Origin of the sequence: Commensalibacter papalotli (ex Botero et al. 2024), from assembly GCF_947179115.1 — a bacterium.
GTDB classification, from domain to species: domain Bacteria; phylum Pseudomonadota; class Alphaproteobacteria; order Acetobacterales; family Acetobacteraceae; genus Commensalibacter; species Commensalibacter papalotli.
In genome coordinates, this window is record NZ_CAMXCI010000001.1 from 519,045 (window position 1) to 980,417 (window position 461,373).

A 461,373-nucleotide genomic window follows, 5' to 3' on the forward strand; every position below is an offset into this window, starting at 1 on the left:
TAGAGCGCAATCCGCGAGCTCCTGTCCGACGCTCAATAGCTTTATTAGCAATTTGTTCAACAGCTTCATCTGAAAATGTAAGTTTTACATCTTCCATTTCGAATAACTTTTGATATTGCTTAACCAAAGCATTCTTTGGTTCCTTTAGAATTTGCACTAAAGCTTCTTGATCAAGATCGTCCAATGTTGCAATAACAGGTAAACGCCCAATAAATTCGGGAATTAAACCAAATTTCATCAAATCCTCTGATTCAAGCTGACGAAATAAAGCCCCTATTTTGTGATCATCTGCTGTTTGAACATCAGCACCAAATCCAATACCATAACCGACACTTCTTGCACTAATAATTTTATCAAGCCCAGCAAAAGCACCACCACAGATAAAGAGCATGTTTGTCGTGTCAACTTGCAAAAATTCTTGTTGAGGATGTTTACGACCACCCTGAGGTGGAACAGAAGCAACGGTCCCTTCCATAATTTTTAACAAAGCTTGCTGAACACCCTCACCACTGACGTCTCTGGTAATAGAAGGGTTATCCGATTTTCGTGAAATTTTATCAATTTCATCAATATAGATAATACCACGCTGTGCACGTTCAACATTATAATCTGCGGATTGCAACAGTTTTAAAATAATATTTTCAACATCCTCACCCACATAACCAGCTTCAGTCAATGTAGTTGCATCAGCCATTGTAAACGGAACATCCAAAATTCTGGCTAGCGTTTGAGCTAATAACGTTTTACCTGTTCCAGTCGGACCAATTAATAAAATATTAGATTTTGCAATCTCAACTTCACCGGCCTTATCTGCTTGATTTAAACGCTTATAATGGTTGTGAACTGCGACGGACAAAACCTTCTTTGCATCTTGTTGTCCAACAACATAATCATCTAGGATTTTACAGATCTCTTTAGGTGTAGGTAAACTTCCCTGATCCTTTGTAATCTGAGCCTTACTTTCCTCACGCACGATATCCATGCATAATTCAACACATTCATCACAAATAAATACCGTTGGTCCAGCAATTAGTTTACGAACTTCATGTTGAGACTTTCCACAAAAAGAGCAATAAAGTGCGTTTTTGGAATCGTTATTCTTATCAGTCATCTTTACTCCTACCCTTTAATGGTTGAGATAAGCCAACCCCCATTAAAGAGAACAACCTAACTAGAGGGGAAAAATATTATTTGTCTTGAGACAAATCATTGTCTCGCTTGGTTACAACTTGATCAATAATTCCAAAATCTTTTGCTTCTTCTGCAGACATATAGCTGTCTCTTTCAAGGCGCTGTTCAATCTCTTCTAATGTTCTACCTGTATGCAGATTATAAATTTCATTCAATCTTTTACGTACAGCCAAGATTTCTTTTGCTTGAATTTCTATATCGCTTGCCTGTCCTTGCGCACCGCCAGAAGGTTGGTGAACCATAACTCTGGCATTAGGAAGTGCAAAACGCTGCCCTTTTTCACCACCACATAGCAATAATGATCCCATAGACGCTGCTTGACCAATACATACAGTACTAACAGGGCAACGGATATATTGCATTGTATCGTAGATAGCTAAACCTGCAGAAACCACACCACCTGGGCTATTGATATAAAAAGAAATTTCTTTTTTAGGATTGACGCTTTCCAAATATAACAGCTGGGCTGAAATCAAAGAAGCAACTTGATCATACACAGCCCCCGTTAAAAAAATAATTCTTTCTTTTAATAAACGTGAATAAATATCAAACGCGCGTTCCCCTCTGGAAGTTTGCTCAACAACCATTGGTACAAGTGCATTATCATAAATTTCCAGCGGTTGAGAATCCCTCATCAATTTTTTTCCTAAAATTATACTGGTACTTTATTTATCTATGTGTACTTTATACATATAGATAATCAAAATAGATACTTAATTCAACCCATATTTAAAAGCAAAAAAAATGAATGCCCAGACAAGCGCCCAGACATTCATTTCTATAAATTAATAAAAAAAATTAAACCTTAGAAGCGGGCATTTCTGCAAGTTCTTCTGCGTTTACTTCTTTATCTTCAATATTTGCAAGCTCTAAAATATAATCAATAACTTTATTTTCATATATCGGACCACGTAAAGAATCTATTGCTTGAGGATTCTTTTGAAAGAACTCAATTACTTCTTTTTCTTTACCAGGATAACGCATAGCTTCGCTACGCATTGCTTGTGTTAATTCTTCTTCTGTTACTGCAATTGAGTTCAAACGACCAACTTCAACTAACAAAAGCCCCAAACGAACACGACGTTCAGCAATTTTACGATAATCAGCTTTAAGTGTTTCTTCGTCTTTAGCTTTATCTTCTTCATCAAGACGATCTGCTTTACGATCTTCTTCAATACGTTGCCAAATTTGATCAAATTCTGCATCTAATAAACCAGCAGGGATTTCAAAAGAAACCTTTTCAGCCAATACATCTAAAATGTCACGCTTTAATCTCATCTGAGACATTTGATCATATTCAGATGTAATTTGTTTACCAACAAGACTTTTAAGATTTTCTAGACTTTCTAGGCCAACCTTTTTAGCAAATTCATCATTAATTTCAGGAGTTACTGCTTCCTTTAAGCCTTTTGCTTTGATGTCAAAAGTTGCCTCTTTTCCAGCAAGTTGAGCTGCTTGATAGTTTTCTGGAAAAGTTACGGTAATTTGCTTTTCTTCACCAGGTGTTAATCCTTCGATTTGCTCTGCAAATCCTGGAATAAACCCACTTCCACCAATCTCAACATTAACGTCTTCAGCTGTGCCACCTTCAAATGCAACACCATCAACCTTACCAACGAAATCAACAACTAAAATATCACCCTTAACAGCTGGGCGTTTTTCTTCGATATCTTTAAAATCGCGTTGACGCTCAGCAATTGATTCTAATGCTTTATTCAAAGCTTCATCATCAGGTTTTGCTTTTAAACGGGTTAGGTTAATCCCTTTAAAATCTGGCACTTCAAAATCAGGAATTAATTCTACTTCAAAAGTAAATTCCAGATCGTCACCTTCTTTGTAACCATCTTTTAAAGTAATCTGTGGTTGAGCGGCTGCACGCAAACCTCTTTCTTCAAGAGTTGACTGAATTGCGCCTGTAACAGCTTCATTGAGAACTTCGCTTTGAACATTCTCACCATAACGTTGCTTTACAACAGCCAAAGGAATTTTTCCAGGACGAAAGCCTGGAATATTCATTTGATGCCCCATTTCTTCAAGGCGCTTATTTCTTTTTTCGGCTAGTTGTTTTTCTTCAATTACGATTGTAAAGCCACGCTTGAGGCTTTCAGAAAGCGTTTCAGTAACCTGCATCAGCTAGGCCATCCTCTCGGTCAAAATGTAATTTACCCGAATTGGGTATCTATAAAATTGTAAACGGATTTTTTTTCACTCAAAAAAAAACAAGTTAGTAGAACTTGTTTTTTGGTGCGGATGGAGGGACTTGAACCCCCACGACTCACGCCACTAGATTCTAAGTCTAGCGTGTCTACCAATTTCACCACATCCGCACATCCGTGCTTTATGCTTGTTGTATTAACGCACTATTTGATTCTGATCAACATCTTTTTCACATATTTTACTTTAATTATCGATTTTTTTTATTATTTTTGCATTATCCCGTGCTTTTCCAAGATTATTTGCCAACATTTCTGCATTTGGCCATGAGTGATCACATAAATATCCAGCCTCACCGTGCATCCACACGGCCGCACATGCAGATTCCCATTCTGGCATTCCTGATGCCAACAAAGTTGCAATAATCCCTGTCAGCGTATCGCCAGAACCTGCCGTTGCCAATCGTGCAGAAGCATGTTGATTAATGGCAACCCGACCATCAGGAGCCACAATTAGAGTATCAGCACCTTTTAAGACAACAACAGCACCTGTTTTCACCGCTGCTTGTCTAGCTGCTGAAACTTTATCTTCTATGATCTCCCCAAATACACGCTTAAACTCACCCATATGGGGTGTAATAATAGAAGTCCCTTTTAACATATCAATTTGATCAGTTTGAAAAACACCAGCATCAGCAATAACTTTTTTTCCTGCTGCTATTAATATAGGTAGTGTTCTTCGCACATCTTTGATAGACAACCCTGGACCACAAACCCAAACCTTTCTGCGCTCGTCTTGGATTACATCCTCTAAAGGATCATTATCGACAATAAGACAAGCTGAGAAATTACTATAGATTTCATTGTTTCCCAACGGTAAAATATGCACCAACCCTGCCCCCATATTTAATGCAGCATGAGCCGAGAGTCGTGCAGCCCCCGTCATTTGAGACCCACCTATAATACTGACAGCTCCTCTACGATATTTATAGTCTTCAATTTCAGCTCTTGGTATTTCCCATAATCCGGGCTCATTTAACCAATATTTTATATCTATTGTGAATATGGTGTTGGTTAAAATACTTATATCTTTGATAACTAACACACCCATATGCTCACGTCCTGGCAGCAAATAATGTCCTGGTTTTGCTCGAAAGAAGCTCACTGTTAATTCTGCATATGGGGCATATCCCTTAATCTGTCCTGTTTCCCCGTCTATTCCAGAGGGAATATCAACAGCTATAACTCTTTTTGCTTTGCGTAAAAGATCAGCAATTCGGCAATCAAGATTACTCGTTAACCCTGCACCAAAAATTGCATCAACTACCAAGCTCGCTTTTTCAACATAAGCTTCAAGGTTCTCTACTGTTTTTCCACACCATTGCCTTGCTGCATATTCAGCATCACTGCCAGCCTTTGGTTTACCGATGGCTCCAACACATACAGGCCATCCAGCTTTGGCTAATAATCGTGCAACTACATATCCATCACCACCATTATTACCTGGACCACATAAAATCAAAACCGAACAAGGTTTATATCGCTTTAAAATTTCTTGAGTGACTGCCCACCCAGCATTTTCCATTAATTGTTTTACTGGAATTGTTTTTGCAGCAGCTTTATCAACAATCTGCATTTGTAAAGGTGTTAATAAAACCAAGTCTGTATTCTGATTTTTCACGATATTATGGCCTTTATAAAACATAAAATTAATACTACATTGTAAAAAAAGAAATAAAACCCTGCACATTTTATTTTCTTTGTTTATATTACCATTAAAATTTTATAATAAATTTACATATTACCTTACTTTGGAAATGGAAACACAATGTCTCAAATTGCTTTTTATTGGGGGCCTTTAACCGCCATTCATAATATTACCATTGCTTTATGGATTGGCAGTATCTTTTACTATGTTTTTGGACTACAATCCTGTCTAAGCCTCTTGGATCCAACACAAAAAAATTCTTTGCAATTGCAAGCTCTGCGAAAATTATTTCAATTTAACTGGATTAATGGAATTATAGTATTCGTTACTCAAGGGGTGTTAATTTTTCACAACGACTTTGAGCTCTCTAACATCGCTTGGTCTGCTGGTGCAGCACTCGTTATAATTATCATTATGCTTATTTTACAATTTTATGTGTTTACCACCTCTTACAGTAAGGCACGACGTGCGCTTAGACCCAAACCTGAGGTTTTCAGAAAAATTAACACACCATTAAAACTAATTGTATTTTTAGGTATTCTCAATTTAGTTTTGCTTGTGTTTTAAGTAACACTTTAAAAATAAATCATTATATCACATATAAAAACCATATAATGATTGATTATTTATAGTTATCTTAATATAAGAAGTATCTTATAGTTTCATATTCTTGAAACTTCTTTTCATTTTATTGACATCAATGGTAGAAACCACTTTGCCTGCTATCCATAAAAAAACAAACAAAAAACAATCAGATACTATTTTAGATACACAAACAATAGAGGTTGAACCTTCTATTCTCTTTAGTGATCTCGGATTATCAGCTCCTATTATGCAGGCTATCGATGAGATTGGGTATAAGACCCCTACTCTAATACAAGCAAAAGCAATTCCCGTTATTTTAAAAAAGCAAGATCTTGTTGGCATTGCTCAGACTGGAACGGGGAAAACAGCATCATTTACGCTGCCTATTTTAGAGATCTTAACTAGCAGCAAAGGCAGGGCAAGAATGCCTCGCGCTTTGATTTTAGAACCCACTAGAGAACTTGCAATTCAAGTTGCTGATAATTTAAAACAATATGGACAACATTTAAAACTTAACCATGCTTTATTGGTTGGTGGCGAAAGTATCATAGAGCAAAAAGACATATTAAACCGTGGTGTTGATATTATTATTGCTACACCAGGGCGTTTAATGGATTTGTTTGACAAAGGTGCAATCCTTTTAAATCAAATCAAAGTATTGGTAATTGACGAAGCAGATCGTATGCTTGATATGGGATTTATCCCTGATGTAGAAAAAATAATTTCATATCTCCCTAAAACTAGACAAACCTTACTTTTATCTGCAACAATGTCTCCTGAAATAAAAAAACTAACAGATTCTTTTTTATCTAATCCAACAGAAATTACCGTAGCTCCACCATCTTCTGTGGCAACAACCATTGAATCTGGGCTAATTATTGTTCATGAAAAGAAAAAAAGAGACACATTGCGCGAATTACTACGTAAAGATAATGTCAAAAATGCCATTATTTTTTGTAACCGAAAACGTGATGTTGATATCCTAACCCGTTCATTAAATCGCCATGGCTTCCAAAGCAGTGCTCTGCATGGGGATTTAACGCAGCAACTTCGTACAAAAACAATGGAAGAATTTAAGAACGGTGATATTCAATATCTAGTTTGTTCTGATGTGGCAGCCAGAGGGATTGACATCGATAATTTGTCACATGTGTTTAACTTTGATCTTCCCCGTCATGCAGAAGATTACGTACATCGTATCGGAAGAACAGGACGTGCTGGACGAACAGGCCACGCTTATAGTATTGCCACTGAAAATGATAAAGAAATCATAGAAGCTATTGAGGCTTTAACTAAAAATCCTATTCCTTTGATTACGTTAAACACACCAGCGAACATAGAACCAGAACAAAATATTACTAATGAAGTTGATCAAAAGAAAAAGCATATAGATAAAGACGAAACCCAAAAGAAAACAACAAAGAAATCACGTTTCAAAAAAGATAAAACAAGCGGTCCTCGTATTCCTTTGTCTCAGGCTATTGTGGATGATAATAATCCCGTTATTGGGTTCGGACAGTTTGTTCCTGCTTTTATGTTATCTCCTTTTCGTAAACAATAAGTGATAGGCTGGAATATGTTCCAGCCTTTTTTATAGAAACTTATCTATATATCCAGGAAATAATAATTTTATTTTAGCCTTTTCAATAGGATTGAGGTTTACGATCAGACGCATAAACTCTCTATTTTTATCCTTAGGTAACTGTTGAAATACAGGATATAATTCTTGTAAATTAGTCTGTTCACTCACATTAGCAAGATTCAAATAATCCAACTTTATTCCTTGTGAAACATAGTGGATATCCCAATAACAACAAGCTGAATGCTGTTCAGATATATCGTAAAAATTGATCTTTTGTGTATTCTGTTGTTCAAAGCCCAACTTTTTAGAGTCGTAAATAGAAAATACGTTATATTTTTGTTGATTCTCGTCAAATGAAACACGTAAATAATGTTCTAAAGATAATAAATATTGTCCTTCAATACTGAAGGATACAGGATAATATCGCTGATCGAATATTGCTGTTAAAACAACCACATTTGGCAAATATGGAAAAACAACACCTAAAACAGGAATTAAAGACTTCATTTCTGCTTCTAGCTCGGTGGTTTGCTTAAGCTGTTGATTGGTTACAGACACGTACAAATAGTGCTGGTTTGCACCCATCATACTCAATGTAATAGGTATATTTTCCTGGATATTAAATTTCTCTTTGAAATACTGATATAATGTAGGCTTTTGCAAGTCAGGATCTTTGGTTTCATAATTAAAGGAATGAAAGGATAAAGCTTCAAGAAAAGGTTTCGTTAGTATTTTTTCTCTGATCTCTTGGATAATTTGTTGATTGATCTTAGCTATATGTTGCCTTACTTTAGGCATCATCCTTAATGGCTCTACATCCACTGACATTGTATCAAAATGAAACCCATATTGTTGCCAGTGACGAAGACTGTCACCCAGATCATCTGTTCTTTTTTTTATACGTCCTACATATTGCTCCATACTACGACAAATATAGTGCATGACTTTGGCACCATCCCACTCAACATCTTTGTTCGGGCCACGCCATTCAACAGTTTTTCCTTGAACATCAACATATTTTGAAAAATCAATATCAAATTGATGTGGATTAATATAATTCATACCTATTTTTTCTGAACGAACAAAACTTTTGACCTGTTGATTATCTCCAAAAAAAAGGTCTGAATGTTCCAAAAACACTTCTACAGGAATACCCCTTGGCTGTATTACTTTATTCGCATTTCCATAAATACACCAATTAATTGCAACCCCGTCAGCATTCGGAAATTGTTCGAGGAAATCTGAAAAACTATTGTGATTATTTAAATAAACATACTCATCAGCATCAAAAAAACCAATCCAATCATATTTTCCCTTCGCCAATTGTGCCGCTTGCATAAAAGCATCACGCTGTCTCCAATAAAAATTTGGCTGTTCAATCGGATTTGTTCTTAGGATTTGTATATTATATAATTTTGCTGCTCCTTGAATAATTTCAAAGGTGCCATCGGTAGAATAATCATCAAATATAAAAAGCTTATCAACACCAAAAGCCTGATACCAAGCAATCCATCCAGCAATATCACTACATTCATTTTTAACAAATAAAGCTACTGCAACTTTTGTCATTAATGAATATTCCTTTAAATTGTATTTTTATTACTTAAACTAACCACTTTTAAATAAAAAAATGGGCAATCTTAATTAAAAGATTGCCCTAGTAAGGTAGCATAGAATAAGAAAAAAAATCAGAACATATTTAAGGTTAATCGCGCTTCATCACTCATTCGAGAAATATCCCAAGGCGGATCCCAAACAACCTCTACTTGTACTTGGGTAACCCCAGCCACTTTTTCAATAGCTTGTTGAATCATAATTGGTAATTCTTGGGCACTTGGACAATTAGGAGCTGTTAATGTCATTTCAACGTTAACTCTTCCATCATCATGCAGATCAACTGCATAAATTAATCCTAGTTCGTAAACATTAACAGGAATTTCTGGATCATAAACTGTAGAAATTGCATCAATTACTGCATTTTCATTAATCTCACCAGACTCTGTTGTTGTATTTTCACTATTAACCTGTGTGTCTTCTGGTGTCCATACCTCTACAACAGATTGAGGTTCCGCTTGATTTGTGTTTGGTTGCATATTTTCAGACAAAGAATCAACCTCTTGCAAATTCGTTGATGTTATTGAGTTATTTTCCATTCAGACACCAATAATAAATAATAATGAGATAATCATAAAACAAGTAAGAAATGAAATTTATTTTATAAACATCTGTTGAACAAGCTTTAATGTCTCGATAAAGACATCTATTTCTTGAAAATTTGTATAAATACCAAAACTGGCTCTGGCAACACTGGTATGATGTAACCGATGCAATAAAGGCTCGGCACAATGTGACCCAGCTCTTACAGCAATACCATTTTGATCTAATAAAGTCGCAATATCATGTGCGTGCGCATCATTCATAGTAAATGCAATAACACCACCACGCTTTTCAGGATTACCTAAGATAGATATACCTTCAATTGCCTGCATTTTTTCTAGAGCATAATTTACCAGTTGCTCGTCATGATTAATTATGTTGTCATATCCAATAGACAATACATAATCAATAGCAGCACCCAGCCCTACCACTTCCAGGATAGGCTGTGTTCCAGCTTCAAACCTGACAGGAGGTGGAGCCCATGTTGATTTTTCAAAAGTAACACGCTCAATCATATCCCCCCCACCCATAAAAGGAGGCATTTGTTCCAAAAGCGTTTTTTTACCCCACAGAATTCCAATACCTGTCGGACCATAAAGCTTATGTCCTGTAAAAGTATAAAAATCCACGTCGAGATCTTGGACATTCACTTTTTGATGTACAATACCTTGGCTGCCATCAATAAGGATCTTTGCCCCATGTTGATGCGCCATTGACGCGATCATTTTAATGGGATTAATCGTTCCCAAAACATTAGACATGTGCGTAATTGCAACTATCCCAATATCATTTTCAAGCAGAATTTGTTCTAAAGCAATTAAATCCAAGTCACCATGATCAGTAATAGGCGCTACAAATAAGTGCAGCCCCAAGCGATCTCTGAGCATTTGCCAGGGCACAAGATTAGCGTGATGCTCCATCTCAGAAATGACAACACCCTGCCCTTGACTTAACAAAGAACCAAAAGAGTAAGCAACTAAATTAATTGCTTCGGTACTATTTTTAGTAAAAACCACTTCTTCCGCAGAAGACGCTCCCATAAAATCAGCTATTTTTTGACGTACAGCTTCATATTGATCGGTCATTGCCTCGCTCATCGTATAAACCCCACGATGAACATTGGCATATTGCGTATAAACAGACTTCTGCATTGCTTCAATCACCTGAATAGGTTTTTGTGCGGATGCGCCACTATCTAAAAATACAAAAGGTTTCCCATTAATCTTTTGCTGTAATATCGGAAAATCATTTCTAATTTTCTCTACGTCAAAACCAACTGATTTTTGCATTATGTAATATCCTCTACGACTTCAACACCTAATTGCTCCTTGAACAAGTCTTTGGCAATAGGATCATGAATTTCTTCAACAGCTTGAGCCACAAAAGCATTAATTAAAATCTCTCTGGCCTGATCATAAGGTATTCCTCTGGCCATCAAGAAAAAAAGCTGATCTTCATCCAAAGCTCCGACTGTTGCCCCATGCGAGCATTTTACATCATCAGCATAAATCTCTAGTTCAGGTTTTGTATTAATTTCGGCTTGATCAGAAAGTAGTAGCGCCTGATTTTGTTGCTGTGCGTTTGTTTTTTGAGCTTTTTGGTGCACAAAGACTTTACCTTGAAAAACACCATGACTTTGATCTGACAAAATATTCTTTACATTTTGATCAGATTGACAATGCGGCACAAGATGAGAAAAAACAGTGGTTATATCAGCATGTTGTCTATCATGTAAATTTTGTACTGCTTGGAACGAAGCATTACACCATTCACCCTGAAGATCCATGTAGACTTCTTGCCTAGAGAACTTAGCACCTTTAGAAATTAAAAACTGTCGATATTTAGCATGATCAGCCAAGGTTACATAGAGATTTGAACAGTTAAAGCTCTCTAAAGAAGAATTAACTAATTTATTATATTCAAAATTAGCACCAGATCCTACTTTAACTTCACAAACTGGGTTTGTAAAATACTCTCCACTTCCAGCGTTCATTTCAATTACAGAAAGTTGAGATTGTTCTTGTAACTCTATATTTAATCGATAATGAAAAGAAGCCAAACCAGATTGATCTCCATATCCGAGATGAATCAGCAAGATTGTGCCACCGTGTTGGTTTTTTGGAACGTTTAATTGAATGGTTTGCTTGCCCATAGCATAATTAAGAGCAGTTATAACATCTCTTTGTGGCTGTCCTAAATTACCGTAAACATAATCTTTTAGTTCAAGCTCACAAGCTGAATTATGAAAAAAAGTAGAAAATTCTTCGATAATTTGACCATTAGCCAAAATTAAACGCGGTAATTTAAATAAAGCTTCAGAAGCGAAAATATTTTTTTCCAACCATGTTTGAATTTTCTTGTGCTCAACTTGACTAGGCTGCGTAAAAACATGCTGATTTACCCATCTAAGATCCGTGTATTTCCAAATCTCTGCTCGACGTGTGGGTAAACCATTATCGGTTAAAAAAGCCACTGCATTTTTTTGATCAGCACTCATCTCTTTTCCCCTTACTTGGGATAAAAGAGATTCAAGCCCTTTCAAATTATGATCTTCTGAATGATTAGGCATCAGCTTCTCCAACTAAGCGGCCATATCCTTCTGCTTCTAGTTGACGAGAAAGCTCTGGTCCACCTGTATGAATAATACGTCCTTTGGCCAAGACATGAATATAGTCAGGTTGAATATGATCAAGTAGTCTTTGATGATGGGTGATAATCAAAGATGAGAACTCAGGAGAACGCAGCCCATTAACCCCCTCAGCAACAATACGCAGCGCATCAATATCAAGACCACTATCCGTCTCATCTAAAATCGCAAAAGAGGGCTGTAATAATGTCATTTGCAAGACTTCATTACGCTTTTTTTCCCCACCAGAAAACCCAACGTTTACATTACGCTTTAACATATCAGTTGAGAAGGAAAGCTTTTTAGAAAGCTCTCTTATCAATTTTAAGAAATTAACAGGATCCAGTTCTTCTTCACCGCGAGCTTTACGCACTGAATTTACAGAGGTTCTGAGAAAATTGGCATTATTCACACCAGGAAGTTCAATAGGTGCCTGAAATGCCAAGAATAATCCTGCTGCTGCACGCTCGTCAGGAGACAATGCTAACAAATCTTGTCCTTTAAATGTTACTGATCCTTTGGTTACATTATAACTGGGATGTCCTGACAACACATAAGATAAAGTCGATTTTCCAGAACCATTTGGCCCCATAATCACATGGGTTTCTCCTGCAGGAATGGATAAATTAACACCTTTTAAAATTTCTTTACAGCTATTTTCAGCAGTCTCATCCATTACACAAGCATGTAAATCTCTGATTTCTAAAATATTATTCATCTTTTATTTACCCTACACTTCCTTCAAGACTAATTTGTAAAAGCTGTTGTGCTTCAACAGCAAATTCCATTGGAAGTTCTTTTAATACATCTTTACAAAAACCATTAACAATCAGCCCAATCGCTTCTTCTTGCGAAAGGCCGCGTTGTTGACAATAAAATAACTGTTCTTCAGAGATTTTGGACGTCGTGGCCTCGTGCTCTATTTTGACAGAGCTATTTTGACTTTCAATATAAGGCACCGTATGGGCACCACATTGATCCCCAATTAACAAACTATCACACTCTGTAAAATTTCGTGCATCTTTGGCTCTGGGCAACATTCTTACCAAACCACGATATGTGCTATCGGACTTGCCCGCACTGATTGTCTTGGCCAATATTGTCGAACGTGTGTTACGCCCTATATGGATCATCTTTGTTCCCGTATCGGCTTGTTGATGACCATTCGTTACCGCAACCGAGTAAAATTCACCAATAGATCCTTCGCCTTGCAAGATACAAGATGGATATTTCCACGTAATAGCAGAACCTGTTTCTACTTGTGTCCAAGAAATACGGGCGCGATCGCCACGACAAACACCTCTTTTGGTCACAAAATTATAAATACCACCCTTACCGTCTTTATCTCCTGGGTACCAATTTTGTACAGTGGAATATTTAATAAAGGCATCTTCCATAGCAACCAGTTCAACCACCGCCGCATGAAGTTGATTTTCATCACGTTGTGGTGCTGTACATCCTTCAAGATATGATACTGTCGCTTTATCATCAGCAATAATCAAAGTACGTTCAAACTGTCCCGTGTTCTTAGCATTAATTCGAAAATAAGTTGATAATTCCATCGGGCATCTCACCCCTTTTGGAATATAAACAAAAGATCCATCCGTAAAAACAGCAGAGTTTAATGCGGTATAGAAATTATCGCCTTGCGGAACGACACTGCCCAAATATTTTTTAACTAACTCTGGATAATCCTTGATCGCCTCAGAAATAGGGCAAAAAATAACACCAGCCTCCGACAACGTTTCTCTAAAAGTTGTCGCTACAGAAACACTATCAAAAACAGCATCAATAGCAATAGGCGCACGAACATCAGACATTTCCTCTGCCCCTTCAACACCTGCTAAGATAGCACGCTCTTTAAGAGGAATCCCGAGTTTTTCATAAGTTCTTAAAAGCTCTGGATCAACTTCATCCAAAGATTTTGGCCCTTTTTTCTTTTTTGGAGCTGCGTAATAATGTAAATCTTGGAAATCAATATTGGGATGATTAACTTTACCCCAATCAGGGGGCGTCATGGTCAACCACAATCTATAAGCCTTTAAACGCCATTCCAACATCCATTCCGGTTCTTCTTTACGCACAGAAATTAACCGAATAATATCTTCATTTAATCCTTTAGGAGCCATATCCATTTCAATTTGAGTTTCGAATCCCCACTTGTAGGTATTCGTTTCTAATTGTTTTAATAATGCTGGATCCTGAGTTAGTTTGGTCATTGTATCACTCTTGTTTCTTGAATACTTTTATCTTGTTTTAATAATTTTAACATGAATGAGTCATGGATTTCTTATCTTGCAAATCTGCAATTGTAATATTTTCAAATACATTACGTAACTGAAAACTAATTGCCTCCCATTTTCCGTATAATTCGCACTCCTCAGCAATTAACCTGCAATTATCTTTATCACAATTTACCAAATCAATGGGGCCTTCAATCGCAACAACGACTTGTGCAAGTGTTATTTCCTTTAAAGGGAATGATAAACTATAACCGCTTCCTGCGCCCCGACATGATTTAACTAAAGATGCACGTGTCAGCATTTTAAGAACTTTGGCTACTGTCGGTTCTGGAACACCCGTTTCAGTGGCTAGCACAGACGAGGACGTAGGTTTTTTAAACCTGGAAAGATGTATTAAGAGAATAGTGGCATAATCTGTTAATTTTGATATCTTTAGCATTAGATCATGTTTCAATCTTAAAAATAAACTGAATGACAGTTTAATGTTAAACATCTTTTTTATATAGGACTACTTTAGTCCATTTAAAAGAGTTTTAAAAGATTTTTTTATAAAATTAACAAAATACGTGCTAATTTGTATGCCCAAAACATAAATATAGAAATAAATATAATATTATACCGACAAGGAATCCCACCACAGAACCATTAATACGTATGTATTGTAAATCCTTACCTACACGAGTTTCTAAACGAGCAACAAGTGCATTACTATCCCATCCTGCCACTACCGTTTCTGTAAAACGAATCAACCATTCTTGTGTATGTGGCAAAGAGCGTATTACAGCGCTTTGAATCGTATTTACAACTTTTTCACGAACAACTGGGTCTTCACGTAATTGTGTTGCCAGATAGGTCAACGTGTCATTTATTAAGGTTTTCATCCAACCTTCATTATTTTCCAGATCTTCCTCAACCATCAAACGTATTTTTTGCCAAATATCTTCACGCCACTCTTGCACGCTCTCATGATCAACAAAAACTTTTAATGCTTCAGAAATTTTTTCGCCTCGTTCTGGGTTAGTCTCGAATTTATCAATCTCTTTTTTCATCCATTCAGCAACACCATGACGAAGATCTGAATCTTGAGGGTCTATACGATCCATCTCTTTACTCACTGCAACTAAGACTTTACTGGCAATGGAACCGCCAATCATCCAGCCTAAAAAACGTCCCCCTTGTTCGCGCACCCTGTCTTGAATTATATCCTTAAAATCTTGCTCTTTTTCTTTTAAATTCTTTTTAATAATTTCGAGTAAAAAAGAAACCACTTCTTGATGATGTTCATTGTCAACCATTGTCCGCAAAGCACGAACCATCAAAGGAGAAAGTGACTCACCACTTAATAAACGCGAAAATATCCGACCAATAAAATTACTTGCCCGACCATCTTCAAAACGATCCAACATATTTGGAACTGATTTTAAAATAATATTACTACAAATTTCTATATTCGCAGGATTAGATAAATATTGTGCTAAAATACTAGGGAAATCAATTTTATTTAAGGTTTGTGTAAGCTCTTCCTTTGTAAACACATAACGCGTAATAAAACGCCCCAACCCCTGCCCCAATCGTTTTTGTTGCATTGGAAGAATCGCAGTATGAGGTATAGGAATACCCATTGGGTGACGAAACAATGCCGTTACAGCAAACCAATCTGCAAACCCACCAATAAATCCTGCTTGAGTTCCTGTACGCATAACGTTAAGTAAAAAACTATCTTTGATAATTCCATAATAAGGTAACAAATAGCCTAAAAACGTAAGCACGCCCATCATCATCAATAGCCCTGTTGCTATACGACGATAGTGAACATAAGCTTGCCAAGCTATGCGCTCTGCCTCAGGTATTTTCTCCACAGTCTTTGCTTTTTCTTGCATTTTTTTAACTAAAATAGAATTTTATCTTTTCATTTTAACCATAATAATCAATCATAAATACCATATATCAAAATTATTTTATTATCATATGGATTATTTAATTATGAATAACACATCAGCAGCATCTTCTCATATGTTAGATCAATTAGTTACCTTAACAACTCAGTTGATGTCTAAACATAATCATGAACCTACAGAAAATCCCGTTTTAATTTTATCACAAAAAATTAAACAACAGTTGAAATCAGGAGAGCTCTCATTTGATGTGTTAAAAGAAATTATTCAACAACTCAGGGATTCTGCTTTCCTATCCCATGCTATTCATTTGCAAAAATATGTGAATAATCCAGAAAAAAAAATTATTCATGAACGAATTGACACTATTGTTCAAAATATTGTTCAGCAAGCGACAATAAAACATGAGACTAATACAGCTGAAAGTTTTGAGTGTTTTAAACAACTAGTTGAAAAAAGCCAATTTGCAGCTGTATTCACAGCTCATCCAACATTTTCTGTTGCCAATGCTGTTTACACGGCCCTTGCTGATATGGCCAGTCATCCCATTACTAAAGAAACTCAGGTGCCCTTTTTCTCTACACATCGCAGGGTAGCACCTCCAACTTTGAAAGAAGAGTTAGGATTGGCAATTCATGCCATAGAGCGTGCTCGTAATGCGTTAGATATGTTTAATCGTTATTTATTCGATGCTGCACAAAGACACTGGCCTGATTATTGGACAACACTAACACCATGTTCGATTTTACTCAGCAGCTGGGTTGGATATGATACTGATGGACGAACTGATATTGGTTGGTGGGACAGTTTAAATATCCGTCTCCAGATGAAAGAGTTACAATTACAGCGTTTATATTATCAACTTGAACCTATTGCTAATGGAGTAGAAGATCTAAAACAACATGTTTCTTTGGCATTAAAAACCGTTAAAAATCAAAGAGAACTTTGCCCCACCAGTGCTGATCCTGATCAATTCTCTGATTTTGCCAGAGTTCTTATCGAAAATCGGCAAGATGCACTGCTTTCTACAGATGATTTAATACCTTTTTTTGATCAAGCATTAAAGCAAGTCGATGAAAATCATAAAATTGATTTATTAATAGCGCGTGCTGGTTTTATTAGCCACGGCTTAAGCCTGTCACACACACATGTAAGATTAAATTCTGTCCAAGTACATAATATGGCACGTCAACGTTTGGGAATTACCAGCAATCCTGATAATCGCTCTCATACGAGAACCCTTTTCAATACTATTAACACTGCATTGGGGCATGTTTCAGCAATTCCTGTTGATTTTGGCTCTTTGTTAACTGAAAAAGCATCTGCCAGTACGTTAATGATGTTGTTAACACAAATTATTAAACATATTGATACTAAAACCCCTATTCGCTTTTTAATCGCTGAAACTGAAAATGGATATACTTTACTCGTTGCATTATGGTTGGCCCGTTTATTTGGAATTGAAAAACAAATAGAAATTTCACCTTTATTCGAAACAGATGCGGCGTTACAACATGGCTCTAATATTATAGAACAAGCACTTCGTTCCTCTCATTGGAGAGAATATTTGCGCAATACAGGCAAGTTGTGTTTGCAATTCGGATATTCAGATTCTGGAAGATTTGTAGGGCAGATTGCTGCGACCTATGAGATTGAAAGATTACGTCGTAAAATTGCAGCTCTTTTGAGTAAATATGATTTAACAGACGTCGAAATTGTTCTTTTCGATACCCACGGTGAAAGCATGGGTCGAGGCGGACACCCCTTTAGTATGGAGGATCGCCTAGAATATCTTTCTCCTAAAAACACACAATTATTTTTCAAAAAAAATGGTATATCCACACGTCAAGAAACTGCTTTTCAAGGTGGTGATGGGTATCTACTCTTTGGCTCTCAAGCATTAGCAAATGCCACAATCAGTATTATCGCAAAGCATGTGTATAATTTCGAACTGGATGAACATGATCCAATTTATGAAGAAGCTGATTTCAGTGCTGATTTCTTCTCTACCATCAGTTCAGAAATGAAAGACCTAGTCAAAGATAAAGGATACGGAACTTTACTGAGTGTCTTTGGCCCTGCCATGATTGATCGCACTGGCTCTAGAGCTGCAGTTAGACAAAGCGATGCTTATGCTAGCTCTACACACATAAAACAACCAAGAGAGCTAAGGGCTATTCCTAATAATGCAATCCTACAACAGCTTGGATGGTGCGCGAATACCTTACAAGGTTTAGGAACAGCAGCATCAGCTAATCCTGAAACCTTTCAAGATATGTTAAGAAATAGTCCTCGCTTTAGACGTTCACTAGATTTTGCACGTCATGCATTAAAACATTCAAATCCAGCAGTATTACGAGCAATTATATATATGCTTGACCCTGGAATTTGGTTGGATAGAGCAAGTTCTGAGGACAACCCTAATATACAAGAATCCTATTTGTCATTAGCTAAAGGCCTTCGAAGAATGGACTTATGGTCTAGTACCCAAGCTACTTTTCATCGGGTTCAGGGCGATCATATTACTTTGCTTTCCATCTGGAAAGAAGCTCCTTCTATGGATGCTAAAGAAATATTGCTTCATGCTATACGCTTGACGGTCATTGAAGAAATTTGGATGCTTTCAACACAAATTCCTTATTTCTCCCCTTATCATGAATTTAGCAGAGAGGCATTGGAAACAAAAATTTTATCATTAGAAATCCCAACTGCTTTAAATTTATTATTACATGTATTTCCCCAAGCAGGAGAACATATTTCTGATCTTTATTTTTATGAACCAAAAGCTCCACGTAATGAAGGCGCTTATGAAATGGATGATCGTCAGATTTTCAAACCCATTCAAAAGAATTTTGATCTTATCCGTGAAATAAGTGTTGCTTTAATTCATCGATTACACGCTTTTGGTTAATTTTTTATTTTAGATATTGTTTTTATCTAATTTTAGTACATCTTTATCATTAATACTGATAACAAAATAAAAAGGAATAATAATGTCAATCATTGGGGCAATCATAATAGGGTTTATTATAGGCGCTATTGCTAAATTGTTAATGCCAGGCAAACAACCTGGTGGATTTATCGTAACTATTATCCTTGGAATTGCAGGATCTAGCTTTGCAACGTGGCTAGGGCAAGCTTTAAATATATACCATAATGGAGAAAAGGCAGGGTTTATATTCTCTGTCGTAGGTGCACTAATCATCTTATATCTATACAAAAAAGCTATAGAAATTATGTATAATAATCCGAATACTTAGATTCTCATAAAAGCTGTTTTTGTTTAATAAAGCAGCTTTTTTAAATTTTTCAAAAAAAAGTTTATTAATCTGTTTTTTGAAATATGGATATAAATAAAAATCTACATAACTTGCTTAAATATAAGCTATAAAAATAGAAACCGTAGCTCCAGTAGTAATTGTTAAAAGTAAAAAAATTACTTCGATACGTGGATCCTATAATAACAACACAACTATGCAATAAATAAAGCGGAAAATTGATATATCCCAAAAGACGAGAAATTTGAAGCTTATGTACAAATGTTTCGTGGGAAAGAAAATCTATAAACATTAATGGTATGAAAGCTATTATATAAAAATAGCCTAAAACACTATGCGTTTGAACATAAACACCAATAAAATATACAACTAATGCAAGCAAAGCGAATATAGAGAAAAATTAATTTTAGTATCTTTAAAAAACCAATTTTTTGTTAAATCAAAACAAATTGAACAAATAAGTATAGAAATAAAGGCTTTCGATAGAGTTAGTTGAACCTATACAGGGTTATAATACATTAGTAATGTAGAAAATAATATAAAATACATCAGAGCTTGCAACATAATTACCATGATTTTGGTTATATTTACAGAACAAAACCATCTAAACTGTCGAAACGAACATCAATAGCCACAATCAAGCTAATCTGGTAAGAAAATACTTTATAAAACTTCCTGAAGAATGCACATATGACAGAATAAATCCTGACATAATAAAAATACATAACTCTTAAATAAGCACCAATAAATGGACGATTATTAGTCCAACGAGATGAACTCAATAAAACACTAACAGCAAGGCTTTCACGAAGCCCTTCAGAGACATCAAATCACTTGATATTCATATTTTAACTTAAAGCTGATATTATCTATTTTTAAAAAATTAAGTAATCATAAAAAAAGCGAATACCAATCAGGCATTCGCTTTTAATTAAACTATCAATTTAATCTTTTATGCAGATTGACTGATAATATCATCAGCAACATTACGAGGTACTGGATCATAATGATGGAATTGCATTGTAAATGATGCACGTCCTTTGGTCATAGAACGTAGATCAGAAATATAACCAAACATTTCTTTCAAAGGAACATAAGCACGAACCATAACGGTGCTGCCTGCTGTTTCTTGATTTTGTATCATACCACGACGACGGTTAAGATCGCCCACCACATCACCAACGTGATCATTTGGTGTGGTGATTTCAACATCCATAATTGGTTCAAGAATAACTGGACCAGCTTTTTTCATACCTTCACGGAAACATGCTTTACCAGCGATTTCGAACGCTAATGCAGAAGAGTCGACATCATGGTATTTACCGTCAACCAACGTAAATTTGAAGTCAACTGTTGGGAAGCCAGCTAGAACACCAGAAGATGCCTGATTTCTAATCCCTTTATCAACAGCTGGGATATACTCTCTTGGCACAGAACCACCAACAATTTTATTTTCGAAAATAATACCTTCATTACGTTCGGTAGGTTCGAAAATAATTTTTACTTCAGCGTACTGACCAGCACCACCAGATTGCTTTTTATGGGTATAAATTTCAGTATGAGGTTGAGTAATCGTTTCACGATAAGCAACTTGAGGCGCACCAATATTCGCATCAACACCATATTCACGGCGTAAACGATCAATAATAATGTCAAGATGAAGCTCACCCATACCAGAAAGGATGGTTTGTCCGGTTTCTTGGTCTGTTTTCAATTGTAAAGATGGATCTTCAGCAGCCAATTTTTGTAAAGCAAGTGTCATTTTTTCCACTGCTTCTTTTGTTTTTGGCTCAACAGAAATGTCAATAACAGGCACTGGGAATTGCATACGTTCCAAAATAACAGGATCAGAACCATCAGCCAGCGTATCACCAGTTTTTGTATCTTTTAATCCAACAAATGCAGCAATATCACCTGCATGAACTTCTTTAAGTTCAAGACGTTTATCAGCATGCATTTGGAAAATACGACCAATACGCTCTTTATGACCGTGTGTTGTGTTCAACACTGTATCACCAGAACGTAATACACCACGATAAACACGAACGAAGGTCAATGAACCATATTTATCATTGATAATTTTAAATGCTAGGCCTGCAAATTTTCCATCTGGATCAACAGGAATAATTGGCAATGTGTTTTCATCAACTTCTTCATCCTCTGGAGGTGCAATACGAATACCTTCAACATCATCAGGAGCTGGTAAATAATCAATAATTGCATCTAACAAAGGTTGAACCCCTTTGTTTTTAAATGAAGAACCGCAAACTACTGGACGGAATTCACCAGAAATTGTACCTTTTTTAATACATTTCTTTAGAACTTCAACAGAAACATCACCGTTTTCAAAATACTCTTCCATTGCTGAATTATCAACAGCTAGCGCTGTATCTAGCAAATTTTGACGCCATTCAGCAGCTTTTTCTTTTAACTCTTCAGGAATTTCTACAACGTTAAATTTCGCGCCTAGCTCATCACCTTCCCAGATCAATGCTTTCATTTCTACAAGGTCAACGATACCTTGAAGATTTTCTTCAGCTCCAATTGGGAATTGCAATGGAATTGCAATAATATCTAATTTTTCTTTTAATGTGCTGAATGCATAATCGAAATTAGCACCCGTACGATCTAATTTATTAATATAAATTACACGTGGAACATTATAACGATCAGCTAAACGCCAGTTCGTTTCAGATTGTGGCTGAACACCAGCAACACCTTCAATAACGAATACAGCACCATCAAGAACACGCAAAGAACGATTTACTTCGATATTAAAATCGATGTGGCCTGGGGTGTCAATGATGTTAATACGATGATCTTTCCATTCACAAGTCACCGCAGCAGAGGTAATTGTAATCCCTCTTTCACGTTCTTGATCCATGTAATCGGTTGTGGTGTTTCCATCGTGAACCTCACCAATCTTATGAGAAACACCAGTGTAATATAAAATACGTTCAGTTGTTGTTGTTTTACCTGCATCAATATGTGCGGTAATACCTATATTACGGATTTTTGAAAGTTCAGACTGGGCGGACAAAGGAAAACCTCCACAAACGATGAAAGATACGATATTTTAATAAGATTCAAGATATTCGTATCAAATCGATAATAAACAAGAATACCCTCTCAATAAATAATTATTAAAGAGGGCTTTTTTCTATAAAGTTTTAAGTAAAGAATTAAGCTGTAACAGCTTCTTTCTTATTACGCGCTTGAAGAATACGGCGTTTAATCACCATTGCTTCTTCTGTAAGTTTGCGATTCGGTGTTGTTAACAAAAAGCTATCCAAACCACCATTATGTTCAATAGTACGCAAACCATGGTTTGTTACACGTAAACGAATTGATTGTCCTAGAATATCGGACAACAAAGAGTAATCTTGCAAATTGGGCAAGAAACGACGGCGGCTTTTATTGTTGGCGTGACTGACATTATTTCCTGTCAACACACCTTTGCCTGTAATTTGGCAACGGCGAGACATGCGTTTATCCTCAGATAATAAAGCCGACACACGAATGCTCGGCAAGAATAACAAATACTTAATATGTTCTAAATGACTAAAATTGCGGTATTAGTCAAGGGTCTTAAGTGTATTTACATCAAAATCTGGAAAAATTCTATAAAATAAAATCATTCATCAGATTGTTTTGCTTGAATTGCCCACATACTGGCATAAAAACCATTTTTTGCAAGTAAGAATTCATGCGTTCCCTGCTCCTTTATTTTACCATCTATCATAACCAGGATTAAATCAGAGTGAACTATTGTAGATAAACGGTGCGCAATAGTCACGACGGTCCTTCCTTTGGCAACACTATCCAAAGCCTGCTGTATTTCTTGCTCTGTGCGACTATCTAATGCGCTTGTTGCTTCATCCAAGATTAAAATACGAGGATTCTTTAAAATAGCTCGGGCAATCGCTATACGCTGCTTCTCACCCCCAGATAGCTTTAATCCACGCTCTCCAACGTAACTCTGATATCCATCAGGTAAACTTTGAATAAAATTATGAATTTGTGCTAATTTTGCAGCATGTTCTATTTCTTCTTTACTGCATCCAAGACGACCATAAGCAATATTATATTCAATTGTATCATTAAAGAGGACTGTATCTTGTGGTACAACGCCAATTGCAGCCCTTAAATTAGACTGCGTATACTCACGAATATCTTGACCATCAATCATCACAGAGCCAGAATTCACATCATAAAACCTAAAAAGCAAACGGCTAATTGTTGATTTTCCTGCCCCGGTTGGTCCTACAATTGCTACCTGATTCCCTGGTTTGGCATCAAAGCTTATACCGTGTAATATTTCTCGATCTTCATCATAACCAAAATAAACATCACGAAACTTGATACTAGCAGGCCCAGCCTCGGATAAATTGGCTGGTAAATGCTGAGTATGCTCTCGATTATCGACTTCAGAATCTTGAGATAACAAAGAAAACATATTTTCCAAATCTACAATCGATTTTCTGAGGTTTGAATACACACTTCCAAGGAAATTTAATGGTTGATATAATTGCATTAAATAAGTATTAATCAGCACAAATTTACCAACAGAAAACTTACCTTGCACGATATCATGGGCAGCAAGGATCATCACAGAGGTAAGCGCCGTTGCAATAATAAATGACTGTCCAAAATTGAGACCATTTAAAGTCATTTGTGTTGTGATTGAAGCTTTTTCATAACGTGCAAGAGATTCGTCATAACGTTTGATCTCATGTGCTTCATTACCAAAATATTTTACAGTTTCATAATTTAGTAAACTATCCAAAGCACGGTTATTAGCTTCGTTATTAATTTCATTCATTTGTCGACGAATTTGAATACGCCAAGATGTAAATAAAATTGTGAATAAAAAATAAGCTGCAATGGCAATGCAAACTAACGTTGTATATCGCCAATCATATAAATTTGCGATAACAATTAAAACCATCAGAGCTTCGATTAAGGTCGGGACAATACTAAACACCCCCACTCTTAAAATAGTCTCTACCCCTTCACTTCCACGTTCGATTGCTCGGGTAATAGCACCTGTATGACGGTTTAAATGGAACTTTAATGAAAGGTTATGCATATGCTCAAAACATCTGAGTGTAATGGTGCGCATTACCCGAAAACGCAAAGGGGCAAACACTGTATCTTTGAGTTCAGAGCATAGACTAGATATAATTCGAATAAGCCCATACCCTAAAATAAGCCATAAAGGGATATAAATTAAATTTTGCCCATCTGTTTTAGACAAAACATCGACAACTTTACTGTAAAGATACGGAATACCCAAAGCAGATACTTTGGCAATAACCATTAAAAGAGTTGCAAAAACCAACTGTAAACGCATCATGGGTTGATGCTTTGGCCACAGATAAGATAAAAGCTCAAGCAAAGTTGACCAGCCTGATCGATTACTATCTTTGGCAGAAAAAAGGAATTTAGAGTATCTTGACATATTCAATTATTAATTGTTGTAAAAAAATATATACTAGAAGAATATAAAATTTAAATACAGACAATAACGTCTTTCTTGTAAATTATTTAAATCATTACAGTTCATGTAATAACAAAGGTTATTAATGCAAGCCACTGATTTTAAAACATTATTAAACTATATAGAAAAGTGTAATACTGCACATTTACACAAAGATTTTCTACCTTTCAGAGCAAATGATCAAATTATAGGATGGGTTAAACCAGAGTTTATAAACACCCTATATCAGTATGGTATCTTTAAAGCTGATGATCAAATTAACACTCTACCCCCTACAATAAGTTTAGAATCTTTGGGTCAAAAAATAATTCAAGATAAGCTTGTTCAAACTATGAATGAATTGTTTGACGTTTATCCTTCTCCTCATGCAAAGCCCATCGGACAAATTGATCGTGCTGTTTTACCCCCTTTGGGTTTTATCGGCACAGGCGTTCATCTGAATGGCCTGCTCAAGGATGGAGATAATATCTACCTATGGGTTGCTAAACGATCCCCACATAAGCGTCTTGATCCAGGCAAACTTGATCATATCGTTGCTGGAGGTATTCCTGCAGGACATACTCATCAAAGTGCCTTAGCCAAAGAGGCAGAGGAAGAAGCTAATATTCCTCATCAGCTAATTATTCAGGCTCAATATACTAGCATGGTAACCTACAGCATGATTCGCCCTGAAGGTTTGCGTCGAGATGTCTTATATTGTTATGATTTATGGCTACCGCAAGATTTCATACCCACACCCAATGACGGAGAAGTTGTCGGATTTGAGTTAATGAAAATTGAAGATGTTTATAGGCGTGTTTGCGATACTAATGATTTTAAGTTTAATATTAATCTCGTTTTAATCGATTTATTTTTACGTTTGGGTGTTATTTCTGCTAAATCAGCCAATGCACAAATATTAAAAATCGGGTTAAGAGGAAAATTATTTCCTTGATATAAACTCTAACTTCTATGCAAAACTAGCCAAATATAGCACTCACTTTATCTTTTCTATTCATACAATAATAGAAAAGAGTTTTACTTACCTGATAACGAAGCTTTTAAAAAATATGACCAAAAATCAAACTATCCATTCAAACAGAGACGCAAGTGTGGATAATTTTAGAGGTATTGCAACAATATCCATCATTTTTATTCATACCGTATTTTGGAGTGGCAGACATTATATCCCAGATTATATGAGGAATATTGCTTTATTTTTTGATGTTCCTATATTTTTTCTTTTAGCTGGATTTTCCCTTCGTCTATCTCAACGACTTAATCCTGTTAAACAGATATTTAAACTGATTTATTTCTTCACCTTTGTGGTTATTTTTATTAATTTAATATTGGGACACTTTGATTTTCAACATATTCTTGAATCAATAACCTTAAATAGCGCAATCGTTACAAGATTGCGGGTTATTGATGGATCTTATTGGTTCGTTCCTATGTATTGCTCGGCACTCATAGCATCTTGTGGTCTTATTCAAACCATAGGAAAAACAAGCCTATTTTTAATCCCGATCTCAATAATTTACTATGTTTTACATTATAATCATTTATACAGCATCAATCTTCATTTCATGGGATCAAGTGTAAACGGATTATTGTTTTATACCTCAGTCATGCTATTTGGTTATTATGTTTACGAGTATAGAGGAAAAATTTTCTGGCCTCTCTTATCCATACTATCATTATGTATTTTTCTAACGATGATCTATTATCACCCTAATGATTTTGACCTGCAATCCTCAAAATTTCCTACTAACTTGCCTTATATAATAGCCTCAATGGTTTCTATTTTTCTTGTGATGTTTTGTAACTCCAACAAGAAAATACCACTTCTTAATTTCGTAGGAAATAAAGCTATATTTTTCTATGCTGGGCAAGGAGTTGGTGCTTCTGTTCTATATTTTATAGACCAAGATTTTAATATGATTTGGTATTATAAATTAATTTGTTTATTTTGTATTAACTTAATAATTACTTTTATAGCATCATTTATTTTAATGTTCATTTATACAACTATATCAAAAATATTTTATAAATTTAAATCGAAATTAACAGTCTGAAACTGTTCAATTTTAATGGTTAGGCATTATTGCAAAAATCAAAAGATGCCTGACCATTATCACTTTAATTAATCTGCAAAAATAACCGTTTTACTTCCGTTCAAAATGACACGGTTTTCTACATGATATCGAACGGCTTTAGCCAATACACGACGTTCAATATCACGTCCTTTGCGTACCAAATCATCAGGCACATCACGATGACTGACCCTTTCAACATCTTGCTCAATAATAGGGCCTTCGTCTAAATCTTCGGTCACATAATGAGCCGTAGCACCAATCAGTTTTACCCCACGCGTAAAGGCCTGATGATAAGCTTTTGCTCCCTTGAACCCAGGTAAGAAAGAGTGATGAATATTAATACACTGACCAGGTAGTTTTTTAACCATATCAGAAGATAAGATTTGCATATAACGCGCTAAAACCACTAACTCAGAGCGCGTTTCCTTAATAATATCCCATAATTGTTGCTCTTGTTCTTTTTTTGTGTCTTTAGAAATTGGCAGATAATAAAATGGAATATCTTTCATATCTATATGTGCATATTCCTCTTTTGGATAGTTCGCAACAATCGCCACGGGATCAATCGGCAACTCACCTATCCGCCAACGATATAATAAATCGACCAAACAATGATCCATTTTAGATACCATCAGCATCACACGCCTACGTTTTGAGCGATTATGTAAAGACCAAGTCATATTAAATTGAGAAGCTAACGCCTCTATACGCGCGTGCAACCATTCATAAGTTTCATCGTGATCTTGCAAAGCAAAAACAACCCGCATAAAAAAACGTCCTGATGGGTCGTCATGCTGTTGAGATTCTAAGATATTTGCTTTAGCCTCAAATAACCCTGTTGAAATCACCGACACAATTCCTGGTCGATCTGGGCAAGAGAGGGTTAGTACATACTCAATAATACCGTTAACTTTTGTCATTTGTTGATAGCTTGCTTTTTAATTTTTATTGATCGGTAATTATACACATTTTTAATTAACATGGCAGTAATTATCATAGTGGCATTTAGAAAATATTATTTTGGTTAAATGAACAAAATCTATTCGAATTTATTAAGAAATTTCTCTACCGTGTCTAAATATACAGAACCTTGCCTGTGTTGAAAATAAACCCTATATGGGACTTTACATTTTCTGACTTAAAAATAATGAAGCAATATCCATAACTTCTTTTATTCATTCAGAATTTTTCTCTTATATAACTAAAGTATATCAAGCAATCTAAGGTGGCAAATCCAAAGCCCCATCTTTAAAAAACCACAGCAATTTTTTATCATTGTTATGCATCATTTTATAAACTCAATGTTTGATCTTTTTGGAGCTATGGGTATATTATGATATTGTTTTCTATATAAAAACGTTTTGCCTGATCGCTGTCAAGAGTAGATAATCCCGCTAGAAAAGCGTCTGCATATAAATCCGGGTCTAATGCACTGTTTTCAGATTTTTTGGAATCAGAATCAACAATTACTTGAGCAATATCGAGCAATATCCCATCCATTACATCCATAATACTTATTATTTGCAAACTTTCCCATTGTAAAGTCCAGTCACGATCACACTCTGTGTACGCTATTAAGTCATCACCAGCTATTTCTTTAAACGTAACAATTTTTAGAGTAAGAGGGTTTTGTAGTGCAAAAACGTCAGACTCCATTTTTACCTTTTTATATGCAAGAATTTTAGAAGCTCTTATTTCTCCAGCTTGATAGATAGGCATAAAATTATTTAAAACAATTAAGAAAATATACTCTGGTTTGCTATCAATAGTGAAAAATGTTACTGGTAATACATCCTCATAACCATCATGCAAACTGGTATGAGCTAGCCTACCATTCTTTTTATCAACAACGACTTTAGTTAAAAAAAATGTATCGACTTGATAAATTGAAACCTTTTCTATCTTAGTAGGAGTAAAAGCTTGGTTTGAGTCTTCTTTGTTTTCATGAATTGCATTATTTTCCGACATTACATCTCGTTCTTTTAACTTATTTTGATTTAACTTAATTTCTTTGATTTTTTTTACAATTTCAAGTGAAGTTTAATGTTATATTTTATAAATATAAGCATACAAAGCATCAATTCGCTTCAATTTTATTAGCTCATAAAGATCACTTGTATTACAAGCATTAAACAAACCTATCCCAGTATTAGATATATGTATATCCCTTCTACTGTTTAATTATTCAATATAATGTTCTTTACTAAGAAAGGCGTAATCCTTTTTAACAGCAAAGGACTAATCTTGTGCTGCTACGGTTCATCTTTGTATAGCTCTTGCCACAACACAGCAAATTGATGCGGATTGATATAACATCATCGCCATTTGGAACAGCCACATCTAAATATACAAGCCAATCAAATTCACCTTTAAACTTTTCAAATGCACTCATATAAGTTTTTCTACGGTGCTCATTAAAACTTAGCAGTGATACGGCACTTTTGAACAAATATCAAAAATTGTTGCTGCAGCATTGACTACTCCCCAAGTTGGATTTGAAGAGTAATCATATAGTTTAATAAAACTATATAGCTTTTGAAAGCTTTGATAATAAGTTCATTTTTTTAAAAATCATAATTATTTCATTTTCACCGTAAAAGCCGGCATTTCTCTATCTTTATTAATGTTTTCTAAAAATATTCTGGCAGTATTTAAAGCCTCTGCAATTGTAACATCCATATCTAAATAACGATATGTTCCTAAGCGTCCTACAAAAGTAACATTGTTTTCAGCTTCGGCTAGATCAACATATTGTTCTAGCTGTGTCATCTCTCCAACCAAACGAATAGGATAATAAGGCAGATCTTTTTCTGTACATAAACGACTAAATTCTTTATACATTACTGAATCACCATGGTTTTCCCACGGTGCAAAATATTTATGCTCGGTAATACGAGTATAAGGAACGCTTTCTTCTCCATAATTCATCACTGCTGTACCTTGATAATCACCTTGATAGGTGAATTTATGAAAATCCAAAGTACGATAAGCTAAACGTCCATATTGATAATCAAAATAAGCATCCAATGGACCGCTATAAAATACATGGCGATACTTGGTTTGGTCTGCCTTATCAAACTTGGTATTTAATGAAATTGTAATATTTTGATGATCCAAAATATGATCGATAATGACAGTGTATCCATCCTTTGGCATACCCTGAAATTTATGACTAAAATAATTATCATCATAATTAAAACGGACTGGTAAACGTTTTAAAATTGAAGCTGGCAACTCAGAGGGATGCAATCCCCATTGCTTCAAAGTATAACCTTTGAAAAATGCTTCATATAACTCTTTACCCACAAATTTCAACGCTTGCTCTTCAAATGATTTTGGCTCTGTTATAGACACATCACCTTTACCAGCAATAAATTCTTTTGCTTCATCTGGTGAGAATGTTTTATGAAAAAATTGATTAATCGTATGTAAATTAATCGGTAAAGAAAATACTTGTCCATTTACTGTCGTTTTTACACGGTTCACATAAGGCATCATTTCAGCATACTGGTTAAGGAAATTCCAAACTTCTTCGTTATCAGTATGAAAGATATGCGGACCATAAGTATGCACCATCACCCCAGTTTCTTCGTCACGCTCAGAGTAACAATTCCCAGCAGTATGATTACGTTCATCAATTATATGAACATCATATCCATCTTCGGCCAACAAACGCCCAATAACCGCACCAGAAAAGCCTGCACCAACGATAAGTATTTTTTTATTTTCCATTATCTCTCTTTAACTCTCTACAAAGTGCCAATTTTTTTCTTATAACAAATATTAGAATTTTAGCATACTAATCATTACAAAATTACTCTATCTATAAACTAAATTCTATTTCAGTTGTTTATGTACCTTGGAATTAAATAAAACAACCTGATTTAAATTGGTTAAACCGAGCACACACTGCATTTCTTCTACTCTACTGCCAGCTGCACGAAGATAAAAAGTTTGGCAATTTGCCCACAATTAATCGTTTTGTGGTGTCATTTCGTAATATAAAACATTTACTGAATTACCAAGATCATCAAGATTTCTTTAATAATTATACTTTTTTCAGTTTCTCTTTACTCAAAAAGAAATTGATATCCACAGTTTTACGCGGAGAAAATTGAAAGAAAAGAAGCAAACCTATATGATAATAGTCACTACAAATAACTTCAAAATGTCTTCATTTACGATTTTATCTTCTTTAGTAAAAACAACTAATATCGTTAAAACATCTTGTTTTACTCTAGGTTGATCCCCTATGATCTTATCAATATTTATATAATATGAACTTTTACTTTCAAAAAATAAGCTTTATCCCATTCAAATGGCGTTATTTCGTGCAAACGCATCATACAGCTTTCTTGGTTTTTACATTTTGATTTTATTGAAGAATATAATAGTTCTTCTAATAAAGTAGGCATAAAAAACAACCATAGAACTATACAACTTACAACAAAAAATATAATTTTTTAACCAATTTTCTTACACTTTATCATTATAGTTTTATTTTCAATTAAGGATTATCCTAGTATAAAGAACACAAAGTTAAATATCTTTATTCTCACATCATTTTATTTATATTTATTGAAGGATTAACCCCTCTTATGACATCACTCTTGCCCCCAATAACATCAAAGAAAATCAAGCAGATCGAACAACTTGGATATCAACGCACAGATGCATATGCTTGGCTCAAGGATGAAAATTGGCAAGAAGTGTTACATAATCCAAAATATCTTAAGAAAGAAATAGAAACCTATTTAATACAAGAAAACAACTATACAGAAAACTATCTTGCACAAACCAAACCTTTGCAAGAAAACCTCTTTCAATCTATGAAAAATCGTATTGTTGCCAAAGATAATAGCCCAGAATTAGAAGATGGCGATTGGATTTATCTTTCTCACTATGAAGAAGGAAACGAATATAAAACCTATTACCGAAGATCTATTCATAGTCCTGCCGAACAACTTATTCTAGACCCTAATCTACAAGCAACAAAAACAGACTATTACAAAGTCGGTTATATCGAACACAGCCCTACTCATCAGCATCTTGCTTATGCAGAAGATACCCAGGGTTCTGAAATTTGGGATATTCGTATCAAAGATCTAAATACAAATACGCTTTTACCTCAAACAATCTCTCTCTGTGCAGGACAATTTACGTTCTCACCTTGCGGCGTTTATCTATTCTGGATTTATAGAGACGAACATGGTCGCCCCACCAAAATCTACCGTCATGAACTTTGCTCTGGAAATGATATATTAATCTATGAAGAAAAAGATCCTGGATTTTTCCTCTCTTTAGAGCGCAGCCTCTCTAATAACTGGATTTTTATTACAGCTAATGATCATGATACAAACGAAACTTGGCTCATTTCTGCGAAAACGCCAACGGCTGATCCTATTTGCGTTATGCCCCGCCAATCTGGTATTCAATATGAGTTAACAGACTGGCAACATCATTTTATTATCAAAACTAACCTAGACGCAGCAGATAATTTTAAACTGATGCGCCTTCCCATACCCAACACACAAAATTTATCACAAGCGAACTTATCTTCTGACTATTGGCAATCATGGGTAGAACATGATCCTCAAATATATCTTATGAATATGATTGCCTATCAAGATTATTTTATTCGTTTGGAACGCCATGACGTTAACACTCGCCTTATTATTACCAATAAAGAAGGCGAAGAAACCCCAGTATTAGGCACTGAAGAAGCTTTCACTTTATCCATAGATAAAACTTTAACGAATCAATCCGAATGGTTGCGTTACAGCTATCAATCCCCTACTACTCCACGACATTGGTATCACTATAATATGCGCACAGGGGAACAAAAAACACTTAAGCTTCAAGAAATCCCCTCTGGTCATAATCCTAAAGACTATCAAACTAAACGTTTGTGGGCGACGGCTTCAGATGGTGTAAAAATTCCCATAACACTTACATATCGTAAAAATATAAAATTAGAAGGTAGAACACCAGTTTTACTCTATGGGTATGGCTCTTATGGTTATGCTATTGATCCAACTTTTTCGAATAATGCACTAAACTATATGGATCAAGGATGGATTTATGCGATTGCTCACGTGCGCGGTGGCTCTGAAAAAGGTTGGAATTGGTTCTTAGAAGGGCGCAAATATAATAAAATAAACAGTTTTACTGATTTTATATGTTGTGCTGATTATTTAATTGAACAAAACTATACACAAGCTGGCTATATTGTTGCTGATGGCAGGTCTGCTGGAGGAATGATAATGGGTTATATTGCCAATGAGCGTCCAGATCTATTTGCCGCGATCGTGGCCGTGGTTCCTTTTGTAGACGTGTTAAACACCATGTCTGATACATCTCTACCCTTAACCCCTCCAGAGTGGCCAGAATGGGGTAATCCCATTAAAGACGAACAAGCATATAAATACATTGCCAGTTACTCTCCTTATGATAACATAAAGAAACAAGACTATCCTGCAATATTAGCTATTGGTGGGTTAACTGATCCAAGGGTAACCTACTGGGAACCTGCAAAGTGGATTGCTAAATTAAGAGAGCATAATCTCTCTGATGCTCCATTACTCTTAAAAATTAATATGGATACTGGGCATGGAGGATCGGCGGGACGATACGATTCCCTTAAAGAGGCTGCTTTTATTCAAGCGTTTGCTCTTTTAACGATTCATTCTAAACAATCTAATCAAATTTAATTAAAGGTACACTATGCCTCTTAATAACAAAGATCCAGATCTGAATATTACACGACAATTGAGCCGTGCAGAACAGATCCATAATCAAACTATTGCCCAAACTTGCTTAACCATTATTTTATTCTTGTTTGGTTTATATACTATTCGTGCATTTGTGCCGTCTTTGATTTGGGGTATTATCTTTGCCATTGCGTGCTGGCCACTTTATGTCAAAGTCAAACAGATTTGGCCTTATAAAAGACCAGACTTTATATTGCCATTACTATTCGCTCTTGTAATTACATTACTTTTTATGTTTCCCTTTACGATTATTGCCGTTGAAGTTACCAAAGATATACAAGCATCATTTGAGTGGATTATTCATGCCAGTCATGAAGGGGTTTCTCCACCACAATGGCTACAAAACTTGCCTTTTGCACAAGATACAATAATTAGTTGGTGGAATCAGAATCTTGCAGATCCACAATCTGCTTCTAATTTGCTATCGAACTTACATCTAAGTCATGGTGTCTACGTCACTCAACAAATTGGGACGCAATTATTCCACAGAGGCTTGCAATTTCTATTTGCTATCATCACATTATTTTTTCTCTTTAAGGATGGAGAAAGCGTTGTAAAACAATGCTTGCTTGGATCACGACGTTTATTTGGGCAACAAGGAGAAAACATTGCCAAACAAATGATTGCCTCTGTTCATGGCACAGTTTCAGGTCTGGTTTTGGTGGGATTAGGTCAAGGGGTTATTCTAGGATTTACGTATTATTTTGTTGGCATTCCACATGCAGCCCTGTTTGGAATTATGACAGCCATAGCTGCCATGGTACCCTTTTGTCCATTAATTGCCATTGCAGTTGTCGCTATTACTGCACTGTTAAAAGTCTCCTCCTTCGCCGCAATCAGTGTTGTTGTGATAGGGTGTATCATTGTCTTTATCGCAGATCACTTTATTCGCCCTGCATTAATCGGAGGATCAACGAAACTACCTTTTATTTGGGTATTAATTGGTATTTTAGGAGGATTAGAATCATGGGGCATGATTGGTCTATTTATCGGGCCAGCAATCATGGCAGCATTAATGATGTTATGGTATAATTGGACGACAAGCAAAAAAACGCGTCTTTAATTTAATAAGTCATTAAACGATATCGGGCAGGCGGGATTCGAACCCACGACCCCCAGTCCCCCAGACTGATGCGCTACCAGGCTGCGCTACTGCCCGTTCAATGACAAGTTAAAAGCCATATAGCAACCTATATGGCGATAATCAACAAAAAACTAACATTCAGCAGCAATTATTTTTCTTAACTCTTGTAATTCACTTAAAATAGTTTTCAAAGAATAAATCAAAAGCTTATTTTCTTCTTTGAGGCGTGTGACTTCCAAAGTATTTGCTACTGATTTTGGAGATAATTTTTCATCATTCATATCAGCCTCTTCAGATTGCTCTGGTGGCATTTCTTGAGAAGCTATAGAGCTTGAGACATCAATATCATTTTCGTTTTGCAGCTCTAGATCTATATCAGTTTTTTTGGTGTTAAACTTAGAAAAATCTTCTTCTAAAAGACGTTGAACACCTTTTATTGTATACCCTTGAGTATATAAAAGCTCTGAAATATATTGTAGCAAAGAAATATCTTCGGTGCGATAATAACGCCGCCCACCACTACGTTTTACGGGTTGCACTTGTTTAAACCGCGTTTCCCAAAAACGCAATACATGTTGTGGGACGTGAATCTCTTCCGCTACTTCACTGATTGTACGAAAAGCACCTGGGTGTTTCTTAGTCACCCCTTCTGCCTCTATATCAGAATTATCTTCGATATTATCCAAGAATTCTTCTTCTACTTCGCTAGAAGAAACAGTAGAGGTGCTATTCGTCATCTTTTAACCCTTTCGAGCAGCTTTCTTCATCATACCTTCATTAACACTATTTTTTAGCATTTGGCTAGGACGAAATGCTAAAACCAATCGTGGTTCAATAACCACCTCTTCTCCAGTCTTTGGATTTCGTCCAACGCGACTACCTTTTCTTCTAACAGAAAAGGTTCCAAATCCGCTTACTTTAACCGAATCCCCACCTTCCAAAGTTGAAATGATTTTTTCAAGTACATCTTCCAGTAGTTTGGCTGATTCACTGCGTGAAAGGCCAACATGGCTATAAAGTTTTTCTATTAATCCAGCACGTGTCAAAGTTTGCATAATTTATCAAATAATCAATAATTAAAAGTTGTTAACAAAATCATAGTCAGCTTTAAAGGTTTTTTTCCTATAACCGAATTAAGGACGATCCCCAACTTAATCCTCCCCCCAAAGCTTCAATAACAATTAAATCGCCTTTTTGAATACGGCCATCACGCACAGCTTCATTTAAAGCAAGTGGTACTGAGGCCGCAGACGTATTTGCATGACGATCAACGGTTACAATCACACGGTCAGAAGAAAGATGTAATTTCTTTCCCATTCCTGCAATAATTCTTAAATTAGCCTGATGCGGAACAAGCCAATCTATATCTTCGTGTTGTAGGTTGTTTGCTTTCAAAGCTTCTTCTACAACTTCAGAAAGTTTAGTTACAGCATGACGAAACACTTCTTGACCATGCATTCTTACAAAACAAGAATCTTCTGTTCTCGAAGGTATTCCATCAACATACAAAAGATCTCCATAAGAACCATCCGTATGTAAATAAACCCCTAATATGCCTTTATCTTGTTTAGCCGTATTTTGAATTTCTTCGGCACTCAGTATGACAGCCCCTGCACCATCACCAAACAAAACACATGTTCTACGATCTGACCAATCTAATATACGTGAGTAAACCTCACTACCAATTAAAAGAACATTTTTAGCTTGACCATTACGAATAAAATTATCTGCAACAGATAGCCCAAAAACAAACCCTGCACATGCAGAGGAAATATCAAAAGCAAAGCCTTTTTTAATTCCTAAAATTTGCTGCACTCTTGCTGCTGTTGTTGGAAATACTTGATCTGGTGTACAAGTTGCAACGATAATCGCATCAATATCGTCAACAGTTAACCCTGCGTATTCCATTGCTTGTTTGGCGGCATTAACAGCAAGAGATGTACAGGTTTCATTTCCTGAAATAATATGGCGTTGATGGATACCAGTTCTTTCACGAATCCATTCATCAGATGTATCCACTGTTTCTGATAACTCTTGATTTGTTACAATTCTTTCTGGCAAACACCCACCAAATCCTATTAAGCGTGAACAATATGCCATCTAGTTATCCTAAAATCCGATTTGATTATCTATAATTTATGATTGTTGATTAGTATCTTTTGCAGCATTAACTTTAGACAATCCAGCCAAGATTTCTTCATGAAAACCATGACTAATCATATCCATCGCAACATCAACAGCACATGCAAAACCAACTTCATCTGCCCCACCATGGGATTTTACCACAACCCCATTAAGCCCCACAAATACAGCGCCATTATAACGGCGTGGATCAAGCCATTCTTTCATACGCTCTAAACCTGGCCGAACCATTAAGTAACCTAGTTTGCCACGTACGCCTGAAGTATAAACTTGCTTTAACAAGTGAAAGACGAGCTTTAAAGCCCCTTCACCTGTTTTCAACGCTATATTCCCTGTAAATCCATCTGTAACAACGACATCCGTGGTTCCGGCAGTAATGTCATGGCCTTCTATAAACCCATAAAATTGATCAGATAAAGGGCTATTGCGCAAAACATCAGCAGCTACGCGCAAACGCTCATCACCTTTCAACTCTTCTGAACCAACATTCAACAAACCAATTGTTGGATGCGGGAGCCCAAGAACTGCTTTGGCAAAAGCATGTCCCATAATAGCAAAATCAACAAGATTACGGCTATCACAAGCAACATTTGCGCCCAAATCCAACATGACTGCATCCCCTTTAGCTGTTGGGTTAATAGCAGCCATTGCTGGGCGAGCAATACCAGGCATCGTTTTGACAATAATCTGAGCTAAAGCTAACATAGCACCACTGTTACCAGCAGACACAACACCTTTAGATTCCTTTTTAGCAACACTTTCCATTGCCATACGCAAAGAAGAATCCCGTATTTTCAAAGCGGTTGTCGGTTTCATATCCATTGGAATAGATACAGATGTGTGCCTGACTGTACAAACAGCCGAAACATTAGGATATTGATGCAACAAAGGATCAATCTTTGTTGCATCACCTATCAATAATATTTTTATATTTGGATGACGGAGCGCTGTAAAATCCAATCCTTTGATAACAATATCAGGGGCTTGATCACCCCCCATTGCATCAATAACGAGATCATATTGATCTTCTTTTGGAATTTCTGCTTCTGAGCTCATAATTTATAGCTTACTCCTGTAAAGCATTACTCTAATAAAATTATACAATTACAATTGTTAAAGTTAATCTCATCAAATTACATGTTTTACAGGGTTTCCTTATAAAACTACTGACGAACAGCAACTTTCAGTGCTTTACCAGCTGCAACGACTTCGCGTCCATCATAATGGCCACAGTGACTGCAAACATGGTGAGGGCGTTTCAACTCGCCACAACTTGCACATTCTGCATGTGCTTCTGTACGTAATGCATGATGACTACGACGCATACCACGACGTGAAGGTGATGTTTTTCTCTTAGGAACAGCCATTAGTCCCCCCTAACCTTTCCCAACTATCGAACAACTTTGAAATTGTTCGATATGTATTAAACTATTCAAATTAAAACGAGTTTCCTAACAGATAATAATCTTTTATGCAAGTTATAAAGAAATATCGTCTGTAATTTTACTTTTCATCAAGGTTAATATCCCTTATTGTTCAAAATGACAAGCAGATAAGTATAAAATCATCATTTCTTTTTATCAGAATTCAATTTTTTCAATTGCTCTAATACCTTAAATGGATTTTCTTTCACTCTTTCTGTAGAATTAATATCCTCATCATTATCGTTAATAATCAAAGGATTATCAGAAATTTCTTTATGCGGATATGGATCCAAAAATAGTGCTAATTGTTCAGCTGTGACTTCACCTAAGTCAATCACTTCACCTTCATAAGGAATGATATCTGGATCATCGATCTCCTCTAATTCTGATTTAAGATCATCGTTAGGAATAAAATGAAGCTCGAACGATTCATGAATTGTAACAAAGAAGTCCTCTAAAGAAATAACACAATTTTGTGTGATCAATGCTTTTATTTCCCCTTTCGCACGCACTTGCCTACCATGATAATATTTTAATTGATAAATACAACATAATGAATGTAATTTAGGGATTGAAAAACGTTCTGCCAGAGCCTTTTTTTCCTCTTCATCAGCCTCAATTTTAATCATTAATGGTTTTTTTTGAATCTGACTGATCTGTAATTTCCTTGAAAACTCGCAACATGCTTTCATTTTTATGCTTTCATATGTTTTTTTTTGTTGAAGTTTTATTCAAACTACAATACGCATTTTTATAACAGGTATTTTTTTTATATCCAAATCTCGAGGAATATTTATCAATCATGCGACCATGCTTCAATAAGAAACCTCTTGCTCCGTCGTTTAAATCAAGATTTCATTCTTTTCGTAAAGCAAGAAAAGGTGCCTGTTTGGCTTCTATTCTTTCAATTGGAATGACCTTGTCTGCTTGTTCTATTTTTTCCCCACCACCACTTCCTCGAGGAAACATTATTGGTAAGGAAGATTTAAAATCTTTGCAAGTCGGCAGCACAAGTAAAGCAGACGTTGTTGATATATTAGGATCTCCTACGGCTTATGCAACGTTTGATCCAAATAACTGGATTTATATTTCTATGATGACACGACTAGTTCCTTTGTCATATCCTGGAATTACCAAACAAGAAGTATTGTCATTATATTTTGATCAAAATGGTACTTTACAAAAAATACAACATCTCGGAAAAAAAGATGCTAAACCTGTAGGAATGGTTTCCGAAGTTACCCCAACACCTGGAACTAAAACAAACTTTTTCCAACAACTTTTAGGTAATATCGGACAATATTCTCCTCTAAGCGCTATGGGCTTAGGCAGCACCTTTGGGCCCAACAATAGTTCAGGACCATTTGCTAGCAATCCTAATACCGCTGGCGGTATTGGAAGTTCCGGCAATACAATCAGATAATATTTCTTTAATTAGGAATAAAAATAATTACGCGCAGCCCACCTTGTGGGCTGTTTTGCAATTCAATGTCACCACCATGACCTTGGATTATATTTCGCGCAATAGCCAAACCAAGTCCTGTTCCTTTCTGACTATTACCTGTTTCAAAAGGAATAAAAACACTTTCGCGTTTTTCTTCTGGAATTCCTGGTCCGTTATCATCAATTATAAAAAAGATTCCTCTATCTTTTTCTCTAACAGTAAAGCTGACTTGCCCTCCATGACGTCTTGCATTTTCTAGAATATTGGCAAGAACTCTTCGTATACTTCCTACTCTGACCATCATATCGGGTATATTTGCAGGAATATCAGCAGATAAAAATTGTGTTCCCAATCGATACGCCGCAGCTACCACATCTTCGGCTAGCTGCACCATATCTGTCATTTGAAGCTCTTCTGTTCCCTCTCCTCGTGCAAATGAAAGATAACCAGAAATCATCTGTTCCATCTCTTCGATATCTGTAACCATCTCTGCAATATCTAAAGTTTGATCCTCAGCATTAATCATCCCTTTTTGCGGCAACATAGCTAAACTTAACCGTAACCGTGTTAAAGGAGTACGTAAATCATGAGAAACACTGGCTAATATGACAGTTCTTTGTTTAACAAAACGAAGAATCCGCTCTCTCATAACATTGAACGATTCTGCAGCGTTACGCAGCTCTTTCGAACCCACAGGATGTAATGTTCCTGGATCTCTTCCTTTGCCAAATTTCTCAACTGATTTAGACAAACGACGAATAGCTCGAAACTGAACCCATGCAAATATTGCAGTAATAAGAAACAAAAGGATTGCACTACCGACAATCCAAATGACAAATAACCATACAGAACCAGCAGTCAGTTTTTTCTTTGGTACTAAAAACTCTAAAACCCCTTGTTTTAATTGTACAGAAACCACAACTTGATCATTATAACTGTGCCAATCGGTTTTAAAGGGGACACTAAGACGATCATCTAACCCTCGATCTAGTAACTCGTCAACAGGCCCTAAAATTATCGGATTAGAATTGGATTTACTTTGTATACTCTGATTTGCCAGCCATTTTATATTTAATTGTAAAGATTGCTGCGATTGATCCAAAAGTGCTGAGTGATATGCCACTGACTGTGTTGTAGAATATTGTTGAACAATGAAACTTATCTCTCCACTAACTGAATCTGTTAACCTACGAGAAACTGTACTTAAAAAAGTTCCGTAAAATAGTTCTAGAGAAATAGCTTGTGTAATAAATAAAGGTAATGAAATCATCAACAAAGAACGTGCCAATAAAGAACGTGGCAAAAACCTTCGCACTTTACGATCAACAGCTATTTTTTGTTCTTTGGAAACGCGCCGTCGATGACGAAAAAAATATTCAAACACTTAATAATCCTTAAGATAATGAATAACTTGGTTTTAATACATACCCTTTTCCTCTGACAGTATGTAAAAACCTGGGCTGTTTTGGGTCAACCTCTATTCTGCGCCGTAGACGAGTAATTTGAACATCTACCGCTCGTTCTCCAATTTCTTCCATCCCAATTTCTTTTACAATTTCTTCACGTGATAAAATCTCATTAGGACGATTAGCTAAAATACATAAAAGTGCAATCTCACCACCCGTTAAATGAATAATCTCATTATTATGCATCAGCAGATTACGTACTGGATCAAATTCCATATCCCCAAGCTTAACTACTCTTATATTATCCGTAACAATAGGCTGATGTAAGCGGCGTAGCTGTGCACGTAATCGAAGTAATAATTCTTTGGGTTCAAAGGGCTTGCCTAAATAATCATCTGCTCCAGCTTCAAGTCCTGCAATACGATCTTCTGGTTCCCCTCTGGCGGTTAAAAGAATAATTGGGGTATCCTTACCCTCCTCACGCAATGCATGGGTTAATTGCAAGCCATCCTCACCAGGCATTGTTACATCTAATACAATAGCATCAGGACGTAAAAACTCCAGCATTTCTCTGGCTTCCTTGGCAGATTCTGCACCACTGATACGAAAACCATTTTCACTAAGATATCGTTGTAACAATCGACGCAGGCGCGGATCATCATCAATGACTAAAACATGTAAAGATTCTGAGTCGTCGTTTTTATTTATGCTCTCATCCATCATGCTTTTTCCTTATCTATTTTCTGACTTGAATGTAATTCCAATAATTGTTTAGATTCTGTACTTAACATACCATAAAGAATACGCTGAAACCCCTCAATATATGTATTATTAGGTGATTCGCGAAAAGCTCGCAAAAATTGTTTTCGTTGTAATTGAAATAATTTCTCTTCTACTTTGACGCCTTCTTTGGTTAAAAAAAGCTCTTTCTTACGACGATCTTTGGGGTTAGAGCGATATTCAACATAGCCCAACTCTATGACTTCACGTAAAACACGATTTAGGCTTTGCTTGGTAATTCCTAACAGTTTGCAAATCTCGCTGACACTGGCACCAGAACAATGACATACAAACTGCATTAACCTATGATGAGCATGCCCTATTCCATATTCTTGTAAAACAGGTTTGGTTGAATTATGAAGTTCACAATCAATAAAAAACAAAACATCTTGCATGAATCGAATCTTTTCTTCACGCAAGAATAAAAGCTCTTCACCAGGCTTTGAAATCGGTGGATCATAGCGAAAAGGACGATACAAATAAAAATCTCTTTATAAAAAATTAGAAAACGTAATTAGATTACAATAATCTATTTCTTTTTTGAACAATATAGCGTATATAACTTTGTCTAGTTATAAATATTTATGATATATATAGTTAATGTTCACTTAACACACAGGGGATGAAAGCCAAGTGCAAGTTCTTGTTAGAGATAATAATGTTGATCAAGCTTTAAAAGCTTTAAAGAAAAAAATGCAACGCGAAGGTATTTTTCGCGAAATGAAATTACGCCGTCATTACGAAAAACCATCAGAGCGTCGCGCTCGTGAATCTGCAGAAGCTGTAAGACGTGCTCGTAAAATGGAACGTAAACGCGTAGAACGCGAAGGCTTTTAGTTTTTTCTTTATAAAACTTGATACGAAAATAAATAAATTTTCATATTTTCTAACTAAATTTTTTGTAAGTTGGTGATGTTTTGAACGCTTCGTTATTTATAATGAAGCGTTTTGCTTTATGAAAACTAAAATCTTATTTATACATTTTTGAAATGATAAATGATTACTTTATTGTTACTACTGATGTTAGTTTTAAAAATTTATTCTCTCAAATATCTACCAGTTAATGTAAGACTTAATTTATAAGATTCTTGATAGACATAAAAAAGCTTTTACGAAATAATTATACATCCAATAGTTACGGTATAAGACGCTTACAAACAGATTAAAAAAAATAATCAAAATAATTTGATACTATGTATCTATTCCAATTAAGTTATCATTAAACTCCAAAAAATGGTTAAGATATATTACTTTAACTATTAATTGAAAGACCTAATAATTTCTTATTAAATCCTTCATTATAATTTTTTTATTTATTTAACTCAGCTAAAACAGCCTTACCCATATCTGCTGTCCCAACCAATTTCATTCCTTGACTCATTATGTCCGGAGTGCGAAGACCTTGATTGAGAACCGCTTCACAAGCATTTACAACTTTTTCAGAGATTGTTTGTTGATCAAAAGAATAACGTAACATCATTGCTAACGATAAAATCTGAGCTAGTGGGTTTGCCTTACCTTGTCCTGCGATATCTGGAGCACTGCCATGAATAGGTTCATATAAGGCTGGAATAACACCATTAGCTTGCCGAGCACCTAATGTAGCAGAAGGAAGCATACCCAAGCTGCCTGTTAACATCGCAGCTAAATCAGAAAGAATATCTCCAAATAAGTTACCAGTTAAAATAATATCAAATTGTTTTGGATTTCGAACCAGTTGCATTGCACAATTATCTGCTAACATATGAGAAAGTTGAACATCCGAATATTCTTTTTTGTGAAGTTCGGTGACAACCTCTTTCCATAAAAGACCACTCTCCATCACATTACATTTTTCAACAGAACAAACACGATTTTGACGTTGACGTGCTAGTTCAAAAGCAACGCGTGCAATTCGTTCGATTTCAACAGATGTATAAACTTCGGTATTAACCCCTTTGCGTGTTCCATCTGGCAAAGTTTCAATACCACGAGGTTCACCGAAATAAACACCGCCCGTGCTTTCACGGACAATCATAAGGTCAAGCCCTTGGATAACTTCGGGCTTTACCGTGCTAGCACCGATTAACGAATCAAACACAATCGCAGAACGCAAATTGGCAAATAATCCTAATTCTTTCCGAAGACCAATTATCCCGACTTCGGGTCGTTTATCAAAACCAATTCCATCCCATTTTGGCCCACCAACTGAACCAAACAAAACAGCATCCGCTGCTTTTGCTTTGGCAATCACCTCTTTGGTTAAAGGCACGCCATTCGCATCGATAGAAGCACCACCAACAAGATCTTTCTCTACTGAAAAAGATAAATCAGAGTTTTCTTGCACCCAATTCAAAACATGAAGTGCTTGCTCCATCACTTCTGGACCAATCCCATCACCAGCCAACGTTAATATTTTTTTTTCTTGTGTCATTTTATTAATCCATTATGAAGTAAAATTTTTAAAACATACATTTTTGAAAAAATGGTAGAGCTTCCATTTTTGTAGAAAAAGTTTTTAACTTATTTGATACATTGTTTTTATAAAGATCAGGCAGTTTCTTTTCTATATATTTTATTGCAACAGCAATTGTAATATCTGCTTGCATCACACGTTCAGCAATTACATAACCAGCATCATTGACAATAACATGATGATCCAATAATTCCAAACCAGCCTGTAATTGTTCATCAATACGATCTGCCCATTCTTGATAGAATTTTTCAGGAGGGCGACGATTATATTCCATAAAAAGCTGTACTGCTTTATCACATAACGTCAATGCTATGCCAATTAGATACTGAGACCGTGTAAAATCCATAATGTTTTCTGGTGACAAAGAAAGCGATTGATCACATTTTCTGTCTAAATATTCCAAAATTAATGTTGAATCCACCAACAATATCTCTTCATCGGTAATTAAAGCTGGCGCTTTCATTAATGGATTAACTGCTTTCATTTTTTCAAGATCATTAAAAACAGAGAGTTGTTCATGTTCAAATGAAAGATCCATTGCTTTTAAGGAAATTACTACTCTTCGAACATAAGGGGAATCTAACATTCCTACTAATTTCATATTTTATACGCACCTTGTCCAATCTGATGATATGTCACTATACATAACATTATTGCATTATATTATTATAAAAATTCTATAAAAATATTTAAAATTGATTTAAAATATTACTAATCTTATTATTCTCAGGATTTAAAAAATGTATATGAGTAAACTATATAACAGCTTCACTCAAATAACTATACAGAGTAAACCTCAAATACATACAGAAGACAAATATCTTCGCTTTTTATCTGGCACAGGTTTTTTCATTTATTGCCCTCCATACGAGAATGATATTTTTTTTGTAACAGCCAATCATTGTTTGAGAGAATATGACAAAAATTCAGAAAAAAGTAATAAAATGGAATTCCAAGGCAATCCCGAAATCTATTATACACTATGTGGAAAACCAAGTGATCCTACAATAAATTTTATAGATTTTTTAGAATATTCTAGTGACAGTTCATCTGACATAGATGATATTCTTATTGGAATAATCGACAAAAGTGATTTTACAAACTATTCTCTCTTAAAACAAAGAGCTTTAAAATTAATAAATCAAGACAATATTAATAACATTTTAATGCAAAAAGAAGGTAATTTTATAGCTATAGGCTACCCAAAAACTGATAGCAAAATACTTCATGATGAAAATTGGATAATAGCTCAACCCAAAAGACTCTTGGGCAAATTTAGAAAAACAGATAAACAACATTATTATGAAATATATGATACAAACTGGGAGGGAAAAAGCCTTAATGGTTTTAGTGGCTCCCCAGTTATTTATGATACAGATAAAAAACAAGAACCTATTTTATTGGGTATAATAACCAATCAAAAACGCTTTCTCTCCACAAACCTCGTAACAGATACTATTACACAATATTTATATAATGGGATAAAATAAAGGCTCATTATTAAACATAATGAGCCTTTTGTAATCATCCATAGAATATCTTAATCACTTAAGAAGATAACTTTTCCGCAGACACTTTTGGATACCAAGGTTGATTTTGTTTACGCTTTTCTTCAAAATCATCAATAGACTTCACATGCTGCAAAGTCTGACCAATATCATCCAATCCATCCAGCAATAATTGACGACGCAAAGGATCAACTTCAAAAGAAATCTTTTCCCCATTTGGGCGAATAATTTCTTGTTTTTCTAAATTAATCGTTAATTTAGCATTTGCACCCATTTTGGTATCTTCAACCAACTGTTCACAAATCTCTCTGGGCAAACGGATCGGCAAAATACCATTTTTAAAAGAGTTATTAAAGAAAATATCAGCAAAAGAAGGGGCAATCACACAGCGGATACCAAAATCTAACAATGCCCAAGGCGCATGTTCTCTGGATGAGCCACAACCAAAATTCTCATAGGTTACTAATATTTCTGCTTGACGATAAGGTTCACGATTTAAAACGAACTCTTCTCGCTCTTTACCATTTTCATCGTAACGCCAAGAATAAAAAGCTGACTTCCCTAGCCCACTTCTCTTAGTGGTTTTTAAAAAACGAGCAGGAATAATTTTATCGGTATCAATATTTTCTTCTGGCAAGGGTGCAGCAATTGCTGTCAAAATATCAAATTTATCCATTTTAAATCATTTCCCTTACGTCTGTTAACTCACCTTTAATCGCAGCAGCAGCAGCCATTGCTGGAGATACAAGATGTGTTCTGCCTCCTGGCCCTTGACGATCTTCGAAATTTCGGTTTGACGTTGATGCACAACGCTGACCCGGTTTCAAACGATCCGGATTCATTGCTAAACACATTGAGCATCCTGCTTCGCGCCATTCACAACCAGCATCGATAAATATTTTATCCAGCCCTTCTGCCTCAGCTTGTTTTTTTATTAAGCCAGAACCTGGAACAACCAACGCCCATACATGGTTAGCAATCTTTTTACCTTTTAAAACATGAGCTGCAGCACGCAAATCCTCTATACGGCTGTTAGTACAAGAACCTATAAAAATTGCATCAATTTTAGTGCCTGCAATTGGTTCACCAACTTTTAAATTCATATAATCCAACATACGTTGTTTACGTAGACGTTGAGATTCATCTTTTAGTAAAGCTGGATCAGGAATATTTCCTGTGATTGGTAATACATCTTCTGGGCTCGTCCCCCATGTAACCATTGGCTCTAAATCATCCACATTAATGGTAACAACTTTATCATATTGCGCACCCTCATCAGAAACTAGGCTTTTCCAATATTTAACCGCAGCATCGAAATCAGCACCTTGTGGGGCATTTGGACGACCTTTGATATATTCGAAAGTTACCTCATCTGGTGCAATCAGACCTGATCTTGCGCCACCTTCAATCGCCATATTACAAACGGTCATCCGACCCGCCATATCTAAATTACGGATAGCAGAGCCAGTAAACTCGATTACATGACCTGTTCCGCCTGCTGTACCAATTTTTCCAATAACAGCCAATACAATATCTTTAGCACTCATCCCTGCTTTTAAAGTGCCATTGATTTCAATTTTAAAGTTTTTAGCAGGCTTTTGCAATAAGGTCTGAGTTGCCATGACATGTTCAACTTCTGAAGTACCAATACCAAAAGCCAAAGCTCCGAATGCTCCATGTGTTGATGTATGACTGTCACCACAAACAATTGTCATCCCAGGCAACGTAATGCCCTCTTCGGGTCCAACAACATGGATAATCCCTTGTTTATCAGATTGTAAAGGAATAAAAGGGACACCGAACTCTTTGACATTATGTTCCAAAGCTTCGATTTGTTGGCGACTATCATCTTCTTTAATCGGTTGATTACGATCTGTTGTAGGAACATTATGATCAATCACTGCCATCATTGCTGCTGGATTATGAATTTTACGCCCAGCCAGACGCAATCCCTCGAATGCCTGTGGGCTGGTAACCTCATGGATTAAATGACGATCAATATACAGAATTGCGGTACCATCTGGAAGTTGTTCAACCACATGACTATCCCACAACTTATCAAATAAAGTACGCGCCTTCATTTTTTTTCCTTATTATTTTGTTTCTTAAATAAAATATCTGGCAACCTTACTTAAAAAGCTGCCAGATACATATATAGTCTTTTATTTTAAACTAATAAATAAATTATTAGCTTTGAGCTGTATCAGCTGCTTTTTTAAAATCACGGCTACGTTCTTTAATACGTGCAGATTTACCGCTACGGCTGCGTAGATAGTATAATTTTGCACGACGAACATCACCATGACGTACTACAGTGATCTCTGCAATTGTTGGTGAGTAAAGAGGAAATACACGTTCCACACCTTCACCATTGGAAATTTTACGCACTGTAAAATTGCTGTTCAAGCCTTTATTTGAACGTGCAATTACTACACCTTCATAAGCCTGAATACGCTTACGTTCACCTTCAACAACGCGAACATCAACACGAACATTATCCCCTGGGAAGAACTCAGGAACTGGGCGTTCTGCTGTTAAACGAGCGATTTCCTCTGCCTCGTATTTTTGAATGGTATTCATTTAATCCTATTCCTTTTACAATAAGATAAGTTCTTATAATCTTATAAACAATCCAAGTAACAATATCGAACGTCAGTTATATGCCTGTTTGCTAGTCTGTTGATAAGCTTGCCACAGATCAGGTCTACGCTTTTTGGTTGCCTGTTCTGCCTGTTCTTTGCGCCAAGCAGCAATGGCACCATGGTTTCCAGAAAGCAATATTTCTGGCACAGAATAATCAGACCAAGTTGCAGGTTTGGTATAATGAGGGTATTCCAATAAGCCATTGGAAAAACTTTCCTCTATCCCACTTTGATCTGAACCCATCACACCTGGCAATAAACGCACGCACGCATCCATTAAAATTAATGCTGCGGGTTCACCACCTGACAAAACATAATCTCCAACAGAAACTTCTTCAATTGTGTGTTTTTGAAAGATCCGTTCATCGATCCCTTCATAACGACCACAAATAAAATAAGCTCCTTGACCTGATGCAAAACGCGCCACATCTGCTTGTTGTAACGATCTTCCTCTTGGAGACAAATAGATAATAGGACGATCATCCATAGGCTTAGTCGCCTGAAGTGCTGCATCTAAAATATCAGCACGGATAACCATTCCTGCTCCACCACCAAAAGGGGTATCATCAACAGCCTTATGTCGCCCTGAACCAAATTCACGAAGTGCATGTGTTTTCAATGACCAAATTTGATCTTCTAACGCTCTGCCTGCCAAGGAATAACCAAGAAACCCAGGAAACATTTCAGGAAATAACGTTAAGACATCAACTTGCCAAGTCATGATTGATCCTCTACATCAGATGGACGAACTTCCACCTCATTTGGAGGACAAACCTCTAACCAACCAGACTTGATATCAATGTGAGGAAAGCAAAGCTTGGTAAAAGGAATAATGGCATTTTCGCCTTCACCCCGTTTAATTTCCAAACTGACCCCAGCACCATAATCATGCACCAGATAAACCGTTCCAAAGAGTTCCTCAGTTTGATCGTCATGCTTTATTTTTGCTTGCAAACCGACCAAATCACTATAATAGAACTCATCTTCATCTGGCTCAGGCAATAAGCTTTTAGGAACAAACAATTTACGATTAGTCAATTTCTCTACGGCTGTTCGATTATCCATCCGTTTTTTTTGACTATCATAAAGAGCGGCAACCTTTTCGCTTTGCCAGCATATCGTCCAACGTTCTGAATGATCGTCAACCAGTTCACCATAAGTTTCTAAATCTTTTGGATTTTCAATACAAGAATGCAAGTGAACCAAACCACGAACACCGTGGGGTTTTCCTATTGTCCCTATATGAACCAGAGGCGTTTTCATAAAGATTGTTACTCTCTTGTGATAACTAATTAACGACTAAGCAGCAGCTTCTTCGCTCTTTTTAGCAGCCGCCGCAGCACGATCTTGTGCTTTTTTCTTTGGAGCTGATTTTTGTGGTTGTTCACGATATTCAAATTTAGGAGCAAGACCTGCATTTCCTAAAAAGCGAGCAACGCGGTCTGTTGCCTGTGCACCTTGTGATAACCAATGTTTAATACGTTCGTCAACCAAACGAATTCTTTCAGCATGATCTGCTGGTAACATTGGGTTATAAGACCCAACTTTTTCAATAAAACGACCATCGCGTGGTGAACGACTATCAGCAATAACAATGTGATAATAAGGGCGTTTCTTTGACCCTGCACGGGCTAAACGAATTTTAAGGCTCATTGACTGTTTCTCTCCAGATATCTAGCCACAATTGAAAAAGAATTAACGCATCATCCCACCACCTGGTGGTGGCGTCATTCCTTTTGGTAAAAGAGCGGATAATCCCTGGCGCATTAAACCTTTAACGCCCAGTTTATTAAACCGCTTCATCATAGAAGCCATCTGATCATATTGTTTTAATAGACGGTTAACTTCTTGAACTGTTGAACCCGAACCTGAGGCAATACGCTTTTTACGAGAGGCCTTGATAATAGCAGGCTGTTTGCGTTCTGCCTTAGTCATTGACGAAATGATCGCCTGATGACGTTTCAGGATAGAGGTATCTAACTCTTTATCTCCGAGTTTCTCTTTCATTTTGCCCATACCAGGCATCATATCCATGATATTTGAAATAGAACCCATTTTATTAATTTGACCAATTTGAGCTGCGTAATCATTCAGATCAAACTTGCCTTTAAGCATCTTTTTCGCAAGACGCTCACTTTCTTCTTGATCAATGGTTTCGCTGGCTTTTTCAACCAAACCTGCGATATCCCCAAGACCAAGGATACGACTGGCAACACGCTCAGGATAAAATTCCTGTAACGCATCGACTTTTTCACCCATACCAACCAGCTTAATCGGTGCACCTGTAATCGCACGCATTGATAAAGCCGCACCACCACGTGCATCACCGTCCATACGGGTCATGACAACGCCAGTAATACCGACTTTTTCATTAAAACTTTTGGCAGTATGAACCGCATCTTGCCCTGTCATTGCATCGACAACTAACAAGGTTTCAGCTGGTTTTGCTACGTCACGAATATTTTGGACTTCTTCCATCAATGCTTCATCGATAGATAGACGACCCGCAGTATCCAAAATAACTACATCATACCCTTCTAAACGCGCAACTTCCATCGCACGTTTAGCAATTTGAACAGGTATTTGCCCTTCAATCACAGGTAAAGATGTTACTTTAACTTGATTAGCCAATTGCTCTAACTGTAACTGAGCAGCAGGACGGTATGTATCCAAACTGGCTAATAAAACTTTTTTACGTTCACGACGATTTAAATAATACGCAATTTTTGCAGAGGTCGTGGTTTTACCAGACCCTTGTAACCCCACCATCAGGTAAGGAATAGGAGGAACGGCATTTAAATTTAACGGAACAGCCCCCGCCCCACCAAGGGCTTCGATCAAAGCGTCATTAACGATCTTTGCAATGGCTTGACCTGGGGAAATATTATGTAAGACTTCTTGTCCAACAGATTTTTCCTGAACTTTTTTAACAAAGTCTTTAACCACTGGTAAAGCAACGTCAGCATCCAACATCGCCAAACGGATCTCCCGCATGGCTTCATTGACATCTTCTACAGACAGAGCACCGCGTTTTGACAACCCATCAAATACGCCAGAAAGCTTTCCAGATAAACGATCAAACACGTTAAATCATCCTACAGTTTTAAGCAATAAATAACGCGTCACTGCACGAGTCTTCGCGAGGTGACGTTTCTTATCTTTAATAAAAGATAACTCAATTTATATGCAATGGTCAAGTATAAATTGATAAGCACTGCTCAAAAAAATTCAAATATGATGAATAAATTATATTTAAGCTCTAAATACCAAATAAACACTTTCCAACTAATTTACAAAATAAAACATATTGACTGAGAGTAAACTCTAAAGCTTATACCTAAATTTAATCTAAGATTATATCTTAATTTAGGTAGGTTTACATGAATTCTATTTCTATTAATTATCCAAAAATACCCCATTGGAATGCTGTTTTTTCTTTATTTATGGGTGTAACCAGCCTTATTTCGGCAGAGTTTATCCCGATTAGTTTACTTACCAATATTGCCAATGAACTTCATATTACCGAAGGGCAAGCAGGGCAATCTGTCACTGCTGTAGGGGTACTTGCAGTTATAACCAGTTTATTAATTGCACCTTTAACAACAAAAATAAATCCTCGCCATATTTTACTGACCTTTTCTGCTACACTTATTATATCGAACTTACTTGTCGCTCTTTCGCCAAATTTTACTATTTTGTTAATTGGACGTTCCCTCTTGGGTATATGTGTAGGTGGATTTTGGTCATTAATTTCAGCAGTAACATTACAACTTGTTCCTCAACAAAATGTTCCTCGTGCTTTAAGCGTCATCTATGCTGGCGTATCTGTTGCTACAATTATTGCTTTGCCTTTTGCAAGTTATCTTGGAGATCTGCTAGGCTGGAGAACCATCTTTTATTTGTCTGCCTTATTAGGTGTATTAACACTTGTCTGGCAGTATATTACCCTGCCCACTTTATCCACAAATAACAAAAGCAATTTTAAAGAAATGGTCAACTTATTGAATCAATCATGGGTCATTACTGGATTAATTGCTATTATTTGCAGTTATGCTGGATATCATATTTTCTTTACTTATATGAAACCGTTTTTACAATACAACTTAAACCTATCCCACGGAGGGTTAACAATAACTTTATTCTGTTTTGGAATAATAAATTGTTTTGGAACTTTGATCGCCAGCTTTTTTATCAATAGATCATTCCAAACAACCATGATTTCCATTCATATTATTCTGGGTATTGTAGCTGTTGCATTTTTATTTAATCAACATTCTTTTTTTGAAAATATTATAACTGTTTTACTGTGGGCCTTTATCTTTGGTATTATTCCCGTAGGATGGTCAACATGGATTGCCCGAACATTACCAAAACAAGCTGAAATGGCAGGTGGGTTCATGGTTGCTTCTATTCAATTATCCATCACTCTTGCAGCAGCCCTTGGCGGTATGATATTTGATCATTATGGAGTTCCAGCTCTCTTTTTGGCTGCAGCTTGTATTTTTATAATGGCTATTACTTTTACTTATTTAAGCTTTTCGCTACTCTATAAAATTACAAAAGAAAAAATATAATTTATTCATAGAGGCCATAATGTATACTATTCATAATGTTGCTAAGAAAATGAACATGAATCCTCATACTGTGCGTTATTATGCCAAAGAAGGATTATTTCCCTTTGTTCAACGAAATTCTAATGGTATCAGACAATTTCAAGAATGTGATCTAGAGTGGTTATCTCTGATCCATTGCTTAAAAAACTCGGGTATGACCCTTAAAGAGATAAAACAATTTATACAATGGATTAATGAAGGAGATAGCACTGTTGAACAAAGGTTAAATTTGTTTAAAAAACAACAGCAAAAAGTTGAACATCAATTGCAAGAGCTACAAAAAACCTTAGAAACAATTAAATATAAACGCAAATTTTATGAAGATATGAAGAAATCTCTGGATTTATAATATCCCATTGATAATTATATAACTCTCTCTTATTTTATTTTTCTGTTCAGGCATTAAAATTTTAATCAAAGAAGATAACAACTCTATTTGATAATAATCAAGTAAATAAGCTTTACTACTCAACTGATTAAAAATCTGTATATATTGATTTTCCTGCGCCTGATCTGATTTCATTGCAATTAACTTTAATAATTGTAATGTTAATTGATTCATCTCTTGACGTGCAATACAACTTTGCCTCTCCTGTAGTCTCGTGATATTACGGAAAAGTCCCTCTTGAGAATTTGTTAAAGATGACTTTGCAATTATTTGTTCTAATATTTTAATCTTAGGATTGTTTTTTATACAAAATGATGACGGCATCAAAGCAAGTGTTATAAATTCACTATTATAATTTCCACTAATTAAATCATCATAGGATTGCTGCAGACCCGTTTGTTGTCTAATAAACTTATTTTTACTCTCTATATAATCTGCGTTCTCAGAAATAAGTATACTCCATTCTTTATTTGATAAGATTTTATGAATAGATTCTACAGTTTTAATATTAATTTCTATACGATTTTGTATCAAAGACAGTAATTGATCGTAGAATGGCTTTAATTTTTGGCTAGTAACATTGTTATCTTGAAATAACACTGAGATTATTTGTTGTAATAAGCCATCATACTGCATTTTTACTATACAAGCTTGTGTATATGCCTCTCCTAGTATTTCTCGAATTTTCTTTCGTTGTTCTTGTGTCAATTCCTGCGTCAATAATGGTAGTTCAAAAGTCATTGATGCCAAATCAATATTTTGACATGCTTTTGGCATATCTGTGTAAGAACTAGGCTCATCTGCCAAGGTATTTTTGATACTAAACATCAAGAAAGAAGCTACTAAAAGACTAATTGAAAACTTAGAATAATACTTCATTTGGGATACACTTTTAACAATAAACATATTCAAATGATTATACTATCAAACAAAAAAGCCTGTCACTCCATAAAGAGTAACAGGCCTTATTAACATCTCGAATCAATCAAAGATTATGGTAATGGAGGAGGTGCTGGTGCATCTTCTGGAGCAGGTGCATCCATATCACGCAACTCTTTCATTTGTTCTTTAATCGATTTAATTTTACTATATCGTAATTTTGCTTTGGCAAGCTGTTCTGGAGTTAACACATCACGTAAAGCAAGGATTGTTTTAACATGTGCAGCCTTAACTGTTTTTTCCAAAGCTGCTTGTTTGTCTAAAATAGGTTGTAAGCTTTCAGCTGTTACCTTGCCAGAAGATAACAAAGCTGTTGCCATCTGATCATGAATTGTCTTCATACTATCGCGATTTTTGTCTTCTTCTTTACGAGCGTCAGCCATAATATCGCTCATTTTTTGCTTTTGTTCTTTGGTTAACTTAATACCTTGGAAAATCATCCCCATTGGACCTGCCCCTGGGCCAAACATTCTTGGATGATGTGGTGGAGGTGGAGGCATGTCTTCACCTGGAGGAGGAGGAGGAGCAGGATGTGCAAAAGCTGCCCCAGCAGCACCAAAGCTTAATCCACTTGCAACCACTAAAGAAGTCAGCATTTTTTTGTTAAACATTATTATAATCCCTATTTCCATTGACACAATTTAAAATTATTTCAAAACTATCCTTGTGCTCTAATAATGAGTTTTGACAATCTTTTAGGCAAAAATATGACAAATTCTGTATTTTTTCATGATCGCAATAACAAATATTTTAATAGGAGAAGATAATTTATTTCTTTAAAGTCTAATCCTATATATAAACTACACCTTTTTAGGTTATTATCTAGCTTTATCTCAGGTTTTATAATTATTCTTTAAATAACAATCCAAAAAAACTTAGAGGACACAATCTTAACTAAAGGGAACAGTATTTGTAATTCAGACTTACCAACTCGCAATATCAATTAATCAAAAAATAATATATCTTTTTACATATAAGATTTTTTAATATTGAGAGCTTTATATAAGGTTGTTGTACAAACTTTAATACGTGCAGCAGCTTCTCTAACGTTTAACCCATTTTGTAAATGTTCTTTTGCTTTTTTAAGCTTATCATCTGTCATTGCAATTGGTCTTCCACCTATTCTACCTTGGTCTCTGGCAGCTTTTAATCCAGCTTTGGTTCGCTCTTTGATTAAATCTCGTTCGAATTGTGCCAACGCTCCAAACAAATGAAAGACAAGCTTCCCACCAGGTGTTGTTGTATCAATATTCTCCGTTAAGGATTTAAAACCAACCTTACGAGCTTCTAGATCATTTACAATTTCTATTAGATGTTTTATTGATCGCCCAAGACGATCTAATTTCCATACAACTAATACATCACCCTCTCTTAAATAGGAAAGGGCTTTTAATAATTCTGGTCTATCTGTCTTAGCTCCAGAGGCTTTATCTTCATAAATGCTATCACAACCAAATTGTTTTAACGCTTTTGTTTGTAAAGCTGTATCTTGTTCAGTTGTTGATACTCTAGCATATCCAATATTAACCATAATTGACCTATATATTCATAAACTCACCTATTGCCGATAATGTTTATAAACTTATTAAATGTCAATATTTACAAAAAATTATTATTATTTAATAAAATTCTTTAAATATATGAAAAAAACAACATTATATTATCAGATAACTTTTTATTATTGACTTTTTAGTAATAGATATTTGATTAAATTTTTTTAATATTTATTTATATAATTTATTGGCTTTTCAACCCTCGTCGACTATTACTTTTAATTGTAATGATCCTGAGTATTTATATACTTCCTCATGAAATGAAATAATATAAACAAATAAATTCAACATAACTGTTATTTATATACTATAAAAAAAGAGCTGAACTTTTAACAATTCAGCTCTTAATAACATCCCTAATCTTTTGAAGGGGTAGCATAAGGGTTTTTACTATCCCTGAACTGCAGTCGTATCGGTGTTCCTGGCATATCAAAAGTAGCCCTTAACCCATTAACCAAATATCTTTGATAATCCATAGGTATCTTTGACGTTCTTGTTCCAAATAAAACAAATGTTGGTGGACGAGCTTTAATCTGAGTAATATAACGTATTTTTAAACGACGGCCTTCAACCATAGGAGGACTGTGACGCGTAATCGCTTCTTCAAACCAACGATTCAAAGCACCCGTTGGAACACGTTTATTCCATATTGCATATGCTCTACGTACGGCAGGCAACAGTTTATGGATACCTCTACCTGTCAAAGCCGAGAAAGAAACGACAGCAATCCCGTTCATTTGAGTCAATGAAATTTCAATACGATCTTTAATTGCCTGACGAACTGCTTCTCTATCTTCTAAAATATCCCATTTGTTCAAAGCAAGAACACAACAGCGCCCTTCTCTCTCAATCAAACGTGCAATTTGTAGATCTTGTTCATGCACACCCAGCTCTGCATCGATAACCAAAACCACTACTTCAGCCATCTTTAATGCTTCCAAAGAAGCCGAGACGGACATTTTTTCTAGAGTTTCATCAATTCTAGCTTTACGGCGCAGCCCTGCTGTATCAACCAGCTCTACTTCACCCTCTTCATCTCTCAAAAAGACTGAAATAGAATCTCTCGTTAATCCTGCCTCTGGTCCAGTAATAACGCGCTGTTCACCTAACAACTGATTAACCAAAGTAGATTTTCCAGCATTTGGACGCCCAACAATGGCCAATTTTAGAGGACGATCAACGTTTTCATTCTCAAAATCTTCGAACTCGTCATTTTCTTCTTCATTTGGCAAACAATCTAAGACTGCTTCTATAAGATCACCGATCCCATTACCATGCTCTGCAGAAACAGGATAAGGCTCTCCCAAACCAAAGCTATACATCTCTAATGCAGCAATATTACCCGCATTACCCTCAGCTTTATTTACTGCCAGAATAATATGCTTGCCTTGTTTTCTTAACCATTGCGCGAAATGCTCATCAACAGGATTAATACCTGAACGCGCATCAACACAGAAAATAACAACATCAGCAGATGCAACTGCACTTTCAGAGGATTGGCGCATCCGACCAAATACAGTTTGTGGATCGTCTTCTTCCCACCCCGCAGTATCCACCAAAGTTACATTGCGATATCGCAATTCAATATCAACCGATTTACGATCACGCGTAACACCTGGTTGATCATTTACAATTGCGTATCGTCTGCCTGCCAAACGATTAAATAAAGTAGACTTTCCAACATTAGGACGTCCAGCAATTACAATCACAGGTAAAGATTTAGTGGATAATGCCACGTATTTTATTCCTATCCAAAAGCAGTCAATTTGCCATTTTGTCCAAGGACCAGCAAATTCTCATTAACAATTACCGGGGCAAGCGCTGGCGTAATATCTGTTTTCACAACCTTTGTTACCTTCCCCGTTGCGGGATCAATGGTCACCAAACCATTATCCCCAAAATCACTGATACAAATCAACTGACCACCACCCAATACGGGACCATACCAAGCAATAGGATCTTTTGATTTTTCTTCATTTTTAAAGCGTCGCAACTGAGTAACCCAACGTACTCTGCCTGTGACACGATCTAAACAAGCAAGTTGTTGATCCAATGATAACGCAAACAACCAATCTGATATAACAACCATTGCATTTTGACCAGCCGCTTCACGTTCCCATAATCTTCGACCTGAACGCACATCAATCGCAACTAATACAGAACCAACACTGATTGCATAAACCGTACCGTCAACAATGACTGGTAATGCACTAATCGCAGAAAAATCTGTGTCTGAATCACGACCGCTGCGCCCCAAAGTCTCAGTCCAAATTTGTTCACCTGTTTCAGCACGTAAGGCAACCAAATCCCCTGTGCCAAACCCTGCAACAATAATTCCATCAAAATAAGCAGGCGCTGGTTGTCCAAACAATTTAGTTTGTACGCTGCCTGTTTGATAAGACCAAATTTGATTTCCTGTCTTGGAATCCAAACAAAAAAGACTGCCATCAATCGTGCCAAAATATACACGCTCATCAACAATCGTTGGTGCAGAGCGCCCTGGAGTACCAACGTCTATTCGCCAGACAACATTACCTGTATTGCGATCCACACGTAACGTTTGTGCCACACCATCAACAACATATAGCGCATCATCAGTGAGGCCTATACCACCACCGAGATTACTAGATTTTGAACCTTTTTTATTAGGATTTAATTTCCATAAAACTTTTTTTGTTTTCCAATCAAAAGCTGTCACTTTTCCTACAGCATCAACTGTGAAAAAACGTTCGCCATCAACGACTGGGGTTGTACTCACAATTCCTCTGCCTTTTGATCCTAAGGCCATAAACGCCAAAGGGCTTGGCTCTGAATTTCCAGAACCAATGCTGCAATCCCATCTTTTTCTCACTCCACCGATAGCACTATGAATAGAAGTGTGGCTTGGAACCCGTCCTTCTTGCATCCATTTTGAATCGATAACAGGGGCGGGAATGGTAATAGGTGTATGATCGTCCTGATCCACCATTAATCCTGCACCAGAGCTGAATACATCTGCACGTTTACCAACCAAAATAGGTTTGCTATTTTTATGCCCACAAGCAACCAGCGCCATGCTGCCTCCAGTGGCCAGTAATATCGAACGACGAGAAAAACCTTTATGCGTTGCAGGCAAAGATTTTGTCATGGGTTACCCTTTTTATTAACGGTTTTATTATGAGCAATAATTTGTAACATTACACTGGCACGTTGACGTAATCCTGGTGAGGTATTCATATCTATTGATAATTGACCAAAAATTTGGCGTGCCTCAATCAACTTTCCTGTCCGTAAATTTAATAATGCTTCGGATTCTTTGAGCAATCCATACCAAGGCGTTTGCTGTCCAAGCAATTCATTTATACGAGTACGAAGATCCGCAGGAGACGCGTTATCAAGATGATGTTGTATCCACAACAAACCTGCCAAAGAACGAAAAGCTGAAGATGCCGTTTGATCAGCCCTCAAAGTTTCCCAAATAACAGAGGCCTCTTTAATTTTACCTTGATCAGCAAGCAAGCCTGCCCGCTCCAATTGAGACAATGCACGTATTGATTGAGGTGAATGATCCGATAATGTTTTTAATTGTTTAATTGCTGCATTTTTAGCATCAACTGGAACTGTTTGACCTTCCATCATTGGAATAACAGGCTGCATCGTATTAAAATAAGAAAAGGAAGCCGCTTGTATAGCTTTATGATGTTGCCAGCTTTTATATTGCCATATCCCCAACGCCACAAGAGCAACAACAATTAGTACAACTACAAAAACAACATAACGGCGTGCTGCATTTTTTATTGTCTCTGCGCGCATATCTGCGTCAATCTCTTTTAATAGGTCCTCAGACACCTACTCGTACTCCCTTTTCTCATCACAGAATGCCTGCCTTTATCTTTGCCTATAAAGCAGCTTAAACATCTACATAACCTATTTTTTAGGTTTTGCCCCTAATTTTTTTCCACCTGCTTTTAATTCAGTCTGTATTTTAGTTAAGTTCGCTGTAATACGATTACGTACATCTGTTGTTGTTTTTTTATAAGGTTCCATATCCGCAGCAGCTTTTTGACTTATAGCTGTTTGTTTTGCATGTGCAGCCTTTGCAACGCAAGCATAATATGCACGTGAAGCTTTATCATAAGCTGTATAATGTTCAACACTGCTGTTATAATTGGTTACATTGGATACATTGATGGTTGGTGCTTTGGGTTCGTGACCACAACTTGCTGCCCAATCCTGAGCAAACGCAGAACCACCCATAATCAACCCTAAACCAACAATTCCTGCTTGTAATACTATTTTCATCTCTATAATCCTAAAATCAATTTACGTATTTATAAATAACTCAAATTAAACAATTATTCTATGGTAAAAAATTAACCAGTTCGCCTTTTGGTCTACCCAACATTTCATCATTTTGCATAACAACACGCCCTTTGACAATTGTTACCATCGGCCATCCCTTAACTTCTACTTGATCATAAGGGGTCCATCCTGCTGGAGATACAATCCAGTCATTGGTAATAATGCGTTTCTTTTGCATATCTACTAGCGTAAAATCTGCATCGTAACCCACTTGGATACGCCCTTTAGAAGGCATCCCATAAATTCGTGCTGGATTAGCCGACATTACATCAACTAAACGACTTAAAGATAATCGCCCCTCATTTACATGATTTAACATCAACGGCACAATTGTTTGAACCCCTAACATTCCAGAAGGACAACATAACCAAGGTTGTGCTTTCAAACTAGGATCATGAGGCGCATGATCCGATGAAACCACATCAACAACTCCGTTACGCACAGCTTCCCAACAAGCATCATAATGACGTTTGTCACGAATAGGTGGATTCATTACCGCAAAGCCTTTTAACCGCTCATAACATTCTGGGGCAATTTGCGTTAAATGATTAGCCAATACTTCAACGGTGGCAATGTCTTTATGATCAACCAACCACTCCATTTCTTCTTGAGTAGTGGTATGGAGAATGTGTGCTGGACGACCTGTTTTACGTGCAAGAGCAATAATACGACGTGTTCCTAGAAACGCAGTTTCTTCATCGCGCCATTTACTATGATTTTCATAAGGCATTCCTTCACAAAAAAGTTTTTTTCTTTCTTGCAGGCGATACTCATCTTCGGCATGATAGCAAACACGACGATGCCCATGCAACATAACTTGTTCCAGGCTTGCATCATCCTCTACCATTAATGAACCTGTTGAAGAACCAGCATAAACTTTAATGCCGCATACACCCTTTTGAGATTCTAAACTCGCTAAATCTTTAGTGTTTTCACGGGTTGCACCAATATAAAACCCAAAGTTGATCCAGCTGGTTTCAGAAGCACGCTTTTGCTTCCATTGCACTGTTTCCAAATCAGCCGTAGCCGGATTGGTATTTGGCATATCAAAAACCGTAGTTAATCCACCCAAAGCCGCAGCCTTAGTTCCAGTTTCAATTGTTTCAACCAGAGCATTTCCCGGTTCTCGAAAATGGACATGACAATCCATTAATCCTGGCAATACATGCAATCCTTGGGCGTCAAGAATTTGTTCTGCCTCATCGCTTATCTCAACAGTCAAAGAAATAATACGGCCATTTTTAATACCAATATTCGTTTTTTCCTCACCCCAAGGAAAAACACAAACGCCATTTTTTAATATTAAATCGTAATGCATCGTTTCACTTTACTTTTCTTCTAAGCTGCCAAAATATCAGTTACGGAACCGTTTGGAGATTTCCCCACAATATGTATTTGATGCCACAAAGCATAAAACAATAAATTCCATGCCATATAGCGCTCTTTTCGACCAGAGGCTTTCTCAAATAATTTTGCTATTTTATCAGAAAAAGCAATTTCTTGTATCCCTATTTGTTTAGAAACTAATGGTGCCAAAATCAATGCTTGTTGTTCAATCCACAAACCAATGGGAACACTAAAACCTAATTTCGCTGTGAAAGGTCTGGATTCAGGAAAATTTTGTTCTAACCACTTGCGTAAAATCCACTTTCCCTGCCTATTTTGAACTTTTAACGAATCAGACAGATTAAATGCAAATGCAGTTATTTGTTTATCTAAGAAAGGAACACGACCTTCTATTCCATGTGCCATTAAACATCGATCAAGTTTGATTAACAAATCATTCGGCAACCAGGTCTCTATATCAATTTTTTGTGCTTTAGTTAGGCGTGACAGGCCAGAAAAATCATATTGATTTTCAAACGCTATGATTTCATCCCGCCATGAAGTAAGATCAACGTTCAAATAATCTGTCTGATCAAAAACACCCTTACGATACATCTTCCTGCCACCTTTCCACCAAGGCTGGCTGGCTTTACGGTAACGACCATACCCAGCAAAAAGCTCATCACCACCCTCACCTGATAAAATAACCGTCACATTCTTACTGGCTTCTTTGGCTAAAAACCAAGTAGGGATGATTGCATAATCCGCTACTGGATCATCCATACAGCCCACGATCTGAGGTAAATGTTGCCACACTTGTTGTTGGGTAATGGAATAAATATGATGCTCTGCCCCAACTTGTTTTGCTAAAAACGCTGCCTGGTCCGTTTCATCTGCAACATACCCTTGATGCGTATCCGTTTCAAAACGCGCCGTCCATGCTTTTACCCGTTTTTCTTGGCCTAAACGTTGCATCATTTTTAAAATAATTGAACTATCGATACCACTAGATAGAAACAGACCAAAAGGCACATCAGAGCGTTCATGAATGCGCACTGTATCTTCAAGAATTTGATCAAGTTGCTTCAAAGCAAGATTTACATCAAAAATTTCTTGAGTTTGGTTTTTAAAGACTTCTATACGATCCTTCCTGAGGATCGTGCCATCTTTAATGACCAGCGTTTCTCCGGGTAATAAGCGATGAATATTCTCAAAAATCGTCTCTTGCCCTGGCACAAACTGAAGTTGTAATAAAGCCGCCAATCCTTGTTGGCGAAGTAAAGGTTGAACAAAACCAGCTTTGATCAAAGCTTGTGCTTCAGAAGCAAAAACAATCCCTTGTTCAACACAAGCATAATATAAAGGTTTAACTCCAAATGGATCACGACTTAAAATAACTGTGTATTCATCCATATCAACCAATGCAATCCCGTACATGCCTCGCAATTTTTCTGGAAATTTTTCTTTGAATTGCTGCCATAATGGGATTATTCCCTCGCAATCACTGCCTGTTTGAAAAGGATAATCTGAAAAACTATGACGAAGCTCTAGATCATTATAAATTTCACCATTAGCAACCACAAACTGTTTATCTTGAAAGGATAAAGGTTGTTTCCCACCCTCAAGATCAATAATAGAAAGACGCGTATGAATTAAAACAGCATGTTGCCCCACCCATTCTCCATTTCCATTTGGACCACGGTGGACAAGAGCCTCTTTTAATAATTTTTTTTGTTCATCAGAAACTGAACATCCTGGTTTAAGGGCAATTCCTGCCAGACCACACATTACACTTTTTCAACTTTACTCAAGAAGTCATACCATTGTTGCAATACTGTTTCTTTACTAAATTCTGTTTCGAATTTTTTCCTACCTGCTTTTGCTATTTTACTTGAAAAGTCAGCACTATCCAACAGTTTTTGTATTGATTGAGCAAGTAATTTTTCATCCTCCAAAGGAGATAACAACCCATTCTCACCATCAGTAATTAACTCTAATGGACCTTGAGATGCCAAGGCAGCCACTGGTTTTGTTGCTGCAAATGCTTCTAGTACAATATTTCCCAACGGTTCATGACGTGAGGAACAAACAAACACGTCACAGGCCCCTAATAGCTGAGAAATATCTTCTACCCATCCTGGCATATGCACACGGTCTGAAACATTTAATGTTTCTGTTAATTGCTCAAGATGAGCACGCTCTTCCCCTTCACCAGCAATGAATAAGTGTGCATCTTTAAGAAAAGGCATAGCCTTAATTAAGGTATCAAATCCTTTATTGGTATGTAAACGCCCCAACGCAAGCAAGAAAGGCGCTGTTTGAGGAATAAAATTAGGACGTTTTGGAACGACATTAGGAAAATCTCTAGCAAAATTAGGTACATAATGTGCCCGATCCTTTGGCCAACCTTGTTCAATTAACCATTTAACAATCCCTTTGGTATTCCCGACCAAATGGTCACAATTTTTGTAATATTTCAAATCGTAAAACCCACCTAATCGCCCCACAGAAACCCAATCACCTACTGGCATGAAATAAGCTGCCCTGTTCATCCAAGCCACTGATACCCTCGGAGAAAATTCAGTTAAATATTGTTTTAATTTACGCTTAGTCCTAAAATCCATTTTGCTACCAAAAGAGAGCTCTCTTGGGCATAATCCAGCGTTTCTTAATAATTCGAACCGATTTTGATTTTGACGAATAATAGGTAAAACATTCAATCCTTGTTCATATTGAGCGGCACAAAGTCGTTCATAAAATAACTCTGCCCCCCCATTAACTGCACCCGCCATTACATGAGCAATACGTAATTTATCCATTTATTCAATCCAATTCAAAATCTATATATATTAATGAATAATTGTATTTTGTTGTTCTAACATTTTTTTCAATACTTCAAAAACCCTATCAACAGATAAATTATCCATTGATGCTTTACCTTCTTCACCCTCAGCCACAACAGCCTGTGAATTAAGCCCTGCTGGGGCATATTCTGAAACTTGGCTTGGACCAAACAATCCTAAGACAGGAATTTGACAAGCAGCTGCTAAATGCATCAATCCTGAATCATTACCAACAAATGCTTTACATCGCAAAAACATTGATGCAACCTGAGATAATGTAAAATCACCCCCCACGTTAATAATCGGCAAACCCTCATTTAATAACGGTTTAGCCATTTCATATTCTTGTAAACCTGGCCCGTAAAAAACTGCAAATTGGCTTTTTGGAAACTCTACTAATATTTTTTTTGCCAAGACTATAAAGCGGTCAATACTCCAAACTTTACCTGCCCAATTTGCTGTTGGTGCTAATGCTATATAATGATTATCAGACAAATACTGTTTGGCAAGATCAATATCTTGTTCTCCTGTCCACATCATGGGCAACGGTGCAGGCTGTAAATTAAAAGATTTTGCCAAATACTCTATTTTTCTTTCTTTGATACGCCCACCACGGATAATCTTACGGTTTTTAGCCCACAAAGCATAGCTGATACCCGATCCCCTAAGGTCTACAACCATGTCCCAGTGACATAAAAAACATTGTTTCCATAATTTAAACCAATGCATATCATAGCGTTGTTTTTCCATAATAATCGTTTTTTTGCGTCTAGGCATTCTCTCAAACACCCCCGCAGCGACTGGGCCACAAGCAATGGTAAAGTCAGCATTAGGATAAGTTTGTATTAAATAGTTTAATATCCCAGTAGAGATGACGGCATCTCCCAATCGGGTTGAAGTAATAAACAAAATATTTTTTATTGTAGATGATTGCATATCATACTTATACTGGGCAAAATAATATCTACAAAGAATATTATTTTATCTCGCTTTAAAGGTCTATACAGAATGACAGATTCATCCATTAATTCTTTTTTATCCATGATGAAATTTAATTCAGACGGGTTAATTGCTGCAATTGCTCAGCAACATGATACAGGCGAAGTATTAATGATGGCTTGGATGAATAAAGAATCGATTATAGAAACCCTTGAAAAACAACAAGTTTGTTATTATTCTCGCAGCCGCCAAAAATTATGGCGCAAAGGTGAAACTTCTGGACAAGTTCAAATGCTGGTTGAAATGCGCCTTGATTGTGATGGAGATACACTTTTATTATTGGTTGATCAAAAAGGAGTAGCTTGTCATACAGGAAGACGCAATTGTTTCTTTCATGCTTATCGTCATGGAGAAATTGTTGAGGTTAGCAAGCCATTAATGGATCCAAATCAACTTTACCATCAATAATTATCAATAAGAGCAACATTATGAGTGCAACGACACATAAAATTTGGCTATTAGCTGGTGAAACCAGTGGGGATGAATTGGGTGCCAAACTAATCAAAGCTTTGCGACATTTCAATCCTGACCTAAAATTTTATGGTGTTGGTGGAACAAAAATGCAGGAACAAGGCATGGAAATTTTATTTCCTATGCAAGACTTAGCCGTAATGGGCTTGGTTGAAGTGCTGCCGAAGATCCATATGTTATCCAATCGATTAAACCAAGCGGCACAAGATATTCAACTGAAACAGCCTGATGTCGTGGTCACAATTGACAGCCCTGGTTTTTCTTTGCGGCTGCTAAAAAAGATTGCAGATTTACATATCCCCAGAGTGCATTATGTTGCCCCTCAAGTATGGGCATGGCATGAAAGCCGAGTGAAGAAATTCCCTGGATTATGGGAAAAATTACTTTGTTTACTGCCTTTTGAAAAATCATTCTTTGCTAAACACGGGCTGGACAGTGCATTTGTAGGGCATCCTATTTTAGAAACCGATGTGCATCATGGCAATGGCCAGCAATTTCGAAAAGAACATCAAGTTCCTGAAACTGCTCCAGTTTTATTATTAATGCCTGGCAGTCGTCGTTCAGAACTCCCTAAATTAATGCCAGTCTTTAAACAGACTTTAGTTTTATTAAAACGTCAACTGCATGATGTAGTTGCTGTTATTCCAACCTCCCCCCTTGCCAAAGAACACGTTGAGCATACAGTACAGGACTGGCCTATTAAACCAATTATCATTCATGATCAACAAGATAAATATAATGCTTATGCCGCCGCCAATGCTGCCTTAACCAAATCTGGCACAACAACGCTGGAACTCGCTTTGGCCAAAGTGCCCATGATCGTTACTTATCGCGTAAATCCTATCACAGCGATGATTGCCAGACGTATGATCAAGGTTCCTTACGTTTGTATGTTAAATTTATTAGCAAACAAGGAAGTTGTGCCTGAGTTATTACAAGAAGACTGCAACCCCGCACATTTAACAGCAACATTACTGGGATTATTGACAGATCCACAAAAAGCCAAAGCTCAACAAGATGCTTTTACCGAAATTATGCACCAACTTTCTGGCCCGAATGATGAGCTGCCTTCCCGTGTCGCTGCCAAAGAAATTTTGGGAATGATTAATGGCTAAATTATATGACAACTTAACGGATTATTATAAGATTGTTTTTTTGCTATATGATTACTAATCCTTTGTTCACTATAAAACATAAACCATTCAGAATATTTTTCTCAGTTCAATAAGTTAGATTGATATATAAATAATGTCCGCAAAGCTACAAGGTATTATCTTAGTCCTCCTCGGCACGATCAGCTATGGGCTACCAGCTTCTTTGATTAAACTGTCTAAACAAGACGGCATCACTGAAGCTAATATTCTTTTTTTTCAATTCTTTTTTGGCTGCCTTGCTTTGGGCATACTCTATTTCTTTAGCAGCAAGAAAATTAACCCCAATGAAACACAATTAGACCCCAGCGCAAAAAGACACCTTATTCTGTCTGGTACAGCTTTGGCACTAACAAACTCTTTTTATTTTACTTCATTAGAATATGTGTCCGTTGCCATTGCCGCCGTGATGCTGATGCAATCGGTTTGGATTACTTCAGTTTTAGATTTTTTCTTTAAAAAAACTATCCCTTCACCTATTCAAATCCTCTGTATTATCGGTGTTTTATTAGGAACAATCTTAACAACCAATCTCATCGGCACAGAAATTGTTATTTCTCCATTAGGATTATTTTTAAGCTTCATGTCAGGTGTTTGTTATGCCATAACAATTATGGTTACCAATAATTTAGCCCCTCAAGCATCTGCCTTTGGAAGAGCATATTATATTTCATTGGGTGCTTTTATTATCATTTGTATTCTTTGGGGATGGTCAATTAATCTTTCAATCATTCCTTTATCCTTAAAATGGGGAATGATTATCGCTTGTTTTTCCATTATCTTACCATTGTTACTTTTTGCAAAAGGTATGCCAAAAATAACAGCAGGAATTGGCGGTGTTTTATCAGCACTGGAATTACCTGCTGCGATTATTTTTGCTTATTTCATTCTTAATGAACAGATTAGTATTTTACAATTTACTGGTGTTATTGTAATTTTTATTGCAATTAGCAGTGTTAATTTAACAAACAACAAATCTATCAAAGAGTAAGATTTATAAAATACTTAAATACCGTCATAAAACATACATAACGGTATTTAAGTATTATGTGATTCCATTAAAAATTCAGTGTTGTCCCTAACATCCCATTAACACCATGACTGTTTAACCCAGCACCATAGTAATCAGCACTGATATTAAATGACCACTGCCCTCTTTTAGCGGTTAAACGGGCACCTGCTTTATAGATATTAGGGCTGTTGAATGCTGAATATTGTCTAACGCCTACTCCATAAATAGTACCATATTGATTAACACTGGCATTATTTAAAATTCGTTCATACCCCAATGTAACCCCAGGCATAAAACTCCATTGTCCAGAGTGTAATGGATCAAAGTTAATATCCATATTGGCAACAAGACTTGGTTGTATTTTATCGTATTTAGACATATTTAATGCCAGCTCACTCCCTTTCTCTCGAACACGACCTAAATGTAAACTGGTCACTTGTATCCCAACTGAAGGATCAATCGTGAATGATTGTGCTTTGAATAACCATCCAGCCATAGTACGACCACTATAATAAGCACCGCTGGTATTACCATTTGTTGTACCAAAACCATTCCCTAATTGGCGTTCGCTTTGATAATTAACATAGCCGATATTTGCCTGTGCCCTTATCCATGCACCAGAATTATCAAGCCCTCTAAAGGCATAGTTTCCACCCAATGTCACAAAACCACTATTAGTAGTCACACGTCCACCATTGCTGTTAACATTACCATAATTATAACCCACCCCACCGTTAACCGATAGTTTTTGATTAAAACGATGAGTTAATCCAAAGACAGTGCCACCTGTATATTCATTACTGGAATTGAAACCTTTTCTTGCATCTGTGCTAAGGTAATTACTTAACCCCTGCATCCAAAATGCGGTTTCACCCTTTTTCATTTCTCTGCCTGTTGTCAAAGGCATCAGCATATCATTCATTTTAGAAGGCTGGCGCAATAAATAACTTGCTGCATCAGCGTAAACTTGTCCACCGACACGTATTTCCAAACCATTCAACGTGCCTTGATCGATTGCGGATTGAAGATAGTAATTATAATTTGTGTAAGCCCCCGACAGAGCAGTACCTTGTAATGCATTTAATAGATTGGCACCAGAAGCAGCATTGCCTTTAAAATTTTCTTGTCCAGGCAAAGTTAGGTAACGCACCATCTTTCCGCGCAAGACATAGATAGTGGCTTGATCCAACCCCAATCCCTGCTTAAGATAATTATCCATTGTACCATAAGTTTTAGTAACTTGATCTAACCCTGCTTCGAGCCAAGATTGATCTACAGACATAATGGTTCGGTAAGAATCCTGCATAGACACAGGTAATTTTGCCACCGTTGCATTAATACGTGAAGCTGTGTATGCATTTGTTGCTAGATAATTAGATATAATATCTTGTTTATCCACACCTGCGAGAGACTGTAGTACTGCTGCAGTCCAGCCCGTGCGATCTTTTCCAGCTGTACAATGAAATAAAGCCGCAGAATCAGCATTTGCCAGTATTTTTAACTCATTACCAAAACCAGATCTGGCATAAGGATCGGTTACAAAGTTGCGCTCTGTTTGCTGCATCATACTATTGATCTGATCTTTGTTTAAACTACCATAATTTAGGGTAACAACACTATTTTGATTGCCTATAATATCAACATGGTAATAAGAAGTATTTGGAGAAAGTGTATCTGGTGTTGTTGCTATTTCCGCATCTGTTCTCAGATCAATAACAGTGCCTATATTTAATTTTTCCATCACACTAAGGTCATTACCAACAGGTGTTATTGCATTAGAACGATAAAAAACTCCAGGTCTCATCACTCCATTATGAGATGTCGAATAGGCTGTATCAATTCCAGCAAGATCACGAAAATTATCCATCCCTTGTAATTGAGGGGTATTTAATTGCGTTGTTTGTGCCAACGCAATATCCGTAACGCATAATAACGGAATAATAAATAATAGGCTGGCAATACAAGAAGAGGATAGAAAAGAAAACTTTACGTTCATGATAAACCCATCGTTATAAATAAAAATTATACTAATAGGTTTAGAGAACAATGTTAATAAATAACAATGAAGATATCATTAAGAAATTATTAAGATTTTATGATATATCACCATCATATTGAAATAAAATTTGATTATATGGAATTAAATCTTATTCAACTTTTGATAATAACGCTTTATCACAACCAGAGCTGGAACATTCTGTTTCAATTGATTTTAACAATTCAATGCGTGCTGTCATTTTATCATTTACACAATTTACGGCTACAGTACCACCATTAGAACATTCATTATCACGAGCTCTGATCCATTGGATTTGTGCTTGTTTAACTTCTTTTTTTTGTTCAGGTTTTAAAACTTTAATAGTTTTCCCATATTGCTCATTAATTTCTTTATCCAATTGAGTCATTTTTAAAGATGCACAATAGGTTCTATCATAAGCATTAATAGGATTGTTGCAGCTCATGGAAAATGCTGCTGGAACCAAAACAAATTGAGCCATGAGACCAGTAATAACAAGTGTTTTTTTAATCATGATCATATCTCTTTTTGATATAAATAAAGGATTACTGCAATTTTAATTGCGCCCGTTCTTGCTTTACTTGTTTTGCGGTTACATGTCCATTCCTATTTCCGAAATGCGCGATCACATAATTTGCGATATCAGCAATATCTTGATCACTATATCCATCTTTAAAACCTGGCATAGGAAATGTTCCTAATTTGGAATCTTTTAGCTCTGAACCTTCTAAAATAACCCGAATTAAGTTAGTCCCTTTGGTCAACGTTACCGTTTTAGAACCCCACAGACTTTCATACTCACCTTGTCGCCCTTGACCATTTTGTTGGTGACAAGAAGCGCACAGGGCTGCGAATAAATGACTGCCATGACTGCGACTGGGCTCTGCATTTTCAAGATCAGTTGGAGAAATATTAGCCGCGCCTTCTCCTTTTTCTTTGGCTGGTAAGGAACGTAAATAAATCACAATCGCACGAATATCTTTTTGGCTCAGTTGAGATAAACTTGTATTAATAATTTCTGCCATCGGACCCACGGCTGCCCCATGCCCCTCAACATAACCTTTGGATAAATATTGTTGGAGATCTTTATCGCTCCAAGAACCAATTCCCGTATCCCCATCAGAGGAAATATTATACGCAATCCAACCATTATAAGTTGAGCCAGAATAATCATTGGTTGAAGCCCTGCCATTAGACCAATCTTTGGGAGAATGACAATATGCGCAATGCCCTGGGCCCTCTACTAAAAATTTACCTCGGTTCCATTGTGCAGATTTGTCAGGATTGCTCTGAAAATGCCCCTCTGTGTCATTCTTCCAGTTCCATGCACGAATTGCCCATCTCATATTATATGGAAAAACCATATCTTCCTGATGAACTTTATTCTTAATAGCAGGTTGTTGATCTAAATAAGCTTTGATTGCTAAGATTTCGTCTGTGCTCATTAAGCTATAAGCAGAATAAGGCATCACAGGGTATAAATGCTTATCTTTATGCCCAACACCATCTTGTAAAGCACGAATAAATTCTTCATCCGTATAATTACCAATACCTGTTTCTTTATCAGATGTAATATTGGAAGAATAAACGATGCCCTGGTTTTTGATCAGAAATGCCTTGCCCCCAGCTAAAAATTTATCCTCCTTAACTGTATGACAAATTTGACAGCCCGAAGCACGGAATAAATATTCTCCTTTAGCAATCTGAGCTTGTTTTGGATTAATTTGATCTTCTTGTGCCAAAACCTGTTCAAAAGGCAATAAAACAACAACAAGAATTATTCCTTTTACAAATGCTTTTTGAATTAAATAACAAGAAAAATTAATCATAAACCTATTCTAAACCTTATCAAACCATAATTATTAATATTTAAATCTGTTAATTATTATTCCATATACTGATGAAATAATACCTATTATTGCGCTTATAATTCCTACATCTAGGCCTAAAGACTGCCAGTTATCGACAATATTAGTCCCATCTTTTAAATATAGATGTCCTAACACGAAACCGTATAATGCTAATAGACTTCCAAGGCCTATTCCAATAAATCCACAACCAACACCGACCAGATAACCTATTGACTTATTATGATTTTTAAACATTTCAATCTCTGGTTTTAACTAAAATATTAAGATCAATTTATTATAAATTTAAAGCAAATATTTATTCAAGGGCAAACTATATAATTGTTTGTTCAAAATTGATCCTAAAGCATGTGCTAATGCAGGAGCAGCAACAATTGTACCCAGCTCTCCTACGCCCGAGGGTGCCTCATCACTTTTTATAATATGCACTTCTATTTGTGGTGCTTCATTCATATGTAATATACGATATTGATTAAAGTTACGCTGTACTATTTTCCCTTGTTCAAGTTGAACCTCATTATAAAGGGCTGAACCTAGCCCTATTATTGCACTACTTTCAATTTGAGCTGCAATTTGATCTGGATTAACTGCCAATCCACAATCAACAGCCACAATCACACGGTGTAAACGTACAACTGACATTGCAGTGACCTCAGCTTCGACCACCATTGCAATATAGCTATTAAAAACATGTGCTAGTGCAAAGCCTCTACCTATATCTTTTGAAAGTGGTTGATCCCATTGTGCATGTTGAGCAACCAGATCCATTACTGCTGTTGCTCTTGCATCTACTTTTAATTGCTTACGATATTCAATCACGTCTTTCTTGGCTTTAACCGCGCATTTGTTAATGATAGATTCTATCACAAAAACATTTCGCGTTGCACCATTACCTTGCCACCAACCAGGAATAATCGCATCAATATCACATCTAGTATAATTCAGCTGATAATGTGGTATTTCATAAGGAATTGTATTAATCCCCAAAAATAAATCGGGATCCATTCCCTCTTTGGTTAATTGTGATTTATCCCACCTTGCCATAATCGAAGGCCCAACAAGGTTATGTTTAACTGTCGTTAATAACCCATCAGCACCAACCCCAACTTCAATCTGATCTAAATATGGAGGACGCACATGATCTTGCAGAAAATCTTCCTCTCGAGACCAAACACATTTCAAAGGATATGAAATTTTTTGTGCAAATTTAACAGCTTGAAGAATATAATCCTCATCCAAGCGACGGCCAAAACTGCCCCCTACATAGACATTATGAAAAATAATATCTTTTTTATCTCTTTTTAGGAGCTCTGCAATTCGGTCCTGAGTTCTTAAAGGCGTTTGTGAACAAGACCATATTTCACAATGATTATCATTAATCTCTATAGTACAACTCAAAGCTTCTAATGCAGCATGTGCCAACATGGGTTGCCTATAAGTCATTTTGTAAACGTGACTGGTTGCAGCCAAAGCCGTTTCGATTTTTACAGAACTATTACTATATCCGACAATTCCTTTTTGATCACTTGCTTGAATAAGTTGTTTATAAATACTATCGGTTGAAGTCATTCCATTAGGGCCAAAATCCCATTCAATTTTTAACAACTTTGCAGCCTTAGAAGCAGCCCAAAAATGCTCTGCAATAATGCAAACCATATCTTCAAGGCTCAATATATCAACAACACCTTGAACCTGCCTTGCTTGTTGATCATGAATACGAACTAATTTGCCCCCAACAACCGGACAAGCAATCATATAACCTGTCTTTATTGCTGGTAAGCTAATATCCGCAGCAAATATCGCTTTACCATTAATTTTTGAAGGCGTATCTACCCTTGGTTGAGACTTACCTATTAGACTATAAGCTTCTTTTTTCTTTAAAATAATGTCTTTGGGTATAGATAATTTATCTGCTGGTACTAAAAATTGTGAATACGGTGATTGTCGATTGTCTGGCCCGTATATTTGCCCTTTTTGTGTATAACATTGATCTGGATTTATTCTCCAAAACTGTGCTGCCGATTCAATCAGCATTATTCGTAAAGTTGCCGCAGCCTGTTGAAGAGGGAACCAATCTTTTTGAGTTGACCCAGATCCCCAAGTAATTTCTGTCAATTCACCCTTTAAAATATATTCTGGACTAGGTAAGGCAGGCCGTACTTTTACAGCAGATAGCTCAACTTCCAGCTCTTCGGCCAATAACATTGCTGCTGCTGTATAAATCCCTTGCCCTAATTCAATATCAGGAATACGGAAGACAACTTCATTACTGGGTGTAATTTCAATATAAGCATTATGATATTCAAGAGAAGACTTACGGTTATCATCGTCAGTAGAATTTTTAAACTTTAATGATGATTGGCTATCCTGAGCTTTCCCTGAGAATAAAGGAAAAGAAAATCCAAGTGCCAAAGCTCCAGCCCTCGTTAAAAAAGCACGTCTTGATATGTCACTCATCTTCTGTGCTTCCAATCGCAACTTTAATAGCATTTCTTATCCGCTGATACATCCCACAACGACAAATATGTCCAGAAAGAGCAATATTGATTTCTTCTTTACTGGGTTTTTCATTCTCATGAAGTAAAGCGATAGCCGCCATAATTTGACCTGGTTGACAATATCCACATTGTGTAGGCTGTTTTTCAACCCAACCATCAAGTATTTTTTGTGCAATTGGGTCGTTCCCCAATCCTTCAATGGTAATAATTGATTTCTCACCAATATTACCTACGGGCAGGATACAAGACCGCACAGGCTTACCATCTAAATGCACCGTGCAGGCAGCACATTCTCCTGTTCCACAACCATATTTAGCTCCTGTCAGTCCTATAATATCGCGCAAAACCCAGAGCAGTGGCATATCTTCGGAAACATCCAAATTAACCATTTTATTATTAATATTTAATGTAATCATAATATACTATGTCTGTTTTAGAGTTCCAGTGACTACCTTAATCATAAAGGAAAATATTCTTTCCCTTATGATTAATTAACTTTTCATAACTTGATCTATTGAAAAGGATCTTCACCGTTTTTTTCTTCAGAGTTTCGTGGCTCGACAACATGAGATTGATCTTCTTTTGTTGCAGCAACCTTTTCATCTTCTGTTCCTGATGATAAGTTTTCTTCCTGTTCAACAGTATTTTCCTGATTATCATTTTCTCTTTGAGCTTTAAGAGAGGAAACTGACTTACCTTCAATTGCTGGAGGCATATATTCTAACAAAGGCATTGTGTCTTTTGAATCGTATTCAGCCTCTGGGCGATTACGTGCAAAGTCAATTTGCACTAAATTATGACGAACAACAGGATACTCAGATACTAAGCGCTTGAACACATCAATAGGCATAGTTAATAAATAACCAAATCGCAAGGAACGATAAATTGAGGCTGTTCTATGTTTTCTTGCTATTAATTCATTCGCACCTAAAACATCTCCTGCACCATACGTAAATGCTTTATCTTCTATATGTGTTTCGAACAAACCATTACTAATAAAGAAAACATTTTTAATTCGTTCTCCACGAGAGTAAATTTTTTGCCCAGGAAAAACGAAATAAATCGACATTGACAGACTTAAATCATACAACACCGCTTGTGGAATGCCACGTAAACAAGGCAACTCTTGCACTCGTTGCTCAATCCCGCTTTTTAAATTAAATTTTAAACGACGATTATATCTTGAGTAACGCTTTTCAATCCCTTTATCTAGCTCTTGATGCAACTCTTCACTAATCAAAGATTCAGTCAATAACCCATCATATTCCTCAGTTTCAAATCTAAGAGAAACCATCTTTAAAAAACGAGCCTCTAAAGCTTCTATGTAACCTTGATAATGCATACGCATTGTTTCTAGAGCATCATCTAACATGCGATTTTGACGATCTAAAACCTCAGAAATAATTTCAGCAACGCGCGTCCCAAGAGTGGGTTCTATCCGACGCTTAACAAAGCGTGTCAAAGAAATAGATACAAATCTTGAAACCAACAAAATCTCAAAACGTTCCATCATGCAATACATTAATGGACGATCTATGTGTAATGTGCGATGAATATTTTGTGCGATACGAAAGCGTAAAGGTGGATGCAAGCGTTTATGCATTGCCTTTACATACCCATAACGACCATCTTGCCAAGCACCATCAATGGCTGCTTCTGCTGAGCGTAACAAAGTCTCCATAACCCGTCTAGGCAATCCCTGCATGCGGAACAAGTCAAGCAAAATAGAACGTTCTTGCGCAGCAATCGTTATCAACGCTAGGGTAATTCGTTGACGATTTCCAATTGCCGTATCAAAAGTATTAGCCTCTTGCTCTTCCTCTATACGCCTGTCGAGCTCCTCAATAACATATCCCGTTGTTTGATTATTAAAACCAAACTCGTTCGCAGTACGCCTGGTTTTATCACGGACTCTGCCCAAACCAATACTAATAATTTGATGACGAACGGCTTGATCTATAGGCGTTAATTCGTTCAAACGAAAGTAAACAACAACAGCCCGTAAGGTCGTACCATTAACCAACAAAGTGATTAACACAAATCCCGTGGCAATAATTCCAACAAAATGAGAAATCGGTGTTGAAACCAACTCATTTTCAGTAACTGCCAACGCCAACGCCAAAGTAATAGCACCACGCAGCCCTCCCCAAACCATCGTTGCTTTAAACGGTGTTGGAACGGGAGGTGAAATCTTAGTAGCAGCCAAAATAGGCAGCATGCCAAAGATTACAATAGCGCGAGCAATTAACCCTGCAATCGTAGCAATTAAAATCAGCACACAATCCCACTTGGTCATTCCAATCAATAAACGAGGAACGAGCATTGAGGCTAAAACAAACAACAATGACCCGGCCCAAAAAACTATTTGTTGCCAAATTTCATTCAAAAATCGCCAAGTCTGAGGACGAAACGTTGATGGGCCATAGGCTGATAAAGTCAAACCTGCTGCAGCTGCAGCAACTACACCTGAAAATCCAATAATATCATCACAAACAATATAAGAGATATAAGGCAAAGCAACTGTTAATGTAATCTCACCCGCACGACCAGACGTAGAACCTAATGCCACAATCATCCACAAAGCAAGACGTGCAAAAACAAAACCAACGATGACTGCACCCACAAAAGAGATTAAAATACTAGCAGCAGAGCTCATAAAATGCACTTCTTTATGAGCAATAATTGCTGCAATTAACGTCGAAAAGATAGAGATTGCAGCAGCATCGTTTAACAAAGATTCCCCTTCAACAAGACGTGTTAAACGTGTCGCAGCACCAATTTCACGAAAAATGCCTGCCACTGCGGATGGATCTGTTGTTGCAACGATGGATCCTACCAATAAGCAAACAATCAAAGGCATACCCGAAAACGGATATAAAGCCAGCCCAATCATCGCAGTAGATAACACCACCGCCACAATCGCCAATAACAAAACCGTTCCCATTTCATGAGCAAGCCTGCGCACATCAATTGCAAGTCCTGCCTGAAAAACCAAGATCGGCAAAAATATTAAAAGGAACCCCTCACTATTTATCGGAAAATCCAACAGCACTTCGGCCGCGGTATCAAAAATAAAAATATGAGAGCTATGTAATACAAGATCAGCAGCCCCCCCAAGGATAATCCCCACAATCGCCAACAAAACTGTTTCGGATAATTCAATCCGTTTAGCCAAAGGCTGAACGGCACTGACGATAACTAAAAGAATGGCTGTTGCTAGTAAAACAGTAGCCAGGCCGGTAACTGGCATATTTATATCTCTCTCCGTTTAAAATAAATATGATATCTTTTTATAAACGCATATTAAACAGAGAAATCAATCGATGATCTATCAAATCACATCATTATGATCTTACATATATTCCGTTATGAAACTATCTGCCTCGTTTAAAATACTTACTTGACTATATTATGTATCATATTTTGATCACAATAAGAACGATAAATTTAATTACAAAACAACAACTGCTATTTTATGAAAATCTCCAGATTGATTTTATAACTCTTTTTGCAATTTCAAAAGAATAGGAGTGTATTAAATACACTCCTACAGCAGAGCTTGAATGCTAAGTTAAATTAGGCTGATTTTTGAATTGCAGTTTCTTTAAATTGAAAATTAATTGCTTTGGCATATTCAGTAGGCACAATATGCCAAAAATGCTGTAATGTATTTTGCCACTCATGTAACAAAGACGCTGCATATCGACTTTCTGTTTCTTTGACATGTTGCTCAATATGGTTACGCAAAACTTCTTCCCATTTCGAATCAATAACACGTTGCCACTGAACACTATCAGAGTTAACACGATCATTAAATTGTGCATGAGGATCATAAACAAAAGCCATTCCCCCTGTAAAACCAGCACCAAAGTTAACACCAATTTCCCCAAGAATAACAACCGTTCCACCCGTCATATATTCACACCCATTGGCACCACAACCTTCAACCACAGCAATAGCACCAGAATTGCGCACGGCAAAACGTTCACCAGCAATTCCAGCAGCATATAAACGCCCGGAGGTTGCACCATATAAAACTGTATTTCCAATAATCATATTATGATGTGAGATCAGTTTGGTTTCTGGCACAGGGCGGACAACGATGGTTGCTCCAGACAAACCTTTACCAACATAATCATTGGCATCACCGAAAACTTCCAGTTTCAACCCTTGAACTGCAAAAGCCCCCAATGATTGCCCAGCAGAACCACTCAGTCTGACTGTTAAATGATCAGCTGCCAACCCTGTCATACCAAAACGACGTGTAATTTTAGAAGAAATTTTAGTTCCAATTGCACGATATGTATTTTCAACATTATAACGCAATTGCATTTTTTCTCCGTGCTCAAACAAAGGCTGCGCATCGACTATCATTTGTGCATCCAAAGTTTCAGGAACCTCGTTACGCCCCTCACGTGTACAATATCTTGCATATGAGCCTGCATCAACACGAGCAAGCAAAGAGTTCAAATCTAAATCATCAAGATAAGAAGCCCCACGTAAAACTTGTTTTAATAAATCTGTTCGTCCAATAATTTCTTTTAATGAAGAAAAACCAAGAGAAGCAAGAATATTCCTTACATCTTCAGCAATAAAAGAGAATAAGTTAATAACCCGATCTGCACCATCTTGAACAAATTTCTTACGTAGATTTTCGTCTTGTGTGCAAACACCTACTGGACATGTATTAGAATGACATTGACGCACCATAATACAGCCCATCGCAATAAGGCTTAATGTTCCAATACCGAATTCCTCGGCACCTAACATCGCTGCAATCACGACATCTCGACCAGTTTTAATCCCACCGTCAACACGCAACGTAATCCGATGACGCAAGCGATTAAGCATCAAAACTTGATGTGCCTCAGCAAGCCCCATTTCCCAAGGGATACCACCATATTTAATTGAAGTTTGAGCAGAAGCACCAGTCCCACCATTATGCCCAGAAATTAGAATTGTATCCGCTTTGGCTTTTGCAACCCCAGCAGCAATCGTTCCAATCCCAGAAGATGCAACTAATTTAACCGCAACCGTTGCATCAGGGTTAATTTGTTTTAAATCGTAAATAAGCTGTGCCAAATCTTCAATGGAATAAATATCATGATGCGGCGGTGGAGAAATCAACGTAACCCCTGGCACAGCATGACGCAATTTACCAATTAATTCCGTCACTTTAAAACCAGGAAGCTGACCACCTTCGCCTGGTTTAGCGCCTTGAGCAACTTTAATTTCGATCTCACGACAATTATTTAAATATTCAGCCGTAACGCCAAAACGTCCTGAGGCAATTTGCTTGATCGCAGAAGATGCATTATCCCCATTAGCACGAGGTTTATAACGACTTGCATCCTCTCCGCCCTCACCAGAATCAGAACGCGCACCAATACGATTCATCGCAATAGCTAGGGTTTCATGTGCTTCTGGGCTTAACGCTCCCAATGAAATACCAGGAGATATTAATCGCCGTCTTAATTGCGTAATGTTTTCAACAGATTCAACAGGAATTGGTTTATTAGAAGATTGAAAATCAAATAAATCACGCAAAGCCATTGGAGGCTGCTCTTTAATTGCTTCTAAATATTTTTGATATAAAGGCCAGCTATCTTTTTCAACGGCTTGTTGGATCAGTTTAATTACATCTCCATTCAAAGCATGTTTTTCACCTTGTTTGCGCCACTTATATAATCCACCAATCGGTAAGATTTTTACATTGGGATCCCAAGCTTTTTCATGAAAAGTACTGACATTATGCGCAATCCCTGACAACCCAATACCTGAAATACGCGAAGACATCCCAGGGAAGAATTCAGCAACCAATGCACGAGACAATCCAATCGCTTCAAAATTATAGCCACCGCGATAAGAGGCTACAACCGAGATTCCCATCTTGGCCATAATTTTAAGCAGGCCCTTGTCCACAGCCTTACAATAACGTTTCATCGCTTCACGCAAAGACATATCACCAAAAAGGCCGCGTTTATGACGATCCGCAATACATTCTTGAGCTAAATAAGCATTGACGGTTGTAGCCCCTACCCCAATTAAGACCGCAATAGAATGCACATCCAAAGTATCAGCAGAACGCACATTCAAAGACGTAAACGTTCTTAAGGATTGACGTACCAAATGTGTATGTACCGCAGCAGTTGCCAAGATCATTGGAATTTGAGCAAGTTCTCTGGTTTGTTTTTCATCCGTTAAAAACACATGAGTACAACCCGCTCTGACGGCTTCTTCTGCTTCCAGACAAATACGTCCAATTGCTTGTCGCAGCCCTTTCTCTTCATCGGCAACTGTGAAATTACAATCTATTGTGACACCTGTTTTGCCACAGAAATCTTGTAACGCACTAAACTCACTGATGGTAAGAACGGGGCTAGATAATTTTAACATCTGACATTGATCAGAAGATTCATCCAAAATATTACCCAAATTACCCAAACGTGTATTTAAGGTCATCACTTGAGTTTCACGCAAGCTATCAATCGGTGGGTTTGTAACCTGACTGAAACGTTGACGGAAATAATGAGACAATCCACGATAACGATCACTAAGCACTGCTAATGGGGTATCATCTCCCATAGACCCAATTGCTTCAGCAGCAGATTCAACCATTGGCTGAAGCACCGTTTCCATATCCTCCAAGGTCATTCCAACAGCAAGTTGCCTTCTACGAAGCTCTTCTTGAGGAAATAAGCTCAGTTCATTTTCTTGATCTCTGACAATGGACGTAATCTGCTGTGTGTTTTTAACCCATTTACTATAATCATGACGCTTAACCAGCATCTCAGTTATTTCGTCAGGCTTATATAATTTACAGTTTTGCATATCAAAACCGATGGTTTGCCCTGGGCCAAGACGACCTTTTTCCAAAATCTCTGGTTCAGGAACGCGCACCATACCTGTTTCAGAGCCCAAAATCATCAGGTTATTAGAAGTAATCGTATAACGTAAAGGACGCAATCCATTTCGATCCAACCCAGCAATCACCCAATTACCATCAGTTCCACATAATGCTGCTGGTCCATCCCATGGCTCCATCACCGCATTCGCATAGCCATACATATCCTTGACTTCTTGGGTAAGACCATCTTGCATTCCCATTGCAGGCGGAATCATTAATGATTTCACTGTTGGTGCATTACGCCCAGCAAATGTTAATAATTCAAACACATTATCCAAAGCCGCTGTATCAGAGCCATTAAATTGAATAACAGGTTTTAGATCTGCCATATACGCATCAAGGTCAGGATGAGAAAGGCGGGTTTCATGGCTTTTCATCCAATTTATATTACCCGATAGCGTATTAATCTCGCCATTATGAGCAATTTTTCTGAAAGGTTGTGCCAATTTCCAAGTAGGGAAAGTATTGGTTGAATAGCGTTGATGATAAATTGTAAAACGACTGACAAAGCGCTCATCCAACAAGTCTGGATAAAAATCAGCAACATTTTCGGCTAAGAACATACCTTTGTAAATAACAGAACGACAAGATAAAGAGCAAATATATAAATCAACGTGACTTTCGATTGCTCTTTTTTCAATTTTACGGCGGATAATGTATAGATTACGTTCAAATTCAGCTTCAGAATGATCTTGCGTATTGCTAATTAAGATTTGCTCAATTTCTGGACGTGTTGCGTTCGCTTTTTCACCGATACAATCTGTATTAATAGGAACCTGGCGCCACCCATAAATTGCATATCCAAAAGCAATAATCTCTGTTTCTATAATCTGACGGCAACGTTCTTGACTGGACAAATCATTCTTTGGCAAGAATACCATTCCAACCGCCAAGCCATTTTCTTTGATATGATGATGACCACTGCGTATTGATTTTAAGAAGAACTCTTGGGAAATCTCGACATGAATTCCTGCACCATCGCCTGTTTTCCCATCGGCATCCACAGCCCCTCTGTGCCATAATGCCTTTAATGCCGTTAACCCAGCTTCCACTACATCACGACGTTTTTTACCATCCAAGGCAACTACAAAGCCCACACCACAAGCATCATGTTCTTGTTCCTGAGAATACACACCTGCACTGTTCAGGATTGCTTCATTTCTTTTTCTATCTTCAATAAAATCTGTATCGCTCATCTTTTTATCCGCCTATAGATGATTAAAACCTCGCCATTCTTTGGGCTGGCTTTTGTTAACTGAATATTTTGTTTCTATTTGTTGGTTTAAATTTAATTATTGTTCTTTTAACCATTTGGCAATTTGAGAAGCTGCATCTTGACCATCTTTGACCGCCCATACAACCAAACTCGCGCCTCGAACAATATCTCCGCCTGCGAATACACCTTCTATAGATGTCATAAAGTTATGTTTATCTACATTGACAGTACCGTACCGAGAAGCTTCTAAAGTATTGTCATTCCATAACTCAGATAAATTCTCTGGATCAAATCCTAATGCTTTGATCACCATATCTGCAGGTAATGTAAAGTGACTATCTTCAATGACCCTGACACTTTGACGTCCACCAGCATCAGGCAAACCTAACTCTGTTCTTAAAGCACGAATAGATTCAATTTTGTCGCTGCCAATAAAAGCTTCTGGAACAGCTTGCCAGATGAATTCTACACCTTCTTCTTCTGCATTTTTAACTTCTCGCATTGATCCTGGCATATTCACTTTGTCACGACGATATAGACATTTGACTGACTTAGCCCCCTGGCGTATGGCTGTACGCAAACAGTCCATGGCTGTATCACCACCACCAATGACAACGACATCTTTACCTCTAGCATCAATTTCAGGAGATATTGGTTGGCCTGTTCTTTGAGAAGCCATTAAATAGTCAAGTGCTTGAACAGCCCCTTTTAATTGACTGCCCAATAATTTTACTTCTTTTTTCTGATAAACGCCCGTCGCAACAAAAACGGCATCATGATTGGTTCGCAATTCTGCAAAGGAAAGTGTTCCTTGGTCTGTTTTATCGGAAATATTTATATTAAAATGAAATATTACCCCAGAATCTTCTAACCATTTTTGACGTCTTGCAACAATTTCTTTTTCAAGCTTGAAAGTCGGAATACCATAAGTCAGCAATCCCCCTGCTCTATCATAACGATCATAAATATGAACTTGATATCCTCGTTGACGCAGCACAACTGCCGCAGCCATTCCGCAAGGTCCTGCACCTACAATCCCGACAGATTGAGCTTGCTCTTTCACAGGTGCAATTGGTTGAACAAATCCACTTTTAAACGCTTGATCCGTTATATAAGCTTCGACTGCACCAATTGTAACGCTTTTAAATCCTGGCTCAATAACACAGCCACCTTCACATAAACGATCCTGAGGACAGATACGCCCACACAATTCAGGAAAACTATTCGTTTCAAAAGACAAAGCATATGCTTCTTCTAAACGGCCTTCAGCTGTAAGCTTTAACCAATCAGGAATATAATTTGATACAGGGCATTTTGTAGAACAAAAAGGAATACCGCATTGCGAACAACGGCTGGCTTGTGTTTTCGCTTGTTCATCGGAAAATCGACGATACGTTTCCAAAAAATCTGCCTTGCGAATTTCCGCAGGGCGTTTTTCGGGTTGCTGCTGATCAAGAGAAATAAATTTTAACATGACATTGGGCATAATATATCCATCGCTTTTACGATTAAAATTAATTGTTCCTAATGTCTATGCTATTCCCTAATCAAATAAAAGACAGTACTACTGACCTATTGTAAAAATAATTGAAATATCAGCTACTTTATAAGGTTTTATTGCTCTATACGACGTTGCAAACGCTTTAATTCGGTAAAATCATTAATAGAACGATAGCAATATAAATAAACAGGTGCAATTAATTCCAAGGGTTTTGGAACAATTCCCAATGCTAATAATCCATTTTCCTTTTGGCTTAAAACAGAATCATATTCCATCATATTCAACAATGCAGGCGTCATTATCGCACCAGGCATAAATTGTAATGTAAATGCCATCAAACGAATTAATACTAAACTTAATCCACTGACGTTATTATCGGTTCTAAGCCAAGATACAAGCCAGTTAATTAACTCACGATTAGTATAAGATTCTGGACCTGCAAGCTCGTAGATTTTACCAGCAGATTCAGATTGTTGAACGACTTTCATCACAGCGTCAGCAACATCCCCAACATAGACAGGTTGTAATTTCGTATTCACCTTATAAGCAGGCATAACTGGGAAATAGCTAGCCATATTACCTAGTTTATTTAAGAACTCATCTTCTGGTCCAAAGATAATGCTGGTACGTAAAATGACTGCTGATGAACAAGCTTGCAATACGACATCTTCACTCTTTTTCTTACTCGCTAAATAAGCAGAACGGCTATTTGATGATGCACCTAAAGCAGAGAAATGAATAAATTTCTTTACCCCTGCAGCAGCACAAATACGTGCAATATTTTGCGCTGCTTGAACATTATATAACTCAAGTTTTGATTTATTTTTTCCAAAAGCAAGCTCTGATAAATTAACAACGATATCTGCACCCTCAATGGCACGAATAACGGTATTTTCCTCGATAACAGAGCAATATAAAGGGGTGATATGCCCAACATTTCCAAAGGGTCTAATCGTGTTTACCAATGAAGGTTTGGGAACAGCAACACGAACAATATATCCTGCTTTGACTAGCCGCTCTACAACATAGCCTTCTACGAATTTATTATTACCAATAACCGTTGCTACTTTACGTTTATCACTCACCTAGACGCTCCTTGAACAAATATCAAACTAAATTCACTCTTTTATTCCTTTTATACTTCATGGATATATTGATCAAGGTTCAAATAACAAAACTCGGCTGAGATATTTATTATTATTTATTTAAAATCACTAATAAATATTGGCAAATATCGACTTCGAATGAGTAAATTTTATTCCAAGAGTTTTTGGATTTCAGAGTAAATATGCTTTGAGATAAAGACCCCATTTTCTTGGCTACGTTTTCGAGCAGCGAAACGACGCTGTGAAGGAAGCCGTGCACCTTGATCCGTTATAGATTTAAATAATCGCTCGGCACTAGCAGTTGTTTTGGCAATATTTCCCAGACCAAATTTACTAGGATCAAAAGCAAAAAGCAGTTCACCGTGGCAAGGAAAACTTTTTTTTCCTGCATCTAGATCAAGGGATTCTTGACTAGTTAAATCTTCGAGTAATGCACCAGACATCAGTTCAATCATTGTCGATAAAGCACTGCCTTTATATCCACCAAATGTTAACATAGAACCCCCATCAATAACGGCTTTAGCATTTTTGGTTATATTCCCATCACGGTCTATAGCAACATTATCAGGTAATTCTGTGTTGGTACGGTCATGAAGCTCAAGATCTCCACGTGCAATAGCACTGGTGGCAAAATCAAAAACATATGGATTAACTGCATGTTCTCTGGGCCAGCTAAAGGCCAAAGGATTAGTTCCCAACACAGGATAATTACCACCTGCTGGTGTTACCCAGGCATGACTTGGGGTCATTGCTATTCCAACCAGGCCATGTGCTGCAATTATCTCTACCTCAGGCCATAAAGCTGAAAAATGGTAGCAATGATTAATCTGTAAGGCAGCAATTCCAACTTGTTTAGTTTTTCGTGCTAGCTCTTCGACACCTTTTTCAAAAGCAAGCGGTGAAAACGCATATTGTGCGTCTACTTTCACAATCGATGTGTCGTCTATAGTCATTTTTGGCTCGGCTGTTTTGGAAACATGACCTTGATTTATAGTATGTACCAATACTCCCAAACGATAAACACCATGAGAAATACACTCATCCCTTTCCCCAGCCAAAATTACTTTGGCAATTGCACTGGCATGAGGTTCGGACACCCCATATTTAAACAATATTTTAAAAGATAAATCATAAATTTGATCCAAGGATAAATTTATTTTATTTGTCATGTAATACCGCCTTTGTTTAAAATTAGATTATTTTTAATGAACTATGCTAGCCAAGTCCTGATTCAAAAGGAAATATAAATCACTTCATCATCAAAAATAATTGACCTACACCCCTTCTTTATATAAAAGGCAGCATATAAGCCCCAATGGCGGAATGGTAGACGCGCAGGTTTCAGGTACCTGTGACCGCAAGGTCGTGGAAGTTCAACTCTTCTTTGGGGCACCAACTGTTAAATAAAATTAATATATTACAGTATATTTTGGTGTAATTAAACCTACAAATAATTTGTGGATCAAGTAAAAAATCTTTCAATAAGAGTATCGATACTAGCTGCCTATATTTTACCTATAAAGCTTCAATTACTTGTTAGAAGTGGTATCTATTAATTTCCACTTCTGCCTTACCCTCATTAGTATTAATTTTTGCGATAATTTTCATTTTTTAATAATAAATTGGAACAATTTTGTTCTTATTTGTTAGGAAGTATGAGCTGTCATGCAACAGCATATTCATGGTTTCCTTACAATAACCACGCAAAATTAAAACCAAAGCAAAGCAATGAATCTTAGATGTTGCAATTGCTTCAGCTTTATTAAAATGTTTTGAATTTTATCACCATCATTAATCGTCATTGCAATTTATGTTTGAACTCAGGGGATAAATTGTTAAATACTAATTTTCAATCAAAAGTTGATGCTATTTTTGGCGAACCAAAAAGCAAAGTTTTTTGATATCTATATCTAAAATATAGCCAATAATTTTTCCCTAAAGGTTCACTATCAAAATAACCAATGTCAGCAGTATCAAAAAAAAGAAAGCCTATAATGAACTCTTTTATTTCATTGGTAACAAACTTTGACCAACTTTAGAAAATTATCCTTCAAAACAATCATTCATTACAAACGAATAATGTTTTATCTCTCCTCAATTATTATATAATTTTTAAAAATCTCCCTCTAATTTTTTATAATATAGTCTGAGCTACTCTTAGTAATGCTATTTGTTAAACGAATACTAGATGAAGCATATACATGAAAATAGCGCCTCAAACCAAGGATATATCCATCATTTCCTCCATCACCACTAGCACGATCAACAGGGATAAAATCTTAAAAAAGATTGAAAGTTTATTCCATGCTCTTCAAATATTTTGAGTTTAAATATAATTTATCTGACATAAAGCTTCTCATATTAAATCATCAAAGAAGATATATCATTGTATTGTCATAATTTTTAAAATTTAACAAATATTACATCTATCTCTTCCGCCACGTCCTGATCAATGCACAAATTGTTCGGATAACGAATGATATTGGGATATTAATTACCACAACTAGTATTAGCCACGGATCATGCAACCTTGATCCACTGTACTATACTTTCCCACCACCAGCGCAAAAAGATTCCTAGTTTTCTCTAGCCTCTCAATATTTTTGAAAGCGCGTAGAGATTAATCGCAGCGAATACATCCCATGCAACTAAGCTGAAATGCCATTGACCATAAACTGAAATATTCAATGTTCCCCCAATAAGCAAAGAAGAGGCAAGAAATGTAGCCAATCTTCTGCTCATCAAGTTTTACAAAGCAAAGGGCAAGACATTAACAAACCTATGGATAAAATTAACTTAACTATTTTTACCATCTTTGTTCTCCTTAACAGGAACTGATGGTATTTTAAACGTGGACAGAGTGTGAATTTTTAAAGTTCGTATAATTTATTTGTCATTTCTGGCTATTTCCAAAAACTTACAATCATGTGCATAACATTACTATAACCGTCACCACAGCAACAATATCGCCCGCAATATCCACTGAAATTATACCAAGAAGATATTGGAATAACTGTATAAAAAATTCTGAATTACCCATATTAAATCTCATTTGAACCACCTCAAAATTTGAGGTGGTTCAAATATCATTTATTTCAAAGTATAAAAAGTGTGGCTGGTTGGATCACTATCTTTAATAGTTTTTTTAATGATGATTTCTTTATTGTTTCCGTAAATAACTTTGGCAACAGAAGGCAAGATAGTAGGTATAATTAAACTTTTGTATTGACCAATTTGTGGATGATGTCCTTGCAAAATATTTGAAAAATCTGCATCTACAAAATGCACTAAATCATCATCTTGATATTGTGATCGTAATCTTGAAAATTCAGCTAACCTTGTTCCTGTTTGGAAAGGACTTGTAAATATAATGTTTAAAGTAGGTTTTACTTCCCTTAATCTTTTAATAAAAAAAATATTTGCATTTATAAAATCATCAAATAACAAATTACCATCATTCGTGCCAATATTAATAAGTGCTATATCAATTCCAGACCAATCTCTTTTAATATCATTATCCATATATTCGAAATATGTGAAGATATTAGGAGCGTTTCCGTTACCAGTTTTGTAGAAACCTGTCCCCCCATAGCCTACAGTTGATATATTTAACCCTAATGATTTTCCTATTAACACCCCCCACGATAAAGTAGCATCAGTATTAATCCTATCACCATCAGTTTCACTTAATACCCCCCACCCCTCGCTTGAGGATGACCCAATCGCTAGCGCTGTTAAATTATAAGGTTTAGTATCCCATAAACTGCTTCCATCTGGTAGTTCTATAGATTTAACCGTTAACACATTATTGTTTTTAACATCACCAATAGTCCATCTTTGTTTATCAAAAGACGTAGACTTAACCCATATCTCAATATAATGAGAACTACAATTTTTCATAAATGGGTCAGTGGTAGCATTCTTAAATCCTACTGGCAGTTTCACCTCGATAGGAGCAATCGCTTTTGTGTAACCGTAATACGCATCATTAATTCGATATTCTACTATTGGTTCATATCCAGCAGCAACATTGGGTAACTCAAAATGAATTTTAATAATACCTGTGCCGATAGTTAAAGCATTCGTTGTAAAATTAAAATTAGCACCAGAAGAATAACATGTAGAATCTGTTCCTTGAAGTAACCAAGTTCCCTTTGAAAAATTTAGTTGTGTATTATTCGGATAAACCAACATGTTAAATCGTTTCCTTTAATACATCATTACTATAACTTGTAACCAACACACTGGCTCCCTTAGTATTGATAATAACAGGTGTATTATCTTGCGTATAACTGACTGTAGGTTGTGAAATATACGCTTTCGAGGTTTTCCCTGCTTTAACCGTCCTTAACGAAAAGCTTCCTGTAGTATTCGTGATTTTAACCAAGGGAGAAGTTTCATTTTCATTTTTAATTCTACTATCTTTTAACGGATAGAAAAAACCGTTCGTATTAAAATTAGTTGCGCTGATCGGTGTTAAAGAAGGATCATAATCTTTGTCTGCATATTTAGCTTTCCCTATCAGTAATGATATGTTCTTAATAATTAATGAATTTTCCTCTACAATATATGCGTTATAATCAAGACTACGAATATAAAAATATTCGAAGTTTGTGACAAAATATTTTGTATGCAGTAATTTTCCATCGATAAAAACTTGCATCAGATTATTATTGGATGAGATAGCCAGAGTGTGCCATATATCAAGCGTTAATGTGTCAACAAGTGTAACCTCAACATCAGGGTTCGCATTATGATATTTAATGGTTAGTTTGTTATCGCTTTTCGCAGTCAATCCTATGGAATAATTTCCTTGATAACGTCCACAAATAACTCGTCTAATACTAGTATCATTAATGGTAGAACTAAATTTAAACTGACATTCAAATGTAAAGGTGGGAACACTCATACTCACATTAAATGAAGCAACTCCACCAGTCATTCCCTCGGAGGTAAATATGCTTTTATTTTTATACGGTTCAACAGTAAAATAATATGGGTTTAACCATTGAAAACTATCGAAATTACTAGTCGCTTTAAGTAAAAATCCATCTGCGATTTTACCATTTGTATAGTTATTATTAAGACAAGGATAGTAAGCTTCATAATCATAGTTAGATATATCAACAGGCTGTTTATCTACTTTTGTTCTTTGAGTAGATGACAAAAATATATCTTTTACAGAACATTCATCAGTCGGAACAACTATATTTTCGTCACCTCTGAACCGTAATTCTGTCATTGCTCCATTATAAACTGAATAGCCTCTATTAAAATATTCTCCATCAATGGAGAAAGAGTTAAAACCTTCGTATCCACCATTCACGTTGATATGGAGTATATGATTGTTACCATCATTTAATTTAAGACCGTCTTTGGATGTCAAAGAGCTACATAATACTTCATATTGTTTATCGTTTCCATTATAAACAGAGACGGTATTTTTTGCCGGGTTCGCCCTAACATTCCATTTGTTAAGCCACCCTGCTATGTGGTAATCAACATCTTTATCTTTTATCCATAGAGTAAATGTTACTCTGATTTGCATTGTAGGCGGAACTGGTAATATTGCTTTTGTGTCGACATATAAATATCCGACCTTTACCCCATTGCCATCCGAGTTCCCACCAGTAGATATGTTTAAATGATCAGGTGCAAAATTTAGAGGCTGCACCCCATTATTTAATTTATACTGCTGTTCTAAGTTTAAATTAGTTACATTCAACGGAATCATTTCTCTACCCACTTTTACTAAAAATTGTTTTTTATTTGAATCAAAATTGATCGTTTCTTGTGGCAAATGGTCGAAAGAAGTTAAGCTATTAGTGTCTTTCAACTTGACCCCAGATAAAGATAAATTACAAAAACCATCAGATTTTATATTACCTTCGTCTGACGTATTCCTGTTTACATTAAGATATACATTTCCCTCATTAATGTAACTGATATCATCTTTACCAGTTTCTCCCCTATCCCCACGTAGGGTTATAAAATTTGAAACAACATCACTTAAATTCCCGACATTTTCAATCACAACACCTGTTCAAGTTCACCAATAAGAACAGAACCAATTTTAATAGAAGCTGGCTTTCCCTTTGGACCTGCAACAACCCCAACAGGATCATGATTAGAAGTCAGAAACTGTGTTCCAGCTTCGCCTTGAATATCTTGCGTGCAAATATCCCCTTGTGGATCTTGGTTGCTTTTATTCCCGACGACATAATGCGCCGCTACATTACCATCTTTAACAATACCCGCAGCCATAATTGATAATGAAACACCAAATTTACGCACAGAATTAGTATTAATTGTATAATAAATCGAATTCTTGCATAAGTGTTCAAGTTACCACCTAAAATTCGATATTTTAAAAACTGATTAGCAGTATTAATATTATCAACACCACCACCAGTCCTATCGGATGATTCTGAGACAACAGAAGTGATTGTTTCATTATGCTGCAAATGATTTTGTAAAAAAAATTATAATATATAGATTCAAAAAGTGCTTTGCACTGTAACTCAATTTGTATTTCATCAAGACAACCGACAGGCACTATTACTGTATTATCTGTTGATTGAGAAGCTGTGATTTGACTTGCGCATCTCATATACTTATTCCTAACAATTATTTTTAGAAAATATGTTTGCTTTAGAAACACTTGCTATAAAAATTAATCTATTATTATGCCAAAACGATACCCACCTTGAAGATCAGTTTTTGATATTATTTGCACAGCTTTCGATAAGACCAATACAGCTGGTTCTAACGAAAAATCACTCATGGACGCTCGATAAACATGTTTTTCTCTACAATTTTGGATTTATTCATGATACGCAATCCAGTTTTCATTTTCTACACTGCGACAAATACATTTTTTTTCTTTTAAATAATAAAACAAATTTTTAGGATTAATCTGTAAATTAATATCTACATCCGTAATACACATTAACCCATCGGATAATGAAATCCGATCGTAACCGTCTACTTTTGGTTTTTAATCACTTACTCTCATTTTCGAGTAAGATACAATTTTCAGTATAAGTCATTAATATACTTCGTAAAAATGATGGGTGGTTAAATATTTACCTTGATTTAAAGCATCGTGAGAACGAATGACCTGTAAGTTATAAGATGGGCTGATCCATATTACATAGGTATAAACAAGTTCTTCAACTACACAAATACCACGGTCACCATCCGTTCCAATTATTATTACATTTATAGGGCGCGCCGGAATCCCCACCGACCTCAATTCATCAACTAAATCTTTTTTTGCTCGTATCTTAACCATATACTTGGCTGTTTAGAATCATCCCTTCCAGATGCACGATGAAAATTGTAAATGCTATAATAATCTGCGTTAACTTGTCTGATTTTATTACCAGCAATAATCAATTCACTGGATTGATTATAAGCATGATTAAGATGATTATCCAATCAGTCACATCTTTTTTTCTAAGGTTTTTTTAAGAAAAGCAACGGGGTAGTTTGGCGACGTAACCGTTACTTTTCTTCTTTGTTTAATTAATAAAAAATAAAATTTAAACACTTAAACAACGCATATTTGCTCTGCTTCTTTCTTTATCCAATTTGGTAATTCGATAAATATTCTTGATTTGTACGTTTACTATTATTCATTTTAGTTCTTTATCTTGACATAGCCCAAATAGGGCTATTTTTGTCAATAAGAAAATGTGTAATTTATAAAAAAAATATTAAGATCTATTATGGACGATTTAGCATACTTTAGATTAAGAATACCTTTGGACTTAAAAGCAAAAATTGAAAATTATCTTGAGAAAAAGACAGTAATAAACTTAATAAACAAATGGTATTTTCATCTTTTCCACATGCCTTACAACAACTTATAAAAAATGCATCAATAAATCCATCAAACCAAAGTCCTAAACACAGTTATTATATCCTTTTAGAAAAAATTGATAAAATAGATGATGATTTAAAACATATAAAAGACAAACTAGACAAGAAATAGACCTTGCCAAACACTCCATGCAACAATATCATTTCGATAAAGAAAAATACGGAGAAATTATTACTCGCTTATGTGTTCGCTTTTGGATTACTTACCGTTTCTTATACTCAGAATATTGATAGCCAATCATCAATGACGACTCTAAAATATTTACCACTTTTTTATTTGTATCAAATGTTGTAGATAAACAAATGCCTTACATAAAGACATAACATCTCCACGATCCACTTCTCTTTTGAATACTTGGCTTGTTCATTTTTACGATTCGATTTGTAGCCTTAACTGATATAAACTATACCATAAAACATACAAATTATATAAAATAGTATTATAATATAAACGTCTATTTTTTTGAATTTGGCGCTTTTCTCTCTCTTTTAAAACTCTACTTTATGGTATAAAATATCGAATAAAATCAGTATTTTATAATATAGTTCAAAGTGAATATATAATTATTGTATATTCCTAATCATAAAATCATCTTTACTTTTAAAATACTTTTAGCCTAGATTACGTTCATATTGGCCCCAAAAGGTAAATGCTATTAAGTTTATTTGATAACTATTTATGAAATTTAAATTCTATTCTATTTTTTTGACTTTATCCGGTTTATGTTTTTTTATAGTACCTCGTTTTGCAACATCACAAATGATTGCGGATACATCTATCTGGCGATCCTCTGTCAATACCAAGCCACAACAAATAACCATTAGTGGTAAAGATAAGCTGTTTACAATTAATCTGTTTATTTCTCCAAAAAAACAGTCAATCTTACAAATTTCATATCAAGAAAATAATGATACTCTTCAAGATATTCGATCTTTAAATTTTACACTTGGTAAGCAAGTATTTATCCTTAAAAAACAAATTAAGGATATCCGTAATCAAGCAAAATTTGGCACGAGTTTAGAAACTTCCCAAGTGCAGATTTTAATTCAAAATCTTAGTACACAAAACAAAGCTTATATTACCCAAGACCGCGAATATATCGCGTTCTCTTTAAAAGGCTGTAATTCTATTATTTCTTCATTATTACAATATTTAGATAAAAACCCAATGCCTGAACTACAAGTTTTTTTTGATAAAGTGAATAGCCCCACCTTAACATCTTGGTTAAATCTTTCATTACAAGAAAATAAACTTTTATATGGAATGGGTTTAATCGTATTTTTATTACTATTCGGTCGTCATTTATTTAAGTGTATAGCCTATTTTTATAAAAAACGCAGAAATCGCTATCGCCTAAACAAAGCATATAAAATTGCTACTGATCAAATTGAACAAAATGCTAGTATTTTATATATTAAACGTGACCAGCTTTTATATAAAGATGCATATGGCAGCCTTATTGAAGACAAATGGATACAAGAGGTAAACCGCTTTATTCGCACTAAAATAAAACCTATATTAACCGAAAATCATCTATTGGAATATTATCCTCAAATTCACAAAAACACGATCAAAAAGATTTTATCTGTTGCCAAATATCCTCCTAGAACACAAAAAACTTTCTTTAAGAATTACAAAAAAACTAAGATTGAATATTCCCCCACAATGGATCCTTTTGATTATGAAGCCTATTGTGCTGAACTTCTAAGATTAAAAGGGTGGGATGCTGATGTGACCACTGCTAGTGGTGATCAAGGGGCCGATGTGATTGCTGTTAAAAACGGTATTACCTTTATTATTCAGTGTAAATTATATAGCAAACCCGTTGGAAACAAAGCTGTACAAGAAGTTAATGCTGCCAAAATTTTTTATCATGCTCATTATGCCGCTGTTGTTTCAAATGCTGCCTATACGATCTCTGCTCGACAACTAGCAGCATCTACAGAAGTAACCTTGTTACATCATGAAACTTTACAGAAATTTGCACAAACTTTGACTTAGCCTCTTATAATTTAACACCCACTTGAAAAGAAGCAATCCATCCTTCTGGTGACAGTCCTGATGTTGAAATCGCATGGGATACAGAGCTATCCCATATTAAAATACCATCTGATTTACGAAGACCAATCCCTGTCCCCGCTATATTGGCACTTTTTAATATTTTGGGCATATTATCATATGTATAAACCGCTCTGGTCATTCCTGCATCAGCAATAACGTATAACTCTATATCTTTTAAAAAAAATTCACAAAAACCATCATATCCAGCACATACAAGATGTTTTGTTGGTAATTGCCAAGATAAATCATTACGCATAAAAATACCTGCATTTCCTATTGCTGTTTTTTTAAGAAACCCTCGAACGGTATATGGACCACCAATAGAAAACCATTCATTTCCATATTGATTTTGGCTGCTATACTCACCGTGAATCACAGTATGCCAAGTTATTGTTTTTGTAATTGGTTTGAATCCATCGATATTTAAATATGGTTTAACATATTGTGTATGCGGCGCATATTTTCCTTGGTTAACCACCCAAGTTTTTGTACCCATACCACCCAGTCCAACCTTTGCCCCTATATTAATATACCAAGTTCGTCCCCATATTTTCAAAAATTCACCAACACCAATGTTCAAAGAAGCCAATTTTGCACTTTGCGAAGGTAGCCTTTCATAATTCGTATTATTTCGAAAATCTTTTAACTCATAGGAAACTGTTAATGTTGTCACATCCACCTTATGACGTGCAATTACTCTTGAAACACCAATACGATAATCTTTTTGTACTGTATCTAAACGCTTTTTTGTATCAGGCTGTGAAGGCATATAATAAAATTCATCTGAGCGCCACCAACCTCCAAATAACAACCAAGGCCCCAAAGGAATAGACCCTTCTGCATCTAAAAAAGAGTTGTGACCTTGACTTTGTCTGTTATTCAAAGAATGATCATATTCAAATGACCATAGATCTAATAAACCAAAAAGATCTGAGACATTCACAAAAGCTCGCCCCATTGTTCTACCAGAACTACTTTGACTGTTATTATCTGTTAATACTTTTCCATGAATCATACTGGTCTTGGGAACATCGATATGAACAACAGTATCTGTATCTTTTGTTTTAGGCAGGAATTTTAATGACGCTTCCCAACCTGATAAACGATTCATATTATCCAAGCCTTGTTCTAAATCATCTAGATTCAGAACGCCCCCACTCACCCAAGGAAAAGCCGTTATTTCATTTGAAGGTTGAGCACTGCCAGAAAATTCAAAAGACCCGACCTTATTTTCTAGCATTATAATTTTTAAATAACCTCCAGAAATATCTTGCTTAGGCAAATATGCACGAGATGTCACAAGCCTGTGCTTAACGTAAAGCTTATTGATATCCCCCAAAATAATATTAATATCTTGTAAACTTACACAACGACCTTTCCATTGATGAGTAATAGTGTTGATCGCCGCTTTAGAGATTTTTGTAACCCCTGTGACCTCAATATTATTCAATTCAACGCAAGATTTTATGGATAGCGTTGGAATTTTATCTGTGTCAGCCCCCAAATGATCTGGCACAACCATGGGTGTATCCATCATTTGTTGTCTTTGTCGGTAATGCGTATTTTGCAAATATCCAAAATATTGGTTATTACCATAATATGCCAAAGCAGGCCTTACCAATAATGGTAATCCCGTACCAATTAAAATACATAAAAACAGCATATAACGTAAATAAACAGTCATACGAAATTAATAGCAATAATCTTTGTAAAACCAAACAAATAAAAGCACTTATGGATCACTTTGATATATATATTTCTTTTAGTATGACCTAAAAAAAACAATAAAATGCTTCAGACGACTTAAATCCTCATTATTCTCAACTAATAATTAAAAAAATCAGAAAATAATTTTTTTTACTTGCCTCTTATGAAAAAATTGATATTGTTCTTTTTACTGAGGCAATCTTTAGGAGAGATGGCCGAGCGGCTTAAGGCGCACGCTTGGAAAGCGTGTGTGCGTTAATAGCGTACCATGGGTTCGAATCCCATTCTCTCCGCCATATAAGATTTATATATTGTTTCAAATAATACCAAATTCAAAATAAAACAGCCATTTATTTCATTAATAAAGATCCCATATGACATCAAACAGACCCATTGCATCCCATAAAAATAGGGGTATAATAAGGGGTATCAATGTTTTAATAGGGCTATTATGGCTAAAACGAAGAAGCCTTGATCAGATATAGCTATTAAAAATGTCAAACCTCACGAATTTTTTTCGTTTATCTGTGCTGCAAAAATTTTAAATATGATTATATGTCGTTGGTTCCATCTGCATAGTATCCATAGCAGAGTTTTTGCTAAGTTGTTTTAGATACGTGCAACTTTCAGCATATTTCTATGCCAAAATTGTAGCCCTAACTTGATTAGTGGTTCTAGCACCGCCAAAACCTAAACAATTCAAGGCTGGAGTTACAATTTCATTTTCAAATAAAATATCTAAATTTCCACAGTGACTTTAAACATTTTGTGTTCCTTTGATGATAAAAAATTGTTTAAAAAATCATAAAAGAGGAAATGTTTATTTTGAAAAAAAGTCATTGAATTTATTACTAAAAATAGATATTTTAAATAAATTTCTTTATTGATTGATTCTCGATTATGTATGGCTTAATTGACTGCAATAACTTCTACGCTTCTTGTGAGCGCGTTTTTAATCCCAAACTAGAAGGGAAACCTATAGGTATCCTTTCAAATAATGATGGTTGTGTTATTGCCAGATCCAATGAACTTAAACCTTTTGTACCAATGGCAATGCCCGCGTTTAAAATTCCACCTCATATCAAAAAGAAAATAACCTTACTCAGCTCTAATTATGAGCTTTATGGTGATATGAGCCAAAGGGTCTTCTCTATTGTTCAAGACTATATCTACGACACAGAGCTTTATTCAATTGACGAGGCCTTTTTGCGCCTGCAATATCAACAAAATCCAATTGAATATTGTCGCTCTCTGAGGATAATAATTCGTAAATGCACGGGCATTCCCGTTTCAATTGGAATAGCACCAACCCGAACGTTAGCTAAAATCGCTAATCATCTTGCCAAAAAGAACCCAGAGCACCACGGCGTTTATCGTTTACAACTTGATAATACTGTATTTGAAACCGCCTTAAAGCAACTTCCTGTTTCTGAAATCTGGGGCGTCGGTCGGAAAATATCAGCCAAATTAACTAACATGGGTATTCAAACAGCATGGCAACTTAAAAATTGTAATGCCAATCTTCTAGGCAAACAATTCTCTGTTGTCCTAGAACGCACTATTTTAGAATTGCGCGGCACTCCTTGTATTGAACTAGAAGGAATACATACACCCAAAAAGAATATCATGACTTCTCGTAGCTTTGGAAAAACTACAAATGATCTTAATGATCTGCAGGAAGCTATTCGGCTACATGCCAGTAAAGGTGCAGAAAAACTGCGCGCTCAACATTCATTGGCACAAGCAGTTCTTGTCTTTTTAAAAACCAATCGTTTTGGTGAACAACAATCTCAATACCATCCATCAATCGTCATTCCCCTTCTCTATCCAACAAATGATACTCGTGATATTATTAAGGCAGCCCAGAATGGTGTTTATCAAATATTTAAAGAAAATTACTTTTACCAAAAAGCAGGCGTAATGATGTTGGACGTTATTAATCAGGATAAACGACAACTCAATTTTTTTAGCCCTATCGAAGATGAGGAGGTAAAAAAACATAGTAATCGTTTGATGCAAACACTAGATACAATCAATAAAAAAATGGGAAGCAACACCATCAGCTTTGGTGGCACAAACGCAAATGCACCATGGAACTTAAAACGAGACTTATTAAGCCAGCGATATACAACAAAGTGGAATGAACTGCCTGTGGTTAAAGCTTAATAAAACAATGAAATTCCTCATTATTTTATCTGAAACAAGATACTCACATGTAAAACTCATCCTCTTTCAAAAATTTTTGTGAATATAATTAGGGTATATTTCAAAGCTAACCAACATCAATCTTACACAGAAGTATATGACACTAGGAAAATGTAGATACACAAAAATGATACTATATAATGACCTCATAAATTAAGAGCAGAACATAGAGTAAAAATCGACACTATGATCAACCTAGATCTGAATAAATTTAAGATTAAAATCTTTAATTGATTTTATGGGTTTTACTTATAAAATATTATAAAAATATTTATCAACTTCTGCAAAATCAGCTATGCATTGATATAAAAAACAAAGATGTTTTTTCAGAACAATAATATGGCAAATCATAGGATGATAATTTCCCATTCTCGCCCATATTTAAAGAGTTTAATTAACACTTCACTTCATTTTAAGTAAAGGCCACCACACTACCTCATAAATACCATCATCAAGATAATTCACACTCGCACGAAAACCTTTATTGGGGTTGAAATGATTAACATATAATTTAATAATATTTTATCAAACCTAATGGCTTGAATTTTCTATTCATAAAAGCAAACTAACGCATCTTATGAATAGAAAATAGGATTATCGGTCAATTTTCAATGCTGCAAGAAAAGCAGATTGTGGAATTTCAACTTTACCAAATTGGCGCATCCGCTTTTTGCCTTCTTTTTGTTTATCCAACAACTTACGTTTACGGGAAATATCACCACCATAACATTTGGCCGTTACGTCCTTGGACAAAGCCCCAATCGTCTCACGAGCAATAACACGTCCACCAATGGCTGCTTGAACCGCAATTTTAAATAGTTGGCGAGGAATCAAATCTTTTAACTTGGAGCAAATAGCACGCCCCCTACTCTCTGCTACAGAACGATGGGCCACAAATGCCAAAGCATCGACCGGCTCTTGGTTTACCAAAATACTGATCCGAACAAGATCACTTTCTTCATACCCGTCCATTTGATATTCAAAACTAGCGTAACCACGAGTTGCAGATTTTAAACGATCATAAAAGTCGAAGACAACTTCATTCAATGGTAAACGATAAATTGCCATTGCTCTTGATCCAACATAAGTTAAATCGATCTGCTCTCCACGTCGTTCTGTACATAATCCCAATACAGCACCCAAATATTCATCTGGCACCATAATAGAGGCTTTGATCCAAGGCTCTTCAATATGATCAATAGAAGTTGGATCAGGCATATCTGCAGGATTATGCAAATCCTCTATTGATCCATCATTTTTAAATAAATGATAAACAACAGATGGTGCTGTTGCGATCAAGTTTAGATCGAATTCACGACTTAATCGTTCTTGGATAATTTCTAAATGTAATAAACCAAGAAAACCACATCTAAACCCAAAACCTAAAGCTGCAGAAGTTTCAGGTTCATAGTGAAAAGACGCATCATTAAGTTGCAGTTTACCTAAGCTTTCACGTAATTTTTCAAAATCATCCGCATCCATTGGATATAAACCACACCAAACTACAGGTACAGACGGTTTAAATCCATCCAGTACTTTGGCTGCTGGTTTTTTATCATCAGTAATAGTATCCCCAACATGACAATCAGCAACTGTTTTAATCGCTGCATTAATAAAACCCATCTCTCCTGCGCCTAAAGATTCTACTTCGCGCATATGCGGGGTAAACACACCAACTTGTTCAACACTATAGGTGCTATTGTTAAACATCATTCGAATACGCATACCTTTTTTGATGCGTCCTGCTTTAACACGCACCAAAATAATAACACCTAAATAAGTATCATACCAACTATCAACCAACAGTGCTTGTAAAGGCGCATCGACATCTCCTGTTGGTGGTGGTAGACGTGTTACCAAAGCATCCAAGACAGCTTCGATATTTAACCCTGTTTTGGCGGATACTCCAATCGCATCATCTGCTGGAATACCAATAATTTCTTCTATTTGTGCTTTGGTTGCCTCTACATCAGCAGCTGGTAAATCAACTTTGTTTAATACAGGCACAATTTCATGGCGCGCATCAATAGCTTGATACACATTGGCAAGTGTTTGTGCTTCCACCCCTTGAGAAGCGTCAACAACCAACAAGGATCCTTCACACGCAGCCAAGGAACGACTAACCTCATATGCAAAATCAACATGGCCCGGCGTATCCATCAAATTTAATATATAGGTTTGACCATCTTTTGCCTTATATTGCAATCTTACTGTTTGCGCTTTAATGGTAATACCGCGTTCACGTTCAATATCCATACTATCTAAAACTTGCGCTTGCATCTCTCGCTGGGTTAACCCACCACAAGCTTGAATCAACCGATCAGCAAGGGTTGATTTCCCATGATCAATATGGGCGATAATTGAAAAATTACGGATTAATTCTAAAGGCGTATCTGTCATAGGGGCACCAACAAGGCAAAAATGATAACTTAAACAATAATAGTATATTAAAGCATATTTCTATACGCTTTTGCTAAAAAATACTACGATCCTTTTTCTTTTTTTAATGGATAGGCTGCAACAACAGCTCCCCCTACAATTAAAAGAACAGCAAATAGCAAGCTAAACGTTACAGAGGCCCTTCCTGCCAGCACTAACCAACAAGTTGAAAGTAACGGTGCTAAATAGGATAACGATCCGATTAAAGACAAATCTGCATTTTTAGTCGCATAATCCCAAGCCAAAAACGCAACCCCTATGGGACCACATCCTAGATACAAAATAATACAAATATCTTTTAGAGAATTTAGCATGATAGTGGTTTCAAACATAAAATGAATAGCCATAGAAACCAATGCAATACCGCCACACACCCCAATCATCATTGCTGTTGGAACAGCAGCATATTTACGATTAACAATCGAATAAATTGCCCAAACAACACCACTTAACAAGCCAAAAATATACCCAAGAACAACTGTAAAATTAATTACAGAACCTTTATCCGCAGGCATTAAACAAATCATACCTACCAAGCCCATGACTGCCCCTAATAAGTAAGCAATATGGAATTGTCTTTTACTTAAAATTGCAAGCGCAATAACCAACATAATCGGCCACAGATAAGATAACAAGGTTACTTTGGCAGGAGGCGCAAAGCTAAGTCCTAAATAATCAAATACATAAAAGAAAAATAGACCACAAAACGCCGTTAACCAAGGTGCTATAGGTTGCACCATTTCTTGTAAGCGCCCAGTGAAAGCTAAAATAATACTGCCAATAATAAATGCTTCACCAAAGCCAAACCACAAAAGCTGAAACCTTGGAATATGCGGTAAAGAAGTGATCGTAACGGAGGAGCTGGACCACAGTAAAATCGTTAATAACCCAGCCGATGTTCCTAAAAACATTCTAGATTTTATAATGGCTGACTTTTTAATAATGGACATCTTTAATAAACCAACAAAATATTAAATTAAAAAAGCCCACACAAATTGGCATGGACTTGTACAGTTTAATTAGATGTTATGCTAATATGATAATCCTAGATACAGTATTTATTAAATTTAATTATTATGTATATATCTCCTAAATATCAGATCATATAAATCTAGTATAATTTTATGATTCTTTTGTTTTTTTTAATGGATAGGTTGCAACCACAGCACCACCCACAATCAAAATAACAGCCACTAATAACCCAACTGTTGCAGGTGCTCTCCCTGCAATAACTAACCATAAAGTAGAAAGTAATGGAGCTAAATACGATAATGATCCCATTAAAGATAAATTAGCATTCTTGGTTGCATAATCCCATGCCAAAAACGCAATTCCCATAGGACCACACCCTAAGTATAAAATAATAGCCATCTCTTTAAAGGATTGCGGCATAATTGTAGGTTCAAACGCAAAATGAATAGCCATTGAAACCAAAGAAATTCCTCCACAAACACCAATTATCATTCCTGTTGGAACAAAAGTATATTTACGATTAAAAATTGAATAAATTGTCCAAACAATTGCACATAAACATCCCAAGAAATAACCAAAAAAGACCCCAGAAGTTAAGACAGAACCTTTATCAGCAGGCATAATGAAACTTGTTCCAATCAATCCCATCAGTGCCCCAAGTAAATAAGCAATATGAAAATGTTTTTTGCTTAAAAATGCAATACAAACAACCAACATTGTTGGCCACAAATAAGAAAGTAACGTCACTTTGGCTGGGGGGGCAAAATTTAATCCAACAAAGTAGAATAAATGAAAAAAGAAAATTCCACAAAAAGCCGTAAACCAAGGCGCAAAAGGCTGAGCCATTTCTCGTAAGCGCCCAGTCAAGGCTAGAATAATACTACCAATAATAAAAGCTTCGCCAAATCCAAACCATAAAAGCTGAAATCTGGGAATATTTGGCAAAGAAGTTGTCATTACAGCCAAACTTGACCAAAGTAAGATAGTAAGTAAACCTGAACCTGTTGCTACAAGAAGTTTAGATTTTCTGATAGAGTTTTTTTGTAAAGATGACATTATTATACGAACCAATTTAAATAAAGAATAGTAAAACAAAAAAAGCCCATGCAGAATACCTACATGGGCTTTTTTTCATATTCTTACTTTACCGTAAAGTTCCACCTGTTAGTCGCGAAACTTCTTTGATAATTTTTTGGGAAATTGCCTCAATTTCTTCGTCTTTTAAACTGTGATCCTGAGGCTGCAATGTAACTTGAATAGCAACAGATTTATTTCCTTCTGATACTTTTTCACCTACATAAACGTCAAAAAGCTCTACGTTAGATATAAATTGACGATCAGCTTGTTTGGCTGCACCAAGCACTTTACCCACTTGCACGCCTTTTTTCACTACAAAAGCAAAATCACGCTTTAAGGGTTGGAATGGTGGCAAGAAAGGTGGTTTTTTCTTTTGTGCTTTTTTAGAAATTATATTATCAACCATAATTTCAAAAATCATAGGTGCCTGGTCAAATCCAAATTCTTTGACCAAAGATGGATGTAATTCTCCAAAATAACCCAAAATATTTTTGGGGCCCAAGCTTAATCGACCAGAACGACCAGGATGATAATAGATCGGCGTATCAGTTGTTACTTGTAAAGAATCTACAGTAACCCCCAAACCTTCAAGCACCGTATAGACATCTGCTTTAACGTCCCATAATGTAACTTCTGGTGCTTTACCATTAATCTGGCGGGGCATTACCCCATAACGTATGCCTGCGGCAATTGTTTTTTCAAACTCTTGAACGAAAGCAGGGCCAACTTCAAAAAATCCTATATTAGCCCATCCTCGAGCAATATTACGTTGTGCTGTTGGTAACAATGAAGCCAAAGGTGTTGGACGCAACTGATCCATATCATTTGAAATTGGATTAAGCAAACGCAAATCCTCTGAAGCATCACCCAAACGCGCTGCAATCTCATGATCAACAAAAGAAAAACCAACCGTTTCTACCAAAGCACGCGCTGCTAATATACGAGCACAATAAGTAGAGCGTTCTTGCTCGGGGGTCAACGCTGCTTTTGGAATAGCTTGGCATCTTGGCAATGAAACCTCTGGTACATGATCCAAACCGATGATGCGTAAAACTTCTTCAATCAGATCAACTTCACCTTCCATTGCGTGTGCAATTTGTTGAAGGTCGACTGCTCTCACAGCTTCGATACTGGGATGTTGTGCCATATTCATGGGCATCACAATATCATTTCGCCATGAAGGTATTTCAACAGTTACCGAAAACTCATCTTGATTTTGCACTACAAAACCCAAGGATGTTAAAATCTCGACTACTTTGTGTGGAGCGACTTCCATCCCACCAAATTCTTTTAACTGTGCAAAACGTAAGGTCGCATTGCGTTGCCACGCAGGTTCAGCACCAACGCTTACCACTTCGCTGGCTTTCCCACCACAAAGATCCAAAATCATCTGTGTAGCAGCTTCCATTGCATCTGGTAATAATGCTTGATCTACACCCCGTTCGAAACGTTGTCGGGCATCTGTTGTGATAAAATGACGACGGCCACTTAATGCGATGGTTACTGGGTTAAATAAAGCACATTCGATAAAAACACTGGAAGTTTCTTCTGTTACACCTGTATGGTCTCCGCCCATCAATCCAGCCAGAGACTGAACACCAGATTGATCAGCAATCACACAATCTTTGTCTGTAACTTGATATTCTTTGCCATCTAAAGCAATGAATTTTTCACCTTGACCAGGACAAAGCGTTAATGTGTTTCCTGTAATTTTATCAACGTCAAATACATGTAATGGACGACCAAGATCAAACGTAAAGAAATTAGTAATATCAACAAGCAGTGATATTGGACGAACGCCAACAGCTCTTAATCGCGCTTGCAGCCATTCTGGACTGGGGCCATTTTTTACATTGGTAATTGTACGGCCCAATATCCACGGACAAGCTTGGGTGAATTGATTATCCCATGTAATCTCTGAAGGAAAAGAACCCTCAACTGCTTTTGGTTCCCAAGGTTTCAAAGTCCCCATACCGACCGCTGCCAAATCCCTGGCAATATTACGAATAGATAGCGCATCACCTCTATTCGGTGTAATCGAAATTTCAATTACTGGATCATTTAAATCCGCAAAATCAACATAAGATGTACCAACAGTGGCATCTTCTGGCAACTCCATAATGCCGTCTTGCTCTGCACCAAGCCCAAGCTCTTCGGTTGAGCACATCATACCATTACTTTGTTCACCACGGATTTTGCCCGCTTTAAGCGTAATATCACTGCCTGGAACATAAGTCCCAACAGGAGCAAATATGGTTACCAGTCCAGCTATGGCATTTGGAGCCCCACATACAACCTGAACATTCTCAAATCCCTCACCCGCGTCCACTTGGCAAACTTGCAAACGATCTGCATTTGGGTGTTGGGCGGCAGATAAAATACGCGCAATTCTGAATGCACCAAGTGTCTTACCTGGATCTTCCACCCCTTCAACTTCTAACCCAATAACATTTAAGGCTGCACAGATTTCATCAAGGGATTTATTAGTATCTAAATGGTCACGTAACCAGGATAAAGTAAATTTCATTGCTTATATCCCCTCATGCAAGGCAACAGATCTAAAGGATGAAAAACCATAATGGCGTAACCAACGAACGTCCCCTTCGTAAAAAGATCGTAAATCAGAAATACCATATTTTAACATAGTTAAGCGTTCGATACCCATACCAAAAGCAAAAGCTTGCCATTCACTGGGATCAACACCACAATTAGCCAGCACTCTGGAGTGCATCATTCCCGACCCCAAGATCTCTAACCAATCTGAACTGCCACCCAATTCACCTGTTTTACGATTCCAACCAATATCAATTTCCATAGAAGGTTCTGTAAAAGGAAAATAAGAAGAGCGAAAACGCACAGGTAAATGTGGAATACCAAAATAAGCACGTAAGAAATCCACTAAACACCCTTTTAAATGCCCAAGGGTAAGACCTTTCTCCACAACCATTCCTTCACATTGATGAAACATTGGAGAATGTGTAGCGTCATGATCTGCACGATAAGTACGACCAGGAGCAATGATACGAATAGGTGGTTCTTGATCCAGCAAAGTGCGGATTTGTACTGTTGATGTATGAGTACGCAAAACTTTTTGCTGACCATTAAGGGGATCAGAAGGTAAATAAAAAGTATCGTGATCAGCACGCGCTGGATGATTTTCATCAATATTTAATGCTGAGAAATTAAACCAATCTGTATCAACATTTGGACCTTCAGCAACTTTAAAACCCATCGTGCCAAAAATTGCAGTAATTTCTTCAATCGTTCTGCGTAATGGATGCAAAAAACCCGTCGTCACAGTTACAGGCATAGTAATATCGACTGCCTCTGCACTTAGCTTTTCATTTAATGCAATTTCTTCTAAAACTACTTTACGGGTTTCAATCGCTTGAGTTAACTCATCGCGTAATTTATTTAAAATCCCACCACGCTCTTTACGCAATTCAGGTGGGCATTTTCCCAATTCCTTGAGTTTTTGCGTTAATGAAGCTGATTTTCCCAATGTTGCAACACGCACAGCATCCCAAGCACGTAAATCTTGTGCTTTATCCAATGCCAAAAGCGTTTCTTGCTTGATACTTTCTAGATCGTTATCCATCTCAACCCTCAAATAAACAAAAAAGGCCGTCTTTGCAGACAGCCCTCTTTTCTACTCATTTTCATGAACAGACAAATCTTATTATTAAGACTTAAGCGAGAGCCGCTTGTGCCTTTTTAACAATTTCTGCAAAAGTTGCTGCATCATCATATGCAATCGCAGCTAATACTTTACGGTCTAACTCGATACCTGCTTTGTTCAAACCATTGATAAAGCGGCTGTAGGTTAAGCCATGTTCACGAACTGCTGCGTTGATACGTTGAATCCATAATGCACGGAAATCACGTTTTTTAACGCGACGATCACGATATGCATATTGTAAAGATTTTTCCAAGCGTTCCAAAGCAATACGATAGTTCGTAGAAGAACGACCACGGAATCCTTTAGATTGACTTAATACTTTTTTATGACGAGCGTGTGTTGTGACGCCGCGTTTTACTCTTGCCATGGTTCAATTATTCCTTAACGTGATAGGCCGTATGGGGCCCATTGTTTAACCGTACGACCATCTTGTGGTTCTAATGTTTGTGAACCGCGATTGGTACGTTTTGCTTTTTGAGTACGGTTAATCAAACCGTGGCGTTTATTACCAGGACCAGCCAGGACTTTACCAGTAGCCGTGATTTTAAAGCGTTTTTTGACCGATGATTTGGTCTTCATCTTGGGCATTTCTATCTCCTTTGAATACAAAGTTTCACATCCCATTATGGGAGCACGTCACAAAGTGGGCATGCCCTATATTTCAGCCCAACCCGTAAACGTAGTGTGTTTATATAACCACTATTCATTATAAGCTCAAGCAAAATCATTCAAAATAAATAAAAAACTTTTGTTTTTTTATTAGAAATTAAATACAGAAAGAATAACTTCTCTTTTAAATACAAATAAGCTTTGAACCTATGCCAATTTCTAGTATCCGACAAACCCTTGACTCAATTAAAACAATCAATCTGACCAGCGAACGCGCAGGAATGATTTATATTATTGTTGCTGGATGTATTTGGGGATTTGGTGGGGTCGTGGGGCAATATGTCTTACAATATAAACATATTGATGCTGCTTGGATTATTGGAATTCGATTGTGGCTTCCAGGATTATTGTTATTAACTTTATGTTACCGCAAACATAAAAAGGCAATTTTCAATCCTCTTAAAAACCCTCAAGAACTGATGTTACTGATCATCTTTTCTATTGTTGGAATGATGGCATCTCAGCTTTTTTATTTTTTAACCATCAAATATTCGAATGCTGCAACTGCTACGATATTACAATATTTATATCCAGTAGTCATCGCCATTATTCTGGCAATTTATCTAAGAAAACGTCCATCTATTTATGTGATGATTTCAATTATTCTAGCTATCATTGGCGCTTTTTGTCTTGTAACTGATGGATCGATTGATAATATCACCTTGCCTGCTAAAGCAATTGTTTACGGTTCTATATGTGTTATTGGTTCAGTTACTTATACACTTTTACCCATACCTTTGTTGAAAAAGTATAATACAAGCACCATTGCAGGATGGGGAATGTTAATTGGTGGCATTGTTTTAAATTTCTTTCATCCTTTTTGGCAATTTTCTGGTATTTTAGATTTTCAAGCTATTATCTGTATTCTCTTCATTATCTTTGCTACTGGGATGTTGGCATTTTTACTTTATCTTATCGGAGTAAAAATTATTGGCAGTTCTAAAGGCAGTATCCTTGCTACGATTGAACCCTTAGCTGCTGCCTTTTCCTCAGTCATTTTTTTAAATGTTAAATTTAGCATAGTTGATTGGATTGGCGCTGCCTGTATTATTGCGATGATTGTAATATTGGCTAAAAATAAAGTTTAAATGATCTTTCTTCATAATGTTATTATTTGATTATATATTCTTAGACTTAAACCATAAGCACAAAGAAGCAGTTCTTGAACTGCAACTGTAAATATACATGCATAAGTCAAAGCACAATATGCCCCCACAACAATAGAGGCTCTTAGTTGTATTTGATTATAAGACTACCCAGAACAATATAAGTTATGATATCAGACATATGGATTATATCCCAATATTATTAGTAAAATTGCAGTAAAAATACTGAGTAACCAAGCGACGAAATATGAACAAACCTCTCGGTTATTATTATCAAGATCATCTTTGAAAATAGACCTTCAACCATCCAAAATGGCGTTGCCCTCAGCACCCCAACAATAAAGCCTAAAATCATTTTCACTCTATTATAAATAGATACCACACTTAATTATTATTTATATTTCTAACCTCTCTGAAACTCAACTATAAATGATTGAATAACAAATATGATTAGATCACGTTGATGACTAATAAAAAAAATTAAACGCAATAAGACATAAACTGAAGATATTCTACAATATCATTAGTTTTTTATATTTTTTAATTTTTTTAAATGCCCAATCATAATGACTTGACGTGGCAGAAATTGAAACACTCGCTAAATGTGCGCTACCAGTCCAAGAAAAAAAATTTTTAGTATATAATTCTTCGTTTGAGAATTGAGTTATCCGTTTCATAACTTGATGATGACTTTGATCTAACAATTTTTTGGCAACATTAAAATCTGTGCTCTGATGTTTTTTCCAAAATTCAATATTCATCAACGGATATGTTTTCCAATTATAAGGCGCAGGTATAAAGGGAAATATCTCTTTGTTTGTTGTGTTTTGTTCTGTCCAATTTAAATAAAGCTGATGCCATTCATAAAGATGAATTAAAACATCTCTGATATTTCGATCCCTATCCTCAAAAGGAAAAGTTCCGAATTGCTTTTCTATGGGAATAGTGTCTACCGTAGAAATTAATTTTTCATAATTACTTTGCGATAATAAAAGCAAGTCATCTTTATTTGTAGGCCTTACCAAATGATTCCCCCAATAAAATCTATTTTCAAAATGATGCTTATTATTGCCTCATCAACAACGATATAATAATAATTAAAATTAAATTTCTTTCAATCTTTATATAACTGACAATAATATGCCCTCTTCCATTTCCCCTTTAAACTTAAAAAAGAATGAAAATATAGGAATTCTTTGCGTAATTGTCGCTGGGTGTTTATGGGGGTTGGGTGGTATTATTGGGCAATATGCGTTGCAGTACAAGCATATCAATACAGAATGGATGATCGTTATTCGTATGGGGTTACCTGGAGTATTGATTTTGCTCTTTTCTTTTCAACGTTACGGAAGAGAGGTATTTGCCCCATTCCAAAGTAAAAATGAAGCTTTTCGACTAATCGTGCTGGCAGTTGCAGGCATGTGGATTTCTCAGCTAACATTTTACAAAGCTATTCAATATTCAAATGCAGCGACTGCAACTATTTTACAATATTTATACCCTGCTATTATTGCCATATTCCTTACTATTCAGTTAAAAAAAAATCCTTCTTTTTATATGATAGTTTCAATTTTCCTATCTATTATTGGGGCTTTTTTACTAGTTACTAATGGCAATTTCAGTGAAATTATATTACCACCCAATGCTATCTTTTATGGTCTAGTTTCAGCATTAACCTCAGCAATCTATACTTTATATTCTATTCCCTTATTACAAAGGCATAACACCATTATTATAGCGGGATGGAGCATGTTTTTAGGAGCTATAATTGCTAATTTTTTTCATCCTTTTTGGCAACTTCAAGGAAACCTGGATTTTGAGGCTTGGGCAGCTATCTTATTTATTATTTTCATTGGAGGAATGGCTGGGTTTATTTTATTTCTGGTAGGAATAAAAAAAATTGGTGGTGCCAAAGGCAGCGTTCTTTCCACCGTAGAACCTCTTGCCACTGTTCTCTTTTCAGTTTTATTATTAAAAATTAATTTCACATTGGCTGATTGGATTGGGGCTGGCTGTATTATTATGATGATCATATTATTATCCATTAACAAACCATCATAATAATCAATAAATTTAAGCCTGATTTAAAGCTATTAAATCTTCATTTGTTAATTGAATAGTTAACGATTTTACAAGGCTTTGCAATTGATCGGTTGTTGTTGCGCTTGCGATTGGCGCTGTGACTTCTTTTTGTGCCATTAACCATGCTAAAGAAATCTCAGCTTGAGTAGCTTGATGTTTTTGAGCAATAACTTCTAAAAGATTCAGCATACGCATACCACGATCATTCATATAGGCTGCCACTTTTTCACCACGAGGGCCTTGTTTTAAATCTGCCTTATTACGATATTTTCCAGATAAAAATCCTGAAGCCAAACTGTAATAGGTAATGACCCCTATATCCTGTTCAACCACCAGTTCTCTTAATTCTTTATTGAATTGTTGACGATCATATAAATTATATTCTGGTTGTAACGTTTGATAAGCAGGCAAACCTTTTTCTTTCGCTACTTGTAAAGTACTTGATAATTGATCTGCATTCAAATTAGAAGCACCAATCGCTTTGATCTTACCTTCTTTCAAAAGTTGGTCATATGCAGATAAAGTTTCTTCATAAGCTGTATTTGCGTCAGGCCAATGAGATTGATACAAATCAATAACATCAATTTGCAAACGCTTTAAAGATGCCTCCACTGAATGCATAATCCATCTTTTAGAAAGGCCTTTATTATCGCCTCCCATATCTGCACCAACTTTTGTAAAAATCAATAATTTGTCACGTTTCTGTGGATTAGCCTTTAACCACTTCCCCATAATTGTCTCTGATTCACCTCCCACATTACCAGGAGCCCAACGAGAATATACGTCAGCTGTATCAATTGCATTTAGCCCTAAATCTACGATTGCATCAAGGATTTTAAAGCTTTCTTGTTCATTGAGCGTCCACCCAAAAACATTGCCTCCAAAAACCAAAGGAACAATTTGAAGACCTGTTTTACCTAAATTTCTTTTCTGCATAACCTTAATTCCTCATAATTATTTATATTTATCAAGATAATATCTTATAAAATTAATATATCTCCCATAATTAAAAAATTATACTCAAAAGAAATATTATTAACTTAAACAAACAATGTATATTTTCATTTATATAAAAAGAGAGAATACTCTTGATCATCCTAAAATATCCAATTAAAAGAATAAAATATAGAATTATTTCGTTAAAATTATATTAACAGGACTATATTATTATGGTTGATATTCGCCAGATTATTGAAGAAAGAGAATTGTTGTTATATCCTCATATTCCGATTGGGGTCTTTCGCAATTCTGGTGAGTGGCCAGAGCCTAAATATCAGCATTCTATATTTCTATATACCAATGACAATAGTAAAAGAGTTATAGAGTGGATTACCTATCACCAACTCATAGGTTTTTCACACTTTTATATTTACTCATATCATGATGATCCGGTACAGTTTTATCAACAAATATTACCTTTTTTAAATACAACGCCTCCCTCTGTAACTTATTATCATTATTCAGCTCCTGGAAATGCACATCAAGCTTTTTGCCATTTTTTTCGAAATTATGCTCACGAAACAAAATGGATTTTATGGTTAAATATTGATGAATTTTTATGTCTTAAAAATTCAGATACTATCCAAGATTTTATGCAACCAGAATACCAAGAAATTGACGCTATTTATTTCAATCTTTGTCATTATGGTCACAGTCATTTTGAATCTGCACCAGATGGCGATATTCTTTTAAACTATACATTTCGTGCAAATGAAATTTCCCCAATTACTCGTGTAATGATACAAAATTCCAGTGTTCCATATGGTAAACTTTTTCATCATTTTTCTACTAATTTCCAAACTAATTATGATTATCTAGAGCCAAAACTTAATACAACAAATGTTATAGGTGATGATCTATCTTCATATTTTAAAGATTATCCCTTACTTGCTGAAATTTACTTAAATCAAAAAAATTGTTCCGAACAAATTATAGAAACGGCTTATATCGCTCATTTTGGTCTCCCTTCTATTCAATTTATAGAAGACCAAAAAGAAAATGAACAATTCATCTATTACAGTGGTTTACCCCATTCTATTACTGAAAAAGATCTTATGGGTTATTTTGATCAATTCAATCTGGTTGAAGATAGTTTTTTGCACGATTTATGGATTAATCAAATTATTACTGCGTGGGATTACAGCGTTTTCCCAATTAATTTTTGGAACTTATTATCGATCAACAAACCTACATCTCAAAGTTCTACAGATCATGAATGCTCGCCCTCAGAGGATGCAGCGAAATTAATAAACGGTCAATTAATAGGAAGATCCCAAAATTTAACCAAAAAAGAAGATAATCCTTGGTGGCAAATTGATTTACAAGAAATATTTATTATTCACGAAATTCAAATATTTAATCACATAGATCAAGATATCAAAACCTCACATCAATTTGATATTTTAGCTTCTACTAACGGTCAAATTTGGCAATGTATCGAAAAGAAAACAAATAACGAGTTATATGGTGGTATAGATGGATCACCATATGTCTGGACATCTGAAAAAGGTATTTCTGGGCGTTTTATTAAATTTGCTGTCCCAGGAAATAACAAGCAAATTGGTCTAGATCAAATCCAAATTTTTGGCGAAACATTACATAAAGTAATATAGAAAAATCATCATGTCTAACATCTCCTATAAACATTTTATTTATGACCACGAACTGATGTTATATCCTTATGCACCTTTAGGATTACTACATAATCAAGGAGAGTGGCCTTTACCTAAATATAACTTGAGTATAGTCGTTTCTGCATCATCTAAAGATTTAAACATTATTGAATGGATCTCTTATCACCAAGCATTAGGGATTCAACATATCTATTTTTATTGCACTGACGAAGATCCAACTGATTTATATCGTCAAATTATGCCTTTTACTCTTGGAAAACAACCTTTTATTACATTCCATCATTATCGTTTCCCTAAATCTAATACCCAATTATATTTCCATTTTATTCGAAATTATCTGCACGAAACAGAATGGTATATCACTCTAGATATAGTTGATTATTTATATATTCATGAAAAACAAACTGTAACAGCTTTTTTAAACAGCTTTAGCAATATAAATGCAGTTTATTTGAATATGATTTTTTTTGAAAATAGGGAAAAAAAAGTAACTACGAATTTACAAGAATATTTCAAACAAAATCAACCTGTTAATTATCCTTGTATTTACACTAAATTAATGGTTCGAAGTCAATCTTGTCCCTATCAATATCTTTTTTATAATCTAGATAAAAAAATTGATCATCATATTCAAGAAGACAATCTTACCGAACATTCATGTAATGTTCTTCATCAAAACATGAAAAAATATTATGAAAACTTTCCATATAGCGCATTAGTTACAATCAACTCTAATACTCAATCACAAATTGTCGCAACTGCTTACATCGCTCATTTCTGCAACTCAAATGATTTACAAAAAGAAATTGATACTCTATCAGCATTATATACAGGCAACACAATTAAACTTAAATATCAAGACGATACTCAGACGATTAACTTACATCATTATACACCTAATAAATATTGGGAAAAAATAACAAAAAACGTTTGGAAACAGTCACTTCTTCCTGCTCCATTACCTTTACTGTCTATTTTATCAAATGATAAGCCTTGCCAACAAAGCTCTACACCAGGCAAAAGCACTACAGAAGAACTTGCCAAAAATTTAATCAGTGGTCAATTACATGGGACCACACAAACAATTACAAAAAAAGAAAAAAATCCTTGGTGGGAAATTGATCTTCAACAATCATTTATTATCAAAAATATTCGTTTGTTTAATAGTATAGATCTTAATATTAAAAACATGAATCATTTTATGATTGAAAGCTCTGAAGACCATGAAATATGGATTAAAAGACATCAAAAAATAATATCCAATTTATTTGGTGGGGTTGATGGCACTTATTATAATTGGATACACCCTTTGGGAATTAAAGCACGATGGATTCGTATTACAACGGTTGGTGATGATAAAGTATTCTCTTTGGATCAAATACAAATCTTGGGAATTGAGCATAAAAATTTTTATATTCCCTAAACAAAAAACTATATTTAAAATCAATATAGAAAAAAATAGAGAGAAAGGATATATTTATAGTTATGTATAAAAAAATCTCTATTTCTATCTTGTTATTTATGGTTGTCATTGGTGTCATTTTACATTATCGCCATCAAGCGCATATGGAACGTGGTGCTTATGCTGCTTTACAATCAGGATATTTAAACTTAAAAAATGGTAAAAAATTACAAGCTATCGGTGATTTTAGCTTTTTGATTGATTTTTATGGTAAAAAAAGCAACACAACAGTTCAGGAAACTGTTGCAGAGGCTTTACTCAAAAAAGCTGAAATTCTTGTGGAGGTAAAAAATACAGATGATGCAATACTAACCTTGGAGCAACTAAGCAATTTATATCTAAAAAGTAACAATAAAAAATTAAAATTTGATGTAGCTCAGGCACTCTTTACAGAAGGAAGTTTGTTACTAGAGCAAGAACAATACGAACCTGCGATGATTACCCTTTCTCACCTTGTTTCTGTCTACGGAAAAAGCGAGAATATAGAAATTAAACGTATGGTTGCACAAGCAATGTATAAAGAAACAGAAATCTTAAATCATTGGGGAAAAACTGATACTGCACTCAACATTCATTCCTCTATTATAGAGCAATTTATTAAAGAAAAAGACCCTACTATTCGTTTGATTGCAGCAAAATCCGTAATGGCACGTACAGCAAATCGCTTAAATAACAGAGAGTGGGGGCTTGCACTCTATAATAGTAATATATTCATTAAAATTTTTAATGATGATACATCACCTATTATCAAGGATTTTTTAGCTCATAACCTTTTATACCGTGCTGAAATCCTTCACAGAGTCAAAGTTATTCCTAATGAAGAGAAAGATCTCTTCGGTGATGATCCTCAATCTGCGGCTTTAAAAACTTATGACGAATTATTAACTTTAATTTCTAATCAAGATAATGGCGAATATCCACGATACAAAGCTGCAGCTTTGTTAGGGAAAGCACAAATTTTTTTACAACAAAAAAAATATACAGAAGCATTAAATTTATGTAACACAATTTATGAGAATTTTTCTAAAAGTGACGTTACAAAAATTAAAGATATAGTTGCTAGATCCTTATTGACCAAAGCACAAATCCTAAGTGCTACACAGCAATATAAACAGGCACTTGTTACTTACGATTTAATTATACAGTCCTATCATTATGATGATAATCATTACACGATTAATAGTGTCTTAATCTCTTCTTATATAGAAGCTAGTGCCTTATTAGAACAGTTAAACGACAATGATGAGGCGTTAAAACTTCTTAATCAAGCCATTAACATCTTCAAGGATACTCATAATGAACATATTTATTTCAAAGTAAGTGAAGCCTATATGGCGATGGCCGCTTTACAAGTTAAATTGAAACTTTATGACAATGCTGTGACAACATATACCAGCCTTATTGCCGTAGCTCATCACAAAACATTACCATCCATTCGTTATAACGGTGCTTTGGCTATTATTAAAAAAGCCGAGCTTTTAATCAAACAGCAAAAAGGTAAAGAGATAAAACAAACCTATGATCTTTTGACAAATTTCTATAAAAATGACCAAAATATAAAAGTTAGAGAAGTCGTCGCACAGGGAATGTATGATCGCGCAAAAAGTTTATTTGAACACAACCGAGGTTATACGGCTGTTGATATTATCCGACAAATATTCTTACTTTTTGATAAAGACAAAACTAATCCAACCATTCACTCTGTTTTGGAAAAAACAAAAGATTTACAAAAACAGCTTGGGTCAACAATTGTTTGGTAGCATTGGGTGAGTAATCAAAAATAATGAAAAAAACTTTAGTTATTCGACACATTCACTTCGAAGATCTTGGAATTCTAGAACCTGAACTCATTAAAGCAGGGCTTTACATTCAGTATGCTGAAGCTCCTCTTACAGATTTTACTAATTTAGACCCTACTCAATATGATTTAATTATCGTACTTGGTGCACCTATAGGAGCATTTGACAATGAGCTTTACCCTTTCCTTATACAAGAGCTCGAATTTATTAAAAAAATAATTGAACTAGAAAAACCGTTATTAGGGATATGCCTTGGTGGTCAACTCATTGCCCGTTTACTTGGTGCAAAGGTCTATCCAATGAAACATAAAGAAATTGGTTTTTCAGCTTTATCCATAAATAAAAATATACCTAATAATCCACTACTATCACTAGAGAATGTTCCAGTATTACATTGGCATGGCGATCAATTTGATATTCCAAGTGAATGTCACTCCCTCGCCTCAAGTGATTTATGTCCTAATCAGGCTTTTGCTTATAAGAAGCATGTATTAGCACTGCAATTTCATATGGAGGCTGATCCAAGTAAAATAGAGCAATGGTTGGTTGGACATAGTAATGAGCTTACGGGTGCTAAAATAGACTTGCATCAACTGAGGAAAGATTCTCAAAAATACAATCAAATTTTAACTCAAGCCGGAAAAAAGACGTTCTTAATCTGGTTAAAGAATATCAATTTGGCGTAAAGGGGTGAGTTTAGTTTTCTATAGATTCTAGATTTTGTTTAAGCTCTATCCATCCAGATATTGTAATATATTCATTTCTTAAATAATTAAGAAAAAGGTTATGGAAGAACTTTCTAAAAATTCCTAATTGACTTTTTTTAGTCCTGTATTCTTGAATGCGTTTCCATAACCACTCTTTATCAAATCCAATCCATATCGGAGGAACGGGAGTTTGAAGATTAGAATAACATATGGGTGCTACCCATTCAAAATAAACCGTTTCCACATGTTCAATGGGAAAATGCTTTTCAACATAAGCAATACTGTAATAATCTACTTCATTATCTACAAATATATCAGACAAAGCTTCACATAAATCAATATCATCATAGACATTACTCAATTTGAAATCTCCTTACGTCTCTGTTGATCTTCATCATCGTTAATACGTAATTATACATATTGGTAAAATATACATTACAAGCATAAAAAAGGCTCTATATTCAAGAATATAGAGCCTTTTTCTTTTGAGAAACCAATTAGAAATTAGTTTTTGTTTTTATCTACCAAACGATTTTTAGCAATCCAAGGCATCATTTCACGTAATTTTGAGCCTGTTTTTTCGATTTGATGTTCATTTAATAAGTTGCGACGTGCTTTAAGACTTACTTGACCGACTTTATTATCTGTCATGAATTTATTAACAAATGTACCATCTTGAATATCTTTCAAGATATCGCGCATTGCTTGACGAGATTCACTGGTAATAACACGTGGACCAGAAACATATTCACCATATTCAGCAGTGTTGGAAATTGAATAATTCATGTTTTCGAAACCACCTTCATAGATCAAATCTACGATTAATTTCATTTCATGCAAACATTCAAAATAAGCCATTTCTGGAGCATATCCAGCTTCAACCAATGTTTCAAACCCATTACGGATAAGATCAACAACACCACCACAGAGAACAGCTTGCTCACCAAAAAGATCAGTTTCACATTCTTCACGGAATGTCGTTTCAATCACACCTGCACGACCACCACCAATAGCAGAAGCATAAGATAATGCAATTTCCAAAGCATTACCAGATGGGTTTTGATGCACAGCAACCAAACAAGGAACACCACCACCACGTTGATATTCTGAACGCACTGTATGACCAGGGCCTTTTGGTGCAATCATGAAAACATCAAGATCAGCACGAGGTTCAATCAATTTAAAATGCACATTTAAACCATGAGCAAACGCAATCGCTGCACCTTGCTTCAAGTTAGGAACAACTTCGGTGTTATATGTTTCAGCTTGTGATTCATCTGGGGTCAAAATCATAACAACATCAGCCCAAGCAGACGCTTCTGCAACGCTCATCACTTTTAAACCAGCGGCTTCAGCTTTTTTTGCACTTGCAGAACCTGGACGTAGACCAATAGCAACGTCTTTGACGCCACTGTCTTTCATATTATTTGCATGAGCATGCCCTTGGCTGCCGTAACCTAGAACCGCAACTTTTTTGCCTTTAATCAAATTAACATCAGCGTCGCGATCATAATAAACACGCATTTTTATTTTCCTTGTATTAAATTAATAAAATTAAATTGTCTGACAGCCACGTCCGATGGCTGCAATCCCCGTTCGAGATAATTCAACCAGACCCAAAGGACGTAATAAATCCACAAAAGCATCAATCTTTTCTGTTTTACCAGTCAATTCAAACACTAAAGAATCCACACTTGCATCAACAACTTGTGCTCTAAAAGCATCAGCCAAGTTTAATGCTTCTGCTCGTTCAGAACCTTTAGAAACCACTTTAATCAAAGCCAACTCTCTGGCCACATAAGGGCCGTGCTGACATAAATTAACAACTTGATAAACAGGAACCTGCTTATTTAATTGTTCCTTTATTTGATTAATTACCATCGGCGTCCCAGAAGTTAAAATATTAATTCGGGATTTACGTCCATGGTCATCCACAGGAGCGACCGTTAGGCTTTCTATATTATAGCCACGCCCTGCAAATAATCCAATCACTCTTGATAAAACACCACTTTCATTTTCTACAATCAAAGAGAAAATAGCTTTTATAAATTCGTCTTTTTCTTCTTGCGCACTGCGTTGCAATGTTTTTTTATCAATATAATCCATTGTTTTTTTCCTGATGAATGAGTTTACACAACAACGCTTAGGATGCAGCTTTAGCTTTTTCTTTGACAGGGCCCAACAAAATCTGATTATGCGGTGCACCTGCTGGAATCATTGGGAAACAGTTTTCTTCTCTTTCCACTTGGATTTCCATAACCACAGGACCTGGTTCATCCAACATCGCGTTAATCATGCTATCCAACTCATCTATAGTTCTAGCACGCATTCCTTTAATACCAAAGCTTTCTGCTAATTTAACAAAATCAGGTAAGCTTTCACTGTAACTTTCCGAATAACGCCCTCCATGAATAAGCTCTTGCCATTGGCGAACCATCCCCATATAGCGATTATTCAAGATGAATACTTTTAAAGGTAAACGATATTGTTTGATTGTTGCAAGTTCTTGAATATTCATCATTGTTGATGCTTCACCAGCAATATCAATTACCAAAGCGTCAGGATGAGCAACCTGAATCCCCACCGCCGCAGGCAGCCCATACCCCATCGTACCAAGACCACCAGAGGTCATAAAATGATTAGGCGATTCAAAAGGAAAATATTGTGCTGCCCACATCTGATGCTGCCCTACTTCGGTAGAAATATAGGCTTCTTTTCCCTTAGCATTGGCCAATTCACTTAAACGGCGAATAGCATGTTGGGGTTTAATTGTCTCTCCAACTTGCATATCTTGTTGATATTTCAAACAATCAACTGCACGCCATTGTTCAATTTGCTCCCACCATTCTCTTAATGCTACTTGATCAACTGGATCTTCATTTCTTTCCCACTCTTCGATCATTAAATCAATCGTACGAGCTACATCTCCAATAATGGGAATATCAACCAAAACAATTTTATTGATTTGAGAAGGATCAATGTCCGCGTGAATTTTTAAAGCATTCGGTGAGAAATCTTTAACGCTACCTGTAACGCGATCATCAAACCTAGCTCCTAAAGCAACCAAGACGTCACATCCATGTGTAGCCAAGTTTGCTTCATAAGTTCCATGCATCCCAAGCATACCTAAAAATTGTTTGTCAGATGCGGGATATGCCCCCAACCCCATTAAGGTTGATGTACAAGGAAACCCTGATAATTTAACAAGCTTTCTCAATCCTTCTGAAGCCCTAGGCCCAGAATTGATAATACCACCACCTGTATAAAAAATTGGGCGCTTTGCACGTCGCATTGCTTTAACAGCATCTTTGATTGCCTGATGGTTAGGCTCGGTCACAGGCTTATAAGAAGGGTGGATTTCCACTTTTTCCTTTGAGTAAGGAACCTGCGCCATTTGAAGATCTTTAGGAATGTCTATTAACACAGGACCGGGTCTGCCAGAACCTGCAATATAAAAAGCTTCTCTGATTTTATCTGCTAGTTTTTCTTTATCTTTAACCAAATAATTAAATTTAGTAGCAGCACGCGTAATCCCAACAGTGTCGGCCTCTTGAAAAGCATCATTTCCTATTAAGCTTGAAAAAACTTGTCCAGATATACAAACAATAGGAATAGAATCCATTAACGCATCGACCAACCCAGTAACCGTATTGGTAGCCCCAGGGCCACTGGTAACCAAAGCCACCCCTATTTTACCTGTAGAACGGGCATAAGCTTCGGCTGCATGAACTGCTGCTTGTTCATGACGCGTTAAAATATGACGAATTTTATCTTGCTGAAAAATCGCGTCATAAATCGGTAACACAGCACCGCCAGGATACCCAAAAATAACATCAACACCAAGATCTACGAGCACTTGGAGAAGAACTTCAGCACCAGTCATTGTATGAACGGTTTGTCCTGATTGATCAGGGCCTGGTTTCTTATGCTCGGCATTTGTCATTTTCGGTAAATCCTTAGTTTTTCGAACTTCATTTCAAACTGATTATTTAAAAACAGCATAGTATTTTTAAACGTCTCAATAATCTAATCAATATTTTATCAAACGTCAATAAAAGAATTAATAAATGATATAGATTTTTCTATAAAACTTTCTGAAAATTTCAAATTTTTATCAATTCTTGAATTAAAAATACAAACCTGTACTGAAGGAGCCAGAACACGATTGGAAAACCATGTTTCTTGCCGTTTAATATAACGTTGTGTATTACGCACCGCGTTGTCAATCGCTTCAACAAGCGTTATTTCACCTGATAAATATGCTACAAACTCTGGAACCCCTAATGCTCTTCGTAAAGGGGCTTGCACAGGAGGATCCGCTTTTAAAAAATTAGCAACCTCTTCAACTGCCCCTTCGTCTACCATTGCAGTAAAACGTTCGGCAACAGCTTCTTTTAACAACGCACGCTCTGGAGCCAATCGGATAACTATAAAATTATATGCAGCCCCAGGTAAATGAGCTTCTTGTTGCCAAAATTTTAATCCTTTTCCTGTGGAAAGCCATACCTCCCATGCCCTGGCAACACGTTGAGAATCTGTTGGATTTAAGGTTTGTGCTGTTTGAGGATCAACCTGTGATAACAACTCATAAACAAAAGGAGAGCCTTTTGTTTCAATTGAACGTCTGGCCTCCGCCCTGGCGTCAGCACTAGGTTCAGGAATCAACGCAATACCGTGAATCAGCGAATGAAAATACATTCCTGTGCCACCACATAAAATAGGCAGTCGTTTTTGCGATGATACTTGCTCTAGCTCTGATAAAGCTTGCTCTCTCCACCAACCAGCATTCCCCGTTTGATCCCACTGTAATACCCCATATAAGCGATGGGGCGCACTTGCTTCGTCCTCTATAGATGGACGCGTAGTAATAATCCGTAAATCTTTGTAACACTGCATCGCATCAGCGTTAATAATCGTTCCATTTAAGGCTTGTGCTATTTTTAACGATAAATATGATTTTCCCGAGCATGTTGGACCTGCAACAAGCACAGCCCAAGGCAATTTTTTATTTTTCAAATTGGACTGATCCAAAGACCCACACATTTAAATACCACACTTTTCATAAATCAATATTTTATACACAATAAGATTTTTTACTTATTGCTTGATTAACCACTTACTTATAATAAATATGATGTGTAATAAAGAGGCTTGTTTATAGTCCCTTATAGTTATTTTTTACTTTTATTCAGTATTTTATGACATGAAATGGTTGATCCAATGAATTATATCTTAACCCTTGTAACCCTTCCTAATATTTTGGATCAATCTATTATCGACCTTATTGCGCAGATAATCCCTATTGATAATGCCATATGGCTATCTGAACAAGAAGCCATAGATATTTCATTACCCGATATCCTTGAACAAAGCCAAGCTCTATCAGTTTTCCAGCGCGTTAAAACTGTTTTATCAAAAAAACCTGTTGATGTTTTCCTCACCCACAATGAATATCGCAAGAAAAAGCTGCTTGTTGCAGATATGGACAGTACCATTGTACAAAGTGAAACTTTAGACGATTTGGCGGCTGAAGTCGGTATTGGAGAAAAAATTGCGGCTATTACCAGACGCGCTATGAATGGAGAACTTATTTTTGCTGATGCTTTGAATGAGCGTATTGCGTTGTTAAAAGGGGTTTCTGCTGATTTATTAGAGCAAACCTGGCAGCACACACATTTAAATCATGGTGCAAACACTTTAGTTGCCACTATGAAAAAACATAATGCCTATACAGCATTAATTTCTGGCGGTTTTACATTTTTTACTCAAAAAGTTGCTGATAAATGCGGGTTTGACGAAAATCATGCCAACCGTTTTAGCATTGCTAATAATATGCTTGATGGCACTGTTATACCTCCTATTTTAGGTAAAGAAGCTAAGTTATTTCATCTTGATCGTCTTACTAAAGAACTACATTTAAAACCACAAGAAAGCTTGACTATTGGTGATGGGGCTAATGACTTACCCATGCTGACCCATGCAGGTCTCGGAATTGGTTATTATCCTAAACCAATTGTCGCGGAACAAATTACCAATATTATTCGACATACAACTTTATATTCTGCTTTATTTATACAAGGTTATCATAAATCTGATTTTGTTTATTTATGATAACTTACCTATTGATATTTATAAAATAAATATCAATATCAAATATCTAACATATACGAATAAGCTTTGAAGTTTATTTTAATAAAACTGGCTTTATCTATTTTACCATACAGATAAATTAACAAATTATGTCCTTTTAATTTAAGGCCCAATAACAATAAAAGTATATTTTAATGAAATGGAATAAAACTAAACACGGGTCTTATCAAACCAAGGATTATCTATTTAATCAATTAATCCCTTATATTGGCAATAAGCGTAAATTACTAGATTTAATTCAACAAACGTTAATTGCCAGCCAAAAAGGGCTTAAAACACATCAAGGTCTTTTTATTGATTGTTTTGCAGGAACAGGAGTTGTCAGCCGTTTGGCTAAGACTATGGGGTTTCAAGTCTATTGTAATGATTGGGAATATTATAGCCAAGCTTTAAATATAGCTTCTATTCAAACTCAACAGCCTCCTACCTATTTTAATCAATTCACCTACACGGAAATCATACAACAACTCAATAATTTACCTCCTATTGAGGATTGGGTTAGCAAACATCTATGCCCACAAAATGACCTAAACTATGATACAGCCAAAGAACGTATGTTTTATATGCATAAAAATGGAATGCGTATTGATGCAATCCGTCAACAGATTGCGCAATGGGATGAAAAAGAATTATTAACTCCTATTCAAAAAGCATGTCTATTAGCTCCATTACTTTATTGTGCTTGCTATCATGCAAATACAAGTGGTGTTTTTAAAGGGTTTCATAAAGGTTGGGGAGGACAAACTAAAACTGCACTTTATCGTATTGCTGCAGATCTACAGTTATTCCCTATTCAGTTTTATGATAATTGTCAAAATAATCAAATATTCCGTATGGATGCTCAAGCCTTAGCAGAACAGTTACAACATATGGAATTACCAGACTATAGCATTGCCTATTTAGACCCTCCATACAATCAACATCCTTATGGAGCAAACTATCATGTGTTAAATAGTATTGCTTTATGGGACAAACCTGACCTTTCCCCACATATAATCCCACACGAAAAATCAGCCATCCGAAAAGATTGGAGAACTGAACGCAAAAGTGCTTATAATGTTCGGAAACAAGCCACCCAAGCCTATCAAAAACTATTGGAAACTTTACCTACCCAATGGATTGCCACCAGCTATAGTACTGATGGTTTTATCAACTTGGATGATATGATCAGACAGAATTGCGAAATTGGTGAATTACGCGTTTTTGCAAAATCTTATAAAAGATACCGTGTCAGCTCGCAAAGATACTCAACAAAAGCACGAAATATTGAGTTTGTATTATTAACAAAAGTAGGAAAACACAAACAACAATCAGCATGCGAATTAGTTGATAAAATACACGCTTTGGAAAATGACTCACTTACTTTTACAAAAGAGAATGATAAAAATACTATTTATTCATTTTAAAATCTAAATAAATAATATCTATAAAAAGATATATAGATCAATATGATATTGTTGTTTTAGAATGCTCTAATTTGAATAATATAAATAATAACTTTTGATTATCCTAAAATATTATATCCAAAAATAGCTTGCTAAAATTATATAAATTCTATAGCAAGCTATTTTAATTTAAGAGAAATACGGAAGATTTAAAAACCTTTCAATAGCTTTACGACTTCCTAGCAATGCTGATTTTTCATTGCTTGTTAATGCTTGCATAGCTTGCTCTTGACTGTCAGACTCTTTTAATTTGACCATTCCCACCAAATAATCTGCATTAATAGGATCACCTTTTGAGCGTTCAGCTGGTAATAAAGCTATATGTAACGCAATTAACTTGGGATTACTGAGTAATGTTGAAAATGCATCTTGCACCTCCATATCCATCACTCTTCTTTTCTCTATCCTATCACGTCGTAAAATATCAGGGCGAGCAGTTTCTTCTGGTATGATTAACAGCCCTATTTTCATACAAAAAACACCAAAACGTTGACTAGAAGTCACCCATACCAGTGGAATGGCAAGTAATAAACCTAGTAATACAGGTGTCATCCAAAAGAATAAAGATGTAGAAACCTCCCACGCTCCTAATCCCATAATGACCCCAAAAGCCATATGGCGCCAATAATCGCGCACCACATCTTTAAATGGAATATGTCCAACGTCTCTGCGCTGGGCATTCCATCCTGAATCATATCCTAGTAAAATAGAAGTAACAGCCGTTGTTTGAATTAACATTGCAATCGGCGCAATTAATCCACCAATAAATGTTTCAAGAAAAATTGAAGACAATGCTTTGGTTGCACCACCACACCCTTTACGCAAGTCTTCATTAAATAACAAAGCAATCCATGCCAAAATTTTGGGAGCTAATAAGACAAGCATGGTTAAAATAAACACATATTTCGCCAAAACAGGATCGACTTGAGGCCAATTTGGAAATAATACTCTATCTGTGCCTGTAAAATATTCTGGTTTCACAAACAAAGCTTGCAAAGAAACCATAATTCCTACTAACAAGAATAATAACCACAAAGGGGACATAGCATAAGCCCCAATTCCCGTAAGCATATGGATACGACTTATCCAACTAAGTTTTTTAGTTGGAATAATCATCGCATGTTGTAAATTTCCTTGACACCAACGTCGATCTCTCACTGCGATATCGGTTAAGGATGGAGGGCTTTCTTCATAAGAGCCGTGTAATGCAGGCACCATATGAATAGCCCAGCGTCCACGACGCATTAATGCTGCCTCGACAAAATCATGACTCATAATCATACCGCCAAAAGGCTTACGCACAGCTGGTAAATGAGGCATTCCTGCTTGTTCAGCAAAAGCTTTAACACGTATAACCGCATTATGTCCCCAATAATTACTTTCTGAACCATGCCACCATGCCAAACCATACGCAATCGTAGGACCATAAACACGGCCTGCAAATTGTTGTAATCTGGCAAACAAAGTCGTTCCATTTACAATCACAGGCAAAGTCTGAATTAAACCAACCCCATCATGCCTTTCCATGGCAGAGCATATACGAACAATAGTATCCCCTTCCATTAAGCTATCAGCATCAAGGGTTAACATATGATCATACCCACCACCAAACCTACGCACCCACTCGGCTAAATTTCCTGCCTTACGGTCTGTATTTTTATAACGTCTGCGATAAAAAATATGGTTATGACCTTTTGTTTGCTCGCGAAAACGTAAAAAAGCAGCCTCTTCCTCTACCCAAACATCTGGGTTCGTTGTATCGGACAAAATAAAGAAATCGAAATGCTCACCTTGACCTGTAGCCTGAATACTATCATAGATCGCTTTTAATCCAGCTAATACACGATGAGGATCCTCATTATAAGTCGGCATTAAAACTGCTGTTTTCTTGTGCAATGCAGGCAAGGGTTCCTTAGGATCAATACCTAAAGAAAGCCCACCTTTTTTGCTAAGCTGTTCTATAAACCCTCCCAAAGAAGAGGCAAAAGAAAATGCAATCCAGAAAAATAAAATGGTAAAAATAACAAGGATCATTAACCCTAAAGCCGTCATTCCAAAACTATTAAACACCAAATTCATTTCATAAGATGCATATACAGTTAAAGAAATAGAGACAATAAAAATAAAAAGCCGTCTCAGCAAAACATTTGGTGCTTGCGTTGCTATCTTTTTTGATCTGCCATAGAGGTTTGGATTTGCCTGTAAATTCTGTACTGGCATATCTATAGGAGTATCAGGAGGCAAAGCTATGAACATAGATTGGTCTGATCTTTTGTTTTCAGATAAATTATTCTTATTCACTTTCTCTTCCTGGCTATGACCCGAAACATTATTAAGTTCAGTCATAAGTAGTTTTTATCTCCTATATTAAATAAAACAGTAACTGTCTTTTATAAGCCAACGACAGCATAATATAAAGTAAATTTATTATTTTCTTAATTCACAATATTTTTTATTTGATATTAAGAATAATTATCTTTTTTTTTAAAAAAATTCTTGTTACCATTTTTACATGATTGAAGTCTCGTTTCTGCAGTTCTTCTTGAAAATAATCATCTATGACGCACTTATAACGAGGATTTTATATGCAAAATAAAAAAGCTATAATTAAAATTCCCCCTATTGCTACGGGAATAATTGAAACTTTTCGTAAAGGATATTCCTTTTCTGATTTTAAACATGATGCACTAGCTGGATTAACAATTGGAACGGTTGCTGTTCCTCTTTCCATGGCATTAGCGATCGCAACAGGTGTTCCACCAGAACATGGATTATATACAGCCATTGTTGCTGGTGCACTTATTGCATTAACTGGGGGATCTAAGTTTAATATTTCAGGTCCAACAGCTGCTTTTGTCGTTATTTTGTTTCCTATTGTTAAAGATTATGGAATTGGTGGATTGCTTTTAGCAACCATTATGGCGGGAATTATTCTGCTTTTAATGGGAATTAGCAAAATGGGACAATTAATACGTTTTGTCCCCTATCCTGTTGTTTTGGGTTTTACTGCTGGTATTGCAATTATTATTGCTATTTTACAAATTCCTGACTTTCTTGGACTACGTACAGAAAAACTTGGTGATGATTTCCTTAGTAATCTTGGTATAATTTTTTCTTCTTTAGGCACTATCAACCCTTATGAAATGGGTGTTGGTTTATTTACGCTCATCTTGCTTATTATGTGGCCTAAATTTAAAATTCCCCTTCCTGCACCTCTCGTTGGGCTTATTGTTGGTGGAATAGTGGCTTATTTTATCAATAATAGCGTTAATGGCGCCGATATCAAAACAATTGCTTCTAGCTTTACTTGGCACGCCAATGGAATAGACGGTAATGGTATTCCTCCTATTCCTCCTTCATTAGTCATGCCGTGGGCTTTACCTGGTCCTGACGGACAGCCTTTAGTCATTAGTTTTAAACTTATTCATGCGCTTATAGGGCCAGCATTTGCCATTGCTACCTTAGGAGCAATTGAATCTTTATTATGCGCAGTCATTGCAGATGAACTTACCGACACAAAACATAATCCAAATGCTGAGTTAATCGGACAAGGGTTGGGAAATATTATAGCACCTCTTTTTGGGGGGATTACTGCAACAGCTGCTATAGCAAGAACTGCAACTAGTATTCGTAGTGGTGCGAGGTCTCCTATTGCAGCTATTATTCACTCAATTTTTGTGTTATTAGCTGTTGTCCTTTTCGCCTCCTTACTCGGATATGTTCCCATGGCATCCCTTGGAGCTTTATTATTCATAGTGGCATGGAATATGAGCGAGGCAAAACATTGTATTAAAACAATAAAAACCTCGCCGCGCAGTGATGTTAGTATTTTGTTAATTTGTTTTGGATTAACTATTGTGTTTGACATGGTGATTGCAGTTGCAGTCGGTGTTGCTCTATCTGCTGTATTGTTTATTCGCAGTATGACCCATGCATCAAAAACTTCTATGATTGAAAACCATCCAGAGCTTGATGAAATAACAAATGAGGTTGTTGTTTTTGATATTAATGGACCATTATTTTTTGGCGTCGCAGAAAGAACTATTGCTTCTTTTAAATCCTATGACAATTTACATAAAAAAATATTAATTTTGGATATGAAAGATGTCATTAGCATTGACGGAACGACGATATCAGGTTTGCAATCCATAAAAAAACAAATTTTTAACAATAAACAATCTTTGATTTTTGTTGGTGCTTCCACAGAGATGATTTTAGCCTTAAAACGTGCTGGGTTATATAAAATAAAAGGCAGATTAACTTATTGCTCTGACTTTAAATATGCGCGAGATATCGCAAAAAAATGGTTGAACGACTTGTCTTAAAAATAAAAAGCCTGGATGTAATTTATCCAGGCTTTTTTTTCTAGTATATAGAAAAGATTAAGCGGTCCAACGATACAACCATTTTTCAGAAATCGGATTGTCACCATCCATTAACACACATTTTAATTCTGCTGTTTTCGCACTCTCTGGTGCAAATTCAAAAGTCGTTCTCCATCCATGTGACGCTGGATTAGCCTCGACAACTATATTACTTACTTTACCCGCAGAACTTGTAACGTTTAAAGTTAGTTGTTTATTTGTAGGATAACGATTTAAAGGTCCATCAAAGAAATCAACACAGAAAAAACGAACATCTGGCTTATCAACAACAGCCCCTACACGAGTTGCTGCCACTCTGGCTAAATCTGAGCTCCATGGATTATCCCATCCCCAATACAAGCGATAAGTAAATGAATATTCTCCACCTTCTTTAAAAGGTTGTTTAGGGCGCCAAAAAGCAACAATATTATCATTAACTTCACTTGGTGTTGGGATTTCAACTAGATTTACACTGCCCGATTGCCACTCACCGACTGGTTCCACCCATAAAGATGGACGCAACTCATAATGCAACGCCAAATCTTCATATTGAGAAAAATCACGCTTACGCTGCATTAAGCCGAAACCTTTTGGGGCTGTATCAGAAAAAACAGAATATTGTAAATCAACAGGATTATTTAATGGTCTCCATATCTGCTCTCCAGTTCCTGTCCAGATTAACAGCCCTTCACTATCATGCGCTGCTGGGCGCCAATCATCCACATGATTACGATTATTAGCATCAAAATAAAACATTCCTGTTAATGGCGCAATACCACCATTACCAATGGTTTTGCGTGGATAAAAATAACTTTCCACATCAAAAGTTGTTGTTTCACCAGGACGAATTGTGAACTTAAAAGCCCCAGCCAAAGAAGGACTATCCAACAATGCGTATATCACCAGAGATTCAATTCCAGATGTTGGCCTTACAATCCAAAAAGCTCTGAATAGTGGAAATTCCTCTCCTTGAGGGTCCGCTGTCCCCTTAGCAAAACCGCGTGCAGACAATCCATATTGTTGGCCTTTGGCAACTGCACGGAAATAAGAAGCCCCTAAAAAGACCGCAAATTCTTCCATAACATCGTTTTGATTAAGCTTGGTCATAAGCTTAAAGCCAGAAAATCCTAAATTGTCTTCAACACGAAATTTAGGATTTCTGTAATTGAACATATCTGGGCTGTAGGTAACAGGTGTAGAAACACCATCAACCACTTCATAGATATCTATTCGAGGCCTATACAAAAAACCTCGGGGAAAAAATTGTACTTCAAAATTTAAATTACTGCCACGCCATAAAGCACTTTCTGGCTTAAATTCAACACTGCGAAATCCATCAAAATCTAACTTATCAATCGCATCTGGTAACTTATCACTTGGGGCGCTATAAGATTTTTTTGCTATTTCACGGGCTAATTGCCGTACGGTTGTTTGATCAAAAGGTTTCCCTTTTTCCCCATCACTGGACTTGGCATCAGCAGCCATAGCCTGAGGAATGATTGAACCTTGCACAGCTTCACCTACCATACTGGCTAGAGAAATACCTGCAGCTGAACGTAAAAGATCTCGACGAAATACCACGTTTAAACCCTTAAATAATTAGTGTTGAATAGGTTGAGATAATAATCTGTATAAAATAATACGTTATTCATAGTCACCATTATATCAAAGAATAAAAAAATACCTATCATTCTTTGTTACCATTTTTCTTATAGCAAATAGGTAACTATACTCTCTTTTACCTACCATACACGAAAACGAGTGGAATGCAAACGTCCCTTTAAATATCATCAATTCTGATAATTATTCCAAATAAACTGCCTTATGAATTTGTAAATATTGAATAAGGGCAACAGTCTTTAAATCAATAATCTCTTCATTTTTTACTTTTTCAATGGCTTCCGACAAACTCATTTCAAGAACAAAAATATCTTCACCTTCAGAACGAAGACCACCACCTTGTTGTATTCTTTTGTCAACGCAAGCAATGTAATAGTATAATTTCTCGGTTGATATGCCTGGGCAACTATACAAAGCATATAAATAATCAAGCTTGGCAATATGCCACCCTGTTTCTTCTTGCACTTCTCTTATAACGGCAATATTGGCTGCGGCAAGAACATCTTGTGGATGAGAATCAAAATCCTCTTGATCAATATTACCCGCACAAGCTTCAATAACTGGGCGTTGATCTCCACAAAAGACAATCGGAGCACGCCATTGAGACGTAAAAACTAATTGCTTTGTATCTTGACGATAGAGTAAAACAACCACACTATCACGTGCTTTCAAAACTTCTCTTGATAATAATACTTCTTGACCATCATCATATTGTTGGAGCATTTGCGCCAATTCTAACTTAGAATGTCCTTTATATATTGTGCTCGTTTCTTTTAAAATCATTTTTGACATTATCAGCAACTTTCTCTTTATTCTTAACTACTAATATAACTTGATTAAACTTGTATTTTTAATAATCTCATATTTTTTATATCATTTTGAATAATATTTCGTATTATTAAAGTCGATCAATATTTATTTAGAATAATAATTATTCTCATCAACTTGACTATTTTTAGAATTTTTTTAAAAATGGGTTATTTCTTCGTTATAATACTGGTTATTATCATATGACTTCTAAGACATCTTTTTTCTCTACTCGCCTTTGGCTAGCAACTGGCGCTTTTTATGGGATGACTGCTGTTATTTTGTCTTCTCTTACCTCTCACCTTCCTGACAGTTATTTTGTCGGTGCTGGCAGGGATATGACACGTATCGCGGATACGATCTTATTTATTCATAGCCTAGCATTAATTGGAATTTCAATCTTACAAAAAATTTGGCAACCATCCATACATTTGAACATTGTTGGATTTACTTTTAATTTGGGGCTTTGGTTATTTTGTGGCGCTGTGTTCTATACAGCTATGACAGGTAATCATCCACCACTCCTACCCATTGCACCTATGGGTGGCAGCACCCTTATTTTTGCATGGTTCTATTTAACAGTAGCAGCTTTTGTAATCAAAGATCGCAGTAGTCATTCATAACGATTACCACGATATAATAAACCTATTCTGATGTTTTCTTTGTTTTTTTAGTTAAAACAAGCAAAGCATCAGAAGCCAATTGATAAGTTATCGGGTCAGCATGCAAACTGGTTGCACGATCCAAATATTTTTTAGCATCAGGATAATCTTTTAACAATAAAGCACTTTTTCCTGCTCTCACATAAAACTGAGCAGCCGCAACAAAATCCTTCATCGCCTCACTAATCTGCCCCTGTAATGCCAATGTTCTGACCATAGCTCGATATTCAACTTGTTCACGTCGTATATCTTGCGCTGTTTTGGCTGCAGTCATGGCCTGAGGGTATTGCCCTTGTTTATAAGATAACAAAGCGTGCAGTTCTTGTTGATCAGCCTTCCAGCTTTTTTCTTCTTCTTTTTTGGGTTTTCCATTAATCAAAAGCTGATCAAGTTTTTGTACATATTGGCCAAGGGCATTTATATCTCCTTGATCATTTACAATTAACGCTGATAAAAAATAAGAACGTTCTTGAATATCTTCATGCTTACTTTTCTCAGCCATTAGTGCTGCTTGAGCTGCCTCAGTTAAACGGTTCATACGATATAAAATTGCTGCTCTGACAAGATCAAGTTGAGAGCTATTTTCTTGCCCTCTTATACGCAACTCATTATTTGTTAGCACAACCGTTTGCAGTGCGTCCTGAGTATTATTTAAACCTAACTGTATAGTCGCTAGATTATACCCAGCGTCATCAATATTAGCAACGTCATCACTAGTCAAAGCATAATCAAACGATTTTTTATAATTTATCTCTGCTTGTTGCAATTGATCATAATAAACTGCTTCGTCCGCTACATCCATCGTACGATCAAAAGGGTCATCTCGTGTCGGTTCAGGAGGCTCTGTACCGCCACAACCTGCCATTCCAAGTAAAAGAGGGATTAATATGGTAAAGTTTTTATATAATATCCTCATGGTCTGACCTCTCGTGCAGGTAAACGTTTCGATTTACGTGGTTCTTTACCATTTCCACCTAACAACCATAGACCTTTGACTTGGACAATTAATTTTTGCAAATCTGCCACGGTTGACTGTAGCTGAATCATCATCGCTGGCAATTGTTCAGTTGTATTTTTAACATTCTTACTAATTGGAACTAGATTTTTCGTAATAGGTACCAAATTAGGAGAAGCTTTGGAAAGATCTTTAGAAACTTTACCGAAATTAACAACCATTTGGTCAGCATGTTTTACAACATGATTAAGATTTTCTTCGATCGGTTGTAATTGATCAATAATATTATTCAAAGTTTGAACCATATTTTCAGCACGACGTATAAGCTCATCATTATTCACTAGCTGACCAACAGTTCCCTTACCTTGTTGAATACCCTCTACAATCATCTCCAAAGATGCCATCATATTTTTAGCACTGTCCATTGTTGGCACAATACGTTCATGAATTTGCATAACCATTTGAGAAATTTGATCAGCAGGGTTTGGTTCTGTCTTGGCTACCAATACAGCATATTTCCAATTTAATTTTGTGCTATACCCACGAGTAATGGAAACATATGCAGCCCCAGCGACTGCAAATTGCCTTTTAATGGTTGCTTGACTATCTCTACGAATAAACGTGGTTAATTGGGGATCAATCGCCGCAACAGCGGACAACCCACCGTCAGAATTAACATTGATTTTTTTAATTGTTCCTGCATTAATCCCAAAAACCTCAACATTATCACCCACAGATAAATTATCCACCCCAGTCTGAGGCAATATAATATTCAGTTCTGATGCGGGCGTCATCCAATCTCTTAGAACGCCAGCCTCAATGACGGCCCCAACAAATGCCAATAAACAGAGTAATACCAGCCCACCCGTCCATTCATTGGCGTATCTTAACTGAAATAGCTGCCGTGTTTTTGTATATCGTTTACTATTAAACATTTCATCCCAGCCGTATTGAGGTTAAACCTTTTTCTTGTAAACGCATCCATTGCGTTACACGTTCTTTGTAATCATCCCACAAACTTAGTTGGCGAGTAAAACAAAGAATACCCACCCCTCTATTTTGTGCAGTATTTAACATCTCAAGTAAAGGAGACATTAATTCAGCAGAGGATCCTTCTGCTGGATATTCTAATATTAACAAGTCAGGTTTTCCTAACAAAGCACGTACACATGCTGCGCGTGCCAAATCAATCACTGTTGCCTCCCTTGGAGTATCCATAGGAAGCCCTGGCAATCCAAATCTATGACACAAAACCATTGCTTGATCTGCCAGTTTTTCTTCATCAATATTTGTATGGTGCAACGAAGGTAGTAATATATTAATCGCAATAGAATACATATCCATCCATCCACTCCTTTGGAAGACGCGACCAATATTCCCCCGCAGAGCCGATAAACGTGGTTCTTTTAAAGCAAACCAATCTAAACCTTTAAAATGTACGCTGCCTTCTCTTAATAGAACCATACCAGTGCATAAATCTGCCAACGCAGATGCAACTTCAAGATCACGAGCTTCTATAATAACACAATCGCCTGCTCTGACTTTTAGGTTAAACGCAACAGGCGGCAAGTAGTTTTCTTCAAAAGATGGTTTTGCTTCATGAACTTCTAATAATATCTTATTTGCCATTCTTTTAAAAATCCAACGTAAACAAAATATTAACAACCATAATCAACATTATTCCACGAGTAAAACCTTTAGGCAATAAAGTGGAAGGTTCGTCGTCAACTTTGACATTCATTCCAGTAATACAGGAACCAACTCCAACCATAAATCCCATGACGACAAACTTTAATGGAACCAAGACATAGTCAGCTACGGACATTGCAGATAAAATATTACTATAAAAAGTCCATATAGAATCTTGCATTGTTCCCAAAGCATACGTTACGACATATCCCATAAATAATGATGTTGTTCCAAAAATCATTCCCAGAGTAAAACTGCCGATTGTGAAAGCCCATGCTCTAGGTAAAACAATGGTTATAAAAGGATCAATTCCCATCGTAGTCAAAGATTTCAACTGACCTCCCATTGCCAACAAACTGCATTCTGTAACCGTCAATATACCATTACGACCAAGCAATATCATACCCACAAGAATAGGAGCAACCTCTCTAACTAGCACGGTAATTAAAATAGGCCCTGTCATCTTGGTTAATCCTGCGGCTCCCAACCAAAAAATTGCTTGAGACACCACAGCTAACCCAGCCAAAGTTGCCGTAAAAAAAGTGCTAAAAAAACCTCCACAAACAACTTGCCCCAAAGATCTTTTGAATTCATATTTTACTGTACGGCGCCATGTTATTGGCGAGGCGCTTTCCACCAATATCCCCCATGAAGCTGCCAGTACACCAAGTAAAAAGCGAAAATAACTGCGTGTTTTTTCACCAACAACATATAATATAGGAAGAAGATACCATAAGATAATAATCGCGATTTTTTGCAGCCATGCAAATCGCCCCTCTTCTACCATTTTTAACCGAAATGATAGACGTTGGGTTTCTTGAGATTCACGGTTACGAATATTTTTAACATATTGCTCTACGTCATCTATGCCATCTTTATTCAAATCCGCAAGCATAGTCTCTATTCGATTTTTATCATCTTGTTTTTCAAAGGATTTTTGTTCAAAACCGTTTAAATGCTTCATCGTCTACCAGCAAGAATAAATGTATGCGAAATACCAACCTTTGGAATATAAAAGGTCCCTCTGGGCCTAAATAAGAAATCATTTCTTAACGATGCATAAGCACTTTGTGTAACTTGTACAGCCCCACCATCTGTTGCCATGTTTGCCATTAACGCAGACATCCCAATAGTTGGTCCCCACAAATTGAAAGTTCTAGGTTCTTTACCAAACCATGTTCCAATTGCAGGCCCAACATCCATTCCTATTCCGAAATTAGATTCTGCCCCCATACCAGGAATCATTTCTAAACAAGCAGCACGCATATCTAATGCCGCATGTGCCAAACGAATAGGAGCAGTTACATCAGGTTCTTTTGTACACCCTGCAACAGCAACCAAATGACCCCCCATAATTTTCACGTAGAATAAACCATACTTCTTAGCAATATCTTGTAAAACAACGACTAGTTCTTTGACAGGAGCTATTAGCTTTGATGCCTCTTCTATATCAGAAGTTAAATAACCACTAAAGGCAATATTCATTACCGAAACTGCTGGATAGATCCCTTGTTGCTCGTCTTTATCTAGGGTTTCAAATTGAATATTGTTATATCGTGCAGAACCAGGGGCAAGCAAAAATTCTGTTTTATCCTCTGGCTTTAAAGTGGATAAATTATCTTGTATATCATCCGTTAGTTTGTCTATCGAAGTTGATACATGCTGTACATCTTTACCATGCACAGGGTCTTGTTCCTCAAATTGCACTTGTGCAGCAACAAAACGCATCGCGACTAATCCAGCAAAGATCTTAGCTATATGGCTAATACTATGTAAATGAGGCGTATCCTCAATAATAACAGCACCAATTGTTCCCTTTTTACCTAGAACAGGTGTGATTAACACAGATTTCGTTTCCGAAGAGCGCATAAACAATTTATAAAACTGAGCAATACGAGAATCATTCGCCGCATCATCGACTTGCAATGTTTCTGTTTCACTAATCGCTTCGAAGAAATCTGGAATTTCTTGAATAGAATACTGAACTCCCTCGGCATGATTTCCATCTTCTATAGTATAAAGATCATTACAAATTAACGTTTTTTGATCTTCAGCAATATGCCAAACACTCACCCTTTTCGCTGAAACAAGGTTACATACACCTTCTGTTAAAATCAAAGCCTCATTTCTAGGATCAAAAACCTCTGGAGTTGAAGCAATCATTTCAATAGCATTATTTTCTCGTTCAGAAATGTTTTTAACATATTTAAACCGTTGCCCTAATTTATCCATTCTGTGACCTTGATAAATCAAGACACCAGCCATCGCTGCCGCCAAAGCCACTACCAGTAACGAGAATAACAGATTTTGTTTACCCCCTGTGACAGCAAAATGAGAAAAGTCACTTTCTGGAATAACAATTAATACAACCCATCTTTGAACAGATTCTGGCAATTGTGAAGTAATACTAATATAATTACCCTCAATACTTTGAGGTGGTACTGCCGATGATAATGAGCTTTTCTCAGGAATAGCATCTTTTTCCATTTTAAAAGAACGAATACCAACACCATTTACTAAGAATTGATCATAAGCACGAGCAATCACAGGATTATACTTTGCATCAATCTTATTTTTATCAGGGCTCCATTCATTATCACCGAATTGTAATAATAACCCCGGTGAGGCAATAACATTTTTTTGACGATCAACAATAATCGCTTGCGCATGTTCACTTATACTCAAAGAACCTAGGAATGTTGTTAATTGCTGCAACGAAATACTCACAGCAAAAACACCTTTTTTACCATCACGATCTTTATAGGGAATGGAAGCCGTAATCACTAATCCTTTTTTGGAAGGCATTAATGTTGGTGGTGACCATACAAGCTTACCACTTTGCATAGCTTGTTTGTACCAAGAGCGATCTCTGGGGTCATATGCGTTTGCTGGAAGGGATTTTCTACTGATTTTTTTACCATCAACTGTTGCATATTCTTCTAAGAATTGTCCGCCTTGCTGATCAGCTTTTAATGTTATTACTCTTACTTCGTTAGGCTTGTCCACGACACGTTCAATCATCGTAAAATTACCATCTTCACTAGCCAAGTAAAAAGATTGTAATTGCTTTGTTTGACGCAGACTGCTCATCACATAAGTATAAAACATGCCAGATTCATATTCAGTTGGAATATGGCTCAGCATATCAACAACCAGTTTACTACTGACTGTTGCAGGGCTTAGATAGTTCATCACCTCCTGAGAAACACGAGATTGCTCTGTTTTTAAAATAACATGAGTTAGTTTTAAAATTCCTGATTTTGTGCTGTGATAAGAATGCAGTGTCACGCCAACCACAACCACCACAACCAAAATTACGCCTAAAATAGGAATACCAATCCGCAGAAACAAACGCCATAGACGATTAACTGAATCCTTGGTTGGATCGACAATTTCACCAGCAGGCACTTAAAATCCCCCAGAGTTCATAATAAGGTTTTATAATAATCGTTTGATAAAACATATTATTACGTAAAAGTAAGAGCTAACTTTTAATTAAATCTAAATTGAATATATTAGTTTGCTTATATCTATAATCATAATAAATTTCAATGTGCTAATGATTTAAGTTTGTAATAATAGTACATTATCAATTCATTTCTATTTAAAAATTAATAAAAAATTTGATTTTTAATTTACTTATCTGATCTAAAAAGCCTATATTTTAAGAAATATTTAAGATCAAATTGGGAACAAAAAATGCATTCTTCTTTTTCTGTGCTGTTTGTATGTCTGGGTAATATTTGTCGTTCCCCAATGGCAGAGGCCGCTTTTATTGCTGAAACTCATAAAAGAAAACTTAATATTTTGATTGATTCAGCAGGGCTAGGGGGATGGCATGTTAACGAACCCCCTGATACACGTACGATTAAAGAAGTTGCTCGACATAATATTGACATTCGCCATTATCTGGGTCGGCAAGTTCAGCCTGACGATTTTTTAAATTTCACTCATATTATTGGTATGGATCATAAAAATATCAGCCAATTAAAGAAACTATCACCTCCACTAAGTGAACATAAGATCTCTTTGTTAATGGATTATACACCTAATCATAAAGGACAAGCTGTTGCTGACCCCTATTATGGGGATCAATCCGATTTCGAGGTAACATGGAATCAGATTTATTTAGGAATAACTTGTCTAGCTGATTATTTCGAGAAAAAATTATGAGTAAAATTTTATTAGTTGAAATTGCTGAAAAAGAACTTAAAAAAAAAATCGAAAAAGCTCAACCTTTAACACAAGGTGATCTTTCAGAAACGATATTAATTAATACCAATGATGGAAAAAATTATGTCATTAAAAATGGTTTTTCCCCAGTCATTGAAGGAAATATGCTAAGATTTTTAGCAGAGCACCATATTGACGTACCAGAAGTCATTTTTGCAAATGCTAACATTTTGATTATGGAAGCTATTCAAGAAACAAATTGCCTCTCCAAAGATGCATGGCAAAACCTAGCCTTTACTTTAAATAAACTTCATCAGATAGATCATAGCGCATATGGATGGAAAGAAGATTACGCTTTTGGTAAGGTCAAAATAACCAATCAGTTTTGTAATAATTGGGTTTTGTTCTGGGGAAATAATCGCCTTGCTTGTTTTCTTGATCATTTACCCTCCAAAATTGCTTGCCAACTGGAAAAATTAATTCGTAATTTAGGTCATTATATTCCTAATAATCCTCCTATTTCTTTATTACATGGTGATTTATGGTCTGGTAACATTATTACTCATATTAACCGTCCATATTTAATTGATCCTGCCTGTTACTTTGGGCATAACGAAGTCGATATTGCTATGTTAAATATATTCGGAAGTCCACCAAATGCCTTTTATAATAGCTATTCTTTACTAGAACCCAACTGGCAAGAACGTTTACCTGTTTATCAACTTTTTCCTGCAATGGTGCATTATATTTTATTTGGAGATTACTATCTGCAAATGATTCAAACTTTACTAGATCGTTTAAAATTATAATTTTTAAAGTATGTTAATATTATGGCCAATACCCCCCAAGAATACGTTGCAAACACATATAACCCAAGAGCACACAGTTATGTCAGTAGCCAAGTTCATGCTTCTGGACCTGATTTAGAGCAAATCAAACATTTATTATCAAATCAACAGAATGCTTCTGTGCTAGATTTAGGGTGTGGAGGCGGTCATGTCAGCTATAATGTAGCATCATTAGTAAAAAGTGTTATTGCTTGTGACGTCAGCCAAAAGATGTTGGATGCTGTACAGCAAACAGCTAAAGAAAAATCTTTATTTAATATTACGACCCAAAACGCCCCTGCAGAATCCCTCCCTTTTGCTGATCAGCAATTTGATTGGGTTATTAGCCGTTTTAGCAGTCATCATTGGCATAATCTGGCCCAGGGGATCTATGAGATTCAACGTGTCTTGAAACCAACAGGAACGGTAGTTATTATTGATACTATTTCCTCTTTGGATAAAACGACTGATAGTTTTTTACAAACGATTGAATTATTAAGAGATCATTCACACGTCAGAAATTATAATTTATCAGAATATACAAATCTATTTTCTGTTTATGGGTTAAAATTAACGAATATCACCCAACGTGATCTGGATTTAGAATTTGATAGCTGGATTGCCAGAACAAAACCATCTGAAATTTGTATTCAAGCTATTATCGAACTTCAAACAAAAGCGCCTGCTCATGTTAAAGTAGATCTTAAATTTAAAGAAGATCATAGTTTTAGCCTACCTACGGCAACATTTATATTGCGTAAATAAGCTAAAACAAAGAAATATTTGATAAATTAATGCTTTAACAACATAATTGCACCTATGATGTTTCCTGGATCTACCTTACCGATCAAAGAAGCATCTGGCGCATAAACATTACCATCTTTTTGTAAATGGCCAATCACTTGACGTTTTGCGTCATAGATATTTCCATTAGTAGCGTCATATTGACCGACTTGAACATTGGTTTTGTCAAAAATCGTACCACGATTATCAACGCGCCCTACTAATTTATTATCAGATCCAAAAACAGAACCATCTTGCTCTACCCTGCCGTTAAAACCTGTAACGTTATCATAGATATTCCCACGATCATCGATATGAGCAACTTCTTTACCTGTATTATTATAAATCTGGCCTTTTGCCATGATTTTAGGCGCTGAAAGCATTAATACAGCCCCTGCAACAGCCATCACGAATGTTGTTTTATTTTTAGTTAAAAAATTTAACCGCATGATTTATATCCTTTTTCTATGAATAATAGGTAGGATAACAGAACAAAAAAAACAAACAAGAGTTAGATTACTCTACATGATCAAAATTAATCGTCTAAATAAGACAATGCATAACTGATAATAGAAATTTTTTTTCCAAAATCATCCATAATAATTCGCTCAATTCCTATTTGTGCTATTTGCTTAATATTACTTAAATGGACATTGCCATAGGCTTCTAATGTTATTTTCTCTTTAACAAGCTCTTGAGCTTGTGCAAGTTGTTCTAGGGTGAAAAAACATAACTTGATGTTTTTGATACCTAATTTTACTACCTCTGAAAGCTCTTGATAAGAAGAAACTTCAACCTTAATAAAATCAATAGAATAATGACAAAGTGCTTGTTTTAATGCAGCAGATATTCCATTTAATAAATGGATATGCCCTCTTTTGATCAAACATGTACCATCGTCAAGAACACTATATCCTTGCGCCCCCCCAATATGAACAGCATATTGTTGAGATAGTGTACATCCAGGAATATTCAAATAATCATAATATAAAAGTGATTTAGTTCCAGATACAAGCTCTGCATAATTACGGGCTTGTGTCGTTAAAGAAGAAAATAAACTTAGAAAATCTAGAATTATTTTTTCTTTTCCAATAATTTCTTTGGCTTTACCATAAATAGTGCAAATTTTATCACCACCTAAAACTGTTGCCCCCTCAATCGCATGCCATTGAATATTACCCGTAAAGTGAATTTTTTCAAGCAAACCATCAACCCAAGGGGCACCACATAAAACACAATCTTCTTCAGCGATAATCCTCAAGACGATTGACTGATCTATATCAGCAAAAATATTGTCTGGTTTTAATTCTGCCAGAGCTTGTGTTATTGTTTTATCTAACTCTCGATTTAACTGTTCATCCATAGGTTGAAAAGGGTTAACAAGATCAGATTTTAGAATAGAAAACATAATTTACTCTTTGTATTTTTTTAATAAGCCATTGTTAAAATAAAGATACTATTATATCTCTTACTCATTACAATATTGTGGTTTTAAACTATAAAATGTATAACTAGCGTATGAGTGAGTATTAAATTCAAATCTTTTATTCGAATAAGGCTTTGCGTTCTTTATAAAATTAAGGTAAACAAACAGTGAACAACTTGCGATTAATATCACAGTTATAACCGTCTGTTTATGTATTGTTTTATAAAACCTTATAAACCATTAGATTAATTTTATCTAAAATCCATAATATAACAGTCCATTATTGTAAAATTTTATCTTACTTTGCGGAAATTAAATCTTGAGCGATATCTCTACGACACCCCCTTCAACAATGAATAGTTTTAATGAAAAACTATCTATATGGGTCATTATTATACTTGGTTTGCTGACGGCTATTGGGCCTTTGGCAACAGATATGTATTTGCCTGCTTTTCCACAAATCAATGAAGATTTAGCTGGATATGGTGATGGTGCAGCTAAAATGACTCTGACGGTATGGTTTATTGGGTTGGCACTCGGCCAACTTTCAATTGGACCGATATCAGATCGTTTGGGACGTAGGGCTCCCCTCTTGATTGGAATTATTGTATTTACCATTGGCTCTATTGGATGCGCAATTTTCTCTGATTTTTATGTTTTTTGCTTTTTTCGCTTTTTGTCTTCACTGGGCGGTTCAGCAGGAATGGTTATACCAAGAGCAATGGTCAGAGACATTTCATCAGGCTCTAAAGGAATTAAGATTATGGCGCAACTGGCCCTCGTCAGTTGTATCGTCCCAATTGTTGCCCCAACGCTGGGGGGACTGATTGTTATCAAATTTCCTTGGCAAATCTTGTTTTGGATCATGGGTATATACGGAATTATTGGCAGTTTTATAGTATACTTTTATCTACCTGACACATTAATGCACAGATATCGCATCTATTCTTCTATAAGATCTATTTTTTGGCGTTATATTCGTATTGTTCGTGAACCTATTTTTTTTACCAACACAATGATTACTGGCTTTGCCCTTTTTATGATTTTTGCTTATCTAAGCGGTACACCAGATGTTCTGAGTAAATCAATGGGATTTACAAAGTTACAACTTGCAATATGGTTTGGAATTAACTCTTTTATTATCGCAGCATGTAACCAAGTAAATGGTTTATTACTAAATAAAATTCGCCCTTATATTATGTTAAATATCGCAACAAATATAGCTTTTGCGACCAGCATTTTGTTTATCATTATTTGCTTATTACCCATCCCTTTAAATACTTTAGGTATCGTTCTTCACTGCGCCCCAATTGTTATCATCATGGGATGTTTAGGATTTGTATTCCCTAATTGTACCATATTTGCTTTTATCCTTCATGGTCGACGTGTTGGCAGTGCATCTGCGTTATTAGGCACCATTCAATTTCTTCTTGGAGCTGTAAGCAGCTGGATGATGAGCAAACTCCCTTCTACCAATATGTTATCTGTGGCAATAGGGGTATTTATTGGTGTTTTAGGAATGTTTTTATTTAACTTATGGCGAAGAAATACAACAAGAACGATCATAAAAAAAATGAAAGTCGGTGTTCAGCAAGGGCAGCATAATTATTATGCTTTCTTAAAAGATTTAGACTGATCAATCAAAATAAAAACCCACTAATAAGTGGGTTTTTATTTACATAATCATACAAAATCCTAGTGTAATTGTAAGGTTTCATTAGCAAACGCATGCACTTTATTGTAAAGATCAGAATTTTTTTGTAACTCTGCTTCACGTGCGGGGAAAATTTTCTTAATTTTATCTGCCCAAGGCCCTTTGACTTGTTCTGGGAAACAATTCTCAATTAGGTTTAACATCACGGAGACTGATACTGATGCTCCTGGAGAAGCCCCCAATAAAGCCGCCAAAGACTTGTCCTGAGCCGTAATAACTTCTGTACCCATTTGTAAAATAGGGCGACCATTTTGATCTCTCTTGATAATTTGTACACGTTGACCTGCTATTTGTCGTTTCCAATCGCTTTCTCTAGCAAGAGGATAAAACCGATGTAAGGCGTTCATCCGTTTTTCCATTGTCTGCATACTTTGATCCACCAAATAGCGAATAAAATCAAGATTATGAATACCAACAGAAACCATAGATTCAATATTATCTAATCGCACAGAAGATATTGCGTCAAAATAAGAGCCTTTCTTCAAGAACTTAGTGGTAAATCCAGCATAAGGTCCAAATAGAATAGATGTTTTTCCATCAATAATTCGCGTGTCTAAATGCGGGGCAACAACTGTTGGCAATCCTTCTGTAGACAACCCATAAACTTTAGCATGATGCTGTTCAACAATTTCAGGGTTATCGCAACGTAACCACTGCCCGCTGACTGGGAAACCACCCACTCCACGTCCTTCAGGAATGCCAGATTTTTGCAACAATAATAAAGCTGCACCACCAGCACCGATAAATACAAACCGAGAACGAATGAGGGTTTCTTTTCCAGTGATAACATTTTTACTTTTTATTTCCCATAGCTCACCAACACGTTTGATATCTTCAACTTTTTCACAATATCCAACTTCAATATTTTGTTGTTCATCTAAATGATTAAGTAACTTGTGAGTCAACGCGCTAAAACTGACGTCTGTGCCCCCTTCAACACGAGTTAACGCCATTTTTTCTGTTGCAGGTCTGCCATTAGCAACCAACGGAGCCCAATCTTTAATTTGTTGATGATCATCAGAAAAAACCATCTTATCAAAACCAGGGTGCTGGCGGAGCTTTTCATAACGTTGCTTTAAAAAAGCAACATTTGCTTGTCCTTGAACGAAACTACAATGAGGAACTGGATTAATAAAATCTGAAGGCGTTTTAAAAGCACCATCTTTAACGAGATGGCTCCAAAAAGATCTGGAAACCTCAAACTGAGCATTTGTAAAAATGGCTTTTTTTAAGTTAATTTCTTGTCCAGGAATAAAGGGGGTGTAATTTAATTCACATAAACCCGCATGGCCAGTTCCTGCATTATTCCATGCGCTAGAGCTTTCTTCTGCTCCCGTACTACGCACTTCTAAAATGGCCATTTTAATGTCTGGATTAAACTCTTTTAATAATGCACCTAAAGTAGCACTGACAATACCAGCACCAACTAAAACTGCATCTTTAACTTCATTTGTAGATATATTTTTCATTTTACCGCACGTTTATGTTGCCAAGCAGAATCTCTTATCGTTTAAACAATATACTCCAGAATTAAAATTTGGCCTATATGAAGCCTGATAATATTTTCGAGAACAGAAAAGTTTAAATAAATAAAAAATATTAAAAGGTTAATACTGATATATAGGTAAAAATAAATTATATTTACTTTGATAATTATTGTAATTAATAAAATATACTTAGTTTATGCATAAATAAAAAAGTATAAAATAATTATAATTACATAAACACTTATCATCCCTTGCAATAAACTATAGAAAGATATTTAGTCCTTTCTCATTTGAAGATTTTACAGTAAAATTAAACTTATTATTGATATAGTTCTTTACCTTATATCCTCCAAGGACACGATGATGTCGGATCAAGATCCAACAATAGCCAAAGAGCCTGTTATTGACTTGCGCTCTGTCAGCCTAAATCAAAATATTAAACTTGCTTTACTTGACTTACTACAAGGAATAAAGCAATGGCGAATTGGTTGGAAATTAGGTTTACTTGATATTAAATTACGCTATCGTGGTTCCATACTTGGACCTTTATGGATTACAATCATTATGGGGACTAAGATCACAACCATTGGTATTCTATATGCTTTTTTACTTCATCTTGATTTAAAAAGCTATTTTACTTACGTATCAATATCAATTGTATTATGGACATATATCAGTAGCATGATTAACGACAGTTGTAATATCTTTACAAATGCCAGAACACTGATTTTATCACAACGTATCCCTTTTAGTATTTGTGTGTGGCGTACAATCTTTGCCAATATTCTTATTCTAGGACATAATTTACTAGTTATCATAGTTGTTTTTACTATTTTTAAAATTGTTCCACATTCATTATATTTGCTTTTACCTGCTGCCTTTTTATGGGTCATGGATAGCCTTGCCATAGGGATTTTATTTGGAATTCTTGGAACTCGTTTCAAAGATATTCCTCCTATTATCTCTGCTTTTACCCAAGCTTTTTTCTTTATCACTCCTATAATTTGGAAAGCAAGCTCTCTACATTTTAATAGTAATTATATTTTGCTTAATCCTTTTTACCCTTTATTTGAAATTGTAAGGTCGCCTATATTAGGAGAAAGTCTTTCTTATTCTATATGGCTGGCTGCCATTGGATATAGCCTTATTTTATGGATTTTGGCTTTATTCATTTTTAGCAAAACTCGTTTTCGTATTCCCTACTGGATGTAATCGTCATGCCCAGTATTTCTGTAAAAAATCTTTCTATTTCTTTTCCGCTGTACCATGAGAATACACGCAACTTACGTAAAATGACTCATTTATTTGTTTCAGGGCGTTTAAAGAAAGATGAACATAAAAAAATTCTTGTTCAAAGCCTTCGAGATATTAACTTTACCCTTAATCAAGGAGATAGAGTTGGATTGGTTGGTCAAAATGGTGCTGGAAAGACCACATTGTTACGAACAATGGCTGGAATTTATGAGCCTATCGTAGGACATATTCGTATTGAAGGAAATATTAGCACTTTGCTTGATCCTACTGTTGGTATGAATTTTGAGTTAACCGGAAGGGAAAACATTCGCCTCAAATGTTCTATTAATGGGTATTCAAAAAAACAAACTAAGGAGATTGAAGAAAGTGTTGCTGAATTTTCCGAGCTAGGTAATTACCTAGACCTTCCTGTCAGAACATACAGCTCTGGTATGCAATTAAGACTTGGTTTTGGTTTAACAACCGCAATTGATCCACAAATACTAATGATGGACGAATGGTTCTTAACAGGCGATGCTGGTTTTATCTTAAAAGCAACCAAACGTATTGAGCAAATTGCACAAAATTCGCAAATTCTAGTTATTTCTACTCACTCAGCAGAAATTATTGCTAAATGGTGTAATCGCGTTTTATGGCTTGACCAAGGCTATTTAAAAATGGACGGCACACCTCAAGAAGTCTTACCTATTTATTTAAATAAACCTTATAATGAAATCATAGAAAATTTAAAAGAGTAGCTGAACCTAATATAGCTTGTCCCCTACATCAACTAAAATATAAAACTCCCTTTATTATAATAATAAAGGGAATTTTTAATATCCTAAGTCTCTAAATACTTAATTTAGAACATATTAGAATGTTTGGAATTTACGAGGTGCTCTACCATTTGCTTTAGCAACCTTTTTGCCCCAAACAACAAGATCAGGAGAACAATCTTGAGCATCAATATCAACTTCAATCAATGTTGGGCCATCTTTATGAGCCAATGCTGTTTGCATTGCTTTTTCAAGCTCGGCACCATTTTTCGCCTTTAATCCAAGACCTTTACCGTCTTCTGCATTAAACACATTAATCAAACCTGCATAATCCCAGTTTTTAATGCGATTATACGGACCATCATGAATTTTAACTTCGATTGTATATCCACTATTATTAATAAGAATAATAATAATAGGAATATTACGACGAATCATCTGACATACTTCTTGTGCAGTCAATTGGAATGATCCATCACCAACCATGATAATATTACGACGATTTGGTTCTGAAACTGCATATCCGAACATAGAAGGTATAGACCAACCAATATGTCCCCACTGCATTTCAGACTCTACACGCGCACCATTAGGAAGTTTAAAATGCATACCATGGAACCATGAATCCCCAGTTTCCAAGTATATAGTTGTATCTTTGTTTATAGCACCTTGGATTTGACGGCAAAGTTCAACTGTTGTTAATGGTGCTTTACCATCTGCAACAGGAACTTGTTTTACTGGAATTTTTTTAGCTTTGAATTGATCTAAAGATGTCGTGTTCTTTTTAACGCAAGAAGTCAATACAGGAATAAAATCTTTCAAGTAAACGCCACTAAATTCTTTTTGACCAACCCGTGTATGATGTGAAGAAATAAGAATATCATTCTCACCAACTAATTTACATGTCCAACCGACTGTTGAGTAATCGTTGAATACAGCACCGATATAAATACGACAATCTGATTCACGAACTAACTCTTCAACACCAGGTGAGCTAATTTCACCCCAAAATGTACCTACATATTCAGCTTCTTCTTCAGGAGACAGACCTTTGGCTTGAGCCATAGTAGCCACCGCACAACCTAATTTTTTAGTTAATTCAGCAACCTTTTTGGAAACTGCACAACCTGCAGAGCGAATCTTACCACCGATAATAACAACTGGGCTTTTTGCTTTCTCTAGAGCATCTAAACAAGCCTTAGCTGCAGCTTTTAAGCTTTCATCATCACTAATAAGACTGTTGGTGATGCTACTGATTGGTCCAGGCTCTGTACAAGGTTGATTAGCCACATTACATGAAATTTCAATATAAGCGGGCTTACGATTACGAAGCGCAGAACGAATAGCATGATCAATCAAACATGGTGCTTCATCAGCATGTGCAACTGAAACAGCTTCACACGTAATTTGCTTTGCCATATCCATTTGATAGCGATAATCAGAATATCCCATGGTATGATGTAAAATATGACCACTTCCATAGTCATTATTATTAGGAGCACCAGAAATTAAAAGTAATGGAAGGTTTTCAGCGAAAGCACCACCCACAGCATTAAAAGCACTGAATGCGCCAACACTAAATGTTACAACTGATGCACCCATTACTCGAGAACGTGCATAACCCTCACCTGCAAAACCGCAGTTTAATTCATTACAACAATAAACTTGCTCTAAATCTTCTACTTTTGCCATTTCATCAAGCAACGTCAGATTATAATCGCCTGCAACAGCAAAGACGTGGTTCAAGCCCAACTGTGCTAAACGAGTAGCAAGATATTGACCTACAGTATATTTCACAAAAAATCTCCTATGAGTATATGTTTACACTCTAATTTTCTTATTTAAATACTAATGTTTTAAAATGATTTTCATCTAATCAAAATAATAGTTATTATATTAACGCATCATGAAAAACATTAATGAAAAAGCAGCGTAAATAACTTTCTTTAGCCTAACATATGCGTCTTCAAATCGCAACATTGTGATCCTAAAGAAGTCCTTTAAACGACATTTATGAGATCCGATTAAATTTAAGAAAACACAATAAATATTATCTCATTGTGTATAAGTATGAATAATAATATTTAATTGACCCTTTTTTGAATAATTAAATTACTTTACCAAGCTAATCTAGGTATATTCGCCAAATATATTTTAATTAGAAATAAAAAAATAAATTAAATTTCATTATAAAATTTTAACTAGAATCGAACAAGATGATAAGAAGAATTTATTAGGGATTACTTAAAAGTTTGATATTTAGTTACTGGTTTAGTAATAAATCTTTACTATATATTAATAATGGTATATTAATATTTTATCAAAACTTTTCAAGACTAGGTTGTCTTGGTGAGCCGGGAGGGATTCGAACCCTCGACCATTCGATTAAAAGTCGAATGCTCTACCAACTGAGCTACCGGCTCTTCTTTTTTGAGACCGCTTGTATCAAGCGATGAACATTGAAATAGTGGTTATTTCAAAGGAAGTCAACCACTATTTTCATTTTTTTAAAAATTATTCTGTCACAACAGACATTTTAATAATTTGGTCAGGATGGTTTACTATACCATTAGCTCCAGCACCGCGTTTAATTTGATCGACAAACTCCATACCTTCAATAACTTGACCGACAATTGTATATTGTCCATCCAAATGATGTGCATCGTCGAACATGATAAAGAACTGACTATTGGCACTATCTGGATCCATAGTGCGTGCCATTCCGATCATGCCTCTATGGAATGATTCGTCTTTTGTGAACTCTGCTTTTAAATCTGGCAGATCACTTCCTTGCATACCAGTACCACTGGGATCTCCACCCTGAGCCATAAAACCTTCGATTACACGATGAAAAGGGGTATTGTCATAAAAACCTTGCTCTGCCAACGTCAACAAGCGTTCAGCAGCTAATGGAGCTAAATCTGGACGTAATTTAATTTTTACAATTCCATGCTTTAATTCCATTTGAAGTAATTTACTTTCTGTACTCATTTTTTCTCTCTTTATAAAAATATTAAATCGACTGTCGTAATTTATTAAGCGTTGTTTTAGGTACAAAAGAGGAAATATCCCCTCCAAGACGTGCTACCTCTTTAACAACACTTGACGCAATACTACGGTTTTGTTCTGTTGCAACTAAAAAAATAGTCTCAATATCAGGAGCCAAACGTTGATTCATCAAACACATTTGAAATTCCATATCGAAATCTGTAGCTTGTCGTAATCCTCTAATAATTACACTTGCATTATGTTCTTTAACACAATCAACTAATAAATTACCAAAACCAACTACTTTTATTGCACACTCACCATTACCCAATATGCGATAGTCTTCTCCGAACTCCTCAACTAACGCAGCATGAATACATTCAACTCTTTCTTCTAATGACCATAAAGGGCTTTTATTTTCATTAAGTGCTACACCAATGATCAATTTATCAACCAAACCTACAGCTCGTTTAATAATATCTAAATGACCATTTGTAATAGGATCAAATGTACCTGGATAAAAACCTATACGCGTTGTTTCCTTGCTATTAATCATTCTATGATTTGTGCTCCATCATTTTCTTGACCTGCAACACTATCACTCTCTTCCTCATCCACAGAATCGTCAATCACAGGAAATACACTGCTAACAGTCTCACCATCATCAATACGGAACAAAGTAACCCCCATACTGGTACGAGATGTAATACGAACCTGATTAACAGGAACACGAATCAAACGCCCTTTATCTGTGACCAACATCACATCTGTATTATCAAGAACAGCAAAAGTAGCGACAATTTCCGTGCCATTTCTACCTGCCAAATTCATATTAGATAATCCCAAACCACCACGACCACTGACACGATAATCATAAGCCGTTGAACGCTTACCAAACCCAGCATTAGTTACTGTTAACAAAATCTCTTCAGCATGTTGTAACTCGCTCAAACGTTCTGTCGTAAGTTCAGTATCCGAACTGCCATCCTCTTCTTCTACTTCGAAAACCTCTTCTATATCTTCCGCCACATCTGCATTTTCTGCACGACGTTTAGCATTACTATAACGAATATAAGCAGTTCTCTCTGCAACAGAAGCATCAACATGATTTAAGACACACATAGACATCACTTCATCATCGTCTGCCAAGCGAATACCACGCACCCCAGTGCTGGCGCGCCCTGCAAATACTCTAACTGTATCGTCAGTGATTTGGAAACGAACTGCTCGCCCCTTTTTAGAAGCAAGGAATATATCTTGACCCTCGCGACAGGTTGCAACACCAATTAAACGCTCATTTTCATCTAGTTTCATTGCAATCAAGCCAGAAGAGCGAATATTACCAAAATCACTCAGACGGTTACGTCGTACCCCTCCTTTAGAGGTCGCAAAGACAAGATGAAGGTTTGGCCACATTTCCTCGTCTTGAGGCAATGGCAATACTGCTGTAATTTCATCCCCACCTAAATCAGGTAAAAGATTAACCAAAGCACGACCTTTAGATGTTGGGCTTGCTTCTGGTAAATGCCAAACTTTTACACGATAGGCCTTCCCTCCTGAAGAAAAGAAAATAACCCACTGATGTGTATGTGCATTAAAGGAACGTGTGATAATATCATCCCCTCTTCTGCCAGCACCTTTACGACCACGGCCGCCTCTATTTTGAGACCTAAATGTTTCCAATGATGTACGTTTAATGAAACCATCCCTGGTAATTGTAACCACCATTTGACCTGGTTCAATCAGGCTTTCATCGGTTTGATCGCCTTCATAATCCACAATCTCAGTCGCACGTGGACATCCAATTTCCCCACGAACACGTAACAGTTCGTCTCTCATAATTTCCATGCGGCGAATATGGCTAGCAATAATTGCCAATAACTCTTCAATCCGTTTAGAAACTTCAATCAATTCGCTTTGAATTTTTTCGCGTTCCAACCCAGTTAATCGTTGTAAACGCAACTCTAAAATACCACGAACCTGTGTTTCGCTAAGATAAACACGTCCATCGGCTAGGATATTACCGTCATCTTGAATTAAATCTAAATAAGATTGAATATCTGCTGCTGGCCATGAACGCTGCATCAGTTGTTCACGTGCTGTAGCTGAATCAGGCGCAGAACGAATTAATGCAATAACTTCGTCAATATTTGCAACAGCTAACATTAGCCCAAGCAATAAATGAGCGCGGTCTCTTGCTTTATTCAGTTCAAATCTTGCTCGACGTAAAATAACCTCTTCACGGAACGAAATAAACGCTGTTAACGCATCCTTTAACCCCAATAACTGAGGTTTACCATTATTCAACGCCAACATATTCACACCGAATGATGTTTGTAGCTGAGTAAAGCGATAAAGTTGATTTAATACAACATCAGGGGTTGCATCGCGTTTAATTTCGATAACAATCCGCATTCCTGAACGATCACTTTCGTCACGAATATCAGACACACCCTCAATTTGCTTGGCACGCACTAATTCTGCAATTTTTTCTTGCAATGTTGCTTTATTAACCTGATAAGGGATTTCAGTAATAATGATTGCTTGGCGATCTTTACGAATTTCTTCGATATTAGCACGTCCACGTATCAAAACAGATCCACGACCTGTAGCATACGCACTGCGAATACCTGAACGACCAAGAATAATACCACCAGTAGGAAAATCTGGCCCTGTTACAATTTGCATTAATTCTGGCAAATCCATTTCTGGATTTTCAATCAAGGCCAAAGTCGCATCAATAATTTCAGTTGGATTATGTGTAGGGATATTGGTTGCCATCCCGACCGCAATCCCAGATGCGCCATTAATCAGCAAGTTAGGATAAGTTGCTGGAAGAATAACAGGTTCTTCCTCTGTTTCATCATAGTTTGCCTGGAAATCGACCGTATCTTGATTGATGTCTTCTAGTAAAAAAGTAGCAGGTTTGCCTAAACGCGCTTCGGTATAACGCATCGCCGCAGGAGAATCCCCATCAACAGACCCGAAATTCCCTTGCCCATCCACTAAACGAACGCGCATTGACCAGTGTTGAGCCATTCTTACCATGGCATCATAAATCGATGAATCCCCATGAGGGTGATATTTACTCATCACATCCCCAACCGCACGAGCTGATTTACGATAGGGTTTATCAGCGGTTAAACCACTTTCAAACATGGAGTACAAAATACGACGATGAACAGGCTTTAACCCATCACGAACATCTGGCAAAGCACGACTAACAATAACTGACATGGCATAAGCCAAATAAGAGGTTTGCATTTCCTCTTCTACGGTTACAGGAACAATATCAGTCAACGAAGTAGGAAGGGTATTTTCTGGCAAGTCGGTCAAGGTAAGTCCAGTATAAATTATAATTATTATAAATTTTTAAAATCTAATCAAAAAAAATAAAGCACTTTAAAGCTTTGATAATCCTTTATTAACACAATATACATCAATATTAATAAATGGCTGTTTGGGCTTTATAAACGCTCTATCTCAAGACGATGATTAATTGTATTAACTATAATTTTTTTATATGAAAATTACAAGCAAGACTTGCTTAATATGAAATAAAGCACTCATAAATTTAGCTCTTTTGAAGAGTGTATTGCGCCTTATTTCAAAATTAAGGGAGGGATTACAGCTTAAATACTCGAAAAACTGTATAACTTAGCTAAACCCCTAAACGCTTAGGTATAATACAACCATAAAACACCTAATGTAATATGGATAAAACCTATAATTTATCAAAAATAAGTAAAACTAACTCATAAATATTACGTTCTTATAATATAAATTAAACTCATCTATAATTCGTCAACCGCAATTTTTACAATAATTTTACGAATAGACACCGGTTGTGTTACGCAACAGCAAGGCCTATGAATGTCATGTGGAAATAAAATGACATAGCTTCCCGGAAACAACTCAACAAAAGTTTCATGCTTCACTTCTTCGTAAAATTGAATATCTTTACCTAGTGCAAAAGGTTTATAGATGGGATTGTCTTGCGTATCGATAGCCGTGCCTATATATTCCACCCCAGAAATTAAATAATGAATATCAAGATATTTTTGGTGCTGCTCAGGCCTAGATTCTTCTTTTAGATGTGTAATTGTATCAACAACTTCTGCAAATATTTTTTCACCATCTATATCTATCTTTCCAGGAACTAATTGATGTAAATCAAGGTTTCGTAAAAACTCAAGCCCTCTATTTAAGATTGGTGGCAATGGGAAAGGTAAATTAGAATCAATATGCCAAAGTATCATTTAAAACTATCCATATAAATCATCATTTTCTTCTAAAGGTTTATCTATTTCGCGAATCTCTTTAGGTCTACTGAGTAAACAAAATAACATGCAAGGAATAGATAATGCCAATAAAATCATGCCAATTGAAAAAGCATAATCTTTATTTACTAAAGCATTAAAAACACCTTTATTCATATTTGTTGGGTAATCAGCCGCAAAATAAATCTCGTGATATCCCCAACATATTATCCCAGCCATCATCATAATAATAGTTATTGTAATTAGTTTTTTATGTCTGCTTCTGCCATATTGAGAAAGAAGCAAAAGAATAAAAGTAAAAATTAAAAAAAGAAGAACAAAAAACATATTATGAATACTTAACCGTTCAGTTTTTATAGTTTTAATATTAACATCACAAAATTAATAAAATTAATTCGTTATTTTTAGAATGGGATTTCATCATCTAAATCGTTATTTCCTGGCATAGAAGAATCCCAACCACCACCGCTTTCCTTATTTTTAGAAGAGGAAGATATAGCTGGACGTGACGTTGGCGCCATTGGAGGAGAAGAAGCATAATCATCACCATATTGTCCCATATCATCTCCACCACCACTGCGGTTACTATCAAGCAACACAAGCTCGCCACGGAAACGATCTACAACAATTTCAGTTGTATAACGTTCCATCCCTTGTTGATCAGTCCATTTACGGGTTTTTAATTGCCCTTCGATAAAAACTTTACGCCCTTTGCGCAGGTATTTTTCTGCCACATCAGCCAATCGTTCATTGAAAATAACAACGCGATGCCATTCCGTACTTTCACGACGTTCACCAGTTTGACGATCATTCCAGCTGTCACTGGTCGCCAAGGTCAAATTAACAACTTTTGTGCCCATCTGAGTATTACGAACGTCTGGATCTTTTCCTAAATTACCGACCAAGATTACTTTGTTAACACTGCCAGCCATTATTTCTTTACCTTATCAATTTTTTTTCAAATACACTTCTTTATACGTTTTTCTTTGCATAAGTTCAAAACTTTTAATTATTTTCGCAAAAGCTATTTATATAATGCTTTTAAATTATTATATTAATCTATCTATCTTAAAAAGACCAAAGAGTATTACGAGAAAAACTCTTTTAACTACTTTAATTTTTTAAAATATTTACCTATATGATAAAGGTTGAAGAGTCTTCAGATATGCAAGAACTTATTAAATACACTCATTGCCCCCTTTGCCATGATACAAAAATGACGTTAATTCGTAATGAAAACTGTCAAAATCATAAACGCTGGATCGCTCCACTGTCTACTCAAATGGTGTGGTTATCATGTAATTCTTGCAAACATATTTTCAGAGAAGGCTATTATACGCCAGAAGCTCTCGAAATTCTCTTTAAAGGTACCAATCCCGAACAACAAGTTGGATATCAAATTGAAAAGCAAAGACTTGTTTCTGCAAGAATGATTGATAAAGTTATCCCTTATCAAAATCATGGTGTGTGGCTAGATGTCGGTTTTGGTAATGGCTCTTTGTTATTTACAGCTTGTGAATACGGTTTTAAACCTATTGGTATTGATTTAAGAGAAGAAAATGTTACGAAATTACAATCATACGGTATCACAGCCTATAAAGTAAACTTACTTCACGTCGATAGTGATGATCCCATTTCAGTAATCAGCATGGCTGACGTTCTTGAACATATCCCTTATCCCAAAGAGGCCTTGCAAAAAACTTTTGAATTATTGGGAAATAAAGGCGTATTATTTCTTTCCTTACCTAACTCTGAATCAATCATTTGGAAAATTCGTGATGCTCAAAACATCAATTATTGTTGGAGTGAAATGGAGCATTACCACAATTTTTCAAGAACAAGACTATATAGCTTATTAAAAGAATGTGGTTTTATCCCAGTCAAATACGGTATCAGCGAAAGATATGGTATGGGTATGGAAATCGTTGCTATCAAAAAATAATCTAAATCATACTCTTTTTGTCAAGAATAGCATGATTTCTATTCAAAGTTATATTAGTATTCTTTAAAACCCTTAAACTTTATGTATAAAATCATGAATTCAAAAACAATATCTCCTCTTACTACAATTGTTGTAAGAGGTGCAAAAGTCCATAATTTAAAAAATATTGATGTTAATATCCCCAAGAATCAACTCACTGTCATTACCGGCCTATCTGGTTCAGGAAAATCATCACTAGCTTTTGATACAATTTATGCTGAGGGTCAAAGACGTTACGTCGAAAGCCTATCGGCTTATGCTCGCCAATTTTTGGAACTCATGGGCAAACCAGACGTTGAATCAATCGAGGGTTTATCTCCTGCTATTTCGATTGAACAAAAAACAACCTCTAAAAACCCACGTTCAACAGTTGGAACGATTACAGAAATTCATGATTATATGCGCTTGTTATGGGCACGGGCAGGAACTCCTTACTCCCCTGCTACAGGACTACCCATCGAAGCTCAAACTGTCAGCCAAATGGTTGATCGGATTATGGAGCTACCTGTACAAACTCGATTAATGCTATTGGCTCCTGTAGTTCGTGCACGAAAAGGCGAGTATAAAAAGGAGCTGGCAGAGCTGCAACGCAGAGGGTTTACGCGCGTCAAAGTTGACGGAAGTTTATATGATATTGATGATGTTCCAAACTTAAACCGCAAAATTAAACACACAATCGAAATAATTATCGATCGTGTTGTTATAAAACCAGAAATCGAAGGTCGCCTTGCGGATAGTTTTGAAATTGCACTTTCTTTATCTGATGGATTGGCCAGCGTAGAAGAAGTATTGCGTGATGATGAAAAAAGAAAACCTCTGACATTAAGCTTCTCGGCCAGATATTCATGCCCAGAAAGTGGGTTTACCCTTGAAGAGATAGAGCCTCGACTTTTCTCTTTTAATGCACCGCAAGGGGCATGCACTGCCTGTGATGGTATCGGCACAGAAAGCTTCTTTGATCCACAGCTTATCGTTCCAAATTCTACACTATCTTTGAAAGATGGTGCGATTTTAGCGTGGAAAAATACATCTATGCCTTATTATCAACAAGCATTGGAAAGTATTGCTAAACATTTTAAACTCAATAGCGATACACCATGGGAAAAAATTCCAAAAGAAGTTCAAGATACTATTTTATATGGTTCACAAGATGATATTCCCATTACGTATCATGACGAAAAACAATCTTATACATTAAATCAACCCTTTGAAGGCGTGATAAAAAATCTAGAAAAACGCTATCATGCAACTGACAGCCACTCTGTAAAAGAAGAGTTAAATAAATATCGAGCCGACTATCCTTGTAAAACGTGCCATGGGGCAAGATTAAAACCAGAAGCGTTATGCGTAAAGGTTGATCAAAAAAATATTGCTGAGATATCTGAACTTCCTATTCAACAAGCCCTAGATTGGTTTTCTAGTGTTGAAGGAACGCTTTCTCCACAAAAGGCTGAAATTGCACATCGTATCTTAAGAGAAATTATTGAGCGTTTACACTTCCTAAATGATGTAGGCCTTGATTATTTAACATTATCACGTGGTTCAGCCACCTTATCAGGTGGAGAAAGCCAACGTATTCGACTGGCTAGTCAAATAGGCTCTGGTTTGACAGGCGTTTTATACGTTCTTGACGAACCTTCAATTGGTCTACATCAAAGAGATAATGAGCGTTTATTGGGAACATTAGAACGCCTTAAAGGTCTTGGTAACACTTTGATCGTTGTTGAACATGACGAAGATACCATCAAAGCTTCTGACTATCTGATTGATATGGGGCCTGCTGCTGGGATTCTAGGTGGAGAAGTGGTTGCTGTTGGCACACCACAAGAAGTTGAAAATAATCCCAAAAGCCTGACAGGTGATTACTTAAGCGGCCGAAAATCTATCCCAGTCCCAGAAAAACGTCGAAAACTGAACAAAAAGCAATTATTAACACTTTCGGGAGCCACAGGGAACAACCTAAAAGATATCAGCGTTGATTTTCCTTTAGGAACCTTTATTGCTATTACAGGTGTATCTGGAGGTGGCAAATCTACTTTAATCATTGATACTTTATATAAAGCACTCTCAAGACAATTAATGGGGTCAAATGCAGTTCCATCCCCATATAAAATTATCAAAGGGTTGGAACATCTAGATAAAATTATTGATATTGACCAATCCCCTATTGGCCGTACACCTCGATCAAACCCAGCAACTTACACTGATCTATTTACTCCTATTCGAGAATGGTTTGCTGAACTTCCTGAAAGTCGTGCCAGAGGTTATAAACCAGGACGTTTTTCCTTTAACGTCAAAGGAGGACGCTGCGAGGCTTGTCAAGGCGATGGGGTCATCAAGATCGAAATGCATTTCTTACCCGACATGTTTGTGACTTGTGACGCTTGTAAAGGGGCAAGATATAACCGTGAAACCTTAGAGATTAAATTCAAAGGCCACTCAATCGCCGATATTTTAAACCTATCTGTTGATGAAGCTGTACCATTATTTGAAGCAGCCCCACGTATTTATGATCGTTTAAACATCTTAAAACAAGTTGGGCTTGGTTATATTCATCTAGGACAGCAAGCCACTACTCTTTCAGGAGGAGAAGCACAACGAATAAAACTTTCCAAAGAATTGGCAAGACGCGCCACAGGAAGAACACTTTACATTCTTGATGAACCAACAACAGGATTACATACAGAAGATGTGCGTAAATTGTTAGAAGTTCTACATACATTGGTTGAGCAAGGAAATACTATTATTGTGATTGAGCATAATCTGGAAGTCATTAAAACAGCTGACTGGGTTATTGACCTTGGGCCAGAAGGTGGAAGTGGTGGTGGGCAAATTGTTGCTACAGGCACCCCTGAAAATATCGCCAAAGTCAAACAAAGTTATACGGGGAAATTCCTAAAGCCAATTTTGAACAAAAAAAATAATGCTAATTGATAAATATTTGCCTTCTTATCACTTTAGTGAACAGCACTCTATTATCGTTAATTCAATACCGATTAAGGTATTATCCGCTGCTGTTCATTATGATACTCAAAGTGATTATTTATTTAAAATTGCAATAATATTACGAGAATTACCCAATAGAATTCTAAAGAAAGATAACACTCAAACAATAAAATCCTTTAGCATGAAGCAATTCACATGTCTTGAAAAAGTGAATGAACAAGAAATTGTTTTCGGTTTATTAGGGCGCTTTTGGGAAATAAACTATGGATTAAGTCCTTGTCAACATACTCAAGACTTCATATCATTTAACCAACCTAAGTCAGCAAAGCTTGTTTTAAACTTTCACGTCACGCCTTTGAAACATGGGAAAACATTACTATCAACTGAAACAAGAATATTTTGCATTGATAAATATTCTCTGCGAAGTTTTTCATATTATTGGTATTTAATTAGACCTGTCAGTGGATTTATAAGGCATAGAATGTTAAAGGCCATAGCCAAAAATTGTCAAATTCTCTAAATATCATTTTGTTTGGTTATATAATGAACCAATAACCCACTATGTTTAGTCTCAAAAATTAAAACTATTTATCGATAATCTTAACTCAACTAGCTCAATAAGAATATCAAATTTACTTTGATGTTCTTGAACATTTCTCAATACTTTCCAGTTTATTATTTTTGAGCAAAAACTGACAATCATGATATTCTTTGAACGTATCATTTTTAAAGTAACGTGCTATCAAAAGTCTACTATTCTTTTGATAAAATAACTGAATAAAAGTATTTTTACCTTCATCTGGATTAGATGTGAATTGATCCAGTAAGGCTGATAAATCTCGTTTATTTTCTAGATTGTTAAGCGTATAATAACGGCATCCTGCACCACAACTATGCAATCCAAGATAATATTGCCCTGCAAAATTAATCTTTACTGGATCAACACGTTTTCCCAACTCATCAACCCACATGTCTCCTTTGTAAGTATACCCTGATGGGATCTGAATAGGTTCCTTAGAAACATCTATTCTATACTGATCAAATAGCACCTGATTTTTGTTGAAAGAGTTAACATCAGTTGCCAATGCATTATTGATGCTGCTTCCAAAGAGTAAAATAGGAAATAAAAATAATTTATAAAATTTCATCAAATTCTCAAAATATAATAATAAGTTCATAATGTTAACGGTATGATTAATATATAATTATCATAATATTTTTATTGAAGCTCACCGTATGACTGACAACCTTGTTGGTTTTTATTTATGCATGCTTGTTTAAAATACTCCTTGGCTTTATTTATATCTTTAGGAACACTATTACCGTCGTTATACATTACACCAAGGGCATATTAAGCATCGGCATTATTTTGCGCTGCAGCTTTCTCAAACCAGTCTTTTGCTTGGAAAACATCTTCATCAACACCATTACCATTGTAGTACATGGCGCCTAAGTTAAACTGAGCAAGAGCATTTTTTTGTCGTGCAGCTTTCTCTAACCATCTTTTCCCTTCGACATAATTTACTGGGCCACCTTGACCATTAACATACATCAAACCAACGTTACACTGAGCCTCGGGGCCTCCTAATTCTGCAGCTTTTTCATACAATTCCTTTGCCTTGATATAACTTTGAGGGACACCTTTACCTTCATAATACATCAAACCGATATTGACTGTAGTAGCATCATATCCCATTGCGAGAGCTTTCAGAAAATACTCCATTGCCTTTTGATAATCTTGTGGCACCCCATGACCATCGTAATACATCAAACCCAGATTATTAAATGCACCTGTACTGCCATATTTAGCCGCTTCTTCGTATAGTTTTTTGGCTTTATCATAGTCTTTGGTAACGCCTTTCCCCTCATCATACATTAAGCCAAGCCCATTATTAGCACGACCATACCCTTGCTGAATTGCTTTTTGAAACAACTCCTTACTCTTTACATAGTTATGAGGCAAAATTTTACCTTCATAATACATTAATCCTAAATTCACTTGTCCCCGTGCATCTCCTAAAGAAACAGACTGTTCAAACAACTCTTTGGCTTTATCATAATCTTGAGGAACGCCATTACCTGTATAATACATCCACCCAAGGTCTGCTAATGCTCTTGAATCTCCTTGTGCAATGGATTTTTCAAAGAGTTCTTTTGCTTTGGTATAATCACGAATACCACCACCTCTATTTTCATAATACATATACCCCAGTTCATCTTGTGCTCTGGCATCCCCTTGATTTGCTTGCTGTTCTAAAACTGTTATATCTTTAGAAGTTATGGAGGTATTTTGCGCTTGAGCGAATGTGATTGGTAAAAAAGACAAAAAGCAAATTGCAAGTAATGTTTTTTTATTGGTATGCATCATGAATTATATTCCAAATTATTATTTTGTAATAATAATTGGATTTATATCAGTTTTATAGAAAATATTATATATTGTTTAGAGCTATTTTATATTTCACGACTCTATTCGAAAATTATTTATACTTTAAACACCGACTGGTAAAACCTGAATTCAATTTAAAAAAATTTAAAATTGATCCAAAACCTAAACTTCGTTTTTTTGGGAGCACTTAATACATTTGAACAACATTAGAATGAGCTTCGGTATTTTTTTCAAAGTATCTGACAATAATCAAGCGATCTTATTAAATTGTCAAAACATACCGAATATGCAAACACACACTCTTGGAAAATAAAATAGCCAACAATCGAATTCGAGCAAAAAAAGAACAACAACAGAGACTATTTAATACAATTTGCGATCACATTACGCTCATTTTTCAAGCGTATTAATTTTTTATCTATTAAAATATTTTCAATTATAAACTCTAAATTAATATTTCGAATGATATGAATTTAAGCACGTATTTTACTAATAAACCTCATTAATCTTACCTTTAAAATTATATTGCTTATAAAACAGACAGTCTGCTTAATTATTAGGCATATACAACGCTTATTTTCTAGTGTTTTCCTAATATTTCAATTTAATTTTTTACTGGACAACCCTGTATAAAATAGCTTTTAATATGCCCAGAAAAGACTAAATGACGCTATCTGAATAATTAAGCAAATCCTTTTGCTTAATTTTATTTAAGAGAAAATAGAATGATAAAAAAAATTGAAGCTATTATTAAACCTTTTAAATTAGATGAGGTTAAAGAAGCTTTACAAGAAATTGGTTTGCAAGGAATCACTGTTACCGAGGTAAAAGGTTTTGGCAGACAAAAAGGACATACCGAGCTTTATCGCGGTGCCGAATATGTTGTTGATTTCTTACCCAAAGTAAAGATTGAGCTGGTTTGTAGCGAAGATTTAGTAGAACGTGCAGTTGAAATTATTATGAATACAGCACGCACAGGTCGCATTGGTGATGGAAAAATATTTGTAATCCCTGTCGAAAATGCCATTCGTATCCGAACAGGAGAAAGTGGCACCGAAGCTTTATAATTACTATCATTCATATAGACTCTGAAATAATGACCGATTACGGTTTTCATATTCTTAAGTCAAAGAGACACAGGAAGAATTAATAATGTCTAACAATACAATGTCCGCCGATACCCCAAAAGAAGAAGCCATTGCAAAAGTAATGGATATAATCCAAGAAAACTCTGTTGAATTTGTGGATTTCCGCTTTACAGACCCTTGTGGTAAATGGCATCACACAACACAATATGTCACCACTATCAAAGCTGATATCTTTGAAGATGGAATTATGTTCGATGGCTCTTCTATCAAAGGATGGAAAGCTATTAACGAAAGTGACATGATCCTGATGCCAGATCCAACAACAGCAGTTATGGATCCATTCACAGCAAAACCTCAATTAATTTTAATTTGCGATATTATTGATCCAGCTACGGGCGTTGCTTATAATCGTGATCCACGTTCTACAGCAAAACTTGCTGAACAATATTTAAGATCAACAGGGATTGGCGATACAGCATTCTTTGGTCCAGAAGCCGAATTCTTCATTTTTGACAATGTTAAATTTGGGACAGGCCCTAACTTTGCTATTCACCAATTGGACAGTATCGAAGGTCCTGGCTCAAACTTGAAAGACTATCCAGAAGGCAATATGGGCCATCGTCCAGGTGTTAAAGGCGGATATTTCCCAGTTCCACCAGTAGATAGCGACAATGATCTTCGTGCTGAAATGTTAACCACTATGGGTGAAATGGGCCTTCCAATTGAAAAACAACATCACGAAGTTGCACAATCACAACATGAATTAGGGATTGAATTTTCAACATTAGTTCGCTCTGCTGATTACATGCAAATCTATAAATATTGTGTTCATAACGTTGCCCATTCCTATGGTAAAACAGCAACCTTTATGCCAAAACCAATTTATGGTGATAACGGCACGGGTATGCATGTGCATCAATCTATTTGGAAAGATGGCAAACCCAATTTTGCTGGTAATGGATATGCAGATCTTTCAGATCAAGCACTTTATTATATTGGTGGTATTATCAAACATGCCAAAGCATTAAATGCATTTACTAATCCATCAACCAATTCTTATAAAAGATTAATCCCAGGATTCGAAGCCCCTGTACTTTTGGCATACTCAGCACGTAATCGTTCTGCTTCTTGTCGTATTCCATATGTGACCAGTCCAAAAGCAAAACGGGTTGAAATCCGTTTCCCAGATCCAACGGCAAATCCATATCTAGCATTTGCAGCAATGTTAATGGCTGGGCTTGATGGTATTAAAAATAAAATCCATCCTGGCGATGCAATGGACAAAGATCTTTATGATCTTCCTCCAGAAGAATTAAAAGAAATCCCAACAGTTTGTGGTTCTTTACGTGAAGCACTTGATGCTCTTGCTGCTGATCATGATTTCTTATTAGCTGGTGACGTATTTACCAAAGATCAAATCGAAAGCTACGCAAAAATTAAATGGGAAGAAGTTTACCGATTCGAACATACACCTCACCCTGTTGAATTTGAAATGTATTATTCTGTTTAACCCTTGAATTAATGCCGTTTTGTTAAGCCTTCACAAAAAATTGATTTTTTTTATAATTATGGCTTAACAAAAATTATTTTTTGGATTACAATAATATCTATTGAAGCGATTAAAATATTCAATTCTTTATGCTCTTTTTAAATAAAATATTCTTAATAAAAAATATCAATATATGATGTTAAATTGCTGTTTTTATCTATTTAATTATTAATAAAATTACTATTTTTATTTATCTATTTAATATTTATTCTTTTATTAACCAATAATATAAAAAAAAATCATTTTGATTTCTTTTAATTCTAATAAAAGGCTTATGAGACTATGAAAATACTTTTAGATACCTCCGACGTTAAAGCAATCAAAAGAATCTCTGGTATGTTCCCAGTATGGGGTGTAACAACCAACCCTGCGATTGTAGCTGCAGGCGGTACTCCATTATTCGATCTTCTACCTGCAATCCGAGATGCTATGGGTGGAAAAGGAACGCTTTTTGCTCAGGTTATTTCTCCTACTGTTGAAGGAATGATTGATGATGCACAAAAACTACGCGAACGTGTAGAAAATTTAGTTGTAAAAGTGCCTGTAACTCCTTGTGGGTTAAAGGTTATTAAAGAATTAACTGCACAAGGTATCCCAACATTAGCAACATCTGTATATGGTGCAGCTCAAGGTTTACTAGGTTTACTAGCTGGTGCTCAATACGTTTCTCCTTATGTTAGCCGCATTGATGCTCAAGGTGGAAATGGTCCAGAAGTCGTATCTGAACTTCAGTCTTTAATATCAACACATTGCCCTGAAAAAGAACTAGTTGCTGCAAGCTTTAAAAGCCCAAGACAAGCTCTTGAATGTATGTTGATTGGTTGTAAAGGTATTACACTTCCTGTTGATATTTTTGATCTCTTTATTGCAGATCCTGCTGTTGGAATTGCAGTAAAACAATTCGAAGAAAAATGGCAAAATACTTTCCATCAAAATAATTTATAATACATCATTTTACTTTTTTTTTTAATTTAGATTATTTAAGCAAACGCGGAGCATTTTTTATGTTTCGCGTTTTATTTGTTATGAAATTGCTTTATTCATCATCGGAAATTAATAATGATACCCTCTATTCCTGTTTTTATACTTTGTGGCTTTCTAGGGGCAGGAAAAACAACGTTATTGAATTATATCCTGTATCACCAAACCACTCATAAAATTGCTATTATTGAAAATGAATTTGGAAATATAGCCATAGATACAAGTTTTTTATCTAATAGTAATACCGCAATACATATTACAACATTAAAAAATGGATGTATTTGTTGTAATAGCCATGCTGAGTTAGAGGTTTCTTTAAAAGAGCTTCTTGATCAATTAGACCGTAAAGAGGTTAACTTTACACAACTAATCATTGAATGCACAGGTATGGCTGATCCATCGCCAATCCTACGAACTTTTTTAACACATGAAATATTTTCTAAGCGATTTGATATCAAAGGCACAATCACAATAGTAGATGCTATTAATGCACTTTATCATTTTAAACATTTTAATGTTACTCAAGCTCAAATTGCTATGGCTGATTTAATCTTGCTCAGTAAAACTGATTTATCTACAGAACTTCTAGAACCATTGGTAAATCAAATACAACATATGAACAAAGTTGCTCCTATTTATAATCTTAAACACGGGCAACTTGATCTAAAGCTGTTGGATGAATTAAACTTTTTAAGTCCTAAACTATCACCAAAATCTTCTTTATTTTCATGCGTCCCCATTATTGACGATAAAATATCATATGACACAAAAGTAAATTCATTCGTTATTCATCGAAAGCAAGCATTTGATGCGGATAAACTATCTCGGTTGATAAATAAAATTCTTAAAGTTTTTGAAAAACAACTTATTCGCTATAAAGGAATTTTCAATATTCAACACAACCCTCATCGATTGATCTTCCAAGGCGTTCAACAAATCTATAACAGTGAATGGGGTGAGAAGTGGAATAATACTGAAGACCGTTACTCAGAAATCGTTTTTATTGGCGTAAAGCTACCTGAGGAAGAGTTTCATTATTTTTTTAATAAAATATAAAAATAAAATTATTTACAAAGTTTGATATTAATAACTAGAATGAACACATTCTAACCCTCTTTTTATCTTATAAAATCAACAGATATTAATTTTATAATCATATGTGATTGTACATGACCTTGAACCATTCTTTTTACAAATTCGCTTATTTATTTTTTATATGCAATTTACTTGTTGCATGCAGCCAATCACAAAAAAACATAGCTGTTATAGATAAAGTCCAAACAAACTATAATGATGCCTTTACTTTAAATGAACAATATATTAATGGGCAATATGGGCAACCTGACCCAGCATCATTCGAACGTCTTAAACGTTATCGATATGAAGCATATCAGGCTTTAATGGAGTTTAGAGGGCAATATAATAAACGAAACCCGATCCCTAAGGTATCAGAGGACAACGCCAAGATTAAGATTAACCAATATGTTTCTTATCTGAACGCATTGGGGGCAACATCTGCAACCAAAAATACCTTCACTGGTTTTTAGCAACGTCCAAAGCAGCCTGTAACATATAGCTTGCTGCCAATTTATCTACCACTTCATTACGTTTTTTTCGGCTTAAATCGGCCTCTTGTATAAGAAAACGATTAACTGCACTGCTGGATAAACGCTCATCCCACAAACATGCTGGCAATTGGCTGGCTATTGACACAGCGCTAATCCAGTCTTTCGCAGCTTGCGCTGCTGGGCCAAAATCACCATCCATTGAAAGAGGCAATCCGCAAACCAGCCCACCAACATGTTCTTTTTGTGCTAATTGCTGTATATATTGAGCAAAAATAGCGACTTTCCCTCGTTTAATGGTTTCAAAGGGTGAAGCCAACATTAAAGAAACATCGGACAAAGCCAGTCCAATTTGCTTGGAACCAGGATCTATTCCTAACAATCTATATCCTTTGGGAAGTTGTTGTATTAATTCATACGGGGTTGCGTACAGCATTTTACCTACCTGTAATAAAAAACTTTATTAACTTAATCTTGTAAAAAAGTTTTATACTTATTCATGTTACTATTATTTTTTAAGATACTCTTTTTCATAAGGCAACATGACATGAATGCACAACAGATGAAAGCTATTATTGTCCAAAATCCTGGTGGACCAGAAGAACTGATGATAAACATCCTCCCTATTCCACAATGCGCATCAGGAGAGGTTTTAATTCGTGTTCTTGCTGCTGGAATAAATCGTCCTGACCTCATGCAACGCAAAGGGTTATATCCTCCTCCTAAAGGAGCAAGTCCTTTATTAGGTTTAGAAATTGCTGGTGAAATTGTAACGGCGCCCTCCTCTTCTATCTTTCAATCAGGAGATCGCGTTTGCGCATTAACCAATGGCGGTGGATATGCTCAATATTGTGCTGTTCCTGAACAGCAATGCCTACCTTGGCCAAAAGATTTTAATGCTTATGAAGCGGCTGCATTACCCGAAACCTTTTTTACAGTGTGGACAAATTTATTTGAAATTGGCAAACTTCAGGCTGGAGAAAGCGTTTTGATTCATGGTGGCAGTGGGGGTATAGGCACAGCAGCTATTCAATTAGCCAAAAATTTTGGAGCAACCGTTTATGCAACCGTTGGCAGTCAAGAAAAAGGTGAAATTTGTAAAAAACTCGGCGCCGATGACGTCATTGACTATACGAAAGAAAATTTTGTTACACGTATTACTGAAATAACCGAGAAAAAAGGTGTTCAAATTATTTTAGATATTATGGGAGCAGCTTATTTAAACGCAAATATTGATTCATTGAGCGAAGATGGTCGCTTAGCCATTATTTCTTTTCAAGGCGGAATCAAAGCCAATGACGTTAATTTGGCAAAGATTGTTACTAAAAGATTAACAATATGTGGAAGCACTCTGCGACCCAGATCCTCCGATTTCAAAGGTCATATTGCCAAAGCCCTCTATGAACATGTATGGCCTTTACTGGCTATGCGAAAGATTTCTCCTTTGATCCATCAAATTTTTCCTTTTAATGAGGTTCGTAAAGCACATGAGATTATGGAATCTGGGCAACATAGTGGAAAAATGATTCTTGATTTATCTGATTTATAAAGTTAATGGATTTTGCTTTTCTTTTGGCTTTTTTTGATCGACAGCACGCCATAAATACCAAGCCCCTATGGAACGATAGGGGCTCCAAGATAGTGTCTTTTCTTTTAACTCTTTAGGTTTAGGTTGCTCGGTTAAATTCTTACAAATCTTCCAACCTTCACGTATACCAAAATCATGCACAGGCATGATATCCAAACGCCCCAATGTAAAGATTAGAAACATTTCCACTGTCCACTCACCAACTCCAGGAAGCTGTGTTAATAAATCGATCAGTTCTTGATCAGACATCGTTTGTGCTTGTATATAAGAAGGCACTTGCTCCTCTATAGTTGCCAAAGCGAGTTTTTGTAAGGTCGCAATTTTACGAAAAGAAAAACCACAATTACGTAACTCAGTATCATTAAAGGTTAAAAGTTGCTGGGCATCTGGTAAATTGCCATTATTTAACGCTTTCAACCGGTTTAATATTGCCGTTACAGCTTTGGCATGAAGTTGTTGCCCAGCTACAGCTTCTAGTAATGCAAAATAAGGTTCTTGTTTTTCCTTAACCTGTAATCTACACGTCTTTTCATACCACATTACTTTTGCAAGGTCTGGATCTGCCTCTTGCAAAAAGAGCATTGCTTTTTGTATATTTTCTTGCCAGCCAAGCATAATTTACTCTAAAAAAAATTATATTCTTGCATTTTTATCAAGAGTATAAAAATATTAAAAAAATACGATTTTGTTTCATTTCAATATCTTTGTTTTTACTCTATGAAATGATATTAGATACAATTCTTAGTAATTAAAAGTAGGCGAAGACAAAAAACAGAATGAAGCAGAACGACAAGCCTTTGCAACGTAAAGCCCCTACGCTATCTCCGCGTGACCGTTATGTCGGATCTATTGTTTCTTATCCTATTAGTGATTCTATTAATCCAGATCTTGTTTCCTCGCTACGTCCACAATATATAAAAAAATCATCAAAAAATAAGATTATATTTGCTGGCTTTCCATTACTTCGTAAAGAATCTTTTAGACCGGAAAGCTCTCTGAGTTTAACAAAATTAAAAGGGAAACAAACTCAAGAACAAACATCTGCGTTTACAACAACATCCCTTTCCTCTCTAAAACACAATAGTAAAAACTTACCAAAAGTTTGTGCTTCAGGCTCCCTTTTACAACCAACAAATAATGCCTATAATCATTATGATATTCTTTATCTAGCAGGTTCACTAACAGCACATATCTTGGTAGTTGCGGCAATTTATATATGGTATTTAGTTTATCCTCATCCTTCCACAAATGGAAATAGTCAGCAAGGACAACCTGTCGAGGTCGTTTTTTCCCCTGACAAAACAGGATCTAGCGGGTTAACAGGCGAAGGTCTTACTGGTGAAGAGGGTCAACCTCCACCACCTCCACTTGCCTCTATACCTGAGATATCATCGCCTCCACCCGAGGAGAAAAGTGTTGAGGCACCTGAACCTGAGACCGAACCTTTGCCAGATACCGGCAATGTGCCGTTAATGATTCCTAAACCACAAACTCAAACTCCTAAAAAACAACCTGCCAAAACGCATCAATATACCTATCGCTATACCCCACCGCGCCAACAACGAAGACAACAAACTGCTCCCAAAGCTTCTGACAATCCTTTCGCAAATATGCAAAGCTTTGATTTTAGTGAAAACCCCAACAAATCAAAACGTAAAGCTGCAACGCATAGGCTACCTCAAGGCTCTCGTTCAGGTATTGATATGTCTACAGGCCCATTGGTTAAAAACGGCAAAATCAATGTACCCTATGCAGCAAAAATTAGTATTCAAGGAGTTAGTGATGATTATGGAGCAGCTATTAACGCATGGATCAGACAACATTTATACTATCCACCCGATGCAGCCAATAATGGAGAAGACGGCAGTGCCTCAGTACATGTTGCTTTAAATAGAGATGGCTATGTTTTATCTGTTAGCCTAACAGGATCTTCAGGCTCAGATGCATTAGATACTGCAATTACAAGTATGTTTAGAGGTGCCAAGTTACCTAAAATCCCACCCGATTTACCTGATCACTTCGAGTTAGATTTAACCGTTAATTACATTTTATTAAGACGATAATATCATACTCTGTTTAACGTATTCATAATAACTAAACAGAGTATGATATTCGTCTTACTTATCCCATTTAGGTAAAATAGGATCAAGGTCGCCTTTTAATCGAACAGGTGCCACACGCAAAGCTGCCCCTGTTCTATCGTCTGTTTCAACGGCTAATCCACATAAGGTAGCAAGTCCTTCTGCTGGACTGAGACGCATACCAGACATTTTCGTGACAAACCGATAAATAGCGGCTTCTTTTTGCATTCCAATAACGCTATTATAATCCCCACACATTCCTGCATCCGTTTGAAACGCTGTACCAGAGGGTAAAATACGATAATCCGCAGTGGGAATATGGGTATGTGTTCCAACTACAACCGATACTTTGCCATCAAAATAATGTGCTAATGCTGCCTTTTCACTGGTAGCTTCGGCATGGATATCGATTAAAATAGCATGCACATCAATGCCAAAACGATATTTGGAAATTAGCTCCTCAATCATACGAAACGGATCATCCAACGGATCCATAAACAAACGACCCATCGCATTAATAACTAAAAGCTTTTTATTATTAGGCAACATATGAATATAATGCCCTGCCCCAGGAGTTTTAGGTGGATAATTCAAAGGGCGAATAATTTTGGGATTTTCGCGAATATAAGGAATGATATCTTTGCGATCCCAGCTGTGATTTCCAAGCGTAATAACATCTACACCTGCTTTGAATAAATCCTCTGCAATTGCAGGGGACAATCCAAAACCATGACTAGCATTTTCTGCATTTGCAACAACAACATCGATAGCAAGTTTATTTTTTAATGCCGGCAATTCTTGAAGAACAACTTCTCTGCCACTGCGACCAACAATATCTCCTAAAAAAACAATACGCACAGTAAACCCTTTATATATAAATAATTTCTTGCTCTGTAATAATAACAGGCAACCCAAAGTCGAATCTCTCTGTTGGAACCTGTGTCACTTCTTGATAAGAAAACCCAACCCCAGCGCAATTTACCCCAGAAAATTGTTGTAAGGTACGATCATAATACCCACCACCATACCCCAGACGATTACCACAACGATCAAAAGCCATCAATGGAACTAAAATGAAATTCGGCTCGATAATGTCTGTATTTGGATGCATTGTTTTGTAACGCCCCTCTTGCATCGTTACTGTTGGAGACCACAAATGAAAACTTAGAGGATTTCCTTTGATAGGGGTTTTAGGTAGAGCAACTTGATAATTACATTGGATAAGTTGATGCAGTAATGGGCGTAGATCAGCTTCATTATCCAATGGCCAAAAACAGGCAATAACGTCTTTTGTAGCACACGAGTTGCGAATAAACTTAACTATATTTTGGATGAGAAATGAAGTATATTGTTTATGATACTGATCCGACTGGCTTCTTAATAATTTAAGCCTATTTCGTAAATCACATTTTTCTTGTAAAATATCAATCATTAACATCAACTAATTTAAAATGAAGCCACCTTAGCCGTCGGTTTATCAACTCTTCCAGACCTGTCAATACAGGTGGGTACCAGTATAACGAGACCACGGTCACGACAGCGCCAGTTCCCTTGGAAGTGATTATCGGCCCGGGAGTATGTTTTACCTAACAAACCAGGCAGCCCCATAGCGGTATGTTATGATAGATTTAATTTTCCTGCAATAGATTCTGCGCGATCCGCAAGATCATTTAGGCTTTTTTTGAGTTCTTCGTTTTCTTGTTTAAGCTGTTTTAATTTTTGTTTATCTAACTGTTTTTCTAAATTGGTAATATAAATTTCCATATCATGTAATTTATCCGCTATTAACAAGCTGGCCAAAGCCAATATTCTACCTTCACCACTTTGCCCACCAATTTTACGAATCTGATCGATGTGTTGTTCTACGACTTTTGCCATTGCTTGCAAGTGAGGCTCTTGTCCATCCGTGCATCCAACTGTATATCCATACCCATTAATAGAAATCGTTACCTGCGCCATTTATTAATTCTCTAATGTTTTAAATTATTCTACGCTATCAAATTGTTGTAATATATCTTGCATACGTGAAATCAATATATCTAAATTCGCAAGAACAACATCTTTATTATTTAAATCAGGTTCTGTATTTAACTGATTTTTTTGCTCTTCTAAAAAATTTTCTATATAATTAAGTGCTTTTTCCAAACGTTGTTCAGAAGGATTCATCGTATGGGATGAAGGAGACAACTCTATATTATCATCTTGTACATTGATATTCATCGTGTCTGATTGCACCACGTCTTTTGTACCCCCTTGTTATTATAGCTAACAAATAACTTTACTATTTTCTAAAGGTTCTCTATCTAAATATTTATTACATTAAAAGCTAATCAAATACATAATTATTGTAACCAAAACTTTTTATAATAATGACAGAAAATCCTTATACTTTTCTACAAAAAAAAATATTCACAACATCATTAAATAATTATTTAATGCGAACACAAACACCTTGTTTTATTGTAAACCATTTTGCACATATTTACTTTATTGCAGAGATTGCCAAAAAAACAAGTTATATTATACAAAATACTCAAAAAATAGCCCCCTGCGTTTACCTCCTATCCCCTCCAAATGCTATAACATACATAGGTGTCCGCTGGTGGTTATCATTTATAAATAAAGCAGTGGATATATTGCATCAATATTCTGTTATTCATATTTTGGATTGCTTTGACCATGCTGGATTAGCCATGGCATCCCTTAGAATGGGGCAAAAACATATTTTTTTCGAATCGAAATCTAGCCAATTTAACACGATACAAAATCGTGCCCAAACACTAGGAGCTACTATTTGGCACACTAAACCGAATACGTTTAATTTATTAGATTTGAACTTTAAGTATAATCACCTCATTTAAAATATATCTACTTGATGCTCACTATAATATGAATGGCCTTTTTAAACAAACAGTAATAAGTTTCGTGTATATCTTAAATTCTAAACAGGTAATTAAGCATGAAACTAACCCCTCAAGTGAAGCGTATCCTTGAAAATTATGAAGCCGATAACGCAGCAACAAAAAACAATCTGACACGTCTTTTAATGCACGGTAAACTTGGTGGTACAGGAAAATTACTTATTCTGCCTGTGGATCAAGGCATGGAACATGGGCCTGCACGCTCATTTGCTGCCAATCCCGCGGCATATGACCCACATTATCATTATCAAATGGCGATTGATGCTGGCTTAAGTGCTTACGCAGCACCTTTAGGTGCTTTGGAATGTGGTGCTTTTACATATGGCAGTCAAATCCCTACTATTTTAAAACTTAACAATGCAAACAGTTTAAATGACGTCAAAAATCAAGCTATCACTGGTTCTGTTAAAGAAGCCTTGCGTTTAGGATGTATTGGTATTGGTTACACCATCTATCCCGGCAGTGATTATTGTTATGAACAAATGGATATCTTACAAAATTTAATCCAAGAAGCCAAAGACGCAGGATTACTTGCTGTTGTATGGAGTTATCCTAGAGGAGGCCCATTCCTTGATAAAGCAGGTGAAACTGCTGTTGATATTTGTGCTTATGCTGCACATATCGCTGCTCAAATGGGTGCGCATATCATTAAAGTTAAACCCCCTTCAGATCATTTATGTTTAGGGGCTGCTAAAAAAGTATATGAAGATCAAAAAATTGATATTTCAACACTTGCGAAACGCACTGAACATATTATGCAATCCGCATTTGCTGGTCGACGTTTAGTTCTGTTCTCAGGTGGTGAGCAAACCAGTGAAGAAACATTATTTAATACGTTCCAAGGACTTAATGATGGTGGTGCAAGTGGTGCCATCATCGGGCGTAATACATTCCAACGCAAACGTGAAGATGCCTTGGCAATGCTAGATAAAATTATTAATATTTTCAAAAGCTAATTTGAGCCATTTATATACTGTATTATAACAAGGAGGTTTAAACTTCCTTGTTATAAAATTTCATAATAAACAGAAGCTCTGTATATAAGATTTCCAATATAATTATCTTTACAGTCTTTATTTGATTATAAAATCATAATTCTTTCTGCTTTATGCCGAAATCTTATTTTTTTTTGATACTGTCATATCTTGTAAACACCAAACTGCATTTACTCAATTATTACCAAACTCAGCGTTTATTTCTTTTTACTTTCTACTAGAGTGTAAACTACAAAGTATATGATAAGTTAAATCTATTTTTTTCTGAAAAACCTTGGGGTAATTTAGTCATAAATTCTTGATTTAAAACGCCATCCCGTACTTGATATGCTTATATGAAATGTTGATTAATAGGCTCTTTAGTATATTAAAACTATACATTATATATACAGCAGTGAAAATAAATATCATACCAAGACAAGATCAATAAGTTGTTCATTTTCTTTGATAACCAAACTTGATGCTATACATAATGCTTTCAATAAATAGCAAAATTGATAATATTTAATAAAAAACATATATAAACCGACCTATATACATTCCAACTAAACCAATCAAATAAATTTATAAACAGTTTTTCTAGGGTATAATAATCATTAAAAAAGCAAAGTTTTGAACTTTAAGCAAAATATATTTAAATAATATAATTCAGCATAGATTATACTAACTTTTAAAATCGACTTTAGTAAAATAAACATTTCCCATTTTCTGATTTCATGTTGACCAGATACTTTAACTAAACCGACCAACAGAATATAATACTAAAATTTTCCTATGGTTTCATCAATAAAAAATTTAGGGCGCTGTTTTGTTTCTATATAAATTTTTCCAATATATTCACCAATTACACCTAAAGACAAAAGCTGTACACCGCTTAAGAAGAAAATTGAAATGATAAGTGAAGACCATCCCTGAACAGCAAATCCACCAATTTTACTAATGACTCCATAGAACATTGAAATTATTGCCAAAATACAGGTTCCAAACCCTAAAATAGCGATTAATCTTAAGGGAAAAACAGAAAATGAGGTGATAGCTTCAATTGCTAAACTTAATAACTTAAAAAACGAATATTTTGTTTGACCATCAATTCGTTCTTGACGCGCGTAAAAAACTTTATCGCTTTTAAAACCAATTAAAGGCAAGACACCACGTATATATAAATTTTGTTCTTTATATTCTAATAAACAATGAATGGCACGCTTACTTAATAAACGATATTCTGAGTGATTAGGAATATGATTAACACCCATCAAATTCATCAATTTATAAAACATATTAGCAGTATTACGTTTAAATATACTATCCTTTGAGCGATCATCACGAACACCATATACAATCTCATTACCCTGCATATATTTATCGATCATTTGCTCTATACAATTTAAATCATCTTGCAAGTCAACATCAACACTAATACTGACATCCGTATTTATAGAGGTCAACCCTGCTAACATTGCCACTCGTTGTCCTTGATTTCTTGAAAGTTTCAAACCTCGAACATGTAGCATTTCCTCGCCTGCTTGTTTAATTTGAAACCAAGTATTATCGGTACTGCCATCATCTATAAATAGAATATAACTATCATTTTTAATTTTTTTCTTTGCAATCAAATCATTGATAACTTTAGATAACTCAGTTACTCCACGAGAAAATGCTTCTGCTTCATTATAACAAGGAACAACGATTGCTAAAGACGGAATCTCTGAACGAACTGTATTTTGATTAATAATATCGTTATTCATTTCATCACCCAAAATTTATTTAAAATAAAACCAGTTACCGTATAAAATCCCATACCACATAACTGTGCAAGATATACCTCGAGGTATGCTTTATACTGAGGTAGATATATTTTCTCAGGAAAAACCATTAAAAAACTTTTCATTGCAACTAAATTAACAAGATACGCTATGAAACAAGCCGTGAAAAATTTTACAAGGCTTCTAAAACTTAATTTTGCTGAAAATGTAAAAAGTGAATTTACAATAAAACTAAAAATAATACCAACAAGATATCCTGTTGCATTAGATACATAGAGGTTAACACCACTGTGCATCAAAGCAAAAATAACGATCATAGTTAGCAACGTATTAGCAACACCAACCACGATATATTTACTAAAGAGAACCCACATTTTATCAGCTTTACAAATGAAACAGATCATTTGTTATAAATCACATTTCAAACAAAGAAAAAATACCTAATCGTAAAATACATGATTTACAAAGCGATAAAACTATTCCTAGTGATAAAACAATAACAATTCAGTTATATTTGTATGATATAATTTTGATTCAAATTGGATTAATTGACATAATAGATATAACGATATTTTTATATCTATCTTATTTACATATCCCAAAACATTGAGAAGATTATGAACCCTTGTGAGCTTTATCTGATAACCCCTCCCTCTTTTACAGCTTTAGAATTTAAACCTCTGCTTATCCAAGCCTTAGAGGCTGGTCCTGTTGCTGCTGTTCAACTAAGATTAAAAGATGTTTCAGACGATGAAATACGTAAGGCAATTGATGTTTTACAACCTATTGTCCAAGACAGAAATATTGCGTTTATCCTTAATGATCGTCCAGATTTAGCAAAAGAATATCGTTGCGATGGCGCCCATATTGGAATGGATGACACCCCTATTGAGCTAGCAAGGTCACAACTAGGGGATGATCTACAGTTAGGTGTTTCATGTTATGATAGTCGTGATATGGCTATGAAGGCAGGAGAAGGCGGCGCTGATTATATTGCCTTTGGTGCATTTTTTCCAACAATATCCAAAGATACCGATGTTAGAGCCCCCATAGAGTTATTAAGCTGGTGGTCAGAAATGATGGAATTACCAGTCGTTGCAATTGGTGGAATAACTCCAGACAATTGCAAACCATTAGTTCAAGCTGGTGCTGATTTCCTATCTGTGATTGGAGCAGTTTGGAGACACCCAGAAGGGCCTGAAAAAGGAGTTCAAAGTATGTTAAAAGCTATCGAAGACGCTCAAAAAGAAAGGTAACTCTCTCTTTTTATGCTTTCTGTGAATAATTGAAAAACAATTCACAGAAAGCATAAATTTCTTATGGAACTAGGTTAAGCAGACCTTGACTGACATATAAAGTGCCATTTGATTGAGGAATACCATTCACCCAAATCTTGTTAACTTGCCCTACTTTATTTTTTGTTACAAACTCACCTGTTTGAGGATCAATAGTTACAGTTAACTTTTGATTGTAAAAAGTAGTAAGCTCAACAGAGCCTCCATTTTTCAAAGCTAACGCTCTTAATTTAGCAGGAGGATAATTACCCAGAACAATTGTATATGCCATTAACTGTTTCAACAGAAACTCATTTTGTACATCCATTAAAGAGCCTTCAACTGCGAAAGACGGATGTTCCATAGGGTGATTTGGTACAGCAAAAAGCGTATAAGGTCCTTGGCGCTCTACCAATGCTAACAACCCTGTTTTCTGCAATGCTTGCTTGTAATCCCCTAATACAACAGAAGCACGCAAAGTCTGATCCAAAGTTTCATCAACATAAACAGGCATGTCAGGTATAGGGAAATCTTTTGGCCCTGTATAGGCAGGGATAAAATAAGATTGTGTATTCCCCTTAACAAAATAAGTATCTTTTTTAGCAGTATGACGACAATACCATGAGGGGGTACCTTCCCACTGACATTCACGCTCATGTTCTGGAACGCCACCACATCCAGCCAAAGCAAGCAAGCCTGCCATCCCCAAAAGGCCACCCATAACGGATTTTCTTTTTTTATACATGACAACAAGACCCTTTGTTACTGATTGTGACATTTTTATTCCCTTAAAGAACCATTAAAATGAGCGTTACCATTCTTTGGTATCTAGCTTTATCTTTTATCAACCATTTCGACAAGGTCTCAATACTATTTTTCTGAATGTTTTTAAATATAAAACACACTTTATATCCATAAAATATCTCGGATATTTTTAGCCCCCGTTGCCAGCATAACTAATCGATCAACCCCCATCGCAATACCTGAACAAGGTGGCATCTTGGATAATCCTTGTAAAAAAGCCTCATCCATTTCCCATTGAGGTGCCTCAGGATATAAAACCGCTCTTTTACTTCGATCTGTAATAAAACGTTTTCTTTGTTCTATGGGATCGGTCAACTCTTCGAATGCATTTGCCAACTCCAACCCTCCAGCATACAGCTCAAAACGTAATGCAACACGATGATCATGAGGATCAATTTTAGCCAAAGCTGCTTGTTGAACAGGCCAATGTGTTAAAAATGTTGGGCGATCCCTTCCAATATTAGGCTCAATTTTATCCAGTAATAACCTAAAAAACAAATCTTCCCATGTTTCATGATCTCGCAAGTTATAGCCAACAGCATCAGCTAATCTGCGCTCATCATCAAGCAATGATAAAATATCAACACCGACAAACTTCTGAAAAGCTTCTTGAATAGTTAGCTTTTCAAATGGGATGTCAAAACGAATCTTTTGGTTTTGATAATTTATCTCACAAGGCAACAAATTCTTACAAAGTTGTTCTGTTTCATTCATTAACTCAGTTAAAGAACAATAAGGATGATACCATTCTAACATTGTAAATTCAGGAGAATGGTTTGGCCCGCCTTCTTTATTACGCCATACTCTGGCAAGCTGATAAACGGGTTGATGCAATTCAGCCATAATACGTTTCATGGCGAATTCAGGACTTGTATGTAAAAATAAAATCCGTTTTTCTCCGTATGGAGTCTCATAAATTGTATGGAAAGGATTCAAGTGCACTTCTTCGCCAGGTGCTTGGACCAAATAAGAAGTCTCAACTTCTAAATAATCTTTGGCATCAAAAAAACTTCTGATGGCCTTTATCATCAACTGCCTGCGTTTTAACAAAGGCAAGCGATCTACAAGAGAGGCACAATCTGATTGATTCACTATAAAAGAGTCCTTGTATTTCTCTTAATTTGCTTTACATCTTTTTAATCATTATGCGATTTTTTCATTTAGATAAAACGAATTTTTACAAATACACACAAAACAAAGTCCTGTTTACTAATGAATAATAAAACCCTGCACACAGTTCATGAACTTTTACAAAAAAATCTCATTGATCACAAAGATATTTCTTCTTTAAAAAAGCTCTCTCAAACCTATGCGACTGCTATTTCTGCCGAGATGGTAGAACTTATTCAAACACCTACAGACGAAATTGGGCTTCAATACATCCCTCATCCTGATGAGTTAGTTACACGACCCGATGAATCAAACGATCCTATTGCTGATGAAGCCTTATCGCCAATTCCTGGTATTGTTCATCGTTATGAAGATCGTGTTTTATTAAAACCTTTACTTATCTGTCCTGTGTATTGCCGTTTTTGCTTTCGCCGAGAGCAAGTAGGCCCTGAAAATGGGTTACTCAGTGATCAAGAACTGGAATCTGCCTTACAATGGATTAAAGAGCACCCTCAAATCCGTGAAGTTATTTTATCTGGTGGAGATCCTTTTATCCTCTCGCCTCGTCGGATGAATCATATTATACAAACCCTTGATCAAATCCCTCATATTACAACAATCCGTATTCATACCCGCGTTCCATTTTCTGCTCCAAGCAAGTTAACTTCTAAATTTATTAAGAGTTTAGAAAGCGATAAAGCTTTATGGGTAGTGGTTCATGCCAATCATCCAAAAGAATTTACCCCCCAAGCATATCAAGCTATAAAATCCTTGATTAAAAGTGGCATCCCTTTGCTAAGCCAATCTGTATTACTTAAAAATATAAATGATAATGTCACAACATTAGAGGCGTTACTTCGGGCTTTTGTTGAGTGGCGCATTAAACCTTATTATCTTCATCAACTTGATAAAGCCCCTGGAACATCACGATTTTACGTCCCAATTGAGCAAGGACATCGTTTGTTAAACGCACTACGCGGGAGGGTAACAGGCTTGGCATGGCCGATATATGTTCTGGATATTCCTGGGGGGCATGGCAAAGTCCCCTTAGGTCCTGAATATTTTAATCCTCAAACCCCTCATTCTGTGCTTGACCCCAATCATAAAATACGTCAAATTTAAAAGATTAAGGTAGTGAATAGCTTGCCTTTTTCTAATATGAAGACTATAAATCTTCCTTTTACTCGTTTATTTTTAGAGAGAACTAATGAAACAACAGGCAAACCAAATTCGTGCGGGCCAAGTTATTGAACATGACGGTCGTCGCTGGTCTGTCCTTAAACAACAAATTATCACGCCAGGCAAAGGTGGTGCATTTATCCAAGTGGAAATGCGCGATCTGAAAACAGGAAATAAAACCAACGAACGTTGGCGTACCGCTGATACCGTAGAGCGTCTGATGGCCGAAGACAAAGAATTTACCTATTCTTATGAGGACGGCGATAATATCGTGTTAATGGATCCAGAAACTTTTGATCAATTCATGCTTCATAAAGATATTTTTGGTGATTTATTACCTTTCTTACAAGATAATATGAAAATCATTGTCAGATTAATTGAAGGTGATCCAGTTTCTGTTGAACTGCCTGCACAAGTGACTTTGGAAGTTGTTGAAGCAGAACCTGTTGTTAAAGGTCAAACAGCAAGCTCTTCTTATAAACCAGCAATGTTATCTAATGGTGTAAAAACAATGGTTCCTCCGTTCGTAGAAGCTGGAGAAAAAATTGTTGTTAAAACCGAAGATGGTAGTTACGTTGAAAGATCTAAATCTTAAGTCGTACTTAAAATTTATATCTTACATGACATTGATTGAGATGCCTGTTTTATTAAAATATAAACAGACATCTTTACTGTTTTATTTATAATTAATCAAAATCAAGCCTTCTTATAATTTTCAGGAACTTTCTCATGGCTATTCGACTTTCCCCTCATATGATGGTAATGCAAAACGCTGCACAAAAAGCTGCTCGTGGGTTGTTACGAGATTTTAACGAAGTGGAAATGCTTCAAGTCAGTGTCAAAGGACCTGGAGATTTTGTATCTCAAGCTGATCTTAGAGCCGAATCGACTATTCGTGCAGAGCTTGAAAAAGCACGCCCTGGCTATGCTTTTTTAATGGAAGAAAGCGGTCATTCAGGAAGTGACAATTGGAGCTGGCGTTGGATTGTTGATCCTTTGGATGGAACCACTAATTTTTTACATGGTATTCCTCATTGGGCGATTTCTATAGCTTTACAAAAACGCCACGAAAATGGTGAAATTGAAATTGTATCTGGTCTTGTTTATAACCCTGTTGCCAATGAAATGTTCTGGGCAGAAAAAGGTATCGGTTCATTTTTAAATGAACGCCGCCTACGTGTTTCTGCAAGACGAGATATGTATCAAGCCGTTTTCGCAACTGGTATTCCCTTTGCTATTTCTACTGAACAGAAAAGGAAAGGGTTTGTACAAACTGTAAGTTCCTTGATGCCTCAAATTGCTGGTCTCAGACGTTTTGGAGCTGCTGCGTTGGATTTAGCATGGGTTGCTGCGGGACGATATGAAGGTTTTTGGGAACTGGGCTTAAAGCCTTGGGATGTTGCCGCTGGTTTAATTTTAGTCCGCGAAGCTGGTGGTCATGCGTCTGATTTACAAGGTAATCCGCTAAATGATATCGGAATGTCTGTAGATACCGTTGCTGCAAATGCAGCGTTATTCTCTAAGATCAGAGAAATTATATCAGAAAATACTCCCGATAAATAATTGACTAGCATGTTATCATTAAGCAAGTTTATTCTACTTTAAAGAAAGTTGATTGTTAGGCTGTATCATGAATTTTCCTTTATCTCCTTTTTCTATTGTTAAAAAAAGAAGTCAGCTTTTCTTAACAGCTGCTTGCTCGGCCTTCATAATGCTATCCTCTTCTGTTGCAATGGCACAGGTAAATGTTAATCAATCTGCTTTGAATAATTTAGGGGATGGACATAAAAAAAAGAGTAAAGAAGCCTCCAAAACTCATAAAAAAGAAAAACAGACTGCTAAAAAGAAGCAAAAAAAAGAAGACACTCACAAAAAAGTAACTGCTACACAAAATACAAAGCCTCAGGAAAGCACTAATAAGCCTCCTGCTGTATTACCAACGATCCCTCCTGCACCTCCCCCTGTTCCTGTATTTAAAGATGCAAACATTGTTGTACCCTTGCATCCACCAGCCCCCCCCCCTATGCCACAAATTATCAAAGAAGCAAAAGGCGAAGTTCGTGCTACTAACAAGCACACCTTAATTATTTTTGATGAAAATAGTATCAACCTTAACGAATCTATGCTCAAAGCTGTGATGGATTTCGCCAATACATTAAAACAGCACCCTAATGCTACGATCTTTCTAAATGCCTACAGTCACGGTAATGCTGATGATTTATCCACACCACGCCGTACTGCATTAAATCGTGGGTTAGCTATTCGCGCTGTATTAATTAATCAAGGAATTCCTTCTACACGTATTTATTTGCTAGCCAAAGGGATACCAGAAACTCAAGTGCACGATCTAAGCCCAGATCACGTAGAAATGATTAGATCTGACCTAGCAGACAAACCTAAAGCAACACCTAATAAATAATTAATAAGTCATAATGAGCTTGAAAAAGGATCATTATGACTGTGATCATTCCAAACATACTCCATCAAATTTGCAACTTTAATCGCTCGTTCTTTACCATACAGATCAGCAACAAAGCATAATGCCATATCAATACCAGCTGATACACCTGATGATGTATAAAGATGACCGTCAACGCACCAACGAGCCTTCTCTTGCCAATTAACTTGATTATTTAATGATGTTACCCATGACCATGCATTTTTATTTGAAGTTACATACTTGCCATTTAATCGCTTGGTCTTTGCTAGCAATGCGGATCCCGTGCAAACGGTTAAACAATATAAGGCTTGAGCTATCATTTTATCTAACCAACAAATAAATACCGTATCATCTACCAATAATCGCGTACCCATCCCTCCTGGAATAAACAGCACAGAATTATACGGTAATTTTAATGGTAAAGACTGGGTCATTATGGGCACTTGATGAGAATTATAAATTATACCCCCATTAATTGAACAATAATGAAGTGTAAATTCTTTTATTTCACCAAAAACATCCACTGGACCAAAGACATCTAATGTACGAAAATCATCAAATAAAATAATAAAAATATCCATGCATAAGATCTCTCAATAGATTATTAACTGGACCGAATAAGATTAATGACTTTAATAAAATTGATGTTTTATTCTCTCGTTTAAAAGATATTAGTTTAGTTTATGATATTTAAACATAATTTTTTATACAAAAAAGGCTTCTAATTTACATTAGAAGCCTTTTTTAGATTCATATTCATAAAAGATCATCATTTAAAAAATGACTAAATCAAATGTGAATTAATAAGATTAACCTTGACGTGCTTTCATACGTGGATTTTTCTTATTAATAACATATACTCTTCCATGACGACGAACGATACGGCAGTCTTTGTCACGCAATTTAGCCGAACGTAAGCTGTTTCTAATTTTCATAATTTCAATTCCACCCAAGGCAATAAATTCGAAAGTTAGCTCTTATATAAAGAAAAATAAGAAAAAGTCAAATCCTAAGACTACATTTTTAAATTTTGAAAAACTTTTTCAAGTTGTTTAAATTCACTTGCTCTCAAAGAATTGCGTCTCCAAGCCAAACCAATGGTACGACAAGTCGGATTCCCATCCAATACTCTGACGACAATATCAGTGCGATCTACAATTTCACTTTCTATTGCCATCTTTGGAATAAATGCAACGCCAAGACCTGCTCCGACCATATTAATAACAGTCTTTAGTGAAGATGCGGTAAAATCATTCTGCGCATCTGTCACTGCTTTAAAGCTTTGCCCTTGCCTACACATATCTAGTGTCTGATCACGCAGACAGTGCCCATCTTGCAAAGAAATAACTTCTTTAATATCTATTTTTTGTAAAGGCACTTTATCAAACTGTTCTAAAATATGATTTTTAGGTATAATTAAATAAAAATCATCCTTGAACAAAGCATAAGTTTCCACACCACTGCAATCACATGGCATAGCAATAATCAAGAGATCCAAAAATCCAATTGCTAATTTTTCCATCAGACTTTCAGTCAAATCTTCGTGAATATTAAGCGTTAATTTTGGATATATATTTTTAATATTATGAATAACAGGCGTTAAAATATAAGGTGCAATCGTTGGAATTATCCCCAGTTTCAACGATGAAGAAAATGGCTCTTGGGAAAAATTAATAATATCTCTAACCGATTCGAGGCCCTGTAAAGCAGCTTTTGCCTGTACAATGACTTCTTCACCAATTGGGGTAAAAACTACTCTTTTTCCAGCAGTTCTATCCAAAATTGAAACAGCAAACTGACGTTCTAAATTCAATATTCCTGCAGACAAAGTAGATTGAGTTACAGAGCATACATTAGCAGCTCTACCAAAGTGTCTTTGCTCAGATAGGGCAATCAAATAACGTAACTGTTGTGGTGAAGGAAGAATGTCCATCGATTTTTTCAATCATTCATTACTAAAGAATTCATTTGAATATTTAATCATAAATACCCATAAATATAAATAGAGTATAGAATATTATCTATTCCTTTTTAATAATTATATGGAGATAAATATGTTAACAGTTGGTGATCAATTCCCATCATTTAGTCTAGAAGCCGTTGCTGCAGGACAAGCAGGCTTAGATCAAGGTGCAGAAGGTAAATTCCAAACAATTTCTAACAAAGACGACAGCGGAAAATGGAAATTATTCTTTTTCTGGCCAATGGATTTTACTTTCATTTGCCCAACAGAAATCGTTGCATTCAGTGATATGGCAAAAGAATTTGCTAGTCGTGATGTTGCTGTTTATGGTCTTTCTATTGACTCTGCTTTTGTCCACTTAAATTGGCGTTTACATAACGCACAGTTGAAAAATCTTAACATCCCAATGCTAGCTGATAATAAACGTGAGCTTTCTTCTGCATTAGGTGTTTTACATTACGAAGCTGGTGTAAACCTTCGTGCAACATTTGTTGTTGATCCAAAAGGCATTATTCGTCACGTCAGTGCTAATGATTTATCAGTTGGCCGTAATCCTGATGAATTTTTGCGTATTGTTGATGCTTTACAAGATGGTGGTCTGTGCCCATGTAGCTGGCATAAAGGCGAAGCAACTCTCTAAGTTTAACTTTTTATAGAAAATATCTATAACTAACTTGATTAATGAAGCTCTCGTTATTATTTAATGAGGGCTTTATTTATATAATTTATTAGAAATAAATATTATAACCTTATAATTAGTATATATTAAAATATAGTTATACGTATTATAAAATAACTGCAATAGTTATACTTAAATATTTGAAATGGTCTAAAATGAGAGCTATTATTTTACAGCACACTATTTCCGATGGACCTGGATATATCCTGTCATGGCTGCATGAACAAGGCTTTGCGACAGATATCTGTTTTTTATATAAACAAGATTCTCCTCTACCAAATGTTGACTCTGCTAGCTTGCTCATTATCTTGAATGGACCGATGAGTGTTCATGATGAGGATCAATACCCTTGGTTGAAAAAAGAAAAAGAGCTTATTAAACAAGCTATTGAAAAGAATATTCCAACCTTAGGCGTCTGTTTTGGCGCACAGTTGATCGCTAATATTTATGGAGCAAAAGTCTCTCCTGCTCCTCATAAAGCGATTGGTTGGTTTCCTATTAAAGGCGAATCTACTACTAAAAAAGGTTGTTTTCATTTTCCAGATAATTTCACCAGTTTATTTTGGCATACAGATGAATTTGAAATCCCTGAAAATGCAACCTTATTAGCTTCAAGCCAAATTTGTAAAAATCAAGCTTTCCAAATAAAAAAGAATGCTATTGGTATACAATTTCATCCACAAACAACCCCATATCTTCTGCAAGGATTAATCAACAGTTCTTCTTTAGATTTAACAAATGATCTTTACATCCAACCTACCCAGCAATTACTCTCAGCACCAGCCAGTTTCTTTGTGCAAACCAACCAACTGGTAAATGATGTTATTTCTTACCTCTTAATAAGAAGCAAAAAAAAATGATCAACTCTCATTAACTTTTTTAATGATTGTGCATAATTGTGTAAGAATTTGGTCTACTGTACTGTAATCCTCTGCCTCGGCCATAACACGAATCAGAGGTTCTGTACCACTTTTTCTGAGGACAATACGTCCATCTTTTCCCAACTGTTCTTCGGCTTGTCGCAATGCTTTTTTAACACTTTCATGTGTCAAAGGATTATTTCCCTCAAAGCGAATATTTCTTAATTCTTGTGGAAAAGGCGCAAACATATTACAAACTTTGCTTGCTTTCTCTTGCTTTTCAACCAAAACTGCCAAAACTTGCAACGCTGCTATCAGCCCGTCCCCTGTTGTCGAGAAGTCTGATAAAATCATATGCCCAGATTGCTCACCACCAATAATACAACCTAACTCACGCATTTTCTCAACAACATACCGATCACCTACACGAGTTCTTAACAGCTCAATATCTTTGGAATTTAAGAAACGTTCCAATCCCATATTAGACATAATCGTTGCAACCACACATTTATTTGGTAAATCACCTTTGGCTGCCCAAGAAGAAGCAATCAATGCTAAAATTTGATCCCCATCAATAACTTTACCAGTCTCATCAACCAATAACATTCTATCTGCATCCCCATCAAGGGCAATACCAATATCTGCTTGATGCTCTATCACAGCCTTTCCTAGAGCCTCTGGATAGGTTGAACCGCATTTATCATTAATGTTAAATCCATTAGGATTGCATCCCAAAGAAATAACCTCTGCCCCTAGCTCCCATAAAGCTGTGGGGGCAACTTTATAAGCGGCACCATTGGCACAATCAATAACGATTTTCAATCCATTTAAACGATATTGTCTTGGGAAAGAAGCTTTAGCATGTTCAATATATCGACCCGCTGCATCATCCAAACGAACAGCTCGTCCAATATGTTTAGGGCTTGCTAACTGACTAGAAAAATCAGATTGTATCAAATTCTCAATTTCAATTTCTTGAGCATCAGAAAGCTTAAATCCATCACGATTAAAGATCTTAATCCCATTATCATAATAAGGATTATGTGAGGCGGAAATCATCACGCCTAAATCAGCTCTCAGTGAACGTGTTAACATCGCAATCGCTGGAGTAGGCACTGGCCCAACAACTACAACATCCATACCTGCAGAGAGAAAACCTGCTACCAAAGCACTCTCAATCATATAACCCGATAAACGTGTGTCTTTGCCAATTAAAACTTGATGTCGTCTTTTATCAGCTTTGTTCAAAAATAATAAACCTACTGCTTGCCCTAATTTTTGAGCAACCTCAACTGTCATAGGATTAGTATTAGCCGTTCCGCGAATTCCATCTGTTCCAAAAAAAACTCTTTGATTGCTCATTTATTTGCCCAAGGTTATTTGATTTAAACAGCTTTTTTGCTTTTAATGTAAAGCTTGCCATAGTTTCATTGACTGTACCATTGCTGGCACATTATGCACACGAATAATACCATTACCAACCATCATAAATGGTAAAGACGAAACTATTGTTCCCCAATCATAATGCTCACAATCAATATTACTCATAATCTCTTTAATAAAACGTTTTCTTGATACCGCCAACAATAAACGACACCCTAAGTTAGCAAAAATAGGAAAATGTTTTATTAACAATAAATTATGCTGTTTATTTTTTGCAAAACCTATTCCTGGATCAATAATAATTTGATCACGATGAATGCCTGCTTGCTCTGCAAACTCGATTTTCTGCTGAAGTTCGAATAATACATCATATAGGATATTATCATAATTTGTATAGTTTACCATCGTCTGTGGTGTTCCACGCATATGCATTAACATCACTGGACATTTTGCGTCAGCTATAATTTTGGCACTTAGTGGGTCTTCTAAAGCTGAAATATCATTGATAATATCTACACCTGCCTCAAGGGCATAACGCATTGTATATGCATGGCGCGTATCAACTGAAAGTAATGCACCACATCCTTGTAATGCTTTAATCACCGGTAAAATACGTTCGCATTCCTCTTGTGGTGTGATTGCAATAGATCCTGGTCGGGTACTTTCTCCACCAATATCAATAATAGCTGCACCATCTTGAACCATTTGATGTGCAGCTCGAACCGCATCATTAGGTCGAAAATGCTTGCCACCATCACTAAAACTATCAGGAGTAATATTTAAAATACCCATCACTAAGGAACCATTAGGCAAACCTGCCAAAGGTAATGGCAAGGAAAATTGTTCTAGCTTTTCTTGCCAATGCATAGGAATAGCATCCATAGATATCGGCAATCCATTTTGATCTGAGCTAATTGACCTTAACATAGAAAAGGCCAGTTTCTTTTGACCTAAAAAAGGATAAGCTTTTTTGGATTTGATCGCTTGTTGGGCAATATCATCATATAAAAATGACAGCGGTTCTATAAATAAATCTTTTTGCATCTTTTAATTAATATAAAGAGATCGCGCATTCGCCAAGTCTTGATATAAAAAAAGTGAAAGAATTTCTTCTTTCACTTTTAAAAAACAGATTATTAAGTAAATAAATCAAGCAGTAGGTTCTGTTTTATCTTCTTTTCCTTCTGCTTTTTCTTGAGAAATAATCGTTGATTCTTTATTTTCCATCTCTACTTCAGGTTTAATCTGAGTTGTAGATTCTGTTTTTTCTTCCGAACTGACTTCAGGAACAGATGAACGAAGGTTTTTAGTCGAATCATCAACTAAACTACGTTCAATTTTCTCTCCACGTAACACACGTTGAATTTCATCTGCATTCAAAGTTTCATACTCTAACAAACCCTTTGCTAATCTTTCCCACTGTTCTCTGTGTTCAATTAGCAAATTCATTGCTCGCTCATAGGCTTCATCAACTAATTGCTTAACTTCAATCTCAATTTCCCGAATAGTAGAACCAGAAACAGTATTACTTTGCCCCATATAACCTTGGTCTTTGTCATCATAATTAATCATACCAAGTTTTTCACTCATCCCCCACTCTGTAACCATGTTACGAGCAAGATTCGTTGCCATTTTGATATCTCCAGAGGCACCACTAGTGACATTTTCAGGACCAAAGGCTAATTCTTCACCACAACGTCCCCCCATAGCTAATACAAGGCGAGCTTTGCATCTTAACCTAGTCTCGGAATAACGATCTCCTTCTGGTAAGCTCATTACCATTCCCAGCGCACGACCACGAGGAATAATCGTTGCTTTATGAACAGGATCACATCCAGGAATTAAAAGAGCACAAAGAGCATGTCCCGCTTCATGATAAGCAGTATTTCTCTTTTCTTCGTCACTCATCACCAAAGATCTACGTTCAGCACCCATCATTACTTTGTCTTTGGCATTTTCAAATTCAATCATCGAAACTGTACGGCGATTTAATCGAGCTGCCAACAAAGCCGCCTCATTAACCAAATTTGCCAAGTCTGCACCTGAAAATCCAGGGGTTCCACGAGCGATAACTTTTGGATCAACATCAGAAGCCAAAGGCACATTGCGCATATGCACACGCAAAATCTTTTCACGTCCTACAACATCAGGATTAGGAACCATAACTTGACGATCAAAACGTCCTGGGCGCAAAAGGGCTGGATCCAAAACATCAGGACGGTTGGTTGCAGCAATCAAAATAACACTTTCATTACTGTCAAACCCATCCATTTCAACCAACATTTGGTTTAATGTTTGCTCACGTTCATCATTTCCACCGCCCATACCCATGCCACGATGACGACCTACTGCATCGATTTCATCGATAAAGATAATACAAGGCGCATTTTTTTTCCCTTGTTCAAACATATCGCGCACGCGGGATGCACCCACACCAACGAACATTTCAACAAAATCAGAACCTGAAATGGTAAAAAAAGGAACATTTGCTTCACCCGCAATTGCACGAGCAAGCAAAGTTTTACCTGTTCCTGGTGGGCCTACAAGCAAAACACCTTTAGGAATTTTACCACCCAAGCGTTGGAACTTTTGAGAATCTTTTAAAAATTCAACAATTTCCTCTAACTCTGCTTTTGCTTCATCAATACCTGCAACGTCTGCAAAAGTCACTCGACCTTGTTTTTCTGTCAACATCTTGGCTTTGGACTTGCCAAAACCCATGGCTTTACCACCAGCACCTTGCATATTGCGCATCAATAAAATAAACAACCCAATAATTAATAGAGTTGGAAGCAAATTAATAATCAAACGCCAAAATAAATTAGGCTGATTATCCAAAGGTTTTGACTCAATTGTTACATTTTTATTAGCTAGTTGGGTAAGTAAATCATTGGTAAAAGGAGGAAGATATGTCGTAAATGACTTACCATCTTTATACTTACCATTTAAATTACGGTCTTGGATAACTACAGATTTGATTTTATCTGCATTAATATTATCCATGAACTGAGTATAATTAATTTGTTCCCCAGCAGATTGCTCTGTTTCGGGGCGGAAAACCCCAACAACCAACATGACCAAAACGATCACGACAACCCACAAACTTAAATTACGGCCAAAATTTTTTTTGTTCATTCTACTTTATATTTCAATGTTCAATACAAACACGTCTTGTTTTACATACCCTTTAAACAAAATTAATATGATTTTGTTTGATGGCTTACTATTATCTAATTAACATAAGAACGAAAATAGATTTTTCATAGACTTAAAAGTTATTTTGTTCACTTATTTTCCATATTAAACAAAATTTGATTTCTTTCATACACTTGAAAAAAGATAACTTTGTGTCATTGGTTGCTTGGGTTGAAAAATAATTTGCCATTCTTTGATAACATCATCCAAAAATACATTTAAATGCGGGACAGCCAACAAATTATCGCCATCCCAAAACGCAGGCAAAACTCTCAAGAGAGCTGCAGGTAGAGTTTGACGATTTGCAAATTCTTTATAAGCATTCCCCAAAGCACCAATTTGAATTCCTGCTTTAAATTGATCTTTTGGAATAATGACCCTAAAACGCTGATCCCAAATACAGTCTTCATAGACATTTATACGATTCTGCATAGCTGCTTCTTCACGAAACAATAACCATCCCTTACCTAGTCGGCCTGCTGGTTGTATTTTAACCCCACCAATGGTCATAGCTCGCAAATGACGACTTAATCTTTCTATGGACTGATAAAGCGGTATATAAATAGAGCCTGAAATTGTACGAATTATTGCTCCTAAAGCCCTTGGCTCAACTGAGTTAGGAAATAAAATCGCAAATCCTTCAGGTCTCATTTCAACTTGTTGAGCTAATAAATCTGCTTGTTCTTGGTCCCGCTTCATCCTACAATACCCTTCTTCAGATGCTCGTTTTAATAAAACAGAAACCGTTCCAGACTTACTCCAGCTCAAAGAAAGCTCTTTTCTTATTCTATTCCTTTGAATTCGCATATCTTGATTAGAACTATCCTCTATCCAAGCAACATTTTTTTGCTTCAAAGTCTTACGTAATCGTTGAGGATATACAGATAATAACGGTCTAACCAATCGGATGTTAGGCAACTCCATAATAGAGGCCATCCCTGCCAAACCATCAGCAGCACTACCTGCACGAATGCGCATTAAAACTGTTTCTGCTTGATCCCCTGCATGATGACCTAATAATAAATCAACGCATCCTTTTTCTTCACATGCATCAAATAAAGCATTATATCTAGCTATTCTTGCCCGTTCTTCTAGGGCTGAACCTAATTTTAAATTATCTAGTGTTAAAATTTCAGATGGAATAGATAAGTCAGTCAAGCGTTTTTGTGTAATAAAAGCCTCTTGCGTAGAAGAATCTCTTAATTGATGATCAACAATAAACGCAATAATATTCTTTCGCCATCCATGGGCTAGTAAAGCAAGACATAAACTATCTGCACCACCAGAAACCGCTATTGCAATAGGAGAGATATTATCTCTATCTTCCCCCCATGGCCCTAAGGGTTCTATATATTGATTGAACTCCTCTTGAGTAAGAGGAGTAATTTCTTGATCATCCATTATTCAACATTAAGAACATTTTGCTTTTTTATGTAGGTTTGATGCTGCCCCTTTAATACGGCTGGACGCATTTGGATATTTATTATTCAATAATCCCAAAGCCTGGCATGCAGCGGCACTATCGCCATTTTTCAATAAAGTAATGCTGACCCCTAACAGTGCTTCTGGTGCACGTGTAGAATCTGGAAATTTTTTATAAATATCAAAATACCCAACAGATGCATCTTTGTATCGTTGCTGACCTGCTAAAGATTGTGCCAACAAGAAATGAGCAGGAACAGATTTTTTACCTTGAGGTGTTTTTATAATATTTTGTGCAATAGATTCTGCTTCAGAATAATTTTTATTCATTAATGCTTGCTGTCCATCTTTTAAAGAGCTTCCAGCACTTGGGGTAGCCTGAGGAGCAGGTTTTTCTGAAACAGACGCTGTTGGTGCTGCAGCTGAGGTGCTTGCCCCACCACCACTTCCACCAGCGGCGAAATTTGCATCATCGATTTTTTTATTTAATAAATCAATTTTTGTTTGTACTTGATTGGTTAAATCATCTAGTTGCCCGCGCATAATTCGCTGTTGATCTTCTAAATTATTCACTCTCGTTAATAATTCAGGTAACAAGCCGCTTGGATCGCCATTATTTTGGCTATTACCCTTAGAATTACGATCAGAGCTGCCAGATGATGATGGCATTTGTTGTAATTGACTAACTTGTGCTTTTAAGGCTTCAATTTGATTTTGTATTGAAATCATATCGCGATCTTGTGCATACGCGGCGCTAGTCATTCCTCCTGAAAGTAAAAATACTCCTAACAAAGCACCTTTAAATAATTTTTTATATGATAAATAATCTGATTGTTGAGAACTGGTTTTTAAAAATAGCATCTATATTATCCTTTAAAGATATTTAAATCGGATTCATCTATAAAATAAAGATTTCCATAATCACAAATCGAACAAAAGATTTACTTTATAAATAACAAAAAGCCGATGAAACGTATAGTACGTTTCATCGGCTTTTAACAATATTGAACAATCAATATTTATTAACGAACAGAAGTTGTTGCATTACGGTTTTGTGCATATGCTTCTTCGTTATCGCCTTCAGAGATTGGACGATCTTTACCATAAGAAATCGTAGTAATACGATCAGAAGAAACACCCAAAGAAACCAAATAATCACGAGCAGCGTTCGCACGGCGTGAACCCAAAGCAATATTATACTCTTCAGTTCCGCGATCATCGCAGTTTCCAGCAACCATAACTTGAACGTTAGGATAACGTTTTAACCATTCTGATTGACGGTTTAATGTTGAACGTGCGTCGCTGGTCAAGTTATTTGAATTAAATGGGAAGAAAACGCGATCACCAACATTAGCAACCAAATCAGCTTGGCTACCAGGAACTACACCACTAACAGTTTGTTGAGCAGCACCATTTCCTGTTGACGCCCCTTTATCATCACTATGTCCGCACGCAGCAAGCATCAATGCAGCACCAAAAGCACCAAGAAGCTTTAATTTCATCATCTGTATTCCTACAAAATAGCTTTCAAATTATCTAATGATAAATGATCGCATAAAACAAACATTAAATAAATCAAAAGAACAATGTTAATTACATGCTCTTTTGCCACCTAAACCTGCAAACCAGGCAAAGATTAAAACTATTTTATCAAAAAGTTTTTATTTTGCTTATGTTTTTTACACATATTTAACATTTATTTTTTAAGTGTTGCTAGAAGACCAAGATGGTCCGGAAGCCATCGTTGGTGTTCGAACTGAATGTTCGTTAAATCCGGTGACATCTATTGTTTTGATAGAGGACGAGAATCCTGAACCACCAGCACCTGCTGCAGATTGATTACAGAACGCTAGAACACGACCATTTGGACAGAAAGTTGGGCTTTCAACAGTGTAACCCTTCGTTAAAATACGTTCCCCCGTTCCATCTGGAGCCATAACACCTAATGAGAATCCACCTGAGATGCGAACGAAAGCAATCACATCCTTACGCGGTGACCATACTGGACCCGCATAACTGCCACTACCATAAGAAATACGATGGGCACCACCACCACTTGCACTCATAATATAAAGTTGTTGTTTTCCACCACGATCAGAAGAGAAAACAATCTGAGAACCGTCTGGACTATAACAAGGACTGGTATCAATTGCACCAGAACTGGTCAGTTGTCTTTTAGAACCAGATGCAAGATCCACAACATAAATATCTGATCCTGCACCACGTGTCACAGACATAACAACTGAACGCCCATCAGGAGAAAAACGAGGCGCAAAGGAAATACCAGAGAAATCCCCTAACAATCTTTGTTGCCCAGTTTGTAAATTAAACAAATACACACGAGGTCGATCATTTACATAAGACATAAATGCGACTTGATTGCTAACGGGGCTGAAACGTGGGGTTAAAACAAGCCATTTCCCATTTGTCAAAGTACGACTATTTGCACCATCATAATCCATAACAGCCAATTTTTTAGTTGGATTAGAGCGACGACCTGTTTGAGAAACATACGCAATACGTGTGTTAAAATATCCTTTTTCACCTAACATACGCTCATAAATGACATCGCCAATCATATGAGCCACACGGCGAACTTCGGCACTTCCTGAAAAAGAATATGCAGTTCCTTGGATTTGTTGTCCTGTTAGTGTATTCCACAGACGAAACTCTACACGTCCACCAGAAGTATTACCAGTTACAACTGCACGTGCGCCCATTGCCTTATATGATGCAAAATCAGGAGTCGCAGATGATGAAGTAGCACTAATAACACGAAATAACCCTGTATTATTTAAATCATCAGTAATAACTTGAGTAATCGTTGCCCCATTACCTGACCCAAAACTTGGGACAACAATAGGAATAGGTTCGTTACGAGCACGATCAACTGTAATTTCAGCAGCCCCTGGCGCATTGTCCCCAGACTGTGCAAAAGCAGAAGACAAAGGTGTTGCAAGAACACCACCTACAGCAGCACATCCATAGAGCATTGTACGGCGAGGCAATAACATATCACTGAGAATATCAGCTTCTTTATCAGAAATAATCGGGCGCATAAAATTAACTTCCTTATTTTACTCTATATTAAACAATAATTACCATAGAATTACGACATATTTAAGGGCGAAATACAAATCGAATCGTATTACTTTTCCCTAACATACTACTTGGAATAGGTAATTTAGATCAAGCTGGATTTAATGCCGCTTGTCTAGCACGTTCTGCAAATGCACGATAAGCCGGATCACTATTCATTTTTGCATGCGTTGCTGTATCGAATTTTACAATTTTTGCTATTCCTGATTTATCAATTATAACCACCATGGATGCCACATATAGTCGATAATTTTTAGCCAAAAGGTCTTGCGAATAACAACGACGGATAGAGGATACTATTGCAGATTGCTGACCTCTGGAAAGTCCCTTGTTGAGTTCCTTCTTCCTAACCTTATCAGTATTTGAGTTAAATCCTTGATAGGAACACTCAGCTAGAGGTGAAGAAATCAACTTCACATCCCAAGAATTCGAATTAAATATTTCAACCTTTGCTTTTTCAGACTTAGAGATCATTACAGGTGCCTACTGCTCTATTGGGAAGGCAAACGAAAATGACTAAAAACTAAATAACAAGCTATATCGAATAATGCATAGACATAAGATAATACAGCTATGCCTTATCATCAAACTTCCCTTTATCACAAAAAATTAAGGACGGAATACAAACTTAACCGTATTTCTTTTACCCAATAAATTAGTTGGAATCGGTAGCTTAGAGCAAGTTGGATTTAACACTGCATCTCTGGAACGCTCTGCAAATGCACGATAAGCTGGATCACTATTCATTTTCGCCTGGGTTGCTGCATCAAATTTAACAATACGCGCTTCACCTGTCTCATCCACAGTGACTTCCATATGAGCAATATTATTTGCATAATCCTTCGCCGCTGTATCTTGTGTATAACAACGTCTTACTGAGGATGCGATTTTACCCTGCTGTCCTTTAGAAAGCCCTTTGGTAATATCCCCATTACGTGCGCCACCACCATTTGGTGCACCTCCTTGTCGAGGGTTCGCAGCAGATTTAGGAGGATGTGTTTGCTTTTGATCTGCACGATTTGCGCTTATGGCTGCTTCCAATGTAGAAGTATCAGGCACTTCTTGCGTTGCTTTTTCGGGTTTTGTTATTTTAGAAAATGTTTGATGTTCTGTTGGTAATGCATCAGGCATCGGTGAAGGAGATGGTGGTGCCGGAGACTTAGACTGTGACGACGATGTCAAAGGTGCTACAACTGGAGGTAATGTGACCGCAGAATCAGCAGGCGAATCCATCGCTTGTTCTTGAACAGGCTGAACGTTTTCCATTTTTGCAACAGATTGCGGAGGTGGTGGTAATGGTTGTGGCGGCGGAGGTACTGGTGGTGGTTCCTCAGTTGGCGCATCTATTGGTTTCGTTGGTGCTGGTGGTGCATCTAATTTTTCAGGCGCAGGTGCATTTGGATTGGGAGAATCAGTCTCTGCCTTAGCAGGAACCTCTTGCCCACTATTATCGCTTTCAAATTCGACCTCAACAGGTTGCTCTTCAGGAGGTTTGGGTGGAGGAGCGGATTGAAAAAGAAAAGGCAGCAAAAGCATTAACACAACAACACTTAGGTGCGTTCCGATAGATGCGACAATAGAACAACCAAAAAGTTTACGTTCAGAACGATACATACCCAGCATCGATAAAGATCCCTTAGATTAAGGATTACGAGAAGGTGCAGCTGGTGGCAATGGTGCTGGTTGTTGCCCCCCAGCAGGCGCTGATCCAGAGCTAGGCATCTGAGCCAACAATGCAACATGGGTAAACCCACCTGCCGTAATACGGCCCATAATTTCCATCACACGTCCATAATTAATATGCTGGTCGCCCTTTACAAAGATGCGATGCTCTGGGTCATTTTGTGATACAGCGCGCAACTGATCAACCAACTGGTTCATATCCACCACATTATCGCCCAAATATACAGAGCCATCTTCTTTGACAGTTACAGTAATGGGTTTCGTATCTGCATTAACAGGCTTTGCATCTGTCTTTGGCAAATCCACGTTAATACCGCTGGTCATCATCGGTGCAGCGACCATAAAAATAATCAATAATACCAACATAACGTCAACCATTGGAGTCACGTTAATATCTGCCTGAGGGCGACGACGTCCTCGCCCACCCCTGCCAGATCCACCTTGAACAGAAAATCCCATTAATTTATTCCTGGTTTTCTACAGCGTCAGATTTACTTGAAGAAATTGATGCTTCGGATTGACGAGAAAGAATTGCAGAAAATTCAGTTGCAAACCCCTCTAAACGTTCAGCAAACAAATTTAACTTATGACTAAAAAAGTTGTAAGCCACAACGGCGGGGATAGCAGTCAGCAACCCTAGGGCTGTTGCAAACAATGCTTCTGAAATCCCAGGAGCAACCACCGCAAGGCTGGTGTTATTTGACTGAGCAATTGATGCGAACGCATGCATAATTCCCCAAACTGTACCAAACAGTCCAACGAATGGAGCCACTGGCCCAACGGTTGCAAGTAAGGTTAACCAACGTTCTAAACGTTCCATTTCCCTGGTAATGGTAATAGACATCGCACGATCGATACGTTGTTTTACTCCATCACTGCTCATATCAAGACCAGTAATACGTGCAGATCTGCGCCATTCCCCCATACCTGCACTGAATACTGCAGCCATTGGATGATTAGGTTTCACTCCATACTGATCATAAAGATCATCAAGACTACCACCTGACCAAAACAAATCTTCAAATTCATCAGCCTGACGTTTTGTTTTGCGAATAGTAATAATTTTATCGAAGATAACTGCCCATACCCAAATACTGGCAATAACCAAACCAATCATCACTAACTTAACAACAAGTGCCGCGTGAATAAACAATGCCCAAGGGGATAAGTCTGCTGCTGGTGCAGCCAAATTTGCTGCATTAATCGTTGGATCCAAAAATGCCTCCTGCACTATGAATCTCATTAGCATCTAAAATTGATACTAATGAGGCTAAGATTTTATTTCTCTATAAAACAAGTGTTAACTATTTTTGCAAACAAAAACAATCTCGTTTTCATTTGAATGAAATTTTCTTTTAAGAGTTAACTTCACTTAATGCATCAAAAATCTTTTGCCAATTACGTGGAAATGGAGATGGGGTATAATCACTCTTTTTAAGACACACAAGTTGTAACTTAATTTCAGTCACGATCTCATCCTCACGCGAGAACACTTGCGACAACCAACAACTTGCCCCTAGAGCTGTTATTAAGCTGGTTCTTACATTCGCCATATCATCAAGGAAAAGCGGTTTTTTATATTGAATCTCCATTTGGCGAACAACTAAAATTTGTCCATATTCATAATATAGCTCTGCAACAGTTCCACCTAAACGACGGATACATTCTGTTCTTGCACGTTCTGCAATTCCTAAATATTTTGCATGATAAACTACACCACCAGCATCTGTATCTTCATAACAAATTCTAAATTGATAGTTTTGGATCTCATCTTTGGACATTAATCGTGCTTTTGTTAACACTTCGTCGCCTTCTTGCGCCATAATTTCCATTTTACTCTCCTTCTTCTGTCGTATCATTTAATAGATCAAATTGTGTCGTAATAGAAGGCGGCGGAACTAAATTTAAATGTTTCCATCCTCTTTCTCCTAGTACACGTCCACGACTCGTTCGCAAAACCAAACCTTCTTGAATCAAATAAGGCTCTATTACATCTTCCAATGTATCTCTGGATTCTGCCAAGGCTGCTGCTAGCGTTTCTACACCAACAGGCCCCCCATGATGAAATTCAGCAATACGCATAAGATATCGCCGATCCATCGCATCAAGCCCCATTTGATCGACTTCTAAGCGTGATAAAGCCGCATCAGCAAGCTTGCTATTCACAGCTTGCCCCTCTTTATGGGTGATTAAAGCAAAATCTCGAACACGTCTTAACAAACGCCCCGCAATACGAGGCGTCCCCCGAGAACGTCGTGCAATTTCCACGGCACCATCATCCGTTAATTCAAAACCCAGTTTTCTAGCGCCACGAGCAACAATCAACTTTAGCTCTTCTGGTGTATAAAAGATTAAACGCAAAGGAATGCCAAAACGATCCCGCAATGGAGTCGCAAGCAACCCAGAACGGGTTGTTGCAGCAACTAGTGTAAAGGGGGGTAAATCAATCCTGACTGATCGAGCAGCAGGCCCCTCACCAATTATTAAATCAAGTTGAAAATCTTCCATCGCAGGATATAAAATTTCCTCAATAGAAGGATGCAAACGATGGATTTCATCAATAAATAAAACATCTCTTGGCTGTAAATTTGTTAAAATAGCAGCCAAATCCCCTGCCCTTTGTATCACAGGACCAGAAGTTGCCCTGAACCCAACCCCCAGCTCTTTAGATACAATTTGAGCCAAAGTTGTTTTACCCAAGCCTGGAGGGCCATGTAAAAGCACATGATCCAGCGCTTCCTCACGCTTACGAGCTGCTTGAATAAAAATAGACAAATTTTCTCTTGAAGTTTTTTGTCCAGTAAACTCAGACAAAGACTGCGGGCGTAAAGCAACCTCAAAATTATCTTCTGGTCGTTTCGTTGCATCAAATGGGCGGTTCTCCAAAGAGTTCATCTTGCTAACTCTTTTAAAGATTCACGAATCACTAAATCTAATTCTGAACCTTTACCTTCTTCGTTTAAACGCTTAATAACTTTAACAACAACAGGTTGAGATTCCACGCGACGAAATCCCAGACCTTCCAAAGCCAACAGACAATCTGATAATATCTGCGTTGTTTTAGGGATAGATTCCTTACCTTTTACCTCTGAAGCTATCACAGATACCACTTGATCTGATAATGAAGCAACCTTACTACTCAACTCCGTCAAAATACGAACAGCAAGCCTTGCACCTACCCCTGGCGCACGTGTTAATGTAGCTTTATCAGCAGTCATAATTGCTGTGCTGATCTCATCAGGGGAAAGTGTTGATAAAATAGAAAGAGCCATACGTACCCCAACCCCTTGAACCGTTGTTAAGAGGCGAAACCAGTCCCGTTCAAAGCTATCGGCGAATCCATAAAGCAAAATAGCATCTTCACGGACAATGGTTTCAATTAAAACTCGGGCAACTTCGGGTGCTCTGGGTAAACGAGATAAAGTACGATTAGATACAAAAACCACATACCCCACACCATTTACATCAATTAAACAGCGATCAGCCTCGACCTGTTCAACTAATAATCCTGTTAATTGCCCAATCATGCCATCACCTTCCCAAGTGCAATAGAATTCAAGCTAGTACGATGATGTGCATGACAAATCGCTATTGCCAAAGCATCTGCTGCATCTGCCTTTTGTATGACAGCAGTAGGTAAAATACGCTTAACCATCATAGTAACTTGATCCTTGGTTGCAGCACCCGTACCAACAACAGCTCTCTTAACTGTTTTTGCACCATATTCAATCACGCACAAACTACGCTTGGCTGGAATTAACAATGCAACTCCCCTAGCATACCCTAATTTCAATGTTGCTGTACCATTTTGGTTAACATAAGTTTCCTCAACCGCAGCTTCATCAGGAGTATATTGTTCAATTAGTTTTTCTAAACCATCTGATAAAACACAAAGACGCTCGGGAACCGCTGTTTTACTGTCCGTTGCCAATACCCCACCAGCAACATAAGAAAGACGATTTCCTTGAGCGTCTATAATACCCCAACCTGTAAAACGCAGACCAGGATCAATCCCTAGAATTCTAACCACAAAATTTAAACCGATAACCGTTCTGCAACATCATCAGGAAGATCAAAATTAGCAAAAACGTTCTGCACATCATCATGATCTTCTAGTGTATCAATTAATTTTAACAAAGTTTGAGCATTATCTTCAGTTAACGTCACGGTATTGCTTGGACGCCATTCAATTTTAGCGCTCTCTGGATCACTAAATTTACTCTCCAAAGCGTCACGAACCGCAAAGAAATTTCCCATTGGACAAGTAATTTCATAATAACCATCGACCAAATCAACATTTTCAGCCTCAGCTTCAATTGCGGCCTCAAACATAGCATCATATTCAGCAACTGATTCTGGGTAGGTAATCACACCTAAACGTTCAAACATAAAAGAAACTGAATTCATTTCCCCTAAAGAGCCGCCATATTTATTAAAAGCTGCACGAACATCAGATGCTGTACGGTTACGATTATCTGTTAATGCCTCTACGATAATTGCAACTCCAGCCGTGCCATAACCCTCATAGCGCACCTCTTGAAAGCTATCCCCTTCACCGCTACCTGCAGCTTTTTTGATTGCACGGTCAACGTTATCTTTGGGCATATTTACCGCCCTGGCTGCAGCAACAGCAGCCCTTAGACGTGGATTAAATGCAGGATCAGGTAATCCTGTTTTCGCAGCAACGGTAATTTCACGAATAATTTTGGCAAAGTCTCTTGCTCTACGTGCATCTTGGGCACCTTTACGATGCATGATATTTTTAAATTTAGAATGTCCAGCCATAAATTTTTCTCTTAATTCTCTCTAATCTTTAAATAAACTTAGTAACTAAGCCAAACTGCCATGACAATGTTTGTATTTCTTACCTGATCCACAAGGACAAAGCGCATTACGAGGAATATCGTCCCCTTGCTCAAGAATTTCTGTCCACTCTTTAGAAATATCTACCTCATCACCTTGTGAACTTTGCAAAGAGTGTCCCTCGGGAAAATCATCAGCAGGTGCTTCATCATCCGTTGTGACATTCACTTCTACTCTACATAACGTAGAAATAACGCGTTCATTCAACTCGTCCAACATATAATGAAATAAGTTGAAGGCCTCTTTTTTATATTCATTCAAAGGGTCTTTTTGCCCATAAGCACGAAGACCAATTCCTTGACGCATTTGATCAAGGCGCAAAAGATGCTCTTTCCAAACACCATCCAAAGTCGTCAGTAAAATTTGCTTTTCAACATAACGCATTATCGAAGCACCAAAATTCGCAGCTCTGATCGCGTGAGCATTTTCTGCGGCTTCTTTGATACGATTTTCAATATCATCAATACTGATTGTTGGTTCTTCTGACCATTCTTTAATAGGTAAATCTAAGTTAAGTAAGCGCTTAACTTCAAGAGTTAATTCTTCTGTCTGCCATTGTTCAGCGAATGATTTTTCTGGTAGATAATTTAAAATCATTGATGTAATCACATCATTACGCATGTTCGTAATAGTTTCAGATACATCTTCCAAAGTCATATATTCACGACGTTGAGAATACACTTCTTTACGTTGATCATTAATAACATCGTCATATTTCAACGTATTTTTACGCATATCAAAGTTGCGTTCTTCAACTTTTTTCTGTGCTTTTTCAAGGGCTTTGTTAATCCAAGGATGTACAATAGCCTCCCCTTCTTTTAAACCCATTTTTTGGAGCATTCCGCTCATTCGCTCAGAACCAAAAATACGCATCAAATCATCTTCTAAAGACAAGAAAAACCGTGAATTTCCTGGGTCTCCTTGACGACCAGCACGACCACGCAGCTGATTATCAATACGACGACTTTCATGACGTTCCGTTCCAATAACAAATAGGCCGCCATTACTTTTGACCTGTTCGTGATCTAATTTTGTATGTTCACGTAACTCTTGTTCTTTTTGTTTACGTTCTTCTTCGTCCTCAATATCTGAGAGGCGTTGTTGAATAAGCATTTCAACATTCCCCCCAAGTTTAATATCCGTACCACGACCTGCCATATTGGTTGCAATTGTAATTGCACCAGATCCACCGGCCTGCGCAACGATCTGTGCTTCTTTTTCATGGAAACGTGCATTTAACACATTATGAGGAATTTTCTTTTTTGTTAATAAGTTAGAAAGAATTTCGCTTTTTTCAATGGACGTCGTTCCTACCAAAATGGGTTGTTTTTTTGCATGAATTTCTTCGATTAATTTACTGACTGCTTCATATTTTTCATTCGCACTTAGATAAATTTCATCATGCTCATCTTGACGTTGAACTGTCAAATTTGTTGGAATGGAGACAACATCTAGCTTGTAAATTTCTGCAAACTCATCAACTTCAGTCATTGCTGTTCCCGTCATCCCAGATAATTTAGGATATAAACGGAAATAATTTTGGAATGTAATTGACGCTAATGTTTGATTTTCTTGCTGAATCGTTACATGCTCTTTGGCTTCCAAAGCTTGATGCAAACCATCAGAATAACGACGACCATCCATCATACGCCCAGTAAACTCATCAATCAGCACAATTTTATCGTTACGAACGATATAATCGACGTCTCTGGCAAATAAAGTATGGGCTCTCAACGCTTGTTGCATATGATGAACCAAGGCAACATTATGGATGTCATAAAGCCCCCCTTCACGTAAAACCTCTTTGTCACGTAAAGTTGCTTCGATACGTTCTGTTCCTATCTCAGTCGGAATAACAGTTTTGAATTTCTCATCTTTTTCGTAATTTTCAGGATCTTTGACAATCTCTTTGATAATTTCATCAACAGATCTGTATAAATCCGAACTGTCATCGGCAACGCCAGAAATAATTAACGGAGTCCGTGCTTCATCAATTAAAATAGAATCAACTTCATCGACGATCGCATAAAAAAAGTCACGTTGAACCATTTCATCAAAACTATATTTCATATTATCGCGCAAATAATCGAAACCAAATTCGTTATTTGTACCATAAGTAATATCTGCTTGATAAGAAGCCTTACGTTCGTTGTCATTAAGATCGGCAACAATTGTACCAACCGTCAACCCAAGAAAATTATATAAACGCCCCATTTCTTCTGCATCACGTGAAGCAAGATAGTCATTTACTGTAACTACATGCACACCCTTAGCTGGCAAAGCGTTCAAATAAACAGCAAGTGTTGCTACCAGTGTTTTTCCTTCACCCGTACGCATTTCTGCGACTTTACCATCATGAAGAACCATCCCACCAATAAGCTGCACATCAAAATGACGCATACCCAAAACGCGTTTTGATGCTTCTCTGACTACAGCAAAAGCTTCTGGTAACAACGCGTCTAACTCTTCACCATCAGCAAGACGCTTGCGAAATTCAATCGTCTTATTGGCAAGAGCCACATCATCCAAAGCTTGTATTTCAGGCTCCAGACTGTTAATTTTAGGCACTCGCCGTTGATAGGCTTTTAATGAACGCTCATTAGAGGTGCCCATAATGGCACGGGCAAATTTTGCAAACATCAATATTTTCCAAACAACGACCCCGTAACTCTGCCTGTCAGCACAAGGTCCGTCAGTAATCTCATTTAAACTTAACCAAATTCAGGCAGAACTAAGTCAACAATAATTATATTTAAAAAGCTTTTAATATCATATCATAGACATTCGTGAATATATATTTTTTTAATATTCTTTACTTTGTCTCACTTCACCAAATAATCAAATTTGACTAAAGACAATTTTTTTTTCATGTGATATAATTGCCCTCAAGTATAATTTGTTAAAACAAACACTAACTTTATCATTTTTAAGGTATTTTTATGTCTATTTCTAATAAAACTTTTCGTTTTGCGGCAAGTCTTTTAATTACATCAAGTCTTTTTAGCACTGCTTTAATGGCCGCTGAACCAGCTAAAGAACCTGCTAAGCCTGCTAAAGCTGAAGTTGCAGCAGCAACAAACGATGCTTCTTCTTTGGAAAATGCAGATAAAAGCACAGTCCTCGCAACGGTTAATGGTCAAAATATTACTGTTGGTGATGTTTTAGATGCTCGGAAACTATTACCTGCTCAATTAAGCCAAATCCCTACTGGTGTTTTATTGCCTATGATGGTTGATCAAATGGTTGACCAAAAAGCTGTTCAACAAGCTGCAGAAAAAGCAAACTTGGAAAATACGCCAGAAGTTCAAAAACAATTAAAACTTGCTAAAACAAGTATTATTCAAGATGCATTCTTGAAAAATAAAGTTGAACCAACAATTACGCCAGAAGCAATAAAAAAATTCTATGATGAAAATTATGCGAATAAACCACCTTTAAAAGAGGCTCATATTCGTCATATTCTTGTAAAAACACAAGCAGAAGCTGAAAAAATCATTAAGGAATTAAAAGCTGGTAAAAAATTCGCTGATCTTGCAAAAGCAAGTTCTATCGATAAAGCAACAGCTGGTCAAAATGGTGGCGATCTTGGTTGGGTAAAAGCTGATGAGCTTGTTCCTGATTTCTCCAAGGCTGCATTTGCAATGAAAGCAAACACAACCAGCACCACGCCAGTAAAAAGTCCATTTGGTTACCACGTTATTCAAGTTTTAGCGTATAAAGAGGTTCCTGTTCCTCCATTGGATAAAGTAACACCAATGATCCGCCAAAAGCTAATCCAACAAAATGTTAAAACTGTTATTGATGACACAGTAAAACAAAGTCAAATTACTAAGAATGATGCTGTGATTAAAAAATATACCATTCAACCACCCTCACCTCCTACTGCTCAATAAGGTTGAATTTAGATAAAAATGATTGTTTTATTTCGTAATAAGAAATTTATTTTTTATATTTTTACGATTACTCAAACAATCATTTTTTCTTATCCAGTAAAGGCCATATCCGCTCTTTCTTTACCTAATGATAACTTTTCTTCTTCTTTGTTAAGCACATCCGAACCAATCAAAGCACCACCAAGTTCATTAGAAATTACAAATTATCCAAAGCAAATATTAGCACGTGTAAATAATGAACCCATTACGGTAGAGGACGTAGAAGCTTTAGTTTCTAATCTACCCCAAGAATTAAAATCTCTACCAAAAGAATTGTTATATCCGCAACTTATTAAGCAACTTATTGTTGACCGTGCATTAATGGTTGCAATTCAAAAAGATGGAATTGATAAGCAGCTCTCCGTCCAGCAAGATATTCAAGTGGCGACTAAAAATCTGGTTCAACAAAAACTTTCACAAGCCTATTTTTTCGAAAAACTAAAACCTTTTTTAACAGAACAAGCAATTCAACATTATTATAACGCGCATTATTTACATCAACCGCATGTCAAGGAAGTGCATTTACGTCAAATTATTGTTCAAACTCCAGAAATAGCCCAAATTATTTTACAAAAACTCAAAGATGGACATACTTTTACCGATCTTGCCAGTATTTATTCTATTGATTTACAAAATGGAAAAATAAAACAAGGAGATATAGGTTGGTTTAAAGAAGACACTTTAACACCTTCTATTGCCCAAACCATCTCTGTTTTGCACAATGATGAATATACAAAAACACCTATTAAAACGGATTATGGGTGGGTGTTATTTCAAAAAATTAACGAGCGTTATAGCTCAACTCCACCCTTAAATTCTGTCAGGCAAAGCATTAAAGAACAAATAACCAAAGAAGCAATTATGAAATTATACGAAGAAAGCTTGAAAAAAGTTCATATTATAGAATATTAGTCTTTATAAGATTAGACGCTATTGATTATATTCTTAAAAATATCATTATTAAATGTTATTTCTGTTTTATTATTAATCCAATATTTTTTAATCTTTTGCACTTCATTGACAAAGGTCTTTTCATTATGAGTAAACTTCCAACCTCTCCGCTAGCGGTTGCTCTCCCTTCATTACCTCCTGTTCCTGGAGTGCGCTTGGCTTCTATTGAAGCAGGGTTGAGATATTCGGGGCGCTTGGATTTAACTTTGATGGAATTTGCACCTTCTACAACGGTTGCTGGTGTATTTACTAAAAACAAATGCCCTGGAGCCCCTATCGATTGGTGTCGTAGCGTTTTAAGCAATGGTACAGCCAGAGGATTATTGGTTAATGCAGGTATTGCCAACGTTTTTACAGGCAAAGCTGGCTTTGAAGCAGTTCAACATTCTGCTGAAGCTGCTGCAAAAGCTATTGGCTGTCATGCAGAAGAAATATTTGTAGCCTCTACAGGTGTTATTGGTGAACAATTACCTTATCAAAAAATTGTACATATTATACCAAAACTCTATCAACAACTTGATGATAATCAGTGGACAGAAACCGCACAAGCGATCTTAACCACAGACACCTTTGCCAAAGGCTATTCTTTGAAAACCAAAATTGGCACAGAAACGGTCATTATTCAAGGAATTGCAAAAGGCAGTGGCATGATCGCCCCTGATATGGCAACTATGCTTTCTTTTGTAACAACAGATGCCAAACTGCCCGCGTCTGTTTTACAAGCATTATTGTCGGAAAAAGTTAAAACAACCTTCAATGCAATTACCGTAGACTCTGATACCTCCACCTCTGATACGCTCCTCTTATTCGCGACAGGCATTGCCAACACTCCTGAGATTACCGATGCTTCTGATCCACGCCTGACTGATTTTGCAAATAGCCTTGAAAAAATACTGAAAGAGCTTGCTTTATTAGTTATCAAAGACGGTGAAGGGGTCAGTAAACTGATCGAAATTACCGTTGATGGAGCCGTCAGTCACGAATCTGCCCATAAAATTGCGATGGCTATAGGTAATTCACCACTTGTCAAAACTGCGATTACAGGTGAAGACGCCAATTGGGGGCGCGTTGTTATGGCTGTTGGAAAAGCTGGAGAGCCTGCTAATCGTGACACTTTATCCGTTTCTATTGGTGGGGTTTGGGTGGCTCATGAAGGTGGGGTTTTGTCTGATTATGACCGCACAATAGTTGATCGTCATATGTCAGAAGAAACCGTTAAAATTAAAGTTGATCTTCATTTGGGAAATGGTACAGCAACGATATGGAGTTGTAATCTTACCAAAGGATATATTGACATTAATGGCTCTTATCTTCGTTCTTAATTTTTCTCTTTTTCTCTTATTTTGGAATATCTTGTTTTATGAGCGCTGCTGAAACTCTTACCTCTCCTTCTTTGATGGATTTAACCCAAGAAGAAAAAGCCAGAATTTTGGCTAAATCTGCACAATTTTCTCCTCCTTCACCGGTTTTACCTGACGGTAGAACTGAGCTGGTGGGAATGTCCCGTGCTGAATTAGAACAGTTTTTGGTGGATATGGGAGAGCAACGCTTTCGTACTAAGCAACTGTGGCATTGGATCTATCACAAAGGGGCCACGGACTTTAACGAAATGACTTCTATTGGCAAACCTTTGCGTGCCAAATTATTAGATCGCTGTGTAGTCAGTAGACCAAAAGTTGTGACTGAGCAAACCTCTAAAGACGAAACGCGTAAGTTCCTTTTCCAATTCAGAGACGGTCAAGAGGCAGAAACGGTTTATATTCCAGACCGCAGGGCAGATCGTGGTGCTGTTTGTATTTCATCTCAAGTAGGCTGTACGCTTTCTTGTCGTTTTTGTCATACTGGCACGCAAAATCTGGTACGTAATCTTGGTGCTGCAGAAATTATTGGACAGTTTATGGCTACCAGAGACAGTTATGGTGAATGGCCAACGCCTACGGCAGATCGCCCCAGATTATTATCAACCATTGTTTTAATGGGTATGGGTGAGCCTTTATATAATTATGAAAACATTGCCAAAGCCATGCGTATTGCTATGGATGACGAGGGTATCGGTATCTCAAGGCGCAGAATTACACTCTCCACTTCTGGTGTTGTACCTATGATGGATCAATGCGGAAGTGACTTGGCAATTAATCTGGCAATTTCTTTACATGCTGTCAGAGACGATCTGCGAAATGAAATTGTCCCTTTAAACCGTAAATATCCAATTAAAGATGTCCTTGATGCTTGTCGTCGTTATCCTGCAGCCAGCAATTCGCGACGTATTACATTTGAATATATCATGTTACGCGGTATTAACGACAGCGAAGCTGAAGCTCATGAATTGGTTCGTTTATTAAAAGGTATTCATGCCAAGGTTAATCTTATTCCATTCAACCCTTGGCCAGGAAGCGATTATAAACCTTCTCATACCCAACAAGTGCAAAAATTTGCTGATATTATTATGCAAGCTGGATACTCATCCCCTATTCGAACCCCACGTGGCAGAGATATCTTGGCTGCATGTGGGCAATTACGCACCGAAAGTCAACGGGTAAGAGCAGCTGATAAGTGATTTCTGGCAATAATGGATTTTATATAAATCTTTTTTTCTTAAAAATGACATATTTTCTTGTAAGCATTAAATTTACTTATATATTAGCTATTTATTATTATAATAATGCAACCACAACAATAAGAGACATTAATTAATGGTCGTTAATGCCCGCCGTGGCCTTAGATTTATCATACAAGATAGTATCAAGGCGCTTTTTATTCTATTCATATGGGATATGATGGTTGTTATTTGTTATAAATTATTTCATATTGATATGTTCGATCAATCAGCTTTACCAACAGCTATGATCGGCTCTGTACTCGTATTATTTATGAATTTCAGAAATAATACTGCCTATAATCGATGGTGGGAGGCCAGATCTCATTGGGGCTTGATCACCAATAATTGTCGTTCTTTTTCCAGACAATGCTCTACTATTTTAAAAGGTCATCCAGATTTAACCCGTGCTATTGCTGGATACGCTTATGTTTTAGCATATCACTTACGTAATAAAGATGCTTTATTAAATAGCAATGTTAAACGTGTGTTACCTGTCCATATTCAAGAATACATTAAAGGGTTAAGAAATCAGCCCAACGGTGTTTTATTTCAAATCGGATTAATGGTTACACAGGAATGTGAAAAAAAGAAGATTGATGGTGCCATTCACTCTCAAATAGACCGTATTTTGTCTGATATTGCCAATGCTCAAGGCGCTTTGGAAAGAATTAAAAATACGCCCTTATCTATTCAATTTTCTACTTTACCGCGTTTTCTAACTGAAATTACTTGTGTTATCTTACCTTTCTCTATGGTACAAACTTTGGGTTGGTTAACACCGCTTGGCTCTGCTTTAGTAGGGTTCTTATTCATAGCCTTGGATAAAATCGGCAGTGATTTACAAAATCCCTTTGATGAAAGCCCACACTCTTTACCGATGCTAACCATGACACGCAGTTTAGAAATTGATTTGTTAGAGCAAATTGGCGATCCAACAGGTGCTCCGATTGCACCTGTGAATGGTATTCAATGGTAAATTTAATTGAACATATCTCAATTGTTTCTTCGAATCTGAATAAATAATTTTAGTGACAATATGTCAAAATTATGATAAGGTCGTTTAAATGAATATATTCCGTTCCTCCCCAAAAGGCGGTGTCACAGATGAAATGGCACGCGCTGCTATTGCGAAAACCGCGACCCAAGAAGTAACTAATAAAGATACTTTTCCTTTTCAAGAAGGCGATGCCATCGTGTATGCCGCACATGGAGTTGGGCGTGTTGATCGTATCGGTGTAGAAGATATCGCTGGTACGAAACTGGAAATGATTCAAATCTCTTTTCCAGATAATCAAATGACTTTACGTATCCCTTTGTCAAAAGCAAAAAAAGCGGGACTTCGTAAAATTGCATCCAGAGAAATCGTAAGCAAAGCCATGTCGACCATTAAGGGCAAGCCACAAAATAACAAAGGCATGTGGGCCAGACGAGCTGTTGTTTATCAAGAAAAAATTAACTCTGGTGACCTTATTCAGATTGCCGAAGTTTTACGCGACTTGCGCCGAAATGTTGACAGTCTTGATGGAAGCTTCAGCGAAAGAAAATTATTTGAAGCTGCACAAGAACGTTTCGTAGCTGAAGTTGCTGTTTTAGAATCTAAAGACACAACGACTGTTCTAAATGAATTAACAGAAGTTATGAAATCAGCTTAATTAATCAATTTCAGGTTATCAAAAAAGAGGGTTTAAATAACCCTCTTTTTTTTTGATAAATAGTTTTTTTAGGTTATTATACGATTTCTTTATTTTTATCATTAATAAAAAATATTTTATAATAAAGTTTATAACCATCATGTTTTTCAAAAATAAACGCCCCTCTTTACCTTTATCCCTTACTCAGCAGCAACTAGTATCTTCCTTAACGAACATTGTTGGAGCTCGAAATATTATAACCAGCCCTAACAAGATGGGATTATTTTGCAATGGTTTTCGATATGGGTCAGGTAGGGCAATCGCTGTTGTTCAACCAGATACATTACTGAAACAATGGTATATTTTACAAGCTTGCGTTAACGCAAATACTATTGTGATTATGCAAGCAGCGAATACAGGATTAACAGGGGGATCAACCCCTGATGGTAATGATTATGATCGTGATATTGTATTAATTAACACGATGAAAATGAAGAATATATATCTTATCAATAATGCAGAACAGGTTGTTTGCTTACCTGGTGCTACTTTGAATGAACTTGAAAAAAAACTTAAACCTTATGCACGTGAACCGCATTCTGTTATTGGTTCTTCTTGTATTGGAGCCTCTGTGCTAGGAGGCATTTGTAATAATTCAGGAGGGGCATTAGTACAACGAGGCCCAGCCTATACAGAAATGTCCTTATTTGCACAATATACTACAGAAGGAAAATTAGAGTTAGTTAATCATCTAGGTATTGATTTAGGAAATACTCCAGAAGAAATCTTAACACGTTTAGAAAACGGTCAATTTAACGCCTCACACATACAAAAAACAGATAAATATTGCTCTGATCATCATTATAAAGAAGTTGTCTGCCAAGTTAATGCCCCTACCCCTGCACGTTATAATGCAAACCCTACACATTTACATGAAGCATCAGGATGCGCGGGAAAACTTGCAATTTTTGCTGTAAGGCTGGATTCTTTCGCACAAGAAAAAGAAACAAAAGTGTTCTATATTGGGACTAATAATCCAGATGATTTAACACAAATACGCTATGATCTGTTATCACAACATATTATACCTGTTTCTGGAGAGTATATTCATAAAGATGCCTATGATATTGCCGCTGTTTACGGTAAAGATACTTTCTTGTTTATTAATTTTTTCGGAACGGATTATATTCCATTACTTTTTAAATTAAAAAATCGCTTTGATTATTTCTCTAAAAAATTTAAATTTTTACCTGAGCACCTCAGTGATAAAATACTCCAGTTTGCCAGCACTTTATTTCCACAACATTTACCTCAACGCATGAATCACTATGCAAATACATATCAGCATCACTTACTCTTAAAAGTTGGTAAAGCTGATATTGATCAAGTAAGCTCCTATCTAAAAAAATTCTTTCAAAAGCGATCTTCTGGCCAATATTTTGAATGTAATACCGATGAAGGTCGTAAAGCTTTTTTACAACGCTTTGCCGTTGCTGGGGCAGCTGTTCGATATCGTGCTATTCATCATAAAACTGTCGAAAATATACTCGCCCTAGATATTGCTTTACGTCGTAATGATAAAGAGTGGCTCGAAACGCTTCCCTCTGAAATTGAGAGCAAATGTATGCATAAGCTTTATTATGGTCATTTCTTCTGTCATGTTTTCCATCAAGACTATGTTATCCATAAAGGCAATGATATCTTTGCACTTGAAGAGGAAATGTTAAAGATCTTGAATGACAGAGGTGCAGAATATCCAGCAGAACATAATGTTGGTCATTTGTATCATGCCAAAGAAACATTAAGAAAATTCTATCAAACGCTAGACCCTTGCAATATATTTAATCCTGGGATTGGTAAAACCAGCAAATTAAAATACTGGGAAAATATGAATAAATTTGATAAATAATCGTATAGTTTCTGACCTTTTATTTTGTTGATCAATAATGCCAAATTTTTTAAAGTCTCCTGATGATACATTCATTAATCAAACGAACCTCCTTTTACACCAAGGAAAATTTGAGCAAGCACTTACTTTACTGCTTCCATATAAAAATCATAAACTGAGCCAAGCAATTATGACTTTACTTGGTATTGCTTATGCTGGCTGTAATCAACCAAAAGAAGCTGCATATCATTTATGCCTTGCACAACAACTCAAAGATTCACCACAACGCCACAGCTGTGCCGAATTGGAACCGTATCTAGGGAGTTACAATTTATACCCTTCGATTTTTGAGGTTTATCATGAAGCATTATTAAATCATCCGAAAGACGAATTGCTTTATGTTGGTTATGCCAGTGTTTTACAGCAGACAAAACAATCTGCCAAAGCCGTTCTATACATAAAAAAATGCTTAGCCTTCTCCAAAAATCAAGCAAGGCTACTCAATATTTTAGCGACAATCCTTTTTGAAGCGGGAAAATATCCGCAAACGTTAAAACTCTACAGTATTTTAGAAAAACATAATGAAAATAACGTAACAATCCTTGCAAATCTTGCTTCTTATCATAATGCAGTTAATGATACAGAACAGGCTTTATTATATTATCGCAAAGCTATTATGCTTCAACCAAATTGGCCAGCGTTACGCGTTAATTATTCTATCTGTTTGCTGAAAGCTGAATATTACTATCAAGGGTGGGTTGAACATGAATGGCGTCTTGACACTCCTAATCACAGCACTTTACCCAAAGAAACACTTCTCCCTACGCTTACCGATACCATGGATATTACGGGGAAAAAGATTTTAATTACTCAAGAAGAAGGCCTTGGGGATACCTTAATGTACCTCCGTTATGTACCAGAACTTATCAAACGGGGTGCTATTGTAGAATTATGGATTGCTGAAACCATGAAAGGACTATGTGAGCGCCTTAAAGGTAAACCCAAAGTGAAAGTTGGAGGTGAAGAACCCCCACCATTTGATTGGCATTGCCCTTTTATTTCCTTGCCCAGAGCCTTGAGTGCTGATCCAAGAAAAGACAAATTTAAACCATATCTAACAGCTGACCGTAAAAAAGTTATTTATTGGAAAAATAAACTGCCTCAAACCAAACAACTTAAAGTTGGTCTCGTTTGGGGAGGTTCCCCTCACCCTGGTGAGATTCATGCTATGATGACTGATAACAAACGCTCTATTGATTTATCGAAACTGATACCTTTATTACGCTCTGTAGAAAATACTACTTTTGTTAGCTTACAAATGGGACATTATGCAGATCAAATTCATAATCTTCCTAACGATATCTCTATATTTAATCCTATGGATGAAGTCCAGGATATGGATGATACTGCTGCGATATTGATGAATTTAGATATCATCATCTCTGTTGATACTTCGGTTATTCACCTTGCTGGAGGACTTGGATGTCCTGCAATTTTATTAGATAGATTTGACAATTGCTGGCGCTGGATTTCAGGAGAAGAATATAGCCCTTGGTATCCAAAAATCAGAATTGTTCGCCAGACTCGCCCAAGAGTGTGGAGTGATGTCGTAAAAAAGGCCACTTCTATTTTACAAGAAATGGCTCGCAAACACAAAGCCACATAAATTTTAGTAATCAAATTTATATAATAACCCAATGCTACTGCCAGGATCGTTATCTGGTGTTACAAACCCAGATTTATCTTCACCTGTACCAACAGTAGCTGTTGCTTTGAGACGTTTGGTAATATCGACTTGCATTTCTGCCTGTGTTCCTTGCGTTCCTGTGGATTGCTTTGCACCCAAATATACCCCTTTCATAAGGTATTTTCCTGCAGAAACGCTGGTTCCTGAAGACGGGCCTTGGTTACTGCTGCTGCTTCCCCCACCAACAGACAAGCGATCCAGTCCTAGGGATTTGCGCACTGTCCCTATAGGATCAAACCCGCTACCTTCCCCGCCTAAGGTCGCCAAAGCCACACCAATTTCAGCCATTTGTGTTGTCGATAAACTTTGTGAATCAACACCAAACAATAACATGGCCAAGACACGATCTTGAGATAATGGTGGAGAAGAACTTAAAGAGATTTTAGGAGAACTGGCATAGCCTGTAATGCCTAAGCTTACTGTATTACCCTCTACTGATTTTTTAACTTCAAAATCCAAAGAAGGATCAATTTTATGATCTACGTTACTTCCTTTAAAGCCAATAATCCCTCTGGTAAATTCAAGAGAAATACCAGCCATATCAATATGACCATTTTGCATTTCAAAGCCACCACTGATTTTGGGTGCATTGGCTGTACCACCAATATGTAAAGAACCCGCCATATCGGTAAATAAGCCAAAGCCACGAACTAAAATTTGCCCTGCTGACTTTATCGTCAAATCCAAACCAATTTCAGGCCCTGTACCACTGCTCTGCGATGTTTCAACCTTATCCCCAGGGCGTATGACTTTCAAAGGGACAACCGAACGCGCCATAGAATGAGGAATATTAATATCAGCACGCTTAATTTTAACTGTTCCGCCTACATCTATTCGTGTTTTTGCCATTCCTTTAATATTAATGTCACCATCCAATATCGCTGTAAGTAAATCACTCACTAATGGTTTGGCTTTGTTCATACCGAAATGCAAATTAACAGGAATACCAGGTTGAAAAATACCAATTTGACCATCTGCGTTCATACTTCCCTCTCCTGCTTTTGCAGAAAAAGATTGCAACACAATACGATCTCTTTGCCCTAAAATAGAAGCTTGAACATCTCTTAAAGTAACCCCTTGAGCATAATCTCTAAAACTACCTTTAGTTAAATGAATAGCCCCTGTAATCGCTGGAGAGCTCATGCTTCCATTAACCAACATAGCTATATTAATAAGGCCTTTCACTTGCTGCCCAGAAGCACCAACAATTGCATTAGCCACGGCTAGATCAATATCACCATTCAGTCTTAATGCAATATTCCCTTTAGGTTGCAAAGGCACCGTTCCATTAACAATAGCATTTACTTTTTGCCCAACTTGAAGTCTGGTATCTAAATTAGCAGTAGTTCCATTCAAATTGGCCAATGCGGTTAATTGTGCTGGCGGTAATGAAGCCGCACTACCCGTGGTCAGTTGCATATTCTGGGCATTTAAGCGGATATTTCCCTGAGGTTTTTCAAGAGAGCCTTTTAATTGTGCCTGTATATTTATCACACCTTTGGCATGTAGATCAGGAGCAAAAGGTTTCGCCAATGCAGGGGTAATATTTTGAATAGACGCGGTTATAGCTAGTTTTGGTTTTATTGTGCCTGCAATATCAACAGTCGCTGGGGCGGCACCCACAGGGGCAACAGACAATCTTAAACGATTAACGCTCCATTTTTCACCAAATTCAGCCTGTAGAGGTGCCAATAAACGTATATTTTCCCCTTTGACCAAAGCTGTAAATTTTTGAATATCCACCTTTTTCTTAAGCAAATCCAAAACTAAAGCTGTATCTATATTGCCTTTTGCATCTAAAAGAGAAGGGAAATTACCATTTAATGTCAGTTTTAAAGCATCCATCCCACCACTGGCAGTCATCAAAGCATTTCCTTGAACAACCTTAGGAACTTGTAATTGATTGGCTTGCAGTTTTAAATTTACATTTGGTTTGCCAACAGGATTATCAACATAACCTGATAAAGCAATTTTTCCTATCTTAGCTTGAGGCATACTTATCTGACTGTTCAAATCAATCAATAATTTTGATGTTTTTTCTGCTAAGCTATGAATATCTAAATGAATATTACCATCAATCTTTTGGTTAATTAAACGACCAAAATCTGATAGACGTGCAACATCCAATTTTATAGTCCCAATAGGTAACATACTCTTTTCAGGTAAAACTATGTCAGCTACAGCTTTTAAACCACGCCATTCCATCTGCTCAAGCTTTAGGTAATATTGCTTTTCCTTTTCAGCAAGCCCTGCTTGAAGCTTTATATTAACAGGGGTTTGATCTAAATTGCCCATCAAGGCAACTACTGCAATGGGTCTAGACGTAACATGTTGCGCATTTGCAGTTAATTCCAACTGGCTGGGGCGTAACACATAACCACTATTAGCAGTTGTACTTAATGTTGTAGATAATTTTAATGTTGCTGCCAAATCCTGCAAAGAACCATCGATATTCATTTGAGCATTTGCTTTACCCTTCACCATAGGTGCCGCCGCAGACAAATCTTTGACTTCTAAATTAAGCAAAGCCTTTACTTGTTCGTCAATCAATGACCCTTGAGCATTTAAATTAACTTGCTTGCCATTAAATACCAAAGATTGAAGTATCACTTTTTGCTTTGGTTCTTGTGTAACTTGAGCATGCAAACCAATATGACCTTGCTGACCAATCATTTGCACTGCGATTGGCAATCCACCTGTAATCATCAATGGACCATCAAGATCGATATGAATAGGATTTTTAGGATCCTCAGGCAAATCGAACGCCATATTCAGAACAGTTGATCCTTTTAAATCAACATTCCCTGTTTCAGCCAAAGGTTTCAGCTCTGGAACATATAGCTCAAGGCTTCCATGCAAAGCAGGTTTTATAAAAATGCGACCAAAAACTTTAATTAAGTGATGGTTAATTTGCAAATCAACAGATTCATCCTTTTCTTTGGGATGGTAAACGACATCCAATGACAAAGGACTGCCCGCAAGTAACTTAGGTTTAGCCCCTGGAATACGAAGACCATCAGCCACCAAATTTAACCTTACCCAAGGACTGCTGATTTTATCTTGGTTACCCGCCAACGAAGTTAAATCTTCTCCCTTGAACTGTAACAGTAATTTATTAACCATCGCATCACCGGCAGCTAGGTCGGTCAACTCAAATTTACCTGCCCCTGCAGGAGATTGAAATGCACCATGAAGTTTGGCATCTATATTCCATCCTCCCCAACCAATCGTGGGGCTTAATGTCATAGCAGGTGAATGACCTGTTAATGCGATATCCATTGCAGAATGAATAAGATCTATATCCCCATTTACATTCAATTTTGTTTGAGCTGCAGAGAGATCAATTTTTGTTTGTAATTTATCAAAAGGACCTTTTAGAGAAAGACTCAAAGACAATGGTGTTAGCTGATCCATTTTTAATAAACGTTCAATCAACCCATCAGACTGCTGTTTTGCATTAATTATTAACGAAGATTTATCAATTTTTTGGTTACCAATTTCCGCTAGTAATTGAAGGTCTGTTGCTTGATTTAACTCCCAAAGATGCAAAGATAAATGAATATTCGATAAGTCATTAAATGATTGAAAGTCAGCAACCTTCAAAACATTTTGAATGAATATTTTACCCTTGAGACCTACTGCGATATCGATAGGAGCAACCTTATCCGCAACAAATAATTTATCAATTTGTATATCGTTAATATTTGCAGACACTACTATATCAGAAGTCGAACTTGAACTATCTTTTGCTGAAGCAGGTTCAGACGAAGAGGGCAAATTATAAACATTAACTTCTTTGGCATATAACCGATCTACATGTATTTCTTTACGCAATAATGCCAGCAAAGACCAATCAAGTTCTGTTTGTTTTAACGATAACCAAACCCCAATCTTAGGGTCTTTCAGCTCTATTGTATCCACACGCAAATGATTAGGAAAAGATCCGGACAGTCCACTAACCTCAACACTGTGCCCAGTTAATTCTCCAATCTGCTTGGCTAGATAATGTTGCCCTTTTTGTGTATTTGCAAAAATTATCAAGCAAGCTATGGCGACGACAACCAAACCGACCAAACTCCCAAACAACCATCCTAAAACCCATAAAAAACGATGGCGTTGACGCCATTTCTTCTTGGTTACTTTTTGTAATTCTGTTGTTTGCTGATCTATGGGCTGCATTAAATTTCTTCTCCTAAACCAAGATAAATTTTTAATTCATTATTACTGTTAGGCTTTGGATATTCAGGTAGCATGATAGAAAAATGCAAAGGGAGAAACGGTGCATTATACTCTTTTCCATCTTTATTTTCTACGCTGCCGCTAATCTTACCTCCAAATTGAAAATCCGCAGGTTGTTTTACAGCTAAAAGACGTAATTTAGGATGTGCCATGAAGGCTTCCTTTAATGTGTCAATGTTCATTATTTTGGAAAGATTACGAATTTTTACTTTTCCATCAACACTAATCGATATATTTCTTTTGGCAATTTGCTCTGAAATAAAAAAATGATCTATTTGAAGATGTTGAATATTAACTTGATAGGGTAAATCAGCAAATCTATGTTCTGTTTGAGTAATGTTATTATCTGTTTTTTCAGGCTTTGGTGGTAAATTGTAAAAATCAATTTCTTTGGCTACCAAAGAACGAATAGAAATTTCATTGGATAATAACGCCAGAGGTGACCATTTTAATTGCACCTCTTTTACCTCCGCCCATACCCCGACCGCATCATTGTTAAACTGTATTTGGGCGATGGTTAAATCACTAGGGGAAAACCCCGATAAACCTTGAATTCGAATATGACCATCAGTTGTCTGTTCGATCTTGTCTGCAATATAGTTTCTACCTATTTGTGTATTAACAAAAACAAACACAGCACATATAAGAACAATAATCGTGCTGCATAGAGCGATAAAGAAAATTATCAAACGCCATAAAATAGGATAGCGTACTTTATATGTTAGTTGTTTCGTTGCAGTCTGTGACTCTGTATCCATAATTAAAACGTCTCACCCAAACTAATATAAACCTCGAATTTATCCCCGCGCGGTGGGCGATTAACTGGCACAGCAATATCAAAACGAATAGGCCCTAATGGCGTATAATATTTTACACCCGCACCAACACCAACCCGAACATCCCCTTCAAAAGGCATGCTGGTTTTACTGACTTGACCCGCATCCATAAAAGCTTGTGTACCAAAGGATTCTGTTAACTTTTGACGAAACTCTACGGTTCCAGCATCCATTGCCTTACCACCAACAGCATATTTTGTTCCATGGAATTGAGGGCCCACGCCTTGAAAACGAAAACCTCTGACTGTTGAGGTTCCACCAGCATACATACGTTGATCAGGTGGAAGATTCATTCTTGATGCACCTTGAATACTGCCCACTGTTCCTCGGAATGCGAATACACTATCCCCTGGTTTTGTTAGTCCTGTTTTGGCTAAATCAAAATACGTCGAAGCACTGCCCTCTAAAATTGCAAAGAAAATAGTACCATCCCCAAACGACACCGTCGGCGTTGCCAAAACAGAAGCTTTCATACCATGTGTAGGAGACATCATAGGGCTCGCAAGATCGGTATTATCATAACGTGCACCCAAAGGAACATTTAATAAAGAATAATCATTTTTATATTGCCGTTGTATAATATGCTCTTGGATAGCACCCAAATAACCAGAAACTCTCCAATGTTTATTAATTTTACGATTAAGCCCAGCTTTGATTAAAAAAGCAGTTTGATCATAAGAATACAAATTTTGTTTTACAGCCTCTATACGTGCATTAAGTTCTTGATCTCTTCGTTTAAAGTCAGGTTTCGTAAAGTCTGCATAAATATCATATCCAATACCTTTTTGAGCAGTCCCCCCTAACCCCGTTGCCAAGGCAACTAAATTTAATTTTTCTGCATTACCAAATAAATTTTTATGTGACCAACGAACGCCTAAACGACCTCCTAAATCTGTTGAATAACCTGCTTCAAAACTAACGGATCTACGTTTTGCTTCTTTAAACGTCAATAAAAGAGGTAAGCGTCCATTTGCATCAAGCTTGGTTCCCGCTGTTGCATCAATACTAGAAAAAACACCAAGAGAGGAAAGATCTTGCCTTGCTGATTCAATTTTAGAAGGTTGGTATAATTGCCCATCACTTAGCAACAAACGCTTTCTTATAAAATCTTCATGAACTTTCTCCAACCCTTTAAACTCAATATCGCCTAAATCTACAATAGGGCCAGGTTGTACTTCATAGACAATATCTAGTGTCTTGGTATCAGGGCGCAGATATGCTACTGGATCATTAATTTTGGCCAAGGCATGGCCATCCTCTCGTAAAGAAGTCAACAAACGTCCTTTGGCAGCAACAACGTCAGAAGACGCCGCAGGTTGGCCTGATTTCAAAGCAAAAGCTTTTTGTTGGTCGTCTGTTAGCGTAATCGTTTTTGAAATCTCTTGAGGTTTTAAATTGGTCGATTTGTTATTAGGTTCAACTTGTTGTTGAGTTTTCTTTTCTACCAGTTCGATTTTGCCCAAGTGATATTGATTTCCTTTATCAATATGTATTACAACGACTGCGTCTTGATTATCTGGGATATGACCAATAAAATTAGGTAAATCTGGGTTGTTCCCATCTATAGTATTCGTTAAATTGGTAACTCGCTTCACATTAGAAAATGCTTCATCTTTCTTCTTCTTTTTTTTCTGTTCTTTGTTTTCTGACACAGCTTCAGCATTACCAATTTCAATTTTGATTTTGGCATCATAATATCCAAAACTATCCATAGCACTTTGTAAGCGCTCATAATCGCTTTTAATACGCCCAGACAAAGCAAAGGAACCAACTGCTTTGGTTTTTTTTAAAGTTACAAGGTTTGATACATCCGATAATGTTGCATCAATATCAGCGTTACCTGTAGGACGAATTTCAACTCGATAGGTTTGAGGGTCCGCAGCCAAAACTGTATAAATAGATGAACACACTCCAGCAGTTACCCCCCAACACACGCGGGATAGAATCTTTGAAACATTCATCTTATTCAACAAATTATAATATTTTAATTGTAATTCAATGAACAACAAACCCTGATTCCCTCTATAGATCATGATGTTAAGGCATAACCTTAAGTAAGTTTCTACTTTTTGCAAAAAGAATATAATTACCAAACCTGAATTATACACTATTAAAAATAGCCTTTATCCCAAACAGAATAGTTAAAACCACATAATTATTAAAAAAAAACGACAGAAAAACCAAAATATGTACACTATAAAAAAATAGTGATATATATACAACATTTTATCAAGGATTATTAAGACATCTTCTTGTAGTTCCATCAAACTTCTTATAGAATGCCGAACTACTGTTGGCAGAACGTTCATTAAATTTTCAAAACCTTTGACATAAGCTATAATACCTTGAAATATATTTCTCTTTTCAAAAAAAACTTGCAAAAAATTCTCTTTAAACCGTCTTCATCCAAAATGAACCACTCTCTTTTGCGCTCTTCTGACAAAAAAAAACAATACATAGCCTTTGATATTCAGAATCTTCCAATAACTTATCCACATTTTTTATCCAAATTTTCAACAATTTATCAAAAAATAAGAGCAACCAGAAAAATTATCATTATTTTGGGATGGACCGTAATTTGTATGCCATTTCAAAGCTTTTTTATAAAACTATCAGGAAAGACAAAAATCAATTTTGCTCGGTTTTATTGGAGAAATGTTTGTCGAATACTCGGGCTTGATCTCCGTATTTTTGGTAAACTTGAAAATCAAAATAATCAATCAGGCACGCCAAAACGACCAATAATTTATATTGTTAATCATACATCATGGTTAGACATTCCTGTTCTTGGAGGATTACTACCGGGGGCTTTTGTTGCTAAGGAAGAGATTGGATCTTGGCCTGTTATAAGCACCTTATGCCGCTTGGGACGTGTTTTATTTGTCAGCAGACAACGTCAATCAACCATCAAAGAACAACAAACTATGGAAAAACGACTAGAGGAAGGTGGTAACCTAATTCTTTTTCCAGAAGGCACCTCAACAGAAGGTTCTCACCTAGCACCATTTTTATCATCCTTTTTCGTTCTAGCAAAACCTATCAGCAAAAATGTCACTTATCCTATTCCTATTATTCAACCTATTTCTGTTGTTTATGATCGTTTAGGGATGTTACCTGTTAATCGTTTGCGCCGCCCGATCTACTCTTGGTATGGTGATATGGAACTGACACCACATTTATGGGATTTTTGTAAATGGTCTGATATGAGAGCTTCAATTATTTATCATGATCCCCTTTACCCCGAAGATTTTAAAAATAGAAAGCAACTCTCACAAAAAGCGTGGGATATCATTGCAAAAGGTACTGCGTGCTTACGACAAGGAAAGTCAGAGGAAGACATTAAAAAAACCATATAAATATTTTTAATATTACTTCTTTATCAAGGTGATATTCAATTTTCTGAATAATTTAATGACTATTGATATAAACTAGCGTTTTTGTGAATAGCCTTTTTAGAAATTTTCACTATTTAATATGATGAACCTATACTTTAAAAAATCAGGGTTCTGAAAATTATGACATATTCTTCTTCCTTACCACATAATGTTATAAAACCTTATGTGACAGGAGCATCACTTAGCCTTTCTTATACTCACGGTGATCATGAACAAGTAGACGATGCTATTGCCAGCTTTCTACAAGGAACTGGAATAGTAAAAGCACCTACTCTATACATAAATCTGTCTCGCGCTGAACTGATTGAACATGCAATTCGTAATAAAGAAGGCATTTTATCCAAAGATGGTGCCTTTGTCGTAAAAACAGGATATTACACTGGACGTGCAGCAGGCGACAAATTTGTTGTCGATGAGGCTGGGATCAGCGATCAAATTCAATGGGGCGATATTAATCACAAACTTTCCCCAGCTCATTTTACACAACTTTTATCGGAGGTTGGTGGTTACCTTCAAGGGCAAGCATTATATATACAAGATCTATATGCTGGCCGAGATATGAATCATTGCACACCAATCCGATTAATCACAACCAATGCTTGGCATGCGCTTTTTGCCAGAAATATGTTTGTCAGACCCGAAGATTTAACAGAAGAAGAAAAAGAAGAAGTTAAACAAAATAGCAGACAACCTTATACTATTTTACATGCGCCTCATCTGTTTTTAAATGCCGACCGCTGTGGCACACATGGACCGACGGCTATTACCACCTCCTTTAAAGAACGATTAATAGTTATTTGTGGTACGCAATATGCTGGTGAAATTAAAAAATCTATTTTCTCTACAATGAACTGGCAACTTCCAGCAGAAGATATTTTATCCATGCATTGTTCTGCTAATATCAGCAAAAGCGGTGACGTTGCCATATTTTTCGGCCTTTCTGGCACCGGAAAAACAACATTATCCTCTGACCCAGAGCGTATTTTGATTGGTGATGACGAGCATGGATGGTCTAAAACTGGTGTGTTTAACATTGAAGGTGGATGTTATGCCAAAGTCATCAATCTCAATAAGAAAACAGAACCTGAAATTTGGGATGCTTCTTTGCGTTTTGGCTCTGTGCTTGAAAATGTTATTTTGAATTCTGATGCCTCTCCCGATTTCGATAATAACTCTTTGACTGAAAATACGCGCTCTTGTTATCCTGTAAATTTCATTCCGAATGCCTCTGAAACAGGTAAAGGTGGCCAACCACTCAATATCGTTATGTTGACAGCGGATGCGTTTGGAGTATTACCCCCCATTTCGAAACTCACCAATGCACAAGCAATTTTCCATTTTTTAATGGGATATACGGCTCGTATTGCTGGCACTGAAAGCGGTCTTAGCAAGGAACCCAAAGCAACATTTAGCCCTTGTTTTGGCGCGCCATTCCTCCCTAGGCCAGCAGATGTTTATGGTGCATTACTGATGAAACGCCTTGAAGAAAATCCAAAGATTCAGTGTTGGTTACTGAATACTGGTTGGAGTGGTGGTGCTTATGGCATTGGTAAACGTTTCTCATTACCTCATACTCGCCAATTATTAAACATGGCATTAAATCACTCTTTGAGCAAAGTTCCATTTGAAACTGAAGAACATTTTGGATTGCAAATTCCAACCAAAGTAGATGGAATACCAACAGAGCTTTTAAATCCCGTGCATTGTTGGACGGATCCAAAAGCCTATCATAAACAAGCCGAAGATTTAGCTCTACGTTTCAGGAATCATTTTGAGACACTTTCCAAAAGCTTACAAGGTGCCATTCGCTTTGAAGGGGATATTTTTTCTGCGGAATTAAAGGTCAAACATATATAAAATACTTGTATCAACCCTCTAATTTTTATAAAAAGATAGCTTGGCTCATTTTTTCTTTAAAAAAAGCCTTATAGCTATCTTTTTTTTATATAATAGGCTGCTTAGCGAATGGTTGACACCAGTTTTTCAAATATGACACACTCTACACAAGCAACAGAACGGTTTTTGCATGTAATTACATGGGGATGCCAGATGAATGTGTATGACAGTAATCGCATGGTCGATTTACTGCGCCCACTGGGCTATAAAGTCACTGATAAATCTGAAAAAGCAGATATTTTAATTTTGAATACTTGCCATATTCGCGACAAAGCGACGGAAAAGGTTTTTTCAGAGTTAGGGCGTCTTAGACAAATCAAAGAATATCGCGAAGAGCAAGGCCAAGAAACTATTATCGCTGTGGCAGGCTGCGTTGCTCAAGCAGAAGGCGAGATTATTTTAAAACGTGCTCCTTATGTCGATATTGTTTTTGGGCCACAAACTTATCACCGCCTTCCTAAAATGATCTTGGACATAGCACGCAAATCTGGGAATGTCATTGAAACAGATTTTCCTGTTGAAAGTAAATTTGATTTCCTTCCTGCTCCAGAAGAAGCACAAGGACATACAGCTTTTTTAACTATTCAAGAGGGATGTGATAAATTCTGCTCTTTCTGTGTCGTTCCATATACAAGAGGTGCCGAAGAAAGCAGGCCAGTTCAAGCTATTATAGATGAGGCAACACGTCTATGCGAACTGGGTGTCAAAGAAATCTCTTTACTGGGACAAAATGTAAATGCTTATCATGGGCAAGGCCCTGATGGAAATATTTGGGATCTGGTTAAACTGGCAGAAAAATTATCAACCATCCCAGGGTTGAAACGTATTCGTTATACAACATCTCATCCTAACGATATGAGTGATTCGTTAATTGCTGCACATCGTGACCTGCCTGCTTTAATGCCGTTTTTACATTTGCCCGTTCAATCTGGATCTGATCGTGTATTAAAGGCCATGAATCGAGGACACACAGCAAAAGAATACTACGAACTTGTTGATAAGATCAAAAAAGCCAGACCCGATATTGCTTTATCTTCAGATTTCATTATCGGCCATCCTGGGGAAAGTATTGATGATTTTAAAGCAACTATGAAGCTGGTTAACGATATTACGTTTGCGATGGCTTACTCATTTAAATACTCCCCTCGCCCAGGCACCTCTGCAGCTGTTTCCACCAACCAAGTTCTCGAAAATGAAAAAGACGCCCGTTTGCAAGAATTACAAGCCGTTCTTAAAGATCAGCAAACGAAATTTAATCAAGATACTGTTGGGCGTACAATTCCTATATTATTCACCAATAAAGGACGTAAAGAGGGTCAAATAGCTGGAAAATCCCCGTATCTTCAAGCAGTACATGTTCAAGGCGATGAAAGTCTTATTGGTCAAGAACATTTAGTAGAAGTCAATGAATGTTTAACTTTCTCTTTATCTGGTAACCTTGTTAAAGAAAGCATCCCCCTTTGAGCGAACAAAAATATAATATCCCTCTTGTAATCTCAGAAGAGCAAATGAACGAATCAACGACCAAAGCAACGTTGCAATTTGATGATAATTTGCTACTGGCTCATTTAATTGGCGACCATGATCGTTATTTGGTGCAAATCGAAAAAGAATTACAAATTAAACTGGGATGCCGAGGGAATTATGTAGTTGTCGAAGGGGGCTTACAACAAGTTGAACTGGCCAAAGCTGTTTTAACCAATCTCTATCGTCATATATTTCATCAAAAAGACATTAACTCAAGCATTGTGAATACAATTATTCGAATGACCCAAGATGGACTTCTAGCCAATCACACTTATACTCCTGAACAAGTTACAGAACAAAATGATTCTGCAATCAGCAATGCCCCAAGCATTACCACGCGCCGAGGCACAATTTCTGCACGTACAGCTGGGCAGGCAGAGTATTTAAAGCTACTATTCAAACATGAGATGGTTTTCGGAATTGGTCCTGCTGGAACTGGAAAGACTTTCCTAGCCGTTGCTCAAGCAGTTTCCATGTTACTCTCTGGTCAAGTCGATCGTATTATACTTTCACGCCCTGCGGTTGAGGCTGGTGAACGTTTAGGTTTTTTACCTGGTGATATGAAAGAGAAAATAGATCCTTATCTTCGCCCTTTATATGATGCTCTACATGCCATGATGCCTGGTGATCAAGTTATAAAACGCCTCACTAATGGTGAAATTGAAGTTGCCCCATTGGCTTTTATGCGTGGACGTACACTTGAACATGCTTATGTTATTTTAGACGAAGCACAAAATACCACCACCGCACAAATGAAAATGTTTTTAACACGTTTAGGACCTGGGTCCAGAATGGTTATTACCGGGGATATAAGTCAAATCGATCTTCCTTCGAATGTAAAATCTGGATTAAAAGATGCTGTAGAAACCTTGGAAGGGATTTCTGGGATTGAAATTATGCGTTTTCAGGCGCAAGATGTCGTAAGGCATCCTTTAGTCAGTCGTATTGTCAGAGCTTATGACCAACGGGATGCACAACAACGACCTACTATTCATAAATCGTAATTCATGCAGCAAAATTATCGGACTAGGCAAACACTTAAAGACAAGCTTATTATACAAGAGCGACAATGGTGTCGATTTATGCCTCAGCTATTGCCGCTTTTATACCGTATTCATCAGATCTTACCTATTACTGAAGAAACCAATTTATGTTTTGATAATGATCATTCAGTAAAAAAATTAAACGAACAGTTCAGAGGTAAAAATAAACCAACCAATGTCTTAACCTTTGAACTTCCTGCGGGGGGTATGGTTGGGGGTGATATTGTTTTTGCGCTACAAACAATTCAAAATGAAGCTCGACAAAATAAAAGACCTTTTATGCATCATTTGGCACATTTGATTATTCACGGTTTATTACATTTACGGGGCTATGATCATATTTATGTTAACGAAGCCAAAGAAATGGAAATGCGAGAGGCTCTTTTATTACAAAAGCTAAACATTCCTAATCCCTGGAAACTTCATCCGCTACGGAGTATATAGCCATGAATCCTACTCCTACTACACAGAACAACCCCCTTTCAGATCAAGCACAATCCTTACAACCACAAAAACAAGCTCGATTCAAATCAGTTATTTCACGTTGGGTTCATAAAAATAAACAACAGAATCTACGCCAATCTATTGTAAATTTAGTTGATGAAGAAAATGCGCATGATCAATCTCCACAACATGCCAATGCAGAAGAACTGAGCCCTCAAGAAAAACTATTAATTTCTAATATCTTGCGCCTACGTGGACAAACTGCTGATGATGTAATGGTGCAAAGAGCCGATATCTTTGCCATCGATGATACAATTTCGTTTGAAAAAGCTTTGGAAGTAATGCGACATGAAAATCATTCGCGTGTGCCTGTATATCATACAGAGCTCGATAATATTATCGGTATGCTTCATGTCAAAGATTTAATCGCTTATACAGGTAAACAAGAAGAATTTAATATCGCTAATCACTTGAGGCAACCTCTTTTTATAGCACCCCAGATTCCTATCTTAGATTTACTATTGCAAATGCGCTTGCATCGTATTCATCTAGCATTAGTAATTGATGAATTTGGCAGTATTGATGGCCTGGTTACTATTGAAGATCTGGTTGAAACAATTGTTGGTGATATTGCGGATGAGCATGACGATCCCGATGTAGAAATGATGTTGGAGCGCGATCGCAATACCTTAGATCTTGATGCTAGAATGCCTCTTGAGGACCTTGAAAAGTATATTGGTGTTTTCTTAACCGAAGAAGAACATAATTCAGATATTGATACAATTGGTGGATTAGTTTTTCGATTGGCAGAGCACGTTCCTACGAAAGGCGAAGTCTTAACACACTCTTGTGGTTTGGTCTTTAGGGTATTAGACGCTGATCCAAGACATATCCGTCGCCTTAGAATGCATATCCCTAATGAGTGGGTATTTCCTGGGTCTACACAAACGACAGATCAAAATGCTAATAAGGAAAACGGTTAAAAAAGGTAAGGAAATGTTTATCCCTTACCTTTACTCTGAGAACCTTAATTTTTAAAAGCAATCCGCGCTTCAACCTCTTTTTCCCAAGGAGGATTAGCACCACGACGTTGACAAATCATTGCCGCAGCAACAGATGCATATTCCAAAGCTTTGGTAATTTTCTCTGGTGTAATTGTTTTAATAGTATCCAACGATAACAAATTCGCTTTTTGCAAATAAGTCAATGTTGCAGCCATAAATGTATCACCTGCGCCAATCGAGTCTACAACATCGTCGATATAATCTGGTTTAACATTAATTACTTTTTGACCTGGTAAATAACATAAAGTCCCTTGGCTGCCACGGGTAATAATCACAATAGATGTACCTTGTGAAATCCACATTTCAGCAGCTTCATCAAAAGAAGTATCTGGCATCAAAAATTGCAAATCTGATTTGGAAAGCTTAATGATATCTGCCATAGCGATTAAACGCGCCATTCGCGCACGATATACAGCTGGATGCAATGTATTACTAGGACGACAGTTAGGATCTATAGAAAGAATCCGTTTTCCTTTTTCTATTCTGAACATTTGTTCACATGCTTCAGAAATCGGAGGTTCAATTAAAGAGGTAGACCCAATATGAATCAAATTGACATCATCTGTAAATCCAGGAGATTGTGAACGTACCCAAAGGCGAGAAACCGTGTTTTCATCATAAAAGGCATATTGTGGCTCTTCTTGACCCAGTTCAACAAAAGCAAGCGTCGTTTGTTGAGGGCCACGTGCAACATATTTTGTATCAACATTTGATGTTTCCAAGAAATTCATCAGCTTTTCGCCTAAGAAATCATTAGAAACGCCTCCCATAAAACCAACTTGACCACCAAGACGACCAATTGCCACGGCAATATTCGCACATGATCCACCCGGGGCTGGGCAATAACAATCTGCTCCATCTGTAGTTTTATCAGGAATAAAATCGATTAAAACATCCCCACAAAGAATAATCATCTAAAATCTCCTATGACAGAATATGATCATGAAACAATATATCACGAATATTTTATTATTGGATCATATTAAAAAAAAATATAAAATAAGTAAGTGTCTTAAGTATTTTGAATAATTTTATTTTATACATCAAAAATAATTTATCAAATGTTAACTTATAATAAATTTGGTTAAATGACCTATAAAAAAATATCTTTTTAAAATTATTTACAAAGGAAATTCAAGTGCCTGTTTGGTTAACCACTGCCACAATGCTGGTGTTTTCTAATCTTTTCATGACGTATGCATGGTATGGACATTTAAAAACACTAGAAAATAAACCCTGGTATATTGCAGCACTGATCAGTTGGTGTATTGCTTTGGGGGAATATATGATCCAAGTTCCAGCAAATCGTATTGGCTATACAAAACTCTCTTTGGGAGAGTTAAAAATTATGCAAGAAGCCATCACTTTGATGGTTTTTATCCCGTTTAGTATATTTTTTATGCATCAATCTTTTAAACTTGATTATATTTGGGCTGGTTTATGTATTGTCGGAGCCGTTTTCTTTATTTTCCGTGGTGGCTAAAACAACGACGATAAATTTGATTTCATTCATGTTTTAATTTTTAAAAGTAAAAAAATTTTATCATGCTTTAAGGCTTTTATGATAAAATAGAGTTTAATCCCACTCACTTATACTTAATTTTATTGTTTTTTGGAATAATCAATGCTTATTACACGTCGTTTTTTTCTTAGCACTGCTATTCCTGCAGTCTCTTTATTAGCAACCAATTTACAAGCCAAAGCTGCAGAAGTCGCCCCTAATTTCATAGCCCCTCGCGCTTTGGGTAATCCTAATGCCAAAGTCCATGTCCAAGAGTGGTTTTCTTTGACCTGTGCGCATTGTGGTCGTTTTGCTCAAACTGTTTTTCCTGAAATTGAAAAACAATATATTAACACTGGAAAAGTCTATTATATTTTCAAAGATTTTCCTCTAGATAAAATCGCTCTTATGGCTGCTATTGTGGCACGCAGCTTACCTGTTGATCAATACAAGCCTTTTGTTTTTGCTTTATTAGATAATTTAGATCAATGGGCTTTCAAAGAGGGCGCAGATCCTGCCAAAGAACTTCAAAAATATGCAACTTTGGCTGGCATGAATCCAGCTCAATTTGATCAAGTCACTAATGATACTAATCTACGTGATGCAATTTTGGCAGAGGTTAAACAAGCCGAGGATAAATATAAAATTGACAGCACCCCGACCTTTATTTTTAACGGCCAAGCATCTGTTGGTGAATTAACTATTGAAGATTTTGGGAAAAACGTTACAAGTGCTTTAAGCCGTCAACCAACCCCTTAATCATAGTCTTTATATCCCTGTATGACCATCCGCTTTACACATCTAAAAATCGCTGGATTCAAAAGTTTTTCTGATCCAATCACTCTAGAGATTTTACCAGGTTTAACAGGGATTATCGGCCCTAATGGCTGCGGCAAATCAAATATTGTCGAGGCCATACGTTGGGTAATGGGAGAGAGCTCTGCCAAATCATTACGTGGTGGAGAAATGGATGATGTCATTTTTGCAGGCACTACACGCAGAGCCGCACGAAATATTGCCGAAGTCTCCCTTACTCTAGAAGGTGCGCAAAACATAGGCCCCGCCCCTTTTCAACAACAAGATCAACTGCAAATCTCACGACAACTCGAACGAGGCTCAGGCAGTCAATACAGAATTAATAGCAAAGTCCAACGTGCCAGGGATGTACAAACATTTTTTGCTGATCTAGGATCTGGTCCAAGATCTTCAGCCATTATCAGTCAAAACCGTATTGCCCAACTTATTTCCGCCTCACCTGAAGAACGTCGTCAAGTTCTAGAAGAGGCCGCGGGTATTGCAGGACTTTACAGCAGACGACGCGAAGCAGAGTTAAAGTTAAAAGCAACCGAAGAAAATCTCGCTCGTCTAGATGATTTACAACAACAACTGATTTTATTAATACAATCATTAAACGAACAATCTTCACAAGCCACTATTTATCGGCGACTATCTGCGGAACTGAGGGACACAGAAACCGCTTTACAGTCTCTCTATTTCCAACGTGCCATTCGCAGCTTACGTTTATTTGAACAAAAACATATTCAAGCTCAAACAATACATACGGATTCTGAATTAAGTTATAAAAAACAACAAGCTGAACTTAATATAATAGAAGAAAAACTGCCCCAAGTACGTCAACAAGAAACCCAGATACGCGCTAAATGGGATGGACAACGCCGCGAAACACGCCTCATTCAAGAACAAGAAAATAAAATTTCTGAACAGTTACGCCAGCTTCAAGAACGCATTACCGAAGCAACAGAACAACACTTGTCCACAGCAACGCGCGTTAAAAAAACGCAATTTGATCTAAATCAGATTCATGAAAATTTAAAAAACACTGAACAGACTCTATTGGATCACCCTGCTAAAATACAAGATTCTCAGAAAAAAATTACAGTCTTTGAAAATCAACTGGCCACTATTAATACCAACATTCAAGAACAAGAAAAAATCCTGGCCGAACAACAGCAACAATATCAAAATATTACACAACAATACCATCAGGCTAAACATGCTCATCAGCATGCCGAGCAAGAATATCAAAAATTAAGTCATGGATATGAGCTTTGCCTAGAACAACTGCCTCAAGAAGTTACAATTCAATCCCTTGCCAACATTGAGCAACAAGCCCAAAAGCAAGTTCAAGAGCTTCAAACGCAAAAACAACACATTAATACACAGCTCAATGAAGCCAAGTTACAAGCAAGCAATGCATTACATCATGCTCAACAGACTGAGCATACATATACTCAATTAGCACAAAAAATTCGACAAGAAACCCAAACGCTAGACCAGCTTATAAGCAATCAAAATAATTTAAAAAGCCAATTACTTAGTCTTGAAAAACAAACTTTAACCGAGGATATACGAACGCAATTTACAGGCGAGCTAAGCATTCTACAAAAAAAATTATTTGAAACAAAAGAAACTGCTCAATCGGCAACACAAGCCCATCAAGATGCCATCCAAAAACTTCTTGAAACACAAGCTCGCTTTCAACAAGCAACGCAAACGTTTGAAAACCGTCAGAATAACCTAGCATCTGCGCAACATGCTTTTGCACAAGCACAAAAAAACACCAACCGTCTTGCTGAACAAATTGAAAAGGCCAAATCGATACGGGTCGATCCTAAGCTTTTAGAGAATAAAAAAACTGAATTTACGCAGCAACAAAACGAAGTTAAAACGCTACAAAAAACAGTGGAAACTTTAAGCTTACAACATCAACAAGTTACAGAAACTGCCGAGGTTACACAAAAAGCACTTTATCAACATGAAGCCGAGCTACAAAAACTACATGCAAAACAAGATGGCTTAGCTCAGGCTTTATCTCATGATCAGGGCATTCAAAATAACGCATCCTTACCTGCTGTATTAGAATCTATCACTATTCCAACTGAATGGATTGTTGGGATTGCTGCTCTTTTTGATGAGCGGTTGGAAAGTCCCTCAAGCTCAGAAACACCAACAGGCTGGGTTGCTATGTCGCCCAGTAATTCGTCTTTTCCACAACATGTTCGTAAATTATCACAGATTATTAAGCCCTCTCCTGCTTTGCAGCGTGCATTTGATCATATAGGCGTAGTCGAAACAGTTGAAGAAGGCGAAACTTTTTTTCAAAACCTTACCTTTGGACAAAGCCTGATTACCCAACAAGGCGATGTTTGGCGTTGGGATGGTTATCATCAAAAAGCAGGGGTTCAAAATAAAGCAGCACAACGCTTGTTACAAAGAGAAACCCTCAAACAAACACAAGAATTACTTGCTGAACTAGAGCAACAATACCCCGCGCTACAAACACAATATCAAGAGGCTATAACTCAACAACAAACTCTTAAAAGGCAATTAACAGAAAAACAGGCGGACTATAAAACCTCAGAGCAATCCTTTCAAAAAATACAACAAGAATTTTTGAATCTTAAAAATCGCGATCAAGCAGCACAAACACAGTTTGAAGCATTAGAACCTGCTTATCTGCAAGCACAACAAGATTTTATAGATAAGCAAACTAACTTAGATGTCGCTCAACAAAAAGCATTACTTCCTAAACCAGATCCCATTATCGTAAAATCATGCCAAGATGATGTCCAACATGCCAAAGAGGCCTTAAACCAAGCTCAGCAAAACTCACAAAATTTAGAGATTCAACTCTCTGAACTTAAGGACCTCCAACAAAAGCGCCTCAATGAAGATCAACAAAATCATTTACGTATTGAGACGACCCAAGACAAATTGTCGCAATTAAAAATAGAGATTGAACAAAAACAAAAAAATCTATTACAGGATCAAACTCAACATAATCAGCAAGAAAAACCTGAACAGGCTTTGGCTGCCAAAGAAGCTGCGCAACAAAATGTACACGCTCTTGAACAACAACTTACTGAATTGCAAAAATCTCTAGAACGTGCTGAAGAGGCTTTTTCTGAAGCAAAAATTAAATATCAAAAAATCAAAGATACTTATATTCAGCAAAATAGCCGTATCGAAATCCTTAAACCTCGTTGTGATGAAGCAAAAAAACATCTTGATGCAACGAAAAAAGATATAAATGAAGCCGAAACATTGTATGCCACACGTCCAGCATTAGAGCATATTCAAAGCAAGTTGCGCAGTTTTCAAGAAATCTATAGAGCTAATAAAGAACAAGAAGAGCAAGAACGTCTTGCTTATCATTTATTACTGAGTGAAAAAGAAAATCTGATAAAGCAAAAAGCTTCTCTGGAAGAGCAATCCAAAGATTGGCAAGAACGTTTGCTTCAAGCCCAAGACGAAGAAAAGCGAACTCTGGCCAAAATCACACTGTTACAATCAGATTTTAATGATCTTAATGAGCAACTGCCGCAACTTATACAAAAAGAAACCATTTTAAAAGAACTTGAAGAACAAGCTAGTCAGCTTTATCAACAAGCACAACAACAATTATTACAGCTTGAACAAAATAGAATCCAAGCACAAAAGCAACTACAACAAACTGAGCAAAATGCTACTAAAGCTCGAGAAAATCTACTTAAAGCTCAAGCTAAACAAGAACAAGCAGAAGCCCTTTTTGAACAATTAAAAACGAATATTGAACCCGCTATTCAAGAATATGCAAGACAGCAATCTGATTTAGATATTAGTGATGCTTCTGAAAGAAAGCTTAAATCGACAATTAGCGAACACACTGCCGAACGCAATGCTTTGGGAGCTGTCAATTTACGGGCAGAAATTGAGCGTGAAGAAAAACAAGAACAACTTAGCGCGATCGAAAAAGAATATACTGAGCTGTCATTAGCCATACAACAACTAAGAGAATCTATTCAAAAACTGAACCAACAAGGCAAAGAAAAACTCAGCGCCATTTTTACCGAGGTCAATCAACATTTCCAAGATTTATTTACCCGCATGTTCAATGGTGGAAGTGCTTATTTAAAATTGCTGGCCCATGAAGATCCTTTACAATCAGGGCTTGAGATTTATGCCCAACCTCCTGGAAAAAAGCTTTCTACCCTTTCCCTTCTATCTGGTGGGGAACAAGCACTGACAGCTCTTTCTTTGGTTTTCGCCGTTAGTCAATGTAATCCTGTGCCTATATGTATTTTGGATGAAGTCGATGCCCCTTTGGACGATCCAAATGTAGAACGTTTTTGTGCATTGATAACTGATATGACTGAACAATCTGGCACCCGTTTTTTAGTGGTAACCCATCATCAATTAACGATGAGCCACATGAACCGTCTATACGGGGTTACTATGCAAGAACGCGGTGTAAGTCAAATTATATCTATTGATTTGGAACATGCTGTGCAAATGCAACAAGAAAAATATACCGAGCAATTGGATCTTATTTAAACTGATAAAAATTTAAACCAATATTTTGATCATAATATCTGGGAAGTGTTCCATTATACTTAGTAACGACAAATTCACCTGCTCCATTAATAACAGCTGTCAGTAAATGCCCTGCCAAAGCTGAATAATCTGCACGCCCAAGAGTTATATGTAAATGAAGATATAATTTGCCATCTTTTTGAGCAATATTTCCCGTTAAATTACTAATTTCCAGTTGTTCAGCAAAAACCTTATCTTTATAAACTTTGGTTACTGGGTTAAAAAACCGCAAAGTTGCTTCTTTGACTGCGCCAATACCAGTGATTGTACCGGCCCTGATATGTTGATCATTACAAAATTCAGTAAGAGCCTTAGATATTTCAACGTGATTTTTAAGGCTAACCACATATTGATCACCAAACTGCTTATAACTGTATAATTTATCTGTAGGTTGTGCATATACTGAAAACGGCACTAAGGTTAAAACTAACGTAAAAAGAATTTTTCTGATTAGAAGCTTCATTTTATGATCCCCTTTTAGATCATTATATCAAAATACTTTTTTAGCGTTTTTATCTCAAGTAATTGTTCGTAAAGTATTTTGACATTCTATAATAACACGCTTATTCCATCTTCGAATTATAACAATTAAAATATTTCTAACCGTTTTATATTTTGTAAAACTAACGATAGTCTTCATACGACACTATTTATCTGATAATTCTATTAAGATATTAGTTACTAAAATATAATAAAAACTAGACATAGAATCATTCTTACTAGAACGAAAACTGCAATCTGGACGTAATAAAATCACTTTTTCTACCATATAAATTATATCTATTTCCTTTTGACCCAGTAGCATGAACACGGTGATATTCTAGCATAATACGCATATGCTGTGATGGAGACCAATTAACCCCAGTGGTAATCATAGTTTGTTTTCCTCCTTGCACCCCTTGGAACTTACCAGAAGAGCTATAACTATGCACACGATCGTCAAGATCCATTTGGCTAAAACGCGCATTCCATTCTAAAGCTCCCCAATATCCTGCCGCTGGATTAAATAAAGGTCCCTTAGGTGGCTCAAAAATCGCTCTTGCCTGATTATATGTACGAGGCTGACCAAAAATTGTGTACGAAGATAAAATATACCAACCTTTAAAATTGTAATTGGGCCTATATTCTTCATAACTAGAGTTTCGGCTTAGATGAATATTATAAAATTCGGATTGTAAAACTGCACGTTTCCAACGAAACCCAACCTCAGGACCCATCGACCAAACATTATCAACTCCTTGCAGCGTTCCTGTGCGGATATATTGCTTACTGAGCCATAATTGCGCATCTTGTCTGGCACTTATCCCGTATTTTTTATTATCACCATGTAGTGCAAAAGAGCTGGACATTCCTAAATGCAAATCAATATCTCTGGTTGCAATAGGGTGAACTGCGGCTCTAAATACGCCACCAATCTGATTATTAGTAAAATTTTGCTGAAAAGCCTCGCCTAAACGTTGCCCTGTTATATAAGCACTAATCATATAACGCTTGCCATAATGTTGTGCGCCAAATGTTAACCTGGGCTCTCCGCCTGCAATATTACGCACGGCATCAACAATGGCTGGGCGTTCCATAAATTCATAACCCGTAGAGCTCTCTGCATCTTCCATAGAGGATCTGGGTTGGTATAATCCAATAACAATATTTGTATTTTTGAAACCTTTGTAAGCTAGGTTGGCTTCATACAGGTTATAGGTACCTCTGAAAAACTCACCATAATCAGGACTAACCGTTAAAACAAAATCATCATATTGAACACCCAAAGTAAAGCGTCCACGGCGTATATATCCACGAGATCCTGCAACATTTTCACCATATTTATTATCTGGACCAATAAACCCACCGACGTCATAATTAAAAACCATACCCAAAGAAATTTTAAGATGTTTATCTTGCGAAATCAATGTAGGCCTTCCTTTGGGGAAGGTCAGATCCAATCCACCAATACGATATTTTATGCCTTTATAGAGGTCAAGATTTACCACTTTAATCGCATTCCACATTGTGCATGTTTTTTCACTTTCTGCACATATGTAGTAACCTTGTCCAAAATCTGTTTTTTGCTCACCTAGCTCAGAAAGTTGTTGTGCCTCAGATAATTTTTTGGTCTTTTTTGTAGTTTGGGTTGTCGTAATATTTTGAGCTAGAGAAATATTTCCACAGGATATAAAAACACCAATACCAATTAAGTATGATATAACGAAACGATCATTCTTGCGCTTTTCTTCTTTATATATACACATATCTCACACCATAATGGGTTTAACTGCCTACTTTCTTAACAATTATTCATCAGTAAAACAATTTATGTATGATCTTATGTATGATTATATTTTATATAAAAGTAACATTTTGGTCATGTAATAATAAAAGATAATATAACCACCTTGTATCTTTAGCTTTATTTTAAAAATTATATTGCAAGCGAGATATGATCAAATTGCTGTTTCTCCCCCTGGGGTTATAATCATTTCTTAAAGAAGAAGAGGCTTGAATATGATTATAATCCAACATCACTTTCACTTGAGAAGAAGGATACCAATTAAACCCTGTAGACCAAACTGTTTGCTTGCCTCCATTTACACCTATTAGCTTATTATCACTATTATACCGATTTTTATGGCTGTTTAAATCCATAACACTCCACCGTGCAGACCACTCTAATGCACCCCAATATCCTGCTGCTGGATTAAATGTTGGCCCAATAGGGGTAATAAATACTCCTCTTTGTGCCTCATAAATCCGAGGTTGCCCAAAAAGTGTATAATTTGCACTTACATACCATCCTGGAAAATTTAAATTAGGTGCATTTTCTCCATTAACAGCAACTCTTTGCATATGAATAGAATAATATTCAGAGGTAAATAATAATCTCTTGTACCGCAAAGAGACTTGTGGCCCTACACTCCAAATGCTATCGACACCATTAATGGTTCTGGTCTTTAAAAAAGGACGTGTAAGCCATATCTGAGCTTCTTGTCCTGTATTCATTGAATATTTTCGATTTTCACCATGAAATGCAAAAGAACCAGAAACACCAACATGTAAATCAATATCTTTCGTAATCACAGGGCGGCCTGCTAATCTAAATACACCCCCCACCTGATTATCTTGAAAGTTTTTATAAGATCCATAACGTGGTCCTGTTACATAAGCTGCGACAATATATCTTTTCTCCCAATGCGTTCCACCAAGGGATAAACGCGCATTTGCTGCGGCAATATTACGAACAAGATCAACAACCATCGGACGCTCAACAAATTCAAAAAGATTAGAACCTTCAGCATCCTCCATAGTAACACGAGGTTGTAACAACCCAATATCAAGAGAAGTATGATGAAAACCCTGATAACGCAAAGAAGCCTCAAACAGAGAATCATTTTGCACACCTGATGTTCCAAGGTCAGGGGTTACGGTTACTACAAAATCTTTATATTTTGCACTTACGATAAAACGACCACGCCTCAAATGGTTACGCACACCTGACATAGAGGGGCCTCTATCCCTAGCATTCGTCCCAACAAACCCTCCAACATCATATTGAAACATTCCCCCAACAGATAAAACCACTTTATCATTATCAAAAGAAAGCGTTGGTCGGCCCTTGGGAAATTTAACGGAAAATTTTCCCATATCAAATTTTATATTTTGATAAGGATCGATATTTACAACTTTTACGGCATTCCATAAATTACAGCTTTGTACGGTCTCGGCACAAGCATACCATCCCTGTCCTGTATCTACTGTTTTCAACCCTGTTAAATTGCTGGGTACGCCATTGCTATTTGCATTGCTATGCACAATATTCGTTTGTGGTGTTGCAGCACCAGCAGAATCATATAATCCTGTGCCTCCTAATAAAATAAGGGCAACGATATTACTTGGTTTATAATTATGAAAAAAACTCTGCATTGATCATGATCCATTCGCTCATAAAAACTGTTGAAACCTTGCAATTCAAAAAGCAATGTATCGTTATCACTGCAATTAATACATAATATATAAGATAATAAATAAATTACAATAATTTTATGTAAAATTTTTCGATAATCTTATAAAATACTTTATTTTTAAGTTGTTTATTTTATTAAAATATATTTTGAATTTTTAAATAAATTAGTCCCTAATAAAAGCTGTTGTGTTATTATTTTGTTATAAAGATTCTATATGCCCTATACTCATCCTGATTTTATAGAATATCCTTTGGGTAAAAAGCACCAAAATCAATGGTGTTTTATTCTTTGTAAAATTTCTCAAAACCAAACATCCCTGCCTTATCTGATGTCCTTGTACCACGACGACAGCCAAGAGTGGGAGGAAACTCAATATTTACAATCAACTCCCTTTCTTTGCTCTTCTTACAAAATGGGTATTCTATATATTTCGCCAAATAGTCAAAAAATTGGCATTACCTCAATCGAACATACCAAATCTCTATCCAAATTAACCTCTATTAAAATCATTCCATTATCACGACTAATTGCAGCTGGTTTACTAGTATTGTTGAACCCTGTATCAATTTTAAAAGTATTTATTGGTTCCCCTCAACATTTAAAAAAACGTCTACGTACTGCGTTAAATCAAAATTATACTCAATCTGACACCAATTTATCTTATAATACATGGCTGAATTTATATGATGTTTGGAGAAAGAAAGAAAAAGAAATTCTTTACCAAAGCCAATATGTTACGGATTGGCCTAAGATTAATTTGAAAATTTATGGTTCTTCGGATTCCACTTATACTGACATAGATAATGGGGTCGATCAACAATGGGAAACACCTAAAAAAGCAAAGCACACATATGTTGCCATTTTGCAAAACGGAGAAATATTACCTGCTCATGCCTCAGCTATTTTTGCAGATCAAGCTGCACGACATCACTTTCCAGCTGCACTTTATGCAGATTCTGATCTGTTAGATCATAACAATCAAAGAGTCTCTCCTTGTTTTAAACCTAAAATAGGAACGTTGACCTTACTTTCTGGGTTTTTAACCCAAGATATATGGTTATTTCGTCAGGATATTATTGAAAAATACCATCAGCAAATTCATGTAAAATTTCAAACTGCTTATGCTTATCGTTTAGCTTTAGCGCTCTATGTGTGGGAACAACAACTGAGGATTCACCATATTCCTTTTATTCTTAGCCACCGCCGTATCGCCCCTAGTGCTCAAGCTCTTAAGGAAATGCAACAAACTATACATACACAGCTTTCTTGTAAAAACTGGCAATTCAATATTAATCAGGAAAACTTTCCTATAAAAATAAAGCTCTATTCTACCAATAATCCTGTCAGTATTATTATCCCAACCACAATTAGCTCTAAAACTATTCGTAACTGTATTCAAAGCATTTTAAAAAATACAAAATATCCTGATTTTGAAGTTATCTTGGTTATTTCTCAGAATAATTCTTTATCCAAACAGCAACGAAAGTATATACGTCCTTTACTCAAATATAAAAATTTACGTATCGTTTGGTTAAAGACGAATCAGTTTAATTTCTCTGCTAGCTGTAATTTCGGTATTCGCTATGCCAAACATGAATTTATTGGTGTTGTTAATGATGATATTTGGCCTAAAACACCTTATTGGCTGGATTTTATGATGGGACATATGCAAGATCAAAATGTAGGTGCTGTAGGAGGCAAACTATACTATCCCAATGGACAAATACAACATGCAGGAATTTTAATGGGAGCTGCCAATTTATGTGAACATATTGGACGGTTTGAACACTCTGAGCGTTTTACCTTAACCTATGATCATGATATTTCCGCAGTCACAGCCGCTTGTATGTTAATTAGGCGCAGCGCATATACACAAGTTCATGGGTTTGATGAAAACTATGAAATCGCTTATAATGATGTTGATTTCTGCCTAAAGTTACGTCAAGCAAATTTCAAAATCATACAATGCCAACAAGCCAAGCTGACCCATTTTGAATCTTTATCTTTAGGAAATCATTACACAGGAATACGTGCAGGCAAAGAACGACAAGAAATATTATCCATCCGCTCTAAATATAAAGCAATTTGTGATAATGACCCTTTTTATAATCCTAATCTTTCCCTGCAACGAGGCATGGATGAAAAACTAGCCTTCCCTACGCGTATTACTCGACCTTTTGCTATATCCTTCTCATTAAATAAGTGATTTTATTGTGTTATCTATTGCCCCAACTATTCATATTCAAGACTTAACACTAAATTATCAAAATAAACCTATTTTTTCTGAATTAAGCACTTGTTTTCCTGGTGGGAAATTCAGTATTTTATTGGGTGCCAGTGGTGTCGGCAAAAGCAGCTTGCTTAAAATGATCGCTGGATTACTGCCTATTACACAAGGTCAAATCATCTCTAATCACCCTGAAACCATGACCCATCAAATCAGCTATATGGCGCAACAAGATTTGCTTATGCCTTGGGCAACAGTTTTAAAGAATGTCATGTTAGGCAGCAAATTACGTAAAGAAAAAGCAGATAAAAACCGCGCACAAGATATTTTAAAACAAGTGGGATTAAGCCAAGTTTATAACCAATATCCTGCCCAGCTTTCTGGAGGAATGCGTCAACGCGCAGCTTTGGCACGAACCTTATATGAGGATCGTTCAATAATCTTAATGGATGAGCCTTTTTCTGCGTTGGATAGTGTAACACGCGCAAAAATGCAGGATTATACAGCTAAACTTTTAAAGGGAAAAACAGTTATATTAATCACGCATGATCCTTTTGAAGCATGCCGACTGGGCGAACATATTCAAGTGCTGGCTGGAAATCCTGTGCAAATTTATGATATCCCCTCTATTCAAGGCGCTATTCCTCGCCATCCAGAGGATTTACATGTGCAACAAGCGCAAGCCAATCTATTAACTTTGTTAATTGAAAAAAGCACCCTCTCATGAATGCTATCCCTATCTATTTTCGCATACCAGTATTGTTGGTTGGCTTGTTGTGTATATGGCAAGGAATATATCTGTTTTTAGGAATCCCATCCTATTTACTGCCCTCTCCTATATCTGTCTTTATCGCTTTTAAAGACAATCAACTCTTATTATGGAGTGCTGCATTAACCACATTCAATGAAACAATCATAGGGCTTATCCTAGGGTGCGGCTTGGGAATGATATTAGCACTTATGATGAGTTTAGTCCCTTTTATTCGGCAGTGGTTAATGCCAGTCATTTTAATCAGCCAATCTATTCCAACCTTTGCATTGGCACCTTTACTGGTTTTATGGTTTGGGTTTGGGATTAGCTCTAAAATCGTTATGGCTATGATTATGATTTTCTTTCCCGTGACCTCTGCCTTTTTTGACGGATTAAGCCGTACCCCACCAGAATGGATAGAACTTGGAAAAACCATGAATTCCTCCCCCTTAAGACAATTACTATTTATTCGCATCCCCGCAGCCTTACCCTCCTTTGCTTCTGGATTACGTATCGCCGCAGCCATTGCACCCATCGGTGCTGTTGTTGGGGAATGGGTTGGCGCGTCTTCTGGGTTGGGATTTTTAATGCAAAACGCTAATAGCCGATTTCAAACCGACCTTATGTTTGCTGCATTATTTATTTTATCTATGATGACAATATGCTTATGGGGAATAGTAGCCATAGGCACTAAAAAGCTTATTCCATGGGCAGAAAACACAAAAGATTTATAGTGAACAATGAGTGACCAATATAAACTAACTCTTTATCAAGCTCTGCCCAATCAATTTTTCTTTAGCTTTGCAAAAGAAATAAATAAAAACACCATATTTCATGATTTTGATGTGACAATTAATTCTGTTAATTGTGTTTATCAAACCCTTTTGGAGAACAAAGAGATTTTATCTTGGGGTGGTGACTTTAATCTTTATCAACAAAGCTCAGAAATATTTTTAACTATCAATGAGGGAAATATCACTGAAATAAAAGCAACAATTTTCAAATATTCCAGCAATTCAACGTTAATTTTGTATTGATAAAGCTGGAAGAGTGATATCTTCTATCAAAAAGGGAATCTATTTTGAAAAAAGATTCACTTTTTAAAAATTATAATCTACTTACTCTACTAAATAAGAGCCAGTTTCTAAAATCTGGATGGATAAAATTGTATTTTTAGCACTCTCTATTGAGTTTAATGGGATTAAAGCATTCCCTGATGTCCATCTGGCATGAGTTTGAGACTGGGGTAACCATCCAGACAGATCACCTCCAGATAGATGGGTATCAATAATATGTTTATGATAATCTTGATGTCTTGTGATATTACCTACTAAAACACCATGAACATAACGGTTATCTGAAAAAGGTCCGTAAACATCACATGGACGATAAGTTCTAGATACCAAACGAACATTTTTAACGGTTGATGGTAACTCAAACAAAGCCTCTTTATCCCCAATCTTTATAGGAGCAATCTTATTCCCATCATCCGTAATTAAATATAAATTAGGATTATTCGTTCTTTCTTTTTTTCCTTGAACAGGCTGAACAAAGTGCTTATCTGCACGAAGATTTAAGTAATCAAAAATAGCTTTTGCACCACCTCTTTTTGTAATTAAAGGTGCTGCTGCGTCTCTATCCCAATCTTTTGAATTAGATAAAGCATAATTACTAAGCGCTTTGCTGGTAAAATAATGACGGTTTCCTGTATCTAAATAACTTTCTGACAAAGCACCATTCGCTGAAATAATACTGTGTCGTTCTAACTCTATATGGTAATAGTCATACGTTTTAAATGAATGATCATAAAATATTGTTTTTCCATTCACCAACAAACGAACAGGAACAAAACAACCATCAAAAACCATACAATGCTCGGCGGTTACGTATAAGTCAGCAAAAGGCACGCCTTCTTCAAATGCATTTCGGCGAATGCAAACAGGATATCCAGCTAAATCATCATGTTTATATGCAACCACGGTTGTTGTTTGTTTCCCCACCCAAGTCACCTGACGTAACTGCCAAATATTATTATGCCCCAGGCTATATACTAAATCTCCAGGTACAATATCCTCAACACGCACCATTCCCTGTTGCGCACGAATGAAAGTTCCCGCTAGAAAGCAAGCATCTCCATCGTCTAATACCAAACTAATAAACTGTGTTTTATACTGGCTTGCATTAAAATTATTATCAGAAACTAAAATTAAAGACTGACGGCCATCTGGTAATTTAGGCCCTAGGGTCATTCCTTCTAAATTATCAATCTTTGTTTCATTCGTATTAAGTTTATTGATAATTGAAGGATCTTGTGAATCAAATATTTTAATTTTTTCCATTGTTTTAGTATTAGTAGAATTTATATTTTCTATATCTAAAACATTTTGTGCACCCACTAAACTAACCTTATAAATACGCACACGACTTCTAGCTGCTCCTTGAGAAGCACCCACTTGATTCGTATTATCCCCTCTTTCCATAACCAAAAGCGTATTATTATCCAAGGATAAAATTTCAGATATACCATTACTGGTTGCATCAATTGTGGATGGTCTATCTGTATAATATGCGTATTGTGCAACTATGTTACCATTAGCATCATATTTTGTAATTCGAGAATATCCTGTAGCATCTCCTGTTAAATTACGCTCCATAGAAACATAATAAGATCCATCAGGTGCAAAAGTTGACCCTTCCAAACTCAAATTATCTTGCGCACGAGTAGCAATATTATTTGGAACTGCAATTTTACTGACCGAACCATCTTTATGATAATGATATATTCCAGAGGGTTTTTCCTCTGTTGTATACCAAAAACCATCTCCATTAGGATCAAGGCGAATAGATTCAGCATCAGCAATCGATTGACCTTTTTCATTAAGTAAAGGTTGCGCACTTACGAATTCTACTTTTGGTATAGAATTTACATCTGTTAATCCGGTTAATTTAATACGATATATTACAGATTCTCCAACTGAAGCACCAGGGTAACGTCCAGATTGATGATCAGATTCAACAATGTAAGTATCTGTTTTAGGATCATAATCAATCCCTGATAATCCCCCTATTGTATAAGATAAATTACTAGTCGGGTCCGTAAAAATATAATCAACAGGCAGCCCAACCTGATTTAAATAATGAAGCTGTAATGAATCATATTGAGGCTGAATAGCAAAACTTGCAAATTGTGTTTTTTCTTGAGTTTCGCTGTTTTTATTACCAGACACTAATATTAAAGACGATCTGCCATCAGATAAGGTTGGCCCCAAGCTCATCCCTTCAATATTATTAAATTGAATTTCTTTGGTATTTGAACTTTGATTAATAGGTGGCTTTATTGAATTGAAAATTAATTTTTTTAATACAGGTATTGTATTTTCAGAAGTTAAATGAGAGATATTTAAAACATTTTGTGCATCATTAAGATTAATCTCATAAATCCTGACGTGGCTTATGGAACTGTCTGTCAAAGCGTTTTGACGTTCACCAAACCCTCTTTCCAAAACCAATAATTGCTTATCATTTAACGCAAGTATTTCTAAGATTCCATTAGGGGTAGCATCTATATCGGAAGGCCTGTCGGTATAATATGCATATTGTGCAACAACATTCCCTTCTTTATCAAACTTCGTTATGCGTGTATATCCTGTTGCATCCTTTATCAAATTCCTTTCCATTGACACAAAATATGACCCATCAGGAGAAAAGGTTGACCCTTTGAAACTTTTCTCTGCTGGAATTGTATCAAGCTTTGTTTGAGAACCATCTAAATGATAATGGTAAATACTAGGTGACGTTTCTTGAGTTGTTACCCAAAATCCATCCCCCTTGGGATCTCTTCGAATAGAGTCAATATTATTAATTTTTGAGAGATCAAGTGCATTTTTTTCAAATTCTATTTGTGGTGAACCATCTGAATTATATAGCCCTGTAAATTTAAAACTATACACAGCGGTTGGTTTACCATCATCCCCAAAGTCTGATTGAGCAAAATAAGTATCAGTGACAGGATCATAATCAATTTTTGATAATCCGCCGACTTTATAATCATCATAAGTGAAATCCGTAGGCAAATCAGCCTGATTTAAATATTGAAGACGCATCTTGTTCTCTACCTTGAAATTTTTTTATTATTTACAACTTAATATTAATTATTGATCACAACCCCAACATTTTACCTTCATAAGCCACCAGTTTGTAAGGACGAATAATAACACTCTCAAACAGCCCAGCTTTAGCGTAAGGATCACTTATTGCAAATCCTTCAGCAGCTGGACGATCTTCCATATCAATCACTATCAAAGATCCACAACTTTGCCCTTTTTGATTTAATAAAGGGCCGCAAAGCTTTAAATATTTTTCATAGGTTTTTAAATATGCTAAATGTTCTGGACGCACAGCCATTCTTAATTCTGTACAATCAGGTTTATCAGTGCACATAATAACAAATAACATTTTTATTTCCTTATTATAAATTCATTAATAATTACTTATTATGCATATAAAAAATCATCATTCTACTTGTAAAATTGAAAAAAAAATCTTTCACTAGTAATACTATGTTAATTTTTGTTCTATGATATATATCTTTAAATGACAGATACATCTTTGCCACCTCAACAACAATCTCGCTTTAATATCCACCGCCTAGCCAATCCTGGATTTTTTTTGCGCTTTGCAACAATCATTCAACCTTGGATTAATGTTAGTGCAGCACTATGCCTAGTTATTGGCCTAGTTTGGGGACTATTTTATTCGCCCGCTGACTGGCAACAAGGGGACAGCGTTCGAATTATGTATATTCATGTTCCTATGGCAATCCTAGCCAGCGGTGGTTATTTTGCTTTGGCGGTCTGTGCCTTATGCTCATTGATTTGGAAACACCCTTTGGCTGATTTAGCCGCAGAAGAAATCGGCCCTGTTGGTGCTGTCATTACAGCATTATGTTTAATTACAGGCTCTTTATGGGGGAAACCCATGTGGGGAACATGGTGGGTATGGGATGCCAGATTAACCTCTGTTTTAGTTTTATTCTTTTTATATTTGGGGCATATTACCTTGTTGCATGCCTTTGATGATCAACAAAAAGGATATAAAGCTGCAGCTATTTTAGCTTTGGTTGGCGTTTTTGATTTACCTATCATTAAATTTAGTGTTAATTGGTGGAACACTTTACACCAACCAAGTACATTCAGTTTGACCCATGCACCTTCAATGAGTTTTTCAATGATGTGGCCTTTATTTTTTTGCTTTGCAGGGCTTGCTTTAGGTTTTATTGCATTGGTATGTATTCGATTACGAACTGCTATTCTTGAACGTCAAATCCGTCACATTTTATTAAATGAATAGGCCATTCCTTTATGACCCATTTACCTTATTTGATTGCTGCTTATGGAATTACTATTATCGCTCTTGGAACAATTTCCTTGCATTCCTGGACCAGACTCAAACAAGTACAAAAAAAACTTTCCCAGCTGCAAAATAACAATAAGCCATCATGAAACGTAAAACAAAAAGATTATGGATTACTCTGTCTGCTATGGGTTCTTTTGCCATTGCCATTATTTTAATCCTTTCTGCTTTTTCCAGTAATCTTGTTTATTTCAAAGCGCCTTCACAGCTTATTAACCATCCTACTGAACAAGGAACAACAATCCGATTAGGAGGAATGGTTATGGCTAATTCTTTGCATTACTCACACAAAGATCAAACCCCTACAGCACAATTCAAAGTAACCGATGGTCAAGCTGCTATTGAAGTGCATTATACTGGTATTTTACCCGATTTATTTCGTGAGGGGCAAAGCGTTATTGCTATTGGCAGTTTGGATAAAAACAATGTTTTTACTGCTAATGAGGTTCTTGCTAAGCATGATGAAACCTATATGCCCAAAGAAGTTGCCGAAGCACTCCGTAAAAGTGGTAAGTGGGATCCTAAATATGGCCCTCCACCTGATGCCCAAACCTGGGATCATATGACAAAACCAAAATAATAATATGAGTTTTTTTATTACCTACTCCAATATAAAAACTCATCCTTATTTTTAATATAACGCTGTAAATATCAATAAAACCTCAACTTAGTTTCAATTTTCTTATTTTCTTTTAAAACAGCTTTCGTTAAGAATGATTTTTTGCCTTCACCCATAGACTTTGGATAAAGACTGTGATCTCAAAAATATTAAGCCCAGAATTTGGTCATTTTACTCTGGCATTGGCCTGTTGCCTTGCAGGAGCACAATGTTTAATCCCGCTGATGGGCGCCAAAGTCAAAAATAGTCGTTTAATGGCTTTGGCTTCTCCTTTGGCATGGGGACAGTTTTTAGCATTGACGTTGGCTTTTGCATGTTTGGTCACAGCTGCGGTTACAGATGATTTCTCTGTGCAAAATATCTTGCAAAACAGTGCTGTTGATAAGCCCTTACTTTATAAAATCACAGGGGTTTGGGGAAATCATGAAGGGTCTATTTTACTATGGGCTTTTATCTTGGCATTCTTTGGCGCCATTGTCTCTACCTATAGTCAGCATCTTCCGCTTTCTTTACGTGCCAAAGTCATCGCGATTATGGGTGGCAGTGCCGCTGGATTTGAGCTTTTCTGTTTAACCACGTCCAATCCTTTCCTTCGTGTATGGCCAGCACCTTTGGATGGGCAAGGTATGAATCCTTTATTACAAGATCCTGGGCTGGCCTTTCATCCCCCTATTCTTTATATGGGTTACGTTGGTTTTGCAGTCCCCTTCGCCTTTGCTGTTGCAGCTTTACTCGAAGGTAAAGTTGATGCGGCATGGGGACGTTGGGTACGTCCTTGGACAGTATTGGCTTGGGCATTATTAACGTGTGGCATTGCCTTGGGGTCTTGGTGGTCCTATTATGTTCTGGGTTGGGGAGGCTATTGGTTTTGGGATCCTGTAGAAAATGCATCTTTGCTTCCATGGTTGACAGGAACCGCTTTGTTACATTCTGCTTTAGTAGTGGAAAAAAGAGAATCGCTCAAAATCTGGACGATTTTGCTGGCAATAGGCACATTCTCCCTTTCTTTAAGTGGAACTTTCTTGGTTCGCTCTGGTATTTTAAACTCTGTACATGCTTTTGCTTCTGATCCTGCCAGAGGGGTATTTATTTTATTGTTATTAGCCGTCATTAGTGGTGGCGCTTTGTTACTTTTTGCTTGGCGTGCACCGACATTGACATCAACAGGAATATTTGCTTTCTTTTCACGTGAAGGTTCTATTGTCTTAAATAATATTTTACTCTGCACCATGTCAGCAGTGGTTTTAACGGGAACCCTTTATCCCCCTTTTATTCAGCTGATTAATGGTCAAACCCTTTCTGTTGGTAAACCCTTTTTCGATAATGCCCTTATTCCAATCGCGCTCTTTTTATTCTTGGTTATGGCAATAGGCCCTGTCATCGCGTTTAAAAAAGGAAATATCAAGCAAACAGCAAAGACACTGGGATTCGCAGCATGCTTATCCATTTTAAATGTTGTTATTGCTTTCCTTATTTTACACCAAATTATACCCGCGCTAGCTAGTGGCCTTTGTATATGGATTATACTGAGCGCTTGCTCGGACTTTATTAAGCATATTGCTTTGTTTAAAACTTCAATTAGCAATAGTTATAATCGTATAATCGGACTGCCACGCTCTTTTTATGCAACGTATATTGCACACATAGGCGTTGCCATTACAATCTTAGGCATTATTGGCATGGCCGCCAGCCAGCAAAAAATCGTTGAGGTGCCTATTGGAACTACTATTCATTTAGCTGGATATGATTGGACCTTAACTAATGTAGATGATCGCCAGGGCCCTAATTTTATTTCCACTGAAGCGGTAATCAAAGTTTCAAAAAATGGCAAACCAATCACTTGGATGCTCCCTTCGCGCCGTTTCTTTGATCGCCAAAAACAAGTGATAACAAATGTGGCTATTCATACAAATTTAATGTCTGATCTTTATGCAGTTTTAGGCGACAGCAAAAATAGTACCCAAACAACGCCCTTATTTGTCTTGCGTCTACATTATAATCCTTTGGCTCCTTGGATTTGGATTGGTGGATTTATTATGGCTATTGGTGGGTTTATTACTTTAACGGATCGTCGTTTCAGAGTTGGAACCCCTGCCAATAGAAAAAAAATAAAGGAAGTTTGAAATGCAAGACATTACCCGTCGACGTTTATTATGGTCTCTTCCCTTTGCCACCGCCGCTGTTGCAGGTGGTGGTTTTTTGGCCATGCTTTCTGGAATACGCAAAGGCAATTTTGATCCCAAAGAAATTAACACACCCATTTTAAATAAACCTATCCCTGCCTTTTCTTTGCCAGCTCAACCACCATCCACAGGGTTTAATCAACAAGAATTGCAACAACAAACTAAACCTATTTTAATTAATTTTTTTGCTTCTTGGTGCATTCCCTGCCTGACTGAAATGAGTGTGTTACAACAATTATCCAGCCATATTTCGATTTGGGGCATTGCTTACAAAGACAAACAAAACTCAGTCTCGGGTTTTTTAAAACGTAACGGAAACCCCTATCAACGTATCGGACAGGATAATAATGGTAATGTTGGGATTGAGTGGGGTGTTTCTGGTGTGCCAGAAAGCTTCTTGGTTATGCCAGGAGGCATTATTAAATGGCATTATCCAAAGCCATTGACCGTTAACTCCACCCAAACGCTTCTTTCTTTATTAAAGTAAGGAAAAAAATCATGCGTTTTATAACTTTTATTTTCCTTTTTTGTCTAGGCCTCTCTGCTCCAATAGTTGCTTTTGGAATAGACAGTCCAGATGAAATGCTGAAAAATCCTGTGCAAGAACAACGCGCTCAACATATTGGCGCACAGTTAAGATGCCTAGTTTGCCAAAATGAAAGCATTGAAGATAGCAGTGCAGATCTAGCAAAGGATTTACGTAAAGTGGTCAGACAGAGAATCAAAGGTGGCGATAATGATCAGCAAGTCATGCAATGGATGGTAGATCGCTATGGAAATTTTATTCGTTTAAGTCCACCTTTTACCCTAACCACAGCTCTTTTATGGTTCATGCCTGTATTGGGATTGGTCATAGGATGTGTGGTGGCATTTGTTACATTGCGCAAAAAAAATAAAATAGCCAGTACAGAACTAAGCAAAGAAGAGCGACAACGTCTCTCCGAGTTAATGAAAGAGTAAAACAAAATGTTATGGATCGTTATTATTCTTTTTAGCTTACTTTGTTTACTTCCTTGTTGGATAACATTATACAAAGCCCCGACAGTCACCAATGCACAACAATCCGCATTGCGTGTTTACCAATCACAGCTAAAAGAACTAAAAAATGATTTAGAACATGGATTAATTTTAAAAACGGAATATGATCAAGCTCAGCTTGAAATACAAAGAAGACTACTTAAAAGTGACCCCTCTTCTGCAACAACAGCTCCCTTACAATCTGTGTTATCCACAAGCGGATTTGTGGCCATTGCTTTGGGACTTTTATGTATTCCTATGGCGGCCATGGGATTGTACATAATGAACGGCGTTCCTGCTTTACCCGCAGCACCCTTGGCACCAAGAATGGCCGAGCAAGAAGAAATGAATCAAAAAATTGTTCCTTATATTGAACAATTAAAAGCCAAATTAACAACCTTATCAGTGATGAATCCAAAACGAGTAGAGGGATATCTACTCTTGGGTAAAATTGAGGCTTCTCGGGGTAATTTACCTGCTGCTGTAGTGGCATGGAAAGAAGCTTTAAATCAGCAATATGATCCCAACCTTGCAGCTCAAATCGCTGAATTACAAACTCAAATAGAAGGAAAAGTCTCAACTGACAGCGTTAATTTATTCCGAAAAGCTCTGGAAGCCGCACCTCAAGATGCTCCATGGAGAGCGCTTGCCGAGCAACGCATTACTCAATATGAAAAAACACATCCATAGTATAAAATTGTTCTGGCTTTTCAAACTACAGTAATCTGTTAAGAAAATGGATTTTCAGAGAATACAGCTTTACGATGTTCCTGTTTTTTAGGTGGGTTAACATTACATGACACTAGATAAAGTCCACAGACAGACAAAATATTACTGATACAATAAAATAAAGTAATGCGCCCCACCAAGGTACCTGCGGTCATCCATATATAAACACTATAAAGCGCGAAGGGAATCGAAATAATTCGAATACCAAACAAATGGTAACGTAAGGGATTTACAAAGCCCTCCCTAACTAATCCTTGGCTTTGATGTACATAAGCATAAAAACAGCTCATCATCACACAAGACATTAAATTATAAGTTGAATGAAACAGTCCTACACCATACAAAAACATGGGTAATAACAAAAACGCAAATGAGAAAATTACTGAACCCAATACTAAGTTTGTACCCACACGCAGATTCATCTTTTCACCTGGCAAACGATTCGCAAGAGGTTGAAAAAGCGTATCGAGTATCCAAAAGTCAATTTTGACCAATATATTATCAGTATTTTTTGACATTATTCCCTCTAGATGCCGTTTTTCAATTCATTCATTAGTAATAGATATAACCAACAAGGTAAATTAATTTTCAATTCTACATTAAAAAAAACAAAAAAAAGCCCGTTCATTACAAACGAGCTGAGATAAGTTCAAGAAACAAAATATATAAATCTATGCAGGAACAGCGTCTTTCTTGTGCTCTTTAAGCATATTAACAATCCTGTTAACACACCGACCACAATCAGGTTTGCACCCACAAGATTCATAGACCGCACTAGGGCGATCTGCACCGCCCTGAATTGCGTTACCAACATCCCTATCAGTTAAAGCCCTACATGAACAAATATACATTGCCAAAACGCTCCAAGACAACAAAGTTGTTAATAATGATATTAATAACCATTCTCAACTCTATTGTCTAGTCTTTTTTTTAAAAAAAATTGAAAAAATGAATTTTATTTCACTTTATGCTTTTTACTTATGTGAATAAAAGTGGTATGGTAACCAAGTAAGGTTAATAAATAGCCTACAAGAAACAAAATATAATTATAACTTTCCTAGAGAAACAAAAATGATCAAAGACAAAAAAGTTATTGAATTTTTAAATATTCAATTAACCAACGAATTAACTGCTATTAATCAATACTTCATTCATTCTCGTACTTTAAACCATTGGGGCATCACAAAACTCGGTAAAAAAGAATACCAAGAATCTATTGAAGAAATGAAGCATGCTGACACGATCATTGAACGTATCTTAATGCTTGATGGTCTTCCAAACATGCAACGATTAAACACCATTCAAATTGGTGAAAACGTTGAAGAAATGTTGCAATCTGATCTCGCATTAGAAATCAAAGCTTGTAAAGACCTTCGTGAAGCAATCGCATATTGCGAATCTGTTCATGATTTCGTTAGCCGTGATCTTTTCTTGGGTATCCTTGCATCGGAAGAAAGTCATATTGATTTTATTGAAACACAATTCGATTTGATCAAACGTATCACTATTGAACGTTATATCACTTTAAATTCTGACGATTCAGCAGAATAATCATTATCAGTAAAGACGGTTTACTCCGTCTTTACTGATATATCGAAATAATTCGATAATCGAATCAGAAGATAATATTTTTTTCTCTAGCATTTATCACAATAAGCTTAGATAACTCATACAGCATGTTTAACATACCACTATTAACTAAATAAGATGACCTAAGGCTATAAGATACTTTGTCTGAACGTAAAAAACAAAAAAATGCTAGCTCTTCAAGATAAGTAAACCGTTTAATAGTCGCGTATTTAACTGCGACAAATTCTAGATATTCCTTCCCAATCTTCACCAGTATCTATAGTTAATTCTTTAACTGTTTTAATTCAATCAGGTGTTAAAGTTAAAGCAGGATTAATACAATTAATACAAATGTTATCCTTGATAACTTCAGTTGTTTACGTTTTTAGAAAACATCATCAAAGCTACTTTGGTAACGTTACAAATTGGTTTATACCAAAAAAGTTGAACTGTGCAAAGCCCAATAGAACTGCCATTTACCTTCAAATGCTTCCACTATGGTTTCGTTTAAACATCTACCAGTATTGTTAACTCGTATATCCGCTCCGCCAAAGATTTTATTAACAAGAGATGCAATGTTATCAGCACCCTCAGCCTATAGCCACGTCAGAAGAAATAGGGTTACCCCTCACATCAAATTTATCTCTAAGAGACTTTTTCCGCCTCTTCTAAACATCTCTTTTGACGAGCAACCAAAGTAATATGTACATTAGCAAACCCTTTGGCAACTGCCCGCCCAATAACTGCGCGGGCTCCTGTAATAACTGTAACTTTGTCTTTTAGACCCATATCGATAATATTATTTCTTGTTTAACAATCTAAAATAGTTAGAAAGCTATTGAAACTATTGATTTTTTAAATTTAATTTCAAACCATATTTCATAATGATTACAAATCACTTATTTAATCAAAATTATTAAGATCCTGTCTATACTAAATACACCAATCACTGAGTAATCATAATCACCGATATTAATTTTACTAAATGCCTTTTTTCCATTAACCTACTCTTAATTATATCAATAAATACAGGACGACAGTAACGATGAAATTAACATTGGGTACAGCGACGCTTTCTCTTGCTTTACTGGCATCGACCCCTTTTATGGGGACTCTTTCTTTCCCTCAAAATGCCTATGCACAACAATCAATACCAGAATCCTCTGTCCTTGTTAAACAAGATGTACTCCGAAAAACACTTGGGAACGGTCTGCGTGTTATTGTCGTCAAGGATCCATTAGCCCCAGTCGTTACCGCACAAATCAGTTATCTTGTCGGTTCTAATCAAGCACCCAACGGATTTCCAGGTACTGCTCATGCTTTGGAACATATGATGTTTCGCGGTAGCACAGGTTTAGATAAAGATCAACTTGCTGTTCTTGGGGCACAATTAGGTGGCAGCTATAATGCTTTTACCACTGAAAACATCACCCAATATTATTATACTGCTCCTGCTGAAGATTTAAACATTATGTTAAAAATTGAGGCTTTACGGATGGGTGGCCTCAGTATCAATGCTGCTGATTGGGAAAAAGAACGTGGAGCAATTGAACAAGAAGTTTCCAGAGATTTATCAAACCCAATTTATAAATACGTCTCTGAACTACAAAAGATTATGTTTGATGGCACACCTTACGAGCATGATGCTTTAGGAACCCGTCCATCTTTTAATAAAACGACTGCCGCCATGTTGCGCAAATTTTATGAAACTTATTATGCTCCTAATAATGCTATTTTAGTTATTTCAGGAGATATAAATCCACAACAAGCCATTGAACAAGTTGAAAAAGATTTTAGTGCTATTCCTCGAAAAGACATTCCTCAAGCAAAACCCTTTACGTTGAAACCAATCAAAGCACAAACTTTAACCTATCCAACTGATTTTCCAACCAGCCTTGTTACCATTGCATGGCGTATGCCTGGTGAAAAATCGAAAAATTTTGCTGTTGCTGATATTTTAAGTGATGTTATTTCCAGCCAACGTGGAGCCTTATATGGCTTGGTTCCGCAAGGCAAGGCGCTTATGGCAGATTTCGAGTATGTTCCCAAAGGTGATGTTGGATTTGGTGTTGCTATTGCTGCTTTTCCAAAAGGGCAAGATTACAAACCAGTTTTGAATGAAGTTAAACAAATCTTACAAAATATTCACGATCACGGAGTTCCTTCTGAACTTGTAGAAGCCGCAAAGCGTAAAGAAATAGCAAGCCTTGCCTTCTCTGCCAACAGCATTACTGGACTGGCCAGTTCTTGGTCAACTGCTTTGGCTTTTCAAGGATTAAATGATCCCAATGAGATGGCTGCGGCTTATCAAGCAGTTACACCTGAACAAGTCAATGCGCTGGCTAAGCAAATCTTAAATCCTGAAGAAGCTATTACCGCTATTTTAACACCTGAAAATTCAGGAAAACCAATTTCTAACAAAGGCTATGGCGGAGCGGAATCTTTTGCTTCGGTTCCAGATAAACCTGTTAAACTTCCAGAATGGGCAGAAAATGCGCTTAAAAAGCTTAATATTCCCAAAGAAAGTGCTGCTCCAACCGATATGACACTCAGTAATGGTATACGTTTAATCGTTCAACCTTTACATGTCAGTAACACCATCAGTATTTTTGGAGAAATTAGACAAAATCCAAGCTTGCAAGAGGGTAAGGATAAAGAAGGCATTGCTGATATTACTGATGAGATGTTCAAATATGGAACCAAAAGTCTTGATCGCTTGGCATTTAGAAAAGCAGTCGATGATATTGCAGCAGATGTCAGTGCTGGCAGTAGTTTTTCCTTGTCTGTATTAACCCCAGAATTTGACCGAGGTGTGCAATTGCTTGCTGACAACGAGCTTAACCCTGCTTTCGATCAAAAATTCTTTGATATTGTCAAGCAACAAACCTCTCAATCATTGGTGGGATTATATCAATCTCCTGGCTATCATTTCAGCAGAGCAATTACAAAAGCCATTAATCCACCCAATGACCCAAGCTTGCGTCAACCTAATCCTCAACAAGTCATGAAACTAACATTGAATGATTTAAATGAGTTCTATAAAAAATCATATCGACCAGATTTAACCACCATTGTCGTTGCGGGGAATATTACTCCTGAACAAGCAAAATCCACTGTTGAAAAATATTTTGGTCAATGGAAAGCTGAAGGGCCAAAACCTGATCTTAATATGCCTAAGCGCCCAAACAGCAAAAGCTCTTATGTCCATGTCCCAGACAAAAGCGCTGTGCAAAATAGCGTTGCTTTGGTTGAAAGCATTGACCTAGATATTCACCATCCAGATCATTACCTTTTAAATCTTGGAAATGAAGTGTTAAGTGGCGGTTTTGCTGGGCGCTTCTACAAAGATTTACGGGTAAAGACGGGCTATGTATATAATGTAAATAGTGATTTTACTTGGTCTCAAACCAGAGGCGCTTATAGTATTACCTTTGGTGCAGACCCAGACAAGGTTTCCTTGGCACGCAAAGCAGCACTAAAAGATCTTAGCGCTATGCAAACATCGCCAATTACCGAAGATGAACTGCAACTGGCCAAAGCCTCTTTGCTACGCAGCATTCCATTACAGGAATCAAGTGTTAGTGGGATTGCAGGTCGTTATCTGACTTATACGAGTTTGGGACTGCCTTTAAATAGTTCACATCTTGCTGCTGAAAGCTATTACAAAGCCACCGCAGTTGATGTACAAAAAGCCTTTCAAACTTATATCCGCCCACAAGACCTTGCTCAAATTATCAAAGGTCCTGCAACTCCATAATCACTATATTCTAAGGGTCACATATTCTGGCCTTTAGAATACTATTTATTCAAGGTAATATTATGCAGCATGCACAAGAATGGTTTGATTATATTCTGAGTTCTCAATGGGTAGAGTTAGGAAATAATAACCTTATTCAACCCCAAAGAAATGCTGATGGTATATGGACACTTGGGAAAATTACTGTTTGTGATCAAGATATATTAAATGCTTGCCCTTCTTCTGATATCTCAAATCTTCAAGAATTCCATATTCTCCACGATTCTTGGAAAGCTGCCTCTTTTAAAATTTATAGACCTTTAATTTATTTTTGTGCTTTTGGTAAAAATGAGATCTTTGAATGTGTATATACAGCTATACAATCATTAATAGAATTTGGGCATTGGCAGCATGATATTGCAATTCTTACTTCAGAAGATAAAAAAGACGATTTCCAATTATTACTACTCCTCGCTTCTTTGAATCTAAAAAAAAGATTACACCTTATCATAGTCCCTGCTTCAGAAAAAATTGACTGGTATATATCAAGATATCGTATAGACCATCCTATATTTAAAAAAGCACAACCTATACTTTATCTTGATACAGATATAATGTGTGATGCTCCATTAGATGAACTTTTAATTAGCCTTATTAATAGCCCTCTTATTCATGCATGCAAAGAGGGGGTAATTGATGAAGGTGGTCCAGAAACCAGTGGATATTGGTATGGATGGCGGTTAATGCAAGAAGACCATGTTCCTTTTAATCCTAAAGGGTTTGGTTTTTCTTCTGGAGTATTACTTTTTAATAATACTAAAACAACACAACCATTTTTTGATATGATTAGAAGATCCACTAATGGATTTATCCAAAAGAATGGATATAACGGCGTATCTTATGACCAACGTTTTGCTAATTATATTTTATTAAAATTTAAGCAAGTAGAAATTAATATATTGGAAAAATGGGTGTATTTATACCGTATTCCGCAACAAACTACACTTACACCCAGTGGCAATAATAAGAGAGGATTGGTTCATTTTTTAAATTCTTCAACTGAAAATAAACTAATCACAATGAAAAAATATCTAAATGATCTACGTTTTCGCGCAAAATACAATAATTAGTATAATATAGAACTATCTTCTTTAATTATAAGATAGCTCTAAAATTATTATTTTCTGACTTTAAAGAGCTACCCCTTTTAATTCAGAAATATTTTGAATATTTTCTCGACTTAAAATCTCTATTATTTCTTGCTTCATATTTTGAACTAAACTTGGGCCCTTATAAATCAAAGCACTATAAACTTGTGTAAAGTCTGCTCCATACATGATTTTTTCAATCACATCAGCACCCGTTTCAATTCCTCCACACCCAATCAATGTTAATCGGCCTTTGGAAAGACGAGCCACTCTGGCCAACATTTCTGTGCTTTTTTTGCGAATTGGACGTCCTGATAATCCTCCAGGCTCATAACGAAAATCTCCCTGCAAATCATCAGGACGGGAAATCGTTGTGTTCGTTAAAATTAACCCAGTAATTCCCGCATCTATTGCCGTTTCGACAATAGCTTCGACTTCTTTTTCCTCTAAATCTGGTGCCAACTTCACTAGCAAAGGGGGATGCGCTGGATGTTGATCTTTAATAGCTGCCAAGATTTTTCGCAAACGTGAGGGATGCTGTAAGTCCCTTAACCCTGGAGTATTGGGGGATGAAAGGTTTAGGACAATATAATCTGCATAATGAGAAACTATACCCACAAGATAGGGATAATCTTTTTCAGGATTTGCCCCAATCTTGTTAATCCCGATGTTTACCCCGACAGGGATATGAACTTTTGTTTTAAATGGTCCATGAATATTACGTATACGTGCTAATCTTCCGATAACACGATTAATTCCATCATTGTTAAATCCCATACGGTTAATAATTGCGCCATCTTCAATCAAACGGAACAACCGAGGTTTAGGGTTACCCTCTTGTGGGCGAGGTGTCACTGTTCCAACTTCAACAGCACCAAAACCAAGCCTGGATAATGGGGAAATTACCATTGCATTTTTATCAAATCCTGCTGCCAGTCCTATAGGGTTGGGAAAAGATAACCCCATAGCGTTAATCTTTAACCTTGGATCATCCTGCCAAGGTTTACGCCCCCCACAAAATCCCAGTAACAAGCTAGAAATTGCTAAATTATGTCCTGTTTCAGGGCTAAAACATCTAAATCCTTTGAATATCCAGGGATAACAAAATGAAATTACCTCTTGTTCAAGTTTAGATACTCTATCTCCGATTTTTGACTTCATTATTTAATTCCCAATTATGCAATATCTCAAAATAAAAACAGATCCCATCACAGAATCTGTTTTTTCATCTTACCTTGAACTCTATCAATTGAAAGGCGCTTGACCTAAATTCTTAAAAGAATTTCAAAAATAACCAAAACAAACAACCTGATAATATAATAGACATCGGTAAAGTTAGTACCCAAGCCATCGCCATATTCCGAATGGTCTTCCACTGAATACCATTTCCTCGGCCTACAGAAGTCCCCGCAATAGCAGAAGTTACAACATGAGTTGTACTAATGGGCATATGAAACTCATTTCCCATTTGAATCATCGTCATGGCAACAGTTTCTGCAACTGCACCTTGACCATAACTCATTTCATGCTTACCAATTTTTTTACCAACCGTTACCACAATGCGTTTCCAACCCACCATAGTACCAAGACCTAATGCAATCGCAACGACCACTTTGACCCAAGGGGGAATAAATTGAATGGCAGTAACAATATCACTCTCAAAATTCTCTATAATTTTTTCTTGTTCTTTAGGTAGATCAGCTTGTAAGTGCGTAAAATGAATTAAATTTTGATCTAGTAAATATAAATTATTTCTTAGATTTGTTTGGTTTTCTACAGGAACTTCTCTAAAAGTTGTTTTATTACCAACATCTACTTGAATGAGTTTCAACATTGTTCTCATTGCAGGAATAGTATCGGGTAACAAATGATTTTTTTGAATTGTTTTTGTTAAAATAGCGCGACTGTCTTCTAATGATAATACAGTATCGGAACCATAATTCGCCAAAATCTTATCTACGACAATTGCCTGATGCGTAAATTCTTCAACCTGTTTTGAAGATACTGCATTATTTAAAGCATATGCTGTGGGAACAGTTCCGATCAAAATCAACATAATCAGCCCCATTCCCTTTTGACCATCATTAGAGCCATGGCTGAAACTGACACCCGTACAGGTTAAAATTAATAACAAACGCATAGGCCAAGGCGGGGCTTTCCCATCTTTAGGAGCTTGATATAAGGTTGGAATGGGTAATAAAACCCGCATTAAATTCATACATAATAATGCAATAACAAACCCTGCCAAGGGGCTGAAGATCAACGCTTTAAAAACTTGTAATGCTTGCCCCCAATCTACTCCACTAGCAACGCTATCCCCCATTAATAATTGATTCATTAATCCAACCCCTAGGATTGAACCAATCAATGTATGAGATGAAGAGTTAGGAATACCAAAAAACCACGTTAATAAATTCCAGATGACTGCTGCTAATAATAAAGCAAAAATCATTGAGAATCCTGCTTCGCTTCCTACTTTTAATACCAGTTCAATAGGAAGTAAGGAAATAATTGTATAAGCAACAGCACCACTAGATAATAAAACCCCAATGAAATTCCATATACCTGACCAAATCACGGCAAAAGTGGGAGGCAGTGAATTACTATAAATTACTGTTGCAACAGCATTAGCTGTATCATGAAAACCATTTACAAATTCAAAACCAAGTGCAATAATTAACGCCAAGCCTAACAATAAAAAAGCCAAAGACGATGAGTGTGTGGAACCAATGAGATCCTCACGCACATGTAGTATGGTATAAATAATTGCGCCCAATAAAACAGATAAAAAAGCAATCGTATTAAGCAGCGATCGATTACGAAGGGTCATATTTTAAACTTTTTTTGTATGAAAAGTAAAAATTGTTTCTAAGAAAATCATTTTATAAATGCTTTATAATTTTAAAAACAAAAGAAAATAAGGGTATGTAAATAGATAATCACTTTTAGTAAATAAACGACGAACCTGTATATAGGATCTCATCGGGAATATCCTGACCTTATTAAACAATAGCAATGAGTTTTATCATCTTGGTTTGACTTTACAAAAGAACCCCGCTCATCACAAGAGGGCAAGCATGAGAAAAAAAAAAAACTTATATAGCGTTATAAAAAAATAACAGTTTTTATATTAACGCTCTTAATACTCCTCTTCCATACTATAGTTTTCTGATTTCACAATTAAAAAAACAAGTTCTCTTTTAATCAAAATAAAATTAAGATATGAACATTAATTATATATTCTTACTATTTCCCTTAATGATAGGTTTTATATTCATATTATGAATTCCCCCTCTCCCTTTTCTTATTTTCCTATTACATTACGCATTGATAACTCCCGACTTGTTATTGTCGGAGGTGGGCAAATAGCAGCTAGAAAAATCCGATTGCTGTTGGATAAGAATGCCCACATAGAAATTTTTGCACAAGAATTATGTCCTGAGCTCCAGCAACTAGAGCAACAAGGGATCGTAAAATTTTATGGAAATATTAAAGATAAAGAACATTTTAAACACCATATTCGCAGTGCACGCTTAATTTTTGCTGCTACCGATGATCAAACATACAATTCTTATATCTCTGAGTGGGCACAAGAGTGTAATATTCCAGTATGTGCCGTTGATAACCCACAATATTCCAGTTTTATTACACCCGCAATCATTGATCGAAATCCTGTTCAAATTGCTATTTCAACAGGTGGGACTGCCCCCGTTTTAAGTAGACGTATTCGTGAAATCATAGAACCCATTATCAATCAAACCACAGGGCCTTTGGCACGTTTTATGGGAAAACATCGCCATTGGGTAAAAAAAAACCTTCCTGTCACTGAACAGCGCCAACGTTTATGGGAACGATTTTTAGATGGCCGTGGCACGTCTTTCATCGAACAACATCAAGAAGAGCAAGCTTTTGCGCATTTACAAGAATTAATAGAACATCATGACTTGACAAAAGGTGAAATATGGCTGGTTGGTGCTGGCCCTGGTGATCCTGATCTTTTGACCTTAAAAGCGCTTCATTGTTTACAAAATGCAGATGTGATTTTATATGATCATTTACTGTCCAATGAGGCCCTAAAGCGAATTCGTCGTGATGCTTTGTTGATATATGTTGGTAAGCAAAAAAAGAAACATACCCTACCACAACAAAGTATTAACGAGCTGCTAATTGAACATGCGTTAAAGGGAAAACGTGTTTTACGATTAAAGGGCGGAGACCCTTTTATCTTTGGCCGTGGTGGTGAAGAAGCAGAAGCCTTGGTCAAAGCTGGTATTCCTTTTAAAATTATCCCAGGAATTTCTGCTGCCAATGGGTGTGCATCCTATAGTGGCATTCCTCTTACTCATCGCGATTGTGCACAGGCTTGTTTAATTTTAACAGGGCATACTCAACATGAAGGTGAATTAAATCTGCCTTGGGAAAGTATGACTGATCAACAGCAAACACTTGTTATCTATATGGGGTTAAGCACTATTTCTCAATTATGCCAAGAGCTAATTGATAGGGGTATGCCACCCTCATGGCCCGCGGCTGCTATTCAAAACGGAACTTTACCTAATCAACAAACCCTTATTGGGACACTAGGAAATTTACCACAATTAGTGCAACAAGCTCATTTTAAAAGCCCTGTGTTGCTTATTATTGGGAAAGTTGTTGAGCATCAAGTTATTTCGCCTTAGTAAAATTTAAAAGTTTCTATTAAAAATACATTCATTCATATAAACTTTATATTATACTATATCACAAACATTATTTATTAATTTTATAGATTGGATCAACATATGAGTGAACAATGCATTTCCAAAGAAGATTTTCAGCAACTACAACAAGAAGTTAAAAATTTAAAATTAGAAAATCAACAACTTAGTGCTGCACTTTTATTAATGCAACAACTGATTTCTGCCTTTGCAGTCGATTTAAACCCTATCGATCGAGCAGGATTAATTCACAATATTGACAATAATTTTAAAGAACTTGGTGCAGCAGATACTATTCCTTTATCTCCTACGCCATCACGCCCTTCTACTGCATTAAATGTAGCTCTAAAATTGCATCAAATGAGTAAAATTTCTGAGATGTTCAACCAAACAAAAGACTATATCTAAGCATGATTTTGAGGCAATATATTTTATCAATATACTGTCTCTGCCTTTATACCTTAATTGGCAAATTCATCATTTAGTGGAATAAAACAAGTTTCAGAAGCCTTGTTCCGCCATCTGTCGACAGTAGGACCATAAACCAACCCTTTGATAATAGACAAAGAATGCAATTGTGCAAAAAGAGAGAAATCACTCATAGAGAGATCTCTTTCAAGATCAATCAAAGGATAATCAAATAAAATATCTTCTAAATCATCAATAGCTCGTTGAGCTCTTTGTAACAAAGCTGGATCAGCTAAATCTGACATAAAACCTCTGCCTGAAGGGTCCTTATTATTATGAAAATATTTTCTAGATTCTTCTGAGCCAAATTCAGGGAAAGGTGCTCGTATCCAACGAGGATAAGTTAAACGATAAATAAAACGCTCTACCCCTTTGACCCAATCTGTAATCTCATCCACTTCTGGTATAATCACTTTGGGTTGACCTAGATTCTGATCAATAAACTGAATAATGTCTTTGCTTTCTGACATAAAAACATTTGGTTTATATTCTAAAACAGGCAACAACTTACGCCCTACCATTTGCATAGGAGTTTGAACATCGTCATATAATAAATAAGCAACCTCAACAGGATAATTTTTTAAAACAAAAACCATTTTTGTCATGACACAAAAAGGACAATGTTCATAAATATAAAGTTTCATAACTTATCCAAATCAAGGTTATTCTTCAAAAAAAACAGAAGAGGTTTCTCAGCAGCTCTTGTAAGCATTATGCTAAAATATTTCTTTACACCATTATTTTCAAGGAAAATAAAATGCACTTTTTTAAAAAAACTTCACTTTCAAAATTTAGTTTGTTTTTACTATGCTGTTTTTCTATGATTTTTTATACAATGACAGGCAATGCAACAAACAAAAAAGACCCTATGTCAATTTGGCCAAAAGCAGAATTAGGGTATAAAAGAGTTGTCATTCAACTTCCGACTTTAAAAGACGAAGACGCATACCGTGTTGAATTAGTTCCACAAAAAACTATGAAAGCAGATTGTAATCACATCATGATCAACGGAAAGATTGAAATAAAACCTTTGACTGGATGGGGATATGAATATTATGTTTTAAGCCAAATATCTCAGCCAGCATCTACAAGAATGGCATGCTTTCCCGCAGTCACACAGTCAAAATCAATTACCATTCAAACGGATTTATCTTTTATAAGATATAATAGTAAACTCCCTATTGTTGTTTATATTCCAAAAGACGTTCAATTATCTTATCGTATATGGTCAGCTGCTCCTTTACAAAATGCTGAAAATAAATAACGCTCATTACCAATATTATTTTTTTTACTTTTTTTCTTTAAATCAGTTGCGAGGAGTTATATATAACTCCTATACCATCCTTATATATGTGATCTGATGAGGAACATATGTTACCAATCTATCTTATTAACTTGCAACGTCATACCGAACGTCTAGAGCAATTCAAAGCAAATAATCCTTTTTTAATTAAGCATTTAAATGTTTTTACTGCTTATGACGGATATCGTTTAGCACGTAGACAACTGATTATGGATGGTTTAATTACAGATCGAAATAACTATGACGCAAGATCCCTTGGTATTTTAAAATCTCATTCAGAACTTTGGAAAATTGCAGCAAAAAGTGAGCATGGTATTACTATCATGGAGGACGATGTTATTGTTCACCCTGATTTTATGAAAATGAATAATGAGCTAATCGAAAATAAACAAAAATATGATATTATTGCTTGGGGATATAATCTTGATTGGCCTATTCGCTTGCAAACAGCCAAAGGCCTGCCCTCTTCTTTAATCTCATATTTGGTTAAGGTTGGACAAACTGATCAATTTCACGGATTTAATCAAATTGGATCTTATGGTGATAAAATAGATAAAGAAACCTACCTATCACAAACGATAACACCAAGCTTTATTCCTACCAAAATGTTTGCGGGTCTTCCTTGCTATTCCATTACACCTCAATGCGCACAAGCATTGCTTGATCAATTCCCAATTGATATTTACAATATACACTTTTATGGTGCTGTTTGTGCGAAAAATAACGAGTCAGGAATAGACATCACCCTGGAATATTTATACCGCAATATGAATGTTGTAATAGCATCTCCATTTTTAGCTTATTCTAATAACGAAAAATTAACAAATACGCCAAAAGAATAAATTAAGACATAAATAATGTTATCACTGCCTTTTTAATAGATAAATCTTTTGGCTTACCATACGCTGAATTCTGAGGCATATAAGCAACCACAAATGTAATTTTATCCCCTTGTTCTACAGGATAAGTCATTGCAAAAGGAAGTTGTTGATGCGCACACACTTGATGAGTTACATCGTTCACATACGGTATTAATGGTAGTTCTAATTGTGTTAATGGATAAATATCATTTTTTTGTTGTTGATTGCAGGCAATATTTAATAAGAACATATCCCCAGCATGATAAGAGATAGGCTCAGATGGATTTAATTGTTCTTCTGGAAATAAAATCCATCCTTGAATATGCAACAAACCATCCGCAGGTGCTTTCCAATAATGATCATCTTCAGACCAGTATTGTTGCCCATCTCCATTTAAATGTTGTTTATTATCTTTAACCGTTAAATTCTTCCAAATTATTTTTTTATCTAAAGTTACAGGAATATTTTCCCTTTCAAACTGAAATCTTGTATATGTCTCTGTCCCAAGATGTTTATTATCAAAAGGAGCAACATTTTCTTCTTTATCGGAAGTTACAACAGGCCTAATTTCCACAATATTATCTGTAGTAGATTTGCTTGTTTGAATATTTGGATTAAATGAAACTGGATATAAGTGTGGCCTTGAGGTAGATGCGGGACGTGGTGGCAATCGAACCTTATCTTGAGAATCTTCAGTAGAAAATAAAGGCTTCCAATCACTGGGGGATTGAGGATTATCCTTAATCGCATACAGTAACACCAAATCTGAATAGCTTTTATAGTCATAGCATAAAATCAAAGTTCCTTTTGTCACATGAGTAGGTATCTCTTTGATCGACAAAGGAGCAATTTGCAAATAATCAGTAGAAACTAGTTTAGCTGATACAACTCCAGGCATTCCGATATAAATATTTTTAGGTTTAGCCTCAGTAGAACCAACATATAAACTATGACCAGCCATCATGCCTTGGGATGTAAACAACATTCCCTCTCCCAAAGGATGACCAGCTATGATGGCTTTGGTATAAATTGAATCAGTGCTGATTTCACCTTGAACAGACAAATTACCTTTGCCATTAGACTTTATCTTACCTTGATCAGAATGAATTTGATTTAAAATCATTCTCTCACCAGGGTTTTGTGCATCAGTGTAAACAGTCATGACTGGTTCAGTCACTCCGTTCATAACGAATAAAGGTATCCATGATTGTTGTTGGTTAACTTGTCTATATTCCCATAAATAACGATTATTCAAGTTTAATATCATATCCCCTTCAATCCAAGGCTCTTGGTCCTCTTGAAGATAGTTTGCTTCTGGATTACGATCTAAAGCCCATAAACGGCATGTTCTTTGCCCTTTATCAATATCGACTTTATTTTTAAAATCACTGATAATCGTTACTAAAACAGTAAATTGATAAGATTGTTTAGTATTTGTTTCAACTTTAAACAAAAGAGTTGATTTGCAATTGTCCCATCCCCCATCAATTATGACAGTGAATTGAGTTAAATTATAAATGAATTCTTTTAACCCAAGTGAGGAATCCCCACTTTCATAACTCACTTTTTCGATCGATTCATTTGGGTGTAATATCAAACTTAAATCAAATAAATATGAAGCGGATTGACGCTCTAATTTATAAATAAAATCAAGCTGATGACCATTTTGTAAGATAGGTGGAATTAATAATCGCTGCTGAGGGCTACTATTTCTTAATGTTGTTTTATTTTTATTTTTAAACCACTGAAACACCATAAAGCCACCTAAGAAATTGAACTGTAATTTTTATCTTAAAAATAACGAAGCTTTTAATTTATGCTATTTTAATCAAAAGCAAAACAGATTACAAAGAATCAAACATAATTATTTCTGATAACCTGCTTTATCATATAAAAACGACGGGTTTATGCTATGCAATATATAACAGACAAAATAACGCTTAAATATTTATTTGGATTAACTTGCTTGGGGCTTTCATGCTTTGTACAGCCTATATCCGCATCTCCTTCTCAAATACCTTTAGAGGCAAATGCTATGCACCATGCTATCCAAGAAAAAGCAACAATTCTTATTTTGACTACGGGTGGCACGATTGCTGGCCAAGCAACCAATGATAAAGAATTAGGGTATCAAGCTGCACAAACATCTGGCGAATCTTTGATAAAATCAGTCCCTGCACTTAAAAATGAAGCAAATATAGAGGTATGCGCTATTTCTCAAATCGGTTCTCAAGATATGTCAGATCATGTTTTGTTGGATTTAGCTCATCATATCCAAAAAGCTGAGGAAAACCCAAAGATATCTGGTATTGTTATTACACATGGTACTGACACCATGGAAGAAACTGCCTTTTTTTTAAATGAGGTCATTCCTCACCATAAACCTATCATCTTAGTCGGGGCAATGCGTCCAGCAGGTTATGCAAGCGCAGATGGAAGCGCAAACCTTATCGATGCGGTTAAGGTCGCATCAAATCCGTTGGCACAAAACCGTTCAGTTATGGTAGTCATGAATGATTCAATTTTTGCAGCACGTTCTGTGCAAAAAATGAATACACAAAATCTTGATGCTTTTCGGGCTCCTAATATTGGGCCTATTGGTGTTGTTAATACTGAGCATGTTCATTTTTTCCAACCTGCAATCTCGCAAAAATCAACTACCTTTATGCTTCCTAGCCAAGCTCCATTTCCTCGGGTAGACATTATCTATTCTCATATACAAATGGATGGAGGGCTTATTGAAGATGCTGTAAAAAGAGGTGCAAAAGGCATCATACTCGCTGGCGTTGGTGATGGAAATACATCAGCTGATGCCTTAAAAGCATTACAAGAAGCTCGAAAAAAAGGGGTAATTATCGTCAGATCGACCAGAGTTGGCAGTGGTTTTGTTAATCGTAATGTTGAAGTGAATGATGATCAAAATCAGTTTATTGTTTCAGAAGATCTTAATCCTCAAAAAGCACGACTATTATTACAAATTCTACTAGCCAATAAAATTAATAATCTTGATCAAATTCAAAAATCTTTTTCTATATTATATTAATTAAAGACTTCAAAGAGGAGGATCTAATCCTCTTTGAAGTTTTTAATTTCTTTGATATTTCAACCATAATGATCCAGAAATTATTCAAAAAATAGAAAAAGCTTGATATAATTGGTCATTTCTTCTTAGAATATGCACGTTTGTTTTATATCTATAACTCAGTAAGTTGGAGATAACGGTTGATTAAAAAAAATTTCTTTGGAGTATGCTTTTTATTCGCCATAAGCGGTATATCATCCGTTTTTGCAGATACTCATCACAAAACCATTACTTCAAAACATACTCAAGAATTATCAAAAAACATAACAAGAACTACTGAGAAATCTGTCTTAGCAGATCCCCAACTTAATTTTTACAGCGCGCACCAAGATAAAAATAACTATGTTATTGCTTTATATACTAACCGACCAGGTAAAGCATTAATCACATATGATTCCCCTACCTGCCAAGCAAATTCATATGGTGATACGATCATTGATTCGAAAAATAAATCTCAAATAGAATTTACTTCTACAGAAGATCCCCTTTGCAAAATTACTTTAAAAAAAGAAAATGATAACCAATTAAAAATTATAAAAGAAACTCCAGCATGCACAGCGTGGCATGGCGATTTTTGCAGCTTTTCATCCTTATCTCCCTTAACGCGCATTTACCCACATTAAATCAGAGTATAATCAGATGAAATTATATCCATTCCTTTTTTTATGTATTGCAGGCGCAATTACGTTACCTCCCTCTTTTGCAACAGCGCAACCGATCACAATGCAACAACCTATTAATATGATTGCTTATGAACATAAGGCACAACATCATTACGAATCTGTATCTTATATGCCCTATTATCCAGCCTACGGAATGATTTCTTTAAAATCTCCCGACTGTAATGCAGAAATCGCAGGATATATTGATCCTTTTGCATTGAAACATAAGAAGCTAATTATTACTTATAAAACATGTAAAGTTTCTTTTAACATTGCTCAAAATGATCAAGAGATAAGTAACTCCATAGAAACTACATCTTGTGAAGAGTATCATCCTAAAAACTGCAGCTTTTCTCAAATCCCTGCTTTACAAAGAATTCCCTTAGGAAAACATCCTTAAACTTAATATACTTACTGGTTATATGTAAATTTTTAAAAAGACATACAGAATGAAAAACTTACTTTTATCTTTTACGCTTGGTGCTGGTTGTCTGATAAGTCACCAAACTTATGCTCAAAATTTAGATGGTAACACGCTCTATGTCGATGCTGTCATCAATTTACAACAATCTATGCCCAGAAAAGCCACCATTGATGGAAAAAGAATTTACAGTGTCGATTCAGATCATATTTGTTCGATTACAGTAACGATGGGATCCTCCAGACAATATCAGTTCTCTTTAGTTACTTGGCCTGAAAAAGGCCATATTGATGACGCTGGATATTCAGAGTTTATTCTCAAAGATACAGACAATAAACCACATATCCTTAGAACTGATAAAATCAAAGGAAAGAGATTCTTAGCCAGCATGAAAAACCTCATCACAAATTGCCAAAAATCCACTCAAAAAAATAAATTTAACGACTCATAACTTCTGATTGAAAGCCAGTTTTTTTCTATCCCATAAATGAGATAATATACATCCCAATTGAATACCTGGTTTTTCAATTAAAATATGCACGAATATTGCAAGGAATAAAATCAAGCTAGTAATTAATGTCATAACACACCAAAACTCTATCGAGCCTTGCAATACATAATGACGTATAAATTGAACGGAATACACCCAATAAAATACGATCCCTTGTAAAAGATAAATACCATAACTGACCTCTCCCATTCGTTGAGAGGCAGGCAACGTAAGTAATCCAAAAATAGAGCATCCAGAAATAATAAAAAAGAAAATTATAGCGAATAAAATTGTAGAAAAATATACACCACCAGGAACAAACACAAAGATCGCAATCAATATACTCAAAACAATAAAAGATTGTATTATGGGGCTTAAAGGGATTTTTTTTAAATATTGTTGTAAAGTTGCACAAAGCATGCCCATTAAAAATATAAATAAAACGGCTAATATTTGACTGAATATTGGATAAGCATGTGTAAAAAAGGCTGTGATAGAAATAACTACTATAGCGTAAACAATAAAATACAATGCTCTTTTTTTACTTTGTGCAAACCAAGAAACAAAAGGCAATAACCCATAAAATAACCATTCATATTGTAACGTCCATACAACCCCTAATAAAATCATAGAACTCATCATATAATTATTAATATCAGGCAAAGGTAAAACTCCCAGTGCCAACCAAGCGCCTATTTGCTTACAAAATGCTATCCAAGAAACCTGTAATGTCCAGTGCGTTTCTATCATCACAATTATAAACACACAAAAGCAGGCAAACCAGTATACAGGTGCAATGCGGCAAAAGCGCTTGATATAAAATGATGGCCACTTCATTCGCTCTTGAGAAGACAACAATTTAGACCAGAACAAATAGGCTGTAACCATAAAAAATAATCGAACAGCAATAGTTCCAAACATATTATAAAAAGGATTAGGACTGCCCGCCCATTGACCTGTTTCTAGTAATGTATGAAAATTCTGGCCATGAGAAAAAACAACTCCATAAGCCAAGAAACCTCTTAGCCCATCAATAGTTTGCACATGATTCACACCAAAAGCGTTAGCCTTTATTTTGCTAAAATACGGAAAAGACAAAATACATAATAAAAAAGCCATTATCAAAAAAAAAGGCCATATTGAAAAATATGTCATGTTATGAAATGCTTTATATTTGTTTTCTGACTTAGTTTACTTGCTATTTGTTTACCACGATCCATACTTGGTTTTTCAATAAATATATATAAACAACAAGCTACAAGTAAAAGAACGATAGATTCACCTAATAACACACCCCAATAATGCCAAATAGAGCACATCATAAAATGTTTTGTCACAATCAATACATCGCTAAAAAAATATAAAACTAACCCTTGGCATAAATAAATGCTGTAACTAACCCTGCCCATTCGTTGTGAGGCTTTCAATTTGAATAAACCAAACAAAGAAGCTCCAGACACAACACAATAAAAAAATATTCCACCCAATACAAGCATTAAGGGTTCTGGATATTTATGACAAAAAGACAATAACAAACAAATACAGCCGACCATAATAACAGATCCACAAAAATCATTAAGTCTGGGTTGCCACTGCATTTGTTTCAACGTTGCAATCAAAATACCAATTGCATAAGAAGCAAAGGGCATCATATCATTTTCAGCAAGAAAATGTATTTTCCAGTAAAATTGTGCCAAAATGGTGAAAACACACAAAATAATTGCAAAACTTAACGACGACCAAATATTTTTACTGAACATTCCAATAATCGGCAATGTTAAATAAAGCATCCACTCATAAGGAATAGTCCATACAACCCCCATCACCAACAAAGATGTTAAACCAAATCCATTGATAGAAGGAAAAGAGAATAATCCAAATGTTAACCAAGCAAATATCTGTTTAATAAAACTCAGAACCGTTACGTCTAAATGCCAGTTCGTTTTGTTCATCACCGCAATAAATAAACATAAAATACATAAATAATAAACAGGGGCTATCCGAAAGAACCGTTTAATATAAAAGGGAATAACCTCTATTTTTCCTTGATGTTTTAACCATCTAGTCCAAAATAAAAATGCAGAAATCATAAAAAAAACGCATAAACCCGTAGTTGCCAGCAAGTCTATATAACTCCCTGCTGCTCCTTTAAATTCCTTACTATGAACTAAATTATACCAAACAGTGGCATGTAAAAAAACAATCAAATAAGCAAGATAACCACGCAAGCCATCAATCGTATATAAACGATCCTCCTGGGAATTTCTTACTACTTGAATTCTATAAAAAAGAGGAATGGGCAAGCTGAGGAAAACAATTAATATCACTAAGATTATACATAATGGCCAGACCGCATCATAGGTCATACTATCCTCAGTTTTTATATAATTATGAAATTTAAAAAGCAAAATATCATATAGTTAACATAATAAAAATGCACAAAAAGTAATCTTTCTGTGCATTTATAAAATCCTAAGATAAACTATAAAGCCTTCACTTATGCTTGCCAAGCTTTTCCCAAAGCATCTGCTGTTAATATCGCAGCATAGACTTGCTCTGGCGTAACTTTAAATGGCATATTATGAATACTTTCTCCCTCTGCACAACTCGCTTTGGCAACATCCATAATTTTCTTTTCTTTAAAACCATCCCCTTCTTTAACCCCAATTTGAGCCAAAGTAATCGGCAAACCAATTCGATCACAAAACTCTAAAACAGTTTCCAACTCTTCCTTTGGCGCATTTTCCAATACAAGTTGAGTTAGGGTTCCAAATGCCACTTTTTCTCCATGATACATATGATGGCACTCTTCCAAAATAGTAAAACCATTATGTATAGCATGTGCAGCCGCAAGGCCTGAACTTTCAAACCCAATTCCACTTAAATAAGTATTCGCCTCTACGATACGGTTCACAGCGATAGTTGCAACACCGTTTTCAACCGCTAACTTTGCCTTGTAACCTTCTTCTAAAAGCGTATCGTAACATAAACGTGCCAACCCCATAGCTGCCAATGTAGACTGACCTCCTGCCATAGTCTGAGCACGAGAAAGAGAACATGCTCTTCCTTCAAAATAAGTTGAAAGCGCATCCCCCATTCCAGCCACAAATAAACGAACAGGAGCCTTGGCAATAATCGTTGTATCCATAAAAACCATATCTGGATTTGTGGGGAACATTAGATATTCATCAAACTCACCAGTTTCTTTGTAAATCACAGACAAAGCACTGGTTGGTGCATCATTTGATGCAATTGTAGGTACAATTAATACGGGCACTTTGTGATAATAGGCAACAGCTTTTGCTGTATCCAATGTTTTACCACCACCAGCACCGATAACACCACGACAATTATTCGCTTTTAAAACATCCCCAAGCCGTTGGATTTCCTTTTTAGAGCATTCACCTCCAAAACGTTCAAATAATCCTTCTATAGAAACCTTTTTTAAACTCTCCTCAATAATCGGGGCTGCAATTTTCATCACAATATCATCAGCAATAACCAAATAATGATCTGACAATAATTTAGCATAATGACCAATTTCTTTTAATGCATTTGGCCCTTGGATATATTTAGATGGGGATTGAATAATTTGTAACATTTGACAAACTCTTTAAATATATAAAATTGCTTTCAATTGATCTTTCTATCCTGTAATAGATCAACAAAATTGAATATAAAAGTATGTTACAAATTCTGATCTATAGCAAGAACTCTACCAACATAAATACTGCAAATATGACAAATATCAACGCAGACGCAATATCTATTTTTTTTGCATATTGCTGATATTTTCTTTTAACGAAAGAATGAGAAAAAAGTAAACCCAATCCAACAAAACAAATAAAACTTTCAATTATAAGAGAAACAATAATTGGGAGAATGTTCGCAATCCCAGACCCCAAGGGTAGAACAGAAAAAATACTGGCAAAATAAATAATCGCTTTGGGATTAGATAAATTACACATCATCCCTTTTAAAAAATAATGCTTTTCCTGAACTGCTTGATTGCTCATTTTTTTATTAGAGCGCTTTACTATCCCATAGGCGAGATATAATAAATAACAAGCCCCACCCAGCATGACCAACTTAATCAGCACAGGGTAGGTCTGAAACAAAATATGCAACCCTAATATAGATAAAATCATCCAAATCAAGGCACCCGTACAAATCCCTGCAACCACTTTACAGACCGCAGTTTTATTTCCGGTTATTCCTGTTCTAGAGACCAAGAAAAAATCAGGGCCAGGAATAATCAATGCGAAAAATTGAAGAATTAAAATACCTATAAAAGACATAAATTAAATAAGCCCCTGTTACTAAAACAATGTTTTTACATTAGGTTCTCATGATTCCCAATGCGTTTAATATTCTTCATTATAATGATGTTTAAAATCAACTATTTGATCATTAATAAATTATAATCATTGCCTTCTATCATCGCCCATATTTTTTTGCTCAAACTTTATTGAGCTTGAACTAAATGAGGAAAAATCAAAATAAAAAACCAATAAAAAAAATAACCCCTCACCTATTATTGCCAATCTTTTCTTTGATAATGTTTTTTTTGTTGCTTTTTATATTCTCCCATCTTTGGCAATGGTAACTGAGCTGCTTTAATAGAAGCATCAAGTTTTGGAAAAGGATCTATTCCAGTTTTTTGCGTAAAAAATTCAACAGTTTGTATATAACAAATTGGTTTTTGCGTATTTCTGCAAAAATAAACCCCAGTTTGTTCTAATTTTGGCACATAAATTGCTTTCCACGTAGCATACGGCACCCACAAACGATCATCACCAATTTTTTTAGTATTACCTTGGAAATAAGGACCAGTAACAACGTAGACCGATCCATATTGAATGGCCATTTGACGGGTTTGATTTTCTATCCAATTCCATTTGCCACTATTAAGCTGTCGGGTTTGAGGTACCAGATTTTGAGGAATAAATGTTTTAACTTGAGATTCATAACTGCCCATATCTCCACTGGGAGCCATATGACCACGATCATATCCCGAGTTACGATAGTCTCGTATCAAAGGATCTCTGTTATCAAAAGTTCCATAACGCCTCATTTCTTTAGCCTTCTGAACTTGCTCTTTCGTAAGCAATTCAGCAGAATATACATTAACATTAGTTTTCTTGGAAAAACCCCATGCATATCCCTCATCACATACCCTGACGTCCGTTTGTATAGGCAAGGCTTTTTGCTCTGTTGTTGGCATAATAGAAGTCGGCGTTCCGTAAGCCTCATAAGGGCAAGTAATTTGCGCCTTTACCTGAGTGCTAATACATAATCCCAATAAAGCTGCAATATATAATTTTTTCAAAAATCACCTATAAGTCAAATAATAGCTTGTTTTCTTTATTATCAATTATATTAAAACTTTAAAATACCATTTACTGGTTATAATATGCGACTATTTTCTGATCAAATAAAGCACTGTAAACTATGAATACGCCTAAATTATTATTGTTACCTTTTATATCCGTAGGTTTATTTTTGTCTATATCACAGTGTTTGGCAGAGACTATTCATTGTCATTCTCCTAAAACAGCATTCGCAAATAACTCTAGAGAATAGTTTTATAATAATACGATTGACATCAACCAACACAGTCCAGAACAAACCAAGATTCAGGAAGATGCCTTAGTGTATGAATATCAAAAACAAATTGATTTTATAAAGCTTTAAATAGCCCTCATATTTCCTCGACAAAAATTACTGTTCCAACCACATATAAAAAATATCCAGAAAATTATAGCGATGACTGGAAAGTATACACCATAGTCACTATCCCTCGATATGCTGATAAACATCATCTGGGCGTCATTGATAATACCGTCCTAGCAGCCAATTTCATTCGACCTAATATATATGCAGTTATTTATGTTATTGAAAAAGCTGACCAAGCAACCATTAATAATAAACAAACATTACTATCCTGAACATATTCGAAATTATAACAATATTGAGGCTAAAGTTATCCGCATTCACATATCAGAGCTTCAAAGAAACTATGATAATACGTAATTAAAAATTTCATATAAGCCTCTATATTCATACAAAATCAAATTAAATATATGATATCTATCTCTCACCAGGCTATGAAGATAGTAACTGGTTAAATACTGCATAGAGTAAGATTTACCCTTATCTTTATATGAATATTTTTTATTCACACCCTAATTAATTTTGGTTTTATAATATTCTAAAATTAGATATAAAAATAAAACTATCGAACAAATCCTAACCCACGATGGCCCTGTAGCCTATCACCCTTACCCAATTTCTTTGGTCGAGAAGAAGCTATTTTATATATTGATCGGTCTGAATTAAAAAATGCCATCAACATGAATAGTATTCCTCACAAGCATACACAAGAAATCATAAATGACCCAAGAGACGAACTTTTGAAAGAGTAATGATGGAAAAACAACCACCGACATCTCAACAATATATAAACACTGCCTTTCAAAACCCAGAATTTGTACAACAATTATGGTGTGAAGAAGATAAAATCTCAACAATCTTATCCCATGCAGTTAAAGAATGCTCTGTAAACGAAAATAATAGCCCACTTAGCATTTGTTGCGACTATCTGATTGATTATGTTTGTGTTTATCTTGTAAAAAAACCATCTGATTTTTTATATATATTTGCCAGTTTTGATCAGGCCAAAGATAAAATTACCTTTATGAATTTATATTTTCAAAATTACTTAACTCATAATACGGTAACTTATGCGCTGCTTAAAAATATTACTCTAATTAACGAAATTGGAGAATATCAATATTGGATAGAATATCCCTTAAAATTCAGAGCAACTAAACTCATACAAAACGCATCACAAGGCTCCTTAACAATAACTGCTTTATTTCCAACAGAGCTTGATTTGCCAGAAGAAATGAAAGATTACTTATTAAGCTGGGCTTTTGTAGAAAACAAACTAGCAGAAACAGATATAGAATATTTCCGAACGCACTATGCGCGTTCTTATGAAATGCTTAAGCAAGCTAAGCAAAACAACAAATAATAATAGAGACAAATAAGTAAAAGAAAAGCCTCAATCATATTGAGGCTTTTTATGTTTTAATACACTATTCAAAATTCATTTCAGAAAGCTTTGTTAGTAAAGAATAACGTCGGGATACAACCTTATCGAGTTGTGCAATCAATGCATCTGCTCGTTCTGGATCGGTATTCCACAAACGATTAAAACGCTGTTCCTTGTGCAAAATATTTACAATAGGCTCTTTTGATAACTTAGAATCAAGAGTTAATAATGATTTACCACTGTCTTTTTTACTTGGGTCAAATCGATAAAGAGGCCAAAAGCCAGAGTTGGTAAGCTCTTTCATATGTTCATGACTGTAGGCCAGATTATATCCATGCTCTCCACATGGGCTATATGCAATAATTAAAGATGGGCCAGGATAAGCCTCTGCTTCTTGAAGAGCTTTAATGGTTTGATTCATCTGAGCCCCCAAAGAAATCTGGGCAACAAAAATATTACCATACATCATCATTGATAATCCCAAATCTTTTCTGGATTTTTCTTTCCCTAATTCACCAAATTTGGTAATTGCTCCCATTGGGGTTGCTTTTGATTGTTGTCCGCCTGTATTCGAATAACATTGGGTATCAAGAACCAAAACATTAACGTTTTCCCCTGTGCTGAGAACATGATCCAGACCACCAAAGCCAATATCATAAGCCCACCCATCACCACCAACAAGCCATATAGATTTTTGTAAAAGATAATGTGCGTCATGAATCAAGTCTTGTGCTTTTAGATCCTTGTTATCTTTCAGTAAATCCTGCATTTCTCTCATAGCATTTCGACGCTCAAGATCAGAATTTCGTTCATTTTTCAATGTATCAATCAGCGTAGCCGGCAAGATTGTTTGAAAACTATCTAATAATCTTAAAACACGCTGTTTATGTTGATCAATCGTTAACCTAAAGCCCAACCCGAATTCAGCATTATCTTCAAAAAGAGAATTCGCCCAAGTTGGTCCACGCCCCTCACAATTTGTGGTATAAGGCGTGGTAGGTAAATTTCCTCCATAAATAGAAGAACAACCCGTAGCATTAGCAATAAACAATTTCTCACCAAATAATTGCGTTAATAATTTAATATAAGGCGTTTCTCCACAACCAGAACAAGCTCCAGAATACTCAAATAAAGGGGTAACAAGTTGAGATGTGCGAAGATCTATGCGTTCAATAGAAGATATTGGCCGATCAGAAATAGTTTGAAAAAATTCAAAATTATTTTTTTCAATTTCCAAATGATCTTGTATAGGTAACATATTAATTGAACGAATGCTTGGATCTTCTTTATCCTTAGCAGGACAGACCTCGTAACATATATTACATCCCGTGCAGTCTTCGGGTGATACTTGTAATACATATTCTTGCCCTTTGAAATCTTTGGCTTTAACAGGAAGCCTTTGTAATGTTTCAGGCGCATTAACAAATTCAGAGCTATTGGCAACTTTCGCACGAATAGCCGCATGCGGACATGCTGCAACACAAATATTACATTGCACACACATTGAAGCCTTATTCCAAATCGGAATCATTTCAGCAATACGTCGTTTTTCCCATTGAGTTGTTCCTGTTGGCCATGTACCATCAGGGGGTAGCGCAGAAACAGGTAAAGAATCACCATATCCAATTAACATTTTTCCTGTGATTTCCTTGACAAATTCAGGAGCATTAACAGGAACGATTGGAGAAAGCGCTTTACTATCAAGAGAAATAGGTTGTAACAGAATTTGATGGGTTGCATTTTTTGCTTGGATAATCGCTTTAAGATTATTCTGAACGATCGCATCCCCTTTTTTCTGATAGCTTTTAATAATCGCCTGTTTTAAATAATTCTCGAAATCTTCCTCTGGTAAGATAGAAGTTAAATGGAAAAATGCAGTTTGCATAATCGTATTTATACGCGTGCCAAGCTTGCATTCACGGGCAATTTTGTACGCATTTATAACATAAAATCGTGCTTCTTTTTCTAATAAAGCAGATTGAACCTCATAAGGTAAATTTTCCCATATATCCTCAGGTTCATAAGGCGTATTTAATAAAAATACTCCCCCAGCTTTAAGCTTATCTAACACAGGATATTTATCAATAAATTGCCATTGATGACACCCAACAAAATCTGCACCTTGAATCAGGTATGTTGATTTAATTGGTTTTTTACTGATCCTTAAGTGTGATGTTGTTAATCCGCCTGCTTTTTTAGAATCATAAACAAAAAAACCTTGAGTATAATTATCTGTATGGTCGCCAATAATTTTAATTGTATTTTTAGTAGCTGAAACACTCCCATCACTTCCCAGACCATAAAATAACGCTGTTAGGCTATGTTGTGCTGATAAATTAGCAGGAATGGATTTAATAGAAAGATGAGTAACATCATCATTAATCCCAACAGTAAAACGCCTTTTAGGAGTTGATTGTTGTAATTCATTAAAGATAGCCATCACACAATCAGGGTCAAATTCTTTGGAAGACAGCCCATATCGACCATTAATAATTTTAGGCAATGATGACCGTTCGCCATGACTATATGCCTCAGAAAAAGCAGTCATTACGTCCAAATAAAGCGGTTCAGCTTGCGAACCAGCTTCTTTGGTACGATCCAAAACAGCAATCTTTTCAATCGTTTCAGGAATTTGTTCTAAAAAATGCATAGCTGAAAAAGGACGATATAAGCGAACTTTTAATAATCCAACTTTATCCCCTTGATCACAAAGCATATCAATCACTTCCTCACAAGGCCCAACACCCGATCCCATTAGCACAATAAGTTTTGTCGCATTGGGATGACCATAATATTCAAAAGGGTGATAATAGCGACCAGTCACCATATCGAAATGCTGCATTGTTTGTTCAACATGAGCATATACCGCATCATACCATAAATTGGTTGCTTCTCTAGCTTGGAAATAAGTATCAGGATTTGCTGCCGTCCCCCTCACAATAGGGTTTTCTGGGGATAATGCACGGTTGCGATGTTCGCGAATAGCATCTTCTGGAACCAGTTGTTTAAGCTCTTCAATCTCTAAACTATAAATTTTATTCATTTCATGAGACGTTCTGAAACCATCAAAAAAATGAATAAAAGGAACACGGCTCTTTAAACTTGCTATTTGTGCAATAGTAGCAAAATCTTGAGCTTCTTGGACATTACTGGCACATAATAATGCACAACCAGTTTGTCGAACCGCCATCACATCAGAATGATCACCAAAAATCGATAATGCACTGGTTGCAATAGTACGGGCCGCCACATGCAATACAAAAGGCATAAGCTGCCCTGCAATTTTATATAAAGAAGGAATCATCAACAATAAACCTTGGGATGAGGTAAATGTCGTTGCCAAGGCCCCTGTTTGTAAAGCTCCGTGAACAGTCGAAATAGCCCCACCTTCGGATTGCATTTCCATCATACGGGGAATATCTCCCCATAAATTTGGCAATTGTTGTACAGCACAATTATTAGCATACTCTGCCATAGTCGAGCTTGGGGTAATGGGATAAATAGCGATAACTTCGTTTAAGGTATATGCAATAGATGCTGCTGCTTGATTAGCATCAACGGTAATCATTTTATTTAATTTATTACTCACAACAATAACCTCTTTAATACTTTGAAATATTACAATTTATTAGAGTCGTAATGAAAATTTATAATTTATAATTAACTAATAATGAGTTGATAAAAACATAAGATATAAATAAAACCTATATATTTTGTTAAACGTTATCAAAATGGATCAAATAACGAATAGGTTAATATCTATATTGCTTGATTTATATTATTATGACAAATCTATTTTAAAAAATAAGTTCTTTTTATTTATACTGATGCTTCTTAGCCAAATATTTATAAATATTTAAATGTAGTATTAAAATTCATCAGTTAATTTCTAGAATAACAAATTGATTTTTATAACCTTTGAGTTCCTTAATACTTACTCTTATGAAGATTATTCATATATATTTCTGTAATGATTGATATTTTGTAAATAGGTATTTTATATGTAAATGATGAACATATCATTTTGAATCAGAGTTAAACAGCATTGTAAAATAATCTAACGATCTACCTTTATAAAAAGGAATAATCGAAATTATTTTTGATAAATCACAACAACTCTGGCTATACTTTAATTTGCGCAAAAACCACATGATCCAAACTATAAGGAACTTAACCATGAAGCAAAAGCCGCAATTTGAAACCCTATCTGTGCATGCGGGTGCCAGCCCTGATCCCACTACTGGTGCAAGGGCAACCCCAATTTACCAAACGACTGCGTATGTTTTTGATGATGTCGATCAAGCAGCCAACCGTTTTGCACTTGCTGATCCTGGTAATATTTATAGCCGCATTACAAACCCTACCCAAGCTGTATTAGAAGAGCGTATCACAGCTTTGGAAGGCGGAAGCGCTGCATTGGCAACTGCCTCAGGTCATGCAGCTGAATTTCTAACATTTCATACATTAATGGAGCCAGGCGATAATTTTATAGCGGCACGTCAGCTTTACGGCGGTTCAATTAATCAATTTGTTCACTCTTTTAAGTCTTTTGATTGGCATGTTCGTTTTGCTGATGCGGATGATGTATCTACTTTTGAAACCGTCATTGATGATCGTACGCGTGCTATTTTTATCGAAAGTTTTGCTAATCCAGGTGGGATTATTGTTGATATTGAAAAAATTGCCAAGATCGCACAAAAGCACAATATCCCCCTGATTGTCGATAATACAATGGCCACCCCATATTTAATTCGCCCATTTGAACATGGTGCCAATATCGTAGTGCACTCTTTAACAAAATTTTTAGGTGGGCATGGTAACTCTATGGGAGGCGTTATTGTTGATGGTGGGAATTTTGATTGGAAAAAATCAAGTAAATTCTCTAAAATCACCGAGCCTCGCCCTGATTATGCTGGCCTTGTCGCCAGTGAAGCTTTTGGAAATATGGCTTTTGCGCTTGCGGCTCGTATTTTAGGAATGCGCGATTTTGGACCAACCATCTCTCCATTTAATGCTTTTTTGCTATTAACTGGTATTGAAACCTTGCCTTTAAGGATGCAACGTCACTGTGACAATGCAATGGAAGTGGCAAGTTATCTAGAAAAACATCCCAAAGTTTCTTGGGTTTCCTATCCTGGATTAAAAAGAAATCCATACCACGCATTGCAACTGCAATACTCCCCCAAAGGTGCAGGCTCTGTGTTTACCTTTGGTATTAAAGGTGGATATGATGCTTGTGTTCAATTCGTCTCTAAATTAGAGCTATTTTCATTACTAGCTAATATTGGGGATACACGGTCTTTGGTAATTCATCCCGCCTCTACCACACATCGCCAATTAACTGATGCTCAGAAAATCGCTGCTGGTGCAGGACCTGACGTAGTTCGTTTATCAATAGGTATTGAAAATGCTGCGGACATTATTGCTGATCTAGATCAGGCTTTGGCTGGTTTATAAAGAATGTATATAGGTATGAAATTTACTTTTCATGCCTATAAAAATTAAGACATACCAATTTATAACTAGAGCTATAATCTAAGTAATATATTTTGTGGGGATTTTGAAAGACTGCTTTATTATAAAAGCATAAATAAATTGGAGCGGGCGATGGGATTCGAACCCACGACCCCAACCTTGGCAAGGTTGTGCTCTACCCCTGAGCTACGCCCGCTCTGAACGTAGAAACTATTTACGATATTTTTCTCATATGTGCAAGAGGGTAATATAATAAAACGATTTATTTTTACTCATTCTTGTTATGATCAATAAACCTATCAATTATGGTCATAAAAAGCCCAATAGTAACTGCATAATATATGCTTATCAATATTTACGAATGCTGTGCACATAAATACCAAGCAACTTCCAAATCATCGAAATGACACCAATCATCTATTGAATATGATGAGCTTAATAATTCAAACTTTTTTCCATTAAATAGAAGCTTATTATATACTGTTACAATACGAGAATCTTGATCAGCATAACCTACAACAACTGGATAGCTTGCAATTACAACACGACTATTCAAATGATATAATAAATCCGCAGAATCATTTAATTCACCATCTATAGGAAGTTGCCCAATCACCTTCTCTGCTTGATTGTCCGCAATATATGCAAAAAACATCCCGTGCCACATCCAATTGAGGAAATAGAATATTTGCCAGCAAAATTAGGCCCTTCTTCTATAGCAGATGTAATACGGGTCCTATAGTTTCTTTAAGCTTTGTCTCTTCCTTTATAATATGCTTTGGCCTTTAATAAATTATCTATTTTTATTTCTTGGCTATGGGAAATATCACGCTCATTCATGATCGCTGATTGTAATTGAGCTTTTGCATCCCCTTAATTTGTTTTTTTTTCTAACTTTTCCTTAGCCTCTTGCTTGATCACATCAGCAGAAAAAGATTTAGGAACAGAGAAAACAACGCAGATGCCTACTATAAAAGCTAGTAAAAATAACTTCATTTAAATTCCTAAAAGCAAATTTAGTAGATAATATTTTATATCTATTATTATTCAGGAACATATAATTAATTTTAAAAGGAAATAATATCGCTGCAGATTAAAAAAATCTGGAGCGGGCGATGGGATTCGAACCCACGACCCCAACCTTGGCAAGGTTGTGCTCTACCCCTGAGCTACGCCCGCTTTGTATTGCGTAAATTGCTTTTAAGAGATTTTTAAAAACCTTGCAAGAGAAAAATAATAAAATTAGAAAAAATATTTTTGTTTATAAGCATCCTTATTGATATAATAAACCTAATACTTTAAAATTAGATGTTTTTTAATCAACACTTTATTTTAAAGAAATTATAAAACTTGTATCATTTTCGATATGCTTCTTTTATACGGGATATGACAAATCTATGACGCCTTTTAACAGCTCTCCTACTTCCCCCGCACAGCTTTTAACAGAAGATGGCTCTGCTGTTGCTTCATCTTCATCCAATCAAAGCATCCTTATCGATGGTAATCAAAATAACTTTATGCAAGAAGTTTTGGATGGCAGTAACACTATTCCTGTTTTGGTTGATTTTTGGGCAGATTGGTGCAGTCCTTGCAAACAATTGACACCTGTTTTAGAAAAAGTCGTTACTGCTGCCAAAGGGCGAGTCAAATTAGTTAAACTGAATATTGATGAAAACCAGGCTCTGGCACAACAGCTTGCACAAATTGGCCTACCCATTCAGTCTATTCCTTTGGTCGCCGCTTTTTGGCAAGGACAAATTGTTGATTTGTTTCAAGGTGTACAACCCGAAAGTGCTATTCAAAAATTCCTCGATCAAATTTTACAAACGGCTGGATCTGCCATGCCCAGTGCAGATTTCATCGAACAAGGCAAAGAATTCCTCGAAAATAACCAATATGAAGAAGCAATGGGAGCATATTCTCAAGCTTTGGAACTGGAACCTGAAAAACCAGAAGCTTGGGGCGGCATGATTCGCTCTTTACTGGCTCATTCTGGCCCAGAAGCTGCCCAAGAGGTTATGGAGCAAGTTCCAGAAAACTTGCTAGAAAATCCCGAAATCACCCGAGCAAAAGCAGCGATTGATTTAGCTATCGAAGGTACAAAGGCACAAAGTGAACTCCAAACTTTTCTTGATAAAGTCGCCGTCAATCCCGATAATCATCAAGCGCGTTATGATTTGGCTACGGCTTATAATGCCGCCGGTAAACGCCAAGAGGCAGCTGATGAGCTGTTAGAGATTATCAAAAAAGACCGTACTTGGAATGATGAAGCTGCTAAAAAGCAGTTATTACGCTTGTTTGAAGCGTGGGGGCTAGATGATGAGGCCTCTTTAAATGCCAGAAGACGCTTATCAAGCATTCTTTTCTCTTAATTATCTCCTGAGCAGTTCTAAAGCTGCTCTTTAATTCTCATTTTTATCTATCGCAAGGTTTCCATGACAGATCAATCTTCTTCCCCACCTCTTGATCAACGCTTACTTTCAATTCTTGTATGCCCTTTAACCAAAGGGCCTTTAATTTATGACAGAGAAAAAAACGAACTGATCAGTTGCCAAGCCGCATTGGCATATCCTGTCAAAGAGGGTATTCCTGTTATGATTGTCGAGGAAGCCAGAGAATTAAATGAAGAAGAGTTACATTCTTATAAATAATGTTGACTAGGAAGAAGCTCGTAACTTTTTTGAATACATAAAAACATCGTGCCCACGAACAAGATCTTGACATAAAGCTTCCAAAGTAAATTGTATTGTTGGTGGGCATCCCTTCTTCATTTCTGTTAAAATTGGCTCAATCATTCCTTCGAAACTGTCCTTTTGTTTTGAACAAAAAAACGGTTCTGTGTGCCCTGCTTGTTCTTCACATAAAATAATAAAACGTTCAAAAATCTCGTTTAGTGCATTTTTAAGAATATCTCTGGTTTCATCAGGTAAACCTCGATGATATTCATCCATCGCTCTGGCAACAAAGATAGTATCACTTTGTAAACGTCTCAAAATTGGATAAACCCTTACCAAAGTTGGATCTGAATGTTCCAGAGTATAATTAGGATGCTCTTTACGTGCCTCGGCAATTTCACTGACAACATCTCTTAATTCTGCAGTGACCTCATCATTCATTGATTCAACTTCTTCCCAAACAATATGAGAGGTGAGTACGGAATGTAACAAGATATGTATTTTATCAAAAGCAACGCGCGCGTGAATAAAGGCACTACACCTTGCCTGAGGACGCAAAATCAAGTAGCTGGCAATCAAAGATGCAATAACACCAACAATAATAGAGAATATACGGTCAAAGGGACGCTCAAACATTCCTCCCGGAGATGGAAATAAAAACACTACTGCAAGTGTTACAACACCCAGACGCATAGAAGGCCGCCATGCAACCAAAGCCACCATCGGAATAATGACAATCGTAAAAACAATCAAAGAAGGCCATTGTGAATATTCTTGTAAAAGGATGGCTATTAACCCTGCCGCCCCACCAATCAAAGCACCAACAAGTTGATCTCGACTGGTCTGTAATGTCTGAACAATACGACTTTGTGTCACAATGACTGACGTTATTAACGCCCAATAAGGTTCATGTAGCTTACAGACATAAGCAATTAAGCTAGATAAAGCAATTGACAACAGCAAGCGTAAACTCTGCTGTAAAGCAGAGTAAATTTCATGCTTTTTTAGGCTTTGAAACACCATTTTTCACATTCATCGGATTAGTTTATACTTGATTCATTTCAAACAATTAGAATCATTTTTTCTTATCATTTACAGGAACAGCAATCCAACGCAAAGCATCCCCACTTTGGATAAGCAATAGCATTCTAGGATTTTTAAGTGCTTTCTTTTTGCTTTCTTGTTTAAATAAGATAATCTCTTTTTGTAATTCTGCAACCTGTGTAATATTACTTTTATTCGTGCCAACAATCACATCACCAACTTTGATATCTGCCGTATTTTTCCCTTTACGGCCATCTGTTGCAACAATGACTATCCCTTGCTGCTTTTCAGCAAGATTATATTTTTGCCTTAAAAGGTCAGTCATATTACTGACTGAAAATCCTAAATCTTTTAATAAAATAGTTTTATTTTTTTCAATTTGAGCTTCGTGATGTGTATCTGGTTGGGTTGTACCGTCTTCGACTAGACTTGCAACTGTAATCGGCAAATCAAGGACTTTACCTTGCCTTAATACGCCTAGGGTTACTTTGTTTCCTGCAGGCATTTGAGCAATTAAACGTGGCATAGAATGCGCAGTAACCTCATTACCATTTAAATTTTGGATAACATCTCCAGCTTTGATTCCCGCTTTGGCAGCAGGACCAGCAGGATCAACTTGAACGACCAAAGCCCCTTGGAACGGTTGGACATTTAAACTATCCCCAATAGTTTCACTGACCTCCTGAATACGAATACCAACCCACCCTCTGGCAACATGACCTTTTTCTTTTAATTGATCGATAATATTCTTAGCTTCATTAGAAGGTATGGCAAAAGCAATGCCAATTGACCCTCCAGAAGGCGAGAAAATAGCCGTATTAATTCCAATAACATCGCCCTTCATGTTAAACATAGGACCACCAGAATTTCCTTTGTTTATTGGTGCATCTGTTTGGATAAAATCATCATAAGGGCCTTGTTCTATATCTCTTCCTCGTGAAGATATAATCCCCGATGTCACAGTGCCAGATAATCCATAAGGATTACCAATAGCCAAGATCCAATCCCCTACTCTGGACTGATCGCTATTACCGAAATGGGTTGCTGTCAAAGGTGTTTTGGAATTGATCTTTAATAATGCCAAATCTGTCCGTTCATCAAACCCTTTCAACGTTGCTTTTAACATATGATTATTTTGTAAAGTGACCATAATTTGATCGGCATCTTTGATGACATGATAATTGGTTACTATCCACCCCGTTGGATCAACAATAAAACCAGACCCTAAGGCCTGTAAGTGATTGTTCCCATCATCTGGAATCCCTCGACGATTCATATAATTACGAAAAAATTTTTCAAAGGGCGAATTCGGATCTGGTGCTACGCTGTTATCATCGTCTTCATCATCATCGTCTTCATCATCATCGGTTGTCTGACCTGGCTTGATAACTTTACTAGTTGAGATATTAACAACAGTGGGTAATAATTTTTCTGCCAAATCGGCAAAACTGTCTGGTACATGCTGATATTGACGTTGTGTATGATCATTCTTGGTAAGAAAAGAAAGTGAAGAAAGAGAAAACTGTGCTTTCACTTGTGATACAGGAAATAAACAGGTTGTTCCTATTAACAACAAACAACATGATTGTATCAAGGAGCTTGTGCGTATTTTCATTCGCCTATTTTCCCGTTCAGAATGAGGATTTCAAAATTCATGAAAGCCTACAAAACTCTATAGGCTAATTATTCAGCTAAAAAATTATAGCTAAGATCCTTTAAAAGTAAACCATTAAGAAAGCAATTCAATAATCAAAATATACTGTTTTTCTTTTAAGAATTGTTAGCTTTTTGCATAGCCTTTGCTTTGGTTCTTTTTTTATCTAAATAAACAGCTAAAATATATAAAAGAGAAACACCAATACAATTTACGACAAATTGCAATGTCCAACTCTCTCCCCAACTAGCAAACATCAAACGCCCCCAAAGATCAAACACAGTGCTTAATGAAAAAACCTCTAAAGAATGCCGTCCATATAAAGCTAAAAACTGTCCAATTTTTCCTTCTGAGAAACGCTTTGCCCATCCAGAAGATTGTACTAAATAGAATATTGCTACAACATCCAGTAACCGTAATGGGGATAAGTATGCCTTTGCTGGTACAGACACATGCAGTAATCTTAGATCAGGCAATCCCCAATACTCCCAAGGAAAAGCCTCAAAGAATGAAAAAAGCAAATAAAGCCCTAAACCCCATTTTAACCACGGAATTGAAGGGAAATCCCCGTGGTGTTTTCCAGCGGTGATCGCACCATAAATGCCAATCGTAAATAGAAATTGCCAAGCAAGAGGATTAAAAAACCATCCATCAGGATCGAGCCAATTAGGGAAATTAAACCAAGGGTCGATATTCACCCCAAGCCAAAGTAGAAAGCTGAGCCCCAATGCCAACCACCATCGCCAACGTATCAATAAATATAATAAAGGGAATATTCCGAGTAAAATAATATAAAGTGGTAAGATATTAAGATTACTAGGCAAAGCATCCAACAACAGTAATCGCCATATTTCCCTAGCAATGCTGTAACCATGTGCCAGTTCTGGTTCTAAAAAATCTACTGGCAACACCCAAAAACGTCGCCATTGATAAATACTGAGCAAGCTAATTAAAACCAGACCCATTTGAAATAAATAGATTTTCCAACAGCGATGTAAAATCTTTTTACAGACACCCCATAATCCGTCTTTTGAAACTTTCCTACCATAAGCCAACCAAGACGCATATCCTGCAAGCAGAACAAAGATCTCTGCTGCATCAGCAAACCCAATATTACGCATGGTAAACCGATTTAAAAGATCCTCTGGAATATGATCCACATACATCATAATCAATGCCAAGCCTCGCAAAGCATCAATACGATGATCTCTGCCTGGTTTTGTTGGTTGAGTAGACAGGATTCCAGTCCTTTATAATAAAATAATGAGCGTAACTTCCTATTGCATCTTATAAAGGAAGATATAAAATAAACACAAAAAAATTATTTATTATTATATACTGTTCTATAAAATCTTTTTACAATCATTTTTTCACGCTTCTGCCTTTTGAAAGTATCATGATGACTAGCCCAGTTTCCATCAATCAGCAAACTATTCACCAAGCTCTATCAGACTTTACTTTACCATGGTCGCCTAATACATGTTTGCTTGATGCAAATATCATTGAAAATATGATAATTGAAGGGCAAAAAATACATCTAACTTTAAATATTGCCAAGGTTCCCGAAGATGCTGCAGAACCCTTGCGTGCCAAAGTTGAACATCGTTTACAACAAATCGAAGGTATCGTGCAAGCCCGCGTCTTTCTTAATACAGGTGAAGGAAACAATAAGCGTTTAGTATTTCCCCCTCGTCAAGCTGCAAGTGCCAATGCAGCTCAGCAAAAACCCGCCACACCGCATCAAGCCCATAAACATGCTCCGATTAAACCAACAGGCCCTATTGAAGCTTTACAAGATGTTAAATGTATTATTGCCGTTGCCTCTGGTAAAGGAGGCGTAGGAAAGTCGTCTACTGCCATTAACCTTGCTGTAAGTTTGGCTAATCAAGGACTTAAAGTAGGATTAATGGATGCCGATGTTTATGGTCCCTCTGTTCCCCATATGTTAGGTCTAGAAGGTCAAGTCGAAGTTATTAATCATAAATTGATCCCTATGACTGCTTGGGGAATTTCTGCAATGTCTATTGGGATGTTGGTTCCCCCCGAGCAAGCCTTGATTTGGCGTGGCCCAATGGTTATGGGCGCTATTAAACAACTTTTATCTGACGTCAAATGGGGAGAGTTGGATATATTACTTGTTGATACCCCTCCTGGGACTGGCGATGTGCAACTGACTTTAACCCAAAGCATTCAAATTGATGGTGCAATCATTGTTTCTACACCTCAAGACGTTGCTTTACTGGATGCAAGACGTGGTATTGCTATGTTCCAAAAAGCTAAGACTCCTATTTTAGGTATAGTTGAAAATATGGCTTATTTTTCTTGCCCATGTTGTAACGAAAAAACCTATATCTTCGGCGAAAATGGTGCAAAAAAAGAAGCTAATAATTTAGGCTTTCCTTTCTTAGGTGAAATTCCATTAATTACAGCTATTCGCAGTGGTGCAGATGTTGGCGTGCCAATTGTTGCACAAGATCCAGACAGCATTGCTGCAAAAGCGTATCAAGAAATCAGCGAATTAATGGTTCCAGTCATTAAACGTTTGACCGTTCAACGAGCCAATAAAAAACCCGAGGCAACACCAGAGTAATACCCTATTTTGTAGAAGATGTTACAGGTGCTGGTTTAGGCGCTGGCCCTGCCAAATAATAACAAACCTTGTTTTTGGGAAGGTACCGACATAAAGGTCCTTCTTTTCCATCTTTGCCTAAAATCCCAAATTCAAAAGTCAATCCGAGAACCAACATTACAATACATGCAATAAACCAATATTTAAAATATCCCAGACCTGAATACTCATTAGGGTCAATGTATTTTACATCAGAGGGAACTGCCGAAGGGTTAGAAAAAAATGATTTTCCTAGTGGTTCACCAGTAGGGTTCAATGGCTCCCCTGGCAGCTCATATTCATATTTTTCCTTGATGCCAAAATCATCTTTATTATCATTCATCACATTATCCCTTTAAAGCCTATTTCTTAACATATGGAAAAAAGAAAAAACTGCAAGCTTGAAAAAACCTTACCTTTCAACGCATAAAATATCTCTTACCCGAGTAACAATAATCCCTAACAAATTCTGGCCTCGCCATTGCGTTTTATCCATAGCTTTAGGGTCAGAAGCCTCAAGTCCAATCCCCCATATTTTATCATTAGGAGCAGCTTCTACTAATAATGTACCTTTGGATTTAGCAAGTTGCTTTAATAGCTTAGGGTTTTGCGAGAATTTCTCTATATTTCCACGAAATACAATATCAAAAGCAACAGATGACCAAATGGCTGCATTAAAATTTGAAACTTCACGCCCCAGTTTCTTTTGATCAAACGGAGACTTGGCTTTAAGGATTTTTTGAGCCATCTCTTGATCTCCAAAAATAATAGCCTTTTTCCAATGCATCCATTGTTCAGTGCAATTAAATTCAATCCCATCAATTGTAAAAGAACTTTTATAAAATTGACTACACTCTGGGTGAATAGCATCTTCTTTATGCTCCCAAAAGAATGTAAAGTTAGAGTATTGCATTATTTTTCCTCTACTGTTAGCAAATATAACTTTAATAAGGACCTTTCACCATATGAAGTTAAGAAAATATTTATTATAAAATTACAATAACAGCACAAAAATACCTTAAAGATAAAAAAATATGAATATTTTGTATCAAAATTAAGTTAAATAATATTTTTTTAAAATTATATAAATGACTGATTAAAACAAATATTTACTTTAAAATTATATTTATAATCACAACAAAAATTTGCAGAATTGTTCCAAAAAAATAAAAAAATAATCCAGATTTTAAGTTTTGTGAAGTTTCTAAAAGGCTTTTCACGAGTGGAAGCTCTAAATTTTCTTCAAACGAATCAGATGCATAACGAGGCACACCTATTTCAACAGCTTGTTCACGTTTTATTATCCCAGATCTGGCAGACCTAAAAAGCTCCAACAGCCGTTAATACTAACCCACATACATTAATACAATCTAAATATGTCCTAAAATCAAACTTTAAATTCCTCTAAATATAATGACACAATAATTAAGTTAATTAATCCATTATTACTCATCATAAGATACCAAGGATAACTCTAAAACAATAATGTTACAATTTGCTTATCTGTTAACATAATTTTAAATATCAATAAATTAATTCGATACCAACTAATTCTCTATTTTGAAATGATTTACTTTGTTTGAGTTCGCTCAGTAAAAAAAACAGCTTTTTTGTAAGCTTTATGCTAGGTTTTGTATGGAAATGTTTTGATAAATGGCGGAGGGGGTGGGATTCGAACCCACGGTACGCTATTAACGCACGGCGGTTTTCAAGACCGCTGCCTTCAACCACTCGGCCACCCCTCCGGATTTTGTAAAAACATTCATATACGATTTTATAGGGCTTTGGCAAGTGGTTTTTTTAATTTATCTTTGATTTATAGACGCGTCTTCTGTTTTTTCTTTTTTATCAACCAGTTTTGCACAATACCTAGCCAAAATTGCGATGATAAAAAGTTGGATTTGATGAAAAATCATTAACGGCAAGATAATAATCCCTACCATATTGGATGGAAATAATACATTTGCAATCGGAACTCCAGACGCCAGAGTCTTTTTAGAACCACAAAAAACAATACTAATACGGTCTTCCAAAGGGAATTTTAATAACTTACTGACAATTGCAATAATGATTAAAACCAAAAATAACAAAAACACATCAATACCAACGACATATAATAGTTGTTGAATATCAAGCTTTTGCCATAAGTGCATATTCATAGCTTCACTAAAGGCACTGTACACCACAATCAGAATTGATCCTCGATCAGAGAAAGAAAGAAGCTTTCTATTTCTAACGGCCCACTCCCCTATCCAAGGTTGTAATAATTGTCCTGCAACAAATGGCAGTAATAACTGATAAACAATATCAATCGTGCCGTCTAATTTCATATGCCCTTGGCTGCTAAAAATAAACCCTGCCAGTAAAGGTGTAATAAAGACCCCTATTAAATTAGAGGCAGTCGCCGAGCAAATTGCTGCCGGCACATTGCCTTTGGCAATCGAAGTAAATGCAATCGAAGACTGTACGGTCGAAGGTAAGCAACATAAAAAGACAACCCCCATCCACAATCCTGGCACCAACAGTTGGGGAAATAGATAATGTAATGTTACGCCTAAAACTGGGAATAAAGTAAAAGTGCAAAGGAAAATAAGTAAATGTAATCGCCAATGAAACAAACCTTCAAGCATTGCTTTGCGAGAAAGCCTCGCACCTTGCAGAAAGAACATTAATGCAATTGCTATGATTGCTAAATGATTAAAAAAATCGACACCACTGCCATAACATGGAAAAAAACTGGCAATTAACAAAGTTGATAGTAATGAAACCAAAAAAGGGTCAACAAATTTAAACATAATAAAGAGTAACCTTAAATAATATCAGGTAAAATATAAGAGAAAACTTAATTCTTTCTTTGATATCTCATTAAACCTCTATATATTTTATTAGATTGTATCAATAATTTATTATAAAATTTAGCATGATGAACAAAAAAATAACTTTTCTTACTCTTTTCGGACTGCTTACTACAGGCAGCTTATCTTCTTACACAGCACACGCTTCACAAACATGGCAATCTTTTTGTGCCAATATCAATGTTGATAGCAGCAGCACAACTACAAATACATTAAACGCCACAAATTATATTGTCCAAGCATCAGACAATCCTGCTGTTAAACTTACGGCTCAACAACTGAACGTTAGCAAAAGTAATAACATTTTATCTGCTGATCAATTACAAAGAATAACCAATATTACTTCTACAGGGCTATTAAATATTGTCCTTAATCATCAGATGAAAGATTGTAGCAAAACTTACTATACAGACAGTTTATCCCCTTTACTCAAAAGTCTTAAAAAAGGCAATAAAGTCAGCTTTACGTGGAATAATGTGCGTATTCAAAACAGTAAAGTTTCGTATAAAGCAAATACTCTTAATGCCCAATTAAGTGGTCAGGGCAATAATATTCAAATTGTTATTCGTTTCTCAGGGTTGTCCACCTTATCACAACATAAAGTTCCCGCTGCCATAATCCCAGAACAAGGAACTATTAACCTTACAACAACAGATCAAGTATATCCTTTGATCTTAGCATCAACCAGTGGCAATACAGATCGAGCCTCTTCGGGTGCTTCATTCCCTGTAAAAATCAACAGCTTGGATCTTCGCAACAATCAAACTGCTATTACCGCTAATGGTAATGTGACGTTAAATAATAAACCAACCTTAACCTCGGCAAAAGGAACCTTTCGGATTACGAATATGCAAGCATTAATTACTGCAAGTAACGAAGCCAATAATAGTAGGTTAAAAACAGCGTTAATTTTGGCAAAGTTCGCTGGGCGTAATGCTGGAAATAATATTCTAGAGTGGGATATTGACTGGCAAGGAAACCTGTTTAAAGTAAACAGCGTTCCCATTCCTGTTTGGTAAAATGACCACAAATGTCTACGGGCATTATCTGTCTGTAGATATTTATGTCGTAAACCATGCCTTTGGTTTATCACCAAATCTAGTGCTATCACTGCTAGGATAGCAAGAAACGAATAATAAAAACCACTGACAGACAAAATTGACATAGATATTAGGTAAAGAAATAAACAAAGCTACTAACCATATCCAAAACCAAAACCCTTTAAGATTTAAATCATGCAAACGTCTGATACATAAGCAAAAGGATGGTATAAGAGTCAATAAAGTATAGATAGTGAAAAACAAATAAGCATCTAGGTATCGAAAGAAAATCTGAATACGATAAACCAAGCCAAAATAATAACTAATAAAATATAATAATAATGCAATTATACTGTTCAAAATTGCAAAAGACCAAAACCCAGCTCTGCTCGTGCGCCCATGATAGTTAAAATAATGACGGAAAGCATCAAACCAACCCAAAGGAATATTCTTTAAAAATACAAGAATATCCTTAATTATCTCATTCATTCCATTGTGCCTTTAACTCAATATATTAAAACCATGACTTCCAATCACAGCGCCAATAATGGTAACACAACTAAAAATAAGCAATACCCAATGTAATCTTTGAACTAATTTATATGCTTTTTCAGGATTTTCATTAGATATTTTCTTGAATTTCTTCTCTAAGAAAAAAGGTTCTAAAACAAATAACATCAACATAAAGATTAACCATACGAATAACATAGCATGCATCCACCAAAAAGAAACATGCTCAAAACGACCCCACGCTGCCATTCGCCAAACCATATAAAAGCCTGAGAGACCTGCCAATAAAACAACCAGTCTTGCTTGCCATGCAAAGCGTTCTTCTACTTTGTGAAATATATCTAATCGATCTTTAATAGGAAAGTAACGTTGAAATGAAGGAAGCAAAATGGTGGTCACCATACATACCCCTCCTATCCAAATAACGATTGATAAAATATGTATTGCACGTGCAATGGCAATATCATACATTTTATGCTCCTCTAAATAGTCAAATTTACTATAAATTAAATCAAATCGTAGCGTATATAGTATTGATTTAAATTGTAATTTATTTTACTATTTTAGTTAAATGTTTTACAAGAATTCTGTTATAAATACTCTTGATTCACATTTTTCAAAGCATAAGGTAATAACTAATTACAGGATTGCTTATTATTAAGAAATATAAACTATTTTGTGTTTTGTTGTTGAAAGATTTTCAAGAATAATGAAAAAGCAAAACTGTGCTGACGTCGATTAGGATAATATAAATAATATCCTGGAATATTAGGGCAAAAATCTTCTAACACTCTAACTAAACGCCCTTGTTGTAAAGCAATATTGACTTCATCTTCTGGCACATAAGCAAAACCAAAACCATCAAAAGCAGCTTGCAGCATTTGAGTTAACGTATTGCAAATTAATTGTCCATCGACATGTACTTTAACTTCACGCTTATTAACCTCGAATTCCCACGCATATAAATTCCCTGCAGTAGGCAGACGTAAATTGATACATTGATGTTTGAGTAAGTCTTTTGGTTTTTTTGGAATATTAGTTTTTTCCAAATAGGCTGGAGATGCTACCACAGCCATACGAATTTCTGGGCTAATTGACAAAGCAATCATGTCCTTATGTACTAACTCACCTAAACGAACACCAGCATCATATTGTTCTGACACAATATCCTTTAAAGCGAAATCAACATCGATTTCTAGTTTAATGTCTGGGTAATCTCTAAGAAAGTTCCTTAGTCGCGGCCATAGCATAAAATTAGCAGCATGCTCATCTGCAGTAAGACGAATAGTTCCCGCAGGTTGTTGTTTAAAATCAATAACCCTACTCAGTTCCTGCTCCATCTCCTCAACTCTAGGAGCGATATTTTTCAATAACAACTCCCCTGCCTCTGTTGGTGCAACACTACGTGTTGTACGCATCAACAAACGAATCCCAAGGCGTCCTTCTAAATTGCGCATTGTATGACTTAACGCAGATTGAGACACACCGAGCTTAGCAGCAGCTTTTGTAAAACTGCGCTCTTTTGCAACACTTAAAAAAACTAAAAGGTCATTAATATTTTTTTGCAACATAATGGATGAACCCAACCGACCGCTATAGTAAAAAGATCTTGAAACATACTTATTCTAATAAAGAATATCTTATAAAAATAAAAATTGTAAAGAATAATTAACTGTTTATAAAATAAAAACAGTTAAGTAAAGCTTTTTATAACCATATTACTATAAAAAACAAAAAATATTCTTTAGAAATTATTCTTTAGTTAATAATTTATTAATAAAATAAATAAATCATTAATAAATCTTTTTTCAATTTAATAAACGTTTATTAATCGTTACAAATTTCCAGTAATTTATTTAATAAGAACTGTGTTCTTTGCACTCTCTTTGCAAACGGAGTTTCTCTCAAATAAACAAGCTTTCCATCTGGACGTAACTTCATATATCCTTCACCTATTCCTGCAACCCACCGGATTAATCCATCGGGATTCTTGAATTTATTATTTAAAAACTGAACTACAACCCCTTTTGGGCCGGCGTCTACACGTTGAATACCTATTTTTTTACATAATGCTTTTAATTTAACAATAGCCAATAAATTCGACACTTCATCTGGCAGATCACCAAATCGGTCGATTAACTCAACACGCATTGCTTCTATTTCATCATCTTGCACTAAATTACCAATACGACGATATAAACCCAACCTTACGGTCAAATCTGTTACATAACTCTCTGGAATTAACACAGCTAATCCAAGAACTATATTAGGGCTCCATTCTTGATTCTCGATAGGTTGATTATCGCGTTCTGCTCGCAATGCAGCAACTGTTTCCTCTAGCATCTTTTGATAAAGCTCAACCCCAACCTCACGAATGTGACCTGATTGTTCTTCTCCAAGTAAATTTCCAGCTCCACGCAAGTCCAAATCATGTGAGGCAAGCGTAAAGCCTGCACCTAAATTATCCAAAGATTGCATGATCTCAAGGCGTTTTTCAGAGTTCTTGGATAAGAAATGCTGCTGTGGCCATGTTAAATAAGCATATCCTCGTTGCTTTCCACGCCCAACACGCCCGCGGAGCTGATAAAGTTGTCCTAAACCAAAACGATCCGCTTTATAGATAATCAGTGTATTGACTGAAGGCATATCTAGGCCACTTTCAACAATATTTGTTGAAAGCAATACATCGTATTTTCCATCACTAAATTCTGTCATAACCCGTTCCAGCTCGGTCGGTGTTAAGCGACCATGCGCCTGCACCAAACGTAAATCTGGAATAATTTCTAAGAGTTGTTCTTGTAAAGGTTGTAAATCCTGCACTCTGGGCACAACACAAAAAGCCTGTCCACCTCGAAAGCGCTCTCTTTGTAAAGCTTCACGAATAACCACGCGATCAAAAGGCATAATAAAGGTTCTGACAGCTAATCGATCTACAGGAGGTGTCGCAATTAAACTAATCTCACGCATCCCTGTTAAAGATAACTGCAACGTTCTGGGAAGTGGTGTTGCTGATAAAGTTAAAACATGAATATCTTCACGTAAAGACTTGAGCTTTTCTTTATGCGCAACACCGAAATGCTGTTCTTCATCGATAATTAACATCCCAATATTAGCAAACTGCACGCCCTTAGCCAACAAAGCATGTGTGCCTATCACGATATTCACATTACCATCTGCAATATCTTTTTTCACTTGCGTTGCTTCTTTGGCAGTTACCATCCGCGATAATTGCGCAATTTTAATTGTAAACCCTTCAAATCGCTTGATAAAAGTACGGTAATGTTGACGAGCAAGCAACGTCGTCGGCACGACTACTGCTACTTGCGCCCCTCCCATCGCAACGATAAAAGCAGCACGTAAAGCAACTTCGGTTTTACCAAAGCCGACATCACCACAAATTAAACGATCCATTGGACGGCCAGAGGATAAATCTTGAATAATATCTGCCACTGCTCTGGATTGATCTTCGGTTTCAATAAAGGGAAACCCTGCACAAAACTCTTCCCATAATCCTTCGGGAGGGGTTTCAACAGAAGCCTCTTTCATTAACCTTGTAGCAGCCGTACGTAATAACGCATCCGCCATATCGCGAATTCGTGCCTTCATCGTAGCTTTACGTTTTTGCCAGGCAGGACTGCCTAGTCGATCAAGAGCTACACCAGATTGATCAGAACCAAAACGGCTTAATAACTCAATATTTTCGATGGGTAAAAAAAGCTTTTCCTCACCATAATACATTAAGGAAAGACAGTCATGTGGCGCATTACCAATATCAAGATTAACCAGCCCTTGATATTGGCCAATCCCATATTCTTGATGGACTACCAAGTCGCCTTCACTGATTTCAGATGCCTCTGATATAAATTGCTCTGCTTTTTTACGTCGACGGTGTGGGCGGGAAATCCGCTCACCAAGCAAATCCTGCTCTGACACCAAGACGAAATTATCAGCAATAAACCCATTATCTAATCCCATCGTTAATAAATTAACAATGCCCGCATTAGACTTCTCGACTTCACCCCAATTATTGAGCTGTTGTGTAGGGATTTTATGTTCTTTTAATAAAGTTGCAATACGCTCTCTTGAACCTTTACTCCATGCTGCGATTAAGATTTTACGACCAGCAGATCTCCATTCAGAGACCTTTTTTCCAAATAAAGAAAAGACATTTTCTCGCTCTGAAGGGGCAAGACTTTTAGCAAACATAATACCTGGGCGTCCACCGACATCGACACCAGTGGCACCTTCAGGTTTCGCGAAAGGTTGAAAAGAAATGATTTTATAAGACGCAATACACTGATCCCATATCTCTTGATTGAGATAATGATAATCAGAAGGTAAAGGACGATATGGAACCTCATTAGGCCTTACTGGCTGTTTTCTAGCTTCATAATGATCTGCAATCATTTCAAGCCGTGGTTGCAACGCCTCTTCTGCTTGATAAGCAAAAGACAAAGACATTTTGGGTACATAATCAAAAAATGTTTCCATTTTCTCGTGGAATAAAGGCAACCAATGCTCTATTCCTTGGTATCTTCTGCCACTGGAAACCGCATCATAAAGAGGATCATTCGTTGCCGTTAAACCAAATAAATCTCGCCATTTTACTCTGAACCGAGCAATGCTTTCCTCATCCAAAGAAAAATCCGCTGTTGGACGCATAACCAGTGCATCCATAGAACCTGTGGAGCGTTGGGTGATAGGGTCAAAAGAACGAATAGAATCAACCTCATCGCCAAACAAATCTAAACGAACAGGCTCTTCCTCACCCGCAAGGTAAATGTCAAACAAATTCCCTCTTACAGCAAATTCCCCTGCTTCCATTACTGTATCAGTGCGGTTGTACCCTTGAGAGACAAGTAAGTCGATCAGAAACTCCTGATCTAAACTATCACCTTTTTTTAAACTTAACGCACGCCCTGAAAAAACAGAGCGAGGGGCAACCTTTTGTAAAAGTGAGGAAATCGTAGTTAAAACTATTCTGGGAGAGGTCGCAGGTTCTAATAAGCTTGTTAAGGTTGCTACACGTTCAGAAACAACACGTTTATTGGGAGAAACTCGATCATATGGCAGACAGTCCCAACCTGGAAAATTTAAGACCTCAAGGCTAGGATCAATAAAATTCAATAAATCAGCAATACGAATCATATCCGCATCATTACGCGCAACATGAACTAATGTTTTTTTATCCTTGGTAAAACATTCCACAGCATGCCGCTTTAATAAAAACGCATCATATCCCTCTGGAACACCCCATATTGGCAAAAACAAATTGGACTGTGTTGACAAGGCGTCCCCCATTATAATTGGCTCCCCTTAGGCTTTTGAATGAATAGTTTTAGCAAAATCACACATTTTTTGTATCATTGGACTATTTAATGATGTGGGTATTTCCTTAAATCCAGTCAACCACAAAGTTAAATCCGCATCATCAAAACTCATAATATGCTCTAACACATCTAATTCTTGCTCGTCCATAGCAGGCACATATTCACTGGCAAAACGACCAATCATAAGGTCTGCTTCATATGTTCCACGATGATTAGCCTGATATAATACACGACGTTTGCGAATTTCCAGATCCATCATATTTTCTTTTTGATCCATGATGCGTTATCCTTTATAGTCCTAATAAATTATTTTTCTTATATATAGCCGAGCCCATTCATGGATGAAACCTCTATTTCATCAACCACACAACTTGCTCTTGTACCATTACTAGCACCTTTATCTAATTTAGAAGGTGTTGGCCCAAAAACAAGCCAACTTATCGCCAAAGCGGCAGGTGGTCATCGTGTCATAGATTTACTGCTTCACCTTCCTGAAAGCATTATTGACAGACGCTATCGCCCAACATTGCAAAATGCCATTCCAGGACGTATTGCCACGTTAAAGGTACAGGTCATTCACATTGAAAAACCATTACGAAGCAAGCAACCATGGCGCGTTCATGTTACTGACGGCACAAAAAATGCTGAACTCAGTTTCTTTTCTCAATGGCAGGCTAAAAAAGTAAAACCTAATACACAAATTATTGTTTCTGGCACGTTGGAAACTTATGGCAATCGATTACAAATAACCAATCCGCATTATCTAGAGCCTTTGCAAAATGAGTATATGATTCCTTTAATTGAACCTATTTGGCCACTAACGGCAGGGTTGTTTCCTAAAAATCTTTATAAAGTTTTACGCAGTGCACTAGCAAAATGCCCCACACTACCAGAATGGATAGACCCTCTTATTATTCAAAAAAATCAATGGCCCAGCTTTAAAGAGGCTTTACATCTTTTACATTTTCCAGGTGATTTCCCCGAGCTTTTTGATAAACAATCTTATGAAGCCGCAGAAAGCAGAGCACGGTCAAGATTAGCGTTTGATGAGCTTTTTGCCGAACAATTAGCAATTGGTCAGGCTAAGCGTGCTACTCAGAAAAATCCTGGCAGAGCACTGATTGGCAATCAAACGCTTTGCAATCAAGCCTTACAGAAATTTGGTTATCCCCTTACCCAATCCCAAGAAAAAACATTAAAGGAAATAAAAAAAGATTTAAAACGTCCTTTTCGTATGTTGCGCTTATTACAAGGGGATGTGGGATCAGGAAAAACAATTGTCGCTTTGTTAACCGCTTTACATGCGGTTGAGGCCGGATTTCAAGCGGTAATTATGGCGCCTACCGAAATCTTAGCTAGGCAACATTTTGAATTTTTTTCACAATTATGTTCCGCAGAAACAATTTTCCTCAGCGGTTCTGTCAAAGGCAATGCGCGTAAGGAAGTTTTAGAAAAACTTCATAATGGCACAGCAAAAATTGCCATTGGTACGCACGCCTTATTTCAAGAAGGCGTTGAATTTCATAATCTTGCTTTGGTCATTATTGATGAGCAGCATCGTTTTGGTGTCGAACAACGTATAAAACTCGGAGATAAAGGCGAAAATACCGACATTCTTGTAATGACCGCCACCCCTATTCCAAGAACTTTGTTATTAACACGGTGGGGAGAATTACAAGTAAGTCGTCTGACCGAAAAGCCCGCAGGACGTAAACCCATTCACACCACCTTGCATAATTTAAGCACCATGGGGCAAATCATGCAGGGTGTAGAGCGTATGATTTCTCAAGGATGTCAAATATTTTGGGTTTGCCCCTTGGTAGAAGAAAGCGAAGTCATGGATCTTGCCGCTGCCAAAGATCGCTTTATTGATTTAAAGCACCATTTTGGAGAAAATAAAGTAGGGCTGGCACATGGGCAACAAGACAGCCAAGAACGACAAGATGCTTTAGATGCTTTTGCAAACAATCAAACGAAAATTTTGGTGGCAACCACCGTCATTGAAGTCGGTGTTAATATTCCCAATGCCAATATCATGGTAATCGAACATGCTGAACGTTTTGGCTTGGCTCAGCTGCACCAGTTAAGAGGGCGCGTTGGGCGTGGAGAAAAGCAATCTTATTGCTTGTTACTTCATGATGACAAAATCAATTTTACCGCAAAAAAACGCCTTGCTCTATTACGCGATACAGAAGACGGTTTTTTAATTGCTGATGAGGATTTTAAAATCAGAGGTGGTGGTGAAGTGACAGGCCGCAGGCAATCAGGACTGCCTGATTTCAAAGTTGTTGATGAAATCAGGTTAGAACAATGGATTGACCGCGCATGGCAATCCGCCGAGCAATGGTTCCAATATGAACCCAAAGCGCCAATACAACAAAAAGAAGCGATTGAATCTTTATTACTTTTATTTGCCAAAAACAATGCAGGGCGGTTATTACGATCTGGTTAATGAAATAACATTTCACTGGGAACAATTAAGCCTGTACGATTGTATTACAGGCTTAATAATTACTATTTTTTGTTTTCGTTTTCATGTTTATCTAACTCGTTCGTAGCACCCAAGATAAAGCTAGAGTTAATTAAATTCCCCATGGATTGCGAAAGTTCAGGAGGCATAATTAACACTTTATTACTTTCACTTTTAAATAGAAGTGCCAAAGCCTCAATATATTGCTTGGAAAGTTGATAATTTAAAGCTGATTTCCCATCAATTGCGCTCATTCCTTCAGCTAATAACTCATTAGACTTTTTCGTTCCTTCTGCTAATGAAATTGCAGCAGCAGCTTGCTTTACCGCGGCCTCTTGCTCTGCCTCAGCTTTTAATATGGTTGATTGTTTTATCCCTTCAGCCTTCAAAATCATGGACTGCCTGATTCCTTCAGCCTCCAAAACCGCAGCCTGTTTATTTCCTGCTGCCTGGGTTTCGGCTGCTTTACGATGACGTTCTGCTGCTGCTTGTTGTTCCATTGCAACTTGCATTGATGCAGAAGGAGCAATATCTTGAATTTCTATAGAACGTAAAATCAATCCCCAATCTGTCATTTGATCTGCCATCCCCTTAACCAGCTCTGCTTTAATTACATCTCTTGAAGATAGACTCTCATCCAGATCCATTTTACCAACCGTTGCACGTAAAGAGGTCATTACAAGACTAATTGTTGCTTGTTCATAATTTTCAACGCCATATGCTGCTTTTTGAGTATCAATAATTTTAATAAAGCAAATTGCATTGACTTTTACCAACGCATTATCTTTGGTAATTACGTCTTGACTAGGCACATTTAAAATCTGATCTTTAGTCGATAAACGATACGCAACCCTATCTACAAATGGTGTTAAAATATTTAATCCAGCCCCAAGAGTTACTTTATATTTTCCTAAACGTTCGATAATTAATTGCTGCCCTTGGGGAACAATACGTATTGTCTTCATAAACACTATGATTACAATAATAAGCAATACAAAAACAACAACCACATCAATACCTATATTTAAACTTAATGCTTCTATATTCATGCTTAACACCTTACTCGACTAATTTATTTTTTCTCGTAATCCACACGAAGCAATCTTTGTCCAACTCTTTGAGTCACAATAACTCGTGTTTCTGCAGCAATAGGTTCTTCAGACAAACACTCCCATTGAGACAAGCCGTCAATTGGCTTTTGCAGTAATAATACCCCTTTATTTTGCGCGTCACATTTTTTAGCCAAGATACCAATTTGCCCAATGAGTTCCTTATCTATATTTTCCAAAGGAGTATCTCTTTTAGATAAACGCATCCATAAAAATGCGCATAAAAACATTGCCATAATCCAAATAATTATTTGAAATTCCAAGCTGACATTCGGATCAAAAAAAGAAATTGCTGCTGGGATAAGGGCTGCAACAGCCATCCACAAAGCAAAAAAAGTTGTTGTAAATAACTCTACGAGCAACAAAATGCCCCCAATTACAATCCACATCAACCATATTGTCTGTAAATCTATAAGCACCCTATTTTACTCCACTACAGTTGAAACTGAGCAAATATTAATTTACTAATACAGCTCATATATATCTTTATATATTTGAATGTAAGACAAAGCAGCATCTGAATTATTTGATATTATTCATTGCAATTGCTATTATCGCAATGAATGTTTAAATATTAGTCTGTATCTAGGAAAAATTAAGCGATGATTTATCTTTAGAATTTGCAGTCTTTGTATTAATTTCCGCTGTCATACCAAGAACTACCCCAGCATTAATCAAACTGCCAATTGATTGAGATAATTCTGCAGGCATTGCAATGACTTTTGCATTTTGACTTTGAGACAATGCAGCAAGAGCATCAACATAACGCGTAGCTAATTGGAAATTTAAAGCAGCTTGCCCACCTTCACCGCTTATGCTCTCTGCAAGAAGTTGATTCGCTCTTTTCGTACCTTCGGCCAAAGAAATCGCCGCAGCTGCTTGTCTAGTCGCTGATTCTTGCTCTGCCTCTGCTCGCAAAATTGTGGATTGCTTAACCCCTTCTGCTTCTAAAATTGCAGCTTGCTTATTTCCTGCTGCTCTGGTTTCTGTGGCTTTCCGTTGGCGTTCTGCTGCGGCTTGTTGTTCCATCGCCCCTTGCATTGATTGGGATGGCGCAATATCTTGGATCTCAATAGAGCGCAAAATCAATCCCCAATCCGTCATTTGATCAGACATAACACCTAACAACTCAGCTTTGATAACATCACGAGAAGACAAGCTCTCATCCAAATCCATTTTACCAATTGTCGCACGTAATGACGTCATCGCCAGAGCAGAAGTTGCTTCCTCATAATCCTCTACCCCATAAGCTGCTTTTTGTGGATCTGCAATTTTAACAAAACAAATCGCATTTACAGTGACGACCGCATTATCTTTGGTAATCACATCTTGGCTAGGAACTTCTAAAATCTGATCTTTATTAGAAAGACGATACGCAACACGGTCAATATAAGGGACGACAACATTCAATCCAGCCCCTAATGTTTGCTTATATTTTCCTAAACGCTCTACAATCCATTGCTGACCCTGAGGGACAATCCTAACACCTTTGACAAAGGTCATAACTACAGCAACTAGGATTACAATAATCGCTATAAAACTTGCACTCATCTTTATTTCCCCACCCTATTAAAAATACCTACGTAATTCATATATAGGTTTGGCCTTTTTTCCTATCACTTTAAAGATGTTGAATTTTTATGCCTTTAGCCTGTTGCGAATTTAACATTCAGATTGATATTAAAACTTAGTTTTTTAAAAAACTCTTTTCCATATAAAGCGGATAATCTCTCTAATTTAAAATCGTATTATCATCTGATATAGCGTCGGCTGGGTTCCTACACGCATTCTCATATATTTTCTTTATGAAAGATTTACAGCTTTAGTCACTATTTCTTTAAGCCATTCAGCAATAAACTTAATTTTTTTCATTATTATCAATTTGATTTAATATTTAAACTTTATTGCTGATTTTGATCATTTCTTGTTAGACTATATTTCATCAGTCATTTTACATAATTGTAGTATTAACATGAACATAACCACTGTAATTATTATCGCCATTGCTATCATCGCAATTATTATTTTAATTTCAATTTATAATCAGCTTGTCCGATTAAAAGCACAGTTTAAAAATGCTTTTTCGCAAATCGAAGTGCAATTAAAGCGTCGCTATGATTTAATTCCTAATTTAGTTGAAACAGCAAAGGCTTATTTAAAACACGAAAGTGAAACCTTAATCAAAGTCACCGAAGCTCGAAACCGAGCGGTGAACGCTTTGCAAAATGCTTCCACTGATCCAAGTAATGGTCAAAATATCCAAGCTCTTAACAAAGCTGAACAAAATCTAAATCGTAATATAAGTGGATTAAATCTTCAACTAGAAGCTTATCCTGATTTAAAAGCCAACACCAATATAATGCAACTGAGCGAGGAAATTACCTCTACTGAAAATCGTGTCAGTTACGCAAGGCAAGCCTATAATGATGCTGTTACGGCTTATAATATTGCATTGAAAACATTTCCTGCAGTTTTCATCGCTCCTTTGGTTGGTCATACTGCAGAAGGAAAACTTCTCGACTTCGAGGATACAATTCAAATACAATCTGCGCCAAAAGTTAATTTTAACTCGTAATTAAGTCCAATGAGTTTTTTTACCCATCAACAGAATGCTCGTAATAATACAACACGCTTTGTTATTTTATTTATTATTGGAACAATTATTCTTCCGATATTAACCGCACTAGCAATTGAGTATTTTGAAAAAGGTCACTTTCCTCAAAGCTGGGATGCTTATCCTTGGGATATCACATATATCTTATTAGGAGGAACCTTGGGAATTATTATTCCAGTAGCCTTATTTAAATTTCATCAGTTTAAGGTCGGTGGATATATTATCGCAGAGCAATTAGGAGGACGTTATATTGATCCCCAACAGCCTACCAATTTCCAAGAAAGACAGTTAATTAATATTGTCATTGAAATGGCGATTGCTGCCAATATTCCCCCGCCTCACGTTTATATTCTTGATCAAGAAGCCAGTATTAATGCCTTTGCAGCTGGATACACATTAAATGATGTTGCTATTGGGATTACCAAAGGGGCATTAGACGTTCTGACCCGTGAAGAGTTAATGGCGTTAGTTGGACATGAGTTAAGTCATATTCTTAATGAAGATATGCGTATCAATTTACGTTTTACTGCAATTATTTGTGGAATGTATGCTTTAATGACAATAGGTTACTATGTTTTAATAAGCTTTGGAGGAAATAGTCGACACAACTCTTCTAGTAAAAAAGATTCTAGTCCTGCGATTGCAATGATATTTGCTTTTATTTTTATGATAATTGGCTGGATCTTAGCCTTGTGGGGAAATATTATGCAAGCCAGCATCAGTCGTCAGCGCGAATTTTTAGCTGATGCATCTTCGGCACAATTCACCCGTATGCCACATGCTGTTGCCTCTTTATTAAAAAAAATCGGTGGCAGTGTTGAAGGATCAATCATTCATACCGCTAATAGCAAAGCCTATAGTCATATGTTCTTTTCCTCATCAGCCAGTCAAATATTTTCCACGCATCCCCCACTTAAAGATCGTATTTTACATATGGAACCAGAATGGGATGGCAATTATATTCAACCTGTTCCTCTATATGATGGTTATAATAACCAAAATTATTTTCCCACAAATCAATTTCAAACCCCATATTATGCTGATAATAACTCACTTAACAACACAACCAATGACCCATTTATATAAATAGTTACTAACTTAAACTCTATGTGTCATTTTAGTTTATCTTTTAAATTATATTTTTATTCTAGGAATTATTAATTCCTTTCATCCGATCTGAGGCTTTATACTCCTTTACACAAATGTAACATACGAACGAACACGGAGATTGCGATGTCTATCAATGACAATGAAACTCTTGAGCTTATTCTTAACCAAGTAAAAAAAAGAAATTATAACGAAACGGAATTTCATCAAGCTGTTCATGAAGTTCTGGGGTCTTTGGGGCGTGTTATCGCCAAAAATCCACATTATGCTGATAACGGTTTAATTCAACGTTTATGCGAACCCGAACGTCAGATCATATTTCGTGTGCCTTGGGTAGATGATGCTGGCAATGTTCAAATTAATCGTGGCTTTCGTGTTCAATTTAACTCTGCTCTTGGTCCTTATAAAGGAGGCTTACGCTTTCACCCATCAGTCAATGTCGGCATTATTAAATTTTTAGGTTTTGAACAAACTTTTAAAAATGCATTGACTGGAATGCCTATTGGCGGTGGTAAAGGAGGATCTGATTTTAACCCTCGTGGACGCAGCGATGGTGAAGTCATGCGGTTTTGCCAATCTTTTATGAGCGAACTACACCGTCATATTGGAGAATATACAGACGTTCCCGCAGGTGATATTGGTGTTGGTGGCCGTGAAATTGGATATATGTTTGGTCAGTATAAACGTTTGACCAATCGTTATGAAGCTGGTGTAATCACGGGTAAAGGCTTACTTTACGGCGGTTCACGCGCTCGCACAGAAGCCACAGGTTATGGTGCTGTTTATTTTGTTGAGCGTATGCTGGCAACCAAAAAACACTCACTAGAGGGTAAAAGAGTCATCGTTTCTGGATCTGGCAACGTTGCAATTTATACAATCCAAAAAATGCAAGCACTTGGAGCTAAAGTGATTGCATGTTCTGATTCTAACGGGTTTATCGTTGATGATGATGGAATTGATTTAGATATCGTCAAAGAGATCAAAGAAAAACGGCGTGAACGTATTTCACAATATGTAAAATTAAAAGGTGGTAATACATATTACAAAGAGGTCGAATCAATCTGGTCAGTGCCATGTGATATTGCGATGCCTTCCGCAACACAAAACGAGCTTACAGGCAAAGATGCCGAGATGTTGATTAAAAACGGTGTTATTGCTGTTGGTGAAGGTGCCAACATGCCTTCTACTCCAGAAGCTGTCGCCAATTTCCAAAAGGCAGGTGTTTTATTCGCACCTGGTAAAGCGGCAAACGCTGGTGGAGTTGCAACCTCTGCATTAGAAATGCAACAAAATGCATCACGTGATAGCTGGACCTTCGAAGAAACCGAAAAACGTCTTGCCGAAATTATGTGTACAATTCATGATCTTTGTGCTGAAACAGCAGACGAATATGGCATTCCTGGTGATTATGTTGCAGGTGCAAATATTGCTGGTTTTGTTCGAGTTGCTTCTGCAATGGATGCCCTAGGTATCATTTAACCTACAATTCTCAAGCAGCTTTTATATAAAAGAACTGGCTTTATTTACAAAAGCCAGTTCTTTTAATTAATTTAAGAAAACTCTATTACTCACCGCCTAAATACCGCATCAATAACGCATATTCCAGCTGCACATCGTCTGCAATCGGAATATATACCGTATGACTATTTCCTGGTGCAACTGTAGCGGCTTCACCTTTGGTATTTTCCATTTTTTCAAGGGTAAAGCTAATATTCCCTTTTGGCGTCATCATTTCCAAACGATCACCAACCTCAAAACGATTTTTTACGGTAACTTCCGCCAAACCATTTTGACGTTGTCCTGTGAATTCACCTACAAATTGTTGTTTAATGGAAACCGAAGACCCTGTTTCATAGTTTTGGTAATCATTATGTTTATGACGTTGCAAGAACCCTTCTGTATAACCACGATGTGCCAAAGATTCCAAGGTGCTTAACAAGCTGGTATCAAAAGGACGACCTGCAACCGCATCATCCATCGCTTTACGATAAACTTGAGCAGTACGAGCAACATAATAATGAGATTTTGTCCGCCCCTCAATTTTCAAAGAGTAAACCCCAATATTCACCAAACGCTCTACATGTTGAATAGCACGCAAATCTTTGGAGTTCATGATATACGTGCCATGCTCATCTTCAAACGCAGTCATTTCTTCTTCTGGTCGGGTACCTTCACGTAGAACAAACACTTTATCAGTCGATGGTCCCTCACCTAATGTAGGCTGCACCTCTTCCTTATCATTACAACATCCACCAGATTGCTCTTGTTTTTTACTAACAATCTCACCAACTTCATTTTCAGTGCCTTCTTCAACGCCATATTGCCAACGGCAAGCATTCGTGCATGTCCCTTGGTTCGCATCACGATGATTAATATACCCAGACAATAAGCAGCGTCCAGAATATGCCATACATAAAGCACCGTGAACAAACACTTCCAGCTCAATATCAGGCACATGTTGATGAATTTCCTCGATTTCTTTGATCGATAATTCACGAGACAAAATAACCCGTGTTAATCCCATTTGTCGCCAGAACTTAACCGTTGCCCAATTCACAGCATTCGCTTGCACAGATAAATGCACTGCCGTCTCTGGGAATGCTTCACGCACCATCATGATTAATCCTGGGTCGGACATAATCAATGCATCTGGTCCCATTGCTACAACGGGTTCTAAATCTTTGATAAAAGTTTTTAATTTTGCATTATGTGGGGCAATATTCACCACGACATAAAAGCATTTTCCCTGAGCATGAGCCTCATCAATACCGATTTTAAGGTTTTCATGATTAAACTCATTATTTCGAACTCTTAGACTATATCGAGGTTGCCCCGCATAAACCGCATCCGCCCCATAGGCAAACGCATAACGCATGGATTTTAATGTCCCCGCAGGGCTTAAAAGTTCAACTTTCAAAGGATTTGACATGTATTAACAACTGTTTTTAATATAAAGGAAAAGATCTTTTAACAAATTATATATGTATTTAAAATGTTTTTATAAAGAAGTTTATTGAAAATGATATGTTTTTATTAACTTTAATAAAGCCTGTAATGCCTTAGGCAATTGACGGCGATTAGAATAGTAAAGGTAAAAAGCCTCGCCCATCGATCCCCATTCAGGCAAAACCCTAACTAAACTCCCCTCTGCTAATTGATCTGCAATCCTGTTTTCAAGATTATAGCAAATACCCCCATGACGTTGTGCAATTTCAATAGACAAAATTGTTTCATTCACAATCATTGTCCAATCCGTTGACAACACATATTTTTCTTTTCCCTTTTCTAACTCCCAATGATAGATTTTTCCATTTCCCATTCTGGTTCCAATACATTTATGATAATGCAAATCATCTGGTTTTTCTAATTCAGGAGCGTGTTTTAAATAATCTGGAGATGCAGCCATAATCCAATTCAATGGCTTACATAAACGCAACGCAATCATATCCTCTGGTACAATATCACCATACCGAATACCTGCATCAAACCCATCCTTAACAATATCTATGACGGTATCTTGCACGGCGATCTCTAACCTTACCTCTGGATATTTTTCTGTATATTTTGCCAATATAGGTGCCAAAACAAGGCGTGCAGCATCACTTAAAACATTAATCTTTAATAATCCTGTGGGATGCTCTCTATATCGATTAAGTGCCTCTAATCCAGCTTCAATAGTATCAAATCCCATTATAACTGATTGTAATAACTCTTGTCCTGCTGAGGTTAGTTTAATGCTGCGATTAGTACGATGAAACAAACGAACGCCTTGACGTTCTTCTAAATTACGCATGGAACGACTTAAAGCTGAAGGGGAAATATCTAACTGATCCGCAGCTTTGCGAAAACCTCCAGCTTCTACAATCACGCGAAAGAAATTTAAATCTCCAAGATCACTCCGTGTTAATTGAGACATAACCGACACCATGCATTGAACGTTCACTTTAAGTGCACATTGTGTACAATTTTAGTTCATTGTAAAGAGTAATTTCATTCGTTATCTTATAAAGAACAGCGCGCTCTATTTAATTTTCATAAAATATTTTAATTAAAAAGAGTGAACAATATGGATATAACAGCGGTCATCAATAAAAATGATAAAGCCAAAATATGGACTGCACACTTTATTCTAGCATTAGGTGGATTATTTATTGGCACAGGTGAGTTTGCTGCAATGGGCTTGTTACCGAACATTGCACAAACATTTCATATAAATATACCTACGGCTGGATATTTAATCAGTATTTATGCATGTGGTGTTATTGTTGGCTCTCCGCTACTGGCAATTATTGGGGCCAATATGGAGCGCAAAAAATTGCTCTGTATTTTGATTATTCTTGTTATCATTGGAAATGGTACATCCGCGTTGGCATCAAATTTTACTATAGAAGCCATTGCACGATTTATATCAGGATTACCCCATGGTGCCTATTATGGAACTGCAGGACTGGTTGCTGCAAATTTAGTCCCGCCCCATCAACGTACACAAGCCATAGGACGTGTTATGCTAGGATTGGCGGCGGCTAATCTTGTGGGTGTTCCTTTGGTCACGTGGATGGGGCAATTATGGGGATGGCAATCTACATTTTATTTAATTAGTTTTGGTGGATTACTCTTACTATTTTTATTCCCATTCACAATACCAACCATCCAACCCAATCATAATATTTCCCCCTTACAAGAAATATCTGCTTTGAATTCAAAACAAGTATGGTTGACCTTAGCAACGGCTGCTATTGGTTTTGGTGGGATGTTTGCTGTTTATAGCTATATTACCCCCACATTATTATATGTTACCCATCAAACAGAATTACAGGTTCCAATTTTTCTAGCTCTATGGGGCATGGGAATGGTCATCGGCAATATTATTGGTGCATGGATGGCAGATAAATCTTTAATCAAAACAATCATTGGCTTGTTAATTTGGAATGCTGTTTTTCTCGCTTTATTCTCTTTTATTGCACATTCACCTTTGTTGGTTTTGATATGTTTACTTTTAATCGGCATGGGATTTGCATTAGTTCCCGCTTTGCAAGCAAGCTTAATGGATCTCGCACCTAAAGCACAAATATTAGCCTCGGCAATGAATCATTCCGCTTTTAATCTTGCCAATGCTATTGGTGCTTGGGCAGGAGGAGTTGTTATTTCAATCGGTTTGGGATGGTCTTCTATTGGAATTGTAGGATCAGCACTTGCTATATGTGGATTAGTCATTTTTATGTTTTCTATAATGATACTTAAGAAAAGTAATAACTAAAATAAATACTAACAATTTATACAACAAAAAAAGAGCTAGGTTACTCCCCTAGCTCTTTTTACTTTAACTTAATGAGCAATCACAATTAACGCGAAACTGCTTCTTGCAAGCGACGAACAACACGTTCGCGTCCCATGATCGGTAATAACCCTTTCATTTCTGGACCTTTTTCTTCGCGTGTTAATGCCATTCTTAATGGATGAAACAATGTTTTTCCTTTACGGCCACTAACTTCTTTTAACTTAGCCGTCCATTGTCCCCATGTTTCTTCTGTCCAAGGATCTTCTGGTAAAGAATCAAGTGCTTGTTGTAGATATTCTTTATCTTCCTCTGCGGCTTCAGGAATAATATCTTCATGTACCAAATCCCACCAATATCTTGCTTCACTTAACAACTCAAGATTAGGGCGAACAACATTCCAGAATTCTTCTGTAATAGAAGAAGGAAGACGATCTTTGACCTCAGCAAATTCCATATTATGCAAACATTTTTTATTTAAAATGAGCATTTGTTGAATATCAAAACGTGCTGGTGAACGTGAATAAGTTGATAAATCATAATCTTTTGCCAATTCATCAACAGATAAAAGTTGCGGATCACGTGATGTACCTAAACGTGCAAGATAAGAAACTATTGCTTTAGCCTCCAACCCATCTTCGCGTAACTCTTTAAGAGAAACACTTCCTAGACGTTTTGAAAGTTTCCCACCATCAGCATCCATTAACAAAGGTAAATGTGCAAAATTAATGGTGTTAGGTTTGCCTATTAATGCCTCAATCAAATCAATTTGGACACCAGTATTGGTAACATGATCTTCACCACGAATAATATGGGTAATATCCGTTTCCAAATCATCAACAACAGATGCCAATGTGTATAAAACAGTACCATCCGCTTTGATCATAATCGGATCAGAAATAGAAGTCAGCTTAACACGACATTGCCCCATAACCAAATCATCCCATCTGATTTCACGACCCGAAAGTTTAAAGCGCCAATGTGGCACTTTTCCATTAGCTTCAGCTGCTTCGCGCTGTTCAGGGGTTAATCTTAACATCGCACGATCATATAAAGGGGGTTTATTTTGGCGACGGCGTAACTCACGTTTAAAATCCAATTCCTCTTTGGTTTCAAAGCAAGGATATAAACGTCCAGATTCTTTTAACCGTTCAATCGCCATCGCATACCGATCCATACGATCGGATTGTTTCATATATTCATCCCAAGAAAAACCAAACCATTCCAATGCTTTGTGAATTTCACGAACATATTCCTCTTTGGAACGTTCAACATCCGTATCATCAATACGTAGCATAAACTTGCCGCCATGACGGCGAGCAAACAAAGCATTGGCAACAGCCAAACGAGCATTCCCTACATGCATTAAACCAGTAGGACTTGGGGCAAAACGTAATTTCATCTTCAAAACTTATCGCTATTTAAATTATCTTTAAAACTCAGGGGTTATTCTTTATCATCTTCGGGAAATTCATCCTCGTCAACTAAACGGCGAGGATCCAATGAACGCCAATCACATTCCATGGGTGTCGATTTATTTTCAACAAAAGACATAATCTCATCAGAGGAATTCCATATCTCGTCCTCTTTATTCATTACTTTAACATCTTCACCAAATGCAGACCAAGCATCAAAAATCTCTTGATTAGTGCCGCCAGGAATACGACAACGTTCAACGCTTGCGCGAACATAGGCGTGGGCAAAAACAACTGCGTGCTCTTCATTGTAAAAACCATCAATAATTTCTACAACTTTATCCTCATGGTCACTGGAAAGGTCAAAAACATGAATAGTATATTCACCTTTTACATCACTCTCTTCATTTTTTTGACTATCCAAAAACCAATCTCCTATCAAGCTTTTTATTCTTCAAACTATTCTATTCCAGAAACATATTGACGTGCAAAATTAACTAAGAATTCACGTCCTTTTTTTACCAAAGACTGTCCATTATACGCAATAATATCAGCAGTTGCATAGGTTTCATTCCAAAGATTAGGAATAAATGATCCCGTACCAATACAATCAACAGGAGCCTTCGCCTCTGCAATCATACGACACTTAGTCACATCGAACCCAGAAGAGGCAATCAACTTGACTTTACCAAATCCTGCCTCGTTTAATCGTTCACGCATCCACCAAATGGCTGCTGCTGAAACACCAGTCCCCGTTAAGTGCGTTAATTCTTTTTCTGAACAATAACGTTGAAGCGTTTCAGGGGCATGACGCATAATTAAAGAGTATGATGTTTGTCGATTTAACCCTTCTAAAAACCGACCACCATGCGTATCTAAACGCAACATAATTTTACCTTGTGCAGCCAACTCAGGGAAACGTTGGCAAACTGATATTCCGTCAGTTACTTCTTTACCAAAAAAATCAACCAAAACCCCTAATGTTTGGTCTGGAAATTGTTCGTGAAACATTTCAGCTGCACGAACTGTTGATCCTGCATACCCCACTAAAGCATGTGGCATCGTACCAAAACCACTCTCTAAACCAAACAATTTAGCTGTATTAGCACTGGCTGTACCTATAAACCCTTTTGACCCACTCTTTTTTTGTGCAGCTTGCGTACCAACCCAAGCCGCATATTCGACCATCTCTTGCATTTCATAGCCTGCACAATGACGTGCCCCCATAGCTATAAAATCAGTTTCTGGCAGCGTCTGCACCATTTGAAATGCATTACAAGCTGCAACACAACAAGAACCCAATTTTTGTAATAAAATAGTTTCCAAAACAGCAAGCTGTTCAAAAGACCCTTTTAAATACAAAATCGGCTGCCCAGCGCCTACCCATTCCCCTTCTGGAAAAGCCACATAATAAGTCGCATTGATATTTTCTTGTTCAAAGAGTCTATCTAACCACTGTAATGCTAAACGTGGTGCTGATAAAACTGGACGACGTAGGAATACAGCATAAACAACTTCTTTGTCCCCATAATGCTGGACGATATGTTGTGTCCTATTAAAATAAGCATCTGTGCGTGCAGCCACCATATCAAGATCACTTGGTTGCTGAACAGCAACCAAGCCTTTAAATACCGCGTCTCGTTCTTGGTTATTATCTTTAACAGTCATACAACGCTCTTTCTAAAGCCTACATTATTTACTTTTATTTGCCGCAAAGTGACGTTGAGCCAATTCTTCAGCAACTAAAAAGGCCATTTCCAAAGATTGTTCTGCATTTAAACGTGGATCACAAAATGTTTGGTAACGTTGTCCCAAATCAGCCTCTGTTAAATGATGAGCACCACCAATACATTCTGTTACATTGGCACCAGTCATTTCAACATGAATACCACCAGGAATAGCCCCCTCGGATGCCATCACATCGAAAAATCCCATAAGTTCTGATAAAATCTCATCAAACGGACGTGTTTTTGTACCATCACTGGTAGAGATCGTATTACCATGCATTGGATCACTTAACCAAGTTACAATTTTACCAGAAGCTTTTACAGCTTTAACAAAAGGAGGAAGCAGTTCTTTGATTTTACTTGCACCCATTCGAGCAATCAACGAAATTCGCCCAGGTTCATTCTCAGGATTTAAAATATCCAATAATTTCAACAAATCATCAATATTTGCACTTGGACCCACTTTGATCCCAATTGGGTTTTTAATCCCACGTAAAAACTCTACATGTGCCCCATTAGGTTGACGTGTTCTATCGCCAATCCACAGAAAATGTGCTGAACAATCATACCATTCACCCGACGTTGAATCTATTCTGGTTAAAGCTTGCTCATAAGGCAATAATAACGCTTCGTGTGAAGTGTAAAAATCTGTTTCTTTGATCTGAGGAGTATTATCCCCAGTCAAACCACATGCGCGCATAAATGCTAATGTTTCATCAATTTTTTCTGATAAAACACTGTAACGTTGTGCCAAAGGAGAGCGCTCAACGAAATCCAAATTCCAACGATGCACCTCATGTAAATTTGCATATCCGCCATTTGCAAAAGCACGAACTAAGTTTAGGGTGCCTGCTGATTGAAAATAAGCAAGCTCCATTCTTTTAGGATCTGGAATCCTGGATTCTGCGGTAAAGTCAATGCCATTAATAATGTCACCACGATAAGACATATGGCTGATATCACCTTTGGTTTCATTATCTGAAGAACGTGGTTTTGCAAACTGTCCCGCAATTCGTCCAATTTTAACCACTGGGACTTTGGCACCATAAGTTAAAACGATCGCCATTTGTAAAATTACACGAAATACATCACGAATAATATCTGCTGTAAATTCCTCAAATATTTCTGCGCATGGACCACCTTGTAAAACGAAAGCTTGGCCTTGTGATGCCAAGGCTAACTGTCTCTTTAATTGGCGTGTTTCACCAGCAAACACCAAAGGAGGATATCCTTTTAATTTTTCCTCTGTACTCATCAATGCAGATTGATCAGGATATTCAGGAACATGTTTAATTGGAAAAGAACGCCAACTATCTGGCTTCCAAGAAGAATGTTTTGCTCCAGAATTCGAAGAAGTATCGCTCATCGGATAGATCCTAATCAAAATAAAAAGTAATAAATTCAAAATAACGCTTTATTTAATAGATACAATTAAAATTGTAACTTGATATAGCCTTAAATAGTGTATCGTATTTTTAAATTTTTCCTATAGCAAAATATATATTTTCCTTAAAAATTTTAAAATATACCTTCAAGATCTTCCTTTGATTAACCAACAAAGTTAAAAATCTAATTTTATTATTATTTTTAATATAATTATACGAATTATTCGTAATTAAGTTTTTACACACAATGGAACAATTATACCTCTGACCAAATAAAAATTTTTTTTAACTCTCATGTAAAAAGCTATAATCTGTATAAGTTGTAGTTTAACTATTGTTTTTTTTAAATTTTACTATAGATATTAAAAATCAAATTTAAAATCAAACTGATCATTTTCACTTGCATCACAAGGGTTATTGCTTATGTTTTCCGCTTTGTCTCGTCGAGCTATACTCGCAGGTTCTGTTGCTTTTGCACTTTGCTCTTTTACAGCACTTCAGGTAAAAGCAGCTGATTCTCAGGAAAAAACCATTAAAGTTGGTGTTGTTTCTGGCCCCGAAGAAGACTTGGCCGTTGTTGCTAAGAATGTTGCCAAAACAAAAGGGCTTAACGTTCAGCTGGTAAATTTTGACGATTATAATTTACCGAATGAAGCTTTGGTTGGCAAAGATATTGAAGCAAATGCATTTCAACATATTCCCTTTATGGATGCTCAGGTCAAAGCTCGTGGATATAAATTGGCGGTTATTGGTAAAACATGGGTTGAACCTCTAGGGTTTTATTCTCATAAGATTAAAACGATTAAAGATCTAGCTGATGGTGCAAAAATCGGTATTCCAAATGACCCATCCAATCAAGGGCGTGCCTTAAACCTGTTGGTTAAACAAGGGTTGATTAAACTAAACAAGGATGCACCTGCTTTACCAAGCCTAGGTGATATTGCTGAGAATCGTCATCATTATAACTTTGTAGAACTTGATGCAGCCCAACTTGCAAGATCATTGGATGATGTTGACATGGCTGCTATTAATACAAACTATGTCATTTCTGCAAAAATTGATCCTAAGTCTGTTTTGTTACAAGAAGATCGTTTACATAACCCTTATGCCAACATTCTTGTTGTCAGAAAAGGTGATGAAAACAAGCCTGAAATGAAAGAATTGGTAGAAAGCTTTCAATCTGATGCCGTTAAAAAAGCAATGGAAGACAAATACCACGGAGCCATTTTACCGGCGTGGCAATAAAATTATTAGCATACTGACTTTTTAATAAAATGACCTTACCTTCTACGACCCCTCTTGATACTCCTGTTGTTGAATTCGAAGATGTTTGCCGCAACTTTGGCAATCATGTCGCATTATCCCACCTCTCCTTTTCTGTTAAAAAGGGAGAAATCATGGGAATTATTGGCCATTCAGGCGCAGGAAAGACAACCTTATTACGCTGTTTGGCTGGATTAGAGAGACCCGATACGGGTAAGGTCAAAATCGAAGGTAAGGATATTGCTAATCTTCCTCGTAAAGAGCTTTTGCCTTTACAACAAAGAATAGGTTTGGTTTTTCAACATTTTAATCTAATTAGCAATCAAACTGTTTTAAAAAACATTGCCCTTCCGCTGAAAATTGCAGGCATATCCAAAGAAAAACGTCTCAAAAAAGCTCAAGAGCTACTAAATCTTGTTGGACTGCCAGACAAAGCTGATAATTACCCCGCACAACTTTCAGGTGGACAAAAACAACGCGTTGGTATCGCTAGAGCTTTGGCAGCAGACCCTGCCCTTTTGCTTTGTGATGAAGCAACTTCTGCACTTGATCCAGAAACAACACGTTCTATCATTGATTTATTATTACAAATTAATAAACAACTAAATTTAACAATTGTATTAATTACACACGAGATGAGTGTTATCCGCCTGCTAGCAGACCAAGTGATTGTTTTACAAGGTGGAAAAATTATTGAAGAAGGTCCTGTAACCCACGTATTTTCCCATCCTAAAGCAGAAACTACCAAACAGTTGCTTACCGAAGAACAACCTTCATTACCTCAAAGTATTATCAGTCAATTACGCGATACTCCCCAAGCCAATGATTATGGCATTTTGCATGTCATTATGTTAGGTAACGTTGTTCGCAAACCTTTAATTGCTGACTTACAAAAAGAATATTCTATTTCTGCCTCTTTATTAGAGGGAAGTATTTCTCATATTCGAGAAACTCCGATTGGAACTTCATTCCTAGCCGTACGTGCAGAGGATTGTGATAAAACCATGAAAGCATTAACCTTAATGGGTGTCGAAAGCGTCGAAAGAGTTGGGTATGTCTCTTTTTAATATAGATCAAATTAACCAATATCTTAGCCATATTAGCAATATTTCCCCTTATCAGCTTGAACAGCTTTATAAAGCGATTTGGGAAACCATTGAGATGACTGTTGCCTGTGGGTTTTTAACCCTTGTTGGTGGTCTGCCTATTGCATTATTTTTAATTATCACTGCACCAGATGGTTTAAGGCCTTCCCCTATTCCCCACCGCATTGTTAGCGTAATTATCAATATCTTCAGGTCTATTCCCTTTATCATCTTACTCGTTGCTTTGATTCCTGTTACGCGTTTTCTCGTAGGAACTGCTATTGGTACCGAAGCTGCTATTGTCCCACTTGCTATCGCTACGATTCCATATTTTACACGCATCGCTGAGGTATCATTACGAGAAGTTAACCATGGGCTGATCGAAGCTGTCAAAGCTATGGGCGGCAGCCGTATCGCCATAATTAAAGAAGTTTTATTACCAGAAGCTCTGCCTGGATTAATTTCTGGTTTTACCGTTACCATTATTTTGATTGTTGGTATTTCTGCAATGGCAGGCACGATTGGTGCAGGTGGATTGGGACGATACGCAATTCAATATGGTTATCAACAATTTAGATCTGATATAATGGCTATTGTTATTGTTCTTTTGGTCATCATGATTTCTGCAATTCAGTGGGCTGGAGATTATTTAGCCAGTAAATTTAACCATCGATAAAATTCTAACTTATTGTTCCCAACATGAACATGCAAAATCAATCTAACCATAGTTTCCAGGTTATAAATTATAACGCTGACAAATAATCTCTTCAGTATTTAACTCTTTGAGCATACCTGTAAAAGTTGGTGCAACATAACCAATTCTCCACCATTCATTGATGATCAGTACCAAACGTATTAAAAGTTAACTCTAGATGATATAAAATATTTCCAAAACTGTTTGGTCGCAAATCAATCAACAAAGATACCTCTTGATCTCCCGATAAAGGGAGCAGCGATTTTGGTGATCTGGGGCCAGTCTCATGATTATATGGAGAGGTTTCATAATAAAATTTCGCAGCTACTATGATTGATTTTGCAGAATTTATTAATGCCCAAATCATACCAAGTTTTGTGCCTGTTACATACTCCACTTTAAAACATAAACATTTGTTTTTAGGTGTTGGCGCAACACATGGATATTCAAGCATAATTCAGTAAAAAATGTGGCCCACCATTTTCTCTACAACCAAGCATTATAAACGATCGAATTGATTTCTTTCAGATCCATAATAATTTACCTACAAATAAATGTCCAGCTCGTTCAGACTATTCTTCCACGCTAACTTTTATTTTTTTTCTCAAAGTAAAATTAATATAAATCTTCGAATAAGATCATGCCATAAATAAATCATTTTGAATCTATATTTTCTTTCAAATTATATATAAAATAGATTGTAACCATCATAGAATATACAGTTCTTACTGCTAAGAAATAAAAGGATACAAACATGCACTGGCTGAAACACAGCTTATATGGGCTATTCCTAATCACCCCTTTATTTATAACTAATAGTTATGGACAAGAGATGAATGTGAACTCTAACAGTGCCACATTACCAGGTCTTTCAGGGCAATCTGCCAATATACATACACAGACCCCTGCGTATAAAGGATCTGGTGGAGGTGAACATATTACCGTTCGTGGACGTAGGGCACCACCTCCTGGATATACATATGCACCATCTATGGATATGACCAAAGGCCCAGATCCAGAGCATCAACGAGCTCTTTCTGAAAATAAAGACGCAGTTAGTGGGGCTAACCTATCTCGCTATGGAACTGCATACAGAGAAAGCGGTCCTATGGGCAGTGGAAAACTTGGGGATTCAACAGGTAATGGTTGGTTAACCCCAAGATAAGTGATTATTGTTTTTGGCTAGTTCTTGTTACTTGTCTTAAAGTAACAAGTTCTTCAGCTGAGGATGGATGAATACCAATTGTCTGATCAAAATCGGCTTTTGTCAGCCCTGCAGCAATTGCCACGGCAAAACCTTGCATAATTTCTGGGGCATCGTCGCCCAACATATGCAGACCAACAACTAATTGAGTTTTTTTATCAACGATCATCTTGATAAAGGTTTTGATTTTACGCTCTGTAAATACATACTTCATCGCAGTAAACTGAGAAACATATATTTCTACTTCACCCTTTTTTACAGCTTCCTCTTCGGACAAACCTACACTAGCCAAAGGTGGATAAAAGAAAACGGCTTTTGGGGTAGAATCATAGGCTGCTTTTCTGCTGTAACCAGCGAATAAGCGATCTGCCAAAGCATGACCTTGTGCAATCGCAACTGGCGTCAAATTGATTTTATCAATAACATCCCCAATTGCATAAATATTAGGGGAAGAAGTAACAAAATTATCATCTACAATAACTTGCTCTTTATCAGTAATTTCTACACCTGCATGGTCCAAAGCTAATCCACTAATGTTCGGATGACGTCCTGTCGCAAAAAATACACAATTGGTCTCAATGACATCACCGTCATCTAAATGAAGCTTATACGTATCACCATTTTTTTCAACTTTTACAGGATTTTTGCCTGTATGCTGCATGATATTTGGGCGCACAGCAATAGCATCATACAAGGCCTGGCGCATATCTTGATCAAATCCACGCAAAGGCACAGGTTGACGATAAATCAAATCAACTTGAGATCCCAAACCTGCAAAAATACCAGCAAATTCTATCCCTATATAACCTGAACCAATAATAGAAATTCTTTGAGGACGTTCTTTGAGATAAAATGCTTGATCAGAAACAATCCCATGTTCTTTACCTTCTATATCCAAAAGGCTTGGGGATGAACCCGTAGCAATCACAATATGTTTTGCCGTGATGTCTAACGCCCCTTGAGTTACATCCTCGGAAAGAACGCTTTGGGCAATATTAATTGTATGCGCATCCTTAAAAGAAGCAGCACCTTTAAAAATAGTAACTCCAGCCTTTTGTAACATAGACACATATATTCCATTTAAACGATGGATTTCTTTGTCTTTTGCCTCAATAAGTTGTTGCCAATGATGCTGCCCTTTTTTCGTATCCCATCCATATCCATGACTATCTTCAACCAAATCGCCATAAGTGCTGGCATACATCATCAGTTTTTTGGGAACACAGCCAATATTTACACAAGTTCCGCCCCAATGTTGTTTTTCAATGATGGCAACTTTTGCTCCATGTCCAGCAGCAATTCGTGCACAACGAACGCCACCAGAACCCGCACCGATTACGATAAGGTCAAAGTCATATGTCATAGATTATTGCTCCGCAAATGCTTTTTCGATTACGAAAGATCCAGGTGAGTTTCCATTCCCCTCGGTAAAACCGCGATTTTCAAGGATCGTTTTAATTTCTGCCAACATTTCTGGTGAACCACAGATCATTGCACGATCCAACTCTGGATCCATCACTGGTAAATTTGTATCCGAAAATAATTTTTTATTATTAATCAAGGTTGTAATACGATCACGAACAGGGAAATCTTCACGTGTAACCGTTGGGTAATAAATTAACTTTTTAGAAATATCTTCACCAAGGAATTCATGGTTTGGTAATTCTTTTGTAATATAATCACGATAAGCCAACTCACCCACAGTACGTACACCATGAGTTAAAATCACATTCTCAAAATTTTCATAAACCTCTGGGTCACGAATGAGGCTCATAAATGGAGCAAGCCCAGTGCCTGTAGAGAAAAAGTATAAATTACGACCAGGTTTTAAATTAGATAGAACCAATGTTCCTGTCGGTTTACGTCCAATTAGAACCGTGTCTCCAACTTGCATGTGACATAAACGAGAGGTTAATGGGCCATCTGGAACCTTAATAGACAAAAACTCTAATTCTTCTTCATAATTTGCACTGGCAACACTGTAAGCACGCAACAAAGGCTTGCCGTTAACTTCGATCCCAATCATACAAAATTGTCCATTTTCAAAGCGCAAGCTGGATGTACGAGTGCATTTAAAAGAAAATAAACGGTCTGTCCAATGATGAACACTCAGCACTTTTTCAGCATTTAAATGGCTATATTCTTTGGTTGGGTCTGTTAGACGAAAAGAATCATCAATAACGATTGGTTCAGACATTATAAAGGGATCTCCTGATTAATTAACCTAAATTATTGCGTAAATAAAAATCATTCACATTTAAAAAGTATTTTTAACCCATTCCCAAGAAAAATTGAACAAATTTCAAAACCTAATTTAAAAAATTTTTATATTTACAAATTTATCACTACTCTTTTTTTAAATAATAGATCATATTATCCTTTAATATATTAGAAGTAACAAACCAAAAATCAATGTGTTATAAATATTCATTATAAACAATAAAAATTTTTTGAACTTGCAATATGTTATTTAATTAAACCTATATTGTATAGTTTATTTACTAATCCTTTATCTTTGGAAATCCATGAATTTATCTCCTGCTAAAATTGCTATAGACCAAGCATTACAAGAAACCTCACTTAGCCTGACACCGCAAGAAGAGCCCCGCTTATTAAAACTGGTTGCCAGGAACCTTCAGCCTGACACCAACCATATTACTGCGGCTACTTTTATAAAACTGCTTTGCATTATTCGCAGAAAAGAATGGGCTAAACGGTTAAACAGGCAGATTCAACAGGAAAATAAACCTTGGATACAATCAGAAGATATTGCTTGGGCTGTGTCATTTGTTCACGAACCTGAACCCAGTGAAGACGCATTACAATCTGCTTTACAACAAGCGTTGCACACCCGTTTGCGACAAAACGGTAAAAGTCCAATTGATTGTTTTCAAACATTATATACTGACTTAATAGACAGCGGTAAGCCTATTATCGGCACCAAAGCTCTGCGCTTAATGGCTCAAGATGTGGCAATAGCCTTTGGACTAGAATCCAATGATACAGAACAGTTCATTGAGGAAATTGTCTATCAAGAGCAAAAGCAACAACAAAAAGATCAAGAAATCCAACAAACGGCTCGTGATCGTAAAAGAGATGAGATCAAGAAACAAAAAGAATGGGAATCCAGCCTTGTTTCTTTTAAAGAGATCCCACCTTTGCTGCATTGCTCTCATAAAGAGGTTCTGCGTTGGATTGCAGAAAATAAGATCCCTGTTGCGCAAAAAATTAAAAAACACGGAAAAGAAATTTGGCGTTTTGATCCAAAAGAAATCAAAGCATTACGTTCACAAATTTCAAATTGGCGTGATGGCACCCCAGCAAAAGATAAAAAAAACGCCTATATTAATTTGGGCGATTTAAATATTAAAAACAAAGTCATCGCCAGTGTTGCCGCTATGGATCGTTATGCAGGCCACTTTGTAACAGCACGCAGTTTAAAACGTCGTATCACCATTGTCACCGGCCCTACCAATAGTGGAAAATCCTATACTGCCTTAAAAACAATGGCTGAAAGCGAAAGTGGAATTGCACTGGCACCTTTGCGTTTATTAGCTCATGAATTTAAAGAGGCTTTATCAGAAAGAAATATTGCAGCGTCTTTAAAGACTGGTGAAGAAAGACAACTAATTCCTAATAGTCGTTTCCTTGCGGCCACCGTTGAAATGTGCCCAATGGATAATCCTGTTGACGTAGCCCTAATTGACGAAGCACAAATGCTTACAGATCCAGACAGAGGAGCCGCGTGGACAGCAGCCATCATGGGTGTGCCTGCTAGGCACGTTTATGTATTGGGCTCACCTGAATGTATTCCTATTGTTAAAAATATTGCTAGGCTTTGTGATGATCCATGGGAAGAAATCTCTTTACAACGCAAAAGTGCTTTACAAACTGCCAGCTCTCCTATTGGGATAAATCGGTTACAGGCAGGAGATGCTTTAATCGCATTTTCCAGACGTGAAGTTTTAGATTTGCGTGCTATCCTAATGCAAAAAGGCCATAGTGTTGCTGTTATTTACGGTGCCTTAAGCCCAGAGGTTCGCAGGGCAGAAGCCAAACGCTTTAATGATGGTCAGGCAGATATATTAATTGCCACAGATGCAATTGGCATGGGATTAAACCTTTCAATTAAACGCATTATTTTCAGCACAATTTATAAATTTGATGGAACCAGCAGACGAATGTTAACGTCTCAAGAAGTCAAGCAAATTGGCGGGCGAGCTGGGCGTTATGGTAAGCATGAAACTGGCACTGTTGGATTATTAGCAGGCGCTGGTGATCCCGACTTTATTCGTCGCCAGTTAGAAGCTCCACCAGAAGAGCAAAAAGACCTACGCCCTTTGGTGCAACCAGACAGTGCGATTGTGCAGCTTATTGCTAATGAAATTAACTCTGATAGTTTATTTGGTGTTTTAACCAGGTTAAAACGTGCGGTATTGCGCTCTGATGATCCTAATTATCGACTTGCTCCGATGGAGGAAACATTTGCTATTGCCTCTGCTTTGGAAGGTGTGCAAGGATTGGAGTTAAGAGATCGTTGGACATATTCAGTCTGTCCCGTTGATGATCGCGATAATGGTATTCAACGTTTAATCCGATGGGCTGCTGATCATGCTTCTGGAAAAACCATTGCGGCCCCCAGCACTGGAAAACTGCCCAGCCCCAGCAATGCGTCTCGGCAAGAGTTAGAACGTGCAGAAAAACGTCATAAACGTTTAGTTGCTTGGCGTTGGTTATCTTTGCGTTTTCCTGATATATATCCAGATTTAGAAGCTGCTGAAAAAACTACCAGAGAGCTTAATGATTGGATTGAATCTGTATTACGTCAACAACGGCGTAAGAATGAATTATAAAAGTAAAATAATGACAAACTATTGATACTGTAATTTCTGATCGTTCCAGTGATAAATTTTGCCATTATTATTACGAGATCCTTTTTGTGTATGTTTTATATCATAAAACCCTGTTGTTTGGTGCGGCAGAATGGATAAAACATACTCCTCTTCGCTGATATCATGATCTCGGGTTCCATCTTTATGCCAATCACCTGCAATGTTTTCAAAATGATACATATCTGCCTTCAGAACAGGGCGAAGGGTTCCTTGTAAAATAGCAAATAACGTCATTGCTTGAGTAGAATCATTTCCACCTGCATACCCTACCTCTGCCCCAAAACGTATACCAAAGGCAAGTATTTGTGAATTTAACTGATAATGAGCAAAATCTAAGCGCTGCAAATTGCATACGACAACTTCACCGTTCCCATTTTTAAGGTTAAATGCACTCTTTTCCAGCGCATCTCCATTATCATCATCCACATAACCATTCTCATCCCCAACAACGGTCTCTATATAAGGTTGAGCTATTAATTTTAGCATTCCTGAACCATCATAATCAACAACAGCTATAACAATTTTACTTTTAGGATTTATATCATAAGAACAACTGTTTTTTTGATCTTTATCTAGTTCCTTTTGTGTTATTTTTGTTGAGCAAGCCACTACAATATAGCGGTCTTTCTGTCCAGGCCATGGCTTCATCCCTATAAGACTCCACCTTTCATCTTTACCCTGCGGATATATAATTTTGATAATATCTTGAGGCTTCAAAGCACTTTGCATAGACAAAAAATGACTACCAAACCCATCTGGAAATTTATCACCATTCATTTCTTGTGCAAAAACTGCTTTGCCCTCTTCGCTGTGAATCTGGGATGGTATTTGATCAATCGAATGAACAACTTTTGCTGAAACAGATAAGTTTATAGACAGTAAAAAAATAAAAGAGCCATATTTCAAAATATGCTTCATAACCCGATTGAACCATTCAACAATTGATCATTAGTAATTCAAAAATATATTAATATTAATATATTTTCAGCATTATTTCATAAAAGGCAATCGACCACCTTTTTCAATCAATTGATCAACAACTTTATTTTTAATAGGGTTTAACAGATTTGCAGCTTTCATTCCTGCCTGTCTTAACAACCACAACCCTTTCTCTTCGCGAGTATACAAAGTCGCAATTGTATTCGTAACCGTAAACATAGGTAAGGTTTTGGCTCTTAGACGGCGTTCATAGTTCCGCAATTGTCGAGCTGCTCCAATTTCTTCACCACGTTCGATCCCTGAAAAGACCTCTTCAGCCAACAGCTCTTGCGCCGTCATCGCAAAATTAAATCCATGTGCCGTAATTGGATGCATTCCAATAGCCGTATCCCCAACAAGGGCTGTATGACGGGTTTCAAAGCGATTAGCAAAAACCGTTTTTAAAGGATATACATGACGTGTTGAAACTGATTTTACTTTACCCAGGCGATTTTTTAATCTGGCATTAATATCTGCATTAAAAGCATCTTCATCCAAAGCACGAACACGATTCATTTCATCTGGTGGCAAAGATAAAACAACCGAAGAAATATTCCCATTTAATGGGAGTAAAGCAATCGTCTGTCCTTTGTCAAACCACTGCAATGCGACACCTTGATGAGGCTGTTCATGTTCAAATCGGGACACCATCATATGACGATGAAAATCATGTAAATGATAACCAATACCAAGGCTTTCTCTGGTTTTAGAAAAACGTCCATCTGCAACCACGGCTAATCTTGCTGTTAGTTGCTGACCTTTTAACTTTACCGTTACAAAATCTACGAAACAACTTAGTTTTTCACAGGTTTCTTGAGATAAAACTGTAATATTTTCTCGTTTTTGTACTACTTCGAATAATGCTTTGCGAATAGCAAAGTTAGGAACCAGATAACCCAAGGCATCTTCATCTTTACCTTTGGTATCAAAGATCAATGGATGATTTTCTTCACCATTTTCAACGCGAGCTTCTTGTATGAAAGAAATATCATTAGGCTCAATATGATCCCAAGCCCCCATCGCCTGCATAGCAGTAACAGTATGATGTGTGAGGGCTATTTCTCGTCCATCAAAAGATGGATTCTGCAATGCATGCAATGGCGCAGGATCAATTACAATCACTTTTAAGCCCAGAGCTTCTAGTGATAAGGCTGATGCTAAACCAGCAGGGCCACCGCCAATGACGATAACATCCTTCATATCTACTGATAACGGCATTTTATATTCTCCATTACTATGAATTCTATTTTAGGTAAATTTAAACGGGTTATTGATCAACTTTAAACTGTGCTGGCTTTCCATCCCATACCACTACATAGTCATCAACATTCAAACGAGGAGGTGTTTGTTCGGCGTCACAAAGTGTTCCTACAAATAAAAAACCAAGCATTCTATATGGTTCTGAAAATCCTATATGTTTAACCACGCCTTTATTATCAATAGGCCCTGTAATCCACTTTGCTGCAAAACCTAACGCATGCACTGCATTTAAAACATTCATCACCGCAGCAGAACTTGCCATCAATTGTTCATCTATTGAAACACTGGTCTTTTCGGTAATTTTACGCATACCCAAGGCAATGACCATAGGTGCGCAAGAAAAATTATGTTGGACTTTTTTAATATAAGATTCTGGATAATCATAACCTTGTTCTGTCATAGATTGTTCGACAGATTTCAACCATTCCGCACGTTTATTTTTGGGAATAACTACAAAACGCCAAGGACGCAAACGACCATGATCAGGGGCACACATCGCAGCAGATAATATTTGATGCAATTGCTGATCATCTGGTACTGGGTCTCTTAACGCAACGCTTGAAAAACGAGAAAGTAAGAAATCAATATTTGTCATTTGCTAATCCACTAGGCTGAATATAGAATATATAGAATAATTTTATAAGTTAACCATCCATATTGTTGGATAAAAATTTAAAATAGCTATAAAACTGGTAAAAAACGGTTTTTCTTATATTATTATATTTCTATAAGATTGTCTTTTCTTTTTCTGTGGCTTATATTTCGAACCGATACACCACCTCAATGATCATCTATGGATTACGATTTCATGACCCAACCTAGACAGAGCTCTATACACAGACGAACTTCGGAAACTGATATTCAATTAATCCTGAATATCGATGGTTCGGGTCGCTCTGAAATCAATACAGGAATTGGGTTTTTTGATCATATGTTGACTGCTTTAACCAAACACAGCTTGTTTGATTTAAATTTAATTGTCAAAGGTGATCTTCATATTGATGACCATCATAGTGTCGAAGATACTGGCATCGCATTGGGTCAAGCATTTCGCCAAGCAATAGGCGATAAAAAGGGTATTAGCCGCTTTGGACAAGCCTCTGTTCCCCTTGATGAAGCGTTAAGCGAAGTAATTATCGATATTTCTGGGCGCCCATATCTGGCATGGAACATTCCATTTCCTACACAAAAAATTGGGCGAATGGATACAGAGCTTTTTGAAGAGTTCTTTCGTGGCTTTGTCATGAGCTCACATATTAATTTACATGCAATTTTACATGCTGGTCGTAACTCTCATCATATTGCCGAAGCAACCTTTAAGGCCACAGCACGCGCTTTACGAAGTGCCAGTGAATTCGACATGCGTGCATTGAATAATATTCCATCAACCAAAGGTGTATTATGAAATTTTTTACCGTTTATACCAATCCACAACATCCCAAAACTGTTAAATTAGTACCAAATGGCTTTTCTTGGTTAGTGTTTGTTTTGGGGGCGATTGGCCTGTTTATTCAAAAAAGCTGGATCCATGGATTAATTATTTTCAGTCTATGTATTTCTATTCGTTTTTGGTTAAGCCCATCAATTGCCATTTTGGTATTAATTCATTTCCTGCTTGCTTGTTTTGCGTATCAATTCCAAAGAGCCGAGCTAACCTTATCGGGATGGAAAATTAAAACCATCGTTGCTGGACGAAACAAAGAAGCAGCTCTATTAAGATTATGTGATCAATATCCAGATTTAAGCCAAAAGATATAATTATTATGATCACATCTCCTTTAAAAATTATTGTTATTGATTATAACGGAGGTAACCTTGCCTCTGCACAACGTGCAGCTTTGTATGCTGCACAACAAATCAATCTTGCAGTCAAAGTAGAAATCAGCAATGATCCTGCAATAATCCTTGGGGCAGATCGTATTATTCTTCCTGGTCAAGGCGCTTTTGCTGATTGTATGAATGGGTTACAAACTATTCCTCATCTGTTAAATGCTATTGAACAAAGCACACAACAAGGAATCCCGTTTTTAGGAATTTGCGTTGGTATGCAGTTAATGGCACAAAGGGGACTGGAGCATCAAATTACTCAAGGTTTAGGATGGATAGAGGGTGAAATTGCCCCGATGACACCTTGTAATCTACCATTACCGCAAATGGGATGGAATGAATTACAATTCAAAGTTGGAAGCCATCCAATTTTAGAAGGAATTAAACCTGGAGACCATGCATATTTCGTACATTCTTATGCTTTGACCAAAGCAGAACAAAATACCATTATCGCTACAACAGATTATGAAGGCCCCGTTCCTGCTATTATTGCTAAAGGCAATAAAATAGGAACACAATTCCACGTTGAAAAAAGCCAACAAGCTGGCTTGCGAATCTTAGCTAATTTTTTAACTTGGGAATTATAAATCACCCTACCCTTTCATCAACATTAAGTGTTACAATGGATCACCATAATTCAACTTTACTTCCCAAGATACAAATCGAACAGATTATATCTCTTGATAATGAAGAAGAGCTTCACTCTTTATGTGAAACACTAGAGGCTTCTATTATTGAAGGGTATCATTGTAAATGGACAAAACCACCTCCACGACATTTAATCGAAAATCATTTTAAAGGGGTTTTACTTGTTCCTGAAAAGACCCTCTTGGTTGCACGGCTTGATGGTAATATTGTAGGTATTTGCGAAGTAAATACCCCACCTAAACAAATAAATTCATGTGATATCTCTGTAAAAATAGATATTTTCACAGTTGCTCCTTATGCGTTAAATATGGGTATTGAACAACGATTGCTTGCTAAAATGGAACAAATCGTATCTCAACTTGGCTTTCCTATCATCAATGTTATTATTGATGAAACACAGAAAAAGTTACTACAGTTTTATTTGCAAAATGAATATTTACATTGGGCAACCCATCCTTATTATCAAAGAATAGACGGCCAAATTGTTAAAGGCCTTTTTCTCTATAAGTCTTTTTTAAATACTTCCTCTTCTTAATCAAGAAAGTACTATTAATGTCATCTCTTCCTGCTCCTCGTCCATTAACCCTCTACCCCGCTATTGATTTAAAAGGTGGACAATGTGTACGCCTGCGCCAAGGGGAAATGGATCAAGCAACGATCTATTCTGATGATCCAGGCAGCCAAGCTAGAGAATGGCACAAACAAGGATGCAAATGGTTACATGTTGTTGATTTAGATGGTGCTTTTGCAAAAAAACCTGTGAATATTAAAGCTGTGCAAGCAATCCTTGCGAATTCAGAGGTTCCTGTTGAGCTAGGTGGGGGGATCAGAGACTTACAATCTGTTGAGTTTTGGCTATCTCAAGGGGTCACCCGCGTAATCTTAGGTAGCGTTGCTGTTAAAAACCCTCAACTTGTCTATGATGCTTGTAAAGCGTTCCCAAATCAGATCGTGATTGGAATTGATGCCAAATCTGGATTTGTATCTACTGAGGGTTGGGCTGAAACTTCTGAAATGAAAGCTTTGGATTTAGCATTAAAACTGCAAGATAGCGGTGCTGGGGCAATTATCTTTACCGAAATTCAACGTGATGGGATGTTATCTGGATTAGACCTTGAGCAAACAGCTGAATTAGCACATCATTTATCCATTCCTGTGATTGCCAGTGGTGGTGTGGGTAATCTTGAACATTTGCGTGCTTTACGCGAAATCGCTAATACTGAGCCTGGCATAGAAGGCGTCATTGTAGGACGTGCTTTATATGATGGGCGTATCAATATTGCCGAAGCATTAAAGGTTTTGGAAACATGTTAAAAACTCGTGTAATCCCTTGTCTTGATGTCAAAGATGGTCGTGTCGTCAAAGGGGTTAATTTTGTCTCTTTGCGTGATGCGGGGGACCCTGTTGAACAAGCTTTGGTTTATGACCAAGCAGGCGCGGATGAGCTAACCTTCCTCGACATTACCGCCAGCCACGAAAACAGAGATACCATCCTTGATGTTGTTACACGTACCGCCGAAAAAATCTTTTTACCTTTGACCGTTGGTGGCGGTGTGCGCCGCGTTGAGGATATGCGTGCTTTGTTATTAGCCGGTGCAGATAAATGTGCAATAAACTCTGCGGCCATCAAAACGCCAGAACTAATCAATGAAGCAGCCACTAAATTTGGCAGCCAATGCGTTGTGGTTGCTGTCGATGCACGTTCTGATGGTAAAGGTTCGTGGGAGATTTATACCCACGGAGGACGCAATCCAACAGGAATTAATGCTATTGAATGGTGTAAACAAATGGCTGAACGTGGTGCAGGTGAGTTATTATTAACCAGCATGGATCGCGATGGTACAGGCAAAGGTTTTGATCTAGAACTGCTTAAAACAGTATGTTCAACTGTTAAAATTCCTGTCATTGCCAGTGGTGGGGTTGGAGAATTACATCATTTTACCGAAGGCGCAAAAACAGGAGCAACAGGATTATTGGCCGCCAGTGTATTTCATTTTGGGCAGTTCACAATTGCTCAAGTTAAGGAAGATTTGGCAAAAAATAATATCCCCGTTCGTTTATCAAAATAATCATTAAGAACCAAGAATAAATCCATGAATACACCAATCAACGCAGATATTCTTAATCAACTATACCAAGTTATTCTATCCAGAAAAGATGCTGATCCAAACACAAGTTATTCAGCCAAACTACTGGCTAAAGGATCTAAAAAAACTGCTGAAAAATTTGGCGAGGAAGCCATTGAGTGCCTAATTGAATGTGCAACTGGTAATCAAAAAGAATTGATCACTGAAAGTGCCGATGTATTATATCATCTATTAGTCATGTGGGTCAGTGCTGGGGTTTCCCCTGATGATGTATGGACTGAATTACATCGAAGAGAAGGCATCAGCGGCATTACAGAAAAAGCTGCTCGCCCTCATAATTCTTTGACATAAATATATAGGAGAAAACAATGCCCACAAGTCATACCAAATACGATCCGCAAAATGTTTTTGCTAAAATTTTACGTAAAGAAATTCCTTGTAAAGCCATTTATGAAAATGATTTTGTTTTAGCTTTTCACGACATTGCACCCCAAGCCCCTGTTCATGCTTTAGTCATACCTAAAAATCCGTATATTTCTTATGCAGAATTTGCCGAACGTGCGGCACCCGAAGAAATAGTCGCCTTTACCAAAGCCGTAGCTTTTGTCGCCAAGGAGCTTGGCCTTTCAGAAGGAGGCTATCGTGTCATCAGTAATACAGGCAAGGATTCAGGACAAGAAGTTCCTCATTTTCATATGCATATCATGGGTGGTCGCCCCATGGGCTTTATGGGCTAAGCTTACGTATTTATGGCATCTAAAAGCGTCGCTTCAGGTAAAAAAGTCACTGCAATGTCTTTGGCAGAGGTTCGTGAATTTATCGAACTTCTAGCCAAAGAGAATCCTAATGCACAAAGTGAATTAATTTATACCACCCCATATACTTTGTTGGTTGCCGTTGTTCTGTCTGCTCAAGCAACAGATGCTTCGGTAAATAAAGCAACTGAGAAACTTTTTAAAATTGCCTCTACACCACAAGCAATGGTGGCTTTGGGCGAAGACGGTGTGGCACAATATATTAACTCTATTGGTTTATGGCGTGCTAAATCCCGCAATGTTGTTGCCTTATCTGCACAATTAATTGAGCTTTATAAAGGGGAGGTCCCTGGCAAACGAGAAGCCTTGGAGGCTTTGCCTGGTGTAGGTCGAAAAACAGCTAATGTTGTATTAAATATTGCTTTTAATCAAAGCACTATGGCCGTCGATACGCATATTTTCAGACTTGGGAACCGCACCGGCCTTGCCATTGGCAAAGATGTCTTGGCGGTTGAAAAGGCCCTCGTCCGACGCATTCCCAAAGATCTGTTAAGAGATTCTCATCACTGGTTAATTTTACATGGGCGTTATATTTGCAAAGCAAGAAAACCAGAATGTTGGCGCTGCCCTGCCCCGAAAATATGTCATTATCCTGATAAAATTCTTACTCCTTAATTATTCAGTTTGTGCCATCGGTAATTTAGGAATACCTCTTTGAATAGGTTGCATAACCCATGGACGCTTTCCTCTATTTTGAAGATCAGTGCGAACCTTAAAGGGTGTTAACCAAATACTATGGGCACCATTTATCCAGTTTGATTTTTTATTAATTGCGAAACCGTACTGACATACTGATCCATTCCATAGAAAAGAAAATTCCAAAAGGCCAGGCTGACAGGCATTTTGTTCCTTTTGTACAGCATTGAACATCACTATTATTTTTTGCACATAAAAAAAACAATAATCCTGATTACAATTATAATTGTAATCATGGTCATCTAGAGCAATATTCTTGACAGAGTTAACATGTAATACTTTACGCCACTCTTCAAGCGTAGAATTATCACAGTTTCCTTGACATATCGTTAGCAATTGCTGTTTATTTTTAATGCCTATCATGCGCCCATTGGCAGCGGTAACAATATCTGGAGGGTTCACCAAAAAAATAGAAGAAATACCTACAACCATCATAATACCTCCGCTCCAACGCAAAGGCGTTATACATAAACATAAAACACATAATCCAAAGAAATAAACACAATATCCCCAACCAGGAAATACCGGAATTGCAATGCTGGCATAAGGCAAGCATGCCACCCATTCAGCCAAAAACATTACTCCGTCTATTCCAAAACACATCAATTTAATAAAAATAGCATCTAAACCGAAAGGCATCGTACATAAAGCCAATAACCCCATAGGTAAAATCCAAAAAGCCATCAAAGGAACAGCAATCAAATTAGCAAAAACAAAATAAAGATTTAATTCATGAAAATAAAACATTATTACTGGAACAACCGCGGTTCCTGCTAAAACACTGACCCAAGCCGCTTCTAAAAGATATATTTTTATAAAACGATAAAAGTAAGAATCTTGAACATGCCCTTTACCAATCCATTGATAAATCAATTGAAAACCAGAAACCAAAGCCATTACGGCTGCCATTGACATTTGAAAAGAAACATTCAACACCGAGGCTGGGGATAATAACAGCAGAAATAAAGCTGCTAGCATTAAATTATGTTTAGAAAAAGCAGGGCGATTACAAAGCAAAGCCAACATCACGATGCTGGCCATCAGCAAGCTGCGGATCGCGGGTAAATGTAATCCTGTTAAAACCAAATAAAAGCATCCGATACTCCAACCAATAATAATAGCTATGCGTTTCACTGGCCAATATAAAGCAATATATTCACTACGCAAAAGCAACCACCTCACAGTGAACGTTACAATCGACATAACAATACCTAGATGCAATCCTGCAATCGCCAGCAAATGCGCCAGTCCCGAAGCTGCAAATGCATGACGTTCTTGTTGAGTTAATTCACCCCCTATGCCTGTCAGCAAAATTTGCGAAATTACACCAGCTGACCCAGGCTCTAATTTTCGAATATGCGCAGCGATCTTCTCTCTGAGATACTGGATTGAATATGCTGGCTGAAAAGAGATTATTTTTACTGGTTCAAGCGCGTAACCATAAGCCCCGATATTTTTAAACCATGAATAAAATTGTAAATCATACCCTCCTACAAGCTGCGGGGAAGATGGACGGTGCAACATGACTCTGGCTTGAATGAGATCACCATTTTCTAAAATTTGCGTATCATTTTTTGAAAGTGTAAAAAGAACTAATCTCTGCCATTCTTGCTGATCAGATTCAGGCGGTGTTAAAAAGCGAACATATTGTATAGAAACCCTCTTTTTTCCAGAGTTTAAATACTCAACAGCTTTAATTTTTCCTTGAATTGTCGTTGCATGAAAAGGCACATGATAAAAAGGTTCTTGACGATGCGTTTGCCACCACGATAAACAAAAACCCGATGACACTAAAAACAATGCACAGCACATTTGATACCATCCAAGATAAGCTGTAAAACGGCAACGAATAATCGCACATCCAGTTAATCCGATGACTAAACCAGCCACTCCCCAATAAAGGCTAGGTTCTGTAGGCAGTAAAAAATAAATCAAACAACCAAATGCCAAAACAACAGGAATCCATAGGATTAAGAATTCTGTTTCTTGGATAATAATTTTTAAAAAAGTTTGAATAATCCTATCTATAACTTATCAACTTCATCTTAATATATTATATAAAAAACCAATATATAAAGTTAGCTTCACTTGGTTATCACTATAAAATATTCATAAATTATTACAACTATATTAATTTTCTCTTTAAAGCTATTCATATCATATGCCATAAATTATTTTGGGTAGAGAATAAAATTAACGTTAATTTTAAAAATAATCATATCAATAAAAAGGATATTCTTTTTTATTATGATGAAACTTTATTTGGTCATGGTGATCATGATGTAATTTTGACTAATAAGTATGTATGTTGTTCGTTAGAAAAGTTATATGTAAGTTTTATTATCAATTATGATTGAATACAACAAATAAGTATCAAACGATTTTTTAATAAAAAATTAAAATTATTAGTAAGAAAAATGAAATTCATAATAAGGATATGAAACCATCCTATCGCTACTTATGAACATAAAAATTATAATTTACCTGTATTTGCGGATCAATCTAGTTGTAAGTAAATTTTTAGATTAATCCATCATCAAGCAATTTCAATTTTGCTGCTGTCGCAAACTTAGAACGTAAAACATCGTCCGTTCCTAAACATAAATATTCCATTCATACTTATAACAGATTATCCTACACACTCTAAGTTTGCGACAGCACCAAAATTAAAGGCGTTGGTGTTAAAATTAATTAAAGTTAACTTTATAATTATTTATAGATATAGGAATTTATTTGATGAAAAAAATACTTGCAGTATTCTTGTTAACAACTTTTGGCTTATCTACACACGCCTATGCACAAGATGAAGTTACTATTAATAAACTAGCAACTAATCAGAACACAAAGAAAGCGTTGGAGAAGATTGTTGCAGATCAACATTTACCAAAATGGATAACCCAAGCAGGAACAGTTTCTCCAACTCAAAAAGTTAAAATCAAAGGTAATCAATATTTAGTAATGACTTCATGTAAACCCCATGATTGTAATTCACAAAAAGTTGCATTTATTTATGAACCTACAACAAAAAAAATAGCTGGGGTTTTCTCATCAATGAATGAGAAAGATGGAAGTGAAAAATTGAAATGGTTGAGTGTTCCAGATAACCTATCTATTGATGGGAAAACCATTCTATTCGCAGCATTGACTGGCAGTCTTGATAACCATCCTAATGACTTCAATTTTAAATAATAACAGTTTTGAATTTAGCACGTCATTAAACATTCATATTATTTAAACAACAAATAAATATATTAACAAATATGAAACTAGACTTCACATATATCGTATAAATAATTATAGTATGACCGTTTATAGAAAATATATTTTAACTTTGCGCACTATGAAAGACGCTTATGACAGTTCGTACACGTTTTGCCCCAAGTCCAACAGGATTACTCCATATCGGGAATGCAAGAGCTGCACTTTTTAATTATCTTTATGCCAAACATCATAATGGTCAATTTTTACTTCGTATCGAAGATACAGACAAAGAGCGCTCTACTCAAAAAGCCGTTGATGTCATTTTTGATGGTCTGTCATGGATGGGATTAACTCCTGATAATGAACCTGTTTATCAATCAACCCGTATTGAACGTCATCAAGAGGTGGCGCTGCATTTACTAAAAACAGGTAAGGCATATAAATGTTTCTGTACCCAAGAAGAACTTGCCGATATGCGTGCCAAAGCACAAGCCGAGGGGAAACCGCCACGTTATAATGGCTATTGGCGTGATCGTGATCCTTCAGAAGCACCCACAGATGCGCCTTACACTGTACGAATCAAAGCCCCTCGCGAAGGAAAAACAGTTATTAATGATTTGGTTCAAGGCGAGGTTACCGTTGCTAATATCGAACTTGACGACATGATTATCTTGCGCGCTGATGGCACACCGACCTATCAACACGCAGTTGTTTGTGATGACCATGATATGGAAATTACCCATGTTATTCGTGGAGATGACCATCTAACCAATAGCTTCAGACAACTAATGATTTATCGCGCCATGGAATGGGATATCCCCCAATTTGCGCATCTTCCTTTAATCCATGGTCCCGATGGGGCTAAATTATCCAAACGTCATGGTGCCAGCTCGGTTGTAGAGTTTCGCGAAGAAGGTTATTTACCAGAAGCTTTATGTAATTATTTATTACGCTTAGGATGGGGACATGGGGATGATGAAATCCTAAGTCGCGAAGAACAAATCAATCTTTTTGATCTAGATGGAGTCGGACGTTCCCCTTCACGTATGGATTATGCTAAACTATCCCATGTAAATGGCTATTGGTTGCGCCAAGCCGATGATTCTCGTCTTACTCAAGATGTCATCGAACGATTGTCTAAACATGAAGGATATGTGCTTGATCAGGAACATCAAGAGCGTATTTTATTCTTGATGCATGGGCTTAAAGAACGGGCAAAAAACTTGATAGAGCTTGCTGAAAATGCAGCGTTCCTTTGCACGCAAGTCCCTTTAAATTTTACAGACAAAGCACAAAAGCTACTCAACGAAGAAAATTGTGGTATGTTAAGCAAACTTGCATCGCAACTTGCCACATTAACCCCTTTTACCAAAGAAGGCATTAACCATACTCTTCATCAATTTGCAGAGGCAGAAGGACTAAAACTGGGAAAAGTTGCCCAGCCTTTGCGCGCAGCTGTTACAGGCAGCACGATGTCCCCTGGAATTGATGATACGTTATTAGCTTTGGGTAAAGAGGAAGTTCTGGCTAGATTAGGAGCCGTTACCAATGGATAATCCCTTTGGACAGCATTTCCTGGGAATAGAAGGCTTATCCCCTCATCATATAGAATCTTTATTAGACCGTGCAGATAATTATGCGTTATTAAACCGATCTCGTAAAACCCCAAGAACTTTACTTAGAGAACGTACTTTAATTACGCTCTTTTTTGAAAACAGTACCAGAACCAGAACGTCCTTTGAATTGGCAGGTAAACGATTAGGAGCAGATGTTATCAATATGTCTGTTTCAACCTCTTCTGTCAGCAAGGGGGAAACGCTTTTAGACACGGCTTATACCCTGAATGCTATGAGAGCAGACTTGCTCGTCATTCGACATGCACATTCTGGTGCGCCTGCATTACTTGCTCAAAAAGTCGATGCCAGTGTTATTAATGCGGGTGATGGCATGCATGAACATCCAACACAAGCTTTGCTAGATGCACTGACCATTCGTCGTCATTACGGTAAATTATCAGGATTAACCATCGCTATCTGTGGCGATATCTTACATAGCCGTGTTGCGCGCTCTAATATTTTACTTTTAAAGACAATGGGCTGTCATGTACGTGTCATTGGACCGCCTACTCTATTACCATTAACGATCGCCAAAATGGGGGCAACACCTTATTATTCTATGGATGAAGGTATCAAAGACGTTGATGTTATTATGATGCTGCGTATGCAAAAAGAGCGTATGCAAGCAGGTCTTGTCCCCAGCAGCCGAGAATATTTCCGTTTCTTTGGTTTAGATCGTCGCCGCTTGAATCTTGCAAAACCTGGAGCATTAGTGATGCATCCAGGCCCTTTAAATCGTGGCGTAGAAATCGATAGTAATGTCGCCGACGATCCTGTTCAAAGCGTCATTCAAGAACAAGTTGAAATGGGTGTTGCTGTACGTATGGCCGTTCTTGAAAAATTCTCTCAGATAAAGGCACAACCATGAAACCTTTGCTCTTTACCAATGTGCGTTTAATTGATCCAAAATCTGGCTTGGATAAACTTGGGCGATTACTTGTCAAAGGCGGGAAAATTGCTGCTATTGACTTACCTGAAGCAGAAAAAACACCTGAAGACTGTGAAACCATCGACGGTCAAGGTGCAGTTTTATGCCCAGGTTTAGTGGACATGCGGGTTACGGTTGGTGAACCTGGTTATGAATACCGCGAAACCATTGCCACCGCAGCAGAGGCCAGTGCGGCTGGTGGGATTACTACTATGGCGATCTTGCCTAATAGTAAACCCGCCATTGATAACCCAGCTTTGGTTTCATTACTCAAGGCAAAAGGTGAAGAAACACGATCTGTAACGATTTTGCCTTATGGTGCTCTCAGTGTTGGCTGTGAAGGCAAAGAAATGGCTGAAATAGGCCTTTTGCACGAAGCTGGAGCGATTGCTTTTACTGACGGCAACAAGGCCTTGGAAAATACACGCTTAATGATGCTTACCATGTCTTATGCACGTGGATATAACTGTTTAATTGTGCAACATCCAGAAGACCCTTCACTTGCCAAAAGTGGTAGTGCTACCAGAGGTGAATTGGCCACTAAACTTGGCCTTCCTTCTATTCCAGCAGCTGCCGAAGCGATTATGATTGCAAGAGATTTACGACTTGCTGAATTAACAGGTTGTCGATTACATTTCGGGCATATTTCTACTGCTGAAGGGTTAGCTCTCATTCGACAAGCCAAAACTAAAGGATTACCTGTCAGCTGTGATACAGCCCCAGTTTATTTTGACCTTAATGAAGAGGCCATTGGTGATTTCCGCACATACGCAAAACTATCCCCACCGTTAAGATCAGAAGAGGATCGCCAAGCCGTTTGTCAAGCTCTGGGTGATGGTACTATTGATGCTATTGCTTCAGATCATTTACCTCGAGATGTAGATGACAAACGATTACCTTTTGCTGAAGCCGCCGCTGGGGGCACGGGATTAGTAACCTTATTAAGTGTAACCCTGTTACGTATGAAGGAAAGTAATCTGTCTTTACTCAGTGCGCTTTCATTATTAACCCATCGTCCTGCAGAATTATTAGGGCAACCTTTTGGCACATTGAGCCTAGGTGCTGAAGCAGATCTCTGCCTTTTTGATCCAGACCAAACATGGTTGGTCGAAGCAGGTAAATTACCAGGGCGCGCGCAAAATACACCTTTTGATAATCGTGAGTTACCTGGTGTTGTTTTAGGTACATGGAAATCTGGTCGCCGTGTTTATACAAGGCAAAATGCATCATGATGTGGCATATTCCCTTCTCTGCCATGCCATTAATGGCTGGCATTGCACTGATTGCCTATATGATTGGCAGTATTCCTTTTGGAATGTTAATTAGTCAGCTCGGGGGTGAAGGTGATATCCGTAAAATCGGCTCTGGCAATATTGGTGCAACCAATGTCCTGCGAACTGGCAACAGAAAACTTGCTGCACTGACATTACTTTGTGACATGGGCAAAGGATCTTTTGCTGTTGCTTGTGGTTATATTTTCGGTCTAGTAAACTTGACCCCAGCCATTTCTTTAGCGGCTATTTTTGTAGTTCTGGGACATTGTTTTCCTGTATGGCTGGGTTTCAAGGGTGGGAAAGGTGTTGCTACCGGATTAGGCGTTGCCCTTGCTTTAACCCCTATTTCAGGCGTGTTATGTTGTATTATTTGGCTTCTAGGAGCAAAATTTTCCAAGATCTCTTCTGTTGGGGCTTTATCTGCATTTATTGCATGGCCTTTGGTGGTGATTATCGAATATCATTTTAATCTAAAAGAACCTTTATTATTCCCAGCTTTGGTTGTCAGTTTGCTTGTTATTTGGAGACATAAAGCAAATATTTATCGTTTAGCAGAAGGAACAGAACCACGTATTGGGGATAAAAAAGAGCAATCTACATTATCCGACCCTACCTAATGGATAAAACCTCCAACAATTTGTCAATTCATAAGCTAGCAGCATATTTAAGACTAGCCAGAACAGACGGTGTTGGAGCAGTCAGATTCCATCAACTTTTAAATAAATATAATTCTCCAGAAGCAGCCATAGAAGCTCTGCCCTCTATAATTAAAAATAAAAAAATAAAAGCTTATTTTTCTCCTCCTCCTCTTGCTTCAATTATAGAGGAGATTGAAAAAACCTTTGAACTGCAAGGGCAATTTCTAATCTATGGCTTCAAAGATTATCCAGAATTATTAACACAACTTGATGATGCCCCTCCTGTCCTTACAGTTTTAGGCAATCGTGATTTTCTACATCAACGAAATATTGCTATTGTTGGAGCAAGAAATGCATCCATGCATGGTATAAAAATTGCTGAATGCTTAGCTGCTGATTTATCGTCACACTCAATTGGAATCACCTCTGGTTTAGCCCGAGGGATTGATCAGGCAGCTCACAAAGGAGCTTTATATACTGGTTTTACGATTGCTGCCATTGCTTGTGGGGTAGATATTGTTTACCCAACAGAGCATCAAAAACTACAACAAGCAATTGCTGAAAAAGGAGTTCTTGTTTCTGAGTTCCCCCTAGGCACAATGCCTCAGGCAGCACATTTCCCTCGACGAAATAAACTAATTGCTGGATTATGTTATGGATGTGTCGTTATAGAAGCCGCACTTAACTCTGGCAGTCTTATTACCAGCAAGCTTGCTTTAAATTATAATAAGCCAATATTTGCAGTCCCTGGCTCTCCACTGGATCCTCGTTGTAAGGGCAGTAATAATCTTTTACGTATGGGGGCAGTACTAACGGAAAATGCCCTAGATATCTTACCAGAACTATCCCCTATATGCACAAAATCTAAATTTAATTTAACAAAAGATTTATTCACTGATAACGCCCCAAAAGACTGTCCTGATATAGTTACACCTACGAATAAGCAAGATACAGTTAACAACTCTATAGAGGCAGAAATTATTGCTCTATTATCAACAACGCCTACCCCTATAGATTTAATTATTCGCAATATTTCTTATTCTGCTACTGAAACACTCAGCGTTATTGCTTTACTTGAAATCAACAATAAAATTATTTTTCAGCACAACGGATATATCCTAGCCCCTTAGGATTATTAAATAATTTATAAATTTTTCCTCTGACCTTTACAAATATATAAGCGCAGACTATGAACAAGCAACAAAATAATATTTGCTTCTTTGTAAAGAAACGATACTATCTTGTTCTTTGTATTTTTTGACTTTACTTTACACTTAATCCTCGTCTGGAGAACCAATGACAGACGTCATCATAGTAGAATCACCTGCCAAGGCTAAAACAATTAACAAATATCTTGGCAATCAATATACTGTTCTTGCTTCCTTTGGTCATGTGCGCGACCTGCCACCAAAGGATGGAAGTGTACGACCTGACGAAGATTTTGCTATGGATTGGGCTGCGGATGAACGTGGTGCCAAACAAATCAAAGCAATTTCACAAGCCCTTAAAGGGGCAAAAAACCTTTATCTAGCAACTGACCCTGACCGCGAGGGAGAGGCAATTTCTTGGCATGTTCGTGCCATGTTAGAAGATAAAAAGCTATTAAAGAATATTAATGTTGAACGCGTAACTTTTAACGAAATTACCAAACAAGCCGTTCAATACGCAATGCAACATCCACGTGAACTGGATCAACCTCTTATCGAGGCTTATCTTGCTCGACGTGCATTGGATTATCTAGTTGGCTTTACCCTTTCCCCTATTTTATGGAGAAAGCTTCCTGGTTCTCGTAGTGCTGGACGCGTACAATCCGTTGCATTACGTTTAATCTGTGAACGTGAAGCCGAAATTGAAATCTTTAAGCCAAAAGAATATTGGACTATAAGTGGTACATTCTTAACCCCAGCTAATGCACCATTCACAGCAAAGCTCACACAGTTTCAAGGAAAAAAACTTGAACAATTTGATCTAAATAATGAAAACCTAGCTCAACAAGCTGTTCAAATATTACAACAAGAACAGTTTGCTGTTAATGCTGTTGAAAGAAAAAAAACCAAACGGAATCCAGCTCCTCCATTTACCACCTCAACTTTACAACAAGATGCTTCTCGTAAACTTCATATGAGTGCGCAAAATACCATGCGTACAGCGCAACAACTTTATGAAGGCATTGACCTAGGTGGAGAAACAGTCGGTTTAATTACCTATATGAGAACAGATGGCGTGCAAATGGCAGGTGAAGCCATTCAAGCTATTCGCCAGCATATAGAATCTGAATTCGGAGATAAATATCTTCCTTCCAAACCTCGTCATTACACCAGCAAAGCTAAAAATGCCCAAGAAGCACATGAGGCTATTCGCCCAACCAATATAAGCTATACACCCAATCAAGTAGCTTCTTATTTAACACCTGATCAAAAAAAGCTTTACGAGCTTATATGGAAACGCGCGGTTGCCAGTCAAATGCAATCAGCTGAATTGGATCAAGTGGCTGTAACACTTGCCAATTCAAATAAAGAACATTTGTTCAGAGCCAATGGGTCAATGATTGCCTTTGACGGTTTCTTAAAGCTTTATAAAGATATTACCGAGGATCAAGAAAAAGATCCTTCTAAACAAGGTAGCTCTACTATGCTGCCTGCTATGAAAGAAGCAGAAGGTGTTACGACGAAAACAATTACTCCAGAACAACATTTTACCCAACCCCCACCACGTTATGGTGAGGCTTCTTTGGTTAAAAAGATGGAAGAGTTGGGGATTGGTCGCCCCTCTACTTATGCATCCATATTAGGTGTATTACGTGATAGAGAGTATGTAACCCTAGAAAATCGTTACTTTACTCCTCAAGATAGAGGGCGTTTGGTAACCGCCTTTTTGACCTCTTTCTTTAAACGCTATGTCGATATAGATTTTACGGCTAATCTTGAGGAAAAACTGGACGATATTTCAGATAGCAAAGTCAATTGGAAAAAAGTTCTTAGAGATTTTTGGGATGATTTTTCCAAAGCTATTGAGCAAACTAAGGACCTTAAAATCTCTGATGTTATTGACGCACTTGATCATGATTTAGGCAGCCACTTTTTTGCCGAATCTACAGATGGCAGTGATCCGCGCAAGTGCCCAGCCTGTGAAGATGGTAGGCTTAATTTAAAACTTGGACGTTATGGTGCTTTTATTGGTTGCACAAACTATCCTGAATGTCAGTACACACGTAGATTAGGCGTCGAAGGAGCTAATCCTGAAGAGGAAGAGGACCTTAAAGAAGGCTCACGCGTTCTTGGGAAGCATCCTGAAACTAATGAAGAAATTATTATAAAGCGCGGGCCTTGGGGCCTTTATATTCAATGTGGTGAAGCTGACCTTGAAAATAAAAAGAAAAAGCCTAAACGTGCTACTATTCCAAAAGGTATGGATGGTAATGCCATTACTTTTGACGAAGCAATGGGATTATTGTCTTTACCAAGAAATTTAGGGGAATATCCAACAACTGGCGAAGCAATTCAAGCTGGCCTTGGGCCGTTTGGACCATACGTTAAAGTAGGAAGTATTTTTGCCTCTCTCGATAAAACAGATAATGTTTTAACCGTTCAGTTACCACGTGCTTTAGAAGTCATTGAAAAGAAAATGGCTTCAATTCATAATCTTGGGCCTCATCCCAAAGATAAAGAACCGATCCTATTACGCAAAGGTCGCTTTGGCTTTTACTTGCAACATAAAAAAACAGTTGCGCCTTTACCCAAGGGCGATAATGGAGAGAATTTGACCATTGAAACAGCAGTATCTATTCTGGAGGAAAAGGGAAAAGCTACAAAAGGTAAAGCAACGAAAAAGAAAACAACAACCACGACTAAAAAAGCAACAACAAAAACTGCAGTAGCAAAAAAATCAACTGCAACAAAGAAAAAGGCTGTAAAAAAAGAAAAGTAAACTTAAATACGCAACAGTATTGTGTAATTTTTATGTAACAATATGTGTATTTTGTAACATAAAAGCTATCTTTATTATGCATATGCTCTATTGTTATATACAAAATTTGTCCTATTATTCTTTGAGATTTTAATTGTTGATTTTACTCTAAGCGGAGAAAGACGATTCCAGTCCTGTTAAGGCAAGCAACTCATCCAACTTTTGAAACTGCCATGCAGTTCATTGTGTCAATTATGCTTGCTTATAAGTGGCTATCAAAGAGGTTACTCATCATCATCTTTGTAATGGTGATGAGCTTTTCCGTTGCTTTGGCTCAGCAAACACAACCGAATGCTTCTTCTGCACCTCCTAAAAAAGATTTTGATCAAAGCAACTATGTTAATATTATCGCCACAGCGCTAACATTTTTACAGCCCAGAACCCTAGATGAGCACTCTATTGAACAATTATGCCTATGGGGCTTAAATGGATTGAATGCAATTGATCCAACATTTTCTGTAAAAGAGGAAAATGGTAAGTTAAATTTATATAAAGTACAAAAATTAATTTATAGTGCCACAATCCCTGTCGCAACTGACAAAGATAATATAAAAATCTGGTCACAAAATGTAATTAATATTTGGTATAACGCTTGGCAGAACTCAACAGCTATTCAGTCTGTTGGTAAGCAAGGGGTTATCCAAGCTTTTTTTGATGAATTATTTGATCATATGGATCCATATTCTCGTTACGTTGCTCCCAGTTCAGCTTCGACAGACCGAGATGCTCGTGATGGTGGAGATGCAAGTGCTGGTATTTCCCTCATAAAGCAAGGAAATTTTTTTATTATTTCTTCTATCAATCCAAACGGTCCATCTTGGGACAGTGGATTAATGTTGGGTCAGCGTTTATATGCTGTTGATGGTAAAAAAACAGCTAAGGAATCCTTAGATACAATTGTAAAATGGTTAAAAGGAAAGGAAGGCTCTTCATTATCCTTAACCGTTGGCTCTGCACGCAGTAAACGAGTTAAAACTGTTCATATTAAAAGAGAAGCCGTCCCACCAGCAACAGTTTTTGCTTTTACTAGCGACAATATTGTCATGCTCAAAGTAACTTCCTTCTCTACTGATACGGCTGAAGAGATTAGTCAATATCTTGATCAGGCAACTCAAGACATGAAGATTAAAGGTCTAATCATAGACCTAAGAGGTAATCGTGGAGGGGTTTTACAACAAGCCATCACCAGCGTAGCATTAGTCTTAGATAACGGTATTGCCGCAACTACCCAAGGGAGATTTGAAGAAGCCAATCATATTTGGGCGGTACAAGGTGGTGATCTTACTCAAGGAATACCCATTGTTATATTGGTTGATGGGCATACCGCCAGTGCAGCTGAAATTATGGCAGCAGCCCTCGCTGATCATAAACGTGCCGTCGTTGTCGGAAGTACAACATTAGGAAAAGGATTGGTACAAACCATAGCCCAACTTCCTGATGAAGGTGAGTTATTCGTTACGTGGAGTCGTGTCTTAGCTCCTTTGGGATGGCCGTTACAAGGATTAGGGGTCATGCCACAAATATGCACTAGTCGTGGAGAACAATTTGTTAAAAAACAAATGGATGCTTTAAAAACTCCCACTTCTTTTTACAAAAATAACGTTACCGCCTCTCGTAAAGCTCGTCCACCTTTAGATGCAAAAACCATTCAAACTATTCGTAGCGCTTGCCCCGCTGCCCTGGGAACGGATGCTGATCTTGCTATTGCTAATACATTAATCCTTAAACCAGCACTTTATAAACAAGCCTTAAATTTAATTACTAGTGAATAATCGTAAATTTAAAAATCATATCCAGCAATTTGTATAAATATGTGATGTTTGTATGACAAAAAGAAAACTTTTTATTAAAAAATCGATTTTTTACTTCTTTCTTATGAAAAAACACGCTATTTCCAATCAGTATATTGATCATAACGCAACAGCCGTTACACTAAACAGGAGTTTAAAGGTTAAGATGAACTTTCGCTTTCGTCTATTAATGACATCACTATTCAGCCTTTCAGCATCTTTTTGTGTAACATCGTTCTTAGCATCCACAGCTAAAGCGCAACCTGTTCAAGGAATATATGTTACTGGTGCAGGTGGCGTGAGTTTTAATCAGGATCAAGTTGTTCGATTAAACAAGTTTATGCCTGGAGGTAGAGATAAATATACTCCTGGTGCTACTGCTGTTACCAGTCTTGGTTACGGGTTAGGAAATGGCTTTAGAGTTGAAGTCGAAGGAAACTATCGAAATAATCCATTAAAATATCAAAATCTAGGATCATATAAAGCTTGGGGGCAAGGTCGCCAACAAACTTACGGTTTTATGGCAAATGCACTTTTTGATATGGATGTTGGAAGCCCCTATATTTTCCCTTATTTCGGTGCTGGTATTGGTTATGGCTGGTCATCAATGAATGGCGTTAGATTACGCACATCTGATAATCGTCTAACAGAGCATCTAGGTGGAACTTTTGGGAATTTCTCATATCAAGCAATTGGTGGTCTGTCTTTTCCAACCCCTTGGGTTGTTGGATTGTCGTTTACAACAGAATATCGCTTTTGGACGATGTTAGGCCCACAAAGTCATACAGCTGATGTTTGGGGAACACAAGGTGGGTATAATACAACCCATGCCTATAGCCAAGCTCGAGGAAACAGAGACACAACTACTTACTTCAACCACTCAATTTTATTGGGGTTAAGATACGAATTCAACCCTGCTCCTCCTCCAACGACACCTGTAGAGGCAGCACCGACAGTTCCTCAATCAAGAAAATCTCGTACATATTTAGTCTTTTTTGCTTGGGATAGTTACGCTCTAAACGATCGTTCAATTTCTATCGTCAAAGAAGCTGCGCAGGCATATAACAGCGTGCACAGCACACGTATTGAAGCAGATGGATATACTGACTCTTCTGCTGCACCTAACGCACAAGGAAAACGCTACAATGTAGCACTTTCTTTAAAAAGAGCTCGCACCATCAAAGCTGAATTGATTAAAAATGGTGTCCCAGCAAGTAATATTGATATCCACGGCTATGGATCTGAAAATCCATTAGTTCCTACAGGACCAAATGTTCGTGAAGCGCAAAATCGTCGTGTAGAAATTATATTACGTTAATATATAAATAATTCAAAAAAAGCGGGATTATTTCCCGCTTTTTTTATTTTCCTATAATAAAGTTGTAACTTATCCTAAACCATTAAATAGTGGTGTTGATAAATAACGCTCTGCAAAAGATGGTGCAATAGCAACAATCATTTTTCCTTTATTTTCAGGGCGTGATGCTAACAATAAACTTGCATGCAAAGCCGCACCTGATGAGATTCCTACAGGAATTCCATCTAGACTTGCAAGCCTGCGTGAAGCTGACAATGCATCATTTTCAGATACCATTAAAATTTGCTTAATTAAGTCTGTTTCTAAAACTTTTGGTCTGAATCCAGCACCGATCCCTTGAATACCATGAGGACCAGGTTCTTCACCATTCAACACAGCACTTTCAGCTGGCTCTATTCCATAAATCTCTATATTTGAATTATGCTTTTTTAATCCTTTAGCAATCCCTGTTACTGTCCCGCCAGTTCCAATACCAGCAACAACAATATCAACCTTACCCGCAGTATCTTGCCAGATTTCCTCGGCTGTTGTTAACTCGTGAACAACAGCGTTTACTGGATTTTCAAACTGTTTTGGCATCCACGCATTTTCGGTGGTTTTTACAATCTCTTCTGCACGAGCAATCGCACCAGCCATTCCTAAGTGCCCAGGTGTAAGTTCAAGTTGTGCGTCTAAAAAACGCATCATTTTTCTACGTTCTATAGAAGCTTTTTCAGGCATCGTTACAATTAAACGATACCCTCTTGCTGCTGCTACAAAAGCCAAACCAATCCCAGTATTTCCAGATGTAGGCTCAACTAAAATACTTTTCTGAGGACTAATTAATCCATCTGCCTCTGCCTGTAAAACCATGGCTGTTGCCAAACGATCCTTTACAGATGCCAAAGGGTTAAAACACTCTAATTTTAGCAAAATATCTGCGGAAACCTGCTCTTTTCTCAAAAGATTAGAAGGTCTTACCAAAGGAGTTCCTCCGATGGTTTCGATCAATGAGTTATAAATTTTACCTCTTGGTTCAGAGAAACCAAAATTATTATTTTGGGCATCAACCATTTGACTTTGTTCCTTTTTTTAATTTATTAAAAATATTTTACTATAATTTGTTGTAAATAAATTATTTCCTATAGAATAACCCTATTTTTTATCTTACTATAGATTATATATATTTTTATAACACAAATAAATTTATTATTTACACAAAGAACCTGAGGGTGGACAATTTTTATGATTTTAAGACAAGATCGTGCAATTATTGCTATTTTAATCGTAACAGATATTGCATTTTATTCCAGTCGTAATAACACGGTCAGTGCTGCAGATATTTCTACACGAACCAATTTACCTAAAAGAAGTATTGAACCCCTATTACAACTGCTCTCAAAAGCATCGATTTTAGAAAGCACCAGAGGCCCTCATGGGGGATATCATTTAGGTAAGCCCAAACGGCTGATTACAATTGCGAATATCATTCAAGCAATTTCAGTACAAGAAAAAGAAAAATATACAGAAATTCTGTCTCCATTATACCAACAAGTGGTTAAACCTTTTTGGGAAGAAACAGATCATAAAATATTAAAAGATACGTCGAAAATTACGCTGCAAGACTTAATAAAAAATGCAGAGGAAAAAGGAATGAAGCGGCCTCGCCCTAATCCGATTTATTTCACAATATAAAAATAAATATGAAGTTCTTTAACTTCATATTTATTTAAGTTTGATTAATTAAAAAAACTAATTTTTCTTAACAGTAGAATGACGAGCCGTTTTTTTGCGACTTTTGGTTGCTTTCGTTTTGCTTGTTGTTCTACTTACAGGTGCTGCTACAGCAGGTTTAGGCACTTGTACACCCGTGTTATCAACAGTAACATCAACAGATAATGGTGTTTTTAATGTTCCATCTTTATGAATCAGATTAACAGTAAATTTATCTGAACCTGCATATGCCATTGTTGGTGTATAACGCACATAAGTGCGATTATCATAATTATACAAGAATGTTTTACCATTTGTTGGTGTAGCGGTCATCCCAAAAGAGGGAAATGCACCTTTTGAATCTGGATCATTTACCACAAATTGGCATTGACCATCATCACTACGCACAGCCATGGTTGTTTTCCAACTACCATCTTTTTCTTTGACAATTGGTGTTACTGTACATACTGCAGAACGTTTGTCATATTTAAAAGGGTTATTTACCTCACTATCAACAGAAGTAAGACTATTATGTTGACATGCAGTTAGAGCAAAACCCAAACCAACCAAAACTAAAGATAATTGAAGACGCACTTATTAGCCCCCATTGCATTCAACGAAAAACCATTTTTCGTTTTATGATTATTAAGCAAACCATTCACTTATAACATAAATTATATAAAATGTTTGATCTACATCCAAACAGCCCAAAGCATACTCAATATTTCATTTACACAATACATATTACTTAAACAAAATATATTTATATAATTTTAGAAAATTAAAATTATCTTTATCACTTATAGAAGATAAAACAATGATTTTTTATCCCACATGATAAGTTAATAAAGGACAATAAACTATTGCATTATACCAAATACCTGCTATATCGAAAAGGCAAATCATATGAACTGATACAAATTTGAGTTGCTAAGAAAATAAAAATAGCTGAAAAAAATTATCGAATCGGTTATTTTATATTCATTTGATATATTCTTATAATCATTTACCCTTTCCTGATTTGGAGAATTGAATGTCTTTTTCAATTAAACGTCTTGCTCTTTCTGGGTTTATTCTTAGCGGCCTTACTTTGGGTCAGGTTAATGTTGCAAATGCAGCTTGCCGAACGTCTGTTGCTCGCGATGCTTTTAATATCGAAGGCTTAAAAAGTGAACTTATGGTCACAGCCCTTTCTTGTAAAGCACAAGACCAATATAACGGATTTATTAAACAATTTGGTTCTATTGTTAATGAAGAAGAATCTAAATTAAAACGTCATTTCCGTACTACTTACGGCAAAGGTGCTCAAAAGGCACAAGACGATTATATTACGCAATTGGCAAATGTTCAATCTTCTCAAGGGTTAAAAGCAGGAACAATTTTCTGTTTACAAAGAATGAGCATGTTCGACGAGATTAAACCTTTAAAAACAGCAACAGATTTATCTCAATATGCTGATGCCAAAGATATTATGCAACCAACTTCAATTGAAGTCTGTGATGCGCCTTCTTCAAAAAGCAAAGCAAGAACGAGCAAAAAAAGCACAGTACGCCATACAAAAAAAACTAGCAAAAAATAATATAGATTGAGAGATATGAAGAAAATAATTTATGAAATTGTACCTTTCGTGGGAACAGTCCTAATATGAGTGATTTATTTTCTTCTGATAACTCCAAACCATCCATAGAACAGCCCTCTATTTCGACCTCTAGTGATTATAATGCAAAAGATATTGAGGTTTTAGAAGGGCTTGAGCCGGTTCGCAGACGACCTGGTATGTATATTGGTGGTACTGATGAGGCAGCATATCATCATATGGCCTCAGAAATCCTTGACAACTCCATGGACGAAGCTGTTGGTGGATTTGCAAGTATTATTCAAATCAGTTTAGATATTGGTAATAAATTAACTATTCGAGATAACGGTCGTGGGATTCCCGTTGATCCTCATCCAAAATATAAAGATAAATCTGCATTAGAAGTTATCCTTACAACTTTACATGCAGGTGGAAAATTTTCTAATAAAATTTATAACACAGCTGGCGGATTACATGGCGTTGGTTCCTCAGTTGTTAATGCTCTATCTTCGTGGATGGAGGTCGAGATTGCCAGAGATAAAATCCTTTGGCAACAAACCTATAGCCGTGGTAATCCAACTTCTGTTTTAACAAAAATAGGTGTTGTACAAAATCGCCGTGGGACTCAAATCAGCTTTATCCCTGATACAGAAATATTTGGCGATATTAACTTTTCACCTAAACAACTTTTTAAGCTTTGCCGTGCTAAGGCATTCTTATTCAAAGGGGTTACCATTCGTTGGTCATGTGACGAATCCCTTCTTAAAGGCAGTGACGTTCCTGCACAGGCAACACTGCATTTTCCTAATGGTTTAGAGGACAGCTTAAGGGAAGAAATAGACCTAAATAATTTAATCTGCCCTATTTGGTCGGGCGATGTTGCTTTACCAACGGATGCACAAGGCAAAGATACAGGCCGTATTGAATGGTCTATTGCTTGGCTTACAAAAGGTGATTCTTCGCTAAGCTCTTTTTGTAACACTATCCCTACGCCTCTTGGGGGAACTCATGAGCAAGGTTTTAAAAATGCTTTACTTAAAGGCATCAAAACATGGGGGGATCAACGCTCTAATAAACGTACATCAATTATTACAGGAGATGATGTCCTAGGTTCATTAGCAGCTAAACTATCTGTTTTTATTCGCGACCCAGAATTCCAAGGACAAACTAAAGAAAAACTCAGCTCCAAAGAAACAATCAAACTTGTCGAAACCGCTTTACGAGACCGTCTAGACCATTGGTTAGCTGCAGACCCAAGCCAAGCAGATACATTATTCCTTGCAATTTTAGAAAAAGCGGAAGAACGTTTACGTCGCAAAGAAGCTAGAGACACTCCTCGAAAGAGCGCTACAAGACGGTTACGCCTTCCTGGTAAATTAACTGACTGTACCAAAGAGAATGCAGCTGTTACAGAAATATTTATTGTAGAAGGTGATTCTGCTGGTGGCTCTGCAAAGCAAGCGCGTAACCGTGAGACACAAGCAATTTTACCTTTACGTGGAAAAATTCTGAACGTAGCCAGCGCATCCAATCAAAAACTGAATAATAACCAAGAGTTAAAAGATCTAATTGAGGCGCTAGGATGTGGAATTGGATCGTATTTTAATATCGAAAAATTACGCTATGGTCGCATCATTATTATGACTGACGCTGATGTTGATGGTGCACATATTGCATCTCTTCTAATGACTTTTTTCTACCAAGAATTACCTGAACTCATAAACCAAGGAAAACTTTATCTGGCTCAACCACCTCTTTATCGATTGACCCAGGGTGAAAAAAGTATTTATGCTATGGATGATAAAGATAAAGATAAAAAGCAAAATAAGCTCAGTCAAGGTCGTGGTAAAGTAGAGGTTTCACGCTTTAAAGGTCTAGGTGAAATGCCTCCAAAAGACCTTAAAGAAACAACCATGGACCCTAAGCATAGAACTTTATTAAAGGTCACTATTCCTTATGAAGATAAGGATTTTACCGAAGAACGTGTTTCTAATCTCATGGGGAAAAAATCCGAAATGCGTTTTCAATTTATACAAGAACATGCTGGCACAGTGGACTCTTTAGATATTTGAAAAATAGTATTTCCCCATCATCTCATGATAAAATATTTGTATCTTCTACTTTTACTGATGCAATTTTGCTCTAGTAAAATCGACAGTTTTTTTGTTCCTATGAAGTAAACACACGATCAGAAATAATAATATATTGTTTTTGTCGTCACTAACCAACATATTAAATATTAATAATACTTATAATATGTTCCCAAGCAAAATTTGCACCTCCTTTTTTTAAATAGACTAATGAAATCAATTCATTTTCTAATAAAATTGTTGTTGGCGCTTTAAGAAAGGGACTAATATTTAAAAACTATCAATTATAAAAAAAATTACTAATTATTTTAGTAGAATAAAAAAATAAAGTAGTTAATCAAATACATTAACTACTTTATAATAAAAGAAAATATTTAAAAAAGAAGGTATTAAGCCCCTTCTACACCATCACCAGCCATAAGGCGTGGTTTGATATGTTCATCAAATTGTTTTTCATCCAAAAGACCTGTTTTTAAAGCGGCCTCTTTCAAGCTTAACCCTTCAACATCTCCCAAATGAGCAATTTTTGCAGCTCCATCATAACCTACAACTGGTGCCAATGCAGTTACCAACATTAATGAGTTATCAATATAATGTTGAATGCGCTTTTCATTAAGAGTTGTTCCTTCAACAGAGAACTCACGGAAAGCTTTGGCTGCATCGGTTAACAAACGAGAAGCATGTAGAGCATTCATGATTACTAATGGGCGTGTCACGTTTAATTGTAAGTTTCCTTGAGATCCAGCAATTGCAACAGCAGCATCAAGACCCATAATTTGTGTACAAACCATAATCATAGCTTCGCATTGTGTAGGATTGACCTTTCCTGGCATAATAGAAGAACCCGGTTCATTTTCAGGAAGATGAAGCTCACCCAATCCACAGCGAGGGCCTGAGGCTAACCAACGCGTATCATTAGCTATTTTCATCAAAATCGTTGCAATTCCACGTAATGCTGCCATCACTGCAACCATACCATCAAGCCCACCCAAAGCTGCAAATTTATTTGGTGCTGTAATAAAAGGTTGGCCTGTAATTTCAGAAATCTTTGCCGCAATGGCTTTAGAAAATCCTTTTGGAGCATTCATTCCTGTTCCAACGGCAGTGCCACCAGCGGCCAATTCAAAAACACTTCTTTCGGCTTCTTTAACACGTTGTAAACCATCTTTTAATTGAGAAGCCCAGCCAGACCATTCTTGCCCAACAGTCAAAGGAACTGCATCTTGTAAATGTGTACGGCCAATTTTCACAACTTCAAACCATTGTTCTGCTTTAGCTTCAATTGCTTTGACCAATTGATTTAATTCTGGGAAAAATTTCTTTTCTAATTCCAAAACCATTGCCACGTGCATTGCCGTTGGGAAACTATCATTAGAAGATTGTCCCATATTCACATGATCATTTGGATGGACTGGCTTTTTAGATCCTATTTGCCCACCTAATAATTGAATCGCACGATTAGCAATAACCTCGTTTGCATTCATGTTAGTCTGTGTGCCCGATCCAGTTTGCCATACGCACAAAGGAAAATGGTCGTCTAACTCACCTTTTGTAGCCTCTTTTGAGGCTTGTACAATTGCTTGAGCAAGCGTTTTATCCAAACGTCCTGCGGCTGCATTTACTTCGGCTGCTGCCCCTTTAACGATTCCATAAGCATGGTAAACCTCACGAGGCATAACGTCACCACCAATATTAAAATGGTGCAAAGAACGTTGTGTTTGTGCGCCCCAATAACGATCTGCTGGAACTTCAACCGCTCCCATAGAATCACTTTCTTGACGATTTCCAGTTGCCTGAATACCAATCCCTATATATTGATAAGACGCTTTATCCTGAGCCATTAAGATAATCCTTTGTTATAAATTATAAACCATCATAAAAAAAACCCACTGCAAAGCCAAGGGCTGCAATGGGCTTTAAAGCATTTAAAGGAAGAAAATCCTTCACATTTTAGCGAACAGCTATTTGATGAACATCAATATTGTTTACAGCAACTGTAGAAGCATGAGACGTTAGCTCGGCCACTCTACCAGAAGACGTAAAAGACATTACTGCAGGATCAAATACTGACAGAAAGCTGTTGGGATAAATTCCCATCCACAGTGTGATCAAAGCAAGTGGAACCAAAATTGTTAACTCTCTGACACTAAGATCACGCATATGATCTACAGCAGGTTTAACAACCCCTCCAAAGATAACTTTACGATATAAAACTAGGGTGTAAATTGCACCTAAAATCATGGTGGATCCGCCCAATAATGCAATCCAGAAAGAAACTTGTAACGCCCCAACCATAACAAGTAATTCACCAACAAAGGCACCTGTTCCTGGTAGGCCAACATTCGCCATAATAAAGATCATTGCCAATAAAGCTAATTTTGGCATTTTACTAGCAACACCACCAAATTCTGTAATGGAACGTGAGCCAACACGGTAAGTTACTGCTGCGATACATAAAAATAATGCTGCAATTGTTACCCCATGAGAAATTACTTGCATCAGGGCCCCGTTAATACCTTCGGGAGTTAACGAGAATAAACCAATAGCAATCAAGCCCATATGTGAAAAAGAAGAGTAAGCAATCATGCGTTTAATATCAGTTTGAGACAACGCAATAATTGCACCATAAATTACGGCACAAACCCCTAATATCATAATCAACATCCCATAACGATGAGATGCTTCTGGTAACATCAATACGCCAAACCGCAGCAATCCATAAGCGCCAGCCTTTGACATAACACCAGAAACCAACAAAGTCGTTGGTGCTGGACCTTCAGTATAAGCAGAAGGTAACCAAGCATGGAGTGGAAATAGTGGGAGTTTGACACCGAAAGCCAATACAAATCCAAGCAATAACCACCCCTGAACTGTTCCAGAGAAGGATTGATGCATTAATACAGGAATATCAGTTGTACCTGTATGAACCCACATCCACAAGATACCGATCATCATAAAGAGTGAGCCAGTAAATGTGTATAAGAAGAATTGTAAAGATGCAAAAATACGTTTTGGTCCACCCCAAATCCCAATAAGCATGCTGCTTGGGATTAAGGTAGCTTCATAAAAACAATAGAATACGACCATGTCTAATGAAGAAAATAACCCAACAAGAGTAGTTTCCAACAATAAAACAGCAACCATATAATCACGAATACGATCCGTAATCATTTGCCATGCAGATAAAATTGCTACCAAGGTTAACAAAGTAGATAAAATAATAAAGAATAGACTGATTCCATCGACACCGACGTGATAAGACACGCCAAAACCTGCAAGCCATTCACTTTGATAAGCAAATTGATACCCAGGTAGTGTTGGATCAAAAAGGCTCCACATGACGATAGACAAACCAAAGACAACAACACTTGTCCATAAGGCTATCCATCTGGCGGTACGTGCCACTTCTTCAGAAGATCCACGCATCAGGAAGATTGTTAAAGCCCCGAGTAAGGGCAAATAAGTTACGAGTGTAAGCAATACTGTGTGCACGGTATTCTCATTAATTAATTGATTCAAATACGATAATAGGAAGTTTATACATCTTTATAACAAAATTGCCCAGAAATGATTTCATTTTTTCTATCATACCCTTTGCTTTCAGAGTTTTTTTAAGAACGATGGAATAGTTTTTCTATGTCTTTTTTAGACCATTTTAGCCAAGTTGGACGCCCATGAGAGCAAGTCCCTGCTCGCGGTGTTTCCTCCATTTGACGAAGTAACGCATTCATTTCATCCGTATTTAACATGCGCCCCGCCCGAACACTATGATGACAGGCCATCCTTGATATAATAGCATCCAGGCGAAGATGCAAAGAATCTGCCTCATTTGGATTGGCTTGCTCATCTGCTTCCAGCTCTTCAACGAGATCGGTTAACAACTCTTTTGCTGAAATAGGTCCTAATAACTGAGGTAATGCTCTTACCAAAATTGATTTACCTCCAAAAGATTCAAGCTCTATACCCAACCCCTCTAAATTTTCCTTGAATTCTAGTAAACATTGTATCTGAGAATCCGTTAGGTCAACGACTTCTGGTAACAATAAGGGTTGAGAACGAATCCCCTGCTCCAAATATTGTTTTCTTAAGGCTTCATGAGTTAATCGTTCATGCGCTGCATGTTGATCAACCATCACAAACTCATCTTCAGTAGTCACAGCCAAGATATAAGTTTTAAATATCTGGGCAATGGCAGTTCCCAGTGGCAAATTAATTTCTGAGTGGTTAGACACACCATTAGACTTTGAAAACTGCACCAAAGCACTATCTACATCTCGAACAGACAAAGCACCTTCATTTAAAAAAGTATAATTTTCCTGACTTTTTATAGTTTGGATAACAGACAAATCATTCGGTTCAGAAAAAAGACGTTGTGTCACAGAAGGATATTGAATATTAGACGCTTTTTGTTGATATTGCCTAGGAACTACTTGTAACGATTCAGGATGAACGCCACTATTCCCTGCCCCCATCGCTAAACTTTTTTGTATACTGCCAATTAATAGGGCACGAACAGCGGCATCATCAGAAAATCTTAACTCAGTTTTGGCAGGATGAACATTTACATCTAATTGATCCATAGGCACCGTTAAAAATAAAGCAACAACTGGATGTCGTCCCTTTTCCAACACATCTCTATATCCAACACGGATAGCAGTTTGCATGACGGGATCTACAACAGGGCGATCATTAACAACCATAATCTGACCATTCGTTGTAGATCGATTAACAGAGGACGCACCAATAAACCCCGTTAAGTGCAACTCTTCGCGTTGGAAATCAATAAAGATTAATTCCTCTTCACGAATATCGGTTAAGATAGATAAAATTCGCTCTTTACGCGTTTGAATAGGAAGGTCAAAAATCGTTTTATCATCTCTAATCAAGCAAAAAGCCACCTCAGGTCGAGCCACTGCCAACCGTTGAATCATTGCTTCACAACGAGAAAATTCTACCCTAGGTGTTTTTAAAAATTTACGCCTAGCAGGCGTAGCAAAAAACAAATCCTCTACAATAACCTGAGTGCCACATTGGCCCGCCGCAGGCGATACGGCTTTTGTTTTTCCACCCTCAACGTGAATTTGCCAGGCCTGTGAGGCATCCATCGTACGTGAAATAATTTTTAACCGTGCTGCCGCACCAATAGAAGGTAATGCCTCACCACGAAACCCAAGCGTTTTAATCTGAACCAAGTCTTCTTCTATAATTTTAGAAGTACAATGACGCTCTATGGCTAGAGATAAATCATCAGAAGACATACCACATCCATTATCCATCACTTGGATACGGTCTATGCCTCCATTAATGAGATGAATGACAATACGATTCGCCCCAGAATCCAAAGCATTTTCAACAAGTTCTTTAACAACTGCTGCGGGACGTTCAATAACTTCACCCGCAGCAATTAAATTAATTGTATGCTCGGATAATTGGCGAATTTTATTCTGTTTTGGAGAAGACGAATTCTCTTTGATTGTATCTTCTCTAAACATTATTCACCTTATTTTTTTGTTGTCGTCGGCGTTGCCCCATGATCTGGGCTGAGCCCTAAGCTTAAATTATTATGTAAACGTTTATTTTCAGCAGCCCCATCAACTGCTAAATCAGCAGGTTTACCACTGTCCCAGAACATAATTTGATCAACAAATCCCTGATCGGTAACCAACTCATGCTGACGAGATGTGTCAGCAGATTGTGTTGCTTGAGTAACCAACTCAGATTGCCCTGCACTTGGAACATCTTTATCTCTATCCAACGCCACATCAGGAGATAAAATTTCCAACGTTTGTTGACGAATAGATTGCCCTGCAGGACGTCCAGCATTGCTGTCAGGTAATAATAAACTCTCTGACGGAGGCATAGATAACGGTGAACGCGTCGTCACCGTATATTCATCAGGCATTGATCGTTTCAGCCCAAAAGCACGAGAAACATCCTCTCCTGAGCATGCAGAAAGAAGAAACACCGTCATAAGACAGCCAACTGGCATCAAATAATTCAGGCTTAACTTATGCACCATAATTTGCCTCACCCTTTACTAACAATAAAAATCAACAAACATTCAATAGACACATTGACTAATACTTTGACCCTTGACGGAAAAAAGCATCAATTAACAACATACCTACGCCACAAACAATTGCACTGTCGGCAATATTAAATACATACCACGACCAACCGTTAACATGAAGATGTATAAAATCCACAACGGCCCCAAAACGTACACGATCAATAATATTTCCGACAGCACCACCTATAATTGCCCCTAAACTAAGAATAACACATAGCTTAGATGCTCTTATCATCCATACAAACAAACCAACTGCAATAGAAAATGCTAAAACTGCAAAAATGATTGGGGCATATTGACCTAATACATCACCCAACATTCCAAACGTAATGGCTTTATTCCATACCATGGTGAAATTCAAACAAGGAAGTATCTCGACAGATCTTTTTTCTGGCAAGTCAAAAATATTCAAAATCCAATATTTACTGAGCTGGTCACAAACCAGCACAACAAATAATATCATCAATCCGAATAGCCATTTTCGTGATTTTTTAGAAAATTTTAAGACATTATTCATTCGATCTACAATCGTCTAACTAACCACATCAACACATCGTAAGCATAATTCTGGATGATCAGCACTTTCACCAACCTCATCCAAAACCTTCCAACAACGTGCACATTTTTGTCCAGAAGCAATCGTTATAACAGGAGGAGCATGAGGTTCACCCAATTGTTCTTCTTCCTCAGTATAAAGAGAAGCAGAACCAGGCACGACATTGATGTCCACTTGTGATACAATTACCAATTCAGCCCAATCATATTGTCCAAACAAAGCGGCTTCTTTATCAGAGAAACTTAGCTCAATAGCTGCCTGTAAGGAAGATTTAATCACGCCTTCTCTTCTTGCATTTTCGATTTCTGTGGTAATAATACGACGGATTGCACGAACTTGAACCCAACGTGCAGCCAACTCTTTATCATGCCACTGTGCAGGAAGTGTTGGAAAATCTTCTAAATGAATACTTTGCTCTTCACCAAAGCGTGCCGCCCATGCTTCTTCTGCAGTAAAACACAATACAGGGGCAAGCCACGCACATAAACAACGATGTAAGATATCTAAAACAGTTCTAGCTGCCCTTCTGCGAAGATTACTTCGACCATCACAATATAAAGCATCTTTACGAATATCGAAATAAAAGGCAGATAAATCAACATTACAAAAATTATGTAACATTGGATAAACACCAACCCACTCATGGGTTTTTATTGCTTGTTGAATGACTTGATTGACTTCGGTTAAACGATGTAAAACCCATTTTTCAAGCTCTGGTAATTCTGAATAAGGCACTTTCTCTGCATCAGTAAACCCGTCCAAACCGCCAAGTAACCAGCGTAAGGTATTACGTAGTCTGCGATATAAATCGCCTTGTTGCTTTAGGATTTCTTTGCCAATACGCAAATCATCATTTGTGTCCGAATTCATGACCCAAAGACGTAAAATATCTGCGCCCATTGTATCATTAACTTCCTGTGGGGCAACAACATTTCCCAAAGATTTAGACATTTTACGTCCCTGTTCATCCATCACAAAACCATTACTGACAATCGTTTTGTAAGGAGCAACACCGCGCGTACCAACACATTCTAATAAAGAAGATTGGAACCAACCACGATGTTGATCTGAACCTTCGAGATATAAGTCAGCAGGGAAATTTAACTTATCTTGACCAAGCACAAACGCATGGGTTGAACCACTTTCAAACCAAACATCAACAATGTCAAATACTTGATTAAAATCATCTGCATTATACCCATCCCCCAAAAAGCGAGAAGCTGGTGAGGTATACCAAGCATCAGCACCTTCGACTTTAAAGGCCTCAACAATACGTTGCATCACATCTGCATCACGTAATACTTCACGGGTTTCTTTATTGACAAACACAGCAATAGGAACGCCCCAAGCGCGTTGACGGCTGATACACCAATCTGGACGAGAAGCCACCATACTGGTCAAACGATTACGGATTTGAGCAGGAACAAAGGTAACGTCCTCTAATGCAGACAGCGCATTTTGACGAATTTTCCTATCATCATCCATCGCAATAAACCATTGTGGTGTGGCACGATAAATGACTGGTGCTCTGGAACGCCATGAATGTGGGTAAGAGTGAACAATAGAAGATCTTGCAACTAACCCCGTAAAAGCTTCTCCATTTGCTCGTGCTTTTTGAGAAGATTCTATAAGTTGGTCACAAACGGGCTCTGCTGCTTTAAAAACGTGAATACCAGCAAATAATGGAACAGTATCAGCATATACACCATCATCTTGAACCAATTCATCAACACCAATTTGATGGTCGCGACAAAGATAAAAGTCATCCTCACCATGCGCAGGCGCACAATGAACCAACCCTGTTCCAGCCTCTGTTGTTACGAATTCACCTGCTAATAAAGGCACATCATAATCAAATCCGTTGCCATGATAGGGATGCTTTGCAACAGAGCCTTTTAATTCATGCCCCGAAAATGTATGTAAAATAGCGTGATCTGTAATACCAACTTGTTGACAAAATGAATCAGCAAGATCCTGTGCTATTAAAAACTTAGCATTTACAGTTACGTGGGATTCCTCACTAGCAGCATTAACAATGATCACTTGATAATTAATGTCATTATTGTATGCTATCGCTCTGTTTGCTGGAATAGTCCAAGGGGTCGTCGTCCAAATAACCGCAGAAGCACCCTCTAATACATGATTAGAGGTTAAATCTTTAGCAATTGGAAAAGCAACAAAGATCGTCACAGATGTATGATCGTGATATTCAATTTCTGCTTCTGCCAAAGCTGTTTTTTCAACGGGGCTCCACATAACAGGACGCAAGCCACGATATAAACTGCCATTTAATAAGAAGCGACCAATTTCCTCGACAATCGTTGCTTCAGAAGAGAAATCCATAGTTGCATAACGATTTTCCCATTCGCCTTGAACACCTAATCGTTGAAATTCAGAAGATTGGGTTGTCAACCATTCCTTGGCATAATTACGGCATTCTGCACGAAATTGTAAAACAGGAACATCATCTTTATTTTTACCCGCTTTACGGTATTGTTCCTCTATACGCCATTCAATAGGAAGGCCATGACAATCCCAACCAGGAATATACCGAACAACTTCACCATTCATTCGGTGTGAACGATTAATGACATCTTTGATAATTTTATTAAGTGCATGACCAATATGTAAATGACCATTTGCATATGGAGGGCCATCATGCAACGTAAAAACTTTATGACCCGCAGCCAAGCGTTCATACGATTTTTTCTGTATGGCTGCATCCAACCCTATCTTCTTCCAATGAGCCAAAATCTCAGGCTCTTTTTTAGGTAAGCCACCACGCATAGGAAAGGAAGTAGACGGTAAAAATACTGTATCACGATACAGATCGGTCGATTTGGATTCAGTCATAATGTCATTCTAACTGTAACAATAATAAATAAAAAAACTATTAATTTTTAAAATTAAAGATCAATAGCAACTAAAAGCCAGAAATACCCTATTTAACAGATTATTTTCAATTCATAATCAACAAATTATTAAATTAGTTCAAGAGCATTAAAAAATTCTTTTGCATCCAACGCATCTTTTGTAATTTGCTGCTTTAATGCATCAAGACCATCAAAACGTTTTTCAGCACGAATAAATTGATGCAACCATACTTTTATTTCCTGACCATAAATATCCTGATCAAAATTAAACAAGTGTACTTCGAGGCGGCATTCATTATGATGACCAAAAGTAGGACGATATCCAACATTGGCAACCCCTGTATGTATTTCCCCACTTGGTAAAGCTATTTTAACCGCATAAACCCCACACATTGGTTCTACATGTTCGCCCATCAATAAATTCGCGGTGGGAAATCCAATCGTTCTGCCACGTTTATCGCCATGTTGAACAATCGCTTGGACACTCCAAACACGTCCCAATAGTTCCGCTGCATGTTTAGGATGTCCATTGCGCAATAAATGACGAATACGACTAGAGGAAATAATCCCTTTTTCATCCTCCAAAGGCCGCACAACCGTTAACCCTATTCCCAAAGATTTTGTCTCGGATGCAAGGTAATCTATATTTCCACTACGCCCCTTACCAAATGCGAAACATTCACCGCAAGCAACATGAGTCACACCCAGTTGCTCTTGAAGGATTTTATGAACAAAGTCATGCGCACTAAGTGAAGAAAAATCAGTATTAAAATTAATTTGAAAAATCGTATCGACACCGACCGCAGCCAAAGCAGCATTTCGTTCTTCAGCATTGGTTAATCGAAAGGGAGCATCTTCTTTGAAAAATAATTGGCGTGGATGAGGCTCAAAAGTTACAACAGACAAAGAACGATCTGGACACTGCTTATGTAAGCTTTGTAATAAATATGCATGGCCACGATGCACACCATCAAAATTCCCTAGTGCAGTCACACTTCCTCTTGCTTTAGGAGAAATTGGCTGACCATTTTGAAAAATCACAGTCATAAACGGCTCTATATTCCTTATCGTTGCCCTTCAAAAGAACTTTATCTTTTGGCAGTATTATTTTTTATCAGAATCAGAAGATACAGTCGTTGTTTCTTTTTCATTAAAGGATACAGATTCATCTTTGTGATCTGATGCAGATAATGTCTTAGTGGGTTGTGTGTCAGACCCTTTAGACGATGTTTCTTCTTCGGCTATGTTCTTTTTAAAATCTTTAATACCTTTGGCAAAGTCGCCCATTAATGTGGATACTTTTTTACCGCCAAATAATAATAAAACGACAATTAATACAATCAGCCAATGCCAAATACTTAAGCTACCCATAGTATCCTCATATTTATGTTTGGGTTAAAATGATATTCAAATCATTTAAACATCACAACCAAATATTATATAAAATCATTAAGAAACATACCATAATCTGATTGGTTGGGTAATACTATAATTTTTTGTTCTATGCAAAATTAAAAATATTACATTAATTACAAAGAATATTCCTTGGAAGCATCTCATAGACCAAAAAGATTATCATCTTACCTTTTATTCTGATATCGGGTTGATAAAAATTTTTTAACAACGAAGAACCGAGAGTCATGTTTACTCATTATAATTTTTTACAAACAAAAGGCTCTATTCAAAACAAAGTATTATCTTTACCTAAAAGAGATAACCTCACTGCTTATAGAATTAAGTTTTTCCTGGAATAATAAACCCATAGGTTGGATATTTCCTGGTTCCTAATTTATTGATTGGTGGCCACCATACACGAACCAACGACCAATCATTACGAGAGGAAACATCTACCACAGAAGCATTATGATTAATTCTTTGTGCATCCCAGTTTGCATGATCAACAATAATTGTACGTGAATCCTTGATTTTCTTTACAACAGATACGTGTCCATCTGGCAATTTAGAGGTTTTACGAAATACTAAGATAGCCCCTTTTTGAGGTTGTTTTGTATGAGAATACTTCCCTTGAGACTGTGACCACCAAGAATATGCAGATCCTCTAAGATCAACCCCTGTAAGCTTTCTCGCATAAGGAGCGCATTGTAGCTTTCCGCTATAACTGCGGCCACCACAAGCCGCAAGTAAGGGTAATAAAAACACAAATACAATCAATGATCTGAGTATAGCCATTCCATAATACCCTAATTATCTTTATAAAGACCGAAGCTTTTGTATCATTTCCTCTGCCTCGACAAGCTCCATAGACAAAACATTATCCGTCATCGCAAAAGAAAACCCTCCTCTAGCAAAAGAGGATTGCTCTTTTTGTTTGGTCTCTATATTAAACTCGCGATCAACGCGACGAAACGGACCTATACGCTTTTTTTTTGCATAAACCAAAGCGGCAAGTAATTCTATATCCTTATCTTGATACTGATCTAATACCGATTGAACAACATCAAAAGCAACACCTTTTTGTAATAATTTATTTTGTATGACCTTTTGAGAACGCCCTGATCTGATCAAAGAACTCACTTTGTGCTCGGTAAAAACCTGATCATTAACAATCCCCAGCTGCTTCACTTTAGCAATAATATCAGGTATTTCTTGATACCCTTGCCTTAATTTGCTGTTAATTTGTGAAGATTCTATTCCTTCTTTTTCAGCCTTAATCGCCCAACGTTGCAACCTGGCCTTTAAAACACGCAATAATCCTTTTTCGGTATTGTTATACCGAGATAAATACATCATCGTATATTCTTGCAGATCAGGAAATTTCACAGGCAGTTACTCTATCAAAAGATCTATACATATTTATTTTATATTGTAAAATATAAGAATAAATAAATAAAAACATCAAGAAGAAATTGACATTATTAATACAATAACAGAATATGATTCTTTTATTTAATCAAAAAATTAACAAAGAAGAGTTACTATGATTTCCGTTCTTATGCCTACCTATAATCGTGCAGACCTTGCTTTTACGCAAGGTCAAGGTGCTTGGCTTATTACGGAAGACGGCCGACGATTTTTGGATTTCGGTGCTGGGATTGCGACCTCCTCAATTGGACATAATCACCCTCACCTAACCAAAACCATAGCTGAGCAAGCCAAGCTTGTCTTACATACTTCTAATTTATATCGCATTCCACAAGCAGAAAGACTGGCAGAAAGACTGGTAGAGATCAGCTTTGCCGATAGTGTTTTCTTTTGCAACTCTGGTGCTGAAGCCAATGAAGGCTTAATCAAAGGCATACGTCGGGCACAATTTAAAAATGGACATCCAGAACGTACGGATATTATTTGTTTTGAAAATGCTTTTCACGGTCGCACTTTGGCAACATTAACTGCTACGGGAAACCCTAAATATTTAGAAGGGTTCGAACCAAGACTTCCTGGGATCAAACATATACCTGTAGGTGATTTAGAAGCCTTACATAATGCTGTTGATGAACATACGGCTGGTTTCTTGATTGAACCTATTCAAGGTGAAAGTGGAATTAATGTCATTCCAACAGATTTTTTACGTGAACTTAGAAAAATTTGTGATGATAAAAATCTATACCTTGGTTTCGATGAAATTCAATGTGGTATGGGTCGTACTGGAAAAATGTTCGCATATCAATGGACGGATATTGAACCTGACATCATGTCTTTGGCAAAAGGAATTGCAGGAGGCGTTCCTATGGGAGCATTCTTAGCCAAAGAATCTATCGCCAAACATTTAACCGCTGGAACACATGGATCAACATTTGGAGGTAATCCTTTGGCATGTGCAGCAGGAAACGCAGTGCTAGACATTTTACTTGCGCCTGGTTTCTTGGATCATATTGCGAAGACAGGAAATTATTTAAAAAACGCGCTGCAAAAACTCATTGAGCAATACCCATCTATTTATGAAGAAGTCAAAGGTAAAGGCTTAATGTTAGGGATAAAAGGCAAGTTAGCACCTGTTGAAGTTCAAAATGCAGCCTTGCATCAAAATTTATTAACCGTTGCCGCAGGTAATAATGTAGTGCGAATTGTTCCTCCTTTGATTGTATCAGAAGAAGAATGCCAAGAAGGAGCAAATCGTTTGGCCAAAGCTGCGCAACAATTACAAAATAGTATGGAACAAAGCCCATGAGCAGTTTATCAAATTCTCAAAAAAACAGCGCTCAAGATAAAAAATATAAACATTTTCTTGATATTCGTGATCTGTCTAAACAAGACCTTCAAGACATGATAATATTGGGCAAGCAAATGAAAGATATGCAAGAGAATAGAAAATACCCTTTGCATCCCGCAGCCCCATTACAAGGTAAAAATGTTGCTTTAATCTTCTCTAAACCCTCAACTCGGACACGCGTTTCATTTGAAGTGGGTATTCATCAACTAGGTGGGCATTCTGTTGTTTTATCAACGGATAGCATGCAAATTGGTCGTGGGGAAACTATTGCTGATACTGCACGCGTCCTCTCTCGTTTTGTAGATGCTATGGTATTAAGAACGGGATGTACTGACGATTTGTTAGGCCTTGCAGAGCTTAGCTCTGTCCCTGTCATTAATGGATTAACTCCCACCTCTCACCCATCACAAATTATTGCTGATATTATGACTTTTGAAGATCATAAAGGCTCTATCAAAGGGCGTACCTTGGCCTGGCTTGGAGATGGAAACAATGTCGCAAGTTCTTTGATAGAAGCTGCTACACAGTTCGAATTCACATTAAACCTTGCAACTCCAACAAATTATGCTCCATCTAAGGAAGTCTTGGAATGGGCCAGCAAAAATGGTGGAAAAATCAATGTCACGAATGATCCCAAAGAAGCCGTTCGTAACGCAGATGCTGTTGTAACCGATACTTGGGTCAGCATGTCAGATAGTGATAATGAGAAACAAGCACGCCTCAAAGCATTAGGCCCTTACCAAGTTAATCGTGAGTTAATGAACTTAGCTGCTAAGGATGCAATATTCTTACATTGTTTACCGGCTCACATTGGTGAAGAGGTAACTGAAGAAGTCTTCGAAAGCAGTCAATCAGTCGTATTCGATGAAGCTGAAAACCGTCTTCATGCTCACAAAGCCATTTTAATCTGGTCTATGATGGGCAATGATTGGCGAAGCTATGGCTCTAAGTAAAATCCTTAAGAAGTTTTACGCTTAAATGAAAAGGATCTATAATATTTATAGATCCTTTTTTATTCCTTCTGAATGAGCTCAATCCATGCAAGACGATATTATAAACACAAATGAGATCTGTATCAGGCCTACTTTCAAACCCAATGATGGCTACACCGGGCAAAGCAGAGTTTATATCAATGGTTATCAGACAGAATGCATTATAAAAGGAACCTTTTTAGATCAGGCTTTTAAGACAATAGATTATTATATTCTTTTTTCCTCATATGACAGAGATGAAACATACTCTTTAATTATTTCATTAGTCACACAAAAAGGTCTATTATTAGAAACAGTTACAATTTTTCCTTACCCTCCAAACCTCATTATAGATTGTTGGGGTGATCCTTCAAATTACGTATCACATTTCACTCTTGTACAACCTAACATTATTATTTTTCGTTTTTTAACGGACGACTTATGGAAAATGGAAGTGTTTCAAAAACCTAAATCTTTATTAAAAACCCTTTTATTTGGTAATTTTGATGGTGCAAACTGCAATGAGTTAGGTCGCACAGCTTGGTCTTATAAAACATATTTAAGATTTAACAAAATCAGTGACCTAGCATATAATAAAAAACACTGTTTAAAAGCCATAAAAACGAGTATATCTAATTTATTAAACTAATTTTTAAATTAGTTATAACCATATCAAAATAATAATATCAAAAAAAATTATGTGACAAATACAGTCTATTTACGGGAGTAATAATGTCTATTTCAACAAAAGCGATATTCTTTGTCGCTGGAAGCATTGTCTTAAGTTTCACATCAAATACCTTTGCTGCAAAAAGCAACTCTATTTTACAAACCAAACCCAGCGAGCCCTATAAATCTTATTTAAACCGTGATGACGTTGCTAATAGTCTAGCCCTTTTACCTCCCCCTCCCCAACAAGACAGCCCTGCTTTTTTAGCAGACCAAGCCGCATATAAACAAGGTCATACCTTGATAAACACCCCAAGATGGGCTTTGGCTCAATCGGATGCTAACCTTGCCGATAGTAATATTGGAAAACCGTTTGCTCAGGCTTTGGGGATTGTAATATCCAAAGAAAAAACCCCAAACACTTATTATCTATTACGTCACATAATGGTTGATAGTGGGTTCTTAGGTACCGATATTGCTAAAAATCATTATCAACGCATCAGACCTTTTGTATATTATAAAACACAAACCTGTTGGCCCCAAGATGATAAACTGCTCAGGAAAGACGGCTCTTATCCTTCTGGGCACTCTGCTTTAGGGTGGTCAACTGCTTTGATTCTTTCTGAAATGTTTCCTCAAAAACAAAATCAAATTTTACAAAGAGGATATGATTTTGGTCAAAGTCGCGTCATTTGTGGTGCACACTGGCAAAGCGATGTGGATGCTGGGCGTATCATAGGTGCTGAAATTGTTGCAAGGCTACATGCAAATAAAGAATTTATGCAAGATTTCCAAAAATCCAAAGAAGAACTGTTAAAACAAACAACAAGTAACTAAAAAAACTTTAGCGATACAAAGAAGCATAATTTATGAATGAACATACACATATTTCTGATCGTCCTGATGTTCCTGATTTAACCATCCCGACAGGGATTACGCCTTTTTTCTTCCCTTCTGCTAGGGGGCGGCTTGTTCGCCTCGATAGATTGGCAAATACTTTATTATCACGTCACAACTATCCTTATGCGATTTCAAAATTAGGAGGTGAAGCATTGGTTCTGGTCTCAGGACTAGCAGCAGCTCTTAAGTTCGAAGGCTCTTTTTCGCTTCAGGTAAAAGGGGAAGGTGCTGTTTCTTTATTAGTCGTAGATTGCACGCATAATGGTGAGCTACGCTTTTACGCTCGCTATGATAAAGAAAAACTCGACTTGCTTCCTAAACAAGCAACAGCGTTAGAATTATTTGAAAAAGGCTTGTTTGTTTTAACTGTTGATCAACGTAATGACAAAGATAGCTATCAAGGAATGGTTGAAATCACAGGTAACAGCCTATCAGAAATGGCCAGCCATTATTTTGAAACGAGTGAGCAATTAAACAGCTGGATACGGTTATTTTGCGAAGAAACTTCTGAAGGTTGGCAAGCATCTGGGTTAATTATAGAAAAAATTGCCAGTGACCCTTCTATTGTTTTCAAGGATAAGGCAGAAATTACCAATGACGAAGAAGAATGGAATACATTAACCATTCTAGCTGAAACAGTCACAGCAAAAGAAGTATTAGACACCAACTTAAGTAATAATGATTTACTTTATCGTTTATTTAATAGCACCCCCATTACAATAGGTAATCCTAAACCTGTTTCTTATGGTTGTCGTTGCTCACGTTCGCGTCTGCAAAATATCTTAAAAACATTTAACCAGAACGATTTAGAGAGTATGAATGAAGAAGGGAATATCACTATGACTTGTGAATTTTGTCGATATAATTTTGTATTTAACCAAAATGAAATTCAATCAACAAAATAAAATCTGTATCTTGTCAAAATTATCTCTATAATTGCGTTTAATATTGTTAAGTCGTTATTTTCTTTTTTCTGCACATAAGGAATATCAAATGTCATCAAACCAAAAAAACACAACTTCATTAAAATTGAAATTATGTGCTTCTGCATTATTATTGGTTACACCCATAATTGGGCTTACCGCTTGCTCTCATGACGATCCTAAAACATTTGCGCCTTTGACTTATGATTATCTGACCCCCATTTTCTTAAATGTAAGTCAAATGGATGTGCAGAATTTATCACAAAATCAACAATATAATCGTGATGTTACCAATCTTAGCCCTATTTTACCTGCTACTGCTTTGCAAAATATGGCTAATACACGCTTTCAAGCACGTGGTTCTTCTGGAAAAGGTGTCTTTACAATTAACCGTGCTTCCCTTCAAGAACAAGGGCATAACGGTATTTATGGACAAATGGATGCTACCTTATCCATTTATAATAACAACAACCAAAAAGTTGCCTCTGTTCAAGCAAGTGTTAATCATACATATGATATAGATTCATCCAAAGGTGCTGCCAGCAGTAAAGGTAATTTATATGACGCAACGCAAAAGCTGATGCAAGATATGAATGTAGAGCTTGAATTCCAAATCCGTAAGCATTTGGGAAATTGGATTGTGGATGCAACGGGCACTCCTGTTTCTGGAGGTATCCAAACTCAAGATCTAGGTAAACCTGGAGCTGTAACAGCACCTACAAAAGCAACACCCAATTCAACAAACAAGAATAATTCAACCACTCCATCTAGTTCTAATGACGATGAAGATCTTAGTGCAGTATTCCCAGGTGGAAAACCTGATAGCGTCAAAGCATCAGAAAAATTACAATATTCTCCTGAAAAAGCAAAAGTAAATCAACTGCCAACGGGCAGTCTAGGCACTTTACCAGCTTCAGCTGTTCCCGATAAATATTAATTTTTTTCAATAATCGTAAAGGTTTATTCAGTCTTTACGATTATTAAATATAAATAGTTACAATATTTAAATGTAAATTATTGATACCTGGAATTACAACAAGGATAACTAAAAACAATCCTAAAAAATTATGCAATCAATAATACAGATAAAGAACGCACTCCTTGTGCCCCTCTAATTAATACACCTTCAATATCGGCGGTAGCAGAAGGTCCACTATGCAACGCCCCATAGTGAATTTGTTTCCATTCTGGACGCGCATATGCATCATGTAAATTCTCTACGATCTGTTTTGGATCAAGCAACACAATCAAGTGTTGAGGCAAATACCCCAACGTATTAATCAATAAATCCTGATCCGTTAAACAAATCGAACCTGTTTCGGCAACACCAAAACTCGCACGTAAAACACCGTAATCTATATCCTGCAACTCTTTGGGATGCATATTATCTGTTAATTTTTTATTTCCTTCGATATCTGGTACTAGTGAACAAATAACTTTAACATCCTCCAATTTCGCTTTTACAAATTCGAAAGGGTCATTTTGACCTTTTTCAATAATCTTTCCACCCATAATCAGTAAAGATTGTTTAAACTGCTCGACAATATCAAATGAATCTTTATGAAATAAAGGAACGTTCGGCCCAACAGGAGGCTCTGCATTACAAGATTCACGGATCTGGTTTAAAATGAACTCACGACTACTCATCCGTTTTTCCTTTATTTTTATAATTTTTTGCATACCAACTGTGAAAAGTTTCTTTGGGTGCTGGCGGCAAATCTCTTTGCCTTCCCCAAGCATTAAGTTTGTTATAAACAACAAAATGTGGCAAATACGATAAAACCTTATCCCCTGTTTGCACTGCAGTTCGATAAGCCTTGGGGTGGGCTAATAACTTACCCATCGCAGTCATTAAAATTCGCTTTGATAAAGAGAGTTCTTTTTCATCTGCCAATGTTTCTCGCCAAGCAAAAACCTGTTCATGTAAGTTGATTTTTACAGGACAAACGTTCGTACAACTGCCATTCAAAGTCGATGCAAAAGGTAAATTCCGATATTTATGCGTATTAAAAGTAGGACTTAAAATTAATCCAATAGGCCCTGCATAAACACTGCCATAACTTAAACCACCACTGCGACGAAAAACAGGGCATGTATTCATACAAGCACCACAACGGATACATTTTAATCCTGCTTTGAATTTCTTACTGGCAAGACGGGTTGATCGACCATTATCCACCAAAACCACATGCATTTCTCCCCCTTTACGAGGGCCACGAAAATAAGAAGTATATTGCGTGATCGGAGACCCCAAAGCACTGCGTGATAACAGTCGAATAAAAACTGCCAGATGCTCCATCTTGGGAATAATTTTTTCAATCCCCACCGTCACAATATGCAAAGGCGGCGTATTAGCAGAAAGATCAGCATTCCCCTCGTTTGTGCAAACCACCACAGCACCCGTTTCAGCAACCAGAAAATTCCCTCCAGTCATTCCTGCATCAGCATTGAGGATATAAGGACGTGTATTTTCCCTTTGTGTCTCCGCCAAATAGTGAACGTCATTATTCCCCTGCTCAGCATTAAGTGTTTTGACAAACACTTTGGAAACATCGGTTCTGGTTTTATGAACTGCTGGCACCACGACATGACTGGGATCTTCATGGTCTAATTGCTGAATTCGTTCTCCTAAGTCTGTCTCAATGACATGAATATCGTTTTCTTCTAGATGCTGGCGTAATCTGCATTCTTCACCCAACATTGATTTACTTTTGACCAGTGTCTTGGCATTATGTTCTTTTAAAATATCAGTAATTATCTGATTACTTTGTTGAGCATCTTTGGCCCAATGCACATGTACGCCGTTGGCCTTGGCATTACGTTCAAACTCTTCTAAATAATCTGCCAAATGATCCAAAGTATGCGATTTAATATCTGAGGCTAGCTCTCTTAACTCTTCCCATTCAGGAACGAGATGCATTTGCGCATCACGTTTTTTTCGCAAATCCCATAAGCGTTCATCATGCATTTTTTGATGTGCAGAAGCTGCAATAAAACGGTTGGCGGCTTCTAATTGATCAACAGGCTTGTTACCTTTGATTTTTGCACCTCTTGGTTGAGCTTCGTCTTGTAATGCACTCATGACAAATCTCCGTTTAAGATCTGAGCAATATGCGCATATTTCAAATTAACCCCCATACGCATCGCACAGCCCTTTTGATGCATTAGACAAGAGCTGTCTGCAGAAATCACATATTCCGCACCACTGCGATGTTGATCCATGACTTTGTCTTGCCCCATCTTGGCTGAAACCCCTTCTTCAAACACAGAAAAAGTCCCCCCAAATCCACAACATTCATCTGGACGTTCCAGCTCTACGAATTCTATACCTTTGACTTTTGATAATAAATCTTTGGGTTTTGAGAAAAATGGTTCTCGCCTTTCAGACATGCTGGCGTGGCGCAATCCTCTTAACGCATTACAATTATAGTGAATAGCTATTTTATGAGAGAAGGTCGCCCACGGAAAAGCATCTGCTTTTAAAATATCATGTAGAAATTCGACTAAATCATAGGTGTTTTTACGAACATGTTGCACCTCTTTGGTTTGATCAATTGCATCAAAATGATGCCTTACTTGGTTAGTACAACTGCCAGAAGGCATCACGATATAATCAAACTCGGCAAAATTCTTGACGAATAATTTTTCTGTTTCCGCAGCTTCTTTATGACACCCTGTATTGGTCATTGGTTGCCCACAACAGGTCTGATCAAAAGGATAAGTCACATCGACATTAAAACGCTCTAGTAATTTTAAGGTTGATATCCCAACCTCTGGTTCCAACGCATCCATATAACAAGGGATAAACAACCCAACTTTCATTATCTTGAACCTTTATTTTTATATATTATTGTGGTCGTTTTATCATCATTCTGAAAATTATTCTAATTCAAATAATTGTGCTTTAATAAAAGAAAAAATCGATCATTATTGATTATACAGCTTTTTTAAAATCTATTTTTTTAAGTCAGACAAATAACTAAGCACAATATTAGACGTTAAAATCTGTGGTAAAATCTTTGGTTTTCCATAAGCTGGATAGTAAATATATAACGGCACCCCTTCTCTTCCATGCGCCTTGAGAAAATCACCAATAGATTTATCATACTGCGTCCAGTCCCCAACCATATAGGTAATATGCTGATGTTTAAACGCCTCTTGTACTTTTGTAGAAGACAAAGCAACTTTATCATTTACCATACAAGTTAAGCACCAAGAAGCCGTCATATTTATAAAAACTGGTTTATGATCCTTCCGTAACAATTCAAGTTTTTGCGCAGAGTAAGTCATTACATTTTCTTTTAATTGTGTTTCTATTTTACCATTTTGATCATGAACAAAAAAATAAAATCCACCACCGAGTAAACACAAAATAAGCACAATTAAAATACCAAAGAAAATCCGAAAGACTCTATAAATCCCTTGCATATAAAGCTGTTGTATTAATCCTATTGCCCAACAAACAAATCCTAGGCCTGTAAATCCACTGAGTAATACAAAAAAACTCATTGGTTGCTGATGTTGATAAACAACCCAAGCCAACCATAAACAACTAAGCAATAATGGGAACGCTAATAATTGTTTTAAAATATCCATCCACAGACCTGGACGTGGTAAGATACGTGCAAAAGAAGGAACGCATGCAAATAAAACATAAGGTAATGCCAACCCTAATCCCATACCAACAAAAATCAAAATACTTATCCACAAAGGTGCATTCAATGCCCCTGCGATCGCTATCCCCATAAAAGGAGCCGTACAAGGCGTTGCAACCAAGACCGCTAGTAAGCCAGTAAAAAAGTCAGAGGAATACTCTGATGATCTACCTGCTGGACCTGTATTGTTTAATGAAAATTGAACGTTAAATACGCCAAGAAAATTCAAAGAAATGACAAAAAGTAACCAGCATAACAAAATAACAAATCCCGCAGATTGAAATTGAAACCCCCACCCTAATTGCGATCCCATCCACCGCAGTCCTACAAATGCAAATGCCATTATAATAAAACAGCATAAAATGCCTGCTGTATAAGCAATACTGCTCTTATATCGCACGTTTATGTGTTCTTGCCCAATACGACTAAGTGATAAGAGTTTCATCGCAATAACAGGAAATACACAAGGCATAAGGTTTAATAAAATTCCACCTAAAAAAGCACTGCCGATCAAAAGAAGTAAACTCGTTTGAACAGGCGTTGATAAAGGTGCAACTTTGGCTTGAACCGAAAAATGCTGTATTTGATTTTGGCCATCTTGAATGGCTAAAACACCATGAACAGGTTGCTGTAATTCTTTTTTAACTGCCAAAGGAATATCTAAGGTTAGCAAACCTGGCTTTACGTAAAGTGTTTGAGATGCAACTTGGTCGATTATACCGCTTTTTTCTGGCATAAACCATGCTTTGGTTATATGTGCAGGATCAACGCCCTCCTGTTTTACCCATAACTTTCCTGATGAGGTAATATAAACATCCCATGGACTTTTTTTTGGTTTTTTCGATAAAGCCTGTTGAATAAGAGAAGCGTCTGGTGAAATAGATGCCTGTCCCTTTGGTAAATCGAAAACAAACTCCCCTTCCTCTGGGATACAAACATCTGCGCAAACTAACCATCTGGCTTTAACTTTAAAATTTAAATCTTTACCAATCTGATCATCAGGTACCAAAACTTTAAATGGTAAGATAACGTCTCCTTTATAAATATAAGACATTAAACCATTTTCGGTTAATTGCTCTGGTGACGGCCACATAATTTTGCCTTCTTGAGCACCAGAATTATTTATTTGGGCAGAGACCGAGGCAGGTTCCCCCGCATCGCCAGGATTAATCCAATAGGTATGCCACCCAGGTGCCAGTTTAATACGCAACCCCAAAAGCAGTTCCTTACGGCCATCATAGTGATCACTGTCTGACAAAATAGTCGTTTGATCCTGTTTACTGATAACCGCATCAGTTTCTTTAGCTAAAACAGAATAAGAGCCCGAGGTAATAAAGCCTATCATCCCAAGAAAAAACAAAAACCAAACACGCAATGAAACTATCCTTTGATAAAACTAGGTTTGTCTTTTATATATGAAGATAATAATAAATAAGCCATCTGATTCATTATCCTCATACTCATGAATTCTTATGTATAGTATACCAAATATTTCTCTACCTATCCAATCGACACTGCCCAAACTTTATGATTATTTAAATCAACATCCAAATGTGATCTTGGTTGCCCCACCTGGAACGGGGAAAACAAGCCTGGTACCTTTGTCTTTACAAGACGCTCAATGGGTACAAAGTAAAAAGCTGATTATGTTGGAACCACGTCGTATTGCTACCCGAGCAGCAGCAAGACAAATGGCACATTTATCAAATGAAGAAGTCGGAAAAACCATTGGTTACCGAACACGTATGGACAAGGCAATCAGTGCCCAGACAAAAATCGAAGTCGTTACCCAAGGCTTATTCCTTAGGCGATTACTCAATAACCCACTGCTAGAAGATGTTGCTGGAATTATTTTTGACGAAATTCACGAACGCTCTTTGGATGCTGATTTATGCCTAGGGCTATGTCGTAATCTACAAGCTAACCTTCGCCCAGATCTGCGTTTAATTGCTATGTCGGCAACTCCGTCTTTAACAAATCTACAAAAAATTCTGCATTGCGATATTATCGAAAGTAAAACGGATTACTATCCAATTACGACACACCACCGTAAAAGAGACCTAACCCATATCAGAGACCTTTCTTCAGTGATGGCAGCTCAAATTACCGAAGCTTATCACTCTGAGAAAGGCAATATTCTGGCTTTCTTACCAGGTGCTGGCGAAATCCATAAAACGATCAATCTGCTTTCTTTGCCAAATGCAGAAATTTTACCACTTTACGGAGATTTACCCGCCACCGAGCAAGATAAAGCCTTGCGACCAGCCTCTGATCAAACACCACGTCGGATTGTTTTAGCCACTTCTATTGCAGAAACTTCTTTAACCGTTCCTGGCGTTCGCATCGTTATTGATGGTGGGTATCGCAGAATGCCTCAGCTAAACGCTGATACAGGGTTAACCCGTCTACAAACGCAGCGTATTTCCAAAGCTGCTGCGACACAACGCGCAGGACGTGCTGGACGTGAAGGCGAAGGGGTTGTTTACAAATTATGGACACAAGCCACCGAACGCAGCCTGCCTTTACATGATCGCCCTGAAATATTAGAGGCCGAGCTCAGTGAGTTTTTACTTGTTTGTCAAACATGGTCGGATATTATGGGGATCGAAATCTCGGATATTCCTTTTCCTGACAAGCCTTCTCTCGGTGTTATGGAAGCAGCCAAAGAGCTTTTAATCCTGTTGGGATGCCTTGATCATAAAGGTCATATAACCAAATTTGGACATAAGGTCGCACAATTTGGAGCACATCCACGCCTTGCTTGCATGATGCTAAGTGCCAGATCTAACGAAGAAAAAGCATTAGCAGCAGATATTGCATCTTTATTAGAAGAACGAGATCCATTACGTCATGAAGAGCCAGCTTCGGTGGATATCAAACTTCGCTTTGCTTGGTTGCACCAACCTCCAATCTCAAGAAATGATCAAGGGCTATGGCATCGCATCCGTAAAATTAATCAAGATTATCGTAAAAGATTACAAATCTCTGCAATGCAACCCCCAGCAATAGATCCTGCTTTATTAATTTGTGCTGCTTTTCCTGATCGTTTGGCGCAAAGGCGCAGTGAAATTGGCTCTTTTAGACTTGCTGGAGGAGGTGCTGCCCATTTATCACCTCAAGATCCTTTTGCCAAAGAAGGTCTGTTGGCGGTTGCCAGTGTGCATGTACATAAACGCACAAATATTTGTTTGGCTTTCCCTGTTAAAATACAAGCCCTTTCCAGCTTTATTGAACAAAGATCTGAAATTGAACAAGAAACAACCTTAGATACCAACAGTGGTAAAGTCATTATCAGAGAACGCCTTAAATTTGGCAGGCTTACATTACAAGACCGCAATATCATTGCCTCCACCAAAGAGGCCATTCCTGTTTTATTCAGTTATATCAAAAATAATCTATCCAAAACCTTAAACTGGGATGAACAAAGCAAACAATTGCTAGCTCGATATCAAATTGCACAATCACAATTTTCTTTTGAATCCTTACCTGATTTATCAGAAAAAGCGCTTATTGAGAATTGTGAAGCGTGGTTGTTACCTTGGATGAATGGACTAACTTGTCTTAACGAAGTAAAACAACTTAATGTTGCTGATATGCTTGAAGCCTATCTGGGATATACAGTTTGCAAAGATTTAAATCAGCTCTTACCTAAAGCGATATCATTAAATAATCATAAAATTTATATTGATTACACTCAGGCTGTACCTGTGGTCTCTGCACCAGCAAAATATTTTTTTGGATTAAATATCACCCCTACCATTGCAAAAGGAAAAATTGCATTGCAATGTTGTTTATTATCGCCTGCTAATCGCCCCCAAGCGATTACAAGTGATCTACAACGTTTTTGGCATGAAGGATGGAAAGATATGAGAAAAGATATGAAAGGAAGATATCCAAAACATCACTGGCCGGAAAACCCTGCTATTGCCTCAGAGCATAAATCTTGATGAATATGCCTAAATTACCCATAGTTTTCCATTTGCGTTCAACTTTTAAAACAGCACTATTTTTTAGTGTCTCATCTTTTTTTGTGTCCATGGTTCTGCAATCGGTTGTCGCCCAAGAGGTCACAAAAAAGACCGAAACCATCACTAAGCAAGACAATGGCTCTGCTCCTGCTCCTGCTCCTGCTCCTGCTCCTGCTCCTGCTCCTGCTCCTGCTCCTGAAAAAGTTATTCCTTCTGCTGAACTGGCCAAGACCTCACCTCTACTCGTAGAATATGGTCCCTTAACTTTTTCCCCATTAGTTAAAAAAGTTGTACCAGCTGTTGTGAATATCGCGGTGTCTCAAGATATTCCGATTAAAAGTCGCAAGAAAATTATTATTCCACCTTCTGTCAAAGGAACACCTCTAGAAAAAGAATTTAGGCAAAGGCAACATCAACAACAACAAAAAATTACCGAAGCTGGCTCGGGTTTTATTATTGATCCCAGTGGAATTATTGTAACCAATACACACGTTATTGGAGATTCAGACGATATCACTGTTTCCCTGCAAGATGGCTCACAGTTTCCAGCCACTGTGATTGGTAGTGATTCTTTGACAGACATTGCTGTCATTAAAATCGATGCAAAGCACCCCTTACCTTATGTTATATGGGGCGATAGTAAAAGAGTAGAAGTTGGAGATTGGATCCTAGCCACAGGGAATCCTTTTGGTTTAGGGTCGTCCGTTACTGCAGGAATTGTTTCTGCTCGGGGTCGTGACATTGGTTCTGGACCTTTTGATGATTTTTTACAACTTGATGCCCCAATGAATCCAGGAAATTCAGGTGGCCCTTCCTTTAATCTTGCTGGACAAGTTGTAGCATTAAACACCGCCATTGTTTCCCCAACGGGAAGCTCTGTAGGTATCGGATTTGGAATTCCTTCTGAAATTGTTGCCCCTATCGTTACTCAACTTTGCAAAACAGGATTCATTGATCGTGGATGGTTAGGTGTTACACTTGGTGATGATGATAGACATAACGGGGTTAAAATTGTTGATATTGACAAAAAGGGCCCTGCTTATAATGCCAAAATCAAAGTAGGTGACAGAATAGAAATGATTGACTCACAACATGTTGATACTGTACGTACATTCATGAAAACAATTGCTGTATCCCATCCAGGAGCAACTGTAGAATTACAAATTAGGCGCAATAAACACCTTTTGAAAATATCTGCCATTGTTGGACATCGCCCCAAAGACGCTGATAATTAATTATTTTCACCTCCCCCTCATCTTAATTTAACAAAAAAGTGTATATACAACATCTTTGATCCAGATGATGTTAAATATTGTGTCGTCTATGCACACAAGCAAAAGTAAATGAAGTACGTATGTTTTTTCCATATAGTATTTTCATCTTATATTTATTAGCTTGGTATCTTAATTCACTAACCAACGATTAACTATCGTTTCAACCTTAATTTTTCCCCCATTTTTGGAGACAGGCTGATGCGTTTTTTATTTAAAGACCCTTCCTTTGTAGTATTATCAAAACAGACTCAAAAATTTAAAATCTCTTTTCTATCTATGGGTTTTTTTTGCGCATTAGCACCTCATAGCTATGCTAAAATAACACAAGATTACTCTGCAATTACACCTGTTCCGTCAACAAATGCAGCAACTGACAGCACTGTACTAAACAAGCCGTCTAATGTAAGTATTCTTGATATTCAAAGATACACAGGATCCTTACTTTCACCATCAGGCGCTGTGACCCAGGCAGGATCTTTGATGATAGAACCATATTTCCAATCAACCATTAGCCGTGGTGGTTATTTAAATGATGGTCGCGTCAGAAGCAATAAACATAGAACCGATTCTGCTGATAGTTTTATTTTGGTGAAATATGGTATCACCAATAACCTGAGCGTTCAGGTCACCCCACAAGTCAACTATTACTGGAACGGCAGAACTACAGCAAGTACGGTGCATTTTTCTGATTTGCCTGTTGAATTACAATATCGTTGGATTGACCAAAATAACAAAAAATACATTCCCAGTTTTACTACCTATTTAGGTATGAATTTTCCAACAGGAGATTATACTAACCTAGGTAGAGCTCTTGATGCAGCAGGAAGTGGCTCTTATGCTCTGAGATTCGGAATACAGTCACAAGCGGCATATGATATCAATAATCATGCCTTACGCGTTAGATTATGGGGGGTTGCTAGAAAACCTCTCACTTCAGCAAATATACGTGATATCAGCAGCTATGGAACAGACGATGGCTATAAGGGAAATGCTAAATCTGGCCTCTTTGGAAACTGGGGATTCTCTTTGGAATATGGAATTACCAAAGAATGGGTTTTGGCTTTTGACTTTCAATATGATTGGGCAAAAGGTACTCGGATGAGAGGTGCTTATACAAATGGTCCATTCGAACGTTACGTAAGTGCAGCTTCTCATGATATTCAGATTGCGCCTGCTATTGAATATAACTGGACACCAACAATGGGTGTAATTGTGGGCGCAGCACTAACTGTGGATGGTCATAATACAAATGATTTTGTGCAACCTCAATTCGCAGTAAACTTTGCTTTTTAGTGATGAAAACAACTCAAAAGATCAATGTTTTTCTCTAGAGTTGTTTTTATAATATCCCATCCATTATTAATTTTGTCTTAACCTATAATAAAATACTTTTTTAACAGGATTATTAGACGAAAAAACAATATCAATATCAAGTCAACTTACAGATTAACGTTGACTAAGGATCCTTATATGAAACATGCATATTTTACAAAATACTATTACCTTTTAAACATTTGTATTTTTGCATGGATCTTTTACCAATCATTATCACATGCTAATGCTCAAGTTATCCCGCCATCTCAACAAACAACAAATATTTTAGATGAGCAACGCTATACTGGATCTTTACTATCACCATCTGGTGCTATGGCCAAAGCTGGTCTTTGGGCAATTGAGCCTTATGCTCAAATGACTATCAGTCGTGGTGCCTATCAAGCCAATGGAAATGTTAAAAATAATCAACACAGAACTGATAATTTTATTAATTTCACCTTGGTTAAATACGCTGTTACCAATCATTTCTCTGTACAAAGTACCCCTCAAATTCGCTATGCGTGGAATGGACATACAACATCAAGCAGCCTTCATTTCGCAGACTTACCTATAGAGTTTCAATATCGCATTCTTGATCAAATTCGCGGAACTTTGCAACCCAATGTAACCGCGATATTGGGCATGACGTTCCCAACAGGAAACTATTCTAATTTAGGACGAGCTCTGGACGGCGCTGGTAATGGAACCTACGCATTACGTTTTGGCTTACAATCCCAAGCAGCTTATAAAGTTTTTAACCGTGCTTTTCGCGTTCGTGTTTGGGGGGTTGGAAGGCAGCCATTGAATTCTGTTAATATTAAAAACATCAGTAACTATGGGACTTCCTTAGGATATAGAGGAAATGCAAGACCTGGATTATTTGGAAATACGGGCTTTTCTCTTGAATATGGCCTAAATAAAAAATGGCTTCTTTCTTTTGATTTTGTCTATGATTGGGCCAAAGGAACCAGAATAAGGGGCACAGATAAACACGCTATTTATAACCGCCATATTACAGGGGCTTCTCATGATGTTCAAATTGCACCTGCCATTGAGTATAACTGGTCACCCACAATCGGCGTTATTGTTGGCTCTGCTTTAACTGTAAATGGTCATAATACAAATGATTTTATACAACCTCAATTTGCGATTATGATGTTGTTTTAGTCATCTTTTCTATTTCAACTATATTAATATTATGATTATAAAATTTAATGGTTACTTTTAGTCTGTATTATTTAGCATCTTACTCTTTTACTATTGATATAAACCAAACAGAAAATGTAAAACTTGGACTATAGCTAATAGTGGTTATAAATATAATTTAGGTCTAATTTGAACAAATTTGTAAAATCCTATGATTATTTTTAAAGATTAAAATATCCCAATAATGATTTCTAAGCCAAAAAAACGAGTGCTGAACGCCTTTGAGAACGAATAACTACAATTGCATTTTGCCGAAATTTCCTAGCGAGTAATATTGCTTTTGATACAGGAATATTCACCATAAAAAGAGGCTCTGAAATCTCTTTTAACGAACCTGTTCCTGTAAAATATTCGTAGTGATATAAATATTGCTCTAACTTTTGCATCATACGCATATTCCATCCCAAGGGTTTTAATCTTCCCCCTGGATTATATGTACTCAACATGACCAATATCGATTTATTTAGATGTCTAGGAATGCCTTTAGGGTAATGACCAATTTGACTTACAACAGATCCAGCCTGGTAAATACTCTGCCTATATGCAACATTTATTTTTGCTGTGGGAGGCAAAATACCCGCCATATTCTTTAATCCTCGGTTTTTTTTTCCATACCAAAAGTAGAATCTTTATGCACTTGCACCGATAATAACAACCCAAACCCAAACATAACGGTTAACATTGCCGATCCACCATAAGACACCATCGGTAGAGGCACCCCCCCAACAGGAATAGCCCCCATTACCATCGACAAATTAACTGCACAGTAGAAAAAGAAATTCATTGTTAGCCCCAAAGCCAACAAGCGACCGAATTGATTTTTAGAACGGATGGCAAAAATCATTCCTCCGATAATGATCAACAGTAACAACCCAATAATACAAGCTCCACCGACAAAACCCCACTCCTCTGATAGCATGGTAAAAATAAAGTCAGTTTGTTTTTCAGGTAAAAAATTTAATTGTGCTTGGGTTCCATGTAAAAAACCTTGTCCCCACATCCCTCCTGAACCCAAAGCAATTTTTGACTGAATAATATTATATCCTGCACCTAAGGGATCGCTCTCTGGATGTAAAAATGTAGTAATCCTTGCTTTTTGATAATCATGAAGATGACTATAAATAAATTCAAATGCAAACGGTATTGGACATACCAATAAAAGAATTAACCATAAACGCATTCCTGCAACAAAAAAAATTGAGGCACCAATGCAGCCAACAATGACCGCTGTTCCCAGATTAGGCTCTTTCAATATTAAAACAACAGGAACTAATACTAAAAAAGCTGGAACAACGAGGCGCAACGGATTACCCATTTGCTTCCAACTGATTTTATGAAACCAAGTCGCCAGTAACAAAACCAACCCTATTTTCATAAGCTCGGAGGGCTGCAAAGCAATACCTCCAATAACAATCCACCGCTCTGCTCCTTTACCTACATGACCCATATGCAAAACAGCCAACAACAACACAATACCCAGCCCATATAAGGGCCAAGCGAGTTTTGCAAGAAATCTCAATGGCGTTAACGCCACAGAAATCATCACAACAAACCCTATTGCAAAACGCATCATCTGAGGACGTGCATAAGGATAATCAGCCCCACCAGCCGCAGAATATAAAGCAATATAACCAACTGCTGCCAGCAAACAAATTAAGCCAACATACAACCAATTAATACGCCATAATTTACTGAGAATCTTTAGGTTGGGCTCTGCTCTTAGTAAACGTTTTTCAAAAACCATTGTTTTTACTCTTCATTAAGAACCTATACGGCATATAGCTTATTATTCATCTTGTGAATCTTTGGGAGGCTGAGGCTGTTGTTGCTCTTGATCTTCAGGTTTCTTTTGCTCTGTTACATCGCGTTGTTGCTTATTCGCAGGGTCACGACGCAATGTTTTTAACATAATATCTCTTGCCAAAGGAGCAGCCACCGAAGCCGCAGCATTTCCGTGTTCTACAATAACAGAAATCGCATATTGTGGATTATCGTAAGGTGCAAAACAAATAAATAAGGCATGTGGGCGATATTTCCACGGTAAATTCGCAGAATTAAAACGGCCACTCTCACGCATAGCTCTTGATACTCTTTTAACTTGAGCAGTTCCTGTTTTTCCAGCCAATAACATACCATTATAGTTAATCTTAGCTTTTTTCCCAGACCCAGTAGCATCATTAACAACAGCATACATTCCAAAACGAGCCATCTTTAAAAATTCAGGCTTTATATCAAGTTGCGGCCAAAAATCAGGGTTAGCCTCTGGAGTAATAACATTATCCCTTGCTCTAACGAGATGTGGATTAATATTTTTTCCTGTCGCCATACGTGCTGTATAAGTGGCCAACTGTAGCGGAGAGACTTGCACGAACCCTTGTCCAATCCCACTGACAATCGTATCACCCACATTCCAATGATGTCCACGTTTCTCACGCCACGATGGTGTAGGAATAAGTCCAGCTTTGACATGGGTCAACTCAATTGGCAAAGAAACCCCTAACCCCAGCTTTTGGCAAGTTCTATGAATAGCATCCATACCAGTACGACGTGCCACTTCATAAAAATAAACATCGCATGAGAATTTTATGGCTTCATGTAAATTCAACGAGCCATGTCCGTACTTGTTCCAACAGTGAAAACGTGTTCCACCATAATCATAATATCCTGGACAGTTAACTCGATCATTCTCTGTAATTATTTTAGCTTCCAAAGCAGACAAAGCAACAGCAGGTTTAAACGTCGATCCTGGAGGATATAATCCTGCAACCGTTCTACTCATTAAAGGGTTACGCTCATCACTCATCCACGCTTTCCACTGTGAGTGACTAACCCCACTATCAAACAAAGACGGGTCAAATGAAGGCGTGCTCACCATCGCCATCACTTCACCATTTTGACAGTTTAGTACAACAGCACTTGCAGCTTCTTCACCAATTAAATCGTTCACTTCCTGCTGTAACTGCAAGTCTAGTGTTAATTGAATATCTTGGCCTTGGATGCTTTCCTTACGCCCCAATGTCGTAATGATACGCCCAACAGAATCAACTTCTACTTCAACATCTCCGGCTGTACCTCGTAAAACGTCATCTTGTGTTTTTTCAATACCCGCACGCCCCACACGTATTCCAGGCAAAGCAAGAATTGGATTAGCAGCAACATCTTTTTCATTAGGAGGTGCAACATACCCTACCAAATGTGCCAACAAAGGACCCGTTTGATAAACACGCTTCGTTCCGGTATCAATAATAACCCCTGGTAAGGTCGGTGAATTGACCTCTATCAACGCCATTTCATCCCAAGATAAAAAATCCTTTAACATAATAGGAATAAAACGTCTTTGGTGATCAATAGCCCATTGAATACGAGCATAATCATGCTCATCCAAAGTAATTAATTGACTAAATCGTTCAATAACATCTGAGAAATCACTCGCTTCCTCAGGGATTAATAAAGCTCTCCAGTTAATCTTGTTATTTGCAACCACATCCCCATAACGATCATGAATGCTACCTCTGGGAGGCGCTAATAAACGTTTACTAATCAAATTACTTTTGGCCATTTTAATATATTTATCGCCATCGGTAATTTGTAATTTGTAAAGACGACTTGCTAATAAAGAAAGAATCCCTGTTTGCGTAGCAATCAACAATAACGCCCGACGGGTAAAAACACGCCTAGAAGATTGAGCTTCTTGTTGTAATTGTTTACTTGCGTTAAAGGACTTCTTTTTTTTCATCTTGACAGTAACACCTATACTTTTGCAGGATTAGCAATAGTACGATGTGCCCAAGTAAATAAAACAGATAATAAAGGGTAACACCCAATTGCAAATATAATTTCAAACAAAAAAGAGGTATACGGCATTAGTTTTAAACTAAATAAAGATGTTAATACCCATTGTAACATGAACATTCCTATTGCAATAAAAGCAAAAATTAACCAAATTAATAAAAAATTATACTTGGCTAACCTAAAACGTTGCGTAACTCCAATCCCATAAGTAATCAACAATATAAAAATCACCACTCCTGGTGGAGAAAAATTTAATAAATCTATCAAAAATCCTATACAAAAAACACCAACTGCTGGCATAGATTTAGGGCGATAAATAGACCAAAAATAAACCGAAGCTACAACAACTGCTGGTAATAACTCATTTTTGCCCGGAATATCAAAAGGGATCGATAAGAATAATACCACAAAGATAGTAAAACCCATGGGAACAAAAGAACGTATAGCCATATCTATACATTGAAATTTACTCAATGATGGCCTTATTCCTGGGCTTTTCTGATCGTTAAAATTGTAAGTATTATCTTTTTTATTCATTATTATCACGCCCAAGCATGCTTGGGCTTGCTACTGGCCCTTGTCTATTTTTTTTAACAGAAGGCATTACTCTTCCTGGTGCATCAGGTGCGACCACCTCTTTATTTCCATAATTAAAAATTCGAACCATTCTCAAATGATCCAATGGTAAATACGGTACTACAGCGGGTTGCCCTTTTTTAAAATAATGCACATAACCAATAGGAATACCCGCAGGAAGCACATCCCCTTGCCCACGCGTTACAACCTTCTCTCCCTCTATTGGGTGTTTATCTTCTGGAAAAAAAATTAATCGAGGGTTTAAAGTATTATCTCCTGCCATAATAGCAGGTGCATGAGAGCTTTCTAAACTTACAGGAATACGACTAGAATCATCGTTAATCAGCAATATCCGCGCAGACCGATTGCCAACCTCTGTTACTCTACCCACCAATCCAAAACCATCTAAAGCTACTTGTCCAGGATGAACCGAATGATCTTCACCCAACACAACTAAAATAGCTTTGTGATAAACACCGCTAACATCGGCAACAACACGCGCTGTTACAAACGATAGCACTGGATCAGGTATCCAATGAAGCTGATTCTTAAGCTGGGCGTTTTCATCCGCTAAGCCAATCGCTACGTGATACCAACGATGAAGTTGTAAATTTTCTTCCTTTAAAGCTTTATTCTCTGCAGAGATATTTTGAATATCCTTTATACTACGGACAAAACTATATAATAAATTAAAAGGTTCTTCTATCAATGCATATCCAGGTGCCAAAAAATCAGTCACCTTTAAACGTACATTTTCAATTATCTTTGGTTGTGCTTGACCAATCAACATAATTAAACATGCCATTATAAATAAAAATGGCAATACTAATTTTGCTAGCCCTTGTTTAATATGAATAGATAGAGGAATCATTATTAGAACAAACAGTTACAATTGTTTATAGTTCATACAGCAATAGTGTGCATTGGATAAACACACACTATTTGATTGATATCAATATTATTAATGAACAAATGATATTAATACATTGTTGTTAAAATATTTCTTAGACGTTTCATCTCTTCCAAAGCTCGACCCGTGCCCAAAGCCACACAATCCAAAGGATTCTCTGCTACAATAACAGGTAACCCTGTTGCTTGACGTAAAACGTCATCTAAACGTGACAGTAAACTACCACCACCTGTTAACATAATACCTTTGTCAACAATATCAGCAGCCAGTTCTGGAGGTGTATTTTCAAGAGCTATAGAAACACCTTCAACAATTTGCGCAATAGGCTCTGCCAAACTATCGGCTATTTGTTCCTGAGAAACCAAAACCTCTCTTGGCACCCCATTCATCAAATCACGCCCCTTCACTTCACGCCAAGGTCCACCATCTTCAGTTGGTGTAGCAATAGCTGCACCAAGTTCCATCTTAATCTTTTCAGCAGAAGTTTCACCAATTAGCAAATTATGGTGACGACGGATATAAGCGATAATGGCTTCATCCATTCGATCTCCACCCACGCGAACAGAACGAGCATAAACAATCCCACCCAAAGAAATTACCGCAACTTCTGTTGTACCGCCACCAATATCAACAATCATACTGCCAGAAGGCTCTGTTACAGGTAATCCCGCACCAATAGCTGCAGCCATCGGCTCTTCAATTAATTGTACTCTACGCGCACCAGCACCCTCGGCGCTTTCTTGAATGGCACGTCGTTCTACTGCTGTTGAACCAGAAGGTACACAAATAACAATCTGAGGACTAGCAAACATCCGACGATTATGCACTTTATGGATAAAATGCTTAATCATTTCTTCCGCCACTTCAAAATCAGCAATCACCCCGTCACGCATAGGGCGAATAGCAGTAATATTGCCAGGAGTACGTCCTACCATATTTTTGGCTTCTTCACCAACTGCCAAAACGTGTTTTTTTCCACGAACTTCAGCAATTGCAACCACTGAAGGCTCATTTAAAACTATTCCCTGACCCTTGACATACACCAATGTATTGGCAGTTCCAAGATCGATCGCCATGTCTGCAGACATAAAACCGAACAGACGAGAAAACATGCATAACTCCCGACAGCAAAACTTTAAATGCTTTAAATCAAACTTATCAATAATTTCTATATCCATCATTTTGGAATAGAAAACACATAGCCCCTAAATCACGAAGCTCTCTTTTGGGATTACCCATTTGCAGCGCTAGGAGCAACCCCTATCTCATAAAAAACAAAGATTTATTTTATTTTTTTCAGTTTTTAATAATAAACATAACTCAACATCAACATAGTTGCATAAAAACAACATAAAAAAGAGATATTATAGTTTTCTTTCTATTGAAATTTTAAATAATTTTAAACTATGTCAAAATTTTGTAATTTTTTATCAATTTTACATTAATTAATCAATTTATACGAATCGAAAAATATAATCTATCACAACTTCAATATAATAATAATTATCAGAATACATTTTCGCAAAGGATTATATCAATCCCCTAACTTGATTATAAATAAGAAAAAAGGCTGCCAAAAAGAAAACATTTTGTTATAGTATGAATACAAATAAGCAGTTGTTTAAACGCCAAACTTTAAGAAAGAACTAAAAGATGAAAAAAATATTAAAATCCACTTATACTGGTTTAGCCATTGTTATTCTATCAACCTCTTTTTTAACTGCATGCGATAATGGATATAGTATGGGTGGACGTGCAGGTACAGGTGCATTAATTGGTGGCGGAACAGGTGCTGCCATTGGTGCCCTTGCTGGCGGTGGCGGTGGCGCTGCTATCGGTGCTCTTGCTGGGGGAGCCTTAGGCGCAGGTGTTGGAGCCGCAACTACACCAAACAGACCTAAACAAGGAAATTATAATCGAGGTTACTAAACTGAATGAAGATTACAGGCGATTATGATTGCCTGTAAATTTTTCAAAAAAAATCTCTATTATCATGCATAATAATAATAGAGATATAAGTCAAAAGATCCAACAAAACTATAGATATTTACTCTAATACATAGATATTAAATACCATAAATTGCATGCCTTCTATCCTATCATTTCTTAAATGAAAAATCAAATATTTATTTTAACCAGCTAAATGTGTAACACTACCACCAATAGCAAAATAACGATCAATTGCTTGACACATAGAAGAAGCAACTAAAGAACGATATCCTGCTCTTCTTAATGCTGCCTCATCATTTCGATTAGACATAAAACCCATCTCAACCAAAACTGATGGAATATTTACAGATTTTAATACTACAAATGCAGCATATCGTCTAGGGTTAGGTAACAATCCCAGACGTGGTTTAAAAGAATTTACAACATTTTGTGCAATAGCAACTGATTCTCTTTTTGTCTCTAGCTTTACTAGACTTGCTAGTATTTTTTGTACAGCTGGAGAAGCAACGTGCACATCAGGACCACCATATTTGTCAGCATTATTTTCAACAGAGGCAAGCGCTGCAGATTGAGCATCAGAAGCATGATTAGACAATGTATAAACGCTGGCCCCTTTGATTGAATGATTATTAAGGGCATCGGCATGTATCGAAACAAATAAATTTGCTTTATTTACTTGAGCAAAATCAACACGACCATCCAAAGGGACAAATTTGTCTGAATTACGTGTCAGTTTAACATTATATTTACCCGTTCGCATTAGCTGTCTTGATAATTCGACCGCTGTTGCGTAAGCTACATGTTTTTCATAAGTGCCAGAATATCCAACTGCACCAGGATCTTTACCACCATGTCCAGGATCAAGTATGACAACTGGTAAAGCACGCTTTGCCTTACCAAGAATTGCAGGAGATTTGGTTACAGATTTAGCAGAGTTTTTATGAACTGTTTTGGATACAGATTTATTCCTTGTGCTCTTTTCAACCGCCAAAGCAATTGACGGGATAATAAAAGCCACAGAAGCTGATAGCATAACTCTTCTTGATATTTTAGGAATTATTCTATTTATAATTTTATTATAGCTCTTTTCTTTGCTATCACTCATTTTCCTGCTTACACTTTTGATTAAACAAAACCAACTCACAACCATGCAAACTCATATTGCCTGATTCTCGACGAGAATTCAAAAAGTTCTTTTATTTAAAGTTACTAATTAACCTAAAAAACACTAAAAAAAGACTTTGCGTTACCTTATAATTCTGAGATAATGAATTTTATGAAAACCACTCAACTTATAGTGGTAAAAATTACATGTTAAAATCATATTTATTATATTTTATATAAAGAGTCTTTCTAATGATATTTTTAGCCATAAACTTTGATAAAACCCTATTAAAAATTATTTCAAATTATTTTTAATTATGCTGTTTTAATAAAGATAAGCACAAAGAAGTGCAAATATAAAATTTAAAAATAATTTTAATACTGTAATTATTTTCTAAATCTGATAAACAAGATCACCAGTTTTACCAGTTTCTAACAAGTTTCATGGTTGCGTCGTAAAAAACAATATAAAATGCACGCTCCCATCGTAAACATTATTAGAAACATTTATTTGATTGTATAGATCAATCACCGGAGCAATATATAACATGAATAAAAAAATGCTGATTGATGCCAGCTATAAAGAAGAAACACGCATCGTTATCCTTGATGGTAATTGTATAGAAAACTATGACGTTGAAAATGCCACAAAAAAACAATTAAAAGGAAATATCTATCTCGCCAAAGTTATCCGTATTGAACCAAGCTTGCAAGCTGCATTTGTAGAGTATGGTGGAAATCGTCACGGCTTTTTGGCATTCAGTGAAATTCATCCTGATTATTATCAAATTCCTGTTGCGGATCGTAATAAACTGCTTGAGCTAAATAAAAACGAAAAAAATGATCTTGATGATAATCAAATAGATGATGATATTTCTGATGATCAGCAAACGACAACATTTAATGATGATGATGAAATCAGCCAACCTGTCGCCAACATATTAAAAAACTATAAAATTCAAGAAGTTATTCATAGACGGCAGATATTATTAATCCAAGTGGTTAAAGAAGAAAGAGGAAATAAAGGTGCTGCCTTAACAACATATCTATCTTTGGCAGGAAGATATTGTGTTTTAATGCCCAACTCTCTCCGAGGCGGTGGAATCTCAAGAAAAATTACCTCTATTGCAGAACGTCGTCGCTTAAAAGATATTATTGCCGAATTGAATATTCCTTCTCACATGGGGATGATTATTCGTACTGCTGGTGCACAATGTCCAAAACCTGATGCGCTAAAAGATGGCGAATATCTTTTACATTTATGGGACGAAATCCGTGACCGTACGATGAAAGCTGTTGCTCCATCCTTAATTTATGAAGATTCAAGCCTTTTAAAACGTGCTATCAGAGATACCTATACACCTGACATCGGTGAAATTTTGATTGATGGTGAAGATGGTTGGAATGTTGCCAGAGATTATATGCGTGCTTTGATGCCTCAAAACATGCGTAAACTGCACCTTTGGCGTGATCAAAAACAAACCCTCTTCTCTCATTACAAAGTTGAAAATTTAATCGATCAAATGCTTTCACCAACAGTACAATTAAAATCTGGTGGGTATTTAGTCATTAATCAAACAGAGGCCTTGGTTGCTATTGATGTCAATTCAGGGCGCTCTATTAAAGAAAAAGACATAGAAGAAACAGCGTTACGCACCAACCTAGAAGCAGCTGATGAGCTGGGACGTCAATTACGCCTGCGTGATTTGGCGGGGTTAATTGTGGTCGATTTTATCGACATGGAAAATAGAAAACACAATTACATGGTTGAAAAGCGTTTAAAAAATGCTATTCACAAAGATCGTGCACGCATCCAAGTTGGTTCCATTTCGTCATTTGGTTTATTAGAAATGACCCGTCAACGCTTACGACCTTCTATTTCTGAGTTTTCTTTCGTCCCTTGCTCTCATTGTAATGGAACAGGAATTATTCGCAGCACTCCAAGTGCCTGCTTGCATATTTTACGCCAAATTGACGAGGAAGCACGCAGGTCAAAACCTGGTATTTTAACTGTATATACCAATTCTAATGATATCGCTTTTTATATCTTAAACCAGAAAAGAAGCTGGTTATTAGACATTGAGAGTAAATACAAAATACAAATCATTTTAGAAATTGATACTACATTACCAAACTCACAGATTTCATTTTCTCATGAAATTAATGAAGCCCTTGAACAAGAGCTAGAGGCTGAGCAAGAAAAAGCTGATATTTTATTACAACAAGATAGCCCCTTTATAAGAGAAATTCCAATTCAATCCGAATCTTCTGAAGCTGTAGAAGCGACAGAAGAAAAAGACTCTTATCAACAACGTAAACGTCGTAATAACAATAATAATAGACGCTCACGTTATAATAATTATCGACAACACAAAGATGAACAATCAGAACTTATCGAACCGATAGAAACGGTTCCTGAGCAGGATGTTGCTGCGATTATTGTAAATGATCAAGATGAACAACCTGATATCAGTTTTCATCCTGTTGTTAATCAAGATGAATATTTTGCATCTAAAAAAGAAGATCGCCCTAAACGCTCTAATCGCTATCCACGCCAACCACGTTGGAAACGTAATAAATATCAACAGAACAACGATGAGAATGTTACACAAGAGGCATCTGAGAACATAACTCATACAACGACAATTGACATTACTCCCATTACAACAATTGAACAACAACCTGTTGTAAATACTCTTGAAATCAATAGTAACAAACCAGAATCACCTGCTTTTATTGCTATTGAAATTACGGATAAAAAAGAGAATGATCAAATAAAGGAAAAAATCTCTACTTCAAAAGCTTTAACGACTATCACAGAGCCTGTTAAAGATGATGCTGTTATAGAAGAAAAACCTGCTAAAAGAACGCGTAAAAGCACAAAAACAACTGGTGTTACAAAAAGCAGAAAAACAACCGCTTCACCTAAGAAAAAAACAGTAGAAGCAAGTGAGGATAAACCCACTGAAATTCCTGCTGCTTCTGATCAATTGAATGTAGAGCCTGTTCAAAAGACAACTCGTGGCAGAAAAGTGAGTGCTACAAAAAAAATAGCTACAAAAACTACAGAGGAAAAGAAAGCCAAACCAACGGCACGAAAAACAACGACCAAACAAACAAAGTCAACAAAGTCTAAGGCTGAAGAGGCATCTAAAGATAACAGCCAAACTCCAGCAATTAAACCAATTGTCATAGATGATGATGCTCCTACACCAACACCTCGTGCGGGGTGGTGGAAACGCTAAGACTTAATGATTATATAGACTTATACATAAAGGCCTGGACTGATAGTATATATCTCCAGGCCTGTTAATATATTGTAATTCTACTTTATATTTTTTAAGTGAATGAGGTGTTGTATGCAAATTTCTTTATATACAGACTATGCGCTAAGAGTTTTAGTTTATCTGAGTATCCACCAAAATCGTCTCAGCTCTATTAACGAAATAGCAACTTGCTATGATATTTCGCAAAACCATTTGATGAAAGTTGTTCATCACCTTGGAAAGGCTGACTTGATTTCAACTGTTCGAGGGAGAAAAGGAGGATTACAATTAAGCAGACCCCCTTCGGAAATTACCCTTGGCAGTATCGTCAGGCATACAGAGGATACCGAGCAACCTATAAAATGTGGAAAATGTATCATTAAAGAGGCTTGTGCGATCAAAACAATAATACATAAAGCTTTTGATGCTTTCTATAACGTATTAGACCAATATACTTTGGATTGCATTTTACAGGATTATGATAAGTTAGAGGTTTTATTAACCACAATACGACCTCAACATATAGATTGTAAAACTACATTTTCTTAACTTACTACCTATGCATAAACTTAGAGTAAATCATATTAACCTCTATATAAATTATATAAATTTTTATATGTAATTTATATAGAGATTTAAAATTCTTTTTAAAAATACTTTGCTTTAATTAACTTACTATCATGTAGACCAGACTTTCTCTTAATACGAACAGGCTGGCACCAGAAGAAACGATGACGCATTGCACGCTTTGTGCCGTATTTATTCTGAACATAGACAAGGTGAGAAGTTAAGGGAATATTTTAATAAGGCGTGCGATGCTAGGGCTAAGAATCGCAGACGTTTTATGACTTTGTTGATTTATTTATTATATTTTTTTGTACAAATGCGTTAATAGTCGATGCAACCAGTTCCATTTCTAAACACCCTAATGCACCAAGATCGTTGATGTAAATAATTTCTGAAGGATTAACAGAATTTGCATTAATAAAATTTCCTTGATCTCCATCCCGGCCAATTATTAAATAATTAGGTTCATGGGCTTGTATTTAATAGATCTCATTACGTTCCAGCAAGTCTAAATAAGAATATAAAGACACAATATTGCCTTGAATATTGGTCACTTAATATTTGTCATTATTGTTAATTTCTTTAAGTAGAAAATTTTACGAAGCTCTGGAAATTGAATATTTAACTTTTTTTTAATGGTGTTAATGTATTCTACAGCTGCTTGCAACATAACTTATTTTCAAATTGTTTATTAGCTATTTTCATTTATAACAGATATATAATGATTTGAAACTAAAGAGAAATACAAAATATTACTGAATTAATTCTATCACTCCTTGTTCTTTAATTAATATTATAAAATTAATGGTAGATTATAATTCCGAATAACAAGGAATGAATTTGAAAGAATACATTATCTCCTTTATAATCACGACTTTAAACAAGTGATACAGCATTTTTGTTGTAATCATTCCTTTCATATCATAAAAACTATAATTAAAATTTAATAACAGGATATAGGATAAATCAATGCATCGCTATCGTACCCATAATTGTGCTGCTCTACGAGCAAATGACGTTGGATCAATTGTTAAACTTTCTGGCTGGGTACATAGTAAAAGAGACCATGGCGGATTATTGTTTATTGATCTTCGTGACCATTTTGGCATTACTCAAATTGTTATTCCTGCTGATTCCTCTTTACTGGAAACCATTGAAAAAATCAGAGTAGAAAGCGTTTTATGCGTTACTGGCAAAGTTGTTTCACGTGAAGGCGAAACTATTAACCCAAAACTACCAACGGGTGAAATTGAAATTCAAGCTGATAATATCGAAATTTTGTCTTCTGCTGCGGTATTACCTTTCCAAGTTAATGGAAATGAAAATTATCCTGAAGATTTACGTTTAACCTATCGTTATATTGACTTACGTCGTGAACGACTGCATCGTAATATTTTATTAAGATCAAACGTCATCTCTAGCCTACGCAATCGTATGATCGAACAAGGCTTTACTGAATTCCAAACACCAATCCTGACTGCATCATCACCTGAAGGTGCAAGAGACTTTTTGGTGCCTGCACGTTTACATCCTGGCAAGTTTTATGCACTTCCTCAAGCCCCTCAACAATTTAAACAATTGGCAATGGTTGCTGGTTTTGATCGTTATTTCCAAATTGCCCCTTGTTTCCGTGATGAAGCTGCACGTGCAGATCGCTCTCCTGGTGAATTCTATCAATTAGATTTTGAAATGTCTTTTGTTACTCAAGAAGATGTTTTTGAAACACTTGAGCCTGTTATGGAAGGCATTTTCAAAGAATTTGCACCAAACCACAAAATCAGCCCTGCCCCTTTCGAACGTATCCCTTATAAAACGGCGATGAAAGAGTATGGTAGCGACAAACCTGATTTACGTAATCCTTTAAAAATTACCGATGTAACCAGTGCTTTTGATGGTTCTGATTTTGGATTATTTGCAAAAATTACTGCTGAAGGCGGTGAAGTTCGTGCTATTCCTGCTCCTGGTGCTGGTGGCAAACCTCGTTCTTTCTTTGATAAACTCAATGGTTGGGCGAGAGAAGAAAAAATGGGTGGTCTTGGGTATATTACGTTTGATGAAACTGGTGCAGCCAAAGGCCCAATTGCTAAGAACCTTGACGAAGCACGTTGTGAAGCGATCAAGCAAGCTTGTAACTTACAAAATGGCGATGCTGTTTTCTTTGTGGCTGGCAAAGGGCTGGAAATGGTTAAGTTCTCTGGAACTGTCCGCACAAAGATTGCAACAGAACTTGGTTTAATTGAACAGAACGCATTCCGTTTCTGTTGGATTGTTGATTTCCCAATGTATGAACTTAATGAAGAAACAGGATTAATTGATTTCTCTCATAATCCTTTCTCTATGCCTCAAGGTGGGTTAGAAGCCTTAAACAGTCAAGATCCTTTGAACATTAACGCTTATCAATATGATATTGTTTGTAATGGTATTGAGCTTTCTTCTGGTGCTATTCGTAACCACCGCCCAGACATTATGATCCGCGCATTTGAAATTGCTGGCTATCCAGAAGAAGAAGTCGAAAAACGCTTTGGTGGTATGTTAAACGCATTCCGTTATGGTGCCCCTCCTCATGGTGGTGCAGCCCCTGGTGTTGATCGTATTGTCATGTTGCTTACGGATGAACCTAATATTCGCGAAGTGATTTTGTTCCCATTGAATCAACAAGGTGAAGATTTAATGATGTGCGCCCCTGCTCCTACGACACCAGAACGTTTAAAAGAGCTTTCTTTGGCTTTAAATTTACCTAAAGTTACTGTAAAAAAACCCGAAAATGCTTCCGAAGCAAATAAAAACTAAAAAACATAATTTGTCTTAAACAAGTAATTTATCTTAAAGACAATAAAGCTGTATTGATTTATATAAAACCAACTTCAATGTTCATTAAAGTTGGTTTTATTTTTTGGAATGAATATGATATTCTTTCATGAATTATCAGTGAATTTGCACATTAGGTAAAAATCTTTTATGTTTTTATTTCCTATTAATCAAAAAATGAAACCCCAATATGTAATTATATTTTCTAAAATGAGTAAAAAATAAATAAATATTTCCAAAATGGTAACAAATTTTTTTTATAAATTATTTTAATGTAACATAATCTCTATTTGCAAAATTAAATAAAATAAGCAAAAATATATTAAAAGTAACAAAAATTATTTTATTATAGCAAAAGCATCTATCCTCTAACCTAAGATGGGTGATTGCGTAGAATATTTTATTTTCAAAGTTATTTCACGATAATTTTTGAACTTTGCAATAAATGAAAAGATTACGCCTCATCTTTTAGATTACATTAACAATATGATTACTTACGATAATAAAGGACCTTCCATTGACAAGTAAAAAAAACAAAGAAAAAATTATCTCTCCTCCATTAAAAGATGGTGAGCTGGCCCATACCCTTGAACGTCGTCATGTTGTAATGATTTCTATGGGGGGTATCATTGGTGCTGGTCTTTTTGTTGGTGCATCAGCTTCTATTCATGCTGCAGGACCTGCCGTTTTATTATCTTATATTATCACTGGGCTTATGATTTTCTTTGTGATGAGAATGTTGGGTGAATTGGTTATCCAAAGGCCAGAAATTGGTTCCTTTCTAAACCATATTCGTAGGGGACTGGGGCATAATGTTACCTTTGTTTTAGGATGGGGATATTGGTTATTCTGGATTTCTGCGATTGCCGCTGAATCAATTGCAGGTGGCGAAATGTTACAACATTATATGCATATCCCCAAAGAATACAGCTTTACTGCGACAATGCTGTTGGGACCAATCCTGGTAGTTGCAATGATGTTGACCAATCTGTTTTCTGTACGTGGTTATGGCGAGTTTGAATTTTGGTTTGCACTGATTAAAATTGTTGCAATTGCTGCTTTTATTGTTGTTGGTGGTATTGCAATCACCCATTTATTTGGTTTTACAGAGGGTCATATAGAAAATATTTGGACACATAGTGGTTTTTTCCCCAATGGTTTAATTGCGATCTTGACCATTATTCCAACGGTTTTATTTACTGTAACAGGATCCGAAGTCGCAACTATTGCTGCAGCTGAATCTGATAAACCTGCTGAAAATGTTGCTTATGCTACAAGAACTATTGTCTTTAGAATTATCGCTTTTTATGTATTATCAATTGGTGTTATCTTAGCCATTGTACCTTGGGATAAAGTTGTTCCAGGGGTTTCTCCGTTCTTAATGGCATTACAAGCCATTCATATTCCATATGCGGCAGATATTATGGAATTTACGATTTTAATTGCTATTCTTTCATGTTTAAATTCTTCAATTTATGCAACATCCAGAACATTATTTGAACTGGCTGAATATAATGATGCTCCAAGATGGCTTATTCATACCACCAGCAATGGTGTGCCTAAACGTGCTATTATCACAGCTTCTTTTATTGGTATTGCTATTTCAATTGCTTCTTATATTTCCCCAAGCCATACTTTTTCATATCTATTAAGTTGTGCTGGTTCTATCATTTTATTTGTTTATATTGCTATTGGTCTTTCCCAGATTAATGTACGCAAAAAAATGGAAAAAGCAAACCAACTTCCTATTTTTCAAATGTGGCTTTTCCCATATCTATCATGGTTTACTGTTTTATCTTTGATTGCAGTAGTCATCGCAATGCTCTTTAATAGTGTTTCTAGAACACAAATCATCATCACCTGTGCAATTCTTGGAGTTATTGGCATTTGTCGTGTTTTTACTTATAAACACAGCCATACTGGTGAAATGAAACATTCAGAACTGGAATAACACAAATATTCTATACAAATAATTAAAATTAGTGTATTGAAGACCTTGGAAACAAGGTCTTTTTTAGGAATATTTTCATGATTGAGACGGTTTTGGATGCCAAAGGATTATCCTGTCCTTTGCCTGTTTTAAAAGCCAACCGTGCATTACAAAAACTACAAAAAGGTGATTGTTTACGTGTTCTGGCAACAGACCGCAGTGCTATCAAAGATTTTCAAGAATTTTGTCGCCAAACAGGACATGCACTTATTGCTTTTTCAGATCAAGGAGCATCTTTATCCTTTTTAATAAAACGAAAATAACCATAATATTTTCTATACAATCAAGACAAGTCGTCTTATAAACAGGTACACCATATTTCTACACTCAATAGCTATTGGAAGATATCATGACCGATGATTTATCCTCTCTTTCATTTGAGGATGCTTTAAACGAACTAGAAAAAATTGTTCATAACCTTGAAACTGGTCAACAAAAGCTAGAAGAAGCAATTGTTTCTTATGAACGTGGTGCGCAATTACGCCGTTATTGCGAAAAAAAACTGAATGAAGCAGAGGCTCGTGTTCAAATTATTGTAAAAAAAGATGACGCCAGCCTTGTTACTGAAACTCTTGAATAATCTTTGAAGGTCACCCCCCTTATGACTTCCCCCTCTTCTACAAAATATAACGCTGAAACCCTTCGTAATTCTTTGATCCAACGTGCCAAAGAACTTGAAACAACATTAGATAAAATGCTTCCACGCATGAAAAGTGGCGAAGCTAATTTAATGGAAGCCATGCGTTATGCAGTACTTGGTGGTGGAAAACGCCTCAGAGGGTATCTGGTAACCGAAGTTGCATCTTTATTTGATTATCCTTTATCAAAAGCACTTTACGTTGGTGCTTCTGTAGAGATGTTACATGCTTATTCATTAATCCATGACGACTTACCTGCCATGGATGACGACGACTTGCGTCGTGGGAAACCCTCTACTCATATTAAATATGGTGAAGCCATTGCGATTTTGGCGGGTGATGCTTTGCAAACCAAAGCTTTTGAATTAATTGCTATGGAAGAAGCACATGAAGATGCAATGGTGCGTATTCAACTTGTTCAAGCATTAGCAGAGGCCAGTGGGTCAAGAGGGATGGTCGGTGGGCAAGTAATCGACATGGAGGGTGAAAATTCGCATTTAACCCTTCCAGAAGTTCTTAATTTACATGCTATGAAAACTGGACGTTTAATTTGTTACTCTGCTGAAGCAGGTGCAATCCTTGGCAATGCGACGCCTGATCTTCATAATCATATTATCAGCTATGGCAGAGATCTTGGAACGGCCTTCCAAATTGCTGATGATGTTTTAGATGCCACAGCTAGTGCAGAAGAATTAGGTAAAACGGCAGGTAAAGATGGTGCTGCTGGTAAATCCACCTTTGTTTCTTTGCTAGGAATTGAAGATGCTAGAAAAGAAGCTGATCGTTTAGTGGCAAAAGCTATTCGCCATCTTGAACCCTTTGGAGATACAGCAGACAACCTTCGTGCATTAGCGGAATATGTTGTTTATCGTAAAAACTAACTCTCCCTTGTATTTTAATTGTAAAGAGCTTCGTACATATGGCGGCTAAAAAACGTATTGATATTTTACTAGTCGAAAGAGGGCTAGTAGAAAGCCGTACCAAAGCCCAAGCTCTTATTATGGCTGGCCTTGTTTTCAGCAAAGAACAGCGCGTCAATAAAGCTGGGGATATGATTAGAGAAGATGTTGAGCTGAATGTTAAACAACAACCTCACCCTTGGGTTTCTCGTGGTGGGGTCAAGCTCAATCATGCATTATCTTCTTTTAATTTATCTCCTAAGGGTCTCAACTGTTTAGATATTGGTGCTTCGACAGGAGGGTTCACCGATGTGCTATTAACTAATGAGGCCAACAAAGTTTATGCTATTGATGTAGGACACGGTCAACTCGCTTGGAAGATCCGAAATGATGCACGGGTCGTCGTACATGAAAAATGCAACGCACGTTATTTAACAACAGATATTGTACCAGACCCTATTCAAGTGGTGGTCTGTGACGCTAGTTTTATTAGCCTAAAAACTGTGTTACCTGCACCCCTATCTTTATGCCAGTCTGGTGGATGGGCAGTTGCGCTTATCAAACCACAATTTGAAGCTGGGCGTGAACATGTTGGATCGAAAGGGGTTGTTCGCGATCCTGTCATTCATGAAAAAGTCTGCCAAGAAATTAAAATATGGTGGGAATCTCTTGAAGATTGGGAAATACTTGGAATTGAGACCAGTCCAATTACAGGACCGGAAGGGAATGTAGAATTCCTAATTGCAGCTAAAAAATTATAAACGATTAACGAGGTTAATATGACGAACCATAGTGTTTCTATACTTCCATTAAAAATCGATCATTATACCTTGCGCCTTATTCAAACTGAGGATATAAACGCGCTGCATCCATTGATTAATGACTGGAATGTCGTCAGGATGTTAAGCCAAGTTCCTTTTCCATATCCAAAGCCTTTACTTGAGAAATGGATTGATTCTATCATTCAAGAGATTCACACTGGCGCTTCTTATCATTTCTCTATCATTGATGATACTAATGATCAAATTGTTGGTTGTATTGGCCTGCGTGTGGATAGCAAAGACCAACTTGGTAAAATCGGTTATTGGATCGCTCATAAATACTGGGGGAATAAAATTGCTAGCCGAGCCCTTCAGCGTATCAGCACTTGGGCTTTGGCAAATCTTAACATAAATTACATTCGAGCTACGGCTGCTGATGATAACTTAGCCTCTATTTCTGTTTTGAAAAAATGTGGATATCAGTCTTTTGGCAAAGGAAAAGAAAAGTTTTTAGCTCGCGCTGCAGAACAACCCGTATCCTATTTTTTGCTGAAACGTGAAGATATCTGCCCTGGAAAATCTCCAGTTTCCTTAAACCCATCATCCTCAATACCCAAAAAAATCTTATTAGTCGTTGCAGGAGCACTCATTGATATTGATGGCCGTTTATTACTGGCTCGTAGGCCAGAAGGAAAATCTATGGCAGGAATGTGGGAATTCCCAGGGGGGAAAATTGAGCCTGGTGAAACACCAGAGGCTGCTTTAGTTAGAGAATTAAAAGAAGAAATTAATGTTGATGTTTCCCAAAGCTGCCTAGCCCCATTTACCTTTGCTTCTTATGAATATACAGATTTCCATTTACTCATGCCTTTATATGTCTGTCATAAATGGAAAAACCTGCCAGAACCCAGAGAGAATCAGCAGCTGGCATGGGTCCCCGCTGATGAGTTAGATAATTACCTAGTTATGGAGGCAGATAAACCTTTTATTCCATTACTCAAAGACCTATTATTTTAAAATCGACATTTCTGGAATTTGAAATAAATTTTGAGGTTTACCTGGTGTAGAAACCTTAAAAGAAAATAATCCTCCTGCTAATGGATAAAGCTGTTTGTCGGCTTCAGTCATTCCTTTGGTCGCTGTTGTTACATAGGCAGTTTTGTAATCATCTCCTCCAAAAGCAATTTTAGTAATATTTAAACTGGGAATTGGAATTGTTTGCACCAATTCTGCGTCAACAGAATAAACACTAATTTGGTGTCCACCAAACAAGCAAATCCAGAGATGATTTGCCATATCAACGGCCATTCCATCTGGATATCCTTTATCCATTTTTAAAAATTTTTCTTTGTTTGTAATTTTTCCAGAATCTTGCCAATCAAAACGATAAACGATCTGCTCATTTGAGTGATTATGGTATAATTTATGCTGTTCTTCTATGATCAAAGGACCGTTTGTAACTGTATAATGACTATCCTGAGGAACCGCGCAGATCTTGCCATCTTTTTGAAAATCTAATAAATAAAGCGAACCAAAAGGATGTTGCTCTTGTTTATCCATTGTACCAAACCACAAGCGTCCCAAAGAATCTATATAGCCATCATTCAATCGGTTACCTTCTTGGGACTCTTGCATGACAAACCACTGAGTAAATTTTCCTTGAGCTGGATCAAACCAATATAATCCATCCTCCATTCCGCAAAGTAAAAGATGCCCTGTTGTTGGAAAGATAAAAGTTGGTTGTTTTGGAGCATTCCAGATCGTTTTCGTCTGAGTTTGAAGATGATATTTATAAATTTTCTTTTCTAAGATATTTACAAAATAAACACTTTGTTCTCGTTCTACCCAAACTACCCCTTCCCCAAGTAACGTTTTGGCATCCCACAAACAAACTGGCTCGAAAAATTTTGTATGTATCATTCTTAATCCTTCGCTTATACTATAAAGCAACTGCTATTTGATCTTAGATCATTTTATATTTTTATGTCACAGGAAAGTTTCAATGAATCCTACAGCCGCAATTATTATTATTGGTAATGAGATTTTATCGGGGCGCACGCAAGATATTAATATTAATTATATTGCAAAAAGTCTGGCAATTTCAGGAATTAAACTCAAGGAAGCCAGAGTTATTCCCGATGATCCAAAAGTCATTATTAACACTGTTAATGAAATCAAAGCAGCTGTTGATTATGTCTTTACCACAGGAGGAATTGGCCCAACACATGACGATATTACCTCTGATTGTATCGCAGAAGCTTTTGGTGTTCCCAATCAAATTCACCCAGAATCTTTTAAATTGTTAGAAGACTATATCGGCAAAGAAAACTTTAACGAAGCTCGTCAACGTATGGCTCATTTACCTTTAGGTGCTAAACCAATCCCTAATACCATTTCTGTTGCACCTGGATATGTAATTGGTAATGTATATGTGATGGCTGGGGTTCCACAAATCATGCAGTCCATGCTGGATAGCATTATTCCTACTTTACGTCATGGACCACCTATCATTTCGAAAACATGGTACGCATATCATGCTTCTGAAGGTAAAGTTGCTGCTGATTTAAATGAAATTCAAAATAAATTTCCACAAACAGATATTGGATCTTATCCATTCTATCTAAATGAAAAACAAAATGGTGTTGCCTTAGTGACCAAAGGTCAAGATCAACAAGCAGTTGAGCAAGCCGCCAGTGAGGTTTATAATCTGTTGGTCAAGATGGGGTATCAACCTATAGAAGGTGAACCCCATTAAATAATTTACTCTGCTTCTTGGCGACCCATCGCCAAGAACTTGTCTCTTCTCTGAGCTTGTAAAACTTGTTTAGGGATATCTTTTAATTGATCCAAAGCTTCTTGAATTGCTTTCTTTACTGATTCGATCGCAATTTGAGGGTCGCGTTGTGCTCCACCCATAGGTTCAGGAATAATTTGATCAATTAACTTTAATCTCAACAAATCTTGAGCTGTCAAACATAATGCCCCAGCAGCTTGTGCAGCCTGAGATGCATCACGCCATAAAATAGAAGAGCACGCTTCTGGTGAAATTACAGAATAAATTGAATGTTCTAACATTAAAATTTTATCTGCCGTTGCCAGTGCAATTGCACCACCAGAGCCACCCTCGCCAATAATCACAGCGATAATTGATACAGAAGTGCGCAAACAAGTCTGAATAGACTTCGCAATAGCTTCTGCTTGCCCTCTTTCCTCTGCATCGATCCCTGGCCAAGCACCTGGAGTATCCACTAAGGTAATTACAGGAACATCAAAATGACTAGCCAAACGCATCAAGCGTTGTGCTTTGCGATATCCTTCAGGACGAGCCATTCCAAAATTATGTTGTAAACGTGTATCCAGATCTGAACCACGTTCAATCCCAATGACCACAACGGTTTGCCCATTAAAGCGTCCAATTCCACCAATTATGGCGTGATCTTCTGCAAATAATCGATCCCCAGCCAGAGGTGTAAAATCCTCGATAAAAGCTTGGATATAATTCAAAGCATGAGGACGCTGTGCATGACGAGCAACTTGAACTTTTTGCCAAGGGGTAAGCTTGGCATATAAAGCAATAAGTTGCTTATCTGCTTTTTCGATAAGTTGCTTTAATTCTTCTGAGATATTTACATCATCAGAGGAGTCTTCAACACGCTGTAACTCGAAAATCTTTGTTTCAAGTTCAGCAACTGATTTTTCAAAATCTAAAAATTGACGCATAATCATCCGCAAATATCACAAATAAATAAAATTCTATAGCTTCTTTACCAGAAAATCTATCATTTTATCTTTAGTGATGATTTCTAATCGCACTTCTTTTTAATTTCACATGATAAAGGATGATGATTTAGAACAGTTTTTTGCAAATGTTCGGTTTGAACATGTGTGTAAATTTGTGTTGTAGAAATATCTTCATGTCCCAACATCATTTGTAAAGAGCGTAAATCTGCCCCGTGCGCTAAAAGATGAGTTGCAAAAGAATGACGTAATACATGAGGAGAAACTCGTTGTGGATCTATATCTGCCTGCAAAGCGACTTGATATAAAATTTTATCAAAACCTTGCCGAGTAAGATTTTTTAACGGGTTTCGGCCAGGAAACAAAAAGATACTTTGTAAATAATGGTCATTTTTCTTTAAATCAATCGCGGCATTGATTGCCGAATCGGAAACAGGAATCAATCGTTCTTTGCCGCCTTTACCATAGATTCGTAAAATTTTTATATCTGATTGGATTTGATCTTTACGTAATTTAAGCAATTCAGAGATTCGTAATCCTGAACTATACAAAATTTCTAGTGCGGCTTTGGCAACCAATCCTCTTCGGTAATCTTCCAAAAGATCACAAGCATCCAACAAAAGACCAACTTCAAGCTCTGTTAAATATTTAGGCAATGTCTGTGGCAAATAAGGATTTTGTAATAAATAGGATGGATCATCTTGCCTATTTCCTTCTTTGACTAAAAAACGATAGAATTGACGTAAGCAAGATAACCGCCGAGCTGCGGTACGTGCAGATTTTCCCTCTTTACCCATCCACTCAAAATAAGCTTGAATATTTTCCTTAGAGGCGGATTCTAGTTCTTCTTTATGATTTTGAAATAAATAGGATCCAAAATCATATAAATCCGCCTGATAAGCTTGTAACGTATTTTTACTAGCCCCACGTTCTGCGGTTAGCATTTCAAGAAAAGACTCAAGATACGCACTATTCATTATAAATTAAACAAACTTAACGTTGTGCTGGGGTTCCAGCAGCATTTCCAGGAACAGCGCCAGGTTGTGGCATTGCCGGAATAGGTTGTGGAGGATTAGCCGTTGGTTGTGCAGTGGTATTCCCTAAAACATTATTCGATTGAGGAATAATCAAAGGAACCGTTGATTGAGTATTAGGTTGAGGTTTCCCAGTTGCATTTCCTGTCACGTTACTTGGGGTATTAACAGGTTGTGATGGAGCCGTTGGTGCTTGTACGCCTTGGATTACAGGATTCCCAGTTGGTTGTCCGACATTGCCTGTTGTTGCATTTACAGGGGTAGCACCAGGTTGAGGCATTGCAGGAATAGGTTGTTGAACATTATTTGCAGTCGTGGGAAGCGCTGGAATTGCTTGAGTTGGTGTTTGTTGTTGGAATTTAGACATTGGAATAACTTTATGCACTTCTTGAATTGGCATTTCAGGTCCCTTTAATCCAAAAAGTACAATTACAACAACAAATACAAGCACAATAAAGCCAAGAAGAATAACAATAGGACGACGCATCATCTTTCCTTAAAAATTTTAAATCTATGATTTCTATAATTTAGCCGTTACAATACACTGTTTCCATACCATAACACATCAAGCTTTACGATAGGTTGTTTTAGGAAAACAAATCTAAGTTATACTGTTTCAATATTTTCTTTCAGTTCGTATATTTAAAACAAATCACAGTTTTTGGTAAATTTTATGATAAACAAAGATATAAAAAAAAATGGCCCTATTATATTAATTGGTTTGATGGGCGCTGGTAAAACAACCATTGGAAAAAAACTGGCTCAATATCTTTCTATTCCTTTTATTGATTCCGATCATGAAATTGAAAAGACTGCTGGTTGTACCATCACAGATATCTTTGAACAATATGGAGAAGCAGAATTTAGACGCGTTGAGCATGAAGTGATTCGCCGTTTAATCAAACAATCCTCTGTTGTCATTGCTACGGGTGGTGGGGCTTTTATGCATGCTAAAACTCGTCAACTGCTAAAAGAACAAGCAACAACTATTTGGCTTCATTGTAACGTTGATACGTTATTAGAACGCATCTCTCATCATACCCATCGACCTTTATTAAATTCAAGTAATAAACGTGAAATATTATCAGATCTTATAACCACACGTTATCCTGTATATGCTGAAGCCGACTATATAATCCCTTGTCATGACAATAAAATTGAAACGACCCTTACTCAGATTCTTTCGATTTTGGAACAAGCAAAAAAAATGCGCACATTACCTGTTACACTATCTAATACTCAATATAATGTTCTAATTGGTCCCAATTTGCTTCAACAAGCAGGGACCTTACTAACGCCTCTCCTATCTCAGAAAAAAGTTTTTATTGTCGTAGATGAAAACGTTGCATCATTTCATTTGCAAACTTTAACCAACAGTTTAACTTTATCTCAAATAGAATATGAAACAATATTGATTCCTCCTGGGGAAAACACAAAATCTTTCAAATATTACGAACAAGTTGTCAACACCCTTTTAGAAAAGAATGTTGAAAGACAAACTCCAGTTATTGCGTTGGGTGGTGGTGTTACAGGGGATCTAAGCGGGTTCGCTGCGGCAACTGTTTTAAGAGGCTTACCATTCATTCAAATTCCAACGACTTTATTATCACAAGTTGATTCTTCTGTAGGTGGTAAAACAGGTATTAATACCCCTACTGGTAAAAACCTACTTGGTGCTTTTTATCAGCCGCAAATTGTCATTGCTGATACTCATACTTTAAACACGCTTCCACAAAGAGAATTGTTGGCAGGTTATGCTGAAATCGTAAAAGCTGGCCTTATTGATGATATAGAACTGTTTGAATGGTGTGAAAATAACGGAGAAAAAATTCTTTCGAAAGAATCTCACTATCTTGATGAGGCCGTTGAGCGAGCATGCGCTTTCAAAGCACGAATCATTAAAAATGATGAGTTTGAACAACATTCAAAGGGTAGAAATCTTTTAAATCTAGGGCATAGTTTAGGACATACATTAGAAGCAGAATTAGGTTATGATGGTCGTATTCTTCACGGCGAAGCTGTTGCTTTGGGATGTTGTTTGATTTTTAAACTATGTACAAGCATGGGAATATGCCCACAAGAGGATACAGATCGCGTTTTACATCACTTCAAAAGCGTAGGACTACCAACATCCATTAGAGACCTCTCATTCCCTTTACAAGCATCAAGCCTGCTGAGACATCTGCAACATGATAAAAAAGTAAAAAATACAAAAGTACTTTTCATACTTGTCAATGGAATAGGAAAAACTTTTACTTCTCAAGATGTTAGAGAAGAAGATTTGCTAAAATTACTAATGAATGATGGCTGTATTTGAAACCTTTTTTGTTGTATGGAAAGCACATCATTTAATTTCTCTATCAAGAATAACATTTCCACGATTGTCATTCAATTTAAACTTTATTATTATTACAACTAATCTTTAACGGTTAAAAAAAACTGAGATATTTTATTGTGTTATTTTTATTACATGTGCTATAGAACTGCATGTAAAACAAAAAAAAACTCTTGGTTTTACAATAAAATTGATTAGATTAATACCTAGTTATAGAGTTTCATTTATTTAAGAGCTTCCATCTTAATCGGTGGTCTATCGCTCAAAACTTAATTAAAAGGATAAGTCAAGATGCGTCTTCGTACAGCATTACTTGCAACGACTTTTGCAGTAGCCACACCCGCTGCAGCGATGGCTAGCACAATTACTGGCCCTTATGTTAGCTTGGGTGGTGGTTATAACTTAGTTCAAAATCAACATGCTACATTCTCACCAAGCACACGTGCAAATGGCACAAACAGTGCTGCAGGTAGCAAATCACAGTATCGTCATGGTACCGGGTTTACAACTTTTGGTTCTGCTGGTTGGGGTTTTGGTAACGGTCTTCGCGTTGAAGTAGAAGGCGTTTACAACTATTCTAACATTAATGGCCGTAAAGGTACAGAATCACCTGCATACAAAACCAAAGGACATGACCAAGGTTACGGTGGATTAGTAAACGTTCTTTATGACATTGACCTACGTCAATTCGGAATTGATGTTCCTATTACACCATTTGTTGGTGTTGGTGCTGGTTACTTATGGCAAGATATGGGTCCATTACAAACCAATTACCGTAATGGCAGCGTAAACCGTCTTGGTGGAACCAATGGTGGATTTGCATACCAAGGTATCGTTGGTGCTGCATACGACATCCCAGGTGTACCTGGTCTTGCTGTTACAACAGAATATCGTATGATGGGTCAATTAGACCAATCTACATATAAATCAACTTCTTGGGTTGGTAATGGTGTTTACAAAGGTAATGGTAAAGTTGATCATCGTTTCAACCACCAATTTATCTTAGGTCTGCGTTATGCATTTGATACAGCTCCACCAGCACCTCCTCCAGTTCAAACTGTAGCACCTCCTCCAGTTGAAGCTGCTCGTACATACTTAGTATTCTTTGACTTCGATAAATATGCTTTAACACCTCGCGCTCGTGAAATCGTTCGTGAAGCAGCTCAAGCATCTACACGCGTTCAAACAACACGTATCGAAGTTAACGGTTATACCGATACTTCATCTGCTCGTGGTGGCGCAGCTGGTGCAAAATACAACATGGGTCTATCACAACGCCGTGCAAAAAGCGTTAAAGCTGAGTTGATCCGTGATGGCGTTCCCGCAAGTGCTATCTATACACAAGGCTTTGGTGAATCTCATCCATTAGTTCCAACGGGACCAAATGTACGTGAACCACAAAACCGTCGCGTAGAAATTATTCTTAAATAATTTATTATTTAGATAATAATTCAAAAAAGGAGGTATCTTTTGATATCTCCTTTTTTTTATGAAATAAGATACGTATAATTACTTAACATTATAGGTCTTTACTGAGTGGTCAAAACTTCTATTGATATATTATTTCAAAAGCTCTTCAATTATATAGCTCCTGATAAACATCATAAAAAACTGATACAATTCACCAAATTCGCACTCGTTGGGTTTACAGGTTTAATAATTGATGCAAGCACGGTATATTTATTATGCCCTTTAATAGGACTAACCATCTCGACCCTAATTGCTTATTTTATTGCTGCAACATCAAATTGGTTTATTAACCGGTTTTGGACATTTAATGGATTGGGAAAACAGCAATATATTTTATATCAATGGATAAAATTTATTATTGCTAATAGTATGGGTTTTTTTTTAAACCGCGGTACTGTTTTTATTTTATTTAGTCTAAGCACAACTTGCCTAAATCACCCTATTATCGCATTAATCGCTGGTGCCGCTGCTGGAATGCTTGCAAATTTTAACCTCTCTCGCAAACTTGTTTATACTAATAAATTTTCAAAAAAAACTAGGAAATAGCCCCAAGTAGATTGGCGCGTCCAACATTCCAAAAAGCACTTTCCAATCGTACAGACATTGTAAATTTTTCTAACAGCGTTTGATACCGTTGTTCAGCACCATATTTTTTTCCTAGTTCGTCAATAAAATAAAAACTTTTTTTTATCAAATCTATGTACAGAGAATCAGTATATGTATTCAACCATGATTGATAAGGATTATTTTTGATATTTGTGCACTTATCAATTGACATCCTCAAACCTATCTCACCATATCCCACCAAACAAGGGGACAGTAACACAATCAGATCTAACAAATCTCCTTGCATAGATTTACTTAATAAATACTGACTATAGGCAACAAGTTCTAATGTTTTCGAACTTTTCTCAATCTGTCCTTGCGTAATTCCCCTCTCTTGACAATATTTAATATGAAAAGGCAACTCAGCATTTAACAATCCTTGCATCAAAGAGGCAAAATATTGCATTTCTGTGAAATCATTACTTTTATAGATCGCCAAAGAAACAACACGACAATAATCATGTAAATATAAATAATCTTGAATCAAAAACTGCTGAAATTCTTTTTGTTCCAATGTGCCTGCTGCTAGTTCTTTAACAAATCTATGTTGGGTAAATTGTAACCAATCATTTTGACAATCACGACGGAAACGTCCAATTAAACCTTGATCAAATAAAGATAGTGTATCTTTAATAACATCTGACATAAAATATTAACTTTCACAGCAAAAGTTTAAACAGCTATACTTGCAAAGTATCAGAAAAATAGTGAAATAGTTCATAAAGTTTTATTACTCTATTTTTTTATCCAAAAATGTTTTAAACAGATCATGTTTATATTCTGATTAGGATTATTTATTTTACCATGCGCAGTACAAACGAAATACGTTCTACTTTTCTTGATTATTTTAAGAAAAATAATCATCAACATGTTCCCTCTTCTTCACTTGTTCCACAAAATGACCCAACCTTGCTTTTTACCAATGCAGGAATGGTTCAATTTAAAAACGTATTTACTGGACAAGAGCATCGTCCTTACTCACGTGCAACAACTGCTCAAAAAGTAGTCAGAGCAGGTGGTAAACATAATGATCTTGATAATGTTGGATATACAGCACGCCATCATACCTTTTTTGAAATGATGGGTAACTTTTCCTTTGGTGATTATTTTAAAGAAGGTGCAATTGAGTTTGCATGGACTTTAATCACGCGGGAATTTGGTTTATCGAAAGACAAGCTGCTTGCCACTGTGTACGCTGAGGACGAAGAAGCCGCGACTTTATGGAAAAAGATCGCAGGTTTTTCTGATGATCGAATTATTCGTATCAACAGCTCTGATAATTTTTGGCGCATGGGGGATACGGGGCCTTGTGGGCCTTGCTCTGAAATCTTTTACGATCATGGTGAAGATGTTTTTGGTGGCCCTCCAGGTTCGCCTGATGAAGATGGAGACCGGTTTGTGGAAATCTGGAATCTGGTCTTTATGCAATATTTTGAAGACCCTCCTGGAACACGTACCCCTCTTCCTCGTCCATCAATTGACACAGGTATGGGACTTGAGCGCTTTGCAGCGATCATGCAAGGGAAAAGAGACAATTTCGATATTGACACATTCCAAGCTTTGATTCGTGCATCTGCTGAGGCTACTCATACGGATCCTTTTGGACCACACAAAGTTAGTCATCGTGTCGTTTCAGATCATTTGCGCTCTGCTGCTTTTTTAATTGCTGATGGTGTACTGCCTTCTAAAGATGGTCGTGGATATGTACTACGTCGTATCATGCGCCGTGCAATGCGTCATCTACATATGATTGGCACACAAGAACCAACCTTCTATAAATTATTACCTGCTTTAATTACAGAGATGGGGGCTGCATATCCAGAACTCATTCAAGCTGAAGCATTAATCTCAGAAACCTTAAAAGGTGAAGAAGAACGTTTTAAAACAATGCTTGATCGAGGAATTTCTTTACTTGATGACGAAACTAACAAACTACCAAGTAAAGGAAAGCTTCCTGGTGATGTCGCATTTAAACTATATGACACTTATGGTTTTCCTCTTGATTTGACCGCAGATGCTTTACGTGAAAAAGGCTTTACCGTTGATCAAGAAGGTTTTGATACTGCTATGAATGAACAACGTAGCAGAGCCAGAGCTGCATGGGTTGGATCGGGTGACAATGCCACAGAAACGGTTTGGTTTGAATTAAAAGACAAACATGGGTCTACAGAATTCTTAGGCTATAAAAACGAAACCGCCGATGCAGAAATTCAAGCTATAATTGTTAACAATCAATCCGTGCAAGAAGCCAAAGAGAATGATGAAGTTGCAATCCTTCTTAACCAAACCCCATTTTACGGCGAAAGTGGCGGCCAAGCAGGCGATACAGGTTATATTACCACTAAGAATGCCATTATTAGCATCACCAATACACAAAAAAAATTAGGTGAACTGACCGTTCATTATGGTAAAGTCATCAAAGGCTCTGTGAAAGTCGGGGAGCCTGTTGCAGCTGATTTAGATCATACAGAGCGTCAGGCAATCAAAGCCCACCATTCTGCCACGCATTTGCTACATCAGGCATTAAGAAACCAACTGGGTGATCATGTTACTCAAAAAGGCAGTTTGAATTCTATTGATCGTTTACGTTTTGACTTTAGCCATTCAAAGCCATTAACTTCCGAAGAGCTCAAGTTAATTGAAGACGCCATTAATGCTGAAATTCGTAAGAATGAGCCCGTAGTAACGCGTATTATGACCCCAGATGAGGCTGTTAAAATGGGTGCTATGGCGTTATTTGGTGAAAAATATGGCGATGAAGTTCGTGTCGTTGCTATGGGTAACGACATAGAAAAACAAAAAGCTTGGTCTATTGAGCTTTGTGGTGGTACTCACGTTACCAGTACAGCTGAAGTCGGTTTATTCCATATTATTTCTGAAAGCGGTGTTGCAGCTGGTATTCGTCGTATTGAAGCTGTGGCTGGCGCAGCTGCTGAAAGTTATTTCAAACAAAATGAAGCTTCTTTACATGAAGCCGCTTCTTTATTGAATACACCAGCCATTCAATTGGTAGAACGCTTACAGCAATTACTTGATGAACGTAAATCACTAAAACAACAAGTTTCAAAACTTCAACACCAAATCGCTGTTGGAGGGGATAAACAGGGTAGTGCAGATAAAGTTGGTGATATTGAATATATCATGCGTAATCTTGGGGATGTTGCTCCCAAAGAGCTAAAATCATTAGCAGAAAGCTTAGTCAAAAAAATGAATAACGGTATTGCCGTTGTTTTCTCTTCTTTTGGGGAGAAAGCCTCTTTTGTGGTAGCTGTTAATAAATTACTTTCTCAAACCATCAGTGCTGTTGATCTGGTAAAAATTGCCAGTGCTGCGGTTGGTGGTACAGGCGGAGGTGGAAGACCTGATATGGCCCAAGCAGGAGGTCCCGATGCAAGTCAATACCAAAAAGCATTTGATGCTATTTTAAAAGAGATTAAAAAAATCGCTTCATAAATTCAAAAAAAGCAGGTTTTTAAGCCTGCTTTTTTTTATTGTAACAAAAATTTATACAAAATTAAATTGCAATATCCTCTTATCTCTTTAAGATATTTTTATCTTCTTGCTGAATAACAGCTTCTTGGTTTTACAAAAATGAAAGAAATTATATGCCAGACTCAAATCCTAAACAAACTTTATTAAATCTTTTACACGGTGTTAAACGCTTTAAAACAGAGAAATTTCCTGAGCGCAAAGAACTTTTTAGTAAACTAGCCAACGGTCAAGAACCTAAAACACTCTTTATTACTTGTGCAGATAGCCGTATTCACCCAGAACTTCTGACTGATCAAGATCCTGGCAGTTTATTTGTTTTAAGAAATATTGGAAATATCATTCCAGCATACGGAAATGCTATGGGAGGTGTTACCTCCGCCATTGAGTACGCCGTATGCGCATTAAAAGTATCAACCATTATTGTATGTGGGCATTCTAATTGTGGTGCAATGAGTGCATTAATTCATCCAGAAAAAACAGATTCGATGCCTGCAGTAAAAAGCTGGTTACGATTTGCAGCCACAGCACATGCTGTTACAGATGCTCTAACGGCAACTGATGTTGGCCCTGAAAATATTCAAACATTAACCGAGCATAATGTTTTACTACAATTACAACATCTTCGTACCCACCCCTCTATTGCAGCGGCTCTAGCAAGAAATGAAATTGCACTACAAGGATGGTATTACGATATTCCCAATGGCCAGGTTTATGTTCTTAACGAAGAAACTCGTCATGATATGACCGTCAGCCAAGCAATTGACCTGTTACAAGGCCAAGTTGACGAACGAAAATTACAAGAATAATTTATTAAACATTAATGTATAAAAAGTTTCTATTATATGTTTTTTATACATTACTTTTACTGACCACTAGGCCTGGACGGGCAACAATACTAAAACTGGCCACTTGGAATGTAGAGTGGCTAGTTTCACAGAAAGACACTCAAAACTTTCCTATTCCTCAAGATGTCAATCTTAGGCAATCCGCTGATTTTAAAATGTTGCTTCACTATGGGGGAAAATTACAGGCTGATATTATTGCTTTACAAGAAGTCGGTTCTATTGAAACTTTAAATTTAATTTTTCCAAAAGATCAATATCTCTTTTATATTTCAAAAGACCCTATTGCTCAACATACAGCCCTTGCCGTTCGTAAAAACATATTCAAAGATATAAAACAAAACTCGGATTTAACAGAGCTGAGTCGTATTGATAGATTTCGCCCTCTACGCAGTGGCTTGGATATTACTCTTTATACAAAACAAAGCAGCATGCGAATACTCGTTATTCATTTGAAATCTGGATGTCAAGATTATCCCTTGGACCGCCCGAAACTGAAGCCATCTTGCATTTTATTAAAAGATCAACAGCCAATTATACAAAAATGGATTCAAAATCGCGTCAAAGAAAAACAAGCTTTTATCATCATAGGAGACTTTAATCGGGTTGTTTCTCCACAGGATTTATTTTTTAAATCATTATCCAATATAGACCTATATTTCCCCACCGCTTACAAAGCTAATCCTTGTTGGGAAGGTAATTATTTCATTGATGGATTTATCATAGACCCAAATGCTAATAAATGGTTTTTACCTGACTCTCTAAGGGTTATGAAATACAAAGAACAAAGCAATGACGCGCAAAATAAATTATCAGATCATTGCCCTGTCTCTGTAAAATTATTAGTTCCTTAACAGAGTTGGAAACTGATTATTAAAAACTATCGTCGCCCCAGTTACTATCATCGGAACCACCACCCCAGCCGCTATCATCAGTAGAAGTATCATCACCCCAACCAGCATCAGTGCCTGCACCTGCATCAAAATTAGGATCAACCCCAGCTCCAGTCCCAGCAAATGGATCTGCGCCACCACCAAAAGGATCAGCAGCACCTGCCGCTGCTGGATCAACGGCGCCTCCTGCTGCTGCACCCCCACCAGCATGGCTACCACCAAACATGCCACTAAGCGCATTATAAGCAAACATTCCCCCAGCAACCCCAGCTGCTGTTGTCAAAGCACTACCAAGAAAACCGCCACCGCCACGATTGAACATTCCTTGTTGATATCCAGGAGGATAATTTTGAGGAGGTGGGGCGCCATAAGTCCCTTGTTGTCCAGGATAAGGACGTCCAGGTTGTCCCTGTGGCCCGCGTTGCTGTCCTTGAAATTGTTGTTGGTTATTCGGAGCTCCCCACCCAGGAGGGGGAACTTGATTTTGTGATGCTGCCTGACTTTGTTGACGATTTCCGCCAAACAACCCGCCCAAAAAGCCACCAGATGCAGGTGGTTGGTTTTGACTTTGTTGTTGCATCTGTTGCATTTGTTGAGATGTTTGTTGCACCTGCCATTCTAATTGACGAATACGATTTTGTGCCTCAACCAACGCAGCTTCTTGCACAACCGCCATTTGTGTCATGCGATACCCAGCCTCTGGGTATTTTTGTAAATTATCTTTAATCAAACGGTCTGCATCAGGATCAACAGGCGGCATCTGATTCGCTACAGGAACGGAACCAGGTTGGGATGAGGCACTACCACCGACCCTATCAAAAAATTTATTAATAAGCTCACGTTCTTCATTATTCATTTATTCATAACCTTTTTGTAAGATTTAATCTTTGTAATAGTATGTGGCTTTTACAGCAAATTTAACAAGTTTTTTTTCGCTTTGATTGTGTTATATCCTATATACTATATAGTTAATTGTTTTATTTACACCTAAAGAAATAACAATAATATTTGTTCAAAATATGTTGTTGTTCTGTTCGTTTTCTTGGAATTATAACCTTCATGCCTTCGAATACGATTTCAAAACCTTCTTTAAACCGTCCATTGTCTTTTCAAGGACTTATTTTAAAACTTCATGATTTTTGGGATTCCAAAGGATGTGCTATTTTACAACCTTATGATCTTGAAATTGGTGCAGGAACACTATCCCCGCATACAACATTGCGCGCATTGGGAAACACCCCTTGGAAGGCGGCTTATGTACAGCCTTGCCGCAGACCAGCAGATGGCCGTTATGGCGAGAATCCCAACCGTTTGCAACATTATTATCAATATCAAGTTTTATTAAAACCCTCACCTAAAGACAGCCAAGAACTTTTACTTGAAAGTTATAAAGCAATTGGGATTGATCCTCGCAAACACGATATTCGTTTTGTTGAAGATGACTGGGAAAACCCAACAATTGGTGCGTGGGGATTAGGTTGGGAAGTTTGGTGCGATGGGATGGAAGTCACCCAATTTACATATTTCCAACAAGTTGGAGGAATTACAACCTCGGTTCCATCCACAGAGCTTACTTATGGTTTGGAACGCTTGGCAATGTATATCCAAGGTATCGAAAATGTGTATGATCTGGCGTTTAATGATCATGGTCTAACTTATGGTGAAGTATTCCTTAGAGCAGAGCAAGATTATTCTCGTTTTAATTTTGAGTGTGCAGACACGGAAATTCTATTTAGCCACTTTAAAGACGCAGAAAAAGAATCCGAAGCATTAGCTAATCAAAAATTGGCGCAACCTGCTTATGATTATTGTTTAAAAGCCAGCCATTTATTTAACTTGCTTGATGCCCGTGGGGTGATCAGTGTGAATGAAAGAGCCTCTTATATTGGTCGTATTCGCAACTTGGCTAAACATTGTTGTGAAACTTGGCTAGCAGAGGAAAAGTAAGATGTCAGAACTTTTTATTGAATTATTTTCCGAAGAAATTCCCGCGCGTATGCAACGCCAAGCTACTGAGAATCTTCAGCGCTTGTTATGTGATGCTCTGGGTAATCTGTCACCTCAACAGATTAAAACATTCAGCACACCACGCCGCATTGCTATTCAACTAGCAATCAAAAACTCTATCCCAGCTCAAGAAGTGCAAGAGCGCGGACCACGCACAACGGCACCAGAAAAAGCGCTTGAAGGGTTCTTGCGTAAGCATCAAGCACAAAAATCTGATCTTATTGAAGAAAATGGGTTTTGGGTATTACAAAAGAAGGTCGCTGCAGTATCAGCAACAGATTTCATAGCTCAAGCTTTACCACAGATTTTCTGGAAATTCCCTTGGCCTAAATCTCAACGTTGGGGTAATGGCAGTCAATTTACTTGGGTTAGACCTCTTCACTATATTACCTGTCTTTTAGATGGACTAATTATTCCATTAAATTTGGCTACTTCTGAAGATGACGCACATGGGTTGGTTTGTAGTAATAAGACAAAAGGCCACCGTTATCTTGCACCTGAAATATTCGAAATACAAAATGCACAACAATGGGAAGATACATTAGAATTTCGTTTCGTCATTGCAGATCCAGATAAACGTCGTGAAAAAATTCTTAATGACATTACAGCGTTAACGCAAAAAGCAAATCTGGAATTAGTTCCTGATGAAGGACTATTAAACGAAGTTACAGGATTGGTTGAATGGCCCGTTCCTTTGTTGGGTAAAATTGATGAAATCTTCATGGACCTCCCCCCTGAAGTTATGCAAGTATCTATGCGAGTCAATCAGCGCTATTTTGCCTTAAAAAATAAAGATGGTTCACCTGCTAGTGCCTTTGCATTTGTTGCCAATATTATTCCTGATGATGAAGGCAAGCTGATTATCGCAGGAAATGAGCGTGTTTTACGTGCACGTTTTGCTGATGCTCGTTATTTCTGGGATCAAGATCGTAAAACTTCTTTAGAACGACGTAACAAACAACTGCAAAATGTGATTTTTCATGCCAAACTTGGCAGTCAATATGAGCGTATTCAACGTTTAGAACGATTAGCAGGCTATCTTGCTAAACAATTAAAAGCCGATGAAAAAATTGCAAAACGTGCTGCTTTACTTTGTAAAGCCGATCTTACCACAGGCATGGTCGGTGAGTTCCCAGAGGTTCAAGGGATTATGGGAGGGTATTATGCCAAACATGACCAAGAATCCCCTGAAGTTGCCCTTGCAATTTCTGAACATTATAAACCTGTTGGCCCAAGTGATAGTGTTCCAACACAAATAGTTTCTATCATTACAGCTCTGGCCGATAAAATTGATCTTTTAACCACGTTCTTTGCTATTGGTGAAAAACCTAGTGGTTCTGGTGATCCATATGCTTTGCGCCGTGCTGCTTTGGGTGTTATTCGTATTATTCGTGAAAATCAACTTCGCCTTGATATTAAAGCGCTCTTTGACTTTGCTGTCCTTGGCTTGCCACAAGCGTTACAATCTTCTGGAGATCTTGGACTTTTATCAGAATTTATTTACGAACGTCTTTATGTGCAATTACGCAGTGAAGGTTCTCGATACGATATCTTATCTGCTGTTGCCCCAACCAAGCAGTTTACCGATTTAGTTGAACTTTTGAAAAAAGTAGAAGCTATTACAACTTTTGTTGCAACAAACGATGGTAAAGATTTACTGGCAGCTGTTAAACGCGCCAGCAATATTTTACGTATCGAAAACAAAAAAGACGGACCTCATCAAGGGGAAACTGATATTGCTTTATTTACACAAGATGAAGAAAAAAATCTTTCTTCTGCATTGAATAAAGCCATGGAACAAATCAGTGCATCCGTTAAACAAGAACAATTCGATAAGGCCATGAACAGCATTACAACCCTAAAAGGTCCTTTGGATCTTTTCTTTGAAAAGGTAACCATCAATGACGAAAATTCTGCTATTCGCAGCAATCGTCTTAAATTACTTTCTCAAATCGACCAAACTGCTTGCCTGATAGCTGATTTTAACCAGATCGAGAAATAATTTATATAATCCCTATTTTCATTAATATTAACACTTATGAAAATAGGGATTTAATCATATTTCTATTTATCAGGATCGACTAAGTTATGAAAAAATGGAGGTTCAGGCAAAAAATAAGGTGAATAAGCAGGATCATTTTGATACATTTTCGTATCTTTCCATGTATCATTCATATATTTAATTTCTGCTTCAAACCTGGCTTTATGTTTTGGCTGATCATCACTCCCCCGAGAGAGACTTTCATGATGCACAGCAACACAATCTGCACAAAAAACAACTTTATACCCTGCTTCTTTAACTCTTAAGCATAAATCAACATCATTAAACGCAATCTTAAGATGAATTTCATTAAAACCATTGACCTCATGAAAGACAGAGGCTTTAACTAACATCATTGCCGCTGTAACTGCTGTCAATTCTTGAGATAATATAGAGCGCTTTATGTATCCTTCGTCATCTTTTTTCTCCCCTTTACCCAAATGATCAGCAACGTGAGTAAGTGATACAATAACACCCGCATGTTGTACACGGCCATTAGGATATAATAACTTGCTCCCGACAATACCAACATCATCAAATAAAGCAGCTTCATTCACCAGTTTCGTTAACCAATTTGGATCATCTACAAAAACATCATTATTTAAAAAGAGATAAAACTCAGCTTTGATATGGTTTGCGGCTAAGTTATTTAATCGAGCAAAATTAAATTCTTCATGAATTGGCAGAATTTCTATTCGATCATGCTTTTTATATTCCTCTAAAAATCGTAAAGTCTTCTCTTCACACGAACCATTATCAACCAGTAAAATAGTATAATTTATGTAATTTGTGTTCTTTAATAGTCGATCTACACATTCTTGTGTTATTTCTGCTTGATCTTTAAAAGGTATAATAATGGCAACATGGGGAGATGTTTGGCTTTTCCACTCAATCTGATAAGCCGTAGACCCATCCAAAGAAGACACTATAGCTGGTTTTTTCATCCTTTTTAAATGATCACTAACACATGCGACACCAGCATCAATTGCATAATGTTTATGATCTATTGTCTCAGCTGTAGAGTTACGGGTCATTCGCCAATGATATAAAATTTCAGGTAAATGATAAATTGTATCGTGAGGCGTGATTTCAGTTAAACGTAATAAGAAATCATGATCTTGAGCACCATCATATTTTGATCGAAGCTGCCCTACTTTCTTAACAAGATCGGCACTAACCATTAAAAAATGACAAATGTAATTGATACCTAACAAATAACGATAATTAAAATCTGGTTTAAAATGAGGTTGAATATATATACCACTATTCTCAAGCTTATCCTCATCAGAATATACAATTTTAGCCTTTTGCAAATAAGCAGAATAAAGCATTATTTCCAATGCTTGAGGAACCAGCAAATCATCATGATCAAAAAAAGTTATCCACTCACCTGTAGCTTTTTTAATTCCAGCATTGGTTGCTGCTGAGATACCTTTGTTTTCTTTTAATGTAATTACTTTAATTCTAGGGTCTTCTTTAGCTAAAGACTTTAATTCTTTTTTAATTTCTGTTGATTTACCACCATCATCAATTAATAATAATTCCCAGTTTTGATATGTCTGTCTAAATACAGATTCAACAGCCTCACTGAAATATTGTAATTCCGGGTCATAAACAGGACAAATAATTGTAACCAGAGGATTCTGAAAAGGAATATTTTTTTTTCTTATTTGTTGTTGCAGTGATTTAGTTTTAGGCTCAAGAAAAGGAAAATATTTTCTTGCCCACACATCATATTCCTCTATGACATATTCAGGTGAAGCAACAAGTTTTTGTATTTCTTTGCGTAATTGTGTGATTTCTTTATAAAGAGAGTCAACATGATTGTTCATTACAATCAGCTGTTGTTCTAAAACATCATCAATAAGCGTTGCCTCATAAGGGCTGCCTTCGACATCTATTTCCTCAGGCAAAATTAATAACCTGAACGTTGCACGATAACGTCTTCTTAACGTTGTCGGTACAACTACGGAAAAACCACAATATGGATCCCCTCCTGAAGCACTGGCAACATCAGGTCGATAACGATTGGCAGAAATTGTTTTTAATTCAGTACCATTAACGAAAACCTTAACTACACAATTTCCCGTATACTGACCTGTATATAAATCTTTTTTTAAAATCCAACCATTAATTGCGCCATTTTTCCATCCATCAATATAAGAAACATATTGATTTACCTTATTATTTTCAGATAGCGAAAATGATATAAAAGGCAACCTTCCCCCTTGTTTTTGAGGATCTAAAAACAATAATACATTGTTATCTGAAAAACGAAAACAGAGTTCATGTTTTTTTTCATCTCGAAATTTATCAGGAATAATAAATTGGAAACCAATATCTCCGCGTAAGAAATTAATTTGTTTTTGAATATCTTCTCTATTTTGATCACATTTAATTTCAGCTATTTTTTGATCATCAATATAAACAAATAGAATAACATGCTCTTGAGGGGCGACAATATTAATTGCCCAGCCGACAACAATCCCATCCTTAACCTCTTGGCAAAAACCAGTAAAACGGGACTGTATTGTCATTAAAAAATTCCTTGATGCTTTTCATATAGTACAATATTTTCATAAAATCTCAGAGTAAAATTAATCTATCATTATATGAAAAGCGAGGATTTTTTATAAATTTAATTATAATAAAAAAGGTATGTAATCTCTTACATACCTTATCTTTTTAACGTGGCGCTAAAACCATAATCATTTGGCGATTTTCAAGTTTTGGCAATTGTTCTACCTTAGTTTCGGCTTCCAAATCCAAACGAAAACGTTCTAAAAGTTGAACACCTAACTCTTGGTGAGCCATTTCTCGACCACGGAAACGAAGCGTTAACTTAACTTTATCACCACCGGCAAGAAAACGCTTTGCAGCATTTAATTTAACCATGTAGTCATTTTGATCAATATTTGGACGAACTTTTAATTCTTTGATCTCGATAACTTTTTGTTTTTTACGCGCTTCATTTTTCTTTTTTTGTTGTTCATATTTGAACTTACCGTAATCAAGAATCTTTGCTACGGGAGGCTCTGCATTCGGGCTAACCTCTAAAAGGCTTAACCCAACTGCATGAGCCATTTTCAAAGCTTCACGTGTCGCAACAATGCCTAACATTTCGCCTTCAGCACCAACAAGACGAACCTGAGGTGCACGAATTTCCTCATCAACAAGCGGACCTTCGCGGTTTGTCGTGGGAGGTGTCGATGTCTTTACTACTATGGTTACTTTTCCTTCTAATAATTTACCTTAGAAAGACATAACTTTATTTTGCAATAAATGCACATATATTCTGTATGATACTCTTTCTAAAGGTATATAAACTGTTTGATTCTTAGTATAATCTATTTTTATTAAACGATCTAGCCTTCACAATGAAGATTTAATTTTTGTTTTGCAACAGGAACACGATTATGATCTGGAGGAGTTGCTTCTTTGGTTAAAATCTCTACCGCTTCATCTAGATCAAGCACCTCTTGTGCTGCGCCACCCAGCCTGCGAATAGCAACTTTTCGTTCTTCAACTTCTTTACGCCCAACGACCAAAATAGCAGGAACATGTTGCAAACTATGTTCACGAATTTTTGCGTTTATTTTTTCATTTCTGGCATCAAGCTCTACGTTTATGCCTGTTGCTCGCAATAAATCCACGACCTCTTGCGCATATTCTTCAGCATCATTAACGATAGTTGCAACCACGACTTGAACTGGTGCTAACCATAATGGAAAAGAACCCGCATACTGCTCAATTAAAATCCCCAAGAATCGTTCAAATGAGCCAACAATAGCACGGTGTAACATCACAGGACGGTGTCTGGCACTATCTTCACCAATATAAGATGCTTTTAAACGCTCTGGTAATACATAATCAACTTGCAATGTACCACATTGCCAATCACGACCAATGGCATCTCTAAGTACAAATTCGAGTTTAGGACCATAAAAAGCCCCTTCACCTTGATTAAGCTCGAATTCAACACCAACTTGTTTACAAGCATCCTTTAAGCTGTTTTCAGCCTTATCCCAAGTTGCATCATCTCCTGCACGAACATCAGGACGATCAGAAAATTTTACACGGAAACTCTCAAATCCAAGGTCTTTATATACTTCAGAAAGCATATGAACAAATAAAGCTGTTTCAGAAGTAATCTGATCTTCACTACAAAAAATATGCGCATCATCTTGAACAAAAGAACGCACCCGCATAATACCATGTAAAGCACCCGAAGGTTCATAACGATGACACGCGCCAAATTCAGCCATACGTAAAGGTAGTTCACGATAAGAACGTAACGTATGATTAAAAATCTGAATATGACAAGGACAATTCATAGGTTTTAACGCATAAGTACGATCTTCATCTTCAACAGAGGCAATAAACATATTTTCTCTGAATTTTTCCCAATGCCCAGAGGCTTCCCACAAGGAACGATCAACCAGCTGAGGCGTACGAACTTCAACATATCCATATCGACGTTGCGTGCGTTGGATATAATTTTGTAAAGTAGTATAAAGTTGCCATCCTTTAGGATGCCAAAAAATTGAACCCGCGGCCTCGTCTTGCAAGTGAAACAAGTCCATTTCTTTACCAATACGACGATGATCGCGACGTGCTGCCTCTTCTAGTTGCGTTAAATGCGCATCCAGCTCTTTTTTATCCCGCCAAGCTGTTCCATAAATACGAGATAACATCGCATTTTTAGAATCCCCACGCCAATAAGCACCTGCAACTTTGGTCAACTTGAACGCATTCCCAACATCAGCTGTTGTACGCATATGTGGGCCACGACATAAATCTAACCAAGGGCCTTGTTGATACACGGAAATTGTTTCAGTTTCTGGCAAATCACGAATAAGTTCTGCTTTATAATGTTCACCAATTTTTTCAAAATATTGAATCGCTTCATCGCGAGGCATGACTTTGCGGATAAAAGCTTCGTTGCGTGTCACGATTTCATGCATACGACGCTCTATTTTTTCTAAATCCTCTGGCTTAAAAGGCTCATCTCGTGCAAAATCATAATAAAATCCATTCTCAATTGCAGGGCCAATCGTGACTTGTGTTCCAGGATAAATTTCTTGAACTGCCTGAGCCAAAATATGAGCAGTATCATGACGAATCAGTTCTAGTGCTTCTTCGTCTTTTCTAGTAATAAATTTAACGGTTGAATCCTCGGTAATGGCCACAGATAAATCAACCAACTTACCATTCACTTCCATCGCCAAAGCTGCTTTGGCCAGCCCCGCCCCAATAGATTGTGCGATCGTCAAGCCTGTTACTGGTCCATCATATTCTCGGATAGAACCATCAGGCAAAGTAATAGAAAGCATAATCAAATCTCCAGAACAAAAAAATTCAAATCTTTATCTCAAAACAACAAGAAATTAATGAACCCACTTCAGCGCTTGCGCAACCTTTTTTACAGAAAGATCCTTTAAATTTTCTTTATATATTATTTTTACATCACGTCCACGCGGGGCAGTTAATAGAGGATCACTGCCAGATGAAAACAAAACCACACTGGGACACCCCACCATAGCCCCTAAATGCATCGGACCTGTATCATTTCCCAGTGCAAATTTTGCCTTTTTCATAATAGCACTCAACTCTAACAAAGTTGTTTGTCCAATTAAACTAATTATTTGTGGACACTGCTTTTGGATGCTCTCAACAAGCGCTTGCTCAGCATGACTGCCTACAACAACAGGTTGAATACTCTTATCAACACAAAGTTTGGCAATTTCTCCATAATATTCAACAGGCCATCGCTTTTCAGGTCGTTTAATAGAACATCCAGGAACCAAAATCGCATAAGGTTTATGAATAGAACCAGTCTCTGCCGCTAACCATGATAAATCAGGTTCAGGAAAATCAGTAATTCCTGCCCTTTGTAACTGATCTTTTTGACGGTCAATTGTATGCATCTCGTTACGATTAGGGTTATCATGTGGATGAGATGAACCCTTAGCAATGCCGGACCATCGTGGTTTTCCTGCTAATTTAAAGTATTGACTGGAACGTCCAGAGGTTTGCAAATCGTAAACAAAATCAAACCCTTGCAATTTTTTTTGCAATTTTAATCGACCCACAATATTAAATTTATGTGGCTTATCATCAACAATTACAGAGTTAAACCAAGGACTATGCTGTGCTAGCTCGACAAAAGGCGCTGTGGTTAATAATGTAATCTCATCTTGTGCATGATATTGACGAATAGCGGCAAAAGGATAAAAACTTTGTATAAAATCTCCCAAAGCACCTAATCTGATCACCAAAATTTTCGATGTTCTATTCATAGTAGCATTAATTGTTTTGTTTCAGGCAGGATCTCATTATAAACTTTTAATGTTGCTTGTTGCATTTGCTCAAGCGTATAATGCTCTTGCACATCCTCTCTGGCAAGCCTTCCTACCCATTTTAAATCAGCTTCTGATTGTTCCATCAATTGCTGTAATAAATCAGCCAAAGCATCTGAATTTCCAGGTTCAAAAACATATCCTGTTTTACCATCTATGACCGTTTCAGCAGCCCCACCATGATTAGCCACGACTACAGGTTTTTCCATCGCCTGAGCTTCGATCACAACGCGACCAAAAGGTTCAGGCTTTAAAGAAGGCACAACGACAATATTAGCCAATGTCAAAGCTGCGGGCATATCTTGACAATTGCCGACAAAATATAAACGATCTCTAACTTTTAATTGTTCTGCTAATAACATAAGCTTTTGAGTAAACTGATCTTTGACCTTCGACGGCCCAACAAAAACACAAATCCAATCTTGATGCTCTGAACCAATCTTAGCCATCGCACGCACCAGCAATTCATGTCCCTTCCAAGCTGTTAGACGCCCTGGCAATAAAATAATTTTTTTACTTTCAGGAATTCTCCATCTCTGAGCAATATCAGCGACTCTGTCCCCTAAAAGATGCTCTGGATCAAAAGATTTTAAATCAACACCACGAGGAATAACACGCAATATCTGTTCTTTTACTTCATAGTTATTTTTCAATCGTTCAGCAATATAATGACTAATCGCAATCACACGCTCACCCTTGGTCATAACTTGATTATACCAGCGTTTCCCTCTCCAAGTTTCACTGAATACACCATGCCAAGTTGTGATGAAATGAACTATTGATTTTCTTGCTGCCAACCAAGCAGACCATGCTGGCGCTCTGGAACGTACATGCACGATATCAACATGATAATCCTTAATTACTTTTTCCAAAGCAAATTGATTTTTCCAAATCACCCAAGGTTTTTTTGAGTTTAAAGGCAGATTAATATAAACCGCACCCATGCGTTCTAATGCATTTTTCCAAATACCGTCGGCACTTGCGACAACAGCCACTCCACCTGCATTAATAATTGCCTGCGCCATTTCAACAGTGCCACGCTCTACACCCCCAGTCCCCAAGGCCGGCAACACTTGCAAAATAACAGGTTTTTCAGACTTCATACCCTCATCCAAATGATTAGAAATCTAGATCAGCATAATATTTCGGAGGAATAACACCACTTACTCGATCATTTAACAAAGAACGGAAACTAGGGCGGGATTTAATACGTGCGTACCAATCTTTGACCAAAGGATTCTTGTCCCAATTTACATCCCCAATATAATCCAATGCAGATAGATGCGCAGCAGCTGCAAAGTCGGCCATAGATAAATTATTTCCTGCCAACCACACTCTATTTTCAGTTAGTTCAGCAATATAATTAAGGTGTGTTTTGATATTCTCATAACCTTCTCTTAACGCTTGTGCATTCGGGTTATTATTACCAAAAAAACGTTTAAAGGTTTTTTCATATAAAAGATTGTGCGTAACTTCGCGCGAAAATTTATCATCAAACCAAGCTGTTAAACGCCGCACCTCAACTCGCTCGGCAAGCGTTCGTCCCATCAATGAGGTGTCAGGGTAAGCTTCTTCTAAATATTCACAGATTGCATAAGAATCAGGAATAGTTAATCCTGTTTCCTCTACCAGAACGGGCACCATTCCAGCAGGATTAATCGCAAGAAATTCTGGTCTTCTTTTCCACACCGTCTCTGTCATTAATTCAAAAGACAACCGTTTTTCTGCCATAATTAGGCGAATTTTTCGACTAAACGGACAAAGAGGCAGATGATACAACATACGCATATAAATTAGCCATTTTTTCTATAAAATCATAAACGAATGAAAATATAACATTGAACTTTTAAATTTAACAGCTTTATCACCATTACATTCAATATCCTATGAAATATTGCTAAAAAACAATTTATAATATCAAACTTTTCCAAAAAACACTATTTTTTAAAATTTGGAAAATAATAGATATTTAAGTGACAAAAAAAGATAAAATGGATATTAAAATCAATTTTTAATTTTCATCCTAAATAAAACATTATAAGTTAATCTGATCTTTCTTTCTGCTTGTCTAATAGGAAATATTATTCGTGCCGGACACCTCTCCCTCTCTTCCCAAAATACGTATTAGAGGCCGCTCTTTCTTGGCCTTAGTTCTCTCTCCAGAAGGCTCTTTGCCTGACTGGTTATCAAGCTTGGACCAACAACTCAAAAGCTCTTCTTTCTTTTTCTTGGGTAAGCCTGTTATTGTTAATCTTGAACTTCTCTCTGGAAATGAAGAAGGGTTGGATGGACTTCATACTGCTTTAACTCAAAGGAATATTCAAGTAATTTGCGTCGAAGGCGGATCATCCACATGGGACGCTCTTCAAAATTGGCCAAAAACTTTTATTTTCGGTAATGGAAAACATATCGATAATTTAGATATGCCTGCTAATCCTCTGCCTTCAAACGCACCGACCCCATGTCTTATTGTTGATGAGCCTGTCAGATCTGGTCAAAGTATCCTTTTCCCCGAAGGAGACGTCATTATCACTAATTCTGTTGCCTCTGGTGCTGAGATCGTCGCCGGGGGATCTATTCACGTATATGGGGCATTAAGAGGCCGAGCCATTGCAGGGATTAGTGGTCAACCCAAAGCCAGAATTTTTGCTTATCAACTTGAGGCAGAACTAATGGCAATTGATGGATTTTACATGACCGCAGAAGAAGTCGACGATCATTTAAGCATGAAAGCAGCACAAGTCTACTTAGATCATGATGTTATGACTGTAACTCCTTTAATAAAAATAAAATAATAATGGGTAAATCCCTTTCTAAATCTCTAGCATTGCTACATAATATCAAGTAATAATTTTCTAACTGGTAAGAATTAAAGGAAATAATATGGCAAAGGTAATCGTTGTTACCTCTGGAAAAGGCGGGGTTGGTAAAACAACATCAACAGCTGCGATTGGGGCAGCCTTGGCGCAAACAGGACAAAGTGTTGTTGTGATTGATTTTGATGTTGGACTTCGAAATCTGGACCTCGTTATGGGGGCTGAACGGCGTGTAGTTTTTGACTTTGTAAACGTCATTCAAGGTGAAGCAGCATTATCCCAAGCATTGATCAAAGATAAACGTGTTGAAAACCTTTATATTCTTGCCGCTTCACAAACCAGAGACAAAGATGCCTTAACCGAAGATGGTGTCGAAAAAGTTATTACCGAACTTAAAGAAAAATTCGATTGGATTATCTGTGATAGCCCTGCTGGAATCGAACGCGGCGCAAAGATGGCTATGCATTTCGCCGATGAAGCTATTATTATTACGAATCCAGAAGTATCATCTGTACGCGATAGTGATCGTATAATTGGTATCTTAGACAGTACCACTGACAAAGCACAAAAAGGTGAAAAAATACCAAAACATCTTTTAATAACCCGTTATGCAGCTAGCCGTGCATCTCGTGGCGATATGCTAAATACAGATGATATTCTTGAAATTCTCTCAATTCCCTTGATTGGCATCATCCCAGAAAGTGAGGATGTTTTAAAAGCCTCAAATCTTGGCTCTCCTATTACATTATCTTCCCCTAATTCTGCCGCAGCTCGCGCATATACTGAGGCCGTAAAACGTTTGCAAGGGGACAAAATTGAAGTAACCGTTCCTACCGATAAAAAAGGATTCTTTAACTGGTTACTTGGAAGGAATGGATCATGAGTTTTTTTTCAAATTTGTTTACAAAGAAAAATTCTGCCCCTGTTGCCAAAGATCGCTTACAAATCCTACTTGCACATGAGCGGTCTTCCAGAAATTCAAATTCAGATTTGTTACAAAAATTACAAAAAGAAATTATGGAAGTCATTCAAAAACATATTTCTATTGATCAAGAAAAAATTCAGATCAAAGTCGATAGAGGTAATGATTTCTCTACATTAGAAATCGATATCGAAGTTCCTCAACAAGAAAATATTACTTAAAATAAATATTTTTGTTAAATTAGCGTATAAAAAAACCAGTAAACAATTTATTTACTGGTTTTTTAATTTATATTTTATATAAATAGCTTAATCATCTATCTTTTTATCAAGCTCTCTTAGACCCCTTGGGCCATAATTAAAAGCCGCCACCATATTAGCAGAAGATTGAACCGCTTTGGGAATATCCAAAGGATCAAACATAATTTCAATCAAACGCAATTGATCTGGCACTTTTTCAGCTTCATTTAATGCCTTTTCCAAATCATCTTCAGTGTTAACTTGGCGGGCAAAATATTCTTTTCCATCACTAAATGCATCAAATAACTGACGATAGTTCCAGTTCGGAATATCATTATATTTAGCATGAAAGCCCATAATGGCGCGCTCAATCGTATAACCTCTATTATTAATCAAGAAAATAATTGGCTTAAGATCGTGTTCAAAAAATGAAGATACTTCTTGAGCAGTTAATTGAAATGAACCATCCCCAATGAAAATCACTTGTCTACGGTCTGGCTGTGCCAATGAAGATCCAAAGAGTGCTGGCAAAGAATATCCAATAGAAAGCCATAAAGGTTGACTGATAATCGTAATACCAGAAGGCATATCTAAAATCTTAACCCCACGCATAGAAGTTCCAGCTTCAGTTACGACAACATCATGAGGCTTAATGAATTTTTCCACACGTTCCCAAAAGCGATTTTGAATAAGTTTTTCATCTTTTTTAGCTACCCAAGAATTACCCGTTTTAGCTGTCTTTGGTTTCCAGTTTTGATATTTTCTAGGAGGTTTTATCTCAGATAAACGATTTAGTAACTCAATCGCAGAAACACCTTCAAAAACTTGATGGCCTATGATCGTTCTAAATGGACGAATATCAATCATATTCTCTGGGATTTTTTGGGTAAAATAACTGGAATTACTATCTGTAAATTTGACATTTAATCCAAATAAACAATCTGATTCCTCAATCGCAGCTTTAACTAAATCAGAAGATGAATGTCCACTATATCCACCAATCCACTGAGGATGGTCACCGTCTAATACACATTGTGCTGCAGATGTTGTTGCAAAAGGTATCTGCAAATTTTCAATCATAGATTGAGTAGCATCATGCAACCCAAATCGATCTAACGCCATTCCAAGTAACGCAGAAGGATTTTGTGCTTTGGCAAGCTTTTCTTCTATACACGCAACAACAGCATTTAGTTGCTGAGCATCACTCGTTTGCTGGCGCAATGAAAGCTTTTCATTATAAACATCAATTTCAAAAAACGTAATATCAGAAGGAATTTGCAGATAAACAGGGCGTTTTTTACGAACACAAGCACGTAACACACGATCAATTTCTTCCACTGCATTTTGAGGTGCAATCCTTGCTTGTGCCACCGTAAAAGAGCGATAACAGCTCATAACATCTTCAAAGTTACCTTCTGCGGTTGTATGATGCAAAAAACGACGTCGATACATACTATTTAATGGAGGTGCACCTGTTATACAAACAATAGGAACATATTCAGCATAAGCACCTGCTATCGCATTAATTGCACTAAGATCTCCAACCCCATAGGTCGTTAGTAATGCTGAAATTCCATTTAATCTAGAATATCCATCCGCAGCATAACCACCATTAAGCTCATTACGAGTACCTACGAAATTAATATCTTTTCTTTTTTCTGCTTGAATTAAAAGTTGAAGATTATAATCTCCTGGAACACCAAGGATATCTTTAACACCAATTTGAGACAATCTGTCGAGTAGAAAATCTCCTATAGTCCGTTTCATATGTAGCCTCTCTATATTTTTTCTTTATAATCAAAGAAAAAGTTGATTTTGTTTATTTTTACTCTGCTCTTAAAATAAAACAAAATCACAATTCCGCGCTTATACGGATAAAAAAACATCTATAAATAAAATTATAAGTAACTTTGTGCAATTCCTTGAATTGCTTTGACCATTGACGCAACCCCATTACTGCGATTAGCAGATAACGCCCCAGCCAAGCCCAAATCTTTGATAAAAATGGGGTCAATCTTTAAAATCTCATGATAAGATCGCCCAGAATAAATTCTGAGCAACAACGCTACCAATCCTTTTACAATCGCAGCATCAGAGCTGCCTGCAAAAAAAAGATTTCCTTCTTTTTCACAAAAATTAAGCCAAACCTGACTTTGGCATCCAACGACACGAAACTCATCATTCTGCCATTCTTGAGGGAACACTGGCAGCTTTTCCCCTAAATCTATCAAGTAACGATAACGCTGCATCCAGTCATCGAATAATTCCAATTCATCTCGAATAACTTCAATAGCTTCGGATGCACTCTGCTCTAGAGGAACAATAAAAGGGTCAGACATTCATAAATCTCGTGTGGTCAAGGTCAAAATTACAGGATTACAGAATAAAGCGACTAAGGTCACTTTTATTTGCTAATGAGGCTACACGCTCTTGAACATCATCACGCGTAATTTCAATTGCTTCCCCAGGTCTTTCAGAAGCTGTAAAAGAAACTTCTTCTAACAATCTTTCCATTACCGTTGCCAAACGACGTGCACCAATATTTTCAACCCGCTCATTAATATCCGTAGCCAGTTGGGCAATTGCATCAACCGCATCTTCGGTAAAGGTTAATTTTACCCCTTCGGTTTCCATCAAAGCTATATATTGCTTTAACAAAGAATGTTCGGGTTCAGTTAAGATACGACGCATATCTTCACATGTTAAAGCTGCAAGCTCAACACGAATAGGCAAACGCCCTTGTAATTCAGGTAATAAGTCAGAAGGTTTTGCTAAATGAAAAGCACCAGACGCAATGAATAAAATATGATCTGTTTTCACCAATCCATATTTCGTAGAAACGGTAGTCCCTTCAATCAAAGGAAGCAAATCACGTTGCACCCCTTCACGAGATACATCCGCTCCCCCTCGTCCGCCACCACCTTCATAAGAACGTGCACAAACTTTATCGATTTCATCCAAAAAGACGATACCATGATTTTGAGTACGATTAATAGCTTCTTGTACCAATGCATCATTATCTAAAAGCTTATCTGATTCTTCACGGATTAATGCTTCTCTAGCTTTGGAAACCGTTAACTTACGAGATTTTTCAGATTTATTCATCAACCCTTTCATCATATCGGAAAAGTTAATGACTTGAGCTGAAGGCATACCTGGAATATCAAATTGATTTACAGATGAAGAAACATCAGTAAGACTGATTTCAATTTCCTTGCCCTCTAACTCACCATTTAATAGCATCTGCATAAATTTATTTTTAGTTTCCGCAGATGCACTTTCTCCAACTAATGCAATCACTAAGCGCTCATTCGCTGCATCTTTGGCTTTTTCTTTGACATCACGACGTTTAATATCGCGTAACATAATCAATGAAGCCTCAACCAAGTCACGTACGATGCTTTCTACGTCACGACCAACATAGCCAACTTCTGTAAACTTTGTTGCTTCAACTTTTAAGAATGGTGCCTGAGATAAACGCGCCAAACGACGTGCAACTTCAGTTTTACCACATCCCGTTGGGCCAATCATCAAGATATTCTTGGGAACGACTTCCTCACGAATACTATCAGACAATTTTGCACGCCTCCAGCGATTACGAAGGGCAATCGATACGGCGCGTTTAGCATCATTCTGACCGACAATATAACGGTCTAGTTCTGCAACAATCTCTTTAGGAGAATAGGTAGGAATAGTATCACTCATAATTATTAACCTTTGGCTGACAATGTCTCTACGGTAAGGGAGGAATTTGTATATATACAAATTTCACCTGCAATTGCCATCGCACGTCGTGCTGTTTCTTCAGATGTTAATCCATCAACACCTAATAAAGCACGTGCTGCAGCCAGCGCATAATTTCCACCTGAACCAATGGCGACAACACCATCCTCTGGTTCCAATACATCCCCATTACCTGTTAAAGTATAAGAGTGCAAATGATCAGCAACCAATAACATAGCTTCTAATCGACGCAAATAACGATCCGTACGCCAATCTTGTGCCAATTCCACACAAGCACGTTCCAGCTGATTAGGATAACGTTCTAATTTTTTCTCAAGTCTCTCTAATAAAGTAAATGCATCTGCTGTAGCCCCTGCAAATCCTGCAAGGATATTACCACCAGCTCCTATTCTTCTAACTTTTTTTGCATTTCCTTTGACGACGGTATGTCCCAAGGTTACTTGGCCGTCACCTGCCATCGTGACATGACCATCACGACGAACACATAAAATCGTTGTCCCATGCCACTGTATCGGATCATGTGAAGATGAATTATGATTTTGCATTTATATCAAATAGCCTTTTTATTAAATAAATATAATACCTTTTTATTATCTTGTAACGAGCTCTTCAACCCTACTTGTCAAAGCACCCAAAGAAAAAGGTTTCGTAATAAGTTTTATATTATCATCCGTTGGTAATTGACCAACACCATGAGCATATCCTGTAATAAATAATATAGATAAATTAGGCCACATTTTCCGTGCCGTTTTGGCCAAATCATTTCCATTAATACCAGGAAGACCAATATCTGTAAGTAATAAATCTATATTATTTTGCTGGCCATTTATCTCTTGCAACAAAGTTAATGCTGCTTGACCGTCCTCTGCAACCAGCACATTAAACTGCATTTCGCTCAGTAATTCAACTAATAATGGACGTAAAACAGAATCGTCCTCTACCACTAAAATTAATTTTTTGATTTTATCTTCTTCTTCATTCATGATGTTATTCCTTATACCCCTGAAGAAAAAGAAGAAATTATAACAGACATCATCTTAATCTTGAATTAAATTCATACGACAAACAGATACATTGTTAATGACAACACATATAAAATCAATAGAATACTATAAAAGTTCAAGTCACTTTATCAGTAGCTTTATTAATATATCGACCTAATTTTCTTGGTTCAAAATCGGTAAATAGATACTAATAGCACTGCCAGCCCCAAGTTTACTTTTAACCATAATATCACCACCAGATTGTTGTGCAAATCCATAAACCATTGCCAACCCCAAACCTGTTCCCCAACCTACCTCTTTGGTCGTAAAAAATGGTTCGAAAATATGAGCAATCGTTTCTACGGACATACCTTCGCCTTCATCCTTGACGGTAATAACGATATACTCTCCACAAGGCAGTTGATTATTATGTAATGATGTGTCAGCAATACTCTCTTGATGTAAAATGACCATAATTCTTCCACCATGAGGCATTGCATCAGCAGAATTAATACAAAGATTCATCACTGCTAACTCCAGTTGTGAAGGGTCAGTTTTGACTAAGACACCAATAGGAACCTGATAGCGAATGTCTAAATAAATACTTTCTTTTAACACTGTATTATTAGTCTCTTTCCAGCGAGACGCGTGCCGCATTGATAAAGTCTGCGATAATAATTCATAGTTTTCTTGCAATTGCTTACGAACATCCACTTCTTGTAAAGAAAGTTTTTTCCTGCGACTAAAGCTAAGCAATCTTTCTGTCAGAGTTGATCCTTTTTGTGCTGCTGCTAGAGCATTGACCAGTAAGCGTTTTACAGAGGAGATTTGTTTTTCATGCAACTGATCTTGCGCTAACAATTGCTCTGAAAGCTCCAAAGAGCCCATCATAGTTGTTAAAAGATTGTTAAAATCATGAGCAATACCACCAGCCATTGTCCCCAAAGCTTGTAACTTTTCTGACTGTTGAAGCTTGGCCTCCAGCCCCTTCTGCTCGGTAATATCAAGCTCCATAATAACCGAAGAACGTGCGATTTCCCCTTTTGCCCTTCCCAGTAATAACCGAGTAATCACAAACCATTGTGAAGGCTCATGTAAATGTGGAGATGGTACTTCCAAAGTTGCAACAAAGCGCTCTTCTTTTTGTAAACGTTGTTTAAACGCAGACAATTCTTCTGGTTTAAAAGAGGGTTCTATTTCCTCTTCAGTTTTTCCCAAGCATTCTTGAACCGTCAAGCCCCTACGTGCTGCAGCCAGCTCATTCATTTTGGTAAATTTGCCCTGCTCATCTTTAAAAGCCAGCCCATAAGGCAAATGATCAAGAAGTCCTTTTAACAAGATCTGCTCGTGCCTAAGTTGTCTGCGATATTCAGAACGAGCAACTGCGCGTTGCACGATTTCTTTTACCGTAAATGGTTCTAAAGGTTTAGGAATAAAAAAAGAAATCCCCCCCTGATTCAAGGCCGTAATTAAAAAATCGGTTCGATCTTTGGAGGCCAAAAGAATACGCGTTGCCACGGTAATATTTCTTACACGGGCAAAGAAAACATTTCCAAACATTGCTGGCATACAATAATTGTATAAAATCGCCGAGAAATGCACACCTCTTTTGATCATATCTAATGCACAATGAGGAGATTGCGTGGCATAGACACAAAATTGATCCCCCAAGATTTCCTTGAGCTCTTGCAAAATCTTAGGATCGTCATCTATAACCAAAACAGCTGGAAGCATATCCATGCTTGTTCTCCTTTACGCTAAAGAACTATCGTTCATATCCCCATGCTTGTAACTGATTTAGACACGCTATCAAATAGTTATTTATTATAAATCAAAGATTTTAATCCTTAATATACATCTATAAAATACAGTTTACCCTGTTATAATCGATGAATTATGGTATATCGATGCTATTCCTATACAAAAAAGTTGCTTTTTATAGGCTTGCATATTACTTCGAACCGAAAGATAATCAGTTCTAATTCAATGTCTATTTGAGGATTATTTCGTGAATATACCCACAGATACTACACACACCAATGAACGTTTGGCCACCTCTGCACCTGAACAACGCCGCATCAAAAGAAATTCAATGCCAGATAACGCTTTATTTCATATGATTTTGACTATTATATGGGCTATTTGTCATTTTATATTTTTCTTTATTCAGCAGATTGCTGAAATATTTGCGCCTCTTTTATTAATTATCGGCATTGTGTGGAAAATTTTACCGAGCTTGGTCCATTCGGCTGTTGGTATGGTCGATGCCGCGGATCCACAAATACGCGATATGGTCGGACGTGGCACAGAATTAATTCCAACCTCTATTAATGTTGCTGGTCATATCATTACTGCATCCTCTCTTATTTTTGATGGAATTTTACTAATAGCGCTTACAGCACTTTGTGCAACCATTACCGCCTTTTTAGGAAGACGTTTATAAAAAAGGTTTTCATCAACCTAACATAAGAAAGAGTTAAAGCATTACGCATGATTCAACTTGATGGTGTCAGTTTAAACTATAAAGACGATATTCCTCTTTTGGAAAATGTAAACTTACATATTCCTCAAGGTGGGTTTTGTTGGTTAACAGGACCATCAGGGGTTGGAAAATCCACTTTGTTACGCATGTTGCATCTTGAAAAAAAATCAAGCACAGGCTTGGTAACAATTTTAGACACCCCTACCAATCATGCACGCAGATCAATACTTTGCAAATTAAAGCAACGCATTGGAATGGTATATCAAGATTTCAGGCTAATCCCTAATTTAACAGTATTCGATAATGTTGCATTACCATTAAGGTTGCAACATTCAGACGAAGAAACCGTGCAACGCTGGACAATGCGTATTCTGGGATGGATGGGGCTTGAGCATAAAAAATATGTCTATCCTAAATTCTTGTCAGGAGGAGAACAGCAACGAATTTCCATTGCACGGGCTGTAATTCATCGCCCCAATTTATTACTGGCAGATGAACCCACTAATGCTCTGGATGACTATCAAGTAAAACGCTTAATGGATTTATTTTATGACTTGAACGACTTAGGATGCACCATTATTATTGCAACTCATAATGATGCGCTAATTCGTCAATTTCCTGCCCCGCGTTTAAAGTTGGAAAACGGACAATTATGGACAAGTGATGCTGTTTAAATACAAAACAACAGATGGTTTAAAGCTGCAACGAGCATTACCTGGGCAATATTTAATTCCTCTTGTCGCAGCAATGGCATTTTTGGCTGCTCTTTCAATCGCTGGAGCATATGCAAGCCAACAACTGGCAAATCGATGGAGTGCAGGTGCGGCTTCAACGGTTATTTTACAGATTCCAACGACAAGTGACATTCCTTTTTCTGATAATAAAACAACGGTCTCACCAACAGCTAAAACAAAAACACAACTTATTCTTGCTTTATTAGCCAAATCAAAAGAACTTACCTCTTTTCATCAATTAACCGACAAAGAGATTGATGAGTTATTAGCGCCTTGGCTTCACGAGAGTATTCAATCTTTTGCACTTCCTATTCCTGTAATTATTGAACTTCATTTAAAAAATGATCCTCCTCTTTCAGATACTTTACAAAAGTCTTTGAAAGAAATTATTCCTGATGTTGTCATCGAACAAAGTAATTTTTGGAATCAACGACTAAATGCACTCGCCAACAGCTTACAAACCAGTGCTTTTCTGGCACTTCTTATTGTAATATCGGTTGCTGCCACCGTCATTGCTTTATCCACAAGAAATGGGTTAATACAGTGTCGACAAACTATTGAAATTATACATAATTTAGGGGCATCAGATACATATATTGCTCTACGTTTTGCAAATAGAAGCGCATACCTTGCTAGCATCGGTGGAGCAATAGGGAGTGTGTTTTCAATTCCCTTGCTTTTATTCCTAACCTATTTATGCTTGCCCTTCAGCAGCGATCCAAATTGGCAAGCATTATCCAACGCTAGCTGGTTTTATTTTTTGATTACAACCCCTTTTCAGCTTTTCGCGTTGTTTATTCTTTTACCAATATGTAACTATTTAATAGGATGGATAACCACAACCATTATCGTATATTTCTGGCTAAGGCATTTAACATAAAACATGGGAAAAATACGTTCTAAACCAAGATGGCTTATTCTGTGGGGAATATTGGGAACCATTCTTTTATGGGGGGGTGGTTTTGTTTTGTTTATTATTGATACCATAACCTATTATCCCCCTGCCCCTACAGCTCAAGGAATTGTGGTTTTAACAGGGGGTGCTAAACGCATTGAGACTGCTGTTAAGTTATTACAATCCAATCATGGGAAATATTTATTAATATCTGGGGTTCAATCAACGACGACGTTACAAGATTTAGAAAGAATCTTACCTTTTACCCTAAGCCAAAGTGATCGCGATCGGATTACCATAGGACACAGTGCAACCTCGACCATGGGAAACGCTGTTGAAACTGCTGCTTGGGCACATTATCACAATCTAAACTCGTTGATTATTGTAACCTCAAGTTATCATATTCGTCGTGCCCTTGTAGAAATGCAGACTTTATTAGATAATGTTACACTTTATCCTTATGTTGCTCGTAATGATAAAAAAGAAACTTTTTCACATATACACTCAATAAGGCTACTCTTTCTTGAATATAATAAATTCCTTGCAGCTTATACAGGGTTAATCCATACTACCCGCCCAAAAGAAGATTTTTTAAAAAACATTCCATAAAAAGCTGATCTCTGATGGTTTTCATTCGTTCTATTTTATTTACACTCTATTTTGTTACCCTAACTATTTTTATGGGTATTTTTGCTTTTATTATTCGTTTTTTTGCTAAGAAACATGCTTTGTCTTACGCACAATTATGGACACGCCTTACTTTGCAAGGGCTTGAAAAATTATGTATGATTTCTACACAGATTATTGGTCAAGAAAATTTACCCACAGAACATTCTTTTTTAATTGCCTCTCAGCATCAATCTGCATTTGACACTTTTGTTTGGATGAATTTGTTGGAACGCCCTGCCTATATTATGAAGCGTGAGCTAATTCGTATTCCTTTAGTCGGACCAATGTTAAAACTATCTGGTATGATTCCTTTGGATCGGCAAGGTGGTATCAAGGCTCTTAAAAATCTGATCCAAGATTGTCAGAAAGCTGTTGATGATTTCAGACAAATTATTATTTTTCCAGAAGGTACACGCACAGCTGTAGGAGAAAAAGTTAAATTACATGCTGGAACAGTAGCTATTGCCAATCAACTCAACTTAAAAATAGTACCTGTGAGCATTGACTCTGGTTATTGCTGGCCCAGAAATTCTTTTAAGAAATATCCTGGAACTATCCACATCACTATTCACCCAGCCATCACTGATACCAGCAATCGCAAAGAAACTTTAGCGGCTATAGAGCGCAGTTGGTCCAGTATAGAATCGTAGTTAATAACCCTGTGGATAACTTAGTGGATGTTTTAATATAGCTTTTAAAGACCAGAGTCGTTGGCAGTTTTTATAGATTCGCTAGAAAGCTTGAGTTTCTGGCGCTTTACAACAGTCAAACAAAAAAATAATTTATTTTTTTTTTTGATTTCAAGCGAATCTGTCTTGTGGATGTTTTAATACAACGACTCTGTTTTATATGAAAATATTTGAATATTATATGTTTAATCGCCGAAAACATTTGTTTATCCAAAAGAAAACAACTTATAAAAAACTTTTTTTTATAAGTATCGTTTTTTTAGTTTTATTGGGTAATTACTTATTTGCTCATACTTATTTAATTAATAATATAAACTACCTCTTAACAAGCCAACAGCATTTTTTAAAAAAACAAAACTTAACGTTTCAATATAAATTAATATCAACTTCATCATGGAGACTTTGGCCACAAGTTACCCTTGCCTATCCTACCATACAAAGAAACATAATTTCTGAATCTCAAACACTTTGGCAAGCAAAACAAGCAACACTTTCTTATTCGTTATGGCACCCCTTTAGTCTTGCTATACAATTGGATGGAGAGCAAATCTTTTGTCCTCATGATTGTGTTCAGCTTCATGGGGCTCCATGGAATCTTTACATACCTTTTTTGGGAGGTTATCATAAAGAAACAATTTCGCTACAGTCTAAAGAAATTTTCTATACCAATATTTCTCAATCAACTTGGGGCATTCAATCTTTACAATTAAAGAATATACAAACTAAATTACATTGGGATAGCAACCAAGATCAAAGCAATAGCTTGGGTTATTCTCAGATTAGTATCCAGCAAGCTCTTGTCAACTTTGATTCTTTTCCAGTTCAAAAATTAAACAATATACAACTACAAGCAGCTTTAATCAAAGATAACAACGCTCAGAACTTTGCAAGTAATTTATATAAACTATTAATCCAAAAAATAAATTTTTCATGGAACACTTTATCTATTCATTCGACAGGAAAATTGTATTTTCCCCATCCACAACTTTTACCTACAGGCGAAATGTCACTTCATTTCAGTGGTATTGATCAAACCATTTATCAACAATTAATGTCTCTTAATTGTTGTATACAATTAAAACAAGAACTCTCCCAAACATTACTTCCTTCACAATTAAATTTGACATTATTCATCCGTGAAGGGGTTATATATCTGGGAGCAATTCCTTTACAAACTCTTTGGTATGATCGTTTTAAAGCACTTGTAAAGACTTATACAAAATGATCTTTCCCTCTGCGAAAATCTGTGAATTCAGTTATATTTTTTGCTAGTAAAAATGGATTTGTTCTTTTCTCTTCTGATAATAAAACAGGTAAAGTTGGTAAACGTTGTTCCCTTAACTGTTTTACATTTTCTAACCTATTCCTAAGAGGCTGATAATTTGGAAAAACAGAAAGCGCAAAACGGCCATTATCGACAGTATATTCGTGTCCACAATACACGTTGATATCCTCTGGCAATGCCGCGATTTTATTTAAACTGTTGAACATTTGAGCGGGTGTGCCCTCGAACAAACGACCACATCCTAAACTAAATAATGTATCTCCTGTAAAAATCAGTTTTAAATCAGAAATATAGTAGCAAATAGAGCCCAATGTATGACCTGGTGTTTCAATTACTTGTACATCCCCTATCCCCTCTAAAGAGATAATATCTCCTTCATGAACAGTTTGATCAATATCAGGAATTTTGTCTGCTTCCTTTAATGGCGCATATACTTTACATTCAAAAATGTTTTTTAATTCGGTAATGCCATTGATATGATCACTGTGAAAATGTGTAATTAATATCGCTTTTAAAGAAATTTGCCTTTCTTTTAAAAATTGTAAGATCGGTTTTGCATCACCTGGATCAACAATAACTGCATTTTTACTCTTTTCATCAATCATTAACCATGCATAATTTGATTCAAAGAAAGGAATAGGTTCTATAGTTACAGTCATAGTTTCTCCTTATTTCGACCACTATACTTTTATAAACTAAACAAAATATCTATAAAAAGAGTTGCAATGGCCTACGATTTTAATTCTATTCTAGTTAATCAATGTCAAAAAAAGCAAGGAATAACAACCTATCTTCAATATAAATTAACCCAATTATGGCCCAATTTATGTGGTTTGTCTCTTTTTACCCTTGGACAAACATTTTCTTTGTTTCCACAAAAGACCTGGTATCCTCATTACCACCTCCATGGCGTGTTAGATTCTATCCCTAATTGTAATTTAAAACATTTATACCATTACAACCAAAAAACTTGCTGCTTTTCAACAGATTCTTTTCCTTTGCAAGATTGCAGCATTGACCGCATTTTGTATGTACACGATGCAAAAGTAACGCAACAACAGTTTTACTCACTTCTACGTTCTTGCTGGAACACTTTAAATGATGATGGAAAAATTATTTTACTCTTGCCTAATAAACTAGGCTGGTGGTCCATAATTGACAATCTTTCTTTACGATACAGAAACTCCTTTTTTATTCAAAAGCTGAATATTATTTTGAAACAACATATGTTTCATATCAGCCATTATGAACGTGTAATATATTTTCCACCTAAAGTAATGAATTCACTTTCTTTACGAAATAATAAAATTCTAGAATTTATAGGGGTATTCTTTGTACCTTTTCTTGGTGGATATCACCTCATTGAAATTGAAAAAAATCTTTATGCACCAATTACAGTGACGCCTTTGAGAAAAAACTATATACTACAAGAAAAATTATCCAAAACCAGTCTGAACCTTACAAATTCAGACCAATAAGTATATTACGTCCAAAGGTTACGACAACATGTCTATTTTACAATCAATTAAATCTGGTATTTGCAAACCCCATCGCGCAAGCCACCCCTTTCTTATTATTGCAGCAACAGTTTCAATTTTGGGACGGATGACACCTTGGCGTTTAACCCGTTTTATTGGCAAGCTTGGTTTGATTTTATTTGGTTTTGTCTGGTATTTCTTCCGAAATCCCAAACGCATCATACCTGTAGAAGAAAACATAATTGTATCTCCCGCTGATGGCACTGTTTCTGCGATTGATTGTATAATGCCACCCGCTAACCTTGGTATGCCTGAAAAACCCGTATGGCGCGTTTCGATTTTCCTGTCTGTTTTTAATGTTCATTTACAACGTATTCCAGCCAAAGGTACCGTTACCAGTCGTGTTTATATCAAAGGCAAATTTTTAAATGCTTCTTTAGATAAAGCGTCTGAACATAATGAACGTAATGCTATTTGTATGACTTTACCTAATGACAAAAAATTAATTATTGTGCAAATTGCTGGATTAATTGCTCGTCGTATTGTTTGTGAAGCTATTGTTGAAAATCAATATGAAACTGGTGATATCTATGGATTAATTCGCTTTGGATCTCGCGTTGATTTATACTTACCCGAAGGCTGTCTTCCTAATGTACAAGTTGGACAAACTATGATTGGTGGGGAAACCATTGTCTCAAAACTCTAAAACATCGAACTCATCCTTGCGTGCACGACGTAAATTATTATTGCGGCAAAAAATACGTCCTAGGGTAAAAGGTATCTCTTTTAATCGCATGATCCCTAATCTCTTAACTTTGTTAGGACTATGTGCAGGATTAATTGGTATTCGCAGTGCCATTCATGGTGAATTTGCGACAGCTGTTATTGCTATTTTAATTGCTGGTTGTTTTGATGGTCTAGATGGCCGTATTGCACGTCTTTTACGAGGCACCAGTAGATTTGGAGCCGAACTTGATAGCTTGGCAGATTTTCTCTCTTTTGGGATCGCACCGTGCTTCATTTTATATATGTGGGCGTTAAAAGATGAAGGAAGTTATGCTTTTGTTCCGTGTGCTTTGTTTGCGGTTTGTATGTCGTTAAGACTAGCTCGTTTTAATGCTGCATTAGAAGATGAAGACAAACCAAAATACGCCAGTAATTTTTTTACAGGAGTGCCAGCCCCAGCAGGAGCCGGTATTGTTTTGTTCCCAATTTTCCTTGGATTAGAAGCAAAAAAGCTTCAATGGAATTTTCTAATTGATATTGCACAGTCTCCATTACTAACAATTATTATGCTTGTAATGACCTCTTTCTTACTCATTTCAACGATTCCTATTTGGTCATTTAAAAATTTCAAAGTCCCAACAACGTATGTTTTGCCCCTACTTTTAGGCACAACACTCTATGCGACGACCCTTGTTGCAGACCCTTGGGGAACACTAGCTTTTAGTGGCTTGTTATATTTAGGAACTATTCCTTTAAGCTATCGGAGTTTTCGTTTATTAAAAGCAGATGCTGAGGCTCTTCACAAGGAGACAGATGATGATGAGGGCGAGAGTTTAGATCAACTTGAACAGAAAGACCTAACAACCCCAACAACCCCTCCATAATTTGCTGGGGTGCTGGGGGACAGCCTTCTATTTCTAAAATGCAATCCTCTCCTCCAGTGCTCTCTTTTAAGACCGCGTAATTTTCTTCAAAAACACCTTGATTAATCGCACAAGATCCGATCGAAACAATGGCTTTGGGTTCAGGCATCAGCTCCCAGTTTTTTTCTAGATAAGGAATCATTGATCGCGTCAATACTCCACTAATCAGTAAAATATTGGCAATAGCAGGATGATCAACGAAGACCAAACCACTTGCAGATATATCAAATGCTGCCCCTCTTAATGCCATCACTTCTAAAACACAACCATTACAATCCCCACAAGGCACCGAAAAAAGATGCAAAATTTGATCGGTATGTCCTGTTTTTTTATCCAAAGGCTTTACTTTACCAAAAACAGAATCAAATAATGCACGAATAACAGCCATTTTTTATCCTTTTATAGGTCCACACCTGTTGATAAAATACCAAATGAACTTCTGATAATCGATTGATTTTCCCAAAGCTCACCTTCTAAAAGCCCTTGCAAAACATAGGCTTGATTAGAGGCAGGATCACGAATAAAAATATCTTTGATAATACCAGCCTCTACTTTGACGTAATACCATAAATCCCCCTGCACACCTTCACAAACGCCTATACCCTCGCCGTAAAGCGTTTCAATGATTATTTTTTTTTCTTCTACTGGAGAGGCCTCTTCAACATCTTGCAATATTGTTTCGATAATATGTAAAGCACTTTGTATTTCTTGAAAGCGTAACTGCATTCGTGCATAAACGTCTCCACTGGTATAATTACGTGGAGAAAGCCATTCAAGACGATATTCAGGCATATAACGACGAATATCAATATCCCTGCCAGAAGAGCGCCCAATAATACCACCAATATTATAAGCAATTGCTTGCTCTGTGCTTAAAACACCAATACCTTGTAAACTATCCATTAACCCTGGAAAACCATGCATAAGTTTGAATGCTTCTGCACATAAATATTTCACTTTTTCAGGAAGTTTTTCAGCACTTCCCTCTCCTATTTCTTCAAGTGAACGTACAGCTCCTGGAAAAACACAATCCATTAACCATCGATGCCCATAATAATGCGCACTCCACCGCATTAATAACTCACGCGCTAACTCACATCGAGATGCAATAATTCCAATATTTAAATCTCTGAAAATCTTAGATAAATATAATAAATGTGCATTAACCTTCGATAATTCAGATAATATTACTCTTTTTCGTAATACGTCGACCGTTGGCATGAACTCTGCAATATCTTCTATCGCATGAGAAAAAGCAATTTGATGAGCAACACTATCTACAGCATTGATGCGACTAATTTTCGGCAAAACATCAAGAATATTTTTGTCAGACAAGTTTGATAAAATGCTTCGATGTGTATAGCCATATAAAGATTCTGCTTTGATAATCCTTTCTCCCATCATAGCAAAGCGCCACAGTGAAGGTGAAAAACCATCACATGAAGAAGGATCAATAACTGCAAATTCTCCACCCTTTTGAATAAGATCAAAAGGCATTTCATAATCATATGGTTCAGGTGGCCAACAAACAGGCCCTTGTTTAATAGATAAGGGCCATGTGTGCTTCCACATCCCACGATCAAGCCAAGGACGCAAATCCTTGGCATTCATCGCCTCTTTTCCCCACAACTCCCAAATCATACGTTCGTAAATAATGGCCGCAGGACGAATCTGGGAAATGGCTAAATAACGATCAACCGAAAAGGCTACCTTAACCCCCAAAGGGCGAAAACCATTCTCTAAAAATAAAACATTAATATCCTCACCGCTGCACCACATTGCCAAAAAGATAAGGCGATCCATGGGTAGTTTAGAAACAATTTCTCTCCACTCCTCTTCTTCCACCCTAAAGAAGAATTTAGTTTCTCGTTTGTGCTTTTTAATTAGATCTACAGCTTTAGAATGGGTTACAAAAGATGTTTCAGACTGTGTCATGATCCTGACCCACCATGATATTTTACAAATTCAACAGCAATTTGCTGTAACCAAGATGACGTCAATAACGGCAATAAAACGGTTTGCACAGCGATAATTCCCAGAATAAGTTGTATTTCCTTGGAAAACATCCCTTGTAAGAAAAATATATTTCTCCCTTTTTGAAATAAAATATACCCTCTGATTAAAAATAATCCCAAAATAGTAACCACAATCATAGGCATAGTTTGCATTAAATAAGCAAATAATACTGCACATGCCCAAAAAATTCCGATTGGCGGCAATCCAGAGAGTGCAAACATAACCCAACCCTCACAAGCTTCCTGATGATCACGTTGCTTTTGGCTCATCATATATCCTAATGGAGCAAAAACCACTAATGCAATTATAAACAGACATGCACTATAAATACCTTCTATATGATTGGCAAAAATCCCCCCTAGGATAGACAACGCCACCAGAAATAAGGAACTCAGACACAAAGAGGAACGCTGACGATTTTGTTCATTTAAAATGACAAAGCATAAACTTACTATTACTAAAATAATTAATAAATTTTCAGGAGGTTCATATGCAGGAATTTGGTATAATCGCAGGAAGGTTGCAATCACAGGAACCGATAGAATAAAAGACCCAATCCCTCCTAGGGTTAATGGCAACTCCATTGTCATACCTAAAAAAGGCAGAGACATTGGAAAAAGGCCTGCAATTAACACAAGACTAAAACTTAATAAAACACTGCTAAATTTTGCAAGATAAGGTGCATTATCTATAGGGACAGAAGCTAATAAAAAGGCTGCAATAACGGCCATCACCGCAAATAACAAAACCAAACGAAAATATGCCCATCCTGCCTTGATGCTGCTGCTCCCTTGATTAAAAATACAACCCGACATTAGTAGAGCTGCCAAAATAACTATAAATAACAAGGATAAAAATAAGTTATTCACCCCAACGGCTAATAAAGATACCGCTGTAAGCAAATGAAAAAGCATTAAATTCCATAAAAGCCGTTTATCTTCTTTAGAAAAAAACAAGCTTCTAGGAGCCCAAAACCGCAATAAAATGGTCGATATTCCTGCACCAACCGCAATAGCAAAGCGTAAAAACCTTGTTAAACCGTCACTGCTCCAAATCGCTGATAAAAAGAAATCATCTGCCAAATATGCAGAACACGCAGTAATAATAATTAATATAATAGAAACGATAAAATGACAGCGTGCTCTGGCAGCTTGTCCTTCACAGGCGAAAATACCAATCATTCCTACTAGAGGCCAGATTACACAACCCCAATAAAATAATTTAGCCAGATCATTAATAGTTTCCACGATCAATAATGCCTTAATCTAGAAACAACAATAAATGACATGATTAAAAAAACACTATAAAATATTGCCAATGCAATGAAAGCCATTCCTCGGCCATTTAATCCAACAACTACAGACAGTGCATTTAACGCACAAGCTATACCCATAATCTGCCCTCCTACTGTCTTACCCAAGACACTATACACCATACCAATCAATATAATGGATAAAACAATACCATATTCTAAGCGTGGCAAAGACGGAGGTAAAATAGAAACCGTTAATGATACTATCAAAATGACGAAAAACAAACCCGAGAATAGCTCTCTAAACGAACGTGAAAATGATTGCTTTCTTAATAAAATACTTAAAATTATTCCTGATAAAAATGACAAAACCATACAACTCAACGCAATTATTGGATCAAGAGCATTGGCTTGCCCCGCAAGTAAGCAAAAAACCGTCAGTAAAGCATGAGAAAAACTTTGCGCTGAAGGGTGCGATACTCCGCCAATTGTAGCAAGCAATAAAATACTAATAAAAAGGGAAAGCCACATTTTTATGCTCCACTTAAACCAGCAAAATACAGAATAATGGCCAAGAAACTTAAAATAACAGCAATCCCTACACGATAAATTCCACTTGAAAATAGCAATAAACTACGCATGATAGCCAAAATTATGCACTCTACAAAAATCTTCGTAACCCAAGCCAATAATCCAAAAGGAACCGCACGTAACCAAATCGTAAAATCTTGATCTCCAGATTGCAGAACCGCCAAACTTTGTGGCCATAAAAATAAAGCGATCAAAGATAACCAAACTAGAAATCTCACATCATTAATATATAATAACAGCCCTTTATCAGACCCTCCAAATCCATCGATGCCTTCCTTTTGTGAAAATGTTGGCATATCCCAAACCACAAAAAATAATGAACAAGCCGCCACTAATAAGGGGCTATAAGCCATTAGAGGTAGCTCTCCAAACTGATGAAAGAAAACCACCACAGCGTCAAGAAATGTACTACCAGTTATAAAATGAATAATGGCTGCAATAAAAAATAAAACAGGAAGAAATAAAAGACTATCTACAAGCGTTGTTTGTAATAATTTCAAACTCTTTAACGAAGTATACCGAAGGGCAGTTAAGAAAAAGACCACAGGCACAACCATTAATAGAGCGATAATCAATAACAAATCGGCTAAAGATCCAGTTACCATACCAACACTAAAAGTGGGAACCAACAAAGCTGCAATAATAACTGCACCCAAAGCTGTGTAAGGCAATAATGGACTATAAAAAGATGTGGTCGTTGAAAAACTAGAAAGGCGTTTAATATTAGCCGAGTATAACTCTCTACGATAAAACCAAAAGGGAACCGCTGGTAAACCTTGAATCTTTGCTTCCAACCATTTTTGAAATCCCATGACCCAAGGTGCTAATAACAAGATCATTCCTAAATGCAACAAAGCAATCACAAAACTTAAAAACCAAAACAGCATGCGATCACCGTGCGACAAAACTGATCGAAATAAGCACAATTGCCAGCACAAATAACATCAGAAAATTCTGGTATTGCCATGTTAAAAGATTAAGTCGATGTGTATAACTAAGGCAATTTTTCTTAAACTTGAGCAAATTTTTAAAAATCACATAATTTACCGTAGAAAAAGAAGTGATCCATGAAAACCGTCTTTTCAACATTGATTCAAAGCAAGCTTGACCAAAAGAAAAACTTGTTTCTTCTACGATAACAGAACGATGAATATTTGGTTGAGCAATTGAGTCTCTTAATAAAAAATCATAGGTTTTCTTTTTTTCTTTACGTGCAACCCAAGTAATAATCAACATAATCACAGTTAATAAAACTGCAATTAACCAAGGCATAAAAACTGTCTGTTGTGGGTCTACACTAAACGTAAAAAAGTTGTGAGACGATACAGATAGCCCCATCACATTCACAGCAACAGAACGAGCTATAATAAAAATTAATCCTGGTAATAAAGTAATTATAAATAAAAAATATATTCCTATTTTTACTTCAGCAAAGAATTTCAAAGAGAGATATTCTGACAATTCAGAAAATGCTTTTTGCAATGACCCCGTTCCACCTGTCAAAATCAACCTGATCCATCCCAGTACACCAAGGATTAAAATTGCCGCATTCAAACCGATAATAAGAATTCCTAACAAACTGTTACTAAGGTAATGCCCTGATGGCATGAAGAGTAATAATTGTAAATTTTCACAAAACACTGAAAACCCTGCAAAAGGGGGTAATCCTGAGAGTAAAAAGCTTAATAAGAATAAAGAAATTAATATAGATGAAGGTATTAAAGTTTCTTTAGGTTTCGCGTTATAATAATCTTTTAAAAATCCCGATAATAAAAAAACGAACGTGAAGCCCACAAACTGAACAAATAAACCAAAATAAAGCGCATCATTCGCAAATGCGATCGATTGTTGATGATCAGAGCCCATAAAAGAAGTTACAATACCAATTGTTTGTACAATAACCGCATTTCCTAAAATATATAGACAGCTCACTCGTTCATGGAATTGCTTTACAACTAAACTTTGCCATCCTGCATAACAGGCCGCGATAACACCTAATATTTTTACCAGAAATGACAACCAATAAGTTTCACTATGCTTACCTAAGTCGATGTAAAACCGCAAAAGTAAGTAGATACCCGCCATCGACAATAAAAGATGCATAAAACTATAGACAACGTCCCCTTTACCTTGTCTTGCTATATTCATTCGCCATTGAGAAAAAGGCACAAAGCCCATTAACGCACCACTGGTTATTAAAACACAAAATAATACCCAAGGTGAAAAGCTAATCTGTCTTATCGTTTCAAAAGATAAATAAGCAAAATTACCCTGCTCTCCCATTTGAGCAGGAAGTAATATAATTCCCAAAAACAAACTAGCTAAACCAACAAACGGTGCTAGGCTTTTCCCAATAGATAATCCATAATTCATCATAATCAAGAAGGCCAGCAACCCAATAACAAAGAATAAATTACCTGCCAATAATAGTAAAGTTACATTGACATAGGGTAATAAAAAATAATGCGAAACACCAAGCTCTTTTTTAAAAAAAATAAATAAAGCGCCGCAAAAAAAGAGACAAAACAAACAAAAGGAATTTAATGAATCAAGATAAAAACTGATTCCAAATATTTTTCCTAAAATCGGTATTATTAACGATATAGATGACAGGTAAAATACAGAATAGATAAAGGTTAAAAAGCATCCTATTACTGATAAAATCAAAGGGGCATTCTCTAATCCCGTTAAAGCTCGTCCCTGATAATATCTTTTTGCTGCTATTCCCCCTTGAAGCCCTATGAAGACTACTATCAACAATAACAAACTTAGAATAAAAATAGACAGAGCCTTATTCCTTTATCATTGAGGAAATATTATTTAGAATGGAGTTTATTCACTAACGCAAAATCTACAAAAAATATAGTAATTTCATCAAAGAAATAAGCAAAAGTCCTTCTTTATTCAGCCTTTTCCCCCTTGCTCCCATCCTTTTTCAGTTTGCTTCCAATAAGTCAACTCATGTCCATCTTGTTTTAATAAACGCCATCGTTCACGTGCCTCAAGCACTGCCTGCTCGTCATTCCCATCAAATAAGTCAAAGACGCGTTTAAATGAGTTTAAAGCACTTAAAGACTGCCCTCTCACTAAAAAAAGAAAGGCAGCCTTATTAAGATTTTCCTCGAATATTGTAAGCCATATAGGCTGCCACTCAGGGGAAATATCTTGATGTTTAGAGGTGTGACAGCCATGAGGTAACCATACAGGATGCGTTATCCGCCATAAGGCCTCAGTTAAAATTTTTACCTGCGCATCATCCTTGCACAACACCAAACCATGCTCTTTAACCTGCATCGTGCGAGTTAACAAAGCAGGCAAAGCTTGTTCCAAAGAAGTCTTGGTTAAATGGTAAAAACCAATAGAGGCCATATCAATTAAATCCTCAGGCTTCGTAATGCTCTTTGACCAATTGGTTTAATAAACATACACCAAATGATGTAGCACCTTTGGGGCCATTATTCGTGCCTTTACCAGTATAAGCAGTACCCGCAATATCCAAATGCACCCAAGGGGTTTTATTAACAAAACGTTGTAAGAATTGAGCCGCTGTTATCGAGCCACCATCACGACCACCAATATTCTGCATATCAGCAAATTGTGCATCCAGCGCTTTGTCATAAGCAGGCCCCATTGGCATACGCCATACTTTTTCACCAATGTCATTCCCGATCGTTGAGAGACGTTCGGATAATTCATCATTATTAGAGAATAACCCAGCATATTCATAACCCAACGCCACAACAATCGCACCTGTTAAGGTTGCTAGATTAATCATGAAACGGGGTTTAAAACGATCTTGAGTATACCAAAGAATATCTGCCAATACCAAACGCCCCTCAGCATCGGTATTTAATACTTCAATGGTCTGACCTGATGCACTGGTAACAATATCGCCTGGACGTTGTGCGTTACCTGATAACATATTTTCAACCAACCCAACAACCCCAATGACATTGGTTTTGGCTTTGCGTGTAGCCAAGGTTTTCATTAACCCTACTACTGTAGCGGCCCCTGCCATATCCATTTTCATATCTTCCATACCACCAGCTGGCTTAATGGAAATTCCACCAGAGTCAAAAGTAACCCCTTTACCCAAGAAAGCAATTGGTGCTTCTTTATCTTCTGGGTTACCTTTCCACTGCATAATTACAGTTTTAGGTTCTGCATCACTTCCTTGTGCGACACCAAGTAAAGCACCAAAGCCCAATTTTTCCATTTCAGCTTTGCCCAACACTTCGATAGAAATTCCCAAAGATTCTAACTCTTGAATGCGTTTTGCAAATTCTGGAGGTGTAAGATGATTAGCTGGCTCATTAACGAGATTTCTGGTTAAGTAAGATCCTTCGGCTACTGCGGCAATATTAGACCAACCTTTTTGGGCAGCTTCGTAATCAGACGTTAAGACCTGGATTTCTTGCAAATATTTAGTATCTGTTTTCTTATTTTTTTCTGTGCAATATTTGTTAAATTCATACACACTCAACAAAGCACCTAATGCAATATAAGTTGAATATTCTGTAAAATCCCAATCTGTCATCAACGTAATTGATGTTGTTTTATGGTTTAATACTTTTGCCGCGGCACCGCCTACTTGACGAGCTTTATCATTCGAAAACTCTTCTTTTACACCTAAACCAACAATCACAACATGAGTATATTCAGCGCTGGGAGAGACAAGTTTACACACCTGTCCCAATTTGCCTGTAAAATCTTCTGCAACCATTGCACGTGTTAAAGCGTCACCTAAGGTTTTGTTAATCACACGAAAAGAATCTCCGTGCTCTCCACCTTCGAAAACAAAAAGAACAATATCACCTTTTTCTGGTTTCTTTAAACTTGTAAAACTAACTGTTGGTATCATGAGAATATTCCTTTGTTATTTTAAAATATGCTTAATTAAATTGACATCTATTATGCTTACTATAACAAAAATATCCAGCATAGAAACCAAAGAGCAAAGAAATTTATTTTTCTTTATGATAGTTCAGTATTTAAACCAAACAAATCAAAAAATTATCTACCATATTTAGTCGTAAAATCCGCATCAGACATACAAATATAAATAATACCTTCGATAAATCCAACAATAAAAGGAATACCTGTCCAACAGAACAATAAATATAAAATTCCCATTCCCACTTGTCCCAGATAAAATTTATGAATACCAAACCCACCCAAGAAAAATGCAAACAACGCTGCTGCCAGTCTTTTTTGCGACATTCCGCCGACATTGGGGTTCATATTTACATTGTCACCAGAATAAACGTTCGGATTAACATTTGTATTCATAACCTTTTGTGCAGTACCACAGTGAGGACAAAAAGAATCACTTTCATCAATTTGTTTTCCACAGCCTCTGCAATAAACCATATTACTCATCATACTTCTCTAATAATTAAATTTTATATACATTAATAATTGTTTATGATTTTATCATTAAATTAAAAGTTATGATAAAAATCTAGCAATAGAATGCTCAATTACGTTATCTACAAGAATACCAATTGAACTTATACCAATAATCTAAGAATCGTTGCCCCATAAACTAAAATTAGAATTTATAGAGCCCGTGATAATCCGTTATGTGCCTAGTGTTTGAGAAAATTCAATTAATCTGAATAGTAAATTCTCCCAACTATCAGCCTCTAAAATAGAGATATATTTATTATTTTCAATATTTTCAATCGATAAAGAACCATATTGATCAATAATCAATTTTAACAAATCATTCATTAAGTCCTAATTACCATTATGAACGGTAAAATGATCGACTTTAACAGCGATTGCTTTAAGACTTTCCAATTCTTATAAACGCAGCATAATGGGATTATCCACCATCACTTTGGCTGTATTTAATAAGAATTGGGTTGCATTTTTTTATAATAATTGCCAAATTAAATGCAGTTTCTTTATATAAAAATAATTCATACCCAGCAATAATTTCTATATAGAAAAGTTATTTAACTTTACTACATTTTATAAATATCTACTTACCGTGATATTTTTGGTATATTCTCTAAACGATAATTGAATTATAAAATAAAATTCACTTTAATGTGAGAGTATTATTACCTTAAAATTACCTGACATATTATTTGGGTTCGGATTTTATAATGCATCCTGTCTCTGACCAACAATTAATGGAACTGGCAATTGATTTAGCACAACAAGCTGCAATCATTATCAATAAAATCCGTGAAGAAGGGGTAATTGTCTCTACAAAAACAGACCAAAGCCCCGTAACCCAAGCGGATCAAGCGTCGGAAAACCTTATTCTCCAAGGTTTACGAACGGCCGTTCCTTCTATTCCCATCATCGCTGAAGAAGAGGCCTCCAAAGGGATACACACTCAAATAGGATCAGAATTTTGGCTTGTAGACCCTTTGGACGGAACAAAAGGCTTTATTCGAGGCAGCAAAAATTTTACTATTAATATTGGTCTTGTTCGTAATGGCAAACCTGTAATAGGCGTGGTTGCATTACCTGCTCATCAAGAAATTTTTTGCGGAATTATAGGTAAAGGTGCTTGGCGTATTGATGAAAATGGTAAAACCCCTATTCATGTAAGTCCTCTCCCCCAAAATGGTTTTCGCATTATTACCTCTCATCACCATGTTAACGATCCTCAACTTAGTAAAGCGTTGGAAGGTTTTCCCACTTGTTCAGTCAACGCAATGGGATCTGCGGCAAAAATAATTCGTATTGCCGAAGGTAAGGCAGATTTGCATTTTCGCTTTAATTCTATTATGGAGTGGGATACGGCTGCTCCTCAGGCCATCTTAGAAGCTGCTGGAGGATATTTGCGCGGTTTAGATAATCAACCTTTACAATATGGTAAGGAAGGTTCTCGCATCCCTCCTTTCTTTTGTTCTGGAACCTTAATTGATCGTTTTTTAAGTAACTTGTGTGATTAATTTATGATGACGTCTTTATTTTCTGATTCCATTTCTGAAATTAAACAAGCTGCAACTATTATTAAACAAGGCGGTGTCGTTGCTTTTGGCACAGAAACTGTCTATGGACTGGGTGCGGATGCGACGAATAGTCAAGCTGTGCAAAGAATATATCAAGCCAAGGGTCGTCCCAGTTTTAATCCTCTTATTATTCATTTTTCTGATCTTGATCATGTTTTTCAATTTGTAATTAAAACTGAACTAGCCCACGAGCTTGCCCTTAAATTTTGGCCTGGTGCTTTAACATTGGTCTTACAACAAAAAAAGAATACCAACACTCAAATCAGTCCTATTGCCACGGCAAATTTATCAACCATGGCCGTGCGTATTCCTAGTACAAAAGTGGCACGTCAACTTATTAAATTCAGCCAAAAACCCATTGCTGCCCCTTCGGCCAACAGTTCTGGTAAGATCAGCCCTTCTACGGCGCAACACGTCTTTCAAGAGCTTAATCATAAAATTGATGCTATTATTGATTCTGGCCCCTGCCAAGTTGGCGTCGAAAGCACCATTCTTGATCTAAGTAATAATGTCCCAACCCTGTTGCGCCCAGGTGGCGTGACTTTGGAAGATCTTATTCCCATTTGCGGCCCAATTATCTCGAACCAGCCCATAGAAACAAAAATTATAGCCCCAGGGCAACTGAGCTCACATTACGCACCCCATTTACCCGTGAGACTTAATTGCCATGAAATTTTTCCTGATGAGGCACTACTTGCATTTGGCCCACCAATCGAACATACTGGTCTCTCTAAAAATCTAAGTAACACAGCTAATTTAGAAGAGGCTGCTCAAAATTTGTTTGCATATTTACGCTTTTTAGATGTTCAAGGAAGAGAACTTGGGTTAAAAGGAATTGCAGTTATGCCCATTCCCAAAACGGGTCTTGGACTTGCAATTTGTGACAGGCTTACCCGTGCTGCAGCACCAAGATTAGCATAAATAACAATGAATCAAAAAATAGACCCAAAAGAACTCAAAGTCCTATCTGATATTCTGGCCTT

General features: G+C 36.7%; 401 protein-coding genes, 8 tRNA genes, 1 other RNA gene and 6 pseudogenes (2 of these 416 running past the window's edge). 174 read left to right on the forward strand and 242 right to left on the reverse strand.

Going from position 1 to position 461,373, the window contains the following annotated elements; translation table 11 throughout:
• The 5 genes from clpX to QMN76_RS02415 all read right to left on the reverse strand — a co-directional run.
• Positions 1–1,111, reverse strand: partial view of an ATP-dependent Clp protease ATP-binding subunit ClpX gene (gene clpX, locus QMN76_RS02395; protein WP_034336756.1) — the 5' portion only. It extends 149 nt beyond the left edge of the window; the window shows 1,111 of its 1,260 coding nt (coding positions 1–1,111); it begins with the start codon at positions 1,109–1,111; its stop codon lies off the left edge, out of view.
• Between the two features lie 76 nt (positions 1,112–1,187).
• A complete protein-coding gene (gene clpP / locus QMN76_RS02400) occupies positions 1,188–1,826 on the reverse strand; it encodes an ATP-dependent Clp endopeptidase proteolytic subunit ClpP (protein WP_034336753.1) in 639 nt (212 codons plus the stop codon).
• A 163-nt stretch (positions 1,827–1,989) separates the two neighbouring features.
• Positions 1,990–3,321 (reverse strand): trigger factor, encoded by a 1,332-nt coding sequence (gene tig / locus QMN76_RS02405; protein ID WP_282023887.1) that lies wholly within the window; start codon positions 3,319–3,321, stop codon positions 1,990–1,992.
• 112 nt (positions 3,322–3,433) lie between these two features.
• Positions 3,434–3,518, reverse strand: a tRNA-Leu gene (locus QMN76_RS02410).
• Between the two features lie 73 nt (positions 3,519–3,591).
• Positions 3,592–5,025 carry an NAD(P)H-hydrate dehydratase gene (locus tag QMN76_RS02415; protein WP_282023886.1) on the reverse strand — a complete coding sequence of 478 codons (1,434 nt, stop codon included), beginning with the start codon at positions 5,023–5,025 and terminating at the stop codon, positions 3,592–3,594.
• A gap of 147 nt (positions 5,026–5,172) precedes the next feature.
• On the opposite strand from QMN76_RS02415, the gene QMN76_RS02420 reads away from it, so the two are divergent.
• Positions 5,173–5,619 carry a hypothetical protein gene (locus QMN76_RS02420; protein WP_034336749.1) on the forward strand — a complete coding sequence of 149 codons (447 nt, stop codon included), beginning with the start codon at positions 5,173–5,175 and terminating at the stop codon, positions 5,617–5,619.
• 133 nt (positions 5,620–5,752) lie between these two features.
• Positions 5,753–7,198 (forward strand): DEAD/DEAH box helicase, encoded by a 1,446-nt coding sequence (locus tag QMN76_RS02425; protein WP_282023885.1) that lies wholly within the window; start codon positions 5,753–5,755, stop codon positions 7,196–7,198.
• A gap of 30 nt (positions 7,199–7,228) precedes the next feature.
• On the opposite strand, the gene QMN76_RS02430 is transcribed toward QMN76_RS02425, so the two are convergent.
• From QMN76_RS02430 to QMN76_RS02465, 8 genes are all read right to left on the reverse strand, one after another.
• Positions 7,229–8,788, reverse strand: a complete 1,560-nt coding sequence (locus QMN76_RS02430; protein WP_282023884.1) for a glycosyltransferase family 2 protein — start codon at positions 8,786–8,788, stop codon at positions 7,229–7,231.
• 119 nt (positions 8,789–8,907) lie between these two features.
• Positions 8,908–9,312 (reverse strand): SUF system Fe-S cluster assembly protein, encoded by a 405-nt coding sequence (locus tag QMN76_RS02435; RefSeq protein WP_051461968.1) that lies wholly within the window; start codon positions 9,310–9,312, stop codon positions 8,908–8,910.
• Positions 9,313–9,429: 117 nt separating this feature from the next.
• Positions 9,430–10,665, reverse strand: a complete 1,236-nt coding sequence (locus QMN76_RS02440) for an aminotransferase class V-fold PLP-dependent enzyme (protein WP_282065674.1) — start codon at positions 10,663–10,665, stop codon at positions 9,430–9,432.
• Positions 10,665–11,945 carry a Fe-S cluster assembly protein SufD gene (gene sufD, locus QMN76_RS02445; protein WP_282023882.1) on the reverse strand — a complete coding sequence of 427 codons (1,281 nt, stop codon included), beginning with the start codon at positions 11,943–11,945 and terminating at the stop codon, positions 10,665–10,667. Before sufD ends, QMN76_RS02440 begins: the two co-directional genes overlap by 1 nt.
• Positions 11,938–12,720 carry a Fe-S cluster assembly ATPase SufC gene (sufC, locus tag QMN76_RS02450; protein ID WP_282023881.1) on the reverse strand — a complete coding sequence of 261 codons (783 nt, stop codon included), beginning with the start codon at positions 12,718–12,720 and terminating at the stop codon, positions 11,938–11,940. The genes sufD and sufC overlap by 8 nt, the downstream gene beginning before the upstream one ends.
• Before the next feature lie 7 nt (positions 12,721–12,727).
• The gene (sufB, locus tag QMN76_RS02455; protein ID WP_034336737.1) at positions 12,728–14,221 is read right to left on the reverse strand and encodes a Fe-S cluster assembly protein SufB; all 1,494 of its coding nucleotides are present in this window, start codon (positions 14,219–14,221) and stop codon (positions 12,728–12,730) included.
• Between the two features lie 46 nt (positions 14,222–14,267).
• A complete protein-coding gene (locus QMN76_RS02460) occupies positions 14,268–14,684 on the reverse strand; it encodes an RrF2 family transcriptional regulator (RefSeq protein ID WP_282023880.1) in 417 nt (138 codons plus the stop codon).
• Between the two features lie 130 nt (positions 14,685–14,814).
• Positions 14,815–16,125, reverse strand: a complete 1,311-nt coding sequence (locus QMN76_RS02465; protein ID WP_282023879.1) for a DUF445 domain-containing protein — start codon at positions 16,123–16,125, stop codon at positions 14,815–14,817.
• A gap of 103 nt (positions 16,126–16,228) precedes the next feature.
• Here QMN76_RS02465 and QMN76_RS02470 point away from each other — a divergent pair, with 103 nt between their 5' ends.
• Both QMN76_RS02470 and QMN76_RS02475 read left to right on the forward strand, forming a co-directional pair.
• The gene (locus QMN76_RS02470; RefSeq protein ID WP_282023878.1) at positions 16,229–19,051 is read left to right on the forward strand and encodes a phosphoenolpyruvate carboxylase; all 2,823 of its coding nucleotides are present in this window, start codon (positions 16,229–16,231) and stop codon (positions 19,049–19,051) included.
• An 82-nt stretch (positions 19,052–19,133) separates the two neighbouring features.
• Positions 19,134–19,400, forward strand: a complete 267-nt coding sequence (locus QMN76_RS02475) for a GlsB/YeaQ/YmgE family stress response membrane protein (RefSeq protein WP_034336731.1) — start codon at positions 19,134–19,136, stop codon at positions 19,398–19,400.
• A gap of 970 nt (positions 19,401–20,370) precedes the next feature.
• Here the strand turns inward: QMN76_RS02475 and fusA are convergent.
• The 3 genes from fusA to QMN76_RS02490 form a co-directional block, all read right to left on the reverse strand.
• Positions 20,371–22,458, reverse strand: coding sequence for an elongation factor G (gene fusA / locus QMN76_RS02480; RefSeq protein WP_034336726.1), 2,088 nt, complete (start codon positions 22,456–22,458; stop codon positions 20,371–20,373).
• Positions 22,459–22,600: 142 nt separating this feature from the next.
• Entirely contained in the window at positions 22,601–22,903 is a 303-nt protein-coding gene (rpmB, locus tag QMN76_RS02485) for a 50S ribosomal protein L28 (RefSeq protein ID WP_034336724.1), read from the reverse strand.
• Positions 22,904–23,052: 149 nt separating this feature from the next.
• Positions 23,053–24,879 (reverse strand): ABCB family ABC transporter ATP-binding protein/permease, encoded by a 1,827-nt coding sequence (locus tag QMN76_RS02490; RefSeq protein WP_034336721.1) that lies wholly within the window; start codon positions 24,877–24,879, stop codon positions 23,053–23,055.
• Between the two features lie 124 nt (positions 24,880–25,003).
• Here QMN76_RS02490 and QMN76_RS02495 point away from each other — a divergent pair, with 124 nt between their 5' ends.
• Both QMN76_RS02495 and QMN76_RS02500 read left to right on the forward strand, forming a co-directional pair.
• A complete protein-coding gene (locus tag QMN76_RS02495) occupies positions 25,004–25,852 on the forward strand; it encodes an NUDIX hydrolase (protein ID WP_282023877.1) in 849 nt (282 codons plus the stop codon).
• A 115-nt stretch (positions 25,853–25,967) separates the two neighbouring features.
• Positions 25,968–26,972 carry an acyltransferase family protein gene (locus tag QMN76_RS02500; protein ID WP_034336717.1) on the forward strand — a complete coding sequence of 335 codons (1,005 nt, stop codon included), beginning with the start codon at positions 25,968–25,970 and terminating at the stop codon, positions 26,970–26,972.
• Positions 26,973–27,040: 68 nt separating this feature from the next.
• On the opposite strand, the gene purU is transcribed toward QMN76_RS02500, so the two are convergent.
• The 3 genes from purU to glf form a co-directional block, all read right to left on the reverse strand.
• Positions 27,041–27,913: a formyltetrahydrofolate deformylase gene (purU, locus tag QMN76_RS02505; protein WP_034338803.1), complete on the reverse strand. Its 873-nt coding sequence runs from the start codon at positions 27,911–27,913 to the stop codon at positions 27,041–27,043.
• 400 nt (positions 27,914–28,313) lie between these two features.
• Positions 28,314–28,961, reverse strand: coding sequence for a hypothetical protein (locus QMN76_RS02510; protein ID WP_282023876.1), 648 nt, complete (start codon positions 28,959–28,961; stop codon positions 28,314–28,316).
• Between the two features lie 609 nt (positions 28,962–29,570).
• Positions 29,571–30,725: a UDP-galactopyranose mutase gene (glf, locus tag QMN76_RS02515; protein ID WP_282023875.1), complete on the reverse strand. Its 1,155-nt coding sequence runs from the start codon at positions 30,723–30,725 to the stop codon at positions 29,571–29,573.
• 866 nt (positions 30,726–31,591) lie between these two features.
• Here glf and QMN76_RS02520 point away from each other — a divergent pair.
• Positions 31,592–33,703 carry a S9 family peptidase gene (locus QMN76_RS02520; RefSeq protein WP_282023874.1) on the forward strand — a complete coding sequence of 704 codons (2,112 nt, stop codon included), beginning with the start codon at positions 31,592–31,594 and terminating at the stop codon, positions 33,701–33,703.
• Positions 33,704–33,716: 13 nt separating this feature from the next.
• Positions 33,717–34,826 (forward strand): AI-2E family transporter, encoded by a 1,110-nt coding sequence (locus QMN76_RS02525; protein WP_084051498.1) that lies wholly within the window; start codon positions 33,717–33,719, stop codon positions 34,824–34,826.
• Positions 34,827–34,848: 22 nt separating this feature from the next.
• Here the strand turns inward: QMN76_RS02525 and QMN76_RS02530 are convergent.
• The 7 genes and pseudogenes from QMN76_RS02530 to QMN76_RS02560 form a co-directional block, all read right to left on the reverse strand.
• Positions 34,849–34,922, reverse strand: a tRNA-Pro gene (locus QMN76_RS02530).
• 337 nt (positions 34,923–35,259) lie between these two features.
• A pseudogene (locus QMN76_RS11055) lies at positions 35,260–35,584 on the reverse strand (MerR family transcriptional regulator); the annotation flags it as partial.
• 3 nt (positions 35,585–35,587) lie between these two features.
• Entirely contained in the window at positions 35,588–35,902 is a 315-nt protein-coding gene (locus tag QMN76_RS02540; RefSeq protein ID WP_034336709.1) for an integration host factor subunit alpha, read from the reverse strand.
• Positions 35,903–35,969: 67 nt separating this feature from the next.
• Positions 35,970–36,947 carry a beta-ketoacyl-ACP synthase III gene (locus tag QMN76_RS02545; protein ID WP_034336706.1) on the reverse strand — a complete coding sequence of 326 codons (978 nt, stop codon included), beginning with the start codon at positions 36,945–36,947 and terminating at the stop codon, positions 35,970–35,972.
• 36 nt (positions 36,948–36,983) lie between these two features.
• Positions 36,984–38,045, reverse strand: coding sequence for a phosphate acyltransferase PlsX (plsX, locus tag QMN76_RS02550; RefSeq protein WP_282023872.1), 1,062 nt, complete (start codon positions 38,043–38,045; stop codon positions 36,984–36,986).
• Between the two features lie 107 nt (positions 38,046–38,152).
• Positions 38,153–38,356, reverse strand: coding sequence for a 50S ribosomal protein L32 (rpmF, locus tag QMN76_RS02555; RefSeq protein ID WP_034336703.1), 204 nt, complete (start codon positions 38,354–38,356; stop codon positions 38,153–38,155).
• 200 nt (positions 38,357–38,556) lie between these two features.
• Positions 38,557–39,105 carry a YceD family protein gene (locus QMN76_RS02560; protein ID WP_282023871.1) on the reverse strand — a complete coding sequence of 183 codons (549 nt, stop codon included), beginning with the start codon at positions 39,103–39,105 and terminating at the stop codon, positions 38,557–38,559.
• A 110-nt stretch (positions 39,106–39,215) separates the two neighbouring features.
• Here QMN76_RS02560 and QMN76_RS02565 point away from each other — a divergent pair, with 110 nt between their 5' ends.
• Complete coding sequence (locus tag QMN76_RS02565) at positions 39,216–39,836, forward strand: outer membrane protein assembly factor BamE (RefSeq protein ID WP_051461811.1); 621 nt, start codon at positions 39,216–39,218, stop codon at positions 39,834–39,836.
• Between the two features lie 7 nt (positions 39,837–39,843).
• Here QMN76_RS02565 and QMN76_RS02570 read toward each other — a convergent pair whose 3' ends face one another.
• Genes QMN76_RS02570 through QMN76_RS02580 form a run of 3 tightly spaced genes read right to left on the reverse strand, consistent with a single transcriptional unit; the run spans position 39,844 to position 42,522 of the window.
• Entirely contained in the window at positions 39,844–41,241 is a 1,398-nt protein-coding gene (locus QMN76_RS02570) for an ATP-binding protein (protein WP_282023870.1), read from the reverse strand.
• A 10-nt stretch (positions 41,242–41,251) separates the two neighbouring features.
• Positions 41,252–41,986 carry a response regulator gene (locus QMN76_RS02575; RefSeq protein WP_034336698.1) on the reverse strand — a complete coding sequence of 245 codons (735 nt, stop codon included), beginning with the start codon at positions 41,984–41,986 and terminating at the stop codon, positions 41,252–41,254.
• Positions 41,983–42,522, reverse strand: a complete 540-nt coding sequence (locus tag QMN76_RS02580; RefSeq protein WP_282023869.1) for a MarR family winged helix-turn-helix transcriptional regulator — start codon at positions 42,520–42,522, stop codon at positions 41,983–41,985. Before QMN76_RS02580 ends, QMN76_RS02575 begins: the two co-directional genes overlap by 4 nt.
• Positions 42,523–42,676: 154 nt before the next feature.
• On the opposite strand from QMN76_RS02580, the gene rpsU reads away from it, so the two are divergent.
• A complete protein-coding gene (gene rpsU, locus QMN76_RS02585; protein ID WP_008853618.1) occupies positions 42,677–42,880 on the forward strand; it encodes a 30S ribosomal protein S21 in 204 nt (67 codons plus the stop codon).
• 472 nt (positions 42,881–43,352) lie between these two features.
• On the opposite strand, the gene leuB is transcribed toward rpsU, so the two are convergent.
• Together leuB and QMN76_RS02595 are read right to left on the reverse strand one after the other, a co-directional pair.
• Entirely contained in the window at positions 43,353–44,456 is a 1,104-nt protein-coding gene (leuB, locus tag QMN76_RS02590) for a 3-isopropylmalate dehydrogenase (RefSeq protein WP_034336693.1), read from the reverse strand.
• Positions 44,457–44,484: 28 nt separating this feature from the next.
• Entirely contained in the window at positions 44,485–45,099 is a 615-nt protein-coding gene (locus QMN76_RS02595) for a glutathione S-transferase family protein (protein WP_282023868.1), read from the reverse strand.
• 145 nt (positions 45,100–45,244) lie between these two features.
• Between QMN76_RS02595 and QMN76_RS02600 the strand changes: the two genes are divergently transcribed.
• Complete coding sequence (locus QMN76_RS02600; protein WP_282023867.1) at positions 45,245–45,988, forward strand: hypothetical protein; 744 nt, start codon at positions 45,245–45,247, stop codon at positions 45,986–45,988.
• Positions 45,989–46,046: 58 nt separating this feature from the next.
• On the opposite strand, the gene leuD is transcribed toward QMN76_RS02600, so the two are convergent.
• The 7 genes from leuD to ffh all read right to left on the reverse strand — a co-directional run bounded on the left by leuD (position 46,047) and on the right by ffh (position 51,732).
• Positions 46,047–46,682, reverse strand: a complete 636-nt coding sequence (gene leuD / locus QMN76_RS02605; RefSeq protein WP_271788918.1) for a 3-isopropylmalate dehydratase small subunit — start codon at positions 46,680–46,682, stop codon at positions 46,047–46,049.
• Between the two features lies 1 nt (position 46,683).
• Positions 46,684–48,087, reverse strand: coding sequence for a 3-isopropylmalate dehydratase large subunit (leuC, locus tag QMN76_RS02610; RefSeq protein ID WP_282023866.1), 1,404 nt, complete (start codon positions 48,085–48,087; stop codon positions 46,684–46,686).
• Positions 48,088–48,193: 106 nt separating this feature from the next.
• Positions 48,194–48,586 carry a 50S ribosomal protein L19 gene (gene rplS, locus QMN76_RS02615; protein ID WP_034336680.1) on the reverse strand — a complete coding sequence of 131 codons (393 nt, stop codon included), beginning with the start codon at positions 48,584–48,586 and terminating at the stop codon, positions 48,194–48,196.
• A 72-nt stretch (positions 48,587–48,658) separates the two neighbouring features.
• Positions 48,659–49,369 carry a tRNA (guanosine(37)-N1)-methyltransferase TrmD gene (trmD, locus tag QMN76_RS02620; protein ID WP_034336678.1) on the reverse strand — a complete coding sequence of 237 codons (711 nt, stop codon included), beginning with the start codon at positions 49,367–49,369 and terminating at the stop codon, positions 48,659–48,661.
• Positions 49,366–49,911 carry a ribosome maturation factor RimM gene (gene rimM, locus QMN76_RS02625; protein WP_034336676.1) on the reverse strand — a complete coding sequence of 182 codons (546 nt, stop codon included), beginning with the start codon at positions 49,909–49,911 and terminating at the stop codon, positions 49,366–49,368. The genes trmD and rimM overlap by 4 nt, the downstream gene beginning before the upstream one ends.
• Before the next feature lie 36 nt (positions 49,912–49,947).
• Positions 49,948–50,301 carry a 30S ribosomal protein S16 gene (rpsP, locus tag QMN76_RS02630; protein ID WP_034336674.1) on the reverse strand — a complete coding sequence of 118 codons (354 nt, stop codon included), beginning with the start codon at positions 50,299–50,301 and terminating at the stop codon, positions 49,948–49,950.
• 42 nt (positions 50,302–50,343) lie between these two features.
• Positions 50,344–51,732, reverse strand: coding sequence for a signal recognition particle protein (ffh, locus tag QMN76_RS02635; RefSeq protein WP_282023865.1), 1,389 nt, complete (start codon positions 51,730–51,732; stop codon positions 50,344–50,346).
• Positions 51,733–52,028: 296 nt separating this feature from the next.
• On the opposite strand from ffh, the gene QMN76_RS02640 reads away from it, so the two are divergent.
• Both QMN76_RS02640 and QMN76_RS02645 read left to right on the forward strand, forming a co-directional pair.
• Complete coding sequence (locus QMN76_RS02640; protein WP_282023864.1) at positions 52,029–53,222, forward strand: MFS transporter; 1,194 nt, start codon at positions 52,029–52,031, stop codon at positions 53,220–53,222.
• 19 nt (positions 53,223–53,241) lie between these two features.
• Positions 53,242–53,610: a MerR family transcriptional regulator gene (locus QMN76_RS02645; protein ID WP_282023863.1), complete on the forward strand. Its 369-nt coding sequence runs from the start codon at positions 53,242–53,244 to the stop codon at positions 53,608–53,610.
• Here QMN76_RS02645 and QMN76_RS02650 read toward each other — a convergent pair.
• The 11 genes from QMN76_RS02650 to QMN76_RS02700 form a co-directional block, all read right to left on the reverse strand.
• A complete protein-coding gene (locus tag QMN76_RS02650; protein ID WP_282023862.1) occupies positions 53,605–54,528 on the reverse strand; it encodes a hypothetical protein in 924 nt (307 codons plus the stop codon). The two genes, QMN76_RS02645 and QMN76_RS02650, sit on opposite strands and share 6 nt — an antisense overlap.
• Positions 54,529–54,641: 113 nt before the next feature.
• On the reverse strand, positions 54,642–55,199 hold the full coding sequence (locus QMN76_RS02655) for a Spy/CpxP family protein refolding chaperone (protein ID WP_282023861.1): 558 nt from the start codon (positions 55,197–55,199) through the stop codon (positions 54,642–54,644).
• 356 nt (positions 55,200–55,555) lie between these two features.
• Positions 55,556–56,119, reverse strand: a complete 564-nt coding sequence (locus QMN76_RS02660; protein WP_282023860.1) for a recombinase family protein — start codon at positions 56,117–56,119, stop codon at positions 55,556–55,558.
• 378 nt (positions 56,120–56,497) lie between these two features.
• Positions 56,498–57,877 (reverse strand): ribosome biogenesis GTPase Der, encoded by a 1,380-nt coding sequence (gene der, locus QMN76_RS02665; RefSeq protein WP_282023859.1) that lies wholly within the window; start codon positions 57,875–57,877, stop codon positions 56,498–56,500.
• 11 nt (positions 57,878–57,888) lie between these two features.
• Positions 57,889–59,268 carry an outer membrane protein assembly factor BamB family protein gene (locus QMN76_RS02670; protein WP_034336656.1) on the reverse strand — a complete coding sequence of 460 codons (1,380 nt, stop codon included), beginning with the start codon at positions 59,266–59,268 and terminating at the stop codon, positions 57,889–57,891.
• Positions 59,265–59,969 (reverse strand): tetratricopeptide repeat protein, encoded by a 705-nt coding sequence (locus QMN76_RS02675; protein ID WP_051461807.1) that lies wholly within the window; start codon positions 59,967–59,969, stop codon positions 59,265–59,267. The genes QMN76_RS02670 and QMN76_RS02675 overlap by 4 nt, the downstream gene beginning before the upstream one ends.
• Positions 59,970–60,047: 78 nt before the next feature.
• A complete protein-coding gene (locus QMN76_RS02680) occupies positions 60,048–60,422 on the reverse strand; it encodes a hypothetical protein (protein ID WP_282023858.1) in 375 nt (124 codons plus the stop codon).
• A 58-nt stretch (positions 60,423–60,480) separates the two neighbouring features.
• Positions 60,481–61,800 carry a dihydroorotase gene (locus QMN76_RS02685; protein ID WP_282023857.1) on the reverse strand — a complete coding sequence of 440 codons (1,320 nt, stop codon included), beginning with the start codon at positions 61,798–61,800 and terminating at the stop codon, positions 60,481–60,483.
• Between the two features lie 20 nt (positions 61,801–61,820).
• Positions 61,821–63,596 (reverse strand): asparagine synthase (glutamine-hydrolyzing), encoded by a 1,776-nt coding sequence (gene asnB / locus QMN76_RS02690; protein ID WP_282023856.1) that lies wholly within the window; start codon positions 63,594–63,596, stop codon positions 61,821–61,823.
• On the reverse strand, positions 63,596–64,627 hold the full coding sequence (locus QMN76_RS02695) for a glycosyltransferase (protein WP_282023855.1): 1,032 nt from the start codon (positions 64,625–64,627) through the stop codon (positions 63,596–63,598). Before QMN76_RS02695 ends, asnB begins: the two co-directional genes overlap by 1 nt.
• 30 nt (positions 64,628–64,657) lie before the next feature.
• Positions 64,658–65,587, reverse strand: a complete 930-nt coding sequence (locus QMN76_RS02700; RefSeq protein ID WP_034336644.1) for a glycosyltransferase family 9 protein — start codon at positions 65,585–65,587, stop codon at positions 64,658–64,660.
• 72 nt (positions 65,588–65,659) lie between these two features.
• On the opposite strand from QMN76_RS02700, the gene hisI reads away from it, so the two are divergent.
• The 3 genes from hisI (at position 65,660) to QMN76_RS02715 (ending at position 68,263) form a co-directional block, all read left to right on the forward strand.
• Positions 65,660–66,058 carry a phosphoribosyl-AMP cyclohydrolase gene (gene hisI / locus QMN76_RS02705; protein ID WP_034336641.1) on the forward strand — a complete coding sequence of 133 codons (399 nt, stop codon included), beginning with the start codon at positions 65,660–65,662 and terminating at the stop codon, positions 66,056–66,058.
• 20 nt (positions 66,059–66,078) lie between these two features.
• The gene (lpxB, locus tag QMN76_RS02710; protein ID WP_282023854.1) at positions 66,079–67,236 is read left to right on the forward strand and encodes a lipid-A-disaccharide synthase; all 1,158 of its coding nucleotides are present in this window, start codon (positions 66,079–66,081) and stop codon (positions 67,234–67,236) included.
• A 133-nt stretch (positions 67,237–67,369) separates the two neighbouring features.
• Complete coding sequence (locus tag QMN76_RS02715) at positions 67,370–68,263, forward strand: EamA family transporter (RefSeq protein ID WP_034336637.1); 894 nt, start codon at positions 67,370–67,372, stop codon at positions 68,261–68,263.
• A gap of 67 nt (positions 68,264–68,330) precedes the next feature.
• On the opposite strand, the gene QMN76_RS02720 is transcribed toward QMN76_RS02715, so the two are convergent.
• The 11 genes from QMN76_RS02720 to QMN76_RS02770 all read right to left on the reverse strand — a co-directional run bounded on the left by QMN76_RS02720 (position 68,331) and on the right by QMN76_RS02770 (position 86,566).
• Positions 68,331–70,280 carry a tyrosine-protein phosphatase gene (locus QMN76_RS02720; RefSeq protein WP_282023853.1) on the reverse strand — a complete coding sequence of 650 codons (1,950 nt, stop codon included), beginning with the start codon at positions 70,278–70,280 and terminating at the stop codon, positions 68,331–68,333.
• 151 nt (positions 70,281–70,431) lie between these two features.
• Positions 70,432–70,815, reverse strand: a complete 384-nt coding sequence (locus QMN76_RS02725) for a lysozyme inhibitor LprI family protein (RefSeq protein WP_282023852.1) — start codon at positions 70,813–70,815, stop codon at positions 70,432–70,434.
• A 31-nt stretch (positions 70,816–70,846) separates the two neighbouring features.
• Complete coding sequence (locus QMN76_RS02730) at positions 70,847–72,130, reverse strand: c-type cytochrome (protein ID WP_282023851.1); 1,284 nt, start codon at positions 72,128–72,130, stop codon at positions 70,847–70,849.
• A 33-nt stretch (positions 72,131–72,163) separates the two neighbouring features.
• Positions 72,164–72,406, reverse strand: coding sequence for a hypothetical protein (locus tag QMN76_RS02735; protein WP_282023850.1), 243 nt, complete (start codon positions 72,404–72,406; stop codon positions 72,164–72,166).
• 48 nt (positions 72,407–72,454) lie between these two features.
• The gene (locus QMN76_RS02740; RefSeq protein WP_282065697.1) at positions 72,455–74,626 is read right to left on the reverse strand and encodes a xanthine dehydrogenase family protein molybdopterin-binding subunit; all 2,172 of its coding nucleotides are present in this window, start codon (positions 74,624–74,626) and stop codon (positions 72,455–72,457) included.
• Positions 74,619–75,083, reverse strand: coding sequence for a (2Fe-2S)-binding protein (locus QMN76_RS02745; protein ID WP_282023848.1), 465 nt, complete (start codon positions 75,081–75,083; stop codon positions 74,619–74,621). The genes QMN76_RS02740 and QMN76_RS02745 overlap by 8 nt, the downstream gene beginning before the upstream one ends.
• Positions 75,084–75,178: 95 nt before the next feature.
• Positions 75,179–77,917 (reverse strand): cation:proton antiporter, encoded by a 2,739-nt coding sequence (locus tag QMN76_RS02750; RefSeq protein WP_282023847.1) that lies wholly within the window; start codon positions 77,915–77,917, stop codon positions 75,179–75,181.
• Between the two features lie 326 nt (positions 77,918–78,243).
• Positions 78,244–82,770, reverse strand: a complete 4,527-nt coding sequence (gene gltB, locus QMN76_RS02755) for a glutamate synthase large subunit (protein WP_282023846.1) — start codon at positions 82,768–82,770, stop codon at positions 78,244–78,246.
• 96 nt (positions 82,771–82,866) lie between these two features.
• Positions 82,867–84,276 carry an NAD(P)-dependent oxidoreductase gene (locus QMN76_RS02760; protein WP_282023845.1) on the reverse strand — a complete coding sequence of 470 codons (1,410 nt, stop codon included), beginning with the start codon at positions 84,274–84,276 and terminating at the stop codon, positions 82,867–82,869.
• A 128-nt stretch (positions 84,277–84,404) separates the two neighbouring features.
• The gene (locus QMN76_RS02765) at positions 84,405–85,376 is read right to left on the reverse strand and encodes a complex I NDUFA9 subunit family protein (RefSeq protein ID WP_282023844.1); all 972 of its coding nucleotides are present in this window, start codon (positions 85,374–85,376) and stop codon (positions 84,405–84,407) included.
• 170 nt (positions 85,377–85,546) lie between these two features.
• On the reverse strand, positions 85,547–86,566 hold the full coding sequence (locus QMN76_RS02770; protein WP_034336615.1) for an Ldh family oxidoreductase: 1,020 nt from the start codon (positions 86,564–86,566) through the stop codon (positions 85,547–85,549).
• Positions 86,567–86,706: 140 nt separating this feature from the next.
• Here QMN76_RS02770 and QMN76_RS02775 point away from each other — a divergent pair.
• Positions 86,707–86,792, forward strand: a tRNA-Leu gene (locus QMN76_RS02775).
• 1,191 nt (positions 86,793–87,983) lie between these two features.
• Here the strand turns inward: QMN76_RS02775 and QMN76_RS02780 are convergent.
• The 8 genes and pseudogenes from QMN76_RS02780 to QMN76_RS02810 form a co-directional block, all read right to left on the reverse strand.
• Entirely contained in the window at positions 87,984–88,127 is a 144-nt protein-coding gene (locus tag QMN76_RS02780) for a hypothetical protein (protein ID WP_200867598.1), read from the reverse strand.
• Positions 88,128–88,320: 193 nt separating this feature from the next.
• Positions 88,321–88,449, reverse strand: a complete 129-nt coding sequence (locus QMN76_RS02785; RefSeq protein ID WP_282023843.1) for a hypothetical protein — start codon at positions 88,447–88,449, stop codon at positions 88,321–88,323.
• A 38-nt stretch (positions 88,450–88,487) separates the two neighbouring features.
• Positions 88,488–89,591 carry an SGNH/GDSL hydrolase family protein gene (locus tag QMN76_RS02790; protein WP_282023842.1) on the reverse strand — a complete coding sequence of 368 codons (1,104 nt, stop codon included), beginning with the start codon at positions 89,589–89,591 and terminating at the stop codon, positions 88,488–88,490.
• Between the two features lies 1 nt (position 89,592).
• Positions 89,593–91,431: a LamG domain-containing protein gene (locus tag QMN76_RS02795; RefSeq protein ID WP_282023841.1), complete on the reverse strand. Its 1,839-nt coding sequence runs from the start codon at positions 91,429–91,431 to the stop codon at positions 89,593–89,595.
• A complete protein-coding gene (locus QMN76_RS02800; protein WP_282065698.1) occupies positions 91,428–91,661 on the reverse strand; it encodes a hypothetical protein in 234 nt (77 codons plus the stop codon). The genes QMN76_RS02795 and QMN76_RS02800 overlap by 4 nt, the downstream gene beginning before the upstream one ends.
• Positions 91,662–92,220: 559 nt before the next feature.
• Positions 92,221–92,382, reverse strand: a pseudogene (locus QMN76_RS10990) (phage antirepressor KilAC domain-containing protein); the annotation flags it as partial.
• A 63-nt stretch (positions 92,383–92,445) separates the two neighbouring features.
• Positions 92,446–92,643: a hypothetical protein gene (locus QMN76_RS02805; protein WP_034336606.1), complete on the reverse strand. Its 198-nt coding sequence runs from the start codon at positions 92,641–92,643 to the stop codon at positions 92,446–92,448.
• A 17-nt stretch (positions 92,644–92,660) separates the two neighbouring features.
• The gene (locus QMN76_RS02810) at positions 92,661–92,837 is read right to left on the reverse strand and encodes a hypothetical protein (protein WP_282023839.1); all 177 of its coding nucleotides are present in this window, start codon (positions 92,835–92,837) and stop codon (positions 92,661–92,663) included.
• Between the two features lie 1,204 nt (positions 92,838–94,041).
• Between QMN76_RS02810 and QMN76_RS02815 the strand changes: the two genes are divergently transcribed.
• Positions 94,042–95,283 carry a restriction endonuclease gene (locus tag QMN76_RS02815; RefSeq protein WP_282023838.1) on the forward strand — a complete coding sequence of 414 codons (1,242 nt, stop codon included), beginning with the start codon at positions 94,042–94,044 and terminating at the stop codon, positions 95,281–95,283.
• A 4-nt stretch (positions 95,284–95,287) separates the two neighbouring features.
• On the opposite strand, the gene QMN76_RS02820 is transcribed toward QMN76_RS02815, so the two are convergent.
• A complete protein-coding gene (locus QMN76_RS02820) occupies positions 95,288–97,027 on the reverse strand; it encodes a ShlB/FhaC/HecB family hemolysin secretion/activation protein (RefSeq protein ID WP_282023837.1) in 1,740 nt (579 codons plus the stop codon).
• A 228-nt stretch (positions 97,028–97,255) separates the two neighbouring features.
• Here QMN76_RS02820 and QMN76_RS02825 point away from each other — a divergent pair.
• A tRNA-Ser gene (locus QMN76_RS02825) sits at positions 97,256–97,346 on the forward strand.
• A 604-nt stretch (positions 97,347–97,950) separates the two neighbouring features.
• Positions 97,951–99,216: a Y-family DNA polymerase gene (locus QMN76_RS02830; RefSeq protein ID WP_282023836.1), complete on the forward strand. Its 1,266-nt coding sequence runs from the start codon at positions 97,951–97,953 to the stop codon at positions 99,214–99,216.
• 633 nt (positions 99,217–99,849) lie between these two features.
• Here the strand turns inward: QMN76_RS02830 and lepA are convergent.
• From lepA to rpmI, 7 genes are all read right to left on the reverse strand, one after another.
• Positions 99,850–101,655: a translation elongation factor 4 gene (gene lepA / locus QMN76_RS02835; protein WP_034336602.1), complete on the reverse strand. Its 1,806-nt coding sequence runs from the start codon at positions 101,653–101,655 to the stop codon at positions 99,850–99,852.
• An 83-nt stretch (positions 101,656–101,738) separates the two neighbouring features.
• Positions 101,739–102,644: a DMT family transporter gene (locus QMN76_RS02840; protein ID WP_282023835.1), complete on the reverse strand. Its 906-nt coding sequence runs from the start codon at positions 102,642–102,644 to the stop codon at positions 101,739–101,741.
• A 172-nt stretch (positions 102,645–102,816) separates the two neighbouring features.
• Positions 102,817–103,722 (reverse strand): DMT family transporter, encoded by a 906-nt coding sequence (locus QMN76_RS02845; protein ID WP_282023834.1) that lies wholly within the window; start codon positions 103,720–103,722, stop codon positions 102,817–102,819.
• Between the two features lie 88 nt (positions 103,723–103,810).
• Positions 103,811–106,270 (reverse strand): phenylalanine--tRNA ligase subunit beta, encoded by a 2,460-nt coding sequence (pheT, locus tag QMN76_RS02850; protein WP_282023833.1) that lies wholly within the window; start codon positions 106,268–106,270, stop codon positions 103,811–103,813.
• 3 nt (positions 106,271–106,273) lie between these two features.
• Positions 106,274–107,341 (reverse strand): phenylalanine--tRNA ligase subunit alpha, encoded by a 1,068-nt coding sequence (pheS, locus tag QMN76_RS02855; protein ID WP_034336593.1) that lies wholly within the window; start codon positions 107,339–107,341, stop codon positions 106,274–106,276.
• A gap of 91 nt (positions 107,342–107,432) precedes the next feature.
• Positions 107,433–107,789 carry a 50S ribosomal protein L20 gene (rplT, locus tag QMN76_RS02860; protein ID WP_034336591.1) on the reverse strand — a complete coding sequence of 119 codons (357 nt, stop codon included), beginning with the start codon at positions 107,787–107,789 and terminating at the stop codon, positions 107,433–107,435.
• A gap of 14 nt (positions 107,790–107,803) precedes the next feature.
• Positions 107,804–108,010, reverse strand: a complete 207-nt coding sequence (gene rpmI, locus QMN76_RS02865) for a 50S ribosomal protein L35 (protein WP_034336589.1) — start codon at positions 108,008–108,010, stop codon at positions 107,804–107,806.
• A gap of 230 nt (positions 108,011–108,240) precedes the next feature.
• Here rpmI and QMN76_RS02870 point away from each other — a divergent pair, with 230 nt between their 5' ends.
• The gene (locus QMN76_RS02870; protein ID WP_034336587.1) at positions 108,241–109,179 is read left to right on the forward strand and encodes a DMT family transporter; all 939 of its coding nucleotides are present in this window, start codon (positions 108,241–108,243) and stop codon (positions 109,177–109,179) included.
• 530 nt (positions 109,180–109,709) lie between these two features.
• On the opposite strand, the gene QMN76_RS02875 is transcribed toward QMN76_RS02870, so the two are convergent.
• Positions 109,710–110,222 carry a ClbS/DfsB family four-helix bundle protein gene (locus QMN76_RS02875; protein WP_282023832.1) on the reverse strand — a complete coding sequence of 171 codons (513 nt, stop codon included), beginning with the start codon at positions 110,220–110,222 and terminating at the stop codon, positions 109,710–109,712.
• A 115-nt stretch (positions 110,223–110,337) separates the two neighbouring features.
• Here QMN76_RS02875 and QMN76_RS02880 point away from each other — a divergent pair, with 115 nt between their 5' ends.
• On the forward strand, positions 110,338–111,258 hold the full coding sequence (locus tag QMN76_RS02880; protein ID WP_282023831.1) for a DMT family transporter: 921 nt from the start codon (positions 110,338–110,340) through the stop codon (positions 111,256–111,258).
• A gap of 12 nt (positions 111,259–111,270) precedes the next feature.
• Here the strand turns inward: QMN76_RS02880 and QMN76_RS02885 are convergent, their stop codons facing one another.
• Positions 111,271–112,215: an aldo/keto reductase gene (locus QMN76_RS02885; protein ID WP_282023830.1), complete on the reverse strand. Its 945-nt coding sequence runs from the start codon at positions 112,213–112,215 to the stop codon at positions 111,271–111,273.
• A 233-nt stretch (positions 112,216–112,448) separates the two neighbouring features.
• Here QMN76_RS02885 and QMN76_RS02890 point away from each other — a divergent pair, with 233 nt between their 5' ends.
• From QMN76_RS02890 to QMN76_RS02905, 4 genes are all read left to right on the forward strand, one after another.
• Positions 112,449–113,891 (forward strand): discoidin domain-containing protein, encoded by a 1,443-nt coding sequence (locus QMN76_RS02890; RefSeq protein ID WP_282023829.1) that lies wholly within the window; start codon positions 112,449–112,451, stop codon positions 113,889–113,891.
• A gap of 10 nt (positions 113,892–113,901) precedes the next feature.
• Positions 113,902–115,335, forward strand: a complete 1,434-nt coding sequence (locus QMN76_RS02895; RefSeq protein ID WP_282023828.1) for a discoidin domain-containing protein — start codon at positions 113,902–113,904, stop codon at positions 115,333–115,335.
• Positions 115,336–115,397: 62 nt separating this feature from the next.
• Complete coding sequence (locus QMN76_RS02900) at positions 115,398–117,134, forward strand: tetratricopeptide repeat protein (RefSeq protein ID WP_282023827.1); 1,737 nt, start codon at positions 115,398–115,400, stop codon at positions 117,132–117,134.
• 23 nt (positions 117,135–117,157) lie between these two features.
• A complete protein-coding gene (locus QMN76_RS02905) occupies positions 117,158–117,859 on the forward strand; it encodes a glutamine amidotransferase (RefSeq protein ID WP_282023826.1) in 702 nt (233 codons plus the stop codon).
• A gap of 10 nt (positions 117,860–117,869) precedes the next feature.
• Here QMN76_RS02905 and QMN76_RS02910 read toward each other — a convergent pair whose 3' ends face one another.
• From QMN76_RS02910 to miaA, 5 genes are all read right to left on the reverse strand, one after another.
• Entirely contained in the window at positions 117,870–118,241 is a 372-nt protein-coding gene (locus QMN76_RS02910) for a DUF7079 family protein (protein ID WP_282023825.1), read from the reverse strand.
• A 143-nt stretch (positions 118,242–118,384) separates the two neighbouring features.
• The gene (ilvC, locus tag QMN76_RS02915; RefSeq protein WP_034336571.1) at positions 118,385–119,404 is read right to left on the reverse strand and encodes a ketol-acid reductoisomerase; all 1,020 of its coding nucleotides are present in this window, start codon (positions 119,402–119,404) and stop codon (positions 118,385–118,387) included.
• A gap of 30 nt (positions 119,405–119,434) precedes the next feature.
• Positions 119,435–119,986 (reverse strand): acetolactate synthase small subunit, encoded by a 552-nt coding sequence (ilvN, locus tag QMN76_RS02920; protein WP_282023824.1) that lies wholly within the window; start codon positions 119,984–119,986, stop codon positions 119,435–119,437.
• Positions 119,987–120,023: 37 nt separating this feature from the next.
• Positions 120,024–121,823: a biosynthetic-type acetolactate synthase large subunit gene (gene ilvB / locus QMN76_RS02925; RefSeq protein ID WP_282023823.1), complete on the reverse strand. Its 1,800-nt coding sequence runs from the start codon at positions 121,821–121,823 to the stop codon at positions 120,024–120,026.
• Between the two features lie 98 nt (positions 121,824–121,921).
• Positions 121,922–122,923, reverse strand: a complete 1,002-nt coding sequence (gene miaA, locus QMN76_RS02930; RefSeq protein ID WP_282023822.1) for a tRNA (adenosine(37)-N6)-dimethylallyltransferase MiaA — start codon at positions 122,921–122,923, stop codon at positions 121,922–121,924.
• A 177-nt stretch (positions 122,924–123,100) separates the two neighbouring features.
• Here miaA and serB point away from each other — a divergent pair, with 177 nt between their 5' ends.
• Both serB and QMN76_RS02940 read left to right on the forward strand, forming a co-directional pair.
• Positions 123,101–123,991 carry a phosphoserine phosphatase SerB gene (serB, locus tag QMN76_RS02935; protein ID WP_282023821.1) on the forward strand — a complete coding sequence of 297 codons (891 nt, stop codon included), beginning with the start codon at positions 123,101–123,103 and terminating at the stop codon, positions 123,989–123,991.
• A gap of 173 nt (positions 123,992–124,164) precedes the next feature.
• The gene (locus QMN76_RS02940; protein WP_282023820.1) at positions 124,165–125,436 is read left to right on the forward strand and encodes a DNA adenine methylase; all 1,272 of its coding nucleotides are present in this window, start codon (positions 124,165–124,167) and stop codon (positions 125,434–125,436) included.
• A 168-nt stretch (positions 125,437–125,604) separates the two neighbouring features.
• Here the strand turns inward: QMN76_RS02940 and mdoH are convergent, their stop codons facing one another.
• Positions 125,605–127,821 (reverse strand): glucans biosynthesis glucosyltransferase MdoH, encoded by a 2,217-nt coding sequence (gene mdoH / locus QMN76_RS02945; protein ID WP_282023819.1) that lies wholly within the window; start codon positions 127,819–127,821, stop codon positions 125,605–125,607.
• 239 nt (positions 127,822–128,060) lie between these two features.
• Here mdoH and dauA point away from each other — a divergent pair, with 239 nt between their 5' ends.
• Positions 128,061–129,800, forward strand: a complete 1,740-nt coding sequence (gene dauA, locus QMN76_RS02950; RefSeq protein ID WP_282023818.1) for a C4-dicarboxylic acid transporter DauA — start codon at positions 128,061–128,063, stop codon at positions 129,798–129,800.
• A gap of 57 nt (positions 129,801–129,857) precedes the next feature.
• Here the strand turns inward: dauA and QMN76_RS02955 are convergent, their stop codons facing one another.
• Positions 129,858–131,366, reverse strand: coding sequence for an OpgD/OpgG family glucan biosynthesis protein (locus tag QMN76_RS02955; RefSeq protein ID WP_051461965.1), 1,509 nt, complete (start codon positions 131,364–131,366; stop codon positions 129,858–129,860).
• A gap of 276 nt (positions 131,367–131,642) precedes the next feature.
• On the reverse strand, positions 131,643–132,251 hold the full coding sequence (locus QMN76_RS02960; RefSeq protein WP_282023817.1) for an NUDIX hydrolase: 609 nt from the start codon (positions 132,249–132,251) through the stop codon (positions 131,643–131,645).
• Between the two features lie 218 nt (positions 132,252–132,469).
• Between QMN76_RS02960 and QMN76_RS02965 the strand changes: the two genes are divergently transcribed.
• On the forward strand, positions 132,470–132,889 hold the full coding sequence (locus tag QMN76_RS02965) for a DUF423 domain-containing protein (RefSeq protein WP_282023816.1): 420 nt from the start codon (positions 132,470–132,472) through the stop codon (positions 132,887–132,889).
• Positions 132,890–132,911: 22 nt separating this feature from the next.
• Here QMN76_RS02965 and QMN76_RS02970 read toward each other — a convergent pair whose 3' ends face one another.
• Genes QMN76_RS02970 through QMN76_RS02990 form a run of 5 tightly spaced genes read right to left on the reverse strand, consistent with a single transcriptional unit; the run spans position 132,912 to position 138,980 of the window.
• Positions 132,912–133,844 carry a tetratricopeptide repeat protein gene (locus QMN76_RS02970; protein ID WP_282023815.1) on the reverse strand — a complete coding sequence of 311 codons (933 nt, stop codon included), beginning with the start codon at positions 133,842–133,844 and terminating at the stop codon, positions 132,912–132,914.
• Complete coding sequence (locus QMN76_RS02975) at positions 133,841–134,818, reverse strand: MlaD family protein (RefSeq protein WP_282023814.1); 978 nt, start codon at positions 134,816–134,818, stop codon at positions 133,841–133,843. Before QMN76_RS02975 ends, QMN76_RS02970 begins: the two co-directional genes overlap by 4 nt.
• Position 134,819: 1 nt before the next feature.
• Positions 134,820–135,512 (reverse strand): P-loop NTPase family protein, encoded by a 693-nt coding sequence (locus QMN76_RS02980; RefSeq protein WP_282023813.1) that lies wholly within the window; start codon positions 135,510–135,512, stop codon positions 134,820–134,822.
• A 4-nt stretch (positions 135,513–135,516) separates the two neighbouring features.
• Positions 135,517–136,536 carry an MlaE family ABC transporter permease gene (locus QMN76_RS02985; RefSeq protein WP_034336539.1) on the reverse strand — a complete coding sequence of 340 codons (1,020 nt, stop codon included), beginning with the start codon at positions 136,534–136,536 and terminating at the stop codon, positions 135,517–135,519.
• Positions 136,533–138,980 (reverse strand): cache domain-containing protein, encoded by a 2,448-nt coding sequence (locus QMN76_RS02990; RefSeq protein WP_282023812.1) that lies wholly within the window; start codon positions 138,978–138,980, stop codon positions 136,533–136,535. Before QMN76_RS02990 ends, QMN76_RS02985 begins: the two co-directional genes overlap by 4 nt.
• A gap of 291 nt (positions 138,981–139,271) precedes the next feature.
• On the opposite strand from QMN76_RS02990, the gene QMN76_RS02995 reads away from it, so the two are divergent.
• Genes QMN76_RS02995 through QMN76_RS03005 form a run of 3 tightly spaced genes read left to right on the forward strand, consistent with a single transcriptional unit; the run spans position 139,272 to position 141,337 of the window.
• Positions 139,272–139,745 carry a low molecular weight protein-tyrosine-phosphatase gene (locus QMN76_RS02995; protein ID WP_282023811.1) on the forward strand — a complete coding sequence of 158 codons (474 nt, stop codon included), beginning with the start codon at positions 139,272–139,274 and terminating at the stop codon, positions 139,743–139,745.
• Entirely contained in the window at positions 139,742–140,554 is an 813-nt protein-coding gene (locus tag QMN76_RS03000; protein WP_282023810.1) for a fructosamine kinase family protein, read from the forward strand. Before QMN76_RS02995 ends, QMN76_RS03000 begins: the two co-directional genes overlap by 4 nt.
• A 21-nt stretch (positions 140,555–140,575) precedes the next feature.
• Positions 140,576–141,337, forward strand: coding sequence for a class I SAM-dependent methyltransferase (locus tag QMN76_RS03005; protein WP_282023809.1), 762 nt, complete (start codon positions 140,576–140,578; stop codon positions 141,335–141,337).
• A gap of 26 nt (positions 141,338–141,363) precedes the next feature.
• On the opposite strand, the gene QMN76_RS03010 is transcribed toward QMN76_RS03005, so the two are convergent.
• On the reverse strand, positions 141,364–141,804 hold the full coding sequence (locus QMN76_RS03010; protein WP_034336528.1) for a 5-fold beta-flower protein: 441 nt from the start codon (positions 141,802–141,804) through the stop codon (positions 141,364–141,366).
• Positions 141,805–141,890: 86 nt separating this feature from the next.
• Positions 141,891–142,763, reverse strand: coding sequence for a nicotinate-nucleotide diphosphorylase (locus QMN76_RS03015; RefSeq protein WP_034336525.1), 873 nt, complete (start codon positions 142,761–142,763; stop codon positions 141,891–141,893).
• Between the two features lie 337 nt (positions 142,764–143,100).
• Here QMN76_RS03015 and QMN76_RS03020 point away from each other — a divergent pair, with 337 nt between their 5' ends.
• Positions 143,101–144,417 carry a multidrug effflux MFS transporter gene (locus QMN76_RS03020; RefSeq protein ID WP_152534145.1) on the forward strand — a complete coding sequence of 439 codons (1,317 nt, stop codon included), beginning with the start codon at positions 143,101–143,103 and terminating at the stop codon, positions 144,415–144,417.
• Positions 144,418–144,476: 59 nt separating this feature from the next.
• Here QMN76_RS03020 and mqo read toward each other — a convergent pair whose 3' ends face one another.
• Complete coding sequence (gene mqo / locus QMN76_RS03025) at positions 144,477–145,964, reverse strand: malate dehydrogenase (quinone) (RefSeq protein ID WP_282023808.1); 1,488 nt, start codon at positions 145,962–145,964, stop codon at positions 144,477–144,479.
• A 378-nt stretch (positions 145,965–146,342) separates the two neighbouring features.
• Between mqo and QMN76_RS03030 the strand changes: the two genes are divergently transcribed.
• Both QMN76_RS03030 and QMN76_RS03035 read left to right on the forward strand, forming a co-directional pair.
• A complete protein-coding gene (locus QMN76_RS03030) occupies positions 146,343–147,194 on the forward strand; it encodes an ABC transporter permease (protein WP_282023807.1) in 852 nt (283 codons plus the stop codon).
• 5 nt (positions 147,195–147,199) lie between these two features.
• On the forward strand, positions 147,200–147,973 hold the full coding sequence (locus QMN76_RS03035; protein WP_282023806.1) for an ABC transporter ATP-binding protein: 774 nt from the start codon (positions 147,200–147,202) through the stop codon (positions 147,971–147,973).
• 114 nt (positions 147,974–148,087) lie between these two features.
• Here the strand turns inward: QMN76_RS03035 and QMN76_RS03040 are convergent, their stop codons facing one another.
• The 8 genes from QMN76_RS03040 to ssb form a co-directional block, all read right to left on the reverse strand.
• Positions 148,088–149,788: an alpha-keto acid decarboxylase family protein gene (locus QMN76_RS03040; RefSeq protein ID WP_282023805.1), complete on the reverse strand. Its 1,701-nt coding sequence runs from the start codon at positions 149,786–149,788 to the stop codon at positions 148,088–148,090.
• 550 nt (positions 149,789–150,338) lie between these two features.
• A tRNA-Lys gene (locus QMN76_RS03045) sits at positions 150,339–150,414 on the reverse strand.
• 91 nt (positions 150,415–150,505) lie between these two features.
• Complete coding sequence (locus QMN76_RS03050) at positions 150,506–150,982, reverse strand: peptidylprolyl isomerase (protein WP_034336514.1); 477 nt, start codon at positions 150,980–150,982, stop codon at positions 150,506–150,508.
• 22 nt (positions 150,983–151,004) lie between these two features.
• A complete protein-coding gene (gene coaD / locus QMN76_RS03055; RefSeq protein ID WP_034336511.1) occupies positions 151,005–151,535 on the reverse strand; it encodes a pantetheine-phosphate adenylyltransferase in 531 nt (176 codons plus the stop codon).
• Positions 151,532–154,315: a DNA gyrase subunit A gene (gene gyrA, locus QMN76_RS03060; protein ID WP_034336508.1), complete on the reverse strand. Its 2,784-nt coding sequence runs from the start codon at positions 154,313–154,315 to the stop codon at positions 151,532–151,534. The genes coaD and gyrA overlap by 4 nt, the downstream gene beginning before the upstream one ends.
• Before the next feature lie 458 nt (positions 154,316–154,773).
• Positions 154,774–155,238 carry a NanQ anomerase/TabA/YiaL family protein gene (locus QMN76_RS03065; RefSeq protein ID WP_034336505.1) on the reverse strand — a complete coding sequence of 155 codons (465 nt, stop codon included), beginning with the start codon at positions 155,236–155,238 and terminating at the stop codon, positions 154,774–154,776.
• Between the two features lie 6 nt (positions 155,239–155,244).
• Positions 155,245–155,586 (reverse strand): hypothetical protein, encoded by a 342-nt coding sequence (locus QMN76_RS03070; protein ID WP_034336502.1) that lies wholly within the window; start codon positions 155,584–155,586, stop codon positions 155,245–155,247.
• Between the two features lie 77 nt (positions 155,587–155,663).
• Positions 155,664–156,191 carry a single-stranded DNA-binding protein gene (ssb, locus tag QMN76_RS03075; RefSeq protein ID WP_282023804.1) on the reverse strand — a complete coding sequence of 176 codons (528 nt, stop codon included), beginning with the start codon at positions 156,189–156,191 and terminating at the stop codon, positions 155,664–155,666.
• 233 nt (positions 156,192–156,424) lie between these two features.
• On the opposite strand from ssb, the gene QMN76_RS03080 reads away from it, so the two are divergent.
• The 3 genes from QMN76_RS03080 to QMN76_RS03090 all read left to right on the forward strand — a co-directional run bounded on the left by QMN76_RS03080 (position 156,425) and on the right by QMN76_RS03090 (position 160,706).
• Positions 156,425–157,201 (forward strand): class I SAM-dependent methyltransferase, encoded by a 777-nt coding sequence (locus tag QMN76_RS03080; protein WP_282023803.1) that lies wholly within the window; start codon positions 156,425–156,427, stop codon positions 157,199–157,201.
• A gap of 93 nt (positions 157,202–157,294) precedes the next feature.
• Entirely contained in the window at positions 157,295–160,174 is a 2,880-nt protein-coding gene (gene uvrA, locus QMN76_RS03085; protein WP_282065729.1) for an excinuclease ABC subunit UvrA, read from the forward strand.
• The gene (locus QMN76_RS03090) at positions 160,164–160,706 is read left to right on the forward strand and encodes a hypothetical protein (RefSeq protein ID WP_282023801.1); all 543 of its coding nucleotides are present in this window, start codon (positions 160,164–160,166) and stop codon (positions 160,704–160,706) included. Before uvrA ends, QMN76_RS03090 begins: the two co-directional genes overlap by 11 nt.
• Positions 160,707–160,818: 112 nt before the next feature.
• Here QMN76_RS03090 and QMN76_RS03095 read toward each other — a convergent pair whose 3' ends face one another.
• The 3 genes and pseudogenes from QMN76_RS03095 to QMN76_RS03100 form a co-directional block, all read right to left on the reverse strand.
• Positions 160,819–161,334, reverse strand: a complete 516-nt coding sequence (locus QMN76_RS03095) for a hypothetical protein (RefSeq protein ID WP_282023800.1) — start codon at positions 161,332–161,334, stop codon at positions 160,819–160,821.
• 71 nt (positions 161,335–161,405) lie between these two features.
• Positions 161,406–161,525: pseudogene (locus QMN76_RS10995) on the reverse strand (hypothetical protein); the annotation flags it as partial.
• Between the two features lie 12 nt (positions 161,526–161,537).
• The gene (locus QMN76_RS03100) at positions 161,538–162,554 is read right to left on the reverse strand and encodes a tetratricopeptide repeat protein (protein WP_282023799.1); all 1,017 of its coding nucleotides are present in this window, start codon (positions 162,552–162,554) and stop codon (positions 161,538–161,540) included.
• Positions 162,555–163,303: 749 nt separating this feature from the next.
• Here QMN76_RS03100 and QMN76_RS03105 point away from each other — a divergent pair.
• From QMN76_RS03105 to QMN76_RS03125, 5 genes are all read left to right on the forward strand, one after another.
• Positions 163,304–163,642, forward strand: coding sequence for a P-II family nitrogen regulator (locus QMN76_RS03105; protein ID WP_034338735.1), 339 nt, complete (start codon positions 163,304–163,306; stop codon positions 163,640–163,642).
• Between the two features lie 100 nt (positions 163,643–163,742).
• Complete coding sequence (gene glnA, locus QMN76_RS03110) at positions 163,743–165,173, forward strand: type I glutamate--ammonia ligase (RefSeq protein WP_152534180.1); 1,431 nt, start codon at positions 163,743–163,745, stop codon at positions 165,171–165,173.
• Positions 165,174–165,494: 321 nt separating this feature from the next.
• Positions 165,495–166,157, forward strand: a complete 663-nt coding sequence (locus QMN76_RS03115) for a transaldolase family protein (RefSeq protein WP_034336488.1) — start codon at positions 165,495–165,497, stop codon at positions 166,155–166,157.
• A 114-nt stretch (positions 166,158–166,271) separates the two neighbouring features.
• The gene (locus QMN76_RS03120) at positions 166,272–167,249 is read left to right on the forward strand and encodes a GTP-binding protein (protein ID WP_282023798.1); all 978 of its coding nucleotides are present in this window, start codon (positions 166,272–166,274) and stop codon (positions 167,247–167,249) included.
• A 113-nt stretch (positions 167,250–167,362) separates the two neighbouring features.
• Entirely contained in the window at positions 167,363–167,740 is a 378-nt protein-coding gene (locus QMN76_RS03125) for a hypothetical protein (RefSeq protein WP_282023797.1), read from the forward strand.
• Here QMN76_RS03125 and ruvX read toward each other — a convergent pair.
• Positions 167,727–168,194: a Holliday junction resolvase RuvX gene (ruvX, locus tag QMN76_RS03130; RefSeq protein ID WP_034336478.1), complete on the reverse strand. Its 468-nt coding sequence runs from the start codon at positions 168,192–168,194 to the stop codon at positions 167,727–167,729. The two genes, QMN76_RS03125 and ruvX, sit on opposite strands and share 14 nt — an antisense overlap.
• 111 nt (positions 168,195–168,305) lie before the next feature.
• Here ruvX and QMN76_RS03135 point away from each other — a divergent pair, with 111 nt between their 5' ends.
• Positions 168,306–169,307, forward strand: coding sequence for an NAD(P)H-quinone oxidoreductase (locus QMN76_RS03135; RefSeq protein ID WP_282023796.1), 1,002 nt, complete (start codon positions 168,306–168,308; stop codon positions 169,305–169,307).
• On the opposite strand, the gene QMN76_RS03140 is transcribed toward QMN76_RS03135, so the two are convergent.
• Positions 169,302–169,961, reverse strand: a complete 660-nt coding sequence (locus QMN76_RS03140; RefSeq protein ID WP_051461792.1) for a DNA-3-methyladenine glycosylase family protein — start codon at positions 169,959–169,961, stop codon at positions 169,302–169,304. The genes QMN76_RS03135 and QMN76_RS03140 overlap by 6 nt on opposite strands.
• 161 nt (positions 169,962–170,122) lie before the next feature.
• Here QMN76_RS03140 and QMN76_RS03145 point away from each other — a divergent pair, with 161 nt between their 5' ends.
• Positions 170,123–171,409, forward strand: coding sequence for an energy transducer TonB (locus QMN76_RS03145; protein WP_282065731.1), 1,287 nt, complete (start codon positions 170,123–170,125; stop codon positions 171,407–171,409).
• Between the two features lie 54 nt (positions 171,410–171,463).
• Here QMN76_RS03145 and QMN76_RS03150 read toward each other — a convergent pair whose 3' ends face one another.
• From QMN76_RS03150 to QMN76_RS03170, 5 genes are all read right to left on the reverse strand, one after another.
• The gene (locus QMN76_RS03150; RefSeq protein ID WP_034336475.1) at positions 171,464–172,285 is read right to left on the reverse strand and encodes a TIGR00282 family metallophosphoesterase; all 822 of its coding nucleotides are present in this window, start codon (positions 172,283–172,285) and stop codon (positions 171,464–171,466) included.
• Between the two features lie 10 nt (positions 172,286–172,295).
• Entirely contained in the window at positions 172,296–172,859 is a 564-nt protein-coding gene (locus QMN76_RS03155; protein WP_282023794.1) for a 5-formyltetrahydrofolate cyclo-ligase, read from the reverse strand.
• Between the two features lie 18 nt (positions 172,860–172,877).
• Positions 172,878–173,035, reverse strand: a non-coding RNA gene (ssrS, locus tag QMN76_RS03160) — 6S RNA.
• A 9-nt stretch (positions 173,036–173,044) separates the two neighbouring features.
• The gene (locus tag QMN76_RS03165; protein WP_034336471.1) at positions 173,045–173,386 is read right to left on the reverse strand and encodes a cell division protein ZapA; all 342 of its coding nucleotides are present in this window, start codon (positions 173,384–173,386) and stop codon (positions 173,045–173,047) included.
• Between the two features lie 24 nt (positions 173,387–173,410).
• On the reverse strand, positions 173,411–173,665 hold the full coding sequence (locus QMN76_RS03170) for a hypothetical protein (protein ID WP_152534142.1): 255 nt from the start codon (positions 173,663–173,665) through the stop codon (positions 173,411–173,413).
• A 131-nt stretch (positions 173,666–173,796) separates the two neighbouring features.
• Here QMN76_RS03170 and QMN76_RS03175 point away from each other — a divergent pair, with 131 nt between their 5' ends.
• Together QMN76_RS03175 and QMN76_RS03180 are read left to right on the forward strand one after the other, a co-directional pair.
• Positions 173,797–174,288 (forward strand): hypothetical protein, encoded by a 492-nt coding sequence (locus tag QMN76_RS03175; protein WP_282023793.1) that lies wholly within the window; start codon positions 173,797–173,799, stop codon positions 174,286–174,288.
• Between the two features lie 98 nt (positions 174,289–174,386).
• Positions 174,387–175,304: a class I fructose-bisphosphate aldolase gene (locus QMN76_RS03180; RefSeq protein ID WP_034336460.1), complete on the forward strand. Its 918-nt coding sequence runs from the start codon at positions 174,387–174,389 to the stop codon at positions 175,302–175,304.
• An 800-nt stretch (positions 175,305–176,104) separates the two neighbouring features.
• Here QMN76_RS03180 and QMN76_RS03185 read toward each other — a convergent pair.
• Positions 176,105–177,088 (reverse strand): glycosyltransferase family 2 protein, encoded by a 984-nt coding sequence (locus tag QMN76_RS03185; RefSeq protein WP_282023792.1) that lies wholly within the window; start codon positions 177,086–177,088, stop codon positions 176,105–176,107.
• A complete protein-coding gene (locus QMN76_RS03190; RefSeq protein ID WP_034336457.1) occupies positions 177,085–177,480 on the reverse strand; it encodes a GtrA family protein in 396 nt (131 codons plus the stop codon). Before QMN76_RS03190 ends, QMN76_RS03185 begins: the two co-directional genes overlap by 4 nt.
• Positions 177,481–177,723: 243 nt before the next feature.
• Here QMN76_RS03190 and thiE point away from each other — a divergent pair, with 243 nt between their 5' ends.
• Positions 177,724–178,362: a thiamine phosphate synthase gene (gene thiE / locus QMN76_RS03195; protein WP_034336454.1), complete on the forward strand. Its 639-nt coding sequence runs from the start codon at positions 177,724–177,726 to the stop codon at positions 178,360–178,362.
• Between the two features lie 61 nt (positions 178,363–178,423).
• Here the strand turns inward: thiE and QMN76_RS03200 are convergent, their stop codons facing one another.
• Both QMN76_RS03200 and epmA read right to left on the reverse strand, forming a co-directional pair.
• Entirely contained in the window at positions 178,424–179,158 is a 735-nt protein-coding gene (locus QMN76_RS03200; RefSeq protein WP_282023791.1) for a fasciclin domain-containing protein, read from the reverse strand.
• 128 nt (positions 179,159–179,286) lie between these two features.
• Positions 179,287–180,276: an EF-P lysine aminoacylase EpmA gene (gene epmA, locus QMN76_RS03205; protein ID WP_034336451.1), complete on the reverse strand. Its 990-nt coding sequence runs from the start codon at positions 180,274–180,276 to the stop codon at positions 179,287–179,289.
• 120 nt (positions 180,277–180,396) lie between these two features.
• On the opposite strand from epmA, the gene QMN76_RS03210 reads away from it, so the two are divergent.
• The 4 genes from QMN76_RS03210 to QMN76_RS03225 all read left to right on the forward strand — a co-directional run bounded on the left by QMN76_RS03210 (position 180,397) and on the right by QMN76_RS03225 (position 183,892).
• Positions 180,397–181,416, forward strand: coding sequence for a lysine-2,3-aminomutase-like protein (locus tag QMN76_RS03210; protein ID WP_282023790.1), 1,020 nt, complete (start codon positions 180,397–180,399; stop codon positions 181,414–181,416).
• Positions 181,417–181,501: 85 nt separating this feature from the next.
• Positions 181,502–182,068 carry an elongation factor P gene (gene efp / locus QMN76_RS03215; protein ID WP_282023789.1) on the forward strand — a complete coding sequence of 189 codons (567 nt, stop codon included), beginning with the start codon at positions 181,502–181,504 and terminating at the stop codon, positions 182,066–182,068.
• 158 nt (positions 182,069–182,226) lie between these two features.
• Entirely contained in the window at positions 182,227–183,036 is an 810-nt protein-coding gene (locus QMN76_RS03220) for an inositol monophosphatase family protein (RefSeq protein ID WP_034338720.1), read from the forward strand.
• Between the two features lie 67 nt (positions 183,037–183,103).
• The gene (locus QMN76_RS03225) at positions 183,104–183,892 is read left to right on the forward strand and encodes an OmpA family protein (protein ID WP_282023788.1); all 789 of its coding nucleotides are present in this window, start codon (positions 183,104–183,106) and stop codon (positions 183,890–183,892) included.
• An 8-nt stretch (positions 183,893–183,900) separates the two neighbouring features.
• Here the strand turns inward: QMN76_RS03225 and QMN76_RS03230 are convergent, their stop codons facing one another.
• The 3 genes from QMN76_RS03230 to QMN76_RS03240 all read right to left on the reverse strand — a co-directional run bounded on the left by QMN76_RS03230 (position 183,901) and on the right by QMN76_RS03240 (position 185,846).
• A complete protein-coding gene (locus tag QMN76_RS03230) occupies positions 183,901–184,494 on the reverse strand; it encodes a DJ-1/PfpI family protein (protein WP_034336439.1) in 594 nt (197 codons plus the stop codon).
• 228 nt (positions 184,495–184,722) lie between these two features.
• Complete coding sequence (ykgO, locus tag QMN76_RS03235; RefSeq protein WP_034336436.1) at positions 184,723–184,848, reverse strand: type B 50S ribosomal protein L36; 126 nt, start codon at positions 184,846–184,848, stop codon at positions 184,723–184,725.
• 80 nt (positions 184,849–184,928) lie between these two features.
• Positions 184,929–185,846 carry a hydrogen peroxide-inducible genes activator gene (locus QMN76_RS03240; protein WP_282023786.1) on the reverse strand — a complete coding sequence of 306 codons (918 nt, stop codon included), beginning with the start codon at positions 185,844–185,846 and terminating at the stop codon, positions 184,929–184,931.
• A gap of 121 nt (positions 185,847–185,967) precedes the next feature.
• On the opposite strand from QMN76_RS03240, the gene QMN76_RS03245 reads away from it, so the two are divergent.
• A complete protein-coding gene (locus QMN76_RS03245; protein WP_034336430.1) occupies positions 185,968–186,516 on the forward strand; it encodes a peroxiredoxin in 549 nt (182 codons plus the stop codon).
• A gap of 194 nt (positions 186,517–186,710) precedes the next feature.
• Positions 186,711–187,415, forward strand: coding sequence for a type 1 glutamine amidotransferase (locus QMN76_RS03250; RefSeq protein WP_034336428.1), 705 nt, complete (start codon positions 186,711–186,713; stop codon positions 187,413–187,415).
• Here QMN76_RS03250 and glmM read toward each other — a convergent pair whose 3' ends face one another.
• The 17 genes from glmM to secA all read right to left on the reverse strand — a co-directional run bounded on the left by glmM (position 187,416) and on the right by secA (position 205,700).
• Positions 187,416–188,777 carry a phosphoglucosamine mutase gene (gene glmM / locus QMN76_RS03255; RefSeq protein WP_282023785.1) on the reverse strand — a complete coding sequence of 454 codons (1,362 nt, stop codon included), beginning with the start codon at positions 188,775–188,777 and terminating at the stop codon, positions 187,416–187,418. It abuts the gene before it with no gap.
• A gap of 42 nt (positions 188,778–188,819) precedes the next feature.
• On the reverse strand, positions 188,820–189,842 hold the full coding sequence (gene folP / locus QMN76_RS03260; protein WP_282023784.1) for a dihydropteroate synthase: 1,023 nt from the start codon (positions 189,840–189,842) through the stop codon (positions 188,820–188,822).
• Positions 189,843–189,947: 105 nt separating this feature from the next.
• On the reverse strand, positions 189,948–191,933 hold the full coding sequence (gene ftsH / locus QMN76_RS03265) for an ATP-dependent zinc metalloprotease FtsH (RefSeq protein WP_282023783.1): 1,986 nt from the start codon (positions 191,931–191,933) through the stop codon (positions 189,948–189,950).
• Positions 191,934–192,119: 186 nt separating this feature from the next.
• On the reverse strand, positions 192,120–193,394 hold the full coding sequence (gene tilS / locus QMN76_RS03270) for a tRNA lysidine(34) synthetase TilS (protein WP_034336421.1): 1,275 nt from the start codon (positions 193,392–193,394) through the stop codon (positions 192,120–192,122).
• A 9-nt stretch (positions 193,395–193,403) separates the two neighbouring features.
• On the reverse strand, positions 193,404–194,276 hold the full coding sequence (locus QMN76_RS03275; protein WP_282023782.1) for a tol-pal system YbgF family protein: 873 nt from the start codon (positions 194,274–194,276) through the stop codon (positions 193,404–193,406).
• A gap of 161 nt (positions 194,277–194,437) precedes the next feature.
• Positions 194,438–194,917: a peptidoglycan-associated lipoprotein Pal gene (gene pal, locus QMN76_RS03280; protein WP_034336418.1), complete on the reverse strand. Its 480-nt coding sequence runs from the start codon at positions 194,915–194,917 to the stop codon at positions 194,438–194,440.
• A 201-nt stretch (positions 194,918–195,118) separates the two neighbouring features.
• The gene (gene tolB, locus QMN76_RS03285; RefSeq protein WP_034336416.1) at positions 195,119–196,474 is read right to left on the reverse strand and encodes a Tol-Pal system beta propeller repeat protein TolB; all 1,356 of its coding nucleotides are present in this window, start codon (positions 196,472–196,474) and stop codon (positions 195,119–195,121) included.
• Positions 196,475–196,604: 130 nt separating this feature from the next.
• Positions 196,605–196,988, reverse strand: coding sequence for a hypothetical protein (locus QMN76_RS03290; protein ID WP_282023781.1), 384 nt, complete (start codon positions 196,986–196,988; stop codon positions 196,605–196,607).
• A 135-nt stretch (positions 196,989–197,123) separates the two neighbouring features.
• Complete coding sequence (locus QMN76_RS03295; protein WP_034336413.1) at positions 197,124–198,137, reverse strand: hypothetical protein; 1,014 nt, start codon at positions 198,135–198,137, stop codon at positions 197,124–197,126.
• An 18-nt stretch (positions 198,138–198,155) separates the two neighbouring features.
• Positions 198,156–198,656 (reverse strand): protein TolR, encoded by a 501-nt coding sequence (tolR, locus tag QMN76_RS03300; protein WP_034336410.1) that lies wholly within the window; start codon positions 198,654–198,656, stop codon positions 198,156–198,158.
• 4 nt (positions 198,657–198,660) lie between these two features.
• On the reverse strand, positions 198,661–199,413 hold the full coding sequence (tolQ, locus tag QMN76_RS03305) for a protein TolQ (protein ID WP_051461961.1): 753 nt from the start codon (positions 199,411–199,413) through the stop codon (positions 198,661–198,663).
• A gap of 139 nt (positions 199,414–199,552) precedes the next feature.
• Complete coding sequence (locus QMN76_RS03310; RefSeq protein ID WP_235176738.1) at positions 199,553–200,029, reverse strand: YbgC/FadM family acyl-CoA thioesterase; 477 nt, start codon at positions 200,027–200,029, stop codon at positions 199,553–199,555.
• Position 200,030: 1 nt separating this feature from the next.
• Positions 200,031–201,092 carry a Holliday junction branch migration DNA helicase RuvB gene (gene ruvB, locus QMN76_RS03315; protein WP_282023780.1) on the reverse strand — a complete coding sequence of 354 codons (1,062 nt, stop codon included), beginning with the start codon at positions 201,090–201,092 and terminating at the stop codon, positions 200,031–200,033.
• A complete protein-coding gene (gene ruvA / locus QMN76_RS03320) occupies positions 201,089–201,724 on the reverse strand; it encodes a Holliday junction branch migration protein RuvA (RefSeq protein WP_034336406.1) in 636 nt (211 codons plus the stop codon). The genes ruvB and ruvA overlap by 4 nt, the downstream gene beginning before the upstream one ends.
• Positions 201,721–202,227: a crossover junction endodeoxyribonuclease RuvC gene (gene ruvC, locus QMN76_RS03325; RefSeq protein WP_034336403.1), complete on the reverse strand. Its 507-nt coding sequence runs from the start codon at positions 202,225–202,227 to the stop codon at positions 201,721–201,723. The genes ruvA and ruvC overlap by 4 nt, the downstream gene beginning before the upstream one ends.
• Before the next feature lie 5 nt (positions 202,228–202,232).
• Complete coding sequence (locus QMN76_RS03330) at positions 202,233–202,982, reverse strand: YebC/PmpR family DNA-binding transcriptional regulator (protein ID WP_282023779.1); 750 nt, start codon at positions 202,980–202,982, stop codon at positions 202,233–202,235.
• A 45-nt stretch (positions 202,983–203,027) separates the two neighbouring features.
• Positions 203,028–205,700: a preprotein translocase subunit SecA gene (gene secA / locus QMN76_RS03335; protein ID WP_034336399.1), complete on the reverse strand. Its 2,673-nt coding sequence runs from the start codon at positions 205,698–205,700 to the stop codon at positions 203,028–203,030.
• 299 nt (positions 205,701–205,999) lie between these two features.
• Between secA and QMN76_RS03340 the strand changes: the two genes are divergently transcribed.
• The 8 genes from QMN76_RS03340 to QMN76_RS03375 all read left to right on the forward strand — a co-directional run bounded on the left by QMN76_RS03340 (position 206,000) and on the right by QMN76_RS03375 (position 215,727).
• Entirely contained in the window at positions 206,000–206,953 is a 954-nt protein-coding gene (locus QMN76_RS03340) for a peptidylprolyl isomerase (RefSeq protein ID WP_051461785.1), read from the forward strand.
• An 18-nt stretch (positions 206,954–206,971) separates the two neighbouring features.
• Positions 206,972–207,904, forward strand: a complete 933-nt coding sequence (locus QMN76_RS03345; protein WP_034336396.1) for a peptidylprolyl isomerase — start codon at positions 206,972–206,974, stop codon at positions 207,902–207,904.
• A gap of 125 nt (positions 207,905–208,029) precedes the next feature.
• A complete protein-coding gene (gene argJ, locus QMN76_RS03350) occupies positions 208,030–209,265 on the forward strand; it encodes a bifunctional glutamate N-acetyltransferase/amino-acid acetyltransferase ArgJ (protein ID WP_034336393.1) in 1,236 nt (411 codons plus the stop codon).
• Between the two features lie 38 nt (positions 209,266–209,303).
• On the forward strand, positions 209,304–210,500 hold the full coding sequence (rlmN, locus tag QMN76_RS03355; RefSeq protein WP_034336391.1) for a dual-specificity RNA methyltransferase RlmN: 1,197 nt from the start codon (positions 209,304–209,306) through the stop codon (positions 210,498–210,500).
• A 136-nt stretch (positions 210,501–210,636) separates the two neighbouring features.
• Positions 210,637–211,518: a bestrophin family protein gene (locus tag QMN76_RS03360; protein WP_034336388.1), complete on the forward strand. Its 882-nt coding sequence runs from the start codon at positions 210,637–210,639 to the stop codon at positions 211,516–211,518.
• 88 nt (positions 211,519–211,606) lie between these two features.
• Positions 211,607–212,194 carry a CarD family transcriptional regulator gene (locus tag QMN76_RS03365; protein WP_034336386.1) on the forward strand — a complete coding sequence of 196 codons (588 nt, stop codon included), beginning with the start codon at positions 211,607–211,609 and terminating at the stop codon, positions 212,192–212,194.
• Positions 212,195–212,333: 139 nt separating this feature from the next.
• Positions 212,334–214,082: a D-lactate dehydrogenase gene (gene dld, locus QMN76_RS03370; RefSeq protein WP_282023778.1), complete on the forward strand. Its 1,749-nt coding sequence runs from the start codon at positions 212,334–212,336 to the stop codon at positions 214,080–214,082.
• A gap of 37 nt (positions 214,083–214,119) precedes the next feature.
• Entirely contained in the window at positions 214,120–215,727 is a 1,608-nt protein-coding gene (locus tag QMN76_RS03375; protein WP_282023777.1) for a tetratricopeptide repeat-containing glycosyltransferase family protein, read from the forward strand.
• Positions 215,728–215,730: 3 nt separating this feature from the next.
• Here QMN76_RS03375 and QMN76_RS03380 read toward each other — a convergent pair whose 3' ends face one another.
• Genes QMN76_RS03380 through QMN76_RS03390 form a run of 3 tightly spaced genes read right to left on the reverse strand, consistent with a single transcriptional unit; the run spans position 215,731 to position 222,844 of the window.
• Positions 215,731–219,987 (reverse strand): translocation/assembly module TamB domain-containing protein, encoded by a 4,257-nt coding sequence (locus QMN76_RS03380; protein WP_282023776.1) that lies wholly within the window; start codon positions 219,985–219,987, stop codon positions 215,731–215,733.
• On the reverse strand, positions 219,987–220,805 hold the full coding sequence (locus QMN76_RS03385) for an AsmA family protein (RefSeq protein WP_034336378.1): 819 nt from the start codon (positions 220,803–220,805) through the stop codon (positions 219,987–219,989). The genes QMN76_RS03380 and QMN76_RS03385 overlap by 1 nt, the downstream gene beginning before the upstream one ends.
• A gap of 2 nt (positions 220,806–220,807) precedes the next feature.
• A complete protein-coding gene (locus QMN76_RS03390; RefSeq protein WP_282023775.1) occupies positions 220,808–222,844 on the reverse strand; it encodes an autotransporter assembly complex protein TamA in 2,037 nt (678 codons plus the stop codon).
• Between the two features lie 621 nt (positions 222,845–223,465).
• On the opposite strand from QMN76_RS03390, the gene QMN76_RS03395 reads away from it, so the two are divergent.
• The 6 genes from QMN76_RS03395 to QMN76_RS03420 all read left to right on the forward strand — a co-directional run bounded on the left by QMN76_RS03395 (position 223,466) and on the right by QMN76_RS03420 (position 230,171).
• On the forward strand, positions 223,466–224,239 hold the full coding sequence (locus tag QMN76_RS03395) for a lysophospholipid acyltransferase family protein (protein WP_161631836.1): 774 nt from the start codon (positions 223,466–223,468) through the stop codon (positions 224,237–224,239).
• Between the two features lie 159 nt (positions 224,240–224,398).
• A complete protein-coding gene (pckA, locus tag QMN76_RS03400; RefSeq protein WP_282023774.1) occupies positions 224,399–226,135 on the forward strand; it encodes a phosphoenolpyruvate carboxykinase (ATP) in 1,737 nt (578 codons plus the stop codon).
• Positions 226,136–226,243: 108 nt separating this feature from the next.
• The gene (gene miaB / locus QMN76_RS03405; protein ID WP_282023773.1) at positions 226,244–227,638 is read left to right on the forward strand and encodes a tRNA (N6-isopentenyl adenosine(37)-C2)-methylthiotransferase MiaB; all 1,395 of its coding nucleotides are present in this window, start codon (positions 226,244–226,246) and stop codon (positions 227,636–227,638) included.
• Positions 227,635–228,705: a PhoH family protein gene (locus QMN76_RS03410; RefSeq protein WP_408869453.1), complete on the forward strand. Its 1,071-nt coding sequence runs from the start codon at positions 227,635–227,637 to the stop codon at positions 228,703–228,705. Before miaB ends, QMN76_RS03410 begins: the two co-directional genes overlap by 4 nt.
• Positions 228,706–228,783: 78 nt before the next feature.
• A complete protein-coding gene (gene ybeY / locus QMN76_RS03415; protein WP_051461781.1) occupies positions 228,784–229,188 on the forward strand; it encodes an rRNA maturation RNase YbeY in 405 nt (134 codons plus the stop codon).
• Positions 229,189–229,190: 2 nt separating this feature from the next.
• Positions 229,191–230,171: a hemolysin family protein gene (locus QMN76_RS03420; protein ID WP_282023772.1), complete on the forward strand. Its 981-nt coding sequence runs from the start codon at positions 229,191–229,193 to the stop codon at positions 230,169–230,171.
• Positions 230,172–230,215: 44 nt separating this feature from the next.
• Here QMN76_RS03420 and QMN76_RS03425 read toward each other — a convergent pair whose 3' ends face one another.
• A complete protein-coding gene (locus QMN76_RS03425) occupies positions 230,216–231,166 on the reverse strand; it encodes a carbohydrate kinase family protein (RefSeq protein ID WP_282023771.1) in 951 nt (316 codons plus the stop codon).
• 224 nt (positions 231,167–231,390) lie between these two features.
• On the opposite strand from QMN76_RS03425, the gene QMN76_RS03430 reads away from it, so the two are divergent.
• The 3 genes from QMN76_RS03430 (at position 231,391) to QMN76_RS03440 (ending at position 237,087) form a co-directional block, all read left to right on the forward strand.
• A complete protein-coding gene (locus QMN76_RS03430) occupies positions 231,391–231,735 on the forward strand; it encodes a DMT family protein (RefSeq protein ID WP_034336362.1) in 345 nt (114 codons plus the stop codon).
• A 141-nt stretch (positions 231,736–231,876) separates the two neighbouring features.
• Complete coding sequence (locus tag QMN76_RS03435) at positions 231,877–232,512, forward strand: thioredoxin domain-containing protein (protein ID WP_034336359.1); 636 nt, start codon at positions 231,877–231,879, stop codon at positions 232,510–232,512.
• Between the two features lie 21 nt (positions 232,513–232,533).
• Positions 232,534–237,087, forward strand: coding sequence for an AAA family ATPase (locus QMN76_RS03440; RefSeq protein ID WP_282065734.1), 4,554 nt, complete (start codon positions 232,534–232,536; stop codon positions 237,085–237,087).
• Here the strand turns inward: QMN76_RS03440 and QMN76_RS03445 are convergent.
• From QMN76_RS03445 to QMN76_RS03455, 3 genes are all read right to left on the reverse strand, one after another.
• On the reverse strand, positions 237,080–237,589 hold the full coding sequence (locus QMN76_RS03445; protein WP_034336353.1) for a PPC domain-containing DNA-binding protein: 510 nt from the start codon (positions 237,587–237,589) through the stop codon (positions 237,080–237,082). The two genes, QMN76_RS03440 and QMN76_RS03445, sit on opposite strands and share 8 nt — an antisense overlap.
• A 256-nt stretch (positions 237,590–237,845) precedes the next feature.
• Positions 237,846–239,372, reverse strand: a complete 1,527-nt coding sequence (locus tag QMN76_RS03450; RefSeq protein ID WP_282023769.1) for an OprO/OprP family phosphate-selective porin — start codon at positions 239,370–239,372, stop codon at positions 237,846–237,848.
• A 163-nt stretch (positions 239,373–239,535) separates the two neighbouring features.
• Complete coding sequence (locus QMN76_RS03455; protein WP_282023768.1) at positions 239,536–241,041, reverse strand: OprO/OprP family phosphate-selective porin; 1,506 nt, start codon at positions 241,039–241,041, stop codon at positions 239,536–239,538.
• A 255-nt stretch (positions 241,042–241,296) separates the two neighbouring features.
• On the opposite strand from QMN76_RS03455, the gene QMN76_RS03460 reads away from it, so the two are divergent.
• From QMN76_RS03460 to QMN76_RS03475, 4 genes are read left to right on the forward strand one after another with little or no spacing between them, the layout of a single operon-like run.
• Positions 241,297–243,288, forward strand: coding sequence for a glycosyltransferase family 2 protein (locus QMN76_RS03460; protein WP_282023767.1), 1,992 nt, complete (start codon positions 241,297–241,299; stop codon positions 243,286–243,288).
• Between the two features lie 7 nt (positions 243,289–243,295).
• Positions 243,296–244,036 (forward strand): ABC transporter ATP-binding protein, encoded by a 741-nt coding sequence (locus QMN76_RS03465; protein ID WP_282023766.1) that lies wholly within the window; start codon positions 243,296–243,298, stop codon positions 244,034–244,036.
• Positions 244,033–244,794 (forward strand): ABC transporter permease, encoded by a 762-nt coding sequence (locus QMN76_RS03470; protein ID WP_282065735.1) that lies wholly within the window; start codon positions 244,033–244,035, stop codon positions 244,792–244,794. Before QMN76_RS03465 ends, QMN76_RS03470 begins: the two co-directional genes overlap by 4 nt.
• A gap of 6 nt (positions 244,795–244,800) precedes the next feature.
• Entirely contained in the window at positions 244,801–245,097 is a 297-nt protein-coding gene (locus tag QMN76_RS03475; protein ID WP_282065736.1) for a hypothetical protein, read from the forward strand.
• 81 nt (positions 245,098–245,178) lie between these two features.
• Here QMN76_RS03475 and QMN76_RS03480 read toward each other — a convergent pair whose 3' ends face one another.
• Positions 245,179–248,163: an esterase-like activity of phytase family protein gene (locus tag QMN76_RS03480; RefSeq protein ID WP_282065737.1), complete on the reverse strand. Its 2,985-nt coding sequence runs from the start codon at positions 248,161–248,163 to the stop codon at positions 245,179–245,181.
• A 55-nt stretch (positions 248,164–248,218) separates the two neighbouring features.
• Entirely contained in the window at positions 248,219–248,515 is a 297-nt protein-coding gene (locus QMN76_RS03485; RefSeq protein WP_034336338.1) for a YciI family protein, read from the reverse strand.
• Positions 248,516–248,653: 138 nt separating this feature from the next.
• Between QMN76_RS03485 and QMN76_RS03490 the strand changes: the two genes are divergently transcribed.
• The 7 genes from QMN76_RS03490 (at position 248,654) to ccmI (ending at position 253,981) form a co-directional block, all read left to right on the forward strand.
• Positions 248,654–249,409: a heme ABC transporter permease gene (locus QMN76_RS03490; protein WP_051461777.1), complete on the forward strand. Its 756-nt coding sequence runs from the start codon at positions 248,654–248,656 to the stop codon at positions 249,407–249,409.
• An 11-nt stretch (positions 249,410–249,420) separates the two neighbouring features.
• A complete protein-coding gene (ccmD, locus tag QMN76_RS11000) occupies positions 249,421–249,561 on the forward strand; it encodes a heme exporter protein CcmD (RefSeq protein WP_084051490.1) in 141 nt (46 codons plus the stop codon).
• Entirely contained in the window at positions 249,558–250,052 is a 495-nt protein-coding gene (gene ccmE / locus QMN76_RS03495; protein WP_034336335.1) for a cytochrome c maturation protein CcmE, read from the forward strand. The genes ccmD and ccmE overlap by 4 nt, the downstream gene beginning before the upstream one ends.
• Before the next feature lie 185 nt (positions 250,053–250,237).
• Positions 250,238–252,214, forward strand: a complete 1,977-nt coding sequence (locus QMN76_RS03500) for a heme lyase CcmF/NrfE family subunit (protein ID WP_282023899.1) — start codon at positions 250,238–250,240, stop codon at positions 252,212–252,214.
• Between the two features lies 1 nt (position 252,215).
• The gene (locus QMN76_RS03505) at positions 252,216–252,761 is read left to right on the forward strand and encodes a DsbE family thiol:disulfide interchange protein (protein WP_282023762.1); all 546 of its coding nucleotides are present in this window, start codon (positions 252,216–252,218) and stop codon (positions 252,759–252,761) included.
• A gap of 11 nt (positions 252,762–252,772) precedes the next feature.
• The gene (locus QMN76_RS03510) at positions 252,773–253,234 is read left to right on the forward strand and encodes a cytochrome c-type biogenesis protein (RefSeq protein WP_034336329.1); all 462 of its coding nucleotides are present in this window, start codon (positions 252,773–252,775) and stop codon (positions 253,232–253,234) included.
• Positions 253,235–253,240: 6 nt separating this feature from the next.
• Entirely contained in the window at positions 253,241–253,981 is a 741-nt protein-coding gene (ccmI, locus tag QMN76_RS03515) for a c-type cytochrome biogenesis protein CcmI (protein ID WP_282023761.1), read from the forward strand.
• 38 nt (positions 253,982–254,019) lie between these two features.
• Here ccmI and QMN76_RS03520 read toward each other — a convergent pair whose 3' ends face one another.
• On the reverse strand, positions 254,020–254,538 hold the full coding sequence (locus QMN76_RS03520; protein WP_034336323.1) for a hypothetical protein: 519 nt from the start codon (positions 254,536–254,538) through the stop codon (positions 254,020–254,022).
• A gap of 153 nt (positions 254,539–254,691) precedes the next feature.
• Positions 254,692–254,871, reverse strand: a complete 180-nt coding sequence (locus QMN76_RS03525) for a (2Fe-2S)-binding protein (RefSeq protein WP_034336320.1) — start codon at positions 254,869–254,871, stop codon at positions 254,692–254,694.
• A 220-nt stretch (positions 254,872–255,091) separates the two neighbouring features.
• On the opposite strand from QMN76_RS03525, the gene bfr reads away from it, so the two are divergent.
• Positions 255,092–255,571 (forward strand): bacterioferritin, encoded by a 480-nt coding sequence (gene bfr, locus QMN76_RS03530; RefSeq protein WP_034336318.1) that lies wholly within the window; start codon positions 255,092–255,094, stop codon positions 255,569–255,571.
• A gap of 663 nt (positions 255,572–256,234) precedes the next feature.
• On the opposite strand, the gene QMN76_RS03535 is transcribed toward bfr, so the two are convergent.
• The gene (locus QMN76_RS03535) at positions 256,235–256,378 is read right to left on the reverse strand and encodes a hypothetical protein (protein ID WP_282023760.1); all 144 of its coding nucleotides are present in this window, start codon (positions 256,376–256,378) and stop codon (positions 256,235–256,237) included.
• A 256-nt stretch (positions 256,379–256,634) separates the two neighbouring features.
• Between QMN76_RS03535 and QMN76_RS03540 the strand changes: the two genes are divergently transcribed.
• Positions 256,635–259,346: a M16 family metallopeptidase gene (locus QMN76_RS03540; RefSeq protein WP_282023759.1), complete on the forward strand. Its 2,712-nt coding sequence runs from the start codon at positions 256,635–256,637 to the stop codon at positions 259,344–259,346.
• A 62-nt stretch (positions 259,347–259,408) separates the two neighbouring features.
• The gene (locus QMN76_RS03545; protein WP_034336314.1) at positions 259,409–260,455 is read left to right on the forward strand and encodes a glycosyltransferase; all 1,047 of its coding nucleotides are present in this window, start codon (positions 259,409–259,411) and stop codon (positions 260,453–260,455) included.
• 60 nt (positions 260,456–260,515) lie between these two features.
• Here the strand turns inward: QMN76_RS03545 and QMN76_RS03550 are convergent, their stop codons facing one another.
• Positions 260,516–261,634, reverse strand: coding sequence for a quinone-dependent dihydroorotate dehydrogenase (locus QMN76_RS03550; RefSeq protein WP_282023758.1), 1,119 nt, complete (start codon positions 261,632–261,634; stop codon positions 260,516–260,518).
• A gap of 112 nt (positions 261,635–261,746) precedes the next feature.
• On the reverse strand, positions 261,747–263,303 hold the full coding sequence (locus QMN76_RS03555) for an inorganic phosphate transporter (RefSeq protein ID WP_034336311.1): 1,557 nt from the start codon (positions 263,301–263,303) through the stop codon (positions 261,747–261,749).
• Between the two features lie 451 nt (positions 263,304–263,754).
• Between QMN76_RS03555 and cysG the strand changes: the two genes are divergently transcribed.
• Together cysG and QMN76_RS03565 are read left to right on the forward strand one after the other, a co-directional pair.
• A complete protein-coding gene (cysG, locus tag QMN76_RS03560; RefSeq protein WP_282023757.1) occupies positions 263,755–265,152 on the forward strand; it encodes a siroheme synthase CysG in 1,398 nt (465 codons plus the stop codon).
• 102 nt (positions 265,153–265,254) lie between these two features.
• Complete coding sequence (locus tag QMN76_RS03565; RefSeq protein ID WP_034336304.1) at positions 265,255–265,578, forward strand: hypothetical protein; 324 nt, start codon at positions 265,255–265,257, stop codon at positions 265,576–265,578.
• Positions 265,579–265,631: 53 nt separating this feature from the next.
• Here the strand turns inward: QMN76_RS03565 and grxB are convergent, their stop codons facing one another.
• On the reverse strand, positions 265,632–266,282 hold the full coding sequence (gene grxB / locus QMN76_RS03570) for a glutaredoxin 2 (RefSeq protein WP_034336301.1): 651 nt from the start codon (positions 266,280–266,282) through the stop codon (positions 265,632–265,634).
• 113 nt (positions 266,283–266,395) lie between these two features.
• Here grxB and eco point away from each other — a divergent pair, with 113 nt between their 5' ends.
• Both eco and QMN76_RS03580 read left to right on the forward strand, forming a co-directional pair.
• Entirely contained in the window at positions 266,396–266,902 is a 507-nt protein-coding gene (eco, locus tag QMN76_RS03575; protein ID WP_084051487.1) for a serine protease inhibitor ecotin, read from the forward strand.
• Positions 266,903–267,009: 107 nt separating this feature from the next.
• Entirely contained in the window at positions 267,010–267,783 is a 774-nt protein-coding gene (locus QMN76_RS03580) for a glycosyltransferase family 25 protein (RefSeq protein ID WP_034336297.1), read from the forward strand.
• Between the two features lies 1 nt (position 267,784).
• Here the strand turns inward: QMN76_RS03580 and QMN76_RS03585 are convergent, their stop codons facing one another.
• On the reverse strand, positions 267,785–269,557 hold the full coding sequence (locus tag QMN76_RS03585) for a hypothetical protein (protein ID WP_282065738.1): 1,773 nt from the start codon (positions 269,555–269,557) through the stop codon (positions 267,785–267,787).
• A gap of 156 nt (positions 269,558–269,713) precedes the next feature.
• On the opposite strand from QMN76_RS03585, the gene QMN76_RS03590 reads away from it, so the two are divergent.
• The 4 genes from QMN76_RS03590 to QMN76_RS03605 all read left to right on the forward strand — a co-directional run bounded on the left by QMN76_RS03590 (position 269,714) and on the right by QMN76_RS03605 (position 272,417).
• Positions 269,714–270,844, forward strand: a complete 1,131-nt coding sequence (locus QMN76_RS03590) for an asparaginase (RefSeq protein WP_282023755.1) — start codon at positions 269,714–269,716, stop codon at positions 270,842–270,844.
• Positions 270,845–271,023: 179 nt separating this feature from the next.
• Positions 271,024–271,506 (forward strand): hypothetical protein, encoded by a 483-nt coding sequence (locus QMN76_RS03595; RefSeq protein ID WP_034336293.1) that lies wholly within the window; start codon positions 271,024–271,026, stop codon positions 271,504–271,506.
• A gap of 16 nt (positions 271,507–271,522) precedes the next feature.
• Positions 271,523–271,945 (forward strand): hypothetical protein, encoded by a 423-nt coding sequence (locus QMN76_RS03600; RefSeq protein ID WP_282023754.1) that lies wholly within the window; start codon positions 271,523–271,525, stop codon positions 271,943–271,945.
• A 49-nt stretch (positions 271,946–271,994) separates the two neighbouring features.
• The gene (locus QMN76_RS03605; RefSeq protein ID WP_034336287.1) at positions 271,995–272,417 is read left to right on the forward strand and encodes a hypothetical protein; all 423 of its coding nucleotides are present in this window, start codon (positions 271,995–271,997) and stop codon (positions 272,415–272,417) included.
• Here the strand turns inward: QMN76_RS03605 and QMN76_RS03610 are convergent.
• From QMN76_RS03610 to QMN76_RS03630, 5 genes are all read right to left on the reverse strand, one after another.
• Entirely contained in the window at positions 272,412–273,575 is a 1,164-nt protein-coding gene (locus tag QMN76_RS03610) for an acyltransferase family protein (RefSeq protein ID WP_282023753.1), read from the reverse strand. The two genes, QMN76_RS03605 and QMN76_RS03610, sit on opposite strands and share 6 nt — an antisense overlap.
• Before the next feature lie 32 nt (positions 273,576–273,607).
• Positions 273,608–274,822 (reverse strand): acyltransferase family protein, encoded by a 1,215-nt coding sequence (locus QMN76_RS03615; protein WP_282023752.1) that lies wholly within the window; start codon positions 274,820–274,822, stop codon positions 273,608–273,610.
• A gap of 131 nt (positions 274,823–274,953) precedes the next feature.
• Positions 274,954–276,057, reverse strand: coding sequence for a glycerol dehydrogenase (locus tag QMN76_RS03620; RefSeq protein ID WP_282023751.1), 1,104 nt, complete (start codon positions 276,055–276,057; stop codon positions 274,954–274,956).
• A gap of 100 nt (positions 276,058–276,157) precedes the next feature.
• Positions 276,158–276,754 (reverse strand): LysE family transporter, encoded by a 597-nt coding sequence (locus QMN76_RS03625; RefSeq protein ID WP_282023750.1) that lies wholly within the window; start codon positions 276,752–276,754, stop codon positions 276,158–276,160.
• A 236-nt stretch (positions 276,755–276,990) separates the two neighbouring features.
• A complete protein-coding gene (locus QMN76_RS03630; protein WP_282023749.1) occupies positions 276,991–277,785 on the reverse strand; it encodes a DNA/RNA non-specific endonuclease in 795 nt (264 codons plus the stop codon).
• Between the two features lie 1,095 nt (positions 277,786–278,880).
• Between QMN76_RS03630 and QMN76_RS03635 the strand changes: the two genes are divergently transcribed.
• A complete protein-coding gene (locus QMN76_RS03635) occupies positions 278,881–279,492 on the forward strand; it encodes a hypothetical protein (RefSeq protein ID WP_282023748.1) in 612 nt (203 codons plus the stop codon).
• A gap of 64 nt (positions 279,493–279,556) precedes the next feature.
• On the opposite strand, the gene nifJ is transcribed toward QMN76_RS03635, so the two are convergent.
• Positions 279,557–283,102, reverse strand: coding sequence for a pyruvate:ferredoxin (flavodoxin) oxidoreductase (nifJ, locus tag QMN76_RS03640; RefSeq protein ID WP_282023747.1), 3,546 nt, complete (start codon positions 283,100–283,102; stop codon positions 279,557–279,559).
• A 587-nt stretch (positions 283,103–283,689) separates the two neighbouring features.
• Between nifJ and QMN76_RS03645 the strand changes: the two genes are divergently transcribed.
• Positions 283,690–284,970, forward strand: a complete 1,281-nt coding sequence (locus tag QMN76_RS03645; RefSeq protein ID WP_282023746.1) for an O-acetylhomoserine aminocarboxypropyltransferase — start codon at positions 283,690–283,692, stop codon at positions 284,968–284,970.
• Positions 284,971–285,109: 139 nt separating this feature from the next.
• On the opposite strand, the gene QMN76_RS03650 is transcribed toward QMN76_RS03645, so the two are convergent.
• From QMN76_RS03650 to QMN76_RS03665, 4 genes are all read right to left on the reverse strand, one after another.
• Positions 285,110–285,184, reverse strand: a tRNA-Gly gene (locus QMN76_RS03650).
• Positions 285,185–285,343: 159 nt separating this feature from the next.
• A complete protein-coding gene (locus tag QMN76_RS03655; protein WP_282023745.1) occupies positions 285,344–285,643 on the reverse strand; it encodes a hypothetical protein in 300 nt (99 codons plus the stop codon).
• A gap of 218 nt (positions 285,644–285,861) precedes the next feature.
• Positions 285,862–285,984 carry a hypothetical protein gene (locus QMN76_RS03660; RefSeq protein ID WP_282023744.1) on the reverse strand — a complete coding sequence of 41 codons (123 nt, stop codon included), beginning with the start codon at positions 285,982–285,984 and terminating at the stop codon, positions 285,862–285,864.
• 108 nt (positions 285,985–286,092) lie between these two features.
• A tRNA-Gly gene (locus QMN76_RS03665) sits at positions 286,093–286,167 on the reverse strand.
• 218 nt (positions 286,168–286,385) lie between these two features.
• Here QMN76_RS03665 and QMN76_RS03670 point away from each other — a divergent pair.
• Positions 286,386–287,360: a thioredoxin family protein gene (locus QMN76_RS03670; protein ID WP_282023743.1), complete on the forward strand. Its 975-nt coding sequence runs from the start codon at positions 286,386–286,388 to the stop codon at positions 287,358–287,360.
• A gap of 63 nt (positions 287,361–287,423) precedes the next feature.
• On the forward strand, positions 287,424–287,639 hold the full coding sequence (locus QMN76_RS03675) for a Trm112 family protein (RefSeq protein WP_034336260.1): 216 nt from the start codon (positions 287,424–287,426) through the stop codon (positions 287,637–287,639).
• A gap of 6 nt (positions 287,640–287,645) precedes the next feature.
• Here the strand turns inward: QMN76_RS03675 and QMN76_RS03680 are convergent, their stop codons facing one another.
• From QMN76_RS03680 to QMN76_RS03690, 3 genes are all read right to left on the reverse strand, one after another.
• Entirely contained in the window at positions 287,646–288,686 is a 1,041-nt protein-coding gene (locus QMN76_RS03680) for an FUSC family protein (protein ID WP_282023742.1), read from the reverse strand.
• Between the two features lie 52 nt (positions 288,687–288,738).
• A complete protein-coding gene (locus QMN76_RS03685; protein ID WP_235176732.1) occupies positions 288,739–290,322 on the reverse strand; it encodes a Do family serine endopeptidase in 1,584 nt (527 codons plus the stop codon).
• A 155-nt stretch (positions 290,323–290,477) separates the two neighbouring features.
• Positions 290,478–291,602 carry an OpgC family protein gene (locus QMN76_RS03690; protein ID WP_328517271.1) on the reverse strand — a complete coding sequence of 375 codons (1,125 nt, stop codon included), beginning with the start codon at positions 291,600–291,602 and terminating at the stop codon, positions 290,478–290,480.
• Between the two features lie 155 nt (positions 291,603–291,757).
• Between QMN76_RS03690 and QMN76_RS03695 the strand changes: the two genes are divergently transcribed.
• The gene (locus QMN76_RS03695; protein WP_328517259.1) at positions 291,758–292,951 is read left to right on the forward strand and encodes an Mrp/NBP35 family ATP-binding protein; all 1,194 of its coding nucleotides are present in this window, start codon (positions 291,758–291,760) and stop codon (positions 292,949–292,951) included.
• A 4-nt stretch (positions 292,952–292,955) separates the two neighbouring features.
• On the opposite strand, the gene QMN76_RS03700 is transcribed toward QMN76_RS03695, so the two are convergent.
• The 4 genes from QMN76_RS03700 to QMN76_RS03715 all read right to left on the reverse strand — a co-directional run bounded on the left by QMN76_RS03700 (position 292,956) and on the right by QMN76_RS03715 (position 295,764).
• Positions 292,956–293,312 (reverse strand): hypothetical protein, encoded by a 357-nt coding sequence (locus tag QMN76_RS03700; RefSeq protein WP_034336254.1) that lies wholly within the window; start codon positions 293,310–293,312, stop codon positions 292,956–292,958.
• A 69-nt stretch (positions 293,313–293,381) separates the two neighbouring features.
• Positions 293,382–293,882, reverse strand: coding sequence for an NADAR family protein (locus QMN76_RS03705; protein WP_282023741.1), 501 nt, complete (start codon positions 293,880–293,882; stop codon positions 293,382–293,384).
• A 741-nt stretch (positions 293,883–294,623) separates the two neighbouring features.
• Positions 294,624–294,714: transfer RNA gene (locus QMN76_RS03710), tRNA-Ser, on the reverse strand.
• Between the two features lie 60 nt (positions 294,715–294,774).
• Entirely contained in the window at positions 294,775–295,764 is a 990-nt protein-coding gene (locus tag QMN76_RS03715) for a bile acid:sodium symporter family protein (RefSeq protein ID WP_282023740.1), read from the reverse strand.
• Between the two features lie 125 nt (positions 295,765–295,889).
• Here QMN76_RS03715 and QMN76_RS03720 point away from each other — a divergent pair, with 125 nt between their 5' ends.
• Complete coding sequence (locus QMN76_RS03720) at positions 295,890–296,843, forward strand: hypothetical protein (protein WP_282065739.1); 954 nt, start codon at positions 295,890–295,892, stop codon at positions 296,841–296,843.
• A gap of 42 nt (positions 296,844–296,885) precedes the next feature.
• Here QMN76_RS03720 and QMN76_RS03725 read toward each other — a convergent pair whose 3' ends face one another.
• From QMN76_RS03725 to QMN76_RS03745, 5 genes are all read right to left on the reverse strand, one after another.
• Positions 296,886–297,353 (reverse strand): DUF805 domain-containing protein, encoded by a 468-nt coding sequence (locus tag QMN76_RS03725; protein WP_034336242.1) that lies wholly within the window; start codon positions 297,351–297,353, stop codon positions 296,886–296,888.
• A gap of 12 nt (positions 297,354–297,365) precedes the next feature.
• On the reverse strand, positions 297,366–297,845 hold the full coding sequence (locus tag QMN76_RS03730; RefSeq protein WP_282023738.1) for a hypothetical protein: 480 nt from the start codon (positions 297,843–297,845) through the stop codon (positions 297,366–297,368).
• A gap of 200 nt (positions 297,846–298,045) precedes the next feature.
• A complete protein-coding gene (locus QMN76_RS03735; RefSeq protein ID WP_282023737.1) occupies positions 298,046–298,945 on the reverse strand; it encodes a LysR family transcriptional regulator in 900 nt (299 codons plus the stop codon).
• A gap of 256 nt (positions 298,946–299,201) precedes the next feature.
• Positions 299,202–302,675, reverse strand: a complete 3,474-nt coding sequence (mfd, locus tag QMN76_RS03740; RefSeq protein WP_282065740.1) for a transcription-repair coupling factor — start codon at positions 302,673–302,675, stop codon at positions 299,202–299,204.
• Between the two features lie 15 nt (positions 302,676–302,690).
• A complete protein-coding gene (locus tag QMN76_RS03745) occupies positions 302,691–302,981 on the reverse strand; it encodes an FAD assembly factor SdhE (RefSeq protein WP_034336235.1) in 291 nt (96 codons plus the stop codon).
• 60 nt (positions 302,982–303,041) lie between these two features.
• Here QMN76_RS03745 and recG point away from each other — a divergent pair, with 60 nt between their 5' ends.
• Entirely contained in the window at positions 303,042–305,156 is a 2,115-nt protein-coding gene (gene recG / locus QMN76_RS03750) for an ATP-dependent DNA helicase RecG (RefSeq protein WP_282023735.1), read from the forward strand.
• A gap of 62 nt (positions 305,157–305,218) precedes the next feature.
• Here recG and QMN76_RS03755 read toward each other — a convergent pair whose 3' ends face one another.
• The 3 genes from QMN76_RS03755 to QMN76_RS03765 form a co-directional block, all read right to left on the reverse strand.
• The gene (locus QMN76_RS03755) at positions 305,219–306,223 is read right to left on the reverse strand and encodes an SPFH domain-containing protein (RefSeq protein WP_282023734.1); all 1,005 of its coding nucleotides are present in this window, start codon (positions 306,221–306,223) and stop codon (positions 305,219–305,221) included.
• 23 nt (positions 306,224–306,246) lie between these two features.
• Positions 306,247–306,702, reverse strand: a complete 456-nt coding sequence (locus tag QMN76_RS03760) for an NfeD family protein (protein ID WP_282023733.1) — start codon at positions 306,700–306,702, stop codon at positions 306,247–306,249.
• 166 nt (positions 306,703–306,868) lie between these two features.
• On the reverse strand, positions 306,869–307,834 hold the full coding sequence (locus QMN76_RS03765; protein WP_282023732.1) for an SPFH domain-containing protein: 966 nt from the start codon (positions 307,832–307,834) through the stop codon (positions 306,869–306,871).
• 421 nt (positions 307,835–308,255) lie between these two features.
• Between QMN76_RS03765 and QMN76_RS03770 the strand changes: the two genes are divergently transcribed.
• The 3 genes from QMN76_RS03770 to gdhA all read left to right on the forward strand — a co-directional run bounded on the left by QMN76_RS03770 (position 308,256) and on the right by gdhA (position 311,483).
• Entirely contained in the window at positions 308,256–308,858 is a 603-nt protein-coding gene (locus QMN76_RS03770; RefSeq protein ID WP_034336226.1) for a LemA family protein, read from the forward strand.
• A 9-nt stretch (positions 308,859–308,867) separates the two neighbouring features.
• Complete coding sequence (locus QMN76_RS03775; RefSeq protein ID WP_051461771.1) at positions 308,868–309,983, forward strand: M48 family metalloprotease; 1,116 nt, start codon at positions 308,868–308,870, stop codon at positions 309,981–309,983.
• Positions 309,984–310,130: 147 nt separating this feature from the next.
• Positions 310,131–311,483, forward strand: a complete 1,353-nt coding sequence (gene gdhA / locus QMN76_RS03780; RefSeq protein WP_034336223.1) for an NADP-specific glutamate dehydrogenase — start codon at positions 310,131–310,133, stop codon at positions 311,481–311,483.
• Between the two features lie 85 nt (positions 311,484–311,568).
• On the opposite strand, the gene trhP is transcribed toward gdhA, so the two are convergent.
• Positions 311,569–312,933 carry a prephenate-dependent tRNA uridine(34) hydroxylase TrhP gene (gene trhP, locus QMN76_RS03785; RefSeq protein WP_282065742.1) on the reverse strand — a complete coding sequence of 455 codons (1,365 nt, stop codon included), beginning with the start codon at positions 312,931–312,933 and terminating at the stop codon, positions 311,569–311,571.
• A gap of 81 nt (positions 312,934–313,014) precedes the next feature.
• Positions 313,015–313,920 (reverse strand): LysR family transcriptional regulator, encoded by a 906-nt coding sequence (locus QMN76_RS03790; protein WP_282023731.1) that lies wholly within the window; start codon positions 313,918–313,920, stop codon positions 313,015–313,017.
• 150 nt (positions 313,921–314,070) lie between these two features.
• Here QMN76_RS03790 and QMN76_RS03795 point away from each other — a divergent pair, with 150 nt between their 5' ends.
• On the forward strand, positions 314,071–315,261 hold the full coding sequence (locus QMN76_RS03795) for an MFS transporter (RefSeq protein ID WP_282023730.1): 1,191 nt from the start codon (positions 314,071–314,073) through the stop codon (positions 315,259–315,261).
• A gap of 85 nt (positions 315,262–315,346) precedes the next feature.
• On the opposite strand, the gene gltX (QMN76_RS03800) is transcribed toward QMN76_RS03795, so the two are convergent.
• The 4 genes from gltX (QMN76_RS03800) to QMN76_RS03815 form a co-directional block, all read right to left on the reverse strand.
• Entirely contained in the window at positions 315,347–316,681 is a 1,335-nt protein-coding gene (gene gltX, locus QMN76_RS03800) for a glutamate--tRNA ligase (protein WP_034336217.1), read from the reverse strand.
• 44 nt (positions 316,682–316,725) lie between these two features.
• A complete protein-coding gene (locus QMN76_RS03805; protein ID WP_034336214.1) occupies positions 316,726–317,118 on the reverse strand; it encodes a hypothetical protein in 393 nt (130 codons plus the stop codon).
• 35 nt (positions 317,119–317,153) lie between these two features.
• Entirely contained in the window at positions 317,154–318,281 is a 1,128-nt protein-coding gene (locus QMN76_RS03810) for a beta/alpha barrel domain-containing protein (RefSeq protein ID WP_235176796.1), read from the reverse strand.
• 105 nt (positions 318,282–318,386) lie between these two features.
• Positions 318,387–319,787, reverse strand: coding sequence for a class II 3-deoxy-7-phosphoheptulonate synthase (locus QMN76_RS03815; RefSeq protein ID WP_034336209.1), 1,401 nt, complete (start codon positions 319,785–319,787; stop codon positions 318,387–318,389).
• A gap of 442 nt (positions 319,788–320,229) precedes the next feature.
• Between QMN76_RS03815 and QMN76_RS03820 the strand changes: the two genes are divergently transcribed.
• Genes QMN76_RS03820 through QMN76_RS03830 form a run of 3 tightly spaced genes read left to right on the forward strand, consistent with a single transcriptional unit; the run spans position 320,230 to position 322,830 of the window.
• The gene (locus QMN76_RS03820; protein WP_282065744.1) at positions 320,230–321,051 is read left to right on the forward strand and encodes a MetQ/NlpA family ABC transporter substrate-binding protein; all 822 of its coding nucleotides are present in this window, start codon (positions 320,230–320,232) and stop codon (positions 321,049–321,051) included.
• A gap of 29 nt (positions 321,052–321,080) precedes the next feature.
• Positions 321,081–322,136: a methionine ABC transporter ATP-binding protein gene (locus tag QMN76_RS03825; protein WP_034336205.1), complete on the forward strand. Its 1,056-nt coding sequence runs from the start codon at positions 321,081–321,083 to the stop codon at positions 322,134–322,136.
• A 40-nt stretch (positions 322,137–322,176) separates the two neighbouring features.
• Positions 322,177–322,830: a methionine ABC transporter permease gene (locus tag QMN76_RS03830; RefSeq protein WP_282065792.1), complete on the forward strand. Its 654-nt coding sequence runs from the start codon at positions 322,177–322,179 to the stop codon at positions 322,828–322,830.
• A 154-nt stretch (positions 322,831–322,984) separates the two neighbouring features.
• Here QMN76_RS03830 and QMN76_RS03835 read toward each other — a convergent pair whose 3' ends face one another.
• Positions 322,985–323,302 (reverse strand): hypothetical protein, encoded by a 318-nt coding sequence (locus QMN76_RS03835; RefSeq protein WP_282065746.1) that lies wholly within the window; start codon positions 323,300–323,302, stop codon positions 322,985–322,987.
• A gap of 300 nt (positions 323,303–323,602) precedes the next feature.
• Between QMN76_RS03835 and QMN76_RS03840 the strand changes: the two genes are divergently transcribed.
• Positions 323,603–324,013 carry a hypothetical protein gene (locus tag QMN76_RS03840; RefSeq protein ID WP_282065747.1) on the forward strand — a complete coding sequence of 137 codons (411 nt, stop codon included), beginning with the start codon at positions 323,603–323,605 and terminating at the stop codon, positions 324,011–324,013.
• A gap of 4 nt (positions 324,014–324,017) precedes the next feature.
• Here the strand turns inward: QMN76_RS03840 and gorA are convergent, their stop codons facing one another.
• Positions 324,018–325,415: a glutathione-disulfide reductase gene (gorA, locus tag QMN76_RS03845; RefSeq protein WP_282023728.1), complete on the reverse strand. Its 1,398-nt coding sequence runs from the start codon at positions 325,413–325,415 to the stop codon at positions 324,018–324,020.
• Positions 325,416–325,418: 3 nt separating this feature from the next.
• On the reverse strand, positions 325,419–326,249 hold the full coding sequence (locus tag QMN76_RS03850; RefSeq protein ID WP_282023727.1) for a ferredoxin--NADP reductase: 831 nt from the start codon (positions 326,247–326,249) through the stop codon (positions 325,419–325,421).
• Positions 326,250–326,577: 328 nt separating this feature from the next.
• On the opposite strand from QMN76_RS03850, the gene QMN76_RS03855 reads away from it, so the two are divergent.
• Positions 326,578–328,905: a helicase-related protein gene (locus QMN76_RS03855; protein ID WP_034336194.1), complete on the forward strand. Its 2,328-nt coding sequence runs from the start codon at positions 326,578–326,580 to the stop codon at positions 328,903–328,905.
• An 18-nt stretch (positions 328,906–328,923) separates the two neighbouring features.
• Here QMN76_RS03855 and QMN76_RS03860 read toward each other — a convergent pair whose 3' ends face one another.
• From QMN76_RS03860 to QMN76_RS03870, 3 genes are all read right to left on the reverse strand, one after another.
• Complete coding sequence (locus QMN76_RS03860) at positions 328,924–329,862, reverse strand: hypothetical protein (RefSeq protein WP_282065748.1); 939 nt, start codon at positions 329,860–329,862, stop codon at positions 328,924–328,926.
• A 72-nt stretch (positions 329,863–329,934) separates the two neighbouring features.
• The gene (gene ubiM, locus QMN76_RS03865) at positions 329,935–331,140 is read right to left on the reverse strand and encodes a 5-demethoxyubiquinol-8 5-hydroxylase UbiM (protein ID WP_084051484.1); all 1,206 of its coding nucleotides are present in this window, start codon (positions 331,138–331,140) and stop codon (positions 329,935–329,937) included.
• Positions 331,141–331,189: 49 nt separating this feature from the next.
• Positions 331,190–331,777: a nitroreductase family protein gene (locus tag QMN76_RS03870; protein ID WP_282023725.1), complete on the reverse strand. Its 588-nt coding sequence runs from the start codon at positions 331,775–331,777 to the stop codon at positions 331,190–331,192.
• A gap of 213 nt (positions 331,778–331,990) precedes the next feature.
• Between QMN76_RS03870 and hisB the strand changes: the two genes are divergently transcribed.
• The 8 genes and pseudogenes from hisB to nth all read left to right on the forward strand — a co-directional run bounded on the left by hisB (position 331,991) and on the right by nth (position 337,174).
• Positions 331,991–332,587: an imidazoleglycerol-phosphate dehydratase HisB gene (gene hisB / locus QMN76_RS03875; RefSeq protein WP_282023724.1), complete on the forward strand. Its 597-nt coding sequence runs from the start codon at positions 331,991–331,993 to the stop codon at positions 332,585–332,587.
• Positions 332,584–332,940 carry a hypothetical protein gene (locus QMN76_RS03880; RefSeq protein WP_282023723.1) on the forward strand — a complete coding sequence of 119 codons (357 nt, stop codon included), beginning with the start codon at positions 332,584–332,586 and terminating at the stop codon, positions 332,938–332,940. Before hisB ends, QMN76_RS03880 begins: the two co-directional genes overlap by 4 nt.
• A gap of 5 nt (positions 332,941–332,945) precedes the next feature.
• Positions 332,946–333,596: an imidazole glycerol phosphate synthase subunit HisH gene (gene hisH, locus QMN76_RS03885; protein WP_282023722.1), complete on the forward strand. Its 651-nt coding sequence runs from the start codon at positions 332,946–332,948 to the stop codon at positions 333,594–333,596.
• A gap of 35 nt (positions 333,597–333,631) precedes the next feature.
• Positions 333,632–334,971 (forward strand): annotated as a pseudogene (hisA, locus tag QMN76_RS11005) (1-(5-phosphoribosyl)-5-[(5-phosphoribosylamino)methylideneamino]imidazole-4-carboxamide isomerase).
• A complete protein-coding gene (hisF, locus tag QMN76_RS03900; RefSeq protein WP_282023721.1) occupies positions 334,965–335,726 on the forward strand; it encodes an imidazole glycerol phosphate synthase subunit HisF in 762 nt (253 codons plus the stop codon). The pseudogene hisA and the gene hisF overlap by 7 nt, the downstream one beginning before the upstream one ends.
• 24 nt (positions 335,727–335,750) lie before the next feature.
• The gene (locus QMN76_RS03905) at positions 335,751–336,095 is read left to right on the forward strand and encodes a phosphoribosyl-ATP diphosphatase (protein WP_034336178.1); all 345 of its coding nucleotides are present in this window, start codon (positions 335,751–335,753) and stop codon (positions 336,093–336,095) included.
• Between the two features lie 17 nt (positions 336,096–336,112).
• A complete protein-coding gene (locus tag QMN76_RS03910) occupies positions 336,113–336,481 on the forward strand; it encodes a histidine triad nucleotide-binding protein (protein ID WP_034336175.1) in 369 nt (122 codons plus the stop codon).
• Between the two features lie 12 nt (positions 336,482–336,493).
• Positions 336,494–337,174 (forward strand): endonuclease III, encoded by a 681-nt coding sequence (nth, locus tag QMN76_RS03915; RefSeq protein ID WP_282023720.1) that lies wholly within the window; start codon positions 336,494–336,496, stop codon positions 337,172–337,174.
• Here nth and QMN76_RS03920 read toward each other — a convergent pair whose 3' ends face one another.
• Positions 337,175–339,205, reverse strand: a complete 2,031-nt coding sequence (locus QMN76_RS03920; RefSeq protein WP_282023719.1) for a ComEC/Rec2 family competence protein — start codon at positions 339,203–339,205, stop codon at positions 337,175–337,177.
• 786 nt (positions 339,206–339,991) lie between these two features.
• Between QMN76_RS03920 and ivy the strand changes: the two genes are divergently transcribed.
• The 9 genes from ivy (at position 339,992) to QMN76_RS03965 (ending at position 351,986) form a co-directional block, all read left to right on the forward strand.
• On the forward strand, positions 339,992–340,444 hold the full coding sequence (ivy, locus tag QMN76_RS03925) for an Ivy family C-type lysozyme inhibitor (protein ID WP_282023718.1): 453 nt from the start codon (positions 339,992–339,994) through the stop codon (positions 340,442–340,444).
• A 164-nt stretch (positions 340,445–340,608) separates the two neighbouring features.
• Positions 340,609–342,012 (forward strand): glutamate--tRNA ligase, encoded by a 1,404-nt coding sequence (gene gltX / locus QMN76_RS03930; protein ID WP_282023717.1) that lies wholly within the window; start codon positions 340,609–340,611, stop codon positions 342,010–342,012.
• Positions 342,005–342,940: an aspartate carbamoyltransferase catalytic subunit gene (locus QMN76_RS03935; RefSeq protein WP_034336164.1), complete on the forward strand. Its 936-nt coding sequence runs from the start codon at positions 342,005–342,007 to the stop codon at positions 342,938–342,940. Before gltX (QMN76_RS03930) ends, QMN76_RS03935 begins: the two co-directional genes overlap by 8 nt.
• Positions 342,937–344,232, forward strand: coding sequence for a dihydroorotase (locus tag QMN76_RS03940; protein WP_034336161.1), 1,296 nt, complete (start codon positions 342,937–342,939; stop codon positions 344,230–344,232). The genes QMN76_RS03935 and QMN76_RS03940 overlap by 4 nt, the downstream gene beginning before the upstream one ends.
• A complete protein-coding gene (gene plsY, locus QMN76_RS03945) occupies positions 344,229–344,891 on the forward strand; it encodes a glycerol-3-phosphate 1-O-acyltransferase PlsY (RefSeq protein WP_282023716.1) in 663 nt (220 codons plus the stop codon). The genes QMN76_RS03940 and plsY overlap by 4 nt, the downstream gene beginning before the upstream one ends.
• Positions 344,891–346,042, forward strand: a complete 1,152-nt coding sequence (dprA, locus tag QMN76_RS03950) for a DNA-processing protein DprA (RefSeq protein WP_282023715.1) — start codon at positions 344,891–344,893, stop codon at positions 346,040–346,042. Before plsY ends, dprA begins: the two co-directional genes overlap by 1 nt.
• 166 nt (positions 346,043–346,208) lie before the next feature.
• Positions 346,209–348,839 (forward strand): type I DNA topoisomerase, encoded by a 2,631-nt coding sequence (topA, locus tag QMN76_RS03955; protein WP_282023714.1) that lies wholly within the window; start codon positions 346,209–346,211, stop codon positions 348,837–348,839.
• A 212-nt stretch (positions 348,840–349,051) separates the two neighbouring features.
• A complete protein-coding gene (locus QMN76_RS03960; protein WP_282065749.1) occupies positions 349,052–350,650 on the forward strand; it encodes a S41 family peptidase in 1,599 nt (532 codons plus the stop codon).
• Between the two features lie 184 nt (positions 350,651–350,834).
• On the forward strand, positions 350,835–351,986 hold the full coding sequence (locus QMN76_RS03965) for an OmpA family protein (protein WP_034336150.1): 1,152 nt from the start codon (positions 350,835–350,837) through the stop codon (positions 351,984–351,986).
• A 69-nt stretch (positions 351,987–352,055) separates the two neighbouring features.
• Here the strand turns inward: QMN76_RS03965 and cysK are convergent, their stop codons facing one another.
• Positions 352,056–353,039, reverse strand: a complete 984-nt coding sequence (gene cysK / locus QMN76_RS03970; RefSeq protein WP_034336148.1) for a cysteine synthase A — start codon at positions 353,037–353,039, stop codon at positions 352,056–352,058.
• A 171-nt stretch (positions 353,040–353,210) separates the two neighbouring features.
• On the opposite strand from cysK, the gene QMN76_RS03975 reads away from it, so the two are divergent.
• Positions 353,211–353,660 carry an RrF2 family transcriptional regulator gene (locus tag QMN76_RS03975; protein ID WP_034336146.1) on the forward strand — a complete coding sequence of 150 codons (450 nt, stop codon included), beginning with the start codon at positions 353,211–353,213 and terminating at the stop codon, positions 353,658–353,660.
• Between the two features lie 57 nt (positions 353,661–353,717).
• Here QMN76_RS03975 and QMN76_RS03980 read toward each other — a convergent pair whose 3' ends face one another.
• Positions 353,718–354,272 (reverse strand): hypothetical protein, encoded by a 555-nt coding sequence (locus tag QMN76_RS03980; protein ID WP_282023713.1) that lies wholly within the window; start codon positions 354,270–354,272, stop codon positions 353,718–353,720.
• A 439-nt stretch (positions 354,273–354,711) separates the two neighbouring features.
• Between QMN76_RS03980 and QMN76_RS03985 the strand changes: the two genes are divergently transcribed.
• On the forward strand, positions 354,712–355,257 hold the full coding sequence (locus QMN76_RS03985; RefSeq protein WP_034336142.1) for a hypothetical protein: 546 nt from the start codon (positions 354,712–354,714) through the stop codon (positions 355,255–355,257).
• 65 nt (positions 355,258–355,322) lie between these two features.
• Entirely contained in the window at positions 355,323–357,326 is a 2,004-nt protein-coding gene (gene parE / locus QMN76_RS03990; RefSeq protein WP_282023712.1) for a DNA topoisomerase IV subunit B, read from the forward strand.
• Positions 357,327–357,733: 407 nt separating this feature from the next.
• Here the strand turns inward: parE and fumC are convergent, their stop codons facing one another.
• The 10 genes and pseudogenes from fumC to QMN76_RS04040 all read right to left on the reverse strand — a co-directional run bounded on the left by fumC (position 357,734) and on the right by QMN76_RS04040 (position 369,624).
• The gene (gene fumC, locus QMN76_RS03995) at positions 357,734–359,185 is read right to left on the reverse strand and encodes a class II fumarate hydratase (protein WP_034336137.1); all 1,452 of its coding nucleotides are present in this window, start codon (positions 359,183–359,185) and stop codon (positions 357,734–357,736) included.
• A gap of 109 nt (positions 359,186–359,294) precedes the next feature.
• Positions 359,295–360,836, reverse strand: a complete 1,542-nt coding sequence (locus tag QMN76_RS04000; RefSeq protein WP_084051483.1) for a complex I subunit 4 family protein — start codon at positions 360,834–360,836, stop codon at positions 359,295–359,297.
• Between the two features lie 119 nt (positions 360,837–360,955).
• Positions 360,956–362,836 (reverse strand): DNA mismatch repair endonuclease MutL, encoded by a 1,881-nt coding sequence (gene mutL, locus QMN76_RS04005; protein WP_282023711.1) that lies wholly within the window; start codon positions 362,834–362,836, stop codon positions 360,956–360,958.
• Positions 362,837–362,844: 8 nt separating this feature from the next.
• Positions 362,845–363,315, reverse strand: coding sequence for a DUF3035 domain-containing protein (locus QMN76_RS04010; protein WP_282023710.1), 471 nt, complete (start codon positions 363,313–363,315; stop codon positions 362,845–362,847).
• A gap of 106 nt (positions 363,316–363,421) precedes the next feature.
• Entirely contained in the window at positions 363,422–363,931 is a 510-nt protein-coding gene (gene lspA, locus QMN76_RS04015) for a signal peptidase II (RefSeq protein WP_034336132.1), read from the reverse strand.
• 15 nt (positions 363,932–363,946) lie between these two features.
• On the reverse strand, positions 363,947–366,823 hold the full coding sequence (ileS, locus tag QMN76_RS04020) for an isoleucine--tRNA ligase (RefSeq protein WP_282023709.1): 2,877 nt from the start codon (positions 366,821–366,823) through the stop codon (positions 363,947–363,949).
• Between the two features lie 128 nt (positions 366,824–366,951).
• Positions 366,952–367,890 carry a bifunctional riboflavin kinase/FAD synthetase gene (locus tag QMN76_RS04025; protein ID WP_282023708.1) on the reverse strand — a complete coding sequence of 313 codons (939 nt, stop codon included), beginning with the start codon at positions 367,888–367,890 and terminating at the stop codon, positions 366,952–366,954.
• Positions 367,891–368,055: 165 nt separating this feature from the next.
• A pseudogene (locus QMN76_RS11010) lies at positions 368,056–368,214 on the reverse strand (twin-arginine translocase TatA/TatE family subunit); the annotation flags it as partial.
• A gap of 363 nt (positions 368,215–368,577) precedes the next feature.
• Positions 368,578–369,033, reverse strand: a complete 456-nt coding sequence (locus QMN76_RS04035; RefSeq protein WP_034336126.1) for a CHAP domain-containing protein — start codon at positions 369,031–369,033, stop codon at positions 368,578–368,580.
• A gap of 21 nt (positions 369,034–369,054) precedes the next feature.
• On the reverse strand, positions 369,055–369,624 hold the full coding sequence (locus tag QMN76_RS04040) for a regulatory protein RecX (protein WP_034336123.1): 570 nt from the start codon (positions 369,622–369,624) through the stop codon (positions 369,055–369,057).
• Between the two features lie 157 nt (positions 369,625–369,781).
• Here QMN76_RS04040 and QMN76_RS04045 point away from each other — a divergent pair, with 157 nt between their 5' ends.
• From QMN76_RS04045 to QMN76_RS04070, 6 genes are all read left to right on the forward strand, one after another.
• A complete protein-coding gene (locus tag QMN76_RS04045; protein WP_282023707.1) occupies positions 369,782–370,972 on the forward strand; it encodes an aspartate aminotransferase family protein in 1,191 nt (396 codons plus the stop codon).
• Positions 370,969–371,967: an ornithine carbamoyltransferase gene (gene argF / locus QMN76_RS04050; protein ID WP_282023706.1), complete on the forward strand. Its 999-nt coding sequence runs from the start codon at positions 370,969–370,971 to the stop codon at positions 371,965–371,967. The genes QMN76_RS04045 and argF overlap by 4 nt, the downstream gene beginning before the upstream one ends.
• A gap of 85 nt (positions 371,968–372,052) precedes the next feature.
• On the forward strand, positions 372,053–372,634 hold the full coding sequence (locus tag QMN76_RS04055) for a hypothetical protein (protein ID WP_282023705.1): 582 nt from the start codon (positions 372,053–372,055) through the stop codon (positions 372,632–372,634).
• An 83-nt stretch (positions 372,635–372,717) separates the two neighbouring features.
• On the forward strand, positions 372,718–373,491 hold the full coding sequence (locus QMN76_RS04060; protein ID WP_282023704.1) for an acid phosphatase: 774 nt from the start codon (positions 372,718–372,720) through the stop codon (positions 373,489–373,491).
• Positions 373,492–373,523: 32 nt separating this feature from the next.
• Positions 373,524–374,459 carry an Hsp33 family molecular chaperone HslO gene (gene hslO / locus QMN76_RS04065; protein WP_282023703.1) on the forward strand — a complete coding sequence of 312 codons (936 nt, stop codon included), beginning with the start codon at positions 373,524–373,526 and terminating at the stop codon, positions 374,457–374,459.
• An 88-nt stretch (positions 374,460–374,547) separates the two neighbouring features.
• On the forward strand, positions 374,548–375,414 hold the full coding sequence (locus QMN76_RS04070; protein WP_282023702.1) for a hypothetical protein: 867 nt from the start codon (positions 374,548–374,550) through the stop codon (positions 375,412–375,414).
• 128 nt (positions 375,415–375,542) lie between these two features.
• Here QMN76_RS04070 and QMN76_RS04075 read toward each other — a convergent pair whose 3' ends face one another.
• The 4 genes from QMN76_RS04075 to QMN76_RS04090 form a co-directional block, all read right to left on the reverse strand.
• Positions 375,543–376,124, reverse strand: a complete 582-nt coding sequence (locus QMN76_RS04075; protein ID WP_282023701.1) for a LutC/YkgG family protein — start codon at positions 376,122–376,124, stop codon at positions 375,543–375,545.
• Complete coding sequence (locus QMN76_RS04080) at positions 376,117–377,559, reverse strand: lactate utilization protein B (protein ID WP_282065750.1); 1,443 nt, start codon at positions 377,557–377,559, stop codon at positions 376,117–376,119. Before QMN76_RS04080 ends, QMN76_RS04075 begins: the two co-directional genes overlap by 8 nt.
• Positions 377,556–378,299 (reverse strand): (Fe-S)-binding protein, encoded by a 744-nt coding sequence (locus QMN76_RS04085; RefSeq protein ID WP_282023699.1) that lies wholly within the window; start codon positions 378,297–378,299, stop codon positions 377,556–377,558. Before QMN76_RS04085 ends, QMN76_RS04080 begins: the two co-directional genes overlap by 4 nt.
• A 132-nt stretch (positions 378,300–378,431) precedes the next feature.
• The gene (locus tag QMN76_RS04090) at positions 378,432–380,507 is read right to left on the reverse strand and encodes a protein-disulfide reductase DsbD domain-containing protein (protein ID WP_282023698.1); all 2,076 of its coding nucleotides are present in this window, start codon (positions 380,505–380,507) and stop codon (positions 378,432–378,434) included.
• Positions 380,508–380,604: 97 nt separating this feature from the next.
• Here QMN76_RS04090 and hrpB point away from each other — a divergent pair, with 97 nt between their 5' ends.
• The 4 genes from hrpB to QMN76_RS04110 all read left to right on the forward strand — a co-directional run bounded on the left by hrpB (position 380,605) and on the right by QMN76_RS04110 (position 386,855).
• A complete protein-coding gene (gene hrpB, locus QMN76_RS04095; protein ID WP_282023697.1) occupies positions 380,605–383,079 on the forward strand; it encodes an ATP-dependent helicase HrpB in 2,475 nt (824 codons plus the stop codon).
• Between the two features lie 89 nt (positions 383,080–383,168).
• Positions 383,169–384,335 (forward strand): S1C family serine protease, encoded by a 1,167-nt coding sequence (locus tag QMN76_RS04100; protein WP_282065794.1) that lies wholly within the window; start codon positions 383,169–383,171, stop codon positions 384,333–384,335.
• 237 nt (positions 384,336–384,572) lie between these two features.
• Complete coding sequence (locus tag QMN76_RS04105; RefSeq protein WP_051461763.1) at positions 384,573–385,667, forward strand: transporter; 1,095 nt, start codon at positions 384,573–384,575, stop codon at positions 385,665–385,667.
• Between the two features lie 177 nt (positions 385,668–385,844).
• The gene (locus tag QMN76_RS04110; protein WP_051461762.1) at positions 385,845–386,855 is read left to right on the forward strand and encodes a hypothetical protein; all 1,011 of its coding nucleotides are present in this window, start codon (positions 385,845–385,847) and stop codon (positions 386,853–386,855) included.
• Between the two features lie 230 nt (positions 386,856–387,085).
• On the opposite strand, the gene QMN76_RS04115 is transcribed toward QMN76_RS04110, so the two are convergent.
• The 6 genes from QMN76_RS04115 to QMN76_RS04140 all read right to left on the reverse strand — a co-directional run bounded on the left by QMN76_RS04115 (position 387,086) and on the right by QMN76_RS04140 (position 393,284).
• The gene (locus tag QMN76_RS04115) at positions 387,086–387,478 is read right to left on the reverse strand and encodes a DUF3293 domain-containing protein (protein WP_282065753.1); all 393 of its coding nucleotides are present in this window, start codon (positions 387,476–387,478) and stop codon (positions 387,086–387,088) included.
• A 5-nt stretch (positions 387,479–387,483) separates the two neighbouring features.
• Positions 387,484–388,638, reverse strand: a complete 1,155-nt coding sequence (gene rodA / locus QMN76_RS04120; protein WP_034336096.1) for a rod shape-determining protein RodA — start codon at positions 388,636–388,638, stop codon at positions 387,484–387,486.
• 42 nt (positions 388,639–388,680) lie between these two features.
• Positions 388,681–390,630: a penicillin-binding protein 2 gene (gene mrdA, locus QMN76_RS04125; RefSeq protein WP_282023692.1), complete on the reverse strand. Its 1,950-nt coding sequence runs from the start codon at positions 390,628–390,630 to the stop codon at positions 388,681–388,683.
• 14 nt (positions 390,631–390,644) lie between these two features.
• Positions 390,645–391,223, reverse strand: coding sequence for a rod shape-determining protein MreD (gene mreD / locus QMN76_RS04130; RefSeq protein ID WP_235176722.1), 579 nt, complete (start codon positions 391,221–391,223; stop codon positions 390,645–390,647).
• Positions 391,216–392,133 (reverse strand): rod shape-determining protein MreC, encoded by a 918-nt coding sequence (gene mreC / locus QMN76_RS04135; protein WP_034336089.1) that lies wholly within the window; start codon positions 392,131–392,133, stop codon positions 391,216–391,218. The genes mreD and mreC overlap by 8 nt, the downstream gene beginning before the upstream one ends.
• A 107-nt stretch (positions 392,134–392,240) precedes the next feature.
• The gene (locus QMN76_RS04140; protein ID WP_034336086.1) at positions 392,241–393,284 is read right to left on the reverse strand and encodes a rod shape-determining protein; all 1,044 of its coding nucleotides are present in this window, start codon (positions 393,282–393,284) and stop codon (positions 392,241–392,243) included.
• Between the two features lie 541 nt (positions 393,285–393,825).
• On the opposite strand from QMN76_RS04140, the gene QMN76_RS04145 reads away from it, so the two are divergent.
• Positions 393,826–394,101, forward strand: coding sequence for a hypothetical protein (locus tag QMN76_RS04145; protein ID WP_282023691.1), 276 nt, complete (start codon positions 393,826–393,828; stop codon positions 394,099–394,101).
• Positions 394,102–394,303: 202 nt separating this feature from the next.
• Here the strand turns inward: QMN76_RS04145 and QMN76_RS04150 are convergent, their stop codons facing one another.
• The gene (locus tag QMN76_RS04150) at positions 394,304–395,155 is read right to left on the reverse strand and encodes an N-acetylmuramoyl-L-alanine amidase family protein (RefSeq protein WP_034336080.1); all 852 of its coding nucleotides are present in this window, start codon (positions 395,153–395,155) and stop codon (positions 394,304–394,306) included.
• A gap of 619 nt (positions 395,156–395,774) precedes the next feature.
• On the opposite strand from QMN76_RS04150, the gene QMN76_RS04155 reads away from it, so the two are divergent.
• The 9 genes from QMN76_RS04155 (at position 395,775) to QMN76_RS04195 (ending at position 407,172) form a co-directional block, all read left to right on the forward strand.
• On the forward strand, positions 395,775–398,471 hold the full coding sequence (locus tag QMN76_RS04155) for an Rne/Rng family ribonuclease (protein ID WP_282023690.1): 2,697 nt from the start codon (positions 395,775–395,777) through the stop codon (positions 398,469–398,471).
• A gap of 114 nt (positions 398,472–398,585) precedes the next feature.
• The gene (locus tag QMN76_RS04160; protein ID WP_034336074.1) at positions 398,586–399,041 is read left to right on the forward strand and encodes an RrF2 family transcriptional regulator; all 456 of its coding nucleotides are present in this window, start codon (positions 398,586–398,588) and stop codon (positions 399,039–399,041) included.
• 987 nt (positions 399,042–400,028) lie between these two features.
• Positions 400,029–401,849, forward strand: a complete 1,821-nt coding sequence (gene aspS, locus QMN76_RS04165) for an aspartate--tRNA ligase (protein WP_282023689.1) — start codon at positions 400,029–400,031, stop codon at positions 401,847–401,849.
• A gap of 535 nt (positions 401,850–402,384) precedes the next feature.
• Positions 402,385–403,818, forward strand: coding sequence for an amino acid permease (locus QMN76_RS04170; RefSeq protein ID WP_282023688.1), 1,434 nt, complete (start codon positions 402,385–402,387; stop codon positions 403,816–403,818).
• A 77-nt stretch (positions 403,819–403,895) separates the two neighbouring features.
• The gene (locus QMN76_RS04175; protein ID WP_034336064.1) at positions 403,896–404,120 is read left to right on the forward strand and encodes a sulfurtransferase TusA family protein; all 225 of its coding nucleotides are present in this window, start codon (positions 403,896–403,898) and stop codon (positions 404,118–404,120) included.
• 86 nt (positions 404,121–404,206) lie between these two features.
• Positions 404,207–404,437: an exodeoxyribonuclease VII small subunit gene (locus QMN76_RS04180; protein WP_034336061.1), complete on the forward strand. Its 231-nt coding sequence runs from the start codon at positions 404,207–404,209 to the stop codon at positions 404,435–404,437.
• A 21-nt stretch (positions 404,438–404,458) separates the two neighbouring features.
• Positions 404,459–405,376: a polyprenyl synthetase family protein gene (locus tag QMN76_RS04185; protein ID WP_282023687.1), complete on the forward strand. Its 918-nt coding sequence runs from the start codon at positions 404,459–404,461 to the stop codon at positions 405,374–405,376.
• A 38-nt stretch (positions 405,377–405,414) separates the two neighbouring features.
• Entirely contained in the window at positions 405,415–406,155 is a 741-nt protein-coding gene (locus QMN76_RS04190; protein ID WP_034336056.1) for a TlyA family RNA methyltransferase, read from the forward strand.
• An 18-nt stretch (positions 406,156–406,173) separates the two neighbouring features.
• Complete coding sequence (locus tag QMN76_RS04195; protein ID WP_034336054.1) at positions 406,174–407,172, forward strand: bifunctional GNAT family N-acetyltransferase/(deoxy)nucleoside triphosphate pyrophosphohydrolase; 999 nt, start codon at positions 406,174–406,176, stop codon at positions 407,170–407,172.
• Here QMN76_RS04195 and QMN76_RS04200 read toward each other — a convergent pair.
• Complete coding sequence (locus QMN76_RS04200; protein ID WP_282023686.1) at positions 407,164–408,075, reverse strand: SMP-30/gluconolactonase/LRE family protein; 912 nt, start codon at positions 408,073–408,075, stop codon at positions 407,164–407,166. The genes QMN76_RS04195 and QMN76_RS04200 overlap by 9 nt on opposite strands.
• 82 nt (positions 408,076–408,157) lie before the next feature.
• Here QMN76_RS04200 and QMN76_RS04205 point away from each other — a divergent pair, with 82 nt between their 5' ends.
• Positions 408,158–408,910: a competence/damage-inducible protein A gene (locus tag QMN76_RS04205; RefSeq protein ID WP_282023685.1), complete on the forward strand. Its 753-nt coding sequence runs from the start codon at positions 408,158–408,160 to the stop codon at positions 408,908–408,910.
• 5 nt (positions 408,911–408,915) lie between these two features.
• Here the strand turns inward: QMN76_RS04205 and QMN76_RS04210 are convergent, their stop codons facing one another.
• The 3 genes from QMN76_RS04210 to QMN76_RS04220 form a co-directional block, all read right to left on the reverse strand.
• On the reverse strand, positions 408,916–409,875 hold the full coding sequence (locus QMN76_RS04210) for an acetyl-CoA carboxylase carboxyltransferase subunit alpha (RefSeq protein WP_282023684.1): 960 nt from the start codon (positions 409,873–409,875) through the stop codon (positions 408,916–408,918).
• Between the two features lie 83 nt (positions 409,876–409,958).
• Positions 409,959–410,870 (reverse strand): site-specific tyrosine recombinase XerD, encoded by a 912-nt coding sequence (locus QMN76_RS04215; RefSeq protein ID WP_034336048.1) that lies wholly within the window; start codon positions 410,868–410,870, stop codon positions 409,959–409,961.
• 16 nt (positions 410,871–410,886) lie between these two features.
• Complete coding sequence (locus QMN76_RS04220) at positions 410,887–411,417, reverse strand: hypothetical protein (RefSeq protein ID WP_282023683.1); 531 nt, start codon at positions 411,415–411,417, stop codon at positions 410,887–410,889.
• A gap of 183 nt (positions 411,418–411,600) precedes the next feature.
• Here QMN76_RS04220 and aroB point away from each other — a divergent pair, with 183 nt between their 5' ends.
• From aroB to QMN76_RS04235, 3 genes are all read left to right on the forward strand, one after another.
• Entirely contained in the window at positions 411,601–413,244 is a 1,644-nt protein-coding gene (gene aroB / locus QMN76_RS04225) for a 3-dehydroquinate synthase (protein WP_282023682.1), read from the forward strand.
• A gap of 309 nt (positions 413,245–413,553) precedes the next feature.
• The gene (locus QMN76_RS04230) at positions 413,554–414,693 is read left to right on the forward strand and encodes an OmpA family protein (RefSeq protein ID WP_034336043.1); all 1,140 of its coding nucleotides are present in this window, start codon (positions 413,554–413,556) and stop codon (positions 414,691–414,693) included.
• Between the two features lie 105 nt (positions 414,694–414,798).
• Entirely contained in the window at positions 414,799–415,278 is a 480-nt protein-coding gene (locus QMN76_RS04235) for a GtrA family protein (RefSeq protein WP_282023681.1), read from the forward strand.
• Here the strand turns inward: QMN76_RS04235 and tenA are convergent.
• On the reverse strand, positions 415,268–415,984 hold the full coding sequence (gene tenA, locus QMN76_RS04240; protein WP_282023680.1) for a thiaminase II: 717 nt from the start codon (positions 415,982–415,984) through the stop codon (positions 415,268–415,270). The genes QMN76_RS04235 and tenA overlap by 11 nt on opposite strands.
• A 158-nt stretch (positions 415,985–416,142) precedes the next feature.
• On the opposite strand from tenA, the gene alaS reads away from it, so the two are divergent.
• The 3 genes from alaS to QMN76_RS04255 all read left to right on the forward strand — a co-directional run bounded on the left by alaS (position 416,143) and on the right by QMN76_RS04255 (position 420,526).
• Entirely contained in the window at positions 416,143–418,791 is a 2,649-nt protein-coding gene (gene alaS / locus QMN76_RS04245; RefSeq protein WP_282023679.1) for an alanine--tRNA ligase, read from the forward strand.
• Between the two features lie 152 nt (positions 418,792–418,943).
• Positions 418,944–419,636 carry a carbonic anhydrase gene (locus QMN76_RS04250; RefSeq protein WP_034336038.1) on the forward strand — a complete coding sequence of 231 codons (693 nt, stop codon included), beginning with the start codon at positions 418,944–418,946 and terminating at the stop codon, positions 419,634–419,636.
• A gap of 14 nt (positions 419,637–419,650) precedes the next feature.
• Positions 419,651–420,526 (forward strand): endonuclease/exonuclease/phosphatase family protein, encoded by an 876-nt coding sequence (locus QMN76_RS04255; protein WP_282023678.1) that lies wholly within the window; start codon positions 419,651–419,653, stop codon positions 420,524–420,526.
• Between the two features lie 19 nt (positions 420,527–420,545).
• Here QMN76_RS04255 and QMN76_RS04260 read toward each other — a convergent pair whose 3' ends face one another.
• Positions 420,546–421,421, reverse strand: coding sequence for a DUF2076 domain-containing protein (locus tag QMN76_RS04260; RefSeq protein ID WP_034336035.1), 876 nt, complete (start codon positions 421,419–421,421; stop codon positions 420,546–420,548).
• A 203-nt stretch (positions 421,422–421,624) separates the two neighbouring features.
• Here QMN76_RS04260 and QMN76_RS04265 point away from each other — a divergent pair, with 203 nt between their 5' ends.
• Positions 421,625–422,512: a glycine--tRNA ligase subunit alpha gene (locus QMN76_RS04265; protein ID WP_034336031.1), complete on the forward strand. Its 888-nt coding sequence runs from the start codon at positions 421,625–421,627 to the stop codon at positions 422,510–422,512.
• 1 nt (position 422,513) lies between these two features.
• A complete protein-coding gene (gene glyS / locus QMN76_RS04270) occupies positions 422,514–424,574 on the forward strand; it encodes a glycine--tRNA ligase subunit beta (RefSeq protein ID WP_282023677.1) in 2,061 nt (686 codons plus the stop codon).
• 62 nt (positions 424,575–424,636) lie between these two features.
• On the opposite strand, the gene QMN76_RS04275 is transcribed toward glyS, so the two are convergent.
• The 6 genes from QMN76_RS04275 to fzlA all read right to left on the reverse strand — a co-directional run bounded on the left by QMN76_RS04275 (position 424,637) and on the right by fzlA (position 432,760).
• Positions 424,637–427,150, reverse strand: coding sequence for a glycosyltransferase family 2 protein (locus QMN76_RS04275; RefSeq protein WP_282023676.1), 2,514 nt, complete (start codon positions 427,148–427,150; stop codon positions 424,637–424,639).
• A gap of 148 nt (positions 427,151–427,298) precedes the next feature.
• Positions 427,299–427,838: a translation initiation factor IF-3 gene (infC, locus tag QMN76_RS04280; RefSeq protein WP_034336023.1), complete on the reverse strand. Its 540-nt coding sequence runs from the start codon at positions 427,836–427,838 to the stop codon at positions 427,299–427,301.
• 140 nt (positions 427,839–427,978) lie between these two features.
• A complete protein-coding gene (gene thrS / locus QMN76_RS04285) occupies positions 427,979–429,946 on the reverse strand; it encodes a threonine--tRNA ligase (RefSeq protein ID WP_034336020.1) in 1,968 nt (655 codons plus the stop codon).
• A gap of 54 nt (positions 429,947–430,000) precedes the next feature.
• Positions 430,001–430,912, reverse strand: a complete 912-nt coding sequence (locus tag QMN76_RS04290; RefSeq protein ID WP_282023675.1) for a glycosyltransferase family 9 protein — start codon at positions 430,910–430,912, stop codon at positions 430,001–430,003.
• A complete protein-coding gene (locus tag QMN76_RS04295) occupies positions 430,909–432,075 on the reverse strand; it encodes a glycosyltransferase family 4 protein (protein WP_282023674.1) in 1,167 nt (388 codons plus the stop codon). Before QMN76_RS04295 ends, QMN76_RS04290 begins: the two co-directional genes overlap by 4 nt.
• A gap of 16 nt (positions 432,076–432,091) precedes the next feature.
• Positions 432,092–432,760, reverse strand: coding sequence for an FtsZ-binding protein FzlA (fzlA, locus tag QMN76_RS04300; protein ID WP_034336011.1), 669 nt, complete (start codon positions 432,758–432,760; stop codon positions 432,092–432,094).
• 299 nt (positions 432,761–433,059) lie between these two features.
• On the opposite strand from fzlA, the gene minC reads away from it, so the two are divergent.
• From minC to minE, 3 genes are all read left to right on the forward strand, one after another.
• The gene (minC, locus tag QMN76_RS04305) at positions 433,060–433,767 is read left to right on the forward strand and encodes a septum site-determining protein MinC (RefSeq protein ID WP_282023673.1); all 708 of its coding nucleotides are present in this window, start codon (positions 433,060–433,062) and stop codon (positions 433,765–433,767) included.
• Positions 433,768–433,855: 88 nt separating this feature from the next.
• Positions 433,856–434,671: a septum site-determining protein MinD gene (gene minD, locus QMN76_RS04310; RefSeq protein ID WP_034336007.1), complete on the forward strand. Its 816-nt coding sequence runs from the start codon at positions 433,856–433,858 to the stop codon at positions 434,669–434,671.
• Complete coding sequence (gene minE, locus QMN76_RS04315; RefSeq protein ID WP_034336004.1) at positions 434,668–434,931, forward strand: cell division topological specificity factor MinE; 264 nt, start codon at positions 434,668–434,670, stop codon at positions 434,929–434,931. The genes minD and minE overlap by 4 nt, the downstream gene beginning before the upstream one ends.
• Before the next feature lie 87 nt (positions 434,932–435,018).
• On the opposite strand, the gene QMN76_RS04320 is transcribed toward minE, so the two are convergent.
• The 6 genes from QMN76_RS04320 to QMN76_RS04345 form a co-directional block, all read right to left on the reverse strand.
• Positions 435,019–436,716 (reverse strand): alpha-keto acid decarboxylase family protein, encoded by a 1,698-nt coding sequence (locus QMN76_RS04320; protein ID WP_282023672.1) that lies wholly within the window; start codon positions 436,714–436,716, stop codon positions 435,019–435,021.
• A gap of 131 nt (positions 436,717–436,847) precedes the next feature.
• The gene (locus tag QMN76_RS04325) at positions 436,848–437,288 is read right to left on the reverse strand and encodes a SufE family protein (protein ID WP_034335999.1); all 441 of its coding nucleotides are present in this window, start codon (positions 437,286–437,288) and stop codon (positions 436,848–436,850) included.
• 37 nt (positions 437,289–437,325) lie between these two features.
• Positions 437,326–438,654, reverse strand: a complete 1,329-nt coding sequence (gene hslU / locus QMN76_RS04330; RefSeq protein ID WP_034335997.1) for an ATP-dependent protease ATPase subunit HslU — start codon at positions 438,652–438,654, stop codon at positions 437,326–437,328.
• Between the two features lie 5 nt (positions 438,655–438,659).
• A complete protein-coding gene (hslV, locus tag QMN76_RS04335) occupies positions 438,660–439,238 on the reverse strand; it encodes an ATP-dependent protease subunit HslV (protein WP_282023671.1) in 579 nt (192 codons plus the stop codon).
• A gap of 45 nt (positions 439,239–439,283) precedes the next feature.
• A complete protein-coding gene (locus QMN76_RS04340; RefSeq protein WP_034335993.1) occupies positions 439,284–439,676 on the reverse strand; it encodes a response regulator in 393 nt (130 codons plus the stop codon).
• 174 nt (positions 439,677–439,850) lie between these two features.
• On the reverse strand, positions 439,851–441,416 hold the full coding sequence (locus tag QMN76_RS04345) for an ATP-binding response regulator (protein ID WP_282023670.1): 1,566 nt from the start codon (positions 441,414–441,416) through the stop codon (positions 439,851–439,853).
• A gap of 268 nt (positions 441,417–441,684) precedes the next feature.
• Between QMN76_RS04345 and QMN76_RS04350 the strand changes: the two genes are divergently transcribed.
• From QMN76_RS04350 to QMN76_RS04375, 6 genes are all read left to right on the forward strand, one after another.
• Positions 441,685–442,119, forward strand: coding sequence for a hypothetical protein (locus QMN76_RS04350; RefSeq protein ID WP_051461757.1), 435 nt, complete (start codon positions 441,685–441,687; stop codon positions 442,117–442,119).
• A gap of 47 nt (positions 442,120–442,166) precedes the next feature.
• Complete coding sequence (locus QMN76_RS04355; RefSeq protein WP_034335990.1) at positions 442,167–442,832, forward strand: cell division ATP-binding protein FtsE; 666 nt, start codon at positions 442,167–442,169, stop codon at positions 442,830–442,832.
• Positions 442,822–443,772 carry a cell division protein FtsX gene (locus tag QMN76_RS04360; RefSeq protein WP_034335987.1) on the forward strand — a complete coding sequence of 317 codons (951 nt, stop codon included), beginning with the start codon at positions 442,822–442,824 and terminating at the stop codon, positions 443,770–443,772. The genes QMN76_RS04355 and QMN76_RS04360 overlap by 11 nt, the downstream gene beginning before the upstream one ends.
• A 3-nt stretch (positions 443,773–443,775) precedes the next feature.
• Positions 443,776–444,396, forward strand: a complete 621-nt coding sequence (locus QMN76_RS04365) for a YdcF family protein (RefSeq protein WP_051461756.1) — start codon at positions 443,776–443,778, stop codon at positions 444,394–444,396.
• A gap of 14 nt (positions 444,397–444,410) precedes the next feature.
• On the forward strand, positions 444,411–445,106 hold the full coding sequence (locus tag QMN76_RS04370) for a lysophospholipid acyltransferase family protein (protein WP_034335984.1): 696 nt from the start codon (positions 444,411–444,413) through the stop codon (positions 445,104–445,106).
• A 199-nt stretch (positions 445,107–445,305) separates the two neighbouring features.
• Positions 445,306–446,370 carry a DUF2125 domain-containing protein gene (locus QMN76_RS04375; RefSeq protein WP_282023669.1) on the forward strand — a complete coding sequence of 355 codons (1,065 nt, stop codon included), beginning with the start codon at positions 445,306–445,308 and terminating at the stop codon, positions 446,368–446,370.
• Here QMN76_RS04375 and gloB read toward each other — a convergent pair.
• On the reverse strand, positions 446,358–447,089 hold the full coding sequence (gene gloB, locus QMN76_RS04380) for a hydroxyacylglutathione hydrolase (protein WP_034335980.1): 732 nt from the start codon (positions 447,087–447,089) through the stop codon (positions 446,358–446,360). The two genes, QMN76_RS04375 and gloB, sit on opposite strands and share 13 nt — an antisense overlap.
• Positions 447,090–447,155: 66 nt before the next feature.
• On the opposite strand from gloB, the gene QMN76_RS04385 reads away from it, so the two are divergent.
• From QMN76_RS04385 to QMN76_RS04395, 3 genes are read left to right on the forward strand one after another with little or no spacing between them, the layout of a single operon-like run.
• Entirely contained in the window at positions 447,156–447,908 is a 753-nt protein-coding gene (locus QMN76_RS04385) for a hypothetical protein (protein ID WP_282065763.1), read from the forward strand.
• A gap of 28 nt (positions 447,909–447,936) precedes the next feature.
• Positions 447,937–448,614, forward strand: coding sequence for a phosphatidylserine decarboxylase (locus tag QMN76_RS04390; RefSeq protein ID WP_034335974.1), 678 nt, complete (start codon positions 447,937–447,939; stop codon positions 448,612–448,614).
• Positions 448,598–449,518 carry a CDP-alcohol phosphatidyltransferase family protein gene (locus QMN76_RS04395; RefSeq protein ID WP_282065765.1) on the forward strand — a complete coding sequence of 307 codons (921 nt, stop codon included), beginning with the start codon at positions 448,598–448,600 and terminating at the stop codon, positions 449,516–449,518. Before QMN76_RS04390 ends, QMN76_RS04395 begins: the two co-directional genes overlap by 17 nt.
• 43 nt (positions 449,519–449,561) lie before the next feature.
• Here QMN76_RS04395 and QMN76_RS10955 read toward each other — a convergent pair.
• The 10 genes and pseudogenes from QMN76_RS10955 to QMN76_RS04445 form a co-directional block, all read right to left on the reverse strand.
• Positions 449,562–449,945: pseudogene (locus QMN76_RS10955) on the reverse strand (NADH-quinone oxidoreductase subunit B family protein); the annotation flags it as partial.
• Between the two features lie 11 nt (positions 449,946–449,956).
• Positions 449,957–451,492: an NADH-quinone oxidoreductase subunit D-related protein gene (locus QMN76_RS04405; RefSeq protein WP_034335968.1), complete on the reverse strand. Its 1,536-nt coding sequence runs from the start codon at positions 451,490–451,492 to the stop codon at positions 449,957–449,959.
• Entirely contained in the window at positions 451,489–452,820 is a 1,332-nt protein-coding gene (locus QMN76_RS04410; protein WP_282023668.1) for a hypothetical protein, read from the reverse strand. Before QMN76_RS04410 ends, QMN76_RS04405 begins: the two co-directional genes overlap by 4 nt.
• A 2-nt stretch (positions 452,821–452,822) precedes the next feature.
• Positions 452,823–453,356: a hypothetical protein gene (locus tag QMN76_RS04415; protein ID WP_034335962.1), complete on the reverse strand. Its 534-nt coding sequence runs from the start codon at positions 453,354–453,356 to the stop codon at positions 452,823–452,825.
• 2 nt (positions 453,357–453,358) lie between these two features.
• On the reverse strand, positions 453,359–454,303 hold the full coding sequence (locus QMN76_RS04420) for a hypothetical protein (RefSeq protein WP_282023667.1): 945 nt from the start codon (positions 454,301–454,303) through the stop codon (positions 453,359–453,361).
• A 4-nt stretch (positions 454,304–454,307) separates the two neighbouring features.
• A complete protein-coding gene (locus tag QMN76_RS04425; RefSeq protein WP_282023666.1) occupies positions 454,308–456,173 on the reverse strand; it encodes a hypothetical protein in 1,866 nt (621 codons plus the stop codon).
• A 147-nt stretch (positions 456,174–456,320) separates the two neighbouring features.
• On the reverse strand, positions 456,321–456,785 hold the full coding sequence (locus QMN76_RS04430) for a DNA polymerase III subunit chi (RefSeq protein ID WP_034335953.1): 465 nt from the start codon (positions 456,783–456,785) through the stop codon (positions 456,321–456,323).
• A gap of 13 nt (positions 456,786–456,798) precedes the next feature.
• The gene (locus QMN76_RS04435; protein ID WP_408869457.1) at positions 456,799–458,274 is read right to left on the reverse strand and encodes a leucyl aminopeptidase; all 1,476 of its coding nucleotides are present in this window, start codon (positions 458,272–458,274) and stop codon (positions 456,799–456,801) included.
• 155 nt (positions 458,275–458,429) lie between these two features.
• Positions 458,430–458,795, reverse strand: coding sequence for a TM2 domain-containing protein (locus QMN76_RS04440; protein ID WP_282023664.1), 366 nt, complete (start codon positions 458,793–458,795; stop codon positions 458,430–458,432).
• A 201-nt stretch (positions 458,796–458,996) separates the two neighbouring features.
• Positions 458,997–459,149, reverse strand: a complete 153-nt coding sequence (locus QMN76_RS04445) for a hypothetical protein (protein ID WP_282023663.1) — start codon at positions 459,147–459,149, stop codon at positions 458,997–458,999.
• A gap of 380 nt (positions 459,150–459,529) precedes the next feature.
• Between QMN76_RS04445 and cysQ the strand changes: the two genes are divergently transcribed.
• The 3 genes in view from cysQ to QMN76_RS04460 are tightly spaced (at most 6 nt apart) and all read left to right on the forward strand, a layout consistent with a single transcriptional unit that may run on beyond the window.
• Positions 459,530–460,330 (forward strand): 3'(2'),5'-bisphosphate nucleotidase CysQ, encoded by an 801-nt coding sequence (gene cysQ, locus QMN76_RS04450; protein WP_034335946.1) that lies wholly within the window; start codon positions 459,530–459,532, stop codon positions 460,328–460,330.
• A 6-nt stretch (positions 460,331–460,336) separates the two neighbouring features.
• A complete protein-coding gene (locus QMN76_RS04455) occupies positions 460,337–461,311 on the forward strand; it encodes an L-threonylcarbamoyladenylate synthase (RefSeq protein WP_282023892.1) in 975 nt (324 codons plus the stop codon).
• Between the two features lie 6 nt (positions 461,312–461,317).
• Positions 461,318–461,373: the beginning of a hypothetical protein gene (locus QMN76_RS04460; protein ID WP_034335941.1), read on the forward strand. 478 nt of this gene lie beyond the right edge of the window; 56 of the gene's 534 nt are visible here — the first part of the coding sequence; it begins with the start codon at positions 461,318–461,320; its stop codon lies off the right edge, out of view.

Excerpts from the sequence above, each read along its gene's own strand:
- clpP (WP_034336753.1), bottom strand. The coding sequence starts at position 1,826 with ATGAGGGATTCTCAACCGCTGGAAATTTATGATAATGCACTTGTACCA.
- tig (WP_282023887.1), bottom strand. The coding sequence starts at position 3,321 with ATGCAGGTTACTGAAACGCTTTCTGAAAGCCTCAAGCGTGGCTTTACA.
- QMN76_RS02420 (WP_034336749.1), top strand. The coding sequence starts at position 5,173 with ATGTCTCAAATTGCTTTTTATTGGGGGCCTTTAACCGCCATTCATAAT.
- QMN76_RS02425 (WP_282023885.1), top strand. The coding sequence starts at position 5,753 with ATGGTAGAAACCACTTTGCCTGCTATCCATAAAAAAACAAACAAAAAA.
- QMN76_RS02430 (WP_282023884.1), bottom strand. The coding sequence starts at position 8,788 with ATGACAAAAGTTGCAGTAGCTTTATTTGTTAAAAATGAATGTAGTGAT.
- QMN76_RS02435 (WP_051461968.1), bottom strand. The coding sequence starts at position 9,312 with ATGCAACCAAACACAAATCAAGCGGAACCTCAATCTGTTGTAGAGGTA.
- QMN76_RS02440 (WP_282065674.1), bottom strand. The coding sequence starts at position 10,665 with ATGCAAAAATCAGTTGGTTTTGACGTAGAGAAAATTAGAAATGATTTT.
- sufD (WP_282023882.1), bottom strand. The coding sequence starts at position 11,945 with ATGCCTAATCATTCAGAAGATCATAATTTGAAAGGGCTTGAATCTCTT.
- sufC (WP_282023881.1), bottom strand. The coding sequence starts at position 12,720 with ATGAATAATATTTTAGAAATCAGAGATTTACATGCTTGTGTAATGGAT.
- sufB (WP_034336737.1), bottom strand. The coding sequence starts at position 14,221 with ATGACCAAACTAACTCAGGATCCAGCATTATTAAAACAATTAGAAACG.
- QMN76_RS02460 (WP_282023880.1), bottom strand. The coding sequence starts at position 14,684 with ATGCTAAAGATATCAAAATTAACAGATTATGCCACTATTCTCTTAATA.
- QMN76_RS02465 (WP_282023879.1), bottom strand. The coding sequence starts at position 16,125 with ATGCAAGAAAAAGCAAAGACTGTGGAGAAAATACCTGAGGCAGAGCGC.
- QMN76_RS02470 (WP_282023878.1), top strand. The coding sequence starts at position 16,229 with ATGAATAACACATCAGCAGCATCTTCTCATATGTTAGATCAATTAGTT.
- QMN76_RS02475 (WP_034336731.1), top strand. The coding sequence starts at position 19,134 with ATGTCAATCATTGGGGCAATCATAATAGGGTTTATTATAGGCGCTATT.
- rpmB (WP_034336724.1), bottom strand. The coding sequence starts at position 22,903 with ATGTCTCGCCGTTGCCAAATTACAGGCAAAGGTGTGTTGACAGGAAAT.
- QMN76_RS02490 (WP_034336721.1), bottom strand. The coding sequence starts at position 24,879 with ATGTCAAGATACTCTAAATTCCTTTTTTCTGCCAAAGATAGTAATCGA.
- QMN76_RS02495 (WP_282023877.1), top strand. The coding sequence starts at position 25,004 with ATGCAAGCCACTGATTTTAAAACATTATTAAACTATATAGAAAAGTGT.
- QMN76_RS02500 (WP_034336717.1), top strand. The coding sequence starts at position 25,968 with ATGACCAAAAATCAAACTATCCATTCAAACAGAGACGCAAGTGTGGAT.
- purU (WP_034338803.1), bottom strand. The coding sequence starts at position 27,913 with ATGACAAAAGTTAACGGTATTATTGAGTATGTACTAACCCTCTCTTGC.
- QMN76_RS02510 (WP_282023876.1), bottom strand. The coding sequence starts at position 28,961 with ATGTCGGAAAATAATGCAATTCATGAAAACAAAGAAGACTCAAACCAA.
- glf (WP_282023875.1), bottom strand. The coding sequence starts at position 30,725 with ATGGAAAATAAAAAAATACTTATCGTTGGTGCAGGCTTTTCTGGTGCG.
- QMN76_RS02520 (WP_282023874.1), top strand. The coding sequence starts at position 31,592 with ATGACATCACTCTTGCCCCCAATAACATCAAAGAAAATCAAGCAGATC.
- QMN76_RS02525 (WP_084051498.1), top strand. The coding sequence starts at position 33,717 with ATGCCTCTTAATAACAAAGATCCAGATCTGAATATTACACGACAATTG.
- QMN76_RS02540 (WP_034336709.1), bottom strand. The coding sequence starts at position 35,902 with ATGCAAACTTTGACACGTGCTGGATTAATAGAAAAACTTTATAGCCAT.
- QMN76_RS02545 (WP_034336706.1), bottom strand. The coding sequence starts at position 36,947 with ATGGCATATTGTTCACGCTTAATAGGATTTGGTGGGTGTTTGCCAGAA.
- plsX (WP_282023872.1), bottom strand. The coding sequence starts at position 38,045 with ATGAGCTCAGAAGCAGAAATTCCAAAAGAAGATCAATATGATCTCGTT.
- rpmF (WP_034336703.1), bottom strand. The coding sequence starts at position 38,356 with ATGGCTGTTCCTAAGAGAAAAACATCACCTTCACGTCGTGGTATGCGT.
- QMN76_RS02560 (WP_282023871.1), bottom strand. The coding sequence starts at position 39,105 with ATGAAAGCATGTTGCGAGTTTTCAAGGAAATTACAGATCAGTCAGATT.
- QMN76_RS02565 (WP_051461811.1), top strand. The coding sequence starts at position 39,216 with ATGCGACCATGCTTCAATAAGAAACCTCTTGCTCCGTCGTTTAAATCA.
- QMN76_RS02575 (WP_034336698.1), bottom strand. The coding sequence starts at position 41,986 with ATGATGGATGAGAGCATAAATAAAAACGACGACTCAGAATCTTTACAT.
- leuB (WP_034336693.1), bottom strand. The coding sequence starts at position 44,456 with ATGACACAAGAAAAAAAAATATTAACGTTGGCTGGTGATGGGATTGGT.
- QMN76_RS02595 (WP_282023868.1), bottom strand. The coding sequence starts at position 45,099 with ATGAAATTAGTAGGAATGTTAGATTCCCCTTATGTTCGAAGAGTAGTA.
- QMN76_RS02600 (WP_282023867.1), top strand. The coding sequence starts at position 45,245 with ATGAGTAAACTATATAACAGCTTCACTCAAATAACTATACAGAGTAAA.
- leuD (WP_271788918.1), bottom strand. The coding sequence starts at position 46,682 with ATGGATAAATTTGATATTTTGACAGCAATTGCTGCACCCTTGCCAGAA.
- leuC (WP_282023866.1), bottom strand. The coding sequence starts at position 48,087 with ATGAAGGCGCGTACTTTATTTGATAAGTTGTGGGATAGTCATGTGGTT.
- rplS (WP_034336680.1), bottom strand. The coding sequence starts at position 48,586 with ATGAATACCATTCAAAAATACGAGGCAGAGGAAATCGCTCGTTTAACA.
- trmD (WP_034336678.1), bottom strand. The coding sequence starts at position 49,369 with ATGACTTGGCAAGTTGATGTCTTAACGTTATTTCCTGAAATGTTTCCT.
- rimM (WP_034336676.1), bottom strand. The coding sequence starts at position 49,911 with ATGAAAACGCCTCTGGTTCATATAGGGACAATAGGAAAACCCCACGGT.
- rpsP (WP_034336674.1), bottom strand. The coding sequence starts at position 50,301 with ATGAGCCTTAAAATTCGTTTAGCCCGTGCAGGGTCAAAGAAACGCCCT.
- QMN76_RS02640 (WP_282023864.1), top strand. The coding sequence starts at position 52,029 with ATGAATTCTATTTCTATTAATTATCCAAAAATACCCCATTGGAATGCT.
- QMN76_RS02645 (WP_282023863.1), top strand. The coding sequence starts at position 53,242 with ATGTATACTATTCATAATGTTGCTAAGAAAATGAACATGAATCCTCAT.
- QMN76_RS02650 (WP_282023862.1), bottom strand. The coding sequence starts at position 54,528 with ATGAAGTATTATTCTAAGTTTTCAATTAGTCTTTTAGTAGCTTCTTTC.
- QMN76_RS02655 (WP_282023861.1), bottom strand. The coding sequence starts at position 55,199 with ATGTTTAACAAAAAAATGCTGACTTCTTTAGTGGTTGCAAGTGGATTA.
- QMN76_RS02660 (WP_282023860.1), bottom strand. The coding sequence starts at position 56,119 with ATGGTTAATATTGGATATGCTAGAGTATCAACAACTGAACAAGATACA.
- QMN76_RS02670 (WP_034336656.1), bottom strand. The coding sequence starts at position 59,268 with ATGACAAAATCTTTGCCTGCAACGCATAAAGGTTTTTCTCGTCGTTCG.
- QMN76_RS02680 (WP_282023858.1), bottom strand. The coding sequence starts at position 60,422 with ATGAAAATAGTATTACAAGCAGGAATTGTTGGTTTAGGGTTGATTATG.
- QMN76_RS02685 (WP_282023857.1), bottom strand. The coding sequence starts at position 61,800 with ATGCATTACGATTTAATATTAAAAAATGGCGTTTGTGTTTTTCCTTGG.
- asnB (WP_282023856.1), bottom strand. The coding sequence starts at position 63,596 with ATGTGTGGTCTGGCAGGAATTGCCCTTAAACCAGGATGTTCAGTTTCT.
- QMN76_RS02695 (WP_282023855.1), bottom strand. The coding sequence starts at position 64,627 with ATGGATAAATTACGTATTGCTCATGTAATGGCGGGTGCAGTTAATGGG.
- QMN76_RS02700 (WP_034336644.1), bottom strand. The coding sequence starts at position 65,587 with ATGCAATCATCTACAATAAAAAATATTTTGTTTATTACTTCAACCCGA.
- hisI (WP_034336641.1), top strand. The coding sequence starts at position 65,660 with ATGACAGATTCATCCATTAATTCTTTTTTATCCATGATGAAATTTAAT.
- lpxB (WP_282023854.1), top strand. The coding sequence starts at position 66,079 with ATGAGTGCAACGACACATAAAATTTGGCTATTAGCTGGTGAAACCAGT.
- QMN76_RS02715 (WP_034336637.1), top strand. The coding sequence starts at position 67,370 with ATGTCCGCAAAGCTACAAGGTATTATCTTAGTCCTCCTCGGCACGATC.
- QMN76_RS02720 (WP_282023853.1), bottom strand. The coding sequence starts at position 70,280 with ATGAACGTAAAGTTTTCTTTTCTATCCTCTTCTTGTATTGCCAGCCTA.
- QMN76_RS02725 (WP_282023852.1), bottom strand. The coding sequence starts at position 70,815 with ATGATTAAAAAAACACTTGTTATTACTGGTCTCATGGCTCAATTTGTT.
- QMN76_RS02730 (WP_282023851.1), bottom strand. The coding sequence starts at position 72,130 with ATGATTAATTTTTCTTGTTATTTAATTCAAAAAGCATTTGTAAAAGGA.
- QMN76_RS02735 (WP_282023850.1), bottom strand. The coding sequence starts at position 72,406 with ATGTTTAAAAATCATAATAAGTCAATAGGTTATCTGGTCGGTGTTGGT.
- QMN76_RS02740 (WP_282065697.1), bottom strand. The coding sequence starts at position 74,626 with ATGAGTGACATATCAAGACGTGCTTTTTTAACGAGGGCTGGAGCTTTG.
- QMN76_RS02745 (WP_282023848.1), bottom strand. The coding sequence starts at position 75,083 with ATGATTACATTAAATATTAATAATAAAATGGTTAATTTGGATGTTTCC.
- QMN76_RS02750 (WP_282023847.1), bottom strand. The coding sequence starts at position 77,917 with ATGCCAGTTACCGGCCTGGCTACTGTTTTACTAGCAACAGCCATTCTT.
- gltB (WP_282023846.1), bottom strand. The coding sequence starts at position 82,770 with ATGAGCGATACAGATTTTATTGAAGATAGAAAAAGAAATGAAGCAATC.
- QMN76_RS02760 (WP_282023845.1), bottom strand. The coding sequence starts at position 84,276 with ATGCCCAATGTCATGTTAAAATTTATTTCTCTTGATCAGCAGCAACCC.
- QMN76_RS02770 (WP_034336615.1), bottom strand. The coding sequence starts at position 86,566 with ATGACAAATAAAATAAATTTATCCTTGGATCAAATTTATGATTTATCT.
- QMN76_RS02785 (WP_282023843.1), bottom strand. The coding sequence starts at position 88,449 with ATGAGATTTAATATGGGTAATTCAGAATTTTTTATACAGTTATTCCAA.
- QMN76_RS02790 (WP_282023842.1), bottom strand. The coding sequence starts at position 89,591 with ATGTTGGTTTATCCGAATAATACACAACTAAATTTTTCAAAGGGAACT.
- QMN76_RS02800 (WP_282065698.1), bottom strand. The coding sequence starts at position 91,661 with ATGGCTGCGGGTATTGTTAAAGATGGTAATGTAGCGGCGCATTATGTC.
- QMN76_RS02815 (WP_282023838.1), top strand. The coding sequence starts at position 94,042 with ATGATTGCGGATACATCTATCTGGCGATCCTCTGTCAATACCAAGCCA.
- QMN76_RS02820 (WP_282023837.1), bottom strand. The coding sequence starts at position 97,027 with ATGACTGTTTATTTACGTTATATGCTGTTTTTATGTATTTTAATTGGT.
- QMN76_RS02830 (WP_282023836.1), top strand. The coding sequence starts at position 97,951 with ATGTATGGCTTAATTGACTGCAATAACTTCTACGCTTCTTGTGAGCGC.
- lepA (WP_034336602.1), bottom strand. The coding sequence starts at position 101,655 with ATGACAGATACGCCTTTAGAATTAATCCGTAATTTTTCAATTATCGCC.
- QMN76_RS02840 (WP_282023835.1), bottom strand. The coding sequence starts at position 102,644 with ATGTCCATTATTAAAAAGTCAGCCATTATAAAATCTAGAATGTTTTTA.
- QMN76_RS02845 (WP_282023834.1), bottom strand. The coding sequence starts at position 103,722 with ATGTCATCTTTACAAAAAAACTCTATCAGAAAATCTAAACTTCTTGTA.
- pheT (WP_282023833.1), bottom strand. The coding sequence starts at position 106,270 with ATGAAATTTACTTTATCCTGGTTACGTGACCATTTAGATACTAATAAA.
- pheS (WP_034336593.1), bottom strand. The coding sequence starts at position 107,341 with ATGGATAACGATCTAGAAAGTATCAAGCAAGAAACGCTTTTGGCATTG.
- rplT (WP_034336591.1), bottom strand. The coding sequence starts at position 107,789 with ATGGCAAGAGTAAAACGCGGCGTCACAACACACGCTCGTCATAAAAAA.
- rpmI (WP_034336589.1), bottom strand. The coding sequence starts at position 108,010 with ATGCCCAAGATGAAGACCAAATCATCGGTCAAAAAACGCTTTAAAATC.
- QMN76_RS02870 (WP_034336587.1), top strand. The coding sequence starts at position 108,241 with ATGCCAATTTCTAGTATCCGACAAACCCTTGACTCAATTAAAACAATC.
- QMN76_RS02880 (WP_282023831.1), top strand. The coding sequence starts at position 110,338 with ATGCCCTCTTCCATTTCCCCTTTAAACTTAAAAAAGAATGAAAATATA.
- QMN76_RS02885 (WP_282023830.1), bottom strand. The coding sequence starts at position 112,215 with ATGCAGAAAAGAAATTTAGGTAAAACAGGTCTTCAAATTGTTCCTTTG.
- QMN76_RS02890 (WP_282023829.1), top strand. The coding sequence starts at position 112,449 with ATGGTTGATATTCGCCAGATTATTGAAGAAAGAGAATTGTTGTTATAT.
- QMN76_RS02895 (WP_282023828.1), top strand. The coding sequence starts at position 113,902 with ATGTCTAACATCTCCTATAAACATTTTATTTATGACCACGAACTGATG.
- QMN76_RS02900 (WP_282023827.1), top strand. The coding sequence starts at position 115,398 with ATGTATAAAAAAATCTCTATTTCTATCTTGTTATTTATGGTTGTCATT.
- QMN76_RS02905 (WP_282023826.1), top strand. The coding sequence starts at position 117,158 with ATGAAAAAAACTTTAGTTATTCGACACATTCACTTCGAAGATCTTGGA.
- ilvC (WP_034336571.1), bottom strand. The coding sequence starts at position 119,404 with ATGCGTGTTTATTATGATCGCGACGCTGATGTTAATTTGATTAAAGGC.
- ilvN (WP_282023824.1), bottom strand. The coding sequence starts at position 119,986 with ATGGATTATATTGATAAAAAAACATTGCAACGCAGTGCGCAAGAAGAA.
- ilvB (WP_282023823.1), bottom strand. The coding sequence starts at position 121,823 with ATGACAAATGCCGAGCATAAGAAACCAGGCCCTGATCAATCAGGACAA.
- miaA (WP_282023822.1), bottom strand. The coding sequence starts at position 122,923 with ATGTGTGGGTCTTTGGATCAGTCCAATTTGAAAAATAAAAAATTGCCT.
- serB (WP_282023821.1), top strand. The coding sequence starts at position 123,101 with ATGAATTATATCTTAACCCTTGTAACCCTTCCTAATATTTTGGATCAA.
- QMN76_RS02940 (WP_282023820.1), top strand. The coding sequence starts at position 124,165 with ATGAAATGGAATAAAACTAAACACGGGTCTTATCAAACCAAGGATTAT.
- mdoH (WP_282023819.1), bottom strand. The coding sequence starts at position 127,821 with ATGACTGAACTTAATAATGTTTCGGGTCATAGCCAGGAAGAGAAAGTG.
- dauA (WP_282023818.1), top strand. The coding sequence starts at position 128,061 with ATGCAAAATAAAAAAGCTATAATTAAAATTCCCCCTATTGCTACGGGA.
- QMN76_RS02955 (WP_051461965.1), bottom strand. The coding sequence starts at position 131,366 with ATGGTAGGTGAAGCTGTGCAAGGTTCAATCATTCCTCAGGCTATGGCT.
- QMN76_RS02960 (WP_282023817.1), bottom strand. The coding sequence starts at position 132,251 with ATGTCAAAAATGATTTTAAAAGAAACGAGCACAATATATAAAGGACAT.
- QMN76_RS02965 (WP_282023816.1), top strand. The coding sequence starts at position 132,470 with ATGACTTCTAAGACATCTTTTTTCTCTACTCGCCTTTGGCTAGCAACT.
- QMN76_RS02970 (WP_282023815.1), bottom strand. The coding sequence starts at position 133,844 with ATGAGGATATTATATAAAAACTTTACCATATTAATCCCTCTTTTACTT.
- QMN76_RS02975 (WP_282023814.1), bottom strand. The coding sequence starts at position 134,818 with ATGTTTAATAGTAAACGATATACAAAAACACGGCAGCTATTTCAGTTA.
- QMN76_RS02980 (WP_282023813.1), bottom strand. The coding sequence starts at position 135,512 with ATGGCAAATAAGATATTATTAGAAGTTCATGAAGCAAAACCATCTTTT.
- QMN76_RS02985 (WP_034336539.1), bottom strand. The coding sequence starts at position 136,536 with ATGAAGCATTTAAACGGTTTTGAACAAAAATCCTTTGAAAAACAAGAT.
- QMN76_RS02995 (WP_282023811.1), top strand. The coding sequence starts at position 139,272 with ATGCATTCTTCTTTTTCTGTGCTGTTTGTATGTCTGGGTAATATTTGT.
- QMN76_RS03000 (WP_282023810.1), top strand. The coding sequence starts at position 139,742 with ATGAGTAAAATTTTATTAGTTGAAATTGCTGAAAAAGAACTTAAAAAA.
- QMN76_RS03005 (WP_282023809.1), top strand. The coding sequence starts at position 140,576 with ATGGCCAATACCCCCCAAGAATACGTTGCAAACACATATAACCCAAGA.
- QMN76_RS03010 (WP_034336528.1), bottom strand. The coding sequence starts at position 141,804 with ATGCGGTTAAATTTTTTAACTAAAAATAAAACAACATTCGTGATGGCT.
- QMN76_RS03015 (WP_034336525.1), bottom strand. The coding sequence starts at position 142,763 with ATGTTTTCTATTCTAAAATCTGATCTTGTTAACCCTTTTCAACCTATG.
- mqo (WP_282023808.1), bottom strand. The coding sequence starts at position 145,964 with ATGAAAAATATATCTACAAATGAAGTTAAAGATGCAGTTTTAGTTGGT.
- QMN76_RS03030 (WP_282023807.1), top strand. The coding sequence starts at position 146,343 with ATGATGTCGGATCAAGATCCAACAATAGCCAAAGAGCCTGTTATTGAC.
- QMN76_RS03035 (WP_282023806.1), top strand. The coding sequence starts at position 147,200 with ATGCCCAGTATTTCTGTAAAAAATCTTTCTATTTCTTTTCCGCTGTAC.
- QMN76_RS03050 (WP_034336514.1), bottom strand. The coding sequence starts at position 150,982 with ATGAGTACAGAAAGTAAATTACTTCAAATGGAATTAAAGCATGGAATT.
- coaD (WP_034336511.1), bottom strand. The coding sequence starts at position 151,535 with ATGATTAATAGCAAGGAAACAACGCGTATAGGTTTTTATCCAGGTACA.
- QMN76_RS03065 (WP_034336505.1), bottom strand. The coding sequence starts at position 155,238 with ATGATACTTTGGCATATTGATTCTAATTTACCTTTCCCATTGCCACCA.
- QMN76_RS03070 (WP_034336502.1), bottom strand. The coding sequence starts at position 155,586 with ATGTTTTTTGTTCTTCTTTTTTTAATTTTTACTTTTATTCTTTTGCTT.
- ssb (WP_282023804.1), bottom strand. The coding sequence starts at position 156,191 with ATGGCTGGCAGTGTTAACAAAGTAATCTTGGTCGGTAATTTAGGAAAA.
- QMN76_RS03080 (WP_282023803.1), top strand. The coding sequence starts at position 156,425 with ATGCAAGAACTTATTAAATACACTCATTGCCCCCTTTGCCATGATACA.
- uvrA (WP_282065729.1), top strand. The coding sequence starts at position 157,295 with ATGAATTCAAAAACAATATCTCCTCTTACTACAATTGTTGTAAGAGGT.
- QMN76_RS03090 (WP_282023801.1), top strand. The coding sequence starts at position 160,164 with ATGCTAATTGATAAATATTTGCCTTCTTATCACTTTAGTGAACAGCAC.
- QMN76_RS03095 (WP_282023800.1), bottom strand. The coding sequence starts at position 161,334 with ATGAAATTTTATAAATTATTTTTATTTCCTATTTTACTCTTTGGAAGC.
- QMN76_RS03100 (WP_282023799.1), bottom strand. The coding sequence starts at position 162,554 with ATGATGCATACCAATAAAAAAACATTACTTGCAATTTGCTTTTTGTCT.
- glnA (WP_152534180.1), top strand. The coding sequence starts at position 163,743 with ATGTCCGCCGATACCCCAAAAGAAGAAGCCATTGCAAAAGTAATGGAT.
- QMN76_RS03115 (WP_034336488.1), top strand. The coding sequence starts at position 165,495 with ATGAAAATACTTTTAGATACCTCCGACGTTAAAGCAATCAAAAGAATC.
- QMN76_RS03120 (WP_282023798.1), top strand. The coding sequence starts at position 166,272 with ATGATACCCTCTATTCCTGTTTTTATACTTTGTGGCTTTCTAGGGGCA.
- QMN76_RS03125 (WP_282023797.1), top strand. The coding sequence starts at position 167,363 with ATGACCTTGAACCATTCTTTTTACAAATTCGCTTATTTATTTTTTATA.
- ruvX (WP_034336478.1), bottom strand. The coding sequence starts at position 168,194 with ATGCTGTACGCAACCCCGTATGAATTAATACAACAACTTCCCAAAGGA.
- QMN76_RS03135 (WP_282023796.1), top strand. The coding sequence starts at position 168,306 with ATGAATGCACAACAGATGAAAGCTATTATTGTCCAAAATCCTGGTGGA.
- QMN76_RS03140 (WP_051461792.1), bottom strand. The coding sequence starts at position 169,961 with ATGCTTGGCTGGCAAGAAAATATACAAAAAGCAATGCTCTTTTTGCAA.
- QMN76_RS03145 (WP_282065731.1), top strand. The coding sequence starts at position 170,123 with ATGAAGCAGAACGACAAGCCTTTGCAACGTAAAGCCCCTACGCTATCT.
- QMN76_RS03155 (WP_282023794.1), bottom strand. The coding sequence starts at position 172,859 with ATGATTGATATTTTACAAGAAAAATGTGATTTACGAAATAGGCTTAAA.
- QMN76_RS03165 (WP_034336471.1), bottom strand. The coding sequence starts at position 173,386 with ATGGCGCAGGTAACGATTTCTATTAATGGGTATGGATATACAGTTGGA.
- QMN76_RS03175 (WP_282023793.1), top strand. The coding sequence starts at position 173,797 with ATGACAGAAAATCCTTATACTTTTCTACAAAAAAAAATATTCACAACA.
- QMN76_RS03180 (WP_034336460.1), top strand. The coding sequence starts at position 174,387 with ATGAAACTAACCCCTCAAGTGAAGCGTATCCTTGAAAATTATGAAGCC.
- QMN76_RS03185 (WP_282023792.1), bottom strand. The coding sequence starts at position 177,088 with ATGAATAACGATATTATTAATCAAAATACAGTTCGTTCAGAGATTCCG.
- QMN76_RS03190 (WP_034336457.1), bottom strand. The coding sequence starts at position 177,480 with ATGTGGGTTCTCTTTAGTAAATATATCGTGGTTGGTGTTGCTAATACG.
- thiE (WP_034336454.1), top strand. The coding sequence starts at position 177,724 with ATGAACCCTTGTGAGCTTTATCTGATAACCCCTCCCTCTTTTACAGCT.
- QMN76_RS03200 (WP_282023791.1), bottom strand. The coding sequence starts at position 179,158 with ATGTCACAATCAGTAACAAAGGGTCTTGTTGTCATGTATAAAAAAAGA.
- QMN76_RS03210 (WP_282023790.1), top strand. The coding sequence starts at position 180,397 with ATGAATAATAAAACCCTGCACACAGTTCATGAACTTTTACAAAAAAAT.
- efp (WP_282023789.1), top strand. The coding sequence starts at position 181,502 with ATGAAACAACAGGCAAACCAAATTCGTGCGGGCCAAGTTATTGAACAT.
- QMN76_RS03220 (WP_034338720.1), top strand. The coding sequence starts at position 182,227 with ATGATGGTAATGCAAAACGCTGCACAAAAAGCTGCTCGTGGGTTGTTA.
- QMN76_RS03225 (WP_282023788.1), top strand. The coding sequence starts at position 183,104 with ATGAATTTTCCTTTATCTCCTTTTTCTATTGTTAAAAAAAGAAGTCAG.
- QMN76_RS03230 (WP_034336439.1), bottom strand. The coding sequence starts at position 184,494 with ATGGATATTTTTATTATTTTATTTGATGATTTTCGTACATTAGATGTC.
- ykgO (WP_034336436.1), bottom strand. The coding sequence starts at position 184,848 with ATGAAAATTAGAAACAGCTTACGTTCGGCTAAATTGCGTGACAAAGAC.
- QMN76_RS03240 (WP_282023786.1), bottom strand. The coding sequence starts at position 185,846 with ATGGACATTCTTCCTTCACCACAACAGTTACGTTATTTGATTGCCCTA.
- QMN76_RS03245 (WP_034336430.1), top strand. The coding sequence starts at position 185,968 with ATGTTAACAGTTGGTGATCAATTCCCATCATTTAGTCTAGAAGCCGTT.
- QMN76_RS03250 (WP_034336428.1), top strand. The coding sequence starts at position 186,711 with ATGAGAGCTATTATTTTACAGCACACTATTTCCGATGGACCTGGATAT.
- glmM (WP_282023785.1), bottom strand. The coding sequence starts at position 188,777 with ATGAGCAATCAAAGAGTTTTTTTTGGAACAGATGGAATTCGCGGAACG.
- folP (WP_282023784.1), bottom strand. The coding sequence starts at position 189,842 with ATGCAAAAAGATTTATTTATAGAACCGCTGTCATTTTTATATGATGAT.
- ftsH (WP_282023783.1), bottom strand. The coding sequence starts at position 191,933 with ATGAACAAAAAAAATTTTGGCCGTAATTTAAGTTTGTGGGTTGTCGTG.
- tilS (WP_034336421.1), bottom strand. The coding sequence starts at position 193,394 with ATGGATGATCAAGAAATTACTCCTCTTACTCAAGAGGAGTTCAATCAA.
- QMN76_RS03275 (WP_282023782.1), bottom strand. The coding sequence starts at position 194,276 with ATGCTATTTTTAAAAACCAGTTCTCAACAATCAGATTATTTATCATAT.
- pal (WP_034336418.1), bottom strand. The coding sequence starts at position 194,917 with ATGAAATTAAAGCTTCTTGGTGCTTTTGGTGCTGCATTGATGCTTGCT.
- tolB (WP_034336416.1), bottom strand. The coding sequence starts at position 196,474 with ATGCGCCCGATTATTTCTGATAAAGAAGCTGATATTCTCAGTGATATG.
- QMN76_RS03290 (WP_282023781.1), bottom strand. The coding sequence starts at position 196,988 with ATGATCTCTAAGTCTGAAAAAGCAAAGGTTGAAATATTTAATTCGAAT.
- QMN76_RS03295 (WP_034336413.1), bottom strand. The coding sequence starts at position 198,137 with ATGCTGGGTATGTATCGTTCTGAACGTAAACTTTTTGGTTGTTCTATT.
- tolR (WP_034336410.1), bottom strand. The coding sequence starts at position 198,656 with ATGGGATTTTCTGTTCAAGGTGGATCTGGCAGGGGTGGGCGAGGACGT.
- QMN76_RS03310 (WP_235176738.1), bottom strand. The coding sequence starts at position 200,029 with ATGGAAATTATGGCGCAAGAAGGCGACGAAGTGTTAACAAAAGCACGA.
- ruvB (WP_282023780.1), bottom strand. The coding sequence starts at position 201,092 with ATGAACTCTTTGGAGAACCGCCCATTTGATGCAACGAAACGACCAGAA.
- ruvA (WP_034336406.1), bottom strand. The coding sequence starts at position 201,724 with ATGATTGGGCAATTAACAGGATTATTAGTTGAACAGGTCGAGGCTGAT.
- QMN76_RS03330 (WP_282023779.1), bottom strand. The coding sequence starts at position 202,982 with ATGGCTGGACATTCTAAATTTAAAAATATCATGCATCGTAAAGGTGCC.
- secA (WP_034336399.1), bottom strand. The coding sequence starts at position 205,700 with ATGTTTGCAAAATTTGCCCGTGCCATTATGGGCACCTCTAATGAGCGT.
- QMN76_RS03340 (WP_051461785.1), top strand. The coding sequence starts at position 206,000 with ATGTCTATTTCTAATAAAACTTTTCGTTTTGCGGCAAGTCTTTTAATT.
- QMN76_RS03345 (WP_034336396.1), top strand. The coding sequence starts at position 206,972 with ATGATTGTTTTATTTCGTAATAAGAAATTTATTTTTTATATTTTTACG.
- argJ (WP_034336393.1), top strand. The coding sequence starts at position 208,030 with ATGAGTAAACTTCCAACCTCTCCGCTAGCGGTTGCTCTCCCTTCATTA.
- rlmN (WP_034336391.1), top strand. The coding sequence starts at position 209,304 with ATGAGCGCTGCTGAAACTCTTACCTCTCCTTCTTTGATGGATTTAACC.
- QMN76_RS03360 (WP_034336388.1), top strand. The coding sequence starts at position 210,637 with ATGGTCGTTAATGCCCGCCGTGGCCTTAGATTTATCATACAAGATAGT.
- QMN76_RS03365 (WP_034336386.1), top strand. The coding sequence starts at position 211,607 with ATGAATATATTCCGTTCCTCCCCAAAAGGCGGTGTCACAGATGAAATG.
- dld (WP_282023778.1), top strand. The coding sequence starts at position 212,334 with ATGTTTTTCAAAAATAAACGCCCCTCTTTACCTTTATCCCTTACTCAG.
- QMN76_RS03375 (WP_282023777.1), top strand. The coding sequence starts at position 214,120 with ATGCCAAATTTTTTAAAGTCTCCTGATGATACATTCATTAATCAAACG.
- QMN76_RS03380 (WP_282023776.1), bottom strand. The coding sequence starts at position 219,987 with ATGCAGCCCATAGATCAGCAAACAACAGAATTACAAAAAGTAACCAAG.
- QMN76_RS03385 (WP_034336378.1), bottom strand. The coding sequence starts at position 220,805 with ATGGATACAGAGTCACAGACTGCAACGAAACAACTAACATATAAAGTA.
- QMN76_RS03390 (WP_282023775.1), bottom strand. The coding sequence starts at position 222,844 with ATGAATGTTTCAAAGATTCTATCCCGCGTGTGTTGGGGGGTAACTGCT.
- QMN76_RS03395 (WP_161631836.1), top strand. The coding sequence starts at position 223,466 with ATGCCATTTCAAAGCTTTTTTATAAAACTATCAGGAAAGACAAAAATC.
- pckA (WP_282023774.1), top strand. The coding sequence starts at position 224,399 with ATGACATATTCTTCTTCCTTACCACATAATGTTATAAAACCTTATGTG.
- miaB (WP_282023773.1), top strand. The coding sequence starts at position 226,244 with ATGGTTGACACCAGTTTTTCAAATATGACACACTCTACACAAGCAACA.
- ybeY (WP_051461781.1), top strand. The coding sequence starts at position 228,784 with ATGCCTCAGCTATTGCCGCTTTTATACCGTATTCATCAGATCTTACCT.
- QMN76_RS03420 (WP_282023772.1), top strand. The coding sequence starts at position 229,191 with ATGAATCCTACTCCTACTACACAGAACAACCCCCTTTCAGATCAAGCA.
- QMN76_RS03425 (WP_282023771.1), bottom strand. The coding sequence starts at position 231,166 with ATGATTATTCTTTGTGGGGATGTTTTAATCGATTTTATTCCTGATAAA.
- QMN76_RS03435 (WP_034336359.1), top strand. The coding sequence starts at position 231,877 with ATGCTTATTACACGTCGTTTTTTTCTTAGCACTGCTATTCCTGCAGTC.
- QMN76_RS03440 (WP_282065734.1), top strand. The coding sequence starts at position 232,534 with ATGACCATCCGCTTTACACATCTAAAAATCGCTGGATTCAAAAGTTTT.
- QMN76_RS03445 (WP_034336353.1), bottom strand. The coding sequence starts at position 237,589 with ATGAAGCTTCTAATCAGAAAAATTCTTTTTACGTTAGTTTTAACCTTA.
- QMN76_RS03450 (WP_282023769.1), bottom strand. The coding sequence starts at position 239,372 with ATGTGTATATATAAAGAAGAAAAGCGCAAGAATGATCGTTTCGTTATA.
- QMN76_RS03455 (WP_282023768.1), bottom strand. The coding sequence starts at position 241,041 with ATGCAGAGTTTTTTTCATAATTATAAACCAAGTAATATCGTTGCCCTT.
- QMN76_RS03460 (WP_282023767.1), top strand. The coding sequence starts at position 241,297 with ATGCCCTATACTCATCCTGATTTTATAGAATATCCTTTGGGTAAAAAG.
- QMN76_RS03470 (WP_282065735.1), top strand. The coding sequence starts at position 244,033 with ATGAATGCTATCCCTATCTATTTTCGCATACCAGTATTGTTGGTTGGC.
- QMN76_RS03475 (WP_282065736.1), top strand. The coding sequence starts at position 244,801 with ATGAGTGACCAATATAAACTAACTCTTTATCAAGCTCTGCCCAATCAA.
- QMN76_RS03480 (WP_282065737.1), bottom strand. The coding sequence starts at position 248,163 with ATGCGTCTTCAATATTTAAATCAGGCTGATTTGCCTACGGATTTCACT.
- QMN76_RS03485 (WP_034336338.1), bottom strand. The coding sequence starts at position 248,515 with ATGTTATTTGTTATTATGTGCACTGATAAACCTGATTGTACAGAATTA.
- QMN76_RS03490 (WP_051461777.1), top strand. The coding sequence starts at position 248,654 with ATGACAGATACATCTTTGCCACCTCAACAACAATCTCGCTTTAATATC.
- ccmD (WP_084051490.1), top strand. The coding sequence starts at position 249,421 with ATGACCCATTTACCTTATTTGATTGCTGCTTATGGAATTACTATTATC.
- ccmE (WP_034336335.1), top strand. The coding sequence starts at position 249,558 with ATGAAACGTAAAACAAAAAGATTATGGATTACTCTGTCTGCTATGGGT.
- QMN76_RS03505 (WP_282023762.1), top strand. The coding sequence starts at position 252,216 with ATGCAAGACATTACCCGTCGACGTTTATTATGGTCTCTTCCCTTTGCC.
- QMN76_RS03510 (WP_034336329.1), top strand. The coding sequence starts at position 252,773 with ATGCGTTTTATAACTTTTATTTTCCTTTTTTGTCTAGGCCTCTCTGCT.
- ccmI (WP_282023761.1), top strand. The coding sequence starts at position 253,241 with ATGTTATGGATCGTTATTATTCTTTTTAGCTTACTTTGTTTACTTCCT.
- QMN76_RS03520 (WP_034336323.1), bottom strand. The coding sequence starts at position 254,538 with ATGTCAAAAAATACTGATAATATATTGGTCAAAATTGACTTTTGGATA.
- QMN76_RS03525 (WP_034336320.1), bottom strand. The coding sequence starts at position 254,871 with ATGTATATTTGTTCATGTAGGGCTTTAACTGATAGGGATGTTGGTAAC.
- bfr (WP_034336318.1), top strand. The coding sequence starts at position 255,092 with ATGATCAAAGACAAAAAAGTTATTGAATTTTTAAATATTCAATTAACC.
- QMN76_RS03535 (WP_282023760.1), bottom strand. The coding sequence starts at position 256,378 with ATGGGTCTAAAAGACAAAGTTACAGTTATTACAGGAGCCCGCGCAGTT.
- QMN76_RS03540 (WP_282023759.1), top strand. The coding sequence starts at position 256,635 with ATGAAATTAACATTGGGTACAGCGACGCTTTCTCTTGCTTTACTGGCA.
- QMN76_RS03545 (WP_034336314.1), top strand. The coding sequence starts at position 259,409 with ATGCAGCATGCACAAGAATGGTTTGATTATATTCTGAGTTCTCAATGG.
- QMN76_RS03550 (WP_282023758.1), bottom strand. The coding sequence starts at position 261,634 with ATGAAGTCAAAAATCGGAGATAGAGTATCTAAACTTGAACAAGAGGTA.
- QMN76_RS03555 (WP_034336311.1), bottom strand. The coding sequence starts at position 263,303 with ATGACCCTTCGTAATCGATCGCTGCTTAATACGATTGCTTTTTTATCT.
- cysG (WP_282023757.1), top strand. The coding sequence starts at position 263,755 with ATGAATTCCCCCTCTCCCTTTTCTTATTTTCCTATTACATTACGCATT.
- QMN76_RS03565 (WP_034336304.1), top strand. The coding sequence starts at position 265,255 with ATGAGTGAACAATGCATTTCCAAAGAAGATTTTCAGCAACTACAACAA.
- grxB (WP_034336301.1), bottom strand. The coding sequence starts at position 266,282 with ATGAAACTTTATATTTATGAACATTGTCCTTTTTGTGTCATGACAAAA.
- eco (WP_084051487.1), top strand. The coding sequence starts at position 266,396 with ATGCACTTTTTTAAAAAAACTTCACTTTCAAAATTTAGTTTGTTTTTA.
- QMN76_RS03580 (WP_034336297.1), top strand. The coding sequence starts at position 267,010 with ATGTTACCAATCTATCTTATTAACTTGCAACGTCATACCGAACGTCTA.
- QMN76_RS03585 (WP_282065738.1), bottom strand. The coding sequence starts at position 269,557 with ATGGTGTTTCAGTGGTTTAAAAATAAAAATAAAACAACATTAAGAAAT.
- QMN76_RS03590 (WP_282023755.1), top strand. The coding sequence starts at position 269,714 with ATGCAATATATAACAGACAAAATAACGCTTAAATATTTATTTGGATTA.
- QMN76_RS03600 (WP_282023754.1), top strand. The coding sequence starts at position 271,523 with ATGAAATTATATCCATTCCTTTTTTTATGTATTGCAGGCGCAATTACG.
- QMN76_RS03605 (WP_034336287.1), top strand. The coding sequence starts at position 271,995 with ATGAAAAACTTACTTTTATCTTTTACGCTTGGTGCTGGTTGTCTGATA.
- QMN76_RS03610 (WP_282023753.1), bottom strand. The coding sequence starts at position 273,575 with ATGGCTTTTTTATTATGTATTTTGTCTTTTCCGTATTTTAGCAAAATA.
- QMN76_RS03615 (WP_282023752.1), bottom strand. The coding sequence starts at position 274,822 with ATGACCTATGATGCGGTCTGGCCATTATGTATAATCTTAGTGATATTA.
- QMN76_RS03620 (WP_282023751.1), bottom strand. The coding sequence starts at position 276,057 with ATGTTACAAATTATTCAATCCCCATCTAAATATATCCAAGGGCCAAAT.
- QMN76_RS03625 (WP_282023750.1), bottom strand. The coding sequence starts at position 276,754 with ATGTCTTTTATAGGTATTTTAATTCTTCAATTTTTCGCATTGATTATT.
- QMN76_RS03635 (WP_282023748.1), top strand. The coding sequence starts at position 278,881 with ATGATGGAAAAACAACCACCGACATCTCAACAATATATAAACACTGCC.
- QMN76_RS03645 (WP_282023746.1), top strand. The coding sequence starts at position 283,690 with ATGAAGCAAAAGCCGCAATTTGAAACCCTATCTGTGCATGCGGGTGCC.
- QMN76_RS03655 (WP_282023745.1), bottom strand. The coding sequence starts at position 285,643 with ATGTTTTTTGCATATATTGCGGACAATCAAGCAGAGAAGGTGATTGGG.
- QMN76_RS03660 (WP_282023744.1), bottom strand. The coding sequence starts at position 285,984 with ATGAAGTTATTTTTACTAGCTTTTATAGTAGGCATCTGCGTTGTTTTC.
- QMN76_RS03670 (WP_282023743.1), top strand. The coding sequence starts at position 286,386 with ATGACGCCTTTTAACAGCTCTCCTACTTCCCCCGCACAGCTTTTAACA.
- QMN76_RS03675 (WP_034336260.1), top strand. The coding sequence starts at position 287,424 with ATGACAGATCAATCTTCTTCCCCACCTCTTGATCAACGCTTACTTTCA.
- QMN76_RS03680 (WP_282023742.1), bottom strand. The coding sequence starts at position 288,686 with ATGGTGTTTCAAAGCCTAAAAAAGCATGAAATTTACTCTGCTTTACAG.
- QMN76_RS03685 (WP_235176732.1), bottom strand. The coding sequence starts at position 290,322 with ATGAAAATACGCACAAGCTCCTTGATACAATCATGTTGTTTGTTGTTA.
- QMN76_RS03695 (WP_328517259.1), top strand. The coding sequence starts at position 291,758 with ATGATGACTAGCCCAGTTTCCATCAATCAGCAAACTATTCACCAAGCT.
- QMN76_RS03700 (WP_034336254.1), bottom strand. The coding sequence starts at position 293,312 with ATGAATGATAATAAAGATGATTTTGGCATCAAGGAAAAATATGAATAT.
- QMN76_RS03705 (WP_282023741.1), bottom strand. The coding sequence starts at position 293,882 with ATGCAATACTCTAACTTTACATTCTTTTGGGAGCATAAAGAAGATGCT.
- QMN76_RS03715 (WP_282023740.1), bottom strand. The coding sequence starts at position 295,764 with ATGTTTAAATTTGTTGACCCTTTTTTGGTTTCATTACTATCAACTTTG.
- QMN76_RS03720 (WP_282065739.1), top strand. The coding sequence starts at position 295,890 with ATGATGAACAAAAAAATAACTTTTCTTACTCTTTTCGGACTGCTTACT.
- QMN76_RS03725 (WP_034336242.1), bottom strand. The coding sequence starts at position 297,353 with ATGAATGAGATAATTAAGGATATTCTTGTATTTTTAAAGAATATTCCT.
- QMN76_RS03730 (WP_282023738.1), bottom strand. The coding sequence starts at position 297,845 with ATGTATGATATTGCCATTGCACGTGCAATACATATTTTATCAATCGTT.
- QMN76_RS03735 (WP_282023737.1), bottom strand. The coding sequence starts at position 298,945 with ATGTTGCAAAAAAATATTAATGACCTTTTAGTTTTTTTAAGTGTTGCA.
- mfd (WP_282065740.1), bottom strand. The coding sequence starts at position 302,675 with ATGGGGGACGCCTTGTCAACACAGTCCAATTTGTTTTTGCCAATATGG.
- QMN76_RS03745 (WP_034336235.1), bottom strand. The coding sequence starts at position 302,981 with ATGGATCAAAAAGAAAATATGATGGATCTGGAAATTCGCAAACGTCGT.
- recG (WP_282023735.1), top strand. The coding sequence starts at position 303,042 with ATGGATGAAACCTCTATTTCATCAACCACACAACTTGCTCTTGTACCA.
- QMN76_RS03755 (WP_282023734.1), bottom strand. The coding sequence starts at position 306,223 with ATGAATATAGAAGCATTAAGTTTAAATATAGGTATTGATGTGGTTGTT.
- QMN76_RS03765 (WP_282023732.1), bottom strand. The coding sequence starts at position 307,834 with ATGAGTGCAAGTTTTATAGCGATTATTGTAATCCTAGTTGCTGTAGTT.
- QMN76_RS03770 (WP_034336226.1), top strand. The coding sequence starts at position 308,256 with ATGAACATAACCACTGTAATTATTATCGCCATTGCTATCATCGCAATT.
- QMN76_RS03775 (WP_051461771.1), top strand. The coding sequence starts at position 308,868 with ATGAGTTTTTTTACCCATCAACAGAATGCTCGTAATAATACAACACGC.
- gdhA (WP_034336223.1), top strand. The coding sequence starts at position 310,131 with ATGTCTATCAATGACAATGAAACTCTTGAGCTTATTCTTAACCAAGTA.
- trhP (WP_282065742.1), bottom strand. The coding sequence starts at position 312,933 with ATGTCAAATCCTTTGAAAGTTGAACTTTTAAGCCCTGCGGGGACATTA.
- QMN76_RS03790 (WP_282023731.1), bottom strand. The coding sequence starts at position 313,920 with ATGTCTCAATTAACACGGAGTGATCTTGGAGATTTAAATTTCTTTCGC.
- QMN76_RS03795 (WP_282023730.1), top strand. The coding sequence starts at position 314,071 with ATGGATATAACAGCGGTCATCAATAAAAATGATAAAGCCAAAATATGG.
- gltX (WP_034336217.1), bottom strand. The coding sequence starts at position 316,681 with ATGAAATTACGTTTTGCCCCAAGTCCTACTGGTTTAATGCATGTAGGG.
- QMN76_RS03810 (WP_235176796.1), bottom strand. The coding sequence starts at position 318,281 with ATGGTGGCTGCACGCACAGATGCTTATTTTAATAGGACACAACATATC.
- QMN76_RS03815 (WP_034336209.1), bottom strand. The coding sequence starts at position 319,787 with ATGAGCGATACTTCTTCGAATTCTGGAGCAAAACATTCTTCTTGGAAG.
- QMN76_RS03820 (WP_282065744.1), top strand. The coding sequence starts at position 320,230 with ATGTTTTCCGCTTTGTCTCGTCGAGCTATACTCGCAGGTTCTGTTGCT.
- QMN76_RS03825 (WP_034336205.1), top strand. The coding sequence starts at position 321,081 with ATGACCTTACCTTCTACGACCCCTCTTGATACTCCTGTTGTTGAATTC.
- QMN76_RS03835 (WP_282065746.1), bottom strand. The coding sequence starts at position 323,302 with ATGCTTGAATATCCATGTGTTGCGCCAACACCTAAAAACAAATGTTTA.
- QMN76_RS03840 (WP_282065747.1), top strand. The coding sequence starts at position 323,603 with ATGCACTGGCTGAAACACAGCTTATATGGGCTATTCCTAATCACCCCT.
- gorA (WP_282023728.1), bottom strand. The coding sequence starts at position 325,415 with ATGACATATGACTTTGACCTTATCGTAATCGGTGCGGGTTCTGGTGGC.
- QMN76_RS03850 (WP_282023727.1), bottom strand. The coding sequence starts at position 326,249 with ATGTCTGAACCAATCGTTATTGATGATTCTTTTCGTCTAACAGACCCA.
- QMN76_RS03855 (WP_034336194.1), top strand. The coding sequence starts at position 326,578 with ATGAATTTATCTCCTGCTAAAATTGCTATAGACCAAGCATTACAAGAA.
- QMN76_RS03860 (WP_282065748.1), bottom strand. The coding sequence starts at position 329,862 with ATGAAGCATATTTTGAAATATGGCTCTTTTATTTTTTTACTGTCTATA.
- ubiM (WP_084051484.1), bottom strand. The coding sequence starts at position 331,140 with ATGCCGTTATCAGTAGATATGAAGGATGTTATCGTCATTGGCGGTGGC.
- QMN76_RS03870 (WP_282023725.1), bottom strand. The coding sequence starts at position 331,777 with ATGACAAATATTGATTTCTTACTTTCTCGTTTTTCAAGCGTTGCGTTA.
- hisB (WP_282023724.1), top strand. The coding sequence starts at position 331,991 with ATGACCCAACCTAGACAGAGCTCTATACACAGACGAACTTCGGAAACT.
- QMN76_RS03880 (WP_282023723.1), top strand. The coding sequence starts at position 332,584 with ATGAAATTTTTTACCGTTTATACCAATCCACAACATCCCAAAACTGTT.
- hisH (WP_282023722.1), top strand. The coding sequence starts at position 332,946 with ATGATCACATCTCCTTTAAAAATTATTGTTATTGATTATAACGGAGGT.
- hisF (WP_282023721.1), top strand. The coding sequence starts at position 334,965 with ATGTTAAAAACTCGTGTAATCCCTTGTCTTGATGTCAAAGATGGTCGT.
- QMN76_RS03905 (WP_034336178.1), top strand. The coding sequence starts at position 335,751 with ATGAATACACCAATCAACGCAGATATTCTTAATCAACTATACCAAGTT.
- QMN76_RS03910 (WP_034336175.1), top strand. The coding sequence starts at position 336,113 with ATGCCCACAAGTCATACCAAATACGATCCGCAAAATGTTTTTGCTAAA.
- nth (WP_282023720.1), top strand. The coding sequence starts at position 336,494 with ATGGCATCTAAAAGCGTCGCTTCAGGTAAAAAAGTCACTGCAATGTCT.
- ivy (WP_282023718.1), top strand. The coding sequence starts at position 339,992 with ATGAAAAAAATACTTGCAGTATTCTTGTTAACAACTTTTGGCTTATCT.
- gltX (WP_282023717.1), top strand. The coding sequence starts at position 340,609 with ATGACAGTTCGTACACGTTTTGCCCCAAGTCCAACAGGATTACTCCAT.
- QMN76_RS03935 (WP_034336164.1), top strand. The coding sequence starts at position 342,005 with ATGGATAATCCCTTTGGACAGCATTTCCTGGGAATAGAAGGCTTATCC.
- QMN76_RS03940 (WP_034336161.1), top strand. The coding sequence starts at position 342,937 with ATGAAACCTTTGCTCTTTACCAATGTGCGTTTAATTGATCCAAAATCT.
- plsY (WP_282023716.1), top strand. The coding sequence starts at position 344,229 with ATGATGTGGCATATTCCCTTCTCTGCCATGCCATTAATGGCTGGCATT.
- dprA (WP_282023715.1), top strand. The coding sequence starts at position 344,891 with ATGGATAAAACCTCCAACAATTTGTCAATTCATAAGCTAGCAGCATAT.
- topA (WP_282023714.1), top strand. The coding sequence starts at position 346,209 with ATGACAGACGTCATCATAGTAGAATCACCTGCCAAGGCTAAAACAATT.
- QMN76_RS03960 (WP_282065749.1), top strand. The coding sequence starts at position 349,052 with ATGCAGTTCATTGTGTCAATTATGCTTGCTTATAAGTGGCTATCAAAG.
- QMN76_RS03965 (WP_034336150.1), top strand. The coding sequence starts at position 350,835 with ATGAACTTTCGCTTTCGTCTATTAATGACATCACTATTCAGCCTTTCA.
- cysK (WP_034336148.1), bottom strand. The coding sequence starts at position 353,039 with ATGGTTGATGCCCAAAATAATAATTTTGGTTTCTCTGAACCAAGAGGT.
- QMN76_RS03975 (WP_034336146.1), top strand. The coding sequence starts at position 353,211 with ATGATTTTAAGACAAGATCGTGCAATTATTGCTATTTTAATCGTAACA.
- QMN76_RS03985 (WP_034336142.1), top strand. The coding sequence starts at position 354,712 with ATGTCTTTTTCAATTAAACGTCTTGCTCTTTCTGGGTTTATTCTTAGC.
- parE (WP_282023712.1), top strand. The coding sequence starts at position 355,323 with ATGAGTGATTTATTTTCTTCTGATAACTCCAAACCATCCATAGAACAG.
- fumC (WP_034336137.1), bottom strand. The coding sequence starts at position 359,185 with ATGGCTCAGGATAAAGCGTCTTATCAATATATAGGGATTGGTATTCAG.
- mutL (WP_282023711.1), bottom strand. The coding sequence starts at position 362,836 with ATGTTTAGAGAAGATACAATCAAAGAGAATTCGTCTTCTCCAAAACAG.
- QMN76_RS04010 (WP_282023710.1), bottom strand. The coding sequence starts at position 363,315 with ATGACGGTGTTTCTTCTTTCTGCATGCTCAGGAGAGGATGTTTCTCGT.
- lspA (WP_034336132.1), bottom strand. The coding sequence starts at position 363,931 with ATGAATAATGTCTTAAAATTTTCTAAAAAATCACGAAAATGGCTATTC.
- ileS (WP_282023709.1), bottom strand. The coding sequence starts at position 366,823 with ATGACTGAATCCAAATCGACCGATCTGTATCGTGATACAGTATTTTTA.
- QMN76_RS04025 (WP_282023708.1), bottom strand. The coding sequence starts at position 367,890 with ATGACTGTGATTTTTCAAAATGGTCAGCCAATTTCTCCTAAAGCAAGA.
- QMN76_RS04035 (WP_034336126.1), bottom strand. The coding sequence starts at position 369,033 with ATGGCTATACTCAGATCATTGATTGTATTTGTGTTTTTATTACCCTTA.
- QMN76_RS04045 (WP_282023707.1), top strand. The coding sequence starts at position 369,782 with ATGATTTCCGTTCTTATGCCTACCTATAATCGTGCAGACCTTGCTTTT.
- argF (WP_282023706.1), top strand. The coding sequence starts at position 370,969 with ATGAGCAGTTTATCAAATTCTCAAAAAAACAGCGCTCAAGATAAAAAA.
- QMN76_RS04055 (WP_282023705.1), top strand. The coding sequence starts at position 372,053 with ATGCAAGACGATATTATAAACACAAATGAGATCTGTATCAGGCCTACT.
- QMN76_RS04060 (WP_282023704.1), top strand. The coding sequence starts at position 372,718 with ATGTCTATTTCAACAAAAGCGATATTCTTTGTCGCTGGAAGCATTGTC.
- hslO (WP_282023703.1), top strand. The coding sequence starts at position 373,524 with ATGAATGAACATACACATATTTCTGATCGTCCTGATGTTCCTGATTTA.
- QMN76_RS04070 (WP_282023702.1), top strand. The coding sequence starts at position 374,548 with ATGTCATCAAACCAAAAAAACACAACTTCATTAAAATTGAAATTATGT.
- QMN76_RS04075 (WP_282023701.1), bottom strand. The coding sequence starts at position 376,124 with ATGAGTAGTCGTGAGTTCATTTTAAACCAGATCCGTGAATCTTGTAAT.
- QMN76_RS04080 (WP_282065750.1), bottom strand. The coding sequence starts at position 377,559 with ATGAGTGCATTACAAGACGAAGCTCAACCAAGAGGTGCAAAAATCAAA.
- QMN76_RS04085 (WP_282023699.1), bottom strand. The coding sequence starts at position 378,299 with ATGAAAGTTGGGTTGTTTATCCCTTGTTATATGGATGCGTTGGAACCA.
- hrpB (WP_282023697.1), top strand. The coding sequence starts at position 380,605 with ATGTATAGTATACCAAATATTTCTCTACCTATCCAATCGACACTGCCC.
- QMN76_RS04100 (WP_282065794.1), top strand. The coding sequence starts at position 383,169 with ATGGTTCTGCAATCGGTTGTCGCCCAAGAGGTCACAAAAAAGACCGAA.
- QMN76_RS04105 (WP_051461763.1), top strand. The coding sequence starts at position 384,573 with ATGCGTTTTTTATTTAAAGACCCTTCCTTTGTAGTATTATCAAAACAG.
- QMN76_RS04110 (WP_051461762.1), top strand. The coding sequence starts at position 385,845 with ATGAAACATGCATATTTTACAAAATACTATTACCTTTTAAACATTTGT.
- QMN76_RS04115 (WP_282065753.1), bottom strand. The coding sequence starts at position 387,478 with ATGGCGGGTATTTTGCCTCCCACAGCAAAAATAAATGTTGCATATAGG.
- rodA (WP_034336096.1), bottom strand. The coding sequence starts at position 388,638 with ATGGTTTTTGAAAAACGTTTACTAAGAGCAGAGCCCAACCTAAAGATT.
- mrdA (WP_282023692.1), bottom strand. The coding sequence starts at position 390,630 with ATGAAAAAAAAGAAGTCCTTTAACGCAAGTAAACAATTACAACAAGAA.
- mreD (WP_235176722.1), bottom strand. The coding sequence starts at position 391,223 with ATGAATAAAAAAGATAATACTTACAATTTTAACGATCAGAAAAGCCCA.
- mreC (WP_034336089.1), bottom strand. The coding sequence starts at position 392,133 with ATGATTCCTCTATCTATTCATATTAAACAAGGGCTAGCAAAATTAGTA.
- QMN76_RS04140 (WP_034336086.1), bottom strand. The coding sequence starts at position 393,284 with ATGTTTTCTCGTCTGTTCGGTTTTATGTCTGCAGACATGGCGATCGAT.
- QMN76_RS04145 (WP_282023691.1), top strand. The coding sequence starts at position 393,826 with ATGAAAAAAATATTAAAATCCACTTATACTGGTTTAGCCATTGTTATT.
- QMN76_RS04150 (WP_034336080.1), bottom strand. The coding sequence starts at position 395,155 with ATGCTATCAGCTTCTGTGGCTTTTATTATCCCGTCAATTGCTTTGGCG.
- QMN76_RS04155 (WP_282023690.1), top strand. The coding sequence starts at position 395,775 with ATGAATAAAAAAATGCTGATTGATGCCAGCTATAAAGAAGAAACACGC.
- QMN76_RS04160 (WP_034336074.1), top strand. The coding sequence starts at position 398,586 with ATGCAAATTTCTTTATATACAGACTATGCGCTAAGAGTTTTAGTTTAT.
- aspS (WP_282023689.1), top strand. The coding sequence starts at position 400,029 with ATGCATCGCTATCGTACCCATAATTGTGCTGCTCTACGAGCAAATGAC.
- QMN76_RS04175 (WP_034336064.1), top strand. The coding sequence starts at position 403,896 with ATGATTGAGACGGTTTTGGATGCCAAAGGATTATCCTGTCCTTTGCCT.
- QMN76_RS04180 (WP_034336061.1), top strand. The coding sequence starts at position 404,207 with ATGACCGATGATTTATCCTCTCTTTCATTTGAGGATGCTTTAAACGAA.
- QMN76_RS04185 (WP_282023687.1), top strand. The coding sequence starts at position 404,459 with ATGACTTCCCCCTCTTCTACAAAATATAACGCTGAAACCCTTCGTAAT.
- QMN76_RS04190 (WP_034336056.1), top strand. The coding sequence starts at position 405,415 with ATGGCGGCTAAAAAACGTATTGATATTTTACTAGTCGAAAGAGGGCTA.
- QMN76_RS04195 (WP_034336054.1), top strand. The coding sequence starts at position 406,174 with ATGACGAACCATAGTGTTTCTATACTTCCATTAAAAATCGATCATTAT.
- QMN76_RS04200 (WP_282023686.1), bottom strand. The coding sequence starts at position 408,075 with ATGATACATACAAAATTTTTCGAGCCAGTTTGTTTGTGGGATGCCAAA.
- QMN76_RS04205 (WP_282023685.1), top strand. The coding sequence starts at position 408,158 with ATGAATCCTACAGCCGCAATTATTATTATTGGTAATGAGATTTTATCG.
- QMN76_RS04210 (WP_282023684.1), bottom strand. The coding sequence starts at position 409,875 with ATGCGTCAATTTTTAGATTTTGAAAAATCAGTTGCTGAACTTGAAACA.
- QMN76_RS04215 (WP_034336048.1), bottom strand. The coding sequence starts at position 410,870 with ATGAATAGTGCGTATCTTGAGTCTTTTCTTGAAATGCTAACCGCAGAA.
- QMN76_RS04220 (WP_282023683.1), bottom strand. The coding sequence starts at position 411,417 with ATGATGCGTCGTCCTATTGTTATTCTTCTTGGCTTTATTGTGCTTGTA.
- aroB (WP_282023682.1), top strand. The coding sequence starts at position 411,601 with ATGATAAACAAAGATATAAAAAAAAATGGCCCTATTATATTAATTGGT.
- QMN76_RS04230 (WP_034336043.1), top strand. The coding sequence starts at position 413,554 with ATGCGTCTTCGTACAGCATTACTTGCAACGACTTTTGCAGTAGCCACA.
- tenA (WP_282023680.1), bottom strand. The coding sequence starts at position 415,984 with ATGTCAGATGTTATTAAAGATACACTATCTTTATTTGATCAAGGTTTA.
- alaS (WP_282023679.1), top strand. The coding sequence starts at position 416,143 with ATGCGCAGTACAAACGAAATACGTTCTACTTTTCTTGATTATTTTAAG.
- QMN76_RS04250 (WP_034336038.1), top strand. The coding sequence starts at position 418,944 with ATGCCAGACTCAAATCCTAAACAAACTTTATTAAATCTTTTACACGGT.
- QMN76_RS04255 (WP_282023678.1), top strand. The coding sequence starts at position 419,651 with ATGTATAAAAAGTTTCTATTATATGTTTTTTATACATTACTTTTACTG.
- QMN76_RS04260 (WP_034336035.1), bottom strand. The coding sequence starts at position 421,421 with ATGAATAATGAAGAACGTGAGCTTATTAATAAATTTTTTGATAGGGTC.
- QMN76_RS04265 (WP_034336031.1), top strand. The coding sequence starts at position 421,625 with ATGCCTTCGAATACGATTTCAAAACCTTCTTTAAACCGTCCATTGTCT.
- glyS (WP_282023677.1), top strand. The coding sequence starts at position 422,514 with ATGTCAGAACTTTTTATTGAATTATTTTCCGAAGAAATTCCCGCGCGT.
- QMN76_RS04275 (WP_282023676.1), bottom strand. The coding sequence starts at position 427,150 with ATGACAATACAGTCCCGTTTTACTGGTTTTTGCCAAGAGGTTAAGGAT.
- thrS (WP_034336020.1), bottom strand. The coding sequence starts at position 429,946 with ATGCTTTCTATTACTTTGCCTGATGGTTCTATCCGAGAATATGATGGA.
- QMN76_RS04290 (WP_282023675.1), bottom strand. The coding sequence starts at position 430,912 with ATGAATAGAACATCGAAAATTTTGGTGATCAGATTAGGTGCTTTGGGA.
- QMN76_RS04295 (WP_282023674.1), bottom strand. The coding sequence starts at position 432,075 with ATGAAGTCTGAAAAACCTGTTATTTTGCAAGTGTTGCCGGCCTTGGGG.
- fzlA (WP_034336011.1), bottom strand. The coding sequence starts at position 432,760 with ATGCGTATGTTGTATCATCTGCCTCTTTGTCCGTTTAGTCGAAAAATT.
- minD (WP_034336007.1), top strand. The coding sequence starts at position 433,856 with ATGGCAAAGGTAATCGTTGTTACCTCTGGAAAAGGCGGGGTTGGTAAA.
- minE (WP_034336004.1), top strand. The coding sequence starts at position 434,668 with ATGAGTTTTTTTTCAAATTTGTTTACAAAGAAAAATTCTGCCCCTGTT.
- QMN76_RS04320 (WP_282023672.1), bottom strand. The coding sequence starts at position 436,716 with ATGAAACGGACTATAGGAGATTTTCTACTCGACAGATTGTCTCAAATT.
- QMN76_RS04325 (WP_034335999.1), bottom strand. The coding sequence starts at position 437,288 with ATGTCTGACCCTTTTATTGTTCCTCTAGAGCAGAGTGCATCCGAAGCT.
- hslU (WP_034335997.1), bottom strand. The coding sequence starts at position 438,654 with ATGAGTGATACTATTCCTACCTATTCTCCTAAAGAGATTGTTGCAGAA.
- hslV (WP_282023671.1), bottom strand. The coding sequence starts at position 439,238 with ATGCAAAATCATAATTCATCTTCACATGATCCGATACAGTGGCATGGG.
- QMN76_RS04340 (WP_034335993.1), bottom strand. The coding sequence starts at position 439,676 with ATGAATGAAGAAGAAGATAAAATCAAAAAATTAATTTTAGTGGTAGAG.
- QMN76_RS04345 (WP_282023670.1), bottom strand. The coding sequence starts at position 441,416 with ATGGATATGCTTCCAGCTGTTTTGGTTATAGATGACGATCCTAAGATT.
- QMN76_RS04355 (WP_034335990.1), top strand. The coding sequence starts at position 442,167 with ATGATTCAACTTGATGGTGTCAGTTTAAACTATAAAGACGATATTCCT.
- QMN76_RS04360 (WP_034335987.1), top strand. The coding sequence starts at position 442,822 with ATGCTGTTTAAATACAAAACAACAGATGGTTTAAAGCTGCAACGAGCA.
- QMN76_RS04365 (WP_051461756.1), top strand. The coding sequence starts at position 443,776 with ATGGGAAAAATACGTTCTAAACCAAGATGGCTTATTCTGTGGGGAATA.
- QMN76_RS04370 (WP_034335984.1), top strand. The coding sequence starts at position 444,411 with ATGGTTTTCATTCGTTCTATTTTATTTACACTCTATTTTGTTACCCTA.
- QMN76_RS04375 (WP_282023669.1), top strand. The coding sequence starts at position 445,306 with ATGAAAATATTTGAATATTATATGTTTAATCGCCGAAAACATTTGTTT.
- gloB (WP_034335980.1), bottom strand. The coding sequence starts at position 447,089 with ATGACTGTAACTATAGAACCTATTCCTTTCTTTGAATCAAATTATGCA.
- QMN76_RS04385 (WP_282065763.1), top strand. The coding sequence starts at position 447,156 with ATGGCCTACGATTTTAATTCTATTCTAGTTAATCAATGTCAAAAAAAG.
- QMN76_RS04390 (WP_034335974.1), top strand. The coding sequence starts at position 447,937 with ATGTCTATTTTACAATCAATTAAATCTGGTATTTGCAAACCCCATCGC.
- QMN76_RS04405 (WP_034335968.1), bottom strand. The coding sequence starts at position 451,492 with ATGACACAGTCTGAAACATCTTTTGTAACCCATTCTAAAGCTGTAGAT.
- QMN76_RS04415 (WP_034335962.1), bottom strand. The coding sequence starts at position 453,356 with ATGTGGCTTTCCCTTTTTATTAGTATTTTATTGCTTGCTACAATTGGC.
- QMN76_RS04420 (WP_282023667.1), bottom strand. The coding sequence starts at position 454,303 with ATGCTGTTTTGGTTTTTAAGTTTTGTGATTGCTTTGTTGCATTTAGGA.
- QMN76_RS04430 (WP_034335953.1), bottom strand. The coding sequence starts at position 456,785 with ATGGCCTCTATTGGTTTTTACCATTTAACCAAGACTTCTTTGGAACAA.
- QMN76_RS04440 (WP_282023664.1), bottom strand. The coding sequence starts at position 458,795 with ATGAGTAATATGGTTTATTGCAGAGGCTGTGGAAAACAAATTGATGAA.
- QMN76_RS04445 (WP_282023663.1), bottom strand. The coding sequence starts at position 459,149 with ATGAATGATTTGTTAAAATTGATTATTGATCAATATGGTTCTTTATCG.
- cysQ (WP_034335946.1), top strand. The coding sequence starts at position 459,530 with ATGCATCCTGTCTCTGACCAACAATTAATGGAACTGGCAATTGATTTA.
- QMN76_RS04455 (WP_282023892.1), top strand. The coding sequence starts at position 460,337 with ATGACGTCTTTATTTTCTGATTCCATTTCTGAAATTAAACAAGCTGCA.